Source organism: Mesorhizobium sp. LNJC391B00, from assembly GCF_000502535.1.
GTDB lineage: Bacteria > Pseudomonadota > Alphaproteobacteria > Rhizobiales > Rhizobiaceae > Mesorhizobium.
Window position 1 is genome coordinate 170,774 of the sequence record NZ_AYWI01000001.1, and the last position, 461,373, is coordinate 632,146.

Here is a 461,373-nt window from a genome sequence, read left to right on the forward strand (position 1 = left end):
CCGGCCTGCGCGAAGCCAATGTCGGCATCGCCAGCCAGACCTCACGCTCGATCGGCTTCGAGCCGATCAGCCTGCTGTCCGCGCTCGCCGTCCAGACCAGCCGCATCGGCCTCGTTTCGACGGCCTCGACCAGCTACAACGAGCCCTGTGGGCTGGCGCGCACCTTTCTCTCGATCGATCATCTGAGTGGTGGCCGGGCTGGCTGGAACCTGGTGACGTCGGCCAGCCCCATCGAAGCCGCCAATTTCGGCGCGACGGGCCTGAAACCGCATGCCGACCGCTACGAGCGGGCGCGCGAATTCGCAGAAGTGGTATCAGGACTTTGGCAAGGCAGCGGCTTTCACGGTCACAACGGCCAGAGCTTTTCGGTGCGCGACTCGCTCGACCTGCCGCGCTCGCCGCAGGGCGCGCCGGTGATGGTGCAGGCCGGCGCCTCGGATGTCGGCCGCGACCTTGCCGCCCGCACCGCCGACGTCGTGTTCACGGCGGCGCAGACCCTCGAGGAAGCCAAGGGCTTTTACGACGACCTCAAGGGCCGTATGGCGGGCTATGGGCGGGAACCCGACGACATCAAGATCATGCCCGGCGTCTCCCCGGTGGTGGCAGACACCGAGGCCGAAGCGCGGGAGAAACAGGAGGAATTGCAGGCGCTGATCCCCGACGATGTCGGCGTGGCGCTACTGTCCAGCTATCTCAGCATCTCCGATCTCGGGAGCTATCCGATCGACGGACCGATGCCCGAACTGCCGGAGACCGAGGGCATGAAAAGCCGCCAGGCGCTGGTCATCCAACAATCGCGCCGCGACGGCCTGTCGATCCGCCAGCTTGCCCGCCATTTCGCCGGCGCACGTGGCCATTGGCGTATCGTCGGCACGCCGGCGCAGATCGCTGACGAATTGCAGGCGCGGTTCGAGGGCGGCGGCGCGGACGGCTTCAACGTCATGCCGTCATACTTCCCCGGCGAGCTCGATGCCTTTGCCACGCTGGTGGTGCCGGAACTGCAGCGGCGCGGACTGTTCCGTCGGGAATACGAAGGCAGCACCTTGCGAGATCATCTCGGCCTGAAGCGGCCTGCTTAGCCGCGCCGAAGCTTAGCCGGCCATCATCTTATGCTGGACTTGATGGTCGGCATTCGGCGCGGTGTTGTGAACGACCAGCGCCGTCATGATCTCGGCCGCGGCCAGCGCAGCTATGACCGGTGGGCGCTTGTCCTTGACCGCATCGCCGCCGATCGGCGAGACGAGGCGGGCGAACTCAGCCTCCGTGCCCTCAGCCGATTTCAGGAACCAGTTCCTGAACGTCGCTCTCTTGGTTTTCGAGCCGATCATGCCGACATAGGCCGCGTCGTCGCGCTTCAGCGCTTCGGCGACGATGAGGAAATCCAGCGCATGGTCGTGGGTGAGGATGGCGAAGGCGGTGCCGGCGGGGGCGTTTCGCACCTCGGCCTCGGGCATCGGCGTCAGCCGCGTCTCGACGGTTTCCGGCATGCCTTCCAGCGCTTCGGCCCGCGTCTCGATGACGACACCACGCACGGGAAGAAGTGCAACAGTCGAGGCCAGCGCCCGGCCGACATGGCCGCCGCCGAAGATATAGACATGCGGCAGGTGGGCTTCCTCGGCTTCTGCGGCCGCGATCAGCTCGGCAGTAAGCGCGGCATCGACGACACGGATCAAGACTTCGACGCGCCCGCCGCAGCACTGGCCGATCTCGGGGCCTAGCGGCACGTCAAGCGTGGCGCAGACTTCGTCGAAGCCGATGCGGGCTTCTTTACCCTCCCCCTTGGGGGGAGGGTCGGTGAGCGGACGCCGTGTGGCGGCGTCAGCGAAACGGGGTGGCTTGGCACGATCGTCCGCACCCCCACCCCGGCCGGCTTCGCCGGCCGACNTCGCCGACCCTCCCCACAAGGGGGAGGGTGAAGACCCCACCATCTGCCTCGCCTTGTCGATCGCGATGTACTCGAGCTGACCGCCGCCGATCGTGCCAAAAGTCGCCGCCTGCGAGACGAGCATGAAGGCGCCCTTCTCGCGGGGGGTCGAGCCCTTGGTACTGGCCACTTCGACCAAGGCAAACCGGTCGGCGCTGGCGAGAAAAGCTCTGAGGCTTTGCACTTTCGACTTCATATTTCGCATTCCCGTACGGGAAATATAGGGTTTTTCAGTCTGAATTGCACGTTTTGCCAGAATCCAGGTCAGAGTCAGGCGCTATTCTTGGCTTCACCCTTCAGCCGTTGGATCGCCATCAGCACCCTTTCTGGTGTTGCAGGAGCGTCGAGACGCGGACAGGCCTTATGATCGGCCACACTTGCCACCGCGTCCGACAGCGCATGCAGCACAGACATGCCGAGCGGGAAGGGCGGTTCGCCGACCGCCTTGGAACGGTGCACCGTCGGCTCGTTGGCCTCCGGCCAGTCGGCCAGCGTGACGTTGAATATCTTCGGCCGGTCGGACGCGAGCGGGATCTTATAGGTCGACGGCGCATGCGTGCGCAGCCGGCCCTTGTCGTCCCACCACAGCTCCTCCGTCGTCAGCCATCCCATGCCCTGGATGAAGCCGCCCTCGATCTGGCCGAGATCGATGGCGCGGTTCAGCGAGCGGCCGGTTTCATGCAATATGTCGGTGCGCTCGACGACATATTCGCCGGTCAGCGTGTCGACCGAGACTTCCGAGCACGAGGCGCCATAGGCGAAATAATAGAACGGACGGCCCTCGCCCTTGTCACGGTTCCAGTGGATTTTCGGCGTCTTGTAAAAACCCGCCGCCGACAGTTGGATGCGGGCCATATAGGCCTGCTTGACAAGGTCGGTGAAGGCGATCTCCTGGTTGCCGATGCGCACCCGGTTGGGCAGGAAAAGCACCTGCTCGCGCGGCACCTGGTATTTTTCGGCGGCGAAGTCGGTCAGCCGTTCCTTGATCTGGCGGGCGCCGTTCTGCGCCGCCATGCCGTTGAGGTCGGTGCCGGACGACGCCGCGGTGGCCGAAGTGTTAGGCACCTTGCCGGTGGTCGTCGCGGTGATCTTGACCTGGTCGAGGTCGATCTGGAACTCTTCCGCCACCACCTGCGCCACCTTGACGTAGAGGCCTTGCCCCATCTCGGTGCCGCCATGGTTCAGATGCACCGAACCGTCGGTATAGACATGCACCAGCGCGCCGGCCTGGTTGTAGTGCGTGGCTGTGAAAGAGATGCCGAATTTGACCGGCGTCAGCGCCAGGCCGCGCTTGATGAAGCGGCTGTTGGCGTTGAAGGCCTGGATGATGCGGCGGCGCCCCGCATAGTCGGCGCTCGCCTCCAGCTCGGCGACGATGCGGTGGATGATGTTGTCCTCGACCGTCTGGTGATAAGGGGTGACGTTGCGGCCCCCGTCTTTATCACCACTGGTGCCATAAAAATTCTGCTTGCGGATTTCGAGCGGGTCCTTGCCGACGGCAAAGGCAACCTCGTCGATGACCCGTTCGGCGCCGACCATGCCCTGCGGGCCGCCGAAGCCGCGAAACGCCGTGTTCGACACGGTGTTGGTGTAAAGCGGCGCCGATTGCGCATGCACCGCCGGCCAGAAATAGGTGTTGTCGCAATGGAACAGCGCGCGGTCGGTGACCGGTCCGGACAGGTCCGAGGAAAAGCCGCAACGCGCCGCAAACATGAAATCGACGCCTAAAATGTTGCCGTCGTCGTCGAAGCCAACGTCGTAGTCGACAAGGAAATCATGGCGCTTGCCGGTGGCGATCATGTCGTCGTCGCGGTCGGGCCGGATTTTTACCGCGCGATGGTGTTTCTTGGCGGCGATCGCAGCCAATGCCGCAAACTGGTTGCCTTGCGTCTCCTTCCCGCCGAAGCCGCCACCCATGCGGCGGATTTCCACTGTGATGGCGTTGCTCGGCACGCCCAGCGCATGGCTGACCATGTGCTGGACTTCGCTCGGATGCTGGGTCGAGGAAAAGATGGTGACGTCCTGGTCTTCGCCGGGGATGGCCACGGCGATATGGCCTTCGAGATAGAAATGCTCCTGGCCGCCGATGCGCATCTTGCCCTTCAGCCGGCGCGGCGCCGCCTTGATCGCGGCAGCGGCATCGCCACGCTTCAGCGTGAGCGGCGGCGTAACCAGCTTGTCCTTGCGGGGGTCGAGATCGCCAATGTCGGTGACGAAAGGCAATGGACTGTATTCGACCTTGGCCAGCCGGGTGGCGCGGCGCGCCTGTTCGCGCGTCTTGGCAATAACGCAGAAGATCGGCTGACCATAAAACTGCACCTTGTCGTCGGCCAGCACCGGCTCGTCGTGTCGACCGGTCGGCGAAATGTCATTTTCGCCCGGAACGTCCTTGGCCGTCAGCACATCGACGACGCCCGGCGCCGCGCGCACCGCCGACAGATCCATTTTGCTGATCGTCGCATGCGTCGCCGTGGACAGGCCGAGGCAGCCATGCAGCATGCCCGCCGGTTCCGGCATATCGTCGATATAGACCGCGCTGCCGCTGACATGCTTGTGCGCGGAATCGTGGCGCTGGTCGGCGGCGACGCCACCGGAAATCTTCTGCGCCTTGAGATCTGGAGAGGCGTGCTTGTTCATCAGGCCGCCTCGTTGCGTGACACCTGGAACGGCGCCTTGCTGCCGCTGGTTTCGGCAAAAAAGCGCAGCAGCAGGTTCCTGGCCGCCAGCGCCCGGTATTCGGCCGATGCCCGCATATCGGTCAGCGGGGTGAAATCGCCCGCATATTCAGCCATGGCCGCTTCCACCGTCGTCTCCGTCCACGGCTTGCCGAGCAGCGCCTTTTCGACACCGAAAGCCCGCTTTGGGGTCGCCGCCATGCCGCCATAGGCGATGCAGACATCGGCCACCGTGCCATCCTTGGCCAGGTCGAGGAAAAAGGCGCCAAGGGCTGCGGTGATGTCCTCGTCGCGGCGCTTGGTGATCTTGTAGACGGCAAACTTCGTGCCCTTGGCCGGCACAGGGACATGCACGGCCTCGACGAATTCGCCTGGCTGCCGGTCCTGCTTGCCATAGGCGATGAAGAAATCCTCGAGCGCGATGGTACGCCGCTTCTTGCCGCGGCGCAGCGTAAGCTGCGCACCAAGCGCAATCAGGGGCGGCGGCGTGTCGCCGATCGGCGAGCCGTTGGCGATGTTGCCGCCGATGGTGCCCATGTTTCGTACCTGTTCGCCGCCGATGCGGTCGAACAATGGCCCGAGCGCGGGGATGCGCTTGGCCAGTGTTGCGAAGGCGTCGGTGTAGGTAACGCCGGCTCCGATGGTGATGACGTCATTGTCTTCGGAGATCGCGCACAGCCCCTCGAGATTGCCGATGAAGACTACCGGTGAGATGTCGCGCATGTGCTTGGTGACCCACAGGCCGACGTCGGTCGAGCCGGCGACAACAGTGGCGTCGGGTTCCTTATCCAGTACAGCGGCGAAATCATCGGCGTTGGCCGGGACGACCAACCTCAGCTTGCCGGCGCCGATTTCGACGCGGGCACCGTCATGCATAGCCTCGAGCCTGGCGGTGATCGCCTTGCGCTCGGCCGCCAGCGGATCCTTCGCCGCCTTGCCGTAGCTGGAGATGGCACGCGCGGCGCGCATGATTGCCTCATAGCCGGTGCAGCGGCAAAGATTGCCTTGTAAGGCCTTCTCGATCGCCGCATTCGACGGGTCCGGCGACTTCATCCACAAGCCGTAGAGCGACATAACGAAGCCCGGCGTGCAGAAGCCGCATTGCGAAGCGTGGAAATCGACCATCGCCTGCTGCACCGGATGCAATTGGCCAGGCGCGCCGCGCAGATCCTCGACGGTGACGACATGGGTGCCGTCGAGCGAACCGAGGAAACGGATGCAGGCGTTGACGCTTTCATAAACCAGCTTGCCGGCGGACAATTTTCCGACCAGGACCGTGCAGGCGCCGCAATCGCCCTCGGCGCAGCCTTCCTTGGTGCCGCGCAGCGAGCGGTCGAGCCGCAGCCAGTCGAGCAAGGTCGCGTCGGGCGCCACCGACGACAGCGCTACATCCCTGCCATTGAGGATGAAGCGGATCTCGTTGCGTATGGTGATCTTGGCCATGCGTCAGCTCCCCCTGTAGGTCGAGTAGCCATAAGGAGAGATAAGCAACGGCACGTGATAATGCACGGATTCCGCCATGCCGAAGCGGATCGGCACACTGTCGAGGAAGGCCGGTTCCGGCAGTTTGGTGCCCTGGCCGCGTAGATAGTCACCGGCGGCGAACACCAGTTCGTATTCGCCAAGGCGGAATTCCGCTCCTGCCAGCAGCGGCGCATCGCAGCGGCCGTCGGCATTTGTGACAACGGTCTTCAGATGCGTCCGCGCCGCGCCCCCCAGATGATAAAGCGCGATCGACAGGCCAGCCGCCGGCTTGCCGGTCGCGGTGTCGAGCACATGCGTCGTCAGACGTCCGCCATCGGCTTTCGACGTTTCTGCCACTGGCGCCTCCCATTTCCGATACAGCCGAACAAAGCAGTGAATTGTGCGCCAATTAAAGGCGATGCATAAGTCCCGGTCGAGCGGAGTGGCACAAAAACACTTTCAAAAATTTCGGGGGAATGCGCGAGCAACCCTTTCGACTATCCTGATCACAACTTCCGGCAGCGTCCGGCGGGGAGGGGCAATGCGTTACTCTAGAGACATGCGCGGCTACGGAGCCAATCCGCCGGATCCGAAATGGCCGGGCGGGGCGCATGTGGCCGTCCAATTCGTCGTCAACTACGAGGAAGGCGGCGAGAACTGCGTGCTGCACGGCGACAAGGCCTCGGAAGCCTTCCTGTCGGAAATCGTCGGCGCCGCGCCCTGGGTCGGCCAGCGCCACTGGAACATGGAATCGATCTACGAATATGGCGCGCGGGCAGGCTTCTGGCGGCTGCTGCTCCTGTTCAGCGAGGCGCAAGTGCCGGTGACCTGCTACGGGGTCGCCTCAGCACTGGCCCGGTCGCCCGACCAGGTGGCGGCGATGCAGGAGGCCGGCTGGGAAATGGCCTCGCACGGCCTGAAATGGATCGACTACCGCGACCATGCCCCAGAAGACGAGCGTCGCGATCTCGAAGCGGCGATCAAGCTGCACTACGAGGTGACGGGCCAACGGCCGACCGGCTGGTACACCGGCCGCACCTCGGTCAATACGGTGCGGCTGGTGGCCGAAGAGGGCGGCTTCGACTATGTGTCGGACACCTATGACGACGAACTGCCCTACTGGTTCGAGCACAGCGGCGGCGCGCAACTCGTCATCCCCTACACGCTCGATGCCAACGACATGCGTTTCGCCACGCCGCAGGGATTCAATTCCGGCGACCAGTTCTTCGCCTATTTGAAGGACAGTTTCGACACGCTCTATGCCGAGGGCAAAGCGGGCCGGCCGCGGATGATGAATATAGGCCTGCATTGCCGCCTCGTCGGACGTCCCGGGCGGGTGGCGGCGCTGAAGCGCTTCGTCGACTATGTCAGATCGCACGACAAGGTCTGGCTGGCACGGCGCATCGATATCGCCAGGCACTGGCAGGAGAACCACCCCTACCAGCCGGCGGCGCTCAAGCCGTCGAAGATGGCGTTCGAGACCTTCGTCGACACTTTCGGCGGCGTGTTCGAACATTCGCCCTGGATCGCCGAACGTGCCTATGAGCTGGAGCTTGGGCCGGCGCATGACGGCGCCGGCGGCCTGCACAATGCGCTCTGCCGCGTCTTCCGCGCCGCCAGCGAAACCGAGCGGATCGGCGTCCTCAACGCCCATCCCGATCTCGCTGGCAAACTGGCCGAAGCGAGACGCCTCACTGCGGAATCCACACGCGAGCAGGCCTCCGCCGGCCTCGACGCGCTGACCGACAAGGAGCGCGAGCTGTTTTCCAAGCTCAACGCCGCCTACGTCACCACCTTCGGCTTTCCCTTCATCATCGCGGTGCGGGGCAAGACCAAGGAGGAGATCCTCGCCGAGTTCGAGGCGCGCATCGGCAACAGCCGTGGCGTAGAACTCGATACCGCCTGCAAACAGGTCGAGCGCATCGCGCTGCTCCGCCTGAAAGACATGCTCCCGCTCTAATGAAATGACTGAGGGGTCAGGACCCAATGGATATGATCAAGACTGACCAGAAAACCTATTATGCACCGCATGGCGGCCATCCCGGCCAAAATGAGCTTTTGACCGGCCGCGCCGTCTTCACCGAGGCCTATGCCGTCATACCGAAGGGAGTGATGCAGGACATCGTCACCAGCCCACTGCCGTTCTGGGACGAGACCAGGGCCTGGATCATCGCCAGGCCGCTTTCGGGTTTCGCCGAGACATTTTCGCAGTACATCGTCGAGGTCCTGCCCGGCGGCGGCAGCGACCGGCCCGAGCCGGACGCCGGCGCCGAGGGCGTGCTGTTCGTGGTTGAGGGCGAGTTGACCGTTTCGCTGGCCGGCAAGAAGCACGTGCTGCAAGCCGGCGGTTTTGCCTTCCTGCCGCCGGACAGCGGCTGGACGGTGCGCAACGAAGGTCGCGACGCCGTGCGCTTCCACTGGATCAGGAAGGCCTATGAGGCCGTCGACGGCATCGACGCGCCGGAAGTCCTGTTCAGCAGTGACCAGCAAATGGCGCCGACGCCGATGCCCGGCACCGAGGGTCGCTGGGCGACGACCCGTTTCGTCGATCCAGCCGACATGCGCCACGACATGCATGTCACCATCGTTACGCTCGAGCCTGGCGCCGTCATCCCATTTGCCGAGACGCATGTCATGGAGCACGGGCTCTATGTCTTGGAAGGCAAGGCGGTCTACCGCCTCAACCAGGACTGGGTCGAGGTCGAGGCCGGCGACTTCATGTGGCTGCGCGCCTTCTGCCCGCAGGCCTGCTACGCGGGCGGCCCAGGCAAATTCCGCTATCTCCTTTACAAGGACGTCAACCGGCACCCCAAGCTCGGCGGGGCGGGCATTGGCGGTCGCGCGCGGTGACCCGCATCACAGCGCGGCCGCTGACCCGCGAAAGCTTTGCCGGCTTCGGCGATGTCATCGACATGGGCGGCGGCAATCACTACCCGATCAATGGCGGCAAGACCGAGCGCTACCAGAATCTCGCCACCGCTGAAGCCGCGGGACCGAATGCCCGTGTGCTGATCTCGATGGCGCGCGGCACGCCTTACGACCTGCCGCTGAAGCTGACCATGGTCGAGCGCCATCCCTTAGGCAGCCAGGCGTTCATCCCGCTGTCACCGCGGCCTTTCCTGGTCGTCGTCTGCCATGACGGCAAGGACGGTCCGCGCGAGCCGCACGCCTTCATCACCGCACCGGGGCAAGGCGTCAACTATCCGCGCAATCTCTGGCACGGCGTGCTGACGCCACTCGGTGAAGCGCAGGATTTCGTCATCGTCGACCGCGGCGGTGACGGCTCCAACCTCGAAGAGTTCCATTTCTCGCACCCCTACGAAATCCATCTCCCCAACGAGACCTGAGAAATGACCGACATATCGCTGATCGACCGCCTGCTCGATGTCATCGAGCACGACATCGTGCCGAAAACGGCAGAGGGCGTGGCCCATGGGAACAAGCTGTTCGGCGCCGCCATCCTGCGGAAGGGCGACCGCTCGCTGGTGCTGGCCGAAACCAACAACGAGATCGAAAACCCGCTCTGGCATGGCGAGGTGCACTGCCTGAAGCGCTTTTACGAAATGCCCAGGGCCGAACGCGTCGACACCAAGGACGCCATCTTCATCGCCACGCACGAGCCCTGTTCACTCTGCCTGTCGGCGATCACCTGGACCGGCTTCGACAATTTCTACTACCTCTTCAGCCACGAGGATTCACGCGACAGCTTTGCGATCCCGCACGATCTGAAAATCCTGAAAGAGGTCTTCACTCTCGATCCCGGCGGCTACAATGCCGAGAACGCTTATTGGAAGAGTTTTTCCATTCGCAGGCTGGTGCGGGCGCTGCCCGAGGCCGAGCGCGGCCGGCTTGAGGCAAGGATCGGCAATATTTCCACCCGCTACGACGAACTGTCCGGCGCTTATCAGGCGCGCAAGTCCGAAAACGACATTCCGCTGAACTGACGCGGATTGCCTAGCCTACCTTCGCGTTTTTCAGCACCTCGTTGATCCTGGCCTGCCAGCCCTTGCCGGTCGCCTTGAATTTACTGATGACATCCTGATCCAGACGGATGGACACGACTTGCTTAGGCTTCTCCACGGCTGGCCGGCCACGAGCACGCCTTATGCTCTCGAAAAGTTCTGGAAACACTTCCGCGAAAGGCCTGGCTTGCGCCAACTGTTCGTCTGTCGTCTCCGCATCGTCGGGATCATCAACAATTTGTCTTTGAATTTCCACTTCCTCCGCATCGGTAAGCGGTCGAACACGCGATTTAGGATTGTTCATATACTGACCTTTCCTTTCGGCTGGCACGGCGCATCGAGATCACCGAATCGCCTCCGAACCAAGCGGCTTGAAAATCACGGCCAGGATGATCTCTCCGAATTCGCCAATCGCCTTGAACCGGTCGGCCTTGGCTGGAAGGACGGTTGAAGTCGCAAAAAACTCAATATCGAGTTCGGCAAAATCGGGACCCCGGCTGTCCAGGTTCGTCACGCGCTTTGGCTCATCCCAAACGATTTTCAGGCGAAACCATCCTCATCACGTTGGGTTCAGTTAATAAATGTAATCATTAATTATATCCTGCAACATCAGGGCAAAACAATCGGGCTACATATCGTGGCGTCGTCGCGGCGACACCGGCCGTCGCCCGTTTGACTTCATGACATGCCCGCTTCATGCGTCACTGACATCCTGGAGCATCGCATGAAAACCATCACCGAATTTCCCCGCAAGGTCGTCGAATTCCCCGATATGGGCATCGTCATGCCGGATGGTTGCCGGCTGTCGGCGCGGGTTTGGATGCCGGAGGACGCCAGCAGCGATCCGGTGCCGGCGATCCTCGAGCACCTGCCCTACCGCAAGCGCGACGGCACCATCTTTCGCGATCAGCTGACGCATCCCTATTTTGCCGGCCACGGCTACGCCTCGATCCGCGTCGACATGCGCGGCAATGGCGATTCCGAAGGTCTGATGGACGACGAATATTCCGAGCAGGAATTGCAGGACGCCTGCGATGTGATTGCCTGGGCGGCAGCACAGCCCTGGTGCAACGGCAGTGTCGGCATGATGGGCATTTCCTGGGGTGGCTTCAACTGCCTGCAGGTGGCGGCCAAGCAGCCGCCGGCGCTGAAGGCGGTGATCAGCCTGTGCTCGACCGTCGACCGCTACGCCGATGACATCCACTACAAGGGCGGCTGCCTTTTGACGGAAAATTTCGGCTGGGCCTCGACCATGTTGTCCTATTCGTCGCGACCGCCGGATCCGCTGATTGCGGGCAACCGCTGGCGCGACCTCTGGCTGACGCGGCTGGAGAACCAGTCTTTCCTTCTGCCGCTCTGGCTCAGCCATCAGCATCGCGACGCCTATTGGAAACGCGGTTCGATCTGCGAGGATTTCTCCGCGGTCAAAGCCGCCGTGCTGTCGATCGGCGGCTGGCATGACGGCTACCGCAACACGATTTCGCATCTGGTCACCAACATCCAGGCGCCGGTGAAGGGCATTGTCGGGCCATGGATCCACAAATACCCGCATTATGCCGAACCCAAACCCGCCATCGGCTTCCTGCAGGAGGCGTTGCGCTGGTGGGACAGCTGGTTGAAGGGCGTCGACACCGGCGTCGAGGCCGACCCGGACTACCGCGCCTATGTCATGGACAGTGTGCGGCCGGCGCGCTGGCACCCGGAGCGGCCGGGCCGTTGGGTGGCCGAACAGGAATGGCCGTCTCCCAACATCAAGGTCGGGGCGATCGAACTCATTGCTGACGGCGTCAGGCCGGCGATCGTGGCGACCCCGCAAAGCTGCGGGCTCGCCGGCGGCGAATATTTTCCCTTCACCTTTGGCCCGGAACTGCCGGGCGACCAGCGCCCGGACGATGCGCTGTCCGTCTGCTTCGATCAGCCTGTGCTTGCCGAGACACTCGACATCGTCGGCGCGCCGGAGCTTCTCATCCGGGTGTCGTCCGATCGCCCGCAGGCGAACATCGCGGTTCGACTGTGCGACGTGCACCCCGACGGCGCCTCGGAACTGATCTCCTACGGCGTGCTTAACCTGACGCATCGTTCTTCGCACGAACAGCCGCAAGCGCTGGTGCCGGGCGAAACGGTTTCGGCGCGCGTTATTCTCGACCAGTGCGCCTACCGCGTGCCGGCCGGACACCGGCTGCGCATCGCGGTTTCCAATGCTTACTGGCCGATGATCTGGCCGTCGCCGGAGCCGGTGCGGCTCGACCTTTCAGCGGCGACGCTGAGGCTGCCGCTGCGCCCGCTCGCAAAAGCCGACGAGACCTCGTTCCAGTCTCCCGAAGGCGCAACACCCTGGGCAACCGCGACAGTTCGTGCAGCGAATTCCGAGCGTCACGTCGATCGCGATGAGAAGACCGGCATCGTCACGCTGTCGATCACGGATGATTTCGGAGAAGTGCGCGATCTCGCGCATGGACTGGCCAATGGCAGCATTGCCCGCGAGAGCTGGACGATCCACCCCGACGACCCGCTGTCTGCCTCGGGTCGCACGCACTGGACGCAGACCTTGTCGCGAAACGGATGGTCGGTGCGCACCGAGACGTCGGCTGAAATGCGCTGCGATGCGCAAAACTTCATCGTCAGCGCCAGAATCGAAGCCTATGAGGGCGAAACGCTGGTTTTCGAACGCGATTTCGAAGAGACGATCCCGCGCGACCTGCTCTGAGCGTCGACCCGACTGGTCCAGTTGCGACGCACGATTTACGCCACGGCATGTCGCATTCCGTCTTGCTTACGGCTTTGCCTTCCGGTCAATATCCCTTTGGTAACAACAAGCAAAAAACGACCATAAGGTCGAACCAACAGAGTGAGGAACTCAAATGTCCAACGAACTCGAATATCTGAGCCGGCGCGTTGCGTCCGGCAAGCTGAGCCGTCGTGATTTCCTCGGCCGCGCCGCAGCACTCGGCGTCACAGCGCCCTTCGCCAATATGCTGCTTTCCAGTGCGGCTCGCGCGGAAGGCCCGGTCAAGGGCGGCACGCTGAAGGCCGGCCTCGTCGGCGGCGAATCCACGAACAGCCTGGACCCGGCTTTGTTCATGACGCAAGTGCCGTTCGCCTTTGGCAAGATGTGGGGCGAACTGATCGTCGAGCTGTCTCCGGAAGGCAAACTCGAGAACCGCATCGCCGAAGAGATCGGCTCGTCGGACGACGCCAAGGTGTGGACGCTGAAAATCCGCGACGGCGTCGAATTCCACAACGGCAAGACGGTGACCGCTGAGGATGTGGCGGCAACGCTCGAGCGCCATTCTGATGAAAAGTCGAAGTCCGGCGCGCTGGGCTACATGAAGGGCATCGACAGCATCAAAGCCAGTGGCAAGGAAGTCGTCCTGACGCTGAAGGAGGCCAACGCCGACCTTCCCTATCTCCTCAGCGACTACCACCTCATCGTCCAGCCCAACGGCGGCAAGGACAAGGCGGATGCCGGCATCTCGGCAGGACCCTACAAGGTCACCACCAACGAGCCCGGCGTGCGCCATGGCGGCGAGCGCTTCGCCAATTACTGGCAGGCCGACAAGATGGGCCATGCCGACCAGATCGAGATCATCGTTATCAACGACGCGACCGCGCGCACGGCGGCCCTGCAGGGCGGCCAGGTCAACATGATCAACCGCGTCGAGCCGAAGATCGTCGACCTGATCAAGCGTGTACCGGGCGTCACCATCCGCAACCATGCCGGCCCCGGCCACTATGTCTTCATCATGCATTGCAACACCGCGCCCTTCGACAACAGCGACCTGCGCATGGCGCTGAAGCTCGCGATCGACCGTGAGGAGATGCTGAACAAGGTGCTGCGCGGCTACGGCTCGCTCGGCAACGACTTCCCGATCAATTCGTCCTATCCGCTGTTTTCCGAGATCGAGCAGCGCAAATATGATCCCGACAAGGCCAAGTTCCACTACAAGAAGTCGGGCCATGACGGCACCGTGCTGCTGCGCACCTCCGACGTCGCCTTCCCGGGCGCGGTCGACGCCTCGCAGCTCTTCCAGCAGAGCGCGGCCAAGGCTGGCATCAAGATCGAGCTCAAGCGCGAGCCCGGCGACGGCTACTGGAACGAGGTCTGGAACAAGCAGCCCTTCTGCGCCTCCTATTGGGGCGGCCGCTCGACCCAGGACCAGATGTACTCGACCGCCTATCTGTCGACCGCCGACTGGAACGACACCCGTTTCAAGCGTCCGGACTTCGACAAGCTGGTGCTAGCCGCACGCGCCGAACTCGACGAGACCAAGCGCAAGCAGATGTACCACGACATGGCCGTGCTGGTGCGCGACGAGGGCGGCCTGATCCTGCCGATGTTCAATCAGTTCATCGATGCGACAGGCGCCAAGGTCGGCGGCTGGGTAGACGATCCGCATCAGGAGCTGATGAACGGCTACGCGCTGGCGAAGTGCTGGCTCGAAGCCTGAGCCCGGCTTTGCGGATATGTCCTCACCCGTCGTGAAACTTGTGGCCCAGCGCGTTGCGCTGGGCATCGTCCTCTTGCTGGCCGTTTCGGTCCTGATCTTCGCCGGCACCCAGATCCTGCCCGGCGACGTCGCGCAAGCCATTCTCGGACAGTCGGCGACGCCGGAATCGCTCGCCAATTTGCGCGAGCAGCTCGGCCTCAATCAGCCGGCTTACGTCAGGTATTTCCATTGGCTCGGCGGTGCACTCACCGGCGACCTCGGCACGGCGATGTCGAGCGGCCAGGATATCGCGACCTCGATCAAGGGGCGGCTGTGGAACACGCTGTTTCTCGCCTTCTGGGCGGCGGTCGTGGCCGTGCCGCTGGCGATCATCCTCGGCCTGATCGCCGTGCGTTACCGCAACGGTTGGGTCGACAAGCTGATCTCCGGCCTGGCGCTCGCCTCGACCTCCTTCCCGGAATTCTTCATCGGCTATGTGCTCGTCTACTTCTTTGCCGTGAAGTATCAATGGTTCCCGGCCATTTCCACGGTCTATGACGGCATGCCGTTCGGCGAGCGTATGCAGGCGATCGCGTTGCCGGCCGCCGCGCTGACGCTGGTTGTGCTGGCGCATATGATGCGCATGACCCGCGCGGCCATCCTCAACGTCATGCAGTCGGCCTATGTCGAGACGGCTGAACTGAAAGGCCTGTCGGCCTTCAACGTCATCCGCAAGCATGCTTTCCCCAACGCCATCGCGCCGATCATCAATGTCGTCATGCTCAACCTCGCCTACCTCATCGTCGGCGTCGTCGTGGTCGAGGTGATCTTCGTCTATCCCGGCATGGGGCAATATCTGGTCGACCACGTCACCAAGCGCGACGTGCCGGTGGTGCAGGCCGTCGGCCTGATCTTTGCCGCTGTCTACATCACTCTCAACATCATCGCGGACATCGGGGCGATTGTCGCCAATCCGCGCCTCAGACATCCGAAATAGGCGGCGGGCATGCTCGATATCAAACGCATCCCCATTCCCGCGCTGATTGGCATCGTACTGACGACGATGTTCGTCGTGGCGGCTGTCTTCGCGCCATGGATCGCACCACACGGCAATGCCGAGATTGTCAGCGACGTTCCTTGGGAACCGATGTCCGCAGCGCATTGGCTGGGCACCGACAATCTCGGCCGTGATCTTCTGTCGCGCATGATCTACGGCGCTCGCATCACGCTGTTCATTGCGGTGCTGGCAACCGCGCTGTCATTCTCGCTCGGCGCCATCCTCGGCTTTTCGGCGGCGGTGTTCGGCGGCTGGTTCGACACGCTTCTGTCGCGCCTTGTCGATCTGCTGATGTCGATCCCGACCCTGATCATGGCGCTCGTCGTGCTTTCGGTGCTGCCGACCAATCTGGTGACGCTGATCCTGGTGATGGGCGTCCTCGACTCGACCCGCGTCTACCGGCTGTCGCGCGCGGTGGCCGTCGACATCAACGTCATGGACTATGTCGAGGCCGCCAAGCTGCGGGGCGAAGGCAGCGGCTGGATCATCTTCCGCGAGATCCTGCCCAACGCGCTTTCGCCGCTGGTCTCGGAACTTGGCCTGCGCTTCATCTACGCGGTGCTGTTCTTGTCGACGCTCTCCTTTCTCGGGCTTGGCGTGCAACCGCCGGATGCCGACTGGGGCGGCATGGTCAAGGAGAACAAGGACGGCATCGTCTTCGGTATCGGGGCGGCACTCATTCCCGCCGCGGCGATCGCAGCACTGGCGATTTCGGTCAATCTGGTCGCCGACTGGGTGCTCAACCGCACGACAAGCCTGAAGGGAGGACGCGGGTGATGGCTGACACAAAAGCAAAGCCCGGCCTGCTGCTCGATATCCGCAAGCTGCGCATCGAAGCGACAGTGTTTCCGCCCGGCGAGGCGCCGAAGAACATCGTTTTGGTCCACGATGTCTCGCTGACGCTGGAAAAGGGCAAGGTGCTCGGCCTGATCGGCGAGTCCGGCGCCGGCAAGTCGACCATCGGCCTGTCGTCGATGGGCTATGGCCGTGGCGGCGTGCGCATCACCGGCGGAGAGGTGCTGCTCAACGGCCGCGATATCCTCAAGGGCGGCAAGGAAGGTTTCCGCAAATTGCGCGGCCGCGAGGTCTGCTATGTCGCGCAGTCGGCGGCCGCGGCCTTCAATCCGGCGCACAAGCTGATGGACCAGGTGGTGGAAGCAACGCTGCTGCACGGCACGGCGACACGCGCCGAGGCCGAGAAACGTGCCGTGGCGTTGTTCAAGAAGCTCAGCCTGCCAAACCCCGAAATCATCGGCGAACGGTTCCCGCACCAGGTCTCCGGCGGTCAGTTGCAGCGGGTGATGACGGCTATGGCGCTGTGTTCGGAACCCGACCTGATCGTCTTCGACGAGCCGACCACGGCGCTCGACGTGACGACGCAGATCGACGTGCTGGCGGCGATCAAGGACGCCATCCGCGACACCCATGTCGCGGCGCTCTACATTACCCACGATCTTGCCGTCGTCGCCCAGGTCTCGGACGAGATCATGGTGCTGCGCCATGGCAGGCTGGTCGAATGGGGCGGCACTCGCCAGATCATCAAGGAGCCGCGCCAGGAATACACCAATGCGCTGGTCTCGGTGCATGAGATCGAGCATGCCGAGCAGAAGCCCGGCGCCGCGCCGTTCCTGTCGGTCAAGAACGTCACCGCCGCTTACGGCGGCAGCCACGTCAAGGTGCTGAAGAACGTCTCGGTCGACATCTTTCCGGGACAGACGCTGGCTGTCGTCGGTGAATCCGGCTCCGGCAAGTCGACGCTGGCGCGCGCCATCACCGGGCTGTTGCCGCCGGAAGAAGGCACCGTCACCTTCGACGGCAGGCCGCTCGCCAACAGGCTTGCCGACCGGCCGAAGGAGGATCTGCGGCAATTGCAGATGATCTACCAGATGGCCGACGTGGCGATGAACCCGCGCCAGACCGTCGGCACCATCATCGGCCGGCCGCTGGAATTCTACTTCGGCATACGCGGTCGCGAGCGCGACAAGCGCGTCGCCGAACTGCTCGACGAGATCGAGATGGGCAAGGGCTTTCTCGATCGTTATCCGGCCGAACTCTCCGGCGGCCAGAAACAGCGCGTCTGTATCGCCCGCTCGCTCGCTGCCAAGCCCAAGCTGATCATCTGCGACGAGGTGACATCGGCGCTCGACCCGCTGGTGGCCAACGGCATTCTCAAGCTGCTGCTCAACCTGCAGCAGCACGAGAAGGTCGCCTACCTCTTCATCACCCACGATCTGGCGACGGTGAAGTCGATCGCCGATTCGATCGCGGTGATGTACCGCGGCGAGGTGGTGCGCTACGGCGCCAAGAGCAAGGTGCTGACGCCGCCCTTCGACGCCTATACCGACCTGCTGCTGTCGTCCGTTCCCGAGATGGAGATCGGCTGGCTGGAAAAGGCGATCAAGGGACGGCGCATGGCGAGCGCGGGGAATTAGTAGGGAATTCGCGGCCTTTGTCGCGAAAACTTCCTTCAACGGCAAAAGCTTTCCGGAGCCGCCCATGGCGCTCAAGACCAAACTGCTGCTCATCATTTTCGATGGCGTGCCCTACCGGAACTGGCGCCGGCTGATGGGCAATCTCGAAGGCTGGGTGCAATCGGGCGAGGCGCAGGTGTGGAAGATGCGCTCGGTGCTGCCGTCGACCTCGGCCTGCTGCTATGCCTCGATCCACACCGGCGTTTCGCCGCAGGAGCACGGCATCCTATCCAACGAGAACCGTTTTCTCGTCAACAAGCCGGATATTTTCTCCGAGGTCAGCAAGGCCGGCGGCAAGACCGGCGCGGTGACGCATTCCTACTGGTCGGAATTCTTTCGTTCCTATCCGTTCGATCTGGTCGAGGACATGGAGTATGACGAGCCCAACGGACCGATCGCGCATGGCCGCTTCCACACCATGACCGGCTACAATGCCCGCAACCAGATGACGCCGAGCGATGTCGACCTGTTTGCGACGCTGACCATGCTGACCCGACGCCATGCCATCGACTACGGTATCCTGCACACCTGCACTCTGGATTCGATGGGCCATCGCTTCGGCCATGACTGCCACGAAATGGACCATGCCTGCTATGCGATGGACGGCATGCTGGCAGCCTTCCTGCCGGGCTGGCGGCAGGCCGGTTACGAGGTGATCGTAACCGCCGACCACGGCCAGACAGACCGCGGCCATCATGGCGGCCGTGACGATGAAATGCAGGATTTCGCGCTGTATTATTTCGGAGCCGGCAAAGGGCCGGATCCGGACACGCTGCTCGATCAGCTGCAACTGGCGCCGACGGTGCTGAAGCGGCTGGGTGTGCCGGTGCCGGAGACCATGAAGGCTAAGCCGTTTTTGGGGTGACGGAGGTCGTCGCTGAGCCGCCGTTCGCTACCCCCTCTCCCCGTCACTATACGGGGAGAGGGTAAGGGTGAGGGGCAGCGCTAACATCAAAATAAATACCCCAACGCCGGCGCCGCCCCTCATCCGCCTGCCGGCACCTTCTCCCCGTATAGTGACGGGGAGAAGGGAGACGCTCTGGCAACACTCACCTTCTTCGGTTAGCTTCGCCAAAATTCCTTGGCGGAAGGATGAACCTTTTTGAACCTATCGGCGACAGAGCAGACAGGAGCCAGGCGGCTCGACCGGCCATGACGGCAGCGACCGAGACTGATCGCGCGCTTGTCGACCGGGTCGCGAAGGGCGACCGTGCCGCTGTTCGGCTGCTGTTCATGCGTCACCACGCGCGGGTCTATCGCTTCGTGGTGCGCCAGACGGGATCGGAAATGATGGCCGACGATATCGCAAACGAGGTCTTTCTCGAGCTGTGGCGCCAGGCGCCCGGTTTCGAAGGGCGCTCGGAAGTCTCGACATGGCTGCTCGGCATCGCCCGGTTCAAGGCGCTGTCGATGCTTCGCAAGAAAAAAGAAGACTGGATCGATGACGACGATGCGGCGCAGGTTCCCGATGGCGCCGACACGCCGGAAGTCGCCACCATGAAGGAAGACAAGGGCGCCGCTTTGCGGCGCTTCGTCGATGCCTTGCCGGAGGAACACCGCTCGGTGATCGACCTTGCCTATTACCATGGACAGTCGGTGACGGAGATCGGCGAGGTGCTCGGCATCCCGGTCGCCACCGTCAAGACCCGAATGTTCTACGCCCGCAGGAAACTCGGCGAAGCCCTCAAGGCCGCCGGTTACGACAGGGGGTGGCCGTGAGCAATCCTGAAGATATGAGCGCCGCTGGAAAAATGTCACGCCGTGACGAAATGGAAACGCTGCTGCCGTTCTACCTGAACGGCTCGCTGGAAGGCTCGGACCTCGAAGCCGTCGAGGAATGGCTGGCGAGCGATCCGGCGGCGATGGCGGCGCTTGGCGAGGCTGAGGCGGAATTCTCCGGCGCCACCGCCGCCAACGAGGCGATCCGGCCACCGGCCGATGCGCTCAGCCGCTTTGCCAGGGCGCTCGACACCGAAGCCGGACCGGTCCGCGCTCCCGCGGGCCGTTCCTGGCTGGCGCAGGCACTCGGCCGTTTCATGGCGTTGCCGGTCGGTGTCGCCTGGGCGGCAGCGGCGGTGTTGCTGGCGTTGGTCGTGGTGCAGTCCTACGTGCAGACCGGCGGCAAGAGCCATGATTTCGAGATTGCCGGCGCCGAGGATGATCTGGCGAAACTGCCGTTCGCGCTGGTCAAGTTCAAGCCGGATGCGAAGATGTCCGACATCGCTGTCTTCCTCGACCAGAACGCGCTGAAGATCGCCGGCGGGCCGGCCGCCTCGGGCGTCTTCCGCATTGCCATCCCGGTCAAGACCGGAGCAGACTACACCAGGCTCGTCGGCCTTATTGCCGCCCAGCCGTTCGCGGAGACTGTGATCGAGGGAAGGAAACCGGTTGATGGCAGCTAGGGCGGTCATTCGATTTGCGGCGATCCTGGTGGCGGCGACGACAATCGTCGCCGTGCCGGCGTCGGCGCAGACCAATGATCCCAATGCCGGCCGGGCCGACTGCACCGACGCGGCCGGAGCGGCGGCTGCCGACTGCCCGAAAGACGGCAATGAGGCCAACGTCGGCGGCGAACCAGGCGCAGTTACCCTTCCGGCCCTGATCGTCGACCTGTTTCCCAACCCACCGGCTCCCGAAGCGCCCGTGCCGACGCCACGGCCGTCAGCGCCGCCTGCCGACACGCAGGCCGGGCCACCCGCCGGCGGGGCGATCGTTTCGCCGACCGATCTTGTCGCGACCGCGCCGCGCCGTGCCATCGCCGGCGAGTTCGTGCCCGACGAGGTGCTGGTGACCGTCGACGGCGATGCCGGCGCCGTCCAGCAGATCGCCGCCTCCTTCGGCCTTGAAGTGCGCTCGCAGCGCCAGTCGCGGCTGCTCGGCACCACGCTGGTGCGCTTCGGCATTCCCGACGGCCGCCCGGTCGGCGCCGTGCTGGCGCAGCTGGCCGCCGATGGCCGTACCCTGCGGCGCGAGCCAAACCATATCTATTCGCTGCAGCAGGCGGCCGGCATCGTCAACTATGCCTTCGAGCGCATTCAGCTCGATAACAAGCAAGCCAGCGGCGAAAACGTGCGCATCGCCGTTATCGACACCGGCATAGACGACACCAATCCGGCGCTGTCCGGCGTCATTGCCGATCAGTTCGACGCCATGTCCAACGTGCCGGTCGAAAAGCGTGACCACGGTACCTCGGTCGACGGGCTGATCGCCGGCGTCGGCCCGCTCGAAGGCATGGCGCCCGGCGCCAGGATCTATCACGCCCGCGCCTTCGAGGACGGCAAGTCGACCATGGACGTCATCCTGTCGGCGCTCGACTGGGCGGCGGACCAGAATGTCAGCATCATCAATATGAGTTTCGTCGGCCCCAAGAACGATCTGCTCGGCACCGCCTGCCGCAATGCGCGCGGGCTCGGCATCATCCTGGTCGCGGCGGCCGGCAACAACGGGCCGAAAGCGCCCTATGGCTACCCCGCCGCCTATGAGGGCGTGATCGCGGTCACCGCCACCGACGCCAAGGACGGGCTGATGCAGCAGGCCAATCGCGGCGCTTATGTCTTCATCTCGGCGCCCGGCGTCGAGATGGTGGCGCCGAGCGGCGCCGGCTCTGACGTCGTCACCGGCACCTCATTTGCCGCCGCGATCGTGTCCGGCGCAATCGCCAACCTGATCCACGCCTCACCCGAGCGCTCGGCCGACGATATCGAAAAGGCGCTGGCCGCCACCGCCAGGGATCTCGGTCCGAAGGGACGGGACAATGATTTCGGTTATGGGCTGCTGGATACGAAGGCGGCGGCGAACAAGTAAACCGGGCGAATTTCGCGCCACCCAATTCAGAGCGCCGGACCCAGCCGGACAGGGCTGCCATCATGGAAGCGCGACAGCCGGAAGCGGCTGAGGTCGTGCCCGGTCTGGTTTCCCTGGATCATGTCGGCAACGACCCGGCCTATGCCAGGCCCGATACCGAAGCCGTGACCGCTCATTCCCGTCGCGACGAAAAGACCGCCGACGGCCTGCACATGATCAACGATGGGGACGACGTCCGGCATGGCGTCGATCATGCCGCCCCAGCCTGCCTTCAGGCGAACCCTCTCGAACTGCGGAAAGAGGTGCTTGAACTTGCGTTCTATCGAACGCAGACGGGCCGGTTCAGGGGCCGGGTCGAGCACCCGCATTCTCTCGAAAGGGCTGTGCGAATCCGGCGCCCAATCGCGCGGCGTCGACGAGGCATCGGGGTAACCTGACGGCGCGAACGGAAAGTAGCGTGTCCCCAGCGGATTGTCCCTCAGCGCAGGAAGATATTTGGTGGCGTGCCGGAAGGCGTCAGGTCCCAGGTAATGCAGATGGCTGCCGCCCGCGGCGAGCGTATACCCGCCATCCTGCCGGCGCCTGAAAGCGATGTGTTCGTCAGTCGCCGCACCTGCATAGATTTCAGCCAAGGGGTCCGTTGCGGCTGCGGTTACCCTGACGCTGAGCTGGGGGATGGAGACGCCGTGTCTTCTCAGGAACAAGGATGACCAGGCACCTCCCGCGACCAGCACGCTGGAGGCCTCGATATACCCCGTCTCGGTCCACACGCCCTTGACCTTGCCGCCTGAGATTTCGAGGGTTCGCGCTGCGCAATTCTCGACGATTTTAACGCCTTTTCGCACGGCGAGCCGGGCAAGTGCGGGCACCGCCAGCCAAGGCTCCGCCCGCATGTCGGAGGGCGTCGTCATCGCGCCCTTGAATTTGCGCGACATGCCTTTGATGAGTGCCGCGGTTTCGTCTGCATCCAGGAGACGGGTGTCGAGCGCATGCGTCGCAGCGATCTTCATGAATGCTTCGAAGCCGGCCATGTCCTTGTCGGTCTTCGCCAGGTAGGTCACACCTGTCTGGGTCAGGCCGATGTCCTCGCCGCATTCCTCAGCCAGTTGCCGCCACAGGCGAATAGCCTCTATGACGATGGGCAACTCGTCGGCGTCGCGTCCCTGCTTCCGGATCCAGCCCCAATTGCGGGACGACTGTTCGGCCGCAATGCGTCCTTTTTCCAGCAGCGTCACCGGGATGTTCCGCTGTGCCAGGAAAAGCGCCGTCGTCACACCGATGATGCCGCCACCGACAATGACCACCTCCGACGTTTTCGGCGGTGGGCCAGGATGCCGGATTGGATCCGTTTCGGAGAACGGGAATATGGGCAAGTGGCGCACCCTGAGGACTGGTTGATGGCTCTGGCTTACTGGTTGCCACCCACTCGAAGCCAAATCAAGGACAGGTCCAGGCAGACCGTTGTCCCAACGAAGTCAATCTATCTGCGGGCAACATCCACAAGGGTGAACTTGCCCAGCGGAGCAATTGGATTAATCCCTAAGCCGGCGCGCCGGCGACCGAGCCTCTCACCACCAGGTCGACAGGCCAGACCTCGCCTCGCGCCCCTTCTTCCAAGCCGGAAATGCGCGCTGCCAGGCGTTCGGCGATGCGGGCGCCGGCGAGGCGGATCGACGAGCGCGTCGTCGACAGCGGCACGGAAAAATTCTCCGGCTTCAGCCATGGAAAGACGTCGTCATGGGCAATCAACGACAGGTCGCCGGGAATGGTCAGGCCAAGGTCGCGCACCGCGCGCACGACGCCGAGCGACATGATCAGGCTGGAGCAGGCGATCGCCGTCGGCCGCTCGCTCTGTTCGAGCAGGCGCCTGGCGGCGCGGTAGCCGTTCTCCTCGGTCATGGTGAGTGAACAGACATGGCGCTCGCCGAGCGTCAGGCCGCTCGCGGCCAGCGCCCTGCGCATGCCGCGCTCGCGGTGGATGGCGAAGGTCTCGCGGTCGTCGCCATTGATCAGCGCCAGCCGGCGGTGGCCGAGCTGAACCAGCAGCCGGGCGGCGTCGTGGAAGCCGCCCTCATTGTCGATGTCGGTGAAGGGGTAGTCGAAATCGAAGCCTTCGCTGCGGCCATGGACGATGAAGGGAATGCCGAGCGTGTTGACCAGCGCCACCCGCCGGTCGGCCGGGCGCGGCGAGGAGATGTAGACGGCGTCGACCTGGCGGTTGGCGACGATGCGGCGATAGGTGGTTTCCTGGTCGTCGGCATCGGCCGGCGACAGCACCAGGTCGAGCTCGTGCGAGCGGGCATAGTCGCCGAGACCCGACAGGAACTCGACGAAATGCGGGTCGATGTCGACGGAGGCGCCCGTCGGCAGCACATACCCGATCATGCCCGTCTTGCCGGTCGCCAGCCGGCGCGCGCTCGGGTTGGGCCGGTAGCCGTGGCGCTTGGCGGCATCCACCACACGCCGGCGGGTTTCCTCGTTGACCTCGGGATAGCCGTTGAGCGCACGGCTTACCGTTGTCTGCGACAGGGCCAGCATATGAGAGAGCTGCTTCAGGTTCACTGGGAGGCCTCCAAGCCTCAAAGCGCTTTTAATTTTGAAGCCACGCGGCGCCACAATGGGCGCGGCCGAACTGGTCGACCATACGCACTGGTCCGGCCAGTTTGAAGCTTAATACGGTGCTGCACCGCCGTAAAACTGTGCTGCAGTGCACTTTACCAAGTCTTGCGGCCCGCAATTAAATCGATTAGCCCACCGCCCTCTTGACTTCCAGCCGATTCAATGGCGAGATCAAAAAGACCAAAGCGCTTTGGAAGACTCTTCGAAAGGTTGCGGTTCCTTTCTGAACGAGTCACAGTCCTGCAGCGTCGGCGGGCGGAATGGAGGTTCCGCCCGGGTGTATGTGTCCACACTGGGAGGAATACCGATGAAGAAGATGCTTCTGCTTGGCGCAGCGTTTGCCACACTCGCCTTGTCCCTGCCGGCGCAAGCCGAACTGAAGTTCAAGCCCGGGGAAGACAAGCGCTTCAACTGGGCCAATTACGAAGAGCTGAAGAAGGTCGATCTCAAGGGCGAGACGCTGACCATCTTCGGGCCCTGGCGCGGCGAGGACGAAGGCCTCATTCGCACTGTTCTCGAATATTTTCAGGAAGCCACCGGCGCCGAGATCAAATACTCCTCGTCGGAAAATTACGAACAGCAGATCGTCATCGATACCCAGGCCGGCAGCCCGCCCAATATCGCCGTACTGCCGCAGCCGGGCCTGATCCAGGATCTGGCGTCCAAGGGCCTTTTGACGCCGCTGGGCGACGACACCGCCAAATGGATCAAGGACAATTACGGCGCCGGCCAGTCATGGGTCGATCTCGGCACCTTCAAGGACAAGGACGGCAAGCCGGGCTTCTTCGCCTTCCCCTACAAGGCCGACGTGAAATCGCTGGTCTGGTATTCGCCCGACAATTTCGAGGAAGCCGGCTACAAGGTTCCCAAGACCCAGGAAGAGCTCGCCGACCTCGAGAAGAAGATCATCGCCGACGGCGGCACGCCGTGGTGCATCGGCCTCGGCTCAGGCGGCGCTACCGGCTGGCCGGCGACCGACTGGGTCGAAGACATCATGCTGCGCACCCAGACGCCCGACGTGTATGACAAGTGGGTAAAGAACGAGATCCCGTTCAACGATCCGGCGGTGGTCAACGCCATCGACATTTTCGGCAAGATCGCGACCGACGACAAGATGGTCGACGGTGGGGCCAAGGCGGTTGCCGCGACCGACTTCCGCGACAGCCCGAAGGGCCTCTTCTCGGTGCCGCCGAAATGCTACCTGCACCATCAGGCATCGTTCATCCCGACCTTCTTCCCGGAAGGCACAAAGGTTGGACAGGACGCCGACTTCTTCTACTTCCCGCCCTATGCATCCAAGCCCGAGCTGGGCACGCCTGTGCTCGGCGCCGGCACGCTGGCCATGATCACCAAGGATTCGAAGGGTGCACGCGCGTTCATCGAATTCCTGAAAATGCCGCTGGCACATGAAATCTGGATGGCCCAGGGCGGCTTCGTCACGCCGCTCAAGTCGGTCAACAAGGATGCCTATGCCAGCGACGCGCTGAAGAAGCAGGGCGATATCCTCGCCAATGCCTCGACCTTCCGCTTCGACGGTTCGGACCTGATGCCGGGCAAGATCGGCGCCGGCGCCTTCTGGACCGGCATGATCGATCTGGTCGGCGGCAAGTCGGCGCAGGATGTCGCCACCGACATCCAGAAGAGCTGGGACGCTATCAAGTAGTCAGCTGGCAAGCAGTCAGCTGGCAAGCAGTCAGCTGGCAAGTAACCACTGCCAAGTAATCAGCCGCTTTGGCGGCAAATTCAGGACTTCCTCCACAGACTGGATCCGGGCCGCTATGGACCGGATCCGACCGGCGCCTTACGCCGGACCGATTTGCGTTCGTTCGTTTCAGAATAACTTAAATCGGCGCAGAGCCACATCGCCAGGGCTGTTCAAGGCCCGGCCGATCATGCGCAGGGAAGAGGGACCCATGGCTGCTCAGATCTTATCGGCCATTTTTGTCATCATCATCGGCGTCGGCGGCTGCGTCGCCTATTTCTGGGGCGCCAACAAGCTGGTCGACCTGATATTCCCGTCGCGCGGCGTGGCCGGGGCTGCGGCCATCGACAATCTGCGCCGGCAAGGACTGGTCCGTCCGTGGCTGTTCGTCGGCCCGGCGATGATCATCCTCACCGTCTACCTGATCTATCCGGTGGTGGCGACGCTCTGGCTGTCCTTCCTCGACCGCGGCGGCCAGCATTTTGTCGGCTTCGCCAACTATGAATGGGCGTTCGGCGACCGCGAGTTCCGCAACTCGATCCTGAATAACATCATCTGGCTGGCGGTGGTGCCCGCCGCCTGCACCTTTCTAGGGTTGATAATCGCCGTGCTCACGGACAAGATCTGGTGGGGCACAATCGCCAAGAGCCTGATCTTCCTGCCGCTGGCGATCTCCTTCGTCGGCGCCAGCGTGATCTGGAAATTCATCTACGAATATCGCGGCGAGGGCCAGACGCAGATCGGCCTGCTCAACGCCATCATCCAGTATTTCGGCGGCCAGCCGCAGGTCTGGATATCGCTGCCGTTCTGGAACAATTTCTTCCTGATGATCATCCTGATCTGGATCCAGACCGGCTTTGCCATGGTCATCCTGTCTTCGGCGTTGCGCGGCATCCCCGAAGAGACGCTTGAAGCCGCGGTCATCGACGGCGCCAATCCGTTCCAGATCTTCTGGAAGATCATGGTGCCGCAGATCTGGGGCACCATCGCCGTGGTCTGGACGACGATCACCATCCTGGTGCTGAAAGTGTTCGACATCGTGCTGACCATGACCAACGGCCAATGGAACAGCCAAGTGCTGGCCAATCTGATGTTCGACTGGATGTTCCGCGGCGGCGGCGATTTCGGCCGCGGCGCCACCATCGCCATCATCATCATGATCGCGGTCATCCCGATCATGGTCTGGAACATCCGCCAGGCGAACAAAGAGACGGGAGGACATTGAGATGGCCGTCGCGACCGGAAAGTCCTTTGCCAGCCGCTTCGGCGTCCACATCGCCGTGCTTGTCTTCGTCGCCGTCTGGACCGTGCCGACGCTCGGCATCCTGGTCTCGTCGCTGCGCGACAAGGACCAGATCATCGCCTCGGGCTGGTGGAACTCGTTCTCCAACTCCAGCCAGACTGAAGCCGGCCGCCTGCCGCCGGCCTCGGCGCAGGTCGAGAAGGACGGCAAGTTCGTGCTTGCCGGCAATATCTTCGGCGACGGTGCTGCGCGCAACATCAGCGCCTTCGGCGTCAAGTCGGCGGCACCGACGCAATATCCGGCCGGCACCACTGCCGATCTCGGCGACGGCGTGACCTTGCAGCTCAATGCCGACGGAACGTTCGTCATGAGTTCGCCCAAGGCTTTCGAAGGCGACCGTGGCCAGCGCGTCTATTACGCCTCGTCGGCGCCACCGAAATTCACCACCGACAATTACAAGACCGTGCTGTTTTCGGAGGGCATCGGCCGCTCGTTCATAAACTCGCTGACCGTCACCATCCCGGCGACGGTCATCCCGATCCTGATCGCCGCCTTCGCCGCCTATGCATTGGCGTGGATGCGTTTTCCCGGCCGCGCCTTGCTGATCGCCACAATCATCGGCCTGCTGGTCGTGCCGCTGCAGATGTCCTTGATCCCGCTTTTGAAGATCTACAACGGCGTCGGCATCTTCTTCGGTGTGCCGTCGAAAACCTATCTCGGCATCTGGCTGGCGCATACCGGCTTCGGCCTGCCCTTCGCCATCTATCTCCTGCGCAGCTATATTGCCGGCCTGCCGCGCGAGATCATGGAATCGGCGCGCATAGATGGCGCCAGCGATTTCGAAATCTTCGTCAAGATCGTGCTGCCGCTGTCCTTCCCGGTGCTGGCGTCCTTTGCAATCTTCCAGTTCCTGTGGGTGTGGAACGATTTGTTGGTGGCAATGGTTTTCCTCGGTACCGAAGGGGACCAGATCGTGCTGACCGCGAAGCTCAACGCGCTGCTCGGCTCGCGCGGCGGCGACTGGGAAATCCTGACGACATCGGCCTTCGTCACCATTATCGTGCCGCTGATCGTGTTCTTCTCGCTGCAGCGCTATTTCGTCCGCGGGCTGCTGGCCGGCTCGGTTAAAGGAGGTTGAGACTTATGCAAGCCGCTTTGAAGGCGACCTCGAAGCCCGATCTCGCCGTCGATCGCGACTGGTGGCGGGGCGCGGTGATCTACCAGATCTATCCGCGCTCCTATCAGGACTCCAATGGCGACGGCATCGGCGACCTCAAGGGCATCATCCGCAGGCTGCCCTACATCGCCTCGCTCGGCGTCGACGCCATCTGGATTTCGCCCTTCTTCAAGTCGCCGATGAAGGATTTCGGCTACGACGTCTCGGACTATTGCGACGTCGACCCGATGTTCGGGACGCTCGCCGATTTCGACGCGCTGGTGGCGGAAGCCCATCACCTCGGCCTCAAGGTGATGATCGACGAGGTGCTGTCGCACACCGCCGACAACCATCCATGGTTCAAGGAGAGCCGCGGCAGCCGTAGCAATCCCAAGGCCGACTGGTATGTCTGGGCCGACGCCAGGCCGGACGGCACGCCGCCCAACAACTGGCTGTCGATCTTCGGCGGCTCGGCCTGGCAGTGGGACACCAGCCGCCAGCAATATTATCTGCATAATTTCCTGTCCGAGCAGCCGGACCTCAACTTCCACAATCTGGAAGTCCAGGACGCGCTGCTCGACGTCACCCGCTTCTGGCTGGAGCGCGGCGTCGACGGCTTCCGCCTCGACACCATCAATTTCTACTTCCACAGCCAGGGGCTGGAGAACAATCCGCCGCTGCCGCCCGAAGAGCGCAACGACCAGACAGCACCTGCGGTCAATCCCTACAACTACCAGGACCATATCTACGACAAGAGCCGGCCGGAAAACCTTGCCTTCCTCGAACGGTTCCGGGCGCTGCTCGACGAATATCCGGCGGCCGCCGCAGTCGGCGAAGTCGGCGATTCGCAGCGTGGGCTGGAAGTGGTCGCCGCCTACACCGCCGGCGGCAAACGCGTCCACATGTGCTATTCCTTCGATTTCCTGGCGCCGGAAAAGATCAGCGCCGCCAAGGTGCGCCAGGTGCTGGAAGCCTTCGGCAAGGTCGCCAGCGACGGCTGGTCGTGCTGGGCCTTTTCCAACCACGACGTGATGCGTCCGGCCTCGCGCTGGGCCGCCGACGAGGCCGACCCGGCCGCCTATCTGAAGGTTATCTCGGCGCTGCTGATGTCGCTGCGCGGTTCGGTCTGCCTCTATCAGGGAGAGGAGCTTGGGCTGGGCGAAGCCGAGTTGCAGTTCGAGGATCTGCAGGACCCCTACGGCATTCGCTTCTGGCCCGAATTCAAGGGCCGCGACGGCTGCCGCACGCCGATGGTGTGGGATGCAACCGCCAGCAATGCCGGCTTTTCGACGGCCAAGCCCTGGCTGCCGGTGCCGGGCAAGCACTTGTCGCAAGCGGTCAATGTTCAGCAGGGCGACGCGGCCTCGCTGCTCGAGCACTACCGGCGCTTTCTCGGTTTCCGCCGCCAGCATCCGGCCCTGGCCAAAGGCGACATCGAGTTCATCGAAAGCGAGGGCGACACCGTCGCCTTCACCCGCCGTGAGGGCAATGAGCAGATCGTCTGCGTCTTCAATCTGGCCAGCAAGCCGGCCGAGGTCGATCTCGGTGGTCAGGCGCTGCTGCCATTGGCCGGGCACGGTTTTTCGGGACAATCCGGCACAGGTTCCATCCGCCTCGGCGGCTACGGCGCCTGGTTCGGGCGCATCGACTGAGTTTTTGACGAAACTGGATTTTTTGAGGAAATCCAGGTTCTCTAGGGAAATCACTGGGAGGAAATTATGGCCGATGTCACGCTGAGACAGGTGAAGAAATCATACGGCAATCTGCACATTCTCCACGGCATCGACCTCGACATAAAGTCGGGCGAGTTCATCGTCTTCGTCGGCCCGTCGGGTTGCGGCAAGTCGACCTTGCTGCGGTCCATCGCCGGGCTTGAGGAGATCACCTCCGGCGAGCTGAAGATCGCCGGCGAGGTGGTGAACGACGTGCCGCCTTCCAAGCGCGGCATTGCCATGGTGTTCCAGTCCTATGCGCTCTATCCGCACATGACCGTCTACGACAACATGGCCTTCTCGATGAAGATCGGCAAGGAAAGCAAGGCCGAGATCGACAAGCGGGTGCGGCAGGCCGCCGAAATCCTGCAGCTGACCAAATATCTCGACCGCCTGCCCAAGGCGATGTCGGGCGGCCAGCGCCAGCGTGTCGCCATCGGTCGCGCCATCGTGCGCAATCCGAAAGTGTTCCTGTTCGACGAGCCGCTGTCGAATCTCGACGCGGCGCTGCGCGTCGCGACCCGCATCGAGATCGCCAAGCTCAAGGAATCGATGCCTGCCACGACCATGATCTACGTCACCCACGATCAGGTCGAAGCGATGACGCTCGCCGACCGCATCGTCGTGCTGAAGGACGGCCATATCGAGCAGGTCGGCACGCCGATGGACCTCTACAAGAAGCCCGGCAATCTGTTCGTTGCCCAGTTCATCGGCTCGCCGGCCATGAACATCCTGCCGGCGACAATCGACAGGACGGGCAACCCGACAATCGTCAGCCATGTCGGCGGCCGCAAGGCAACGGTGCCGATCGCAACGCCGGCGTCAGCAAAGGGTGCGGCAGTCAGCTTCGGCGTGCGGCCGGAGGATCTGTCGGCCGCCACCGGCGCGGAATATCTTTTCGAGGGCGTGGTGGACTATGTCGAGCAACTCGGCGAGGTGCAGCTTGTCTATGTCGATATCGGCCGCGCCGACCTGCCGTTGGTGACCAAGCTGCCCGGCAATGTCGAGGTCAAGCGCGGGGCAAAGCTGCGACTGACCGCGGATGCCGGGGACCTGCACATCTTCGACGCCGATGGGCACTCCTTCTCGCTCAAGCCGGTGGAAGTGAAGGCGGCTTGAGATAGCTGCGTCGTACAGGCATGAAAAAAGAGCGGCGGGCCAGGCCCGCCGCTCTTTTTTTAAGCTTCGGCTGTTAGTTGTTGCCGAACCGATCCCTGTCGCTGCTCTGAGGAACGAACTTCTGTTGGTCGTTCGACGAGTTCAGCAGCTTGTAGACCGCCGAGTTGGTGCCGGTCGACGAAGTGCGGGTGGTGTCGACGGCAGCGGCCGGCTGGTTGGCGCCATTGGAGCCATAATTGTCGCTGCCGGCAAAGGCAGCGCTCGAAACAGCCAGAACGGCTGCGGTGGCAAGAACGATCTTCTTCATTTTAGTCTCCTGAATTTTTCTGATGCCGCCAGCTGCAGCGGATAAGCCCGCCACGTGCTGGAAACCGGCTTTTAGCGGCCGAAAAGGTTACGGTCGGCACCGTGGGCAGGCGCCTGCTCGGCTGGAGCCGACTTCTCAACCGAAGCCGTATGGCCACTATCGGTCGACGTAATCGCAGGCTGGTTGGCGCCGTTCGAACCGTAGTTGTCGCTACCGGCGAAAGCGCTGCCGGAGATGGCCAAAACGGCGGCGGCAGCAAGGATGATCTTTTTCATTTCAAATACTCCTGAATTTTTTGGGATCCCGAGAGCGACGGGTTAGCCGCCCTTCTTTGGTCGGGATCAGCGATTGCCGTAGAGGTCGCGGTCGGCGCCCTGAACGACAGGCTGCTTGTCAGCGTGCGCCGGCTTCTGAATGGAAGCCGTATACGAGCTGTCGACCGAGACGGCTGGCTGGTTCGCACCATTGGAACCGTAATTGTCGCTACCGGCGAAGGCGCTGCCGGTGATCGCCAAAACGGCTGCGGCAGTGAGGATGATCTTTTTCATTTTTAGGACTCCAGTTTGTCTGTCCGTCTAGCGGCGTGTCTTGGGAGGAATTCGCGTCGTTCGGACAGCCCCGATGTGGGAAAGCCATAGGCTGGTTTCCAATCACGAAGTTGTTCCGTGTGGACCACGGTCCTGCACCTTGAAATTGTGCCAGGAAGTTCTTCTATGGTCATTTATCGTATTGTTTTCAGTTGCTTATGTCGAACCGAGTGGTTCGCTCCGGTGTCGGTTTCCGGGCCGTCGTTCACACCGTCCTGCACGCATTGTCAACAGAAACGAACCGTTCGGTTCGATTAGAGATTGCTAATAGTAACTTTTCGATACCGTTGAGCCCTTTTTGCCCCCGATCGGAACTGGATCCGCAGCGATTCGAAACGGCGATGATAGCGCCGCAAGACAGGATCTCAGCCCTTCGGTGGTCGGCGGGGCGTATGCCGCGCGTGTCGCGCCGCATGGATATGATGTCGCTTTCATGCCGACGTCGCGATCGCTGCCGTGATTAGATGATCGCATCTCAGGTGCCGCTTCGTGACGACGCAGCGGAGAATTGGGAAGCCGGTCAGAATCCGGCGCTGCCCCCGCAACGGTGGTGGAGTTGAAGTCGCAACGGGAGACCACTGGGCAAGAGCCTGGGAAGGTGTCGCGATGGTCCGCAAGGACAACTCCAGAGCCCGGAAACCAGCCCGAGATGCATAGACTCGACTGATCGCGGTGGGCGGTCAAGAGGTGGATAGTGCATGTCCGGCGCCGCGCCGGCCTGAGTCCGATCCTTCCTCCATCACCACCAAGTTCAGTCCTTAAACCACGAGGACAGAACTATGGATACGCGCAACGACATGCTGAGGCTCCTGAACGGCCGCAAGCAAGGCTTTTCGCTGGAACAGCCCTTCTACACCGACCCGGACTATTTCAAGCTCGACATGGAGCTCATCTGGTATCGCGACTGGCTGTTCATCGGCCATGATTGCGAACTGCCGAAGCCCGGCAGCTATATCACCGTGCAGATCGGCGATTATCCGGTGGTGCTGGTCCGCGACCAGAAGGGCAACATCAACGCCTTTCACAATTCCTGCCGCCATCGCGGCAGCCGTGTCTGCAACACTGAGAAGGGCATGGCGGCAAAGCTTGTCTGCCCCTATCACCAGTGGACCTACGAGCTTGACGGCCGGCTGCTGTTTGCCCGCCAGATGGCCGACGGTTTCGACAAGAGCCAGTTCGGCCTGAAGCCCGTCGCCTGCGAGAGCGTCGGCGGCTACATCTTCATCTGCCTGGCGAAAGAACCTGCCGACTTTGCGCCGATGCGCGCCATGATAGAGCCCTACCTCAAGCCGCACCGGCTGAATGAAGCCAAGGTCGCCTTCGAGAGCACCATCATCGAGAAGGGCAACTGGAAGCTGGTCTGGGAAAACAACCGCGAATGCTATCACTGCGCCGGCAATCATCCGGAGCTGTGCAAGACATTCCCCGAAGCGCCGACGGTGACCGGCGTGCAGGGCGCCGACAGCGATCCGGAGATGCTGGCGCACTGGGCGAAATGCGAGGCGGCGGGCCTGCCGAGCAAGTTCCGCATCGATCCGGCCGGGCAATACCGCGCCACCCGCGCGCCGCTGCTGCGCGATGCCGTCAGCTACACGATGTCCGGAAAGCGCGCGGTGACGAAGAACCTGTCCGACACTGTTGCCGCCGACCGCATCGGCACCTTGATGCATTACCACTATCCGACGACCTGGAACCACATACTGATCGACCATGCGGTCACCTTCCGGGTGCTGCCGATCAGCGCCACCGAAACCGCGGTGACGACCAAGTGGCTGGTGCACAAGGATGCGGTCGAGGGGGTCGACTACAACCTTGAGGAGCTCACCCATGTCTGGACGGAGACCAACGACCAGGACCGCCGCATCGTCGAGGAAAACGCCTTTGGCATCCTGTCTCCGGCCTATGAGCCCGGCCCCTATTCGGAGCTGCACGAGGGCGGCGTGATCCAGTTCGTCGAATGGTACGCGGCCTTCATCGGCCCGCGCCTTGCCGAAGGCGGCCGGCCGGCGCTGCGCAGCGTCGCGTGAGCTGGAGCAGGCGAAGAGGGACCAGAGGATGAATGCGATGACGGATCTTGGGCTCTATCGCCATCTCGACCAGATGGCGCCGTGAAACGATAGGCTGCAGGTGCTGGAAGTGATCGGCGTCAGCGACGAGGCGCCCGACGTCAAGACCTTCACCTTCCGCTCCGACAACCAGACCTGGTTCCGCTACAAGCCGGGCCAGTTCCTGACGCTGGAACTGCCGACACCGGACGGGCCGCTGATGCGCACCTACACGCTGTCGTCGTCGCCATCGCGGCCGTTTTCGATCGCGGTGACGATCAAGGCGCAGGCCGGCAGCATCGGCACGCGCTGGATGTTCGACCATCTGGCACCCGGCTCGCACGTCAAGGCCTATGGACCGGCGGGCGACTTCTCGTTGCACAGCCACCCGGCGGCCAAATACCTGTTCATTTCGGCCGGCTCCGGCGTGACGCCGATGATGTCGATGCTGCGCTGGCTGAACGACTGCGCGCCATGGACCGATGTCGGTTTCGTCAACTGCGCGCGGCGTGCCGAAGAGATCATCTTCCGCAAGGAACTCGAACTGCTCGGCGGCCATATGCCCGGCCTGTCGCTCGGCTTCATGATCGAGGAACGTTCCAGCCGCGAGGGCTGGTACGGTCATATGGGGCGCATCGACGCGATCCGGCTGCCCCTGCTGGCTCCGGATTTCCGCGAGCGCGAAATCTTCTGCTGCGGCCCCGATCCGTTCATGCGCGCCGTGCGCGGCATGCTGGATGCCGCCGGCTTCGACATGACGAAATACCATCAGGAGAGCTTTGCCGCGCCTGTGGTGGAGGAAATTCCGGCGCCGTTTGCCTCCCCGGTCGAGGACGGCATCGCTGCACCTGTCGAAGCCGTGACGCCGATCCGCTTCTCGCTTTCGGAGGTCGATGCCGGCTGCGTCGCCGGCCAGACCGTGCTGCAGACCGCGCGCAGCTCGGGCGTGCGGATTCCCGCCGCCTGCGAGTTCGGCCTGTGCGGCACCTGCAAGGTGAAGAAGGTCTCCGGCGAAGTCGAGATGAGCCACAATGGCGGCATCCTCGACCACGAGATCGATGACGGTTTCATCCTTGCCTGCTGCTCGAAACCGTTGTCGGCGCTCGAAATCGAGGCTTGAGCCGGTCGACTTCGCCGCAACGGTCGCCGACGCAGGCGTTGTGTTCGCGGGTCTTTGTCTTGCCAAGCATAGGCCGAGTGATTTAGACGCACTTAGGAAGGGCTGGGCAGACCGTGAAACCGGCGCATCCCTTCATGGGCGCATGGAACGGGGGACAGAGCGATGCAACAGCGGGTCTACGCGGTCGCAAGCAAGGACATCGTTTTCGAATCATTCGATGGCGAAGCCGTCGTTCTCGATCTTTCGAACGGTAAGTATTTTGGCTTTTCCGATTCCGGCAGCCGGGTCTGGCAGGCTTTGTCGTCCGGCGTCGCCACTGAAGCGCTGGTCGGAGCTGCCGCGGGCGCCGCAAAAATAAGCCTAGCCGACCTCGAAAGCTTCGTTGCCCGACTGCTCGATTTCGGGTTGCTTGCGCCAGCCGAAACACCGGCACAACCGCTTTCGGGCGAGCTGTCGGCTGCGCTTGCTGCCAGCAATGAGCCGCTCAAGGTCGATGTCCATGACGACCTTGCCGATCTCATCATTGTCGACCCGATCCATGAGGTCGAGGAACCTCTCGGCTGGCCGGCGGTGAAACAGGCATAATCGTTTCCCTAAAGCGCGTCGCGTTTGAACGGACTCAGGCGACGCGCTTAGATCTTTGATTTTATGCATGTCGTCGTCTCAAAACCGGGGCCACCCCGAGCGACATGCATCAGGCGACCCGGCGCAATTCTGGACGCTGAACAACCAACACATGCCTTTGATCACGCTGCAAACCCTGCCGGATTATGCCCGCCATGTGCTGGCGGCCGCGGAAAGCGCCGCCGCATTCTATCCCGTTACCGCCAGCGTGCGGTTGCCGGGGCTGGACCTGAGTGTCCATCTCGACAATGGCACGCTGGCAGATACCATCGGCCATGCCTTCATACCGGCTCCGGGCAATCCGTCTGCATCTGACGGCTGCCGCATTTTCGTCGCCCACCGGGGCATCGATGGCGTCCCCGCCCCGGCCACCTGGGGCCGAGGCGATTACAACCATCATGCCTTTGCCAACCGGCTGGAAGAGGCCGGATTGCGCGGCAGCTACTATCATGACCTCGACTTCTGGCAGTTCCATGATCCGCAACGCCATGTCGGGGCGCAGCTGATGATGTCGGCCGACGCCTTTCCGCCATGGGAACAAGGGGCGCCGCTGCGCGCCTTCCTGCATTGGGAATATGCGGCGCGCGGCATGCGGCTCACCCATGCCGGCACGCTGGGCATCGATGGCAAGGGCGTCCTGCTGGCGGGCTCCGGCGGTGCCGGCAAATCGGGAACGGTCGTCGCCGGCCTGCTCAATGGGCTCGATAGCGTCGGCGACGACTATGTGCTGATCGACCGGACCGAGGGGGTGACGGCCTATCCGCTGTTTGCCACGCTCAAGCAGGATCCGGAGGGCTTCAGGCGGCTGAAGCTGGAGGGTCGGCTAAAGTCGTACCAACCGCTGAACTGGCAAGGCAAGCATGCCTTTCACATCGACGAGATCGCGCCTCGACCAACTCCTGCAAGTCTGGACATTATTGCTTTGATAGTGCCCCATATCAGGGGAGGTGCGAGAAGCTCGGTCATGCCCATATCGCGCAAGGATGCCATGATCGCCTTGGCCCCGTCAGGAATCGTGCAGATGCCGGGGGAGCGGGAAGCGGGCTTTCGCTTTTTCAGCGAGCTTACCCGCGACCTGCCATGCTACCGGCTGTCGCTGGGGACCGAGCCGCGCGAGATCGCCGGCACGATTGCGGATTTTGTCCTTCGGGGCGCTGCATGAAGTTGAGCATCATTGTGCCGGTCTACAATCGGGAGATCTATGTCGTTTCGACGTTGCGGTCCCTGCTCAGGCAACGCGACGATGCCGATCTCGATATCATCCTTGTCGACGACGGCTCGACCGACAGCTCCGTTGAAGCCGTCCGCGCCATCATGCGAGAAGCGTCGTGCATCCGCCTGTTCCAGCAGGCCAACCAGGGCGTGGCCAACGCCCGCAACACAGGGCTGAAGCAGTTGCTGCCGCAAACCGAACTGGTGTCGTTCCTGGATTCGGACGACGTCTCGCCGGCTGGACGATTCAAGGCTGGCCTACCCCTGTTCGCGGCCGACCCTGCGCTCGAGCTGACCTACTCGCTGATGACGCGCGTCGATCTCATGGACGACGAAGCCCTGCAGCCGGCACGGGGCGGCGCAGGTCCCACCGTGCGCGGCGTCAGCCTTAGCGCCGGGATATTCCGCAGGGCACTCATCGACCGTACAGGTGCTTTCGACGAGGAGTTCCGGCAGGGCGAAGACGCCGACTATCTGCTGCGCATTTTCGAAACCAGCCCAAAGCACATTTTTCCCGACACCGTCGCGGTATACTACCGGCGCCACCCCGGCAATTTGACCAAGCAAAGGGATGTGGCGGTGCGCGAATATCTACGTGTAATTCAGAAATCCTTGCGGCGGCGCAAGGCCGATCCGTCGCGGCGCCCGGTCGAGGGGCTTTTCGAGATCAAGCGCCCGGCAGAGTGGTGAAAGAATGAACAGATCACAGCCTGGAATGCGTGCGTGAAGCTGAGCGTGATCATGCCGGTCTACAACCGCGAACGCCATGTCGGCTCGGCGCTGCGCTCGCTGCTGAGGCAGCGCGATGCCGCCGATCTCGACATCATCGTTATCGATGACGGTTCGACCGACAGTTCGGTGGCGGTCGTGCGCTCGCTGATCGCGGAGGCGCCGTGCATTCGCCTTTTCCAGCAGCAGAATGCCGGGGTGACGCGGGCACGCAACGCGGGCTTGCGGCAATTGCTGCCGCAGACCGGGCTGGTATCGTTTCTCGATTCCGACGACATTTCCCCGCCGGGCCGCTTCAAGGCGGATCTGGCCTGTTTCGACGCAGACCCCACCCTCGAGCTGACCTATTCGCGCATGACGCTGGTCGACGACATAGATGACGATACGCTGGAGCCGACAGCCGACAGCCACTCGGTGACGGTTCGCGGCATTCACCTGTCTCCCGCTATCTTCGTCCGGCGGTTGGTCGAACGCATCGGCAGCTTCGACGAGGATTTCCACCAGGCCGAGGACACCGACTATTTGCTGCGCACTTTCGAAAGCGGGCCGAAATTCACGATGCCCGACACTGTTGCGCTCTATTACCGGCGCCATCCCGGCAACATGACCAGGCAGGCCGATGTTCCTTTTCGCGAATTCATGCGCGCCGTCTACAAGTCGATGAAACGGCGCGAGGCCGACCGCTCCTTGCACCCTGTCGACGGCATCTTCGATTTCAAGGAACTTGCGAATTGGCGTTTCCTGTGATGGCCAGCTACGGCGTCGTCATTCCGGCCTTCAACGCGACCGCCACCATCGCCGAGACGCTGCGATCGGTCGCGGCCCAGACGGTCCAGCCCGACGCCATAATCGTCGTCGATGACGGCTCGACCGACGATACGGTCGCGGTGGTCAATGCGCTGGGCATGCCGGTGCAGGTGTTGCGCCAGGACAATGCCGGACCAGGCAGCGCCACCACCAGGGGCATCGCCGCGCTGGCGACGCCCTTCGTCGCCACGCTCGATGCGGACGATCTGTGGCTGCCGACCAAGATCGAAAGGCAGCTGGAGCATTTCGAGCGGTTTCCCGCGACGGCAGGAGTCTTTGCCCACTGGCGGACGTTTCGCGATGACAAGCCCGATGTGCAACAGGACGTGGCGGTGGCGGGCTGGTCGCGCACGACGATGATGATCCGCCGGGAGGTGGCCGAGGCCGTCGGTCCGATCATCGACCCGCAAGGCGGTCGCGGCGACATGGTCGACTGGATCGCCCGTGCCCGTGAGGCGGGCTTTGCGCTTGCCATGCTCGACGATGTCCTGACCTTGCGCCGCATCCGGCCCGACAGCATGTCCTATGGACGCGACCCCGTGCGCGACCGCGGTTATGTCGAAGTCGTAAGGCTGGCCATGCAAAGGCGAGCAGCGAAAAAGGCGAGCGCCGACTGATGGCCAATGCCATGCGCCGTATCGGCCGTCGGTTTCCGGACTACGGTTGGTCATGGCCAACTGGCGGACTCGACCAGCTGCTGAAGGCCGCATTGCTGCCCGATGAAGAAGCGGCAGGGCGTTACGCGGCGCGCTGGCTCGACGAGAACGATATCGACCATGTTGCCTTCCGAGAGCATCGGCTGCTGGCCGCGATCTCCGACAGGTTCGGCCGCAAGCTCGCTGGGCATCCGGCCTATCCACGTCTTGTCGGCCTGCAAAAGATGCTGTGGACCAAATCGCGGCTGGCTGCGCGCGAGGCCGAGCCGGCGCTACAGGCCATGATCGACGCCGGCTGCGCGGTGATGCTAATCAAAGGCGCCAGCCGGATCGCCGTTAACGCGTCGGCGCAGCGCGGCCGGGTGGCGCATGACATCGACATACTGGTGCGCCCGCAGGCCATGATTGCCGCCTTCGATGTGCTTAGCGAACGCGACTGGCAGATCGCCACCGGCGTCAGTCCGCAATATCTGCGCACCAGGCTGGCGTCCTTGCGTTCGATGAATTTTTTCAAGGGCAGTTTCGGCGACATCGACCTGCACCAGTTGGCCTATGACGGATCGCAGCAGAGCACCGAAGACGATCTGGCGGTCTGGCAGCGGGCCCTGTCGGCCGAATTCAATGGCGTCCGCGTGCTTGTGCCCTCGCCTGCCGACCGCATGACGCTTGCCATCGCGCATGGCGGCCTCGATGCCCACACCCACAGCGACTGGCTGGTCGACTGCGCCGTCGCCATCGAGGGCGACGAGGTCGACTGGGACGTGTTCGCCGACATCGTCGCCAAGCGGGGCCTCGCCGTAGCCGCGGCGGTGGCGCTGTCCTACCTCAGCCTGGAAATCGGCATTGCAGTGCCGCCGGCTGAACTGGCACGGACGGTTGCGAACGCCGATCACGCCGGCCTGTCGCGCTGGTCCTCGGTGCTGCAGGCCAAGCCGCGCACCGATTTCGGCGGTCTCGTCTGGCTGTCGCGCGGCTTTGCCAAGCAGTTGCGCCTGAAACGCAAGAAGGGCCGACTGCAGCATCCGACGCCTGCTGCCGTCTGGCGCGGCAGGCCGACATTGCGCAAGGTAAGAGCGACGCCGGAACCGTTCGCGCTTTCTCAGGCCCTGCCGCGTCCGGACAGGACTGGAGAGATGATGCTGGACGTCACCGTCAGGATCGTCGTTCCGCCAGTCCGCCGCCGCATCGAGATGGAAATCAATGCCGGCAGCGGTCACGTCGCCCGCTTGCGTTCCATGGTGATCAGCCGCGCCGGCGGCGGACGTGTGCTGCGCTTTCGCGGCAAGGTAACGGTGGACGACACCGGCCGGCCTCTGGTGATCGAGGCACGGCCATCGCGCCAGTTCCGCAACTGGGACAATGAGGCCGAAGTCGCCGCCTATGGCGCGCTGCCGTTCCAATTGCTGTCGGCAAGGTTTTCACCCGCCTGAGAGCGGGTCGCTGTCTCCATGAAACGGTGAACCACTGTGGCCCTCTCAGACGCCATAGCGCTCGGTGCGGATGATTTCCGCTGGTATGCCGGCGTCGATCAGCGCCCGGGCAGCCGCCGAGACGAAGGTGTTCGACCCGCAGACGAAGGCGAGCGCCGGCGGCCGCGGCAGCCGCGTGAGCGCCTGCATGACCATTGCCGTGTCGATGCGCCTCGAATAGTCGGACGGGCGCCGTGGCGCCTCGCGTGTCAGCGTCAGCACCAGCTCGAACCCGTCGCGGCCGTCGCCGAGGCCGATCAGCTCGTCGCGGAAGATCACCTCGTCCCAGACCCGCACCGAAAACATCAGCGCCACCGGCACCGCCGATTTGCGCAAGGTTCTATGCCGCACCATCGCCATCAGCGGCACCACGCCGGAGCCGCCGCCGACCAGAAGCAGCGGCCCGCCATCCCCATCGGACCAGACGAAATGGCCGCCGAGCGGCCCGCGCAGTTCGATCTCGTCACCGACCGCGGCGATGTCGTGGAAGAAGGGCGAGACTTCACCGTCGTCGAGCTTCTCGATCGCCAGCTCGATCGTGGCGCCGCTCTCCGGCGCCGAGGCGATGGAATAGGAGCGGCGCGCTTGGTAGCCGTCAGGCGCAGTCAGCCTGACATCGACATGCTGTCCGGCGCGATAGGCGAATGGCCGTGACAGCGCGAAAAAGAAACTGGTGACGCGTGGCGTCCGCTTTTCGATCCGGGTGATTTTCGCCGTCTGCCAGGGAGATTGCGGCGCTTCGCTCATGGATCGCCGCTATAGCGCTGCTCGCGCCACGGGTCGCCATAGATGTGATAACCGCGCAATTCCCAGAAGCCCGGCTCGTCGCGCTCGGTGAACTGCAGCCCGTTCAGCCATTTGGCCGATTTCCAGAAATAGAGATGCGGCACCAGGAGCCGCGCCGGGCCGCCATGGTCGGCAGTGATCGGCTTGCCTTCATAAAGCAGCGCCACCATCGCCTTCCCCGTGGTGAGATCCTTAGCCGGCACGTTGGTGGTGTAGCCGTCATAGCCATGCGCCAGCAGGAAGCCGGTCGGCGCTTCGATGCCGGCGTCGGCAAGAATGTCGTCGACCAGCACGCCTTGCCAGGCGGTATCGAACTTGGTCCAGGCGGTAACGCAATGGATGTCGCGCGTCATCTTGGTCAAGGGCAGCGCGTTGAACTCGGCCCAGTTCCATTTCTTGATCGGGCGTGGCCCGTGCTTGAGCGTGAACGACCAGTCCTCGGTGCGCACGCGCGGCGTCGGCCCCGCCGACAGCACCGGAAAGCCCTGTTCGAGATACTGACCGGGCGGAATGCGCGCATCGGTCTCCGTCGGAGGCTTTCGACCGGAGGAAAAACCGCGAGTGACCATCGGACCGTCCGTTTTAGCAGGCCATTGCCGGCCTGCCGTAATGTTCTCGAAGATGTCGCAGCGGGCAACAGGAATTTTGGCGACGCCGTGCGGCAGGCCTGTCGGTGGTCCGGCGAGCCTGCCATGATGTCTCAACCGGCGGCGAAGGATACGGCGACGAAGATTTGCGCGTCGCCGCGATCGACCAAAAGCAGCACCGACTTCCGGCCCGATCTGCCGGCCTCGGCGATCCCTGGTTGGCTTGCCGCGCATTCCGCACCGGCGACTGGTCGACGGCGACGATGACGTCGCCCGGCTGCAGGCCCGCATTGGCGGCTGCCTTGTCCGGATTGACGCGCTCGACCACGGCGCCACGCTGGTTCCGATCACAATGTCGTCAGCGGCCTTCGGTGCGCCTGAGATAGGTTGTGGCGATCTCGCGCATCCGGTTGCCGTCGAAGCTCGGCCCATGGCCGCCATGGCCGAGACGGACAGGCAGATCGAGGAGCCGCTGCATGGTACGGCGATAATCAGGCCGGGAGGAATCCGGCAAGTCGTCGATCAGCATGGAATCGTAGATGGCGTCGCCGGCAAAGAACAACCCGTCCGCCTCGTCGAACAAAGCGATCGAATCCGGCGAATGTCCGGGCAGATGCAGGACGCGGAACTGCTGGTCGCCGAGGTCGACGATGTCGCCCTCGTCCAGCGTGCGCGTCAGCGGCGCCGGCGGAATCTTGTAGTCGGCCGCCGTCCAGCCCGGCGCCGGCAATTTCGAAACGGCGCCGTCGAGATTGTTGAACATGTAGGCGTAGGTCACTGCCTCATTCATGGTCTCGAAATGCTCGGCACTGTGCCGCGGCCCGGCGCGCAGCGGAAACTCGTGCAGCGAGCCGACATGGTCGAGATGGATGTGGGTGGCGACAACGATGAGCGGCTTGCCCTCGGGCGTGTCGATCTCAGGCGCCAGCGGGCAGATGCCCATGCCGGTGTCGACCAGCAGGTCGGCGTCGCGTCCCCTGAAATGCCAGATGTTGGCGCGCACGAAATCATGCACGAACGGCTCGGTCAGCATCGTCGTGCGGTCGTCGATGATCGTCTTGCCGAACCAGTCGCCGACAACGCGCTCGCCACCAAAACGGGTGCCGCCAAAACGGCCGCCCATCAGACGAAGGGCTTTCCCACCTTGTATTTTTCCGGCACCAGCCGCTTCAGGTAAGCCATGCCCGCTTCCGACAGCTGGTTGACATCGGGCTTCATGAAATCGTCGGGCATATGGCGCGTCTTGCCGGCGACGTTCTTCAGCGGCACCTTCTTCAGCACGGTTTTCGTGCCGTCATATTGCAGCGCCACCGAGCCACCGCCTTCGCCGGCAACGGCAACCGCGAAGGCGCCGGCGTCGAAAGCCTCCCGCGCGTCGACGGCGCTGATCGCGCCGACATAGCCGCGCGGCATGTAGCCAAGCGCATCGACGCGGGCGCGCTTGCCCGGCAGGCCTTCGGCGAGCGCACGTTCCAGAGCTGACGGCAGGTCGCTGCCCGACAGTTTGACGTTGCCATGCGCGTCGCGCTCGAGCTTGTCCGGCGGCACCAGGCTTTCGACCAGCGCCTTGCCGTCGGCGGTGCTGACACCTTCGGAGACGGCGACGATGCAGCGCTTGTGGCGGTCGAGCGTGGAGCGCACGTCGTCGATGAAACCGGCGGCGGAGAATGGCCGTTCCGGCACGTAGACCAGATGCGGGCCGCTGTCGGGATCGAGCTGCCAGGCTGCAGCCGCCGCGGTGAGGAAGCCGGCATGCCGGCCCATGACGATGCCGACATAGATGCCGGGCAATGCGCGGAAATCGAGATCGACGGACAGGAAGGCGCCGGCGACGAATTCGGCCGCCGAGATGAAGCCCGGCGTGTGGTCGTTTTCCTCGAGGTCGTTGTCGATGGTTTTTGGCGCATGGACGAAAGCAATGCTGCCGCCGGCGGCGTCGGTCAGAATCTGCTGCGTGCCCGACGTGTCGTTGCCACCGATGTAGATGAAAGCGTCGGCGCCGGCCTTCTTCAACCCGTTGAGGATGACTTCGCAATAGGCAGCGTCGGGCTTGTCGCGTGTCGAGCCGAGCGCGGCACTCGGCGTGCCGGCGATCAGCCGCAGCCGGTCCTCGGGGATGGCGGAGAGGTCGACATAGTTGCCGTCACGAATGCCGCGCACGCCGTGGAGCGAGCCCAGCACCTTGGCGCCGGGATGGCGCTTGCGGACTTCCAGCGTGGCCCCGACAACCGTCTGGTTGATGACGGCGGTCGGGCCGCCGCCCTGTGCGATGACAAACGTTCCAGCCATGCTCGATCTCTCCCGGCGCTGTGGTTTTCAAGGCACCTTGGCCTAGCTTGCCGCATCGCGCAACGGGAGTTTCCAGCGGCGCCAAACCGCCGCACAGGATCAGACGACCACGACCGGGTTCTTCTTGGAAACGCGGCTGTAGAGGTCGATGATATCCTGGTTGATCAGGCGCACGCAGCCCGACGACATCGCCTGGCCGATGCTCGCCCATTCCGGCGAACCGTGTATGCGGTAGCCGGTGTCCTTGCCGTCCTGGTAGATGTAGAGGGCGCGTGCGCCGAGCGGGTTGGTGAGGCCACCGGGCTGGCCGTTTTGCCATTTCACCAGTTCCGGCTTGCGCTGGATCATCTCCGGCGGCGGCGTCCAGGTCGGCCATTCCTTGCCGTACTGGATGTTGGCGCGGCCGGACCAGCGGAAGCCGTCCTTGCCGATGCCGACGCCGTAGCGGATGGCGTCGCCGCCCTCCTGCACCAGATAGAGCTTTCGCTCCTGCAGATGGACGACAATCGTGCCGGGCGCCTCGCCGGTCTCGTTGACGACGATCTGGCGGCGGAACTCCGGCTTGACCTTCTGATAGGGCACCGCCGGCACTTCGAAGCCGCCATCGTTGAGCGAAGCGTACATGACATCGGGGCCGGTGACGTTCTTGTCGACGCTGATCGCCGGACGGATCGGCCGCACCGAGCCGGTGACCGTGTCATCCAGCTGGAATTGCGGCAGCTCGAGCGTCGAAGTGCTGCAGCCGGCCATGCCGAGCAGCGTCATGGCGCCGGCCCCTGACAGGACGAAGCGGCGGGAATAGAGATGTTCGGTCTCGTTTGCGTCGCCATTTGCTGGCGGCGTCACATTCTGCGGCAACTCACGCATGCACCCAAACCCTACGCTGTCGGCGGGAAACACGGTCCGGCCGGATAGCAGGCAGTTTCGCCAAACATGGTTGAAAAAGGGTGAAGGCCCAACGACCGGTCTTAAGCCTGTGCCGCCAATAGCCGCAGCGATCTGGCGAAATGGTCCGCCGTGCATTTTTGGGAGAGGGCTCTTTACATTCCTCCGCACACGAGGATTTATCCTTTTCTTTGCGCTCAAGGAGACAAAGATGTCGTTCGAAAACTGGGCCGCCTTCGCCGCCGCCTCCACCGTTCTGCTCATCATTCCCGGCCCGACCATTCTTCTGGTCGTGTCCTATGCGCTGGGCCAGGGCTGGCGCACCGCCTTGCCGATGGCCGTCGGCGTGGCGCTGGGCGACTTCACCGCCATGACCCTGTCGATGCTGGGCATCGGCGCGCTGCTGGCCGCGTCGGCGACCGTGTTCACCATTCTGAAGCTGATCGGCGCCTGCTATCTGATCTATCTCGGGGTAAAACTGTTTCGCGCCGGCGGCGCGCTCAAAGCCGAACCACGCACAGATGCCGTCTCGGCCGCCAAGATGATGGCGCACGCCTGGCTGGTCACCGCACTCAACCCGAAGAGCATCACCTTCTTCGTCGCCTTCCTGCCGCAGTTCCTCAACCGGGAAGCCGATTTCTGGACACAGATGCTGATCTTCGAAGCGACCTTCCTGGCGCTCGCCTTCGCCAATGCCTTCGGCTACGCGCTGATCGCGGCGCGCGCCCGCAACGTAGTACGCAACCCCAAGGCGATCCGCATCTTCAACCGCACCGGCGGCACGCTGCTGGTCGGCGCCGGGATCGCCACGGTGGCGATGCGCTCGGGCAATTAGGAACTGCGGAGCATCAGGGCCGATATGGCAGTAAGAGATCCATTCGGCCTAATGTTTTCGGGCGCGACCGAGGCCGGGTTTTCACCCTACAGCCAGGCCGTGCATGAATTGCAATGCTTCGTCGGCGACCCGGTCGGCTCCGTTGACCGCGCCATATCGGCGGATCCCGGTTTCGTCATGGCGCATGTCTTCAAGGGGTATCTGTTCGGCCTCGCCACCGAACGCGAGGCAACGGCGGTCGCCCAGGAATGCCATGCTGCGGCACTGCCGCTTGCCGCGACGCCGCGCGAACAGGCGCATGTGGCGGCCCTTGGCCACCTTGCCGAGGGACGCTGGCATGACGCCGCGCGCCTGCTCGAAGATATCGCCATCGACAACCCGCTCGACGCGGTGGCGTTGCAGGTCGGCCACCAGATCGACTTCTTCACCGGCAATGCCCGCATGCTGCGCGACCGTATCGGCCGCGCGCTACCGTCCTGGCAGAGCGGCATGCCAGGTTATCACGCCATTATCGGTATGCAGGCCTTCGGTCTCGAGGAGATGGGCGACTATGTCAGAGCCGAAAGTTTCGGCCGACAGGCGATCGAGATCGAGCCGCGAGACGGCTGGGCGCAGCATGCGGTCGCCCATGTCATGGAGATGCAGAGCCGGCAACGGGACGGCATCGCCTGGATGCGCGCCGACCCCGAGGCGTGGACGAAGGAAAGCTTCCTGCAGGTGCATAATTGGTGGCATCTGGCGCTGTTCCACTACGATCTCGGCGAGACCGACGAGGTGCTCAAGCTCTATGACGGGCCGATCTATGGCGAGCGTTCGACGCTGGCGCTGAACATGGTCGACGCCTCTGCGATCCTGTGGCGGCTTTATCTCGGCGGTGTCGATGTCGGCGACCGCTGGGCAGCGCTCGCTGCCAACTGGGCGCCGAAGGCTGGAGCCGGCAATTACGCCTTCAACGATGCGCATGCGATGATGGCATTCGTCGGCGCCGGTCTCGAAGCGCCGGTCAAGATCTTGCTCGAAGCCCAGCACGAGGCGATGCGCGGCAGCGACGACAACGCCGCCTTTACCCGGGATGTCGGCCAGCCACTGACGGAAGGCATCAAGGCATTCGGCGAGGGCAATTACAGCGAAGCGGTGCGCCTGATCCGACCGATCCGCGCCATTGCCCATCGCTTTGGCGGCAGCCACGCCCAGCGCGATGTGATTGATCTCACGCTGATCGAGGCGGCGTTGCGCGCCGACGACACGGCGCTTGCCTGGGCGTTGACGGCCGAGCGCGCACTGGTCCGGCCGGACAGTCCGCTGTCGGCGCTGTTTTCGCAACGCGCCGCCAATTTGTCAGAGAATTGACCCGCGGCGGATCTTGTTTTAAAAACTGGCAAGCCAGATTTTTTCGAGACCCGAAAAAATTAATGGCAATGGGAGGAATGCATGTATCTCGGCCTCGATCTCGGCACGTCGGGCGTCAAGGCGCTGTTGATCGATGCCGGGCAGAAGATCATCGGCTCCGGCCATGCTTCGCTTGACGTATCGCGGCCGCATCCCGGCTGGTCCGAACAAAACCCCGCCGACTGGATCCGCGCCTGCGAGACGGCCATCGCCGAGCTGAAAACCTCGCACCCGAAAGAGCTTGCCGCGGTCAAGGGCATCGGCCTTTCCGGCCATATGCATGGCGCCACCTTGCTAGATGCCGGCGACCAGGTGCTGCGCCCCTGCATCCTGTGGAACGATACGCGCAGTCACGCCGAGGCCGCGGCGCTCGATGCCGACCCGCACTTTCGCCAACTCACCGGCAACATCGTCTTCCCCGGTTTCACGGCGCCGAAACTCGCCTGGGTGAAGAACAACGAGCCCGCGGTTTTCGCCAAGGTTGCAAAAGTGCTTTTGCCGAAGGATTACCTTCGGTTCTGGCTGACCGGCGAGCATATCTCAGAAATGTCGGACTCCGCCGGCACCTCCTGGCTAGATGTCGGCAAGCGGCGCTGGTCCCCCGAATTGCTTGCGGCGACATCGCTCGACGAAAGGCAGATGCCGTCGCTGGTCGAAGGCACGGAGAAGGCCGGAGCCTTGCGCGCCGAACTGGCCGCCAACTGGGGCATAGCATCAGGCGTCCCGGTGGCCGGTGGCGCGGGCGACAATGCGGCTTCAGCCTGCGGCATGGGCACGGTCGGCGCCGGCCACGCTTTTGTGTCGCTGGGCACATCTGGCGTGCTGTTTGCCGCCAACGCTTCCTACCTGCCCAATCCGGCCAGTGCGGTCCACACCTTCTGCCATGCCCTGCCCAACACCTGGCACCAGATGGGGGTCATCCTGTCTGCGACCGACTCGCTGAACTGGCTGTCGGAGATTTCAGGCAAGAAGGCCGGCGAATTGACCGCCGAACTTGGCGATGTGCTGAAAGCGCCGAGCGGGGTGTCGTTCCTGCCCTATCTCTCGGGCGAGCGCACGCCGCACAATGATTCCGCCATTCGTGGGTCCTTCACCGGACTGGCGCATGAGTCGAGCCGCGCGGTGCTGACGCAAGCCGTGCTCGAGGGCGTTGCCTTCGCATTCCGCGACAGTCTCGAAGCCCTGAAGACCGCCGGCACGATCTTGACACGGGTGACCGCGATCGGCGGCGGCTCGCGCTCGCGCTACTGGCTGAAGACGATCGCCACGGCGCTGCAGGTGCCGGTGGACATTCCGGCCGACGGCGATTTCGGCGCGGCGTTTGGGGCGGCAAGGCTTGGGCTGATCGCTGCAATCGGAGCCGATCCGCTGGCGGTGTGTACGGCGCCGAGGACGGATGCGACGATCGAACCGGATGTCCCGCTTGGCGGGGCGTATGCCGATGCGTACCAGCGCTACCGGGCGCTATACCCGGCGATCAAAGGCGTGACCGCGTGAGTCGGCGCGAGGCACCCCCCTCTGCCCTGCCGGGCATCTCCCCCGCAAGGGGGGAGATCGGCAGCGTCGGCGGGTATGCCAGTCTTGTAAGGTGGGTGATTAGCGAAGGCGTGGATGCCAGCCAATCTCCCCCCTTGCGGGGGAGATGCCCGGCAGGGCAGAGGGGGGTGTCTCGCGCCACCCTTAATCGATCACTGCGCCGGCACCTTGTCGAGAAACCCGGTGACGCTCTTCAGGCGCCCATTTTCGATAACACCGATATCGGTGCCTTCGATAACCGACGGCACGCCTTCCGGCCCAAGATTCCACGAGAAGCGGATGCGGTCGCCAAACCCGTCCGGCTGGCCCTTCAGCGAGAACCGGAAGCCGGCGAAGCGCTGCTGTACACCGTCGATCAGCTTGGCAACGCCGGCATGGCCGTCGCCCTGCATGAGCGGATCGCGGTAGCTGACGTCTTCGGTGAAGGTGGCCTTGAGCAGTTCGGCGCGGCGATCCGCATCGGCCTCGTTCCAGGCGGTGATGTAGTTCTGGGCGATCGTGTTGAGGTCGGTCATGGTCTGTCTCCTTCGTTGAGTGGCTTTGACACGAGGCTTTTCACCCCGAGCGAGAGCGAAACCAATTACGCCTGAGGTAATCAGGCGCGATTATTCGGAGAGGACAAAAAAGATGAGCAGCGGATTTTTCGGCGACATCAAAGCGATCAAGTATGAGGGGCCGGATTCGACCAATCCGCTGGCCTACCGCTTCTACAATCCCGACGAGGTGGTGGCCGGCAAACGGCTGGAAGACCATCTGCGCTTCGCCGTCGCCTACTGGCATTCTTTCGCCTGGCCGGGCGGCGATCCCTTTGGCGGCCAGACCTTCGACCGGCCCTGGTTTCCCAAGGCTGGCGGCGTCGACACGATGGAACTGGCCAAGCTGAAAGCCGACGTCGCCTTCGAGATGTTCTCGCTGCTCGGCGCGCCCTATTTCTGCTTCCACGACGCCGACGTGCGGCCGGAAGGCAAGGATTTCTCCGAAAGTGCCGCGCGGCTCGACGAGATCGCCGACTATTTTGCCGCCAAGATGAAGAAGACCGGCGTCAAACTGCTCTGGGGCACGGCCAACCTGTTCTCCAACCGCCGCTTCATGTCGGGCGCCGCCACCAATCCCGATCCGGATGTCTTCGCCTATGCGGCGGCGACGGTGAAAAGCTGCATCGACGTCACGAAGCGGCTGAAGGGCGAGAATTATGTACTGTGGGGCGGGCGCGAGGGCTATGAAACGCTGCTCAACACTGATCTTGCTCGCGAGCAGGAGCAGGCCGGGCGCTTCCTCAGTCTCGTCGTCGACTACAAGCACAAGATCGGCTTCAAAGGCACGATCCTGATCGAGCCGAAGCCGCAGGAGCCGACCAAGCATCAGTACGACTACGACGTCGCCACGGTCTACGGTTTCCTCAAGCGCTTCGGGCTGGAGAAGGAAGTGAAGCTGAACATCGAGCAGGGCCACGCGATTCTTGCCGGCCATTCCTTCGAGCACGAGCTGGCGCTGGCCAATGCGCTCGGCGTCTTCGGCTCGATCGACATGAACCGCAACGACTACCAGTCGGGCTGGGACACCGACCAGTTCCCCAACAATGTGCCGGAGATGGCGCTGGCCTATTACCAGGTGTTGCAGGCCGGCGGCTTCAAGACCGGCGGCACCAATTTCGACGCCAAGCTGCGCCGCCAGTCGCTCGACCCGCAGGACCTGCTGATCGGCCATATCGGCGGCATGGATTCCTGCGCACGAGGTCTCAAGGCAGCCGCCAAGATGGTCGAGGACAAGGCGCTGTCGGGTCCGCTGGCCGAGCGCTATGCCGGTTGGAACACGGCCGAGGGCAAGGCGATGCTGTCGGGCAAGCGCTCGCTGGAAGACATCGCCGAGCGCGTGGTGAAGAAGAAGATCGAGCCGCAGCCACGCTCCGGCCGCCAGGAGTTGCTGGAAAACATCGTCAACCGCTACGTCTGAGGGCGGAAAGCCGATTCGTTGTGCTCAAGGGTGGCTGGATAACATTCCGGCCGCCCGGAATGGGGTTTGCGCAAGACCCTATCCGACGACAAGGGTTTGCCCTTTGGCGCCCCTCAATGACCTCGCTCTTGCCTTCAAACTGCCGTCACGTATCTCGTATAAGGATGCGGTTGTGGCGGGTGAAAAGGAAGGAGGCGAACCGATATGCAGCATGAACGCGAAATCGACGCCCTGCTCTCATCCGGCGAGACCGGATCGATCATCGACCGGCTGATGGCGCTGCCGCGGCCGACCGACAGCGTGAAAAACGAATGGGATCGTGCTGTCAGCAGCCGATTTGAAGTCCGTCTGGCGAGGCAGATGCGCTCGCAGATGGACGCCGGCAGCGATCGACAGAACGCAGCCTGATCTCCCTTTGTCCGTGCATGTCGTAATCCCAAAACCGCGACACACTTTTGGGCGACATGCATCAACCTCGGCGCAGCCTGACCGGGGCTTCGCCGAACGCTCTTGAAAACGCTCTGGAAAATGCCGCGGCGGACGAGAACCCCGTCCGCCCGGCAATATCCGCCATGGCGATCCGCGTGTCGACCACCAGCCGCCGCGCCGCGCCCAGCCGCAGCCTGAGATAATATGCGCCCGGCGTCTCGCCGATCGACTTGCGAAAAATGCTCTCCAATGTCCGCGCCGTCACCCCGGCGCGTTTTGCCACCGCGTCGATGGTCAGCGGCTGGTCGACATGCGATTCCATCAGCCGGATAGCCTGCGCCAGACGCGGGTCGTAGCCGTCGAGCCGGCCGAGCGAGACCAGCGGCTGCGCGTCGGTCGCGGCGCGCGCCTGGTCGTAGATGAAGACGCTGGCGACATCGAGCGCGACGGCCATGCCGAGCCGGGTGCGGATCAGATGCAGCATCAGGTCGAAGGTCGGCGACGCCCCGCCCGAGGTGAACACCGGTCCGTCGATGACGTAGCGGTCCGGACGCACGTCGACGCCGGGAAAGGCGGAGGAAAAATCCTCCATGTCTTCCCAATGGGTGGTGGCGCTGCGGCCTTCGAGGAGGCCGGCGCGCGCCACCAGCCATGTGCCGGCCTCGACGCCGCCGCAGGCGCGAGCCGCGCGGGCCGCTCGCCGTAATCCGGAAAGCAGAGCCGATGTCGCGTAATTCTGGGTGCCGAAGCCGGCGACGACGACAAGCACATCGGTCGGCTCGGCCGCATCGAAGCGGCCCCTGACCGCCACCGGCAGGCCGCATGTGGTGACCGGCGCCTCGCCGGTGACCGAGACCAGTTTGAAATCGAACAGCGTCTCGCCTGAGATGCGGTTGGCGGCGCGCAGCGGGTCGACGGTCGACGCCACGCACATGATGGACGAGCCTGAAAACACCAGCAGCGTCACCTTGAGCGGCGATCGCTCAGCGCGAAAGATGGTCGGTTTTTCGCTTTTGATCACGAGAGCTTCGTAAATTGCAAAACAGTTTCCGGCAAGTCGGTCATTGTTAGGGTCTGTTTCTATGGGGAGGAGATGTCCATGCCGCTCGCGATGAACCGTGAGGTTTTCATTACCTGTGCCGTGACCGGGTCCGGCGGCTCGCAGGACCGCTCCCCGCATGTGCCACGCTCGCCCAAGCAGATCGCCGATTCGGCGATCGATGCGGCCAAGGCCGGTGCCGCCATCGTCCACTGCCATGTCCGCGACCCCGAGACCGGCAAGCCGCGCCGCGATGTCCATCTCTACCGCGAAGTGACGGACCGCATCCGCGCGGCAGAAGTCGACGTGATCCTGAACCTGACCGCCGGGATGGGCGGCGACATGGTGTTCGGCTCACCGGAAGCGCCGCTGCCGCTCAATGAAAAAGGCACCGACATGGGCGGCGCCACCAACCGCATGGAACATGTGCGCCAGTGCCTGCCGGAAATCTGCACGCTGGATTGCGGCACCATGAACTTCGCCGAGGCCGATTATGTCATGACCAACACGCCCGGCATGCTGCGCGCAATGGGCGGCATGATGACGGCGCTCGGCGTCAAGCCGGAGATCGAAGCCTTCGATACCGGCCACCTCTGGTTCGCCAAGCAGCTGGTCGAAGAAAAGGTCTTGAATCCCGACGCGCTGGTGCAGCTCTGCATGGGTGTGCCGTGGGGGGCGCCGGACGACCTCAACACGTTCATGGCCATGGTTAACAACGTGCCGTCGACCTGGAACTGGTCGGCCTTCGCCATCGGCCGCAACCAGATGGCCTATGCAGCCGCTGCAGTGCTCGCCGGCGGCAATGTCCGCGTCGGTCTTGAAGACAATCTCTGGCTCGACAAGGGCGTGCTGGCCACCAATGCGCAGCTGGTCGAGCGCGCCGCCAGCATCGTCACCAATCTCGGCGCCAGGATTCTGGGACCCGAGGAAGTGCGCAAGAAGCTCAACCTGACCAAACGGGCGCCGATCGCAGCAGCTGCGTAAAACGGGAGCGGATCATGGCTACCGTCAAATTCACTGCGATGAAGGATGGCGACAGGCAAGACTACGAGTTCCTGACCGCCCATGAGATCGACTATGCCGCCAGGACCGGCGAGCGGCTGCTCGACGCTTTGGTGCAGCTCGACGAAGGCCTGTCCGGCTACAAGATCACCCGGCTCGGCCATTCGCTGCAGACGGCGACTCGTGCCTGGCGCGACGGCGCCGACACCGACTGGATCGCCTGCGCGCTGCTGCACGACATCGGCGACATCTACGCTCCCTACAATCACGACGAGTACGCCGCTTCGATCCTGAAACCTTTCGTGCGCGAACAATGCACCTGGGTGGTGGAAAAGCATGGCGACTTCCAGCGGCTCTATTACGCGCATCATCTCGGCGGCAACCGCCATGCTCGCGACCGCTTCGCCGGCCATGCCTATTTCGACGATTGCGACCAGTTCTGCGAACGCTGGGACCAGTCGAGCTTCGACCCGGACTACGACACGCTGCCGATCGCATTCTTCCGCCAGTTTGTGCTCGAAGTCTTCGCCCGCAAGGCCTACGACCCCTCCGTGATCCGCGTCGGCGAGCGCGTGCCTCTCATCGACCCTCAAACAGCCAAGACAAGAACCGGAGCCTGACCATGAGCATCATCAACAAGGCAGCCGCCATTGGCGGCGGTGTCATTGGCGCCGGCTGGGTGGCGCGGCTGCTGCTCAACGGCATCGACGTGTCGATCTTCGATCCGGACCCGGAAGCGTCGCGCAAGGTCTCGGAAGTGATGAAGGGCGCGCGCCGCGCCTACAGGCAGATGGTTCCCGGCGGCCTGCCCAGGGAAGGCAGACTGACCTTTGCCAAGACCATCGCCGAGGCGGTGGCCGACGCCGATTTCATCCAGGAGAGCGTGCCGGAGCGGCTCGACCTCAAACACCGCGTACTGGCCGAGATCGATCTCTACGCGCCGGCCAACGCCATTGTCGGCTCGTCCACCTCGGGCATCAAGCCGACCGACATGCAGGTGGCGATGAAGAAGCATCCGGAGCGTCTGGTTGTCGGACATCCCTTCAACCCGGTCTATCTGCTGCCGCTGGTCGAGATCGTCGGCGGCGAACAGACCTTTCCAGAGGCGATCGAGGTCGCAAAGGAGATCTATGCATCGATCGGCATGAAGCCGGTGGTGATCCGCAAGGAGATTGAGGCCTTTGTCGGCGACCGCCTGCTCGAAGCGGCGTGGCGTGAGGCGCTGTGGCTGATCAAGGACGGCATCTGCACCGTTGAGGAACTCGACGACATCATGCGCTATGGCTTCGGCCTGCGCTGGGCTCAGATGGGCATGTTCCAGGTCTACCGCGTCGCCGGCGGCGAGGCCGGCATGCGCCACTTTATGGCGCAGTTCGGGCCGTGCCTGAAATGGCCGTGGACCAAGCTGATGGACGTCCCGGAGTTCAACGACGAGCTGGTTGATCTGATCGCCACCCAGTCGGACGACCAGGCGCATGGCCTGTCGATCCGTGAGCTGGAAAAGATCCGCGACGACAATCTGGTCGCGATTATGGATGCTCTGTCGAAACAGAACAAAGGCAAGGGCTGGGGCGCCGGCGCCTTGCACAAGGACTATACCAGGCAATTGGCCAAGCTGGCGGCGAAGAAGCCGGCCGCATCCAGGGCCGCCGAGAAGTCCAAGGCATCCAAGCCGGTAAAGAAGGCGGAAAAACCGAAGAAAAAGAAGAAGGGCTGAAGACCATGGATTTCGGGCTGTCGGAGGAACAGAAGCTCATTGTCGAGACGACGCGCGCTTTCGTCGAGAACGAGCTTTACCCGCATGAACGCGAGGTCGAGCGCACCGGCGTGCTGCGCCGCGAGCTGATCGAGGAGATCAAGGTCAAGGCAATCGAAGCCGGGCTCTATGCGGCCAACATGCCGGCCGATGTCGGTGGCGCCGGCCTCGATACGGTGACTTGGCTGCTCTACGAGAAGGAACTCGGCCGCGCCAACTATGCGCTGCACTGGACCTGCGTCGCGCGCCCCTCCAACATCCTGCTCGCCGGCACGCCCGAGCAGCGCGAAAAGTACCTGTTCCCGTGCATCCGCGGCGAGAAGTGGGACTGCCTGGCGATGACCGAGCCCGGCGCCGGCTCCGACCTGCGAGGCATGAAGGCGACCGCGGTGCAGGACGGCGACGACTGGGTCCTTAACGGCACCAAGCATTTCATCTCCCATGCCGATCTCGCCGATTTCGCGATTTGTTTTATGGCTTCGGGCGAGGAAGAAACGCCGCGCGGCAAGCGCAAGAAGATCACCGCCTTCTTCGTCGACAAGGGCACCAAGGGGTTCACCGTGCGCGACGGATACCGCAACGTCTCGCATCGCGGCTACACCAACGCCATCCTCGAATTCGACGATTGCCGCCTGCCGGCAAGCCAGGTGCTGGGTGAGGTCCACAAGGGCTTCGACGTCGCCAATTCCTGGCTCGGCGCCACGCGCCTGCAGGTCGGCGCCACCTGTCTCGGCCGCGCCGAGCGGGCACTCGGCCACGCCATCGAATACTCGGCGCAACGCCAGCAGTTCGGCCAGCAGATCGGCAAGTTCCAGGGCGTGTCGTTCAAGCTCGCCGACATGGCGACGGAACTGAAGGCGGCGGACCTGATGGTGTTCGAAGCCGGCTGGAAGTACGATCAGGGCACCGTCACCGATCAGGACATGGCCATGGCGAAGCTGAAGGCTACCGAAATGCTCGCCTTTGTTGCCGACGAAGCAATCCAGATCCATGGCGGCATGGGGCTGATGGATGACCTGCCGCTGGAGCGCATCTGGCGCGACGCCCGCGTCGAGCGCATCTGGGAAGGGACGTCGGAAATCCAGCGCCACATCATTTCGCGGGCGCTGCTGCGCCCGTTCGGGGCATAACCCATGCACAAGCTTGAGCGTCTGTTGCGCCCAAAATCCATCGCGGTGTTCGGCGGGGCCCAGGCCGCCGCCGTCGTCGCCCAATCGATCAAGATGGGCTTTGTCGGCGAAATCTGGCCGGTGCATCCGAACAAGGACGAGGTCGCCGGCCGCAAGGCCTATCGCTCGGTCGCCGACCTTCCCGACGCGCCCGACGCCGCCTTTGTCGGCGTAAACCGGCATCTCACCATCGAGGTGATCAAGGCGCTGGCCAAGCGTGGCGCCGGCGGCGCCGTCTGTTTTGCCGCGGGCTTTCTTGAGACCGAGGCCTATGACGATGACGGCGAGCGGCTGCAGGCCGAACTGGTGGCTGCCGCGGGCCAGATGCCGATCATCGGGCCGAACTGCTACGGCCTGATCAACTATGCCGATGGCGCGCTGCTATGGCCCGACCAGCATGGCGGCATCAGGCTGCCCGAAGGCGCCAAGGGCGTCGCCATCATCACCCAGTCCTCCAACATCGCCATCAACATGACGATGCAGAAGCGCGGCCTGCCGATCGCCTTCCTGATGACCGCCGGCAACCAGGCGCAGACCGGCCTCTCCGAAATGGCGCTCGGCCTGATCGAGGACGAGCGCGTCACCTCGCTCGGCCTGCACATCGAAGCCTTCGATTCGGTAGCCGGCTTCGAGAAGCTGGCGGCGCGGGCGCGCGAACTGAAGAAGCCGATCATCGCCATGAAGGTCGGTCGCTCCGAACAGGCGCGGCAGGCGACGGTCTCGCACACGGCATCGCTGGCTGGCTCGGACGCTGCCTCGGGCGCATTCCTGCGGCGGCTCGGCATTGCCCGCGTCGATTCCATCCCCGCCTTCATCGAGGCGCTGAAGCTGCTGCATGTCACCGGGCCGCTGCCCGGCTATCGTCTGTCGTCGATGAGCTGCTCCGGCGGCGAAGCCTCTGTCATGGCCGACAGCGCCGAAGGCCGCTGGGTCAATTTCCCGGAGCTCACCAGCAAGCACCGCGCCCATGTCAAATCGACGCTCGGGCCGCTGGTCGCGGTCGCCAACCCGTTGGACTATCACACCTTCATCTGGAACAACGAGCCGGCGATGACCGCAACCTTCACCGCCATGGTGTCGGGTGGCTTCGACCTCAACATGCTGGTGCTCGATTTCCCGCGCCCCGACCGCTGCTCGGTCACCGACTGGTGGGCGACGCTGCGCGCCTTCGAATCGGCGCTGAAGACCAACAAGGCGCATGGTGCGATCGTCTCCTCGCTGCCGGAGAACCTGCCGGAGGAATACACCGCCGAACTGATGGCGCGCGGCATGGTGCCGTTGTTCGGCATCTCCGAGGCCATGGATGCCGCAGGTGCGGCAGCCTTCATCGGCTGGGCCTGGGCCGAGCCGCAGGCGCAGTCTATCGACACGTCGGCTGCAGGTGCGGCCGGAGGTGACCATGTCACCCCTGACGAGGCCGAAGCCAAGGCGCGGTTGATCAAGGCCGGCTTGCCTGTGCCGAAGGCAGAACGTGCCGCCAATGCTGTCGAGGCCGTCATCTCATCGATGGCGCTCGGCTTCCCGGTGGCGCTGAAGGCGCTCGGAGTCACCCACAAATCGGAAGTCGGCGCGGTCAGGCTGAACCTCAAGGACGCCGAATCCGTGAGCACGGCGGCGCATGATCTGCTGCCGCTCGGCACCGGCCTCTATCTCGAGCGCATGGTGCGCGACGGCGTTGCCGAGTTGATCGTCGGCTTCACCCGCGATCCGATGTTCGGCGCGGTCATGACGCTGGGCACCGGAGGCGTGCTGGTCGAGCTGTTGCGCGACAGCGTCACGCTGATGCTGCCGGCGACGCGCGACGACATCGAGGCCGCCCTGCGTGGCCTCAAACTGTTTCCGCTGCTCGACGGCTATCGTGGCCGGCCCAAGGCCGATGTCGGCGCTGCCATCGACGCCATCGCGGGCATTGCCGGCTTCGTGCAGACGAATGCCGGAGAGATCGAGGAACTCGACATCAATCCGCTGATCGTCTGCGCCGAGGGCAAGGGCGCCTGGATCGCCGACGCGCTGCTGGTGCTGGGAGAGAAGAAGAATGTCTGACGTCATTTCCACCCGCCGCGAGGGCACCATCCTCGAGGTCACGCTCGACCGGCCCAAGGCCAACGCCATCGACCTCAAGACCTCGCGGCTGATGGGCGAGACCTTCAAGGCGTTCCGCGACGATCCCGGATTGCGCGTCGCCATCGTCAAGACCGCCGGCGACAAGTTCTTCTGCGCCGGCTGGGATTTGAAGGCAGCCGCCGGTGGCGACGCGGTCGACGGCGACTATGGCGTCGGCGGTTTTGCCGGCCTGCAGGAGCTGCGCGACATGAACAAGCCGATCATTGCCTGCGTCAACGGCATGGCGGTGGGCGGCGGCTTCGAGCTGGCGCTGTCCTGCGACCTCATTTTCGCCTCCGACCATTCCTCCTTCGCCCTGCCCGAAATCCGCGCCGGCACGCTGGCTGATGCCGCGACGATCAAGCTGCCCAAGCGCATTCCCTACCATGTCGCCATGGACCTTCTGCTCACCGGCCGCTGGATGGATGTGGCGGAAGCGCATCGCTGGGGCCTGGTCAACGAAGTGCTGCCCAAGGACAAGCTCGAGGAGCGCGTCTGGGAGATCGCAAGGCTGCTCGCCAGCGGCCCGCCGCTGGTGTTCGCCGCGATCAAGGAGACGGCGCGGGTGGCGGAGGCGCTGACCTTCCAGGACGCGATGAACCGCGTGACGCGCCGGCAATTGGCGACGGTCGATGCGCTTTATGGCTCGGAGGACAATATGGAAGGGTTCCGGGCTTTTGCGGAAAAGCGCGACCCGGTGTGGAAGGGGAAGTAGCCTCTTTACCCTCCCCTCGATGGGGAGGGTCGGACCGAAGGTCCGGGGTGGGGTGATGCGCCACCACCCCCCACCCGCCGCTTCGCGGCGACCTCCCCCATCAAGGGGGAGGTAAAGGAGCTGCATGACCGACTACAAAACCCTCATCGACGCCGAGACCTGGGCCTTCATCGAGAAGACCAACTCCTACTATCCTCCCGACACGATCGACTACACCATCGCCCAGCAGCGTGCGATCTATGACAGGATGTGCCGCGAGTTTTTTGCCGGCTATCCCGATGGCGTGACGGCGGAAACGACAATCATTGCCGCCCACGACATCCCGATCCGCATTTATCGCAGCACGACACCGGGCCATGCCGCGATGGTGCTTTACATCCATGGCGGCGGCTTCATCCTCGGTGGGCTGGACAGCCATGACGATGTCTGCGCCGAGCTGTGCGCCCGGACCGGCTTCGAAGTGGTCTCCATCGACTACCGGCTGGCGCCGGAGCATCTGCACCCGGCCGCCTTCGACGATGCGCTGCATGCCTTCGAATGGACGGCCTCAAACTACGACTGCCCTATTTTGCTCTGCGGCGACAGCGCCGGCGGCAATCTCTGCGCGGCTCTCGCCCACGCGACGCGCAGCCATGCCAAAAAGTCGATCGGCCAGGTGCTGATCTATCCCGGCCTCGGCGGCGACCGTTCGCAAGGCTCCTATTTGACGCATGCGGAAGCGCCGATGCTGACGGTGCGCGATCTCGACTTCTACAGGGATGTCCGCACCGGCGGCCTCGATGGGACCGGCGACATCACTTTGTATCCACTGGCCGACGCAGATTTCATCGGCCTGCCACCGACAGTGCTGATCACCGCGCAATGCGACCCGCTGTCGTCGGACGGCGAGGCCTATCGCGATCGCGTCCTCGCTGCCGGCGGCCATGCCGCCTGGTTCGAGGAGCCGGGACTGGTGCACGGCTATCTCCGGGCCAGGCACACGGTTGGCCGGGCCCGCGCCAGCTTCAACCGTATCGTCGAAGCGGTGTCGGTGCTGGGCAAGGGCGACTGGATCTGGTGATCCGGCTCAACCGCGGACAAAGGCGATCAGTTCCTCAGCCATGCGATCGTTGAATTCCCGACGAAAGCGATTCTTCTTCAGCCATTCAGGGTTTGAGCCGACGGTCTTGTTGGCATCCACGACAACGCCTTTGCCATCGACAATGAAATAGTCGATGGCGCCGAAGTCCAGGTTGAGCCGCTGCCGCACCGCCAGCACTTCCGGTGGCACGGCGCCGCCCACCTCATTGCTCAGGATTTTTGAGCCGGCGCACAACACATCGTCGTAGACCTGCCGCATGTTGACCTCGGCACCGAGCAGGAACATGTAGCGGTGCTTGACGATGGGCAGGTCGAGGGTATCGAAAGCGAACTGTTCCACCATCAGGCGATTGTTGCGCCATACATCCCGCGGAACCTCGCCGATCGTCTGGTAGACCTTATAGGGCGGGCACAGGCGGTCCTTGTAGCCGGGTTCGAAGAGCTTGCGGATGGCATGCGCGCTCCTGGTCAGGCCGTTGCGATGCTGCCACCAGCGCTGCTCTGGTCGGCCCCTGGAGTTGAGGACCGTCTTGACGACAACCGGCCCCTTGTGGCTGTCGCCGGCCTCCAGCTTCAGTGTCGAATAAAGGTGCCGGTGGATGGACAGCGCGCGGCCATTGATGGTGCGGTCGTAGAGGTGGCCGAGCCCGCGGTACGTTGGCGGCACGACTGTCAGGTCGACATGCAGAAAGGCCACCGGCGCCCGATCTCGGCCGGCTGGCCGGTCGAGCAGGCGCACTTTCAATCCAGCCTGTTCCAGGTAAGGCAGCAACTGCGCGATGCTATAGCTCCGCACCAGTCGGAAATTGCGCAGGCTCTCTACATAGACATCGAGATCGGCGGCAGACACCGAACGCTATTCCTTGATATCGACGCCCGAGAAATCATGGTGATCAAAGGGGTCCATGACATAGCCCGTCACCTGTTCGCGCATCGGGATCGAGACCACGGAGTGGGCGATAGCGACCCACGGCATCTGCTCCCTGAAGATCGTTTGCGCCTGCGAATAGAGTTTTGCGCGGGCAGCGGGATCGACGATCCCGGCTGCCTGCTTGAGCAGATCGTCGAAGGCCGGAAAACACCAGTTGGCACGATTGGTGGTGCCGACGCCGGCACAGCCAAGCGGCACCGACAGGAAGTTATCGGGGTCGCCATTGTCGCCGGTGAAGCCGAACAGCATGGCGCCGTCGCGGTCGCGTGACTTCGAGCGGGCAAGGTATTCAGTCCACTCATACGTCACGACTTCCACGGTGACACCGATCTTTGCCAGGTCGGACTGGATCATTTCGGCCATACGCTGCGCATTCGGGTTATACGGACGCTGCACCGGCATCGCCCAGATCTTCATGTGCAGGTCTTTTACGCCGGCATCGGCGAGCCCCTGCCTGGCGGCAGCGGGGTCGAAGACATGATCGGGGCTCGTCTTGTCATAGGCCCAGGAGGTTGGCGGCAGCGGATTGCGTGCGACTTCGCCGGTGCCGCGGAATACGACGTCGACCAGCGCCTGCGTGTCGATGGCAATGGCGATCGCCTTCCTCACCCTTGGATCGTCGAAGGGCTTCTGCAAGGTGTTGAAGGCGAGGTATCCCGTATTGAGGCCCTCCTGCCGCATGACCTTGATTCCGGGCGTCGCCTTGATCGCCTCCAGGTCGGCCGGATTTGGATAGGGCATGAGATCGCATTCGCCGGCGCGCAGCTTTTCCATGCGAATGCTGGCATCGGTGGCAATGGCGAAGACGAGATCGTCGATCTTCGGCTTGCCGCGCCAGTAGTCCGGATTGGCCTTGTAGCGGATGACTGCATCCTGCTGGTAGTCGACAAGCTGGAACGGACCCGTCCCGACCGGATTCAGCGCCAGGTCGAGAAGCCGCTTCTCTGCGACGAGCTTGTCGGCATATTCCTTGGAAACGACCGAAGCGAAATCCATCGCCAGGTCGGCTAGCATCGGCGAATGCGGCGCCTTCAGCGTCATCACCACAGTATGGTCGTCAAGCTTGCGCCAACCGGCGACAAGATCCGGCATGCCGATGCCGTCGAAGTAAATGTACTGGCGTTTGGCGTAATTGTTGAACGGGTTCTGCGCGTTGGCCTGCCGGTCGAAGGTGAACAGCACGTCATCGGCATTGAAGTCGCGACTAGGCGTAAAGCCCTCGACGCTGTGGAATTTCACGCCCTGCCGCAGGTGGAATGTGTAGGTGAGGCCATCGTCGGAAATCTCCCAGCTTTCGGCAAGGCCGGGGCGCACCTTGGTGGTGCCGGGCTCGAACTCAACCATGCGGTTATAGAGAGCGGTGGCCGAGGCGTCGCGGGATCCGGAGGCGAGTGCGGGATCGAACGTATCGGGGCTAACCTCGGTGCAGTAGACCAAGGTCTTGGCTAAGGATTGATGGACCGGCAACGCACATGGAAAAAGCGCCGCCAGCAATAGAACGAAGTGCCTGCGTGTCATGATACCCCCCAGGGTTGGGAAGACGCTAGCAGAAGCCGGCACTGACGGTAAGTAAGCCGGCCGGTCTTTCGCGCGCCAAGACTGTTTTCCACCTGAGTTGACACAAGGAATTAGCCGCGCCTCTGTGAAATGGCGGACAGACCCGGCCGCCGTTTTGCATGAACCTTTCTGCTCCAGCCGGCGACTGACGACCAGGCGCCGCATGGTGCGGGCCGGAAAGGATGCCCCATGACCAGGACCCCAGAGGCTCCACGGTCTCCGGGACCAACGCAAGCTCAGCGCGACCACCGCCTTCGGGATGGAGTCGATGCGCTGGGCTTTCGGCTGATTCCGTTGACCCTGCGCAGGAGCAGGCGTATCGTGAAGATGAGGAAAGCAGACAATTCGATCAGGGACGAACGTGCCGGAACGCCGCGCCTTGCCCTGTTTCGCGCGGCCGGACCGGATGTTCCTCCCGAAAACTTCGGGGGGAGTTTTATGTCCTGCGATCGCGGCGCGTCCATGTCGTTTCCAAGCGGTTTCCGCCGTTCGCTCCATCTGGGCGGCGGTTTGCTTGCCCTGGCGCTGAGCGCCACGCTCTGGTTGGGCACAGCCGCCCAAGCGCAGGAAACCCAGATCGTCTATCCCGGCTCGATGGCGGTCACCGGATTTTCCGGCACCGTCATTCCCAATTTCGACTCTGCCGATTCCGAAAGGGGGGGGCTGCCGCCCGGCGTCGACCCGGTCGACGAAACCTTCATCGACACGACGCGCGCCACCTTGCGCGTCTTCGACGTTTCGGCGCTCGGCGGACCGGCTTCCGGCCAGCTCGTCTACACGCCGCCGCCTTTCGAGGTGACGGCCGAACAGATCGGCCAGGTATTCGCCATCACCTATGATGACGGTATGCGCGACGGCGTTCCCTCGGGCGTCCCCAATCTCTATGCCGGCGCTACCTCGCTGCACGGCATCCGTATCGTCACCCCGGACGAAGATGCCGACGGTCGGCCCGAGCGACAGCGCCGCGGCACCGCAGGCGCCGTCTTCATGGACGGCCAGTTCGGCACCGAAAGCGGTGGCGGTCCGGGCACGATCTGGAAGATCGACGGCATCACCGGCGCGGTCTCCAAATTCGCCGACATAGACACCAACAGCGGTTCCGGCATCGGCGACATCAGCTTCGACAGCAATCACCGCGAGTTCTTCGCCAGCGATCTCGACACCGGCCTCATCCACCGCCTCGACGCCAACGGCACGCTGATCGACACATTCGATCACGGCGTTGCCGGGCGGCCGGCGCATGGGCTGGCTCCCGTCGCCGATGACGGTGCGGTGATGGACATACAGGGTGCTGCCTTCGACTCGGAAGACCCCGACACATGGGGCTACACGCAGGACGAACGCCGCGTCTGGTCCGTCGCCTATCATGGCGGCCGGCTCTATTATTCGGTCGGCGAAAAGGCCGAGATCTGGTCGGTTGGCATTGCCCGCGATGGCAGCTTTGCCGGTGATCCGCGCTGGGAGCTGACGGTCAAGGCCGACAAGGACTACGCCGTCACCGACATCGCCTTCGACAACCAGGGCTTCATGTATCTGGCGCAGCGCGGCCCGGTCGAGAATCGCTACGATTACAGCCAGTTCGCCGATTCCGGCAAGGGCGAGGTCATCCGCTACTGGCGCGAAAACCCGGACGATCCGGCGACGGAATCGGTCTGGGTGGAAGAGCCGCAGGAATATGCAGTCGGCTTCCCGCAAGGCAACCGGCAGTCGGCCGGTGGGCTCGACCTGCAATATGGCTATGACGCCGACGGCAATCTCGACACCGGCGTGTGCACCGACACGCTGGTCAACACCGGCGACAAGCTGCGCGACAACCCGACACTTGCCGACCAGCTCGCCGCCGGCGGGCCGCTTGCCGTGCACGGCGTGCAGATCACGCCGACGCCGTTGGTCAAGCCGGCCAACGTGCCGCCTTTCGGCTCGTGGTTCGTCGACTTCCACGGCTATTTCGAAGACCCAGAAGTGGAAGGCCATGTCGGCGACGTCGAGGTCTGGCACCCCTGCGACGGCCGTGCCGGCTATTATGAAGAGATCCCAGGCGGTTATCTGCCGCCGTTCTATCCGCCGGGCTTCCCACCGCCCGGCGATCTGCCTCCGTGCATCGATGTCGAGGATGTTCAGTTCTACTGCACGCCTCGCGGCCTCCAGGCCGACCTCTATCTCCATGACCATGCCGGCTTTGGCGGCGATTCGATCAAGGTCCAGTCCATGACACCAGGCGTCGGGGTGACATCACCCCAGTCGCATGCTCCCGGTAAGCCTTACACGGTCGACATCACCGGCCATTCTCCGGGCGACAGAGTCGATGTTGGACTTTGCTTCTACAGGCAGTCCGACAAGGACAAGGGTGGCTACTACCCTTGCTGCAAGATGACTTTGCCGCTCAGAACCCCAGCCGTCAGCTGCGAACGTTGAGGAGGGGAAGATGAAAAATCTCGCACTTTCCCCGACCGCGAACAGCAGTCAATCCAACGTCATGGAGACCATCATGAAACCCCTGTCATATGCCAGGCGCGGCGCGCGCTGGCTGATGGCGGCCGGTATCGCGGTCGCCATGTTCACCCCTGTGGCAAGCCACGCCGAAGATGCAGTCCCGATCACTCCGGAACTGCGGCTCGACCTCGACAATTCAAAAATCGTCAATCCGAGGCCGGAACGGATCGTGCCGTTCTTCACCAAAACAGGCACACAGAGGAGCTGCGACTACGTCGTCTACTCTCTGAGCTTTGGCCTGCGCGGCGACTCGCAAGGCTTTGCCGACCCAAGCTTTTCGGCCAGGCTGAAGAAACTCCAACTCGACTTCAAGGATCAGCTTCCGCACGGTCTTGCGATCGTCAACGTCAACGTGTCCGGCGACGGCACGGATGCGTCTGGCGGACCGCTGCCGGGTGCGACAATCAGCACCTCGGCTAATCCGAACGATACGGCAAGGGTTTCCGATTTCCGGATTTCCACCACCGATCTCGACGGCGCTGGGGCTGGCAATGAACGCGTCATCAATTTCAAGATCACCGCCAAGATCGACCATGCGGCGTTTCCTTCGCCGACCATCGTCGACAACCAGGGCATGATCAAGGTGACGCCGGGCGTCGGCACGGGGGCCATCATCCCGTCGCAGGATCCGGGCAAGCCCGACGACGGCGACTACAAGACCGGGGCCAAGACCTCGATCAAGATCGACCTCACCAATTGTGACAAGCGGCCTCCGCCTCCCGACCGGGAATGTTTCAAGGTGGAGCGCGGCACGGTCGATTGCATGCAAGGCGGCGGCGCGTTCATCTACCACATGCCTGTCGGCCCGGAGATGGGCGGCAAATGGGTGCAGGTATCGACGACGACCCCAGGCATCACCATCATCCCCGACACGCAAATGGTGCCGGCGGGCGGCGGTGTGCTGAACTGGAAGATCGTCGGTGCGTCGCCCGGCGACGTCATCCACCTCATCGTCACCGGCATCGAGACCTATGCCGGCCCGAAGGAGGGCTGGGGACTATGCTGCACGCAGACCATCGACATCGTCATCCCGCGTGACTTGAGATGTCCGCCCAAGGACAAGGAACCGGACCTCAAGGTCGAGAAACGCGCCGACGTGACGCGTTGCACGATGGGCGGCGGCTGCGACTTCACCATCAAGGTCACCAATGTCGGCGACGGGCCGTATCACGGCAAGATCGTGCTCGATGAGGTGACGCTGCCGGCCGGCTCGACTCTGGATGCAGGGCCCAATCCGCCCTGGGTATGCATGCCCGGCGTGACCCCGATGACGTGCACCTATCCGGTGACCACGCTCAATCCGGGGGCCTCCATCAACCTCAAGCTCGGCTTCAAGCCGGCGGGTGGTTGGCAAGGCAGCGCGTTGCGCAACTGCGCCACCTATAATTACGGCGCCAGCGGCAAGCCGCTGTTCGGCAGCCAGCAGAACGATCGCGGCTGTGCCTCGATCCCGATCTGCCGGCGTGGCGACCGCGACCGCGATTGCCGGCCCCCAGTCGACAAGAAGGTCGACTTGATCCTGAAGAAGCGTGCCCGCATCCCGGTCTGCACGCCCGACGGCATCTGCTACTTCGTGATCGACATCATCAACAATGGCAGCGTCCCCTATAATGGGCCGTTGACGGTTGTCGACAATTACCCGGGCGGCGCGCCGGCCTCTTCGACCTTCGGCCCGTCTCCGCCCTGGACATGCGGACCGAACGGTCCCGGCCAGTTCCGCTGCGACAATGCCGGCATCGTGCTGATGCCGGGCGCATCGACGCCGATCGTCGTCAGGGCGGTCATGCCGGCCGGCTACCAGTCGGATTCGGTCGAGAACTGCGCGGCGCTGAAGCCCGTCTCCGGTGAGGTCGACCTCACCAACAACAAGGCCTGCGCCAAGGAACGCTTCCGTCATCCCAATGGCGGCAAGCCGACCCTACGCATCACCAAGGTCTGCAATGGCTCGCTCGCCGGTGCGGCGGTGGTTTCCTGCCGCATCACCGTCATCAGCCTTGGCACCTCTGCCCCCACCGGTCCGGTGCGGGTCAACGATGCTGCCACGCTGATATCGGGTGGCGCGCCGGTCCAGATCCAGACCGTCACACCCGACGGTGCGGAATGGGCCTGCGGAGCGGTTCCGGCCAATGCGCTGTCATGCCAGATACCCGGCGCCGCGATGACGCCCGGAACCTCCAGGCACTTCGACGTGACGGTCTTGGCCAATGGCGCGTTCGAGAACTGCGCACGCGGCTCATACGGCCCGGCCCCTGGAGACGACGTCGTCTACCCGATCGGCCAGGCCTGCGCCAAGGGCGGCGGCACGTCCACCATTAGCGTCAAGAAGACCGGCGATGCCGAGTGCCAGCCGGGGCAACCCTGCTCGTTCGAGATCACCATCACCAATGATGGCCAGACCGCCTTCTCCGGTCCGGTCCGCATCGGCGATGCGATCGGGGTGGACGGCCTGGGGCGGCTGCAAGGCGTCGCGATCACCTCGATCGAACCGCCCTTTGGCTGCTCGCCCGAACCGACGACCTTGCCGTTGACCTGCATTGCCAACCTGACGCTCGGCGCCGGGGAAAGCCATGTGCACAAGGTCACCGTGGTCCTTCCCGACGCTCCCCTGGTCAATCTGCGGGGCAACGTCAGCGGCCAGAACTGCGTCGGCGTCTTGTCTCCCGACACCAGGGTGCAAGGCGGCGGCGACGTACTGCCCGGCGACCTGACCAACGTCCAGGGCGATCGCGGCAAGGCCTATGCCTGCCATCCGTTCACCATCAAGCGCGAGGTGAAGAAGGAATGCTCGCCAGGCTTCGTCATGAACGATGCCGGCCGGTGCGTGTGTCCGGAAGGCACGACGTTCCGCAACGGCCAGTGCTCGCCCGACGGCGGCGTCATCATCCAGCCGAAGGATCCGAGGCCCTGCGTGCTGCTCAAGGGCCAGATCCGCACCGAGGATGGACGCTGTGTCTGCCCGCGCGGAACCGAGCTTGAGAACGGCGCTTGCGTCAAGACCGACAACCCTGGCTGCACCATCCCCGGTTCGGTCCCGACGTCGGACGGCAATGGCTGCTACTGCCCGGAAGGTACGCATCTCGACCGACAGGCAAATGCCTGCGTGCGCGACAAGCAGAAGCCTCAGGAGTGCGGCATACGCGGCCAGGTTCATGACGCCGATGGCGATTGTGTCTGCCCGCGTGGGACAGAGGTGCGCAATGGAGCCTGCCGGCCGATCCGGCCAAAGCCTGAACAATGCTCGATCCGTGGTCAGATCCAAAACGCCAATGGCGATTGCGTCTGCCCGGACGGCACAGAAGTCAGGGGCAAGGTCTGCCGGCCGATCCGGCCGAAGCCCGAGCAGTGCTCGATCCGCGGCCAGGTCCACGACGCCAACGGCAATTGTGTCTGCCCGCGGGGTACCGAGGTGCAAGGCAATGCCTGCCGGCAGAAGAAGCCTGTGCTGGAACAGTGCGACATACGCGGCCAGGTGCACAACAAGCGCGGCGAGTGTGTTTGCCCGCGCGGCACCCAGGTGATCGACGGCGCATGCCGCAAGCCGAGGCCGCAGGTGGGAGACTGCGCCCCGGGCTCGCAGATGGTCGGCGGCCAGTGCGTGCCGATCATCAGGCGGCGCTGCCCCGAAGGCACCGTTGGTCGGTTCCCGAACTGCAGAGCCATCCGGCAGCAGCCGTCGCTCGATCCGACCCTGTTGCTCAATCCAGGTGTCCTTCAGCAGTTCATACCGAAGCGCACGCCGCAGACGCAGGTACAGCCGCAAAGGGATCCGGCGGCCAACTTCAAGCCATAGGATCTGGATACGAGTCAAAATTCAGAGCCCCGTCGGAGCGATCCGGCGGGGTTTTCCTTGGGCGCGCTGCGGCGATCGGGCGGCCAGGTATTCGCCGAACCCGCTGCCGGGCGCAGCAAATACCGACTTTCCCTTTTCGGGATCATGGTCTAGAGCAGTTCATCGTTTCGTGGAAACGCCGAACCGCTCTATCTCTTTGTTTTCACGCAATTCCGGACGGAAAGCCGTTCCCACTTTTCCTGGAATTGCTCTAGCAGTCGTCAAGGCCGCGCCCGCAAACAGGGCGCCCAAAGGGGCCGCATCATGAGCAGGAAGACCCTGATCGCGCCATCGGTGCTGGCGTCGGATTTCTCGAAGCTCGGCGACGAGGTCGAGGCGGTGGCGGCGGCCGGCGCCGACTGGATTCATCTCGACGTGATGGACGGGCATTTCGTGCCCAACATCACCTTCGGCCCGCCGGTGATCAAGGCCATCCGCAACCGCACCAAGGCCTTTTTCGACTGCCATTTGATGATTGCGCCGGCCGATCCTTATCTGGCCGCCTTTGCCGATGCCGGCTGCGACGGCATGACCGTGCATGCCGAGGCCGGACCGCATCTCGACCGCTCGCTTCAGACCATCAAGGATCTCGGCAAGAAGGCTGGCGTATCGCTCAATCCGGCGACGCCGGAAAGTGCGATCGAATATGTGCTCGACCGGCTTGACCTGATCCTGATCATGACCGTCAATCCGGGCTTTGGCGGCCAGGCCTTCATCCCGGCCATGGTCGACAAGGTCAAGCGGGTGAAAGCGCTGATCGGCAACCGGCCGATTCGCATTGAGATCGACGGCGGCGTGTCGCCGGAAACCGCCCCCCTGGTCACATCAGCCGGCGCCGATGTGCTGGTGGCAGGCGCCGCCATCTTCAAGGGCGGCAGCGTCGAAGCCTACCGGGCCAATATAGAAGCCATCCGAACCGCGGCCGACCGGGCTGCCGGCTGACATCAGTTCCAGGGCAAGTTCCCGGCTGGTCGGTTCTCCTCGGCCTGATCTCCCTGCCTGATCCTTCGATCTCCCAAAAAGCCGTCAACGGGTGGCAGCCGCAAGGGCATCGCGGCAAGCGACAGGATCGCGGCATCCGGCACTAGTTTTGGCCCATAAATCTAGTGGATAACTGCCGAAGGGATCTGCATGCGGGGAGAGGTCAATCCGGCGGCATGACGCGCGTTAAGAAAAAATTATCCGTATTCGGGATCTCGAAGCTGTTTCTCGAGGGCACCTGCCATGCTGGCAGACAAACTTTCTTCAGAAGAACAAGTTTTTCACGATTTTAGTTACTTCCGGCGGATAAGATGCGGTCAACCTTCCTCTTTAAGTCGAATATCGTGATCTTTCGCTTGAGGGGCGGATGCCTTAGGAGTTACAGTAAATTTACAGGGGAAATCGTTTGCTTCGCGAACGGGCTAGCGGAGCATGGGAGAGCTACAGGAGTCATATTGACCTACGGATCTGCCGATGTGAGCGAAGGCGCGGGACCCAAGAGCACACTCGCTAGTACGGTCTATCAACAGCTTCGCGACGATCTCCTGCGCGGCGTGTTTGAAAGTGAAAGCAAGCTTCGTGTCGAATGGGTGGTTTCCCGTTACGGCGCCGGCGCCTCACCGGTTCGCGAGGCCCTCAACCGACTTGCTTCGGAAGGCCTGCTCGGCCGCCACGACCAGCGCGGTTTCTTCATCATGCCGGTCAGTGCCCCGGAACTCGAGGAATTGACGCGCACCCGCTGCTGGCTGGAAGAGCGGGCGCTGCGTGAATCCATTGCCAACCGCACCGGCGAATGGGAAGAGCAGCTCGTGCTGGCCTTGCATCGCCTGGCGCGTGCCCCGCGCCGCTTGCCGGAGGATCCGTCCTCGAACAATCCGGAATGGGAAAAGCTGCACCGCGCCTTCCATCGGGCACTGATCGCAGGCTGCCGCTCGCATTGGCTGACCGGCTTTTGCGACCAGCTTTCGGATCAGGCCTCCCGTTACCGGCTGATCTCCCAGGACGGCAGCGAGCGCGACGAAATCAGTGAACATCGGCTGATTGCGGAGCGCACGGTGGATGGCGATGCCGACGGCGCCGTTGAAGCCCTCCTCAACCACTACCGTCTGACGGCAGCCATGTGCATGGAGCGCTTCAACGACAGCGGCGATCCACGCGTGAGCGCCACCAAGGCGCTGCGCAGCCGCAGATAGAAGCGCTTCCGGTCCGCTATCCAAAATCCGCCCGCTATCCAAAATCGCCCGTTATCCAAGTCCGCTTGCCTTCATCTGATCGGCGGCAAACCCGATTTCACGTTTTTGCCGGACGGAGGCGAAATCGTTTCCTTTGTTCCAAGGCCATCCGGCTCTAAATCAAAGGGATAGAGCATGATGTCCTCCGAAAACCGCTTCACACTTTTCGGCATCATCTCTAGGGAATGCGCATGACCAATCACCTGTTCGACGCGTTCCGCAGCCGGATTTCAGCCTCCGAGCGCATCCTGATGGCGACCGATGACGGACGCGCGATCGCCTATGGCGACATGCTGGCGCAATCGGCACAGCTGGCACATGCGCTGAGGCATTTCGGCGTCGAGCCGGGCGACCGCGTTGCCGTGCAGGTCGAAAAAAGCCCTGAATGCATTTTCCTTTACCTCGCCTGCCTGCGCGCCGGCGCGGTCTTCCTGCCGCTCAACACCGCCTACACGCTGGCCGAACTCGGCTATTTCTTCGGTGATGCCGAGCCGCGGCTGGTCGTCTGCGACCCGGCCCGCGCCGGCGCTATCGCGCCGTTGGCGCACGCGTCGGGTGCTGCCACCTTCACGCTTGGCAGCAATGGTGAGGGCTCGCTGACCGAACTGGCGGCACAACAGCCCACGGATTTCGACGCCGTGGCGCGCGGGCCGAACGATCTGGCCGCAATCCTTTACACATCGGGCACCACCGGACGCTCCAAGGGCGCCATGCTCAGCCACGAAAACCTGGCCTCCAATGCGCGCGTGCTGGTCGAGCAATGGCGTTTCACCGGGGATGACGTGCTGATCCATGCCCTGCCGATCTTCCACACGCACGGCCTGTTCGTCGCCACCAACGTCACCCTGATGGCCGGCGCCTCGATGCTGTTCGAGCAGAAATTCGACGCCGGCCGCATCGTCTCGCTCTTGCCCCGCGCGACAGTGCTGATGGGGGTGCCGACCTTCTATACCAGGCTCCTGCAGCAGGACGGGCTGGATGCCCAGGCGGCGAAGAACATCCGCCTGTTCGTTTCCGGCTCGGCGCCGCTGCTCGCCGAAACGCACAACGCCTGGCGCGAGCGCACCGGCCACGCCATTCTCGAGCGCTACGGCATGACCGAGACCAACATGAACACGTCGAACCCCTATGAGGGCGAGCGTCGGGCCGGCACGGTCGGCTTCCCGCTGCCCGGCGTTTCGCTGCGCATCGCCGACCCTGACAGCGGCGATGCGCTTGGCCAGGGTGAAGTCGGCATGATCGAGGTCAAAGGTCCGAATGTCTTTTCCGGCTATTGGCGCATGCCGGAAAAAACCAAGGCGGAGTTTCGCAAGGACGGCTTCTTCATCACCGGCGACCTCGGCATCATCGACGCGGACGGCTACGTCCACATCGTCGGCCGCGGCAAGGATCTCATTATCTCCGGCGGCTACAACATCTATCCCAAGGAGATCGAGAGCGAGATCGACGCCGTTGCCGGCGTCTTGGAAAGTGCCGTCATCGGAATTGCCCATCCCGATTTCGGCGAAGGCGTCACCGCTGTCGTGGTGCGGGCGCCGGCATCGCAGATCACCGGGGCCGAGATCGTTGGCGCCATTGCCGGCCAGCTGGCCAAATACAAGCACCCGAAGCAGGTGATCTTCGTCGATGAGCTGCCGCGCAACACGATGGGCAAGGTGCAGAAGAACCTGCTGCGCGAGACCTACAAGGGTCTCTACGGCTAATCCATAGCCGGCTAATGTCTTTGCCCAAGCGCTTCGCCTGGACATCTGTTCGCGGTTCGGCAGTGGCGCCTTTTACCTGCGCGGCTTTTTCACCCGAGTGCTGGAACCCCACAAAGCGCGGTTCAGCAGGCTGCGTTTGCGCTTGCGCGGGATGAGGTCGACGTCGCTGACGAGCTTGGCGCCGCCCTCGCGCCGCTCCAGGGTGATCTTGCGGCTGTGGAAGGCTTCGAGCTCCGCACGATGCGCCACGCTGATGATGGTGACGTCAGGCAGTTCGCGGATCACCGTCAACATCATCGTGTCCTGGCTCTTCTCGTCGAGCGCCGAAGTCGCTTCATCCAGCACCACGATATCGGGGCGATGCAGCAGCAGGCGCGCGAAGGCGAGGCGTTGCTTTTCGCCGCCCGACAGCGTCTGGTCCCATGGCGCCTCTTCCTTGATCCTGCCGGTGAGATAGCCAAGCCCCACCTTGTCGAGGGCAGCCTTGATTTGCTTGATGGTCCACTTGTCCGCCGCCGCGGGATAGGCGACCGCGCGGCGAAGCGTTCCGGAAGGGATGTAGGGGCGTTGCGGCAGCATGAACAGGCGCCTGTCGGTGTGGAAATTGACGCTGCCGCCGCCCCATGGCCACAGGCCCGCGACGGCCCGCACCAGCGTCGACTTGCCTGAACCGGATTCGCCTGAAACCAGCACCCGCTCGCCCGGCTCGATCACGACCTCGGTTTCCTTGACCACGGAGGTGCCGTCGTCGAGTGTCACGGAAAGATTGTCGAGGCTGAGGATGGCGCCGTCTTCGGCTTCGCCTCGGTTGATGCGTCCGAGCGCATCGCTCTGCTCGGCGCGCTCGAGCCCGTCTAGCGACATCATCAGCGAGGCAATGCGCCGCGCGGAGGCGTTCCAGTCGGCAAGGCGCGGATAGTTGTCGACCAGCCAGCCGAACGCGCCTTGCACGATGCCAAAGGCAGACGCCGCCTGCATCACCTCGCCAAGCGTCATCGAGCCTTCGAGGAATTTTGGCGCGCACAAAAGGATCGGCACGACCGGCGCAAACAGGCTCGATCCCTGCGACACCGCCGCCGTGCGCATGTGCTGTCCGGTCAGCAGAGCCCATTGCCTCAGCACGTGGCCGAAATTTCTGTCGATGCCGCTGCGCTCCTCGTCCTCGCCTCCCAGCAAGGCGATGCTCTCGCCGTTTTCGCGCACGCGCGTCAGCGTGTAGCGCAGTTCGGCCTCCGCCTGGTTCTTCCGCTCGGAGAGCTGGACGAAATCGCGGCCGATGACCACCATCGAGGTCGAGGTGATGGCGGCATAGATGATCGCGGTGATGACCAGAAAGCCGGGAATGGTGATGCTCTCACGGCCGATCGGCAGGGTGAGCGCGCCGCCGATGGTCCACAGCACGACGATAAAGGTCGAGGCCGACAGGAACGCGTTGAGGACGCCGGCGGTGAAATCGACCGGCGACTCGGTGGCGATGCGCAGATCCTCGGTCATGCGGGCCTCGGGGTTCTGGTGGTCGCCGCCCACGAGGTTCAGCTGGTAGTAGCGGCCGTTTGCCAGCCAGCGCGCGACGACCCCGGTGGTCAGCCANTGGTCAGCCAGGAACGCCAGCGGCGCTGGATCGTCATGCGCAGGTAGACCTGCGCGACGACAAGGCTGCCGCTGCAGATCACCAGCGGCACGAATACGGCGCTGAGGAGATAGACCGTGCGGGCGTTGCGCTGCTCGAGGGCATCGAACATCGAGCGGTTCCAGACGTTGATGCCATACTGGAAACCGATGTTGATGCAGATCAGCAGCAGCACTCCGATCGTCAAAGGCCAGGCGAGCTTGTCGCCATGCCTCCCCCAATAGCCGCGCCCGCTGATCCAGAAACGCCGCAGCAGATATTTCTTGCGCGCCTGCTCGGCCTGCTCCGGCGTCAGCTTGGGATCGGGTTCGACGGCATCCGGCGGCGGCGCAGCCTCGCCAACGGGCTCGGACGCGGCTTCGGCGGCCGATGCTTTTTTCTCGCGCGGCGTGCCCTCGCGCGGTCCATCTCCGCGCGTTTGCCGTGACGGCTTTTCCCGACGCGACTTCGTGGCATCGCGCGCTTCGATGCCGTCGGCCGGTTTCGATTTGGGTTTTGCCTCGGACATATGCCCCGACAACGACCTCCATATCAAAAGGTTTCATGGTATGCGCCTGCCCGACGTTTCAGGAAACGCCCGTCATTGCGGATATAAAAGCCCAACGACATGTTCTGCGATGGCGAGGCTGGCNCCCGACAACGACCTCCATATCAAAAGGTTTCATGGTATGCGCCTGCCCGACGTTTCAGGAAACGCCCGTCATTGCTGATATAAAAGCCCAACGACATGTTCTGCGATGGCGAGGCTGGCGGTAAGGCCAGGGCTCTCGATGCCGAACAGATTCACGATCTGACCGCCCCCGTGGTCAGCCGGTCCCCGGATGACGAAGTCGGCGGCCGGCTGGCCTGGACCGGACAGTTTCGGCCTGACGCCGGCATATGCCGGTTGCAGGGCGCCGTCCGCCAGGCCGGACCAGTAGCGCCTGATTTCGTCGTAGAAGGCATCGCCTCGTGCGGGATCGACGGTATAGTCGACGCGATCGATCCATTCGACATCCGGGCCAAAGCGCGCGCTCCCCGACATGTCGAGGGTCAGATGCACGCCGAGGCCGCCATGGACTGGCACCGGATAGATCAGCCGCGAAAAGGGCGAGCGACCGGAAAGCGCGAAATAATTGCCGCGCGCCAGCCACAGCGGCGGAACACGGTCTTGCGGGAGGCCTTCGATGCGGCCGGCGAGCGCCTGCGCGTCGAGGCCGGCGGCGTTGATGAAGGCGCCGGTCTTCAAGGTGAAACCCTCGCCATCGGCGTCGCGCGTGTCGATCCGGATGCCGTCGGCTTCGATGCTCGCGCCTGAGACAACGGTGAGCAAGGCGAAAGATGCGCCGGCCGCTTCCGCGTCTCCACGCAATGACAGCATCAGCGCCTGGCTGTCGACGATGCCGGTCGACGGCGACAGCAGCGCGCCGGCGCAGCTCAGCGCCGGTTCCAGGCTTTCGGCCTCTGCGCGCGTCAAAAGCTTGAGGTCACCGACTCCGCATTGCGCCGCGTTGATCTGGATCGCCTGCAGTTTGTCCAACTGGTCGGGTTCGACGGCAACGATCAGTTTGCCGGTGCGATGATGGGCGACGTCGTGCTCGCGGCAATAGGCATAGAGACGCTCGCGGCCGTTGACGCAGAGACGGGCCTTCAGGCTGCCCGGCGTATAATGAAGCCCGGCATGGATGACTTCCGAATTGCGCGAACTGGTGCCGGTGCCGATGGCTGCGGCCTTCTCGACCACCAGCACCTCGCGGCCCGACAGCGCCAGCGCGCGGGCAATGGCGAGGCCGACAACACCGGCGCCAGCGACAACGCAGTCGACATCATGCATAAGTGGACTTTAGCGCGAACTTCCCGCGCCTGCAAAAACCTTGTCGCCGCCGATCCAAACGCCCTTGACGTCGAGGTTGGCTGACAAGGCGACGACATCGGCTGCGGTGCCATTGGCGAAGCGGCCGAGCCGGTGCGCCTGACTGAGCGCTTGCGCGGGATAGAGCGAGGCCATGCGCAGCGCTTCCGACAGGTCCAGCCCGACGATCCTGTGCATGTAGCGGACGGCCGAGATCATATCGAGATCGGCGCCGGCCAGCGTGCCGTCGGCCAGCCTCAGGCTGCCATCCTTGCGATAGATGATGCGGCCGTTGAGGGTGAACGAGGTCATGTCGGTGCCGATCGTCGCCATGGCGTCGGTGACCAGCACGATCCTGCCCGGTCCCTGCTTGGCGCGCAGCGCGATTGCCATGGTGGCGGGATCGACATGGATGCCGTCGGCAATGATCCCGGCCGACAGACAGCCTATGTCAATGGCCGCACCCGCCAGCCCCGGCTCACGGTTGCCGATCTGGCTCATGGCGTTGAACAGATGTGTGACCACGCTGGCGCCGGCATCGGCAAAGGCTCTGGCCGTGGCATAGCCGGTATCGGAATGGCCGAGGCTGACGACGATGCCGGCCTTGGCCAAAGCCGCAACACGGGCGGGCTCCACGGATTCGGGCGCGATCGTCGTCAGCAGCACCGGCAGGTTTTTGCGTGCCGCGACCAGCGCCGCTTCATCCGCATCCGTCATCGGCCGGATCAGCGCCGGGTCATGCGCCCCCTTGCGGGCGACGGAGAGATGCGGTCCCTCGAGATGCAGGCCGAGAAACCCCGGCAGTTTTTGCCGTGCCGCCTCGGTGCCGGCGGCAATGGCCGCGGCGGTGATGTCAGGCGTATCTGTGATCAGCGTCGGCAGCAGTGCGGTCGTGCCGAACGGCGCATGCGCCCGGCAGATTGTTGCCAGCGAGGCGACATCGGGATGGTCGTTGAGCATGACGCCGCCGCCGCCATTGACCTGCAGGTCGACAAAACCCGGCACCAGCATGCCGCCCCCGGCGTCGATGCGGGCAACGCCCGACGGAATGGCGCCGACGGGATGAATGCCTTCGACGACATCGCCGTGCACGACAAGGGCGGCGTTGTCATGCCAGTCGTCGCCATCGAAAATTCGGGCGCCAGTCAGGGCAAAACGGTCGCTCATACGGTTTCCGTCACCTTGCGCAGATTGCGCGGTACGTCCGGATCGAGGCCGCGATGGCGGGCGAAGGCTTCGACGAAGCCGTAGAAGGAGACGATCAGCGTCAGCGGGTCGGTCAAGGGATGACCGGTGGCGACATGCGGCAGCCGCGCCGCGCTCTTGGCTTTGTCCGAGGTTACAAAAACTGCTGCACCCTTGCCGGCAAGGTTGTCGGCAGCCTCTGCCACGGACGGCTCGGAGGCATCGCGGGCGGCGAGCGCCAGCACCGGGAAGCCTGGCCCGACCAGCGCCAGCGGGCCGTGCATGACTTCGGCTGCACTGTAGGCCTCGGCATGCATGCCGCAGGTCTCTTTGAATTTCAGCGCCGCCTCGTCGGCCATCGCCGCCGACGGGCCACGGCCGAGGATGAACAGCGATTGCGGCGTCTCCAATGCGCCGGCCAGCGCCATCCAGTCGCAGGCGATCGCCTTGCTGAAATGCTCGGGCAGGCGGGCAAGGGCGGCCAGCAGTCTGTCGTCGCCGGTGCAATGCGCCATCAGCGCCAGGCCGGCCACCGCCGAATTGACGAATGTCTTGGTCGCCGCGACGCTGCGCTCGGGGCCGGCCAGAATGTCGATGGCAAAATCCGAAGCCCGCGCCAGCGGCGAATCGGCGGTGTTGGTGATGGCGACGGTGAGCGCACCGCCGGCCCGCGCCGTCTCGGCCATGGCGACGATGTCAGGGCTCTTGCCGGATTGCGAGATCGTGAGGCAAGCCGAACCGGCGAGCTTGAGCTTGGCGCCGTAGATCGAGGCGATCGACGGACCGACCGAAGCGACGGCCAGGCCGGCGGTCAGTTCGACGGCATATTTCATGAAGGTGGCGGCATGGTCGGACGAACCGCGCGCGACGGTAACGACGAAGCTCGGATCGCGCTCGCGAATGCCGCGTCCGGCCTCGGTCAGCACCGCCGCCGAGCCATCGAGCAGACGCGCGACGGCTTGCGGAATTTCGTCGATCTCGCGCCGCATATGGGTGGTCTTGGGGATCATGGTCGGCCCTCTTCGCTCGGCCCTGTCAGGCGCAATTCGGCGACGAAATCATAGGCATCGCCGCGGTAGATGGAGCGGGTGAACTCGATCACCTTGCCGCTCGCGAGATAGGAAATGCGTTCGATGTGCAGGCCGGCAATGCCGGATGGCACTTCGAGCAGACGCGCATCGGCGTCGCCGAGGTTGGCGGCCGATATGCGCTGCACCGCCCGCACCGGCCGGTTGCCGGTCAGCTCCAGCGCCGCATAGAGCGACGAGCCTATCCCGGTCGGATCCGGCAGCACGCTGGCCGACAGCGAGGCGCGTTCGATGGCCAGCGGCGTGTCGTTTGCGATGCGCAGGCGCGACACGCGCGCCACCAACTCGCTGGAGGACAGGCCGAGCACCATCATCTCGTCCGGCGAGGGCGGGTAGAGGTCGCGGTCGAGCCAGGCTGAACGCACCGCCATGCCGCGCCTTGCCATGTCCTCGGTGAATGAAGTGAGCCTGGACAGCGACTGCTCGACGCGCTCCATGCGCGGCGCCACGAAGGTGCCGCTGCCGTGGCGCTGCACGAGGATGCCGCCCTTGACTAGGTCCTGCACCGCCTTGCGCACGGTGACGCGCGAAATGTCGGCCTTGGTGGCGATGTCGCGCTCGGAAGGCAGCGCATCGCCCGGCCCGATCAGGCCGCGATTGACGGCGTCCTCGATGCTTTTCCTGAGCTGCAGGTAGAGCGGGGCGCCGCTCTGCGACGACTGCCTCAGCGTGGCGAAGATCTGGTCGGCGGCATCGCTCATCGCGTCGCCTCCGCTTTGACGAAGATGCGGGCCGCCATCTGCACGGCGCCGCCCAGCGCATCGTCGAGCGGCGCTTTCAGCAGCGCCTGGTAGCGCTGGGAAAGGCGCGGCCCATAGAGCGGCGCCAGCCCGCCGAGCAGGCAGAGCGGGGCGTCATCAGAGAGGTCGAGCGCGTGGAGCGACGCCTCGACATCGGCAACCGACTTGTCCACGATCCAGTTGGCGACGCTGTCGCCCTTCTCGGCATGCTCGAAAACCTTGGGCGCGAAGCCGCCGAAATCGCCGGGCTTGGCATTGGTGGTGAACTCGACCACGTCTTCGGGATTGTTGCGGAAAATGGCCATCATGCTGTCGGTCAGGGCTGAGCGCGGCCGGACGCCGTCATGGGCGAGCAGCGTCTGCTCCAGCAGGTCGCGGCCGATCCGGGCGCCGCTGCCTTGATCACCGACCTGAAAGCCCCAGCCGCCGATGGCGCGCGACGTGCCGCCCTTGCGCGCCATATAGGCGGTGCCGGTGCCGAGGATGGCCATGGCGCCGTCACCAGAGCCGACTGCCCCTTCGAGCGCGATCTCGGCGTCCGTCTCGACGCGGCTGATGCTGAACGGCAGGATTGCTTCAAGCTGCTGGCGGTAGGTGCCGACATTGGCTCCGGCAAGGCCGAGAATGGCTGGTGTCTGCGGGATCAGGTCCGGATCTTGCCCGGCGGCGATGAAGGCCTGGCGAGCAGCCTCGACGATGTGGGTGCGAGCGCCGGTGAGATCGGTGCGGATGTTGGCGGCGCCGCTTTTGGCACGGCCAATGACAACGCCATCGCCTGTCGCAAGGGCTGCCCTGCAGCTGGTGCCGCCGCCGTCGATACCGAGCACGAATTTCACGCGATGTCTCCTCCGGGCGGATAATACCAATAAAATACCAATAGCCAAGGGATTAATTTCCGTTTCAAAAAGATTAAGGCGCATCAGGTTGAAAAACCCGGGAATTTTGCCGGCTCAACGATTTCCAGTTCGCAATTTCGTTAATGCGTGTGGACAAGTGGTATTTTTTTGGTATTGTTCTTTCATCGGAGGGACAGGGATGACCGAACCGCGCACCGAAGCGCTTCACAGCAATGCCGAGGGACTGGACATCCAGGCCCCGGACGCCATCCTTTCTTCTTTGGTCAATGCGCAGATCGAGGCCGCCAAGGCTGTGCGCGACGCCATTCCCGCCATCGCCGCCGCAGCCGAAATCATCGCCGGGCGGCTGAACGGCGGCGGCAAGCTCGCCTATGCTGCGGCCGGCAGCTCCGGCCTGATGGCGCTGGCCGACGCGCTGGAGTTGCCCGGCACCTTCGGCATCAAGCGCGAACGCATCGCCATCCTCATCGCCGGTGGCGACGACGCTTTCAAGACCCTGGCCGGCGGACCGGAAGACGACACCGACGAAGCCTCGACGGCAATTGCCGGCGCCGGCATCGGCAAGGGCGACTGCCTGATCGCCATTTCGGCCAGCGGCTCGACGCCTTATGCGGTGCAGGCGCTGAAGGATGCGCGCAGCCGGGGCGCGGCAACCATCGCCATTGCCAACAACAAGGACACGCCCCTGCTCAGGCTGGCCGACGTCGCCATCCTGCTCGAGACGCCACCGGAGGTGATTGCCGGCTCGACGCGCATGGGCGCCGGCACTGCCCAGAAGATCGCGCTCAACATGCTGTCGACGCTTACCGCCATTCATCTCGGCCATGTCCATGACGGCTACATGGTCAATCTCACCGCCGACAACATCAAGCTGCGCGACCGCGCGGCTCGCATCGTCGCCGCTATCAGCGGCCGCGACCGGCAAGACGCCGTGCGGCTGCTCGAAGCGAGCGGCGGCGTCGTCAAGACAGCCATTCTGCTCGCCGCCGGCGCTGCCAACGCCGTTGCGGCCGAGAAGATACTGGAAGGGACCGGCCAGAAGCTGCGGCCAGCCCTTTCCGCGATCGAGGGGAACAAGGGCGCGAAGGCCCCTGTTCTCAAAACCGAACCTGAAAAAGGTCAACAGGGAGACTAGCATGACAACGAAATTACTGACGGCACTGCTTCTCGGCACCAGCATTCTCGGCACCGCCGGGTTGGCTCACGCCGATGACGTAACGCTCAATATCGAAAGCTGGCGCGGCGACGACCTTGCCATCTGGAAGGACAAGCTGATCCCGGCTTTTGAGGCCAAGAACCCGGGCATCAAAGTGGTGTTCGCACCGTCGGCGCCGACCGAGTATGACGCCGCACTCGGCGCCAAGCTCGCCGCCGGCTCGGCTGGCGACCTGATCACCTGCCGCCCGTTCGACAAGTCGCTCGAACTGTTCAAGAAGGGCAACCTTGCCGACCTGTCGGCGCTGCCCGGCATGGAAAACTTTTCGCCCGTTGCCAAGGCCGCCTGGCAGACCGACGACGGCAAGGCGAGCTTCTGCGTGCCGATGGCCTCGGTCATTCACGGCTTCATCTACAACAAGGACGCCTTCGACAAGCTCGGCCTCAAGGTGCCGACGACGCGTGACGAGTTCTTCGCCGCGCTCGACAAGATCAAGGCCGACGGCACCTACATCCCGATGGCCATGGGCACCAAGGACCTCTGGGAAGCCGCGACCATGGGCTATCAGAACATCGGTCCGAACTACTGGAAGGGCGAAGAGGGCCGCGCAGCGTTGATCAAGGGCGACCAGAAGCTGACCGACAAGGACTGGGTTGCTCCCTATGAGGAACTGGCCAAGTGGAAGCCTTATCTCGGCGACGGCTTCGAGGCCCAGACCTATCCGGACAGCCAGAACCTGTTCACGCTTGGCCGCGCCGCCATCTACCCGGCGGGATCGTGGGAGATCGGCCTGTTCAACACCCAGGCGCAGTTCAAGATGGGCGCCTTCCCGCCGCCGGTCGAGAAGGCCGGCGACACCTGCTACATCTCCGACCATACCGATATCGGCATGGGCCTGAATGCGGCGTCGAAGAATGCCGACGCGGCCAAGACCTTCCTGTCCTGGGTCGCCTCGCCGGACTTCGCCACCATCTACGCCAACGCACTGCCGGGCTTCTTCAGCCTAAATTCCACCCCGGTGAAGATGGAAGACCCGCTGGCGCAGGAATTCGTCTCCTGGCGCGACAAGTGCAAGTCGACGATCCGCTCGACCTACCAGATCCTGTCGCGCGGCACGCCGAACCTCGAGAACGAAACCTGGGTTGAATCGGCCAACGTGATCAATGGCACCGACACGCCGGAAGCTGCCGCCAAGAAGCTGCAGGACGGCCTCGACAGCTGGTACAAGCCGGGCAAATAAGAGCTCAGACAACAGACAGGGCCCCAAGTGGACGGCCCTGCGTTTTTCGACAGCATCATCGACTGCGAACGACGGCGCCGCCCCTCATCCGCCTGCCGGCACCTTCTCCCCGTATAGTGACGGGAGAAGGATTAGCCGAAACGCAGGCGCCCCCTCTCCCCGTCCTTCACGGGGAGAGGGTAAGGGTGAGGGGGCAGCGCTGCCGTCGAAGGCATTGCTAAACCTGATCGGCGGGGACCGCACTCATGGCCGCACAAACACGACCGAAACGACCGTTCCGCTGGCATATCGGCGTCTTTCTGGCGCCGGCGCTGCTGGTCTATACGGCGATCATGATCCTGCCGCTGGCCGGCACGCTGCAGCTGTCGCTGTTCCGCAATGTCGATCAGCATCAGGTGTTCGTCGGTTTCACTAATTTCCGTACGTTGTTCGGCGACCCCAACTGGTCGGTCGGCTTCTGGAACGCGCTGCGGAACAATACCTGGTTCTTCATCATCCACATGGTGGTGCAGAACCCGATCGGTGTCATGCTGGCGGCATTGCTGTCCAGCCCGAGGCTGAGATTCGCCGCCTTCTATCGCACCGCGATCTTCGTGCCGACCATCCTCTCCTTCGTCATCGTCGGTTTCGCCTGGAAACTGATCCTGTCGCCGTTGTGGGGCGTGGCGCCGCATCTGATGGATCTGGTCGGCCTGAAAAGCCTGTTCACGCCGTGGCTCGGCAAAGAACAATATGCCCTGACCGCGCTCAGCCTGATCTCGGTCTGGCAGTTCGTCGGCATTCCGATGATGCTGATCTATGCGGCGCTGCTGTCGATCCCCGAAGAGGTGATCGAGGCGGCCGAGTGTGACGGCATCACCGGCATGTCGCAGTTCTGGAAGATCAAGCTGCCGCTGATCCTGCCCTCGATCGGCATCATCTCGATCCTGACCTTCGTTGGCAATTTCAACGCCTTCGACCTGATCTACACCGCGCAAGGGGCGCTGGCCGGCCCGAACTATTCGACCGATATTCTGGGCACTTTCCTCTACCGCGCCTTCTTCGGCTTCCAGCTGCAGACCGGCGATCCCAATATGGGTGCGGCGATCGCCACGATGATGTTCCTGATCATCCTCGGCGGCGTCTGCGTCTACCTGTTCCTCGTCCAGACGCGCCTGCGTCGCTACCAGTTTTAGAGGGGCAGACATGTTACGGCTAAACACCCCCCTCTGGCCTGCCGGCCATCTCCCCCTCAAGGGGGGAGATTGGATGGCACCATTGGCTTCGCAAATCTCCAGCGTTGGAGAAGAGGCGCCGAGCCTCAAGCTGCCAATCTTCCCCCTTGAGGGGGAGATGTCCGGCAGGACAGAGGGGGGTGCCTTGGTGCCGACCTCAACAGTCATCGCTCGTCAGGAGACCTTCCAATGAGCACCGCCACCCGTTCGCTGCCCCGCACCATCGGCGCCCACGCGATCCTTCTGACCTATACGGCGATCGCGCTGTTTCCGGTGATCCTGGTCATCATGAATTCGTTCAAGTCACGCGCCGGCATCTTCAGCGAACCGCTGACGCCGCCGACGCCAAAAACCTTCGACCTGATCGGCTATACCACCGTGATCGGGCAGGGCGACTTCATCCACTATTTTCAGAACAGCCTCGTCGTCACCGTCGCCTCGCTGTTCTTCGTGCTTCTGTTCGGCGCGATGGCGGCGTTCGCGTTGTCGGAATACCGCTTTCGCGGCAACACGCTGATGGGGCTTTACCTCGCGCTCGGCATCATGATCCCGATCCGGCTCGGCACCGTCGCCATCCTGCAATTGATGGTGGCGAGCGGGCTGGTCAACACGCTGACGGCGCTGATCCTTGTCTACACCGCGCAAGGCCTGCCGCTCGCCGTCTTCATCCTGTCAGAATTCATGAAGCAGGTGTCGGACGATCTGAAGAATGCCGGCCGTATCGACGGGCTGTCGGAATACACGATCTTCTTTCGGCTGGTGCTGCCGCTGGTGCGGCCGTCGATGGCGACGGTCGCCGTCTTCACCATGATCCCGATCTGGAACGATCTGTGGTTCCCGCTGATCCTGGCGCCGTCGGAAGAGACCAAGACGGTGACGCTCGGCGCGCAGTTGTTCCTCGGCCAGTTCGTCACCAACTGGAACGCCATCCTGGCCGCACTCTCGCTGGCGATCATGCCGGTGCTGACCCTCTACGTCATCTTCTCGCGGCAGCTGATCCGCGGCATCACATCCGGAGCCGTCAAGTGAGCGGAGCCCTACAAATCTCTGCTGGAGCCTTCACCCCACCCGGCGCTGCGCGCCGACCTCCCCATCAAGGGGAGGTAAAAGGCCGTGGCTTCATTCACGACCGCCAAAGGGCGACTTTCGGAGAAGCTTCTTTGGCAGTGAGGGTGTTCGCGCCAACGTCCTACCTCCCCTTGATGGGGAGGTCGGCGCGAAGCGCCGGGTGGGGTGACACCCTCTCAGAAGGAACAACTGGAACATCTGGAGTAGTTAGGTGACCTCTAAATCGCCCCTTCGCGTCGTCGTCGCAGGCCTCGGTAATATGGGGCGTAGCCATGCGCTGGCCTACCACACTAATCCGGGCTTCGAGATCGCGGCCCTGATCAACCGCTCCGACGTGCCGTTACCGGACGGGCTGTCGGGCTATGACATCCGTCGTTCCTTCGACGATGCATTGCGCGATGAAAAGCCCGACGTCGCCTGCATCGCCACCTATTCCGACAGCCATGCCGACTATGCGGTGAAGGCATTCGAGGCCGGCTGCCACGTCTTCGTCGAGAAGCCGCTCGCAACAACGGTGGCGGACGCCAAGCGCGTCGTCGCGGCGGCCAAGGCCAATGGCAGAAAGCTGGTGATTGGCTATATCCTGCGCCATCACCCGTCCTGGGTCCGGCTGATCGCCGAGGCGCGCAAGCTCGGTGGCCCTTACGTGTTCCGCATGAACCTCAACCAGCAATCGTCAGGCCCGACCTGGCAGACGCACAAGCAGTTGATGCAGACGACGTCGCCGATCGTCGATTGCGGCGTGCACTATCTCGACGTCATGCTGCAGATCACCGACGCCAAGCCGGTCGAGGTGCGCGGCATGGGGCTGCGGCTGACCGAGGAAATCGCGCCGACCATGTACAATTACGGCCATCTGCAGGTGCTGTTCGATGACGGTTCGGTCGGCTGGTACGAAGCTGCCTGGGGACCGATGATTTCGGAAACGGCGTTCTTCGTGAAGGACGTGATGTCGCCCAATGGCTGCGTGTCGATCGTCATGAAGGAAGGTGTGAAGTCGGACGACATCGACACCCACACCAAGACCTCGACCATCCGCCTGCACAGCGCTGCGACGGGTGCGGACGGCAAGTTCGCCAGGCCGGACGAGATGCTGTCGATGGACGGCGAACCCGGCCACCAGGATCTCTGCGACCTCGAACAGGCCTTCGTGCTGAAGGCGATCCGGGAAGACATCGACCTGACCCGCCACATGGACGACGCGGTGAAATCGCTCGCCGTCTGCCTTGCCGCCGATGAGAGCGTGCGCAGCGGCGCCCCAGTTAAGCTCTAGTAGGGCAAACTCTAGAACAAGGACGAAGCCGTGGGCTCGCTGGTAATCGAGAATGTGAAGAAGGCCTTCGGGCCGGTCGAGGTGCTGAAAGGCATCAACCTCGAAGTGACCGACGGCGAATTCGTCGTCTTCGTCGGCCCATCTGGCTGCGGCAAGTCAACCTTGCTCAGGGTCATCGCCGGGCTGGAGGATTCGACCTCCGGCAGGGTGGTGATCGACGGCGCCGATGTCTCGGCCACGCCCCCGGCAAAACGCGGCATTGCCATGGTGTTCCAGACGTACGCGCTCTACCCGCATCTGACGGTGAAGAACAATATGGGCCTCGGCCTCAAGCAGGCCGGCACGCCCGCCCCGGAGATCGAACGCCGCATCGGCGTCGCCTCGTCGATGCTGTCGCTGGAACCGTATCTCGAGCGGCGGCCGGCGGAACTGTCGGGCGGCCAGCGCCAGCGCGTCGCCATCGGCCGCGCCGTGGTGCGTGAGCCAAAACTGTTTCTCTTCGACGAGCCCTTGTCGAACCTCGATGCAGCGCTTCGCGTCAACACGCGACTGGAGATCGCTCAGCTGCATCGCCGGCTGAAGGCAACGATGATCTACGTCACCCATGATCAGGTCGAGGCGATGACGCTGGCCGACAAGATCGTCGTGCTCAACGCCGGCCAGATCGAGCAGATCGGCGGCCCGATGGAGCTTTACAATTCGCCGGCAAACGAGTTCGTCGCCGGCTTTATCGGCTCGCCGAAGATGAATTTCATCGACGGCGCCAGATTGGGCGAGACGGCCAAGACGATCGGCGTGCGGCCGGAGCATCTGACCGTGGATCCAAGGTCCGGCGCCTGGAAGGGAACGGTGGTGCATGCCGAACATCTCGGCGCCGACACCAACCTCTATCTCGACTGCGAAAAGGCCGGGCTGATCACGGTGCGCATTTTCGGTGTCTACGACGCGGAGCCGGGCGCGACGCTGTATGCGACGCCCGAGCCGGGGAAGACTTATCGATTCGGGGCGGACGGCAAGACGATCAAGTAATCCGCTGCGGGCAGTACCGCGATCATACCGTACCGAGCAGCACCGCGCCGTGGATCGCCGCCTGCCAGCCCAGGGCCGCCCAGCGTATGTCCAGAGGCTCTACAACAAGCGAATGCGGCAGGCTGTCCGCGATGCGCTGCTTGAGCGTCTGGCGGGGATAGGACTTCATGTCGACGATACCGCCGCCGATCAGGATCGTCTGCGGGGAAAACAGGGCGGCTGCCGTTGCGACGGCCACCGCCTGTTGCCAGACGATTTCGTCGAGCCATTCGCGCAGCGATGGCGGCTGCCCGGCCGCCGAAAACAGATCGGCCACCGGGATATCGTAGTCTGTCGCGAGTTCGACGAGCGTTGCCCCTGAGGCATAGGTCTCGACCCGGTTTGGCGGACCGCTTTCGTCGGGCCGGTAGATCGGCATGTGGCCGATCTCGAGCGCCCAGCCGCCACCCCTGAAAATGCCGTCCTTGCCGAGATAGGCCGCACCGATGCCGGTGCCGAGATAGACCGCCAGCACCTCCTTCTGCCGCTTCACCGCGCCGGCAACGCTTTCGCCCAGCAATTGCAGTACGACGTCGCGTTCGAGCCGCACGGGAACGCGGAGCCGCGATGCCAGTTCCGTACCCAGCCGGATACCGTTCAGTTCGGGAATGTTGGCCGTGTGCAGCACCGTGTCGAAGTCGCGGTCGATGAACCCAGGCACCGTCGCAACGACCCGTGCAGGTTTGAGCCCGGCATCGCGGCAGGCTGCGGTGACCGCATCGGCCAACCCCGCCACAGGCGCGCCCTGGCGCAGTTGCGCGGTCGGGTAGGTGCGGGCAAAATCCACCGGGATGCCGTGGTCGGCAAAGCCAACTTTGACCGACGTGCCGCCGATCTCGACCACGGCGATCGTGTCTTCCATCGTTTGATGCGTCATGCCAGCGCTTCCAGGAATTCCGAAAGACAGGCGCGGAATTCCCGCCGGTAGGCGGCGCGATCCTGCGATTTGGCTGTGATGGTGCAAAGCCGGGCCGACGGGATGAGCCCGGCCAGCGTCTGTGCGTCGTCCAGTCGATGGACGAGGTCATGGTCATGGCCGATGACAAGGGTCGGCACCGCGATAGCGCGGATGTCCGCCTCGCTCACGCCCGGACCATCGCCGGCGATCGCCGAAAGCAACCTACCGAACAGAACCGGGTCCGGGCGATTGAAGAAGCCTTGCAGGCTGGCGAGATTGTCCGGCGCCAGCCTCGCTAGCTCTGCGGCAACTGCGCTGTCATCGAACAGACGCCTGGCGTCAGGCGAATGGCGCGTCAGGAGATCGCCGACCACGGCATAGGGCCTCATATTGGCCGGTGCAGCCTGGGATACCCACGCAGGCCGGGCGAGCACCAGCGCCCGCACCCGCGCCGGCCTGTGCACCGCCAGGCGGAGCGCCAGCGCCGCGCCCATCGAGATGCCGCCGACGACGGCCGGGCCGAGGCCGAGATCGTCGGCCAGTGCATCGACGTCCTCGGCAAACGTCGCGATCGAAAGCTGCTCGACAGGCCCGTAGCCGGATCCGCCCTGGCCACGGCATTCGAGCGTCACGCGCCGCGTCACCGGCAGATCGGGAAACACGTCGGCCACCTGCGCCTCATCGCCGCCCAGCCCATGCTGGAAGATGACGGAAAGGCCGGCGCCGACGTCCCGGTAGGCAAGGTCGACGCCATCGCGGCTGAAGGTCCTTTTCACGCGCGCTCGCTCTCTTCAAGTACGGTGCGCAGAAAGGCGCCGACACCTGGCGCCTCGGCCTCTGTCAGGCCATGCGTGATCAAGGGGCCGTCGAACCCGGCAGCCTTCAGGCGGCCGATGAAATGCGGGAAGTCGACCACGCCCTTTCCGGCTGCGGCAAAACTGCCATCGGCATGGCGGTCCTTGGCATGGGCTAGGCCGATTTCACCCGCCAGCAAGCCGACGGCCTCGTCGATCAGGCGATGGCGCTCCGCGCTGTCGGCCACTTCGAACAGATTGGCCGGGTCGAGCACGATGCGCAGCCGCGTGCTGTTCATTTCGTCCAGCAGGCGGCGTGCGGCCCGGGCGCTGGAGAGGACATTGGCCAGTTCCGGTTCGATGCCAAGCTCGATGTCGAAGCGCTCGGCAATCGCGATCGCCGCTTCCATCTCCGTCCGCAGATCGCTCCATGCCGCCTCGCTTGCATTGTCGGGATGCCAGCGCCATTGGTCCTCGGCATCTCGGGTGCCGGTGCAGAGCGTAATCAGCCTTGTGCCCATATCGGCGCATGACGCGGCCAGGACCTCGAGCCGGGCAAGTCCCTGGATGCGAACCGTGCGATCCGGGTGGATCATGTTGTAGGTTCCCGAAACCGCCGCGATCGAAACGCCGGCCTCGCCGCTCGCCTCAGCGACGGACCGGGCCGCGCCGAGCTCAATGCTGTCCGGCATCGACGGCAGTCCAAGGCACGCCATGTTGAACTGCGCCGCCGTGTAGCCGCCGTCCGCGACCGCGCGCAGCACCGGCAAGGCGCCGGTGGTGGCGAAGGTCTTGGCGAAAATCCCAAGCTGCATCACACGACCCCGTCGACATCGGCCAGACGGACGGCGCGGCCGCCGGCAGCGGCCGAGCGGGCGATGGCAGCCATGCCCCTGACCGATGCGATGCCGTCCTCGATGCCGGCGCCGATCATCGGCGCGCCATTCAGCACGACATCGGCAAAGCCTTCGAGCTGCCGGCGATAGAAGTGGCCATCCGCGCCAAGCGTCCGGTGCCAACTGCCATCGGCCTCGCGGAAAATGTCGACCTCGCTGCTCTTGTAGTACCAGGGGTTATACGTCTTCGCGAGAACGCTGCCGTTCTGGCCATAGATCTGGAACCCTTCGTGCCAGTCCATGCGCACGGCGACCGTCAGGTCGAGATGGCCGATCATGCCGTCGGCGAAGATGGTGGTGATGAACCAGCAATAGGCGCCATAGCGCTCGGTGAGCCGGGCCTCCACCGCCTCGATCGACCTGTGCAGATGGCGCGCCGTATCAAGGAGATGGCTGCCATGCGCCAGCATGTAGTATTGGCGCAGATCCGCCTTGGGATTGACGGCAGGCTTGCGCGCCTTGGCGCTGGTGATGATCAGCGGTTGCACTGCATCGGTCATCGGGTAGCGGTGGGTGCTGTCGCAGTACCAGCCTTTGAACGCCAGCCGCTCGCCCATTTCGTCGTCGACGAAAGCCTTTGCCGCCTGGATGCCGGGATCGAAGCGCTTCATATGGCCGACCTGAAGCACCTTGCCGCTCTTGTCGAGCGTGGCCCGCAAGCCTTCGACCTCCTCGACCGAAACGCCCAGCGGCTTTTCGCAAAGCACATGCTTGCCGGCATCGAGCGCCAGTTCCGCGGCCTTGACGTGAAAAATGTCCGATGTCGCGATGATGACGGCATCGAGATCGGGATCGGCCAGCATCAGGCCGTAGTCGGCATAGGATTTTTCAGGCTCGTAGGTCGCGGCCATCCTGTCGCGCAGATCGTCGGCGACATCGCAAATGGCATAGAGATCGGCATTGCGTGCCTTGGTGCAGGATTCGAAATGCGCCGCCTGGGCAATCGGACCGCAGCCGAGCACGCCGACACGCAGCCGCTTTTCGTCTTTGCGAGGCATTGAATCTCTCCTGATTAGCGCGCGGCGAGGCCGCGAAGTTGAAATTGCGGATCGCCCGACAAAGCTGCCTGATGCAGCAGACAGGCAGCGCCCAATGCCGGACCGTCGGCGCCGACGCGCGACAGTTCGACCGTGGGAACGGGGTAACCTTCAGCCAGGAAGTCCAGCAAGAAAGCTTCCACCTGCTCGGCGACAAAGGGATAGACCGCATTGACCGAGCCGGAGAGGATGATGCGCTCCGGCTGCAAGGTGCAGGCAAGTGTCGCCAGGCCGCGGCCGAACCAGAGCGCCCAGTCGCGCGCGGTGGCAACGGCTGCCGGATCGCCGCCGGCCAGCGCTGCGACAAACTCATCCACGCCGGCGCGCAGTCCGCTTATGTGCAAATAGCGAGCCAGTAAAGCATCCTTGCCGACATAGGATTCCAGTCGGCCCGGGCGCTTCGCGTCGAAGACAAAACCTTCGTCGCCGATGCGCAGATGCCCGATTTCCCCGGCGCCGCCGAGCCGGCCGCGATGCAGCCTGCCGGCATTGATGATGCCGCCGCCAACGCCGTTCTCGATCAGGATGACCAGAGCATCCTCATGGTCCTTGCCCGGCTGCGCCCGGTATGTCTCGGCCACCGCCACGGCATTGGCATCGTTTTCCAAGAGGATCGGAAAGTCCGCGCCAAAGGCAGTGCGCAAAAGCTCCGCCAGATTGACCCCGTGCCAGCCAAGGATGGTGGCATGGTATGAAATCCCGTCGGCGGCGGGGAAACCGGGCACGGCGACATTGAGCCCGTAGGGGCGCGTGCCCGCAGGCAATTGTGAGCGGATCTCGGCGACGAGTTCCCCGATGATGTCGACCGCGGCTTCGGGCGTGCTACCGGGGCCGGCAAATGCCCTAGAGGCGCTCGCACGCCGCGCGCCGGCAAGGTCGACAGCCACGGCTGCGATCCAGTTGACGCCGATATAAGCGCCAAGGAAGAAGCCGCCATTGCCGTCGATCTCGACAAGGATACCGGGACGGCCGACCCGACCCTCGCTATCCTGCTCGTCGTCCGTTCCATCCGACCGCTCGCGCGCCAGACCGGCTTCGGTCAGCCCCAGCACCAGGGCGCCGGTGGTCGACCGGGTCAGGCCGAGATCGCGTGCGAGCGCCGCTCGGCTCAACGCGCCGACACGAAACAGCGCCGCAAGTGCCCGCGTTTCGTTCGGCCGAAGATCGGTCGACACCAGCACGTCGTTCTCCACAATTTGTTTGATTATCATACTAATAGAATTTCTAGGCGGTTTGAAAGGCCCATGGTTGGGTGCATTGCAACAAATATTCAGCATCCCCAGGCCCATTGACCCAAGTTTCAAACGATGATTTGTATCAGAAACTTACAAATTGGCATGGGAGGATGCGATGCCGGTTCTAGCGCGTCTCGAACACATCGTGAAGGATTTCGGTGCCGTCCGCGCGCTGGACAATGTCTCGCTCGACATCAACGAGGGCGAGGTTCTCGGCCTGATGGGCGACAATGGCGCCGGCAAATCGACGCTGGTCAAAACCATCGCCGGAAATTTCCAGCCGACATCAGGCGCCTCCCAAGCCTGTCCTCCGGCCGCATCGGCCGGGGGACATCTCCTCGAAAGAAGGCTTGTCAGTTGCCCGCTTCGCAATCAGAGACTGCTTGCGTCTCTCCAGCAGGCGATCAGATGACCGTCGCCGGCCTGCCTGACGGGTGGTTGCGCCTTTCGGCAATCGGGCAGCGCGACAGGACAGCGGGCGGCAAAGGAGCATCCGGAGGTCTCGGCATCGTGTGCCGCGACGTGGAGCTGAGCCGGAGCCCTCGGCGCCGTCTCATCCGAGGACGCGGCCAGAAGCAGCTTCGTGTAGGGGTGGTTGGGGCCACGGAAAATCTGCTCGGATGATCCCGTCTCGACCAGCCGGCCGCGATAGAGCACGCCGATCCTGTCGGCCATATAGCGCACCACCCTGAGGTCGTGGCTGATGAACAGATAGGTGGTGTCCTTGTCGCGCTGCAGGTCGTTGAGCAAATTGAGCACGGTCGCCTGCACGGAAACGTCGAGCGCAGAGGTCGGCTCGTCCAACACCACGAGCTTCGGCACGCCGGCAAAGGCGCGCGCAATCGCCGCCCGTTGGCGCTGGCCACCAGACAGCGATCTCGGCTTCTGGTCGACGGTCGTAGCGGCAAGACGAACCGAGGCCAGGAGATCGCCGACACGCTGCTTCACCTCGCTGCGGCTAAAGCCGGCGAGCCGCCGCAGCGGACGGCCGAGGATCCTGCCGATCCGCTGGCGCGGATTGAGCGTGCGGTCGGGTGACTGGAACACCATCTGCACGTCGCGCCGTTCGCTCAGGCTTCTTTTCTCGACGCGCGGCGCGACAGTGCTGCCGAACAGCTCGACCGACCCAGCGTCCGGCGTCTGGAGGCCAGTCACGATCCTTGCCAATGTCGACTTGCCGGAGCCGGATTCGCCGATCAGCCCGAACGTCTCGCCCTGGGCTATCTCCAGGTCGATATCGTGCAGGACGGCCTGGGAGCCGAAGGCGTGGCTGATGCCTTTGCAGGCGACGGCGATCGGACGTGCGGCTTCCGGTTGATCGCTGCGGACAGGCTTCGACGGGCCGGTTGTGTGCATCTCGGCCAGCCTGCCGTCGCGCTTGGTGAAGTTGAGCGCCGGGATCGAGGCGATCAGCGCCTTGGTGTAGGCGTGAACAGGGTTCTCGAAGACATCGTTGGCGATGCCGCTTTCGACCACCGTCCCCGACTGCATCACGGCCACCCGATCGCAGGCCCGGCGGACCATGTTGATGTCATGGCTGATCAGCAGAACGCTGGTTTGGTGATCGCGGCGCAAGTCCTGCAGGATGGCGACGATCTCGGACTGGACGCTGGCGTCAAGCGCCGTCGTCGGCTCATCCAGCACCAGCAGCGACGGGTCGAGCGCAATGGCAATCGCGATGTTGGCGCGCTGCTGCATGCCGCCCGACAATTCGTGCGGATAGAGATCGAGCACCCGCTCCGGATTGCTCACCCTGACGCGGCCGAGCAGCTCGGCGGCGCGGGTGCGTGCTTCGTCCTGCCGAACCGGGCGATGCCGCATGATCGTCTCGGTGATCTGCCGGCCAATCGTCATGGCCGGATTGAGCGCCGCACCCGGATGCTGGTAGACGGCCGCGATGCGATCGCCCCTTAGCCGGCGCAGCTGTTCGCCGGAGAGATTGCGGATCTCGCGGCCCTGGAACTCGAGCGCCGACGCGGCGATCCGGGCGTTATTCGGCAGATAGCGCAGAATAGCGAGTGCCACCGAGCTTTTGCCCGAGCCGGACTCGCCGACAAGGCCGAGCGCTTCGCCTTCGCCGATGGTGAGCGACACGCCGTTGACGGCCGGATGCGATCCCCGGCGTTCATCATAGGCGACGGTGAGCTGCTCGACGTTCAGAACCGATGACGACATGTCTTGCTGAAACCACTTTCTTTCGGCGCGGTCTTCGAGGGCAATCGCTTCCGCTTTCGCGCCGCACAATCTCTATAAAATTACTCGAATTAAGCTGGAGCGCAATCTACCTTTCACCGCTCAGGAGAGATTGTCGCAGCCGGTCGAGGCATCGCGACGGTCGCCTGAAGCAGTTCTGCAAGGAGACCGGCATGGCACGCGACCACATGATCCTCAGCGCGTTTTTCTTCAATCCGCAGGGCGATCATCGCATGTCGTGGCGCCATCCGCGCGCGCCGGGCCGCGAAGTGCTCGACTTCGACTTCTACCGCGATCTCGTCCAGTCTGCCGAGCGCGCCAGGATCGATACGATCTTCGTCGCCGACCATGTCGCGATCTGGGATTCCGTACAGAGCGGCGTAGCCCATTACGCCAATGCCCGCTTGGAACCGCTGACGCTGTTGTCGGCGCTTGCCGGCGTGACCAGGCATATCGGCCTCATCACCACCGCCTCAAGCTCCTACAGCGAGCCCTACAATGTCGCCCGCATGTTTGCCTCGCTCGACCATATCAGCAAGGGCAGGGCGTCTTGGAATGTGGTGACGTCGGCCATGGACGAGGAGGCCCGCAATTTCGGCCGCGACGGCAACATCGAGCACGCCTTTCGCTATGAGCGCGCCACCGAATTCCTCGATATCGTCAAGGCACTGTGGGACAGCTGGGAAGACGAAGCTCTGCTTATCGACAAGGCATCGGGCTATTTCGCCGATCCCGACAAGGTCCATGCGATCAACCACAAGGGCCCGCACTTCAAGGTGCGCGGACCGCTCAATGTCTCGCGCCCGCCGCAGGGCCATCCGCTGATCGTCCAGGCCGGCTCGTCCGAAGACGGCAAGAATTTCGCTACCGCGCACGCCGATGCGCACTTTGCCATCTACAGCACCAAGGAAGACGGCACCAAATATAGGCAGGACATCGACGAGCGCCTCGCCCGTTATGGCCGCAAGCCCGAGAGCTTCAAGATTCTGCCGGGCATCCTGCCGATCGTCGCAGCTTCCGAAGCGGAGGGACGCGAGCGGCAGGAGTATCTGCAGAGCTTGCTTCCCGATCGGGTCGGCATCGACCTTCTCTCGAGCTGGAGCGGCGTCGATCTCTCCGTATATCCGCCGGACGGCCCGCTGCCGCCGCTGCCGGACGAGAGCACCTTCAATGGCGGCCGCACCTCGCTCAATCGCGTCAAGGAATGGTCGAAGCAGAACCTCACTCTGCGCGAGATCGCTCGCAAGCTCGCCAACAGCGGTTCGGTGCCGACCGTCGTCGGCACGCCCAACCAGATCGCCGATCAGCTGCAGGACTGGTTCGAGGCAGGTGCCGCCGACGGCTTCAACCTGATGTTCCCGCTGCTCCCGGAGGATTGGGTGAATTTTGCCGAGCAGGTCGTGCCGGAACTGCAGCGCCGCGGCGTATTCCCCACCGAATATGCGCCGGGGACGCTGCGTGACCGTTTCGGCCTGGCTCGGCCGGCCAACCGCTTCGCCGAACAGCGCGACAATGTGCGCGCCGTATCCTGACTTGGGGCAACTGATATGACCGCAGCGCCAAAACTTCAGCCCCGCGAAGCCACGGCTCCGCAGCTCATCAATGTTCTGCACAGCCCCAAGCGCATTCGGGTCAAATTCGCCGGCCGCACCATCGCCGACAGCCGCAACGTCCTGGTGCTGCGCTCCAACCATTTTCTGCCGATCTATTTCTTCCCGGCCTCCTCGGTGGACCGCTCGCTCTTGAAGCCGTCCGAGCATCGCCAGCCGCATCCAGTCGGCGGCGAAACCACCTATTGGGACCTGGAGACGGGATCGAAAGCTTCTCCCAATGCGGCCTGGTCGCTTGTCGCGCCGCCGGATGAAAGCCTGTCGCCACTGGCCGGCCGCATCGCCTTCACCTGGAAAGCGGTCGACCAATGGTTCGAGGAGGAGGAAGAAGTCTTCGTCCACGCCCGCGATCCATACGCACGCATCGATGTGCTGCAGAGTTCAAGCCACGTCCAGATCTGGTTCGACGGCGAACTGATCGCCGACAGCCATCGCCCGGTGCTTCTGTTCGAAACGCATCTGCCGACGCGTTTCTATTTGCACCCGGACGATGTCAGGCTCGACCGGCTGACCGCTTCGGACAGCACGACGCGCTGTCCCTACAAGGGCATCGCCTCCTACTGGTCGGGCCGGCGCGCCGACGGCTCGGTAAGCCCCGATGTCGCCTGGAGCTACCGCGATCCCATTGCCGAAATGCCCAAGATCAGGGGCCTCATCGCCTTTTACCCGCAAGCCGTCGACCGCATCCATCTCGACGGCGAACCAGTCGCTTAAGCCATTCAACAGTCATTTCAGACAGGGGTTTCAAAATGACCAAACGCAACGACATCGATACGCTTCGCAATCTGTCCGGCGACATCTGGAACGTCGCCGTCGATGAGCACCAGGCCGGCTTCCTCAAGCGCCGCGATCTGCTGAAATACGCAGCCTTGATCGGCCTCACCGGCTTTGCCGCCTCGCAGGGACTTGCTGGTTTCGGCACGGCGCGCGCTGCCGGCGCCGGCGGCACGGTCCGCGTTGGGCTCGGACAGCCGACCAAGGCGATCGATCCCGTCTCCATCACCGATCCGGCCAGCATCGGCGTCATCAGCCAGGTCGGCGAATATCTCATCCTCGACGATCCCAAGGACGGTCTGCAGCCCAAGCTCGCTCTGTCGTGGGAGGCCGACGAGACCGCCAGCCGCTGGACCTTCAAATTGCGGCCGGGCGTAAAATTCCACGACGGCCGCACCGTCACCGCCAAGGATGTGGTGGCGAGCTTCGAGCGGCTGGTCGATCCGGCCAGCGGTTCGTCCGCTTTGTCGGCCTATAAGGGCATCCTGTCCAAGGGCGGCGCCAAGGTCGTCGACGACCAGACAGTCGCCTTCGATCTCGACGGGCCCAACAGCAACTTCCCCTTCTATGTCTCGTCCGACGTCTACAATGCCGTCATCCTGCCGGCCGACTATGCCGGCGATTTCGAGAAGAATTTCAACGGCACCGGCCCGTTCAAGCTCGAATCCTTCCGCCCCAAGCAGGGCGCCAGCTTCGTGCGCAACCCTGACTATTGGGGCGACAAGGCGCTGCCCGACCGCGTCGAAATCAAGTTCTTCGACGACGAGCAGGCGCAGGTGCTGGCGCTGCAGGCCGGCCAGCTCGACGTCATCCCGAGCACGACCCGGCTGGAATTGGCGATCGAGGGCAATCCCAACTTCAAGCTGCTCAGCGTGCAGGCAAGTTCGCATGACGAGGTGCATCTGAGGACCGACCAGGCGCCGTTCACCGACAAGCGCATCCGCCGCGCCTTGGCGCTCACCATCGACCGCGAGGCGGTGGTCAAGGGCTTGCTCAAGGGCCGCGCCATCATCGGCAACGACACCCCGTTCGCGCCGATCTTCCCCTCGGCCGATCCGTCGGTACCGCAGCGCAAGCAGGACATCGCCGAGGCCAAGCGCCTGCTTGGCGAGGCCGGCGTGCCGAACGGCTTCCCGGTGACGCTGACCACCGAGCGCGCCTATGACATTCCCGATTATGCCGTGCTGATCCAGAATTTTGCCAAGAAGGCCGGCATCGACATCAAGCTCAACGTGCTGCCGCAGGACGCCTATTATGGCTCGGCGAAGTTCGGCTCGTCGCCATGGCTCGATTCCAATCTCGGCATTACCGATTTTGGCCATCGCGGCACGCCCGACATCTTCCTCAACGCGACGCTGAAGAGTTCGGGCGCCTGGAACGCCGCGCATTTCAACAACCCGGCCTATGACGGGCTGCTGCTCGAATACGGCAAGGCCCGCGACCTTCAGGCGCAACGCCTTGCCGCGGGCAAGATCCAGACCTTGCTGCTGGACGAGACGCCGCTGATCATCAGCTACTTCTCGCAATACAGCCGCATCGTCTCGTCGAAGGTCGAGGGCGTCCGCTTCACGGCAATCTCGCATCTGCTGCTCGATCGCGTGACGTTCGCCCAGGCATGATTGCGAGACGTCCAGCCACTCCGGGCACCGGAATCCGATGCTGACCGGCCGCACTGTGTCGGTGCGGGCAGCCTCGCTTCTGCTCACGCTGTGGCTGGTCAGCATGCTGGTGTTCTTCGCCGGGCAGGTTCTGCCCGGCGATGTCGCCCGCCTCATGCTCGGGCCGTTCGCCGATGCCGAGGCCGTCGCGGCGCTGAACAGGCAGCTCGGCGCCGACCAGCCGGTGCTCGTGCAATACTGGCACTGGTTCAGCAGCGTGCTGTCAGGCGACTTCGGCACCTCCCTGTCGTTGCGTTTGCCGGTGGCGCCCTTCGTTCTGGAAAGCCTCAAGCGCTCGGCGGCCCTTGCCGGAATTATCCTCGTCTTTCTGTTGCCGCTGGGCATCGGCGCCGGCATCGTCGCCGGTCTCAACCAGGGCCGCTTTGTCGACCGCCTGATCGTACTCGCCGGCGTGTCCTTCGGCATCGTCCCGGACTTCGTCTCCGGCCTGCTGTTGCTCATCGTCTTCGGCCTGTGGCTGAACTGGTTCCCGATCACCGGCGCTGCTCCCGATGGCGCCGGGCTGTGGGTCAGTGGCTATTATCTGATCCTGCCGGCGCTGCCGCTGGTGCTGAACCTTGCCGGCTACATCGCCCGCATGACGCGGGCCGGTGTGATCGAGGCGCTGGCCGCCGACTATACGCGCACCGCCGTCCTGAAAGGCCTTGAGCGTCGCGAAATCCTCATCCGGCACGTGCTGCGTAATGCGCTGACGCCGACCATCGCCGTGCTGGCGACGCAGACCGGTTACATGCTTGGCGGGCTGGTGGTGATCGAAGCGCTGTTCGGCATACAGGGTCTCGGCAATCTGGTGCTCAACGCCGCCAAGTCGCGTGACTTCCCGATGCTCGAAGCCGGCGTGCTGGTCATGGCGACCATCTTCGTGCTGTCGGCCGCGGCAGGCGATCTCGTGAATGCCTTGCTCGATCCGCGGCAGCGCCGCCGTGTTTCGCCATGATGGAACTGATGGAATTGCCGGAGCGCCGTACGCTGGGCTGGCGGGCAGCAAGTCGCATCCGCGAGACTGTTTCGCAGCTGCCGCCCTCGGTGATCGTTGGATCGCTGATCCTGCTGTTCTGGGTCGGCTGCGCCGTGTTAGGCAGCCTGTTTGTGCCCTACGATCCCTATGCCGAGGATTTCCTCGTCATGCTGGCGCCGCCTGATGCCGCGCACTGGTTCGGCACCGACCAACTTGGCCGCGACGTGCTGTCGCGCATCGTCGTCGGCTCGCGTGACATCCTGCTGGTCGCGCCGGCAGCAACACTGCTCGGCGTTGCCGCCGGCAGCGTGCTTGGCCTCGTGCTCGGCTATTTCGACGGGCTGATCGACGCCATCGGCGCCAGGCTGCTCGACACGCTGATGGCCTTTCCCTTCATCGTCCTCGTCACCATGGCGCTGGTCGCGCTTGGGCCATCGAACCTCACCGTCATCCTTGTGATCGGCATCGCCTATGCCCCGCTGGTGGCACGGACGGTGCGTGCCGCCGTGCGCGAGCAGCGCGAACGCGACTATGTCAGCGCCGCTCGTCTCGGCGGCGAGAGCGCTCTTTCCATCATGTTCCTCGAGATCCTGCCTAATGTCAGGGAAACCATCCTCATCGAGCTGGTCACAAGGCTTGGCTACGCCTTCTTTTCGATCGCCACGCTGAGCTTCCTCGGCCTCGGCATCCAGCCTCCCTCAGCCGATTGGGGACTGGCGGTCGCCGACGGCTACGGCTTCCTGACCGGCGGCAAATGGTGGGTGGTGATCTTCAACTCCGCAGCCATCGTTTCGCTTGTCATGGCAACCAATCTGATCGCGCAAGGCATGGGGGCCTTCGAAAACAGCGACCGGTGAAGAGCGGAACGCTCAGCAAAGCTGACGCGCAATCGCGGACCGTGCGCTAAAATCGTTCCTCGTGATTCGGCTCTGACAGGGCCTCAAAGCAAGGAACGGCATGAGCAAGGCCCTCATTACATTCGCATTGGTCGCGGTGCTCACCGCATTGCTCATGGCGCTCAGCCTGGCGGTCGCCAGGCACGGCTATCCCTATGGCGCGATCGGGGTGAGGCGGCTGGACGGCATCGCCGATGCCGGGTCGTTCCTGCCACTCGCCGCCGTCTATTTTTTCGGCGCCATGCTGATGATGATCCTGCCGATCCGCGCCGCCGGCATCGTCTTGACCCATGCTGCGGATGCGCTGTTCTGGGCGGTGATTGCCCTGTTCGCCACAATTGTCGGCTGTCTCGTCGCCCGCTGGGCTTTCGGCCAGAGCAGCGTGCTGTGGGCGCTCCTGAACTGGCGTTTCCTGTTCGCCGCGGCCATCGTTGGCAGCCATTTCACCATGAACGAGCTGCGCCGCAACATCCTGCTCAGGAGCTTGTTCTTCGTCATCTTCGCCGCGGCGACGCTGGCTTGCCTGTTCTGGACTTTTCCGACCTGACAGGGCCGCTTCATATTGTCCATCTTGAGGTCGCGGCTTTCATAGCCGCGCGCCATCGGCTATCCAGTCCGCAGCTAGATTTCAGCCCTCACAGTGTCGTCATTTGTCTGATAAATGATTCAGGCATACGGCACCCACAGCGAACCAATACAAGGAAACCGCGACATGAGCCTGTTTCGTAAAAATCTGATCGATGGCGAGTGGGTGGGCGAGGCCGGCTCGCGCAACATCAATCCCTCGAACACGGGCGATGTCGTTGGCGAATATGCCTCGGCCGGCGCCGAGCAGGCAAAGCAGGCCATCGCGGCGGCCAAAGCCGCCTTCCCGGCCTGGTCGCGTTCGGCGCCGCTGGTGCGCCACGCCGTGCTGAAAAAGGCGTCGGACGAGATCATGGCGCGCAAGGACGAGATCGGCCGCGCGCTGTCGCGCGAAGAGGGCAAGACGCTGGCCGAGGGCATTGGCGAGACCATCCGCGCCGCCCAGATCTTCGACTTCTTCGCCGGCGAGACGCTGCGCCTGTCGGGTGAATTGGTGCCCAGCGTGCGCCCGGGCGTCGGCGTCGAGATCACCCGCGAAGCCGTCGGCGTGGTAGGCATCATCACCCCGTGGAATTTCCCGATCGCCATTCCCACCTGGAAGATCGCGCCGGCGCTGGCCCACGGCAACACCATCGTCTTCAAGCCGGCCGAATTGGTGCCGGAGAGCGCCTGGACCATTGTCGACATCCTGCACCGCGCCGGCCTGCCGAAAGGCGTGCTCAACCTGGTCATGGGCAAGGGCTCGGTCGTCGGCCAGGCCATGCTCGACAGCCCCGACCTCAACGCCATCACCTTCACCGGCTCGGTCGGCACCGGCAAACGCGTCGCCGCCGCAAGCGTCGAGCATATGCGCAAGTTCCAGCTCGAAATGGGCGGCAAGAACCCGATGGTCGTGCTTGATGACGCCGACCTCGCCACGGCGGTCGAATGCGCCATCAACGGCGCCTATTTCTCGACCGGCCAGCGTTGCACGGCCTCTTCTCGCCTGGTGGTGACCGAGGGCATTCACGACCGCTTCGTCGCCGCGCTCAAGGAGCGCCTGGAAAAGCTCGTCATCGGCGATGCGCTCGATGCCAAGACCCAGATCGGGCCCGTCGTCGATGCGAGCCAGCTGAAGCAGGACGAGGACTATATCGCCATCGGCAGCCAGGAAGGCGCCAACCTCGCCTTCGGCGGCGAGCGGCTGGACCGCGAAACACCCGGCTTCTATCTCAGGCCGGCGCTGTTCACCGAGAGCACCAACGCCATGCGCATTTCGCGCGAGGAAATCTTCGGTCCAGTCGCCAATGTCATCCGCGTCAAGGATTATGACGAGGCGCTGGCGGTTGCCAATGACACCCCCTTCGGCCTGACGTCCGGCATCTGCACCTCGAGCCTCAAGCATGCCACGCATTTCCGGCGCAACTCCGAAGCCGGCATGGTGATGGTCAATCTGCCGACGGCGGGCGTCGATTTCCACGTCCCGTTCGGTGGTCGCAAGGGCTCGAGCTACGGCCCGCGCGAGCAGGGCCGCTATGCCGCGGAGTTCTACACCACGGTAAAGACGGCCTATACATTTGCCGGCTGATCGCGGGGGAACCGATGACGGCGGCGAAAGAGGAACTGACCTGGCTCAACCCGCCGCCGCACCATGCTTTCGGTAATGGCATCGTGCATGTGCGCACCGGCGGGGAAACCGACTTCTGGCGCGAAACCTTTTACGGCTTCTGGCGTGACAATGGCCATTTCCTCTATCGCCCGGTTGAGGGTGACTTCAGCGCCGAAGTCACCGTCAAGGGCGACTACAAGGTGCTCTACGACCAGGCCGGGCTGATGCTGCGGCTGAGTGAAACGCACTGGATCAAGGCCGGCATCGAATACACCGACGGGCTGGCTTACTTTTCGGTTGTGGTCACCAACGACACCTCGGACTGGTCGCTGCTCAGCATTCCCACCGGCCCCGACGGCGTGCGCATCCGGCTGACCCGCCATGCCGAGGCGATCCGCATCCAATATCTTGATACCACCGATGGCAAGTGGAAGCCGGTGCGGCTGGCTTATTTCCCGATCTCCAAATCCGTCGATGTCGGCATGATGTGCTGCTCGCCGCAGCGCGAAGGGTTTGAGGTAACATTCTCCGGCTTTACTGTCGGCCCGCCGATTTCCAAGCAATTGCACGACTGACGGCCATATCGATGGCGGACTAACCGTCTGCCCGATGCTGGAAGAACTGCAAAAATAGCTCCCGTTCGGTGGTTATGTCGAGCTTCTCGTAGATGCGGCGGCGGTGGTTCTTCACCGTGCCGACGGCGATGCCGAGCCGTTCCGCGATGTTGGCGGTCGGATGTCCCGCCAGGATCAACTGCACCAATTCCCGCTCGCGCAGCGACAGCTCCGGCCACAGGCTCGCCGGGATGGTCGGCTCCTGCCGGGGCGAGGCGCCGGGGCCGGTCGGCGCCGATGTGCGGGAGAATTCCGTCCCCCGCGCCTTGATGTCGAGTGCATGCAGCGCCTCGAACACCGGCAGCCGCTCGTCCAGCAGCGCGATCTCGCTGTCCTTGAAGGTGGAGGTCGAGCGGTCGAGGAAGATGCCGAGGCACCAGTCGCCGCCATCGGCCAGCATGATGCCGACCTCGTCGCAGATTTCCGACTGCGCCAGGAAGCCCGCTATGTACTGGCCGCGCTTGGCCTCGTCATCGGCAAGCCGCTTCAGCGGCAGGATGCCCAGCCTCTGCTCACGCCGCCACGAGGCATAGAACGGGTCGAAGACGTAGTAATTGTCGAGATAGCGCCGGACCATCTCGTCGGAGAAGCGCCGGTGCTTGATGAATTCCGGCGTCTGCGTCGCCGAATATCGGGTCACGGTGACGAGATCGTGCTCGATATCGGCGCCGATCAGGTCAATCAGGCAGTCGACATGCCTGTCCGTACCGGTGGCGGCAATCGCCCTGGCGAGCGGCCCCCAGATATTGCCCATGCGCATGCCCTTTTCTCGGCGATCCCGGTCCGGCGGTCATTGTGTCTTTTGGCATATGGCGCAAGGCCGCCCAAGGAATCTAGCTTGAGCCATCCTAGAGCAATCCCGAGGCGACCGTGACCCAACCCAACCTCACCAGCCCCATCGTCGGCAATCCAATCGTCATCGGCATTGACGCCGGCGGCACCATGACCGACACGATCCTTGTCGACCAGGACGGCCAGTTCAAGATCGGCAAGTCGGCAACCACGCCCAAGAACGAGGCCGAAGGCTTCCTCGCATCGGCCGAAGACGCGGCCGACGCCTGGGGCATCTCGCTGGAGCAGCTGTTCTCCGGCGTCAACGTCGTGCTCTATTCCGGCACCGGCATGCTCAACACACTGTTGTCGCGCACCGGGCGCCGGCTTGGCCTGATCACCACCAAGGGTCTGGAAGACATGATCCTGATGGGTCGCGGCCTGCAGGCCTGGGCCGACTATTCCTATGCCGACCGGCTGCATGCGGTGACCCACCATCATCCCGATCCGCTGGTGCCGCGCCGTCGCGCCCATGGCGTCACCGAGCGCATCGACCAGTTCGGCGACATCGTGCTGCCGCTCTACGAGCATGAGGTCGCGACTGCGGCCAGGAAGCTGATTGCCGACAAGGTCGAGGCGATCTGCATCATGACGATCTTCTCGCACGTCAATCCGGTGCACGAAAAGCGCATCGCCGAGATATGCCGCGAGGAGGTGCTGAAAGCCGGCGCCGACATCCTCATCTACACCAGCCACGAGGTCCGCCCGGTCATTCGCGAACAGTCGCGGCTGAACTCGGTGCTGATCGAGGCCTACGCGACGTCGCGCGGCCGCAAGCAGCTCAAGAGCATCGAGGGCGTCTCGAAGAAATACGGCTTCAAATACGGCGTGCAGACGCTGCTGTCCTTTGGCGGCCTGACCTCGATCAACCACCCGCGCCTGCACGAAACCATGATCTCCGGCCCGATCGGCGGCATCCTCGGCGCTGACTATGTCGGCAAGCTCATCGGCAACGACTCCCTGATCTGCTCGGACATGGGCGGCACCTCCTTCGACATGGGCGTGATCTCGCGCGGCCAGACGCGGATCGAGAACGAGCCGCTGATGGACCGTTTCAAGCTCAACGTGCCGACGCTGCATCTCGACACGATCGGCGCCGGCGCCGGCATGATCCTCAAGGTCGACCCGCTGACCAAGAAAGTCTCGCTCGGGCCGGAAAGCGCCGGTTCCGACCCCGGCCCCATCTGCTTTGCCAAGGGCGGCACCGAACCCACCATCGCCGATTGCGACGCCATCCTCGGGCGCCTCAACCCCTATTATTTCCTCGGCGGCAAGGTCGTCTTGCAGGTCGAGAAGGCGCGCAAAGCGTTTGAGGAAAAATGCTCCAGCATCCTTGGCGTCGGAGTCGAGGAGGCTGCCGAAGGCATGATCGACATGCTGGAAGCCGATGCCAACAACGCGCTGCGCCGGGTCATTTCCGGCCAGGGCATCCATCCCTCGGAATTCACGCTGCTGTCCTATGGCGGCTCGGGTCCGCTGCATCTGGCCGGCTGCTCCAGGGGCATCGGCTTCAAGGACATCATCACCTTCCAGTTTGCCGCCGCCTTCTCGGCCTTCGGCTGCACCACCGCCGATTTCATGCGTCGGCATTCGGTCTCGACGCAGCACGACATCGGCGCCCGCGCAAGCGATGACGAGCTGCTCGCTTTCGGCAAGAAGGTCACCGACGTCTGGAACGACCTGACCAAGGCGGCGGTCGACGAGATGATCACCGACGGCCATATCAGAGACAAGATCAAGACCGTGCCGTTCCTGATGATGCGCTACACCGGCCAGCTCGAGGATGTCGAGGTCATGGCACCGCTTGCCGAGGTCAATTCGGCTGACGACATGCGTAGGTTCATCGACGAGTTCGAGGCGGTCTACGCCAAGGTCAACCATCGCGTTTCGCGCTATGGCGAAGCCGGCTTCACCATCACCGAGCTCGGATTGATCGCCACCGCCGACAAGGTCAAGCCGGTGCTCTTGAAGCGCCCGCTCGGCAAGTCGGCCCCGGCAGCAGCGCACAAGGGCGTGCGCGAGGCCTATATCGGGGGACGCTGGCACAAGGCCAATCTCTACGAGATGGACCTACTGCAGCCCGGCCATGAGGTGATCGGTCCGGCCATCATCGAACATCCCGCCACCACGCTCGTTGTTCATCCGCAGGACCGTGTCCAGGTCGATGAGTGGACGCTGCTGCATTACACCCATTCTTGAAAGGGCACCGCCATGTTGGACAGACCTGCCTCGGCCCTGCGCCTTCGCGAACGGCTGCTCGATTCAGAACGGCTGATGGAAGAGACCGGCTGCTATGACGGCATCACCGAGCTCACGCTACGCAACCAGGACCCGCTGAAATTCGAGACGCTGCACACCAAGCTGCGCGCCTATTGCGTCTCGGCCCGCGAAATGGCCCGCCGCATCTCGGCCTCGCCCGGCGTGCGCGAAGTCGGCGAAATGGTGGTGGCGATCTATACGCCCGAGGGCGATGCGATCGCGCTGTCCAACGGCATCATGGTCCACGTCCACACGATGAGCCGCTTCATCAAATGGATGATCAAGAACAATTACGAGGAAAACCCGAAGATCCGCGAAGGCGACATCTTTGCCAACAACGATGCCTTCATCGGCACCGTGCAGGTGCCCGACGTCATGGACGTGGTGCCGATCTTCCATCAAGGCACGCTGGTCGGCTGGGCCGGTGCGGTCTGCCACGAGCTCGAAGCCGGCGGCATCACGCCCGGCGGCGACGTCTGCTTGGCGCAGGAGCGCTTCACCGAAGGCCTGTTCGTCTGCGCCGAGAAGATCGGCGAGAATGACGAGATCCGCCGCGACTACGTCATCCGCTGCGAGCGCAATCTACGCATGCCGATCTACTGGGTGCTCGACGAGAAGGCCAAGGTCGCCTCCTGCATCGACATGCGCGAAAGCGTCAAGCAGCTGATCTCCGAGATCGGCCTCGACTACTGGATGAAGGTGTCGAAGGAGTTCATCGAGGAGGGCCGTCGTGCCCAGCTCGCCCGCACCCGCCAGCTCACCGTGCCCGGCATCTATCGCGGCCACACCTTCTACGGCCATGTCACGGCGGGCAAGCCCGGCTTCCAGCTGCTTGGCGATCCCGACTGGCTCTACAACATCCCGATCGAGATGGAGATCACCACCGACGGCAAGATCACCATGGACTTCGAGGGCACGCAGCCCTGGGGCTACCATTCGATGAACTGCACGCCGGCCGGCATGGATGGAGGCATGTTCGTCACCTTGACCCAGCACATGAATTTCGAGGGCCTGGTCAATGACGGCGCCTGGATGGCGACCGAGCTGAAGCTGCCGCACGGCACCTGGACCAACCCCGACAATGAGATGGTGGCGACCGCCACATCCTGGGCGCTGCTGCTGCCGGCCTATGGCGTGTTCCAGCGCCTTTTGTCGCGCGGCTTCGTCGCGCGCGGCTTCGTCGAGGAGGCCTTCGTTGGCCAGGTCAACAGCCCGATGATCGAGATGGGCGGCGAAAGCCAGTACGGTACGCCGTTCGGCATGGCGCATTTCGAATGCGCCGCCGCCGGCTCCGGCGCGCTGGCCATCGCCGATGGCCTCGACACCGCCTATGTCGGCTGGAATCCGGAATCCGACATGGGCAACATCGAGGTCTGGGAACAATCGATGCCGATGGTCTATATCGGCCGCTCGATCGTCCCCAATTCAGGGGGCGCCGGCAAATATCGCGGCGGCTGTTCCTTCGTCTCGACCTGGCTGATCAACAAGACCTCGCACCTGCGACTGCACACCTCGGAACACTCCTCGCGGGTATTCGACAATGGCGGCATGTGTGGCGGCTATCCCGCGCCGACCTGCCAGAAGCATCGCGCGGTGCGCAACTCCAACATCCATGAACTGGCGGCAAAAGGCGAACCGCTCGCGCATGCCCCAGGTATCGATCCGCATGTCTCCGACTACGAGAAGAACATCGGCGGCGACCATGCCGTGGTCGAAGGCCCCTACATCCCCTCGCCGCACAAGTCGGGGGACATCTTCAGCCATTCCTACAATGGTGGCGGCGGTTACGGCGACGTGCTGGAGCGCGATCCGGTCAAGACCGCCTGGGATGTCGAGAACGGTTTTCTCACCCGCCAGGCGGCGATCCAGATTTTCGGCATCGTGCTGAAGGACGACGCCGAGGGTTATCCGGTTGCCGATATCGACGCCACCGTCGAACGTCGTGCCGCCATGCGCAGAGAGCGTCTGGCCAAGGCGATCCCGGTTTCCGACTGGATCGCTGCCGAACACGGCCGTGTCGAGAAGGCCGACTTCGCGCCCGAGGTGAAGAAAATGTATGCCAGCGCGATCAAGCTGTCGTCGCGCTTCACCAGGGATTTCAGCGATTTCTGGACCGTCGACGCCAGATCGATCTTCATGCCGGGAGCAAAGCCATGACCTCGTACAGCAAGGAAGTCCTCGGCGATCTCTCAGCCGGCAAGCTCCCCTGGCCTCAGACAAAGCGCATCATGAGCGCCTACAAGGACGACGACCGCTTCTTCAAGATGCTCGCCGTCTATCAGGACCGTGTCACCTGGAAGGACCCGATCCTGCTGCCGGTCTCGGATCACCTGTTCATCTGCCAGAGCGGCGACGAGCGCATCACCCGTTGCGAATGCGGCCACTCCTTCGGCGACTACCGCAAGAACTGGAAGCTCAAGGCCGCGATCAACGTGCGCAACACCGAGGCAGCGCTGCGCGAGATCTATCCCAACAGCGATATCCCCGATCCGCAATGGATGGAAATCCGCGAATTCATCTGCCCGCAATGCGGCACCATGCACGAGGTCGAGGCGGCAGCACCCGGCTATCCGATCGTGCATGATTTCGAACCCGATCTCGAAGGCTTCTATCGCGAGTGGCTGGGCAAACCGCTTTAGCGACGTGGTGACCAGCGCTGCAGGCAAGGTAGCGCTCGTCACCGGGCTGGGTCTAAGACTATGGCATCAAACGTCGGCATCGGAGATTCACTGCCCATGACAGACCTTTCCGGCCGCAGTGCGATCGTCACCGGCGGGTTTTCCGGCATGGGCTTCGCCATTGCGACGGCGTTGGCGCAGGCCGGCGCAAATGTAGCGGTCGGCTCCTACATCGCCCCCGCCGGCGCCGACAGAACCGACGCCGCCTACTATCCCGGCGCCGATGAAATCGAGCGCGTGCGGTTGGCCCTGTCGGCACACGGCACCAGGGTTTATGCCGCCCATCTCGATGTCCGCGACAGCGATGTGACCAACCGGTTTGCGGCTGACGCACAAGCCGCCATCGGCCCGGGAGACATACTGGTCAATGCCGCGGGCACCACCGCCGAACAGCCGGTCTGCGGCCATTCCGACGCACTGTGGGACAAGATCGTCGACACCAATCTGAGCGGAGCGTTCCGCGTCACCCGAGCTGTGCTGCCCGGCATGATCGAGCGCGGCTGGGGCCGTATCGTCAACATCGGCTCGACAGCGGCTTCCGTCGGCTGGAAGGACAACCCGGCCTACTGCGCCTCGAAGGCCGGGCTGCTCGGCCTTACCCGCTGCGTGGCGCTGGAAGGCGCTCCGCACGGTGTCACCTGCGTCATGATCAGCCCGACCTGGGTCGAGACCGAACTGATGCGCCGCAACGTGGCGCAGGTGGTCGAGCGTGAGGGCAACGGCAGAACCGCCGAGGAAGCGATGGCCGAGATCGCCAAGGGCAATCCCCAGCAGCGCATGCTGCAGCCGCAGGAAATCGCGGCTCTAGCCGTGTTCCTGTGCTCGGATCTGGCCAAGGGCATCACCATGGAAAACATCCAGATCACCGGCGGAGCGCTGTGGTAGCGGCCACAGTTTGAATTTTCGAACGAGCGAGCCGCATTAACGCCATTTGTCGGTTGCATGTTCGTTTTGGCCCTGCCTGCGGCAACTTTACCCCTCGCGGCAAATTTACCATTGAGTGACAGGCGATAGAGGTTATATTGTGCACTGCACAATGGATGCCCGCTGATCGGGATCCGGCAAGGGCAGGTTCCGGCGATCGCGCATGACGCAGAAAAGCCGACCATGGGCGCTTCAGCCCAGCTGAAAGGCGGCAGCATGAGAAATCCGGTACGGATATGAAGATCCCGAAATCCATTCTGATCGATCCGGACAACAACAAGGCCTATGCCGCCTTCGCCGTTGCGGTGTCGGTCTTTGCCTTCGCCTACTCCACCAATTTCGGCCAGATCCTGATCCTCGCCTACTATCTGGTATGGCTGCCGCTGCTGTTCGTCGACTACCGGCGTTTCGCCCGCGATCTCTCCAGCGCCTGGCTGCCGCTGCTGTTTGCGGCCTATGTCTGTTTGTCGCTGTTCTGGTCGCAAGCGGCCGGCACCAGCGCGCGGGCGGGGCTGCAATATTTCTCCCACATGCTGTGCGCCTACATCGCGGCGCGCACCATCAGCACGCGCACGCTGGTGCTGGGCTCGCTGATCGGCATCTTCATCGTGCTGCTGTATTCGCTGAAGGTTGGCGCCTATGCGCTCGACACTATCGACGGCACCACCAATTTCGTCGGCGCCTTCGGCTCCAAGAACCAGATCGGCTTCTTCGCCTCGCTCGGCATCTTCTTCTGCTTCGCTTTTCTGGCCTTCTACCGGCGCAACTGGATGAGCTTCGTCTGGACCGCGCCGATCATCCTGCTGTCCGTCTATATGCTGGCGATCGCCCACTCGGCGACGTCAGTCGCTTCGCTTCCGGCGGTGATCGGTGTCGTTGCCTTGCTTGCCATGAGCAAGGTTCTGTCACGCCGCTACCGCCGCGTGCTGTTCGTCGTCGGCGCTACGGCGCTGGTGGGCGGTGTGATGGCTGCGCTGAACCTTGGCTTGCTCGATGTCGTGCTCGGCATCTTCGGCAAGGATTCGACGCTGACCGGCCGCACCTATCTCTGGGAACAGGGCTGGGCCGCCGCGCAGCAGCGTCCGGTGCTCGGTTATGGCTATGCCGCCTACTGGATCCAGGGTTTTGCCGATCCGGAACGGCTCTGGGCCGAGTTCTACATCTCCACCCGCACCGGCTTCCATTTCCACAACACCTATATCGAGACGCTGGTCGAGCTCGGCTTCATCGGCGTGACGATGCTGGCGCTGATCATCCTGCGCTCCTTCTGGGGCCATGTTTCGAAGGTGGTGTTCGGTGACTGGAGCGCCGATTCGGTGGTGCTCGCCGGCGCGGTCGGCATGATGCTGATCCGCTCCTTCTTCGAGGTCGAGATCCTCGGCCCCTATTTCATGGCCTCGTTCATCGTCTATTACGGCCTGTTCAAGCTGCGCCCGGTGCCGCTCGCCAGGGCAAGGCGGGCCTATGTTCCGGTGCCGGACGAGAACACCGCCAACGGCCGCATGCCGGCGCGCGTCTGACTTGCTTATCTCAGGCGACGGCGCGCTTGCGCAGCATCAGCCGCTGCAGGAAGCGGCGCAACGGCTCGTCATAGACGCGCGTGGCGATGTCGGCGATGACGATGACCGAAACCGCCATGACGATGCCGAACCAGGGATGATGCGCGAACGGGTCGATCGCTGCGGCCTTGCCCGCCCCGGCGATGATCATCAGCAGCGGCGTGTGGATGATGTAGATCGGGTAGGAAATCCGCCCCAGCCAGCCATAGAGGCCTGACAGGCGCGGCGCCGTCGGCGCAATAGTGCCGACCACCACCAGCGCCGGGAAAACAAAGACGACGCAGGCGAGATCGTAGGCGACGCGCGCGCCGCCGGCCGGCGCGATGGCAAAGACGATGAGCGTCAGCGCGATCGCACCCTCGACCCACCAGCCGCGCCGCAGGAAGCCGAGCCCGCTTTGATAGCGTGTCATGGACCGGCAAAGCAGCACGCCCAGGAAGAACGAGAAACAGACGCGCGGCAGGCCGCTGATGATGGTCGAGCCGGTCATGCCGAAGTCGAGGGTGCCGGCCACGATCGAAGCGATGACCAGCAGCACCAGGCTGACGGCGATGAGCACGGTCAGCACGCGTTTCGTCAGCAGGAAGAAGACGGCGACATAGGCGATGTTGACGATCAGCTCGAAGAACAGCGACCACGACGCGGGGTTGAGCGGAAAGATCGTGTGATAGGCATCGCTGACCAGCGGGATGAAGAACATGCCGGTCGTCAGCATGGTGCCGATCTCGGAGATCGGCATGTATTCCGCCGGAATCAGCCGGTTCTTGACGATGAGATAGAAGAAACCGAGCAGCGTGCCGGCGAGGTAGAGCGGGTAGAGGCGTATCAGGCGGATCGCCAGGAACGTGCCGAAGCCCATGCCGTTTTCGATCTTGCGGTCATAGGCATGCGCGATGACGAAGCCGCTGAGCAGGAAGAACAGGTCGACCGCCAGATAGCTCGACGGCAGCACCTTGCCGGCGGCCAGGAACGGCGAGAAGTGGTAGAGCATGACGCTGATCGCCGCGACGCCGCGGATGGCATCGAGATTGAGGTAGACGTGGCGCGGTGCGGCGGGCTGCATGGAATGCCTTCAAGCGGTCGAAAAACGGAAGTTCCCGCCCGCACCCTGGCGCGAACGAGCCGAACTGGTTCCTCCCGCCTCCATCGCGCGGGCCTCGCCGAGCGAGCCCGAGCGCTAGAGCAATTCCGGGAAAAGTGGGAAACGGTTTTCCGTCCGGAATTGCTCCAAACAAGCAGGTTACTGGCTGGCCGTCGGCGCCAGCTTCACCTTGATGACGTCGCCCGGCAGCACCGGCGTATCTTCCTTGGCGTCGATCTCGCTGGTCTTGCCGTCGGTCACGCGCACCAGCGAATAGATGAGCGCCGGCTCTTCATTGTTGTTTGTGATGGCGGCGGTCGTGGCCGGGTCCGATGCTTGGGCCATCAGGCCCTGTTGCATGTTGACCCTGAGTGCGGCTTCGTTGAGGTCTGCTTCGACCTGCTGCCGGTCGGCGGCAAGTCTCGAGTTCAACGTGTTCTGGGCATCGATGGCATCCTGCGTCGCCTTGCTGACCGACTGCTTGGCGGTGAGGACCGCCGTCTCATAGTCCAGGATCTTGCCCTGCAGATCGGTGACCGACTGTTGCGAGGAAAGCAGGCGTGCGTTGGCGACCAGGCCCTTTTGCGCCAGCGGACCGATACTGTCCGCCTGCTGCTGCGCCAGGTCGACCTGCTTTTGCTGGTTGACGATCTTTTTCTGCAGCGCCTCGATTTCGGACTGCAGGACCCCCTTCAGATCGTCAAGCGCCTGCAGCTTCAGCTTCAACGCTTTCTGGTCGGAGATCAGGATCTGCATTTCGTCGGCGACGATTGTCGCCAGGCGCGGGTCGCCCTCAACTTCCTTAGGCGCCTCGAAACTCTCCTTGCCGGCGAGATCGGCATCGATGCGGGCACGCTTGACGATCAACCGCACGCGCTGGTCGTCATAAATGTCGAAATTGCCCTTGGCGGTGATCAGGTCCTTGCCGAGCTGGGTGCCCAAATCGGCGTTGCGCCGGATGCCGCCGGCGATGCTGATCGCCTTGAGCACGGTCAGCTCCGGCACATAGGGAAACTGGCCAGGCGTCTGGATCTCGCCCGAGATGTAGAACGGCCGGAACTGCACCATTTCCACCGAGGCTTCCGGCTTGTCCGACAAGGCAAGCTTGCGCTGCAGGGCGACGCTGATCGCGGCCGCAACCTCTGACGTGGTCTTGCCGGCGGCCGGCAGTTCGCCGACGAACGGCACCGACAAATTGCCGGCTGGACCGACCGAATATTCGCCGTTTACCGCCGACCAGTCACGGAACGTGCCTTCCACCGTCTGCCACTCGGCGACGCGGATGTTGAGCTTGTCCTGCGAGCCGAGCCGGTACTCGTCGGCCATGGCCGGAACCGCGAGTGACAGAGCGAGGCACGTGGCGACGAGCCGTGCCGGCCGCATCGGGCCGGCAAGGCGAAAATACGCTGATATGTCTGTTTTCAACTGACGTTTCCGATCCGTTTTGGCCCCATCCGCCCGATAGGCCTGCTGCCGAGTGCCTCCTTCGGAACCTGGCAGAACACTATGGCTGCAATGCGAGACCGGCCCATCGCCGAATAGCTTTGGACCGGATTGGCTTCGGGCCGTGCCGGCCCGATTGCTGACCAGTTGCGGTCGGTCAGTAGGAACCGCGCGACATCCACACCGCAGGCACGGTCTTGAGGATGATGCGAACGTCTTCGAACAGCGACCAGTTCTCGACATAGTGACGGTCGAACGCGACGCGACTGTCATAGGAGACATCGTTGCGTCCGCTCACCTGCCAGAGCCCGGTCAGGCCCGGCCGCGACTTCAAATAATAGACCGCGGCGCTGCCGTAGATCTCAAGCTCGTCGCGCACCACCGGGCGAGGCCCGACAAGGCTCATGTCGCCCTGCAGGATGTTGATGATCTGCGGCAGCTCGTCGAGGCTGAGCTTGCGCAGAACGGCGCCGACGCGGGTGACGCGCGGATCGTTCTTCAGCTTGCGGGTCGCGATCCATTCGGCGTTGGCTTCCGGATTGGCCGCGAGATAGGCGGCCAGCACACGTTCGCCGTCTTCGACCATGGTGCGGAACTTGAGGCAGGGGAAAATCCGCCCACCGCGTCCGATGCGCTTGTGGCCGTAGAAGATCGAGCCGCCGTCGGAAAGCTTGACCAGAAGGGCCACCATCAGGAACAGCGGGCTAAGCGCCACCAGGCCGACAAGTGAACCGAAAACATCGAAACTGCGCTTCAGCAGCCCGCCGATGGGTGGCGGAAAATCTACGCCGACATGCGAAAATGCCGCATTGGCCGACTTGGCAACGTCCCTCATGCAAAAGCTCCATACGTTGAACGGATGGTTTATGCCACGATACCAAAAAAATGCTGCAGCGCAACACACAATTTCCCATATGGCTGAAATAGTCACGTCAGGAATTGACTAAATAATAAACGCTCCTTGCCCAAATTTTGCCCTTTATGGCGGGTTTGTGACGAATAATTAGCAACCGTAGGAAATGTAATGCCTTTTTTCGGCGGGTTTTGGGCAAATCGTCCTTTGCCGCAGAGGGAGCGGCTTTAACTGATTTTCGAATCACTGGCTTTGCTAAATTAATCAAGTAAAATACTAATCAACATTGTAGATTCTACTGTAGTATAAAGCGCATGACGAGTTAGGTCACCACCCCTGCGTGTGCATCGCAGCATGGCGGAGTCCAAGCCGCCGCCAACCCGAAAATTATTGCTGGTTGCCCTTGCCGTCAGTTTCGCGCCTTAATAGAGTCGCAAATTATTCCTGATAGAGTCTGGATGGGTTGGGAAGGCCGGAAGCAACCGGCCGAAAAAGAGCAGCTAAATAAGCTCGCATGGCGAATGGGGAGATACTCGGGTGGGTAAGTCATCGCTTTTGCATGCTCGGGCCGGTTGACGGGCCGCCGAACATGTCATTACCAAAATTCGTCATTGGAATGGTTTTCGCCCTCGCGATCGTGGTCGCGTGGTCCTATGTCGACGGCGCGACGGTCACCACAACGGTGCTTCGCGTCATCGGCTGCGCTGTCCTCATCCAAGTCGGTTATTTCCTGCTGGTGTATGTTATGATCGCCAGCAGCGCGCCGACATCGGCCGACAGGGCTCGCGACGCCGAAAGAAGCCTCGGCGCCGACAAGGCGGTTGAAGGCGAGAAGCTCTCGGCGAGGCGCAGCGTGCATTGAGCAGTCTGAAGCCGCAAGGTCGGCCTCGGATCATCTTGCAGCCGGACTCAGCCTGCTTCGGCCGGCTCGGGTTCCGATTGCTCGCCTGAAAGCATTTTCGACAGGCGGCTGCCGGCCTTCGCTTTCAACCTCTGATATTGCCCCACTTCGACGATTCGTCCGTTTTCGACTGCAACCACCCAGTCGGCGAAGGCGATCATCGATGGCCTGTGCGCAATGGTCAGGATCGTCATCGATCCGCGCAAGCCGTCGATCGATTTGGCGATCAGGGACTGGTTCTGCCAGTCGAGCGCGCTGGTCGCCTCGTCGAGAATGAGCAGCGAAGGTTTGCGCAGCAGCGCGCGCGCCAGCGCGATGCGCTGGCGTTCGCCGCCCGAGAGCCGGACGCCGCGGTCGCCGACCACCGTGTCGAGCCGCAACTCCAGCCGCTCGACGAAGTCGGCGCCATGCGCAGCGCGCAGTGCAGTCCACAGCTCCGCGTCACTGGCTTGCGGCGCGGCAAGGCGCAGATTGGCGGCGATCGTATCGTGCAGCAGGAACACGTCTTGCGGCACATACGCCACCTGGTCGCGCCAGCGCCGGCGGTTGGCGGCGCCGATCTCGACGCCATCGGCCAGGATCTTGCCCTCGCTCGGTTCGAGCAGGCCAAGCAGCATGTCGGCAAGCGTGCTCTTGCCCGAGCCTGACGGACCGATCAGCGCCGTTACCTTGCCGGCGGGAAGGCCAAAGGTGACATCGCTCACCACCGGCTTGCCGCCGGCCTCATAGGCAAAGGAGACATTGCGGATGTTGAGCCCGACATCGAGCGACAGCTTGGCATCCGATTCAAGGTTTGCCGGCTCGCGTTCGGCATCGAAACGCGCCTGCATGTCGCGCATCGAGGCATAGGCCGGCAGGTTGATCAGCACCTGCTGCGCCTGCATCTGCATGTCCATGAAACGCGGCGCAATGCGCATGAACACCAGAAGCAGCACAACGATCTCGGCCAGTGAGAGGTTGAAGCGGATCAGGGCGACATAGATGAACAAGCTCAGACCAATGACGCTGGCGACCTGGAACAGAGCGGTGCCGATGGTGCTGTTGCGGACGTAGTTGATGTTGTCGGCCTTCATCTTCTCCAGCGTCGCGCGAAGCTGTGCGTAATAGGTCGCCTCGACATTCAGGCTCTTGGCCACCTTGATGCCGCCGAGGAACTCCGAGACCGTTCGGTACTGCTCCTGGCGATTGCTGGTCAAAACCCGGCCGAAGGCGCTGGCTCGTGCCCGAAACGGCTGCAGCGCCAGGAAGGTGACGATGCCGACGACAATGGCAAATGCCGTCATCACTGTCGAAATGAACAGCGAGACAACGAGATAACCCGCCAGAAGCACGGCGATCTGCACCAGCATCAGCAGCGAGAACGCCGCCGACTGCACGCGGTCGATATCGCCGGTCAGCGCATGGTCGAGATCGGAGCTGCGCATGCGCGCGAATATCCCCCACCGCGCCTTGCCGATGCTCTCGAACAGGTTCATGCGCAGGCGATTGATGAAGTCGAGCAGCAGCCGCGCCATGTAGACGGATTTATAGCGGTTGAACGCCGCCTGCAGCGCGACAAGCCCGACCAGCAGGCAAAGCACCGTGGTCAATTGCAGCGTTCCGTCCGGAGCCAGCCAGCGCACCCAGTCGCGGTCAGGCAACCTGACCGCGAAATTCTGCTCGGGTCGCCCGACCAGATGCAGCAGCGGCACCAGAAGCAGGATCGAGATGCCTTCGGTCAGGCTTCCCAGGATCAGGAACAGCAATGCCGTGAAGGTCCTGCGCCCGCCGATCCGGGCCATGGCGGCGCCGAAGCCGGCGACATCGCGGTAAAACGAAAAGCGCAGGATCTGCGATGCGGACATGTCAGTCACCGCGGCCCTTTGTCGGCCGCCAGATCGTTTTCGATCAGGGCGACGGCTTCGCCGATACGGTCGAGCCCGGTGGGCACTTCGAGGCGACAGACGCCGATCTGGCTGGCCAGGGCGGCGCATTGGCGAAGATGTGTCGTGGCAAAATCGCCGACCAGGGCTGGACGGCCGAAACGCGTCACATAGGAAAATTTGATGATCGCCGGCAGGGCGCCGATGCCTGGCAGCGGCGTGATCGCTGCCTTGTCGCTGCGCTCGAGGATATAGATCCGGGTCGCCGGCACCGCGTCTGCCGCAAATCCGGCGTGCAGGCGGTGCTGCATCTTGTCGATCGCCGCATGCACCTGCGGGCGTATCTCTGCCTGGCGGATGGGAAACGCGGCGGCGGCATCGGCGGCGAGTTTCAGCTGCGGAAAACCCGGAACGATCATCGGCCGGTCCGTGAGATCGAGCGCCACGACATCGTCGGTCAGCAATCGATGCCCGGCACGGATCATCGCGCTCGCCGTCGTCGATTTGCCGGCGCCCTTGTCGCCCATGAAGACAGCGCTCTTGCCGCCGACCGCAATGGCGCTGGCGTGCAGGATGAGCAGGCCGCGCTGGTGCAGGAGCAGTGCCATGACCGGACCGAGCAGCGGAAACGCCAGCAGCGCATCGTCGACATCGGGCGCCGGCTCCACCTCGATCCGGCAGGCATCGGTGATCAGGAAGGCGCCGACCGTCTGCCATGCCAAATATTGCTGCCGCGGCTCGAAACGGAAAGCGGTTCCGGTCTCGGGCGAGGGTTTTGGCAGGTCGATCGGGCCGACCGTGATCAGCACATCGACGCAAGCTGGTTCGCTCGGCTCTAGCTCAGGCAGTTCGACCTGCGAAGCGATCGTCAGCCCATAGGCTTTGTAGAAGTGCTGTGCGCGAGCAGCAATTGCATGGCGGTCATCAGCGGCAAGAGGCATGTTGGCCGGCATCATCATTGGCTCCCGCGCTGTTGCACCTGCCGCAGCCACAATGATAGCGAAATCGAACGCCATACATACTGGACATCGGGCAAGGTCGCGGCCTCGGGTTGGCTGGAAATGCGGCCATAGGCGGCGGTCACCTCAGGCAGGTTGACGTAAGGGGCAATCCGCGCCGCATCTTTCACCAGCACCTTGTCCAGGAGATCGCGGTGATTGCCCAGCATGCCTTTGACCAAATTGGAGGTGAAATCGATCTTGTCGCGCCGCCACTGCACCGCCGGGGGCAAAATTCCTTCCATGGCACGGCGCAACACCGAGCGGCCAAAGCCCTGGTTCAGCTTTTCCGCGCCGGGCAGTGCCAGGCAGAACTCGACCAGAGGCTTGTCCCAGAAGGGGTAGCGCGGCTCGACGCCGAAATTCGCCGCCGCCTTGTCGAGTACCTCGAAGGCGTGCGGCACCATGCCGTTCGACAGCAGCCAGCGATGGGTCAAGGTCTCGCTGGCGCTGACCGCGGGCGACATGTAGCCGGCCCGGCGAAAGCGCTCGACGAGGTCGGTACGCATCGCCAAGTCCGTATTGATCAGGCCGCGCCAGCTCGTCGCCGGCCGCCCAGTTGGATGGCGCCGCAATTTGCCAAGCACGCGGTTCGCGAACCGCTTGATTCTCGCGATGCGCCAGGCCGGCCCGTAAAGGGTAAGGAACTGGTAGTAGAGGCCGAGCATGCCGTCGCCATAGGTGTTGGAGGCGCTGCGCAGCTCGCGCCACAGCTCCATCCATTTGCCGGCGTCGGCGAGTTCGTGCAGATGGCCGTGGCCTTGCGAAACCACCTCGTCGCCACCATGGCCGTCCAGCAGCACCTTCATGCCCTTGCCGCCGGCCGTCCTGTAGATGTCGCGGGTCAGCGACAGGCCGGGGGCCAGGAACGTTTCTTCCTGCTCCTCCAGAATGCGTTCGAATTCCGCGAAGGGCGCGTAGTTGCCGACGGAAATCAAAGTGCCGTCGACCTGCTCCTGTCCAAGCACCGCCTCGATGAAAGGCCGCTCGTCCATCGGCGAGCCCTTTTCGAACACCAGCGAGAAGGTCGGCAGCCTCGGTCTTTGCTGGGCGGCATTCTGCAGGCCCGCCACGCAGGCGATCGAGGAGGAATCGAGGCCTCCGCTCAGCATCGCCCCGACCGCAGGCGTGCCGCGCATGCGGTTGCGGACCGATTGCGAGAACAGATGGCGGAATTCCTCGGCCGTGTCCGCCCGCATCGGTCTTGGCGACGGTTCGATCTGCCAGTAGCGGCGCAGCACCACCTGGTTGCCGGTCACTGTCAGACTGTGGCGCGCCGGCAGGCGGAAGATATCGGCATAGGCTGTCGACTGCGGATCGTCGGGCAGCCCGGCCAGGAATCCCGAAATCTGGTGTTCGCTGATGCGCATGTCGACGCCGCCGGCATCGAGGATCGGCCCGATCTCCGAGGCAAAGACGAAGCGCCGGTCGCTCGAATGATAGTAGAACGGTTTGACGCCGAAATGGTCGCGCACGCAAAACAGCTGCCGGCGCTCGCCATCCCAGATGGCAAAGGCGAAGTCGCCTTGCAGATGCTCGGGGCAGGCTTCGCCCCAGCGCAGATAGGCGCGCATCACAAGCACGGCGTCGGCAACCGAATTGTCCCGGATGCCGAGCCTGGCCAAGAGTTCGTCGCGGTTGTCCAGCCGGCAATCCGCGGTGATTGCGAGCTTGCCGCCGGCCATGGTCAGCGGGCCGGGGCCGGCTTCATCGGTGGTGTTGAGCCAGGCGTGGCCAAGAACGACGCCCTCGTCGATCCACCACGAACTGCCGTCAGGCGCGCGATGCTGCATGCGGGCAAGCATGCGCTGGATGTCGGCCGCGGCGGCCTGCCTGCCTTCCTGCCTCAGCAGAATTCCGGCGACGCCGCTCATCGCTCACTGGCCGTGGTCGACGAGATGGTTAAACCTGCCAAGCGAGCCGCCGAGCACGATATGGTCGCCGCTGACCAGCCAGGCATGCGCCTTCAACTCGGTGGCGGTGCCGGTGCCGCGCTCGATGCCGATGCGGATTTTTGAGGCGTTGCCCTGGCGAGCAAGCAAATACTGGCCGGAAAGCGCTTGGGTCAGACAGCTTGCGCCAGGCACCAGGCGGGCAGCCGCAGCCACGCCCCAGGCGACACGCCTGAGATCGCCGATGTCGGCTGGTTCGCGCGCGTCGAGCCGGGTCACCATGCGGCGCACTATGTTGTAGGAAAGCAGCGTCAGCCCCAGCCGCACCGCCACGACCACCGCAAGGCAGTGGGCGAGAAAGAGCATCTCCGGCCCGCTCAGCGAGAAAGCTCTAGACAAGTTCCTCATCATGGAGCCTCGCAAGCCCGGCGTCCGCCAAGCCCTTCAACAATCCATCGACATCGGCCTTGCAGCGTTCCGGATCGACATTGTAGCGATCCAGCACGGCGCTGCGGATTTCGGAAATCGGCCGCGGCTCCTGGATCAGCTCCCAGATATAGGCGCCGACGCTGTTCAGGCTGTAATAGATGTTGGACCTCATATCGAGCAGCGCCAGGCCGTTGCCGAATTCGCAGGCCACGGCATCCTTGCTCGCGCTCATCCGATCATGGTCCGTGGGGTTCCAGTCCATTCCTAAACCTCGCTCACAACCAACGCTTCGGCAATTCCGGACAAAGACGCGAGAGCCGGGGTTTGACCCCCGACTCTCCTTAGTGCGCTCTGTTTGCAGAGTCCGGACTTTGTCACCCCAACGAGAGAATACTCAGGAGAAGGTGAGTTCGCCGACCGGCGTATGTGCCGGAAACGAGGCGTCGAGTGCCGTAGTACCGCTACCGCCTTGCGTGATGGTCTCGATCGAGCCGTGGACCGTCAGGCTAGGGGTTTCGTACTCATGCTTTTCAACATTCTGTTCCAATTTACTCTCCACTTGTGGACTGGAAGCGGCCTGTCGATTGCCGGCAGCGAGCTATTGCTGCACCGCAATAGCTGCATGGCAGCATTTATGAGTCAAGTCTGATTTACCCGCCGTTAATCAATTTCCGGTTGCGGTTGCCTTCAATGGTGATCAAAACCGCTTGCATTTTCACAGCCTAGGCGATTTCAGCGCAGTGTCCGTGGTGCTTAACTAAGCAACTGATTTTATTACATTAAATTTTCTAGTCGATGCTCGTCATTTGGGGCGCCGGCGCGTTCCCACAAGATTGTTGCTGACGTGTCCGCAGAGGCTCCGATCAGGCGACGCCTTGCATCACGTTGTACGACTGTGTCGCCAGACGTCCAGGTTGCAGGAAAATTGTCTCCAAAGGAAAAACTGGACGCGGCGCATGAATTTGGCGATGCTTTGCTTCGCAGTTGCAATATAACGCGCCTGGCGAATTTTTTGCGGAGATGCTGCAGCATATGGCATTGCAGGAAGGGACCTTCGAAAGGTTGCGCGCCGCTGGCTGCGCCGACGAAGTGGCCTATGTGCAGGCTTGCCTGCGGCTGTTCTTCGCCTCCAGGGCGAGCCCCAGCGCCGCGCCTGCACCGGCCATCTCCGTTGCCGATGTTTGCGACATCGCCAGGCTGAACAAGGTCGCCACCTTCATGCTGAAGGCGCTGTCGCGCCCACCGGCGGGCGAGACGCCGCCGGGATTGCTCGAGTGGCTCGACACTTATCGCCGGCGCACGATTGCGATGAACTCGTCCGGCATCATGGATTCGATGGCCATCGACAAGGCGCTGCGCGGCAGCGGCATCGATTTCGTCTTCCTGAAGGGGCCCCTCCAGCAGCAACTGCTCTATGGCGATCATTTCATGAAGCCGTCCGGAGATGTCGACATATTGGTGTCGCCGGCCGGCTTCTTTAGAGCTCGTGATGCGCTGCGCTCGATCGGCTACGCGGTCGCCGGCAAGTCCCGCTCCGTCTGGTGGGTGCGCTTTCTGGGCGAGCAGCACATGGTTCGCAGCCAGGGTCGGAAATTGTCCACCGTCGATCTCCATTACCGGCTCCAGCAGCCGGGATCGCCGAGCCCGCGCGATACGGAAGGGTTCCTGCGCCGCAAGCGCGCGCTTGCGATCGCCGGCTCCAGCGTGCCGTTCGTCTCGGCCTCCGACACTTTGCTTCTGTCCTGCATCAGTGTCGCAAAGGCGCTGTTCAACCGCGAGCCGTGCGCGGGCTATGTCTGCGATGTCCGGGCCGCTGCCGGTCGGCTGAGCGAGGCCGAGCAGCAGACTGTGCTCGACTACGCGGCCGAGCAGGGGCTGGCTGACACCCTGCTGCTGGGCCTGCGCGCCGCCGATGTGGTGCTTGGTGGCGCCGGCACGCTGCTGTCGGATCGGGCCACCAGGATCCTGTCACGCATCGGCAATGAAGACCTGTTCCACATGGTCATCGCGCCGTGGCTGTCGTCGCTCCGATGGCCGCAACGGCGCACCGTTTTGTGGGAATTGTGCGGCCGCGAACCTGTCCGCTACATGGCCGAGGCCGGCTGGGCCGCGTCAGCCGACCTCAGCCGGCGGATTTTCGAGCGGGAAAGCCGGTGACGATGAGGGTCGTCAGACAGCAGGCAGAGAACGTGCCGTCCCGATCCGCCGGGGATGGATCATGGGAGGATGGATCGGGGTCCGGCGCCGCGCGCCGGGAGGGCGAGGAGCCTCGCGACAATTTATGCAATCGAAAGGCCACCCTATGTCCATGACAGAATCCCGAGTCTGCGTGATCATCGCGGCGCGCAACGCGGCCCGGACCATTCCCGCAGCCATCGCCTCGGCGCTGCGCGAGCCGGAGGTGGCGGAAGTCGTCGTCGTCGACGACGCCTCCACCGATGACACCGCAAAGGTGGCCAGCGCTGCCGATGATGGCAGCGGCCGGCTTTCGGTCATCCGGCTCGACGCCAATCGCGGCCCGTCCTTCGCCCGCAATACCGCCATTGCCGGGTCGAAATCACCTTTCATCAGCATTCTCGACGCCGACGATTTCTTCCTTCAGGGACGGTTTCGCCAGCTGTTTGCCAGCGCCGACTGGGATTTCGCCGCCGACAACATCATGCTGATCCGTGACGATACGGCGACCGATGTCTCGAAGATCGTCGCCCCGTCCTTTTCGGCGGACCCGGAATTCCTCGACTTCGAGCGATTCATCGAGGGCAACATCTCCAGACGGCGTGTCCAGCGCGGCGAACTCGGCTTTCTCAAGCCGGTGATATCAAGAGCTTTCCTCGACAGGCATGGGCTGCGTTACGACGAGAACCTGCGTCTCGGCGAAGATTACGAACTCTACGCTCGCGCCTTTGCCCTTGGCGCACGCTTCAAGGTCATCCGTTCCTGCGGCTATGGCGCGATCGTGCGCGCCGATTCGTTGAGCGGGCACCACAAGACACAGGATCTGAAGCGCCTCGCCGATGCGGATCTGGCACTGCTCGAGATCGACAGCCTGCCGGAAGGCTCCAAGGCCCTGCTGCGCAAGCACGAGCGGCATGTGCGTGACAAATACCGGCTGCGCAATTTCCTCGATGTGAAGGCCGAGCGCGGCATGGCGTCTGCCGCCGCCTATGCGCTGGCCAGCCAGTCGAACCTCGTTCCTATCGTTGTCGGCGTGGCCGCCGACAAGCTCGATGCGTTGTTTCGCCACGCCGGTCTGTCCCCGCGGCAGCAGCCGGTGCCGCCCTTGCGCTTCCTCATGGCCGTTACCAACACGGCGGCGCAAAAGTAGGCTCCGCCAAGTCCGGGACGGCGGCCGCAAGGCTGAAAAAATTGCCTTTCTGAAACTCGGAGGTTGCCTACACGCCCCGACGATGGCACTGTATGTTGCGGTGCAGCAATTTTGGAAGGCCAACCGGATGGCTTCAATTTTCGGCTTCAGGTCCAGGGACCCAGCGCGCGACAAGCAGACCGATCTGGCGCGTTTCGACCGTCTGGCAAAGCTGTTGGATCAGATCACGGCCGAGATTGCGGCCGAGAAGACCGGGTTGGAGGCCCGCTACCGGTCGAAGTCCACCAACGCGGCCTTCCTGGTCGAGTCGATGGAGAACGGCTCGGCGTCGGCAAGCAAGCTGTCGGAAGTCGGCGAGCTGACGAAGTCCATCCTGAACTGCGAACAGCGCATCGCCGAGCTGGTGCGCCAGACGAGCCGGATGAAGGAACTGCGTCATTCACTCGACGCGATCGTCGGCGAGGATGGCCAGAGTTCTGATTCGCACCGGGAATATGTCAAACCCGCAGGTCGCTTCGGCTGAACACGGTCACACGAGACACAGAAGAGAAAGTTCGGGGACGGAGGATCGGGATCGGCCCGTTAGCAATGTGGGCCAATCGGTGACTTTGGGTTGGGGCGGAACAGCACAAAGGTGAATTGATATGAACGCAGATCCGAAGACGACGCCCATGGCGGCAATCGATGCCATGACTTCGACGCGGCCAAATCGGCCAATGCGTCTTGTAAACCCAACGCGTCTTCTATCCGTTGGTGCGCTTCTGTTGGCGGCAGCCGCAGCTCTGCTCGGCGCCGCCCACCCCTCCAGCGCCCAGGACGCCTCCCCGGAGATGCAAAGCGCACCGTCCTTCGTCGACGAATTCAAGAGTTTCGATCGTTCGCGCTGGTATGTCTCCGACGGTTGGTCGAACGGCAATCACCAGAACTGCACCTGGTCGAAAAGCCTGGTAAAATTTTCCGACAACATGCTGACGCTCGGCTTCGAAAAGCGCAAACTGAAGGACCGCGAGTTCGCCTGCGCCGAGGTCCAGACCAAGCAGCGCTTCGGCTATGGGACCTATGAAGCACGGATGAAGACCGACACCGGATCCGGTCTCAACGCCGCTTTCTTCACCTATATCGGCCCTGCCGACAAACAGCCCTGGTATGAGATCGACTTCGAGGTGCTGACCAAGGATACATCCAAGGTGCAGGTCAACAGCTACATCGCCGGCAAGCCCAAGAACGAGAAGCTGGCCGAGGTCGAAGGCGGCGCCGACAAGGGCTTCAACGACTATGCCTTTATCTGGGAAAAGGACCGGCTGCGCTGGTACGTCAACGGCAAGCTGGTCCAGGAGGTGACCAATCCCGAGCAATTGCCGACCCACTCGCAGAAGATATTCTTCAGCCTCTGGGGCAGCGACACGCTGAAAAACTGGATGGGCGCCTTTTCCGACCCCGGCCGCCAGGTGACGATGCAGGTGCAGCGCGTCGCCTTCACCGCGCTCGGCCAGCCGTGCCAGTTTCCGGAATCGCTGGCATGCAGTGTAAGCAGCATAAAGTAGATCTGAACCGGCCCGGCTATATAAGGCCAAAGGGCGTGAACAGGAATTAACCCGAATGAATTTGACGGTCTTTGGAATTGGCTATGTCGGTCTCGTGCAGGCCGCGGTGCTGGCGGAGGTCGGGCACCAGGTGGTGTGCGTCGATGTCGATGAAAAGAAGGTCGAGCGGCTCAACCAGGGCCTGGTGCCGATTTTCGAACCGGGACTGGAGGCCCTGGTCAAGGAGAACCACGCCGCCGGCCGCATCAAGTTCACCACCGATGCCGCCGCCGGCGTCAAGCATGGCGAGATCCAGATGATTGCGGTCGGCACGCCACCCGGCGAAGATGGTTCGGCCGACCTCAAATATGTGCTGGCGGTGGCCGAGACCATCGGCCGCGAGATGGACGGTCCCAAGATCGTCGTCGGCAAGTCGACCGTGCCGGTCGGCACCTGCGAAAAGGTGAAGGCCAAAATCGCCGCGACGCTGAAGGCGCGCGGGCGCCAGGACCTGGCTTTCGACGTCGCTTCCAATCCTGAGTTCCTCAAGGAGGGTTCCGCCGTCGCCGACTGCATGAAGCCTGACCGCATCATTGTCGGCACCAACAGCGAGGGTACCGAGGCGGTGATGCGCGAGCTCTACGCGCCGTTCAACCGCAACCACGAGAAGATGATCGTGATGGACGTGCGCAGCGCCGAATTCACGAAGTACGCCGCCAACTGCATGCTGGCGACCAAGATCTCCTTCATGAACGAAATGGCCAATCTGGCCGAGCAGCTCGGCGCCGACATCGAGGAGGTACGCAAGGGCATCGGCTCGGATCCGCGCATCGGCTACCACTTCATCTACCCCGGCCTCGGCTATGGCGGTTCGTGCTTCCCCAAGGATGTCCGCGCGCTGATCAAGACCGCCGAAGGTGTCAAGTTCGACGCCAAGCTGCTGCGCGCCGTGGAGGAGCGCAACAATGCCCAGAAGTCGGTGCTGTTCGACAAGGTGCACCGTTATTTCAAGGGCAGTCTCAAGGGCAAGACCTTCGCGCTCTGGGGCCTCGCCTTCAAGCCCAACACCGACGACATGCGCGAGGCGCCGGCGCGCGTCCTGATGGAGGCGCTGTGGCAGGCCGGCGCCAATGTGCAGGCCTACGATCCCGAGGCGATGCAGGAATGCCAGGCCATCTACGGCCTGCGCGACGATCTGCTTTTGTGCGGCACCAAGGAGGCGGCGTTGCGCGGCGCCGACGCGTTGCTGATCGCCACCGAGTGGAAGAGTTTCCGCGCCCCGTCCTTCGACGCGGTGAAGGATGCCCTGACCACGCCGGTCATCTTCGATGGCCGCAACCTCTATGATCCCAAGGTCATCGCCCGTCACGGCATCGAGTATTTCTCGATCGGCAGGATGGCGGCGTGAAGGCAGGGCGGCACAACGCGGAGCCAGGTTCATGAAAGTTCTGTTTGCAGGCGGCACCGGCTACCCGCCGCAATTCAGCGGGGGCGTCCAGTCGAGCACCCACCACTTGGTCGAGCAATTGCGCGAAAACGGTCACGAGGCATCCGTTCTGGCAGCGCTGTTCGGCGACGGCATGTTCGGCTTCCGGGCGCGCGCCAAGATGAAGCTCCTTCGTCAGCGCGCGGTCATCGACAATTTCCCGGGCTATCCGGTTGTACGGGCGTGGTTCCCCTGGGAAGCGGCCGACTTCGCCGTCAAAAAGTTGAGGCCGGATGTCGCGGTCGTGCAGTGCCACAATTCGGTGCCGATCGGCAGAGAGTTGCAGAGGCTTGGCGTGCCGCTGACTGTCTATCTGAGGAATGTCGAATTCGACGAATTGGCCGGCGATCTGCGTGAGCTCCATTCGGCGGTCTATATCGCCAACTCCGAGTTCACCGCGCGCGCCTACAAGGCAAAATTCGATATCGATTCGACGGTTATTCCGCCGACCATCAATCCCGCGTTCTACAGCACACCGACGACCGGTGAATTTGTCACGCTCATCAATCCATATGAGGAAAAAGGCTTCGATCTTGCGGTGCGCATTGCCGCCGGCTGTCCCGAGATCCCGTTCCTGTTCGTCGAAAGCTGGAAGCTCGACGACGATCATCGAGCCCGGATCGAAGCAACAATCTCTCCCCTCCAGAACGTCAAGCTGGAAAGCCGCACCAGCGACATGAAGACGGTCTACGGCCGCACGAAAATCCTGCTTGCGCCCAGCAAATGGGAAGAAGCCTGGGGCCGGGTGGCCTCGGAAGCGCATTGTAGTGGCATTCCCGTGGTCGGCTCGCGGCGCGGCGGTCTGCCGGAAGCGATCGGCGCCGGCGGCGTGGTACTGGACTACGACGCCCCGCTCGCCGACTGGGTCGCAACGGTCAGGCGGCTGTGGAGCGATGAGGCCGAGTACAAGCGGCTGTCAGCGACAGCACGTCAGTTTTCGGAGCGGCGGCAAATGAACCCCGACAGCCAGTTCGCAACGTTCATGGGCGTTCTCGACCGCGCAAGACGTGTCGGTTTGGAGCGCGCAGCCTAAACGCGTCGTGTTGCAGTTCAGCTGAGACGCTGCACGACCGTGGTCGCGCAAAGTTCCCGTTAGCCAGGTCCAGGCGTCGTGCGCCCGTCCGGATCACTTTTAATTGCTGCAGTGCAATATTTTGTGGCACTGCAGCAATCAACGTGTATTCTGCCTGTCTACATTAGGGCTTGTGCGATATGGACCGCTTGGTCCGAGCAAGCCCCAACTTTATGGGCGGGTCATGCGCGTGGGCTTTATCGTCGGCGAATTCCCTCTGCTTTCGGAAACCTTCGTCGTGGACCAGATGGCTGGGCTGCTGGCGCGGGGCTTTCAGGTCGAAGTGGTCTGCGAAAAGATGCAAGGTGACCACCGAATTGACCGGCAAAGCGAGCCGATGGCGACGCTGCTCGCCAGAACCCGACATTGGTGGCGATGGGCCGCTGTAATCAGCAAATTTGTACAGCGTCTGCCGCCGCGTCTGCGATACAAGGCCTCGACCGTTCTCGACATCGCCTTTGCACGCCGCCTGAACCGCTGCGACGTGATTGTCGCCCACTTCGGACAGAACGGCGAGAGAGCAGCCGCACTGAAGAAATGGAAGGTGCTCAAACCACCGATCATAACCATCTTTCACGGCGCGGACGTGGCGATCCCGGCGCGGCAGGCAGTGCTCGCGACACAATATGCCGGGCTGACCAAGCATGGGACCCTGAACCTGCCCGTCAACGATTACTTCCGCACGATGCTGCTGGAAGCCGGCCTGTCCCAGGCGAGCACGACGGTCCACCATATGGGAATTGACACCCGCGAAATCGGCTATCGCTGGGAATCGTGGGAAGGCACCCAACTGGTCGTGACGACGGTTTGCCGCCTGGTCGAAAAGAAAGGCGTCGAGTTCGCCTTGCGAGCCCTGGCCTCCCTCAAGGCCTCCCAGCCGCAGCTAGACTGGCGTTACGACATTGTTGGCGACGGTCCTCTGCGGATGAATCTGGAGAAGCTGGCCGTAGAGCTGGGCTTGGCTGGTCGCGTAACATTCCTCGGCAGCCTCCCTCACGCAGAGGTGAAAAGACGGCTTCGCATGGCGCATCTCTTTTTGCTGCCAAGTATCACTGCCAGCGACGGGGATATGGAAGGCATTCCGGTCGCGCTCATGGAGGCCATGGCCGCCGGATTGATTGCGGTCAGCACGTATCATTCGGGAATCCCGGAGCTCATCAAGGATGGGGAGACGGGGTTGCTTGCGCCCGAGCGAGATATTTCAGCGCTTGCCGGCAAGCTTGCCTGGGCCGGGGAGCACCCGACCGAATGCGAGCGTATCGCGCTTGCCGCACGCCGCAAGGTCGAGGACGACTTCAACGCAGATGTTCTGAATGAACGTTTTGCGCAGATCGTTACCCAACTGGCCACATCGAGCCCTGCGCATGAACCTGCCGGTCATGTCGGGGTTTCCGAGGGCTTGGCGGATCCTTCATCTGCCGGCTGACACTGCTGCTCTGCGTTTGATCGGCAGACACGCCAAGCCGAGGGAAATCTTGCTACACTGCACCAAAAATGTTGCAGTGCAGCAAGACCTATACTAACGTCCCTGCGGGTGGGCCAACAGCGGTAGAGTTCCATGCTGCATGTCTTGTGCCTCCGGCACCCTGTTTTCGGCCCGGCTTTTGTCAAGGGCACACCGGCTCTCCGCACGAGCGCATCCTGCCGATGAAGATTTGCTTCGTAGTCGACAAGTTCCCCTCATTGTCCGAAACCTTTGTTCTCGACCAGATAGCCGGATGCCTTGAGCGCGGCATGGAAGTCGGCGTCGTCTGCAACGAGACGTCCTTCGGCAGGGACAGCAACATCGATGATCCGCGCTGGCAGGCGCTGCCAGGAAAGGTCGTATGCTGGTGGGGTGGCCTGGGTCGCTATCGCCCGCTGCTCAGGAAGTGGTCCGGCAGGTTCTGGGACAAGCTCTCGACCGCCATCGACATTGCTCATGCGCGAAAACTGCAGGGCGCCGACGTCATCGTTGCCCATTTCGGCAACAACGGCATGCGCGTGGCCCGCGCCATCAAGCGCGGGAGGATTTCCGCTCCCCTGGTGACGATATTTCACGGCCGTGATGTCGGCGAACCGCTGCATGACAATACGCTCGCGCGCTACAAAATTGTGTTCGAAAAGGGCGTTCTTCAACTGCCGGTGAATGCGTTTTTCCGCGATGCCTTGATTGAGGTCGGTGCATCGCCGGAGCAGGTTGTGGTTCACCATATGGGGGTGCGGCCGAGTGACATCGACTATCGGTGGCGTTCATGGGAGCAGGCTACGCTCTCTTTCATCTCGGTCTGCCGCCTGACTGAAAAGAAGGGCATCGAATATGCGCTTCGCGCGCTTGCTGGCCTGCCGCGGCGAGACTGGATCTACTCGGTGATCGGCGGCGGAGAACTTCTCGAGCAGCTGAAGGGGATCGCCGCAGAGCTCGGCATTGCCGACAGGGTGAATTTTCTTGGGCCCCGGCCGCACAGCGAAGTCAAACAGCGTCTGCGCGATGCGCATGTGTTCCTGCTGCCCAGCGTCGGCGCCCGCGATGGCGATCTGGAAGGCATTCCGGTTTCGCTGATGGAAGCGATGGCCGCCGGCCTGACGGTGGTCAGCACATATCATTCCGGGATCCCTGAACTGATCGATGATCACAAGACGGGTTTTCTCGTGGCTGAGCGGGACGTTGCGGCGCTGACCGGCAAGCTTGCCTGGATCGCCGAGAATCCGAAGCCGTGTGAAGGGATCGCTCTCGCGGCGCGCAAGAAGATCGAGGCGGAGTTCAACTCCGATCTGCTGAACCAACATTTCGTGGAAATCGCCATGCGGCTTGGCGAAACGAGGTCGCTTGCATGAACGCCAATCCGCCCCCCCAGTTCGGTCGTGTCGCCCTGCGCGGCGGGCTGGTAACCATCGGCGCCCAGGGCTTCAAGATGGCGATCCAGTTTCTCTCCGTCATCGTGCTGGCCCGTCTGCTGGTCCCCGAGGATTTCGGTCTGGTGGCTTCCGTCGGGCCGATCGTCGCCTTCGTCGGGCTGCTTCAGAATCTGGGCCTGCAGCAGGCTGTGGTTCAGCGCAAGGACATCAGCAACCAGCAGCTCAACCAGGTGTTCTGGATCAGCGCGCTCGTCGGGCTGGGCAGTGCCGTGGTAGTGGCCGGCCTGGCGCCTGCCATCGCCGCGTTCTATGGCGACCAACGTATGTCCGGCATCACCCTTGGCTCCGCCCTGCCGCTGCTTCTCGGCAGTCTGGCCGCAGTGCCGCTGGCGTTGATGAACCGGCACCTGCAGTTCGGCCAGCTCGCACTGAACGACGTGATAAGCGCCGCCGCCGGACTTCTGGCCGCCGCGATCGCGGCCTATGCGGGGTTGGGCTACTGGTCGCTGGTCATCGGCCCGGCGGTTTCGGCAGCTATCGCCCTGGCTGCCGCCTGGCTGGTGGCGCGTTGGACGCCTTTGCGGCCGGACCTGAAGGTCGATGCCGACATATTGTCGTTCGGCGCCAACCTGACCGGCTTCAACCTCGCCAACTTCTTCTCGCGCAATCTCGACAACATTCTCATCGGAAAATATTCCGGGGCGATCGAACTCGGCTATTACGACCGCGCCTACAAGCTCCTGTTGTTCCCGCTGCAGAACATCAACCAGCCGCTGACACGGGTCATGGTGCCGCTGCTCAGCCGCATCCACGATGACAAGGCCCGCTTTCGCGATATCTATGTGCGCACCAACTGGATGCTGGCGGCCGTTACCATGCCGGGCATCGCGGCGCTGACGCTGACCTCCAATCAGATCGTCGGACTTCTCTTCGGCGCGGGCTGGGCACCGGTCGCACCGATCTTTGCCTGGCTGGGCATCGCCAGCCTGGTCCAGTCCGTTTCAAGCACGACGGGATGGATATTCATCTGTCAGGGCAAAACGAAGACCATGTTCCATTGGGGCATCTATTCGTCGCTGACGACCGTCGCTGCGTTCGTCGTCGGCCTGCACTGGGGCGCCGTCGGCGTTGCCGCGGCCTATGCCATCAGCGGTTACGTGCTGCGCGTTCCCGTGCTGGCGCTACTGGTCCATCGCGTCGGTCCGGTGACCGCCGCCGACTTCCTGCTCATGCAGGGGCTTTTCATCGCCTCGTCCCTGCTTGCCTGGTTCCTGTACCTGTGGTTGCCGGCGTCTCTAACGGGCCAGTCAGACCTGCTCGCGGTCTTTTTGGCGCTTGCCCTCAACTACGGCATCGGTCTCGTTTTCATGCTTGCCGTCCCGCAGTCGCGACGCGCCTTGTTCACCACCCTGTCCAACGCCGCGCGCAATATCCGCTGAGCGGCCGGCGATCAGCGGCGCCAGCAGGTTTGTGGCCGACATTGCCGAAGCATGTTCTTCGAGCACGGCCTGAAGGCTTGTCTTGCGATAGCGGTCGAGATTTCCCGCAAACCGGCCGAGCTTTTCGCGCGCCTCTTCGGGCGTCACGGTGTCGATGTCGAGCAGCACATCGTCGACACCGATTCGCTTGGCCACTTCCTTGGTTTTGAACTCGTAGGCGATCGGCAGCACCGGCGTGCCGACGCAAAGCGACATGATCATCATATGCATGCGCGTCGCGACGACGAAGTCGAAGCCCTTCACCTGCCCCATCAACTGGTCCGGCGTGTGGAACGAAGCGTGCACTGTCACGTGGCTGGCGATCTCAGGATCGAGCTCGGCAACGATGGCCTGTGCGGTCTTGGAATCGTCATGGGCATATTCCGGCACGCCCTGACACGTGGAGACGAAGGTCACCTCCTTGCCAAGGTCCCTGACAAGAATTGTGGCGATCTCGCGGATCGAATCCAGATAGCGGCGCATGCCGCCCTCACCGTCGCTGACGTAGTTCCAGTGGCGGACCGAAATAGCGACGCGGCCCGTCGACGCCGGCGGCTGGCTGGAAGCGAGACGCTTGCCGATCCTGTCGGTATCGGCCAAGGCGAATACGGCATCGGCCACCACGTGGCACTTGCCGAGATCCTTCACCAAGTCCCGGATATGGGTCCGCGACCGTTCGTCGCGCAACAGGATGAGCGGACTGCGGTCAAAGATCGGGCCGAGCTCCTGGCGGTTGTAACTTTTGTCGAACGGACCGAGGGATTGCGTGAAGAAGACCGGATCTTTGCCAAATACGGCATCGAGCCTGAACTGATTGAGGCGTCGTTCGAGATTGTAGTTCTCGACGAGATAGGTTCCCCCTGTGGTGACCACCATGTCCGCGTCGGCGTAGATATCGAGACCGCGCCGGTCGCGATGGCTGAAAAAATTGCCTAGCGCGCTGCTGCCAAACCAGCGCAGGGCCTGGAGAACGAGCCGATTGTAGATCGGCTTGAACCGGTCCCTCAGCCCGCTGCCATTCTTGTATCGGAACAGGGATTCCGACAGCAGCTTATGAAATTCGAGGTCGGGATAATCCGTCTTCGGATAGAGTCGTTCCGCAACCTCGGGCTGGCTGTCGAAGACGGCAAACCGCACGTCGCCTTGCACGATCGTCTTGAGAATGTGGCGGATCGCCAGCAGAATCGCCGCATCCCCGGTATTCAGGCAGACTGTGTTTTCAACGACGATCTTCATGGGATACCTCATTTCGTCAGCAGATTCCGCGGCGGGGCCTGCGGTGCCTAGGACGGGCATGGTGACCGAAAACACCAACGCCAGGACGATCCCGATGCGGCTCGCGTCACAATTCATCGCTGCATCGGGCTGGGTGACCAGTCAGAGCGGCGCTCAAGCCCGACGGAGGGTAACGCATCAATTTTGCAGTGCAACAAAAAACGTGCGCTTATGCTACGGCGCACCAAAAATGTTGCGATGCAGCAAAAGCTGGGTTAGCATTCCCGTGGGTGGGCCAACAGCGGTCGAGTTTTCATGCTGCATGTCTTGTACCTTGTGCACGATGTTTCCGACCCGGCGGTGCGCCGGCGGATCATAATGCTCAAGGCAGGCGGCGCGCGGGTCACGTTGGCCGGCTTCCGTCGGACCACAAATGCTGTTCCCGACGTCGAGGGGCTGCAGCCGGTCGACCTCGGCGCGACGCGTGACGGCCGATTCGGCCAGCGTCTGGCGGCGGTCGCCAAGGCGGCGCTGTCGATAGGCTCGAAGCTTGCGGCGATGCCGAAGCCCGACCTCATCATCGCGCGCAATCTGGAAATGCTGGCGCTGGCCAGGCGCGCCAAGGCCGCCTTTCGCGGCGGCGTGCCGATCGTCTACGAATGCCTCGACATCCATCGCCTGGTGCTGCGCAATGACATGCTGGGCAAAGCGCTGCGCACAGCGGAGCGTTATCTCGCCCGCGACGTGAAGCTTCTGGTGACGAGCTCACCGGCCTTCATCGCCAATTATTTCAAGCCGTTCCGGCAGGTCGCCGCACCGGTGGAACTGGTCGAAAACAAATACTTCGAAACCGCGCCGATCGCCTTAGATGACAGGTCAAAGGCCGAAAACCCTGCAGCACCCCCGTGGCGCATCGGCTGGTTCGGCGCGCTGCGCTGCCGCCGCTCGCTGGAGCTGCTGGCCGACTTCACGCGCCGTCAGGGCGGGCGCTTCGAGGTCGTCCTCCGGGGCCGTCCGGCACTCTCGGAATTCCCGGATTTCCACGCTTTTGTCGAGGCCGAACCCTATCTCTCCTTTCGTGGCCCCTACCGCAACCCGGAAGACATGGCCGCGATCTACGGCGAAGTGCATTTTTCCTGGGCGATCGATTTCTTCGAGGAAGGGCAGAATTCGGAATGGTTGCTGCCCAACCGCCTCTATGAGGGCTGCCGCTTCGGCGCCGTACCGATCTCGATGGGCAATACCGAGACGNTACCGAGACGGGGCGCTTTCTCAACCAGCAGGACATTGGCATCCTGCTTTCCGATGCCACGCCCGAAATCCTGGAAACCGCGCTCGGCCGCATGGACCAGGAGCACTTCGGCAAGGCCAAGGCGCGCGTGCTGGCCCGCAACCCACGAACCTGGAGCTACGACGGCAGCGACTGCCGCGCCTTTGTCGACAGGCTGCGCGGTCTGGCGGCGGTCCCCGGTCCCTTCGTCACCGAAGCGCTGGCTTAGCGATGGCTGATGATGGGAAAAATACAGAGCATGGGAAGGCGCCGATGACGCAAACCGAAGCGCTGCCGCCAAGCCTGATCGTCATTCCGTGCCTGAATGAGGCAGCCCATATCGGCGCGTTGCTCGAGCAGCTCAGGCCGGCAGCGCTAAGGCTCGGCGCCCGCATCGTCGTTGCCGATGGCGGCAGCACCGATGGTACTTTGGCCATTGTCGAAGCGGTTGCGGCCAAGGACCCTCAGGTCGTCCTCCTGCACAACCCAAAACGTATCCAGAGCGCGGCGATCAATCTCGCCGTCGCCAGCCTCGGTGACGGCGCCGAATACCTGATCCGCATTGATGCCCATGGCGGCTATCCCGCCGATTATTGCGACCGGCTGGTCGAGGAGGCGCTCGCCACTTCAGCCGATTCGGTCGTCGTCTCGATGCTGACCAGCGGCAGCGGCGCGGTGCAGAAAGCGGTCGCGGCGGCGCAGAATTCCAAGCTCGGCACCGGCGGCTCCAAGCACCGGCACCTTTCCGCCGGCGAATGGGTGGACCATGGCCATCACGCGCTGATGCGGATCTCGGCCTTCACCGCGGTCGGCGGCTATGACGAGACCTTCAGCCACAATGAGGATGCCGAACTCGACTACCGCCTGCGCCGGGCAGGCTACCGCATCTGGATGAGCGGCAAGACGCAGATGGTCTACTATCCGCGTTCGTCGCTGAAGGGCCTGTATTTCCAATATCTCGGCTATGGCCGCGGCCGCGCCAAGAATGTGCTCAAGCACCGCATGATCCCGAAAGTTCGGCAGATGATCCCGCTGCTGGTGGCGCCGGTCGTCCTTCTCGCGGTATTTTCCTTTATCCACTGGCTGGCGGCGGTGCCGCTGCTGGTCTGGGCTTCGGTCTGTCTGGGCTACGGCGCTGTGACCGCCATCAGCCAGCGCAATCCCAACAATGTGCTGGCGGGCATTTCGGCGATGGTCATGCATTTCGGCTGGTCGCTCGGGTTTTGGCTGCAACTGCTCGGCTCGCGATCGCAGCGCGGGGTGGCATGATGGTCGCCGACAGCCGCCGAATCGACATCTGCGTCTGCACGTTCCGGCGGCCGGAACTGGCCGACACGCTGCGGTCGCTCGCTGCCATGGATATGCCTGCCGGTTTCGGCATCGGCGTCATCGTCGCCGACAATGACGACGAGCCGACCGCCGAGCCGCTGGTGACCGCGCTGGCGAGCGAATTGAAGCTCGTGGTCCGCTACCGGCACGCCCCGGCGCGCAACATCTCGGTCGCCCGCAACGCCTGTCTTGATGCCAGCACGGCCGATTTTCTCGCCTTCATCGACGACGATGAAACCGCTTCCCGGCAATGGCTGGCCGAACTGATTGCTATCGCGGAGACAAGCGGCGCCGAGGCCGTGCTCGGTCCGGTGCGGGCGCTCTACCGCCCGGATGCGCCGGACTGGATGCGCAAGGGCGATTTCCATTCGACCTTGCCGGTCTGGGTGCAGGGCGAAATCCGCACCGGCTACACCTGCAACGTCCTTTTGAGGATGAGCGCCGACAGCTTGCGCGACCGTCGTTTCAGCCTGGCGCGCGGCCAGAGCGGCGGCGAAGACACCGAATTCTTCGACCGCATGGTCAAGGCAGGCGGTCGCATCGCCTTTGCGCCGGAGGCGTTGGTCGAGGAAGTCGTGCCGCGTTCGCGAGCCGCTTTCGACTGGCTGCGCCGCCGCCGCTTCCGCTTCGGTCAGACGCATGGCCACCTTGTTGGCCACAATGCGGGCGCAGTCCGTCGGGCGAAGGAGGTCGGCCTCGCCTCGGCCAAGGCCGCCTATTGCTTCGGCATGGCGGCGTTGACTGCGATTAGCCCGGTCCGCCGCAACCGCAGCGTGCTGCGCGGCATCATGCATGTCGGCGTCGTCAGCGGCCTGGTCGGTATCAGCGAAATTCGCCAATACGGACTGTCTTCCCCGCAGCAAGGAGGCAAGCGTGCAGCCTGACGTCTCCTTTGTCATCGCAGCCCACAATGCCGCGGCCACGCTCGACCGGGCGATCGCAAGCGCCATGGCCCAGCGCGATATCAGCGTCGAAATCATCGTCGCCGATGACCAGTCGCGCGACAACACGCTCGACGTCGCAAGAGCCTATCCAAAAGATGTCGTCAAAGTGGTTGCGCTGCCGGCAAATCGTGGCCCTGGCGGCGCCAGGAATGCCGGCCTCGACCTCGCCACAGGCCGCTGGGTCGCGGTGCTCGATTCCGACGATGCCGTCCTGCCCGGGCGGCTCGCCGCCATGATCGCGCGAGCCGAAAGTGCGGGCGCTGTAATCGCCGTCGACAACCTCCAGGTGGTGCGCGAGGACGGCATTGCCGAAGCGACGATGTTTCCCGCCAAATATCTGGAGGGCCTGCGTGAAATCACGCTCGCCGACTACATCGCTGGCAACATCGTTTTCGAATCCACGTTCAACCTTGGCTATCTCAAGCCGATCTTCCAGCGCCGTTTCCTGATCGAAAACGGGCTTCGCTATGATGAAAGTCTGAGCATAGGCGAGGATTACATCCTGCTCGCCAACGCGCTGGCCAAGAGCGGAAAATGCGTCGTCGAGCCGACGACCGGCTATATCTACCACATCCGCACGGGCTCGATCTCGCGCGTGCTCGAGCTTCACCATATCGAGGCGATGCGCAAGGCCGACGCGGTCTTCGCCGAGACCAATTCCATGGACGCTGCTGCTGCGGCCGCCTTCGCCAAACGCGCCCGCAGCCTGCGCAAGGCGGCATCGTTCCTGTCGCTGGTCCAGCACATCAAGGCGCGTTCGCCGTTGAAAGCGATACGCACCGCGCTAAGTGATCCGGCGGCTGTCAGGCACATGTCGCTGCCGATCGCCGTCCGCCTCAAAAGGGTGGCGGCGCAGTTTGCCGTCGGCGCGGAGAGGTAAGGAGGGCGAGTACATGAAGACGTTTGTTCGTGGCCTGCAACAGGCTGAAATCGATCTGCTCAGAAGGAATTTGCGATGAAGAAAATCAGGAAGGCAGTCATCCCTGTGGCGGGGCTTGGAACACGGTTCCTGCCGGCAACCAAGTCGATTCCGAAGGAGATGCTGCCCGTGGTCGACCGGCCGGTCGTCCAATATGCGGTGGACGAGGCCTTCGAAGCCGGCATCGAGCACATCGTGTTCGTCACCGGCCGCAACAAGGCTGTCATCGAGGACTACTTCGACCTGCACCCCGAACTGATTGGAACGCTCGAACAAACCGGCAAGAAGACCCAGCTGGAGGCGCTCGAAAGCATGCTGCCCGTGGCCGGCGCCACCAGCTTCATCCGCCAGCAGTCGCCACATGGTCTCGGCCATGCGGTGTGGTGCGCACGCGAAGTCATCGGCGACGAGCCCTTCGCCCTGCTGCTCCCCGATATGGTGTCGTTCGGTCGCCGAGGTTGCCTGGCTGAAACAGTCGATCTCTATCAGCAGACCGGCGGCAATGTGATCGCCGTCGAGCGCTGTGATCCCAGCGAGACCAGCAAATACGGCATCGTCGGGCGCGGCGCCGAGACAGGGAGCGGCTTCGAGGTGACTGCCATGGTCGAAAAGCCGGCGCCGGCCAATGCGCCGTCGAACTATTACATCAACGGCCGCTACATCCTGCAGCCCGAGATCTTCTCGCTGCTGGGCAACCAGCAGCGCGGCGCCGGCAACGAAATCCAGCTTACCGATGCCATGGTGCGGCTGGCGAAAAGCCAGTCTTTCTTTGCCCAGCCTTTCAATGGCCGCATGTTCGACTGCGGCTCCAAGGAAGGCTTCATAGAGGCGACCATCGCCTTCGCGCTGGCGCGCGACGACATGAAGGGACCTGTGCTGGAAATGCTGCAGGCGTTCGTGCGGTCGCATGAGCGTCAGGAAGTGGCCGCATAATGCCCATCTTTCGAGGGCATATGCGTTTGGACGATGGCGCGGCTCATGCCTGCACGCCTGGCCGCTCAGGCCCGGCGCCGGATGGCATGAAGCTTGCGTTGCATATCTTGCCCCCGATCTCCGCAGCTTCGGACGAGGTGGGACCTGACCCGTCTCGCTCCGGCGCCTGTAACCTAGAATTGGATCGAAGATGAATTATGCCAGCTTTCCTCTCGACAAGAGGATGCCATTGCCCAACCCCGATCAGGAAAAGGGTGAAGACTTCATCGACGTCGAGCGCCTGCTTGGCATGGCGGCGCGTCAGGTCAAGGTGGTGGCGGTCTGCGCCATCATCGGCCTGTTCCTGGGGTTGCTCTATCTGCAGACCACGCCCAAGCAATACATGTCGGTCGCCAGCGTGCTGATCGACGAAGGCCTGAACAAGGTCATCGACGACATCTCGGCTGCATCCGTCACCATGCAGACCGACGCCGCCCTGCTCAGCCAGATCGAAATCATCACCTCGGCGCGGCTGGCCTCGGTGGTGGTCGACAAGCTGAAACTCGACCAGAACGCAGAGTTCATGAACCCGCCGCAATCGGCGCTGGTCAAGGGCATCGGCTTCGTGCGCGGCGTGATCGGCTATTTCCGCTCAAGTTCCGCCGAGCAGATTCCCGGCATGGAAAACGTCGATGAGGCGACACGCCAGGCCATGATGCAGACGGCGCGCCACGACTATGCCGTGCTGAAGCTGCAGAGCGAGGTGCTGGCGCAGCGCAACGGCCGCTCCTATGTGCTCGCCATCGGTTACCAGTCGACCAATCCGGCGCTCGCCACCGCCATCACCAAGGCCTATGCCGACGCCTATCTCGCCGACCAGCTCAATGCCAGCTTCGACGCCACCGAGCGCGCTGCGGTCTGGCTGCAGGGCCGGCTGACCGAGCTTCGTCAGAACTCACAGGCGGCCGCTATGGCGGTCGAGAAATTCAGGGCCGAGCATGGTCTGGCCGCCAACAGCGACGGCCAGCTGATCAGCGACAAGCAGATTGCCGATCTCACCGCGCAACTGATCGTCGCGCAGGCCGATACGGCGCGCGCCAGCGCCCGCTATCAGCAATACAAGACCATCGTCGAAAGCGGCTCGGACAATGCCTTCAACGATTCCGCCATCTCAAGCGATCAGCCGGCAAGCTCCGTCATTGCAACGCTCAAGACCCGCTATCTCGCAGTGGCCAAGCGGCTGCAGGACGTGACGGCCAATTTCGGCGCCGACCATCCGCAGGCGGTGGCGCTGGCCAAGGAAAAGGCCGACCTGTCGACCCAGATTTTCGGCGAGTTGAAGCAACTGACCGAAAGCTATCGCAATGAATATGAAGTCGCGCTTTCACGCGAGACCTCACTGAGGCAGAAGATCGCCGACGCGGCCGGCAAGAGCTCCATCGACAACCAGAGCCAGGTCAAACTGCGCGAACTCGACCAGCAGGCGCAGGCGCTGACCACGCTCTACCAGACCTTCCTTAGCCGCTACGAGGAGGCCTCGCAGCAGCAATCCTTCCCGGTCGGCAAGGTCCGCATCATCTCGGATGCCTCAACGCCGCTTTCCGCCTCAAGCCCGCGCACATCCAGGGTGCTGGCGCTGTCGCTGGTGCTTGGCGTGCTGCTTGGCGCCGGCTTTGGTGGCCTGAATGAGTTCAACGAGCGCTTCTTCAGGACCGGCGAGGACATTCGCGATCGCGTCGGCCTCAAATTCCTCGGCTATTTGCCGATGATCGGCGGCAGGCTCGGCAAGGACGCCGACGACGGTGCGGCGGATGCCAAAGGCGCCAACACATTGTCGGCGGTCGAGAAACGGGCGCGCATGCGGGTCAGCGTCGATGCGCCGGCATCGATGTTCTCCGAAACGCTGCGCAACGCCAAGATCGCCTTCGACGTCGTCATGGAAGGGCAAGGCAGCCGGGTCATAGGCGTGGTCTCGGTCCTGCCCGGCGAGGGCAAGTCTACGGTCGCCGCCAATCTCGCCGGATTGCTGGCCGCCAACGGCTCGAAGACGCTTTTGATCGACGCCGATCTGCGCAATCCTGGTCTCAGCCGCAACCTCGGCATGGAGGCCGAGCAGGGGCTGATGGAGGCCGTGGTCAACGGCCAGACATGGCAGTCGGTCGGCAAGGTCGACCGCCAGACCAAGCTGGCGATCATCCCGGCCGTGCTGCGCGGCCAGTTCTCGCACACCAGCGAGCTGCTGTCGTCGGCCGGCATGCGGCGCTTCATCGACAACGCCAAGGAGACGTTCGAGTACATCATCGTCGACCTGCCGCCGCTCGGCCCCGTGGTCGACGCCAAGGCGTTTGCGCCGCTGGTCGACGGCTTCGTGCTGGTTGCCGAATGGGGCCGCACGCCGCGCGCCATGGTGCGCTCGCTGCTGGAGCAGGAACCCTACGTCGCAAGCAAGGTCGTCGGCGCGGTGCTCAACAAGGTCGATCTGAAGAAGCTGCCGAAATACGGCTCGCTCGGCGGCTCGGAAAAGTTCTTCGACCGCTATTCGACCTACTATCTGGAGAAATCGGACGTGCGGGCCAAGACCGCCGCCTGAACGGAGCGCGATCCTGAAAAGGAGCGTGATCCGGAAAAGCGGATCCGGTTTTCGGAAAGGATCACGCTCAAACGAAGAAGCACGGCAGGTCAGGAAAAGATCAGCTTGCCGAATTTACCGGCGATCCTGAGCGCTGTCAGCCGGCCGCTTTGAAAGGCGCCGGTGTCGATGCCGAGCCTTCGCCCGTCAATCCTGGGGATATCGACCGGCGTGTGCCCATGCACCACAAAGCGGTCGAGCAGATAGGCGGCGTTGAAGAACTCGTCGCGGATGTTGAGCAGATCCTGCTCATCCTGTGCGACCAGGTCGATGCCCGGCCTGATGCCGGCATGGACGAAAACGAATTTATCCGAACAGAGCAGCACCGGCAGGCTGCGCAGGAAGTCGATATGGCTGGCCGGAATGACTTCCTTCACGCGCCGGTCGACCGCGTCGCTTGAGGCATAGAGGCTGGCAAGCCGCGCCGGATCGACCCCATAGGAAAACAGCGTCTCGAGGCCGCCGACCGCCAGCCAGCGGTCCCGCGACAGATAGCCGTCGAGATAGTTCAGCATCGCCACTTCGTGGTTTCCCGCCAGGCAGACGCGCAGGAACCCTGTTGGCGGCAGAGCCAAGAGGTGGTCGAGCACGCGCGCCGATTGCGGCCCGCGATCGATATAGTCGCCGAGCATGACGATAATCTTGCGGCCGCGAAATTGCAGCGCGTCGAGCTGGATCTTCTGCTCCAGCGACAGCAATTCCTTGTAGCAGCCATGCACGTCGCCGATCGCGTAGACGACGGTGTCGTCCATATCCATTTCCAGGCGCTCGCGCGGCGCCGGCCGGGGAGGTCTGGACCGCTGAAACAACGCCACTGGGGCCGTCAGACCCCGATGCCGCGGGCTTTGAGCGCCGCGGTGATCTCGTCAAGAATGGCGGGATCGTCGATGGTCGCCGGCATCGTCCATTCTTCCTTGTCGGCGATCTTCTGCATGGTGCCGCGCAGGATCTTGCCGGAGCGCGTCTTGGGCAGGCGCTTGATCGTCACCACGGTCTTGAAGGCCGCGACAGGGCCGATCCGTTCGCGCACCAGCCCCACCACTTCGCCTTCGATGGCAGCGGTATCGCGCGACACACCGGCATTGAGCACGACGAAGCCGAGCGGGACCTGGCCCTTCATAGCGTCAGCGACGCCGATGACGGCGCATTCGGCAACATCGGGATGCGCTGAAAGCACCTCCTCCATGGCTCCGGTCGACAGCCGGTGTCCGGCGACATTGATGATGTCGTCTGTGCGCGCCATGACATAGAGGTAGCCGTCCTCGTCGATCATGCCGGCATCGGCCGTCTTGTAGAAGCCGGGAAATTCCTCGAGATAGGCTTGCCGGAAACGCTCGTCGGCATTCCACAGCGTCGGCAGGCAGCCGGCCGGCAGCGGCAGTTTCACCACCACATTGCCAAGTGTGCCGCGCGGCACTTCATGGCCGGCATCGTCGAGCACGCGAATGTCGTAGCCCGGCATCGGCACGCCGGGCGAGCCGTATTTCACCGGCAGCAGGCCGAGGCCCGCCGGGTTGATGGTCATCGGCGAGCCGGTCTCGGTCTGCCACCAATGATCGACCACCGGCACGTTGAGTTTCTGCTCCGCCCATTTGATGGTTTCCGGGTCTGCGCGTTCGCCGGCCAGGAACAGAGTGCGGAATTTCGACAGATCGTAGTTCGGCACGAATTCGCCCTTGGGGTCCTGCCCCTTGATGGCGCGGAAGGCTGTCGGCGCGGTGAACAGCGCGACCACGCCGTGTTCGGCGATCACCCGCCAATAGGTGCCGGCGTCGGGTGTGCCGATCGGCTTGCCCTCGAACAGCACGCTTGTCGCACCATGCAGCAGCGGTCCGTAAACGATGTAGGAATGGCCGACCACCCAGCCGACATCGGAGGCCGCCCAGAACACTTCGCCCGGTCTGACGCCGAATTCGTTTTCCATCGTCCATTTGAGCGCGACCATGTGGCCGCCATTGTCGCGCACGATGCCCTTAGGCTGGCCGGTCGTGCCGGAGGTGTAGATGATGTAGAGCGGGTCGGTGGCGAGCACCGGAACGCAATCGACGTTGGCGCCCGCGGCGCGCTCGCGGGCAACGGCGTCGGCAAAATCGATATCGTAATGCTCCCTCAGATCGCAGCGCAGCTGGTCGCGCTGCAGGATCAGGCAGGCGTCCGGCTTGTGGCGGGACATTTCGATCGCCTTGTCGAGCAGCGGCTTGTAGGCCACGACACGTCCAGGCTCCAGGCCGCAGGACGCGGAGATGACCAGCTTCGGCTTGGCGTCGTCGATGCGGGTGGCGAGCTCGTGCGAGGCAAAGCCGCCGAACACCACCGAATGCACCGCGCCGATGCGGGCACAGGCAAGCATCGCGACCGCCGCTTCGGCCACCATCGGCATGTAGATGATGACGCGGTCGCCTTTGCGAATGCCGCGGTTCTTGAGCACCGAAGTCAGCGCTACCACTTCGCGCTTCAATTCGGCATAGGTGAATTTCTTGACCGTGCCGGTAATCGCGCTGTCGTAGATAAGTGCGATCTGGTCGGCGCGGCCGCCTGCGACATGGCGATCGAGAGCGTTGAAGCAGGTGTTGCAGCTGGCGCCGTTGAACCAGCGCCCGTAAACGCCCGCCTTGGCATCGAAGACGCTGGCCCACGGCGAATACCAGTCGATCGCCTCGGCCGCATCGGCCCAGAATTGTTCCGGGTCGCGTTTCCAGCCGTCATAGACCTCGTGGTAGCGTGACGCCATTCATCCCTCCTCGGGAAAACTCTCTATCTTGCAATAGCCTATGCGGGTTTTCCCGGCCACGTCTTTCCCCAAATGCCATGTCTTTCCCGAAATTTGGGGCTTGGCCGATCTCGCCTTGGCCATAAATTGCAGGCACCATGGCCGGGTTTGAAACCGGGGCAGGGCGCGCAATGACGGTACGATACGGGGTTGGATCTGCCGTTGGAGCAGCGCTGCTGTTGACGATCGTTTTCGCCGCCCAGGCCGGCGATGCCGCCCGCGGCGCATCATCGGCTTTTCCCCCGACGGCAAATATTTCGCCTTCGAGCAATATGGCGAGCTCGACGCTGCCGTTTCCGGCTGGTCGCAGATCGACATCATCGACACAAGCACAGACGAGTTCGTCGGCGGCAAGCCGATCCTTGTCCTCGATGAATCGGAAGAGGCGACCACGACGGTGGAGCAGGCACGGGCGCAGGCCGCAAAGCAGGCCGCGCCAATCCTGGCCAAATATGCCATCGCCGAGCGCGGCACGCGCACGGCCTCCGACAGGTTCACCTTCCCGGACGACACGGTCGACTACAACGACATCCGTCGCCTCGATCAGGCCGCGCAGAAATGGCTGTCGCCGTTCTATGGCGAAACACAGATTTCGACCATCCAACTCGATGAGATCCTTGCCGACAGCAAGGAGGATTGCTCGGCAAGCTTTGATGACGCGAAGCCAAGCGACCAAGTTCTTCCGGGCGACAAGACACTTCAAGGCGACAAGACACTTGAAGGGGACAAGACGGGCAAGGCCCGCGGCTTCCGCCTGTCGCTGCAGGGGCAGGACGGCAAGCCGTTCAAGGTGCTGCACGAGGACAAGGCCGTGCCGGGCTCGCGCAACTGCCCGACTTCCTACAGCCTGTCGGAATCCTACGAATACACCCCGCCCGGCAGGCCCGCGGTAGTGGCGGTGCTGGTGCAGCGCTTCAGCCAGGGCTTCGAAGGACGCGACCGCCGCTTCATCGCCGTAACCGGCCAGGCACGCTAAGCTGCGGCCCCCCTTGTGGCAGGCAGAAAAAGCTCATGCGCCCGGAAAAGCAGGGCGTTCGTGTCGGATATAAGCTCTTAAAGCGGCAAGGCCGCCAGCATCAGCCCGACGCCACCCGCAATCAATATGGCGGCTGCCAATGCTTTTCGATGACGTTCGAACGCGGTCGGAGCCCGCTCCCAATTGTAACGCATACCCAATGCTCTCCCAAAACCCCGCGACTCCATAGCTTACTTTAGGTAAGAAAAGCAAGACCTTGACCCTGCGAGATAGCTGGCTTGACAGTTTGCGGCGGTGATTCCCAGCTGCAATCACCGACTATTTCTGGGGTGCTTCCCTGTTCTCAGGCTCTGAACGATGTGGAAGTTACCACAATCTGAAGTTGGATGTCTCCATTAGGCTTCGGTTGCCTGTGTCGTGAGGATGGTGGCGTTGCCGGATTGCCACAGAACGGTCAGGCCTGCCTGTTCTCACTCTCGTCCGCGCAATGGACAGACCCGCATCGCCGCGCTATCTGCTCTCCAGGAAAATGGTGGAGGGGCTCCATGGCCCAAATCGGTTCTGAAATGGTTCTGCGGCTCGCGGACGACGCCTCGGTCCAGCATGTCGGCGATGGCGCAGTCGTTCTCTTGGCGCGCAGCGGCCAGCTTTACACCTGCAACGGCACCACCGAAGCCTTTCTCGACAAGGTGGACGGCGCCCGCAGCCTTGACCAGATCGTCGTCCTGTTGTCTGACGAGTTCGAGGTCGACAAGGGCACGCTCGACCAGGACATGGCGGCGCTGGCCGCCGAACTGGTGAGCGAAGGCATTCTCGCCGACCCGGCTCCCTGATGGTGGACGGCGTTCTCCTGCGCGCTTTGTTTCGTGTCCATTTATGGGCAAGCGCGCGGCTGATGCCGACCCTGATCGGCCGCCGCAGCTTCGAATCGGTGCTGAAATGGGCGCCGCTCAGCGCACCCACCCCTTATCGCGGCCTGTCGTCAGCCTACATCGTCGCTGCCGTCAACCGGACCGTCCGGCACCCCTGGCTGATGCGCGACCGCAGATGCCTGCGCGAGGGCCTGCTCGCCCACCGCTTCCTGCGCTTTGCCGGCTTCGATCCGGATCTGCGCTTCGGCGTCGATCCGAAGTCGATGCAGGCGCCGCGTATGTCTGCTCATTGCTGGGTCTGTCTCGATGGCCGCCCAGTGGTCTCGGACAGCCTCCCCGGCATGGTCCAGATCTATCGCCATCACGCCGATGCCGGAAAGGCACACGCTGCTTGACCGGTCCGGCGACCACCTTCTGCTACGATCTCCAGGGCCAGGTCATCAGCATATCGGCCTCGCGGGCCGATCTCTGGCCGAGCTTCGACCTCATGCTCGGCACGTTGCGCGTGAGCGGGCCGGCCGAGCCCGATTTCCGCGTCGACATCGTCGAGACGCGGGAGTTACCGGAATCGCCTGCCGGAAAACTCGCTTTCGACGGCGACGTGCCGGAGGACGGCCATTGCCGGCTGATCGACGGTGGCGGCACCGTTCATCTGGTCTTTCCCGGCCTGCAGACCGTCTCGATCAATGCCGATGGAGGCTGGGCCGAGATACGAGTCCATCCCGATGCCAAGGTCAAATGGACGGTGCTGATGATGGTGCTGGATGCAGCACTTGATGCCGGCGACCAGCACATGCTGCACACCGCCGGCCTGACATTGCCCGGCCGAGAGGCGCTGGTGCTGATCCATGCGCCGAGCGGCACCGGCAAGTCGACGACGTCGCTGGCGCTGGCGTCGCAAGGCTTCGGCCTGTGCTCTGATGACGCCATGATCCTCAAGATTTTGGCCGGCGGCGGCATCACGGCCTGGGGCTTGCCGCGCAAGGTGAAGGTCCACCGCCACACGGCGGCAATGCTGCCCTTCGTGGCGCCTTGCCTTGGCGACAAATGGGACGCCAATGGCGAGCAGGCCGTCTCGCTGGAACGTCTCGCCGAGATCATCCGCATCGAGGAGACTGTCGGCAGACCGGTTGCGGCACTGCTTCATCTCGCCCGCTCGGCGGACGCGCAAACCCGGCTCGTGCCCATGACCAGGACAGACGCCCTGGTGGCGCTTGCCACCGACAATGTCAGGACCGGCATGACCGGCCTTTTGCCGGCGCAGAGGCGCCGCATGGCAACTATCGCAACGCTGGTCAAAGCCGTCCCGACCTTTACCCTGGAAGTCGGCGAAAAACCGGCCGAGGCGTCACCGTTGATCCGCGCCGCGCTGCCGGCGCCGGACTGACGGCCGGCGCGGCAAGTTCAGGCAAAACGTGACTTTGGCCTGGCGAGCCGCTGGATCCAGCGGAAGGCGTCGCGGCGCAGGCGCGAATGCATCTTGTCCCTGGAATTGACGCCGAGCAGCGTATCGCCGGTGATCAGCCATTTGGCCAAAAATATCGAGAGGTCGGGCTTGATGCGGTCGGCCAGTTCGATCGCGCGCGGTGCATCAAACAGCCGCCCCGTCACATTGAGAACCGTCGCCAGTTCGAGCTCGATGCCGCTGATGCGCGCCGCCTCGAAAAGCCGGTCTTCATCCGCGGGCGACCGCAGCGCGCGCACGCCCTGCAGCACGTCGACGCAAAGCTGCAGCCGGTGGAACTTGTGCCCGCCGGCGGCGTGAACAATGGCGATGGTCAGCAGCGCAGCCGGCGTGTCGGCCTCGCTGCCGTCGATGATCTGCAATTCGCGAAAGCCGAGCGACAGCCGCCGCCGCATGCCGGAATCATGCACCAGGTTGCCGTGCAGTTCGATCAGCAGGCTGGTATTCTCCTTCTCCAGCCACTTGAACTCCTGCAGGTCCTGCGACTGCGTCTCCTCGCTCCAGAGTTCAAAGCCGCATCCGGCAATCACAGCGTTGGCTGCGGCGATGCTGGCCGGCTCGACCAGAATGTCGATGTCGGTGAAAGGCCGGTCGGCGGCGTGGCGGTAAAGTTTGCGGGCGAAGACAGGCCCCTTGACGATGCGCGCCGGCACGCTGGCGGCGGCGAGCCCCTTGATGATGCGGTCGCCATGATATTGCAGCAGCATCGACTGGCCGGTCGCCAGCGTCGACTGATCACGCAGTTCCGACAGCTTTTGCCGCAAGGCCGCGTCCGCAGGCAGTCGGGCGTCGCCGATCTCGCTGAGCTTGCGCAGCATGATGGGAAGCACGCCGTGGAACTCGGCATTGACGAGCAGTGCCAGCAAGCTTTCGGCAGCAACGTCACGGCCAATGGCAGCCGGCGCCTCCGGGTCGGCGAAGGTCAGCAGCAGTTTTTCATCGGCAGGCGCAAGAGATGGCAGCATCAAACCCGGATTGCGTTCGCCCACATCAGCAATTCCCGTCCGGAATTGCGTCAAACAACCAACTCAGAGGAGCGTATGTTGCAGAAAAGCATGCATGAAGCCAGCGTGTGGTGGCAGAACCAGCTCATGAATTGACTTTCCACGGTTTCGGTCCATTCTTTTGCACTGGACTGAAAAGGGTGTTTGGAATGGCCAAGAAAAAGTATGAAGCGCCCGTGCTGCGCAAGGCAGGAAAGTTGTCCAGCGTGGTGGCCGGGCCGTCGCTGCCGATACCGCGATAAGACTTCTACGGCTTCGGTTTGGATGAAGCCGGAGCGGTCGGCCGCAAGGCAAGCCGCGCTGCAGGCGGGCAATCTGTCGGCGTGACTGCGGGTAACGGTCCGTCCGGTCCCGCAGGCTAAGGCAAGTTCATAAGCCGCCTGTTCGGGATATGGGCAAGGCCCCTCCGTTACAGTCCCCAGCGCAGCGCGGCTGTGTGCACCGGCGCGTCCCACATTGACGTTGCCTCGTCATCCAGCATGGTCAGCGTGATCGAGCAGCCGGCCATGTCGAGCGATGTCACGTAGGACCCGACCAGCGAGCGGGTCACCGTCACGCCCTGTTTTTCGAAGATGTTTCGGGCGCTGTTGTACATCAGATAGAGCTCCATCAGCGGCGTGCCGCCAAAGCCGTTGATGAACAACAGTGCCGGGCCTTTCGCCCTGTCGCCGAGATCGCCCAGGATCGCGGCGCAAATCTCTTCGGCGATCGCATCGGCGCTTTTCAACGTGTCGCGACGCCGGCCGGGCTCGCCATGAATGCCGACGCCGAATTCCATCTCGCCATCACCAATCTCGAAGGTCGGCCTGCCGGCCGCCGGCACCGTGCAACTGGTCAGCGCCACGCCCATCGAACGCGTCGCGCTGTTGATGCGACCGCCGAGCGCCTTGAGATCCGCCAGCGCCATGCCTTGCTCGGCGGCGGCGCCGACGATCTTCTCCACCACCAGCGTGCCGGCGACGCCGCGCCGGCCGGTCGTAAAGGACGAATTCTCGACGGCGACGTCATCATTGATCACCACCTGCAGGACGCCGTCGGCCATTTCGCCGGCCATGTCGAAATTCATCACGTCGCCTTCATAGTTCTTGACGATGAACAGGCAGCCGGCGCCGGTATCGACGGCGGCGGCCGCCGCCAGTATCTGGTCCGGCGTTGGCGAGGTGAAGACCTGGCCGGGGCAGGCGGCGTCCAGCATGCCGTGACCGACAAAGCCGGCATGCAACGGCTCGTGGCCGGAACCGCCGCCCGAGATCAGCGCCACCTTCCCCGGCTTCATCACCTTGCGGCGAATGAATTTGTGCTCCTCGCCCAGCACCAGGATGTCGGCATGAGCTGCAACGAAGCCGTTGAGGCTTTCGGTCAGCACCGTGTCGACGGAATTCATAAACTTCTTCATGTGTCCTCCCGACACAACACGATCAGCCGCCACTCCTGCCGGTGATGCTGGTGATCTTCTGGATGAATTCGTTGATCGCCTTGTCGAGCGCTGCATTCTGCTTGTCGTCGCCGAAATCGGGCACGATCAGCGAGACATGCCGGGTCTTGCGCATGCCTGCCGCAACCGACATCTTGCCGGGATGCGCCAGATGATAGGCAGCCAGAAACTGATCGCGCTCGGCCGGACTGAAATGGCAGACCGAAAAAATAGCCGGCAGATGTTTTGACGGGATCGGGGTCGAATAGGCCGCGCTGGAAATCTGGGTGACGAAGCTGCGGTGCTTGCCAAGCGCGTCGGCAAGGCGTTGTCGCATACCCGACGGTCGCTGGTCGATGACCTGCGACAGGATCGTCTTGTAGGCGCGGATCGCCTCTTCCGAGCCGGCTTCTGGTGTCTTGTCGGCCATCTCAGTCATCCTAGACCGATGCATCCGAGATGGCCGCCTTGGCCATGGCGAGTTGGGCGGGAGCCACCGAGAGATCCCGCAGGCCGGCCTCGAGCAGTGCCGGGATCGATGCCGGATCGCCGCCGGCATCGCCGCACAGGCTGACTGGGATTTTCGCGCGCAGGCCAAAAGCGGCAACCGAGCCGATCAGCCGCAACACGGCGGGATGGCGGACAGAATTAAGATGCGCCACGGCTGCGTTATCGCGGGCAGCCGCCATTACATATTGGGTCAGATCGTTCGAACCGATCGAGAAGAAGGCGACATCGGCGAACGCCTCCGGCGCGATCGCCACCGAAGGCACCTCGACCATGATGCCGAGCGGCGGCATTTGCGCGATGCCGCGCGCGGCAAGCCCGGCCTGCTCCTCCACGAACAGAGCGGCGGCGCGTTGGTATTCCTCCGCGACGGCGATCATCGGAAACATCACCTTCAGATTGCCGTGCACCGCCGCGCGCAGCAGCGCCCGGATCTGTACGCGAAACACCTCCGGCCTTGCCAGCGACAGCCTGATGCCACGCAGCCCGAGGAACGGGTTGCTCTCCTCGACGGTGAAGCCCGGCACCGGCTTGTCGCCGCCGGCGTCGACGGTACGGATGGTCACCGGCTTGTCGCCTGCCCATTCCAGCACCTTGCGATAGGCCTGGTATTGCGTCTCCTCGTCCGGCGGCGCCTTGCCGAACAGGAATTCGGTGCGCATCAGCCCGACCCCGTCGCAGGTCGAAATGTCGATGCCGTCGACCTCGGACGGATCGGCGATGTTGACCTGCACGCGCACTGTCGTCCCGGCCCGGGTTACCGCCGGTTTCGCGAGATAGACTCCGGCCTTGTCTCGATGTGCCACAAACGAGGACGAGGACCGGTGGAACGCTTCGATCTCGGTCGTGGTCGGCGAAAGCACGACACCGCCATGCTCCGCATCGAGCAGAGCCAGACCGACGGGGTTAGCCGGCGAAGCGCCAAGCCCCACCACCATCGGCACGCCGCGCGAGCGCGCCAGCATGGCGACGTGGCTGGCGGCGCTGCCGGCCCTCAGCGCGATGCCGCCGCCGGTGCTCCAGTCGGTCTCGAGAAAGCGCGTCGGCGCGATGTCCTCGCCATAGAGAATGGCGCCGGCTGGTGGAGCGCTCTCCTGCTCCTCGGTAAGGGCGCGCAGCACGCGGTCGCGGATATCGCTGATATCGGCGGCGCGAGCCCGGAAATAGTCCTGGTCTGACGTTTCGTAGCCGGAGATCTCGGCGTCCAGCGCCTGTCGCCAGGCCATGTCAGCCGGCATGCCGGACGCGATCGCGGCAAAAGCCGGGCCGGTCAGTGCCTCGTCCCCAAGCATGGCGAGCTGGAATTCGAGAATGCCGGCGGCCTCGTCATCGGCGGTTTCGATCAGGGTCGCGAGCCGGTCCGTCGCGCTGGCGATAGCTGCTTCCAATGCGGCCTTCTCGTCCGCGGCGCTCGCCTTGCCCGTGTAGTGCGCGGTTCCGTTGTCGAGGTTGAACAACGGCCCCTCGGCATAGCCGGCCGAGGCCGAAATGCCTTGCAGCCTAAGCGGTTCGGGCATGGCCCGCATCCTCGTCGAAACCGCGTCGCACCAGCTCGGCCAGCGCTCTCACGGCATCATCGGCGCCGTCGCCTGTGGCCCGGATGTGCAGCATGGTGCCTTTCGGCGCCCTGGCCGCCATCACCTTGACGATGCTCTTGGCGTCGAACCATGGGCCGTTGGCGGCAAGCGCAATCTCCACCTCGGCGGCAAAGCTCTTGGCAAGCTTGGTGAACTTCACCGAAGGGCGCGCGTGCAGACCTACCTCGTGGGTGATCAGGACGGTGGCCTCGGCAAATGCGGACATCAGGTCAAAATTCCCGTTCGCTCACGACGGCGACAATTCATGCGCCGTCGCCACCACTTCCTTCAGTGAGGCCCCGCCGGACGCCTCCGTCGCAGCCATCACCGCGCCTTCGACGATCGGCGCGTTGCAGACGACGATCTTCTGCGCCCGCGGCTCGCCGATCATTTCCACCGCCATTTCCGAATTGGTCTCGGCGCCGCCGAGATCGACCAGTATGGCGACGCCCGCCTCCGACCACGCCTTGTCGATGGCGCCTATGATCGCTTCGACGCTGGTGCCGAGCCCGCCATGGCCGTTTCCGCCGCACCATGCAAGCGGCACTTCGTCGCCCACCATCTGCCGCACCATGTCGGCCGTGCCTTCGGCAACCAGCGGGGAATGCGAGACGATGACGATGCCGACATTGCTCATGCTTGGCCCTCGACGATTTCGGCGACGGTCCGCACCAGCAGCGCCACAGAGCGTCCGCCGGCATCCATATGACCGATTGAGCGGTCGCCGAGGAATGAGGCGCGACCGCGTGTTGCCTTCATCGGCACGGTCGCCTCGGCAGCCAAGTCGGCGATATCTGCAATTTCCATGGCCGTCTTTCCTTCGACCAACGCGTCCTGCACAGGTTGCAGCACATCGAGCATGGTCTTTTGACCAACCTGGGATTTGCCTCTGGCGGCCACAGCTTCGATTGCCTTGCCGAAAGCAGCCGCCAGATTGGCACGATCCGGCTCTCCCGAAATCTCCTTGCCGAGCGCCAGGAACAATGTACCGAAGAGCGGCCCGGATGCACCGCCAACCGTCATCACCAGCTTGGTGCCGATCGCCTTCAGCGCCTCGGGCAGCGGCTTTGCAGCGAACGCCCCGGCATCGGCGCGCACAGCCTCGAAGCCGCGCTTCATGTTCAGCCCATGGTCACCGTCGCCGATCGCCTGGTCGAGCGCGGTCAACTCTTCCGAGTGAGCGGCGATCGTGTCCGCGGCGGTGGTGATCAGCCTGGCAAGGTCGAACGCTGCCATGTCCAGATTCCCGGTTTCGATCCTGCCGGCAGTATCGCAAGAGTTTTCATTCGACAATCGAAGCATGCCGTCAGGCCGTTGCATGCAGCGCGGCGGCGGCCGCGAACACTTCGGCCACGGCATGGGCGCCAGGGTCGACTACGCCTTGCAATTTGGTGCCGACATAGGCGGAGCGTCCGGCCTTCGCCTTCTCCATGGCAGCGGTCGCCTCGGCGCCGTGCCGTGCCGCTGTGGCCGCGGCATCCAGCCCCTTGGCATCGAGCGCCTTCAGCGCCGGCTCCAAGGCATCGACCATGGTGCGGTCGCCGACCCTGGCGCCACCGTAAAAAGTCATGCGGTCAAGCCCGGCAAGCAGCGCCTTGGACAGGGTTGCTCCGCCATTCGAAGCCTGAGCCGCCGCCGTGAAGAAGATCGACAGCAGGACGCCTGAGGAGCCGCCCATTGCGACGCTCAGACTATCGCCTATAGCCGCGAGCGTGGCGGCAGGGTCGGCCAGCGGCAGTGTATCGAGCTTCTCCAGCACGCTGCGCGCGCCGGTCGCCACCGTCGAACCGGTATCGCCGTCGCCCGCCTTGGCGTCGAGCCCGTTCAGTGTCTCTTCGAGCTCGATCAGCCGTTCGCAGACCGTGACGATCAAACTCCTGGTGCCGGGATCCTGACTGGCCTTTTGGGCTGCGCTGTTTCCAGCCGCTTTCGCCATAGGCACGATAGCCGGCGCGACGACGGTTTTGGCCGGCATCCAGGCATGTGGGCCGACAGGCGCCAGCAAGCCTGCCTCGCGCGCCGCATCGAGCTTGATCAGCGACAGCGAAAAGCCGTTCATGTTGAGCGCCGTCATCAGCGGTCCGGGGCCGATCGCAAGTTTGACGGTTTTGGCCAGCGGCGAGGCCAGCACGGCATTGGCGACCAGCGACATCTCAAGCGGCGGCACCGAGCCGAGATTGTTGATGAGCAACGCGTGGCTGGCGTTCGGGTCGAGCCGCACCGCCAGCCGCTCCGCCATGATCGCCACAAGTCTGTCGGCGCTCTGCACGGCGATGCGCTCGACGCCCGGCTCGCCATGGATGCCGAGGCCGAGTTCGCCGTCATTTTCGCCGAACCGCTCTTCATGTGGCTGGCCGGGGATCGAGCAGGACGACAGCGACATGCCGAGCGAGATGATGTCCTTCGCCGCCACGCGAGCGGCTGTAGCAACGGCTGCCAGGTCCTGACCGGTCTCCGACAAATGGCCGGCGATCTTATGTACGAACAAGGTGCCGGCGACGCCGCGCGGCTGGTTGATATCCGGCAGGGCGATGTCGTCGGCGACGATCGCCATCTCGACGCGAAACCCTTCGGCGCGCGCTTTCTCGGCCGCCAGGCCGAAATTGAGCCGGTCGCCGGTGTAGTTCTTGACGATCAGCAGGCAGCCGGCCGGGCCGGTCACCGCGCGGATGGCGGCCAGCACCGCCTCGACGCTGGGCGAGGCGAAGATCTCGCCCGAAACCGCCGCCGTCAGCATGCCCTTGCCGACAAAGCCGGCATGGGACGGTTCGTGTCCGGCGCCGCCACCGGAGACGACGGCAACTTTCGCCTTGTCCCAGTCGGCGCGCAGCACGACCTTGATCTCGGGATAACCGTCGAGGCGCGCGAGATCGCCGGAACCGATGGTCCGCAACAGGCCATCCAGCGCCTCGGTGACGATCGTTTCCCTGCGGTTGAAAAAGTGCTTCATCGAGTTCGTCCCGTATTCGCAATCGTCAGTCAGAAGCCGGCGTCTAGACCGCCGAAATCTTCACATCAGCCTTTGTCCGTCGGCGCCGAAATACAGCGGCGAGCGGTAGCGGATCACCACTTTGTCGCCCTCGGCCAGATCCGTATCGGGGTCGGTGAGCGTCACCAGTTTCTTCGGGCCGACCGTAACATGCAGATGGTTCTGGTCCCCGAGATGTTCGACCCAGTCGACGACGCCGTCGGCATGGCCGTTTGCGGTCTTCTCGATCGACAGATGCTCGGTGCGCGCGCCGATGGTCTTGGTTCCGGTCGGCGCCCCACCATCAGGCAGCAGCCCGGCCGGCAGCAGGTTGATCGCCGGCTGGCCGAGGCGGGCCGCGACATGAAGGTTTGCCGGCTCCGAATAGATCATGCGCGGCGTGCCGATCTGCACCAGCACGCCGTCATTGAGGATGCCGATGCGGTCGGCCATGGTCATCGCCTCGATCTGATCGTGGGTGACGTACAGCATGGTGGCGCCGAGTTCGGCCTGGATACGCTTGAGTTCGAGCCTGAGATCGGCGCGCAATTTGGCATCCAGCGACGACAGCGGTTCGTCCATCAGATAGATCGATGGTTTGCGCACCAACGCTCGGCCGATGGCGACGCGCTGCATCTCGCCGCCCGACAGCTTGGTCGAGCGGTTGGCGAGCTTGTGGTGGATGCGCACCATCTTCGCCACCTCTTCGACGCGGCGGCGAATCTGGTCCTCCGGTACTTTCCGCGCCGGCGAACGCAGCGGGAAGGCGAGGTTGTCGTAGACCGACAGATGCGGGTAGAGCGAATATTGCTGGAACACGAAGGCGGTGTCGCGCTCGGCCGGCGACAGCGTCGTCGCATCGTGGCCGCCAATATGGATCGTGCCGCCATCCGGCCGCTCCAGTCCGGCGATCAATCTCAGCGTCGTCGTCTTGCCGGCGCCGGTCGGGCCGAGCAGCACGACGAATTCGCCATCGGCGATGTTAAGGTCGAGGCCATCGACGGCGACATGGTCGCCGAAGCTTTTGGTCACGCCCTTGATGTGCACGTCAGCCATGCTGCGCTCTCCCTTGAGAGGCGGTATCGTGGATCGCGGTGCGCACCGCCCGACCCGAGCCCTTGTCGAACAGCGACAGCCGCGCGCTGTTCAACGTCAGCCCGACATGATCGCCGGCAGCGAGCCGGATTTCGGCCGGCACCCGCGCCTTGATGATGCCGTCCGCCGTCTCCACCGCCACGATCTGCGTCGTGCCGAGATATTCGGTGCCGTAGATGGTGCCGCGCAGTTTCGAGGCGTCGTCGAAGCGAATGTGCTCGGGGCGGATGCCGAGTGCCATGTCGGCCGGCGCGATATCCTCGCGCACCTCCGGCACCGCGACTTTAGCCCCCTGGACGACGATCTCTTTCGCCCCCTTCGTCAGCCCGCCACCGAAGCCCAGGAAATTCATCGGCGGCGAGCCGATGAAGTCGGCGACGAACATGGTTGCCGGGCGGTCGTAGATTTCGCGCGGGCTGCCGAACTGTTCGATGACGCCATGGTTCATGACGGCGATCTTGTCGGCCATCGACATCGCTTCCATCTGGTCGTGCGTGACATAGACGGTGGTGGCGTGGATGCGGTTGTGCAGCTCGCGCAGCTCATGCACCATCAGATCGCGGAATTCGGTGTCGAGCGTGCCGAGCGGCTCGTCCATCAGGAAGCATTTTGGCCGTCGCACGATGGCGCGACCGAGCGCCACGCGCTGGCGGTCACCGCCGGCAAGGCCCGAGACCGATTTGTTGAGCAGATGGTCGATGCGCAGCAGCTTCGCCGTTTCCTCGACACGGCTTCGAATCTCGGCCGACGGCATGCCTTGCGCGAGAAGCGGGAAGCCGATGTTCTTGCGCACATTCATATGCGGATAGAGCGCGAACAGCTGGAAGACGAAGGCGATGTCGCGTTCGCGCGCCCGGCGCATGGTGACGTCCTCGCCGCCGAGCAGGATCTGGCCGCCGGTCGGCAATTCGAGGCCGGCGACCATGCGCAGCGTCGTCGTCTTGCCGCAGCCCGAGGGACCAAGCATGACGAAGAACTCACCATCTTCGACGACGAAGCTGGAATCCTGCACCGCGACGAAATCGCCGAAGGCCTTTCTCAAATGTTGGACGCGGATTTCGGCCATGATTATTCCGGGAACTTCGAGACGATGATGAACATTACCGTGCCGGCGAGCATGGTGATGAAGGAATAGGTGTAGAGCGCCAGCGCGAAAGGCTGGAACAGCATCAGGAAGCCGACGGCGATGAGCGCCGTCGCAATGTTTTCCATGAGGCCGCGTCGAGCCCAGCGCGGCCAGGATGACTTTTTGGAGATGGCTGGGCGCGTCATGCGTAGCTCCCTTCCTTCTGCCCGGTAACGGGGCGAGACGGTTGCCAGGTGGTTCCCCCACTCCGTCGCTGCTTCGCAGCGCCACCTCTCCCCCCTCCGGAGGGAGAGGAACGGAGTCTGGTTGAATGAAGTTCGCGCCCTTCCTCTCCCCCGTCGATCGGGGGGGAGGTGTCGAGCGAAGCTCGACGGAGTGGGGGTCGACCTGGCACACCACTCATTTGCGAACCGCCCCGAAAGTGATGCCGCGCAGCAACTGCTTGCGTAGCAGGATGGTGAAGACCAGGATCGGCACCAGGAAGATCGTCGTGCCCGCCGCCACCGCCGGCCAGTCCTGGCCGCCTTCACCGATAATGGTCGGGATGAAGGGCGGTGCGGTCTGCGCCGTGCCGGAGGTCAGCAGGGCCGCGAATGCATATTCGTTCCAGGCAAAGATCAGGCAGAAGATGGCGGTCGCGGCGATGCCGGTGGTCGCTTGCGGCAGCACGGTGCGCCAGAAGGCCTGCAGCCTGGTATAGCCGTCGATCATCGCCGCTTCTTCATACTCGCGCGGGATCTCGTCGATGAAGCCTTTCAGCAGCCACACCGCGAGCGACACGTTGACCGCGGTGTAGAGCAGGATCATGCCGAGCGCGGTGTCGGACAGGCCGAGCTCGCGGTACATCAGGTAGATGGGAATGGCGACCGCGATCGGTGGCATGAAGCGCGTCGACAGGATGAAGAACAAGAGGTCATCGGCCAGCGGCACCTTGAAGCGCGAGAAACCGTAGGCCGAGAGCGTGCCGAGGAATACGGCGCAGAAGGTGGAACCGAAGGCGATGATCAGTGAGTTGACGAAGCGCGGCAGGAAGTTGGACGGGCCGGCAATCACCATGTTGCGCTTGCGCGAGGTCTCGTCGCAGAAACCGGTCGCGGGTCCGAGCGAGTTGATGTAGTCGGGCGTTTGCCTGGTGCGCGTCGTGAACAGGTTGCAATAGCCCTCGATGCTCGGCTGGAACAGAATCTTGGGCGGATAGGCGATCGAATCCGGCGGCGTCTTGAAGCTGGTGGCGAAGATCCACAGCAACGGCACGATCGAGATCAGCGCGTAGAGCACGATGATCGTGCCGGCGATCCGCTTAGAATTGGCCGAGGGGGCGACGACGGAGTGGGCGGTGGTCAGGCTCATCTCTGCTTCACCTTGTTCAGCGCCTTGACGTAGATGTTGGCCAGCCCAAACACCGCGACGAACAGGATGATGGCGAAGGCCGAGGAATATCCGGTGCGCCAGCTCTCGAACGCCTGCCGCTTCAGCGTGATCGAGGCGACCTCGGTGGTCGAGCCCGGCCCGCCACCGGTCAGCAGGTTGACCATGTCGAACATCTTGAAGTTCTCGATGCCGCGAAACAGCACCGCCAGCATGATGAAGGGCAGCGCCATCGGCAGCGTGATCGACCAGAACTGCCGCCAGTTGGACGCGCGGTCGACCTCGGCGGCTTCATAGATGTATTCGGGGATGGAGCGCAGGCCGGCGAGACAGATCAGCATGACATAGGGCGTCCACATCCAGGTGTCGACGATGATGATCGACCACGGCGCCAGCGACACGTTGGACAGCATCTGGATGTCGGTCGGTGGTATCCGAGTGACGAACGAGATGGCGTAGGCGAACAGGCCGATCTGCGGCTCGTAGAGGAAACGCCAGAAATTGCCGACCACCGCCGGCGACAGCATCATCGGCACCAGGATGATGGTCGTCCAGAAGGCGTGGCCGCGAAACTTCCTGTCGATCAGCCATGCCAGCGTGAAACCGATCAGCGTCTGCAGCAGGATCGTCCAGAACACGAAATGCGCCGTCGTCTGCATGGCGATCCAGATGTCCTGGTCGCCGAGGATGCGCTGGTAGTTGGCGAAGCCGAGGTTTTTCACCACCTCGTTCGGGCGGTTCGCGCGGAAGTTGGTGAAGGACAGGTAGATCGCCCAGAACAGCGGGAAGATGTTGATGGCCAAGAGCAACAGGATCGTCGGCGAGATGAACAGCCAGGCGAGGCCCTTGTCGCTGATCCCCCGGACCTTGCGGGCCAACGGCTCCGGGGTCGCCCGGGCAACGTTCTCCGCAGTCCGATTGAGCATGGTGAGTCCTGCTTCGGTCACGTCAAGTCTCGACACTGGAATTTATCTGAACTGCGTCCCGTGCCAAGGGCAGCACGGGACCAAGAGCATGATGCCGAAAAGTGTGAAGCGGTTTTCGGACGACATCATGCTCTCTCTCTTTTTAGCCCTGAGGCGGATGATTTCTGATCGATTCGGCCTGAAAATCATCCGCCTCTGGGGTCAGGCTCGGGAGGAGCCGTTGGTCCGGTTACATCTTGCCGTCGTCCTGGAACACTTGCGTCCAGTCCTTGACCAGGCCGTCAAGCGCGTCCTTGGCCGAACCCTGGCCGGCAACGACATAGTCGTGGAAGCGCTTCTGCGACGCCTGCAGCAGCGGTGCGTAGCTCGGCTCGGCCCAGAAGTCCTTCACGATCGCCATCGAGTCGAGGAAGGTCTGTGCATAGGGCTGGCTGGACGGGAAGGCCGGGTCCTTGACCACCGCGTTCAGGCAGGAATAGCCGCCGAGCGACCACCATTTGGCCTGCACATCCTTGTTGGCGAACCACTTGATGTATTTCAGCGCCGATTCCTGCTTGTCTGAATAGGACACGACCGAAATGCCCTGGCCGCCAAGCTGCGCAAACTGGGCGCTGCCGGGACCCTTCGGATTGACGAAGTAGCCGATCTTGTCACCGCCGACATTCTCGTCCTTCTGCAGGCCGGGCCAGGTGAAGGCGAAGTTCATGTGCATGGCCACCTGACCGGATTTGAAGGCGTCGACGCCTTCGCCCATATAGCTGTTCGAGGCACCCGGAGGCGTGCAGCAATCGTAGAGCGACTTGTAGAACTCCAGGCCTTTGACCGCGTCTGGCGAATTGACGAAGCCTTCCATCTCGTAGGGCTTCTTGGGGTTTTCATACTGGAAGCCGTAGCTGTAGAGCACGTCCATGGCGCCCATGGTGATGCCTTCCGAGCCACGCTCGGTGTAGATCGAAGCGCCATAGACGGTCTTGCCGTCGATCTCGCGCTTCTGGAAGAATTCGGCGACCTGCTTCAGTTGGTCGAAGGTGGCCGGCGGGCCGAGGTCCCAGCCGTACTTTTCCTTGAATTCCTTCTGCAGTTCCGGCTTGGAGAACCAGTCCTTGCGGTAGGTCCAGCCGACGACGTCGCCCATGGCCGGCAGCGCCCAGTAGTTCGGCGTGTTCTTCGGCCATTCGGAATAGCCGACGACGGTTGCCGGCACGAAGTCGTCCATGCTGATCTTCTCCTTGTCGAAGAAGTCGTTCAGCTTGACGTAGTGGCCGTTCTCGGCCGAGCCACCGATCCACTGGCTGTCGCCGATGATCAGGTCGCAAAGTTTGCCGTGCGAGTTGAGCTCGTTGAGGAAGCGGTCGGCATAGTTGGTCCACGGCACGAATTCGAATTTCATGCCGATGCCGGTTTCCTTGGTAAAATCCTTGGACAGTTCGACCAGCGCGTTTGCCGGATCCCAGGCGGCCCAGCAAAGCGTCAGGTCTTCAGCGTGCGCCGCGTTCGAGACGGCTGTTGACGCGGTAATCGCCGAGGCCAGCCCCAACGCCAGTTTCAAACTCGATTTCATGCCTTCCTCCCATTTGCGAAACGCGCCCGGATGGCCGTTTCAAGAACCCCTCAACCCTCGCTCCTCCGAGGGGCTAAACACGGCGCGCTATGCGTCGCCAGGGCGGCGCGGTGCGCCGCAGATGTTTAGTAATTTGTTTAGTGATGCAATTTTTACTAAACAAGGCAAGCGAATTCGTCGCTGCGCCGCAACATGGCGAAACGGCGATTGAAATCGTTGGGAAATGATTGCCGGACGGCTCGCCCGGAAGTTGCTTAGCCGGGGTCGCCTATAATTTTCGTCTGCGGCGTCACCGGCCGAACAGGGGGCGCGGGCGGCAGCAGCGCGCGGATGTCGGCGAAGGGAAAAGTCGGCTCGAATCGGAAGGCCTCGGCCAGGGAGCCGGGAACGCTGTTGCATTGCCCGGCGCGAAACTCATTCTGGACGCGCGCTCTGTCGACATATTGCTCCGGCCACTGCGACTGGTGCGCTCGGATCGCCTGCGTCTTGATATCGCCGTAGGCGGAAATGTCGACGTAATGCGTCGGCGCAAAGCCGGTGCCGCCCATCGTGTCGGCATGCAGCACGGGGACGCCGAACGAGGCCGCGATGCGCACGCCGTCCGACAAAGCACGATGGTCGGCGTGATAGTCGTTGGGGGCATGCGTGATAACCAGATCCGCGGCGGTCTCGCGTATCAGCGCTTTCAGCGAAGCGATCAGTGCCGCATCAGCCACCAGTTCGCCGTCGGGAAAGTCGAGAAAGCGAAGGGTTGCGCCGAGCAGCGCCGCAGCGGCCGCCGCCTCGTCGCGGCGGACACGAGCCAAAACGCTCGGGTCGCCCATGCCGCCCCTGGCGCCATCCGTGGCCACGGCAAAAGTCAGTTCTGCGCCTTGCGTGGCATAGGCAGCCAGCGTACCGAACATGAATATCTCGATGTCGTCGGGATGCGCGCCGAGCGCCAATACCTTCACTGCACTCTCCCCGGAAATGGAAAAACGTGACGAACGGAATCCTGCTCGCCCTCATCGCCTATGCAAGCTATTCGTGCAGCGATGCCGTTATCAAGAGCCTTGGCGGACAGTTCACCGTCTTCGAGATCGGCTTCTTCATCACGCTGTTTGCCGGCTGCTTCCTGTTTTTCAGCCGCCCAGTCGATGAGCGCTGGCGCGACTTCTGGCGCACCGGGCGGCCATGGGCGGTGCAGGCCCGCGCCTGGGCCGGCATCGCCTCGGGCGTGCTCAGCGTCTACGCCTTCACCACCATTCCGCTGGCCGAGACCTATGCACTGATCTTCCTGGCGCCGCTTTGCGTTACCATTCTCTCGACCGTCATCCTGAAAGAAAAGGTCGGTCCATGGCGCTGGCTGGCGGTGGTTGCCGGCTTTGCAGGTGTCATGCTGGTGGTGCGGCCAGGTTTTCGCGAGTTGCATCTCGGACACCTTGCCGCCTTCACGGTGGCCTTCCTTGCCGCGGCGAGCGTCATCCTGATGCGGTCGCTCGCCCAGCAGGAAAAGCGCACCACCATGCTCGGCGTGCTCATCGGTTACGGGCTGCTGTTCAACGGGGCCGGCACCATCGCCACATCGTTCACCCTCCCCAACGCCATGCAGCTGCTGTGGCTGGTGCTGGGCGGCGCCTTTACCGCCGGCGGCCAATTGCTGCAGCTGCTGGCCGCCAAATACGCACCGGCCAACCGCATCGCGCCGACGCATTATTCGCAGATCGTCTGGGCGGTGATCCTCGGTGCGTTGTTCTTCCAGGAGTATCCGGACTGGATATCGCTGGTCGGCTTGGCCGTCGTTGGCGCGTCCGGCCTGCTCACCATGGTGCGCGAGGAGGTGCGGCTGGGCACGGTGCGCTGGAACCCGTTTGCGCGCACGAGGCTTTGATCCGGTTGCATGGCCATAGTGACCGCTGATATGCGGACGCAATGACGACGAGATCCTTGCCGGAGCTTCCGGTATCCGCCGTGCTGCCGGCCCTGAGCCAGGCGCTCGGCTCCGGCAACAGCGCCGTCCTGGTGGCGCCGCCCGGCGCCGGCAAGACGACGCTGGTGCCGCTGGCGCTGCTCGATGCGCCCTGGCTGGTCGCCGGCAAGATCGTCCTGCTCGAACCGCGCCGGCTCGCCGCCCGCGCCGCCGCCCGCCGCATGGCCCAATTGCTTGATGAAGAGCCCGGCGCCACTGTCGGCTATGCCATGCGCATGGAAAACCGCACATCGGCCCGGACAAAAATCCTGGTCGTCACCGAAGGCGTCCTGGCGCGCATGATCCTAGACGATCCCGAGCTGCCCGGCGTCTCGGCGGTGATTTTCGACGAATTCCACGAGCGCTCGCTCGACGGCGATTTCGGCCTGGCACTGGCGCTCGACGTGCAGGGCGCGCTGCGGCCGGATTTGCGGCTGCTGGTGATGTCGGCAACGCTCGATGGCGCGCGCGTCGCGAAACTCCTGTCCGGCGCCCCGGTGATCGAAAGCCAAGGCCGTGCGTTCCCCGTAGATGTCAGATACGACGAGCGGCCAGCCGGCGTTCCCATCGAAGACGCCATGGCCAAGGCGATCCGCTCCGCTCTTGCCGGCGAGAGCGGCAGCGTGCTCGCCTTCCTGCCGGGACAGCGCGAGATCGAGCGCACCGCCGAGCGGCTGCAGGGCCGGCTCGGCGCCGACACCGACATCGTGCCGCTCTACGGCCAGCTCGACAACAGGGCGCAGGATGCCGCCATCAAACCGGCGCCGCCCGGCCGCCGCAAGGTGGTGCTGGCGACGTCGATCGCCGAGACCTCGATCACCATCGACGGCGTGCGCGTCGTCATCGATTCCGGCCTGTCGCGGCTGCCGCGCTACGAACCGGCGAGCGGCCTGACCCGGCTGGAGACGGTGCGCGTTTCCAGGGCGTCCGCCGACCAGCGCGCCGGTCGCGCCGGGCGTACACAGCCAGGCGTCGCCATCCGCCTCTGGCGGGCCGAGCAGACGGCGGCCCTTCCCGCCTTCACCCCACCCGAGATTCTCGAAGCCGACCTGTCCGGCCTACTGCTCGATTGCGCCGCCTTCGGCGTCGCCGATCCCGCAAGCCTGTCCTTCCTCGATCCGCCGCCCACTCCCGCGCTCAACGAGGCGCGGGCGCTGCTCCTGGCGCTGCACGCCATCGATGCGGCCGGCCGGCTGACGGAGGCGGGCGGCGCGATGCGCAAGCTGGCGCTGCCCGTGCGGCTCGCACACATGGTCGCTGAAGCCGCTGGCGGCGGCCACGCGCTCGAGGCTGCGATGCTAGCCGTCCTGCTCACCGAGCGTGGCCTCGGCGGCGATGGCGCCGATCTCGAACGGCGGCTCATCCGTTTTCGCACTGAGAAGTCGCCGCGCGCCGTTGGGGCAAGGCAGCTGGCCGAGCGGCTGGCGAAGCAGGCGGGCGGCGCCAAGAGCAGCGAAGCCGCTTCTGCCGGTCTTTTGCTCATCCACGCCTGGCCGGACCGCGTCGCCAGGGCGCGCGGCGAGCGTGGCCGTTTCGTGCTCGCCAACGGCTCCGGCGCCATGCTCGACGCCGCCGATCCGCTGGCCGGTGAGACCTGGCTGGTCGTCGCCGACCTGCAGGGCAAGGCGCAAAACGCCCGTATAACCGCCGCGGCCTCGGTCCACGAGACCGACATCCGTGCCGCTCTCGCCGACAGGATCGAGATTCGCCGCGAGACGAGTTTCGACCGCGAGCGGCGCGCGGTGCGCGTGCGCGAGACCGCCAGGCTCGGCGCCATCACTTTGTCGGAGCGCATGCTGCCCGCACCAACTGGAACAGACGCCGACCGCGCCATAACAGATGCCTTGCGCGAGCACGGCCTGTCGCTGCTGGAATGGGGCAAGGACGGCGAGACGCTGCGCCAACGGCTCGGCTGGCTGCATCGCGGCCTCGGCGCGCCTTGGCCCGATGTTTCGGAACCCGCCCTGCTCGAAGGCCTCGACGACTGGCTGCTGCCGTTCCTTTCGGGCAAGGCATCCTTCGCCGCGATCGATCCCGGCGTGCTGTCGTCAGGCCTGATGGCGCTGGTGCCGCATGATTTGCAGCGCAAGGTCGGCACACTGGCGCCGACCCATTTCGACGCGCCCTCCGGCAGCCATGTGCCGATCCGCTATGACGGCGAATGGCCGGTGCTGGCCATCCGCGTGCAGGAACTGTTCGGCCTTGACCGCCATCCGGCAATCGCCAACGGCACCGTGCCGCTGACGCTCGAGCTGTTGTCGCCGGCGCACCGGCCGATCCAGACGACGCGCGACCTGCCCGGCTTCTGGCGCGGCTCCTGGGCCGATGTGCGCACCGACATGCGCGGCCGCTATCCCCGCCATGTCTGGCCGGAAAATCCGCTGCTCGCTGCGGCCACCGCCCGCGCCAAACCGCGAGGGACCTAGCGCTCGTCCTTTCCCGGATATAATCCTTGGCCATGATCAACATCGTGCACGCGCCAGACTTCCAGCAAAGCCAGCGGCTGCGCCTCAACACGCTGATCCGGCTGCGCTGGCTGGCCATCGTGGGCCAGAGCCTGGCGGTGCTGGTGATCGCCTATGGGCTCAAATTCCCGCTGCCAGTCAGCCTCTGCTTCGCGCTGGTCGCCTGCTCGGCCTGGCTCAACCTGGTGCTGACCTTCCGCTATCCGGCAGCGCACCGGCTGACCCCGTTCTCAGCCTTTTTCATCCTGACCTTCGACAGCCTGCAGCTTGCCGGCCTGCTCTATTTGACTGGCGGCCTCACCAACCCGTTCTCGGTGCTGATGACCGTGCCCGTCGTCATCTCGGCGGCCTCGCTGCCGCTGCGGCTGACTGCGGTGCTCGGCGCGCTGGTCATGGCGGCGGCCACGTTGCTGGTCTTCTTCCACCAGCCGCTGCCATGGTATGAGGGCGCGCCTCTGCCCATGCCATTCATCTATGTCGCCGGCATATGGATGGCGGTGTTTTCCTCGATCGCCTTCACTGCCATCTATGCCTTCCGCGTTGCCGAGGAAGCCCGCCTGCTCGCCAATGCGCTTGCCGCCACCGAACTGGTGTTGCAGCGCGAGCAGCATCTGTCGGCTCTGGATGGACTTGCCGCCGCCGCCGCGCACGAACTCGGCACGCCGCTCGCCACCATCGCGCTTGTCTCCAAGGAAATGGAGAAGGCGCTGGGTAACGATCCGAAATATGGTGAGGATGTGAAGCTGTTGCGCTCGCAGAGCGAGCGCTGCCGCGAGATCCTGAAGCGGCTGACCAGCCTGTCCTCCGAGGGCGAGGCGCATCTGTCGCGTCTGCCGCTGACCTCGCTGGTCGAGGAGGTGACGGCGCCGCACCGCGATTTCGGCATCTCGATCAAGCTTCGGCCGGGCGAGCGCGTCGGCCCCGAACCGGTGGGACGGCGCAACCCCGGCGTCATCTACGGCCTCGGCAATCTCGTCGAGAACGCGGTCGACTTCGCCCGCAACAGTGTGACGGTGCGCTGGAGCTGGGACGAGCTCGACGTCACCTTCTCGATCATCGACGACGGGCCGGGCTTTCCGCCCGAAATCATCGATCGCATCGGCGAGCCCTATATGTCGACACGCCAGGGCAACGAGGCTGGCGGTGGCCTGGGTCTCGGGCTGTTCATCGCCAAGACCTTGCTCGAACGCTCCGGCGCCACGCTCGATTTCCGCAATTCGAGCGGACTGGGCGAAGGCGCGATCGTGCAGATATCGTGGCCGCGCACGGTCTTCCTCAACCCGGAATCGGTGGGGATCTCGATGTTCGACACCGCGTAAAAGCCTTGGCGGAGGCGGCAAAATTGGACAATGGCGTTCAGGAACTATATCTGCGTAAAATTAAGGCAGCAGGATTTTTTGAGATAATGACTGGCGAAGAAGCAATTGGCGCAATGGTCGAAGGCGAGGACACCTCGCTGCTCATCGTCGACGACGACAAGCCGTTCCTGACGCGGCTGGCCCGCGCCATGGAAACCAGGGGTTTCGTGGTCGAGACGGCCGAGAGCGTCGAGGAGGCAGTGGCCAAGGCGCGCGCCCACCCGCCGGCCTATGCGGTGGTCGACATGCGGCTTGGCGACGGCAACGGCCTCGACGTCGTCGCCGCCATCCGCGAGAAGCGCGACGATGCCCGCACCGTCATCCTCACCGGCTACGGCAACATCGCCACCGCGGTGACCGCGGTGAAGCTCGGCGCCATCGACTATCTGTCGAAGCCGGCTGACGCCGACGACGTGTTTGCAGCGCTCACCCGCACCGCCGGCGAACGCGCCGCACCGCCGGAAAACCCGATGTCGGCCGACCGCGTGCGCTGGGAACACATCCAGCGCGTCTACGAAATGTGCGACCGCAACGTGTCGGAAACCGCGCGCCGGCTCAACATGCATCGCCGCACGCTGCAGCGCATACTCGCCAAGCGCGCACCACGCTGAGGTTCACGCGCCGGCGGCGCCGGCCGCCAATTGCCGAACCTCAGCGCTGCCCCTCACCTGCCTGCCGGCATCCTCTCCCCGTATAGAGACGGGGGAGAGGGGCGCTCTCATCGCCGGTTTCGCCAATCGCCGGCGTTGCAGGAGACGACGGCGAGGCTGAAGCTGCCTCTTTCTCCCCGTCGCTATGCGGGGAGTTGAGGAATGGTGTGCGAAGCGGACGAAAAGCCAACTGCTTGGCTTTTCGAATAACGAACGTCCGGCAGGACAATGAGGGGCGGCGCCAACGCTGGAAACAGTTGCGCTTGCCGTGCCATCGACCTTTGCCCATCATCGGCAATAACGCCGCCGGAAAACCCGGCAACGGAGCACAGATGCGCGACAAGCAGCCGAAATCCATCCTTCGCGAATTCCTCGACGGCGAGGCGGCGGGCGGCATCATCCTGATGGTGGCGGCGGCGCTTGCGCTGATCGTCGCCAATTCACCGCTGGCCGAAACCTATTTCGCCGCTCTCCACGCCTATCTCGGCCCGCTCAGCGTGTCGCACTGGATCAATGACGGGCTGATGGCGGTGTTCTTCCTGTTGGTCGGGCTGGAGATCAAGCGAGAGATGCTCGACGGCCAGCTCTCGACCTGGCCGCGCCGCGTGCTGCCGGGCGTCGCCGCCGCCGGCGGCATGCTGGTGCCCGCACTCGTCTATGTCGCCATCAACCGCAACAATGCCGCTGCACTCTCCGGCTGGGCGATCCCGACCGCCACCGACATCGCCTTTGCGCTCGGTGTGCTGTCGCTGCTCGGCAATCGCGTGCCGGCCTCGCTGAAAATCTTCCTCACCGCGCTCGCCATCATCGACGATCTCGGCGCCGTCATCATCATCGCCATCTTCTACACCAGCGGCCTGTCGCTGGCCTATCTCGGTGCGGCCTTCGCCGTCATCGCGATGCTCGTCATGCTCAACCGTATGCGGGTGACGGCGCTGACGCCTTACCTCGTGCTCGGCGCCGTGCTGTGGGTGCTCGTGCTGAAATCGGGTGTGCATGCGACGCTGGCCGGCGTGGCGCTGGCGCTCACCATTCCGCTGAAAACTTCTTCCGGCAGCGGGCACGATCTCGATCATTCGCCGCTGCACCGGTTGGAGCACGGCCTGCACAAGATCGTGCCGTTCTTCGTCATCCCGATTTTCGGCTTTGCCAATGCCGGCGTGTCGCTGGCCGGCCTCAGCGCCTCTGCCCTGGTCGAGCCGCTGACGCTCGGCGTTGCCGCCGGCCTGGTGCTGGGCAAGCTGGCCGGCGTCTTCGGCTCCTCGGCGCTGGCGATCCGGCTCGGCTTCGCCGACCTGCCGGTCAATGCCGGCTGGCTGCACATGATCGGCATTTCGCTGCTCTGCGGCATCGGCTTCACCATGAGCCTGTTCATCGGCCTGCTCGCCTTCGCCAACGACATGGCGCTGCAGGACGCCGTCAAGGTCGGCATCCTGGCGGGGTCCTTCGTTGCAGCGCTGCTGGGTGCCGCCGTGCTCCTGATGGCGCCGGCGGCAGGGGTGGAGGAGGTGGTGGAGTAGGTGTTCTTGGGTTCCTCGCCCCCGCAAAGCGGGGCGAGGAACTTGAGCTTCGTCTACTCGCTCTCTCCCGCCAGCGCCGGCACCGCCACACCCGCCAGTTCCGCCGCCAGCAGCCGCGCCGCACCCGCCCGTGCGATGCGCAGCATCAGCGCCTTGCGCGTTGCCGCCGCCATCCGGTGCTCGGGCGCATCGCGCAGAATCTCGGCGCCGTAGCCGTCGGAGAGGATGAAGCCGCATTCCTCGGGGAAGATCTCCGATGGCACGCCCGGATGGGTGGCGAAGAAGAAGCGGTCGGAGTGCAGCCGGTAATCAGGCCATTTGCGGTCGACGCGAAAATCCTCGATCGAGGATTTGATCTCGATGATCCAGATGTCGCCCTGCCTGGTCAGCGCCACAAGGTCGGCGCGCCGCCCGGTGGCCAGCGACAGTTCGGGCAGCACATGCGTGCCCATTTGCATAAGCAGCCGCTGCACGCCACGCCGCACCAGCATGGCGCGTTCCGACTGGCGGCCATCGATCAGGGGATTGAGGAGAATCGGCGAAATGATCGGCATGGCACCCACCATGCCAGATTTTGTTCACGGTTTGAACCTATGCTTGGGCAAAATCCCGATTGACAAATTCGGCCAGATAGGAATATAATCCTGCTACGATTGATGATCCGAGAGGCATGTCACGTCATGGGCCAGGCGCTACGGGAAGTACTGCGGACAATACTGCGTTGGATCGAATCTCTGATCGGTGTCATCTCCGCGTTTGTGAGAAGCGGGATGGCCGAAAAGGTCCTGAAGTCTCGGATGAGCGAGGTCCGGCCGCTTATGTCACTGCCCGAAGCGGCCTTGCCTTCGCCCGGCCTAAGCCCGCCATATCATCAAAAATCGAGGCAGTCAGGGCCTGTTATCGCCGCGGCAAGCGTGGGCCAGTTCTGCAGAGGGCCCATGTCCCGCAACAGCCGTTGCACGCCACGCCGCACCAGCATAGCGCGTTCCCGACTGGCGGCTATCAGGGCGGATGCATACGAAACCTTGTAAATGACCAAGCCGTATACGAAACGACGACTCGTAAGCGTTAGGCGGAATTTGGTTCCGAAATTGGTAACTTCCCTACGGCTGGGTAGCTCCTAGAGCCATTTGATGGCTCCCAGGATCAGCACGACAATAACTGCCATCACTAATTCCAGACCAGGCCTGACCTGCGCACGAAGTTGCGGTGAAAACCGGCATGCCAGCAGGACGCCAAGCCCACCACCGAGCGGCGTTAGAACCTTGTCGATAAACTCAACGGCATTCATGTCTTGACCCCCAAACCCAAGCGCGAGACTAGCAGAGCCAAGGTCGTGAGCAAATGGGTTTGTCAACCATACAATCACCTTTCGCAGGGCGACTATATACTTTACAACGCGCCCTGCGGATTGATCCCCGCTATGCTTGAGATAAGCTACCGGGAGGCAAAGCATATGAAGCGTAGAACCGCACTCACCGCGCTGCTCGTATCGTTGGGCACGATAGGCCTAATCTTGCTGGGGATTGGCCTTCTTGCTAGCGCGGGAATCGTAGCTGAGAAGGGTACTTGGCCGCATATTGTAGGTGGCTTCACTGCGGTATTGATGATGCCGATAGCTTTTGTGGCGTTTCTGTCCTGTATGTTTTCAGTTCTGACCACCCTTCTTTTTGCGGCTCTGCGGCGAGAGAAGCTGATCCCCTATCTCAGAGCGTGGCCATTCAAGTTTTTGCTCTGGAAGGAAGTCAGAGAAGAGTTTGAACCTACCTCAAGCTAGGTCTGCTTCTTACTCGTTCGGTCTGAAGGTGGCGGTCGCTTTCGGATTTTGACCCCAGCATATGCGCGCCTCATCAGACGATTATTCGGTTGCCAAACCTGGGTGACGGCTTGGTCCGAGCGTCTTCCGCGATCGCACCATATTCGTCTGGGTGCAGTCTGGTATTGATCCACAGCGGCCCTATGTCGTGCCGATCGACTTCCGTTCTTAGCTATAAATCGGCCGGACTAAAGTCTTACGTCGTGAGCGCGAAGGTCTGATGTAACCGCTTTGGTTCCGTTCTTGTCCATTGGACGTTCCGTAATTTTAGCCAAATGAGATATAGACCTTTGGAGGTTTTTCTTGCGCGTCCGGCGCCCAGTCTATCCCGGCGCCCGTGCTTCAAACCGTGGCCCGCCTGTCTGCGGCCTGCGCAGCCCCCGCAATGTCATCCAAAATCGGGCAATCCGGCCGGTCGTCACCATGGCAGGCCTGGATCAGCGTCTGCAAGGTCGTGCGCATCGACTGCAGCTCGCGCACTTTTTCCTCGATGGCGCTGACATGGGCGGCGGCGATCTCGCGCACATCGTGGCTGGCGCGGCTGCGGTCCCGGTAGAGCGCCATCAGCTGGCGGCAATCGTCGATTGAAAAGCCGAGGTTGCGGGCACGGCGCAGGAAGGCCAGCCGATGGATGTCGTCGCTGGAATAATCGCGATAGCCATTGCCGGCGCGCGCCGGCGCGATCAGGCCGATCTCTTCATAGTAGCGGATGGTCTTGGCCGGCAGGCCGGACCGCGCCGCGGCATCGCCTACATTCATTGTGATTCCTCGATGTGGTTCCCTGTTTCTAGGCTATCCGACAGGGCCGCCCATTGTTTTTCCTTCACAATCCCGTGAGTCCTGTTGCCGAAATGCCATAGTTGACGGCTTACCGGCACGTAAGCTCCTGCATATAGGCATCGCGCGCTTGGCAAGCAAAGCAAATGCCAGCATGAATGATTTCAGGAAAAGCGGCCGTAACGTGTCGCGACATCTTGGCGGGGCATCGGACCATTTCATGCGCATGAAGTCATTTGCAATCGTCGCCGCACTTGCGTTGTCGGCCGCGATCTCGGGTTGCAGCACGATCGGCTCGCAACTGTTCACCAACAACTACGGTTCGGTGAACGATGCAGGCTACCAACTGCCGCGCATCCCGATCGAGAGGGTGCCGCTGAAGTACCACCGGCAAGAGGTGAACTACGACACCTCGGAAAAGCCGGGCACCATCGTCGTCGATACCCAGAACAAGTTTCTCTACTTCGTCGAAGGCGACGGCCGGGCGATCCGCTACGGCATCGGCGTCGGCCGCGAAGGCTTTGAATGGCACGGCACCGCCCATATCGCGCTGAAGCGCGAATGGCCGACCTGGACGCCGCCGCGGCAGATGATCCAGCGCCAGCCGGAGCTAGCGAAGTTCGCGAGCGGCATGGAGCCGGGCTTGAAGAACCCGCTCGGCGCGCGCGCCATGTATCTGTTCAACAAGGGCGGCGACATGGGCTACCGCCTGCACGGCAGTCCGGAATGGAATTCGATCGGCAAAGCGATGTCGTCAGGCTGCATCCGGCTGATGAACCAGGACATCATCGACCTCTACGACCGCACTTCGGTCGGTGCCAAGGTCATCGTGATGTAGGACCTTGATCCGGAACCGAGGTCCACGAAAGCGAAAAGTGGAACCGGTTTTCGGGAAGATCAAGGTCAAGATAGGCGTTACCCTTCGTACGCGGACCGTCTAGGCAACAACGGACGTCCAAAACAGAAAACCGGGCAATCTGGCCCGGTTTTTTGTTGCTCGCTCGAATGCGTGAAGGGGTCTTAGGAGACCTGCTCGACCTGCTGTACTTCCGGCACGAAGTGGCGGAGCAGGTTCTGGATGCCGTGCTTCAGCGTCGCCGTCGAGGACGGGCAGCCGGCGCAGGCGCCCTTCATGTGCAGGAACACGGTGCCGTTCTCGAAGCCGCGGAAGGTGATGTCGCCGCCATCCTGGGCAACCGCCGGGCGCACCCTGGTGTCGAGCAATTCCTTGATGGTGATGACCAGTTGCTCATCGGCCTTGTCGTAGAATTCGCCGGTCTGGCTGGTCTCGGCAGCGGGGCCGGCGTTGACCATGACGGGCGCGCCCGACATGAAATGCTCCATGATGGCGCCGAGGATGGCCGGCTTCAGGTGCTGCCAGTCCGGGCCGTCCTTGGTCACGGTGATGAAGTCATAGCCGAAGAAGACGCCGGTCACGCCGGGGATCTCGAACAGGCGGCCGGCCAGCGGCGAGGCGCTGGCTGCACTGTCGGCGTCGCGGAAATCGGCGGTGCCTTCGACAAGCACTTCCTTGCCGGGCAGGAACTTCAGCGTTGCCGGGTTCGGCGTCGATTCGGTCTGGATGAACATGGCCGTCTCCGTGCCCCAGTCGGGCAGCTAGTTTGGAATAGTTCTAAATAGGCTCAATCGGCTGGACATTCAAGCGAAACGCGTCGCTCAAAACGGCTGGCTGGCGGAATGTTTTTGCTGGCTGGGAATGAATCCCGCGCGGGCTGTAAATCCAGGATCGTGATGTTATCCGAAACCGCTTCACACTTCCGGCATCACTCTCTATGCGAGGCTGTCGATCTCCTCGTCAGACAGGTTCTGCGGCACCACTGTGACCGGAATAGGGAAGGCGGCGCCCTTGCCGGCAACAGCCCCGACCAGCGGCCCGGGTCCTTCCTTGCCGGCACCTGCCGCCAGCACCAGGATGGCGATGTCCTGGTCTTCCTCGATCAGCTTGTGGATCTCCTCGGTCGGCTTGCCTTCGCGCACCACCATCTCGGGCTCGATGCCGAGCTTCTGGCGCACCTTGTTGGCGTAGCCGTCGAGTGCCGCGCGTGCCGTGGCATTGGCTTCCTCGCGCATGATCTTCTCGACGCCCAGCCAGTGCTGAAAGTCGTCCGGTGTGATGATGTAGAGCAGCACCAGCGTGCCGCTGGTGCTCTGCGCCCGCTTGGAGGCGTAGGCGACGGCGCGCTCGCACTCCGGCGTGTCGTCGATGATCGTCAGGAATTTCCTGCGATGGCCGGCTTCGCGACTGAGGCGTTTGGAGACCATGTCTATCTACTCGATGTTTTCGGCCGCAATCTGCCACCGCGGCAGACCGGCGGCAAGCCGCCGGCCTTGGGCCAGAATGGTGCGGTGCACTGACGGTGATCAGCCCTGCAACAGGCCTATAATGTCGCGTACCGTCTTCATGGTGGTCTCAGCCAGCGCGCCGGCGCGTTCGCCGCCGTCTCTCAGCACCGCGTCGACATAGGCGCGGTCGCCCTCGATACGGCGCATCTCGCCGGCGATCGGCGCCAGTTTTTCCACGGCAAGGTCGGCGAGCGCCGGCTTGAACACGGAAAACTGCTGGCCGCCGAATTCCTTCAGCACGTCCGCCTTCGACATCTCGGCCAGCCCTGCATAGATGCCGACCAGGTTTTCCGCTTCCGGGCGGCTTTCCAGGCCGTCGACTTCGCTTGGCAACGCTTCCGGGTCGGTCTTGGCCTTGCGGATCTTCTTCGAGATGGTATCGGCATCGTCGGTCAAATTGATGCGGGACAGATCCGACGGGTCCGACTTCGACATCTTCTTGGAGCCGTCGCGCAGGCTCATGATGCGCGCCGCCGGCCCGCCGATCACCGGTTCGGTTATCGGGAAGAACCCGTTTACCGTCTCTTCGCCGACCTGCATCTCGACGCCGACGCCAAGACTGGCGATGCGGCTCGAAAAATCATTATTGAACTTTTGCGCGATGTCGCGGGTCAGCTCCAGATGCTGCTTTTGGTCCTCGCCCACCGGCACATGGGTCGCGCGGTAGAGCAGGATGTCGGCCGCCATCAGCGAGGGATAGGCAAGCAGGCCCAGCGAGGCGTTCTCGCGGTCCTTGCCGGCCTTGTCCTTGAACTGCGTCATCTTGTTCATCCAGCCGATGCGCGCCACGCAATTGAAGATCCAGGCAAGCTCGGCATGCTGCATCACCCGCGACTGGTTGAAGACGATGTGCTTCTTCGGGTCGATGCCCGAGGCGAGGAAGGCGGCGGTGATCGAGCGGGTCTGGTCTGCGAGGTCATCATGGACGAGTTGTGCCGTCAGCGAATGCAGGTCGACGACGCAATAGATGCAGTCTGACGTGTCCTGAAGCGCAACGAATTTCTTGATGGCGCCGAGATAGTTGCCGAGATGCAGATTGCCGGTCGGCTGTACCCCGGAAAAGACGAGCTGTTTGAAGGCGGTCATGGGTTCCTCATGGCTTGTGGAGGGCCGTATTAAGCGTGTTTCCGAAAAGTTGCAGACCTTTCGGAGCCAATCACGCGGCTGGAAACCACGCGCGGCGAAAGTCTTGCGACGGCGCGCTTATGGACGAAGGGGCGGAGAGGATCAAGACCGGTGTTGCTGTTAGCTCGCCCGGACTATTCGTCCAGATCGGCGTTTGGCGCTGGCGCCGCTGCCTTGCCCGAGCCGCGTTTCACATTGCGCCGGATCATTCCGAAATCGGCGCCGCCGGTGGCGAAAGCCGTGACGAAGTAGAGCAGCGCCCCGCCGGCCACCAATGAGAGAAGCGTCACGGCCTTGATCACCAGTGGCGAGCCGGGGCCGAGCCTGACGGCCAGCCAGTGCTCGGCGAAATAGAGCGCCACCGCCATCACCGCAGCCGACAGCACCAGGCGCGGAATGCGCTTCAGCAGCGGCGCGTCGCGGCCCCAATGGCCGCGTCGGATCAGCACGGCAAGCAGCATCACAGCGTTGACCCAGCCGGCCACGGCCGAGGCCACCGCAATGCCGGGCGCGCCCATGCTCGGGAACAGCGTCAGTGCCGTGATCACGTTCACGCCGACCGAAATGGCGGCGAACATCATCGGCGTGCGCGTATCCTCGCGGGCGAAATAGCCGGGAGTGAAGGCCTTGATCAGCACGAAGGCCGGCAGGCCGAGGCCAAAGATCGCCAGGATTGCGGCCACTGTCGGCGTCGAGCCGTTGGCGGCGAAGGCGCCGCGCTCATAGACCAGCCGCACGATCGGCTCCGCCATCACCCACAGTGCCGCCGCCGCCGGCAAGGTCATGAACAGGGTGAACTCGACCGAGCGGTTCTGCAGATTGGCCGCCTCGACCAGATTGCCCGATTTCAGCGCCCGCGACAGCTCCGGCAACAGCACGATGGCCACCGCGACGCCGACGACGCCGAGCGGCAGCTGGTAGATGCGGTCGGCGTAAGCAAGCGAGGACACGGCGCTGTCCTGCGCCGACGCGATCGCCGTGCCGATCAGCTGGTTGATCTGGGTGATGCCGCCGGTGATCGCCGCCGGCAGCGCCAGGATCAGCAGGCGCTTGACGTTGGGCGTCATCTTCGGCCGGCGAAAGCCGATGGCGATGCCGGCATTGCGCACCGCCACCCAGACGATGGCAAGCTGCACCAGCCCCGCCGCCAGCACGCCCCAGGACAGGCTGAAACCGACCTCACGGGCATCCATGCCGTGGTACCAGGCGTAGCCGAGCACGCTGATCAGGATGATGTTGAGGAAAGCCGGCGCCACGGCAGCCGCGAAATAGCGGCGCAGCGAATTCAGCATGCCGGCCATCATCGCTGCGAGCGACATGCAGATGAGATACGGGAACATGATCGTCGCCAGCAGGACGGTCGTCTCGAATTTGCCCGGCGTGTCGGCAAAGCCCGGCGCCACGAGATAGCGCACGATCAGCGGCATCGCCAATTCCATGACGATGGTCAGCGCCAGAAGTGCGGTGAACAGGACGCCGAACACTTCCTCCGAAAAGCGCTTGGCGCCGTCGGTGCCGTGGGTCTCGATCTCCTTGGCAAACAGCGGCACGAAGGCGGCGTTGAAAGCGCCTTCGGCAAACAGCCGGCGAAACGTGTTTGGAAACTGGAAGGCGGCGTTGAAGGCGTCCGCCACCGGCCCGGTGCCGAGTGCGGCAGCCATCAGCATCTCGCGGCCAAAGCCAAGGGCGCGGCTCATCAGCGTGCCGGACGCAACCGTGGCGAATTTCTTGACGAGGCTCATGCGCGGGGAGATTGCCTGGATGGTTGGGACAAAGGGGATGATTGGGACAAAGGGGGTGATTGGGACAAAGTGATGGTCACTCGGCCGCCGCCTTGGCCTTGCCGCCGCGCTCTGGGACAACGCCTTCAAGCGCCGCGATCAGCCTGGCGTGGATGGTGGCGGTGCGTGCCGGGTTGTCGATCTTCTGCCCCGTAAGGTCGGTGACATAGAAAGTGTCGATCACCTTCTCGCCGAAGGTGGTGATGTGAGCCGAGGCGATGTCGAGCGAGAGATCGGACAACGCACTGGTGATTTCCGACAACAGCCCAGGCCGGTCCAGTCCCTCGACCTCGATCACCGAAAACCGGTTCGACAGCGTGTTGCGGATTTCGGCGCGCGGCGGAATCTTGAACACCTTGGCGCCGCGCCGCGGCCGGGTGCGCTTCTCGATCATCTCCGGCAGCCAGCTCTTGCCCGACAGCACGTCCTCGATCAGCCGGCCGACGCGCTCGGCGCGACGGCGCTCATCCTCATCGCGGTCGAATTCCCGTGAGATCAGGATGATGTCCAGCGCGCGGCCGTCGGACGTGGTGAAGATCTGCGCGTCGACGATGTTGCCGCCGGCGCCGGCACAGGCGCCGGCAATAACCGAAAGCAGGCGCGGATGGTCCTGCGCCAGCACGGTGATCTCGGTCACCGCCTCGAATTGGTGAGTCCTGACCACGGTGGCGAGCTTCTTGCCTGCCGCGTCGGCTTCGCGAATGAATTCGGCATGGCGCAGCTGATCGGGGAGGTCGACCGTCAGCAGATAGTTCTCGTAATGCAGGCCGACATAGCGCTTGCGGGCCTTGTCCGGCCAATCGGCCAGCGCCTCGGCCAGCCGCTCGCGCGCCGCCGCCGTCCGCTTGGCGCGCGACACTTCCGAGAAGCCGCCGGTCAAAAGCAGTTCGGTCTCGTAGTAGAGCGTGCGCAGGAGCTGGCCCTTCCAGCCGTTCCACACGCCCGGCCCGACACCCCTGATGTCGCAGACGGTCAGGATCAACAGCATTTTTAGCCGCTCAACCGATTGCACGATCGAGGCGAAATCCTCGATCGTCTTGCGGTCGTTGAGGTCGCGCGTCTGCGCCGTCATCGACATCACCAGATGGTTCTCGACCAGCCAGGCGACTGTCTCGGTGTCGGCCGCCGACAGCCCCATATGCGGGCAGATGCGGCGCGCGATCCGGGCGCCGGCCTCTGAGTGATCCTCCGGCCGGCCCTTGGCGATGTCGTGCAGCAGCACCGCGACATAGAGCGCCTCGCGGCTCTTCTCTAGCCCCGGCATCAGCGTGTGCGAGAGCGGATGCACCTTTTCGCCGTCGCCGCGCTCGATCTCGGCCAAGACGCCGATGCAGCGGATCAGGTGCTCGTCCACCGTATAGTGGTGGTACATCGAGAACTGCATCATGGCGACTATTCTGCCGAAATCGGGGATCAGCCTGCCGAGCAGGCCGGCCTCGTTCATGCGCCGCAAATTAAGCTCGGCATTGCGGTCCGAGGTCAGGATGTCGAGGAACAGCCGGTTGGCCTCCTCGTCGCGCCGCAGCGACTTGTTGACCAGACCGAGCGAGCGGGTGAGCAGCTTCAGCGCATCGGGATGGAACTCCAGCCCGTGCTTGTCGGCGAACCAGAACAGCCTGAGCAGATTGACCGGGTCGCGCTCGAACACGCTGTCGTCGGCGACGTTGATGCGGTGATTGTCGACAATGAAGTCCGACGTGCCTGCCAGCTTGCGCTTGCGGCGCTGGAAGGTGAGGAAGATGCGGTTGAAGCCGGGCACATGCTTGGCCTGCTCTTCCTCGAGCGCGGCGCAGAAGATCCGGGTGAGGTCGCCGACATCCTTGGCGACGAGGAAGTAATGCTTCATGAAGCGCTCGACCGCCGACAGACCGGGATGGGTGGTGTAGCCCAGCCGTTCGGCGATCTCGCGCTGGATATCGAAATGCAGCCGTTCCTCTGGCTTGCCGGTGAGGAAATGCATGTGGCAGCGCACCGCCCACAGGAAGTCTTCGGCCTTCTGGAATTCGCGGTACTCGGCCTCGGTGAAGACACCTTTCTCGACCAATTCCTCGCCGGTGCGCACGCGATAGAAGTATTTGGCGATCCAGAACAGCGTCTGCAAATCGCGCAGGCCGCCCTTGCCGTCCTTGACGTTGGGCTCGACCAGATAGCGGCTTTCGCCGGCCTTGGCATGGCGATCGTCGCGTTCGGCGAGCTTGGCCTGCACATATTCCGGTCCGGTGGTGCGCACCACTTCATGGTCGAAGCGAGCGAGCAATTCGTCGAAGAGCTTCTGTTCGCCCCACAGGAACCGCGCTTCCAGGATCGTGGTGCGGATGGTGATATCGCTGCGCGACAGCCTGAGACACTCGTCGATGTTGCGGGTGGCGTGGCCAACCTTCAACCCGAGGTCCCACAGCATATAGAGCATATATTCGACGATCTGTTCGCCCCACGGCGTCTGCTTGTAGGGCAGCAGGAACAACAGGTCGATGTCGGAGCCCGGCGCCAGCGTGCCGCGGCCATAGCCGCCGACGGCGACGACCGCCATGCGCTCTGCGGTCGAGGGGCTTTTCACCCGGTAGACGTGGGTCGCGGCGAACTCGTAGAGGGCGCGGATGATCTCGTCCATCAGATGCGACAGCCGGGCGGCGCAGGCCGTGCCGCTGCCATCGTCCATCAGCATGCGCTCGGCAACCTTGCGGCCCTCGGTCAGCCGATCCTTCAGCAGCCGGAGCGCACCGACGCGCGCGCCGGGCTCGATGCCGCTGGCCGCCGAGATCAGCGCCGTCATGTCGCGGCGCAAAGCCTCGCTGTCGATCAGCGCGTCGAGCTTGAGGGAGATTTTTGCCATGGATTGCCGGTGGGCCTCGCCTTTGCGCGGCGTCTATAGCGCGTTTTCACGGCGCTGTGTATGGGGCGGACGGACGCGTCGGCCGCGATACCAGAAAGGGATGATCATCTCGCGCCGGAGCCCGAAGAGATCGGCGATCTGCCGCGTCAACCGCCTGGTCTCGATCCTTACCTTGGCGGTGATTGGCCTGGGGCGCCGTTTACCTATCCCGCTTGCCACCCATTCCTCTGTTCGCTCCTGCTTGAGCAGGCTTGGCAATCTCACCGGACTGTCGCCGAGGAATTGTGCCTGCAGGCACAATGCTGGGACGAGTTGGTAAATGACCTTGTCGGACGAGGTAGCAAAACGCGGATTGAAGATGAGGTGATCGACGGGAATGCTGATCTCATTCGTTGCCGCAAGAAGGTCCCGCGCGGCCTGTCTGGACAGGATGTATCCCGCCGTACCGATATGGAGCCCGTGCAGTCTGCTCGCAGAAAAACCGTGGCCGCAGGCAACTTGCTTGCGTGAAATTACGGTCCGGTTGAAGAACGTTTCCAACTTGACGATGTCCGCATCGGCGGGAATCCAGCCCGCATCGGCAAGCAAAGCGCCGGCTTTGTCCGGGAAAACGACATCGTCCTCGAAAATCGCCGCGTAAGCATCCTCACCTGCAGCGATCGTCGACCAACACTGTTGGTGGCTGAGCAGGCAGGCAATCTCGGCGTCGGCCAGGCGCAAATGCTTCTTGCCCTGCGGCATTTCGGCCAGATCCGGCCGATCTCGCGCATCGATGGCGGCGACCCGCTCGAAGGCGATGCCGATGCGCGCGAACTCCGCCGTTACATGGGCGAGGCGATCGCGGGACCGATCGAGATTGATAATCAGGCATTTCATTTGGGTGGGATCGATGCAGTGGGACGCGCGTCCATAGCATGGGAACAAAGTTGCGTAAGCGATTTTCCCTCGATGTGCGCGATGACGGCCACGATCGAAAAGTGGAAATCGCCCCTTGACCTTCCAGTTACTGGAAGCACTACCTCCTCACCCAGACAGATATAAGGCACTTGTCGATGGCGCATTCCGAGCATCACCACCACGCGCACGCGGCCGATGGCAGCTGTTGTGCGGCAAAGGCTGCTGAGCCGGCCGCCGAAGCCGTGGTGCGCGATCCGGTCTGCGGCATGAGCGTCGATCCGGCCGCGGGCAAGCCGACGGCCGAGCATGGCGGCCGTCTCTTTCACTTCTGCAGCGAGGGTTGCCGTACGAAATTCGTCGCCGGGCCCGAAAAATACCTGACCGCCACCGACCCCGTCTGTGGCATGAGTGTCGACCGCGCTACCGCCAGGCATTTTTTCCGCCACGAAGGCCAGGGTTTCTATTTCTGCTCGGCCGGCTGCCGGGCGAAGTTCGAGGCCGAGCCGCAAAACTATCTCGGCGATAGGCCGACGCCGTCGCCAGTGCCGAAAGGCACTCAATACACCTGCCCGATGCACCCCGAAGTGATAAGAGACAAGCCCGGCTCCTGCCCGATCTGCGGCATGGCGCTTGAGCCGATGGGCGTTCCCACTGGCGATGAGGGCCCGAACCCCGAACTGGTAGACTTCACCAGACGGTTCTGGGTCAGTGCGATGCTGTCCGTGCCGCTGCTGATCGTTGCCATGGCGCCGATGCTCGGCCTGACGTTCCAGGCGTTTGTCGACGAGCGCACGATGGTCTGGCTGGAATTGGCGCTGGCCAGCCCGGTGGTGCTGTGGGCGGCCTTCCCCTTCTTCCACCGCGGCTGGGAGTCGCTGGTCAACCGCAGCCCCAACATGTGGACGCTGATTTCGCTGGGTGTGGGTGCGGCCTACCTCTACAGCGTCGTCGCCGCACTGTTTCCGGACATCTTTCCGCATCAGTTCCGTGGCCATGGCGGCACCGTCCCGGTCTATTTCGAGGCAGCTTCCGTCATCGTCGCGCTGGTATTCCTCGGTCAGGTGCTCGAATTGCGGGCGCGCGAAAAGACCGGCTCGGCCATCCGTGCGCTGCTCGACCTGGCGCCGAAGACGGCACGGCTGATCGGGGAGGACGGCTCCGACACCGACGTGCCGCTCGTTGCGGTCAAGACCGGCGACCACCTACGCCTCCGTCCGGGCGACGCCGTGCCGGTCGACGGCACTGTAACGGAAGGCCGTTCCTCCATCGACGAATCGATGATCTCGGGCGAGCCGCTGCCGGTCGAAAAAACGAAAGGCGATGCCTTGACCGGCGGCACGCTCAACAAGAACGGTTCGCTGATCATGCGCGCCGAAAAGGTCGGCTCCGAAACGACGCTTTCGCGCATCGTCGAGCTGGTCGCAAAGGCGCAGCGTTCGCGCGCGCCGATTCAAGGTTTAGCCGATCGCGTCTCCTTCTACTTCGTGCCGGCCGTCGTGCTGGTCGCGCTCATGGCCTTTGCCGCCTGGGCGATCTTCGGTCCCGAACCCAGCTTGATCTTTGCCATCGTCTCGGCGGTCTCGGTGCTGATCATCGCCTGCCCCTGCGCGCTCGGCCTGGCGACGCCGATGTCGATCATGACTGCCACCGGGCGCGGGGCGCACGCGGGCGTGCTGATCAAGGACGCGGCCGCGCTCGAGCGCTTCGCTTCGGTCGACACGTTGATCGTCGACAAGACCGGCACCTTGACCGAAGGCAAGCCTCGCTTGACCGATGTCGTCGCTGCCGAAGGCCTGTCTGAGAATGAATTGCTGGCGCTCGCCGCCGGCCTGGAAAAAGGCTCGGAGCATCCGCTGGCCGAGGCCATTGTCGGCGGCGCCGGCGAACGCGGCCTGACGCTCGTTGAGGCCGGCGGCTTCGACGCCGTCACCGGCAAGGGCGTATCCGGCACGGTGTCTGGCAGGAAGGTTTCGCTCGGCAACGCCGCCATGATGGCCGATGGCGGCATCGACACCGCTTCCCTGTCGGCCAGGGCCGAGGCGCTGCAGGCAGAAGGCAAGACGGCGATGTTCGTTGCGGTGGACAAAAAACTGGCCGGCATTGTCGCGGTCGCCGATCCGGTCAAGGCAACGACAGCCGAGGCGATCAGGGCGCTGCACGACAGAGGCTTGCGGATCATCATGGCGACCGGCGACAATGAATGCACGGCGCGCGCCATCGCCAAAAGCCTTGGCATTGACGAGGTGCGCGCCGGCCTGCTGCCGGAACAAAAGGCAGCCCTTGTCGAGGAGTTGCGTGCGAAAGGTGCCGGCGTAGCCATGGCCGGCGACGGCGTCAACGATGCGCCGGCCCTGGCCAGCGCCGATGTCGGCATCGCCATGGGCACCGGCGCCGATGTCGCTGTCGAGAGCGCCGGCATTACGCTGGTCAAGGGCGATCTCAACGGCATCGTCAGGGCCCGAACGCTCGCCCAGGGGACGATCCGCAACATCCGCCAGAATCTGTTTTTCGCCTTCCTCTACAATGTGCTTGGCGTGCCGGTTGCCGCCGGCGTGCTCTATCCGCTCACCGGCACGCTTTTGTCGCCGATGCTGGCGGCGGCGGCCATGAGCCTGTCTTCGGTTTCGGTCATCGCCAACGCATTGCGGCTGCGGACGTTGAAACTCTGAGCAAAGCCCCCAGATACGAATATCAATCAACAGGAGATCATGGATGACCTTGGCTAAGAAGATCGTGCTTTTGATGATGGCGGCGGGAATGCTGCTTGCCGTTTTCCTCGAAAGCGTCCCGGCGCAATCCGAAGAGATGAAACACGACATGGGCGCGATGGGCGCGCAAGGTCCTTCGACCGACGGCTACAAGGCGGCGATGGACAAGATGCACACCGACATGATGATCGAATATTCCGGCAATGCCGATGTCGATTTCGTGCGCGGCATGATCCCGCATCATCGGGGCGCGATCGACATGGCCAAGGTGGAACTCGCCAATGGCAAGGATCCCGAAATCCGCAAGCTGGCCGAAGATGTCATCGCCGCGCAGGAAGCCGAGATCGCCAAGATGCAGGCCTGGCTCGCCGCCCATCCGGCGAAGTAAGGCAGCAACGGCCATGCCGGAGAGATTCATTCTGGATTTCTCTCCGTGCTTGTGATGCCATTCGCATCGATTACACGGCGCCAGGAGCCCACATGCCATCGACGATAAGAGCCACCACACTGCCTTCGGGCGAGGCCGTCCAGGTGCTGGGACAGGGCACATGGAAGATGGGCGAGGATTCCCGCCGCCGCGCCGGCGAGGTCAATGCCCTGAAGCTCGGGCTGGACCTCGGCATCACGTTGATCGACACCGCTGAAATGTATGCCAGCGGCGGCGCCGAGGAGGTGGTAGCGGAAGCCATTGCCGGGCGCCGCGACGAACTCTTTCTTGTCTCCAAGGTATTGCCGTCCAATGCCTCGCGCGCCGGCGTGGCGCGGGCCTGCGAAAACAGCTTGAAGCGCCTGCGCACCGACCGCATCGATCTCTATCTCCTGCACTGGCCGGGCAGTGTGCCTCTATCTGAAACCGTCGAGGCTTTCGAGGCGCTGAAGGAGGCCGGCAAGATACGCCACTGGGGTGTCAGCAATTTCGACACCGACGAAATGGAGGAGCTGACCGGCCTGTCGTCTGGCAATCATGTCCAGACCAACCAGGTGCTCTACAATCTGTCGCGGCGCGGCCCCGAATTCGATCTCGCACCGTGGAGCCGGCAGCGCGGCATCCCGCTGATGGCCTATTCGCCGGTCGAGCAGGGCGCGCTGGCGCGCAATTCCAGGCTGGAAACCATCGCCGCCCGCCACAACGCCACGGCAGCACAGATCGCGCTTGCCTGGGTGATGGCGCAGCCCGGTGTCATCGCCATCCCGAAGGCGAGCAGCCAGGAGCATGTCCGCCAGAATGTTGCCGCGCTCGACATCGAGCTGACGGCCGAAGACCTCGCCGAACTCGACCGCGCCTTTCCACCGCCGACGCGCAAGCGCGGGCTGGAGATGATCTAGATTGGAACGGGTTTCGACCGGGTATCATCATACGGCGTATAGAGTCGGAGCCATGACGGTCACGTCGCTGCGCGACGGTTACGTCGACATGCCAATCAGGCGGCTGCGCCAGCCCGGAGACCGGACATTCGGTGACAACCTGCCCTCGCATGTACCGCTCGTCGACGGTGCGCTCAGGCTGTCGGTCAACGCCTTCGCCATCGATGACGGCGACGACATCACGCTGATCGACACAGGGGCTTCGAACGCCTGGCACCCGACAATGGGGCACCTGCCCGAGGCGCTGCGCGAGGCGAAGATCGCCACCGACCGGATTCGGACTGTTGCTTTCACCCACACCCATCTCGACCATATACACGGGCTCATCCTTGCCGATGGTGACGACGGCTTCCCGCAGCTCTCTCGCCTGCTTGTCCCGCGCGCTGAGCTCGGCATGTTTCGCGACGTGGCGAGGCTGGAACGCTTCCACGATCGCGCCCAGCCTCTCGATGCTGGACAGCGCGTCAGCGCTGACATCGATACGATCGGCTCCGCTGGCCATGAAGCCGGCCACACTTGCTTTCGCGTTGTGAGCGCAGGCGAAACACTGTTGATCTGGGGCGACATCGTACATGTGCCGTCGCTTCAATTCGATCGACCCGAGATCACGTGGGAATTCGACGCAGACCAGCAGCAGGCGAGGGCAAGCCGGTTGCAAATGCTGGCGCTTGCGGCCAACAACGACTGCTACGTTGCCGGCGCGCATCTTGATTCGCCCGGCGTCGGCCGGGTTTTTCGAACCGAGACGGCTTTCCGCTTCGAGCCCTTGTAGCACTCTAGCCGAGCGCCGCCCGCGCCCGTCGCAACGCGCGGGAAAACACTGCCGTGTCGTCGAAGGCGCGTGCCAGCGTGAGCGCGCCCTGGATGGCGCCGACCGCTTCTTCGGCGAGTTCGTCCGCCCTGTCAGCGCTGTGCCCGCTTCGGGTCAGCGCTTCGGCAAGATGCGCCACCCAGCGGCCGAAGTAGCTTCTGATCGCGATGGCGAAGAGGTCGCGGGATTCGTCCAGCGCGAAGGCGCCGATCAGGCACACCTGGCGGCCCGACCGGAAATAGCTCTCGGTCGCTTCGAACATCCGGTCGATGCCCGTACGAGGGTCGGCCCTGTCCTGCAACGGCACGAAGACATTCTCCTCGAACCAGCCATCTATATGGGCAATGACAGCCGCCGCCATCTCTTCCTTGCCGCCGGGGAAGAAGTGGTAAAGGCTGCCTTTGCCTAGGCCGGTCGCCGCACCGATCCGCGCCAGGCTCGCCCCTTCATAGCCGTGTTCGCGGAAAACCTCGCCGATGATGGAGAGCAAATCGGCGCGATCGGGCGCGATCCTGCGCATGCGCTAGTTTTTCCGCTTGAGCATGATCTTTGCCGAAAACCGCGACACAGCTCTAGGGATCATATTCTAAAGTCCGAGTTCGGACAGGCCGGGATGGTCGTCCGGCCGGCGGCCGAGCGGCCAGTGATATTTGCGCTCACCCTCGGCGATCGGCAGGTCGTTGATGCTGGCGACGCGCCTACGCATCAGTCCATCCGCGTCGAATTCCCAATTCTCGTTGCCGTAGGAGCGGAACCAGTGGCCGCTGTCGTCGCGCCATTCATAGGCAAAGCGCACCGCGATGCGGTTGTCGTTCCAGGTCCAGACCTCCTTGATCAGCCGGTAGTCCAGCTCGCGCGCCCATTTGCGCGTGAGGAAGGAGACGATCTCATTTCTGCCCGAGACGAACTCGGCGCGGTTGCGCCAGGTGCTGTCTTGCGTATAGGCGAGCGAAACCCGTTCGGGATCGCGGCTGTTCCAGGCGTCTTCGGCCATGCGCGCCTTCTGCGCGGCGGTCTCGGCGGTGAAGGGCGGCAGCGGCGGACGGCTCATGTCATTCTCCCATCGGCAAAGGCGATGGCGAGCATTGTACCAATCGGTACAATTGGTCAAGGCCGAAATCGGGCTAGGTTTTCCCCGCCAGCCCCTTCAGCCGGTAGAGCGCTTCCAGCGCCTCGCGCGGCGTCATCTCGTCTGGATTGATCTCACCCAGCGCTGCGCCCAATGCGTCGCTCTTCGCAGGCTTTGCCGCTTCCCGCTTCATTGCCACCGAAAACAGCGGCAGATCGTCGACCAGTCGGTTGGCCTTGCCGGAGACATCGCCTTCCTCGAGCTGATGCAGCACCTCTTTGGCGCGGCCGACCACCGCTTCCGGCAGACCGGCAAGTCGAGCGACCTGAACGCCATAGGAGCGATCGGCGGCACCCTTGCCGACCTCGTGCAGGAAGACGACGTCGCCTTCCCATTCCTTGACCCGCATGGTGACGTTGGAAAGGCGCGGCAGTTTGCCGGACAGCGCCGTCATCTCGTGGAAATGGGTGGCAAAGATCGCCCGGCAGCGGTTCTTCTCGTGCAGGTACTCGACCGCCGCCCAGGCGATCGACAGGCCATCGAAAGTGGCGGTGCCGCGGCCGATTTCGTCGAGGATCACCAGCGCCCGCTCACCGGCCTGGTTGAGGATCGCCGCCGTCTCGACCATCTCGACCATAAAGGTGGAGCGGCCACGCGCCAGATCGTCCGAGGCGCCGACGCGCGAGAACAACCGGTCGACGACGCCGATATGGGCCGATGTCGCCGGCACGAAGGAACCGGTTTGGGCGAGGATGGCGATCAGTGCGTTTTGCCGCAGGAAGGTCGACTTACCGCCCATATTCGGACCGGTGAGCAGCCAGATCGCGCCGGCCTTGGCCCCGTCTTGCGGCGACAGATCGCAATCATTGGCGACGAACGGCCCTTCGCCCGAACGCCGCAGCGCCTGTTCCACCACAGGATGGCGCCCGCCCGAAATGTCGAAGGCAAGGCTGGAATCGACCAGCGGCCGGCACCAGGCTTCGCTCTCCGACAACAGCGCGAGCGCCGCCGACACGTCGAGCACGGCGAGCGCATCGGCGCCGGCGCGGATCTTCTGCGCCTCGCCGACCGCCTCAGCCGTCAGCGTATCGAAAGCGGCAAGCTCGATGCTCAGCGCCCGGTCGGCGGCATTGGCGATCTTGGTCTCGAGTTCGGCAAGTTCGGTCGTGGTGAAACGCATGGCATTGGCCATGGTCTGGCGGTGGATGAAGCGCGCCTTGGCGCCGTCGCTTCCGGTCATGATTGAATGGTGGTTGGCCGTCACCTCGATGTAATAGCCCAGCACATTGTTGTGCCGGATTTTCAGCGAGCGGATGCCGGTCTCCTCGATCAGCGAGCGCTCCAGTCCGGCGATCACCTTGCGCGATTCGTCGCGCAGCGCCCGCATTTCGTCGAGTTCGGCATGGTAGCCGCCGCGCGCGAAGCCGCCGTCGCGCCTCAGCAGCGGCAGTTCCTCGCCAAGAGCCTGGGTCAGATGCTCGGCCAGCGCGCGCGGCAGCGCCTTTATCGCGGCAAGTGCCGCGGTCAGCTCAGCGGGCAGGACGGTCGTTCCGAACAGTTCGGCAATGGTGGCCGCCGCTTCGAAGCCGGCACGCAGCGCGCCGAGGTCGCGCGGGCCGCCGCGGTTGAGCGCCAACCGCGACAGCGCTCGCGGCATGTCGGCGACGCTCTTCAGGCTTGACCGCACCGCCTGGCAGAGCCGCGTCTCGGCGCGGAAGAACGATACCGAATCAAGCCGGGCGGCAATCGCCGCCGGATCGGTCAGCGGCGCCATCAGCCGGTCGGCGAGCAGCCTGGCGCCGCCGCCGGTGACCGTGCGGTCTATAGCCTTGAACAGCGAGCCGTCGCGGCTGCCCGACAGCGTGCGCAACAGTTCCAGATTGCCGCGTGTCGCAGGATCGATGAACAGCGTCGAGCCCTGCTCCTCGCGTTCGGGACGCGACAAAGGCGGCCGCTCGGCCTTCTGCGTCTTTTCGACGTAGGCGATGGCGCCCGAGATCGCCGACAATTCGGCGCGCGAGAAGGCACCGAAACTGTCAGGCGTCGCCACTTCGAAGAAGCGCGCGATCCGCCCCGCTGCCGAAGCCGAATCGAAAAGCGACGGCGGCTGCGGGCTGGCGACGCGGCCGATGACGTCGAACACCGGCTTCAGCTCGGGATCGTAAAACACCGGCTCGGCGACGATCAGCTCGCGCGGGTCGACGCGGAAGACATCGGCCAGCAGGCGGTCGGCCGTGGTTTCGGCGACGCGGAAGACGCCGGTCGAGATCTCGATCCAGGCCATGGCGAAGGCGTCACCGCTGTTGCCGCCCTTCACCCGCCCTAGCGCCATCAGGAAGCTCGATTCCGACGGCGCCAGCAATTTATCCTCGGTGATGGTGCCGGGCGTCACCAGCCGCACGACGTCGCGGCGCACCACCGATTTGCCGCCGCGCTTCCTGGCTTCCGCCGGGTCCTCGATCTGCTCGCAGACGGCAACGCGAAAACCTTGGCCGATCAGCTTTTGCAGATATTCGTCGGCCGCATGCACCGGCACGCCGCACATCGGAATGTCGTTACCCTGGTGCTTGCCGCGCTTGGTCAGGACGATGCCCAGCGCCTTGCTCGCCTTTTCGGCGTCGTCGAAGAACAGCTCGTAGAAATCGCCCATGCGGTAGAACAGCAGAGAATCCGGGTTCGCCGCCTTGATCTCGATATATTGCTCCATCATCGGCGTGACGCTGCCGACGGGCGCAGGCGGTGTCACCTCGGGGGCGTCGGTTTCTGCTGAAGTGTGCATGTTCATGCCCGCACGCTAGCAGATGTGGGTGCGGGGTTTAATGCCGGCGGCCCGAAAAGCAGGGGACGACCGGCCTCGACGGCGGCTTGTGCTCCCTCTACGCCGGGTGAAGCCGTTGGTTGCTTCGGGCGCCAACCAGACCCTATGATCGCCATGGCGGGGATAAGCGGCATGGATCAGGACAAACAGGAGGCGTTCGAAGAGCTGGTCGGTCCGGCTGGATCGGCGCTTGAGCGCCTGCTGCTGTTGGCGGCGCGGCGCGTCCACCGCACCAAAAGCAAGCTTAGGGGGACAGTGCGCAAGCGCGTCCCCTTCCTCCTGCCGACACGGGGACCGCTGTCCGATCTCGATAGCGGCATCGAGATGTCGCTGCATGTGCTCAGCCGCGACCCGCTGGTGCTCTATGTCCCGATTGGCGGAGCCCGTCCGCTCTATCCGCTGGCGGCCCTTGGCCGGCGCCTGGCGGGACGGCGCGTCACCTTCCTGACGATGCAGACCTGGACCATGGAGCGGCCGGCTGTCATCGCCCGGATGGGCCGCGATCTCGCCTGGTATGCCGGCCGGTTTCCGCTGCACGAAATCATCTTCCTGTGCAACACCGAGGAAGAGCGCCGTCTCGTCGCGGCTGCGGGCGGCAATGCCATCTTCTCCAACCACAATCTGATGGTGTCGGAGGATATATTCCGGCCGCTGCCGGACGTGCCGGTCGAATTCGACGCGGTCTACAATGGCCGCATCTCGCCGATCAAACGCCATCACCTGGCCTTCGACATAGAGCGGCTGGCCCACATCACCTATTCGATCGGCGAATTGCCGCCGGTTGCCGCCCGCGCCTTTGTTCGGCGACTGCAGGCGCGTTCGCCGCTCCACCAGATCGCCAATCCGCTCGTCGACGGCTGGCCGGGCAAGCTGACGGCGCAACAGGTCAACCGCGTCTACAACCAGGCCGCCGTCGGGCTGTGCCTGTCGGCCGTGGAAGGAGCGATGTACTCCTCGATGGAATATCTGATGGCCGGCCTGCCGATCGTCAGTACGCCGAGCCTTGGCGGTCGCGACGTCTATTTCGATCCGGATTATTGCATCGTCGCCGATCCGGAACCGGCTGCCATTCGCCGCGCCGTCGAGACGCTGCGAGATCGTGCCATACCGCGTCAGCACATCCGCCGCCGCACGCTGGAGAAGGTTCACGCCCAGCGCATCGAACTCATGGCGTTCCTGACTGCATTGCTGCGGCGCAAGGGAAGCCGTGCGCCACCCATCGAGACGTGGCCTTTCCCCGGCACAGACGGCATGATGCGACGGGGAACGGTGCGCGAAATCGCTGCCTTCGTCAGCGAGCCAGAGCCGACGTGACGCCGTTCGACTTCGGGAGATTTCGCTGCGGGCGTGAAGATTGCTTGGCGGTTTAGAGCGGTGGCGTGTAGCCTTGATTCAGAAGTTTCAAAAACACACACCCGTCTCAAGGGTGCGGCACCGGCGAGGAAATCAAAAGCATCATGGCCAAGAAAACCGAAAACAGCGGCCCCTCCGTCAGCGCCGAGGAGGCGCTGGAATTCCACGCCATGGGCCGCCCCGGCAAGCTGGAGATCGTCGCCACCAAGCCGATGGCGACGCAGCGCGATCTGAGCCTCGCCTATTCGCCGGGTGTCGCGGTTCCTGTGCTGGCCATCGCCGAAGACCCCAGCCGCGCCTTCGACTACACGACGCGCGGCAACATGGTCGCCGTCATCTCCAACGGCACCGCCATTCTCGGCCTCGGCAATCTCGGCGCGTTGGCCTCCAAGCCGGTGATGGAAGGCAAGGCGGTGCTGTTCAAGCGCTTCGCCGATGTCGATTCCATCGATCTCGAGGTCGACACCGAGGATGCCGACGAATTCATCAATTGCGTGCGCTTTCTCGGCCCGTCCTTCGGCGGCATCAACCTGGAAGACATCAAGGCGCCGGAATGCTTCATCATCGAGCAGCGCCTGCGTGAATTGATGGACATCCCGGTCTTCCATGACGACCAGCACGGCACCGCCATCATCTCGGCCGCCGGGCTGATCAACGCGCTGGAGATCACCGGCCGCGACATGAAGACCACGAAAATGGTCTGCAACGGCGCCGGCGCCGCCGGCATCGCCTGCATCGAACTGATGAAGGCGATGGGCTTTGCCCCCGAGAACATAATCCTGTGCGACACCAAGGGCGTCGTCTACCAGGGCCGCACCGAAGGCATGAACCAGTGGAAGTCGGCGCATGCGGTCAAGACCGACACGCGCAGCCTGGCCGAGGCGCTGGACGGCGCCGACGTCTTCCTCGGCCTGTCGGCCAAGGGCGCATTGACCACCAAGATGGTGCAGTCGATGGCCAAGAACCCGATCATCTTCGCCATGGCCAATCCCGACCCGGAGATCACGCCGGAGGAAGTGGCCGAAATCCGCACCGACGCCATCATGGCCACCGGGCGTTCCGACTACCCCAACCAGGTCAACAATGTGCTGGGCTTCCCCTACATCTTCCGCGGTGCGCTGGATGTCAGGGCCACCACCATCAATGACGACATGAAGATCGCCGCAGCGAGAGCGCTGGCCGACCTGGCGCGCAAGGACGTGCCCGACGATGTCGCCGCCGCCTATCAGGGCAACCGGCCGAAATTCGGCCCGAACTACATCATCCCGGTGCCGTTCGATCCGCGCCTGATCTCGGCCATCCCGCTCGCTGTGGCCAAGGCGGCGATGGAGTCAGGCGTCGCCCGCAAGCCGATCCTCGACCTCGACCGCTACGCGCAGGAACTGTCGGCCCGCCGCGACCCGATCGCCTCGACCTTGCAGCGCATCTACGACCGCGTCCGCCGCCAGCCCAAGCGCATCGTCTTTGCCGAGGGCGAGGAAGAACAGGTGATGCGCGCCGCCGTCTCCTATGTGAACCAGAAGCTCGGCACCGCGATCCTGCTCGGCCGCGACGATGTCATCAAGGAAAACGCCAGGCACGCCGGCATCGACCTCAACAAGCAAGGCATCGAGATCATCAATGCCAGGCTGTCGCGCCGCAACGGCATCTATACCGATTATCTCTACGAGCGCATGCAGCGCAAAGGCTTCCTGTTCCGCGACTGCCAGCGGCTGATCAACAACGACCGCAACCATTTCGCCGCCTGCATGGTGGCGCTGGGCGATGCCGACGGCATCGTCACCGGCGTCACCCGCAACTATTCCACGGCGCTTGACGATATCCGCCGCGTCATCGACGCCAAGCCCGGACACCGCGTCATCGGCGTCTCCATCGTGCTCGCGCGGGGCAAAACAGTCCTCGTCGCCGATACCGCCGTGCACGACATGCCCAATGCCGAGCAGATCGCCGACATCGCCGAAGAGGCGGCGGGATTTGCCCGCCGCATGGGCTACGAGCCGAGGCTCGCCATGCTTGCCTATTCGACCTTCGGCCACCCGCAGGGCGAACGCTCCGAGCGGGTGCAGGAAGCGGTGCGTATCCTGGACAAGCGCCGCGTCGATTTCGAATATGACGGCGAGATGGCCGCCGACGTTGCGTTGAACGCCCGCGCCATGGCGCAGTATCCGTTCATCCGGCTGACCGGCCCGGCCAACGTGCTGATCATGCCGGCGTTCCACTCGGCCTCGATCTCGACCAAGATGCTGCAGGAACTCGGCGGCTCCACCGTCATCGGCCCGCTGCTGGTCGGCCTCAACAAGCCGGTCCAGATCGTCTCGCTGAACGCCAAGGACTCAGACATCGTCAACATGGCTGCGATCGCGGCCTATAGCGCGGGAGCCTGATTGGCGGCAAAATCGCCAACCCATAAGAGATTGATAATATTCGGCTGCTATAGGGAACGTTCTCGCCCCCTATGGCCTTATGGCATTGGCGGCGCGCTCAGACCGCCAAAACGGGGGTGCGGCCATGAAGCATGACACGGCATCTGTGGTCGGCCAGGGGGTCTATCACGACGAGCGCCTGGATGCGCTGCTGAGCATCACCGGCCGCATGGACGGTTATCTCTACCGTTGCCGCAACGATGCGTCCTACACCATGCTCTACATCAGCGACGGCATTTTCACCGTCAGCGGTTATCGGCCGAGCGACTTCATTCAAAATGCCGTGCGCGACTATGTCTCGGCCATCCACCCGGATGATCTCGCTGCCGTCTATGCCGCCGTCGATACCGCGCTCGAGGCGCGCTGCAACTGGAACGTCGACTACCGCATCGTGCCGCAGGTCGGCGAGCCGCTCTGGGTCCGCGAGATCGGCGGCGGCGTCTGGGACGAGGCCGGCGAACTGGAATTCCTGGAAGGTTTCGTCGTCGACATCAGCGACCGCAAGGTCGTCGAGGATCTCAACGCCGAGCTGCTGCTCGAACTCAAGGCCGCCAATGAGGAACTCTCCGTACAAAAGCGCGAGATCGAGCTGGCCAAGCAGCACAGCGACCACTCGGCCAACCACGATGCATTGACCGGCCTGCCCAACCGGCGCGCCTTTCACAACGAGCTGAGGTCGGTGATCGACCGCTGCGACAGCACCGGCCAGGCGGCCGGCCTGCTGTTCATCGACCTCGATAGGTTCAAGAAGGTCAACGACACGCTCGGCCACGAGGCCGGCGACGCGCTGCTGCATGAGGTGGCGGGTCAGCTTCGCACCGTCCTGCGCAGCGCTGATTTCGTGGCGCGGCTCGGTGGAGACGAGTTCGCATTCCTGTTTTCAGGAGAGGCTAGCCGGGCCCGACAGAAGGCCGTGGGCGTCGCCGAACGTATCCTGGAAAAGCTGCGGATCAAGGTGCCGACGCCGAATGGTGCCATCCATGTTGGTTGCACCGTTGGCGTCGCCATCTACCCGGCGGAAGCGTCCGATTCGGAGGCGCTGATAACGCTCGCCGACCGACTGATGTACATCGGCAAAAAGAGCGGCCGCAACCGGCTGGTCACCGCCGGGGCTTTGGAACCCGGGCCTACGTCCGACGACCTTCGCCGCACCGCCTGAGCGGAGCGCCGGACAGCCTGATCCGGCGGGAACCCCTCATCTGGCTCGGCGCTGCGCGCCGAAAGACGGCCCTACAGCAACCCCGCCAATTGGGCCGCGCTGCGCAGGTTTTGCCGCGGCCGTGGCCCGAGCTGCTGGATCACCAGCCCGGCGGCCAGCGAGCCGAGATCGCCGCAATCCTTCAGGCTGCGCCCCGAGGTGTAGCCGTAGAGGAAACCGGCGGCATAGAGGTCGCCGGCGCCGGTGGTGTCGACCAGTTCGCGGATCGTCGTCGCCTGAATGGTGACGGTCTCGTCGCCGCGCACGATCACCGAGCCTTTTTCGGAGCGGGTGACGGCGGCAATCTTGCAGTCTTTGCGGATAGCCGCCAGCGCCTCGTCGAAGGATTTTGTCTGGTAGAGCGACTTGATCTCGTGGCTGTTGGCAAAGACGATGTCGACAGTGCCCGAGCGCATCAGCTCGAGGAACTCGTCCCGGTAGCGGTCGACGCAGAACGAATCCGACAACGTCATCGACACTTCGCGCCCGGCCTCGTGTGCGAGCTTCGCCGTCTGCCGGATCGCCTCCTTGGCGCGCGGCGGATCCCACAGATAGCCCTCGAAATAGGTAACCTTGGCGCCGGATGCCTTGTCGGCCTCGACGTCTTCCGGGCCGAGTTCGACGCAGGCGCCGAGATAGGTGTTCATCGAACGCTCGCCATCGGGGGTGACGAATATCATCGAGCGCGCCGTCGGCGGCTGTCCCTCAAGCGGCCTGGTGTCGAAGGCAACGCCCTGGGCATGGATGTCATGGGCGTAGATTTCGCCGAGCGGATCGTTCGACACCTTGCCGAAGAAGGCGGCGCGGCCGCCGAAGCTGGCGACGCCCGCCGCCGTGTTGCCGGCGCTGCCGCCCGAGGCCTCGATCGCCGGCCCCATGCGGCTGTAGAGCAGCTCGGCGCGCTTGGTGTCGATGAGGTTCATCGCACCCTTGATGATGCCGTTGGTCTCGAGAAAAGCGTCGTCGCACTGGGCGATGATGTCGACAATGGCATTGCCGATGCAAAGCACGTCAAAATCCGGCATCAATGTCTCCGCCTCGGAACCTGCCGGCTTTCTGCCGCGCCCGGGCGGGTCTACAGCATCACCCCGAAAAATGGCAACCGATTTCCATCCTTTGCCGGCCCAAGCCGGCGCGCGCGCCTGGGACGAGGCTCCATCACAGTTCGACCGTGGCCGAAGCATCTGACCGCCGGGTCGCCTACAAGCTTGGCCTCAAATCAAGCGCTGGAAGCACCCGCATGCAAGCAAAGACCGACATGACCACCGAACTGGCGCTGCTTGGCGTGCTGGCCGCCCTGTGGGGCGCGTCCTATACCTTCATCAAGATCGGTGTCGAGACGATCCCGCCGATATCCTTCATCGCTGCCCGCACCTTGATTGCCGGCGCCATCCTGCTCGCGCTGATCCGCTGGCGCGGCCTCGCCATGCCCAAGGACAGCGCGACCTTGTGGCGGTTCATGGTCCAGGCCTGCCTCAACAGCGTCGTGCCGTTCACGCTGATCGCCGCCGCCGAGCGCTCCATCGACGCCGGTCTGGCCACCATTCTCAACGCGACCTCGCCGATCTTCACCTTCCTGCTGACCGCGCTCATCACGCGCCACGAAACCGTAACCGCACGCAAGCTGTTCGGTGTCGGTGCAGGCATCGCCGGTATTTGCCTGATCGTCGGCACCCAGGCGCTTGGCGGGCTCGGCCATCAATTGTGGGCGCAGCTTGCCGTCATTGCCGCCACGGTCTGCTATGCCGGCGCCGCCATTTTCGGCCGCGGCTTTAGGGGACTCGACCCGATGCTGCCGGCCGCCGGCTCGATGCTGTGCGGCGCGGTCATCCTCGTCCCCTTGAGCCTGGCCTTCGACCGCCCGTGGACCCTGTCGCCTTCAATGGCGTCGATACTGGCCTTGTTGGCATTGTCGGTGTTCTCCACGGCGCTGGCCTTCTGCATCTTTTTCCGCCTCATCCACACGCTTGGTTCGGTCGGCACGACGTCGCAGGCCTATCTGCGCGTGCCGATCGGCGTCGGCATCGGCGTCGTGTTCCTCGGCGAGAGCCTTGGGCCGACAGCTTTCTGGGGCATGGGCTGCGTCGTCGCCGGCGTTGCGGCAATGACCATCCCAGCCCGCTCCCGGGCGCTGGCGCGCTAGATCGTGATGAGATTTGGTTGAAATCTCATCATGATCTAACCCTTTGTTGGAGCATGATCTTTTCCAAAAACCGGTACCCACTTTTTGGGATCATGCTCTAGTTCCCGTCCGGAATTGCGCCCGCTCCAGCAGGCTTGCGGCTGACAGGGTCTCAGCCTATGTCGGAGATATCCGTTCGTTCCTGGGGGTGAAACGCCGTGATCTTCAACGCTGCCCGCGCCGCCTTCAGCCGGCTGTTTTCTCCCGAATTCCGCGCGGTTTTCCTGAAGACGCTGGGCTTGACCGTGCTGGCGCTGGTCGCGTTGTGGTTCGTCTTGACCGGGCTTGTCGATTGGCTGGCGCTGCCATGGGTTCACTCCTTGCTGCCCGGCCTGCCGTCCTGGGCCGGATGGCTGAGCGGCATCATCGCTGCCATCGCGCTTGCCTTCGGGATGGCGCTGCTGATCGCGCCGGTGACGGCAATCGTGGCCGGCCTGTTTCTCGACGACATCGCCGAAGTGGTCGAGCGCACCGACTATCCGGCCGATCCCGTCGGACGCGCCATGCCGGCGCTGCGCTCGCTCGTGTTGTCGGTGAAATTCTTCGGCGTCGTCATCCTGGGCAACATCGTCGCCTTGCTCCTTCTGTTGGTTCCAGGCGTCAACATCGCCGCCTTCTTCATCGTCAACGGCTATCTGCTCGGACGTGAATTCTTCGAATTCGCCGCCATGCGCTTCCGCCCGGAAGATGAGGCGAGGGCGTTGCGCCGGAAATATGCCGGCACCGTCTTTCTGGCCGGGCTGCTCATCGCTGCCTTCCTCGCCGTGCCCCTGCTCAACCTGCTGACGCCGCTCTTTGCCGCCGCCATGATGGTGCATCTGCACAAGGCGGTCGGCGCGCGGGAGAGCGCCGGGCGATAGGCCTATCAACGCAGAAGAAAACCGCGTCCCAATTCGTCATCCGGCTCGACGGTGAATTCCGCCCGGCCCGAATAGTAGGCGCGGCCGCCGACGCGGGCGATGATCGCATCATGCGGGCCGGCCATGGTCGTGCGCGCCACCGCTCCGGAAAAGCGCGAGCCGGCGATGCTTTCGAAGGACCGCTCCTGACCAGGGTTGATCTCACCCTTGGCATGCATTGCCGCCAGCCGCGCGGTGACGCCGGAGCCGGTCGGCGAGCGGTCGACCTCGGCATCGGCAAAGACGCAGATGTTTTTTGTTGCCTCGCTGGAGAATGCATCGTGTCCATCGGTGAGGATGGTGCCGTAGAGGAAAGCGAGATCGGCATGGTCAGGATGCGATAGAGGGAACGCCGCCTTCAGCCGCTCGGTCAGCGCGGTTGCCGCGTCGACGAAATCGCGCACCCGGCTGCGGCCGAACTCCAGGCCGAATTGATGGCAGTCAGCCAGCGCGTAGAAGGCGCCGCCATAGGCGATGTCGAACGCAATCTTGCCGTATCCCCCCAATTCGATTTTTTGGTCATGGGCAAACAGAAAGGCCGGCACGCTTTCGAACGACACCGATCCCGCTTTGCCGTCCTTGACCTCCACCGAAGCGACGACCAAGCCGCACGGAGCCTCGATGTTGACCGTGGTGATTGGCTCCTGTTTGGGCACCAGGCCTTCGTCGACCGCGTAGCGGCCTAGCGCAATGATGGCGTGGCCGCACATCGTCGAATAGCCCTCGTTGTGCATAAACAGCACGGCCAGCTCGGCGCCGGGCAGGTCGGGCTCCACCAGCAGCGCGCCATACATGTCGTAGTGACCACGCGGCTCGAAGATCAGCAGCTTGCGCAAATGGTCGAGGTGGTCGCGCACATAGGCGCGCTTTTCCAGGATCGTGCCTTTGGGAATGTCTGGATAGCCGCCGGTGACGATCCTGAGCGGCTCGCCGCCGGTGTGCATGTCGACGACGGTGAGCGTCATGCGCCGGGCCCCTTAGCCTGAGGATTTGGAAAACAGCGCCTGCAATTTGCCGAACGGCATGGCGGCGCGGGTGAAGCCGAACGTGCCGTCCTGCTGGATCTCGCGCGCCGCGGTTTCCAGCATGCCGAAGGCGAAATTGGTCAGCCACGGACCGAGCGAGATGCGCTTGACCCCGGCCATGGCAAGGTCGGCGATGGTGAAGGCCGGCAGTGCCATGACGTTGACTGGCCTGCTCACCGCCGAGCAGATGTTCCGGATGGTCTCGACATCTTTGAGGCCGGGCGCATAGAGCACATCGGCGCCGGCCTTTTCGAAGGCCTGCAGCCGCTTGATCGTGTCGTCGAGATCCGGTTTGCCCCAAAGGAAATTCTCGGCCCGCGCGGTGAAGACGAAATCATGCTTGAGCGCCCGTGCGGCTTCAGCAGCAGCTGCAACGCGCTCGACGGCGTGTGAAAACTCATAGATCGGCTTGTCGGGATCGCCGGTATGGTCCTCGATCGAGCAGCCGGCGAGACCTGCCGCTTCGGCCGCAAAAACCGTCTCGGCGGCACTCGTCGCGCTGTTGCCCTTGCCTTTCTCGAGATCGGCCGACACCGGCAGGCTGGTCGCCGCCGTCAGCTCGCGGCAATGGTGGATCATCGCTTCGAACGTTACTGCGCCGTCGGGCAGGCCGCGCGAGAAGGCAAAACCGGCGCTGGTGGTCGCCAGCGCCTTGAAGCCGAAGGAGGCCAGGAGCTTGGTCGTGCCGACATCCCAGGGATTGGGCATGACGAAGGTCGAGGCGTGCAGGTCGCGAAAGATCTTGCCCTTGTCCATGAGTGCTCCCTTCAGATGCGGAAATGTCGGCAGATTTCTATCGTGCAGAAATGCACCGGGCAAACGAATGCGGTTGGCTCAGAAGCGTTTGGCGTTCTCTCCTGCCAGTTTGTCCAGCGCGTCGGAATCCTTGACGTAGTGCAACGTCTTTTTGTCCCAATGATAGGTAACGGAAATTGCGTGGGCTTCAGGCTTGGGGGGCTGGTCGTCGCAGCTCTCGCCGTTGAGCACCGTGGCGTCGGTCACCGTCACTTTGACCGCGGCATAAGGCTGTCCGTCAGCGATCGTCTGGAAAGCAACATCCTGCTTGCGGCTGTAGGCGCACAGGTTCTCATCGAAGGTGAAGATCATGTCGATCAGTTGGAATTTGTCGTCGCGCACCATGATCAGCGGCGTGATCGCGTAGTTTTGGCTTGAATTGAAATGCGCGCTCATGGTGATCACGATGTCGTCGTTCGGCCCAACGGAAAGCTTGCCCGGTTCACGGAAATAGGTGCCGCGGTCGAGCGCGACATTGACGGCGTCGAGCAGCTTCGGCTTGTCTGTGATGTCGTAGAGCGCCAGCACGGCATAGCCTTCGGCGCTGTCGGGAGAGTCGCCGAGGTCGTAGAGCATCGCCAGCCGGTCCTTGCCCCCGGCCTTGATGGCGAGCACGCCGGCGTTGGAGAGGCCCGATGTCTCAGGCGGCGAACCGCCGCCATCCGGTCCCTCGATGTGGCGCATCCCGATCGGCAATCCACCCCGGTAGAAACCGTTGCTGTCACCTGCGAGGCCGGGAATGACCATCCTTGCGAGGTCCAGATAGGTCACATCCATGTGGCCGGGGATGGCGCTGCCGAATTCCGGGAAGCTGACGGCTTGCGCGCCGGCTGCGGTCCAAAGCCACGGCAGCAGCACAAGCGCTAGAGCAATTTCAGGAAAAGTGTGTGCGGTTTTCCGGCCGGAAATTGCAACAAAACAAAAAGATAGAGCGGTTCGCCGTTTCCATGAAACGGTGAAACGCTTTAGGATGGAGCGAAGCAGGTTCGTTGGCATGGGCGCCTCAGGCTGGCCGCGCGGAACCTAACACAGCTTCAGTGGATCGGCACCAGCCCGGCAAGTTCGCGCATGTCGTCAAACAGGACGCCGCCGGCGCTGGCCAGGCCATCGCGGTCGGAATAGGGATCGCCATGATAGGAATAGACACGCATGCCCGCGGCAATGCCGGCCTGCGTGCCGGCAACGCTGTCCTCGATGACGATGCAGTCGGCCGGCGCAAAACCCATGGTCTTTGCCGCATGCAGGAACAGGTCCGGGAACGGCTTGCCGCGGCTGACCATGGTCGAAGAGAACATGGCATGCTCGAACAGCGGCAGCAGCCCGGTCTGGCCGAGCGTGATGTGCATCTTCGAGATACGCGCAGAAGTGGCGACGCAATAGGGAATGCCGGCCGCGCGAACCGCCAAGATCGGAAGAGCACACGTCTGNGAGCGTGATGTGCATCTTCGAGATACGCGCAGAAGTGGCGACGCAATAGGGAATGCCGGCCGCGCGAACCGCCTCGATGAAGTCGCGCACATAGGGGATCGCCTCGACGCCATGCGCAAACAGATCGGGCAGGCCGGCATTCCAGCGATCGACGAAATCGGCGCCGAGCCGCACCGTGGTCGTCTCTTCGATTTCCTTCTGCACCGCAGCCATGCTGCGGCCGGAAAAATATTTGCGGCAATATTCGAATGTGGTGGGATAACCGGCGGCAACAAACCACTCGGCAAGCCGCCGGTTGGCAAGGTTCTCGGTGTCGACCAGGATACCGTCGCAGTCGAAGATGACCAGTTTCGGTATGCTCATTCAGGCGGTGCCGGTCGATCCGAACCCGCCCGCGCCGCGCGTCGTGGCGCCGGCCAGCGAGCGCTCCTCAACCGTCACCTGCGTCACCGCGGCAAAGACGATCTGGGCAATGCGCATGCCGCGCGTCACCGCGAAATCCTCGTCGCCGAGGTTGACCAGCAGCACCTTAACCTCGCCGCGATAGTCGCTGTCGACCGTGCCTGGTGAATTGAGGACGGTCAGCCCATGCTTGAAGGCAAGGCCGGAGCGCGGCCGCACCTGGCCTTCCATTCCTTCGGGAATTTCCAGGATCAGACCGGTCGGCACCAAGGCGCGCTTGCCAGGCAGGATCAGCAGCGGCCGGTCTTCCGGCACCGCGGCGCGCAGATCCATGCCGGCGGCGCCGGTGCTTTCATAGGCGGGAAGAGGAAGTCCATCTCCATGCGGCAACCTGACGAAGCCGACAGTGGGACCAATGACGGAGGAATTTTGGAAGGCTGCGCGCATAAAATCGATCCTATCGGCGCGAACGGCGATTCGGTCAACTCGTCCGCAGGCCTATCAACGGCTTTCTTTCAGGCGTCAGTGTGACCTAGCGCAATTCCACCGGAACGACGGTCGTCTCCTTGATCTCCTCCATGACGAAGGAGGCCGAAACGTCCGACAGCGCCACCTTGGCGATCAGCCGCTGATAGAGCCGGTCATAGGCCTTCATGTCAGCAACGCGGGCGCGCAGCACGTAGTCGAGATCGCCGGACATGCGATAGACCCCGGTGATCTCGGGAAAACCGGTCACCGCCGCACGGAACTTCTGCAGCCAGTTCGGGTCATGATTGGAGGTGCGGATCAGGATGAACACCGAAAGTCCGAGCCCGAGCTTGTCGGCATCGACCAGCGCCACCCGTCCGGTGATGACGCCGTCCTCTTCCAGCCGCTTGACCCGGCGCCAGCAGGCGTTGCGCGACAGCGACACTTTTTCGGAGAGCTGATCGACCGACAGTGTGCCGTCGCGTTGCAGCTCGGCCAGCAATCTTCGGTCGATTTCATCGAATTCAAGCGCCATGTTGGGATGAATGTCCCGAACGACGGCGTTAGACAAGGACAAATTGAGACCGATGAACCTTTACCCCGTGGCAGGATACCCACATCGGGGCTTATCCCGGCAGGAGGGATCACCATGACGACGCTGTTTTCGAAGCTGTTCACCTCTCACCCGGCCAAGGTGGGCGAGACCTATTTCAGCCATATGGCCTTTGCCGCCTGGTTCTGCTCGCGCCTCCTGATGGCCGCTGGTGCGGCACTCGTTCACGCTTTCTTGCCGTTTCTCTTCGAAACTACGGCAAGCCGAATCGTTCGCGAACTCTATGAACGGACGCACAACAGAGGCTCGCACGCGGTCAAGGAGCCCCAGGCTCTCTTGGATCGCGCCTAGGATTGGTTAGAAGCGATGTGCCGATGGGCGGCCTATCTGGGTGACGCGGTCTTCCTCGAGGACGTCGTCACCGCGCCTTGCCACTCGCTCATCGCCCAGAGCCATTGCGCCCAGGAAGCCAAGTCGCCGACCAATGGCGACGGTTTCGGCCTTGCCTGGTATGGCGACCGGCCCGAGCCCGGCCTCTACCGCGACATCCTGCCGGCCTGGTCGGATCCCAATCTGAAAAGCCTGTGCCGGCAGATCAAATCCGGCCTGTTCCTCGCCCATGTCAGAGCGTCGACCGGCGGCGCCACCAGCCGCATGAACTGCCATCCCTTCATCTCCGGCAGCTGGTCGTTCATGCACAACGGCCAGATCGGCGGCTTCGAAAAGATCCGCCGCGCGCTGGAGAACTCGCTCTGCGACGCCGTCTTCGACCAGCGCGAGGGCACCACCGATTCCGAATTGTTTTTCCTGCTGATGATCGACGAGGGTCTTGCTGGCGACCCGCAAGGGGCAGTATCGCGCGCCACCGCCCGCGTCATCGAGGCATCGCGCCGCGCCGGTCCGGAGCCAGCCTTGAAACTGACTGCGGCCTTTTCGGATGGAAAGGCGCTGTATGCCGTGCGCTATGCCAGCGACGATCACGCGCCGACGCTGTACACGTCGGTGCGCAATGCCGGCCGTTGCATCGTGTCGGAGCCTTTCGATCGCGAGGGCGGGGAATGGCAGGCCATCCCGCCCGCGAGTTTTGTGACCATTACGGGTGATGGGATGAGCATTCGGCCGTTCGTGCCGGTTGTGGCAAGGCTGGCACTGGTCGTCTAGGCCCTAGTCTAGGCCGCATTCCTTCGCGCCCCCCTCTGTCCTGCCGGACATCTCCCCCACGAGGGGGGAGATTGGAGGTCACGGCGGCCTTCGCCAATTTTCAACGCAGGAAAAGGTGCGCCGAAAGCCAAAGCTGCCAATCTCCCCCCAAAGTGGGCCCAAAGTGGGGGAGATGTCCGGCAGGACAGAGGGGGGGCGCCGTAGAGCGCCAACCTCAACCCGACCGGCAAGCGCAATTTTGATCAAGCGCCGATGATCTCCGAATGCTGAACTTGGTTTTAAACCGCGATACGTTTGGCAGCAGCCGGAGCAATCATGGACCTCGCCTTTTCCTCGACCATCGATCTCGCCGCCGCAATCGCGGCGCGAAAGATCTCCGCCGTCGAAGCTCTGGACGCCCATCTGGTCCAAATCGACCGACACAACGGGGCAATCAACGCGGTCGTCAATCTCGATGGGGAAGGCGCCCGCGAGCGCGCGAAACAAGCCGACGCGGTGCAGGCGCGCGGCGATGCGCTCGGACCGCTGCATGGCGTGCCTTTCACGTTGAAGGACATGCACCAAACCGCTGATATGAAGACCACGGTTGGTTTCGCACCATTCGCCGACTATGTGGCAAAGGCAGACAGTCCGGTCGTCGCCCGATTGAAAGCCGCAGGCGGCATCCTGATTGGAAAGACCAATGTCGCGACCATGCTGGGCGACTGGCAGTCAGACAATCCGCTGTTCGGTCGCACCAGCAATCCTTGGAACCTATCGCGCACTTCAGGCGGCTCCAGCGGTGGCGCCGCGGCAGCAGTGGCGACCGGGATGACGCCGTTCGATGTCGGAACCGACATGCAGGATTCGATCCGCCTGCCGTCGGCTTTTTGCGGCGTCTACGGGTTGAAACCGACCGAGCACCGCGTGTCGCTGGCCGGCGCCTTCCCCGATCCGAACGGCGCGGCGCGCAGCGTGCGGCTGATGTCCTGCCTCGGCCCGCTGGCGCGCAGCGTGGAGGATCTTGCGCTGATCTACAAAATCATCGCCGGCCCGGACGGAGCAGACACCGACCTCGCGCCGGTGCCCGTAGAGGCCATGCCCAGGCTCGACCTCAAGACATTGCGCATCGCCGTCGCGCCGTCCTTCCCCGGCTTTCCGGTGGCTGGTAAAATCGCTGCCGCGGTCGAAAGCCTGGCCAAGCGGTTGCAATCAGCAGGGGTGATTGTGGAAGAAGCGAACTTGCCTGAGATCGATCTGCATGACGATCTGGAGCAGGGCGGCGATCTGATCGGCATGATGCTGGAGGCAGCGCAGCCCGAACCGCCGGAGCAGCCAACGCCGATCACCAATTGGTTCGAGGCGCTCGCTCGCCGCGACCGCTCGATCCTGGCCTGGGACAGGTTCTTCGAAACCTGCGATGCCTTGCTGTGCCCGGTCGCCATGACCACGGCCTTCGCGCATTGTGAGCCCGGCACGCCGATCGAAGTCGACGGCAAGGAGCAAAGCTATTGGATGCTACCGGCCTATGGCGCGGTCTTCAATTATTCCGGCCATCCGGCACTCTCGCTGCCCTGCGGGCAAGACCGCGACGGCCTGCCTATCGGCCTGCAACTGGTCGGCAAGCGCTGGTCGGAATCGCGGCTGCTCGGCATCGCCAAGGCGATCGAAGCGCTGACCGGCGGCTTCAAGCGTCCGCCGGGCTACTGAGCAAACCGACCCAACCCATAAGGCGTCAGCAGCGGATCACGCTCGCCGTCGAGAATTTCGCGCGTGGCGAACAGCCCGACCGCGGGCGCCAGCGTTATGCCGGAATGCATGACGGCGACATAGAGACCTTCCGTGCCCTCGGCGCGGCCGATGATCGGAAAGCCGTCGATCGGCGTCGGCCGGTAGCCAACCGTGTGGAAATCGAATTCCAGTTCGTCGGCGCCGCGCAAAGCCGCCTTCATTGCTGCAAACAGCTCGCGCGCCGTGGCGTCGGGATTCTCACCGGGATCGCTCCCCGCGAAATCCGAGCCGGCGATGATGCGGCCCTCCGCCGTCTGGCGCATATGCAGCTTTTCGGCATGCACCAGCCCGTTGAGGAGCTTCTTGTAGGGCTGCGAGTGGACGATCAGACCGGGCGGCGTCTCGATTGGCAGCTTGATGCCGGCGGTAGCGGCAATATCGGGCGCCCCGACACCGGCTGCGATCACCACCTCTTCGGCTGGCATCAGCCCATGCGATGTATCGACACCGGCAATCCTGCCATCGGTCTGGACAAGTGCGGTTACAGAACTGGAGAGAACGCGCGCACCTTGCCGTTCTGCGTGGGCCAGCAGCGCCTTGGCCGCTGCGACCGGTTCGGCCACGCCTTCCTCCGCGACATAGACAGCGAATTCCGGCGGCTCGACGAGATTGGGCTCGATTTGCGCTGCCCGCCCGGCGTCGACGCGTTCGATGCCGTAACCCCAGCAAGCGTGCTCAGCCGCGTAGGCTTCGAGCCTGTCGGCCTGCAGATCCCAGCACAGCCCGCCGCACCAGGCGAGCGGCAGGCCGGGCAGCTCGTTTGCCAGCCGCTTCCATTCGGCCATCGCACGGATGCGCAGCCGGAAATAGATTTCGGGATTGCCCCAGCTGGCGTTGATCCAGGCAAAGGAGTTTGGCGTGGCGACGCCGCCGGCACCACTATCGGAAATCACAGTCACCCGCGCCCCGGCCTTGGTCAGGTGCCAGGCGATGGACGCCCCGATAATGCCGGCGCCAATGACGATGACTTCTTTAGCGCTGCTCATACCGGACCTCTCAGAATGGGCTCCTCTGATGCCACCGTAACGATTCAAGCTCAAGTGTGGTCGGCCTGCCGGCCCGAAACTGTCGACAGGCCAGCAATGCGCTGCTAGAAGCCCGCGCCACAGACAGGATTCCAGAAATTGGCTGAAGACATCGAACAGGCGGTATCGCGCCGCCGCACTTTCGCGATCATCGCCCACCCCGACGCCGGAAAGACGACGCTCACCGAAAAGCTGCTGCTGTTCGGCGGCGCCATCCAGCTTGCCGGCGAGGTCAAGGCCAAGAAGGATCGCATCCAGACCCGGTCCGACTGGATGAAGATCGAGCGCGAGCGCGGCATTTCGGTCGTCACCTCGGTGATGACCTTCGAATATGAGGACAATGTCTTCAACCTGCTCGATACGCCCGGCCACGAGGATTTTGCCGACGACACCTACCGCACCCTGTCGGCGGTCGATAGCGCCGTCATGGTCATCGACGCCGCCAAGGGTATCGAGCCGCGCACGCTGAAACTGTTCGAAGTCTGCCGGCTGCGCGACATCCCGATCATCACCTTCATCAACAAGATGGACCGCGAAAGCCGCGACCCGTTCGAAATTCTCGACGAGATCGAGCAGAAGTTGGCGCTGGACACTGCGCCCATCACCTGGCCGATCGGCCGCGGCAAGACTTTTGCCGGCACCTACCACCTGGCGCTCAACGCTGTGCGCAGGGGCGATGCCGAGAAAGACCGCACGCCGGTCAACGGCCCCGACTCCAACCGCGTCGCCGGCCTGCTGCCGGAAAACGAGCGCGAGGCCTTCATCGAGGAGCTGGAGCTCGCGCGCGAAGCTTGCCGCCCGCTCGACATCGACGCCTTCCGCGAAGGCCATCTGACACCGGTCTATTTCGGCTCGGCGCTGCGCAATTACGGCGTGCGCGACCTGATCGAGGCGCTCGGCGCCTTCGGCCCGCCGCCGCGTGCGCAGGACGCAGACACCCGCAAGGTCGAGGCGACGGAGGAGAAGATGACGTCCTTCGTGTTCAAGATCCAGGCCAATATGGACCCCAACCATCGCGACCGCATCGCCTTCGTGCGCGTCTGTTCGGGCAAGCTCGAGCGCGGCATGAAGGCCAAGCTGGTGCGCACCGGCAAGCCGATGAGCCTGTCGGCGCCGCAGTTCTTCTTTGCCCGCACCCGCGTCACCGCCGACGAAGCGTTTGCCGGCGATGTCGTCGGCATTCCCAACCACGGCACGCTGCGTATCGGCGATACGCTGACCGAAGGCGAGGAGATACTGTTCCGCGGCGTACCCAACTTCGCGCCGGAAATCCTGCGCCGTGTGCGCCTCGGCGACGCGATGAAGGCGAAAAAACTCAAGGAAGCGCTGCACCAGATGGCCGAGGAAGGCGTCGTGCAGCTGTTTTCGCCGGAAGACGGCTCGCCGGCCATCGTCGGCGTTGTCGGCGCGCTGCAGCTCGACGTCTTGAAGGAAAGGCTGAATTTCGAATACACGCTGCCGGTCGAATTCGAAATGTCGCGCTTCTCGGTCTGCCGCTGGATCTCTGCCGACGACAAGGCCGAAACGCTTCGCTTCATTGAGGCGCATCGCGGCGACATCGCCCGCGATCTCGACAACGACCCGGTGTTTCTGGCCCAGAACGCCTTCTCGCTGAACTACGAAGCCGAACGCTGGAGGGCGATCCGCTTCGCCACCATCAAGGACTACCAGGTCCGCGACAAGGCGGCGTAAGGCGCCCCTTTTCCTTCTGCCCGCTTACGCGGAGAAGGTGCCCGAGGGCGGATGAGGGGCAGCGCCGACCTTGAAGGGTCAATTGGCTCCAAGGCGCGCCGGCCGTTCGCGTGGCTCAGGGCGTTCGAAGCTCGAAAAGCAAAGCAATTGGCTTTTCGTCCGCTACGCGGCCGCTTCTCACCCCTTCGCAGCTTCCTCGATCTTGGCAATATCGATCTTGCTCATCTGCATCATCGCCGACATCACCCGCCCGGCCTTGGCCCGGTCCGGATCCAGAAGCAGGCGCGGCAGTTGCTCCGGCACGACTTGCCAGGAGACGCCGAACTTGTCCTTCAGCCAGCTGCATTGCGACGGTTCGCCGCCGCCTTCGATGAGCTTGTCCCAGAAATAGTCGACCTCTTCCTGCGTCTTGCAGTCGATCGACTGTGACATCGCCTCGTTGAACTTGAATTGCGGTCCGCCGTTCAGCGCCTGGAACTGCACGCCGTCGAGTTCGAACGTGGTTACCAGCGCCTTGCCGGCATCGGTATGGCCTTCGGGCCAACGCAGCACGCTCAGTACCTTCGAGTTCTTGAAGATGGAAACGTAGAAATTCATCGCCTCTTCGGCCTGGCCATCGAACCACAGGCAGGTGGTGATCTTTTGCATGTCATGCTCCTCGGGTGTTTGGTTGCGGTTACAGGTGAAGCGGCTGACTTATAGAAATGGTGCCATTCCCTTGCCGTCGTCCCAAGGACGGATGCCGGGCTAGCGATCCGACACTGGCCGGCAATCTTTTTCGAAACCCTGATTTCAGCGAGACTCTGGCGCATTGCAAAAATGTGGCCAGACCATACTTGCCGGTCTATAAACCCCGCGGTCCAAATTAAGCGCCGCCACGCTCCGCGTTGAGCGCAGCCAACCAGCCAAGGAACATTCATGCCTGCCTATCGCTCCCGCACTACCACCCACGGCCGCAACATGGCCGGCGCCCGCGGCCTGTGGCGCGCCACCGGCATGAAGGACTCGGATTTCGGCAAGCCGATCATCGCGGTGGTCAATTCCTTCACCCAGTTCGTGCCGGGTCATGTCCATCTCAAGGACCTTGGCCAGCTGGTGGCGCGCGAGATCGAGAAGGCCGGCGGTGTCGCCAAGGAATTCAACACCATCGCCGTCGATGACGGCATCGCCATGGGCCATGACGGCATGCTCTATTCGCTGCCGTCGCGCGAGCTGATCGCGGACTCGGTCGAATATATGGTCAACGCGCATTGCGCCGATGCCATGGTCTGCATCTCCAATTGCGACAAGATCACGCCCGGCATGCTGATGGCCTCCTTGCGCCTCAATATCCCAAGCGTCTTCGTCTCCGGGGGGCCGATGGAAGCCGGCAAGGTGGTGCTCGCCGGCAAGACACAAGCGCTCGACCTGGTCGACGCCATGGTTGCCGCCGCCGACGACAAGATCTCCGACGAGGACGTCAAGGTCATCGAACGCTCGGCCTGCCCGACCTGCGGCTCGTGCTCCGGCATGTTCACCGCCAATTCGATGAATTGCCTGACCGAGGCGCTCGGCCTGTCGCTACCCGGCAATGGCTCGACCCTCGCAACCCACGCCGACCGCAAGCGGCTGTTCGTCGAGGCCGGCCATCTCATCGTCGATCTCGCCCAGCGCTACTACGAGCAGGATGATGAGTCGGCACTGCCGCGCAGCATCGCCTCCAAAGGCGCCTTCGAGAACGCCATGACGCTCGATATCGCCATGGGCGGCTCGACCAACACCGTGCTGCATATCCTGGCCGCCGCCCATGAGGGCGAGGTCGATTTCACCATGGAAGACATCGACCGGCTGTCACGCCGCGTTCCGGTGCTGTGCAAGGTCGCACCGGCCAAGTCCGACGTGCATATGGAAGACGTCCACCGCGCCGGCGGCATCATGGCGATCCTCGGCCAGCTCGACAATGCCGGGCTGCTCAACCGCAACCTGCCCACGGTGCATACGGCAAGCCTGGGCGAAGCGCTTGACCATTGGGACATCTCCCGCACCTCGAGCCAGAGCGTCCGCGACTTCTTTCTCGCCGCTCCGGGTGGCGTGCCGACACAGGTCGCCTTCAGCCAGGACCGCCGCTGGGACGAGCTCGACCTCGACCGCGAGAAGGGCGTCATCCGCTCAGCCGAGACGCCGTTCTCGAAAGACGGCGGCCTTGCCGTGCTGAAAGGCAATCTGGCGCTCGACGGCTGCATCGTGAAGACGGCCGGCGTTGACGAGTCGATCCTGAAGTTCACCGGCCCGGCCCGCGTGTTCGAAAGCCAGGACGCTTCCGTGAAGGCGATCCTGTCCAACGAAATCAAGGCCGGCGATGTCGTCGTCATCCGCTATGAAGGACCGCGCGGCGGTCCCGGCATGCAGGAAATGCTCTACCCCACGAGCTATCTAAAGTCGAAAGGCCTCGGCAAGGCCTGCGCGCTGGTCACCGACGGCCGCTTCTCCGGCGGCACATCAGGCCTGTCGATCGGCCATGCCTCGCCCGAAGCAGCGGAAGGCGGCACGATCGGACTGGTGCAGGAAGGCGATACGATCGAGATCGACATCCCCAACCGCACGATCCGGCTTGCTGTCAGCGACGCTGAACTCGACGCGCGCCGCGCGGCCATGGAGGCGAAGGGCGCCATGGCCTGGAAGCCCGAGGAAAAGCGCAAGCGCAAGGTGACGACCGCGCTGCGCGCTTACGCCGCCTTCGCCACCAGCGCCGACAAGGGCGCGGTGCGGCACGTACCGGAGTGAGGGGTGCGGCGCCGACCCCCACCCCGCTGCTGCGCAGCGACCCTCCCCACAAGGGGGAGGGTAAAGCTCACGGCATCAGCTGATATTCGTAAAGCTTCTGATACAGCCCGCCCTGGTTGAGCAGCGTGCGATGCGCGCCGCTTTCCACCACCTTGCCGGCCTCCAGCACCACGATCGTGTCGGCCTGGTGCACGGTCGACAGGCGGTGGGCAATGACGATGGTGGTGCGCCCGACCGTCAGCTGCTGCAGCGCGTCGCGGAAAAGCGCCTCGGATTCGGCGTCGAGCGCGCTGGTCGCCTCGTCTAGCAGCAGGATTTCGGCATTGCGCAGCATGGCGCGCGCGATCGAGATGCGCTGGCGCTGGCCGCCTGACAGCAGCGCGCCATTCTCGCCGACATCCGTGTCGTACCCTTTCGCCTGGGCGCTGATGAAGTCATGTGCATTGGCGGCCCTTGCGGCGGCCATTACTTCCTCGTCCGTGGCGCCCTCGCGCCCGAGCCTGATGTTGTGCATGATCGTGCCGGCAAACAGGAACGTGTCCTGGCTGACATAGGCGATCTTTTCCCTGACCGAGGTGAGCGTGGCACAAGAAATGTCCTGCCCGTCGAACATCACCCTGCCGACCTGCGGGTCGTACATGCGCATGATCAGGTTGAGGATGGTCGACTTGCCGCTGCCCGAGGGTCCGACCAGCGCCGTCATCTTGCCTGCGGCAAGCGTCAGGTCCAGTCCCTCGAACACCGGCGCGCTTTCGGGGTAGGCGAAGCTGACATTGTCGAAATGGATCTCGCCCGGCCCGGCCCGCAGCGGCTTTGCATCCGGCTTTTCGGCCAGCGTCAGCGGCCGGTCGGCGAGCTGGAACATCATGCGCACGCCGACAATGCCGGTTTCAAGCGAGATGCGTACGCGGGCCAGGCGCTTGGCCGGCTCATAGGCCAACAGCAGCGCCGCGATGAACGCCATGATGTTGCCCGGCATCTGACCGCCGCCGCCCAGAACCAGGAAGCCGCTGACAAAAACGGCGCCAGCGATGGCCAGCCCCGCAAGTGTTTCCATCACCGGGCTGGTGGCGGCCTCCAGCGTGGCGATGTTGTTGGCGCGGCTCTCCACGTCCGACACGGCCTTGTACATGCGCTTGCGCATGGCGCCTTCGAGGCCGAAGGATTTGACGACGCGCACGCCGATCGCCGTTTCCTGCATCACCTGCACGATCTGGCCGAGCGAACGGAATTCTTGCGAGGCAATTTTTCGGACGCGCTTCAGGATACGATTGACGCCGTAAATGGCGATCGGCCCGATCACCAGACAGATCAGGGACAGCGCCGGCTGCTGCCAGACCATCACACCCACCAGCGCAGCCAGCGTCACCAGGTCGCGAACATAGGACGTGACGATTTGGTCGAGCACGCTGCGCGCGGCCTGGGCATTGTTCGTCATGCGCGAAATCAGTTCGGACGAAGAGGTCGAATGATAGAATTCGATGCCTTGCGCAAGAATGCTGTCATAGATCTTGCGCTGCCGGTCGGCGATGATGGCATTGCCGACCCTGCTCATGAAGTAGGCCTGGATGAAGTTTGCGAAGCCCTTGAGAATGAAAATCGCTCCGGTCGCCGCCGCGATCAGATTGACCTGCCCAATCCGCTTGTAAACCACGAATTCATTGGTGATTTCGCGCAGCATATAGGCGCTGGCTGCTGTCGTTGCCGCCACCACCAGCATCGACAGAATGGCCGCAGCGTAGCCAAATCTATGCGCGTGAAAGGATTCCCGCAAAAGCCTTGCGATAAGGCGCTGGTTTTCCGTCGAACGGAAGAAGCGAAACAAATGGCCGATCCCATGCCTGACTGACGAATTTCGGATTCGCCACCAGGGCGAAAGGCGGCTTATAGAGCGAGTTGTGGCCGGATGGAACCTTTCGCTGTCGCGGAGACAATCGGCTGCGGCACGGTGTCTTTTGCGCCACGATTGCGGCGATTGATCTGCGGGGAGATGACGACAGATGGATTTCGACCTTGTTGTGCGCGGCGGAACGCTGCCCGACGGCACCGTCGCCGACCTCGGCATCATCGGCGAGACGATCGTCGCCATCGAGCCCGAACTGCATGTCAGCGCCGGCACGTCGATCGACGCCCGTGGCAATCTGATCTCGCCGCCCTTCGTCGATCCGCATTTCCATATGGATGCCACGCTGTCCTACGGCATTCCACGCATCAACGCTTCGGGTACGCTGCTGGAGGGCATTTCGCTATGGGGCGAGCTGAAGCCGCTCCTGACGCATGACGCGGTTCGCGAGCGGGCGCTCGCCTATTGCGACTGGGCGGTCTCGATGGGCCTGCTCGCCATCCGTACCCATGTCGATGTCTGCGATGACAGGTTGCTCGCGGTCGAGGCGCTGCTCGACGTCAAGAAGATTGTCGCGCCCTATATCGACCTGCAATTGGTCGCCTTCCCGCAGGACGGGTTTTATCGCTCGCCGACGGCGCGCCACAACACCATCCGCGCGCTCGACATGGGCGTCGACATCGTCGGCGGCATCCCGCATTTCGAACGCACCATGGCCGACGGCACGCGCTCGGTGACCGAATTGTGCGAAATCGCGTCGAAGCGCGGGCTGATGGTCGACCTGCATTGCGACGAGACCGACGATCCGCTGTCGCGCCACATCGAGCAGCTTGCCTATGAGACCCACCGCCTTGGCCTTCAGGGCAAGGTGGCCGGCTCGCACCTGACTTCCATGCACTCGATGGACAATTATTACGTCTCCAAGCTCCTGCCGCTGATTGCCGAGGCCGGTGTGTCGGCGATCCCCAATCCGTTGATCAACATCATGCTGCAGGGCCGCCATGACACGTTTCCCAAACGCCGCGGCATGACCCGGGTGAAGGAGATGCAGGCGCTCGGCATCCGCGTCGGCTGGGGCCAGGATTGCGTTCTCGACCCCTGGTATTCGCTCGGCACCGCCGACATGCTCGACGTCGCCTTCATGGGCCTCCACGTCGCTCAGATGTCGAGCCCTGCCGACATGGCGCGCTGCTTCGACATGGTCACCAATGTCAACGCCGCCATCATGGGCCTCGATCATCTCGGCCTTGCCGTGGGCAAGCGCGCCAGCTTCGTCATTCTCGATGCCGGCAACCCGATCGAGGCCTTGAGGTTACGTGCCGAACGGCTGTGCGTCGTCGCCAGGGGCAAGGTGGTGGCCGAGCGCACGAAGCAGGAGACACGGCTGTCGATCGCCGGCCGTCCCGGACAGGTAAACCGGCGGCACAAAACTGCGTAGAAACAGCCGATTTCCGCCGCTGGTCTTACCGATTTGCCTCGTCAAAGCGGCCGCTTGCAGCTAGGGAGCCGCATGGCCCAGTCGCTCGTCCGCACCTTTACCATCAGGAACGTGCTTTTGGCCGGCATCCTTTTGATGCTGGCCGGCGACTTCATGTTCGCGCTGAACGACGCTATGGGCAAATGGCTGGTCGCCAGCTTCTCGGTGGGGCAGGTGGTGCTGATCCGATCGATCGGGGCCTTCATCGTGCTCGGCCCGATGATCGCCAACCAGGGCGCCCGCAGACTGTTCCGGATGGAGCGGCCGGTCCTCCAGATTCTGCGCGTGCTGGCGACCACGGCGGACACGGCGCTGTTCTATGCCGCCGTCGTCTATCTTCCGCTTGCCGACGTGATGAGCTTCTACATGGCCGGGCCGATCTATGTGGCGGCGCTGTCGCATTTCCTGCTCGGCGAAAAGGTCGGCTGGCGCCGCTGGGCCGCCATCCTGGTCGGCTTCTGCGGCGTGCTGATCATCTTGAAACCCTCTTCGGCGGCGTTTTCGCAGTCCTCGCTGTTCGCGCTGGTCGGCAGCATCGCCTTCGCCTTTGCCATCATCCTCAGCCGCCGCCTGCGCGGCACCAGCGACACAACGCTGGTCACCTGGCAGACTATCGGCACGCTGCTGGTCGGCGGCGTGATGACCATAGGCGCCTGGCAGACGCCCTCGGCACTCGATTTCGGCGCCATGCTCCTGCTCGGCATCGTCTCCTGCAGCGCGCATCTGATGATTACCAGGGCGCTGAAACTGGCCCCTGCCTCGACGCTGGCGCCGCTGCACTACAGCCTGCTTCTATGGGCGGTGATCTTCGGCCTGGCCTTCTTCGGCGACGTGCCGGGACCGCGCATCCTGATCGGCTCGGCCATCGTCGTGCTCGCCGGCCTGTTCATCTTCCACCGCCAGAAGGTGGTCGAAACAGTCGTGCCGCCGGAGAACGTGCCGAAAGGCGTGAATTGACCTAACCTTGGCGCACCGCCGCCAGATGCCGTGAAAACTCAGGCGTTTCCATCAGCGCCTTGCAACGGGCGAAGCGGCCGTCGGCATAGGCGCGGAAATCCTCGACCGGGTTGTTGTTGGCAAGCTGGATAAGGCCCCAGAGCGTCCACAACAGGTCGCACATCGCCTTGTAGGTGACGACGCGGCCGCGCTCGGCCGGTTTTGCCTCGCCGCCGAAATAGGCGCGCATCATCTCTTCCTCCTGCGCGGTGTCGAACCGGCCTTCGACCGAGAGGTCGCCGAGGTCCCAGAGCGGGTCGTTCATCCCCGAATATTCCCAGTCGACGATCCACATCCGCTCGCCCGTATCGAGAAAATTCTCGCACAGCGGATCGCAATGGCAGGCGGCAATCGGCAGTCTATGCGCGGCAAGGGACGCACGCACGGTGTCGGATTCGCGCACCACGTCGTGGTAGCCCGGCGGCAAGGCGACTTCCTTGGTCGATAAGACCTTGAGATAGTCGTCGATCATCGCAAACAGCTCGAAGCGGAACGGAAATACCGCACCGGACGTGTGCAGCTTGCGGAAGGCTTCGCCGGCGCGGGCCGGGCTGCCGGCGCGCAGCTTGAACTTTTCCGGCGACATCGTCACGGCGCCGGCAACGAAGCGGCTCGCCAGCACGCCTGTCTCGGGGTCGACATGCAGCACTTCGGGGCTGACGCCGGCTTTGGCCGCCTCACGCGCCGCCACCGCTTCATTGGCGCGGTTGATATATTCCTCGGTGCCTTTGCCGGGGATACGCAGGCAGATAACGCCGGCCCGAAAGACGAGATTGGTCATCCCGCCCAGCCGCTCAAGCGGTCCGTCATAGCCCGCCAATGCCGGAATTGCCGCAAGTGTTGCGCGTGCCTCGTCGGTCCCCATGCCTGTTGCCCCTGGCGTGTTATTTCTTCCGACAACGGTTCCACAGTTTTCGCCGTTTGGCTATCATCCGATCGAGGGTGAGCAGCGAGCTGGCGGAGAAACAGCCATGGCGGGCAACAAGGATCATGGCGGGCTTGGCGCCGCCTATTCGGCGCAACGGCCCGAGGACGTCGCCGCGATCTATGACAGTTGGTCGGAAACCTACGATGCCGACATGTCGGCCGCCGGCTACCGCCATCCGACGATCTGCCTGGCCCTGCTGGCCCGCCATCTGCCGCGCGGCGCCGCACCGCTTCTCGACGCCGGCGCCGGCACCGGGCTGATCGGCGAGTGGCTGGCCATCACCGGCTATCCCCAGGTCGAAGCGCTCGATATTTCGCAAGGCATGCTGTCTAAAGCGGCGGCAAAGGGCGTCTATTCGGCGCTGCATTGCCTGGCGCTCGGCGGGCCACTGCCCTTTGCCGACAATGCCTATGCCGGCATCGTCTCGGCCGGCGTTTTCACCTCCGGCCATGTCGGCGCCGAGGGGCTGGACGAACTGATCCGCGTCTGCCGTCCCGGTGGCGTCATCGTGCTGACCATCAAGAACACGCTGTGGAACGCCGGCTTTGCCGATCGCATCGCTGCGCTCGAGGCTGAGGTCAGGGTCGTTCGTGCCGAGGAGACTGCGCCTTATGTTTCGATGCCGGGCGAGGCTGACACCGTGCCCAGCCGCGGCCTTGTACTCCGTGTGAGCTAATCCAGGTTTCGTCTACGCCTTGATCCTGCTCATCGAAGAATCGTACATCGGTTCGAGATGAATGTTGGCCGGCGTCCGTTCCATCGCGACCACCAGCTCATAGTCCCCTGAGCTGAGAAAATCGTCGCTGACGCCATCGGCGTTGCGGACATAGCCATAGCCGATGTTCTTAGCCAGCGTGTAGCCATAACCGCCGCTGGTGAGATAGCCGACCGGTTCGCCATTGCGCAAAATCGTCTCGCGCCCGACCAGCACGATATCGGGATCGTCGACCGTGAAGCCGGCAAAGCGTTTCTTCAGGTCGGCGCCGCTGATCTTTTCGAGCGCCCGCCGGCCGACGAAATCGGTGTTCTTCCTCAGCTTCACCGCCCAGCCGAGGCCGGCCTCCTGAGGCGTGTCGTTGGGGGTGATGTCGGAGCCCCAGGCGCGGTAGCCTTTCTCCAGCCGAAGTGATTCCAGCGCCCGGTAGCCGATCGGCCGGATGCCGTGCGGCTTGCCTGCCGCCATCAGCGTGTCGAAAATCTCGCCGGTGGCGGCGATCGGCACATGCAATTCCCAACCAAGCTCGCCGACATAGGTGACGCGCAACGCCCGAACCGTATGGCCGGCAGTCGTGATCTCGCGGATATGGCCGAACGGGAAGGCGGCGTTCGAGACATCGGCATCGGTCACGGCCGAAAGCACATCGCGGGCGCGCGGTCCCATCAGCGACAGCGTGCCGAAATCCTCGGTGACATCTTTCAACGTCACGTCGAGGCCCTTGCCGACATGGTCGCCGATCCAGGAGAGATCATGCGTGCGGAAGCCGGTGCCGGTCACGATGTAGAATTTGTCTTCGGCGAGCCTGGCCACCGTCAAATCGGCCTCGATGCCGCCGCGCGTGTTGAGAAGCTGCGTGTAGGTCAGCCGTCCCACCGGCTTGGCGACATCGTTGGCGCAGATCCAGTCCAGCGCCTTAGCCGCATCCGAACCCGTCATTTCGTATTTGGCGAAGGACGACTGGTCGAAGATGCCGACTTTCTCGCGCACATGGCGATGCTCCTCGCCGACCGGGCCAAACCAGTTCTGCCGGCCCATGGAATAAATGTCTTCGGATGTGGCGCCCTGCGGCGCGAACCAGTTCGGCCGTTCCCAGCCGAGCTTGGAGCCGAACACCGCGCGGTGCGCTTTCAGCCGCTCGTAGAGCGGCGAGACGATGCGCGGCCGGCCCGAGACGTACTCCTCATGCGGAAAGCCGATCGTGTAATGCTTGCCATAGGCTTCCAGCGTGCGATCGCTGACCCATTGCCGGTCGCGGTGCAAATTGGAAAAGCGCCTGATGTCGACCACCCAAAGGTCGAGCGGCGCTTCACCATCGACAACCCATTGCGCCAGCACCCAGCCGGCGCCGCCGCCGGAAGCGATGCCGAAGGCGTTGAAGCCGGCGCCGACGAACATGTTGGCGCATTCGGGCGCGACACCGAGGATGAAATTGCCGTCCGGCGTAAAACTCTCCGGCCCGTTGATCATCTGCTTGACGCCGACCGTCTCCAGCGCCGGCACGCGCGCGATCGCCTGGCTCATATGCTGTTCGAAATGATCGTAGTCGTCGTCGAACAGGCGGAACTCCCAGTCATCGGGGACATCGCCGCCGGGCAGGCCGGTCGCCCAGGCCTGCGGGTTCGGCTCATAGCCGCCCATCACCAGCCCGCCGACCTCTTCCTTGAAATAGGTGCGGCGGTCGGGATCGCGGATTGTCGGCGCGTCGGTCGCCAGCCCGTCGATCTTCTCGGTGATGATGTACTGGTGCTTGACCGGTTGCAGCGGCACGCAAATGCCGGCCATCGCGCCGACCTGGCGTGCCCATTGCCCGGCGCAGTTCACCACCTTGTCGCAAGCAATGTCGCCCTTGTTGGTCTTCACCGCGGTGATGTGCCCGTCCGTCATGTCAAAGCCGGTAACGCGGACGTCCTCGAACAGCTTGGCGCCATGCATGCGCGCGCCCTTGGCCAGCGACTGCGTGATGTCGGAGGGGCTGGCCTGCCCATCGGTCGGCAGCCAGGAGGCGCCGACGAGGTCGCCGGTCTCCAGCAGCGGCCACATCTTTTTGACCTCCCCCGGCGACAGCAACTGCATGTCCATGCCGAAGCTCCTGGCCGTCGTCGCCAGCCGTTTATATTCGGTCCAGCGGTCGGCATTGGTCGCAAGCCTGAGGCACCCGGTCATCTTCCAGCCGGTAGCGAGCCCGGTTTCGGCTTCCAGTCCCTTGTAGAGCTCGACCGAATATTTGAGCACGCGGGTGATCGAGGCCGACGAGCGCAACTGGCCGACCAGCCCGGCCGCATGCCAGGTCGAACCCGAGGTCAGCTTGCCCTGTTCAAGCAGCACGACATCGGCCTTGTGGTCGCGCGCCAGGTGATAGGCCGTCGAACAGCCGATAATGCCGCCGCCGATGACGACGATGCCGGCATGTGTAGGCAATGTCATGACTGTGTCCCGTACTTCGTGCGGTAACTGTCCAGCGCCGCGTCGAGCCGCGTCAGGTTCTGCGCGGTGTAGGCGACGTAGTCGATGCCGGGCGCGTCGAGGTAAAGTTCGGAAACCATGCTCCACATCGCCTCGCGCAGCAGCGAGGCGCATTGCATGGCCGCGTGCGAGCGGCGGATCGCCTCATCCGGCTCGCGCATGAAATACGCCGTGAGGAAAGTGAAGGACTCCGCGTCGCTCATCTCGGCGTTGGAGGCAACGCCGGCAAGATCGAACATCGCGGTGTTGAAACCGGCATATTCGAAATCGATGAGCCACAACCTGTCGCCATCGTCGAGGATATTTGCCGGCAGAAGATCGTTGTGGCCGAATACGATCGGCAGCAGCTTCTGCGCCCGCTCCAACTCGTCGGCCAGAGCCAGCAGCCTGGGCAGCTCGTCGCGCTTGCGGCTGCCGCCTTCGCTCAGCGTTCGCGCATAGTCGCGGATGACATGGAAGACCCAGAACATGAAGCCGGCGCCGGAGATGTGATTGGGCATCTCGCGATGGAACCCGCGCATAAGCGCTGCGACGCGGCCGATATTGGCGCGCACATCCTCGGCGACATAGGTCTTCGCGCCGAGGAATTCCGTGACCATGATGCCGGGTTCGGAATGGTGGACCGCCGGCGCGAAGCCTGCGGCGTGCGCCGCGCGGGCCGTCATCACCTCGCGGTCGCGAAAGACGTGGTGAAATGGATAGTCCTGGCCGAAGCGCACGACATGCCGCCCGGCCGCGTCCTTGACCAGATAGTTGGCGTTGCTGAGGCCGCCCGGCAACGGCGCAATGTCGATGCTGCCATTCCAGCAAGGCAAGGTCCGGATGCGGTCTTCAGCAGTCACGGGACCATCCCTGACTTTTGCGGAGCTTTCTTGGGTGCCATGCGCCGCGCAACGAGCGTTGGGAAACGCAAAAAATCTCGTCGGTGCGGGACGCAGGAACTCCTATCCCGCGCCGCACCGACGAGCCCCTCTGGCCAGGTTTTGATACCCGGTCTCCGCCCCCGCGGATTTGAGAAACTTTTGTGCCAGTTCAAACCCAGACGGTCTGGCCAGACGGTCCGGTCCGTGAATTGCGGCTCTGCCATCACCCTCCCGTGGCAGTTCCGAAGCTGTCACGCCGTCAATGTCACGCCAGTGCCACCTAACTGTCAATGAAATGTTGTGACTTTTTTTGGGTGTTTTGCCCGAAACCACGAGCAATTCCTTTAAAAACGGCGGCATTGCCCTAAAACCGGGCAGGCCGCAAATTCAGGAAGCCAGATGATCCATTCGAAACGGCATGGCGAAATCCTCCGCCTCCTCAAGGAAGAGGGCACCGTCACCATTGCCAGCCTCGCCGACCGGCTGGGGGTTTCGCTTGAAACGGTGCGCCGGGATGTCAAGCCACTGACCGGCAATGGCTCGGTGCTCAAGATGCATGGCGCCATCGGCCTGCCGTCGATGGCCGGCGAAGCGCCGTTCGAGCGGCGCATGCGCGACAATGCGGAGGCCAAGCGGCTGATCGCCCGCATGGTCGCTGCCACCATTCGCGACGGTGAATCGGTCATGCTGGACACCGGCACCACGACCTCGTTCCTGGCCCGCGAACTGCTCGGCCACCGGCGGCTGACCGTGGTCACCAATTCATCCGACATCGCCCGCACGCTGGCCACCGTCAACGGCAACAAGGTCTATATGGCCGGCGGCGAATTGCGCAGCGATTCCGGAGCCGCCTTCGGCGCCTCGGCGATCGATTTCGTCAGCCGCTTCTCGGTCAGCCATGCGGTGATTTCGATCGGCGCCGTCGATGCCGCCGCAGGCCTTGCCGACTACGATCTGGAAGAGGCGGAGTTCGCCCGCATGGTGCTGTCGCGCGGCCAGCGCTCGCTGGTCATCACCGACCACACCAAGTTCGGTCGCCAGGGTCTGGTCCAGGTCTGCGGCTTCGACGGTTTTTCCGAACTCGCCACCGACCAGCCGCCGCCGCGCGACATTGCCTCGGCACTTGCCGAGGCTGGAGCGCGCCTCAGCATCGCTGCGGCCTAGCCAAACACCAGCGACTGGCGCGCCGCGATCCCGGCCATGCCGCCACCCGATACCGCGAAGGCGATGTTGTGCATCATGCGCGCCGCGTCGCCGGCCGCATAAGATGTCGTTCTGGTGAAAAATTGTTTTTCAATCATCCCGCTGTTCGCAATGTCCATGCAACTTGGCAGCCGCAAACAGCGCCTCGTCGAAATGCGGGCCGGGCGAATCGCCCGCATCAGCAATGAGGTCACCATGCTGCAAACGATGCCTTGTCTTTCCTCATGGCCTGGACGCTTGCGCGCTTCGACCTGGGAGCGGACCCGGCTTGGCCGGACATTCCGCAACTTTCCGCCGGCGACGGTGTATGACGGTGTATAAGGTGTCCAGGATCAAGAACCTCAAAACCTATGACTGGCGCTTCGCATGACTGATCCACTGTCGGCGATCCTGGGCTTCGGCCTGCTTGGTGTCGGCTGTCTCGCCTTCACTGAAAAGATCCTGCCGCTGCCGCCCTCGCATGTGCTGCTGCTGTTCCTCGGCATGACGGCAGCCTCCGATCTCCTGGCGCTGGCGATCCTGCTTCTGGTGACGACGCTGTCCGCCATCACAGGCTGCCTTGTCTGGTATAGTGTGGGCCGTAGGATTGGATTGGATCGTGCCGACAGGCTGGTCGAGCGTTTCGGCAAATATGTCTGCTTGCGCTATGCGACCTACAGCAAGCTTGGTCAGGCCTACCGCCGCCATCATGTCCGGGTCTCCTTGCTGGCGCAGTTCATCCCGACGGTTCGCAACTATCTGCCGATCGCGGCCGGCGCGCTCCGTCTTCCACTCTTGCCCTTCGCGGCGGCGACGCTGCTCGGCGCCACGCTATGGAACACCGGCTTCCTCGTCACCGGCTACCTTATGCGCGGCAGCGGCCGGGATTCCTATGCCATCGGCTTTCGCATCATCGTCATCGTCCTGGCGCTGGAGACGGCGTTCATGCTCGCGCTTCGCTACGGTCCTGCCTGCCGGCGGCGCCTCGGGTTCGGCTGACCAGGAGGCGCCTCAAGCCGTATGGGTATAAGCTCCGCCTTCGGCTTTCCTTCCCCGGCGCGCCGGTGTTTAGTCCGGCCATGGCTTTCACCATCCGCCAGCTGCAGTTCTTCATTGCCGTCGCCGAGCAAGGCACGGTGTCGGGCGCCGCACAAAACCTCTCCATCTCGCAATCCTCGGTCACCGAGGCGATCAAGGAGCTGGAGAGCGATCTCGGCGTCGAATTGTTCGAGCGCCATCCGCGTGGCCTCAACATTACCCACAAAGGCCACCAGTTCCTGCGCCATGCGACCAAGATCCTGGCCGACGTCTCCGACGCGCGCCGCGCTTTTTCCGACGACCAGGTGGTGGCCGGCGGGCGGCTGCAGCTCGGCGTCACCTCGCTGGTCGCGGGCTATGTGCTGTCCGATCTGCTGGCGCGCTACCGCCGCGCCTATCCCGGCGTCGATGTCTCGGCCATCGAGGACAATGGCGACTATCTCGAACATCTGCTGATCGGCGGCAAGCTCGACATTGCCGTCATGGTCACCTCCAATTTGCGCGACCGCACCGCTCTGCAGTCGGAAATCCTCGAGGTCTCGGCCTACCGGCTGTGGGTCCCGCTCGGCCACAAGCTGGCCAGCGCCGACATTATCGGCATAGGCGACATTGCCGGCGAGCCGCTGATCATGCTGACCGTCGACGAGATCGAGGAGAACACCGGCAAGCTTCTGGCGGCGATCGGCGCCAGGCCGCATGTCGCCTTTCGCACCCGCTCGGTCGAAGCCGTTCGCAGCCTCGTCGCCACAGGTGCGGGCGTGGCGTTGCTGCCCGACCTAGTCTACCGGCCGTGGTCGCTGGAAGGCGACCGCATCGAATCGCGCGACATTTCGGGTTCCCTGCCGGTCGTCCAGGTCGGCATGGTCTGGCGCCGCGGCTCCGGTCTGCCGCAGGCGTCGCGCGACTTCATCGGCCTTGCCCAGTCGCAGCGTATGGTACGCCAGCAGCGTTGATAGGGTGCGTGGTTATCTATCGGAAAAACCGATATCGCGTTTCTGATAAATGAATTTGCGAAACCGGAATTTTCCGAGCACTTTTCATGTCAGCGACGAAAGCCGCCATCAGAGCGGCAACGTGCCATCGGATGAACTGACGCTTTTCAGCCTGCGGCTGACCGCGGCGGCGACTCGCTTCGCAGTCAGGCGCCAAAATGGGAGATTGACGATGAATTCATTCCTGAAGACGTGCACCGCCTTGACGGTCGCGCTGACCTTTTCCGGTCAGGCCGTCGCCCAGGTCAAGGAACTTGGCAAGGGCGAAGGGGAGGTCAGCATCGTTGCCTGGCCGGGGTACATCGAGCGCGGCGAAACCGACAAGGGCTATGACTGGGTGACCTCCTTCGAGAAGGAGAGCGGCTGCAAGGTCAACGTCAAGACCGCGAACACCTCCGACGAGATGGTCTCGCTGATGAATGAGGGTGGGTTCGATCTAGTCACCGCTTCGGGTGACGCATCGCTGCGCCTCGTTGCCGGCAAGCGCGTGCAGCCGATCAACACCGATCTCATCCCGAGCTGGAAGGCGGTAGACGACCGTCTGAAGGATGCGCCCTGGTTCACCGTCGACAAGGTGCATTACGGCGTTCCCTATCAGTGGGGCCCGAACATCCTGATGTACAACACCGATGTCTTCAAGGAAGCGCCCAAGAGCTGGAACGTCGTCTTCGAGGAAATGAACCTGCCGGACGGCAAGTCCAACAAGGGCCGCGTCCAGGCCTATGACGGCCCGATCCACATCGCCGACGCCGCCAACTATTTGATGTTCCACAAGCCGGAACTCGGCATTAAGGACCCGTACGAATTGAACGAAGACCAGTACAAGGCAGCGCTCGAGCTGCTGCGTGTTCAGCGGACGCTGGTCGGCCGCTACTGGCATGACGCCGCCATCCAGGTCGACGATTTCCAGAACGAAGGCGTCGTCGCTTCCGGTTCGTGGCCTTACCAGGTCAACACGCTGGTTGCCGCCAAGAAGCCGGTCGCCTCGACCGTGCCGGAAGAAGGCGTCACCGGCTGGGCCGACACCACCATGATGGAGGCCGACTCCGCGCATCCCAACTGCGCCTATATGTGGCTTGAGCATTCGCTGTCGCCCAAGGTCCAGGGCGATGTCTCGGCCTGGTTCGGCTCGCTCCCCGTGGTGCCCGCTGCCTGCAAGGGCAACGAGCTGCTCGGCGAGGAAGGCTGCAAGACCAACGGCTACGAGAACTTCGACAAGATCAAGTTCTGGAAGACCCCGGTCTCCAAGTGCGCAACCCAGAACGACCAGTGCGTGCCTTACTACCGCTGGGTGTCCGACTATATCGGCGTCATCGGCGGGCGTTGAGCTCCCTTTAACCCACCCCCTTGTGGGGAGGGTCGACGCGCAGCGTCGGGGTGGGGGCAGCGCTGACGTCCGGTGCTAGTCACCCCCACCCGCGGCTTCGCCGCGACCTCCCCATCGAGGGGGAGGTGAAGTGCCGTGCCCGCTGGCCTGATTGGTGGCGGCAAGAGCTATTTCGACGAACCACAAACCGGCAACAGATCAGGACAGCCCATGACCTCGGCCGTTTCCTTCCAGAAAGTCTCTCGCCATTTCGGCAGCGTGCGCGCCGTCGATGCGGTCGATCTCGACATCGTGCCGGGCGAGTTCTTCGCCATGCTTGGTCCGTCGGGGTCCGGCAAGACTACCTGCCTGCGCCTCATCGCCGGCTTCGAGCAGCCGACATCGGGCTCGATCTCGATCTTCGGCGACCGCGCCGAGGGCGTGCCGCCCTATCGCCGCAACGTCAACACGGTGTTCCAGGACTACGCGCTGTTCCCGCATTTGAACGTGCTGGACAATGTCGCCTACGGGCTGATGGTCAAGGGCATCGCCAAGCCGCAGCGGCAGAAGGCGGCGGAAGAGGCATTGTCACTGGTGCGGCTTCCCGGCTATGGCGCCCGCCGTCCCGGCCAGCTCTCCGGCGGCCAACGCCAGCGCGTCGCGCTGGCCCGTGCGCTGGTCAACCAGCCCAAGGTGCTTTTGCTCGACGAGCCGCTCGGCGCGCTCGACCTCAAGCTGCGCGAGAACATGCAGGAAGAGCTGAAGTCGCTGCAGAAGGCGCTCGGCATCACCTTCGTCTTCGTCACCCATGATCAGGGCGAAGCGCTGTCGATGGCCGACCGCGTTGCCGTCTTCAATGACGGCAAGATCATGCAGATCGGCACGCCGGAAGACATCTACCAGCGGCCCAGGACACGCTTCGTCGCCGATTTCGTCGGCTCCTCCAATGTGTTGCCGCCGGATTTCGTCCAGCGTTATTCCGGCCAGGACCGCTGGGGCAGCTTGCGCCCCGAATCGATCCGCATCGGCAGCATTGCGAAAGGCGAAGGGGTTGCCGCGCGCCTGGTCGGAACCAACTATCTCGGCGCCACGACCAGGCTGGCGCTCGACGCCGACGGCTTGAGGCTGCACGCCATCGTGCCGGCCGGGACAAAGCTGCCGGCGGAAGGCGAAGCGGTGGTGCTGACGTTCAACCGCGAGCATTTGCATTTGATGGACGAGCCGGCATGATTGAGGTTTGCGCCAAGCACCCCCCTCTGTCCTGCCGGACATCTCCCCCTCAAGCGGGGAGATTGGCTGTTCCTCCCGGTTTCGCCAATCTTCAACGTTGGGGATTTGGCGAGGCAGCGAAACTGCTGATCTCCCCCCTTGAGGGGGAGATGTCCGGCAGGACAGAGGGGGGTGTGAAGGAACCCGGCTTCTCAGGGTTCCTTCAGCACGCGGTCTCCCCATGACCATCGCCGCGCTCAACTCAACCTCCGCCCCCGCCATCCTGCCCGGCAGCGGCGGCGTGCGCGGTGCGCTGTCCGACCTGTTCTGGCGCAAGCCGCAACTGCTGCTGTTCCTCATGTTGGCGCCGCCGGTGCTGTGGCTCGGCGTCGTCTATATCGGTTCGCTGTTCGCGCTCTTGGCACAGAGTTTCTTCTCGATCGACGAATTTTCCGGCCTCATCAACCATGAGTTCACGCTGAAGACCTATGGCGACCTGTTCCAGCCCGCCAATCTCGACATCATCCTGCGCACGGTGACGATGGCGGTGCTGGTCACGCTGGCCTCCGCCGCCATCGCCTTCCCGATCGCCTATTATGCGGCGCGCTATGCCCGGGGCCGCTGGAAGGCGCTGTTTTATCTCGGAATCATGCTGCCGCTGTGGTCGAGTTATCTGGTGAAAATCTACGCCTGGAAGTTGATCCTCGCCAAGGAAGGCATTCTGACCTGGCTGCTGGCCAAATTGCATCTGCTCTGGGTGCTCGACGGCTGGCTGTCGCTGCCGGTCGTCGGCGGCAACTCGCTGTCGGTCTCCGCCACCGGCACCTTCATCGCCTTCGTCTATGTCTGGCTGCCGTTCATGATCCTGCCGGTGCAGGCGGCATTGGAGCGCGTGCCCGGCAATCTGGTCGAGGCGTCCTCCGATCTCGGCGCATCGCCGGGCCAGACCTTCCGCAACGTGCTGTTCCCGCTGGCGCTGCCCGGCATCGTCGCCGGCTCGATCTTCACCTTCTCGCTGACGCTGGGCGACTACATCATCCCGCAGATCATCGGCACGTCGCGGCTGTTTATCGGCCAGGCCGTCTATTCGCAGCAGGGCACCGCCGGCAACATCCCGCTCGCCGCCGCCTTCACCGTCGTGCCCATCGTCATCATGGGTTTCTATCTCTGGGGCGCCAAGCGCATGGGGGCCTTCGATGCGCTCTGACGGTTCGCAATCCGCCCCGCTCGGCCTCAAGATCGCAGCCGCTTGCGGCCTGCTCTTCCTGCACCTGCCGATCCTGCTGATCTTCGTCTATGCCTTCACCACGGAAGAGAAGAGCTTCGTCTGGCCGCCGCCGGGGCTGACCACACAATGGTTCGCCGTCACCTGGAACCGGCCGGATGTCTGGCAGGCGCTGTCGCTTTCGGTCCGCGTCGCCGCAATCTCGACCGCGATTGCCTTGATACTGGGCACCCTGTGCGCCGCCGCCGTGTCACGGACGAAATTCTTCGGCCGCGAGACGATCTCGCTGCTCGTCATCCTGCCGATCGCGCTGCCCGGCATCATCACCGGCATCGCGTTGCGCTCGGCCTTCTCGCTAGCCGACATCCCGTTCTCGTTCTGGACGATCGTGCTCGGCCACGCCACCTTCTGCGTTGTCGTCGTCTACAACAATGCGGTCGCCCGTTTCCGCCGCACTTCCGGCTCAATGATCGAGGCCTCGATGGATCTCGGCGCCGACGGCTTCCAGACCTTCCGGCACGTCGTGCTGCCCAACATCGCCACCGCTCTGCTTGCCGGGGGGATGCTCGCCTTCGCGCTGTCCTTCGACGAGGTCATCGTCACCACCTTCACCGCCGGCCAGCAGCAGACCGTGCCGATCTGGATGCTGGAAGAGCTGATCCGCCCACGCCAGCGTCCGGTCACCAATGTCGTCGCCATGGTCGTGGTGCTGGTGACGCTGCTGCCCATCCTTGCCGCCTATTACCTGACCCGCGACGGCGACCAGATCGCCGGTTCGGGCAAATGAAGAACAGCGAATAGGGAGTAGCGAATAGCGAATAGGGGAGATTGCACGACCAGCCCTATTCGCTACTCGCTATTCGCTACTCGCTCCTGACCGAGGAGAACCTGCATGGACACCCAGATGCTGATCGGCTCGAGCTTCGAGAACGGCACCGAGACCGAGGAGCCGATTCTGAATCCAAAGACCGGGGCGACCATTCTCAACCTGCCTGAAGCCAGCCAGGCGCAGATCGAGGCGGCTGTTACTGCCGCCGAGCGAGCGTTCGTCTTGTGGTCACGCACAACGCCGGCGCAGCGCTCCGGCTATCTCCTCAAGATCGCCGACCGCATCGAGGCCAACGCGCGGGAGTTCGCGGCGCTCGAGGCGCTGAATTGCGGCAAGCCGATCAACGCCGTGCTCAATGACGAAATCCCGGCGATCGTCGACTGCTATCGCTTCTTTGCCGGCGCGGTACGTTCGATGCCGGGCGTGGTCGCCGGCGAATATCTGCCCGGCCACACCTCGATGGTGCGGCGCGACCCGATCGGCATCGTCGCTTCCATCGCGCCGTGGAACTATCCACTGATGATGATGGCCTGGAAGCTGGCGCCGGCCATTGCCGGCGGCAACACCGTCGTCTTCAAGCCGTCGGAGCAGACGCCGCTGACGGCGCTGAAGCTGGCCAGGATCCTGGCCGAGGTGCTGCCCGAGGGCGTCGTCAATGTCGTGCTCGGCCGCGGCGACAGCGTCGGCAACACGCTGATCAATCACGCCAAGGTCAACATGATTTCGATCACCGGCGACGTCGCCACGGGCAAGAAGGTGCTGCAGGCCGCCGCCAAGTCGGTCAAGCGCACGCATCTGGAACTCGGCGGCAAGGCGCCGGTCATCGTTTTCGACGACGCCGACCTCGGCGCCGTGGTCAACGGCCTGCGCGGTTTCGGCTACTACAATGCCGGGCAGGATTGTACAGCCGCTTGCCGCATCTATGCCGGCAAGAAGATCTACGACAAGCTCGTCGCCGATCTCTCATCTGCCGTCTCGACCATCAAATACAACCAGCCCGACGACACCGAAAATGAGATCGGGCCGCTGATCTCGCGCCGCCAGCGCGATCGCGTCTCGAGCTTCGTCGAGCGCGCTTCGGAACTGAAGCACATCGAGATCACCACCGGCGGCAAGCCGGGCGAAGGCTCCGGCTTCTATTACCAGCCGACGGTGGTTGCCGGCGCGCTGCAGGAAGACGAGATCGTGCGCCGCGAAGTGTTCGGTCCGGTCGTCTCCATCACCCGCTTCTCCGAAGTCGATGAAGCCGTGAACTGGGCCAATGACAGCGACTACGGCCTGGCATCCTCGGTGTGGACCAAGAACGTCTCGCGCGCCATGGCGACGGCCGCCCGTCTGCAATATGGCTGCACCTGGATCAACACCCATTTCATGCTGACCAACGAGATGCCGCATGGCGGGCTGAAGCAGTCTGGCTACGGCAAGGACATGTCTCTCTATGCGCTGGAGGATTATACCGCCGTTCGTCATGTGATGGTGGCGCATGGGTAGAGGCCGCCACTATCTCTAAAATATTCGCCAACCCGTTTTCTGTACATTAAGCGAGAGTTACTTTTGCGGTACGGCGGGAGTTCACGATTTACTGAATATTCAACCTGAACGAGCAGCCTCTTGCCGGGAAACCGCGCGGCGAGGGGTTTGCGCATGAACACGACCAAGATCAAGCTGGTACTCATTGGCGGCTTCTGTCTGCTGATCGCTGTGTTCGGCGGCAAGGACATGATCAAGAAGAGCGGCTGGCCCGAGGCGCCTGCTGAAATCCTCGCGGTCAATGTCGAATGCGACATGGAATCGACCGCCCACAAGATTGTCTACAAGACCGTCAGCACCGCCACGATCCCGTGCGAACTGGTGGATGCGTTCAAGACGGTTCATGCTGACAAAGAGTGGAAGGTGACCCAGAAATTCACCGGCACCTTGCGCGTCGGCACCGGCGCCGACGCCGTCGAGGCCACGATGGAGCTGAACAAGAACGGTGCCCGCGAACCGCAGGTCGGCGACAAGCTCACCGTCGTCCAGAACCCCGCCAACCCCACCCAGATCGAACGCACCGGCATGACCGGCACGCGTTTGACGATCGTCATTGGGGCTGGACTGCTCGGCGCGTTGCTTCTCTATCTTGCTTTCAAACCCCGCCGGCGGATGTCGACCTCCGCCGTGGCGGGCAACCCTGCCGGAGATGCCGGCGCGGACCAGCGCGCGCGCCAGGCCGACGCCTTGATAGCGGCGGCCCTGGCCAAGCAGGCCACATTGCCCAATCAGCCGGCACGTGTCGCGGCTGCCGGATCGGTCAGGGAAGGGCGGTTTTCCGGGCAGCGGACGAGTTTCGGCCGCCGCAACTGATGGCCGAAAACTGCTGCACCTGCCACGGCTACTCCACGATGCGGTAGATGTTCCAAAGGCTGGTGCCTGAAACGACGTAGGGCTCCATCTCCTTGCCCCATTTGGCGTGCGCGTCGATCTTGCCGATCCTCGCGAAGAATCCCTCCAACTGGGCAAGGCTTTCGACCTGATGATGCGATTCGACCGTCGCTTCCCGAGCTCCGACCGAACCGGTCATGATCTGGAACTCGAGATCGGCAATGCCGACCTGAGAGCCGATCTCGCGTTCCCATTTCTTCAACAGGTCGAGCACGGTCTGCTTGTGCCCGAACTTGGCGTCGATCTGCCATCTGGCGCTGAACATTTTTGTCTCCTCCAGTTTTGCGGCCCAAACCGCGGTTGATCTTTCCGCGGTGGAACTACTCGTCCCAGGCCTGCACGACGGTCTGTCGTGCGATCCGCCCATTCTTCAGCTCCAGCATCGCCGCGCAGAACACTTTCGTTCCGTCCGGATAGGCGCAGGCCTGGGTGAAGGCGAGATTGTCGCCATCGGCGATGGTGGTGTCGACCTTGTGGGTCATCGCCCGGCTGCAGATGTCGTCCCAGAAGGTGCTGATCGCCGCCCGGCCGCGGATCTCGCGCGGCTTGCTCGGCGGATTGTTGCGGTCGATCACCCGCACCAGTGCGTCGTCGGCATAGAAGCTAGCGAGCATCCTGCCGTCCCGTCCTTCGATCGCTTTCTTGATCGCCGCGCCGTCCACGCTCTGCGTCTTGGTCAGCATCTTCTCCTCCATGGCCCGTTGATCGGGCGGTTGAATGATCACAAGCAATGCCCGGCGCACCGCCCGGCAGTTTCTTTCACTGCGACTTGGCTTTGACGGCTGCGAACACGCCGTCGGTCTGTTGTTTGAAGGTCGCGAAATCGACCTGGCTGCCGTTGAGCATCGTCGACCAGTGGCGCACGATGGCCGCCATCGCGATCGCCTCCTTGATCTCCTCATCGGTCGCGCCATTGAGCTTGGCGGCCTCGGTGTGGAAATAAATGCAGTACTGGCAGGGGATCTGCGAGGCGACGGCCAGCCCCAGCAGTTCCTTGGTCTTGCCGTCGAGCGCGGTCTTGGGGTTGAGCTGCACACCCTTGATCTCGGCCCAGGCGCCGGCAACCGCGACATCGGGCAGCGTCTTGAACATGTCCGGCACTGAGCCGAGCGTCGCCTCGATGTCCTTGTAGGCGGCGGCCGCCGAGGCATCCTCGGCTCTGGCGGGAGCGATCGTGAACAGCGCGCCAACGCCTGCCGCTATCACCAGCGATTTGATCGACCTGTTTGACTTCAGCATTGCATCCTCCATCCGCAGTGCCTTTCCCGGCGACATCCGCCTGGCCTGCATGGAGAGAATTGGTACGCCTCGACCCCACCTGGCCGCTTCGCCCGAAAGCGCCATGGTCCCTATGGCCCGTCCGGGCCAGCCTGCCTGGCGGAAAATGCCGCTGCCGCCGCCCGTGACGGCAAATCGAGCTTCAGCAATATGTTGGCGACATGACGCTTGACCGTATGCTCGCTGAGCCTCAGCTCGGCGGCGATCGCGGCATTGCTCTTGCCGTCGGCGATCAGGATCACCACCTCGCTTTCGCGCGCCGTCAGTTGAGCCGGCTCGGCGGGTTTCGCCTTGGGGCGGCAGGCCGGCTCCAGGTGCTGTTCCGACGTTGCCTGGACCAGCGCCAGCGGCTCGTCCAGCTCATCCACCGTGACACGCCCGGCATCGATGAAATGCAGGCCGGACCCCGCCGCCAGATCGGCGGCCAGCCGCGACGCCAGAATATCGCCGCGCCCGGCATGGGCGGCGATCTGCATCGTCACCCGTGCCATCAGCCCCACCGGCGGCCCGCGCATTTCGACCTCACCGACATGGGCGCCCTGGGCGCTTGCAATGCCCATATGTTGCGCCGCATCGCGCAGTGCCGCCGCGCAGCGTATGGCCCGCGCCGGCCCGTCGAAGCGCGAGATCATCAATTCGCCATGGATGCCGGCGACGCGTCCGCCATGACGGCCGACCAGCTGCCGCCAGCTCTCCTGGAAGCGCTCGCTACGTTCGCTCCACATGCGGTCGCCAACCCGCGCCGTGTCGTAGATGCGTGTCGCCAGAAGAGCGGCAAGCACGCGCTCCGCTTCGGCCACGGCACGCTCGCCGGTCAGGAATTCCTCGATCAGGTCCGCCACCCGGTCGACATCGCCGGTCCAGATCGGGTGGTCGCGCCCGGGGACCTCGACCAATCGCGCATTGGCGATCTCTTTCGCCAGGAAGCGGCTGGCGTCCGGGTCGACCCGCGCGTCGTTGCGGCGATGAATGAGCAGTGTCGGTGCGCCGATCGCCGAAAGCACGCCGCGCACATCGATTCCGGCATTCATCCGGGCAAGGGCTGCCGCTGCCGTCGGACTGGCCGACAGCCGCTCGAAGCGGGCCCACCACTGGGTGAAATGCGCATCATCTACCCGGCCGGGAGCGAAGTTGGGCAGTGTGGCGCCCGTGCCCCATTCCGTGCCGGCCGTCGCGATGAAGGCCTCGAGGCGCTCCGGCGACATCACCCATTTGTGGAAATGCGCATAACCGCCATAGAGCGCCAGCGCTCGTGTCCGTTCCGGACAGGTGGCGGCAAACAACATTGCCATCGGCGCGCCTTCCGAAGCGCCGAGCAAGGCCGCGCGGCCGCTGCCGGTGGCATCCATCACCGCGCGCACATCGTCCATGCGGGTTTCGAGGCTGGGCAGGTGGCGTGGGTCGACGCGGTCGGACAGGCCGGTGCCGCGCTTGTCGAACAGGATCAGCCGCGAGAACGCCGAGAGCCGTTTCAACAGCCTGGCGTAGCCCTCGTCTTCCCAATGCAGGTCGAGATTGGAGATGAAGCCGGGCACGAAAACCAGGTCGAACGATCCCTGGCCGACCACCTGATAGGCGATCCGCACGTCGCCGCTGAGGGCATATCGCGTCTCGATCGGCCTCACGTTGCTATCCCGTCCGGCCAGACGATTTCTGATCGCCGACCATAGCAGACGCCCGGCGGATGCGGCAGCCAAACTTTAGAAGACAGGAATATAGCCCGCGGCGAACCGTGTTCGCCCGCCATTTCTGGGGGAGGCTATTTCTGGGGAGCGGCGCTCTCTGCACCCGTGGGTTGGACGTAGCCGATGCTCACATCGGCCTGCTCCTCGGTCTTCGGCCGCTTGATCCTGGCCGAGGCCACGACGACGAGTTCGTCAAAACCTTCGCCGCCGCTGTCCAGCATCTCGAAGAACTGCCGGCGCATCCTGGGCTCCCAGAACTTGTTGATGTGCTCGGCCACGCCCGCCACACCTTCCTCGCGGGGCCTTGAATGGAAGAAGGCGGCGATCTGGTTGGCCATGCGCACCAGCTTTTCCCCGGTACTCGTGATGTGTTCTTCGTCATGCGACATGCTGGGCAACTCCCAAGACCACCCGTTCCGGGTGGGTGAAAACATCGAAATCGTCGCCGCGCACCAGCGCCACCAGCGTCATGCCGGCCTCTTCGGCGGTGCGGATGGCAAGGGCTGTCGGCGCCGACACGGCGATGATGAAGGCGGAGCCGATCGCCGCCGTTTTCTGCACCATCTCCACTGAGACGCGTGATGTCACCACCACCGCGCCCGATGCACCGTCAATGCCGGCCTTGGCCAGCGCGCCGGCCAGTTTGTCCAGCGCATTGTGCCGGCCGACATCCTCGCGCGCCATTACGATGCCCTTGCCGGGCACATAAAACCCTGCGGCATGCACTGCACCGGTCTCGGAATGCAGCGGCTGCACCTTCGACAAAAGCTTGACTGAGCGAACGATGTCGTCGGCTTCAAGCGTAAGCTTGGACGCACTAACCTTATCGACCGAGCGCATCGCTTCCTCGATGGATTCGATGCCGCACAGCCCACAGCCGACCGGGCCGGCGAGCCGCCGCCGCCGCGCCTCGAAGCGCGTATTGGCCTGGTCCTTCAGCCGGATCTGGATATCGATGCCGGCGCCATGGTCCTCGACCTCGATCGCCTCGATCTCGTCAGGCAAACCGATGATGCCTTCGGTCAGCGAGAAGCCGAGCGCGAAATCCTCGAAGTCGGCCGGGCTCGCCATCATCACCGCATGGGTGGTGCCGGCAAAGGAGAACGCCACCGGCGTCTCCTCCGGCACCATGCGGTTGGCCGCCGCAGTGCCGCTGGCGCGGTGGGCAAGGCGAGAGATTTGGGTGGTGGCTTGGCTTTTTCGGGTCACGAGGCGCGCCCCTCTGCCCTGTCCGTCCTTCGCAGTAGCTGTGGAGGCTCGCGCCTTTCCTCTCCCCCGTCGATCGGGGGAGAGGTGTCAAGCGAAACTTGACGGAGTGGGGGTCGACTGCTGCCCAGATGCGTCGGTTTGCCTGCTCCTTGGGTTGTGCGCGACTTTCGACGGCTGCGTGTTGCGGGGCCGGCTTCCCCCACTCCGTCGCCGCTTCGCGGCGCCACCTCTCCCCCCTCCGGAGGGAGAGGAAAGGCGCCAGGCGGCATAAGCTCGCGTCCTTCCTGACGGAGTAGGGGTCGACCAACCGTCAAGATTGAAGCTCTTATTGTCGAACGCCGTGGCAAGACTACTCCGCCGCTTCCAGCTTTGCGATGCGGCGGCTCTGCTCGGCCTGCTCGTTATAATCGCGCTGCCAGTCCGAAGGCCCGTTGGAGGCGCCGACCTGCACCGCGGTCACCTTGTACTCCGGGCAGTTGGTCGCCCAGTCGGAGAAGTCGGTGGTGATGACGTTGGCCTGCGTGTCGGGATGGTGGAACGTTGTGTAGACCACACCTGGCGACACCCGGTCGGTGATCAGCGCACGCAGCGTCGTCTCACCCGAACGGCTGGTCAGCCGCACCCAGTCGCCATCGCGCAGGCCGCGGTTCTCGGCATCGTGCGGATGGATTTCCAGCCGGTCCTCCGAGTGCCACATGACGTTTTCGGTGCGCCTTGTCTGTGCACCGACATTGTACTGGCTGAGGATGCGGCCGGTGGTCAGCAGCAACGGGAAACGGGGCCCGGTCCGCTCGTCGGTCGCCACATATTCCGTCCGGATGAACTTGCCCTTGCCGCGCACGAAGCCGTCGATATGCATGATCGGCGTGCCGAGCGGCGCCTTCTCGTTGCAGGGCCATTGCACCGATCCGACACGGTCGAGCAGATCGAAGGAGACGCCGGCGAAGCTTGGCGTCGTTTTGGCGATCTCGTCCATGATTTCGGAGGGATGCTGGTAGTTCCAATCCAGCCCGATCGCGCGGGCAAGCTCCTGTGTCGCTTCCCAGTCGGCATAGCGCGCCTTCGGCTCCAGCACCTTGCGCACCATGTTGATGCGGCGCTCGGCATTGGTGAAAGTGCCGTCCTTTTCCAGGAAGGTCGAGCCCGGCAGGAAGACATGCGCGTAGTTAGCTGTCTCGTTGAGGAACAGGTCGTGCACGACGACGCATTCCATCGCCGCCAGGCCGGCCGCGACATGCTTGGTATCAGGGTCGGATTGCAGGATGTCCTCGCCCTGGATGTAGATGCCCTTGAAGGATCCGTCGACGGCGGCATCCAGCATGTTGGGGATGCGCAGGCCCGGTTCGTCGTCGAGCTTCACCCCCCACAACGTCTCATAGATGTCGCGCACCGCCTCGCCGGAGATGTGGCGGTAGCCCGGCAGTTCATGCGGGAACGAGCCCATGTCGCAGGAACCCTGCACGTTGTTCTGGCCGCGCAGCGGATTCACCCCGACGCCCGGGCGGCCGATATTGCCGGTCGCCATGGCAAGGTTGGCGATAGCCATAACCGTGGTCGAACCCTGGCTGTGTTCGGTCACGCCGAGGCCGTAATAAATCGCGCCATTGCCGCCCTTGGCATAGAGCCGTGCAGCACCTCGGATCAGTTCGGGATCGACGCCGGACAGCTTGCCCACGATTTCGGGGCTGTTTTCCGGCAAGGCGACGAAAGAAGCCCAATCCTGGAACTCCGCCCAGTCGCAGCGATCGCGGATGAAGGCTTCGTCGAAAAGCCCTTCGGTAACGATGACATGCGCCAGCGCCGTCAGCACCGCCACGTTGGTGCCGGGCTTCAGCGGCAGGTGATAGTCGGCCTCGATATGCGCCGACTTGACCATTTCGGTGCGGCGCGGATCGAGCACGATCAGCTTGGCGCCCTGGCGCAGCCGCTTTTTCAGCCGCGAGGCGAACACCGGGTGCGCGGAAGCCGGATTGGCGCCGATGATGACGGCGACATCGGTGAAATCGACGGAATCGAAATCCTGCGTGCCGGCCGAGGTGCCATAGGTCTGGCCGAGGCCGTAGCCGGTCGGCGAGTGGCAGACGCGCGCGCAAGTGTCGACATTGTTGTTGCGGAAGCCTTGGCGCACCAGCTTCTGGACGAGATAGGTCTCTTCATTCGTGCAGCGCGAGGACGTGATACCGCCGATCGAGGTGCGGCCGTATTGATACTGGATACGGCGGAATTCCTTGGCCGTATGGGCGATGGCCTCTTCCCAGCTCACCTCGCGCCAGGGATCGCTGACCTTTTCCCGGATCATAGGCGACAGGATGCGGTCCTTGTGGGTGGCATAGCCATAGGCGAAACGGCCCTTCACGCAGGAGTGGCCGTGGTTGGCCTTGCCGTCCTTGTAGGGCATCATGCGAATGACTTCGTCGTCCTTCACTTCGGCCTTGAACGAGCAGCCGACGCCGCAATAGGCGCAGGTGGTGACGGCGGAGCGCTCGGGCATGCCTTTCTCAAGCACGGTCTTTTCACGCAGCGCATCGGTCGGACAGGCCTGCACGCAGGCGCCGCAGGATACGCATTCTGAGGCGATGAAATCCTCGTGCATGCCGGCGACCATGCGCGATTCGAAACCGCGGCCCTCGATCGTCAGCGCGAAGGTGCCCTGCACCTCCTCGCAGGCCCGCACGCAGCGCGAGCAGACGATACATTGCGCCGGATCATAGGTGAAATATGGGTTGGACTCGTCGCGGGCGATGTAGTCGACCGCCAGCGAGCCATGGCCGGGCGCGACGCCGTTTTCCTGCTTGACGTGGTTGCGGCCCTCGATGCCGAAGCGGTTCTCGGTCAGGCCGACCGATTTCGCCACAACGTCGAACTCGCTGGCGCCGGTGCCGGCCTTCTCGTCCCAGCCGGTCGGGTGGTCGGAGACGTAAAGCTCCATGACACCGCGGCGGATGGCGTCGAGCCGCTCGGATTGCGTGCGCACCACCATGCCTTCGCCGACGGGCGTCGTGCAGGATGCCGGCGTGCCGCCGCGCCCGTCGATCTCGACCAGGCAGACGCGGCAGGAGCCGAACGAGTCCAGCATGTCGGTAGCGCAGAGTTTTGGGATCTCGACCCCGCCTTCCATCGCCGCGCGCATGATCGACGTACCCTCCGGCACGCTGATGCTGCGGCCGTCGACGATCAGCGTAACCTGCTTTTGCGCCTTCGATTCCGGGGTTCCGTAATCGAGTTCTTCGATGAGTGTCGGGAAGTCGGCCTTGATATTCATCTGCCAGCTCCTATTCAGCAGCCACGCGCGCCGGCGCGGGCTTGAAATCTTCGGGGAAATGGGTGATCGAGCTCATCACCGGGTAGGGCGTGAAGCCGCCCAGCGCGCAGAGCGATCCGAACTTCATCGTGTTGCAGAGATCGGTGACCAGAGCCAGGTTCTTCTCCGGCTCGATGCCGGCGGCAATCCGGTCGATGGTCTCCACCCCGCGTATCGAGCCGATGCGGCAGGGCGTGCACTTGCCGCAGCTTTCGATGGCGCAGAACTCCATGGCAAAGCGCGCCTGCTTCAGCATGTCGGCCGTGTCGTCGAACACGGTGATGCCGGCATGGCCGATCAGCCCGTCGCGCTTCGCGAACTCTTCGTAGTCGAACGGCGTGTCGAACAGGCCGCGCGGGAAATAGGCGCCGAGCGGGCCGCCGACCTGCACCGCCTTCACCGGGCGACCAGTGGCCGTACCGCCGCCGATATCGTCGACGATTTCGCCCAGCGTCATGCCGAAGGCCGCCTCGAACAGGCCGCCGAATTTGACGTTGCCGGCGATCTGTATCGGGATCGTGCCGCGCGAGCGGCCCATGCCGAAATCCTTGTAGAAGGCAGCACCCTTGTCCATGATGATGGGCACGGAGGCTAGGCTGATGACGTTGTTGATCACCGTCGGCTTGCCGAACAGACCCTGGATTGCCGGCAGCGGTGGCTTGGCTCGCACCACGCCGCGCTTGCCTTCAAGGCTGTTCAGCAGCGAAGTTTCCTCGCCGCAGACATAGGCGCCGGCGCCGACGCGGATTTCCATGTCGAAGGCGTTGGGCGAACCCAGCACGCTGACGCCGAGCACGCCTGCCTTGCGGGCGACCTCGACAGCCTTGTTCATGACAGCCACCGCATGCGGATATTCCGAGCGGATATAGACGAACCCCTTGGTCGCGCCGGTGGCGATGCCGGCAATCGTCATGCCTTCGATGAGCACGAAGGGGTCGCCCTCCATAATCATGCGGTCGGCAAAGGTGGCGCTGTCGCCCTCGTCGGCATTGCAGACGATGTATTTGCGGTCAGATGTCGTATCGAGCACCGTCTTCCACTTGATGCCGGTCGGGAAGCCGGCGCCGCCTCGGCCGCGCAAGCCCGATTCCGTGACCTGTTTGACGATGTCGAGCGGCGCCATGGCCACCGCGTTCTGCAGGCCCTTGAGCCCGCCCAGTGACTTGTAGGCATCGAGCGATAGCGGGTCGTTGATGCCGCAACGCGCAAAGGTCAGGCGCGTCTGCTTGGCCAGGAACGGGATTTTGTCGGGCGCGCCCAGCCAGCGCTTGTGATGCCCGCCGGTGAGAAAGCCGCTGTCGAACAGGCTCTTGACGTCCGATGGCTTGACCGGCCCGTAAGCGACGCGGCCCTTTTCGGTCGCGACCTCGACCATCGGTTCGAGGAAATAGGCGCCGCGCGAGCCGTTGCGGACGATCTTGGCCTCGACGCCCCGTTCAGCCAGTTCCGCACGAACAGCCTTGGCGACCTTTTCGGCGCCGAGCGCCAGCGCGCCGGAGTCACCTGGAATGTAGATGCGCGGGATCATGAGCGTACCTCCGCGACGATCTCTTCGATCTTCTCGTCATCGAGCCGCCCGATCACCTCACCATCCAGCATCGCCGACGGTGAACAGGCGCACAGCCCGAGGCAATAGACAGGCTCAAGCGTAACCGATCCGTCGCGGGTGGTCTCATGGAAATCGATGCCCAACAACTGCTTGACCTTTGCGGCGATCGCATCCGAACCCATCGACTGGCAGGCTTCCGCCTGGCAGAGCTTGAGCACATGCCGGCCAGCCGGCCGGGCACGGAAATCATGATAGAAGGTCACGACGCCATGCACTTCGGCCCTCGACAGGTTCAGCCCATCGGCGATGACGGGCACGGCGTCCTGCGGCACGTGGCCAAATTCTTCCTGGATCTCGTGCAGGATCGGCAGCAGGGGGCCTTCGAGGCCCTTCAACTCCTGGATGATCGCCGCCGTGCGCGACTGTATCTCGGTACTTGCAGGCTGCATCGTCACGCAGCGCCCTCCCTATCGTAGCGATCGATGCATATAATCGTCCAAAAGCATGAAGCGGTTTTGGAACAACGACATGCCTACGCCGCTTAATCGCTAAGTGCTTAAGAAATCAGAGAAAACCTCTGAAATCAATAAAGCGGTTTCGTTGCACGATAGAAAATTTCTATCGTGCCGATTGACCAGTTATGACTAGCTCAGCGATTGGCGCGGAAATCGTCTGCCAGCGCCATCGCCTCGTCCAGCAGCGCCTGCACCAGCGGCGTGTGCGGTTCGCGCGGCGCGGCGACCAGCCCGACCGTGTGGCTGGCATCCGGTTCGACGATCGGAATGGCCCGGATCGGCTCGGAAAAACCGAATGTTTCCGCCAGGTTGAGCGGCATGATCGACGACCATTTGCCTGTCCGTATGTGGGAGAACAGCACGATCATCGAGTTGGATTCCAGTGTCGGGCGCACCTGCACGCCGGCCTCGGCCAGATGCTGGTCGATGATGCGGCGGTTCTGCATGTCCGGCGTCAACAAGCAGAGCGGCAGCTGGCTGATTTCGGCCCATGTCACTTTGTCGCGATCCGAATAGGGATTTCCGACCGCCGTGATCAGCTGGTAGCGCTCGTCATAGAGCGGCACGCTGGTCACCCGTCCGAGAGGCTCGTTGTCGAGATAGGTGATGCCGGCATCGACGTCGAAATTGCCGAGCAGCGACAACACCTCGATCGAGGTGCGCGACAGGATAGAGAAGGTGACGCCCGGATGCTTCTCGCGAAATGGCGTCGTAAGCCGCGCCACCATGGCGAGGGCGGTTGGGATGGCGGCAATACGGATACGCCCGGACAGGCCATGTCGCGCCGCCCGCATCTCTTCGCGCATGGTCCTGGAATCGCCGACGATGCGACGCGCCCACACCAGCACCTGCTTGCCTTCCGGCGTCAGCCCCTGAAAGCGCGAACCGCGATTGACCAGCATGACGCCGAGCTGGCCCTCCAGCTGCTTGATCCCGGCCGACAAGGTCGGCTGCGTGACGCCGCACGCTTCCGCCGCCCGGCCGAAATGCTCCTCCTTGGCCAGCGCGATGAAGAATTCGAGCTTGTCGATCATACCATCCGTCCGTTCGTTGCGCGCAAGGTCGGGGAAATTGCCTTTCGCCGCAAGCTCTACCCGCAATTGGCCATGCATCCACATCTTTGGGCCGGCTGGCTGTTTCCCCCGGCCGAACACGGCGCTATGTGGTTGGATGGAATACGAGGAGATCGGACATGCTGGGCTGGTTCCGCAAGCTTTTGCCGCGCGAAGATCGCTTCTTCGACCTCTTTGAACGGCATTCCCGCACCGTGGTCGGCGGCGCCGAGGCGCTGGAGCAGCTCCTGCAGGGCAAGGACATCGATCGTTGGTGCCAGAAGATCATCGATCTCGAGGACGAGGCCGATCATATCACGGCCGAAGTGCTGCTGGCGGTGCGGCGTTCCTTCATCACGCCCTTCGATCGCGGCGACATCAAGGACCTGATCCAGTCGATGGATGACGCCATCGACATGATGCACAAGACCGTCAAGACGGTGAAGCTGTTCGAAAAGAAGGAATTCGACCCGCTGATGCAGGAGATGGGCGGCGTCATCGTTGCCGCCTCCAGGCTGGTTGCCGAAGCAATCCCGCTGCTCAGCAAGGTCGGCACGCACACGGTACGCCTCAACGCCATCGCCGAAGAGGTGATGCGCGTCGAAAGCCGCGCCGACGATCTGCATGAGCAGGGATTGAAGGACCTGTTCAAGCGGCATGGCCGCAGCGATCCGATGGCCTACCTGATCGGCTCGGAGATCTACGGCCAGCTGGAGAAGGTGGTCGACCGCTTTGAGGACGTCGCCAACGAGATCAGCGGCATCGTCATCGAGAACGTTTAGGCAATGGAAGCCACCATCGCCTTTCCCGTGCTGATCGGCCTTGTCGCCGTCGCGCTGTTTTTCGATTTTCTCAACGGCCTGCACGATGCAGCGAACTCCATCGCCACCATCGTCTCCACCCGCGTGCTGAGACCGCAATATGCGGTCCTGTGGGCGGCTTTCTTCAATTTCATCGCCTTCATGTTCTTCGGCCTTCACGTGGCTGAAACTGTGGGAAAAGGTATCGTCGACGTCAGCATCGTCACGCCGGCGGTGATCTTCTCGGCGCTCGTTGGCGCCATCGTCTGGAACATCGTCACCTGGATTGCCGGCATCCCGTCCAGCAGTTCGCATGCCCTGATCGGCGGGCTCGTCGGCGCCGGCGTTGCAAAGGCTGGGCCCGGCGCCATCGTCTGGACCGGGCTTGGCAAGACGGTCGCCGCAATCGTCGTGTCGCCGGCGACAGGGTTTGTTCTGGCGCTGGTCCTGATCCTGGCCGTTTCCTGGCTGTTCGTGCGCCAGACACCGTTCGCCGTCGACAGCACCTTCCGCGTCATGCAGTTCTTTTCGGCCTCGCTTTATTCGCTAGGGCACGGCGGCAACGACGCCCAGAAAACCATGGGCATCATCGCCGTGCTGCTCTATTCGCAAGGTATGCTCGGCGGGACGTTCTACGTGCCGCTGTGGGTCGTCCTCACCTGTCAGACAGCACTGGCGCTCGGCACTTTGTTCGGCGGCTGGCGCATCGTTCACACGATGGGCTCGAAGATCACCCGGCTGAATCCGATGCAGGGCTTCTGCGCCGAGACCGGCGGCGCCATCACCCTGTTTGCCGCCACCTGGCTCGGCGTCCCCGTGTCGACCACCCATACCATCACCGGGGCCATCATCGGTGTCGGCGCCGCCCGCCGCGTCTCGGCCGTGCGCTGGGGCATTGCCGGCAACATCGTCATCGCCTGGATCGTCACCTTGCCGGCCACGGCTGCAATTTCGGCGCTCACCTACCTAGCGGTTGGCCTGGCAGGGTGAGGCGGACACCGGTGGTGCTTGGAGTCGCTGCCAATCTGCACTATCTGAGCCGCAGCCAAACGCCTTAGGGAATAATGCATGTCCGTCACCAAGGAAATCGTCACCGAGCGTCTGAAGACGGTCAACGGGCCGGACTTCACCGGCAACATCGTCGACCTCGGCATGGTTTCGGAGATTTTCATCGCCGATTCGAAAGTGTTTTTCTCGATCACCGTTCCCGCCGCCCGCGCACAGGAGATGGAGCCGCTGCGCGCTGCAGCCGAGCGTGTCGTCAAGGCGATCCCTGGTGTCGCCGGCGCCGTCGTCGCGCTGACGGCGGAGAAGAAGGGCGGCGGCATGGAGGCTCCGGTTGCGTCGCGTCCCGCGCCCAGGCCCGCACCGCCGGCTGCGCCAGGCGGGCCGCGCCCAGCTCCACACACTCCAGCCCCGCACGCCTCGGCCTCGCAAAGCTCGGGCAAGCGCGGCGTGCCCGGAATCGAGGCGATCATCGCGGTGGCGTCCGGCAAGGGGGGCGTCGGCAAGTCGACCACCGCTGTCAACATCGCGCTTGGCCTCGCCGCCAACGGTTTGCGTGTCGGCGTGCTCGATGCCGATATTTATGGCCCGTCCATGCCCAGGCTGCTCAACATCCATGGCCGGCCGCAGACCGTCGACGGCAAGATCCTGAAACCGATGGAGAATTACGGCCTTAAGGTGATGTCGATGGGCTTCCTCGTCGACGAGGAGACGCCGATGATCTGGCGCGGTCCGATGGTGATGTCGGCGCTGACGCAGATGCTGCGCGAGGTCGAATGGGGCCGCCTCGACGTGCTCGTCGTCGACATGCCGCCCGGCACCGGCGACGCCCAGCTGACCATGGCCCAGCAGGTGCCGCTGGCCGGCGCCGTCATCGTCTCGACGCCGCAGGACCTGGCGCTGATCGACGCCCGCAAAGGATTGAATATGTTCAAGAAGGTCGACGTGCCGCTGCTCGGCATCGTCGAGAACATGAGCTATTTCATCGCCCCCGATACCGGCAAGCGCTACGACATCTTTGGCCATGGCGGGGCGCGGCGCGAGGCCGAGCGCCTCGGCGTGACTTTCCTCGGCGAAGTGCCGTTGGAAATGGGCATTCGCGAAAGTTCTGATGAAGGTGCTCCGGTGGTGGCGTCGAAGCCAGACAGCGCCGAGGCGAAGATCTATCGCGGCATTGCTTCGAAGGTCTGGGACCGGGTCAACGAAGAACGCGGCGCGGCCGAAGCGGCGGTGCCGAACATCGTGTTCGAGTAGCTCGGATATCCCTCCCCTCAAGGGGGAGGGGAACCCACCTTCTCGCCAAAGCTTGAAAAGAACTGCAAGGCCAGCTTCTTCGAAGTCGATTCGATGAGCCGGCTGCCGAGTTGGGCGATCTTGCCGCCGACTTCGGCTTTGGCAAAGTATTTGAGGACCGTCGCATCCGGCCCGTCCGCCGTCAGCGTCACGTCGGCGCCACCCTTGGCGAAGCCGGCAATACCGCCCTTGCCCTCGCCCTGGATGGTGTAGGAGTGCGGCGGCTTCAGGTTCTTCAATGTCACCTCGCCGTTGAATGTCGCCTTGATCGGTCCGATCTTCAACACCACCGTCGCCGCCATTTCGGTCGGCGATTTCATCTCCAGGTGCTGGCAGCCGGGAATGGTCGCCTGCAAAACCTTCGGATCGTTCAGCGCGTCCCACACTTTCTGCAGGGGGGCGGCAATGCGTTCCTCGCCTTCGATCACCAAAGCCATCGACACCTCCCGGACAGACTTCGAAGGCCTAACGCACGGTCTGGTCTGTGTCTATCGCACCAAAGTCCGGTTGCGACGGTGCGCCCTCTTGCCTGCTTCCGCGCGTTGCCATATCGATTTGTCTTACAAATACGGAGACCATGATGGCAGGCGCCCCCACCGGAAAGAAGAAATTTCGCTCGCAGGAGTGGTTCGACAATCCCGACAATCCAGGCATGACCGCGCTCTACCTCGAGCGCTACCTGAACTACGGCCTGACGCGGGCCGAGTTGATGTCGGGCAAGCCGCTGATCGGCATCGCCCAGACCGGCTCGGATCTGTCGCCGTGCAACCGCCACCATATCGAACTCGCCAAGCGCGTGCGCGAAGGCATCGTCTCGATGGGCGGCATCCCCTTCGAATTCCCGTGCCATCCGATCCAGGAGACCGGCAAACGCCCGACCGCGGCACTCGACCGCAACCTTGCCTATCTCGGCCTGGTCGAAGTGCTTTACGGCTATCCGCTCGACGGCGTCGTGCTGACCATCGGCTGCGACAAAACCACGCCGGCGCTGCTGATGGCGGCGGCCACCGTCAATATTCCGGCCATAGCACTTTCGGTCGGACCGATGCTCAATGGCTGGCACAAAGGCAAGCGCACGGGATCCGGCACCATCGTCTGGGAATCGCGCCAGCGGCTCTCCGCCGGCGAGATCGACTATGACGAGTTCATGGACATCGTCGCCTCATCGGCGCCGTCGACCGGCTATTGCAACACCATGGGCACCGCCACCACGATGAACTCGCTGGCCGAGGCGCTCGGCATGCAATTGCCGGGCTCGGCTGCCATCCCGGCGCCCTATCGCGAGCGCGGCCAGATCTCCTATGAGACGGGCAAGCGCATCGTCGAGATGGTGCATGAGGATCTGAAGCCGTCCGACATCATGACGCGCAAGGCCTTCGAGAACGCCATTGTCGTCAATTCGGCGATAGGCGGCTCGACCAACGCGCCGATCCACCTCAACGCGATTGCCCGCCATCTCGGCGTGCCACTCACCAATGACGACTGGCAGACGGTCGGCCTCCATGTGCCGCTCATCGTCAATCTGCAGCCATCGGGCGAATATCTCGGCGAGGACTATCACCATGCCGGCGGCGTGCCGGCTGTGGTGGCCGAACTGATGAAGGCCAAGCTGCTGCCTTATCCCGAAGCGATGACCGTCAATGGCAAGACTATCGGTGACAATTGCAAGGGTGTCGCCAACGAGAACACCGACGTCATCCGCACCGTCGCCGAGCCGCTGAAGGCCAATGCCGGCTTCATCAATCTCAGCGGCAATCTGTTCGATTCCGCAATCATGAAGATGAGCGGCATCTCGCCGGAATTCCGCGAGCGCTATCTCTCCAACCCGAACGACCCGGAAGCCTTCGAAGGCAACGCCATGGTCTTTGACGGGCCGGAGGACTACCACGCCCGCATCGACGATCCGGCGCAAGGCATCGACGAGCACACCATCCTGTTCATGCGCGGCGCCGGCCCGATCGGCTATCCCGGTGGCGCCGAGGTGGTCAACATGCAGCCGCCCGCTTATCTCATCAAGAAGGGCATTCACGCGCTGGCCTGCATCGGCGATGGCCGCCAGTCGGGCACATCGGGCTCGCCCTCTATCCTCAACGCTTCCCCGGAAGCCGCCATTGGCGGCGGCCTGGCGCTGCTCAAGACCGGCGACCGTGTGCGCATCGACTTACGCAAAGGCACTGCCAACATCCTCGTCACCGACGAGGAAATCACGCGCCGCCGTGCCGAACTGCAGGACGATGGCGGCTACCACTATCCCAAGCACCAGACGCCATGGCAGGAAATCCAGCGCTCCATGGTCGACCAGTTCTCGGAGGGCATGGTGCTGAAGCCGGCGGTGAAATACCAGGACGTCGCGCACACCAGCGGCGTGCCGAGGGACAATCACTAAGCACCCGCTTGATATGAAAATGCCGGCCTGATCGGGCCGGCATGAAAGCCTTGGCGTAAGCTTGTTTGGATGGCGGCCTCAGGGTGGCGGCGGGCCGGACGAAGCGGCGATGGCTGTGATGCCGGAGAGTCGTCCTGCCTTGCGGATGACTGGTGTGTGATACTGTTTCTTCATAGGACCCGTTGCCCGTTTTAGATCACTGCTCGCACGCCAACTGATCCCACCTGTCAGTATGACATTGCAGTCCTCGTCAGTTTCGGGTTTTTTGACACGAAATCAAGAGGGGTCCAGAGAGTCGTCCATGATGATGGTTTTCCGCCACGGGCGTATCCTTGCCGCCTAGCCCGATCGACATTGCCCCGGTCGACATTGCTATTGTCGGCGCGGGCATGGCCGGTCTCTTCCTGGCGTGGCGCTTGTCCCAAAGTGAAAAGCCCGCAAGGATCGCTGTTTTCGAATCCGCCGGTCGCGTCGGCGGTCGGGCCTCCACGGTCTCATTTCCCGGAGAGCCGAACTTCGGCATCGATCTCGGCGCGATGATGCTGATGCCGCAACATCGGCTACTCAAAAAACTCATGGCGACGCTGGATGTAAAGCTGTCGGGTATGGACGTCGTCACCGGCGCCAACCGGCTCCATCTGCGCGGTAGGAGCCTGCCCTACGCCGCTATATCGCGCTTTGCGCCGCGCCGCCTGTTTGCCTATGACGTGACGCGTCGGCTGCAGGAAAAAGGCCCGTCCCGCCTGCTGCGAAAGGCGGCAGCACTGATCCTGCCGGGTTCGGAGGCCTTCGGCAGCGCCGAATGGAACGGCGCCGCAGGCTTCGTTTATGGCGGCCGCAAGCTGGCGGATTGGGCGACTTGGGATGTGCTGGCGACGGTCTTGACCCCGGAGGAAATGGCTTTTGCCGAGGACGCGGTGGGCTATTCGTTGCTCCTGCGTGGACCCAACGCCGCCGAGACGTTCAGGCTTGCGCTCGGCGAGCTGAGCGGCGGCCGCTCCTATTGTTCCCCCGATGGCGGGTTCCAGCCGGTTGCGGAGCGAATGGCCGGGCGGATCGCTGTCAGCGGCGGCGCCGTCCATCTCGATCACACCGTGACCGCCATCGCCCGCTCGGCGCAAGGGATGGTCTTGTCTGTCGAGGGGCAGGGCGGGACGGTCGAGGCGCGCAAGGTCGTGCTGGCGTTACCGGTCCGCCCCCTGCGGACCCTGCTGGAAAAGTCCGGCATCGAGCAGCCCAGCGATCTGCCGGCACCGGAACCCTGGCCGATGCTCACGCTGGCCGCCTGCTATGCCAGCCCGTGGTGGGCTCGAAACGGCATCGCGGCCGGCCACAGCGTGACCGATCTGCCGGCTCGCCAGATATGGCAGTTCACAAAAGCGGACGCTCGCGACGCGACGATTCGTCGGAGCGTCGCCATGGCCTATTGCGATGGCAAGCACATGGTATTCTGGCGCTCACTGCTGCCTGAGCTCGCTCGGCGCCACGGCTTTGCGGTTTTGGCCGAGGGACATTCCGCGCTGGAGGCCTTTCACGGCCAGATGGTCGAAGTCCATGGCAAACACGGCGCCATCTCGAAACCCATCGGCGGGTTTGCGCAGGATTGGGGTGCGCCGGCCTATGGCGGCGCGTCGCATGTCTGGGACCGTGGCATAGATATCTCCGGTATAAAACTGGCGAGCCATACGCTCGCTCCGGGCATTCATGTCTGTGGCGAAGCGTGGTCCAACAATCACGGCTGGATCGAGGGCGCGCTGGAAAGTGCGGAAGACCTGTTGCAGCGGGAATTCGGGCTCGACGCCTGGCTTGCCTGAGACTCCGCAAGGGCGATGAAAAACGATCCTACATTCCCATATATGAGTGGTCGGCTATCGGACGGAAAGTATCAACGTGACTAAACGGCGCTCTTCAATCGGTTTCCTCGGCATGTTCGGTCGCTCCGGCGATTTGCGGGAACTCGACACCGCGCTGCGCGGCGCCGATCTGCATCCGGCGCTTGTCCCTGAGGGGGTAAAGCTCACCATCGTCAATTTGATGAAGGATTATTGGCCGGACGAGCCGCCGCCGGACGCCTACCGGTCCGTGGCGCAGCTGTTTGGCTATTGCATCGCAGGCCCACAAACCTTCGAGCAGGCCAATGGGCCGGAGCGGCGGCTGGACGCTGAGCGCCGCATCGAGGCTGCGCTTGAAACCGGCGACAGCCTGGATGCCCAGATCGTGTTGATGGCGCTGCATGGCAAGCTGATCAGCGCCGAAGTCGTCGAGCGCTTTGGGTTAAGTGCGGATTGACATACGTAAGGTGAAGCTTACCCGCCCATGCCGCTGCGTGGCAGCTTGATCATCTCGCCGAAGCGGGCGCGCAATTTGTCGTCGAGCAGCTTCGGCACATGGCGCGGGAACCGCTCGGCAAGCACGCGCTTCTTTTCGATGATCGCCCGCTGCAAGATGTCGGGCCGGCCCTTCTCGTTCCATTCCTTGGGCGAAAAGCGGTCGCCGACGGCCGGATAAAAATACTCGGTCTGCATCAGGCGCAGCGTCTGCTCGTTGCCGAGATAGTGGCCTGGGCCATTCATGCAGACTTCGGTGATGGTGTCGATCGACAGCGCTTCGTCGGTCACTTCGATGCCGCGCACGCAGCGCAGGCAGTGGCCCAGCATGTCATTGTCTATGATCAGGCTCTCCAGGCAAAAGCCGAGCAGCGAGGCATGCATACCTGCCGATTCATAGACCAGATTGAGGCCGGCAAGACCGGCCATCACGTCGGTGATCCCCTTTTCATAGCCGGACTGGATGTCGGGCAGTTTCGAATCCGTCATGCCGGCGGCCGAACCGCCCGGCAGATCGTAGAACTGCGCCATCTGCGCGCAGGCCGAAGTCAGCACGGCCTGCTCGGCCGAACCGCCCGACATGGCGCCGGTCCTGAGGTCGGAGACGAACGGCCAGGTGCCGAAGATCGCCGGATGCCCCGGCTTGATGGCGTTGACATAGATGAGACCGACCAGCACTTCCGCCACCGCTTGCACCACAGTGCCGGCAATCGCCGCGGGAGCGGTGGCGCCGGCCTGGCCGGCCGATAGCAGCAGGATCGGGATGCCGCCTTCGACACAGGCTTCGAGCACGCCGCAGGCGTCCTCGGCAAACTTCATCGGCGGCACGACGAAGCAATTGGAGTTCGACACGAACGGCCGGGCGCGAAAGTTCTCCTCGCCGCCGGCGATCGCATAAAGCATTTCCAGCGCCGGCTGCACGTTCTCGCGCACCGTGAACGAGGTGCCGACATGCTTCGACGTGCCCATCACGCAGGCGTAGAGCGTGTTGAAGTCCATTTCGAGCGGATCGGGAATGTCGCGCGGCACCATCGGCCGCTGGAAGAAATGGATGTTGTCGAGCCCTTCGACGAGGCGAGCGGCATCATAAATGTCCTGCACCAGCGACTCGCGGTATTCGCGCTTTTCGACATCGACCAGATGCACCGCCGCACCCGCCGTGCCGTAATGCACGCGCTTGCCCTGGATCAGCATGTCATGCCTGGGGTCCTGGCCGTGCAGCATAAAATTCCTCGCCGCTTTCTTGATCGTGTCCATCACAAGCCCACGTGGGAAACGGATGCGGCCGTCATCGCCATAGACGGCGCCGACCCCGGTCAGCGCCTCGATGCAGGAGGGAATGGCATTGGCGAAGCCGACGGTCTCCAGCAGCGTCAGCACCGCTTCATGGATGCGCTCCTGGTCGTTCTGGTTGAGCGGCCCGTAGCTGCCGCCTTCGAGGCCGGCGCGCACCGGCCGGATATCGTCGGCAAGCGGTGCGGCGCGCATGGCGCGGCGCGCTTCGCGCCCGCCGGATCGGCGCGAACGCTGGTCGGCTGATGTATCTTTAGGAGCCGCATCCTGCTTCTCAACAGCCACTGACATGGGGGGCACTCCACCTTTAGCTTGCGAAACACGACGCGGTGATCGGTCCACCGTCGGCCTGCTTCGTCCCTCTGTCAGCCGACTATGCCGTTGCCATTGGCCCAGCCTATGGGCCAGTCAACGCAGCCGAGTATGCCAGAGAGCTAATGCAGAATGTTGGTGATCATGCCAAGGGCCGGGCTGTTCAAAGCCCCGGCACAGGCAAATCAGGCTGCAGCGGGCCTGCGTCCGGCTGCGGTCGCGAGCTCGCGAATACCCGGCTCGATGTGCTGCAGTGCGATCGAGGAAATGCCCAAGCGCATGAAACGCGACGGCTTTTCGGTGCGATCGAAGAAGCGATCGCCCGGCTCGATGATGACGCTGCGCGAGGCCGCGGCCTCGGCCAGTCCACGTGAATCGGTGCCACGCGGGCCTTCCAGCCAGAGCGATGTGCCGCCGGCCGAATCGGTCGAGCGCCATTCCGGCAGGAATGCGGAAATCGCATGGACCAGACGCTTGCGCCGCTCGTCGAAGGCCGACGACAGCCGCCGCACCAGGGCTTCGTGATGGCCGAGCGACAGGAACAGCGCGACCGCGCGCTGGTTGTTGGCCGGCGGGTGCCTGAGCATGAAGCGACGCAGCGCCCTGAGCTCGGAGATTAGTCCAGCCGAAGCGACGATGTAGCCAAGCCGCAGGCCCGGAGCCAGCGTCTTCGACATCGAGCCGACATAGACGACGCGACCCGAGCGATCGAGGCTCTTCAGCGCCTGCTGCGGCGCCTCGTCGAGAAGCTGGCTGTCATAGCCGTCCTCGATGATGATCTGGTTGTGGCGGTTGGCGCGCGCCAGAAGGTCCTGCCGCCGCTCCGCCGACAGCGGCACCATGGTCGGGCAGTGGTGGCTGGGGGTGACGAAGACAAAGCCGGAATCGTTGGGAATGGACGAGGTGACGATGCCGGACTGATCGACCGGAACCGGCTGGATTTCGGCGCCTGCCAAGCGGAAGATCGAGCGCGCGTCGGGGTATCCCGGGTCTTCCATCGCGACCTTGGAGCCCTTTGTCATCAGCAGTGTCGCCAGCATATAGAGCGCGTTCTGGGCGCCCAGCGTGACGATGATCTCGTCCGGATTGGCGAAGATGCCGCGCCGCGGCAACAGCCGCGCCTGGATCTGCTCGATCAAGAGCGGATCGTCACGATCGACCATGTCGGAGGCCCAGTTGCGGATTTCGAGCACGGCCAGCGCCATGCGGTTGCACTCACGCCATTCGGCGGTCGGGAACAGCGCCGGGTCGAACTGGCCATAGACGAAGGGGTAGGACGACTTGATCCAGTTGTCGTGCTTGGCCGGCGGCGGCATGTCGCTGGCGGCGATCTGCCGGCGTGCCTTCCAGTCGATCTCGTTCTGCTGGTCGGGCGCCTTCTGGTGCGGCTTGGCCGGGGTGGCCAGCACATCCGGATTGACGAAATGGCCGCGCCGTTCACGCGCCACCAGGAAACCCTGATCGACCAATTGCTGGAACGCCAGCACCACAGTGCCGCGCGCGACGCCGAGTTTTTCAGCCAGGATGCGGCAGGACGGAAGCGGCATCGAAGCGGCAATCTGCCGGTCGAGAATGGCGGCGACGATCGCCTGACGGATCTGCGCCTGCAGGGTCTGGCCCGATTCCGCCGAAATCCGGAACAGGCCGGACCATATGGCCGTGTCGTTACGCTGTGGCATGGAAGGTGTTCCTCGATGGCCAGTCTTTTTTGCTTGGCTGGACCAGCGGAAGGTAACCGTGGCACAAGGGGTTGCGCCAATCAATTTTTCTGATCGCTGGGATTTATGCCAGTGATCTATGCGCGACGCGCAGCGTCGTCGCATCCCCGGGTGACGCTTGCGTCATCCCGCAGCGCGGACGCCCGCGCGACGCGCAGCGTCGTCGCGCCTCATTATCCCCAGCGCGATGCGAAGCGTCGTCGCTACTCCCATCACATCATCAAGCGCGACGCGCAGCGTCGTAGCTCCATCACATCGCACTATGCTGCACTGCGTCATCCCCACGCATTGAAACATGCGGAATTCGGCTCGATAACGTCACCCCGACGACACGCGCCGGAAACATCCGGTCTGATAAGATGTCGTGAAAAAACGATCAGGAGCCGGCAGTGGATCATTCCTCCTTCGACAAACAGCTTGTCGCCTTGCGTGCTGCGCGCGCGGCGGCATCGGGCACGATGCGCGAGGCTTTTGCCGCCGACCCCAAGCGCTTCGAGACATTTTCGGCCAGCGACGGCGACCTTTTGCTCGACTGGTCGAAATGCGCGGTCGACCAGCGCACGATGGAACTGCTCGAGAAGCTCGCCGCCGCCGCCGATCTCGAAGGTCGCCGGGCCGCAATGTTTTCCGGCAAGAAGATCAACATCACCGAGGATCGCGCCGTGCTGCACACGGCGCTACGGAACCTCTCGGGCAAGGGCGTCACGGTCGATGGCCAGGACGTCAAGGCGGATGTGCTGTCCGTGCTCGACGCCATGGGCGCCTTCGCCGATGCCATTCGCTCCGGCAAGGCCGCCGGCGCCACCGGCAAGAAAATCACCGACATCGTCAACATCGGCATTGGCGGCTCCGATCTCGGCCCGGCCATGGCGACGTTGGCGCTGGCGCCCTATCACGACGGCCCGCGCGCGCACTACGTCTCCAACATCGACGGCGCCCATATCCACGACACGCTGAAGGGCCTGTCGGCCGAAACCACCCTGTTCATCATCGCCTCGAAGACCTTCACCACGGTTGAGACGATGACCAATGCCGAGACGGCACGCGAATGGGTGCAGAAGGCGCTCGGCAAGGAAGCAGTCGGCAAGCATTTCGCCGCCGTCTCGACCGCGCTCGACCTGGTTTCCAAGTTCGGCATCGAAGCGGATCGCGTGTTCGGCTTCTGGGACTGGGTCGGCGGCCGCTATTCGCTGTGGGGCGCCATCGGCCTGCCGGTGATGATCGCCATCGGCCCGCGCAACTTCCGCGCCTTCCTCGATGGCGCGCATGAGATGGACGAGCACTTCCGCACCGCACCCCTGCAGAAGAACCTGCCTGCGCTGCTTGGGCTGGTCGGCTGGTGGCATCGCGTGATCTGCGGTTATCCGGCGCGTGCCGTCATCCCCTATGACCAGCGACTGTCCAGGTTGCCGGCCTATCTACAGCAGCTCGACATGGAATCGAACGGCAAGGGCGTCACCCTCGACGGCACGCCGGTGACGACGCCGACCGGACCGCTGGTCTGGGGCGAGCCCGGCACCAATGGCCAGCACGCCTTCTTCCAGCTGCTGCACCAGGGCACCGATTTCATCCCGGTCGAGTTCCTTGCCGCTGCCGTCGGCCATGAGCCTGATCTCAAGCACCAGCACGATCTACTGCTTGCCAATTGCCTGGCCCAATCGGAAGCGTTGATGAAGGGCCGCACGCTGGACGAGGCGCGCGCGCAGATGCTGGCCAAGGGCATGAAGCCGGCCGATGTCGACAGAATAGCCCCGCACCGCGTCTTCTCCGGCAACCGCCCATCGGTGACGATCCTCTACCGCAAGCTCGACCCGCGCACCTTCGGCCGGCTGATCGCGCTTTACGAGCACCGCGTCTTCGTCGAAGGCACTCTGTTCAACATCAATTCCTTCGACCAATGGGGCGTCGAGCTCGGCAAGGAGCTGGCGACCGGCCTGTTGCCAGTCGTGGAAGGCAAGGAGAGCGCCGCCAAGCGCGACGCATCGACGGCCGGGCTGGTGGCGCGCATCCAGCAACTGCGGGGGGCGCAATGAAAAATCCGGCCGACATCAAGGGCATATTGTTCGACAAGGACGGCACGCTTGTCGATTTCAACGCGACCTGGCTCGGCATCGCCGATTTCATGGCCATGGATGCTGCCGAGGGCGATCGCTGGAAAGCCGACAGGCTGCTTTCAGCGGCGGGCTTCGATTTTGTCGCCAAGCGTTTCAAGCCGGATTCCATCTTCGCCTCGGGCACCAACATGGATGTCGTCGAACTATGGTTCCCGCGCCTGTCCGACGAGGACCAGATGCTGGCCGTCGCCCGTTTCAACGAGATCACCTCGGTGCAAGGCTCATCGATGGCGGTGGCCTTGCCCGGCATCGTCGCGGCGCTGACGGCTCTGCACAAGCGATCCTACCGGCTCGGCGTCGCCACCAATGATTCGACTGCCGGTGCCGAAAAGACCATGGTCACGCTCGGCGTCGCGCAGCTGTTCACCGCCGCCTATGGCTATGACGCGGTCGCCAATCCGAAACCGGCGCCGGACACGATCGTCGCCTTTTGCGACCTGACCGGGTTGAAGGCGTCCGAGATCGCCATGGTCGGCGACAACCGCCACGACCTGGAGATGGCGCGTGCCGGCGGCTGCGGCCTGGCGGTCGGCGTGCTCTCCGGCACCGGCACGCGGGAATCGCTGGCGTCGATCGCCGATGTCGTTCTGGATTCGGTTGCCGACTTGCCGGACTTTCTGTCGGCGCGGGTCAAGGAGACGGTCTGACGGGGGCCTGGGGCAAACTCAATTCGGCTCGGGATTTCCCCGCCAATGGCCGAGTTGGGGGAAGCAGCCATGAAACTATGGAGCTTCTGGTTTGTTTTCGGACATAGTGGGCTACTCATCAGCAGAGCAAACGTACCCGCATTTGCCGCACCTGATCTTGGCGCTTGCGTTATCGATGTCTTCGCCAGGCTGAAGCTCGAAGCCGCGATTTTCGCACTTTGGGCAAACTATGAAGCCGATATGTTGAACAACTTTAATCCACGCCATTCGACTTCTCCTATCAACGGCTAATCCAATCTATTTTCTGCCCCTTGAGGTTTGTCCACAATGAGTAGAATCCGGCCATTCAGAGCGACTGGGCTTTGCCGCGTCGCGCTAGCAATCTTCCGGCTCGAACCAAAACACACCGCTCGGCTTGGTCACATCACCCTTTGCGTCGCCGAAATCCGGCACCTGATATTCGGCGAGCAATCGTAGCCGCGACAGCGGCAGGTCGGCGCGGCGGGGATCGCCGACCAGCACCTCGATGCCGGCTGCCAGGCAGCGGTCGAGGAACGGGATCACCCGCAGAGCAACCTCGCGGCCGTAGAACACGTCGCCGGCAAGCACGAGGTCGACGGCCGGCGGCGGGCCTGTGGTGATGTCCTTGTCGACAATGGTGATCTCGACGCCGTTGGCCGCGGCATTGATGCCGATCGCGGCGACGCCGTTGCGGTCGATCTCGGCCGCGATCACCGCGCTGGCGCCGGCCTTGGCGGCGGCGATGCCGACAAGGCCCGAGCCGGCGCCGAGGTCGAGCACGCGGCGGCCGGCCACGCTTTGCGGATGGTCGAGTATATAGCGCGCAAGCACGGCGCCGCCGGCCCAGGCATAGGCCCAGTAGGGCGGCTGCGGCTCAGCTTCGTGCTCCTTGGTTTGGCTGCCGTCTTCCGGTCCATGAACTCGCCACTCGACAAGCCGCCTCAGGCCGCTGCCGGAATGAGCCGTATAGAGCTGGATTTCACGAAGGGCGGGAACGGGCGCAAGCCGCAGGTTCGCCTTGATGAACACTACTGCATCGGGACGCCGACTATCGTCCGCCATCCCGCCGTCGCCAGGCTCGCCGTTCAAACTATTCCCGCAGCGCCCGGCGCAAAATCTTGCCCACCGGCGTCTTCGGCAGCTCGGTCCTGAACTCGATGTATTTGGGTCGCTTGTAGCCGGTCAGGTTCTCGCGGCAATAGGCGGTCAGTGCCTCGACGGTCAGCGCCGGGTCCTTCTTGACCACGAACAGCTTCGGCACCTCGCCCGAATGCTCGTCCGGCACGCCGACCGCCGCCACTTCGAGCACGCCCGGATGCTGGGCGACGACTTCCTCGAGTTCGTTGGGATAGACGTTGAAGCCGGAGACCAGGATCATGTCCTTCTTGCGGTCGACGATCTTGGTGTAGCCGCGCTCGTCCATGAAGCCCATGTCGCCGGATTTGAAGAAGCCGTCCTTGGTCATCACCTTGGCGGTCTCGTCCGGCCGGTTCCAGTAACCGGCCATGACCTGCGGCCCGCGAATGCAGATCTCGCCGACCTCGCCGAGCGGCAGGTTGTTGCCGTCATCGTCGCGGATGACGATCTCGGTCGACGGCAGCGGCAGGCCGATCGTGCCGGTGAAATTGCTGTCGCTGAACTTGTTGGCGGTCGCCACCGGCGAGGTCTCCGACAGCCCGTAGCCCTCGGTGATCGAATTGCCGGTCAGCGCCTTCCAGCGCTCGGCAACCCCCTTCTGCACCGCCATGCCGCCACCCAGCGTCATGATCAGCGGCTTGAAGTCGAGCTTGCGGAAATCCTCGTTGTTGAGCAGCGCGTTGAACAGCGTGTTGAGGCCGGGGAAAATGTGCATCGGGTATTTCTGCAGCTCCTTGACGAAGCCGGGAATGTCGCGCGGGTTGGGAACGAGCACGTTCTGGGCGCCCTGCTGCATGCCCATCAGCGCGTTCACCGTCAGCGCGAAGATATGGTAGAGCGGCAGTGCGCAGATGAAGTTGAGATGCGCCGGTTTCGGCTTGATCGCGTAGGCGTCCTGCAGCCATAGCGTGTTCTGCGCGACATTGGACAGCACATTGGAGTGCAGCAGCACAGCACCTTTGGAAATCCCCGTGGTTCCGCCGGTATATTGCAGGAAGGCGATGTCGCCGGCCTCCATCTTGGCCGGTTTGAAGGCGATGCCGGCGCCGGCTTTCACCACCGCATTGAACTTGACATGGCCGGGCAGCGACCAGGCCGGCACCATCTTCTTCACCCGGCGCACGACGAGGTTGACGAGCGTGCCCTTGAGGCCGCCGAGCATGTCGCCCATCGCCGCGACCACCACATGCTTGACCGCCGTCCTGGCAATCACCGCCTCCAGGGTGCTGGCGAAATTCTCCAGAATGACGATCGCCTGCGCGCCGGAATCCTTGAGCTGGTGTTCGAGCTCGCGCGGCGTGTAGAGCGGATTGATGTTCACCACGACATAGCCGGCGCGAAGCACGGCCATCATCGCCACCGGATATTGCAGCACATTCGGCATCATCAGCGCCACGCGTGCGCCTTTCTGCAGGCCCTTCGATTGCAGATAAGCGCCGAAAGCGGCCGATTGCCGCTCGAGTTCGGCATAGGAGATCGACTTGCCCATGCAGACGTATGCCGGCTGGCCGGAAAACTGCTTGCAGGCGCCGACGAGGAAGTCGCCGATCGAACTGTAGGGCAGGGCGCCGATCTCCGCCGGCACGACTTTCGAATAGCTTTTTAGCCATGGCTTTTCCGGCAAGCCCGCGGCAAGCGCCGTCAGCGTATTCGGCAGTTTTTTGGCCGCGCCCGGCGACGGCTTCGAGGCGGGCTTCGCCGCGGCTGTCTTGGCGGCTGGCGGCTGGGCGGGCTTTGCAGCAGGTGCTGTCTTCGCCGCGCGCTTGACCGCAGGTTTCGCCGCCGGCTTGGCGCTTGCCTTCGCCGGCGTCGAGATTGCCGTTGGCTTGACGGCGGGAGTGGCTTTGGCCGGTGGCGCTTTCGACTTGGCGGCAGCGGCGGCCGGTTTTGAAGCTTTCGCCGCTTTTGCTTTCGCCGGGGCCGTTGTCTTTGTTGCTTTCGCCACCTCTAGCCTCCCTCAGTCGTTCTGTTGCCTGCTCCATGCTGCGCCGCCTCGATGTGGTGAGGCGTCCTCCGCTGCAGCGATGTCGCGGATTCCCGGAAAATCCAGCGTGTCACCTATCTATTGCGACTATCGGCGGCCGTGCAAGTCTTGCCCCAGCGGCAGGACGGCAAAGATTTGCCGTCGAAATCCTTCCCGCGACGCCGGCTCGGCAATGCCGTCCTGTCGTGTCGGTGGCGAAACCCAGGCTTGTGGATTTTTGGCTTACGATTGCTGCGATCAATGAAAAAATGCGGTCGTTAACAATCCCGTGATTAGCAGATTTTGCTATTTGTTTCTGCAGTTCGTCAAAGACCGAGAAATATTTTCTGCTTACGGTGGGGTAGGCAAACAGGGTGTTCCAAAGCCGGAAAAACGGTGCTTATATGCGCGCTTCGCGAGCCTATAGAGGGGCTTGGAAGAACATCAGGGAGTGCTCAATGAAAAAGAAACTGACTTTTGCAGCCGCGTTGCTGGCTGCAAGCGTCCTCGGCGGTGTGGCCAATGCCAAGACGCTGGTCTATTGCTCGGAGGCCTCGCCGGCCAACTTCGACCCGGGTACCACGACGGGCGGCAACGACTTCGACGCCTCGTCGCGCACCGTCTATTCGCGCCTGGTCGAGTTCAAGCATGGCGGCACCGAAGTTGTGCCCGGTCTCGCCGACAAATGGGAGATTTCGGACGACGGCCTGGTCTATACTTTCCACCTGCATCCGGGCGTGAAGTTCCAGACGACAGATTTCTTCAAGCCGACGCGTGATTTCAATGCCGACGACGTCGTCTTTTCGTTCGATCGCCAGTTCAACAAGGAAAACCCCTGGAACGGCGAGAAGTACCTGCCGAACCTGACCTGGGACTACTACACCGGCATGGACATGCCGAAATACGTCGCCAAGTGGGAAAAGGTCGATGACCTGACCGTGAAGCTGACGCTGACCGAGCCGAACGCGCCGATGCTGGCCAATCTCGGCATGGACTTCGCCTCGATCGTGTCGAAGGAATATGCCGACCAGCTGGAAAAAGACGGCAAGATGGCCGACTTCTCGACCAAGCCGGTCGGTACAGGTCCGTTCCAGTTCGTCGACTACCAGCTGGATTCGGTCATCCGCTATGCGGCCAACCCGGACTACTTCAAGGGCAAGGAAAAGATCGACGATCTCGTCTTCGCGATCACGCCTGACGCCACCGCCCGCATCCAGAAGGTGCTCGCCGGCGAATGCGATATCGCGCCCTATCCGAATCCTGCCGACATCGGCACGATCAAGGCCAACGCCGACGTGACCCTGATGGATCAGGCTGGCCTCAACATCGGCTATATGAGCTACAACACCACCATCCCGCCGCTCGACAAGCCTGAAGTGCGCCATGCGCTCAACCAGGCGATCGATCGGGAATCGCTCATCAAGTCGCTGTTCCAGGACGCCGGCGCCACGCCGGCCGTAAACCTGATCCCGCCGACCATGTGGTCGTGGAACAAGGACGTGAAGTCCGACGCCTATGATCCGGAAGCCGCCAAGAAGGTGCTGGCCGATGCCGGATTGAAGGAGATCCAGCTTTGGGCCTCCGACCGCGTCCGTCCCTACAACCCGAACTTCCAGCGCGCCGCCGAACTGATCCAGGCTGACTGGGCCAAGGTCGGCGTCAAGGCGGAGATCGTCAGCTACGAGTGGACGAAGTACCGCGAAGAAGGCAAGAAGAAGGAGCGTCCGGGCGCCTTCCAGATCGGCTGGACCGGTGACAATGGCGATCCGGACAATTTCTTCGCCACGCTGTTCGCCTGCTCGGCCATCGGCGTGTCGAACTACTCCAGCTGGTGCGACAAGGACTTCGAGGATCTGATCCAGAAGGCCAAGAAGACCAGCGACCAGGCCGAACGCACCAAGCTCTATGAAGAGGCGCAGGTTGTCTTCCAGAAGCAGGCTCCGGCCTTCCTCATGGCACACAGCCAGGTCTACGCAGTCGTGCGCAAGAATGTCAGCGGCTTCATGATGGACCCGCTCGGCATTCATCGCTTCGACGGCGTCGACAAGGCCGAATAGAACTGTTAGGCGGGCGGCGCGCAATCAGGCGCCGCCCGCTTTTCAAGATGCTCCGATATCTCCTAAACAAAATCGTCTTGGTGCTGCCGACGCTGATCGGCATCACCATCTGCGCCTTCGCTTTCGTCAGGCTGCTGCCCGGCGATCCCATTCTTGCCATGGCCGGCGAGCATGGCGTGTCGCCCGAGCGTTACGCGGAACTGAAGGAACAGTTCGGCTACAATTTGCCGATCTGGCAGCAATACGCGCATTATGTCCGCGATGCCGCGACCGGCAATTTCGGCGTGTCGATTTCGTCCAAGCGGCCGGTCATCGAAGATTTCATGACGCTCTTCCCGGCAACCATCGAGCTCTCAGTCTTCGCCATGATCTTCGCCATGGTGCTGGCCATCCCGGCCGGCATCATTGCTGCGGTCAAACGCGGCTCCTGGTTCGACCAGGGGCTGATGGGCACCGCCCTCGTCGGCTATTCCATGCCGATTTTCTGGTGGGGTCTGCTGCTGATCATCTTTTTCTCCGGCTATCTCGGCTGGACCCCGGTTTCAGGACGCATCGGCCTTCAGTTCTTTATCAAGCCGATCACCGGCTTCCTGACCCTCGACAGCCTGCTCTACGGCAAATGGGATGCTTTCCGCTCGGCATTGAGCCACCTGGTGCTGCCGACAATTGTGCTCGGCACCATCCCGCTGGCGGTGATCGCGCGCCAGACGCGCTCGGCCATGCTCGAAGTGCTGGGCGAAGACTATGTGCGGACCGCCCGCGCCAAGGGCCTGTCGTCGTCCCGCGTCATCGGCGTGCATGCGCTGCGCAATGCGCTGATCCCGGTGGTCACCACCATCGGCCTGCAGGTCAGTACCCTGCTCGCCGGCGCCATTCTCACAGAAACCATCTTCGCCTGGCCGGGCATCGGCAAGTGGATGGTCGAATCCATATCCAAGCGCGACTATGTCGTCGTGCAGTCAGGCTTGCTGCTGATCGCCCTTATCGTCATGGCCGTGAACCTGATCGTCGACGTGCTTTATGCCGTCATCAACCCGCGCATCAGGGCGGCATGATGAGCCAGTCGACCGAAATCGCCCCGATGGCCGCCGGCAACCCTGACCGTCTGACCGGCTTCAGGACCTTCTGGCACTATTTCTCGGTAAACCGCGGCGCCGTCATCGGCCTGTTCGTCTTCATCCTTTTGGTGCTGGCCGCGCTCTTTGCACCGCTGCTGGCACCCTATGCGCCCGACATCCAGGACAAGACAGCTTTCCTGCGTCCGCCGGCCTGGCAGGCAGGCGGCAGCATGGAATATCTGCTTGGCACCGACGCGGTCGGCCGCGACATGCTCTCGCGCCTGCTCTATGGCGCGCGTTTCTCGCTGCTCATCGGCGCCGTCGTGGTCACGCTGGCGCTTGTCGGCGGCATCACGCTCGGCCTTTTGGCCGGCTATTTCCGGGGCTGGGTCGACGTGGCGATCATGCGGGTCATGGATCTGATCCTGTCCTTCCCGTCGCTGCTCTTGGCGCTGGTTCTGGTCACCATCCTCGGCCCCGGCCTGTTCAACGCCATGCTGGCCATCGCGCTTGTCCTGCAACCCCACTTTGCCCGTCTGGTGCGCGCTGCCGTCATGGCCGAAAAGAGCCGCGAATATGTGGTCGCCGCCAAGGTCGCCGGCGCCGGCCATATAAGGCTTATGCTGCGCACCATCCTGCCCAATTGCCTGGCGCCGCTGATCGTCCAGGGCACGCTGTCCTTCTCCAACGCCATCCTGGAGGCGGCCGCTCTCGGCTTTCTCGGCCTTGGCGCCCAGCCGCCGACGCCGGAATGGGGCACCATGCTCGCCTCGGCGCGTGAATTCATCCTGCGCGCCTGGTGGGTGGTGACCTTCCCCGGTCTGGCCATCCTCATCACCGTGCTTGCCATCAACCTGATCGGCGACGGTCTGCGCGATGCGCTCGATCCGAAGCTGAGGAGGTCGTAATGGCGCTGCTCGACATCCGCAATCTCGTCGTCGAGTTCCAGACCGCATCCGGCCCGTTCCGCGCGGTCGATGGCGTCTCGCTCCATGTGAACGAACGTGAAGTGCTGGCCATCGTCGGCGAATCCGGCTCCGGCAAGTCGGTGTCGATGCTGGCTGTGATGGGGCTGTTGCCGTGGACGGCGACGGTCACTGCCGACGAGATGAGCTTCAATGGCCGCGATCTCCTGAAGATGAGCCCGGCCGACCGGCGCAAGATCGTCGGCAAGGACATGTCGATGATCTTCCAGGAGCCGATGGCCAGTCTCAATCCGTGCTTCACCGTCGGCTTCCAGATCGAGGAAGTGCTGCGCTTCCATATGGGCATGGACAAGGCCCAGCGTCGCGAGCGCGCCATCGAATTGCTGACGCAGGTCGGCATTGCCGAGCCGGCCGAACGGCTGAACTCGTTCCCGCACCAGATGTCGGGCGGCCAGTGCCAGCGCGTCATGATCGCCATCGCCATTGCCTGCAATCCCAAGCTTCTGATCGCCGACGAGCCGACGACCGCGCTCGACGTCACCATCCAGAAGCAGATCCTCGACCTGCTGGTGTCGCTACAGGTCAAATACGGCATGGGCCTGATCATGATCACCCACAATATGGGCGTCGTGGCCGAGACCGCCGACCGCGTCATCGTCCAGTACAAGGGCCGCAAGATGGAAGAGGCCGACGTGCTGTCGCTGTTTGAATCGCCGAAGAGCAATTACACCCGCGCACTTTTGTCGGCGCTGCCGGATAATGCCGTCGGCGACCGGCTGCCGACCGTCTCGGACATGCTGTTCGAACCGGCTGCCGGGGGCGTCTGATGAGCATCAAGGTCGTCGAAGGCAAGGACATCGTGCGCGACTATCACGTCGGCGGCGGCCTGTTTCGCGGCGCGCGCACCGTGCATGCGGTCAAGGGCGTTTCGTTCAGCGTCGACAAGGGCAAGACGCTGGCCATCGTCGGTGAATCGGGCTGCGGCAAGTCCACGCTGGCGCGCATCATCACGCTGATCGATCCGGCAACGTCGGGCGAGCTGTTCATCGACGGCAACAAGGTCGACATCGCAAGGAACGGCCTGACCAGGGAGATGCGCCGCAAGGTGCAGATCGTCTTCCAGAACCCTTACGGATCGCTCAATCCGCGCCAAAAGATCGGCGATGTGCTGGGCGAGCCGCTGCTCATCAACACCGACAAGCCGGCCGAAGAGCGGCGCGACCTCGCCATGAGGATGCTGAAGAAAGTCGGCCTCGGAACCGAGCACTACAATCGCTATCCTCACATGTTCTCGGGCGGCCAGCGCCAGCGCATCGCCATTGCCCGCGCGCTGATGCTGAACCCGAGCCTGTTGGTGCTTGACGAACCGGTCTCCGCGCTCGATCTTTCGGTGCAGGCGCAGGTGCTCAACCTGCTCGCCGACCTGCAGGACGAATTCCAGCTGACCTATGTCTTCATCAGCCACGATCTGTCGGTCGTGCGCTACATCGCCGACGATGTGATGGTGATGTATTTCGGCGAAGCCGTCGAATACGGCTCGCGCGAGGAGGTCTTCGCCGACCCCAAGCACAACTACACCAGGACGCTGTTCGCCGCGACGCCGCGCGCCGACGTCGCCTCGATCAAGGCGCGGCTGGCGAAGAAGAAGGCCGCCTGACCTCCCACCGAGAATTGTTTTTGAACAATCGGAAATGCGTCGCGGCGGTGGTTTGCCGGCAGGATTGATCGCGATCTGCGAGCTGCCCGGCGCAAGCCGCGTCGCAGGTTGGGGTGCGCCCCATCACTCACCCGCTCCGTGCTGGTAAAGCTCGTCCATGCTGAGCATTGCCAGGGTTGCGAAGGGGGCCTGTTTGTTCACCCGACCGCGGCTCAAGATCACCACGTCGTCGCAGAACGATATGGTGCTGTAATGATGACTGATGACAATGGTGGTGCGGCGGCCGGCCCGCGATTTCAGCGTCTCGACAATAGCGGCTTCTGACAACCCATCCACCGCACTGGTGGCTTCGTCGAGGATGAGAATATCGGGATCGCGCACCAGCGCCCGCGCCAGGGCGATCCTTTGCCTTTGTCCGGCTGACAGGTTGATGCCCCGGTATCCGACCAGCGTCGCGTAACCCTGCGGCAGGTGCTCGATGAATTGATGTGCCTCGGCCAGCCTTGCGGCGCGCATGGCGTCGCTGGCCGAGGCCGTGTCGTAGCCGTAGATAATGTTTTCAAAAATGGTGCCATCGACCAGTTCCAGCTCCTGACTGGCCAGGGCAATGTTCCGCCGCCACTGGCTTGGGTCGACTTCATCGAGCGGTGCCCCATCGACGAGGATCCTGCCGCTGTCGGGTTTGACGAAGCGGCACAGGAGATTGACGATCGTCGTCTTGCCGGCGCCCGAGCGGCCGATCAGCGCAGTCGAGCGGCCGCTGCGGATGTCGAACACCGCCTTATGCAGCACCGCCTCGCGCGCGTCGGGGCCTGACAGGGGACCGGAATAGGCGAAGCTCACATCATCGAAGCTGATCCCTTGGCGCAAGCCGTCGAACGGCAGGCTGCCCTGCGGCGCCTCGGGCTTGTCGGAAGGATCGAGCAGCCATTGTACCTCCTCCAGCGAGCCGCTCATGCCTTGCAACTGACTCCAGGACATCTGCAAGGCGCGCATATGCGGCTGCAGTCGGTAGAGCAGGATGAGGAAGGCGACGGTCAGCGGGAAGCTTACATTCGCGAGCCAGGCTCCGATCACCACCGCCAGGAACAGCATCGCGTGCAACACCTCGGTCAGTGGCGGTAAGACGCCCTGGCGGATTGAAAGCACGAAAGCCGCCCGCCGCACCCCGTCGGACGCTTTGGCGAAGACTGCCTTTTCGCGGTTCTCCTGCCCGAAGATGCGAATTAGGCGCCCGGCATGCACCAGATGCAGCATCTGCGACGCCAGTGCGCTGTTGCGCGAGACGACGCTGCGGCTCGGCGCCTTCAGATTGGACGACAAAACCCCGTGCGCCAGCTGGACGAGCGCCAGCCCTAGCGTCACCAGCAGCGTCATCTGCCAAGAGAGGAGCAGGAGGAAGGCGAGCAGGATGACGGCGGCCGAGGCACTGACGATCGCGCCGAGCAGGGCCTGGATAGCGTCGGATGCTCGCCACGATTCGTTGGAGATGATGTTGAGCAGCCGCCCGGGGCTTTGCTGCAGGAAAAAGGGGTAGCCGACCCTGAGCAACTGCTCCGACAGTGCGCTACGGATCGAATAACCTGCCTTGCCGTAGATGTAGCTGGTCAGCAGCGTGTTGGCGAAGGCAAAGACATTTTTCAGTACGATCGAACCGAGGATCGCGGCCGAAATGGCGATCAGCCGCTGGCGCTCGCCGAGGTCCGCTCCAACCTGCTGGAGGAGGGCGGAGAAACCGGCCATGCCTGATGTTTCGCCACGTCCCATAATGATGCCGAGCAGCGGAATGATGAGACCGATGCCGAGGCCTTCCAGCGCGGCGCCTGCAAGCCCGAGCCCCACCACGACGGGAACGAGCCGCAACAGCCTGCCACCAAGCGCGCGGCGCAGCATTGGCAGGGCTGACGGAATCAGTGACATTATCGCGCTCTGGCCTCCGCGTTGGCTTCGCTGGCTTGTCGGTCGTGGCGCAGCGGCAGCCGTTTTGGCCATCCCATCATGACGAGCAGCGCAAATCTGGCGGCACCTGCCAGATTCATAACGACAATAGGCCAGTGCGACAGATCGAGGTCGCGGTCAAAGCGAGGACGGCCCGCCAGTTCCCTGAACGCGGCCCGCGCGGACCAATAGACATGGCGAAGCAGCCAAGGGGCGTGGCGGACATGTTTCAGGCACAGCGCACCATTACCGAGGCTATAGTCGCGGTGCAGCCTGTCGATCGATTTGCGGTCTCGCCGGCCGTGATGATGCAAGACCGTCATGTCGGGCACATACTCGACCGGCATGCCGAGCAGCATCGCCCGCACGAGATAATCAGTATCTTCAGCCGAGCGTAGCGGGCCGCCAGCGCCGAAGCGTTCGTCGAACGAGCCGATGCGGGCCGCGACGTCGCGGTGCATGGTCATGTTGCAGCCGAGCACGAAGCCGCCGGGGTGGACCGCCGGGGTCAGCCGCTCGCTTGCCTCGCGGAGCTTTATGGTGAAGGGCAGGTCCCGGGCATCACCGAGCTCGACCCGGCCGCCGCGGATCAGCCACTTCTCGCCACTCCGGTAGTGCCGCTCCAGGTCGCGGAGATAGTCGCGGTCGAGCTTGCAGTCGTCGTCGACGAAGACCAGCACGCGGCCTCGCGCTCGCGCCAATCCGGCATTGCGGGCAGCGGCTAGTCCGGGGCGAGTCTCCGAGACGGCTGTGACTGGGATGTCGGAAGTTTCGGCGATAGCGGCCAGCCGCTTTGACGTGCCGTCCCGTGAACCATTATCGACCACCACCAACTCTGCCGCGAAGGTGGCGTGCACCCGGCATGCCGCCTGGATCGAGGCTATGCAAGCCTCCAGCACAGCGGCGCGGTCGCGCGTGCAGACGATGAAACTGACCTCGAGCGACGGCCGCTCCGATCGGGGAGATGTCGGGACAGGCGCACTCGCAAACTGGTGATCGCGCAGGAGCGGGTGGGGCCTGTCGGTCATACCAGTCCCCGCTGATAACGCGCAAGCACCGCTTCGGCCGGCGTGGTTTTGAAGAAGTAGGCCACCGCGTCCGCCCGCTTTCCGGCCCTTATCGAGAGCAGGCTGAGCCAAGGCGCCCAGACGCCGGGACGCAGCGCATATTGTTCGCGGCGCCGGATGAAATTCCATCTCGCCGTCCGCGTGAGCAATTCGTGGGTCAGCGGCGGTTCTCCTTCGTCGCCGACGAGTTGGTAGAGGAAATAGAACAGGTTCAGCGCGCCTGCCTCGAAGCTTGGCCGTGTGTCGGTCGGCAGCTCGGAAATCCGCTCTTCGAGCGCACGGATGAAATCGGCTGCGCGCGAAACCGTGTCGAAAGAGACGGCCTCGCCGATGTCGCGCAGATCCGCTGTGGTTTCCGCAAGCCCCTCACGCTCGAGATTTTCGGCCACGATCCGCAAATGCGTCCTGCGCATTTCCTTGGCATGCCGCATGGTTACGCTTCCCGGATGGATGCGATAGACGAGCAGGCTATCGGGCAATATGGTCGCCGGGAAACGGCCGGCAAGCCGTCTGAAGAGATCAAAATCCTCGGCATGTCTATATTTGGGATCGTAATAGAGATCGTTGTTCCCAATGACATTCCTGTTGTAGATCACCGTCGGATGTAAGAATATCGTAAAGAACATCGACAATATGTCGAGCCGGCCGAGCCGGAACACCGGGTCTAGCCTGCCTTTGGCGATACGGCCGTGAAGCAAGGTATCGACGCAGGCGCCGCAGAAGCCGAGATCGGGCCGCCGCTCGAACAGTGCGACCTGGCGCGAGAGGCGCCGGGGATAGGCGACATCGTCCGCATCCATTCGCGCAACAAGCTCGCCCTGGGCCAGTCGTAGCCCTTCATTGAGGGTGGCGACGAGGCCGCGGTTCTCACGCGAGATGACAGAAACGCGATTGTCTGCCCGGCGGTATCGTTCGAGAATCTCGAGCGAGTTGTCAGTCGATCCGTCATCGATAGCGATGACCTCCAGGCGATCGTAGTCTTGCCGCAGAATGCTCTCCAGCGCAGCGGTGAGATAAGGCCCGGCATTGTAGACCGGCAGCAGGACGGAGACGAGCGGCGCGGTGGTCATCTCTGCGCATCCGTTCGCCGGAGTTCGAGTGCGGCGCGGCCATCGGGGGATCCGCCGGGATAGGCGTCCGCCGCCCTGCCGAGCCAGCCGGCATCGCCAGAGCGTGCCTGGGAGCGGCGGCGCGCTACATAGGGGAAGCGGCGCTTGAGGCCGTTGAGCGGCTTTTCGAAAGCCGTCCACGAGATCGAAGCGACGGCGATCGTGGCGGCGCTCGCGACCAGGAAACGCCCTGGCCCCTGCTCCGAGACATTGAGCGGGATCCAGGGCTGTGACTTGACGGCGAGCGACAGAAGGATCGGATGGTAAAGATAGACGCCGTAGCTGATGCGGCCCAGTGACAGCAGCGGTGGCAGTTCGAAAACCCTGCCGAGGACGCCGCCAAGGCCGGCTGAACAGGCGGCGACAAAGGCCACCAGCGGCACCAGGGGCAGGATCTGCAGCAACGCCCAGCGGGCCCATTCCAGCATAGGATCGGCCGGCGCAGGGATAAGCCACTCAATCGCCAGGAAGACAGCCGCAAGGGCTGGCCAGCCTAGCCGCATCCATTGCGGCAGGCCGGCGCCTCTGGTCCGCCGGCAGGCAAGCAAAGCACCAAACGCCAGCGCGTCCATCGATGCTGGCGGCAGCAGGTCGCGCGCTAGCGCCGGGGTGGCGGTGATCGGCCAGTAGAAGCGATAGGCCAGCGACAACAGGATGACGCCGATAGTGATCGCTTCCACCCGCCGGCGGGGTGCGAGAAGCACGACCAGCGGCCAGGCGATATAGAACTGCTCCTCGATGCTCAGGCTCCAGAAATGGCAGAGTAGCCAGGGCGTCCATTCGTTGCGCAGCGCGTACCAAAAATTCGACAGGTAAAGCGCATGCCAGACGAGCGATCCACTGGACTGCTCCAGATCGGTCAGCCAGACGAACCCAAGCACGGCGAAATAGGGCGGGAATATGCGCAGCGCGCGCCTGATGTAGAAGGAACTCAATGCAGGGCCGGCTTTGAATTCGGCCGCGGCGCGCGCTTCGAGCAGCAGTCGTGTGATCAGGAAGCCGCTCAGCACAAAAAAAAGCCGCACCCCGATGTGGCCCCAAAAGGAGGACCCGTTGGGTGCAAGGAAATGGGAATAGAGAACCATCGTGACAGCGATGGCGCGCAGAGCGTCCAACTGATTGTCACGCGCGACCGCCATCAGCCATTTCCGCCGGTCTGAAATCTCCGATGAAGCCAGCGGCCCTGCATTCCGGGCCTCAGGTCGAGGCCTGCCAGCGTCGAGAGTGCGCCGACAACATCAAACCCCCGCCTTTTGCGCGGGGCAGCCTCGAAATCGGTGCTGGCCAGCGAAAAATTCAAGCTGATCAACTTGGCGGAATCCTCCACGGCGCACTTCCCAGTACCAAATCCCCCAAGAAATGGTGCAACCGGGCAATGGTGCAGTGCAACACAAAATATCTATCGAGCTGTAATATTTGTGTGAGTTAGTGCTAAAAATGGGTATGATTTGCGAGTGCGTTGCGTCGCTGAGGGTTTTTCACGTCCGCAATGCTGTACGAGAAGTGGTACCATGTCAGAAAAGACACGGTTTAATTACACAACTATAATCCGGAGTGTCTGATATAGGTCAAAATTGACGAAGATTATTCTAAGATAGTGGTTTTGTATCTTATAAATTATGCTTGTATTGTCGGGTTCTCTAGGCTGTCGATCTTGCGCGATGCAGCATAGTCGATGGTCAAGCGTCTGACGACGCAATCCTGTGGCGGCGGCCATATGGCGCATGTCGACGAGGCAGACAGGAAGTGCCGGTGTTGGCGTAGGGAGTGACGTGCATTAGCCTTGCACCTGCCGTCACGCTTGCGTCGGATGGAGAACTGGTGCCGCTTAGGTGACTCGAACACCTGACCCCATCATTACGAATGATGTGCTCTACCAACTGAGCTAAAGCGGCCCGGGAAGCGCGAGGTTCCAGGATCGGCTGGGTGATAGACTCAACCGGCCGCTAATTCAAGATGGGCAACCGCGATTTCGAGCCGGCATCCGGCAATTCGTCCCGGCATTTTCCATTGGCGCGCAATGAGCCACCGCCTCATTTGCTTTTTCGGCTACGCGGAGACGTCGCGGTGGACTGCGCACAAACTGCCCGGCAAGGCGGCAAAACGGACTGATTTTATTGCCAAAACGCATCGAAATGGGCCTTGAACAGGCCTGTAAGGCAGAATGCGGGCGCTCGCCCGTTGATTGATTGGTCGCCTGCGGCTAACGATCATGGCAATGTAAGCGAACGGACAGGGGAAATTCGCTTGGACGCGATCGAAAAAGCGATCCGCAACGCCTTCGAGAAAGGCAACGCCGAGGACCGGGCATTTCGCGAGAGGGTCTATCGGTCGGCTTTCGCGGCGCTCGACCGCGTGCTCCAGGCCAATCCCGGCGTGACGGTGGAAGCCGCCATCAAGCGCCGCAAGGCGGTGCAGGAAAAGATCGCCGAGATCGAATCCGAATTCCTGCCCGCGGTCCCCGATGTCGCCGCGCCGACGCAGAGCGCTGCGCAGACGCAGAGCGCTGCGCAGACACAAGATACCGCGCTGACGCAACGCGTTGCGCAGCCGCAAGACGCCGTACAGGGCGCCGCCGAAGCGCCCGCGGTCGATGCCCCGACAGGTGTCGCGGTCGGACCGTCGCCGGCGATCGTCGTTGATGGACCGGTTCAGCCCGAGGCATCCGACGCGCCGCGTTCGCGCGTGCTGCCGGTCGTCCCCGACATCATGCCTGACGCCACGCTGCCCGGCGCCCCGGCGATCGATATGGCCGATTCCGCGCCGGCCGAGGCCGCGGCGGAAGTGGCGCCTGACCGCGATGAAAGGCGGATAAGGGGCCGCCGCCTGCCGCTGACGGCGATCTTCTTTGGCGTGACGTTGCTCGCCGCCGCCGGCATCGGCCTCTATTTCGCCGTGCAGACCGGGGTCTTCAAGACGCCGGCGCAGCTCGACACGGCGCCGCCCGAAGCGCCGCCGACCGTCGACGATGACGACTTCACGCCGCCTGCCGATACAGCTGAGCCGCAGCAGCCTGGCGCGCCGCAGCAGCCTGGTGTCGCCGAACAGACGCGCGACTGGATCAACGTGTTTACACCCACCGATCCAACGCATGTGGCGACCCCGTCCGACGCCAAGGCCGATGTCGTGCAGGACGACACCGGCTCCTTCCTGCGCATCCGCTCCGGTGCTTCCGGCTCGGCCATCAGCTTCGATGTCGGGCAGGGCGTGCTGGAGAAGCTTGCCGGCAAACATGCCGTGTTCGACATCGTCGCCCGCGCCGAGGACGGCAAGGACACGCAGATCTCCGTCGACTGCAATTTCGGCGATCTCGGCGATTGCGGCCGCAAGCGCTATGCGGTCGGCCAGCAGCGTAACGAATATCTGTTCGACGTGAAATTCCCCGACAAGCCCCCGGGCGCCGCCGGCAGCATCGCCATCAACTCCGACTTCGACAAGCAGGGCAAGGCGGTCGACATCTACGAGATCCGCGTTTCGATCGAACCGTAAGCGCCGCCTAGCGATCAAGCAGCGCCTGCAGCGTCTCGATGCGGTCGGCTTCGGCGGTCGGCTTGTCCCAGCGCAGCCGTGAGATGCGGGGAAATCGCATCGCAACGCCGGATTTGTGGCGGGTCGAACGGTTGAGACCTTCGAACGCCACCTCCAGCACCAGGCCTTGGCTGCGGTCGGCGCGCACCGAGCGCACCGGGCCGAAACGCTCGACCGTATTGTCGCGGACAAATTTGTCGATCTGCTTCAACTCCTCGTCGGTGAAGCCGAAATAGGCCTTGCCGACCGGCACCAATTCCTCCGCGCCTTCCGGCCCCGACCAGACGCCGAACGTATAGTCGGAATAAAAGCTCGACCGCTTGCCATGGCCGCGCTGCGCATACATCAGCACAGCATCGACCGTGTGCGGATCGCGCTTCCACTTGAACCACGGCCCTTTCGGCCGTCCCGCGAGATAGGGCGAATCCCAGCGCTTCAGCATCACGCCTTCGATAATCGGGTGCGGCGGCGCGCGGCGCAGTTCCTCCAGCGTTTGCCAATCCCGGAATTCGACGAATGGCGACAGATCGAAACGGTGCGGGTCCAGCGTTGTGATGAAGGCCTCAAGACGGGCCCGCCGCTCGCGGAAAGGTAGCGCGCGCAAATCTTCGCCGTTGATCTGCAGCGCATCGTAGCAGCGCATGAAGGCCGGGTATTGCTGCTGTATCTTCGGGGCCACGCTCTTGCGATTGAGCCGCTGTTGCAGGTCCGAAAACGTGCCGGTCGCCGCGGGCTCGCCGACCAGCAATTCGCCGTCGAGCGCGGCGGAAAAATTCATCGCCTGGGCGAGATCGGGGAATGCGCCGGACACATCGTCGCCGGTGCGCGAACAGAGCCGGCGCACGCCGCCCTCGCACACCGCCTGAACGCGGATGCCGTCCCATTTCCATTCCGCGGCATAGGCGGCCGGATCGAGCTTTTCGAGGTCGCCGTCGCCGACCGGGTTCGACAGCATCACCGGACTGAACAGGGCAAGTGCGGTCCGCTTCGGCTTCTCGGCCTTGCCTTCCAGCCACGCGAACAGCGAGATATAGGGCGGCGTCAGCCCGTGCCACAGCTCCTCGATCTCGGCGACATCGACCTTGCCGAAATCGGCCAGCGCCTGTTTGGCCAGCCGCGCCGAAACGCCGATACGCAAGCCGCCGGTGACGAGCTTGATGATGGCAAAGCGCGCCGAAATGCCGGCGCTGTCGAGCAGCCCGGCCAGCACCTTGGGTCCGTCCGAGCGGCTCGCCGCCTGCAGCTTCGCCACGACATCGCCAAGCGTCGGCTCCCGGTTGGGGATATGTCCCGGCGTCTGCGGCCAAACCAGCGAGACGGTTTCGGCAAGGTCGCCGACATAGTCGTAGGAATAGCCGAACAGCACCGGATCCATGCGCTCGGTGACCAGCGTGCGCAGCATCGCCGGCTTCACCGCCGCAATGTTGAGGTCGCCGGTGATCGCCGCCAGTGCCAGCCCGCGGTCGGGGTCCTCGACGCTGCGGAAATAATCGACGAGCAGTGTCAGCTTGCCATTGCGCGACGGCGTCAGCACCAGGCGGTCGAGGAGTTCGGCGAAACGGTTCATGCGTCGCCCCACGCCAATGGTGAAAACCGGCGCGAGGCACCCCCCTCTGGCCTGCCGGCCATCTCCCCCTCAAGGAGGGAGATCGGATGTCGCGCCGGCCTTGGCCAATCTCCGATATTGGCGGAGATGAGCCGGCATTGGAGCTGCCAATATGCCCCCTTGACGGGGAGATGTCCGGCAGGACAGAGGGGGGCGCAACGGGTCGCGGCGCTGGTGATCACCATCAATCGCCCTCGTCCTCATAGCCCACAAGGTGCAGTGGCCTGGCGGCGATGCCTTCCAGCTCGCACCAGCGCACCAGCGCTTCCTCGCGGCCGTGCGTCACCCAGATTTCGCCGGCGCCCGTCTCCTTGACGGTAGCGGTCAGTTCATCCCAGTCGGCATGGTCGGAAATGATCAGCGGCAGTTCGACGCCGCCTTGCTTGGCGCGCTGGCGGATGCGCATCCAGCCCGAGGCGAAGCATGAGATCGGGTCGGGAAAGCGCCGCGCCCAGCGGTCGGCGAAGGCCGATGGAGGGCCGACAACGATGGCCCCGGTGAAATCCTGCTTGCCGCCGCTGTCGACGGTTGCCGGCTCCAGCGTGCCGAGGTCGATGCCCTGGCTCTGGTAATATTCGCTGAGCTTGGCCAGCGCGCCGTGGATATAGATCGGCCTGTCATAACCGGCATCGCGCAGCAGCCGCATCACCCGCTGTGCCTTGCCCAGCGCATAGGCGCCGACCAGATGCGATCGCTCGGGAAACTGCGCCGCCGATTTGAGCAGCCGGGCGATCTCCTCCGTGTCGGGCGGATGGTGAAACACCGGCAGGCCGAAGGTCGCCTCGGTGATGAAGACGTCGCATTGGACCGGTTCGAACGGTGCGCAGGTCGCGTCCTTCTGGCGCTTGTAGTCGCCGGAGGCGACGATGCGCCTGCCCTTGTGCTCGACCGCGATCTGCGCCGAGCCCAGCACATGGCCGGCCGGATGGAAGGTGACGCTGACATCGTTCAGCGCCATCGCTTCGCCAAGCACGGCCGCTTGCGTTGTCCCGGCAAAATCCTCGCCATAACGCAACCCCATAATGTCGAGCGTCTGCTGCGTCGCCAGCACCGAACGATGGCCGGATCGGGCATGGTCGGAATGGCCATGCGTGATCAACGCCCGGTTGACTGGCCGCACCGGGTCGATGAAGAAATCGCCGCATGGGCAATAAAGGCCTTCAGGCCGGGGATGAAGCAGTTCGCTGGCGCGCATCCACTCAAGATAGTGGCTAATTCCAGCGCGGGAAGCCTGTTGCAAGAGACTGCTGACTCGGCCTACAGCCAGCCACCGGCCGCATCAGCCGGCGGGGCCATCGCCATGCAACCGCTGAAAATCTCGTCCGGCGACCTGACCGCCGACCGTCGCGCCGATTATGCCGAGATGCTTTTCGGCTCGGGCGAGCACGCGGCAGCGGCGGAGCTGCTGCTCGGCGCGCTGGAACTGGCGCCGCAATGGGCGGCGGGCTGGTTCCGTCTTGGCGAGATGCAGGAGACGGCCGAGCGGCTCGACGTGGCGGCTCAAACCTGGGCGACGGCGCTGAAACTCGACCCGGCGGATCGCCTTGGCGCTGCGCTGAAGCTGCAACTCATCGGCAAGGCGCCGGCTGCCGCAGCGCCACCCAGCGCCTTCGTCGAGACGCTGTTCGACCACTATGCCGAGACTTTCGAGGACTCGCTGGTCGACAAGCTCGGCTACCGGCTGCCGGAGTTTCTCGATCGCGCCATTCGCGCGGCAAGACCGGGCCGCTTTTCGCTGGCGCTCGACCTTGGTTGCGGCACCGGTCTGATGGGCGAGAAACTGCGGCCGGTCGCCGAACGGCTGGAGGGCTACGACATCTCCACCGCCATGCTGAAAAAGGCCCGCGCCAAAGGCGTCTACGATCTGCTCGCCAAGGCCGATCTGCAGCATTTCGCCTATGCCGGACCGAAAGCCGATCTGGTGGTGGCGGCCGACGTGTTCATCTACGTCGGCGCGCTCGATCGCGTGATGAAGACCGTCGCGGGCATTCTGGCCACCAATGGCCTGTTTGCCTTTTCCGTCGAAAAGCCAGCCAAGGGCGGGGCGGGCGGCGACGCCGGTTTCGCGCTGCAGCCGTCTCGTCGCTACGCCCATTCTCAAGCCTATGTCGAGCGGGTGCTTGCCGCAAACGGCCTGTCGGTGCTGTCGATGCAGCCGACCGTCATCCGCTGGGATCGCCGCCAGCCGGTCGACGGGCTTGCCGCGCTGGCGGTGCCTTCGTCCAAGGGTTGATGTCTCGTCTTGTTCGAAAACGTGAATAGGATTTTTGCGGCTGGCGCGGCATCAGGTAGGATACAAGCCGGGAAAAGCCCTCGGCAGGCATTGAGGAGGAACACATGCGCTGGAACATGATGGTCTTGGTGTCTTGCCTGGCAATGACCGGCTGCATGGGCAGTTCGATGTCGGAGCGGCAGGACCAGGACGTGCAATCGTCGCTGCAATATGACAACGTGCCTTGCGACCAGTTGCTGGCGCAGCGCAACGAACTGGCGCAGCAATACCATCTATCGACGGACGCCAAGCCGAGCTTCTCCAATCCAGCGATGGGCTTCGGCCCGTTCACGCCGGATATGCGCTCCAAAAGCAAGCGCGATACTGATCTGGCAAGTGGCAAGATCGACGCCATGAACCGCTCGATCGTCCGCCGCGACTGCGGCAAGCCCAACAAGCAGAAGAAGTTCACCCTGCCGAGCTGAACCTGAACTTCCTCAGTACCCCGCCTTGCGGTCGACCACGTTATCGAGCTTTTCGCCGCGCTCGAAGGCATCCATCTGCCGCAACATGCTCGGCGCCAGGTGGACAGGGTCGGAGGTCGCCGCCGCGTGCGGCGTCACGAACACTTTCGGGTGACTCCAAAGCGGACTGGTCTTCGGCAGCGGCTCGACCTCGAACACGTCGAGGCTCGCCTCCTTCAGCGTGCCGTCGTCCAGCGCTCGCAAGATGTCGGCGTCCTTCTGCAGCCGGCCGCGCCCGGCATTGATCAGCACCGAGCCGCCGAGGCCGTTTCGCTTGCGCAATTCCTTCAGCACGCCGTAATTGATGATGCCGTGCGTGTCCGGCGTCAGCGGCAACAGCACCACCAGTATGTCGGTGGCGTTGAGGAAGGGGATCAGCCCGGCCTCTCCGGCATAGGTCGCAACGCCTTTCATGGCCTTGTCGCTGCGCGACCAGCCATTTACGGCAAAGCCGAGCGACAACAGCACCGACGCCGCGGCGCGGCCGAGATTGCCGAGCCCCATAATGCCGACCGAGATGTCACCGGCCGGCCGCTGCGGCGGTTCGTGCCAGGTCTTCTTCGGCTGCTGCGCACGATAGAGCATGCCCTGGCGGTGATGGTCGAGCACGCGCCAGACGACATATTCGGTCATGTACTGCGTCAGGTTGTCAGCGACCACTTTGACGATCGGCACATCGGGCAGGCCGGGATCGGCGAAGATATGGTCGACGCCGGCCCCGATCGAGAAGATTGCGCGTAGATTCGGCAGCCATTTCAAGAGGTTCGGCTTCTGCTTCCACACCACCGCATAGGTGATCGACGGGTCCGAGGCGCCGTCCGGCTCCAGCACCACTTCGCGCTCGGCCGACAGCAGCTCGCGCCAGCGCTGCGGATGAAAGCCGGTGACGGCAAGCAGGATTTTGCCTTTTTCCATTTGCGGATTGTATTCCCTGTTATTCGCTAACGATACCGACCGGCGCCGTCTCGATCTTGAACGCGGCCGAGATCAGCGCCTTGGTATAGTCGGTCTGCGGCCGCTCAAAAATCTGTTCGGACGGGCCAGCTTCGACAATCTTGCCATTGCGCATCACGATGACGTCATTGGCAAGGGCGCGAATGACTTTCAGATCGTGGCTGATGAACAGATAGGCAAGGTCGTGCCTGGCCTGCAGATTGCGCAAGAGGTCGACCACTTGCGCCTGCACGCTCATGTCGAGCGCCGAGGTCGGTTCGTCCAGCATGACGAAGCGCGGATTGAGCACCATGGCGCGCGCAATGGCGACGCGCTGGCGCTGGCCGCCGGAGAATTCATGCGGATAGCGGTTCCTGGTCGCCGGATCGAGCCCGACCTCCTTCAGCACGGCGACGACCTTGTCGTCGCGTTGGTCGGGCGACAGCTTCGGCTCATGGATCTTCAAGCCTTCCTCGATGATTTCCGAGACCGACATGCGCGGGCTGAGCGAGCCGAACGGGTCTTGGAAAACGATCTGCAACTCGCGGCGCAGCGGCCGCATGGCGTTGAAGGAAAGCTGGTCGATGTCGCTGCCATTGAACTGGATGGTGCCGTTCGATGAGATCATCCGCGCCAGCGCCAGCCCGAGCGTCGTCTTGCCGGAGCCGGATTCGCCGACGACGCCTAGCGTCTGGCCGGCGCGTACGGTGACGTCGATGCCGTCAACTGCCTTCACATTGTCGACGGTGGTGCGAAAGAAACCCTTTTTGATCGGGAACCAAACCTTGATGTCCTTGCCGGTCATAACCGGTTTGGCGGCGTCGTTGGCGGCCGGCGGCTTGCCCTTCGGCTCGGCGGCGAGCAGGTGCTTGGTATAGGCGTGCTGCGGGTTGGCGAAGATGTCCCTGGTCGGCCCGGTCTCGACGATCTTGCCTTTGGTCATCACGCAGACGCGGTCGGCGATCTTTCTGACAATGCCGAGATCATGGGTGATGAACAGCATCGACATGCCCTTACGGCTCTTCAACTCCGCCAGCAATTCGAGGATCTGCGCCTGCACGGTGACGTCGAGCGCCGTCGTCGGTTCGTCGGCGATCAGCAGTTCCGGTTCGTTGGCCAGCGCCATGGCGATCATGACGCGCTGCCGCTGGCCGCCGGACAATTGGTGCGGATAGGCGTCGAGCCGCTTTTCCGGTTCGCGAATGCCGACCTCGTTGAGCAGCGCCAGCGTGCGCGCCTTGGCCTGGCGGTCGCCCATGCCCTGATGCAGCGCCAGGATCTCGACGATCTGCTGCTCGATCGTGTGCAGCGGATTGAGCGAGGTCATCGGCTCCTGGAAGATCATGGTGATCTTGTTGCCGCGCACGCTGCGCAACTGCTTTTCGTTCATCGCCAAAAGGTCGGCGCCCTGGAACAGGATCTTGCCCGAGGGATGGCTGGCCGTCGGGTAGGGCAGCAGCTTCAGCACCGACAGTGCCGAGACCGATTTGCCGGAACCGGATTCGCCCACAAGCGCCACCGTCTCGCCCTTGGCGAGATCGAAGGAGATGTGGTCGACGGCGGTCGACTCGTTGCCGCCTTGGGTGAAGGCAACGCTGAGATCGCGGACGGAGAGCAGGAGTTCGCTCATCGGAACGCCTTGCGCGGGTCGAAAGCATCGCGCGTTGCTTCACCGATGAACACCAACAGCGACAGCATCAGCGAGATGACGACGAAGCCGGATATACCAAGCCAGGGAGCGTTGAGATTGCTCTGCGCCTGTTTAAGCAGTTCGCCAAGCGAAGCGGTGCCTGGCGGCAGGCCGAAACCGAGATAGTCGAGCGAGGTCAGCGTCGAGATCGAGGCGCTGACCAGGAAAGGCATAAAGGTCAGCGTCGCGACCATGGCGTTGGGCAGAAGATGGCGCAGCATGATGGTGCGGTTGGACACGCCAAGGGCGCGGGCAGCGTTGACATATTCGAAGTTGCGAGCGCGCAGGAATTCGGCTCGCACCACGCTGACCAGCGACGTCCAGGAGAACAGCAGCATCAGCCCGAGCAGGATGAAGAAGCCCGGGGGCAGGATGGCGGCAACGATCAGCAAGAGATAGAGCAGCGGTATCGCCGACCAGATTTCGATGAAGCGCTGAAACAGAAGGTCGGTCCAGCCGCCGAAATACCCTTGCAGCGCGCCGGCGGCGACGCCGATAACCGACGAACCCGCAGTCAGGATCAACCCGAACAGCACGGAAATCCTAAACCCGTAGATGATGCGCGCCAGCACGTCGCGCGCCTGGTCATCGGTACCCAGCCAGTTCCAGTTGCCGACAATGCAGTCAGGATCGGCATCGCCTTGCGGATATTGGCTGCATCGCCTCTGCGCGTCGTATTCCCATGACGGTTTTGCGGGAGCGGCGTCGGGGATCGCATTGTTGACGGTGCGGTAGGAATAGCGGATTGGCGGCCAGATCATCCAGCCATTGGCGTTGATCTCGTCGCGGATGACCGGGTCGCGATAGTCGGTGACGGCGTAGAAGCCGCCGAATTTTTCCTCGGGGTAGGCGACCGCCACCGGGAACAGGATCTCGCCTTTGTAGTAGGCGACGATCGGCCTGTCGTTGGCGATCAGTTCGGCAAACAGCGACAGCACGAACAGAGCGAGGAATATCCACAACGACCAGTAGCCGCGCCGGTTGGCCTTGAAGTTCTGCCAGCGCCGCTTGTTAAGCGGCGACAGCCAGGGGCGGGCGATCCTTGTCGGTGTGATCTCGGCTGCAGCCTGCGTCATCAGACGTCTCTCCGCTCGAAATCGATGCGCGGATCGACCCATGTGTAGATCAGGTCGGACAACAGCGTCACGAACAAACCAAGCAGCGAAAATATATAGAGGTTGGCGAACACGACCGGATAGTCGCGCGCCAACACGGACCTGAAACCGAGCAGCCCGAGACCGTCGAGGGAAAAGATGTTCTCGATCAAAAGCGAGCCGGTGAAGAAGGCCGAGATGAAGGCCGCTGGAAACCCGGCAATGACGATCAGCATTGCGTTGCGGAACACATGTCCGTAAAGCACCCGCCGCTCCGACAGGCCCTTGGCACGGGCCGTCACCACATACTGTTTGCGTATCTCTTCCAGGAAGGAGTTCTTGGTCAGCAGCGTCGTCGTCGCGAAGGCCGACAGCACCAGCGCCGTCAGCGGCAAGGTCATGTGCCAGAAATAATCGACGATCTTGTCGGGCCACGACAATTGGTCCCAATTGTCGGAGACGATGCCGCGCAGTGGGAACCAGTCCCAGAAGGAGCCGCCCGCGAACAGCACCATCAGCAATATGCCGAACAGGAAGGCCGGTATGGCATAGCCGACGATGATCACGCCGCTGGTCCAGACGTCGAAGGCGGAGCCGTCCTTGACCGCTTTGCGGATGCCAAGGGGGATCGAGATCAGATAGGACAACAGCGTGATCCACAGCCCAAGCGAGATCGACACCGGCATCTTCTCCAGGATCAGGTCAAGAACCGAGATGTCACGGAAATAGCTGTCGCCGAAATCGAAGCGGGCATAGTTCCACAGCATCATGCCGAAGCGTTCGAGCGGTGGTTTGTCGAAGCCGAATTGCTTTTCCAGCTTCTTGATGAATTCCGGATCGAGCCCTTGCGCGCCGCGATACTTCGAGCCGACGTCACCGGCCACATCGAAATTGCCGCCGCCTCCTGCATCGCCGCCGCCGCTGCCGAGGCGGTCGCTGCCGCCCTGGTTGGTCAGGCTGGCGATGACCTGCTCGACCGGTCCACCCGGTGCGAATTGAGTGACGACGAAAGCAACCGCCATGATGCCGAACAGGGTCGGTATCATCAGCAGGATACGGCGCAGTATGTAGGCGCCCATCAGCTTTCACCCTCCCCCTTGTGGGGAGGGTCGATCCGCGAAGCGGAGCGGGGTGGGGGTAGTCTCGATCCGGCGTACGCCGTCACACCCCCACCCCGGTTCGCCATTCGCGCTGCGCACGAAGTGCTCACCGACCCTCCCCACGAGGGGGAGGGTAAAGTGCCGCGCAACAGCCTACCCTTTGCCAATTTTTGCCGCCTTGCCCTTGTCGACCCACCACAGCGCTTCGACCGGGAAGTCGAAATCGGGTTTCCGCTCGGGAAAACCGAACATGTCCCAATAGGCGCTTCGATGATTCGCCAGGAACCAACTTGGAATCCAATCCCTCCGTGCACGCAAGACCCGGTCGAGCGCGCGCATGGCAATTGTCAGGCTTTCGCGACCCTCGGCGGCACCTGCGGCGTCAACCAGGGCGTCGATGGCCGGGCTCGACGTTCCCGGCAGATTGCGAGAGCCCGATACGGTAGCTGCTCGCGAATGGAAAATGGTTTCGAGGTCGTCACGGGTTGGCGTCGCCGGAAACGAGGCCGCGACCGAGACGAGGTCGTAGTCGAACGAATTCTGCCGCAGCTGATATTGCGCGGCATCCACCAGCCGGATCGAGGCATCGATGCCGACCGCCTTCATGTTTTCGACCCAGGGCGAGTAGACCTGTTCGAAGACTTCGTCGTCGACAAGAAACTCTGCGGACAACCGACCACCCTTGTCGTTCACGACGAAATTGCCGGACCGTTTCCAGCCGGCCTCGGCCAGAAGCTTGGCCGCCTTGCCAAGCAACTGCCGGTCGCGGCCGGAGCCGTTCGACGCGTCCTGGATCACGGCTTCGCCAAAAGCCTCGGCGGGAATCTGCTCACGCAGCGGCTCAAGAAGAGCCAATTCTTGTGGCGACGGTCTGCCCTCGGCGCGAAATTCGGATTTCTCGAAGCAGGATTGCGAGCGCTCATAGGAACCGTAGAAGAAATTGCGCCGCGTCCATTCGAAGTCGAAGCAGAGCCCGATCGCCTGCCGCACGCGCGAGTCGCGAAACTGCTCGCGCCGCTGGTTGACGGCGGTGCCCTGCATCGAAGGCACCGTTTCGGCCGGGAATTCGTGCTTCACCACCTTGCCGGCAGTGAAGGCTGGGAAGTCGTAGCCGGTCGCCCAGACGCGCGAGGTGAATTCCTCCCTGTAGAGGATTTCTCCCTTCTTGAACGCTTCGAAGGCAACGCTACGGTCCTGATAGAACTCAACGCGGATCCGCTGAAAATTGTTCTGGCCGCGATTGACCGGCAGGTCGTTGCCCCAATAATCAGCCACACGCTCATATTCGATCCAGGCCCCTGCCGACCAGCGACCGACCTTGTAGGCGGCTGACCCCAACGGCGGGTTCATCTGCGAGGAATCGAACGGGTTGGCCGTGTAGAACGCCTTCGACAGGACCGGGAACTCGACGACGTTGAGGATGGTGCGGCTTGTCTGCTTGCCGGAAAACCTAAGCTGCAGCGTGTGGGCATCCACGGCAATCGCGTCATCCAGATGCGTTAGCGGCAGGGAATAGTACGGGTGCCCCTTGTCCTTGAGCAGCTTGAAGGTGAAGGCGGCATCCTCTGCCGTCAATGGCGTGCTGTCATGGAAGCGGGCCTGCGGGCGCAGCGAGAAGGTGAAGTCGTTGCGGTCGTCGGAAATCGTCACGCTGTCAGCGATCAGCCCGTAAACGGCGTCAGGTTCGTCGTACGCTCTCACCATCAGTGAATCGAAGCACATCTCCGTGCGCTGGGGCGAATCGCCTTTGGGAACGAACGAATTCAGCGTGTTGAAGGTCAGCGGCGTCTGGTTGGCAAGCCAGTTGCGCGGCAGGAAGTTGAAGACGCCACCTTGCGGCGCATCGACATTGACATAGTCGAAATGAGTGAAGTCCGGCTTGTATTTGAGGTCGCCGAAAGCCGACAGTCCATGCAGTTTCACGCCGGTTGGGCTGGCGGCGAAAGCCTTGCCCGGCAGCAGCGCAGCAACGGCCGCGGCGCCACTGAGGGCCAGGAAATCGCGGCGAGGGAGCCCCGCCATCAATTGCTGCCCTTGTACTTGGCGGCCAGGGCCTTTTCCTTGTCCGCATCGATCCACCAGGAATCGATATCGGCGCCACGGTAGCCGGGCTGCTTTTCCGGGATGCCGAACTTGTTCCAGTAAGCCAGCCACACAACGGCGCGATAGTATTGCGGCACCACATAGTAATTCCACAGCAGCACGCGATCGAGCGCATGGGTGGTGGCGACGAGGTCATCGCGATCCGTGGCAAAAATGATGCGGTCGACAAGGGCGTCAACGACCGGGTTCTTGATGCCGGAATAATTGCGCGATGCCGGTGTGTCGGCGGCCTTGGAGCTCCAGAAATCGCGCTGCTCGTTGCCGGGCGATTCCGACTGTTGGAGCTGTCCTGTGATGACGTCGTAATCGAAGTTTCTGACGCGGTTGGTGTACTGGCTCGGGTCGACGATGCGCAGTGTCGCATCGACGCCGATCTTGCGCAGATTGGCGATCCAGGGGCTGGAAATGACCTGGTCGGTTTCATTCGAGCCTAGGATTTCAAACTTGAATGGCTCGCCGGTCTTGGCGTTGACCATCTTGCCGCCCTTGATCACCCAGCCGGCCTGGGCGAACAGGTCGACCGCCTGCTTCAGATATTTGCGCTCCGCCTGCGGCGAATCGTAGACCGGCAACTTGAATTCCTGGGTGAATACTTCCGGCGGCAGCTTGTCGCGGTACTTCTCCAGGATCTCCAATTCCTTGCCTTGCGGCAAGCCGCTGGAGGCTAGGTCCGTGCCCTGGAAATAGCTGTGGGTGCGAGTGTTGAAACCGAAGAACAGCGTGCGGTTCATCGATTCGAAATCGAACGGGTAGGTGAGCGCGGCCCTCACCAGACGATCGGCAAACAACCTATGTCTCTGGTTGAGCATGAAAGCCTGCATCGGCTCGGGCGAGGTGGTCTTGAACTCCTGCTTGATCACATCGCCGGCCTTGATCGCCGCGAAATCATAAAATGTCGCCCAGCGCTTCGAGCTGTTTTCCGGCTTGATATCGTCGAGGCCACCTTTCTTGAACGCCTCCCAGGAGGCGTTGTCGTCAAGAATGTAGGTAAAGTGCTGCGTGTCGAAATTCTCCCGACCGATTTTCACAGCCAGCTTGGCGCCCCAATAGTCGGGGACGCGCTGCCAGACGATTTCCGACCCCGCCTTGAAGCTGGCGATCTTGTAGGCAGCCGAGCCCAGCGGCGGCTCCAGCGTCCCCTTGGTGATGTCGCGCTTCTTGCCATTGGCGTCGGTGCCTTCCCACCAATGCTTGGGCAGCACGACAAGGTCGCCGAGGATCTTGGGCAGTTCGCGATTGCCCTTCTGGTCGAAGTGGAACTCGACCTCACGGTCCGAGACAGCGACGGCGTCGGTGACGTTTTCGAAATAGCGGCTGTACATCGGGCTGTTGGCCTTCAGCACCTGGAACGACCAGATCACGTCGTCAGTGGTGATCGGCTGTCCGTCATGCCATTTCGCCCGTGGGTCGAGCCGGTAGGTGGCCGAGGAATAGTCGGTAGGGTACTTGTAGGCATCGGCGATGAGCGGGTGGCTGACGCTGCCTTCGTCAGTCGCCTGATCCATCAGCGTGTCGTAGAGCAGGCCGCCGCCAAATGGCTGCAGGCCGGCCGCCGGCGATCCCTGAACGATATAGGGATTGAAGCTGTCGAACGTGCCGGAAACGACCGAATTGTAGGTACCGCCCTTCGGTGCATCCGGATTCACATAATCGTAGCGCTGGAAGTTCTCGCCATATTTGGAGGGGCCGATCAGCGAAGAGGTGGTGTGCCATTCCTGGGGGAAGGCTGCCTGCAGGCCGCCTGCGAGGGCGCCCACAACCAGAAAGGACCTCAGAAGCGTTCGGCCAACCGTCATGCGTTCTCCTCTTCGCGATGCCCGGCAATCCTAAATGATTTGACGCCGGTGAAAACCGCCATGCGGCGGCTTTGTCGCCGCATATGCGATTTTCCTAACAAAAAGCCGGGCTGAACCCGGCTTTTTTGAGATCATGGAGATGACAATTCGGTTATTTGGCGGGCGCCGGTGCCGGCGCCACAGGGGCGGGAGCTCCACCTTCAGCCGGCTTGGCCGGAGCGGCACCCTCGGAAGGCTTGGCCGGCGCCGTTGCATCGGCGGCGGCACCTGGCGTCGGCAGCGGCTTCGGACTATCCGACAGCGTGCGCAGATAGGCGATGACGTTGGCGCGATCCTCGTCCTTCGGCAGGCCGGCAAAGCCCATCGCAGTGCCCTTCACGAATTTCTTCGGCGAGGTGATGAAGTGGTTGAGGTTGTCATAGGTCCACTTCTCGGCGCCGCCCTTGGAAAACTCCTTCATGCCGGCCGAATAGGCAAAGCCCTCATGCTCGGCGACGGGGCGGTCGACGATGTCCCAGAGATCCGGGCCGACCTTGTTGGGGCCGCCTTTCTCGCCGGAATGGCAGGCCTGGCATTTCTTAAAGACGGCCGCACCTTGCTCGACATTGGCGGTGGCCAAAAGGTCGGCGATCGGCTTGGCCTCTGCCGCGGGTCCGGCGGCGCCGCCTTCGGCAGGCTCCGTCGCCTCGATGGCAAAGCCGGGTTTTTCCGGCGCCGGCGAGGCAAACAGGGCGTCGGACACCAAACCGACCGAGAAGACGACGAAACAGGTTCCAAGCAACCCGGCGAGCAGTTTGTTGACTTCGTTGGAATCCATACGCCCCAGGGCTCCCTTTTCCGGCGGACCTCTCCGTCCACTCCGTCCGTCGGTATCGTGACCCACCCCGTCGAGCCGGTCAAATCGGGCGGAAACTAGGTCTTTTGCTTGGGCGTTGCAACACCTATAAGGGCGCTTCCAGTGAGACCTTTTGCCACTTTCCCCATCCTCTTTCGAACGCCTTGCAACCTCGATGTCCACGCTCATCCTGATCCCGGCCCGCATGGCCTCGACGCGCCTGCCGGGCAAGCCGCTGGCCGACATAGCCGGCGCGCCGATGATCGTCCATGTCGCCCGCCGCGCCGCTGAGGCTGGGCTTGGCCGGGTGGTGGTGGCAACCGACACGCGCAACGTGGCCGAAGCGGTGCGCGCGCACGGTTTCGAGGCGGTGATGACGCGCACCGACCACGAATCCGGTTCCGACCGTATCTTCGAGGCGCTGACCGCCCTCGACCCCGATCGCAAGGTCGAAACCATCGTCAATGTGCAGGGCGACCTGCCGACCATCGATCCCAAGATCATCGGTGCGGCGCTGAAACCGTTCGAGGACGCTGCGGTCGACATCGCCACGCTCGGCGTCGAGATCGTCCGCGACGAGGAAAAGGCCAACCCCAACGTCGTCAAGATCGTCGGTTCGCCGTTGTCGGCGACGCGGCTGAAGGCGCTCTATTTCACCCGCGCCACCGCGCCCTGGGGCGAGGGGCCGCTCTATCACCATGTCGGCCTCTACGCCTATCGGCGCTCAGCCCTCGAACGCTTCGTCGCGCTAAAACCGTCGCCGCTCGAACGGCGCGAGCGGCTGGAGCAGTTGCGGGCGGTGGAGGCCGGTATGCGCATCGATGCCGAGATCGTGCAATCGCTGCCGCTCGGCGTCGACACGCCGGAAGACCTCGAACGCGCCCGACAAATTCTTTCCTGAGACCTTCAACCTGAGATATCGGCATGCCTGACAAGACCAACAGAATATCCTTCCAGGGCGAACCGGGCGCCAATTCCGACACCGCCAGCCGCAACATGTTCCCTTCGATGGAGCCGTTGCCGTGCCCCACCTTCGAGGATGCCTTCAACGCGGTCGAGACCAACAAGGCCGACCTCGCCATGATCCCGATCGAAAACACCATCGCCGGCCGCGTCGCCGACATCCATCATCTCTTGCCGGAATCGAAACTCCACATCGTCGGCGAATATTTCCTGCCGATCCATTTCCAACTGATGGTGCTGCCCGGCGTCAAACGCGAAGAGATCAAGACCGTGCACAGCCATATCCATGCGCTGGGACAGTGCCGCAAATACATCCGCAAGAATGGCTGGAAGCCGGTGATTGCCGGCGACACGGCGGGTTCGGCGAAGCTGGTTTCCGAGCTCAAGGACCGCACCATGGCCTCGCTGGCGCCTGCGCTCGCCGCAGAACTCTATGGCCTCGACATCATCGAGAAAAATGTCGAGGACACGGACTCGAATGTCACCCGCTTCGTCGTCCTGACCAAGGACAAGCGATTGGCCGAACGGCCCTCGGCCGACACCAAGATGATGACGACCTTCATGTTCCGTGTCCGCAACGTGCCGGCTGCGCTCTACAAGGCAATGGGCGGTTTCGCCACGAACGGCGTCAACATGACGAAGCTGGAGAGCTATCAGTTGGGCGCCTTCACCGCGACGCTGTTCTACGCCGATATCGAGGGCCATCCCGACGATCCGCTGGTCAAGCTGGCGCTGGACGAACTGCGCTTCTTCTCGCGCGAAGTGCGCATTCTGGGCGTCTATCCCGCCAGTGAGTCGCGCGAGCAGTGGAAGGTCGCGGACTAAGGTTCCCCTAAACCAGCAGGGTCAGCGGCACATAGTCGATTTCCATGAAGGTTTCGACTTCCGGGATCCAGCGGTCACGCACGAAGGCGACGTGGTCCGGGTGCTCATTGTATCTGGTGTAGGCGGCCTGATCGACGAACTCCATCGAGAAGCCGAAGTGATAGTCGTTCTTCGGGCTGACTTGCCGCAGCGGCTCGAAATGGGTGACGCCCTTGATTGCGCTGAGAATGCGCTTGGCATCGGAGAGGAACCGCTTTTCCTCCAGCGAGTACTGCGGGTGCTTCAGGGTGAAAACCACGGTGTGACGGATCATTTTTTGCTCCCGTTAAGCATTCCAGGAAAAGTGTGAAGCGGTTTTCCGTCCGGAATTGCGTAAAATAACAACTCTTATTCGCTGTCGACCCAGGCGCGGATCAGATGATGCGCGATCGCGCCTTTCGGCGGCGTGACCAGATTGTCCTTGTGCGTCCTCTCCAGCATGGAACGCACCTCGTCGCGAAAAAACCAGCGGCAATCTTCCAACTCGTTGAGATCGGCCTGGATGTCGTCATTGAGCGGTTCGCCGAAACAGCCGATCATCAGCGAATAGGGGAACGGCCAGGGTTGGCTGGCATGGTAGACGACGCGGCCGAGCCGGATGCCGGCTTCCTCCAGCGTTTCGCGGCGCACCGCCGCCTCGATCGTCTCGCCCGGCTCGATGAAGCCGGCAAGCGCCGAGTACATGCCGGGCCCGAAATGTCGGCCGCGGCCGAGCAGGCATTTTTCCCGCGTCGCCGTCAGCATAATCGCCACCGGATCGGTGCGTGGAAAGTGCTCGGTGCCGCAATTTGGGCAATGGCGCTTGTAGCCGCCGGCCCGCATTTGCGATTCATGGCCGCATTTGCTGCAGAAGCGATGGGTGGCATGCCAAGCAAGCAGGGCGGCGCCTTGCGCCAGCGCGCCCGCTGCCGCCTCGTCGATCAGCCCCTGAATATAGACCGAGCGATAATCGATCGCCTTCATGGTCTCCGGTAGCTGTTCGGGATCGAGGCCGACCGGCACGGCAAGTACCGGGCCGCTCTCGGCAAAGCCAAGCAGCACGCCTTGTGCGAGTGATGGCTGCAGCTTCTGGCTCTCAGCCAGATCGAACCAAGGGTCGAAGCTGCCATCGTGCAATTTCAGATACAGCCGTCCGCCATGCATCGGCAGAAGACGTGCCGAGGGATCGGCTAACGCCCTTTCGACGGAATCGTCGGCGCGGTTCTCGGATTGCCGATCAATCGTGTTTCCGGCGAAGCCGACGAACTGGCTCGGTTCGCGCAAGGGCGCGTCAAAAAGGCGAAAGGTCATGGAAGCTCGAACGTCTAGGAATGGACACAGGCGGCTTATAGCGCCGCCTTGATCTGTTGCGCAAACTGGCGGATGCCTGAACGCTCATAGGGCTCGCGCATGCCGTGCCCCCACACCGGCCCCGGCCAGCCCGGATCGCCTTCCGAGCGGGCGATGACGTGGACATGCAATTGCCGAACGATGTTGCCGAGCGCGCCGGTGTTGATCTTGGTGCAGCCCGTGGTTCTTTTCAGCGCCTGCGCCACCATGTTGGTTTCGAAGGTCAACATCGCCTGGTCGAGCGGCGTCATGTCGTGGATTTCTTCGGCCCCCGGCCGCTGCGGCACCAGGACCAGCCATGGCCAGCGGCTATCGTTCATCACCCTGAGCTCGCACAGGCCGAGCCACATCAGCTGCTCGCTATCCGCCTCCAGCCTGGAGTCGAGCGTGAATCCGGCCTTGAGGCCCGGTAGCATTGGCGTTTCCCTTGCGCTTCTCGCATTATTCCCAAACTCATGACGCTAGAGCGGCTGCACGGGGGCTGCAAGCGATTCATTGAGCGGCGGAGTTCACGGGCATCCGATTCTCAATGCACCCTTGCATTTGATCGCTGAATTGCCGATATGGAACGCGGGAGGTTGGTGGTGGACGATCCACTCGCCAACCGGGTCAGGTCCGGAAGGAAGCAGCCCTAACGAGCCCGGAACGGGTCATTGTTCCAGCCTCCCACCTCATCGGCCCCTCTCGCGACATTGACGACGCATTGCAGCGCGGGCGAGACTATTGGAGCAATTCCAGGGAAAGTGTGAGCGGTTTCCCGTCCGGAATTGCGTTAAAGCAAAGGGTAGAGCGGTTTGCCGTTTCAGAAAACGGTGAAACGATCTAGCAGGAATCGGCTACGCTGAGACGCGGCCTTTTGGAGCTTTACGGGCGAATGAGCGAAGCCGGAAATTCGGACCCCGAAAACCTGGAGAAGCAAAAGGCCGTCGCCTATCGCGTGCTGGCGCGCAAATATCGTCCGTCGAATTTCTCCGAACTGATCGGCCAGGAGCCGATGGTCCGCACTTTGACCAACGCTTTCTCCACAGGCCGCATCGCCCAGGCCTGGATGCTGACCGGCGTGCGCGGCGTCGGTAAGACCACGACGGCGCGCATCCTGGCACGGGCGCTCAACTACAAGACGCCGACGGTCGACCATCCCTCGGTCGACCTCGCCTTCCTGGGCGAGCACTGCCAGGCGATCATGGAAGGCCGCCATGTCGACGTCATCGAGATGGACGCCGCGTCGCATACCGGCATCGACGACATCAGGGACATTATCGAGCGCGTGCGCTATGCCCCGGTGTCGGCGCGCTACAAAGTCTACATCATCGACGAAGTGCACATGCTCTCCACCCAGGCCTTCAACGGCCTGTTGAAGACGCTGGAAGAGCCGCCGCCGCACGTCAAATTCATCTTTGCCACCACCGAAATCCGCAAAGTGCCGATCACCGTGCTGTCGCGCTGCCAGCGTTTCGACCTGAGACGCATCGATGCCGGCGCACTGGTCGCGCACCTCTCCTCGATTGCCGGCAAGGAAGGCATATCGGTCGACGACGACGCGCTGGCGATGATCGCGCGCGCCGCCGAAGGCTCGGCCCGCGATTCGCTCTCCATCCTCGACCAGGCGATCGCCCATGGCGGCGGCGCCGTCAGCGCCGAAGCGGTGCGCGCCATGCTGGGTCTCGCCGACCGCGCCCGCATCGTCGACCTGTTCGAACATGTCATGAAGGGCGATGTGGCGGCCGCCCTTGCCGAATTCCGCAACCAGTACGACACCGGCGCCGATCCGACTGCCGTGCTGACCGATCTGGCCGAATTCAACCACCTCGTCACCCGGCTGCGCTTCGTGCCGACGGCTGCCGACGACGCTTCCCTGTCCGAGGATGAGCGCCGCCGCGGCGCCGACTTCGCCAGCACGCTGTCGGTCAAGGTTCTGTCGCGAACCTGGCAGATGCTCTTGAAAGGCATTCCCGAGGTGCAGTCATCCAACCGACCGGTCAGCGCCGGCGAGATGGTGCTGATCCGGCTGGCGCATGCCGCCGACCTGCCGACGCTGGACGAGGCGCTGAAATCTCTAGAGAGCGGCGCTCCGGCGTCCGGTGGTGTTTCACGCCCGAATGGTGCGCCGGTAAATGCCGGCAATGGCGGCGGCGCCAGCGCGGTAGCGCAGACCCGGATGCCGTCCGGGCCAGCCGGTGCGCAAACCATGCGATTGGTCGACGCGCCCCCGGTCGCCTTTGTCGCGCCTCCGCAGCCGGTCGTCGAGCCGCAATCGCCGCCGCTGAAATCGCTGGCCGATATTGTCGCTCTTGCCGACGCGCAGCGTGACATCGCCTTCAAGGTGCTGGTCAAGAGCTGTATTCGCCTGGTGCGCATCGAGCCCGGCCGTATCGACGTCGGCCTGACCGCCGATGCGCCCAAGATGCTGCTCAACGACTTGACGACGAAGCTGCGGGCCTGGACCGGCCGCAACTGGCTGGTGTCATTGTCGAAGGAAGAGGGCGGCCAAACGCTGGCCGAGATGGAATCGACCAGGCGCGAGACCGCTTTCTCCGACGCGAAAAGCGATCCGGCGGTGGCCGCCATCCTCGCGCGCTTTCCCGGCGCCAAGATCATCGACGTGCGCATTCCCGACGCGCCGGAAGTCGACACCGACAAGGCCGAAGCGCCGGTCGAGCCGCCGTCCGACGACGACGAAACCTGACCATAGCCACGAATCCGCAAAGGACCCGACCATGAAAGATCTTCTCGGCCTGATGGGCAAGGCGAAGGAAATGCAGGCCAAGTTCCAGGCCATGCAGGACGAGATCGCGACGATTGAAGCAAGCGGGCAGGCGGGCGGCGGGCTGGTCAATGTCACGCTGACCGGCAAGTTCGAAATGAAGTCGCTGAAGATCGATCCGTCGCTGTTCAAGGAGGACGAGGTCGAGATTCTCGAAGACCTGCTGCTGGCCGCTCACAATGACGCCAAAAATAAGGTCGAGCAGATTATGCAGGAGAAGACCAAGGCGCTGACGGCAGGCTTGCCGATCCCGCCCGGAATGAAATTGCCGTTCTGAGCCGGCTCCAACCAGTTAATTGATTATGAAGGGAAATCGGCTGCGGGGGCTGTTGTTAAGACTTTCTCCGGCTTTGCTCACGCGGACATATCCGGGCATTTATAAAGTTTTACCTATGCTGCACGAAAGCTAATCCTTTAGCCATCTTTTTGCCTTTAAGAGTCTCATTCTTGCCACATCTTGGGGCGGGCTGGCATCTGGACAATGAGGCATTTTTTGTTGATCGCGACGCGATGGAAGACGCCGCTTCTGCTCGGCATCATCTTCTCCCCTATGTTCCTGGCCGGTTGCAGCCAGACCACGTCTTCGCACGGCCTGTCGGTCGCCAGCCTGACCGACGCCATCACGCCCAGCTTCCTTTCGACGCGCGCCTACCGCAACACGCCGAAGGAGAAGGAATGCCTGGAGCGGGCGATGTTCTTCGAGTCCAACCGCTCGAGCCGTGACGGCATGATCGCCGTCGGCACGGTGGTGATGAACCGGCTGCGCTCCGGCAATCATGGCAGCACCATTTGCCAGGTGGTTGGCGAACCGGGCCAGTTCGCGCCCGGCGTGATGACGCGGGCGATGAATTCGAAAGCGATGCCCGATGTCGAGGAGGCCGCCGATGCGGTGCTCAAGGGCGAGCGCAAGGCCAAGCTGAAGAACACGATGTACTTCCACACCGCCGGCCTGAGGTTCCCCTACAAGAACATGCATTACACCATGGTTGCCGGCGGCAACGCCTTCTACGAGAAGCGCGGCCGCAACTGGCAGCCGCTGCCGGATGAATCCACGACCATGGTTGCCTCGGCGCAGCCGCGCGCTCCTGTGCCTGAAGCGCCGGTGCAGGTTGCCTACGCCGAGCCGGTGGTGAAGACCATTGTCCGTCCAGATCCTGCCAAGCAGGCCGCGGCGGTTCGCGCAGCCAAGGCGACACGTGCCCCGGCCGAGCAGACCTATGTGACGGCTTCCGCGGCGCCCGCTAAGAGCGCCCGCGTCGCCGCCAAGCAGACGGAGGTGGCGATGCAGGAGCCGATGGCCGAGCCCGATGCCTCGCGTTTCGGCGGCACGCTGAACGCCCGCTACGTCACCTTGGTGCCATCGGCGACGCAGGAAGCGTCGATGGGCTTCCAGTCGACGCCTGAGAACACCGACGATATCGGCGCAATGATCGTCGATCAAACCCGGCCGCTCTCAGCCTACTGACGCCCAGAACATTTTCCGAGCCCGCCATGGCAGCATGGCGGGCTCGGTGCGTATGCGCATGTTTCAAAGCGCGCGGAAAAATCCTAGATCAGTGCGATGTCAAAGCGAATCGCCGGTCCCGAGATCGAACGCCTGATCCAGCTCCTGGCCAAGGTGCCGGGGCTAGGGCCTCGTTCGGCCAGGCGTGCGGCACTGCACCTGATCAAGAAGAAGGAGCAGCTTTTGTCACCGCTCGCCGCCGCCATGGCTGAAGCCGCCGACAAGGTGCGCATCTGCACGACCTGCGGCAATGTCGATACCTCCGACCCTTGCATGATCTGCACCGATCCGCGCCGCGATGCCTCGACGCTGATCGTCGTCGAGGATGTCTCCGATCTCTGGGCGCTGGAGCGGGCGGCGGCCATGAATGTGCGCTACCACGTGCTCGGCGGCACGCTGTCGCCGCTCGACGGCATCGGTCCCGAACAGCTCAACGTGCGCTCGCTGGTCGACCGCGTTGCCGGCGGTGAGGTGAAGGAGGTGATCCTTGCCGTCAATGCCACCGTCGAGGGCCAGACGACGGCGCACTATCTCACCGACCAGTTGTCGGGCTTCGAGGTCAAGGTGACACGACTTGCCCATGGCGTGCCGGTTGGCGGCGAGCTTGATTATCTGGATGAGGGTACGCTGGCAGCCGCGTTGCGATCGCGGACGGCGTTTTGACGCAATTGGCGGGGATGCTCCGGAGATGACAGCATTCCTTCGGGCCCCCCTCTGTCCTGCCGGACATCTCCCCCTCAAGGGGGGAGATCAGCAGCTTCTCGGGCGGCATTCTTCTTTCAACGCTGGTGGTTGGCGAAAACCGAAGCGACAGCCAATCTCCCCCCTTGAGGGGGAGATGTCCGGCAGGACAGAGGGGGGCGCGACAGAACGCGGATCTTTCGGATTGGCGCTCGTTGCGCTCCTCGCATCCCTTGTTGCCCTGCTTTTTGTAGCCCCCGCCTCCGCCGCCAAAATCGACGACCAGTTCCGCGCCTGGCTGCAAACCGATCTCTGGCCGGAAGCCCAGACCAAAGGCATCTCCAAATCCACTTTCGACGCCGCTTTCGACGGCGTGAAGCCGAACCTCAAATTGCCCGACCTCGTCCTGCCCGGCGAGAAACCCAAAACTCCGCAAAAACAGCATCAGGCCGAGTTCGGTTCGCCCGGCGCCTATTTCGCCGAAAAGACGGTGCGCGCCGTCACATCAGGCGGGCGCACGCGCGAGGCGGCCAACGCCAGGACGCTGGCTGCGATCGAAAAGCGCTACGGTGTCCCGGGCGAGATACTGTTGGCGATCTGGGGCCGCGAGACCGGCTTCGGCGCGGCGAAAATGCCCTACGACGCCTTCGAGGTTCTCGGCACCAAGGCGTTCATGTCGACCAAGAAGGACTTCTTCCGCACCGAGGTACTGGCGGCGCTCGAGATCGTCGAGCGTGGGTTGGCGCCGGTCGGCGCCATGAAATCGTCCTGGGCCGGCGCGCTCGGCCAGCCGCAATTCATGCCGACCTCGTTCCTGAAGCACGCCGTCGACTACGACGGTGATGGGCACCCGGACATCTGGAATTCGACGCCGGACGTGCTGGCCTCGATCGCCAACTATCTCGTCCGCTATGGCTGGGTGAAGGGGCGTGTCTGGGGTTTCGAGGTGACGGTTCCGGAAAGCGTTTCCTGCTCGCTCGAAGGTCCCGACCAGGGCAAGAAGATCTCAGCCTGGGTGGCGATGGGAATCAGCCGCGTCGGCGGCAAAGCCTTTCCGGCCGGCGAACTGAAAGCGGAAGGATTCCTTTTGATGCCGGCCGGACGCAGCGGCCCCGCCTTTATCGCCACGCCCAATTTCTACGTGCTGAAACAGTACAACACCAGCGACCTGTACGCCCTGTTCATCGGCCATGGCGCTGACCGCATTGCCCATGGCGATGCTGATTTCGTCGGCAGCTGGGGTGCGGTTGGCCGCCTGCATCGTTCCGACATCGCCGCGCTGCAACGGGCGCTGGAGGCCAAGGGCTACGATGTCGGCAGCGCCGACGGCCTGCCCGGCTTTAAGACCCGCCGCTCGATCGGCAGCTGGCAGGAAAAGAACGGCCGCCCCGCCACCTGCTTCCTCGACGCCGATCTGGTCGCTGCCATCAAGTAACACCGAAAAGAGCAGATTTTCCCCATCGGCGGCTGCAATTGGCTCGCCCATGCTTCGACGCGCACAGCATATTCCGGTCCAGTATGCCGGCTCGCAAAAATGCCCGTTGCCGGTTGGAGGGCTGCCGGATAGGGTGTTGACCAACTGGAAAAAAATCAACACGGTATGGGGTCTAACGGTCGTCCTCCGGCCGCGAAAAAGATTACTGCAGCCCTGAGCCGGGAACTCGGGGTCAACAATCAACAAAACAGGGAACAATCATCATGATGATGGAAAAGTTTGCTCTACGTTCGCGCGCCTGGCTCGCAGGTGCTGCCATGTCCGCTCTGCTCATTGGCGTCGCGCCGGCCTTTGCCGTGACCCCCGCCGACACGCTGGTCGAAGGTTTTGCCATCGACGACATCATCTCCATGGATCCGGGCGAGGCGTTCGAACTGTCGACCGCCGAAGTCACCGGCAACACCTATGATCTGCTGGTCCGCCTCGACCTCAGCGACACCTCCAAGGTCAAGGGCGACCTTGCCGAGAGCTGGACCGTCTCCGACGACGGCCTGGTCTATACGTTCAAGCTCAAGCCCGGCCTAAAGTTCGCTTCGGGCAATCCACTGACGGCCGCCGATGTCGCCTATTCCTTCGAGCGCGCCATCAAGCTGGATAAGCCGCCGGCATTCATCATCAACCAGTTCGGCATCAGCGGCGACAATGTTGCCGACAAGGCCAAGGCCGTCGACGATACCACCTTCCAGTTCACCGTCGACAAGGCCTATGCGCCGAGCTTCGTGTTAAACTGCCTGTCGGCAACGGTCGCTTCGGTCGTCGACGCAAAGCTGGTGAAGGAACATGTCGCCGCGGTGACGCCGAGTGCCGACTACAAATGGGACAACGATTTCGGCAACGCCTTCCTGAAGACCGGTTATGCCGGCTCCGGCGCCTACAAGCTGCGCGAATGGCGGGCCAATGAGGTCGTCGTGCTCGAGCGCAACGACAATTACAATGGCGAGAAGGCCAAGCTCGCGCGCGTCATCTACCGCAACATGAAGGAGAGCTCGGCGCAGCGCCTGGCGCTCGAAGCAGGCGACATCGACGTTGCCCGCAACCTCGAGCCGAACGATCTCGACGCCATCGCCAAGAATGCCGATCTCACCACGACCAGCGCGCCGAAGGGCACGGTCTTTTACATCAGTCTCAACCAGAAGAATCCGAACCTCGCCAAGCCCGAGGTTCGCCAGGCGTTCAAATATCTGGTCGACTACGATGCGCTGAGCACGACCATCCTCAAGGGCATTGGCGAGATCCACCAGACCTTCCTGCCCAAGGGCGTGCTGGGCGAACTGGACGAAAATCCGTTCAAGTTCGACGTCGCCAAGGCCAAGGAACTGCTGACCAAGGCCGGCCTGGCCGACGGCTTCAGCGTAACCATGGACGTACGCACGGGACAGCCAACAACGGGCATGGCGGAATCGATCCAGCAGACGCTTGGCCAGGCCGGCATCAAGCTGGAAATTATCCCGGGCGACGGCAAGCAGACGCTGACCAAATACCGCGCCCGCAATCATGACATCTATATCGGCCAGTGGGGCCAGGACTATTTCGATCCGAACTCCAACGCCCAGACCTTTGCCTCAAACCCGGACAATTCGGATGAAGGCAAGACCAAGACGCTGGCCTGGCGCAATGCCTGGGACATCCCGGACCTGACAAAGCAGACCGAAGCAGCCTTGCTGGAGAAGGATGCCGGCAAGCGCGCCGATATGTACAAGAGCCTTGAAAAGACGATCCTCGACACCAGCCCCTTCGTCATCATCCACCAGCAATTGGAAGTGGCAGGCCTGCGCAAAAACCTGAAAGGCTTTGCGCTCGGTCCGAGCTTCGACACCAACTTCGTCGGCCCGGTCTCCAAGGAATAGCGCCGGCGGACGCGCCCTGATGAGCGCGATTGAAAACCAGGCGACGGCGGGGCAGGGAAGCGCCCGCGCCGTCGCTATCTTGTTGGCGATCGGCCGCTTCCTGGTCATCGCCGTCACCACCTATCTCGGCCTGCTCGCGGTGACCTTTTTCATCGGCCGCGTCATCCCGATCGATCCGGTGCTGGCGGTGCTCGGCGACCGCGCACCGGCCAATGTCGTCGAGCGCACCCGCCGCGAGATGGGGCTCGACCTGCCGTTGATCGAGCAATTCTATATCTATCTCAAGCATGCGCTGAACGGTGATTTCGGCACCTCTGTGCTGACCACCAATCCTGTGATGACCGACATCCGCCGTGCCTTTCCGGCAACGATCGAACTGGCGACTTTGGGCACTTTGATAGGCTCGTTGATCGGCGTGCCGCTCGGCGTGCTGGCAGCGGTAAAACGCGGCAGTCTCATCGACCAGATCGTTCGCATTGTCGGCCTGATCGGCTATTCCGTGCCTATCTTCTGGATCGGGCTTTTGGGGCTTGTCCTGTTCTACGCCAAGCTCCAATGGGTGGCTTTTCCCGGCCGCCTCGACATCGTCTACGAGTACACATTCACACCGATCACCGGCTTCTACCTGCTCGACGCCGCGCTGCAGGGCCAGTGGGATGTCTTCTACGACGCTTACCGCCACATCATCCTGCCGGCAGGGCTGCTGGGCTATTTCTCGCTCGCCTATATCAGCCGGATGACGCGCTCCTTCATGCTGAACGAGCTGTCGCAGGAATACATCGTCGCCGCGCGCGCCAAGGGCCTGTCTGAAACGCGAATCATCTGGGGCCATGCGCTGCGCAACGCCGCGGTGCCGATGGTCACGGTGATCGCGCTGTCCTATGCCGGGCTGCTCGAAGGTTCGGTGCTGACCGAGACGGTGTTCTCCTGGCCCGGCATCGGCCTCTACATCACCAATTCGCTGCAGAACGCCGACATGAACGCCGTGCTCGGCGGCACCATCGTCATCGGTTCGGTGTTCATCGGCATCAATCTCCTGTCCGATGTTCTCTACAAGGTGCTCGATCCGAGGACGAAGACAGGATGAGCGCCGAAGCAATCCAAACGCGCCGCGATTGGCTGCTCAGCGATCGGCCGGCCTCGCGCATGCAGGCACGGCTCGGCCGCGCCTACGTCGCTTGGCGGCGCTTTTCCGCCAACCGGCTGGCGTTTCTCGGCCTGCTCATCATCATCGCGCTGCTGCTGGTCGCAGCCTTTGCCGATGTGCTGGCGCCCTATTTGCCGACCATCGGCGATCTCAAGAATGCCCGGCTTTTGGCGCCGAGTGCGGCGCATTGGTTCGGCACCGACGATCTCGGCCGCGATATCTATTCGCGCATTCTTTTTGGCTCACGCTGGACCCTCTATGTCGTCATTCTTGTCGCTGTCATCGCAGCCCCCATCGGCCTTTTGGTCGGCACCGTCGCCGGCTATGCCGGCGGCTGGACCGATGCCATTCTGATGCGCATTACCGACATCTTCCTCGCCTTCCCCAAGCTGATCCTGGCACTGGCCTTTGTCGCCGCCCTTGGCCCCGGGATCGAAAACGCGGTGTTGGCCATCGCCATCACCTCGTGGCCGCCTTACGCGCGAATTGCGCGGGCCGAGACGATGACCGTGCGCAATTCCGATTACATCAAGGCGGTGCAATTGATGGGCGCCTCGCCGTTCCGCATCGTGCTGCGCCACATCATGCCGCTCTGCATCTCTTCGCTGATCATCCGGGTGACGCTCGATATGGCCGGCATCATCCTCACCGCCGCCGGCCTCGGTTTCCTTGGCCTCGGCGCGCAGCCGCCGCTGCCGGAATGGGGCACCATGATCGCGTCCGGCCGTCGCTTCGTGCTCGACCAATGGTGGGTGGCCGGCGCGCCCGGCTTCGCCATCCTGATCGTCAGTCTCGGCTTCAACCTGCTGGGCGACGGCCTGCGCGATGCGCTCGATCCCCGGAGTGGCGACCAATGAGTGGTGACCAATGAGCGGTGCACTTCTCGATGTCGACGACCTGCGCGTCACCTTCCCGACTCGGACCGGCCTCATCCAGGCGGTGCGCGGCGTCACCTTCTCGCTCGGCCGAGAGCGGCTGGGCATTGTCGGCGAAAGCGGCTCCGGCAAGTCGCAGACCGGCCGCGCCATCATGGGGCTGACGCCGCCGCAGGCTCTGGTTTCGGCCAAGAAGCTCGCCTTGGACGGCATCGATCTTTTGGACATACCCGCCCGCCAGCGCCGGGCGCTGCGCGGCAAACGCATCGCCATGATCCTGCAGGATCCGAAATATTCGCTCGACCCGGTGATGAGCATCGGCCGCCAGATCGTCGAGACGCTGCGCACGCATGAAAAGGTCTCCAAGGCCGAAGCGCGCGAGCGGGCGCTGGCCATGCTGGAAGCTGTGCAGATCCGCGATCCCTCGCGTGTCTTCGACCTGCATCCGCACGAGGTGTCCGGCGGGATGGGCCAGCGCGCCATGATCGCAATGATGCTGATCGCCGGACCGGAACTGATGATCGCCGACGAGCCGACCTCGGCGCTCGACGTCACCGTTCAGCTCGATGTGCTCGGCATCCTCGACCGCTTGGTCAGTGAGCGCGGCATGGGTCTGATCTTCATCTCGCACGATCTGCGGCTGGTCGCCTCCTTCTGCGACCGCGTCATCGTCATGTATGCCGGCAAGGTGGTCGAGCAGCTCAAGGCGTCGGAGCTGCGCGACGCCCAGCATCCCTACACGCGCGGCCTGCTCAACTGCATGCCCAGGATCGGTTACGAACGCCACCCGCTGCCGGTGCTCGACCGCAAGCCGGAGTGGGCGGCATGACGCCAGCCATTTCGATTGAAGGGCTGGAGGTGGTGTTCGACCGTTTTCGCGCGCTGAAAGGGGCGAACCTCGAGGTGAAGTCCGGCGAATCCTTCGGCCTGGTCGGCGAGAGCGGTTCCGGCAAGTCGACGCTGCTCAAAGCCATTGCCGGCCTGGTGCCTGTCGCATCCGGTACTATCACGGTCAATGGCAAGACGCTGGGAGCGCGCCGCGACAAGGCTTTTTATCGCGAAGTGCAGATGGTCTTCCAGGACCCCTATGGTTCGCTGCACCCGCGTCAGACCGTCGACCGCCTGCTACAGGAGCCGCTCGCCATTCACGGCTTTGCCGATGGCGAGCAACGCATCCAGCGCGCCCTCGACGAGGTCGGATTAGGCAACGGTTTCCGTTTCCGCTACGCGCACCAGCTCTCCGGCGGTCAGCGTCAGCGCGTGGCGATCGCGCGGGCGCTCATCCTCGAACCGTCGATCCTGCTGCTCGACGAACCAACCTCGGCGCTCGACGCTTCGGTGCAGGCGGAAGTGCTCAACCTGCTGGAAGAGGTTCGCCGTCGGCGCAAGCTGACCTTCCTGATGGTCAGCCACGACCTCGCCATCATCACCCATATGTGCGAGCGCCTGATGGTGATGCAGAATGGCGAAGCGGTGGAGAACCTGACGGCGGGCCAGCTGATCGGGCACCGCGTGGAGAAGGATTACACACGCAATTTGCTTAGGGCGAGCGAGGGGTTTGTTCGGACGGCGTGAACTAGTTTCTTCCGCAGAATAATCGCTTGGGGAATTCCATGGAAGAATGGAAGTTTGCAGATCCGCCCAATGTCGCGGTGCTATCGGACAAGAGCATATTCAAACGGGGCGACTGGATCGCATACGTTGTGCATGAAGCTGACGATGACGAGAACTACAACGATGAAGGGGGCAGTTGGCAATTCTATAGCAGCGACTCTCGAGATTGGGATGAACGCGAGATAATGCTCGTTGGCCTGCAAGAGGTGGTGCAGCAGGATGAAAGCATCCTGGCATTGGCCGACTTGCCAAAAGGCTGGCATGCTTGGCGGACGTCAAAATCATCGCCATGGCAGCGAGCGAAATCGCGCCCCGAACCCTCTAACGATAACGAATGATCCGGCAAAGCCTTAAGCGGGGTCTTGCGCCAGTTCGCCGTTCTCCGGAACAGATGGTTCGTCCCCCTGCTCAGGCTCCTTGATCCTGAACCACGTCACATAAAGCGCCGGCAGGAACAGCAGCGTGATCGCCGTGCCGGCGATGATGCCGCCCATCATGGCGTAGGCCATCGGGCCCCAGAACACTTCGCGCGCGATCGGGATCAGCGCTAGGCTGGCGGCCGCGGCCGTCAGCGCGATCGGCCGCATGCGGTGCTCGGTCGCTTCGATCACGGCTTCCCAGCGGTCTTGGCCCTCGGCCACCAGATCCTCGATCTGCACGATCAGGATCACCTGAGTTGCGGATCAGGATGCCGATCAGCGCCAGGACGCCCAGAATGGCGACGAAGCCGAGCGGTGCGCCGCTCGGCACCAGGGCCGCGACCACGCCGATCAGGCCGAGCGGCGCCACCGCCACGACCAGGAACAGGCGCTGAAAACTTTGCAACTGGATCATCAGGATGGTCGCCATCACGAACAGCATCAGCGGCACCACCGCTGCGATCGGTCCCTGGCTTTTGGCGCTTTCCTCGACCGAGCCGGCGGTTGCAACGGAATAGCCGGGCGGCAGTTTGGCGATGAAGGCGTCGACCGACGGCTTCAATTCGTTGACGACGGTGGCCGGCAGCACGTCGCCAACGAGGCCTGCGCGAACGGTGATCGTCGGGATGCGGTTGCGCCGCCACACCGTCGGCTGTTCGAGGTCGTAGCGGAAGTTCGCCACCGCGGCGAGCGGGATCGCTTCGCCGTTCCCGGTGACGGGTGAGCTGTCACGGACTGCCCCGTACGTGTATCGGTCGGCTGGTTAAGACCGGTCTGTCGAAGTGGCCCGCATCGACGACAGGCCCAATCGCCCGGCGGCGGTGCCAACTTGAGGAAAACGTGAAATAAGGTCAGAAGAGGCCTTGGCATTCATCTAACGAGAACGGGCGTCGGCCCGATGAGGGACGAAATGAAGAACGCAGCCATTTCTGAGCGCAAGAACCAGTCGATCTCGCGCGGCGTCGGCATGACGACGCAGATCTATGCCGACCGCGCCGAGAATTCGGAGATCTGGGATGTAGAAGGCCGCCGATACATCGATTTCTCCTCCGGTATCGCCGTCGTCAACACCGGCCACCGCCATCCCAGGGTGATCGAGGCGGTCAAGGCACAGCTCGACCGCTTCACCCATACCTGCCACCAGGTCGTGCCCTATGAGAGCTATGTCAGGCTGGCCGAACGGCTGAACGGCATGCTGCCCGGCAAGTTCGAGAAGAAGACCATCTTCGTCACTACGGGTGCTGAAGCGGTCGAGAACGCCATCAAGATCGCCCGCAACGCCACTGGCCGCCAAGCCGTCATCGCCTTTGCCGGCGGCTTCCACGGCCGCACCTTCATGGGCATGGCGCTGACCGGCAAGGTCGTGCCCTACAAGGTCGGCTTCGGCGCCATGCCGGGCGACGTCTACCACGCGCCGTTTCCGGTGCCGCTGCACGGCGTGTCTACAGCCGATTCGCTGGTCGCACTCGACAAACTGTTCAAGGCCGATGTCGATCCGGCTCGCGTTGCCGCCATCATCATCGAGCCGGTCCAGGGCGAGGGCGGCTTCTACGACGCGCCGCGCGAATTCCTGACGGCGCTGCGCAAGCTCTGCGACCAGCACGGCATGCTGCTGATCGCCGATGAGGTGCAGACCGGCTTTGCCCGCACCGGCAAGATGTTCGCCATGGATCATCATGAGGTCGCGGCCGACATTACCACCATGGCGAAAAGCCTGGCCGGCGGCTTCCCGCTGGCGGCGGTCACCGGCCGCGCCGAGATCATGGATGCGCCCGGTCCTGGCGGGCTCGGCGGCACCTATGGCGGCAGCCCGATCGGTGTCGCCGCAGCACACGCCGTGCTCGACGTAATCGAGGACGAAAAGCTGTGCGACCGCGCCAATACGCTGGGCGCCCGGCTGAAACAGCGGCTGCAGTCGATCCGCGACGATGTGCCCGAGATTGTCGACATCAGGGGTCTCGGCTTCATGAACGCGGTCGAGCTCAACGACGTCAAGAGGGGCCTGCCGTCGGCCGAGATCGCCAATGCGATCCGGCTGAAGGCGCTCGACAAGGGGCTGATCCTGCTGACCTGCGGCGTCTACGGCAACGTCATCCGTTTCCTGGCTCCGATCACCATCCAGGACAATGTCATGAACGAGGCGCTCGACATTCTGGAAAGCTCGATCCGCGAAGTCTGCGCTGCCTAGCGCAAAACCCTACCTCCCCCTTGTGGGGAGGTCGGACCGCAGGTCCGGGTGGGGGGCCTCGCGCCGACCCCAACCCCGCTGCTTCGCAGCGACCCTCCCCACAAGGGGGAGGGTAAGTGCGTCTAGCCCGCAGCCCGTGCCGGCTCATCCTGCTGGAACGCTGCCAGTGCAGCCTTCAGCCCGTCAGGTCCCTCAGCAATCGTCTGCGCCATCGGCGAAAACCCGGCCCCGAGCATCTTGCGGCCCAGCATATGGTCGCCCGGCCTGTTGACGGATTCGATGCCGAGCAGCCGGCTTCCAGCATAGTGGTAGATCGAGAACTTGTTCTCAGCGAGGTCGCCCAGCACGACATGGCTGTCGCCGCCCGAGGTCAGCCCGACCATCTGCAGTTTCATGTCGCCGATGTCAGACCAGAACCACGGCACCGCCGCATAGGCGTCCGTATGGCCGGTGATCGTGCGTGCGGCAAGCCGCGCCTGGTCGGTGGCGTTCTGCACCGATTCCAGCCGCACGTCGCCGCCGGTCGACCAGTGGCGGTAGGAAGCGGCGTCGCCGATGGCCAGAATATCAGGCACTGAGGTGCGCATCTGTTGGTCGACGCGGATGCCATTGGCGACAGTCAGTCCGGCAGCCTGCGCAAGTTCGACATTCGGCACGGCGCCGATGCCGACGATGACCATGCGCGCGGGCAGCCTTTCGCCGGTGGAGGTGATGGCAGCGCAGACATGGCGGTTTTCCCCTTCCAGCCTGGCAATGGTGGTGCCGGTGAGGATACGCACGCCGATCGCCTCCAGCCGTTGGCGGACATGGCTCGCCACCACCGGCGCCACGGCGCGGCCAAGCAGCCGGTCGACAGCCTCGACCAGGGTGACGTTGCGGCCGGCGGCCCTCAGCGTTGCCGCGATCTCCAGCCCGATGAAGCCGCCGCCGAGGATGACCACGTCTTCGCTTTGGGCGCTGAGCGCGCGGATCAGCCGCGCATCGGCGATCGAGCGCAGCGACAGCACGCCCGAGAGGTCGGCGCCCGGCAGCGGCAGAAGCCGCGGCCGCGAACCGGTGGCCAGGATGAGCCGGTCGAACGGCAGCACGCCGCCGCCCGCTATGTCCAGCTTGCGGCCTGCCGTATCGATGCTGTCGATTCGGACGCCCGGCCTGAAGTCGATGGCGCTGCCGGTGTAAAAGGCCTCGCCGCGCAAGGGTTGCGGCTTGGCATCGGCGTCCTTGATGAAGGTCTTCGACAGCGGCGGCTTGTGATAGGGCAGATCGGTTTCGTCGCCGATCAGTATGACAGGCCCGTCATAGCCTTCCTCGCGCAGGCTGGCGGCCGCTTGCACGCCCGCATGACCCGCACCGACAATGACGACCCCGTTCTTCATCGCAACCCGAATTCCTGTTTCAAATCTGGAGCATGATGCCGAAAAGTGTGAAGCGGTTTTCGGACGACATCATGCTTTGATTGTGAGCCGTTCCGCCAGATGGCGATTGTCTGCCGCCGTCGCAAGAGCCCCGGTCCGGGTCGCACCCGGAACGGTCGCTTGTCAATCGCGGCGTCTCTCACCTTGGCTGCTGGCTACGATTTAAAGTTGATAGTGCTAGTTTAGAATAATTCTAAACTGTTGTTTCAATTGAATTTTCTAGGGTTCACCAGTTGACTTCCGGCCTCGCCATCGTTTTATGGAGGCTCGCGCGTCAGCGCATCCCTTTGATGTTTGGGCCTTGAACCCGTTCGATTGGAGGCATTTGGTGTCTTTCTCCCGTGAGCCGCAGAGCGGCGCGGCATCTGTGGTGTCCTACGGCATGCCTATGTCCCGGCACCGTTTGGCACGCGCGCCTTTTACCGAATCCCCTTTGAACTGGAGACTGATGATGACAGCGCGATATGGCGGCAGACTGGCTGCGATCGGTGCCACGGCTATGTTGACGGCGGCGGTTTTCATCCTGCCGGCCAAGGCGGCGGAGATCGATGCCAAGGCGGTCATCAAGACCTATTCCGACATCGCGCTGGCCAAGTACGAGGATTCGCTGACCACGGCGCAGGCGCTCGACAAGGCTGTCGACGCGCTGCTTGCCAACCCGTCGGCGGACACGCTGAATGCCGCCCGCGATGCCTGGAAGGCGTCGCGCGTGCCCTACCAGCAGACCGAGGTCTACCGCTTCGGCAACAAGATCGTCGACGACTGGGAAGGCAAGGTGAACTCCTGGCCGCTCGACGAAGGCCTGATCGACTACGTCGCCAAGAGCTACGGCACCGAGTCCGACGCCAACGCGCTCTACACCGCCAATGTCATCGCCAACAAGGACATCGAGATCGACGGCAAGAAGGTCGACGCCTCGAAGCTTTCGCCGGAGTTCCTCGCCGGCACGCTGCAGGAGGCCGGCGGCATCGAGGCCAATGTCGCCACCGGTTATCACGCCATCGAATTCCTGCTCTGGGGCCAGGATTTGCACGGCACCGGCCCGGGCGCCGGCGAGCGTCCGTACACCGACTACGACCTCAAGAACTGCACCGGCGGCAATTGCGATCGCCGGGCCGAGTATCTGAAGTCGGCCAGCGATCTTCTGGTCTCCGACCTGCAGGAGATGGTCGGCAACTGGAAGGAAGACGGCGCCGCCCGCAAGAACCTCGTCGATGGCCAGCCGAACACCGCTATCTCGGTGATCTTCAACGGCATGGGCTCGCTGTCCTACGGCGAACTGGCCGGGGAGCGCATGAAACTCGGCCTGCTGCTGCACGATCCCGAAGAGGAGCACGACTGCTTCTCGGATAATACCTACAACTCGCATCTCTATGACGCCATCGGCATCCGCGCCGCCTATCTCGCCAGCTACACGCGCATCGACGGCACCGTCGTTTCAGGCCCGTCGGTGCACGATATGGTCAAGGCGGCCGATCCGGCGATCGACAAGGAACTGTCCGACAAGCTCGATGTCTCGGTCGCCAAGATGGAGGCGATCAAGGCGCGGGAAGTGGCCGGCGAGGCCTACGACCAGCAGATCGCCGAGGGCAACACCGAAGGCAATGCTACCGTGCAGGCGGCAATCGACGCGCTGGTCGACCAGACCAAGTCGATCGAACGCGCCGTCGGCGCGCTGAACCTGAACAACATAGCCTTCGAGGGGTCCGACAGCCTCGACGCACCGGACAAGGTGTTCAAGTAGCACCCCAACCAACTACCAGCCAAACGGCGCGGAGGGGCGCCGTCAGCCAGAGCCAATCCATGCTGATCTGCCATTGCAACATCATCACCGAAAAGGAGATTGAGCAGACGATCGTCGATCTGCTGGATCAGGACCCCTGGCAACTGATCGTGCCGGCGAAGGTCTATCACACGATGCAAAAGCGCGGTCGCTGTTGCGGCTGCTTCCCAAATGTGGTCGAAACGATCATTCGGGTCACCGAAAATTACCACACCCGTTCGGAGGCGAGCGGCGTGGACATCGTTTCACACCTGGATCGCGTCAGAGGCCTGCGCGTCCAATATGGGAGCAGAATCCATGAAAGGCGAACCGCAGATCATCGAGCGGCTTAACGAGGCTCTGTTCCTGGAGCTTGGCGCCGTCAATCAATACTGGGTGCATTTCCGCCTGCTCGAAGATTGGGGATATGCCAAGCTGGCAAAGAAGGAACGCGCCGAATCGATCGAGGAGATGCACCATGCCGACCGGCTGGTGGCCCGTATCATCTTCCTCGAAGGGCATCCCAATTTGCAGTCCGTGGCGCCGTTGCGCATCGGCCAGAACGTCAAGGAAGTGCTCGAATCCGATCTCGCCGGCGAATATGACGCACGCACCGCCTACAAGCGTTCGCGCGAGATCTGCAACGAAGCCGGCGACTACGTGACGATGAAGCTGTTCGAGGAATTGCTGGCGGATGAGGAAGGTCACATCGACTTCCTCGAGACGCAGCTCGACCTCCTTGCCTCGATCGGCGAGGAAAAATACGGCCAGCTCAACGCCGCATCGGCGGACGAGGCGGAATAGGACCATGCAGGAATGCGGCGCCCCATAGATATTCTGCGCCGCTTGCGGCGGGCCGCCGGCCCGCTGCTCCTCAAAAACCCGCGATATCAGGCCTTTCGCGGGCTTTCGGTTGTAACCCTGGCGGCAATTTTGGCCCCGGCCCTGGCCGGATCGTCGGAACCGGTCGGCCTCGCCACGAGCCGCACCGACCTGACGCCGAAGGACCGGTCCCGCGTCCTTGCCGTTACCAGGCCAACCCAGGATTTCTCCAAGCCCGAATCCTTCGAAACGATGCAAGGCGGCGCCGGCACGTCGCGCAAGCAGGTCAACCGCGACGCCTTCTCGCAACCCTCTGAAAACATCACCTTCGAGGAACAGGGCAATTTCAAGCTCGGCAATGCGCTTTTCCGCAAGAACTGGGTGTCGTCGCCATCCTCGACCCAGGCCTCGGATGGTCTCGGACCGCTGTTCAACGAGCGCGCCTGCCAGAATTGCCATTTGAAGGATGGCCGCGGCCGACCGCCGGCCGCCGACCGCCGCACCACGTCGATGTTCCTGCGGCTGGCGCGCGATGCGAGCACGGCCGAGGAAAAAGCCGAGATTGCCGTGCACAAGGTGCTGAACTTCCCCGATCCGGTCTACGGCGCGCAGTTGCAGGAACTGGCGGTGCCCGGCCTCAAGGGCGAAGGCCGCATGTATGTCGATTATCGCGAGGAAAAGGTCACGCTCGGCGACGGTAGCATCGTTTCGCTGCGCAAGCCGAGCTATTCGCTCGACGGGCTTGGCTACGGCCCGCTTGACCCGCGCACCACGCTGTCGCCACGTCTGACCCCGCCCATGATCGGCCTTGGCCTGATCGAACAGATCGCGCCGGCCGACATCCTTGCCCATGCCGATCCCGACGACCGCGACGGCATTTCCGGCAAGCCCAACATGGTGCGTGACCTCAGCAGCGGGCAACTGACGCTTGGCCGCTTCGGTTGGAAGGCGCAGACCGCATCGATCCGCCAGCAGGCGGCGGACGCCTTTGCCGGCGATATCGGCATTTCGACGCCGGAAGAGCCCAGCCACTGGGGCGATTGCACCGCAGCCGAAGAGGCCTGCTTAGCCATGCCCAATGGCGTGCAGAAGCGGCTCGGCCCGGTCGAGGCGCCACCACCGGTGATGGACCTCGTCACCTTCTATTCACAGAACCTTGCGGTGCCGGCGCGGCGCGATGTCGGCGCACCCGCCGTGCTCGCCGGCAAGAAGCTGTTCTACGAGATGGGCTGCATTGCCTGCCATACGCCGAAATTCGTCACCATGCGCGGGAACAAGGCGCAGGCGTTCCAACTGATCTGGCCCTATTCCGACTTTCTGCTGCACGACATGGGGCCTGGCCTTGCCGACGGCCAGGCGGTGGGCGATGCCACGGGCAGTGAATGGCGCACCCCGCCGCTATGGGGCATCGGCCTGACAAAGACCGTCAACGGCAACGCTTTCTTCCTGCATGACGGGCGTGCGCGCACGCTTACCGAAGCGATCCTGTGGCATGGCGGCGAGGGGCAGAAGGCGCGCGATCGCTTTGCCGCCGCCAATACGGCCGACCGCGATGCTCTCATCAAATTCCTGGAGTCATTCTGATGCTCAAGCGGGTTTTGCCTGTTCTACTCCTCCCATTGGCTCTGTTCGGTGCGTCCCCGGCATCGGCCTCGGTGAAAGCCTCCGATGTCATTCAAAGAGCGATCGACGGATTTGTCCGCCCCGCCTATGCCAGCCTGCATGGCCATGCCGGCACCTTGGCGAAGGCCATGGACGCGCTCTGCCAGGCGCCGTCGCAGGGCAACCTCGATGCCGCGCATGCCGGATTCTCGGCCACGGTCGCAGCCTGGTCGTCGGCTGAAATCATCGGCTTCGGGCCAATCAAGGAGAACAACCGGCTGGAGCGCATGCTCTACTGGCCGGACCGAAAGAGCATCGGCCTGAAGCAGGTGCAGGCGGCGCTGGCCGGCAAGGATCCGACCGCCACCGATCCGGCGCAGCTGGCGGGCAAGAGTGTCGCGATGCAGGGATTAGGGGCGCTTGAGTTCGTGCTTTACGGCGACGGCGCCGAGACGCTCGTCGGCAAGGACGAGCCCTATCGCTGCGCCTATGGCGCGGCAGTCGCCAAGAACATCGAGACCATGGCGGCCGATGTCGACGCGGCCTGGAAAAAACCGGACGGTTTTGCAGCCTCGTGGGCTAATCCCGGACCCGACAATGCGCTTTACCGCGACGGCACCGAAGCGGTGACCGAACTGGTCGGCGTCTTCATCAACGAGCTGGAAATGGTCCGCGACGTGCGCCTCAAAGGTTTTTTCGGCGCCAAGCCGGAGGCTGACAAGCCAAGGCAAGCGATCTACTGGCGGTCGCAAAACACCGGCCTGTCATTAGCCGGCAACCTCTCCGGCATTGATGCGCTGTTCCAGGCCTCGAAGCTCGGCGACGCGCTGCCCGAGGATAGCAGATGGATGGCGGAATCCATCCATATCCAGCTCATCAATGGCGTTGCCACTGCCAAATCCATCCAGGGTCGGATCGACAAGACGCTGGCCGATCCCGCGGAGCGCGGAAAACTCGAACATTTCGCGCTGATCACCTCCAGCCTGTCGGGCTTGATCGGCACCCGGCTAACCGCCGAGTTCGGCCTGACCGCCGGCTTTTCGTCACTGGACGGGGACTGACCAATGGTTGCGACACGCAAGCCGCTGATGGACCGCCGCGATTTTCTCAGAGCTGCCGGCGCCGGCTTCGTCGCGTCAATGGCGCCGCGGGCCTGGGCGGACACGCTTGCCGCCGATGCCGTCTTTGCCACCGCCTTCGTCAAGCGCGACGGCAGCTTTGGCGCCGCTGTGTTGTCCGAAGCCGGAAAAGTATTGCATGCGATCGACCTGCCCGACCGTGGCCACGACGTCACCTTCGATCCGGTCTCGAAGCGCTCCGTGGTCTTCGCCCGGCAACCCGGCACCTTCGCCGTGGTCTTCGACCATGCCGGCCGCGAGCCGCCGCTGACCATCGCCAGCATCACCGGTCGGCATTTCTTCGGCCACGGTGTGTTTTCCACCGACGGCGCGCTGCTTTACGCCACCGAAAACAATTTCGACAATGCCGCCGGCGTCGTCGGGATCTACGACGCACGGGCCAAGTTCAGCCGCATCGGCGAGTTTCCGACCTATGGCATGGGGCCGCATGAGCTCTTGCTGCTCGGAGACGGCCGGTCGATCGCCATCGCCAATGGCGGCATCGAGACCCATCCCGACTATGGCCGCGCCGAGCTCAACATCGCCACCATGAAGCCGTCCTATGTGCTGGTCGATCGCACAACCGGCTATCTCATCGAAAAGCACGAACTGCCGCCGGCTCTGCACCAGCTGTCGATTCGCCACATGGATGCCGACCCCACAGGCACCATCTGGTTCGGCTGCCAGTACCGCGGGCCGGGCACCGAGCGGCCTCCGCTGGTCGGCCGCGCCACGCGCGGCAAGGGGCTGCAACTGCTCGACATGCGGCAGGACGTGCTATCCGGCTTCCGGAATTACATCGGCTCGGTCGCCGCCAACCCGATTGCCGGCACGGTCGCGGTGTCTTCGCCGGAAGGCAATTCGCTGGCCGTCATCGACGCCGCCAGCGGCAAGATCGTCGCCACCAAGGCGCTGGTCGAGGTCTGCGGCCTGGCGCCCGACGGCCCGGGCTTCATGGCAACCACGGGTGCCGGCGAAATCATCGAAGGCAGCGGCGCGACGCGCTCCGAGCCCGACTATGTCTGGGACAACCACATGCTGCGCATCGCGCCGGCGGCGTAAGCCGTCCGGCCTGCACCGAAGCGAAGCCGCTTAACAATTTACGCGCTGGCTCTTGCGGCGGCGCGCCGTGGCGGGCAGAGGGAGACTGTTTTTCGAACCGGTCGCCCATGAAACTGCTCGCCATCGACTGTGCCGCCAATCTCTGCGCCGCTTGCGTCTATGACGCATCGGGCGACAGAGAGCTCGGCCGCTCGGTACTCGATCTCGGCAAAGGCCACGCCGAACACCTGATGGCTGTCATTGACGAAGCGTTGAAAGCGGACGGCACCGATTATGCCGGCCTTGGCGCCGTTGCGGTCTCCATCGGTCCGGGTTCCTTCACCGGCCTGCGGGTGGGCGTCTCGGCGGCGCGCGGCCTGGCGCTGGCGCTGAAGATCCCGGCGATCGGGGTAACGACACTGGAGGCGCTGGCGGCCGAGGCGAGGGCGGCATTTCCCGGCCGCCCGATCCTGGCCGCTCTCGATGCAGGCCGCGAGGAGATCCATGCCGCGTTTTACGATGCGGAAGCGATTTTGCGCTATGGTCCGGCTGTGACCACACTTGCCCAAGCCGCGGGAATGGCGGCGGACAATCGTCCGGTGCTTGCCGGCACGGCCGCCGTGCAGATCGCAGCCGCGGCCGGTCGCGATTTCGATATCGGCCCGACGGCTGCCACCGCCGACATTGCCGTCTACGCCCGGCTCGCCGCTGCAAAAGGTGAGGGCGACAGGCCGAAGCCACTCTATCTGCGCGGCGCCGATGCCAAGGCGCAGGCCGGGTTCATCCTGTTGAGACAGGAAAAGTGATGCGCATCCCTTTCCTCCAGCCGCGCCGCAGGGACTATGCGCTCGAGCCGCTGACCATCGCCGACAGCCCGGCAGCGTCGGTGCTGCATCGCGAGGATTTCGTCCGGTCCTGGACCGATGGCGAGTTCGCCGCGTTGCTCGAACAGGAAACCGTGTTCGGCTATGCCGCGCGCGAAATCGGCCAGGGCGCCAAGCCGCCGGTCGGCTTCGTGCTGGCCAGGCTTGCAGCCGGCGAGGGCGAGATTCTGACCGTGGCGGTGGCGCGCTCGCATCGCCGCCAGGGGCTCGGCTGGCAATTGATGGACGCCGTGCTGCGCGAACTGCATGCGCAGCGCGCCGAGGCGCTGTTCCTTGAGGTCGACGAGACCAATGTCGCTGCCATCGCCCTCTACCGGCGGCTGGGCTTCCGCCAGGTCGGCCACCGCGCCAATTATTACCGCTCGACCGAACATGGTCCTACCGGCGCGCTTGTCATGCGCCGCGATCTTCGCTAGCCAAAGTTTTGGGGCAGGGCCAAGCTGCATGATCGGAAAAATCAGGATTTTCCTGGCGCTGAGCCTCGTTGTCGTCGGTTCGCTGGTCCTTGTGCCTTTGCAGCTGCTGTCGATGAAGACCGGAATCTGGCGCGAGACGGTCATTCTGAAGGTCTGGCACAGCCTCATCGTCCGGACGCTCGGCCTGCGCATCCATGTCAAAGGCGCACTGTCCAGCCAGCGCCCGCTGCTGGTCGCCTCGAACCATATCTCCTGGACCGACATCATGGTGCTGGGCTCCTTTGCCGATGTGACATTCATCGCCCGGGCGGACATGGAGGGATGGCCGCTGATCGGCTGGCTGTCGAAACTGCAGCGTACGGTCTTCATCGAACGCGAGCGCAAGCGGACAGCTGGCGACCAGGCCAGCGAGATCGCCAGCCGCATGGCCAAGGGCGACGCCATGGTGCTGTTTGCCGAGGGCTCTACCGGCGACGGCAACACCATCCTGCCGTTCAAGAGCACCTTGTTCGGCGCCGCCTCGATGGCGATTTCGGAAGGCGCGGCCGAGCAGGTCTTCATCCAGCCGCTGGCGATTGCCTACACGCGGGTGCACGGCGTGCCTCTCGGCCGTCGCCACCGGCCGCTCGCTGCCTGGATCGGCGATCAGGACCTGATGCCGCATCTGAAGGTGCTGATGGCCGAAGGCGCCATTGACGTCGAGGTGCATTTCGGCGAGCCCATCGCCTTTTCCAAGGGCTCGAACCGCAAGGAAACGTCGAGGATGATGGAAAGCAAGGTGCGCGCCATGATGCAGGCCGCGCTCGCCGATCCCCGACCGAGCCGCTAGCGCAGGCCGAGCGCCTACAGGCCGATGCCCGAGAATCGTCTGTTTTTTGTCACGGAAAGGCGTTAGAAGCCGCCGGATGGATTTGAACACGATAGAACGGAACGAAACCGACAGCGCCTCGCAAAGCGCTGCTGCGGCGTCCGCCCCGGCCAAAAAGGTCTTCGTCAAGACCTATGGCTGCCAGATGAATGTCTATGACTCACAGCGCATGACCGATGCGCTGGCCGCCGACGGCTACACCGCGACCGATGTCATCGCCGACGCGGATCTGGTGCTGCTCAACACCTGCCATATCAGGGAGAAGGCGGCGGAAAAGGTCTATTCCGAGCTCGGCCGCATCCGCGACATGAAGGCTGAACGCGCAGCAGTTGGGCGCGAAATGCTGATCGGCGTCGCCGGTTGCGTCGCGCAGGCCGAAGGCGCGGAAATCATCCGCCGTTCGCCTGCTGTCGATCTGGTCATCGGCCCGCAGACCTATCACCGGCTGCCCGATGTGCTGGCCCGGGTGCGTGGCGGCGAGAAGATCGTCGAGACCGAATACGCCATCGAGGACAAGTTCGAGCATCTGCCGCAGCCGAAGCGCGCCGAAATGATCAAGCGCGGCGTCACCGCCTTCCTCACGGTGCAGGAAGGCTGCGACAAATTCTGCACCTTCTGCGTCGTGCCCTATACCAGGGGCTCGGAAGTGTCGCGGCCGGTGGCGCAGATCGTCGCCGAAGCCGAGCGGCTGGCCGATGCCGGTGTGCGCGAGGTGACGCTGCTGGGGCAGAACGTCAATGCATGGCACGGCAAGGGTGAGGATGGCATGGAATGGGGGCTTGGTCGCCTGCTGTTCCGGCTGGCCGAAATTCCTGGCCTGGCGCGGCTGCGCTACACCACCAGCCATCCGCGCGACATGGACGACGAATTGATCGCTGCCCATCGCGATCTCCCGGCTTTGATGCCTTATCTGCACCTGCCGGTGCAATCCGGGTCAGACCGCATCCTCAAGGCGATGAACCGCAGGCACACGGCCAAGGACTATCTGGCGCTGCTCGAGCGCATCCGCGCTGCACGCGGCGACATCGCGCTGTCCGGTGACTTCATCGTCGGCTTCCCCGGTGAAACCGAGGCGGATTTCGAGGCCACGATGGGTCTGGTGCGCCAGGTGAACTACGCCTCGGCCTTCTCGTTCAAATATTCGCCGCGTCCCGGCACGCCGGGCGCCGATATGCCCGATCACGTGCCGGAAGCGGTCAAGGATGAACGTTTGCAACAGCTGCAGGCATTGTTGCTCAAGCAGCAGCAGGATTTCGGCTTGGGCCTGGTCGGCAGCACCATCGACACGCTGATCGAGAAACCCGGCCGTCAGGCCGGCCAGAAGGTCGGCCGCTCGCCCTGGCTGCAGCCGGTTATTGTTGATGAAAAGGCCGGGGAAATCGGTGACATTATCCGGGTGCGAATCACGAAGACGGGCTACAATAGCCTGTTCGCCGAGTTGGTTTGATGGCCTCGGCAGATGAGGAGAGACGGTTGAGCGCTGCTGAAGTGAAGACTCTGCCCCAGAACCAGACATCCGGGGCCTCTGACATGGCGCACATCGTTCTGACTTTCGACAACAACAAGCTTGCCAGCGCCCTGTACGGCCAGTTCGACGAGAACCTGGCCCGGCTCGAGCAGAAGCTCGGCGTCGACATCCGCTCGCGCGGCAACCAGTTGACCATCAAGGGCTCGGCCTCGGCGGCCGAACAGGCGCGCCGCGCACTCGACAATCTCTACGGCATTCTCCAGAAGGGCACCGATATCGGCCAGTCCGACGTCGATGGCGCCGTGCGCATGGCGATTGCCGCCGACGACCAGCTGACGCTGCCGACGCTGGAACGCAAGGGCAAGGTTTCGGCCGCCCAGATCTCCACCCGCAAGAAGACGATCTATGCCCGTTCGCTCAACCAGGACGCCTATATGCGGGCGCTGGAGCGTTCGGAACTTGTCTTCGGCATTGGCCCCGCCGGCACCGGCAAGACCTATCTGGCGGTGGCGCATGCGGCGATGCTGCTCGAACGCGGCATGGTCGAGCGCATCATCCTGTCACGCCCAGCGGTCGAGGCCGGCGAGCGGCTGGGTTTTCTGCCCGGCGATATGAAGGAAAAGGTCGATCCGTACCTGCGGCCCCTCTATGACGCGCTCTACGACATGATGCCGGCCGACAAGGTCGAACGTGCTATCGCTGCCGAGGTCATCGAAATCGCGCCGCTGGCCTTCATGCGCGGCCGCACGCTGGCGCATGCCGCCGTCATCCTCGACGAGGCGCAGAACACCACGCCGATGCAGATGAAGATGTTTTTGACCCGCCTCGGCGAGAATTCGCGCATGATCGTCACCGGCGATCCGACGCAGATCGATCTGCCTCCAAGCACCAAGTCGGGCCTCGTCGAAGCCTTGCGTGTCCTTGACGGCGTGGCCGGCGCGGTAACCGTGCGCTTCAACGATGTCGACGTTGTGCGCCACCCGCTGGTGGCCGAAATCGTCAGGGCCTATGACCGCGACGCCAAGCTGGCACGCGGCCTCGGCGCCGAGAGCTGATGTGACGATGCGGGCTCATGCCTGAAGACATAAGACCTGGCGGCGGGGACAGTTCGGTTCCCGTCGAGATCGATATGTCGGTCGAGGCCGGCGACTGGCCCGATGAGGCGGCGCTGACGCGTCTGGTCGATCGCGCCGTGTCGGCTGCCTTTGCCGAAACCGCTGCTGCCGGTCCTTCCGAACTCAGCATCGTCTTTTCCAACGATGCCCATATCCGTACCCTCAATGCCGGCTGGCGCGGCAAGGACAAGGCGACCAACGTCTTGTCTTTCCCGGCTTTTCCGTTCCCCAGGGGTGGCAAGCTGCCGCCCATGCTGGGTGACATCGTGCTGGCCGCCGAGACGGTGGCGCGCGAAGCCGCCCTGGAAGACAAGCCCTTCGAGAACCATATCACCCATCTCGTCGTCCACGGCCTGCTGCATTTGCTGGGCTACGATCACGAGACCGATGCAGAGGCCGAGGAGATGGAAGCCATCGAGCGCTCGGCGCTCGCAAGGCTTGCCATTCCCGATCCCTACACGTAATGACAAAAGACCAATTGACCGGACGACGATGAACGACAAACCAGAAACTGCCGCCCGCCCCGAGGCTGGCAGTGCGACAAAGCCTTCCGATACGACGGAAGAGGGATCGAGTCCGAGTCCCAGTTCCGGCAGCCCTGCTTCTGGTAGCATTGCCAGCGAGCCATCGCCTGCCGGTCCGTCCCTGTTCGACCGCGTCTTGGGCCTTTTCAGGCAGCGGAACGGCACCAGCCTGCGCGAGGAAATCGCCGGCGCGCTTGCCGAAACGACCAGCGATGCCGGGTCTTTCTCGCCTGGCGAACGCGCCATGCTCAACAACATATTGCGCCTGCGCGAGGTACGCGTCGAGGACGTCATGGTGCCGCGCGCCGATATTGAGGCCGTCGAGATCACCACGACGTTGGGCGATCTGCTCGGTCTGTTCGAGCAGTCCGGCCATTCCCGCATGCCGGTCTATTCCGAGACGCTCGACGATCCGCGCGGCATGGTTCACATCCGCGACGTGCTGGCCCACATCACCAAGGTTGCCCGCGTCAAGAAGGGCAGAACATCCAGGAAGACGCCGGCAACGACGCTTCTCGACCTCGCCCAGGTCGATCTCGGCCGCACCATCGGCGACCTCAATCTGATCCGCCCGGTGCTTTTCGTGCCGCCATCGATGCTTGCCTCCGACCTGATGGGCCATATGCAGACGACGCGAACCCAGATGGCGCTGGTCATCGACGAATATGGCGGCACCGATGGTCTCGCCTCGCTGGAAGACATCGTCGAGATGGTCGTCGGCGATATCGAGGACGAGCATGACGAGGACGAGCCGCTGATCACCCAGACCGGCGAGGGCGTATTCGTCGTCGACGGCAAGGCCGAGATCGACGAGGTCGCCAAGATGATCGGCGAGGACTTTACCGCCGGCGAGCATGGCGAGTATGTCGACACGATCGGCGGCATGATCTTCAACACGCTGGGCCGCGTGCCCGCGCGTGGTGAGGTTGTGCAAGCCATCCCCGGCTTCGAATTCCACGTGCTCGACGCCGATCCGCGCCGCGTCAAGCGGGTGCGCATCGTCCAGAACCAGAAGGGCGAGCGTCGCCGCCGCGTGACCGCCCCCCGCACCGAGCAGGCCTAGGACAGAACGTTGCCCGGCCGATGACGATCGACGATCCCTTCAAGCACTCAACCTTTGGCTCGGGTGTCTTCTACAAGGACCCGCCAGCCGCATTGAAATGGCTCGAAACGGCCTTCGGCTTCGAGCCGAGCATGGTGGTCAGCGACGCCGACGGACGGCTGGTCCATGCCGAAATGCGCTTTGGCGACGGCTACATCATCGTCGATTCCGAATGGGCCGATCATATTGCCAGTCCGGTAAGCGTCGGCGGCAAGAACACTCAGTCGGTCTGTGTGCGTCTGAAAGACGGCCTGGACGTGCATTGTGAGCGGGCAATGGCGGCTGGAGCCCAAATCGTCGAGGAGCCTGCCGACCATTTCTACGGCGAACGGCAGTATCGGGCGCGCGACCCCGAAGGCCATGTCTGGACCTTCACCCAGACCTTGCGCACCGTGCCGCGCGAGGAGGCCGAGCACCTGAGCGGGCTCACCATCGAGGGATGGCACCGATAGCGCAGCGATCGGCCGGTTCGCGTTTCAATAAATCTGATAAATCTTGGCTCCTGATTCGCGCGACCTGGGAAGTCTGTATGGAGCGCCTTGCCGGCCGGATAATTCTGCTTTGGGGCTGGCGGCGCGCGCTGGTGGCGTTTCTTGCCGGGGCGCTGGCGGTGCTCGCCCAGGCGCCTTACGATTTCTTCGCCGTCTGTTTCGTCTCGTTTCCACTGCTGGTCTGGCTGCTCGACGGCGCCACCGGCCAGGCTTCCGACGGCTGGCTCAGGCGCCTGCGGCCGACTTTTGCCATCGGCTGGTGGTTCGGCTTCGGCTATTTCCTCGCCGGCCTGTGGTGGATCGGTGAGGCGCTTCTGGTCGAGGCCGACAGTTTCGCCTGGGCCTTACCCTTCGCGGTCGTCGGCATTCCTTTGGCGCTGGCATTTTTCTACGGCTTCGCCACCGTCGTCGCGCGGCTGTTATGGACCAACGACATTGGCCGCATTGCCGCCCTTGCCTTTGCTTTTGGCCTGACGGAATGGCTGCGCGGCTTCCTGTTCACCGGCTTTCCCTGGAATGCCGTCGGTTATGCGGCGATGCCCGTGCCGCTGTTGATGCAAAGCGTGTCGGTGACCGGCATGGTCGGCATGAACGCGCTGGCGGTCTTTGTCTTCGCCATGCCGGCCTTGCTTGCAGCACGCCGGCATGTCCGTCTCGGTGTGGTCCTGCTTGCCATTCTCGTCGCCGCCCATGCCGGCTTCGGCTATGTCAGGCTCGCGACCCCCGACAAGCCGGCAACCCGCACTCTCGATGTCCGTATCGTGCAACCGGATGTCGACCTCAGCGAAAAATGGGACGCCTCGGTGCGCGACCGCATCTTCGCCACGATGATGGGCCTGTCGGCCGCAGCGCCCGACCCCGGTCATGACAAACCGCAGTTGATCCTGTGGCCGGAGACCTCGGTACCGTTCCTGTTCACCGAGCGTCCGGACGCGCTGACCGCGCTCGGCGACATGCTGCAGCCTGGTCAGATGCTGATTGCCGGCGTCGTGCGCGAGGAGCGCGGATCGGGGGCGGATGCCGACAGCCGCTACTACAATTCGGTGGTGGCGATCGATGACAAGGGCGAAATCGCTGATGCCGTCGACAAGGTCCATCTGGTGCCGTTCGGCGAGTATCTGCCGTTTTCCGGTCTGCTCAGCCGCTTCGGCATCGGACAGCTCGTCGCCGGGCCGATGAATTTCGCCGCCGGCAACGAGCGCCATCCGATCGCTTTGCCCGGCGGCATCAGCGCCTTGCCGTTTATTTGCTACGAGGTGATCTTTCCTGATCTTGTGGCTGTTGACGCAACGTCATCCCAGCTTATTGTGAACGTCACCAACGACGCATGGTTCGGCGACACGCCCGGGCCGTACCAGCATTTCAGGCAGGCTCAGATTCGCGCGGTGGAAAACGGATTGCCGCTGTTGCGCGCCGCCAACAACGGCATTTCCGCCGTTGTCGATACGCGGGGACGCATCGTCGACGCATTGGCGGTCGATGCACGTGGCGCCATCGACGTGCGGGTGCCGATCTCCGGCCAAGCCTTCATCTCCGCCGCGGGGCGGCGCATTAACGGAATGCTGATCATGTTGGTGTTTGCCGCAATCGCCCTCAGCTTGAACGTAAGGCAACGGCTACGGGTGAATTGACAGTCGACACATTAGAAACTCATACTGTTACCGCCTAATTTTCTCGAAGTCGGTTGGTGTTTCTGTTGGGGCAGTTGGCTCCGGCTTCGTTTGGGCGAGAAAAATAGAAAAGGCCGGAAAAATTCGGCGAGGAAAAAATGACAGAAGAAAACAAGAAGAAACCGAATCCGATCGACATCCATGTCGGAAGTCGCGTCCGCCTTCGGCGCAATATGCTTGGAATGAGCCAGGAAAAGCTTGGTGAAAATCTCGGTATTACGTTTCAGCAGATCCAAAAATATGAAAAAGGAACGAACCGCGTCGGCGCCAGCCGTCTGCAGGCAATAGCCTCGATACTCAGCGTGCCTGTCGCCTTCTTTTTCGAGGATGCGCCAGGGCAGGAGCCGGTGGGTAATAGAGGATTTGCCGAGGACACTTCGATGGCTTTCGCCGTCGAATTCTGCGGCAGTCCGGAAGGGCTTCAGCTCAACCGCGCGTTCGTCAAGATCGCGGATGTGAAGGTGCGCCGCCGGATTATCGACCTTGTGAAGTCCCTTTCTGCCGAAGATGCCGAGTGATTCGGTGGGTCGATTGACCCATTGGCCCCAGTAATCCCCCGGGCCCGAGTAGCCCAGAGGCTCGACTGCCGGCGGTGCCAAGCCGCCGGTGGTACAAGATATATTGCTGCGGCACTCATGCCAGAACCGCGGCACCGCTTGACGAGCGGCGCCCGGCACCGTTAACACGTGGCGCGCCAAAATCGGCAGTCCTGCCGATCGTTTTTTCAAGAGGGGACACCCGTGACGCGGCAGAACTACTTCTTCACCTCGGAATCCGTGGCCGAGGGTCATCCCGACAAAGTCTGTGACCGCATCTCGGACGAGATCGTCGATCTGGTCTATCGCGAGGCCAAGAAGACCGGCATGGACCCATGGAAAGTCCGGGTCGCCTGCGAGACGCTCGCAACCACCAACCGCGTCGTCATCGCCGGCGAAGTAAGGGTTCCTGATACTCTGCTGAAGCGGGACAAAGCCGGCAACATGCTCAAGGACGCCGCCGGGCATTCGGTCGTCAACCCGGCCAAGTTCAAGTCGGTCGCCCGCAAGGCGATCCGCGAAATCGGCTACGAGCAGGCCGGCTTCCACTGGAAGACGGCAAAGATCGAGGTTCTGCTGCACGGCCAGTCGCCCGACATCGGCCAGGGAGTCGACAACGCCGCCGACCGCCAGGGCGAAGAGGGTGCCGGCGACCAGGGCATCATGTTCGGCTATGCCTGCCGCGAGACCCCGGACCTGATGCCGGCGCCGATCTATTACAGCCACAAGATTCTCGAACTGCTCGCCGCTGCCCGTCACGAAAACAACGGCGAAGCCGGCAAGCTCGGACCCGACGCCAAGAGCCAGGTCACCGTTCGCTATGTCGATGGCAAAGCCGCCGAAGCGACGCAGATCGTGCTGTCGACGCAGCATCTCGACGCGACCTGGGATTCCAAGAAGGTCCGCAAGGTCGTTGAGCCTTACATCCGTGAGGCGCTCGGCGACCTCAAGATCGCCGACGATTGCATGTGGTACATCAACCCGACGGGCAAGTTCGTCATCGGTGGACCGGACGGCGACGCCGGCCTGACCGGCCGCAAGATCATCGTCGACACCTACGGTGGTGCTGCCCCGCACGGCGGCGGCGCCTTCTCCGGCAAGGACACCACCAAGGTCGACCGCTCCGCCGCCTATGCGGCGCGCTATCTCGCCAAAAATGTAGTGGCGGCCAAGCTCGCCGACCGCTGCACCATCCAGCTGTCCTACGCCATCGGCGTTGCCCAGCCGCTGTCGGTCTATGTCGACCTGCACGGCACTGGCAAGGTCGACGAGGCCAAGCTCGAGGAAGCGCTGCGCACGGTGATGGATTTGTCGCCATCCGGCATCCGCAGGCATCTCGACCTCAACAAGCCGATCTACGCAAAGACCTCGTCCTACGGCCATTTCGGCCGCAAGGCCGGCCGAGACGGGTCCTTCTCCTGGGAAAAGACCGATCTGGCCAAGGCGCTCAAGGACGCGATCGCTGCTTAGGCATGATTCGAAAAAGTGGGTACCGGTTTTTTGGAAAAGATCGTGCTCCAACAAAGGATTAGATTGAGATGAGATTTCAGCCAAATCTCATCTCAATCCCAAATCTCATCTCAATCTAAGCGCGGCGCGCGACCAGGCCATGGATCCACAGGACAGGCGGAGCCGCGCGACCGAAGGGTTCTTCGGCCGCCGGCACGGCAAGACCATTCGCCCGCAGCAGGCGGCGGCGCTGGAAAGCGGTCTTGGGGCCTATGGCCTCGACCTCTCCGTCCAGGCGCCGGCAGAATTGCGCGCGCTATTCTCAGCGGATGTTTCAACGGTTCGGCTGGAAATCGGCTTCGGCGGCGGTGAGCATCTGCTGCACCGTGCCACGGAGGCACCGGCGACCGGCTTCATCGGTGTCGAGCCGTTCGTCAACGGCATGGCCAAGCTGATGATGGCGGTGCGGGAAAAGCCGCTTGCCAATCTTCGCGTTTATGATGACGACGCCACGCGCCTGCTCGATTGGTTGCCGCAGGCGTCGCTCGACGGCATCGATCTGCTCTACCCCGATCCCTGGCCGAAGAAAAAGCACTGGAAGCGGCGTTTCGTCAGCCCGCTCAACCTCGATCGGTTCGCGCGCGTGCTGAAGCCGGGCGGAAAATTCCGCTTCGCATCCGACATCGACACCTATGTGAACTGGACCTTGTTGCACTGTCGGGCGCATGGCGCGCTCCTCTGGCAGGCGCAAGGTGGGGCCGACTGGCATCGGCCCTATGAAGGCTGGCCGGGCACACGCTACGAGGCGAAAGCCATTCGCGAGGGCCGACGGCCGGCCTATCTCACCTTCATCAGAAAATAGTTCGATGCGGGAAAGTGTCCCGCATCAACAGCCGGTCTGGCTTCAGAAACGGCCGATCTTGCCGAAAGCGGTCGGGTCCATGCCGAGCCGGCGCAGATCGTTGGCGCGCGGCTTGCGGCCGGCTTCGACGGCCCGCGAGGCGGCAACGGCGCTGCCGAACAGGGCAAAGGCGTCGCCTATGGCGGAAAACACGGTACGGTTGCTCATTGTCTTGACCTTTCGCGCGCCACCGCGCGCTCATCTTTGATTTGTGCAGTGCAACATAGATAGGGATGTGAAATCCGGGATCACAGGGCCGTTACCGCATAGCCGGCATGCGCCGCGCGCAATCCTGCCAGCCGTCCCCGGCTGCACTCTGCCCGGCCCGTCAACAGACTTGAAACACCGGCCGGGATCGTCTATATCAGCCTCAAATTCTTGGTCGGTATGACGAAGAGTGGGTCCACCCGGTCCCGCTCTTTTTTATTACCTGCCGGTCAGCCATCAGCAAAGAGATGGTTCGGGACGACGATCATCCTGATCCAGAGAACGACAGGAACCGCATGACTGCAACGGCAAGCGAAGCCGACGACCGCATCATCCGCGAAAGCGGTATCGATGCGCGCATCGCGCTGATCGTTCAGCCGGTGTTGCGAGGCATTGGCTTCCGCCTCGTGCGGGTGCATCTGTCGGGCCAGAACGGCCTGACGCTGCAGATCATGGCCGAACGCGAGGACGGCACCATGACCGTCGAGGATTGCGAAGAGGTCAGCCGCGCTGTGTCGCCGGCGCTCGACGTCGATGACCCGATCGAGAAGGCCTATCATCTCGAAGTGTCGTCGCCGGGCATCGACCGGCCGCTGGTACGCAAGTCGGATTTCGTCACCTGGACCGGCCATCTGGTGAAGATGGAAACCTCGGTGCCGGTCGCCGACCGCAAGCGCTTCAAGGGCAAGATCGCCGAAGCCGGCGAAGACGACATGCTGCTCGAGCGCGACAAGGCCGCCTACGGCGAAGAGCCGACGGTTCGCATTCCTTATGACGCGATCGCCGATGTGCGGCTGATCCTCACCGACGACCTTATTCGCGATGCCCTTTCGAAGGACAACCGGGAACGCAAGGAAGCCAAGAAACGCCGCGGCGAAGCTGATGATGCACCCGAAGGTGCTGAAGGCGGCGCGGAAGACGAAATCGAACAGGAACTATGATGAGCGGCCGGGCCTAAAAGCTCGGCAACAAGCTCGGGAGAAATAAGATGGTTGTAAGCGCCAACAGACTTGAACTGCTGCAGATCGCCGACGCGGTGGCGCGTGAAAAGTCGATCGACAAGTCGATCGTCATTGCCGCCATGGCTGATGCGATCCAGAAGGCCGCGCGCTCGCGCTACGGCCAGGAAACCAACATCCGCGCCGACATCAACGCCAACACCGGCGAGATGAAGCTGCAGCGGCTGATGGAAGTGGTCGAGAAGGTCGACGACTACGCCACCCAGATCGCCATTTCCTCGGCCCGCGAGCGCAATCCGGACGCCCAGCTTGGCGACTTCATCGCCGAACAGCTGCCGCCAATGGATTTCGGCCGCATCGCCGCCCAGTCAGCCAAGCAGGTCATCGTGCAGAAAGTGCGCGAGGCCGAGCGCGACCGCCAGTATGACGAATACAAGGACCGCATCGGCGAGATCGTCAACGGCACCGTCAAGCGCGTCGAATATGGCAACGTCATCGTCGATCTCGGCCGTGGCGAGGCGATTATCCGCCGCGACGAGCTGATCCCGCGCGAAAACTACAAGTACGGCGACCGCGTCCGCGCCTATGTCTACGACGTGCGCCGCGAACAGCGCGGCCCGCAGATATTCCTGTCGCGCACCCATCCGCAGTTCATGGCCAAGCTCTTCACCATGGAAGTGCCGGAAATCTATGACGGCATCATCGAGATCAAGTCGGTCGCCCGCGACCCAGGCTCGCGCGCTAAGATCGCCGTCATTTCGCGTGACTCGTCGATCGATCCGGTCGGCGCCTGCGTCGGTATGCGCGGCAGCCGCGTCCAGGCCGTGGTCGGCGAATTGCAGGGCGAAAAGATCGACATCATTCCGTGGTCGCCTTCGGCCGCCTCCTTCATCGTCAACGCGCTGCAGCCGGCGGAAGTCGCCAAGGTGGTGCTCGACGAGGATGCCGAGCGCATCGAAGTGGTGGTTCCCGACGACCAGTTGTCGCTGGCCATCGGCCGTCGCGGCCAGAACGTGCGTCTTGCCTCGCAGCTCACCGGCTGGGACATCGACATCCTGACCGAGGCCGAGGAGTCTGAGCGCCGCCAGAAGGAATTCGTCGAACGCTCGTCGCTGTTCATGGAAGCCCTTGATGTCGACGAGATGGTCGGCCAGGTGTTGGCCTCCGAAGGCTTCACCAGCGTCGAGGAAGTTGCCTACGTCGATTCGGGCGAGATCGCCTCGATCGACGGTTTCGACGAAGACACCGCTTCGGAGATCCAGACCCGCGCCCGCGAATATCTGGAGAAGATCGAAGCCGAGCATGACGACAAGCGCAAGGCGCTGGGCGTCACCGACGAACTGCGCGAGATCCCTGGCGTCACCACCGCCATGATGGTGACGCTCGGCGAGGATGGCGTGAAGACGATCGAGGATTTCGCCGGCTATGCCGCCGACGACCTGACCGGCTGGAAGGAACGCAAGGACGGCGAGACCAAGGTATTCCCGGGTGTGCTCGCCAATCACGGCGTGTCGCGCGCCGACGCCGAGCAGATGGTTCTGGCAGCCCGCCTCAAGGCCGGCTGGATCACCGAAGACGAGCTTGCAGCCGAACAGGTCCCGGCTGACGAAGCCGTTGGTGCGTGAGGTGAAACCGCATCGCACACAACCCGCCCCAGGACGAGATGAACGATCGCACCTGCATCGTCACGCGCAAGCAAGCCGAGCCGGATGAGCTGATCCGTTTCGTCGTCGGCCCGGATTCGGCCGTCGTTCCTGACCTGAAGAGAAATCTGCCCGGCCGTGGTTGTTGGGTGAGCGCCGACCGCCTACATATCGACAAGGCGGCGGCGAAGAACTTGTTTGCCCGCGCCTTCAAGGCGCAGGTCGTCGTGCCGCCCGATCTCGGCGGCATGGTCGACGGACTGCTTGCACGATCCGCTTTGGGTATGCTTGGCCTTGCCCGCAAGGCTGGCTCGATCGCACTCGGCGCAACCAAGGTCGAGAGCGCGGTGCGCTCGGGGTTGGCGCTTTTCGTGCTCCACGCGACCGAGGCATCCGACGATGGCGTGCGCAAGATCAGTCAGGCGCGGCGGGCAACTGTCCACCTCGGCGGGCCGGCAGTCCTTGCCTACAAACTTTTCTCCGAGGCCGAGTTGAGCTTGGCATTGGGGGGTACAAATGTGATACATGCTGCCGTTCTCGCGGGAGACGCGGGCAAGGCGGTTGAGAGGCGCATGGTTGCGCTCGACCGATATCGGGGCGGAACCCCCGACGATCTGGCAATGCTTGCGGCCGTTGCTGACGAAGATGATGCTGCAGAGGATATGGAATGAGCGATACGAAATCGGGCGACGACAAGACGTTGAGTGTTACACCGAAGAAGACCTTGACGCTGAAGCGCCCCGGTACCGAGCAGAGCGTCGTGCGACAGAATTTCTCGCATGGCCGCACCAAGCAGGTCCAGGTCGAGATCAAGAAGCGCAAATTCTCCATGCCCGGCGACAAGCCGGAGCCGGTGGCTGCACCCGTATTTACGCCCAAGCCCGCGGTAGTGGCAGCCCCCGTCGTGCAGGAAGCGCCCAAGGCGCCGCCTCCGCCGCCGCCGGCCGAACGCGGCGGCATGGTGCTGAACGAACTGTCGCGCAATGAAATGGAAGCGCGCCGCAGGGCGCTCGAAGGCTCCAAGGTTCGCGACGTCGAGGACCGCCAACGCGCCATCGAAGAGGCCAAGCGCCGCAACGAGGATGAGGAACGCCGCAAGCGCGAGCGCGAGGAATCCGCGCGCCGTCAGGCCGAGGAAGAAGCCCGCCTGCAGACCGAGGCCGAGTCCCGCCGCCGCGCCGAGGAAGAAGCGCGCCGCCGCGCGCCGCAGGCTGCCGAGCTTGTGGCATCGGACGACGAGGAAGAGGTCAAGCCGAAGCGCACCGCCGCCGGCGCCCCGGTACGCCGTCCGGTTACGCCCGAAGTGGCGCGCCCGGCCAAGCCGACCAAGGCCGAGGAAGACCGTCGTCGCGGCAAACTGACCCTCAACACGGCGCTTTCCGACGAGGACGCGCGCGCCCGCTCGCTGTCGTCGATGCGTCGCCGCCAGGAAAAATTCAAGCGCGCGATGCATAATGAGCCGCGCGAGAAGGTTATGCGCGAAGTGATCCTGCCTGAAACCATCACCATCCAGGAACTGGCGCAGCGCATGTCCGAGCGCGCTGTCGATGTGGTCAAGTACTTCATGAAGCAGGGCCAGATCCTGAAGCCGGGCGACATCATCGACGCCGACACGGCCGAGCTGGTCGCCACCGAATTCGGCCACACGGTCCGCCGCGTCGCCGAGTCCGACATCGAGGAAGGCCTGTTCAACATTGCCGACAATGCCGAGGACCTGGTGTCGCGGCCGCCTGTCGTGACCATCATGGGCCATGTCGACCACGGCAAGACCTCGCTGCTCGACGCCATCCGCAATGCCAATGTCGTCTCCGGCGAAGCCGGCGGCATCACCCAGCATATCGGCGCCTACCAGGTCGAGAAGAACGGTCAGAAGATCACCTTCATCGACACGCCCGGTCACGCCGCCTTCACGGCGATGCGCGCCCGCGGCGCTCAGGCGACCGACATCGCCATCCTGGTGGTGGCGGCCGACGACAGCGTCATGCCGCAGACCATCGAATCGATCAGCCATGCCAAGGCGGCCGGCGTTCCGATCATCGTGGCGATCAACAAGATCGACAAGCATGATGCCGATCCGCAGAAGGTGCGGTCGGAACTGCTGCGCCATGAGGTGTTCGTCGAATCGATGGGCGGTGAAGTGCTGGACGTCGAAGTGTCGGCGACCAAGGGCACCAACCTCGACAAGCTGTTGGAAGCGATCCTGCTGCAGGCCGAAATCCTCGACCTCAAGGCCAATCCGGACCGTACCGCCGAGGGCGTGGTCATCGAAGCCCAGCTCGACAAGGGCCGTGGCCCCGTCGCCACCGTACTGGTGCAGACCGGCACTTTGATGCCGGGCGACATCCTCGTCGCCGGCAATGAGTGGGGCCGGGTGCGCGCTCTGGTCAACGACCGTGGCGAGCAGATCAAGGAGGCGCCGCCGGCTATGCCGGTCGAGGTGCTCGGCCTGCAGGGCACGCCGCAAGCCGGCGACCGCTTCGCTGTCGTCAACAACGAGGCCCGCGCCCGCGAGATCACCGAATATCGCCAGCGTCTGGCGCGCGAGAAGGCAGTGGCTCGCCATGCCGGCCAGCGCGGCTCGCTCGAACAGATGATGTCGCAGCTGCAGACGAGCGGGTTGAAGGAATTCCCGCTGGTCATCAAGGGCGACGTGCAGGGTTCGATCGAGGCGATCAACGCCGCTCTCGACAAGCTTGGCACCGACGAGGTGCGTGCGCGCATCGTTCATGCCGGCGCCGGCGCCATCACCGAAAGCGACGTGTCGCTGGCGGAGACCTCGGGGGCCGCGATCATCGGCTTCAACGTCCGTGCCAACGTGCAGGCACGTGCGGCCGCGGCGGCCGCGGGCATCGAAATCCGCTACTACTCGATCATCTACAACCTTGTCGATGATGTGAAGGCAGCACTTTCCGGCTTGCTGTCGCCGGAACGCCGCGAGACCTTCATCGGCAATGCCGAGATCCTCGAGATCTTCGACATCACCAAGGTCGGCAAGATCGCCGGCTGCCGTGTCACCGAAGGCAAGGTCGAGCGTGGAGCGGGCGTGCGCCTGATCCGCGACAACGTCGTCATCCATGAAGGCACGCTGAAGACCCTCAAGCGCTTCAAGGACGAAGTCGCGGAAGTTCCGGGCGGCCAGGAGTGCGGCATGGCCTTCCAGAACTACGAGGACATGCGCGTTGGCGACATCATCGAGTGCTTCCGCGTCGAGATGGTGACCCGGACGCTCTGAGTTCGTATACTGTCGATACGACCGGGCGGTGGTCGAAAGACTGCCGCCCTAACTTTAATGCCTGTCGCCCAAAAGTGCGGGATAAACGATATGCATAGAAACAAGTATGAGACATGCGGCACGGTCCCATCCCGCGCCTCACGCTTTCCGGATTGAGAAAAATGCCCCGTCCAACCGCCTCCAGCCCATCCCAGCGCATGCTTCGCGTCGCCGAACAGGTGCGCCATGCGCTGTCGGAAACCTTGCAGCGCGGCGAGATTATCGACCCGCTGATCGAGAACACCGTGGTTTCGGTCTCGGAAGTGCGCATGTCGACTGATCTGAGGGTCGCAACGGCCTTCGTTTCGCCGCTCGGCGCCAAGGACACGGGTGCGGTCATCGACGCGCTCAACAAGCATGCGAAGTTCGTCCGTGGCCGCGTCTCCGGCGCGCTCCGCCAGATGAAGTTCATGCCGGAGTTCCGCTTCAAGCTCGATACGTCCTTCGACAATTTCGCCAGGATCAACGATTTGCTGAAATCGCCCGAAGTCGCGCGAGACTTGGGTGCCGATGGCGAAGACAACGACAAGGACGAGAAATAGTGGGGCGCCGCGGCAAGAAGAAGGGACGGCCGATCTCCGGCTGGGTGGTGCTGGACAAGCCGGTTGGCATGGGTTCGACCGAAGCCGTCTCCAAGATCAAATGGCTTTTCCAGGCAGAAAAGGCCGGCCATGCCGGCACGCTCGACCCGCTGGCCTCTGGCATGCTGCCGATCGCGCTCGGCGAGGCAACCAAGACCGTGCCTTATGTGCAGGACGGCGCCAAAATCTACCGGTTCACCGTCGCCTGGGGCGAGGAGCGTTCGACCGACGATCTCGAAGGCCCGGTGACGCAAAGTTCCGACCGCCGTCCGGCGGAAAACGATGTCAGGGCGCTGCTGCCGAACTACACCGGCGTCATCATGCAGACACCGCCGCAATTCTCGGCCATCAAGATATCAGGCGAACGCGCCTACGATCTCGCCCGTGGGGGCGAGACAGTCGACATCCCCGCGCGCGAGATCGAGATCGGCCGTCTGGACATCGTCGAGCACGCTGCCGACCACACTTCGTTCGAGGTCGAATGCGGCAAAGGCACCTATGTGCGCTCGCTGGCCCGCGACATGGGCCGCGACCTCGGCTGCTTCGGCCACATCGCCGAATTGCGCAGGGTCGAGGTCGAGCCGTTCACCCAGGAGGATTTCGTCACCGTCGCCGAACTGGAAGCCGCCCGTTTCGGCGAACAGCGCGAAGCTGACAAAGAGGGCGACGCCGATGTTTCCGACGCGCCGATCGACTTTGGCGCCATCGATGCGCTGCTTGTCGACACGGCCGCCGCGCTCGACTGCCTGCCCCAGATCGCCATCAGCGACGAAGCGGCGACCAAGATCCGCCTTGGCAATCCCGTCATCATCCGCGGCCGCGACGCGCCCGTGGAAGCCGAGGAAGCCTGCGCCACCGCGCGCGGCAAGCTTGTCGCCATCGGCGCCATCGAGCAAGGCATGTTCAAGCCGAAGCGGGTCTTTGTCGGCTGACCACTCTCGTCTAGTCTTACGTCGACGTCACATCCGAGGGGCACATGGCAAAGGCTGAGGCGGTGAAGAAGCGGGCGCCAGTGACAACGCGCCGGCCGCCGGTTGGCGCCTCGCCCGGCACGCTGATCGCCGATCCGGCGGCGCGACGGTCCGAGCTGCGGCTGACGCTGATTTCGCCTGAAAAATTCAAGACCATCAACGATGCCAGCATCGACGATCTCAACACCCATTGCGACAACTGGCCGGTCGTCTGGTTGGACTGCACCGGTCTCGCCAACATCCAGCTGATCGAGGAGATCGGCCGGATCTTCAACCTGCATCCACTGGCTCTGGAAGATGTCGTCAACACCGGCCAGCGGCCGAAGGTCGACTTCTTCGAGGACCACGCCTTCGTCGTCATGCGCATGATCGACGACGTCAAGGTGCATCGCTATGAGCAGATCGCGGTGTTCTTCGGCAAGAAATTCGTCGTCACCTTCCAGGAGCGCGAAGGCGATCCGTTCGACCCCGTGCGCAAGCGCATCGCCGCAGCGTTGCCCAACCGCTTGCGGATGCGCGGCGCCGACTATCTGGCCTATGCGCTCATCGATTCCATCGTCGACAGCTATTTCCCGCCGATTGAGGCCGCTAGCGAGGAGGTCGATGGCATCGAGGACGAGATGCTCAACACGCCTCACAAGCATCAGATGCGCCAGCTGCACGAATTGCGGCGCGACGCCAATGTGCTCAAGGGCGTGCTGTGGCCGATGCGCGACGCGCTGGCGACGCTGATCCGCAACGACGTGCCCTATGTGAAGCCGGAGACGAAAATCTTCTTCAATGACACGCTCGACCACGCATTGCGGCTGATCGAGCTGGTCGAGAACCAGCGTGATATGCTGACCGGCTTGATCGAAATGCATTTGTCGCTGAGCCAGGCGCGCACCAACGATGTGATCTCTTATCTCACCATCGTCTCGGTGATTTTCATGCCGCTAACCTTCCTGGTCGGTATCTGGGGGATGAATTTCGATCCCGAGAGCTCGCCGTGGAACATGCCGGAACTGAAAGCCTACTATGGCTACCCGGCTTCGCTGCTGTTCATGCTGGCCGTTGCTGTCGGGCTGATCGTCTTCTTCAAAAGCAAGAAGTGGCTGTAAGCTTCAGGTGTCAGGGGAATCCTGGATTCCCGAGCAAAGGGCTGCGACAAGCCGGCTTTATGAATGGGCTGGTGTTTTCCGGGGAATTGCCCTATATGCGCCGCAGCATCGCGCCATGTCGCTTTGCTTGCACCGGCCCCTGCTGGACGACATCCCGGCTAAGGGCGACCCGTTTCCTCAAACAGATAAGGAAAAACACGATGTCGATTACTGCCGAGCGCAAACAGGAATTGATGGGTGAATTCGCAACCGCCAAGGGCGATACCGGGTCTCCGGAAGTCCAGGTGGCCATCCTTTCCGAGCGCATCAAGAACCTGACCGACCACTTCAAGGACCACAAGAAGGATAACCATTCCCGCCGTGGTCTGCTCGCTCTCGTCTCCCAGCGCCGCAGCCTGCTTGATTATCTCAAGCGCAAGGATGACGCGCGCTATCAGACGTTGATCGAGAAGCTCGGTCTGCGCCGTTGACGAATTGACCGGCGGGCTTTCGAAGGAGAGCCCGCCGGTCGCGCATTCTGCCAGTCGCATCGATTGGCCAGACCCGGTTTCGAGCGTGCAGAGGCCACTCGAAACCGCCCATGGACGGTCATGGGGCAGGATTGCAGGACGCTCGTGCGCTAACCAGCGCCGAATCTACCCGAGCTTCCCGTTGTCTTGCCCGTGGCTGCCCGAGAAAGGAAGCCAGGGAAAGGGCATCCGCGCACCGTGAAACGGCGCGGCCCTTTCCGCTTACTAAGGACAAGATATGTTCAACTACCACAAAGTGGAAATCGAATGGGGCGGCCGTCCGCTCATCCTGGAAACTGGCAAGATCGCACGTCAGGCTGACGGCGCGGTGCTTGCGACCTATGGCGAAACCAAGGTTCTCGCCACCGTCGTTTCGATGAAGGAGCCGAAGCCAGGCCTCGATTTCTTCCCGCTGACCGTCAACTACCAGGAAAAGACCTACGCCGCCGGCAAGATCCCGGGCGGCTACTTCAAGCGCGAGGGACGTCCGAGCGAAAAGGAAACGCTGGTTTCCCGCCTGATCGACCGCCCGATCCGCCCGCTCTTCGCCGACGGCTACAAGAACGACACCCAGATCGTCGTCACCGTCGTCCAGCATGACCTCGAGAACGATCCCGATATCCTGTCGATCGTCGCCACCTCGGCCGCTTTGACGCTGTCGGGCGTTCCCTTCATGGGCCCGATCGGCGGCGCTCGCGTCGGCTACATCAACGGCGAATACGTGCTCAACCCGCATGTCGACGAGATGCAGGAATCCAGGCTCGACCTCATTGTCGCCGGCACCGCCGACGCCGTGCTGATGGTCGAGTCCGAAGCCAAGGAACTCGGCGAAGAGCTGATGCTCGGCGCCGTCATGTTCGGCCACAGGGGCTTCCAGCCGGTGATCGACGCCATCATCAAGCTGGCCGAAGTTGCCGCCAAGGAGCCGCGCGATTTCACAGCGCCGGACTACTCCGCGCTCGAAGCCGAAATGCTGAAGATCGTCGGCGACGAGCTCAGCAATGCCTACAAGAACGTCGACAAGCAGAAGCGTTACGCCGCCGTCGACGCCGTCAAGGCGAAGGTCAAGGCAGCGTTCGCTCCGGCCGAAGGCGAAGACGCCAAGTACACCTCCGAGCAGATCGGTTCGGTGTTCAAGGAACTCCAGGCCAAGGTCGTGCGCTGGAACATCCTCGACACCGGTTCGCGCATCGATGGCCGTGACCTCAAGACCGTCCGCAAGATCGTCTCGGAAGTCGGCGTCCTGCCGCGCACGCACGGTTCGGCGCTGTTCACCCGCGGCGAGACCCAGGCGCTGGTCGTTGCCACGCTGGGCACCGGCGAGGACGAGCAGTATGTCGATTCGCTGACCGGCATGTACAAGGAGAAGTTCCTCCTTCACTACAACTTCCCTCCCTACTCCGTCGGCGAGACCGGCCGCATGGGTTCGCCGGGCCGCCGCGAAATCGGCCACGGCAAGCTCGCCTGGCGCGCCATCCGTCCGATGCTGCCGAGCGCGGACCAGTTCCCCTACACGCTGCGCGTCGTCTCGGAGATCACCGAGTCCAACGGTTCGTCGTCGATGGCCACCGTCTGCGGCACATCGCTGGCGCTGATGGATGCCGGCGTTCCGCTGGCCAAGCCGGTTGCTGGTATCGCGATGGGCCTGATCAAGGAAGGCGAGCGCTTCGCGGTTCTGTCCGACATCCTGGGTGACGAAGATCACCTCGGCGACATGGACTTCAAGGTTGCCGGTACCGAAGGCGGCATCACCTCGCTGCAGATGGACATCAAGATCGAGGGCATCACCGAGGAGATCATGAAGATCGCGCTGGACCAGGCCAAGGACGGCCGCCAGCATATCCTCAGCGAGATGGCGCATGCTCTGACCGGCGCCCGCCCCGAACTCGGTGAGTTCGCACCGCGCATCGAGGTTATGCACATCCCGACCGACAAGATCCGCGACGTGATCGGCTCCGGCGGCAAGGTTATCCGTGAGATCGTCGAGAAGACCGGCGCAAAGATCAACATCGAGGACGACGGCACGGTCAAGATCGCTTCGTCGAACGCCAAGGAGATCGAGGCGGCCAAGAAGTGGATCCATACCATCGTCGCCGAGCCGGAAGTCGGCGAAATCTACGAAGGCACGGTCGTCAAGACCGCCGACTTCGGCGCTTTCGTCAACTTCTTCGGTCCGCGTGACGGCCTCGTCCACATCTCGCAGCTTGCCAACGACCGGGTCGCCAAGACCTCGGACGTCGTCAAGGAAGGCGACAAGGTCTGGGTCAAGCTGATGGGCTTCGACGAGCGCGGCAAGGTCCGCCTGTCGATGAAGGTCGTCGACCAGGCCACCGGCAAGGAAATCGCCCGCGACAAGAAGGCCGAAGGCGAAGAAAACGCCGCCTGAGTGGTCTGACAATAGAGTTGAACGGGCGCGGCTTATGTCGCGCCCGTTTTCGTTTAATACCCGTCTACGACATGAGAATCGAAGAATGGCCGCTGAGCCGCTGAAGACACTGTTCCATCCCTTCGAGGCCGAGGGGCTCCCTCTGCCGCAAAAGGGCGAGCGTGTGTTGTTCCTGGGTGCGGAGCCCGGCTTCCGCTTGCCGGAAGGCTTCGAGGCAGAGCTCCATCTTGCACAGGGTTTCCGGCCGCATCTCCGAGCGCTGGAGCGTGCCGGTCACAAGGTAACGCCCCGCTCGGAAGGCGATGCATTCGATGCAGCGCTCGTGCTTGCCGGCCGCCATCGTGGGCTAAACGAGATGCGTATTGCCGAGGCGATCGAACGCGTCACGCCGGGCGGTCTGATCATTGTCGCCGGCGGTAAGGACGAAGGCATCGCCAGCCTGCGCAAGCGCATCGACGAGCTTGTCCCCATCGAAGGGCATCTGCCGAAATATCACGGCATCGCCTTCTGGCTTCGCCGTCCGGTCGATCTGGCGCCTGCGGAAAAACTGCGCGTCGCCAATCCTGCCTTGGTCGTAGAGGACCGCTTCCGCACTGCGCCGGGCATGTTCTCCTTCGACCGGATCGACGCCGGCTCGAAACTTCTGGTCGACAACCTGCCCAAAGACCTGCGCGGCAACATTGCTGATTTCTGCGCCGGCTGGGGTTATGTCGCCGCCGAGGTCGCGGCACGTTCATCCGGTATAACGGGGCTCGACCTTTACGAAGCGGATTTCGACGCGCTTGAGGCGGCCAAGGGCAATATCGGCCAGACAGGCTTCGAGCCCGGCTTCTTTTGGACCGATCTGCTGAGCGAGCCGGTCGAGCGGCGCTATGATGCCATCGTCATGAACCCGCCCTTCCATCGCAGCCGGGCGGCCGAGCCGGAAATCGGCGCCGGCATGATCCAGGCGGCGGGCAAGGCGCTGAAGCCGGGCGGGCGGCTGTTCATGGTGGCGAACCGTCAGCTGCCTTACGAACCGGTTCTGAAGGCCGTCTTCTCCAGCCATGCCGAGCTCGCCCGCGACGGCATGTTCAAGGTTTTCTCCGCGCGCCGATAGGACGGTGCCGGTCGCCTCAATGCATGCTGACGATGCGCGCCGGCTCGTGGACGGGAATGGTCGGTCTGATATCGCCAGGCTTGATCTTGAGCGGCGCCGGCCTGCCGAACAGATAGCCCTGCACCATCTCGCAACCAGCTGCTCGCAAAAGCGTCGCCTGGTTCTCGGTCTCGACGCCTTCGGCGATGATGCCGACGCCGAGCGCCCGCGACAGGCCGACGATGGTAGAGACGACGGCGCCCGAATTCGAATCGGTGTCGATGCGGCTGACGAAGGAGCGGTCGATCTTCAGCTTGCCGAAGGCGAAGTCGATCAGGTAGCTGAGATTGGAATAGCCGGTGCCGAAATCGTCGACGGCCACCGAAATGCCCATGTCGGCAAGCTGCTGCAGGATGGTGGCGGCGCGGTCGCGGTCCTGCATCATCGCCGTCTCGGTCACTTCGAGCTCCAGCCGCGACGGCTTGATGCCGGTGCTGGCCATCGTATCGCGCACGATGCCGACGAAATCCTTGGTCATGAACTGGACCGGCGAGATGTTGACGGCAACGAAGCAGTCCTCGGGCAAATGACGGGCATCGCTGCAGGCCTTGTTCAGCACCCAATTGCCGATCGGGTGGATCATGCCGGTCTCTTCGGCGATCGGAATGAATTCCATCGGCGGGATCATGCCGCGTTCCGGGTGCTTCCAGCGGATCAGCGCCTCGTAGCCGACGATACGGCCGGTCGGCAGGTCGAGCTGCGGCTGGTAGTGAAGGTCGAAATCGCCACGGACGAAGGCGATGTGCAGTTCGGATTCGATCCAGTGGCGGTAGTCGGCGACCTGGCCCATGTCGGAATGGAAGACCGACCAGTTGCCCACGCCGCCGGCGCGGGCATTCTGCAGCGCCAGGTTGGAGCGGCGCAGGATGAGGACCGGATCGACGCCATCCTTTGGCATCGCCACGATGCCGACCGACAGGCCGACCGACTGCAGGTGGGAATCGAGCTGGTACGGCTTCAGCATCTCCTCGATCATGGTTTCGACGGTGCTTTCCATGGACCTTTGGAGTTGGTGTTCCCAGACAAGGATAGCGAACTCGCCGGCGCCGATGCGCCCCATCACCGCGCCTTCGGGCATGCAGGCCTTCAACCGCTTGGTGAAGCCGCGGATCAGTTCGTCGCCATGGCTGTAGCCGATGGCGTCGTTGATCTGCTTGAAGCGGTCGATGTCGATGTCGATGAGGAACACCGGCTCACCGGTCCTGATCGTCGCGGACGCCGCGTCGGCAATCCTGCCGACCATCGCCGGCCGCGCAAAAAGCCCGGTCAGCTTGTCGAAATGGGTTTCGTTGAAAACGTAGTCCACCGATTCATCGACGCCGGCGAAGAAGGACAAGGCAGCACCGGCGGCGGCCAGCGCGCATAGCGCCGACGCGATGCCGATCATGGTTTCCGCCTGCATGCCGGCAAAGCCGTCCCCGAAACCATGCCGGAGGCCCCAAAGCCCAAGGATGAAACTGCCAAGGCCCGAACTGGCGACGGTGAGCAGCCGGAACACAGGCGTTCGCTTCGGGTTGCTGACAGCAGGCATTGCTCAGTCCCTGTCGCATGATCCCGAAATCAACTCGACTTTCGGAAATATCAAGCGCAAATTCATAAAGGCTAAAGCATCCTTTGCGCCCAGCAAGAACGCGCAGAGCCCAAGCCCATAAGACTTCTAGCGGATATCTCCTTAAAATGAGTTTCCGCCGATGCATCTAATTTTACTGGTGAGTTAATCGCGTACGCTGTCGGTCTGCTTCAACTCATCCAGGGTTGGCATCGACACGATGTGATAGCCGGAATCCACATAATGGATTTCGCCGGTGACGCCTGACGAGAGGTCGGACAAAAGATAGAGCGCCGAGCCGCCGACCTCGTCGATGGTCACCGTGCGGCGCAGCGGCGAGTTGCGCTGCTGGTAGGAGTACATGTGGCGGGCGTCCGAGATTCCGGCGCCGGCCAAAGTACGCACCGGTCCCGCCGATATGCCGTTCACCCGGATGCCGCGCGGGCCATAATCGTTGGCGAGATAGCGCACGCTGGCTTCCAGCCCGGCCTTGGCGACGCCCATGACGTTGTAGTTCGGCATGACGCGGACAGAGCCGGCATAGGTCAGCGTGATCATCGCGCCGCCTTCGCTCATCAGCGGGGCGGCATGGCGGGCGACCTCGGTGAAGGAGTAGCAGGAGATGACCATGGTGCGGACGAAATTGTCGCGGCTGGTGTCGGCGTAGAGCCCTTTGAGCTCGTTCTTGTCGGAAAAGCCGATGGCGTGGACGACGAAGTCGAGCCCGCCCCATTCCTTGCCGAGCGTCTCGAAGGTGGCGGCGACCGATGCGCTGTCCTCGACGTCGCACGGCACCACCAGTGACGCCCCAAGTTTCTCGGCAAGCGGCTTGACGCGGCGCCCGAAGGCGTCGCCCTGATAGGTGAAGGCAAGCTCCGCCCCGTGTTCGGACAATTTCCTGGCGATGCCCCAGGCGATCGAATGATCGTTGGCGACGCCCATGACAAGCCCGCGCTTGCCCTTCATCAGTCCGTCCATGGCCGGCAATCCCCCTACAATAAAACGCTGGCCTTATGCGGAATAGCGCTGGAAAATCAGCGTTGCGTTGGTGCCACCGAAGCCGAACGAGTTGGACAAAACCGTGTCGATCCTGGCGTCGTCGATGCGCTTGCGCACGATCGGCATGCCCTCGAATTCGGGATCGAGGTTTTCGATATGGGCGCTCTCGCCGATGAAGCCGCCTTGCATCATCAGGATCGAGTAGATCGATTCCTGTACGCCGGCGGCACCAAGGGAATGGCCGGTCAGCGACTTGGTCGAGGTGATGAACGGCATCGTGTCGCCGAACACCTCTCGGATGGCGCCCATTTCCCGGGAATCGCCGACCGGCGTCGAGGTGCCGTGGGTGTTGATGTAGTCGACCGGCGCGGACACCGTCGCCAGAGCCTGGCGCATGCAGCGCACCGCGCCTTCGCCCGACGGCGCCACCATGTCGTAACCGTCCGACGTCGCGCCATAGCCGACGATCTCAGCGTAGATCTTGGCGCCGCGCGCCTTGGCGTGTTCGAGCTCCTCCAGGATGAGGACGCCCGCGCCGCCCGCGATGACGAAGCCATCGCGATTGGCGTCATACGCGCGGGAAGCTGTTGACGCCTTGTCGTTATACTTCGACGACATCGCCCCCATGGCATCGAACAGGTCCGACATCGTCCAGTCGAGGTCCTCATGGCCGCCGGCAAACATCACATCCTGCTTGCCCCACTGGATCAGTTCGTAGGCGTTGCCGATGCAATGCGCCGAGGTCGAGCAGGCCGACGAGATCGAATAGTTGACGCCGTGGATCTTGAACCAGGTGGCGAGCGTCGCCGACGCGGTCGACGACATCGCCTTCGGCACCGCGAACGGACCGATGCGCTTGGGGCTGTTGTTCTTGAGCGTGGTCTCGGCCGCCTCGACGATGGTGCGGGTCGAGGGGCCACCCGAGCCCATGACAATGCCGGTGCGCTCATTGGTGATGTCGCTTTCGCCAAGCCCGGCGTCGGCGATCGCCTGGTCCATCGCGACATGGTTCCAGGCCGCGCCCTGGCTCAGGAAGCGCATGGCGCGCCGGTCGATCATAGGGGTCGGGTCGAGCGTCGGCGCGCCCCAGACCTGGCAGCGGAAGCCGTGTTCGGCGAAGGAATCGGAGAAGCTGATGCCTGATTTGGCATCGTGGAGCGAGGATTGCACCTCGTTGGCGTTGTTGCCGATCGACGATACGATGCCGAGGCCTGTGACGACGACCCTTCTCATTCGCAACTCCTTCCAGCGGATGATCCCGAAACCCTAGTCGGTTTTCGCCGGCGATCATACGCAAAATCAAAATGCCGCAGCGTCGTTGCGCGTCCGGGAACGCCCTGCTGCAGTGGCGCCGGTCAGGCGGCCGATTGCTTGGACAGCCCCACCTTGAGGTCCGTCGCAGCGTATATGGGTTCGCCGTCGGCCTTAAGCCAGCCATCGGCGATACCGAGCACCAGGCGTCCACGCATGACGCGCTTGAAATCGATGCCGTATTCCACCTTCTTGACCGAAGGCGTCACCATGCCCTTGAACTTGACCTCGCCGGTCGACAGCGCCATGCCCTTGCCCGGTTCGCCGAGCCAGCCGAGGTAAAAACCCGTCAATTGCCACATGGCGTCAAGGCCCAGGCACCCCGGCATGATCGGATTGCCGATGAAATGGCAGGCGAAGAACCACAGGTCCGGCTTGATGTCGAATTCGGCGCGGATGAAGCCCTTGTCGTGGGCGCCGCCGGTCTCGCTGATCTCGGTGATGCGGTCGAACATCAGCATGGGCGGGTAGGGTAGCTGGGCGTTGCCGGGCCCGAACAGCTCGCCGCGGGCGCAGGCAAGCAATTCCTCATAACCGTAGCTGGATTTCGAACCCGCCATATGTCTCGTCCCCATAATGTCCCGGGCGGTGGGGCGCCCTTGTCGTTGGTTTCCTAACACAATCCCTTTCGGGCCGGAAACCGGCGTTTGCGCTTAACCCGCCCGTCTGCCCGGGTCAATGCGCGCTCTCGCATCGGCCCGAAATCGATTTCGATTCCGGAAAGCACGATGCGACGCCAAAAAAGCGATAGAGCGCACTTAGTGCGTCCAACTGGACGCACGTCGCTCTATTGATCGTATTCCGCCAACAGAATATATGTCGGGAGGTATCCAGTTTCGGCCGATGACGTTTTTTCGCCACTCTGGGCGTGTCTTGAGGCAGAACTGTGGGCTTGGACGGATAGATGGATCTGGGCTGCCGGAAGGAAAATGTCGCTGTGGACAAGCGGGTTCGCGAAGCCGGCCTTAGGCCGACACGCCAACGCATTGCGCTGGCCGATCTGCTGTTTGCCAAGGGCGACCGCCACCTTTCGGCCGAGGAACTGCATGAAGAGGCGGTCGCCGCCGGCGTGCCGGTCTCGCTCGCCACCGTCTACAACGCGCTTCACCAGTTCACCCAGGCCGGCCTGCTGCGCATCCTGGCGGTCGAGGGGTCCAAGACCTATTTCGACACCAACACCTCCGATCACCATCATTTTTACATCGAAGGCGAAAACAGGATCTTCGATATAGAAAGCGGTCCGGTGACCGTCTCCAACCTGCCGGAGCCACCCGCAGGCATGGAGATCGCCAATGTCGACATCGTGGTGAGGCTGCGCCCGAAGCGCAACGTTTAAGCCCCACCCCATGAAGCCTGTCGATTTTGCAATCCGGCTCGAATGGGTTGCGGTCGCGCTCGTGGCTATAGTCGCCTATGCCGCGTCAGGCGTTTCCTGGTGGCTGTTCGCCCTGCTTATTCTGGCGCCCGACCTGTCGATGCTGGGCTATCTCGCCGGGGCACGGATCGGCGCTGTCGCTTACAACGCGTTGCACATCCTGATCGTCCCGCTGTTGCTGGCCCTCGCCGGATATGTTCTGGCCAATTCGACGGCGACCGCGATTGGTCTGATCTGGATCATCCACATCGCCGTCGACCGCGCGCTCGGCTACGGTCTCAAACTGTCGACCGGTTTTCAGGACACCCATCTCGGCCGTATCGGCCGTTAGGCCTCCAGCAATCTCAATTCTTGACGTGCTCGCCGGGATAGGCGCCCCACACCTGCGACTGGGCGATCCAGCCGGTGTGGCCGTCGAAGGTCATTTCGCACCACTGGCCATCGCAGGTTTTGATCGTGCCCGTAACGCCCGGCTCGATGATGGCGATGACGCTGGCGTCCTTATCGGCATCGTCGAGCAGATTGATTCGGCCACCTTTGGTGCGCTGCCAAGGGGCGACGATCGCGGTCCGGCGGCCCGACAGCAGCGACTGGTTGATCCAACCCTCCGAGCCATCGGCATCGCGCACGCGCCGCCAGGTATCGAATTCCTGGATGATTTCCATCGGCAGGCCGGCCTTTGTGTACATCCAGTCGACGGAATAGTTGGCGCCGGGGCCAACGCGCGAGTTGACGCGAGCCGATTTCAGGCTGACGAAACGCGGCAGCGGCAGGCCGCTCGGCCCGAGCGTGACCGTCTGCACAGGTGCGGCGGCACCTTGCGCCGCGGCTTGCGGGGAATGCAGGAGAGCGCCGAGAAGCGCTGCGCTGAGGATCAGGCGAAGCGACGCGAAACCAGACACTTTCATTCCTTTCGGCGCGTGCCCTTTGGTCCGGGCGCCCCTTTTTCTTTGTCTTCGGCGGCACCGCTTGTTACAGGAGTGGCAGGCACCGCGACCGGTATTCAGTTTCGCCTGTCTTGGTTAAAGAGGTCTCAACGAGATCGGGTTCGAGGAAACAATGGCAGGCAAAAAACGGCCTCTCGTCGTCATCACGCGCAAGCTGCCCGATCCGGTCGAGACCCGCATGCGCGAACTCTTCGACGCCAGGCTGAATGTCGAGGACAGGCCGATGACGCAGCCGGAGCTGGTCGCGGCGATCAAGGAAGCCGATGTGCTGGTGCCGACCATCACCGACCAGATCGATGCGGCGCTGATTGCCCAGGCCGGCGACAATCTCAAGCTGATCGCCAATTTCGGCAATGGCGTCGACAAGATCGATGTCGCTGCGGCGGCCAGGAAAGGCATTACCGTCACCAACACGCCGAACGTGCTGACCGAGGATACGGCCGACATGACCATGGCGCTGATGCTGGCCGGCCCGCGGCGGCTGGCCGAAGGCGCCAATGTGCTCACCAGCGACAAGAAATGGGCCGGTTGGTCGCCGACCTGGATGCTCGGCCGGCGCATCTGGGGCAAGCGCCTCGGCATTGTCGGCATGGGCCGCATCGGCACCGCTGTTGCCAGGCGCGCAAAGGCTTTCGGCCTGTCCATCCACTACCATAACCGCCATCGCGTGCTGCCGGCGGTCGAGGAAGGGCTGGAGGCGACCTATTGGGAAAGCCTCGACCAGATGCTTGCCCGCATGGACATCATCTCGATCAACTGCCCGTCGACGCCGGCGACCTTTCATCTGCTTTCGGCGCGGCGCCTGGCTCTGCTTCAGCCCACCGCCTATGTGGTCAACACCGCGCGCGGCGACATCATCGACGAGGAAGCGCTGGTCAAGCTGATCCAGGACGGCAAGATCGCCGGCGCCGGCCTCGACGTCTATGAGCACGAACCGGCGCTGAACTCGAAACTGCTGAAGCTTGCCGCCAAGAACAAGGTCGTGCTTTTGCCGCATATGGGTTCGGCGACGATCGAGGGCCGCATCGACATGGGCGAGAAGGTGATCATCAACATCCGCGCCTTCTTCGACGGGCACCGGCCGCCGGACCGCGTGCTGCCGCTACGGACTTGAAGCGGGCCGCGTTCAGGATGCGGTTGTGAGGGCGCCATCCGCCGCGACACTCACACGCTTGCCGCGATAGGCCTCAAAATCGTCGCGCTCGAGCCTGAGCGCTACCGGCGTCCGCCAGCCCATTTCCCTGGCCACGATCAAGCCAAGCAGCAGGATCGCGTCCGGCTCGTGCAGCACGAGTGCCGTCGGCGCATGGCCATTGTGGACGAGTTCCATCAGCACGGCTGACGCTGAGGACGAGCCGATCGTGCCGGGCAGGAACAGCACACGCCCGGAAATGGTCTCGCCATGCTGCGGGTGACGGACATCGGCGATGCGGCCGCTCTTCGGATCGACGCCGCCCCAGAAGCTGATCGGCGCCGTCAGCACCAAGGCCAGCCCTTCGCCTCCGCTGCCCGGCACCAGGATTTCAGCGACGGCGCTCATGCGGCGATATCCGTAAACCTGGGCTTACCGGCAACCGCGCTTTCCACGCAGTCGGCCAGCGAGCCGTAAAGCACGGCGTAACCGGTATTGCCCGGCGCGTAGTGCGCGAATTTTCCCGAATTGGTCATCAGCACGCCGCCGGCCAGATTCGGCAGGATCGGCGTCACCACCACGCAGGTGTCGGCGACGATGATGACGCCGCTGGCTTCGAGCATCTTGCGCTTGCCGTTCTGCTCCAGCCTGGTGAGCACGTGGCGGCCGGTGCAGGCGTAAATCGGCACGCTGAGCCGCCGCCCGCCAATCAGCCGCTCAAGTGCATCGAATTCGGCCAAAGACAGATGCGGACTGCCGATCGCCACGGCATCGATGGCGGTCTGCGTGGCTGCGGTGGACAGGCCGGCGCGGGCCTTCATGGCCATCTCCGGCGTTACGCGGATCATCGTTTCCGGCCTGCCGCCCACCAGGATGGTCTCGGCGTCGGGCGCTTCTGGCGTTACCCCAGCGATATGGAACAGGCCGACGGCGCCCGACGATGCCGCCGCCGCGCCGAAGGCCTTCAGCGCATCCTCGCCGGGATGGCTGGATATGCCGGTGACGACGCCGACCGCGTTGCCGACCTCACGGCCGTAGAGGTTGCCCAGCACCGGCCAGGCGATCTCCGAACCAAGGAACGAGGCGGAGAGGCCGGACACATCGAACACCAGCCGTGCCTGCCGGTTCTCGGGGCGATGCAGGCCGTAATCCGGCGCGCGGCCCGATATGGCGCAGGCGATGTCGAGGAAGTCGCCATAGCGGTTGGTGCGTGCCCCCAGCACCGAATTGCAGAACACCACCGCGTTGGATTCACCCCAGGCGACATCGCTGCCAAGCGCTGGCCTGTGGCCGGCCTGATAGGGCGCGCAGGTCCAGCTCTGCTCGCAGCCCAGTTTGCGGTAGGCCTCCATTATTCGTCGCGCCATGCCGCGCGCCGGCTCTTCGAGGCGCACGCGCGAGCAGCCCATCAGGTCGAGCGCGCCGACATTGAGCGTCGAGCGCACCGCGACCCTGGCGCCGCCATCGACCAGCCTTTCGGCAAACAGCGTGCCGGAATCGCCGTGATAGAGCGCGCCGTCTATATGCGTCGAGGCGATCGGGATCAGTCGCGGCGCGCCGAGCAGCGCAGCGCTTTCGGCAACGATGCGCATCGCCATCGCCGCCCCGTCATGGCCGGAGGCGATTGTCTGCTCCTGTGCGCTGAGGGCGAGGCTCACGCGAACTCCTTGCGCATGGTGATCGAGGTCGGCCGGTCATAACCGTCATGCGCCGTGCGCGCGGTTTCGCGGAAGCCGAGACGCGCAAAGGTTGCGTGATTTGCCGTGAGCTCGACCCGCGTCTGCAGTTCGATGGCGGGTTTGTTGCGGTTGCGGGCAAGGTCCTCGACAGCCTGCATCAATCGTCTGCCGATGCCTTGGCCCTGAAGCCCGAGTTCGACGGCGAACTTGCCGACATAGAAATCATCGGGTCTCTCCAGCGCAAAAACGCAGCCTGCGATCTGGCCGCCCTGCAGAGCCACGAACACCGTTTCCCGCCCAGCCTTGTCCCTCAGGCTTTCGACGCACAGCAGATGCGCAGAGGAGGGCGGGTCGATGACGCCGTCCATCGGTGCAAAGGCGCGCATGATCAGGCTGAGCAGTTCGTCCCAGCGGTCGAAGCCGGGGGCGAACTGCGTGACCAAAACACTGGCAGGCTGATCCATGCGGTCAGCTTCTCTTGTAGCGGATCGTGTCGAAGCGCGCCGACAGCGCATCGTAGAGCAGCAGCCGGCCGACCAGTGGTTCGCCGATACCGGTGATCAGCTTGATGGCTTCCATTGCCTGCAAGGTGCCGATGACGCCGGTCAGCGCACCGACGACCCCGGCCACCGCGCAGGACGGCACCAGTCCTTCCGGCGGCGCTTCAGGAAAGAGGTCGCGATATCCAGGGTTCGGTCTGCCGTCGGCGCCGGTCCCGAACGGCATCAACACCGTCACCGAGCCGTCGAAGCGGCCGACGGCGGCATGCACGAGCGGCCGCTTTTCCGCCGCGCAGGCATCCGCCACCACATAGCGCGTCTCGAAATTGTCGGAGCCGTCGACGACCACGTCGTAGCGCGCGACGAGAACGGCAGCATTGTCGGCCGTCAGCCTGAAATCGTGCAATTCCACCGCGACATGGGGATTGATCCGGGCGATCGCTGCTTTGGCGCTCTCGGTCTTCGCCGTGCCGACCGTATGGGTGGCGTGGATCACTTGCCGCTGCAGATTGGACAGCGAGACAATATCGTCGTCGACGATTCCAAGCGTGCCGACGCCGGCGGCAGCGAGATATTCCAGCACCGGCGCGCCGAGGCCGCCGGCGCCGATCACCAGTACCCGCGCCCGCTTCAGCCTCTGCTGGCCGGCGCCGCCGATCTCGGGCAGCACGATGTGGCGGGCATAGCGTTCGAGCTCTTCGTCGGTGAGGGCGGCAGGGGTCATTGCCGGACCATATAGCGGAGCAAAAAGCTTGTCAGGTCTCCTCGGTTGGCCCAACCGTGCCGTGGTCGACGGTGAGGAACTGCGCGCGTCCCCTCAGGCTGGAAAACAGCGCGGCGTCGGTTCCGGTCATGAAGGCCTGGCAGCTCAGCTCTTCCAGGATCGAGAACAGCGCGGCGCGCCGGCCGGCATCGAGATGCGCGGCAATCTCGTCGAGCAACAGGATCGGCGTCATCCCCGACATCTCGCCGGTCAGCCTTGCGTGCGACAACACGATGCCGACCAGCAGCGCCTTCTGCTCTCCGGTCGAGCAGAGTTCGGCCGGCATCGCCTTGGGGCGGTGGCGCACCAGCAGATCCGAACGGTGCGGGCCATCGAACGTGCGTCCGGCGGCGCGGTCGCGCTCGCGGCCGTCGGCAAGGGCGGCGCGATAGCGTTCCTCGACGTCCACGGCGGGTGCTGTGGCGACGTCGCTTTCAAGGTCGCCGGAGAGGCTGATGTCGGCCTGCGGAAACGGCCCGCTGGAAGGCAGCCTGTCGATCATGGCGGTAAGCAGGCGTACCAGTTCGGCGCGCGCAGCCGCGATCGCCACGCCGGTTTCGGCCATCTGCATCTCGATGGCGTCGAACCAGGCGCCATCGCGCGAGCCTTCCGTAAGCAAGCGGTTACGTCCGCGCATCGCCTTCTCGTAATCGAGCGCACGCTGGCCGTGGCCGGGATCGACAGCCAAAACCAGCCGGTCGAGAAAGCGCCGCCGGTCGGCGGCAGGTCCGGGGAACAGGCCGTCCATGGCCGGCGTCAGCCAGACGACGCGCAGCCATTCCAGCATGGCGTCTGCCGACCGTGCCGGCGCGCCATTGATGCGCACCTTGCGACCGCCCTCGCCGGCCGCTTCACCCCCGGTGATGCCGGTGCCGATCTCGACCTGTCCCTCCGGCCCGTCGAGCCTTGCGTGGAGCGCAAAGCCGCCATCGCCGCCTTCGCGGGCCACGTCGACATAGGGCGCACGGCGCAGGCCGCGGCCCGGCGTCAGCAGGGAGATGGCTTCCAGAAGATTGGTCTTGCCGGCGCCATTGTCGCCGGAAAACACCACAGGGCCGGGGGAAAAGCCGATCGACAGCGCCGCATAGTTGCGGAAATTCGTAAGTGTTAGCTTCCTTATGTGACTTTGTTCCGGCAACCGCTATCCGCCTGTAGAAGTCGCCGCAATCAATTATGCTGCAGTGTGCCGCAGTGCGGCTGCTACACCCGCATCGGCATCAGCACGTAGAGCGCGGTCTCATCGGCCATGTCGTGGATCAGCGTCGGCGAACCGGCATCGGCCAGCATGAACTTGGCTTCCGTGCCGGTCAGTTGAGCAGCGACGTCGAGCAGATATTTGGCGTTGAAGCCGATCTCGATCGGGTCGGACGAATAGTCGGCCGCCAGTTCCTCGGTGGCGCTGCCCGAATCCGGATTGTTGACGGCAAGCGTCACCTGGCCTTCGGTGATCGAAAGCTTCACCGCGCGGCCGCGCTCGGAGGAAATGGTCGAGACGCGATCGACGGCGGCGGCGAAGCTCTGGCGGTCGATGATCAGCTTCTTGTCGTTGCCGGTCGGAATGACGCGCTGGTAGTCCGGGAAAGTGCCGTCGATCAGCTTCGAGGTCAGAACCACGCTGCCGATGGTGAAGCGGATCTTGGTGTCGGACAATTCGGTGGTCACCGCGACATCGGGATCGTCGACCAGCTTCTGCAATTCGCTGACCGTCTTGCGCGGAATGATGATGCCCGGCATGCCTTCGGACCCGGCCGGAGCGTCGATCTCGGCGCGCGCCAGGCGGTGACCGTCGGTCGCCACCGAACGCAGCTTCAGCTTGCCGCCAGTTTCATGCGTGTGCAGGTAGATGCCGTTGAGATAGTAGCGCGTCTCTTCGGTGGAGATGGCGAACTGGGTCTTTTCGATCAGGCCTCTCAGGGCGACGGAATCGAGCCGGAAGATGTGTGAGAAGGACCCCGCCGAAAGCTCCGGGAAATCGGACTGCGGCAGGCACTGCAGGCGAAAGCTCGAGCGGCCCGACGTCACCGTCATGGCGTTGCCGTCCTCATCGGTCTTCAGCATCACTTCGGCGCCGTCGGCCAGCTTGCGCACGATGTCGTAGAGGAGGTGCGCCGGAACCGTCGTCGCCCCGCCGCGCTCGACCTTTGCCGGCGTCGCTTCGGTCACTTCGAGGTCGAGGTCGGTGGCTTTCATTTCAAGGCTGGCGCCCTCGGCGCTGAGCAGCACGTTCGACAGGATCGGTATGGTATTGCGCCGCTCGACCACGCGATGAACGTGGTTGAGCGACTTCAGGAGATTGGACCGTTCCAGGATAACACGCATGACGAAACAGGCTCGCTTGAATGAATGGACGGGTCACCAGTGGGCGGCGCCCCGCGAAAGGTCTGAACAGGCTCAGAATCTATGCAAACTGACAGGAAAAAGCCAGCAAACGCAAGTCCGGGCCACCGGTTCGCGCCGGTTAAGCGGGCTTTCTGGGGATAAAGCGGACGTTGGCCGGCAACCGATGCATGTCGCCGAAAACTGCGCAGCGGTTTTGGGACAACGACATGCATCAAAACAAGAAAATTTAAAGCGCGACGACCGAATACTCTAACCCGGCGCGCTCCGTTTGCCGCGCCGATCAGGCTTGGTCGTTGATCAGCCTGCGCAACAGTTCCAGTTCCTGCGCCAGCGTGTTGTCGACGCCGGAAAGGTCCTCGATCTTGCGCACCGCATGCAGCACCGTGGTGTGGTCGCGCCCGCCGAACCGCCGGCCGATCTCCGGCAGCGAGCGCGGCGTCAATACCTTCGACAGGTACATGGCGACCTGCCTGGGCTTCACGATGGTGCGCGTGCGCCGGTTGGACAGCAACTCGGTCTTCGACACATTGTAGTGGCGCGCCACGATGCGCTGGATGTCCTCGATGCGCACCCGCTTCGGCTCGCCAGAGCGATAGATGTGCCCCAGGATCTCGTCGATGCGGTCGATGGTGATCGCCGGCTCGAACGACTGACGAAACAGCAGTTGGTTGAACGCGCCTTCCAGCTCACGCCCGCTGCCGGTGACGGTACGGGCGACATGGTTGAGGATCTCCTCCGAAATATTGAGCGACGCATCGTCGACCTTGGCCGTGGCAAGCCGCAGCTTGAGCATGCCGATGCGCATGGCGAAGTCCGGCGCCGACATTTCCAGCGCGACACCGCCATTGAGGCGCGAGCGCACCCGCGGTTCCAGCGATTCCAGTTCCGACGGCGGCCTGTCGGCGGCAACCACCACTTGCTTGGCGCTGTCGAGCAGCATGTTGATGAGATGGCAGAATTCGTGCTGGATCGACTTGCCCTGCAGGAACTGCATGTCGTCGATGATCAAGAGGTCGATGTCGCGCAGCTGTTCCTTCAGCGTCAGCGCATTGTTGTCGCGGATCGCGGTGGCGAAGCGCCACATGAAATATTCGGCCGTCAGATAGACGACGCGCGATTTCGGGTTCTGTTTCAGGGATTCGGCCGCAATCGCCTGCAAAAGGTGCGTCTTGCCGAGCCCGACGGTCGCATGAAGGAACAGCGGGTTGAAGCGCACCGCGCTCGACTGCGATTCCGCCACGGCTTTGGCTGCGGCGAAAGCCACCCGGTTCGACGGGCCTTCGATGAAGGAGCCGAACGTGTAGCGCGGGTCGAGCGGCGACCCCAGCACATTGTGCCGGAATTCGCTCTCGATCGGCGTGCCGGGACGAGGGGCGGGCGCCCGCTCCACCCTGCCGGGGCCGACCGTGCCGGCCGCCAATGCGGTCTGCGTATGCTTGGTCATCTTGCGCGCCGGCACGGCCTCGGGTTCGACGCCATTGCGGGCAGGACGGGTCGCGGTGCGCACGACCATCTCGATCTTGAGGATTTCGGGATCCTCGTGCTTCCACAGATCGGCGATGAGATCGAGATAATGGCCATTGATCCACGAGCGCAGGAAGGCCGTGGGCACCGAGATGCGTACAATGCCCCGGGAAGCCTCAGCCACCTTCATACGGCCGAACCAGCTCGAATAGACCTCGGTTCCCAGGCGCGCCTTCAACTGGGCCTTGACCCGGTCGAACTTCTGTTCCGCGTCGCTGGAAGCCGCCATATCGTGCGCTCCGACCAATGTTCCGGGAAATGGCAGGTCGCCCGTAAGCTCCCGCTCGATGCCGCTCTGCATGATTGTGCGTCCCTTTTCCTTTGTACCTTTTTTCCGCCGGGAGTGCGCCTCCTGCACCCATGTTTCCGGCGACCGTATCTTCGCTACAACACCACCGCCGCCGCCGGCGGATGACGTTGCCTCGTCAGAATGGGATGGGTCCCGGCTGCTTAAAGCCAGTCCGTCTGACATGTTCGGGCAAAGCGGTGCTACCCGGCGAAAACGCCGGTGCGCCATCAAGCTGCCATGTACAATTACGCCAGTCCCCTATCGTATCGAAAAGGCAAGCCATACCCGTTCGCGGAATTGATCCACGTCATGAATTCTGCCACTGTTAGCTGGCCGATTCAGGCTGGGTTAAGGGCTAATGGCCCGTCCCTTTCGATAGACCGACATTACCGAAATCGCTGTGGATAGGGCAAGGCCACCTCTAACGGATTTTTAAGGAATCTGGTTAGTGAACAACGGTTCGGGCTCCGTGCTGGAAGCGCATATTTTGACAAAGCCATTGGGATTCAAACCCTTTTGCCGCGAATATGAAAATGGCTGTGCGGTTTGAAATTTTCTGAAATAATTCGCTTGACACCAACTTGCTGCCTATCGCCCACAGGCGATGTGAACAAGCTGTGGATCACTTCCAGCAAGTCGTTGAAAAATATCAGCAATTTGTGACAGCCAAATTTATTGGCGTGGGCCGTTTCGGCGGATTGGAATATCAGTGGGAGTGTATGTGCCGGCAAAGCATTTCCAGACTCTGGAATGCGGCTCGGGCGTGCTTTGCGGCCGTTCTTTTTAAGTGCTTGCCGGCAAACGAAAAAACCCGGCACGATTGGCCGGGTTTGAAAGAACGACAGTTCAGGAACGGTCAATCAGGCCGACAGCACCTTGAGGCGGTGAGCCAGACGCGACACCTTGCGCGATGCCGTATTCTTATGGATCACGCCCTTGGTCGCGGCGCGCATCAATTCCGGCTCTGCGGTCTTGAAGGCTTCCAGCGCGGCTGCCTTGTCGCCGGCAGCCAGTGCCTCTTCGACCTGGCGGACATATGTACGCACGCGCGAGCGGCGGTTCTTGTTGATCGCTGCGCGGCGGGCGATCTTGCGCGTTGCCTTTTTGGCCGAGGAGGTATTGGCCATGATGCCTCTCTTCTGATCTGGTGGGCGCATGCGGGATGCCGCAGGGCGCAAAAAACAAACGGGCAGCCAACGGCCGCCTCGGTTGGAGCGGCTTATAGTTCAGCTTTTCCGGCGCGTCAACGCCGCTTTGGCTTCTTTTTGGTCCTCGCCGCCGCCACTCTAGCGATTGGTGAAATTCGGCTTCCGCTTCTCGGCAAAGGCTGCCATCCCTTCCTTCTGGTCGTCGAGCGCAAACAGCGAGTGGAACAGCCGGCGTTCGAAGCGCAGTCCCTCCGCCAGCGTCGTCTCGTAGGCGCGGTTGACTGCCTCCTTGGCCATCATCACCGATGGCAGTGAAAACTCTGATATCCTGGCCGCGGCCTTCATCGCCTCCTCGATCAACTCGCCGGCCGGCACGACGCGCGAGGCCAGGCCGCTGCGCTCGGCTTCGGCGGCATCCATCATCCGACCGGTCAGGCACATGTCCATGGCCTTCGACTTGCCGACAAAGCGGGTCAGCCGTTGCGAGCCGCCCATGCCGGGAATGACGCCAAGCGTGATTTCGGGTTGGCCGAACTTGGCCGTGTCGGCGGCAATGATGAAATCGCACATCATCGCCAGTTCGCAGCCGCCGCCCAGCGCATAGCCCGCGACAGCGGCGATCATCGGCTTGCGCGCACGGGTAAACTCTTCCCAGCCGACGAAGAAATCCTGCACATAGGCCTCCGCGTAGGTGACGGCCTGCATTTCCTTGATGTCGGCGCCCGCCGCAAAAGCCTTCTCGGAACCGGTGATGACCATGGCGCCGATGCCGGGATCGGCGTCGAACCCCTTTGCCGCCGTCAGCAAATCCGCCAGCACCTGCGCGTTCAGCGCGTTGAGCGCCTTAGGCCGGTTCAACGTGATCAGGCCGACCTTGCCGCGCGTCTCGACGATGATGGTTTCATAGCTCATGGGCTGGCCTCCTGGTTGCGGCACTGAAGGACCGTCTAGCTTACCGCTGGCAGGTCCGGCAATAAAAGGTCGAGCGGCCGCTTTGCACGATGCGCTCGATGTGGCCGCGACAGCCGGGCGTCGGACAGGGCTCGCCTTCGCGATCGTAGACCGCGAAGGAATGCTGGAAATAGCCCAGCGACCCGTCTGTGTGCACATAGTCGCGCAGCGAAGACCCGCCGGCGGCGATCGCATCGGCGATCACCGAACGGATTGCCTCGGCCAGTCGTTCGCTCTGTTCCTTGGCCTTCTTGCTGGTCCCGGCGATGGTGCCTGCCTCGCGCAATGGCGAAAGGCCGGCGCGCCACAGCGCTTCCGACACATAGATATTGCCGAGCCCGGCAATCAGCTTCTGGTCGAGCAGCGCCGCCTTCAACGGCGATCTGCGGCCCTTCAGCAGAGAGGCGAGCAGGGCGCCTTCCAGCGCATTGCCGGTCGGCTCGACGCCCAGTCCCGCGAGCATCGGATGCGCCTCGGCCAGGCCTTCCGCAAACAGCATGAAGCCGAACCGACGCGGGTCGTTGAAGACCACGCGAGACTGGACGCCGACAGGCGACACGACATGGAACACCACATGGTCGTGCTTGGCATTCCTCGAGCGCTCTTGATGGAACGTGCCGGGCGTCTCTTTCTCATCGGCGGTCTCGATGCGGAACGAGCCCGACATGCCGAGATGGCAGATCATCACCGGGCCATCGTCCAGGTGTATGGTGAGATATTTGGCGCGGCGGCCAAGCGCGATGACCGTCTTGCCGGTCAGCCGCTGCGCAAATCTCGCCGGAAACGGAAATCTGAGATCGGGCCGGCGCGCCTCGACGCGTACGATCCGCGCGCTTTCCAGAACCGGCTGCAGGCCGCGCCGGACGGTTTCGACCTCGGGCAGTTCAGGCATGGCCGCCTATCGCCGCATGGAAGGAAGCGCCGTGGCGGCCGCGCGCCAGCTTGAGGTGTTCGGCGACCGTCTCGCCGATATCGGCGAAGGTGGTCCTGAGCCCGATGTCGCCGCCCGTGAGACCCGGTGCGGTGCCGATGACCGGGACGCGTTCGCGCGTGTGGTCGGTGCCTCGCCATGTCGGATCGTTGCCATGGTCGGCGGTGAGGATGAGCAGATCGCCCGGCTTCAGCTTTGCCAGTGCCTCGGGCAGCCGGCGGTCGAAGGCTTCGAGCGCTGCAGCATAGCCGGCGACGTCGCGGCGATGGCCGAAATCGGTGTCGAAGTCGACGAAATTGGCGAACACCAGGTCGCCGTCGCCGGCATCGTCCATCGCACCCAGCGCCTTGTCGAACATTGCCATGTTGCCGGGCGCCTTGCGTACTTCCGAGATACCGCGATGGGCGAAGATGTCGCCGATCTTGCCGACCGCGATCACCCGGCTGCCGCGCCCGGTCAAGCGGTCGAGCAGCGTCGGCTCAGGCGGCGGCACGGCGTAGTCATGGCGGTTGTAGGTGCGCTCGAAGGTGGCCGATGTTTCGCCCAGGAAAGGCCGTGCGATCACCCGTCCGATCTTCAGCGGATCGACCAGCCGGCGTACCGTCTTGCAGAACTCGTAGAGCCGCTCCAGGCCGAAATGAACTTCGTGCGCTGCTATCTGCAGGACGGAATCGACCGAGGTGTAGCAGATCGGCTGGCCAGTGCGGATATGCTCCTCGCCGAAGCGCTCGATGATCTCCGTGCCGGGCGCATGGCAGTTGCCGAGAATGCCCGGCACCTTACCCTCGCGGATCATCGCTTCGGTCAGTTCGGCAGGGAAGGTGGGCACCTTATCGGGGAAATAGCCCCAGTCGAACCGCACGGGCAGCCCGGCGATTTCCCAGTGACCCGACGGCGTATCCTTGCCGCTCGAAATCTCCTGCGCGGCGCCGTGGAAAGCGGAGGCTGAAACAGCGGCTTTGCTGTCGAATTGGAAGCCGGTTGCGGTTTCTGCTGCGCGGCCGAGACCGAGCGAAACCATGGTGGGCACCTTCAGCGGTCCCTCGCGCAGGCCCTCGCGATCGGCGCGGGCTTCCGCGCAGGCCAGCGCGATATGTCCGAATGTGTTCGAGCCGGCGTCGCCATAGGGTTCGGCATCGGCGGCGCCGCCAATGCCGAAAGAATCGAGAACGAAGAGGAAAGCGCGTGCCATCGGTGCCGTCATTGCCAGTCTGGTTGACCAGACATAAGGTCCCGTCGCGGCATTGGCAAATCGTAAACCAGGCGGCAACGGCCTGACGCGATGGTCGCGAAGTCGGGCAGGCGCGCTGTACGCATCCTTGAGACATGCGATGCGCTTCAAGGAACGGCGTGCGGGGCATGGATCGATGAGACGGGCTGACCTGGGTTGGAGTGCACTGGCGACCACTGTAGCGCTGCTGGCCTCGCAGCTCGCCGCGCACGCCGACTGGCGCGACCAGATCGGCACGTTTCGGATCGGCATCGTTGCCGAGCCGGGCGCCGGCAACACGGTTCCGGGTCTGGCCATGCTGACTGACGCCTACGGCAGGGCGCTCGGCATGAAGGTGGAATTCGTCGTCGCGCATGACTATGCGGCGCTGATAGAGGCACAGGCCAATGGCCGGATTCAGTACGCGGTCTATTCGGCGACCGCCTACGCCACCGCCTCGGAGCGCTGCGGCTGCGTCGAACCTCTTGTGGCGCCGGTCGATGCCGACGGTGCCACGGGCATCCGCTCCGTGCTTTTGACGCGCGACGGCAGGCTTTCCGATCTCGCGGCCCTGGAAACGCACCGCATCGCCATGGCGCCTTCCGACAATGTCGGCGGTTCGCTTCTACCGCTCGCCGGGCTGGCGGCCGACGGCATCAAGATCAGCCAGGATGCGCCATTCCTCGCTCATGCCGGCTCGGCTGCCGCCGCAGAAGCGATGCTGGTCGATGGCCAGGCCGATGCCTTGTTCGGCTGGGAGCGGGCCACGGCGGAAAACCGGACGGCGATTGCTGGCGATCAGCCGGCTGATCCGGACGGCACGGCGGCGCGACTGGAGGCGGCGGGCATTCCAGAAGCCGCGCTCCAGATCATCTGGACCTCCGGCGTGCTCAGATACGGCCCTCACGCCGTCCGCAGCGATCTCGACCCCGAAGCCAAACGCCGACTGACCGTCTTCCTCACCAATCTCAGATCGCAGTCGCCGGAAGTCTACGATTTCGTGGAATCGAAACATTCGGGAGGGTTCACGCTCGCCGCTGCGAGTGACTATGCGATGGCCGATTCCATCGTGCGCCTGGTGTCGGGCAGCACCGACAGCGGCGCGCAATAAAGCCGGGGTCGGATGGGCCAGAGCTGCTTCAGCAATCGCTGCAGGGGATCGACGTGGTCCGGCGCGGCCTGAGATAGTAGGTTTCGCTCATCGTTATCTTGCCTTCGTTGAAGGCCGAGATAAATCCGAGCGGCTTTTCGGAGCCTTCCGACCAGGAGATGATCGGTTGGTATGCTAGAGTGGTTTTGACACGAATGAGGAAAGTCCCCGCAACATTGAGCGTCGCCGGAACGGTGGTGGAAGTTGTCGGGTTGGAGTCGCGGCCAGTCTTCCCATCCAGCACGCTCCAGGACCACGCCACCTTTGCTTGCGGTATCGGATTGTTCGGGTCGGTTCTGATGTCGATTGCCGTAATGGAGATATTGGCGACCGAGCGGTTGTAAGGCTGAAGGCTGGAGTTGCCGATCTTCATGATGTCGGTGAGATCTGCGTTGACCACCGACGTTTGCTGCGTGACGAGGTCGGCAACCATGGAGCTGATGCGGCTGACCTTCTTGCTGGCCTCGATGGCTTGCGAGGCCTCCATCGTAATGAAATACATGATCAGCAAGACAGGCACGATGAGGGCAAACTCGACGGCCGCTATGCCGCGCCGATCGGAAAAAAACCGCTCCGCTCTCTTCCAGCTAACCGACATCCCCGGATGTGCCCCCGCACGAAACATGCACTTTTCCTTTTGCTTACACGTGCAATTTCAGTTGTCGAATGGCTCGTTTTGCCACGTTGTCGTCGCGTAATGCAGAGTCTTGCCGCCATCCATATTCGACATGTATTGAGCCATGAAATCGGTCATGACCGGCCAAGGGTAAAAGACCCGCAGCATGTTCTTTGATTCTGCCGGACCTATTGTAGGGGTCCCGAAAGCCGGGTCCTTGCCTGTATCCGGATCCTTGCCCGTCAGCGTGATGGTCGAGCCGGAAATCGTGAAACCCGCACTGGCTGCCCCGGCAAAGGTCTTGAACGGGCGCAGATCCACCAGCAAACCGGGGCAACCCTTCGCGACAATGATCTCGAGTCTGGCGCAGACCAAGCCCTTCAGCTTCTCTTCCGTCACATCCGCTTGCCTCAACTGGCCAGTACGCAACTGACGGGCGATATCATCGGTGATGTTGGCCATCACCTCCTGTCCGGCAAATGAAACGCAGCTCTCGAGGATGGCGAAGACGAGAGCCGCAAACGGTAGCGCAAGCATCGCGAATTCTATCGCCGTGCTGCCGCGCCGATCACGAAGGAAACGACGGGCAAACGTCACGCGCCCTGCCTTGGCCTTGCAGATCTCGCGTTCTGAATCCTCGTCCAAAACGTCGCCCATATCCCGTTCCTGCGATCCTGATGCGGTACCGTCAGCACCACTATCAAGAACCCATTTAGCTCCGGTTTGAATGACCGTTAAATTCGACCAGGCGACATTAACCGGCCGCTAACCGACGCGGCTTTCCCGAGACAATCGAGCCAACTGAGGCGCTTACTGCCCAGCGCTCATCTCGGCCTCGGACGACTTTTCCGAGTCGCTCTTGTACGAGCTTTCGCAATATGGCGTGCAGGACATGGTCTGGACCGAGGCGCGCCTGTAGATACGCACCGACGACGCGTCCTGGCGCACTACGGTCACCTGCTCGTCGACGATCGGGCTGCCATCGTGGTCGAGGACAACCAGATTGGTCACGCCGAACCCCTTGCCCGTCAGCACGATCGTTGATGCATCCTGGACGGAGGCGTCGGCGATCGCCGGATTGCCGACGACGATGGTGTCGGCGGGGCGTGTCAGTTTGACGATCTTGGCCTGGTTCATCGTCACTTCGATGCCGGCTCCGGCCTTGGCCGGCAGCACGAAAGCCGGGACGGCGAGAAGCGCGACAAGCAGGAATGACGATTTCATGGCGGTCATCAAGGCGCTCCACAGCGGCAAAACTTGTTCACGGAACATGAAGGAGATTGGTGAACCAACGGTTAAACCCTTGACCGGCGCCGGGTATTCGCTCCAATCTTGCTGCCAGCTGATATAACAATGCGTCCTGCCGATAGCCGTGAAATTACAGCTTTTCACGGGCAGGCGAGCTACTGTCCAGCGTTTAGTTTACGGTTAACCACGCAAGCTGTTCGAAGCGGGAAAGGAATCGGTAAGGCTGTTTATTAAGCCGATTGAAAGAGCTTCTCCGTAGATTGGCAGCATCCGATCAACCACCACAGAAGTTGACGGAAGTGCTGTAACACGTGGAGTAGGAGCTCTCGAATGTCTAATCTCATCGCACGTTTCGCGAAGGACGAATCCGGCGCGACCGCTATCGAATACGGTCTGATCGCCGCTCTCATCGCGCTTGCCATCATTTTTGGCGCTGGTCAGCTCGGCAACGCCCTGAACAACAAGTTCATCGCCATCGCCGGTAAGGTGAGTGGTTCGTAATACCCTGGTTGCCTTAGAGATAGGGGCCGCCTGACTGGCGGCCCTTATTTCATCGCGTCGGGCGGTTTTGAGTAACCCAGTCTCATCGATCGTTAATCATATATGTCTAGGCTGAGGCTGGACACAGTTGGCAACAGGGTGTCGCGCCCATGCTCGAAGCGTTGATCTTCGTCATCTTTCCTTTTTGCATGCTCTTCGCCGCGATCTCCGACATGCTGTCGATGACGATCGCCAACCGCGTACCGGTGCTGCTGCTGGCGGTGTTTGCGCTGGTTGCGCCGCTGACGGCCATGGACTGGGCAACCTATGGCTGGCATTTCGCCGCCGGCGGCCTGGTGCTGGCCGTGACGTTCGGTCTGTTTGCACTCGGCGGCATGGGTGGCGGCGACGCCAAGCTGCTCGCCGGCACCGCCGTCTGGATGGGGTTCAACATTCACCTTGTCGAGTATCTCGTGATATCGACGTTCATCGGCGGACTGCTGACGCTCGCCATCCTTCTCTACCGGAAATCGCCGCTGGCGATTTACACCAGCCACAATCTATTCCTGCGCCATTTCGCCGACGACACGACTGGCGTTCCCTACGGCATTGCACTCGGCATTGGCGGGCTGCTGACCTATCCGGATTCACCCCTGATGGTTTGGGCACTGGCAAAGCTGGCGAACTGAAACAGCAAGCAACCTTTGCCGCTCCGACATCGGTCTGAAAAGATGCCGCTGGTCGCCCTTTCTGTCGTCGGAGCACGGGTCCGTCCAATTTATGTAAACCTTAAATTAATCACGATCGTAAGCATTGCATTAACCTTGTTTTGACGATTGCCGCTGCAAAGTCCGGCCTGGCTAGTTGGTTGCCTAAAGGCGAGGGTTCGGACAGATGCCAGCATCCCGACTGATTATTCTGGGCGTGGCGGTGGCTGCGGCGGGTGGTGCAGGTTATGTCGCCAAGAATATGGTGGCGGTCCCGCCCCAGCAGGTCGTCGCCGATGCCCCGCAGGCGCCGGCCATTGCCTTGCAGGATGTGCTCGTGCTTTCCGGCGACGTGCCGATGGGCAGCCCACTTGAGAACAATCTCAGCTGGGAGTCCTGGCCGTCCGATGGCATCAATGCGAATTTCATCACCCGTGCCGCCGAACCCGAAGCGCGGGAGAAACTGAAGGGCTCCGTCGCCCGCATGGCGATGTACACCGGTGAGCCGCTGCGGCGCTCCAAGCTGATCGGCGAGGGGCAAAGCTTCATGTCTTCGATCCTGCCCACCGGCATGCGTGCCGTCGCCACCGCGATCTCGGCTGACACGTCGGCAGGCGGGTTCATCCTGCCCAACGATTTTGTCGACGTCATCATGACCCGCAGATCCGACACCGGCAACGGCGGCAGCGGATTCACCACCGAGACCATCCTCAAGAACATCCGCGTCCTGGCGATCGATCAGACCATCCAGGAGGACGAGGAAGGCAAGAAGACCAGGGTCGGACAGACGGCGACGCTGGAGCTGACGCCGCAGCAGGCCGAGATAATAACCGTCGCCCAGCAGATGGCCGATCGCCTGACGCTGGCGCTGCGCTCGATCACCGACAACAAGGAAAAGGGTACCGATGAAGCCGACTACCTCGTTTCCGGCAGTGGGCGGCGCGGAACGGTGCGGTTGATCAAATCGGGCGAAGTTTCCGAAGTAGGGGCAAGGAAATGAGGTTAGTCGCTAAACTGCCGGTCACCATGGCTGCAGCCGTCGGCCTGCTTTTCCTCGGAGCCCATGCAAGTGGCCTCGGCGACGCCAAGGCCGCCGGAAAGAGCGTCGGGGTCACGGCCTCGACCGCCACGCAACGTGTCAAGCTCGGCCTCAACAAATCGGTCGTCATCGATCTGCCGAGCGACGCCTACGACATCCTTGTCGCCAATCCCGCGGTCGCCGATGCGGTGACCCGCACCGCAAGGCGCATCTATCTGTTCGGCAAGTCGGTGGGCGAAACCAACATCTTCGTCTTCGGTCCCAATGGCGAGCAGATTGCCAGCCTGGATCTGGCCGTCGAACGCGACGTCGCCGGATTGGAAGACTACCTCAAGCGCTTCCTTCCGAATGCCGAGATCAAGGTCGAATTGCTGAACGACAACGTCGTCCTGACCGGGACGGTGGATACGCCGCTCGATGCCAAGCGCGCCGTCGATCTGGCAACCATCTTCGTGTCCGGAGGTGAAGCGACGACGGGCCAGTATTCGCAGACCGCGGCCGGCGGCAATGCCAATGGGGGCGTCGACATCAACAACCCGGATGCCGAACGCCGGGTCTCGAAGATCGTCAACCTGCTACAGATCATCGGCGACGACCAGGTGACGCTGAAGGTGACCGTGGCCGAAGTCAGCCGCTCGGTGATGAAGCAGCTCGGCGTCAACATGGTTGGCAGCGGCAGCATGGACGGCATCGCTTACGGTGCGCTGAGTTCGCCCAACTACGGTTTGGGAAAGCCGCTTTCGCAGAATTCAGGCTTTAACTTGGGCGGCAGTGGCCTCAAAGCCTACATCAATGCCATGGAGCAAAGCGGCGTCATGAAGACGCTTGCAGAACCGACCCTCACCGCGGTTTCGGGCGAGAAGGCAACGTTCAGGGTCGGCGGCGAATTCAATCTCATCACGGCACGTACGAACAACGTTTCGACCGACAACCAGACCGGCCAGGTCACCTACACCAACGAAAAGCTGGAATACGGCATAGGTCTCGAGTTCCAGCCCGTTGTGCTGTCGGCGGGCCGGATCAGCCTCAAGGTCAGAACATCGGTTTCGGAGCCGACCTCGGAAGGTGCTACCACCCTGGAAGGCGGCGGCAGCTTGCCCGGCCTGACGCTTCTGTCGATCCGCAAGAGACTTGCCGACACCACCGTCGAATTGCCGTCGGGCGGTTCGATGATGATTGCCGGCCTCGTTCGCGACGACGTCCGCCAGGCTGTATCGGGCTTGCCCGGCCTGACCAAGATCCCGGTGCTCGGCACGCTATTCCGCAGCCGCGATTTCGTCCGCAATGAAACTGAACTGGTCATCATCATCACGCCTTATCTGGCTCGGCCGGTGGCGCGCAACGACCTGGCTAAGCCGGACGACAATTTCAATGCCGCCGGCGATGGTCCGGCCATGTTCCTTGGCCGCGTCAACCGCGTCTACGGCACCATGCAGACCGACAAGCCCAACGGCCGCTACCACGGCGTTGTCGGCTTCATCTACAAGTAAGCGGGGAAGCGGACATGTCTCAGTCAGCATCAAAGGTACTGGCGATTGCCGCAACGGCATGGTCTGGCCGTGGCCGGATCCGCCGATCGGCAATGCCGATCCTGGCGGTCGCGATCGCCGCCTCGCTTGCCGGTTGCGCTAAGCGCGACAGCATCACGGTTGGGGCGATTCCCGATGATTATCGCACCACGCATCCGATCGTAATTGCTGAGAAGAACCAGAAGCTCGACCTCCCGGTCGGCGCCGACGATCGCGGCATGACCGGCTCGCAGCGCGACACGCTTCTGGGCTTCCTAGACGGTTACGACAAGAGCGCTGCCCCGGCGCTGACGATCGCAACCCCGATCGGCTCGGCTAATGAGGTCGCGGCGACTGCCGCGGCGCGCGATTTCGCAAGGCTGGCGGTTGCCAGCGGCATCAAGCTAAACCGGATCGTGGTGACCTCCTACCAGTCGGTTTCCCCGGAAGCGTCGGCGCCTATCCGCGTTTCCTATATTTCGGTGAGAGCCCAGACCGACAAATGCGGGCGCTGGCCCGAAGACATCCTCGAAACCTCCGAAAACAAGCACTACGCCGATTACGGCTGCTCGTCTCAAAACAACCTCGCCGCGCAACTCGCCAATCCGACCGATCTGCTCGGGCCAAGAAAGTCGTCCGACATCGACGCCGAGAACCGCGGCGCGGTGATCGACGTCTACCGCGGCAGAGGTATTTCGGACGAGTTCCTCGGCAATTCGGAAGTGACGTACTAGGAGCGCCGGTCCCGCGTAGAGACCGGAAGAGAAGTCACGGAAAAGAGCATGACAATGAGCAATCTTGCCTACGATACGCCCGTAGACGGCGGCGACAGCTCGCAATTGGATATTGCCGCGATGCAGGCGCTGCGGCCGGTTCCGCGTATTTCCATCCAGGCATTTTGCGAGACGGAAGGTGTCGCGCATCCGGTAGAGCGGGCCGGCGAGGATCGCCGCATGGCCAAGGCGCATCTGAAAGTGCATATGGGCGGCATCGCCACGGCGATCGAATTCTACCAATCCGCGCCGACGCCGAACCTCATCCTTCTGGAGTCGCGCAGCGAACCGAAGCAGTTGCTGGAGCAGCTTGCCCAGCTTTCAGAATATTGCGATCCCTCCTCTAAAGTCGTGGTGATCGGCCACTACAACGATGTCGGTCTTTACCGCGAACTCATCCGCTTCGGTATTTCCGAATACGTCATCGCGCCCGTGTCGATGGCCGATATTGTCTCGGTGGTTTCGTCGATCTTCGTCGATCCGGAAGCCGAGCCGATCGGCCGCTCGATCGCCTTCGTCGGCGCCAAGGGTGGCGTCGGCTCCTCGACCATCGCCCACAATGTGGCGTGGGCGATGTCATCGCTGTTCAAATCGGAAGTGGTCGTCGCCGATCTCGACCTGGCTTTCGGGACGGCCAACATAAACTTCGACCAGGACCCTGCGCAAGGCATCGCCGAGGCCGTGTTTTCGCCCGAACGCGTCGACGAGGTTTATCTCGACCGTCTGCTTGCCCAGTGCGCCGAACATCTGTCGCTGCTCGCCGCGCCCTCCACCCTCGAACGTGTCTATGATTTCGATCCCGATGCCTTCACGCAACTCATCGATACCGCCCAGCGCAGCGTGCCGCTGCTGGTGCTCGACGTCCCCCATATCTGGACGGGCTGGACCAAGAACACACTGATCAAGGCCGACGAGATCGTCATCACTGCGACGCCGGAATTGGCCAATCTGCGCAACACCAAGAATCTGGTCGATATGCTGACGCGGCTTCGCCCGAACGATCCGCCGCCGAAACTGATCATCAATCAGGCCGGCGTGCCGAAACGGCCCGAGATTTCCGCGTCCGACTTCGCCGAGCCGCTCAGCCTCACGCCGATGTCGGTCATCGCCTTCGACCCGTTGTTGTTTGGAAATGCCGCGAACAACGGCCGCATGCTGGGCGAGATGGATCCCAAGAGCCCGGTCGTCGGCATGATCAACGAAATCGCGCACGTGCTGACCGGTCGCAGCGAAATCAAGGCCAGGAAGAAGGCAGGCCTTGGCGGCCTCCTCGGCAAGCTCTCGCGTAACAAGAAATGACGCTTCTCAAGCGAAATTGGTAGTCGATCATGTTTGGAAAAAGAGGCTCCGACGACGGCGGCCGGTTCACCCCGGAGTTCCGTCAGCCAGCGTCAGCGGCGCCGGCTGCTGCAACGCCTGCGGACATGGCGGTACTTGCCCGACCCCCGGCAGCGCCGCCGCCGGGAGCGCTGGCAACGCCGCCAACTCGCCGTGCCGTTGAGGCGCCGTCGATGGCGCCGGAGCCGCCAAAAAAGATCCAGCGCGAAAAAAGCGAAACCTACTACGACACCAAGACCCAGGTCTTCTCCGCGCTCATCGACACCATTGACCTGTCGCAACTTGCGAAACTCGATCCCGAGAGCGCGCGCGAGGAAATCCGCGATATCGTCAACGACATCATCGCCATCAAAAATTTCGCAATGTCGATCGCCGAGCAGGAAGAGTTGCTCGACGACATCTGCAACGATGTGCTAGGCTACGGGCCGCTGGAGCCGCTGCTCGCCCGCGACGATATCGCCGACATCATGGTCAACGGCTCCAAGAACGTCTACATCGAAGTCAACGGCAAGGTCGAACAGACCGGCATCCGCTTCCGCGACAATCAGCAGCTGCTCAACATCTGCCAGCGCATCGTCAGCCAGGTTGGCCGCCGCGTCGACGAATCGAGCCCGATCTGTGACGCCCGTCTTCCTGACGGGTCTCGCGTCAACGTGATCGCGCCGCCGCTCTCCATCGACGGCACCGCGCTCACCATCCGCAAGTTCAAGAAGGACAAGCTGACGCTCGATCAGCTGGTCAAGTTCGGCGCCATCTCGCCGCAGGGCGCCGAGATACTCAAGATTATCGGCCGCGTCCGCTGCAACATCGTCATCTCCGGCGGTACCGGCTCCGGCAAGACGACGCTGCTCAACTGCTTGACCAACTATATCGACCGCGAGGAACGCGTCATCACCTGCGAGGACTCGGCCGAACTGCAACTGCAGCAGCCGCACGTGGTACGTCTCGAAACCCGCCCGCCCAATCTCGAGGGCGAAGGCGAGGTGACCATGCGCGACCTGGTCAAGAACTGCTTGCGCATGCGGCCCGAACGCATCATCGTCGGCGAAGTGCGCGGACCGGAGGTTTTCGACCTGCTGCAGGCGATGAACACCGGCCATGACGGGTCGATGGGAACGATCCACTCCAACAGCCCGCGCGAATGCCTGAACCGTATCGAATCGATGATCGCCATGGGCGGCTATTCGCTGCCGCAGAAGACCGTGCGTGAAATCGTCGTCGGCTCCGTCGATGTCATCATCCAGGCAGCACGCCTTCGCGACGGCTCGCGCCGCATCACCCACATCACCGAGGTGATCGGCATGGAAGGTGACGTCATCATCACGCAGGACATCGTGCTCTACAACATCAAGGGCGAGGACTCGAACGGAAGGCTGCTTGGCGAGCATGTGTCGACCGGCATCGGCCGTCCGCATTTCTGGGATCGCGCCCGCTACTATGGCGAGGAACAGCGCCTCGCCAATGCTCTGGAATCGATGGAGAAACGCGCTGACTAACGCATATCGAGGCGTGGGGACTGAGGTCGATGTTCGGAATTGATACCACCGTACTGGCGTTCATCGTGCTCGCCGGCTTCAGCGCCGGTGCGGTCGCCTATGCCTTCCTGTTCACCAAGATGAGCAACGAGAAGCAGGCCGGCAAGCGGCTCGAGACGATCAAGGCCGCCGAGACCGATCGTTCGGTCGTCAAGGCTTCGCGCGACCGTGTCGCGGAGGCGGTCAAGCGGCGTAAATCTGTCCAGGACACGCTGAAACAGCTCGACGAAAAGCAGAAAACCAACGAACTCGCCGTCAAGAAGCCGCCGTTGAAGGCCCAGATTCGTCAGGCCGGCATGCAGGTCTCGATCGAGCGTTTCTATATCTACTCCGTCATTTGCGGCATCGCGCTGACGGTGCTCGCCTATCTCGCCGGCGCGCCGCTACTTGTCCTGCCGGGTACGCTTCTGGCCGGCGCGCTCGGCCTGCCGCGCTGGTTCGTCTCGTTTCGCCGCGCGCGCCGGGTCAAGGCGTTCCTCAACGAATTTCCCAACTCCCTCGACATCATCGTGCGCGCCGTCAAATCCGGCCTGCCGCTCAACGACGCCATTCGCCTGATCGCCAATGAATCGCCGGAGCCGGTCAAGACCGAGTTCCGCCGGATCGTCGATTCGCAGCAGGTTGGCATGTCCATCCCCGACGCCACCTTGCGCATGGCTGAGACCATGCCGTGCAGCGAGGCAAGTTTCTTCGGAATCGTTATCCAGATCCAGTCACAGGCCGGCGGTAATCTCTCCGAGGCGCTAGGCAACCTTTCGCGCGTGCTTCGCGATCGCAAGAAAATGAAGGCCAAGGTCCAGGCGCTGTCCATGGAAGCGAAGGCGTCGGCCGTCATCATCGGCGCGCTGCCTATTGTCGTCGCCCTTCTCGTCTATCTGTCGAGCCCGAACTACATCATGCCGCTGTTCACCACCAGCACCGGCAATCTGATCCTTGGCTGTTCCGGCGTGTGGATGTCGATCGGCATTCTGGTGATGCGCAAGATGATGAACTTTGAAGTTTAGGCCCACCTTGGAAAGCTCGAACGAAAAGACTGAAAACGGATGACCGACCAAGTCGTAAAATCGCTGACCGATCCTGCCTTCCTGATCGCATTGCTGGTCGGCGTTGCGGTGTTCGCGACCGTCTTCACGTTGCTGCCGGCGCTTGGCGGCAATCAGCTCAAGGCGCGCATGAAATCGGTGGCGCTGGAGCGTGACGAATTGCGCGCCAAGCAGCGCTCGCGGCTTGCCAACGAAGCCGATCGTCGCCGCAAGGGGCTGCGCGAAGAGCAGTCGATCGGCATGCGCAACATCGTCGACAGGCTGGACCTGCGGCGTGCGTTGGCCGATGAAGGCACGTTGCAGAAGCTCAAGGTGGCGGGCTTTCGTGGCCAGAACCCGCTGACCCGCTTCCTGTTCTTCCGCCTGATCCTGCCTTTTGTCGGTTTCGCGCTGGCAGCGATCTATCTGTTCGTGCTCGGCGGACTGCCTGACCGGCCGGCCTTCGTGAAACTGTTCGTCTGCATCCTTGTCGCCTACGCCGGTTTCTACGCGCCGATCCTTTACGTCAACAATCGTGCCGCCAAGCGCAAGCAGTCGATCCAGGCGGCGTGGCCGGATGCGCTCGACCTGATGCTGATCTGCGTCGAATCGGGCATGTCGGTCGAGGCCGCCTTGCGCAAGGTCTCCGAGGAGATCGGTTCGCAGTCGGTGGCGCTGGCGGAGGAATTCGTGCTGACCAACGCCGAACTCTCTTATCTGCAGGAGCGCAAGCAGGCTTATGAAAACCTCTCGGCTCGTACCGGCCTGGAGTCGGTGAAGTCAGTGTCCCAGGCGCTGGTCCAGGCCGAACGCTACGGCACACCCGTGGCGCACGCATTGCGCGTGCTGGCCTCGGAAAGCCGTGACATGCGCATGAATGCCGCCGAGAAGAAGGCCGCCGCCCTGCCGCCGAAGCTTACCGTGCCGATGATCCTGTTCTTCCTGCCGGTTTTGTTCGCTATCATTCTGGGCCCAGCCGGCATTCAGGTCAGTCAGCGCGGCATCTTCGGCGACCAGCACAATTCCTCAAGCCAGTAGGCCTCGTTGCAGCCATACAAAAGAGCCGCACTGCCAATGCAGTGCGGCTCTTGTTTTCAGCTTTGAGATGTGGACGGATTTTGCGCTGTGCGGAGCCGGCGCCCATGCGGCGCTCAGTTGGTCGCCGGCTTTGCCTTGTCCTGATCCTTGAGCTGACTCCAGGCGTTCTGCTGGGCAAGCATCTGGCGAAGATAGGCTACATTGGCTTGCGCCTGTTCGGGTGAAAGCTCCTGCGACGCGATCTTCTCGGCCTCGTCGAAGCGGCCCTGCAGTCCCACGACCAGCGCAAGGTTCTGGCGCACCCGGCTGTCGGCATTCGGTTGCTGGGCTGCCGAGCGCATATAGGTCTCGGCGGTGCGCAGATCGCCTTCCAGCACATAGGACATACCGAGATTGGAAAGGATCGAGGGTTCGTTCGGCTTTAGGTCCAGCGCCTTGCGGTAGTTCTGGCGCGCTTCATCCTTCTGGCCAAGCTGGTCGAGAATGGCGGCCTCGGCCGACATCAGCCGCCAGTCCGGATATTCCGGCGTCTGCGCCCGGCGCACGGCGTCGAGCGCCGGCTCGAACTGGCCGTTGGCGGCCAGCGCCTTGCCGTAGGCGGCAAGCACGTCGCGATCCTTGGGGTAGGCGATCGCCAGCTTGCGCATCACGGCAAGCGACTGGTCGGCATCGCCGTCCATCTGGAGCGCCGCCGCAAAATTTGTCGCCAGCCGCTTGTCGTTGGGGTTCTTTGCGTAGGATTCGCCCAGCCGCCCGGTCGCCCCGTGCAACTCGCTGGCCGACATGGTTTCCAGCGGTTTGCCGCTGGTGCGCCCGATCGAGCCGGTCGTGAGCTTGCTGGTTCCGCACCCGGCAACACCGGCCGCCAGCGCCATCAGCAGTGCCGTGGTGACCAACCGTTTGCCCGTGACGTTCATCCTGCGGTTGGTGGGCATCGGCACGGGGCTCTCCATTCCTGCGCGTGGCCATTCACGTGGCCATCTTCATCCCCGCAGAAATATTCTGTTAACCCTAACGGACAGTTAAAAAGTGAGCCGTCGGATCGGTGAACGGCCCGCCGGAAGCCTTTGGCCTGGCAGTCCCATGCCGGCCCCTGTGCATAGATGTTGAAATCATCCGACGTCCCTGTCACTTGACTGAGGACGACCTGCAAGCCTCCCGGAGACCATCGAATGCCCGTCGAACTCGTCGAGACACTAAACACTGCCCTGCCGGTCCATCTGGTCGCGAGCGATGGACTGGAGGCCTTGGGGCTTTCGCCTTCCATGACCGCATGGGCGGCCGCCAACGGCTTTTCCGGCGAAGCCGGTAGGACGCTCGCCGTCCCCGGCGACAACGGTTCCCTTGCCGGCGCCTTGTTCGGCGTCGGTGATGGCGAGGGCGCGCTGGCGGTCGGCATGCTGGCGAGAGCCTTGCCGGAAGGCGACTGGCATTTTGCCGCCGCTCCAGCCGAGCCGGAACTCGCGGCCATAGCCTTGGTGCTCGGCGGTTACGTCTTCACTCGCTACGGAAAGAAATCAGGCAAGACGCTGCGTTTTGCGCTGCCGCTCGGCGTAGATGCAGGACGCGTCCGGCGCATCGCCGACGGCGTCTTCCTGGCGCGCGACCTCGTCAACACGCCGACCAGCGACATGGGACCGGACGAGTTGGAGAAGGCCGTGCGGACCCTGGCGGCCACTCACAAGGCCGAGGTGTCGGTGATCAAGGGGGATGATCTCCTGAAGCAGAATTTCCCGATGATCCATGCGGTCGGCCGGGCCTCGGTCGGAGCGCCGCGACTGATCGACATGGTTTGGGGACCGGAAGGCGCGCCGAAGGTGACGCTGGTCGGCAAGGGTGTCTGTTTCGACACTGGCGGCCTCGACATCAAACCGTCGTCGGGCATGCTCTTGATGAAGAAGGATATGGGCGGCGCCGCCAATGTGCTGGGCCTGGCCTCGATGATCATGGCTGCCGGGCTGAAGATCCGGCTGCGCGTCCTGATCCCGGCGGTCGAGAATTCGATTGCCGGCAACGCCTTCCGGCCTGGAGATGTACTGACCAGCCGCAAGGGCCTCACCGTCGAGATCGGCAACACCGACGCCGAAGGGCGGCTGGTGCTGGCCGATGCGCTGGCGCTGGCCGATGACGAGGAGCCGGAACTGCTGATCGACATGGCGACGCTGACCGGGGCAGCGCGTGTCGCGCTCGGTCCCGATCTGCCGCCTTTCTACACTGGCGACGAAGCGCTGGCGTCCGAACTGGCTGCGGCCTCGGTGGCCGTCGAGGATCCGTTGTGGCGCATGCCGTTGTGGCGGCCCTATGACGGCAGGCTGGCGTCGAAGATCGCCGACATCAACAACGTCACCACGGACGGTTTCGCCGGCTCGGTCACCGCGGCGCTGTTCCTCAAGCGCTTTGTCGAACGGACAACGGGCTGGGCGCATTTCGACATCTTCGCCTGGAACCCGTCCGATCGCCCCTATGGACCCGCCGGCGGCGAGGCGCAAGGCATCCGTGCACTGGAGCGGGTCATTTCGAGGCGCTATGCCTAGGGTCGTGAGCAAAGCACACTGCCTCTAAACTGAAACGGAACCGAAACAATTTGCCGTCATGCTCGCGCGATGTCGATTTCGATGCGTCCGAGCCAGGCGATGCGACTATGGCAGCAGGTGATGTTGTCCCAGGTGCGCGCCGGCGCGCCAGATCTCACCATGCGCCAGACGGCGATCCTGTTCACCATCTATCTCGACCCGCCGCCGCACACGGTGCGCGGCCTGGCAGCCCGCCTCAATGTCACCAAGCCGGTCATCACCCGCGCCCTCGATACTATGGGTGCGCTGAAACTGGTGTCACGCCATCGCGACGAGCTCGACAAGCGCAATGTGCTGATCCGGCGCACGGTCGAAGGCGCGCTCTTTGTCGAGCGCTTCGGGGATGGTATCGTTGCCAGGGCTCATGAACTGCCCATCTGATCAATCCATGAATTGAACGAGTACCGATTTGACTGCCAGGGATGCCCGCCTCCACGCCTTCCGTTCCGACCTCGCCGATGCAAGGCTGAAAGGGAAGGTTTCGGCCGATCGCTTCGTCACCGGCCGTCCGGCTCGGATCACGGCCTCCGTGGCTGACGTGCGCAAGGCACCGCGCCCGGATGCCGGCGTCAACACGCAGGTACTGTTCGGCGACGATGTGCTTGTCTTCGAGGAAGCCGAGGGATGGGCCTGGGTCCAGGCCGAACGCGACGGCTATGTCGGCTACGTCGGCGCCACCATGCTGGGCGCACGCGAGCATGCGCCAACCCACATCGTCACGGCGCCGCGCACCTTCCTCTATCCTGGCCCGGATCTGCGCTTCCCGATCAGCGGCCAATTGTCGATGGGCTCGACGGTGACGGTAACCGGTGCCGCCGAAACGCGCGGCACGCACTATGCGCTGTTGCCCTCCAGCGAGGCGCTGATCGCCGGCCATATTTGCCCGGTCAGTGACATCGCCGCCGACTATGTCTCGGTCGCCGAGATGTTTCTCGGCACGCCCTATCTCTGGGGCGGCACCTCCGGCTTCGGCATCGACTGTTCGGGCCTTGTGCAACTGGCCATGCGCATGGCCGGCCGCAATGTGCTGCGTGATTCCGACATGCAAGCGGCAGGCCTCGGCGAGCCGCTCGATCCGGGATTCGATTATGCCGGACTGAAACGCGGCGACCTGGTGTTCTGGAAGGGCCATGTCGCGATCATGACCGACGCCGAGACAATGATCCACGCCAACGGCCACACCATGCTGGTCTCGCGCGAAGGGCTGAAGGATGCGGTTGATCGGATTGGGTATCTGTATGGCGGGCCGACTGGGTTTCGGCGGCCCTAGCGCCTCTTCCTCGCCCGTTCACGGGGAAAGGTGCCCGAAGACGGATGAGGGGCGACGCCAGCGACTGAAAGGTCGCGCTGCGCCTCACCTGCCTGCCGGCATCCTCTCCCCGTAAACGCGGCGAGGGATAGCTCACCCGATCACCTTTTGTTCCGATTTTCCTTGGCGATCGCGCGCCATCGCGCTACCTCTTTCGCGTGACCGAGCAGCCGCGCCTTGCCAAACAGAATGCCGCCGTCCTTCTGCCCGAACCATTCATCAGATGGTTCGGCGAAAAAGGCTGGTCGCCNGCTGGTCGCCGCGCGCTCATCAGATCGAGCTGCTGGCGAAGGCTCAAGCGGGGCAATCGATGCTCTTGATCGCACCGACCGGCGCCGGCAAGACGCTGGCCGGCTTCCTGCCGTCGCTTACCGAACTGGCCAACCGTCCCAAGCGCAAGCCTGGCGCGGCACGGCGCGGTATGCACACGCTCTACATCTCGCCACTCAAGGCGCTGGCCGTCGACATCGAGCGCAACCTCGGCAAGCCGGTGGAGGAGATCGGCCTGCCCGTCACCATCGAGACGCGCACCGGCGACACGCCTTCCCACAAGCGACAGCGCCAGAAGCTGGCGCCGCCCGATATCCTGCTCACCACGCCCGAGCAATTGGCGCTGCTGATTGCGGCCGGCGATGCCGGGCGCTTCTTCGAGGATCTGCGCTATGTCGTGCTCGACGAGCTGCATTCGCTGGTGACATCGAAACGCGGCCATCTGCTGGCGCTCGGGCTGGCGCGGCTGCGCAGCATCGTGCCCGGCCTGCAGACGATCGGTCTGTCGGCAACGGTGGCCGAGCCCGACGAGTTGCGGCGCTGGCTGGTGAGCCAGAATCCGCCCAAAGGCCTGGCAAGTCCCGATATGTCTGAGCTCATCGTCGTAACCGGCGGCGCGAAGCCCGAAATCTCGATCCTCGATTCGGAAGAGCGCGTGCCATGGGCCGGCCATTCGGCGCGCTATGCGACGCCGGAAATCTACCGCGAGATCAAGCGCCACAAGACCACCCTGCTGTTCGTCAACACCCGCAGCCAGGCCGAGCTGCTGTTTCAGGAATTGTGGCGGGTCAACGAGGATACCTTGCCGATCGCGCTGCATCACGGCTCGCTCGATGTCGCCCAGCGCCGACGCGTCGAGAAGGCGATGGGGGAAAACGCGCTCCGTGCCATCGTCGCCACCTCGACGCTCGACCTCGGCATCGACTGGGGCGATGTCGATCTGGTCGTGCATGTCGGCGCGCCCAAGGGCGCCAGCCGGCTGGCGCAGCGCATCGGCCGCGCCAATCACCGCATGGACGAGCCCTCGAAAGCGATCCTCATCCCGGCCAATCGTTTCGAAGTGCTGGAGTGCCGGGCAGCCCTGGACGCCAACTACCTCGGCGCGCAGGATACGCCGCCATTGGTCGATGGCGGGCTCGACGTGCTGGCGCAGCATGTGCTGGGCTGCGCCTGCGGGGCGCCGTTTCGCGCCGACGATCTCTATGAGGAAGTGCTGACAGCAGCGCCCTATGCCAGCCTCGACCGGCCGACATTCGACCGCGTCATCGATTTCGTCGCCACCGGCGGCTACGCACTGAAGAACTACGAGCGCTACGCCCGCATCCGCCTCAACAAGGACGGCATGTGGCGGGTCTCCAATCCCCGCGTCGCGCAGCAATATCGGCTGAACGTCGGCACCATCATCGAGGTGCCGGCGCTCAATGTGCGTTACGTCAAGGCCGGCAGCAAAGGCTCGGCTCCGCACGGCGGCCGGGCTCTGGGCAAGATCGAGGAGGCCTTCCTCGAAACGCTGACGCATGGCGACACCTTCATGTTTGCCGGCAAAGTGCTGCGCTTCGAAGGCATCCGCGAGAACGAATGCTTCGTCTCGAGTGCGCCGGGAAGCGACGCCAAGGTGCCTTATTATGGCGGCGGCAAATTTCCGCTTTCGACTTACCTCGCCGAGCAGGTGCGCGCCATGCTGGACGACCCGCAGCGCTGGAAGAAGCTGCCGGAGCAGGTATCGGACTGGCTGCGGTTCCAGGCCGACAAATCGGTATTGCCCAAACGCGACGACCTGCTGATCGAAACCTTTCCGCGCGGCAACCGTCACTATCTCGTGGCCTATCCATTCGAGGGCAGACTGGCGCACCAGACGCTCGGCATGCTGCTCACCCGCCGGCTGGACAGGGCCGGCGCCAGGCCGCTTGGCTTCGTCGCCACCGACTACGCCCTGGCCATCTGGTCGCTGGGCGATATGGGCGCGATGTTCAAATCGCGGAAACCTTCGCTTGGCGCTCTGTTCGACCAGGACATGCTGGGCGATGACCTCGAGGCTTGGCTGGCCGACAGCTGGCTGCTCAAGCGCACCTTCCGCAACTGCGCGCTGATTTCAGGCCTGATCGAGAAGCGCCACCCGGGACAGGAGAAAAGCGGCCGTCAGGTCACCGTCTCGACCGATCTGATCTATGACGTGCTGCGCAGCCATGAGCCCGACCACATCCTGCTGCAGGCGACGCGCGCCGACGCGGCGACCGGTCTGCTCGATGTCAGCAGACTTGCCGACATGCTCTCGCGTATCCAGGGTCGAATCGTGCATAAGGCACTCGAACAGATATCGCCGCTGGCCGTGCCGATCATGCTCGAAATCGGCAAGATGCCGGTGAACGGCGAGGCCGACGAAACGCTGCTGATGGATGCCGCGACTTTGGTCGAGGAAGCCATGGGTCCTGGGATGGTTGAGGAATGAATTTTTCGCTGGCGCGGGCATCGCTGATCGCCGAGGCCGATTTTGTCGGCATCGCGGGCGAGCGCGCGGTCTGTGATTCGCGCGGCGTGCTTTATTTCCCCGATCTGAGGCTGCTCGCGGTCTCCGACCTGCATCTGGAAAAGGGCTCGTCCTTTGCCAGGCGCGGCGCACTGATCCCGCCCTACGATACCGGCGCCACTCTGCTCCGGCTGCAGGCGGTAATCGCGGACTACCAGCCGGCCATCGTCATCAGCCTGGGCGACTCCTTCCACGACGGCGGCGGCGCCGAGCGCATGCATCAAACCTTCCGCGATCGGCTGGAAGCATTGATGGCCGGCCGCGACTGGTTCTGGGTCGCCGGCAACCATGACCCGGAAGCGCCGGCGGATTTGCCCGGCGAGACGGTGCGCGAACTCGCCATCGGCTCGCTGCTGTTCCGCCACGAGCCGTCGAAGATAAGAACCGAGGGCGAAGTTGCCGGCCATCTTCACCCTTGCGCCCGCATCGTCCAGCAGGGCCGCTCGGTGCGGCGGCGCTGCTTTGCCGGCGATGGCGGCCGCATGATCATGCCGGCCTTCGGCGCTTATACCGGCTCGCTCAACGTGCTCGACCGCGCCTATGCCGGCCTGTTCCGCCGCGAGACGTTGATGGCCTACATGATGGGCGCCGCGCGCATCTTCGCCATTTCCGGTTCGATGCTGCGGCCGGGCTAAGTTTCTACGGTATAAGCACGGTTGCGCCTGTCGTCTGCCGTGCCTCGAGCCGGCGATGCGCCTCCGCCACTTCGGCAAGCGGCATGCTTGTGTGCACCGGGATTTTCACTGCGCCGCTGAGGACGACGCTGAACAGATCCTCGCTCATGGCGACAACGTCCTCACGCATGGCGAGATGATGGAACAGCAACTGCCAGGTGGCGAACAGCGAACCCTTTTGCATCAAAAGCATGATGTCGAATGGCGGGATCGACCCCGACGCCGTGCCGTAGCTGACGAAGGTGCCGAACGGCCGCAGGCAGTCGAGCGAGGCGGGGAAGGTCGCATTGCCGACGCCGTCATAGACGACGTGGCAGCCTTCGCCGTTGGTGACCTCTTTCACCCGTGCGGCGAAATTCTCTTTGCTGTAGTCGATGACATGGTCGCAGCCATTGGCGCGCGCAAGTTCGGCCTTTTCGGGTGAACCGACCGTGCCGATGACGGTCGCGCCGAGATGTTTGGCCCATTGCGTCAGGATGAGGCCGACGCCGCCCGCCGCGGCATGCACCAGGATGGTATGGCCCGCCTCGACGCGAAACGTGCGGCGCAGCAGATATTGAGCCGTCAGCCCTTTCAGCATCATCGCCGCACCTGTCTCGAAATCGATGGCGTCGGGCAGATGCACGACGAAATGCGCTGGCACGATGCGTTCTTCGGCATAGGCGCCGAGGGTCTCGACATAGGCGACTCGGTCGCCAGGCGCGAAGCCGCTGACGCCTTCACCGACGGCGACGATTTCGCCGGCGCCTTCATTGCCGGGAATGAATGGCAGAGCGGGCGGCGCGTATTCGCCGGTGCGAAAATAGATGTCGACGAAGTTGAGACCGACCGCCCGGTTGCGCACGCGCACCTCGCCCGGTCCGGGCTGGCCGATGTCGACATCTTCGTAGGCGAGCACATCTGGTCCGCCATGGCGGTGAACACGGATCGCTTTCATGGTTTTCTTCCCTGCGCTGTTTCTCTTGAGTGTGAGATAGCGCGTGGCGAGATATCATTGTAGACTGATACCTATGACATCAGAGTTCAAACAAAATGATATCTGAGCAGATCGGCCTCGACCTTCTCCGCACCTATGTCGCGGTCTGCCGGCAAGGTAGCCTGAGCAGGGTCGCCGCGCAGACCGGCAAGACCCAATCGGCGATGAGCATGCAGATGCGCCGGCTGGAGGGCCTGCTCCAACGGCACTTGTTCCAGCGCACCGGCCGTGGTGTCGTACCGACTGCGGCGGGAGAGCTCTTTCTGGGATACGCGACCCGCATCCTCGCTCTCGGCGACGAAGCGGTGGCGCGTCTGCAGCAGGCTAGCATTGGCGGCGGCGTGCGTATTGGTCTTGCCGAAGAGGTCACCACGGCCGCGCTTTCGGCCGCGCTTGGGCGGCTGCATCGCACCTATCCCGACATCAGCCTCGACGCGATGGTCGAGCACAGCGTCGCGCTGGGACGGCTTTGGAGCGAGGATGCGCTGGATGTCATGATTGCCCCGACATCCGTCGTCGCGGCCGATGCCGTGACGACATGGAACGTCGAACTGCAGTGGGTCTGCGCCCAGGACTATGTGCTGGACCATGACCGGCCACTCGATCTCGCCGCCTTCGGCGCAACCTGCCCTTGGCGCAGGCGGATGATCGAGGCGCTGGTCGCCGCCGGCCGGGAGCACCGGATCGTCCTGTCGTGCCAGAGCGTCACCGGCCTTCAGGCCGCGATCGAGAACGGACTGGGCGTTGGACTGCTTCCGCCCGAATCCGTGCGCACCGCTTCGATGCGGGTGCTGAAGACGTCAGCCGGCCTGCCCGAGCCGCTCACGGTCCAATACGGCCTTTACGCGCACGACCGCAGGACAGCTGTAATCGATGCCGCGATCGAAATCCTGCTTAAGGATTTGCCGGCGGCGCCACGAGCACGGGCCGCCTGACGGCGGGACGCTCTACCGGCCGTAATAGAGGGTGACGGTGTGCTTGGCCTCGGCGAAGAACAGCCAGCGCTCGACCAGCATGCCGGCGAACTGGACGATTGCCGCAAGCACCGACAGCACCGCTGCGAATGGCCAGGGCAAAGCGAATAAGACAGAAAGCAGCAGCAGGGCAGGCAAGGCGAAAGCCAGCAACTGCGTGATCAGCCGCAGCTTTGCGCCATGTTTGCGCGCGATCCGAAAACCCATTTCCTTGAGCAGGTAGTTCTCCTCGGTGTGCGGCCATTCCAGCGAGCGCACTGTGCCGCCAGTGAGCCCTGTCGCCGTGTTGGCGGTGGTCGCGATCTCCAGCGCGTCATTGTATCGCCACGTCGCCAGCTTCCAGCCCCAGCCGAGCAAGGTCAGCAGCAAGGCGGCTACCGCAACGGCGGTCGGGCTGATGGCGAAAGCCTGCAGCAGCGCGTTCAACAGCACGCTGCCGGTCATCGCCGAAAAGATGAGATAGCCCGGCAGCGTATACGGGCTATGCCACTGCGCGATCGGCTTCAGCGAGGCATAGATCATGCCGGTGGTGCAGACGGTGACGATTGCGCCGATAGTTGCGAGAAACCCGGCGATGGCCATCCAGCCTCCGGTGCGGCCAAAAAACACCCAGCCGATGCCGAACAGCCCGGCGGGAATGAAGGTTGCGACCGACGATACACCCTCGCGTGACAGCCAGGAGCTACGCCATTGCGAAAAGGCGCGCCAGGCGCGTTCGGGCCGGCCGAGATGGCCGGTCGACGACAAAAGGCCGGCGGCAATCAGGCCAAGCGCCAGCCCCATGCCGATAAGGCCGAGCCAGAAATGGGCCGGGATAAAACCCAGTCCGCCAAGCACGCCGAGCAGCGCCAGCAGTCCGTAGCCCGCTCCTGTAGCAGTGGTGAAGAAAACGACGGAAAAGGCTGGATGCATTGGTCAGTTCGAAAGCATGCGGTCGATCCAGCCAAGAAAACCGCCTTCGACCGTGACTGGCTCGAGCCTTGGCGCCGGCACCGATGCGGCGCGCTGGGCGCGCGGCGGCAGATATTTGTTGGTCGGCTTGTAACCCATCTCCGGCATCAGGTCGACGCCGCCACGCTCCGCCACCAGTTGCGATACCGCCGAGGTGGGATCGCCGAGGTCGCCGAAATGCCGGGCGCTGGTCGGGCAGGCGGCAACGCAGGCCGGCACGCGGTCTTCCTCGGCCAGATTGTCGTTGTAGATACGGTCGACGCACAGCGTGCATTTCTTCATCACGCCGACGTCGGTATCGAATTCGCGCGCGCCATAGGGGCAGGCCCAACTGCACAGTTTGCAGCCGATGCATTTGCTTTCGTCGATCAGCACGATGCCGTCCGACGCCCGCTTGTAGGACGCGCCGGTCGGGCAGACAGTGACGCAGGCAGGCGTCTCGCAATGCAGGCAGGAGCGCGGAAAGTTGACCGTGCGCCCGCCCGCCTCGGTCGTGTGCTCGTAGCTGTGCACGCGGTTGAACCAGACGCCGTCGACACGGCCGCCATAGGGGTCGATGTCGGTCAGTGGCGCCATGTGGCCGCCGGTGTTCCACTCCTTGCAGGCGGTGACGCAGGCCTGGCAGCCGACGCAGGTGTCGAGGTCGATGACTAGGCCAAGCTTCTTGTCTGTATGGGCGGGAAGGCAGGTCATTCCACGGCTTCCCTATGGACGCGGAACTCGGCGCCGAAGCGAAGGATGTCGGGCGAAGGCTCGACATTTGGCGGCTGGCTGAAGCGCTCGAATTGCGGCTCGGTGAAGCCGGCTTCTTCGGAGGCGCATTTGACGATGCGAACCCTGAGATCGAACCACGCCGCCTGGCCGGTGACCGGATCGGAATTCGAATAGCGTTTACCGTTCGCATCGGCCGAGGTCTGGTCGCCGATGATGTGGTTGAGCAGGAAGCCGCGATTGCTCTCGGCGGCGTTGTCCTTCAGCCCCCAGGCGCCGCGCCTTTTGCCGATGGCGTTCCATGTCCAGACCGTATCCGCATTGACCCCGTCGACCAGCTTGATCTGTCCCTTCACCCGGCCGTTGATGCTTTCGATCCACACCCAGTCGTCGTCGGCCAGGTCGAGAACTGCCGCGGTCTGGTGGTGCACGAACAGGCGGTTCTGGCTGGTGATTTGCCGCAGCCACGCATTCTGCGAGCCCCAGGAATGATACATGTGCATAGGCCGCTGCGTCAGCGCATGCAGCGGGTATTTCTGCGGATCGACCGCGGCCTCTTCGAACGGCGTAAACCAGAACGGCAGCGGATCCATATAGGTCTCGATGCGCTGGCGTTCGCTCTCGGGCGGCTGGACGCGACCATGACCGCGCGCGGCGAGGCGAAAGCGCTGCATCGGTTCGCAATAGAGCTGGAACACGATCGGCTCGGCCTTGGGGATGAACCCCATCTGCTCTGCGAAGTCGAGATAGGAGCGGTTGGCCATCTTGTAATAGCGCTGGTCCTCAGCAAAATCCTGGTGCCAGAAGCCGCCATTGCCGATGTAGCGCTGCAACTGGTCGGGATTGACTTCGCCCTTGCCGACGGAAGTGCCGTCCTTGCCGCGCCAGCCGGCCAGCGGGCCGATGCCCGGCGTGCGTTCGTGATTGACGATGTAGTCGGCATAGTCGGCATATCTGGCCAAGCCACCGTCCTCGACGAAGCCGGGCAGGGCAAGCCGAGCGCCAAGTTCGATCAGCACCGATTGGAACGGCCTGACATCTCGGTCCGGTTCGACCACCGGATGGCGGATCGCGTCGCCTGGCCCGTCGGCATGGCTGATCGGCCGGTCGAGCAGGCTGATGCAGTCGTGACGTTCGAGATAGGTGGTGTCGGGCAGCACCAGGTCGGCGAACGGCACCGTCTCGGAATAATAGGCGTCGGAATAGATGATGAAGGGGATCTTGTAGTTACCCGCTTCGTCATGGTCGGTGAGCATGGCAATGGTCTCGACGGTGTTCATCGAGGAATTCCACGCCATGTTCGACATGTACATCATCAGCGTGTCGATTGGGTACGGGTCACCGGCCCACGCATTGCGGATGACCGTATGCATCAGCCCATGCGCGGCGAGCGGCGCATCCCAGGAATAAGCCTTGTCGATGCGCAAAGGCGTGCCGGCCTCGTCGACCAGGAGATCGTCCGGCCCGCAGACGAAGCCGAGCGGCATGCCGTCGAGCGGCGTCATCGGCCTGACCACCTTGCCGGCCGGCTTCGGTCCCGGGGGCGCCGAGCGCGGGTAGGGGGGCTTGAAACGGAAGCCGCCGGGCACGTCCACCGTGCCGAGCAGCACCTGCAGCAGGTGGATGGCACGGCAGGAGTGAAAGCCGTTGGAGTGGGCCGAGATGCCGCGCATGGCATGCATCGACACCGGCCGTCCCTTGATCGTCTCGTGCCGCCGTCCGGCCCAGTCGGTCCACGCAACCGGCAGTTCGATCGTCTGTTCGAAGGCGACGTGGGCGAGTTCGGCAGCGATCCGGCGGATGGTGTCGGCCGGAATGCCGCATCGTGCCGCGACCGCATCGGGTGCGTAGCTGTCGTCCATGTAGCGGTCGGCGATAAGCCGGAACACCGGCACGCAACGGCGGCCGGCGAACGTGAAGCTGCCGGTCAGCGCCGGTTTCGCATCCGCATCGGCTGCGTTGATGGTTGTCTTCGCCACTCTGTCCCAGGCGAGAAGATTGTTGTCGCTGTCGCGCAGGAACAGCCCGTCGTCCGCCGCACCCGGCTCCTGGACGACCAGCACATGGGCGTTGGTGTAGCGCAGCAAATAATCGAGATCGACGCGGCCTGCCTTCAGCAGTTCATGGATTAGGGCGAAGACGAAGAGGCCGTCGGTGCCGGGCCGGATCCCGATCCAGTCGTCGGCAATCGCGTTGTAGCCCGTGCGGCACGGGTTGATCGACACCACCTTGGCGCCGCGCGCCTTGAGTTTACCCAAGCCGATCTTGATCGGGTTGGAATCATGGTCCTCGGCGACGCCGAACAGCATGAAGTATTTCGTATTGTCCCAGTCCGGCTCGCCGAACTCCCAGAACGAGCCGCCGATCGTGTAGAGCCCGCCGGCCGCCATGTTGACCGAGCAGAAGCCGCCATGGGCGGCGAAGTTCGGCGTGCCGAACTGGCTCGCCCACCAGCCGGTCAGCGACTGCGACTGGTCGCGCCCGGTGAAGAAGGCGAGCTTTTTCGGATCGGTTCGGCGGATATTCGATAGCCGCTCGGTCGCAATCGAAAACGCTTCCTCCCACTCGATCTCGCGGAATTCGCCCGAGCCGCGCAGGCCGCTGCGCAACAGCGGCTTCTTCAGCCGCGCCGGGCTGTAGTGCTGCATGATGCCGGAGCTGCCCTTGCCGCAGATTACGCCGCGGTTAACCGGATGGGCCTTGTTGCCGTTGATGTAGCGCACCTTGCCGTCCTTGATGTGGACGTCGATGCCGCACCGGCAGGCGCACATATAACAGGTGGTCTTGGCGATGCTGTCGGAGATAGCGGGCGAGGTGTCGACGCCGTCGCCTTCATCAGGCGCGCGTGTATCGCCAAGCGGCCGTTGCGACGGTGCGGAATTGGCTCCGCGCGGCGCAGCTGGGTTCATGATGCCGGCGTGCTTTTGCTACCTGCGAATTTGGCCCGCGTCTTCGGTCCGGGGCCACGCATATAGTGTTCTTCAGGATGATATCGATCGCCGGCCAGCCGCCGCCTGAGGCCACGGGTCCAATGCGCAAACAGGGATCTGAACCGCCCGATCATTTTGTTGGCCGCGATTTGTTGGCGAATTCTTTCTAACTTCGACTGAAAAAGTAGAATAAAGCTATCGATCCGTCTAATCAGTTGTTCTTGTAAATTCGATCGGAATTGGTTCTTAATGCACACATGACGCTGGACCAGTTGCGCATTTTCGTTGCCGTTGCCGAACGCGGCCATATGACCAAGGCGGCGGAGCTTTTGGGCATCTCCCAGTCGGCGGCGTCGGCGGCCATCCGCGCTTTGGAAGAGCAGCATGGCGTTCATCTGTTCAACCGTGTCGGCCGCAACATCGAGCTGGCTCAGACCGGCCACCGTTTCCTGCCCGAGGCCAAGGCGGTGCTGGAACGCGCCGCCGCCGCCCGAAATGTGCTGGAGCATGTCTCGCAGACGGTCGCCGGCAGCCTGTCGATCGCCGCCAGCCTGACCATCGCCAGCTACTGGCTGCCGCGCAGGCTGGCCTCTTTCCATGAAGCCTACCCGGCGGTGCGCTTAAGCGTCAGCATCGGCAACACCAGGCAGGTCGAGGCCAATGTGCTCGACGGCACCGCCGATCTCGGTCTGGTCGAGGGGCGCACCGAGTCAGACATCCTCCGCCGCACCAAGGTCGACGTCGACAGGTTGATGCTGGTCGTCGCCGCCTCGCATCCCGAAATCGCCGAGATCGCGCCGGGCCGCCCGCATATCACAGGGCTGCGCTGGATCATCCGTGAGGGTGGTTCGGGCACGCGCGAGGTGCTGGAGGACCTGGCCCGCCGCGAGGGGATATCGCTTGGCGACCTGCAGATATTTCTGGTGCTGCCGAGCAACGAGGCGGTTCGCCAGGCGGTCGAGGCCGGCGCCGGCGCCACCATCATCTCGGACCTCGTCGTCGGACGCGCCGTCGCCGAGGGCAGTCTCCGGTCGGTGCCGCTCGAACTGCCGAAGCGCGACTTCGCCATGATCACCCATCGCGACCGCCAGGCAAGCCTGGCCCAGATGGCGCTCAAGGCGCATCTCGGCGCTGAAGCCGTCAGCAATCCGGCGTAAGCGATCAGGCGAACTTCCGCTGCGCATCCAGCGCCAGGCCAAGGCCGACCGAGCCGAACATGTCGCCCTCGATAACGGCGGCTTGCGGCACCAGCGACAGGATTTCACGCCGTGCCAGCGGGATCGCGGTCGAACCGCCGGTGAGGAATACGGCGGTGATCGCAGAGGCCGTTATGCCGGCATCGGCAATCGTCTGCCGCACCGTAGCGGACACCCGCTCGATGTCGGCGGCGATGGTCTCTTCCAGGCCGGTCCGCGAGATCTCGGCGGCGAAATGCGCGCCAGGCAGCGCCACCGTTACATCGGCCGAAGCCTGATCCGTCAGCGCGATCTTGGCTCGTTCGACGAGGCCGGCCAGCGCATGGCCGTAACGGTGCTCGACAATATGGATGAAGCGGTCGACAAGGTCGGCGCGGACGGCCTCGAAGCGGATTTGCCTCAGATGCGTCATCGCCTTGGCAGTATAGACGAGGTTGATGCGCTGCCACGTCGCGAGATCAATGAAATAGCTCGCCGGCAGGTTGCGCTTGCCGTCTTTTGTGGGCGAGAGATAGCCGAGCTTGGGCATGACATGGGCGATGCTGAGCAGCCGGTCGAAATCGGTGCCGCCAATATGAATGCCTCGGTTGGCGAGGATGTCGTCCTTGCGGTCGCGTGAGCGGGCGCGTTGCGGCGAAACGCGCACGATCGAGAAGTCGGACGTGCCGCCGCCCATGTCGACGATCAACGCCAGTTCCTCGCGCTTCACGTCCTGCTCATAGTCGAGTGCTGCCGCAATCGGTTCGAACTGGAAGGCGATGTGCTTGAAGCCTTGCGCGCGCGCCGCTTTTTCAAGCTCGCTTTGCGCCTTGGCATCGGCTTCCACATCGTCGTCGACAAATTGCACCGGCCGGCCGAGCACAACGTTCTCCACCGGAGCGCCGGCATCTTCCTCAAGCCGCTTCTTCAAATGGCCGACGAACATGCCGACAATGTCGATGAAACCGATCTGCCGGGCCTTGATCCGCGTCTTCTCATGCGCCAGCGAACTGCCGAGCACGCTCTTCAGCGACCGCATCAGCCGGCCTTCGATGGCATCGGTGTAGTCGGCAATGGCGCGGCGGCCGAAATAGGTGTGACCGTCCTCGAAGTTGAAGAAAACCGCGCTTGGCAATGTCGGCTGTTCACCTTCCAGCGCCACCAGCCGTGCCTGGCCGTTGCGGATCACGCCCACCGTAGAATTGGACGTGCCGAAATCGATGCCGCCAAATGCCTGGTGCATTGCAGCCTCCTGTCATTGGGTCGTCGCTGTGGCAGGCGTCCGCAAGACGCGCGCCGTCCAGAGGCCTGACCGCTCTGCCGAATGATTGTGCGTGTTACCCGAGGGTTGGGAGGCGGCGGTCTATCGCAAGACTGAGAAAAGGGGAACCCCTTTTCCCCGGAAATGGGTCCTGCGCGTCAATCCCTGCGGAAAATCAGCCTGCCCAGCCAGCCGGTGATCATGGCCAGCGACACGGAGAAGACGCCGTAGAGAAACGAGTAATCATGCGCGACGCGGAAGATCGACTGTTCGAAGCCCGATTTGCGGATTTCGAGCTGGGCCGAGCTTTCCTTGAGGAACAGACCGCTCTTGAACAGGAACGCGCGGGCTTTATGGGTTCCAACCGGGACGTTGGGCGCCAGCCGCACCGTGGCGCGAAACAGGTTCTGCGACAAGAACTGCACGCCGCCGACATTCTCGCTGTAGAGGCCGGTCGCCGCCTTGCGCTCGCGCAGCGCCACGGTGAATTCCTCGATCGTCGCCGGACTGTCGGTTACGTCGCCCGGTTGCATGTAAAGGTTGGAGGCGCCGAGCGACAGCTGCTTGTAGCTGTTGGGTTCGGTGATGTCCTGCAGCGGCCGTGTCGTGGCGACGGAGTAGGAGACCGGCACGTTCTCGAAGGTCTCGGATTCCAGGTTGACCCAGACGCCGAGCACCCGGTCCTTGCGGCGCACCACAACCGGCCGCGGCGGCCCTTCGAGCACGACGATGACGTCATAGCGCCCCTGCCGCGCGACCAGCGGGTCGGGGTTTTCCAGCGAACCGAAAATGGTCAGGTCGGCGCCGGAAAAGCCGGCCGTGATCGACACCGCGTCGGTGGAGAGACCGATCTGGATGCCTTCCGGCAAGGGGTTCGGCGATTGCGCTGCCGCCGGCAGAGCGAGGGCGAAAAGCAAAACGGCGGCTGAAAAAATCCCCCACCGCAGCATCAGTTCAGGCCCGCGGCGGTCAGCGAATAGAGGTTTGGCGGCGTGACGAAGAGATCGATGGCAAGCCGGATCGCGACCGCCAGCACCAGCAGCGCCAGCAGTGCCCTGAGCTGTTCGCCGCGCAGCTTCTGTCCTGCCTTGGCGCCATATTGCGCGCCGGCAACGCCGCCCGCCATCAGCAGGAAGGCAAGCATGACGTCGACCGTCTGGTTGGTGGTGGCGTGGACAAGCGTGGTGTAGGCCGAGGTGAAAATAATCTGGAACAGCGAGGTGCCGATAACGACGTTGGTCGGCACTTTCAGGAGGTAGATCAGCGCCGGCACCATGATGAAGCCACCGCCGACACCCATGATCGACGACAGGAAGCCGATGCCGGCGCCGAGCCCGAGCACCGGAATGACGCTGACGAACAGCTTCGAGGCCCTGAAGCGCATCTTCAGCGGCAGCCGGTGGATCCAGTTGTGCTGGCCGGATTTCTTCAAGACCGGCGCCGCACCGCTGCGCGTCGCGCGCAGCGCATTGATGCTCTCGACCAGCATCAGCCCGCCGACGGTGCCAAGCAGCACGACGTAGAGCAGCGAAATGAACAAATCGAGCTGGCCGAGCCGACGCAGGAAGGCAAAGACAAAGATACCGCCGGTCGAGCCGACGATGCCGCCGGCCAGCAGCACCCCGCCGAGCTTGAAGTCGAGCGTGCCGCGCTTCATGTGCGACAGCGCGCCGGAGAAGGAGGAGGCGATAACCTGGTTGGCGCCAGTGGCAACGGCGATTGCCGGCGGGATGTTGTAGAAGATCAAGAGCGGCGTGATCAGAAAGCCGCCACCGACCCCGAACATGCCCGACAGGAAACCCACCGCCGCGCCCATTGCCAGCAGCACGAAGACGTTGACGGAAATTTCCGCGATCGGGAGATAGATGCCCACCCGTCAGTCTCGATCAGTTTGCCTGTCGGCGATTGCAGCCATTCCAGGGCATTGTCGCACCGAAAAGCCAATTCTTTCTTGCACCGCCGGGGCAGTGGGATCAAACCCCGCCGCCCTACCGAAACAAAAAACATCTCAAGCAGTTAACAGGCAAATGTATGGCAAGGGCGTCGCGTTAGCGACGCATCTGCCGTTATTTGTGCGCCAGCAGCGCCTTCACCAGCTTTTCGTCGATTTCGCCGGTCGCCTGCATCTTGTTGTCGGTCTGGAAAGCCATGATTGCGGTCTTGGTCTTGCCGCCCATCACGCCATCGGCGCCGCCGGCATCGTAGCCGTTCTTGTTGAGGATGAGCTGGATGTTCTTGACCGCCTTCTTCATGTCGACGCTGGCGGTGGTCTGCGGCGTGCCTTCCTGCCAGGATTCAGGAATATCGGCCGAGTTGGACGCCGGGTCGAGCGGCTTCGGCTTCCACAGTTCCGTGGCGGCGCGCGCCCGCTCCAGCTGTTCGGGGCGCAGCGCAGTGGCGACCTCGTCGCGCTTTGCAGCCGCATCCTTGTCGCCGGTCTTGGCGACGAGCGCGAACCATTTGTAGGATTCCTCCAGGCTCTGCTTCATGCCGACGCCCTTTGCCGCCAGGATGCCGAGATTGAACTGGCTGTCCTTGACGCCGACATCGGCCGCCGCCTGAAACCAGTGCGCGGCCGATTCATTGTCGGTCACGCCGTCGGCGGCCATGGCAAACAGAACGGCCAGATTGTGCATGGCGCTGGCATTACCCTGCGCGGCGGCGAGCTGGTAGAAGGTCTTTGCCTTCTTGACGTCGCGCGTGACGCCGATGCCCTTCTCGTAGAAATTGCCGATGCGGTATTCCGCCGGTGCGAAGCCGAGCTCGGCCGACTTTTCGTACCATTTGGCCGCTGCCGCCATGTCTTCCTTGACGCCGCGCGATTCAGCATAGCGCGAACCGAGCTCGAACAGCGCCTTGGCGTCACCGCCGGCAGCCGCGTCGCGCAAGGCTTGCGGGCCGGCATCGGCCGGAACGTCTATCTTGGCCACGACAGGTGCTACCGCGGCATCAGCCGGCGGAACGGCGCCGGTAGTATCCGACGCCGTCGTATCCGAGGCCGAGGGCGCCACGACGGCGGCCGCAGGCTGCGCGTCGGCAGCCGCCGGTTCCGCAGTGGCGGTCGTCGGCAGCATTGCATTTGGCGCGGGGGCCGGATCGGCCAAAGCCATCGGCGCTGGCGCGGGCTCCACCGCCGGCACTTCGGGCCCAGCGACCGAGGCCGCATTCATTGGCGCATCGTTGCCAGCTGCCGGTTCCGTGGGCTCCGCCTGCCTGACGATCCGGGCCGGCACGTCCTGAACGGCCACCTGCTGTTCTGCCTTGGGTTGGCTGGCAGCGTTGACCGAGGCAGTCTCGACCGGCTGCGAGGCGACGATCGGCGCTGTATCGTTGCTTGCGACCTCGACCGGGTCGGCGAAGAAGGCCTTGCCCAACTGGAGGCCGGCAAGCGCCAGCATGATCGCGACCGCTCCCATCAGGATCGGCTTGCGCCGCGCCTTGAGCAGGTCGCCGATACGAAGCGCCTTGACCGGGCCCTTCATGGTAGACTGGCGTTTCAACGCGTCGGCCTCGGCGGCCGCGGCCTGCGCCGCGCGCCTGGCCGCGGCAATGAAGTCGGATTTCGACGCATCGCCGGAGTTTTGGCGCACCGGTGGGCCACGTTCGTCGCGTACGCGCTTCATGATGGCGTTGAGGTCGGGCGCGCCGGAGCCCGGCTCCAACGGCCGGTTGGCGAGCTTCGGATCGAGCGGCTCGTCGAGATCGACGCTCGGCAGGTCGACATTGGGCCCCGAGCCGGCAAGCGGCGGCATGTCAGCCGGCTTCTTGCCCCTGAAGGCGCGCGCAAATCCACCGAACAGCGACTTCTTGGCCGTGGCTTCGCCTTTCTCGGCAATCCTGTCGGAACCGAGCGCTGCCTGGGCAGCGGCCGCGGCAGCCTCGGCTGGCGAGCGCCGTACGGGTTCGCTGCCCATGACCGGGTCGCTACGCGTACCCGGGTCGGCGCGCATATCCGGCTCGCTGCGCATGATGGCGGCGGCGCGGCCGTCGAGATCGGCCATGTCTCCGGTCAGCGGCAGCGGCTGGTCGATATCCATCGACGGCGCGTCCTGCACCGAAATCTTGGAGGCGCGTGCAGCGCGGGCCCGCCGCGCCGGCTCGGCCTGGGCATCCAGAAGCTCGCTCACCGCCTCGGCCGGTTCGCTGGTCTCCAGCGAGCCCAGACGATCGACGATCTTGAGCAACGTGTCGTGGATAGCCTCGAATGTCCGTGAATTGCGCTCGTCCGAACGGCGCGTCAGCGCTTCCAGCGTCTTCAGATCCTGAGCAAGGCCGGTAACGGCCGCGGTGTTGGCGTTGGAATCTGCCAGCGAGCGCACGGCGCTCTCGGCTGCTTCGCGTGCCGCGCCCATGATGGATTCGCGGGTTCCGGCCAGCGACTTCTCGATTTCGTTGAGGCGCGGGCTGATGTCCTCGAATTCCGGCAGCGGCGTGCCGGGCTTCGACAGATGCGCCGATAGGCTGGAGACCTGCGCCTCAAGGCTGCGGATCAGTGCCGGATCGATGCCGGCGACCTGCGCGGCCGACGATTCCAGCCGGCTTGAAATGTCTTCGAGCCGGCTTTCCAGGCCGCGGATCGCCGCCTCGTTGGCAGGATCGGGAATGCGCGTCTCCATGCGTTGGGCGAGCGCGGTGAAGCGTGCGTCGATGGCGTCCATGATGCCGGCGCTGTCAGCCTGCGGCTGGCGCTGGTCCAGCCGGTCGGCAACCTCGTCCAGCCGCCGCTCGAGATCGCGAAACAGCATGTTGCCCTGTTCGATGGCATCGCCCTGCCGACGTTCCATCATGCCCGACAGCACGTCGAAGCGCTGTTCCAGACCCTGGAAGATATAGTCGGCGTCGGGCATGGCCGGGGCGCGGTCGATCTTGTCGGCGATCATCGCGATCTGCTTGCCGAGGCGCTCCATCGCCTGTTCCGGCAGATTGGCGCGGCCGGCAAGCTCGTCGACCCTGTTCGACAGCGTGCTGAGACGGTCGAGAACCTCGCCGCTCGGACGAACCTGCACGACTTCCTCGATCTGCTGCGCCAGCGAGGCGATCCGCTTCTCGATGCGTTCAAAGGGTTCGGGGTCGAAGGAATTGGCCTGTGCGGCGACGGTCGAGGCGACGATGGCGCGCGAAATCTCATCAAGCCGTTCGTCGATCAGGCCAAGCGTGTCGCCGCCGCGGTTGCTCTGCTGGCTGACGAAATGATCGACGGCGCCGGCAAGGGTGCGGACCTTTTCTTCCATCGAGCGCAGCGACAGCGATTCCGGCAGATTGTGGACGGCATTGCTGATCTGTTCGAGCCGGTCGGTCAGGGCCGAAAATCCGGGGCCGTCGGCACGGTTGCGCTGGTCGGCGTCGACACGGTCCTCGAACGCGCTCCAGCGGCGGTCGAAATCGTCCCAGCGGCGGTCGACCTTCAGCACGCTTTCCTCGCGCGCCAATGTGTCGAGCGCCGTCTTTACCTGCTCGAGCTCGAGCCGCAGCATGTTGACGCTTCGGTCGTCGCTCTTCTCGGCCAGCGTCTGGATTGCGCCGGACAGCCGCTCGAATTCGACGCCGAGTTCGGCGCTGCCCTTGCCGGGCAAGCCGCCTGCCTGACCACCCGATTGGTTGCTCGCCTGGAAGGCCCGTTCGATGTCCTTGCGCAACGCGGCGAATTCGCGCTGCAGGCCGGCCGTCATCTGATGGCGCAGTTCCTCGCGCAGGCCACGCAATTCGCCGGCGATCTTGCCGACCACGGCGACGCTGTCTTCCTGGCCGCGCACGCGGTCGATGTCGCGCGCGATCGCCTGATAGTTCTGGTCGAAGCCGGCCGGCCCGGCGCCTTTCGGCCGCGGCGTGGGCTGCGGGTCCTCGTACCAGCGCGGCGGGGCGTAGGGCTGGGCGCTTGCGTAGCGCGGCTCTGCCGGCGGCCGGCGCGGATCGAAGCGCTCGGCGGCGTCCTCGCGCTTGCGCTCCAGCCGCTGCTCCAGCGTTTCCAGCGAGCGGTTCAATTCATCAAGTGTGGTGTTCGGCCTGCGCGGCCTGCCGGCGTTGAGTGTATCGAGATAGGACCGCTTGCTGTTCATCGATGCATCCGTTTTTCAGAATGGCCGGCTTGCTGCCAGTTTCCCAAGTCCTTGTCGGGAACGAAGGCAGCCGCGCGGCACTGCTGCGGCGGAAGACGAGCTTCCCGGGCCAGGCCCGCTCTCCGAAAAACCGTGAAAAATTCGCTACAGGATAAACACGGGTGACCGACATCCGCACATTTCACCCATCGTGGTAAACAAGGTGTTAACCAAGCTTAAGAAGTTACGGCATTGCTGAAATACAGGCGGTGCCCGTTCGGACCCGGCGCCGGGGGTGCGGCATAAGGTTTCGCAATCCCAGAACGCCCTTGCGTCATGCGGCGGCTATCGATATAGAATTGACGTAAACGTAAGAGGGGCGCCGTTCGTGCCTTTTGCGATGAATTAGTTGAAACCACGACTGGAAGCATGCCCCCGCTTCCACTCAGGCGTTGCAAGGTCCGAGACCGCGATGCCACGACAGGGGAAAGCCAGTGACTATGAAACTTGTTTCGCCCGGCGAAGCCGCGGCCAACACCAACAATATGTCTGCCGAAGCCAGTGAGGAGCTCGTGCGCATCGGCGAGATGGCCAAGAAATACGGCGTGACGCTGCGCACGCTGCGTTTCTATGAAGACAAGGGCCTGCTCAATCCGAAACGCGATGGGGCAACGCGCCTCTACACGCGCCGCGACAAGGCGCGGCTGAAGCTGATCCTGCTCGGCCGCAAGGTCGGGTTCTCGCTGCGCGACGTCAAGCAGATGATGGATCTCTACGATCCCACGGGATCCAACACCAAGCAATTGCGGCTGGCTCTCGACAAGTCGGAGAAGCAGCTAGCCCGCCTGCAGAAGCAGCGCGCGCTGATCGACGACGCCATCAACGAGCTGAGCGGCTCGATGTCGGCCGTGCGCCAGATGCTGTCCGAGCGTTCGGCCCCGGCCAGCGCCGCCAGCTGATTTTGCTCCGCAGCTCCCGGCGAAAGCTTTGAACTTAAGAGCCGCGCGGCCGCCCGCGCGGCTCTTTTTGTTTGACCCCCCTCGCTTTGCACAAAGCCATGCACCGCTCGTGCGACAGGCTGGCATAGGTAAATTTTGTCCCGGCGACAAAATTGACGTTTACGCAAACGTCAATTTTTGCTATCTCGCTTTCGACATTGGCCGGCGTGCCGCCCCAACCTCATGTTCGGGGCCCGATCTCGCGGCCAAGACCCGCATGGTGGAGGAACACATGCCGATCTACAGGGCGCCGGTCCAGGACACGCTGTTCGTGCTCAACGAGGTGCTGGGTTATCAGCGATATTCCAACCTTCCCGGGTTTGCCGACGCGACGCCCGACGTTGTCGAGGCGATCCTCGCCGAAGGCGCCAAGCTCGCCGAAAACGTTATGCATCCTCTGAACCGCGTCGGTGACATGGAAGGCTGCGTGCGCCATGAGGACGGCTCGGTGACGACGCCGAAGGGCTTCAAGGAAGCCTACGACCAGTATCGCGAAGGCGGCTGGATGGGACTGGCGGCGCCCGTCGAGTTCGGCGGCCAGGGGCTGCCCTATGCCGTGCACACCGCGGTTGCCGAATACATGGTTTCGGCCAACATGGCGCTGATGATGTATCCCGGCCTGACGCAAGGCGCGATCGCTGCGATCATCACACACGGCACCGACGAGCAGAAGGCGACATGGCTGCCGAAGCTGGTCGAGGGGTCCTGGACCGGTACCATGAACCTGACCGAGCCGCATTGCGGCACCGATCTCGGCCTGCTGCGCACCAAGGCGGTGCCGAACGGCAACGGCACCTACAAGATCTCAGGCCAGAAGATCTTCATCTCGGCCGGCGAGCACGACATGTCGGAAAACATCGTCCATCTCGTGTTGGCCCGCATCGAAGGCGCGCCGGCGGGCGTGAAGGGCATCTCGCTATTCATCGTGCCAAAGCTGAAGCTCGATGCCTCGGGCAATCCGGGCGAGAAGAACACGCTCTCCTGCGGGTCGATCGAGGAGAAGATGGGCATACACGGCAATTCGACTTGCGTCATGAATTATGACGAGGCCGAAGGCACGCTGCTCGGTGAGGCCAATGGCGGCCTGAAGGCGATGTTCACGATGATGAACGAAGCCCGGCTCGGCGTCGGCCTGCAGGGCCTGTCGCTGTCCGAGATCGCCTACCAGAACGCGGTCTCCTACGCCAAGGACCGGCTGCAGGGCCGCTCGCTGTCTGGCGCCAAGGCGCCGGACAGACAAGCCGATCCGATCATCGTCCATCCCGACATCCGCCGCTCGCTGATGACCATGAAGGCCTTCAACGAGGCCGGCCGCGCGCTGGCGCTGTGGACGGCGATCAAGTCCGACATCGCCCACCGCTCCGCCGACGACAAGGATCGCCAGGCGGCCGACGACTATACCGGCCTGCTGACGCCGGTGATCAAGGGCGTGCTCACCGACAAGGGTTTTGACCATGCCGTCATGGCGCAGCAGGTGTTCGGCGGCCACGGCTACATCGAAGAGCACGGCATGAGCCAGTTCGTGCGCGATGCCCGCATCGCCATGATCTATGAAGGCGCCAACGGCATCCAGGCGCTCGACCTCGTCGGCCGCAAGCTTGGTCTGAATGGCGGCCGCGCCGTGCAGGCCTTCTTCAAGGACGTCGGCGAGTTCTGCGAGGAGAACCGTGCCGACGACAAGCTGGCGCCGTTCACCAAGGCGCTGAAGAAAGGCCTCAACGATCTGCAGGCGGCGACCATGTGGCTGGTGCAGAACGGCATGGCCAAGCCCGACAATGCCGGCGCCGCGTCGACCGATTACATGCATCTCTTCGGCCTTGTGGCGCTGGGCTACATGTGGGCGCAGATGGCCAAGGCCGCGCTCGGCAAGACCGGCGCCAACGGCTCGCAGTCTGTCCACGAAAATGGGGCTTTCTACGACAACAAGGTGGTGACGGCGCGCTTCTTCATGGAGCGGATCATGCCCGAGACGTCGGCACATCTGGCCCGCATTTCCAGTGGTGCGGACACGCTAATGGCGCTGCCTGCGGAAGCGTTCTAGAAATGGCTGGCGTCCCCCTCCCCCTAGAGGGGAGGGTGGCCCGAAGGGCCGGGAGGGGTCCTGCGTGCAGTGCGCCGGCTGGTTGGCGCTTTGGTAGGAGATGATCGCAATGCCCCAAACCCGCGTCAATTCCGAAGATAAGGTCGAGCACGTCATCGGCGACCCCACCCGACCGCTTCGCGGCCACCCTCCCCTCGAGGGGGAGGGGGACGTTGGCGCGGGAGAAACGGCATGACAAATCCATCAGAAGTGCTCTCCTTGCCGACGCCCGCCTGGGCGGCGGACGAAGTCGGCATGCTCTACGACATGGCGCATCGCTTCATGTCGGAAGAGATCGCGCCGCGCTACGACGAGTTCGAGAAGAACGAGATGGTCGACCGCGAGAGCTGGCGCAAGGCAGGTTCCGCCGGCCTGCTCTGCGCCTCGATGCCGGAGGAATATGGCGGCTCCGGCGGCACCTTCGCGCATGAGAGCGCCATCATCGAGGCGATCGGCCATGTCGGCGTCGACGGTTTCGGCATCGGCCTGCACAATGCGATCGTTGCCCCTTACATCCTTCATTACGGCTCCGAGGAGCAGAAGAAGAAGTGGCTGCCGAAGCTGGCAACCGGCGAACTGATCGGCGCCATCGCCATGACCGAGCCGGGCGCCGGCTCCGACCTACAAGGCGTCAAGACGCGCGCCGAGAAGGACGGCAACCAGTACAAGATCAACGGCTCGAAAACCTTCATCACCAATGGGCAACTGGCCAATTTCATCATCGTCGTCACCAAGACCGATCCGGCCAAAGGCGCCAAGGGCACCTCGCTGATCGTCGTCGAGACCGACGAGGCCGAAGGCTTCGAACGCGGCCGCAACCTCGACAAGATCGGCCTGAAGGCCAACGACACGTCGGAGCTGTTCTTCAATGATATGCGCGTGCCGACCTCGAACCTGCTTGGCCACGAAGAGGGACAGGGCTTCATCCAGCTGATGCAGCAATTGCCGCAGGAGCGCCTGCAGATCGGCACCGGCGCCATCGCCATGATCGAACGCGCCCTGGCGCTGACCATCGACTACGTCAAGGATCGCAAGGCCTTCGGCAAAGCGATCATCGAGTTCCAGAACACCCAGTTCAAGCTCGCCGAACTCAAGACCGAGGCGACCATCGGCCGCGTCTTCTACAATGATTGCGTCACCCGCCACATCAATGGCGGGCTGGATCCGGTGACGGCGTCGATGGCGAAATACTGGCTCTCGGACCTGCAGGGAAAAGTCGTCGACGAATGCCTTCAATTGCATGGCGGCTATGGCTACATGAATGAATATCCGATCGCCCGCATGTTCCGCGACGCCCGCGTCCAGCGCATCTACGGCGGCACCAACGAGATCATGAAATTGCTGATCGGCCGCTCTCTCTGAGAGCGACGTCGGCAAAGCAAGGAGCAAGCAAATGGCTGAAGCTTATGTCTATGACGCCGTGCGCACACCGCGCGGCAAGGGCAAGAAGGATGGCTCGCTGCACGAGGTGCCGGCGGTGCGGCTTGCGGCCAGGACGCTTGAAGCGTTGCGCGACCGCAACGGCCTCGACACTGCAAACGTCGACGACATCATCTTCGGCTGCGTCGATCCGGTCGGCGAAGCCGGCTCCGTCATCCCGCGTGCCGCCGCCTTCGAGGCCGGCTACGACAACAAGGCGCCGGGCATGCAGATCTCGCGCTTCTGCGCCTCAGGCCTCGACGCCATCAATTTCGGCGCCGCCAAGATCGCTCAAGGCGCCGACGAGATCGTCATTGCAGGCGGCGTGGAATCGATGTCGCGCGTCGGCATGGGCGCCTCGGGCGGCGCCTGGTTCATGGACCCGTCCGTCGGCCTGCCCGGCTGGTTCGTGCCGCAAGGCATATCGGCCGATTTGATCGCCACCAAGTATGGTTTTTCGCGCGACGACGTCGATGCCTATGCGGTCGAGAGCCAGACGCGCGCCGGCAAGGCCTGGGCCGATGGCCGTTTCAAGAACTCCGTCATACCGATCAAGGACCAGAACGGCCTCACCATCCTCGATCATGACGAGCATATGCGGCCGTCGACCGACATGCAGTCGCTGGCCTCGCTCAACCCGTCCTTCGTCATGCCTGGTGAAATGGGCGGCTTCGACGCGGTCGCCGTGCAGAAGCACCCTGAGGTGGAAGAGGTCAATCACGTCCACCATGCCGGCAATTCGTCGGGCATCGTCGACGGTGCCGCCGCAGTGCTGCTCGGCTCCAAGAAGGCCGGCAAAACGATGGGCTTGAAGCCACGCGCGCGTATCCGCGCCTTTGCCAACATCGGCTCCGAGCCGGTGCTGATGCTTACCGGTCCGGTCGACGTCACCGAGAAGCTTCTGAAGCGCGCCAAGATGAAGCTGTCGGATATCGACCTGTTCGAGCTTAACGAGGCCTTCGCCTCGGTGGTGCTGCGCTACATGCAGGCATTCGAAATCCCGCACGACAAGATCAACGTCAATGGCGGCGCCATCGCCATGGGCCATCCGCTCGGTGCCACCGGCGCGATGATCCTGGGCACGGTGCTGGACGAGCTCGAGCGCCGCGATTTGAACACCGCTCTGGTGACGCTCTGCATCGGCGCCGGCATGGGCACCGCAACGATTATCGAACGCGTCTGATTTTCGGCCGGAAGGAGAGAGACATGACTTATACAAACTTCACGGTCGACACCGACGCAGACGGCATCGCGCTGGTCACCTGGAACATGCCGGACCGCTCGATGAACGTCTTCACCGAAGAGGTAATGAACGAGCTCGACAAGATCATCGACCAGGTGGTGGCCGACGCCGCCATCAAGGGCGCGGTGATCACCTCGGGAAAGGACAGCTTCTCCGGCGGCGCCGACCTGACCATGCTGCAGAAGATGCTGGCCGTATTTGCCAAGGAGAAGACCAAGGACCCGGAGAAGGCGGCACAGCTTCTGTTCGACAATGCCGGCCGCATGGGGGGCCTGTGGCGCAAGCTCGAAACGTCGGGCAAGCCCTGGGTCTCGGCGATCAACGGTACCTGCATGGGCGGCGCGTTCGAGCTGTCGCTGGCCTGTCATGGCCGCGTTGCCGCTGACTCCGAAAAGGTCAAGATGGCCTTGCCGGAAGTCAAGGTCGGCATCTTCCCCGGCGCCGGTGGCACCCAACGCGTGCCGCGCCTGACCGACCAGCAGCAGGCGTTGCAGATGCTGACCACCGGCCAGACGCTGTCGCCGCAGAAAGCCAAGGCGATGGGGCTGATCCACGAGATCGCCGAACCCGGCAAGCTGATCGAGACCGCCAAGGCGATGATCAGGAACGGCCTGAAAGCCGTCCAACCCTGGGACGAGAAGGGCTTCAAGCTGCCCGGCGGCCTGATCTATTCGCCCGCCGGCTTCAATCTGTGGCCGCCGGCCATCGCCATCCTGCGTCGCGAGACCTACGGCAACTATCCGGCCGCCGCGGCCATCCTGAAATGCGTCTATGAGGGCCTGCTGGTGCCGTTCGACACCGGTCTGCGCATCGAACAGCGCTATTTCACCGAAATCATGCAGTCCAAGAAAGCAGCAGCGATGATCCGCTCGCTGTTCGTCTCGCTGCAGGAGCTCAACAAGGGCGCCCGCCGTCCGGCCGGCGTGCCAGAGACCAAGTTCAAGAAGATCGGTATTCTCGGCGCCGGCTTCATGGGCGCCGGCATCGCCTTTGTCACCGCCAAGGCCGGCATCCCGGTCGTCCTGCTCGACCGCGACATGGCGTCGGCCGAAAAAGGCAAGGCGCATTCCGACAGCCTGATCTCCGATCAGGTCAAGAAGGGCCGCGCCAAGCCCGAGGAGAAGGACAGACTTCTGTCGCTGATCACGCCGACGGCCGACTATGCCGATCTCGCCGGCTGCGATCTGGTGGTCGAGGCGGTTTTCGAGGATTCGGCCGTCAAGAAGGCTGCCACCGAGCAGGCCGAAGCCGTGCTGAAATCGTCGGCGATCTTCGCCTCCAACACTTCGACCATCCCGATCACCGCGCTGGCCAAGAATTCGGCGCGGCCGAAGAATTTCGTCGGCATCCACTTCTTCTCGCCGGTCGACAAGATGATGCTGGTCGAGATCATTCTGGGCAAGAAGACCGGCGACAAGGCGCTGGCCACCGCGATCGATTTCGTGCGCGCCATCAAGAAGACGCCGATCGTCGTCAACGACACGCGCGGCTTCTACGTCAACCGCTGCGTGCTGCGCTACATGTCGGAAGCCTACAAGATGCTGATCGAAGGCGTTCCGGCGCCGATGATCGAGAATGCCGCCAAGGCCGCCGGCATGCCGGTCGGCCCGCTGGCGCTGACCGACGAGACGGCGATCGACCTTGCCCAGAAGATCATGAAGCAGACCATCAGGGACCTCGGCGACAAGGCCGTCGACCCCAGGCAGATGGCGTTGATCAACACGCTGGTCGACACCCATGGCCGCTTCGGCCGCAAAAACGGCAAGGGTTTTTACGACTATCCCGCCAAGCCCGCCAGGAAGAAGCTGTGGCCGGGCCTGAAGGATCTCTATCCGCAGCTGGAGGCCGAGAAGGTCGATTATGAGGAACTGCAGCAGCGCCTGCTGGTCACCATTGCGCTGGAAGCGGCCCGGGTGATGGAGGAAGGCATCGTCACCGATCCGCGCGAGGCCGATCTCGGGTCGATCCTCGCCTTTGGTTTCGCGCCATTCACCGGCGGCGCGCTGTCCTATATTGACGGCATCGGCGCCAGGGAGTTCGTCAGAATAGCCAAAGGCCTGCAGAAGAAATACGGCGCCGAGTTCAAGGCGCCAAAGCTGCTGCTCGACCTGGCCGAGAAGGGCGAGACCTTCTACCAGCGCTTCGATCCCTATGCGAAAGGCGAGGTGAAGAAGGCCGCTTGAGCTGGCGCCCCATGTACGTCTGGGGGCGCCTTGCGCGCATGATGGCCACGGCAAGGCGCCGTGGCCTTATGCGGTCGGTAGCGAAAGCCGACTGGCTTTTCGCTGCCTGCCGACCGAGATCGACTTCAACCTCCATCTCAACAACGCCCGCTACATGATGCTCGCCGACCTCGCGCATGACCCCGAAAATCGGAATCGATTTTCGGGGTCATGCGCCAAATCAAAATGCTACAGCGTCCTTGGCGCGTCCAACAGTACGCTTGCCCGCTCCGTTCAACCGCGACCGCCGACCTAGGCCGAGCGGGGTTTCATGAGCTCCGACCAGGGATTGCGCAGCCTTGCCAAGGCAGTTTGAGGCATCCATGACGACTTCGCCGCACACAGCTTTTTAGGGGATCGGGCCGCGCGCCGGTGGACAATCGGATGACCGCGCGTTAGAAGGAAAAGGTATTTTTTCCTGTTTTGAGGAGAGCGAATTGCTCTCGCATGACCGAGTTTGGGCAGCCATCGACGCTCTCGCTGAGCGCTATTCGTTGTCGGCCTCCGGCCTGGCCCGGCGAGCCGGTCTGGACTCCACCGCTTTCAACAAATCGAAGCGGCTGTCCTCGGATGGACGGCCGCGCTGGCCGTCGACCGAATCGCTGGCGAAGATCATCGAGGCGACCGGCGCCTCGCTCGACGAATTCACCGGGCTGGTCGAAGGCCGTGCCAAGGCCGCTTCGGGCTCGGTAGCCGCGCAGCGTTCGGCGGTGCCGCTGCTCGGCTTTGCCCAGGCCGGCGCCGGCGGCTTCTTCGATGATGCCGGCTATCCCTCAGGCCAGGGCTGGGACCTTGTCGAGCTTCCGGCACGGGCGACCGAAACCTCTTATGCGTTGAAGGTGCAGGGCGATTCCATGCTGCCGCTGTACCGCAATGGCGATGTGCTGATCGTCGAGCCGGGCGCCGCTACCCGCAAGGGCGACCGCGTCGTCGTCAAGACCAATGCCGGCGAAGTCATGGCCAAGGTGCTCGACCGCCAGACGACGAAATCGATCGTGCTGATTTCGCTCAACCCCGACCACCCGGACCGCGACATCGCGATGCGCGATGTCGAATGGGTGGCGCGGATCGTCTGGGCAAGCCAGTAGGTCTCGCGGTGCGTCTGCTTCAAATCCTCATAGCCCTCCTGGCGATCCCGGTGATGGTCGCCATTGTCGTCGCCGGCGGTCGCGCGCTGCATCGCGAAAGCACCGCCATCACCGTCGACCAGATCGACCCGGACACCGAGGCCGTGCCCGAGGAGCCGGCGACGTCGGCGATCCCCGAGGTCCGGCCCGTCAAGCCTCCGATGCACTCGCCTCAGGTGCATTCGAGGGCGATCGATCCCGAGGCCATCGCTCCGCCGCCGCTGCCGGTAGAAGAACTTGAACGGGTTGAGCCACGCGCGCCGCTGAGCGACCTGGCGCTGGCCGGGCCGCCCAAGCCGCGTGGGCGCAGAGCGGTCGACGACTGGGGAGGAACAAAACTGTTCCAGCCGGTCGCGGCCGCCGCCGGCCTGATCGAAGCCAATGGTTATTCCGTGACGGTCTCCGGCATCGACATCGTCAGGCAAGACGAGACCTGCACCGAGGGCGGCAAGTCCTGGGCTTGCGGTATCAGGGCGCGCACCGCGTTCCGGTCTTTCCTGCGCGGCCGGGCCGTTGCCTGCAAGGTGCCGCCGGAGGCCGACCGTGCGCTGATCGCCGCCGAATGCCGCATCGGCAAGCTGGATGTCGGCCAGTGGCTGGTCGAAAACGGCTGGGCGCGCGCCACGGCAGCCGGCCCCTATGTCGAAGCGGGCGACAAGGCGCGCGCCGCCAAGAAGGGCGTCTTCGGCGCCGCGACCGATCTTGGCGGCCTGCCACCGGCGCCAACGCCTGTTGTGGCACCGACGGCGTCGCAACCGATCCTCGATGCCCCGGCGATAGACACGCCGCTGGCCGGGACGGAAATTACGCCGCCAGCTGACCAGCCAGCGCCCGCTCAATGAGCGCGCGGGTTTCGGCGATGCCGTAGAGGGCTGCGAACGAACCGAAGCGCGGTCCGCGTTCCTGGCCGATCAGCACCTGGTAGATCATCTGGAAGAAAGCGCCCGAGACACCAGGGCCGCCGTCCGGGCTCTTCTTCGAATGGTCCTGATAGCGTTCGATCTTGCGCGCCACGTTGAGCGAAGCGTTCTGGATCGCTTCGCCGTCGGCGCCGGCCGGCAGGCCAGCAAGCGCGTTGCCAAGCGCTTCCAGCGCGACGCGTTCGACATCGTCGGCCGGCCGGAAGGTCTTCGTCGGCTTCACGAAATCGTCGAAGTAGCGGATGGCGAAACCGACCAGCTGGTCGAGTTCGGGATGCGTCGCCGGCGTCACGCCAGATGCATGGCGCGAGATGAAGCCCCACAGCACATCCTTGTTTTGCGCGTTGGAGGCGCTGACCAGGTTGAGCAGCAGCGAGAACGGCACCGGCATGTCGATGGAAGGCGGCTTGCCGTCATGCATGTGCCAGACCGGATTGCCCAGCCNCCCAGCCGCTCCTTCCAGTCCTGGCGCGGATAGGCGTTGAGGAAGGTGTAGTACTCGTCGACGGCGCGTGGGATGACGTCGAAATAGAGCTTTTTCGCCTGCCTTGGCCGCTGATACATATAGAGGCCGAGGCTTTCGGTCGGCGCGTAGCGCAGCCATTCGTCGATGGTCAGCCCGTTGCCCTTCGACTTCGAGATCTTCTGGCCGTTCTCGTCCAGGAACAGTTCGTAGACGAAATGCTCGGGCGCGCGCCCGCCGAGAATGTTGCAGATGCGGTCGTAGATCACCGCGTTCGTCTGGTGGTCCTTGCCGAACATTTCGAAATCGACGCCGAGCGCTGCCCAGCGCATGCCGAAATCCGGCTTCCACTGCAGCTTGACCTTCCCGCCGGTCACCGAAAGCGTGGTCTCGGTGCCCTCATCGTCGAAGGTGATGTTGCCGGCCTTGGCGTCGACATGCTTCATCGGCACGTAGAGCACGCGCCCGCTCTTCGGCGAGATCGGCAGGAACGGGCTGTAGGTTGCCTGCCGCTCCGGCCCCAGCGTCGGCAGCATCACCGCCATGATCTGCTCATAGCGCTCGGCGGCGCGCACCAGCATCGCATCGAAGCGGCCGGCCTTGTAGTACTGCGTGGCGCTGGCGAATTCGTAGTCGAAGCCGAACGTGTCGAGGAAGCGGCACAGCATCGCGTTGTTGTGGTCGCCAAAGCTCGGATAGTCGCCGCCGAACGGATTGGGCACCGCCGACAGGGGCATATGCAGATAGGGCTCGAGCGCTGCGCGATCCGGCACATTGTCGGGGATTTTGCGCATGCCGTCCATATCGTCGGAGAAGCAGAGCAGCTTGGTCTTGACCTTGTTCCCGGTCAGCACGTGAAAGGCATGGCGCACCATCGAGGTGCGCGCGACCTCGCCGAACGTGCCGATATGCGGCAGGCCCGACGGGCCGTAGCCGGTCTCGAACAGGACGATCTCCGGGAAGTCGCCGCCCTTGTAGCGCTCGATGATCTTTTTGGCTTCCTCGAACGGCCAGGCCTTGCTTTCGGCGGCTGCCGCAAGCATTTCGGGGTTGAGATCGGCGATGTTTGATCCCGTCATGTCAAAGTTCCAGTCATGGCCGGCTTTCGCGGCTGGTAAGATTTTTCAACCGGGTCTCTAGGCGCGACAGGGCGGAGCGTCAACGATATCAGGCGTTTTCGTTGCGACGGCGCCGTGGCGTCCCTACCTTCGACCCTCACTATCAAGGAGTTTTGAATGCCGTTGCCGTCCACCCATGAAGCCCTGATCTACCTGATGGTCATCACCTCGGCTTCCGATCGCGACATGACCGATATCGAACTGGCGCGCATCGGCGACGTCGTCCGCAGCTGGCCGGTGTTCGAGGATTTCAAGCAGGACAGGCTGATCGCCATTGCGCAGGACTGCCAGAAGATGCTGCATGAAAAGGATGGGTTGGAAGGCGTGCTCGAGCGTGTCGCCGAGACTTTGCCCGAACGGCTGCACGACACCGCCTATGCCGCGGCCTTCGAGGTTGCCGCCGTCGATCTAGAAATGCGCATGGAGGAATTGCGGGTGCTGCAGTTGATCCGGCGTGAGCTCGATCTCGACACGCTGACCGCCGCAGCCATCGCGCGCGGGGCGAAGGCCCGCCTGCGCACGCTGACCTGATCCAGCCCCTAAAGGAAGCTGACCGGGACCGGATCAGAAAAAGCTGACCGGGAACCGGATCAGAAGAAACTGACCGGGAAATAGCGCAGGTAGAATTCGGCGAAGGTGCCTTTCACCGATATCTCCTGCAGCGCGTAGTCCATGGCTGCGGCCAGCGCTGGGTCGCTGGCCCGGGTGGCAATGGTCATGCCGGACCCCAGATATTCCGGCGCCAGGTAGGGTCCACCGGCGAAGCGGCAGCAACCGGCGGCGTCCGTGCCGCCCAGCCAGAAGGAAAAGCGCATGCCGTCGCCGAAGGCGGCATCGATCTTGGCGCTCTTCAAGTCGCTGTAGAGGTCTTCCGGCCGTTGAAAGCGGATGATCTGCACGGTGCCGAAATAATCGCGCAGCATCTTTTCATGCGCCGAGCCGGCCAGCACGCCGACCCGCTTCGAGCGCAATTTGTCGAGGATCGGCTCGGCGAAGGCCTTGGTCTTCGGCATGATGAAGCGCGCCGGAAACTGTAGATAGGAGCGCGAAAAGCTGTACTTCGCCCGCGTCTCCGGCGTTGCGGCGATGCCGGCGATGATCGCCTCGCCTTCGCCCTTCTGCAACGCGTCGTCGAGTTCGGCCCAGGGCAGCGCCTGGATCTGGCATTTGTCGGCGATGTCGAGTTCGGCGCAAATCGCCCGCGCCAGGTCGATGTGGAAGCCGGACAGTCGGCCCGTGCCGTCGAGAAAATTGAAGGGCGGGAAATCGGTTGTGGTGAGGAACCTGAGCCTCGGCAGCGCCGCAAGGTCCGGCTTCGGCAGCCGCTCCTTGGCATCCCAAAGCACCGGCACCTGCGGTTCCGCTGCCCGCACAGCGCCGGCAAACGGCTGCACTCCGATCAGCATCGACAGCAAGGCGATGGTTATCCAGCGTGATGTCACAAAAAACTCCGCCCGTCTTGGCCGTTGGCTTGTGATACGAAAACGGCGCAGGCACAATTGTTTTTGATTTCAAAGGGCAAATTTCGGGTTATGCTTTGGCGAGGTTGCAAATAGCCGCACAGAGTCGGCCCGGGGTTGGCGGTCGCTGGCGTTAGAAAAGCTAAGGATGTGGCTTTGCAATCCGGGGTTGATGGCTAAGTGCGGGGCAGGCACGTAGCATCGGTCTCAAGAGCGGTAGGCAACATGGGGTAGATGTTGCGATGGGTTATTTTGACCGGACACTTGAATATATTGACCGGGTGCAGCGTGCCGACACGTCGGCTGCGGTGTGCGAGCAGCTACTTAGTGTCACCTCGAATTTCGGATTGACGGCCCTGATAGCCGCAACGGTGCCGCAGCCCGGTACACCAAGCAGCCAGACGAAGGACCATGTGCTGCTCTGCGATTGGCCTAGCGAATGGCTGGAGCGTTACTTATCGCGCAACTACGTCGACCACGATCCGGTCGTCAGCCATTTGAAGCAGTTTCGGGCGCCATTCCAATGGCGCGATGCCGTTCAAAGCATGCCCGCCGACAAGAGCAGCGCCGAGGTAATGCGCGACGCCCGCCAGTTCAAGCTGCGTGACGGCCTCGCCTTCCCGCTGATCACGCTCGAAGGCCAGATCGCGCTGGTCTCGCTGGGCGGTGAGGCGGTCGAACTGTCCGAAGCCGAATTCGCAATGGTCTCGCTGGCCTCCACCTATGCCATCGGCCGCGCCATGCAGCTTCAAACGACGGCCGGCAAATCTATCGATCACATTGAATTGACGCCGCGCGAGCGCGAATGCCTGCAATGGGCGGCGGTCGGAAAATCCGAGTGGGAGATTTCGCAGATCCTCGGCATCTCGGAGCATACCTCTGAGAAACACCTTCTCAACGCCAAGAGCAAACTAGGCGCCGCCAACCGTGTGCAGGCAGTCGCCGAAGCAGTCAGGCACGGCTATATCAGCTAGGCCGGTTCTGGCGGCCCGAAATTTATGGCCGCATTGTTGGCGTCATATCTTCAGAAAAGACCGGCCCCTGTCGTCCTCTTGAGACGGCTAATGCTTTCTTAACGCCAAAAGCAGACTCGGCGTCGCCAACAGGGTGCACGCCATCGCGGAGGCGTTTAGACGCAGCTATATTAGCCATGTCGGCTGTGGCAGCCTGGAAATCCTTGCCAACACCTTCGCGCAATTTTTTCGGGAAAGCCCGGCCGTATCTTCCTCTTAAGCCCAGGAGACGGCTAATGCTATTTTCCCTTACCACTCAACAACTGATGGAACGTCCCGACCTATGGGAGGCCGTCCATCGCCTGCGTTACAAGGTCTTCGTCGATGAGATGCGGTGGACCGATCTCGATCGCCCGGACGGCCTCGAAATCGATCAATTCGACCATGATGAGGCCGAACACCACCTTGTCATACGCAATGGCGAGCTTGCAGGCTATCATCGGATGCTGCCGACCACACGGCCGCATCTCCTTAGCGATGTGATGCCGGAACTCTGCGAGGGAAAGCGCCCTTCGGGACCGAATGTCTGGGAGCTAACCCGTTACGCGGTGGCGCCAGGCTTTCGCGATGGCAAGCGCGGCGTGTCTACGGTCGGCACCGAACTGATCGCCGGCTTCGTCGAATGGGGCCTTGCTCGCAATGTCGATCAGGTCATTATCGAGGTCGAGCCGGTGTGGGTGCTGCGGACGCTGCAGTTGCACTTCCTGGCGACGCCGCTCGGGTACCAGCGCACCTATGGCAACCAGCAGGTCGTCGCCACACTGCTGACCTTCAACGAGCATACGCTGGATGTCGTGCGTTCGCGCCGCAACCATCACGCCCCGGTGTTGGCCAGGGGCACCCCCCACATGCTCGGCATGCGGCAGGCGTCGTGAGACTGTCTTCACCCGACGCGCTTTAATGCATGTCGCTCAAAGTGGCCCCGGTTTTGAGAGAACGACATGCATGAAACAAAGACCTAAAGCGCGTCGCGTGAATCCGTTCAAATGCGATGCGCTTTAGACAATGGCCACAGAGCCCACCTCCGTGTGGGGGTGGGCTCTGTAATTTCAGCCTCTGCCTATCGAGGCCAGTCTCTACTTCTCGAGAAACGACGGCCCTTCGCCGACGATCTTTTTGTCTTCCTTGCCGATGGCGTCGAGATCGCGCCCATCATAGGGCAGTGACAACAGGATGCGCCGCATGACGGCCAGCCGCGAGCGTCGCTTGTCATTGGCCCGCACGATGATCCAGGGCGCGAACTGCTTGTGCGTGCGCTCGACCATCTGGTCGCGCGCCTTGGTGTAGTCGTCCCATTTGGTGATGCCGGCAATATCGATCGGCGAGAACTTCCAGTTCTTCAGCGGAGACCAGCGGCGGTCGTGAAACCGTTCGAGCTGGGTTTCGCGGCCGATGTTGAGCCAGAATTTGAAGAAATAGATGCCGTCGTTGGAGATCATCCGCTCGAAATGCGGCGTCTCGTCGAGGAATTTTGCATGCTGTTCCGGTGTGCAGAAGCCCATCACCGGCTCGACGCCGCCGCGGTTGTACCAGGACCGGTCGAAGGTGACGAATTCGCCCGATGTCGGGAAATGGGCGACGTAGCGCTGGTAGTACCATTGCCCGACTTCGGTTGGGGTCGGCTTGGTCAGCGCCACATTGCGCGCGGTTCGAGGATTGAGATACTGGCGCAGCACCGAGATGGTGCCGCCCTTGCCGGCGGCATCGCGCCCCTCGAACAGCGACATCAGTCTGCTGCCGGTCGCCTGCAGCCAGGCCTGCGCCTTGACCAGTTCGATCTGCAGCCGCTCCAGCGTCTCGTCATACTCCTCGGTCTTCATTTTCTTGTCGTAGGGGTAGTCGCCTGCGGTCAGTTTGTGGTCCTCGATCCAGCTGGGAAGCTCGGGGTTTTCGATGTCGAACTCCCGCTCCTTGCCGTCCACCTTGATCTTCAGCGGCCCCTCTGCCGGCTCTGCGGCGGGACTTTCCTTGGCTTTTTTCATCGAGACGAACCTTTCCAGCTTGCGGACTCATGCTATGGGGGGCCTCAAACCCGGTCCAGCGGAAGTTTCGGCGGGACCGGCGCAGAAGCACGGAAAGCACGAATGGCTGACACCGGCGCAGAGCGGACAACCACGGGGCAGGCCGTCGCCGGCCGGCTGTGGAACAGCCGATGGCTGCTTGCCGCCGGTGCGATCGCCATCATGGCCGTTTATGGTTTTGCCGGTATCTCCGCCTATGTCGTCCTGGCTGCGTTGACGGTGCTGCTGGCCGCCGCGCTTCTGCCAACCGGAGGCGCCAGCCGGTCTGCTGAGACCATTGCCACGATCGAGGCGAGCGGGCTGCAGCGGCTTTCCGGCGAATATCTTGCGGCTGCCGTTGCCGATCCGCTGATCATCTTCGACCGCACCGCCACCATCGTCCACGCCAATGCCGCCGCCTTTGCCGCCTTTGTCGGTATCGCGCCCGGCCTGTCGCTGTCGCTAAAATTCCGCGCGCCGGAAATGCAGGCCTTGCTCGACGGCGTGCTGTCGGGAACCGTCGCCTCCGATGCCGTCGACTACACCGAGAAGCTGCCGGTTGAACGGGCCTACCGGGTCAGCGCGTCCTCGGTCGGCCACGCCACCGATCTCTATGTGCTGGTATTCAAGGACCAGAGTGAGACGCGCCGCATCGACCGCATGCGCGCTGACTTCATAGCCAATGCCAGCCACGAGTTGCGCACCCCGCTTGCTTCAATCTCGGGCTTCATCGAGACGTTGCGCGGCCCGGCCCGCAACGATCCGGCGGCGCGCGAGCAGTTCCTGCAGATCATGCAGAACCAGACCGGCCGCATGGCGCGCCTCATCGACGATCTCCTGTCGCTGTCGAGGCTTGAAATGAAGCCTTACCTGAGGCCGGGAACCGAGGTCGATCTGCGCCAGACCATCGACAGCGTCATCGATTCACTAGGCCCGCTCGCCAGCGAGAACGGCGTCGTCATCGAACGCGACTACGCCGAGGGGCCGCTCGACGTGCCCGGAGACCGCGACGAGCTGTTCCAGGTGTTCGAGAATCTCTTGGAAAACGCCTGCAAATACGGCCAGCCTGGCGGACGCGTCACGGTGTCGATCGCGCGGGGCGAGGCCGGCCCGGAACCGGGCATCGATGTAACCATCAGGGACTACGGCCCGGGCATCCCGGAAGAGCACATACCGCGCATTACCGAGCGCTTCTATCGCGTCGACGTGGAGAGCAGCCGCACGCAGAAAGGCACCGGTCTTGGCCTGTCCATCGTCAAGCATATTCTGACGCGCCACAACGCCCGGCTTTCGATCAAGTCGGAGGTTGGCAAGGGCGCGGCGTTCACGGTCCATTTGCCGGCAGGCTGAGGCGGTACTATCTGCTAACTGCCTGTTTCTTCTTTCTGTCATCCGGCTAGCGTATCAGCACAGGGGTCGAGGAAACGACTCAAAAGGCCAAAGATTTAAGGAAGGCATTTCGCCCATGCAGTCCGTACACATTGTCAGCGCCTATGACGAAGAGCTGAAATACCTGGCGAAGCGCATCGCTGCGATGGGCGGCCATGCCGAGCGCATGGTCGAGCAGGCGATCCAGGCGCTGGTCAATGCCGATCCCGGCCTCGCCCAGAAGGTCATTCGTGACGACATCGTGCTTGACGATGGCCAGCGCGAAATCGACGACAAAGCCATCGTCATCATCGCCAAGCGCCAGCCCATGGCGACGGATCTGCGCGAGATCGTCGGCGCCATCCGCATTTCGGCCGACCTCGAACGGGTCGGTGACCTCGCCAAGAACGTCGCCAAGCGTGTGGTCAGCGTCATTGACGGCCGCCAGCCGACCAGCCTGTTTCGCGGCCTCGAGGCGCTTGCCGAACTCGCTTTGACCCAGCTCAAGGAAGTGCTCGACGTCTATGCCTCGCGCTCGGTCGAGAAAATAGGCTTCGTTCGCGACCGCGACGACCAGATCGACGCCATGTACACCTCGCTGTTTCGCGAGCTTTTGACCTACATGATGGAAGATCCGCGCAACATCACGCCGTGCACGCATCTGCTGTTTTGCGCCAAGAACATCGAGCGCATCGGCGACCACGCCACCAACATTGCCGAGNACGCCGTGCACGCATCTGCTGTTTTGCGCCAAGAACATCGAGCGCATCGGCGACCACGCCACCAACATTGCCGAGACGATCTACTACATCGTCACCGGCGAGCAGTTGCCGGCCGAGCGTCCCAAGGGCGACAAGACCGACAAGGTTGCCCTGCCGGTGCTGCCGGTGAAGTGATCGCGCGCCCCTCGAACGCTTAATCATATTGCGCTAAACTGCCCGGATGTTAGCGTCTCGGTTCCTGGCCAAGGCCAGGCGCTCAGGAGGCTGCGATGGAATATGTCCGAGAGTTCAAGCCGGCGCCGGCATCGTCCGGCATCATCGCGTCGAGCGTCTACACCGCCGGCAAGCGCATCGCCGACATACCGATCGAGGAAGCCGGCGAATGGGCCAAGAAGTCGGGCCATGTCGTCTGGATCGGGCTGCTCGAACCCGACCGCGAGCTTCTGCTGCGCGTCAAGGCGCAATTTCATCTGCACGAACTGGCGATCGAAGACGCCGAACATCCGCACCAGCGGCCGAAGATCGAGCAATATGGCGATGCGCTGTTCATTGTTGCCCGCACCGCACAACTGATCGACGGACGCGTCACCTTCGGCGAGACGCATCTGTTCGTCGGCTCAGGCTATATCGTCAGCGTCAGGCATGGTCCCTCGACCTCATACGCCGCCGTGCGCCAGCACTGGGAAAGCTGTCCGCACTCACTGGCCAAGGGCGAGGATTTCGTCCTCTACGCCATCCTCGACTTCATCGTCGACAACTACATGCCGGTGCTAGAGCAGATCGAGGACGAGGTCGAGGCGATCGAGGACAGGGTGCTGCTGAAGCCGATGACCGGTCCTGACATCGAGCGGCTCTATATGCTGCGCCGCGATCTGTTGCGCCTGCGCAATGCGGCGCTGCCGCTGGTCGAGGTCTGCCGCCGGCTGACCAGCGCCGAACTGCCGCAGATCCATACCGCAATGCATCCGCTGTTTCGCGATGTCACCGACCATATCCGCACCGTGCAGGAAAAGATCGACAGCCTGCGCGAGGTTCTGGCGTTCGCTTTCGAAGCCAGCCTGCTGGTCGGCCAGAGCCAGGAAACCGCGAACACCAAGAAGCTGGCCTCATGGGCGGCGATCCTGGCGGTGCCGACGGCGCTCGCCGGCATTTACGGCATGAATTTCGACGACATGCCGGAACTGAAGATGCAATACGGCTATCCCGTCGTATTGGTCTCGATTGCGCTGATCTGCTCGTTTTTGTATTGGCGATTTCGAAAGAGTGGGTGGCTGTGATGGTAGGCAGTAGGCAGTAGGCAGTAGGCAGTAGGCAGTAGGCAGTAGGCAGTAGGCAGTAGGCAGAATAAGGTAGCGCCTCACGAGCGCTACCCCATTCCCTACTGCCCAGTCCCCAATCCCTATTCCTAACTACCGGCTCCTGCGCCGCTCTGAAGCCGGCTGGAACGCCACCCTTGCGTGGTACTTGCAGTAAGGTCCGGTTTCAGCCGCCTCGTTGCCGCAGAAGTTGAAGTCTTCCGACAGCGGATCGCCATTCGGCCATTTGCAGGTGCGCTCGGTGAGATCGGTGAGCTGCAGATGCCGCGAGATCGGCACGACGACGTTTTCGACCGGGCGGATGTAGTGGCGCGCCACTGGCTCGGCGTCGAACTGCGCCTGCAGCGCGTTCGCCCCGATCGAAGTCGTGACATGGCGCTGCGCGGTTGCGGCGCGCGGCACCGATTTCTGGATCGAAGATCCCTGCGTTGTCTTCTTCTGACGCGCCGGCGTCGCGGTCGAGCGTCCGCGGCCTGACAGCTTCAGCCGGTGCACCTTGCCGATGACCGCGTTGCGGCTGACCCCGCCGAGTTGGGCGGCGATCTGGCTTGCGCTCAAGCCCTCCGACCACAGTTTCCTGAGAAGTTCGACCCGCTCGTCAGTCCAGTTCATGAGACCGCGCTCCTGCTATGTGTGCGGCAGCCGGAATCCGTTCCCGACCCGGCAATCTTTGCCGGGGCAGACACCACATATATTAGGTGATTAGGTCCGCCGCACGAAATCTAGTTATTTCCCGACTACAATTACCTCATGTGTTGACTCGGTGACAAGAGTCCTAGGTGCAACACGAATCGGTTTTTTAGGTTTTCCCCAACTTGCCCGGTCGCTTATGAGCCGGCGTCTCGTCGGGAGCTTGCGGCGCGCCTCTGCACGACGTTTTCGTTGACTTCATGGCCGAAAAACACGATAAGCCGCAAAGGCCGCCGCTTTGGCGGCTTTTTTGATTTTTCCGGTACCGGAGACGCATATAATGAGCGGTTCGGCGCTTTACGAGACCTTTGCCCGCGCCCCTTTGGCCTTCGACCATGGCGAAGGCACCTGGCTGGTTACCGACAAGGGCGAGCGATATCTCGATTTCGCTGGCGGCATCGCGGTCAATTCGTTGGGCCACAGCCATCCGCATCTGGTCTCGGCGCTGACCGAACAGGCGGCCAAGCTCTGGCACGTCTCCAATCTCTACGAGATCCCGGGGCAGGCCCGGCTCGGCGAGCGGCTGGCTGACGCCACCTTCGCCGACAAGGTGTTCTTCACCAATTCCGGCGCCGAGGCGCTCGAATGCGCGATCAAGACGGCGCGGCGCTACCAGTTCGTCAAGGGCCATCCCGAGCGCTTCCGGGTCATTACCTTCGAAGGCGCCTTCCACGGCCGCACGCTGGCGACCATCGCCGCCGGCGGCCAGTACAAATATCTCGAAGGCTTCGGCCCCAAGGTCGAAGGCTTCGACCAGGTCGGCTTCGACGACATCGACGCCGCCGAGAAGGCGATCACACCAGAGACCGCCGCGATCCTGATCGAACCGGTGCAAGGCGAGGGCGGCATCCGCCCGGTGCCGACGCAATCCTTGAAACGGCTGCGGCAGCTCTGCGACCAGCACGGCCTGCTGCTGATCTTCGATGAGGTCCAGTGCGGTATCGGTCGCACCGGAAAGCTGTTCGCGCATGAATGGACCGGCGTGACGCCCGACATCATGGCGATTGCCAAGGGCATTGGCGGCGGCTTTCCGATGGGCGCGTGCCTCGCCACCGACGACGCTGTCGTCGGCATGACGGCAGGCGTGCATGGCACCACTTTCGGCGGCAATCCGCTGGCCATGGCGGTCGGCAACGCTGTGCTCGACGTCGTGCTGGAAGACGGCTTCCTCGAAGACGTCCAGCGCAAGGCATTGCTGATGAAGCAGGGCCTGGCGGCGGTCGCCGACGAATTTCCCGATGTCATCGAAGGCATCAGGGGCAGCGGCCTGATGCTTGGCCTGAAATGCGCCATGCCCAACACCAAGGTCAACATGGCGCTGCGCGACCAGCATCTGCTGGCGGTGCCGGCAGGCGACAACGTCATTCGTCTGCTGCCGCCGCTGACCGTCACCGACGCCGAGATCGGCGAAGCACTCGATCGCATCCGCGCCGGCGCCAAGGGCCTGACCGACGCCATCGCCGCGGCCGCCGCGAAGTAATCCCGAGAACCATTCCCGATGAGCCTTCGCCATTTCACCGATCTTTCCGCCGTTTCCGAAGGCGATCTGCGCCTGATGCTGGACGATGCGGTGGTGCGCAAGGCGCGCCTCAAGGCCGGCGAACGGACCAAACCGCTCGAAGGCAAGGTGCTGGCCATGATCTTCGACAAGCCGTCGACGCGCACGCGCGTGTCCTTCGACGTCGGCATGCGACAGCTCGGCGGCGAGACCATCATGCTGACCGGGACCGAAATGCAGCTCGGCCGCTCCGAGACCATTGCCGACACCGCCAAGGTGCTGTCGCGCTATGTCGACGCCATCATGATCCGCACCACGTCGCATGAGCGGCTGCTCGAGCTGACCGAGAATGCCACGATTCCGGTCATCAACGGGCTGACCGACGACACCCATCCCTGTCAGCTGATGGCCGACATCATGACCTTCGAGGAGCATCGCGGTCCGGTTGCCGGCAAGACCATCGCCTGGACCGGGGACGGCAACAACGTGCTGCATTCGCTGCTCGAGGCCTCGGCGCGGTTCCGCTTCAACCTCAATGTCGCCGTGCCGGAAGGCAGCGAGCCGGCGCAGAAGCACATCGACTGGTCGAAGTCCAATGGCGGCAAGCTGCACTTCACCCGCTCGCCCGAAGAGGCCGTCGACCAGGCCGACTGCATCGTCACCGACTGCTGGGTGTCGATGGGCCAGGAACATCGCGCCCGCGGCCATAATGTCTTCTCGCCCTATCAGGTCAATGCGGCGCTGATGGCCAGGGCCAAGCCCGACGCCCTGTTCATGCACTGCCTGCCGGCGCATCGCGGCGAGGAAGTCACCGACGAGGTCATCGACGGTCCGCATTCGGTTGTCTTCGACGAAGCCGAGAACCGGCTCCACGCCCAGAAGGCGGTTTTGGCCTGGTGTCTGGGCGCTTGATCTCTAGGCGCTTGATCTCCAAGCGCTTGATCCGGGGCGGCGCGATGCCTATTTGCGCCCCATCACGCAAATCAAGCGCGTTTGGACGCATGCACCCCTCCGGGCCGCATGGCCGCGCCCTGGAGCTTTGTCATGTTGGAAACGCATCAAGTGACTGAACATCACCCCAAACTCGGCGAGTTCGGCTATGCCGGCGACGATCATGTCGTGCCCTTCGAGGTAGGCCCGCTCGACGTGCGCGGCCGCACCGTGCAGCTCGGGCCGATGCTCGACGCCATCCTCAACCGTCATGACTATCCCGAGCCGGTCGCCCGCCTGCTGGCGGAAGCCTGTGTGCTGACGGTGCTGCTCGGCACTTCGCTCAAATTCGAGGGCAAGTTCATCCTGCAGACCCGCACCGACGGGCCTGTCGATATGCTGGTCGCGGATTTCTCCACGCCTTCGGCATTGCGCGCCTATGCGCGCTTCGATGCCGACCGGCTGGAGGCCCTGGTGGCCGCAGGCCAGACCTCGCAGCAGACGCTGCTGGGCAGCGGCGTTTTGGCGCTGACCATCGACCAGGGGGCGCACACGCAGCGCTATCAGGGCATCGTCCAGCTCGACGGCGAGACGCTGGAAGACGCCGCGCGCACCTATTTCCGCCAGTCGGAGCAGATCCCGACCGACCTCAGGCTGTCGGTGGCCAAGCTGCTGACGCCCGGCCCCGGCGGTGCGCGCGAGCAGTGGCGCGCCGGCGGTATCCTGGCGCAGTTCCTGCCGCAGTCGCCCGAGCGCATGCGCGTGCCCGACATTTCGGGGGGCGACGGCGATCCGCGCGACGTGATGAACGAGCCGGCCGACAATTCTTGGCGCGAGCTGGTGGCGCTGCTCGGCACCATCGAGCCGACCGAGCTGATCGACCCGACCATCGGCGCCGAGCGGCTGCTCTACAGGCTGTTCCACGAACATGGCGTGCGCGTCTTCGGCGGCGTGCCGGTTGCCGACCAATGTTCCTGCTCAAGGGACAAGATACGCGGCATCCTCGAGGGGTTTTCCGCGCAGGAGATCAAGGACAGCACCGAAGATGGCGGCATCCACGTCGCCTGCGAGTTCTGCTCGAAGCAGTACGACTTCGACCCGGCGGAGTTTGCAACTCAGTAGCATCTCTTCCTTCTCCCCGTTCACGGGGAGAAGGTGCCCGAAGGGCGGATGAGGGCAGCGCGAACTTTGGTGAATGGCCGCGCATAGCCTAGGTCATGTGCGTGGAAGATAACCTCATGACTCTGGCGCTGCCCCTCATTGCCCTGCCGGGCATTTCTCCCCGTATAGTGACGGGGAGAAAACCCCTAATTCACCGTCCGTCGGGTCCCCGGCAGATCCAGCGAAAACGCGGGAATAGCGACGTCGAACGTCTCGCCCTTTTTGTTGCGCATGGTGTAGTGGCCGACCATGAAGCCGGACGGCGTCGAGAGCGGGCAGCCTGACGTGTATTGATAGCTGTCGCCGGGATTGAGCTCAGGCTGGTCGCCGACCACACCGGCGCCGCGCACTTCCTCGACCCGGCCGCTGCCGTCGGTGATGTGCCAGTAACGCGCCATAAGCTGCACGAAATCGTCCGACTGGTTGTCGATCGTCACCTGGTAGCCCCAGACATAACGGTTCTCCGCCGGGTCCGAGCGGTCCTCCAGGTAGAACGGTCTGACCTGCACTTCGATGTTGCGCGTGACGGCGCGGTACATGGGCTGCTCCGGTTGCGCAGCAGGGAACATTTGTCGCGCCATGCGGTTTGATACGCGCAGAGCGGCATGTCCTGCCAGCCTCAAAGCGCAGTGCCGACAACAATGTCATTTAAGTGACACATGACAATGTTGGTGTGCGCAAACCTTGCCGGCGACTCAAGGCCCATCTGTCGACTGACAAAGCAGCCGCGAGCGGCCTTTCCGGAGTGACCAGATCTCGATGGAACCAGCTCTCACAGCCGCCTTCGCTTCCTCCGCTTTGCTTCTTTCCAATCTCGCCAGCATCCTGCTTGCTTCGTCGAAACTGCAAGCGCGTCGCCTTATCCCTCCGCCGTCCGGCGAGCAGCCACCGGTCTCGATCGTCGTGCCGTCGCGCGGCGTGGAGCCGTTCACACAAGAGACGCTGCAGCGAGCCTTCTCGCTCGACTGGCCGCGCTACGAACTGATCTTCTGCGTCGCTCACGCCGACGATCCCGTCGTCAAACTGATAAACAGGGCGATCGTCCTGTTTCCCAACGTGCCGGCCCGGCTGCTGATCGGCGACGACCGCGTCAGCAGCAACCCGAAGCTCAACAACTGCGTCAAGGGCTGGGAAGCGGCGCGCTATCATTGGGTTATTCTGGCGGATTCCAACGTGCTGATGCCAAGGGATTACGTCCAGCACCTGATGGCGGCCTGGCGGACCAATACCGGGCTTATCTGCTCGACGCCGATCGGCTCTCGGCCGGATGGCTTTTGGGCCGAGGTCGAATGCGCGTTCCTCAACACGCTGCAGGCGCGCTGGCAATATGCCGGCGAGGCGCTCGGTCTCGGCTTTGCCCAGGGCAAGAGCATGCTGTGGAACAAGCCGATGCTCGATACCAATGGCGGTATCCGCGCGCTGGCCGCCGAGATCGCCGAGGATGCTGCTGCAACCAAGCTGGTCAACGGACTGGGCCTGCACGTCAATCTCGTTGCCTCGCCTTTCGAGCAACCACTGGGGCAGCGCCGACTTGCCGACATCTGGTCGCGCCAGGCGCGCTGGGCGCGGTTGCGCCGCGTCACCTTCCCACTGTTTTTCGCACCCGAGATCCTGACCGGCGTCGCCGTGCCGTTGGCGTTGGCGCTGGTGGCGGCCGCAAGTGCCGGCATCAGCCTGCCGGCCACGGTGATGGCCGTGCTGACGGCGGCCTACATTCCCGAATGCGCGCTGGCCGCGGCCAAGGGCTGGCATCTGTCGCTGCGCATGGTCCCGGCGATGATGGTCCGCGACATGATGCTTCCCGCCATCTGGGCGCGCGGCTGGCTGAGCGGCGCCGTCGACTGGCGCGGCAACACCATGACCATCGGCACCAAGACGGCCGAACTGGAAGAGGTTTCGTCGGGAGCGTGACGCCTCGCGGCCTATCCGGCTGCCTTCAGCGCCTGCGCAACGTCCTCCAGCAGATCGTCCGTATCCTCAAGACCGACCGACAGCCTGAGCGTTCCCGGCCCGATGCCAAGCTCGGCGCGAGCTTCGTCGCTGAGGTTCTTGTGCGTGGTGGTCGCCGGATGGGTGATCAGGCTCTTGGCGTCGCCGAGATTGTTGGAGATCAGCACGATGTCGAGCGCGTTCTGCAAGGCGAAGGCCGCCTGCTTGCCGCCCTTGACGTCGAGGCAGATCAGCGTCGATCCGCCCGTCATCTGCTTCTTGACGATGTCGGCCTGCGGGTGGTCGGCGCGGCCGGGATAGATGACGCGGGCGATTTCCGGCCGTCCTGCCAGGAAATCCGCGATCTTGGCCGCGCTTTCCGTCTGCTGGCGCACCCGAACCGGCAGCGTCTCCAGGCCCTTGAGCAGCGTCCAGGCGTTGAACGGCGACAGGCTCGGGCCGGTGTGGCGGAAATAGTCGTGCAAATTCTCGTCGATCCATTTCTTGTCCGACAGGATGATGCCGCCGAGACAGCGTCCCTGGCCGTCAATGTGCTTGGTCGCGGAGTAGACGACGATATGGGCGCCGAGCTGCAAGGGCTTCTGCTGCAAGGGCGTGGCAAAGACATTGTCGACGATCAGCCTGGCGCCGATCGAGGTGGCGAGCGCCGCCACCGCTGCGATGTCGACCACTTCCAGCGTCGGATTGGTCGGGCTTTCCAGGAAGAACAGTTTCGTGTTCGGCCGCACCGCCTTTTCCCAGTTGGCGATGTCGGTGCCGTCGACCAGCGTTGCCTCGATGCCGTATTTCGGCGCCAGCGTCTCCACCACCCAGCGGCAGGAGCCGAACAGCGCGCGCGCCGCAACGATATGGTCGCCGGCCTTGGCGCTGCACAGGAGCGCTGCCGTCACCGCCGCCATGCCGGACGCCGTGGCGCGCGCATCTTCGGCACCCTCCAGCGCGCACATGCGCTTTTCGAACATGTCGACGGTAGGGTTGGCGTAGCGCGAATAGATGAAGCCCGGCTCCTCGCCCTTGAAACGGGCTTCCGCGGCCTGCGCCGTTTCATAGACATAGCCCTGGGTGAGATACATCGCTTCCGACGTCTCGCCGAACTGTGAACGCAGTGTTCCCCCGTGCACGAGTGCGGTCTGAGGCTTCCAGTTACGCTTCTTGGTGCTCATCGCTTTTGTTCCAGACACAAAAAAACCGGCCGCGAAAGTCGCAACCGGTCCATATGGCCTTGCGGCCCGACGGTCCTTTAGCGACTTGTTTAACGTGGCTGCAAGCCGACCGGCCAAATCACCACGGGATAACGACCCTTTAGACCTCACCTGCGCTTGCGTCAATTGCCGGCTTCATTAAGAGGTTTGTACCAGGCAGGTTCCGCAATAATATCCAGCGGTTTTGCGGCAAGAACCTGCCACAAAGAGACCGACCTTGGAGCGGAGCCAGCCTTTTGCGGCAGACAGGCATTCTTCCCGATCAGGACATTTCCGCGCTGTTTCAGTCCGGCGCGCTGGAGTCGCCGCGCGCGCTCGATGTCGACCAGGTGCAGCCGGCGAGCCTCGATCTGAGGCTCGGCGACAAGGCTTTTCGCGTGCGCGCCTCCTTCCTGCCGGGTCCCGATCATCTGGTGGCCGACAAGCTTCACCGGCTGAAATTGCATGAGTTCAGTCTCGCCGAGGGCGCGGTGCTGGAAACCGGCTGCGTCTACATCGTGCCGCTGCTCGAAAGCCTGGCGCTGCCCGCAAACGTGTCCGCCTCGGCCAACCCGAAGAGCTCGACAGGCCGGCTCGACATCTTCACCCGGGTGATGACCGATCGCGGCCATGAGTTCGACAAGATCGCCGCCGGCTATCACGGGCCGCTTTATCTCGAAGTCAGTCCGCGCACCTTCCCGATCGTCGTGCGCGCCGGATCGCGACTGTCGCAGATCCGCTTTCGCACCGGAAACGCGCTGTTGTCGGAGGCAGAGCTGAACGAATTGCACCGCGCCGAGATGCTGGTGGCGACCGAGCCGCCCAACATTTCCGGCGGCGGCATTGCGCTGTCGATCGATCTTGACGGCGACCAGAACGGCCTGGTCGGCTATCGCGGCAAGCATCACACCGGCTTGGTCGATGTCGACAAGCGCGCCGCCCAGGATGCCGTCGATTTCTGGGAGCCGCTCTACAAGAGCGGCGCCGGCGAACTGGTGCTCGACCCGGACGAGTTCTACATCCTGGTCAGCCGCGAAGCCGTGCACGTGCCGCCGCTCTACGCCGCCGAGATGACGCCCTTCGATCCGCTGGTTGGCGAATTCCGTGTTCACTATGCCGGCTTCTTCGATCCGGGCTTCGGCCATTCGGCCTCAGGCGGCACCGGCAGCCGGGCGGTGCTCGAAGTGCGCAGCCACGAAGTGCCGTTCATCCTCGACCACGGCCAGATCGTCGGCCGGCTGGTCTACGAACACATGCTGAAGCGGCCGCAGGCGCTTTACGGCACCGATCTCGGCTCGAATTACCAGGCGCAAGGCCTCAAGCTCTCCAAGCATTTCCGCCCCGCCGGCTGAACCTTCGATCACCGTCAGGCAAAATACTTGCCTGCGCTGCCTCACCATGCTTGGCTGCCTTTCGGTGGCCGGCAAGAGAACGGCGCGCAAGGGGAACCAAAATGCAGATTTCAAGATGGATCATATCGGCAGCGAGCGCTGCCATGCTGGTGATATCGGCCGGCTCGCTGGCTGAGGCGCAGGAGAAATTGAAGATCGGCACCGAGGGCGCCTATCCGCCCTTCAACACCATCACCGCGGACGGCAAGATCGAGGGCTTCGACATCGACATTGCCAATGCGCTGTGTGCGCAGATGAAGGTCGAGTGCGAGATCGTCACCCAGGACTGGGACGGCATCATCCCGGCGCTGCAGGCGAAAAAGTTCGACGCCATCATCGCCTCGATGAGCATCACCGAGGAGCGCAAGAAACAGGTCGCCTTCACCAACAAATACTACACGACGCCGCTGGCGCTGGTGGCGCCGAAGGACAGCGACCTCACTTCCACCGAACCGGCAGCCCTTGCCGGCAAGACGGTGGGCGCGCAGGCCTCGACCACCCAGGCCGACTATGCGCAGGACGCCTATGGCAAGGCCGGCGCCGAGGCGAAACTCTACCCCACCCAGGAAGAGGCGATCACCGACCTGCAGAACGGCCGTCTCGACGCCGTCATCTCCGACAAGTTCGTGCTGATGGACTGGCTGAAGAAGGCGAGCGAAGGCTGCTGCAAGCTTGTCGGCGACGTCAAGGGCACCGAGACGCAAGCCGGCATCGCTGTCCGCCTGGAAGACACGGCGCTGCGCGACAAGCTGAATGCGGCGATAGACGCCATCGTCGCCGACGGCACTTACAAGAAGATCCAGGCCAAGTATTTCGATTTCGATATTTATTGAGTCCCGTCCGCCGGCGTCAGCCGCGAAAGAGATACTCTTTCGCGGCGCCAAGGCAGGCATGAAAATGGCCGATAAACAGCAGTTCGCGTGCGGCCAAACGTTTCCTGCCCCAAAAGCCTTCGGTCAGTTTGACCTCGTCGAGCGAAGCGTTTGAGCCGCGCTTCAACGGGAACAACTGCTTGTCGAGGCAACCGAGGACATGGGCCTTGGCGGAGTCGATGCCGCAGACCTTGCCATTGTTGTTCAGCCTGTCGCTGCAAAGCGCTGATGTCATGTGATCCGTGTTGCGCATCAGAAAGCTCACCTGGGCTTTCGAATAGCCGGTTGCCAGAAGACGGCTCGTCATCGCCAAACGGGCTTCACGATAGGACTTCGGGCTGCACTGGCCGGCGCTAAAGGCCACCGACGGTTGGGTCAGGAACAGGGCCACGCCCGTGAACACAATGACAAGCCGCATTCCGTTCATTTCCGGCTCCCAAATTGTGATGCTGCCTCAAAGCGCCTTCACCGCCACCTTAACCGGCTGCTCAATCTCCAGCGGGTTGCGCAGCGGTAGGCCGAAATCCGCGGCCTCGATCTCGAACACGTCGCCGGCCTGAGTCTTGATGCCGTCGGCAAAGGACAGCGTCGCCGTGCCGAACATGTGCACATGCACGTCGCCCGGCTGGCGGAAGGCCGAATATTTGAAGTGATGATGTTCGAGATTGGCGATTGTGTGCGACATGTTCGCTTCGCCCGACAGGAACGGCTTTTCCCACAGCAAATTGCTGTCGCGATAGATTCGCGATGAGCCCCTGACGTCGGCCGGCAGGTCGCCGATCAGGATTTCCGGCCCGAACGAGGCGTTGCGCAGTTTGGAATGTGCCAGGAACAGATAGTTCACCCGCTCGGTAACATGATCGGAAAACTCGTTCGACAGCGTGAAGCCGACGCGGAACGGCGCGCCGTCGTCGCCGATGACATAGATGCCGGCGATTTCCGGCTCCTCGCCGGCGTCCTGCGCAAAGGCCGGCGACATCAGTGCGGCGCCCGGCGCCACCGCCATGGTGCCGTTGCCCTTGTAGAACCATTCCGGCTGCACGCCGGTCTGGCCCTTGGCCGGCTTGCCGCCTTCGAGCCCCATGCGGAACATCTTCATGGAATCGGTAAGCTGCTCCTCGCCGCCATCGCTGAGCTTCTTGTGCATGGAATCGCGCGTCGCCGCCGAGCCGAGATGGGTCAGGCCGGTGCCGGTCAGATGCAGATGCGCAGGATCGGGATGATTGATCGGCGACTCCAGCCGGCCCTTCTTGTAGACGGCGTCGAGGTCTATCGCTTCACCGAACCCCTTGCGTTCGATCAGCGCGGCGAGGCCCGTTCCGGTGCGCGCGGCTTCCATGGCCAGCGAATAGACGCTGCGGGCGCCGTTGATGATCCTGGTCTTGCCGCCGCCATTGCGGGCGACGACGCGGATGGTCTCGGCGTCGTCGAGGATCTGGGAGATTAGCATGATGAAATCCTCTCTCATGTGCTTGGCCTTGGATGCCTCTTGGCAAACCTTGACCTGCGCGGCTCGGACCTCGCCGCGCCACGGGTTGAACTCTTCGTCCGGATTGCGCTCGCGAGCTTGATCCCTCGGGGGACTTCTTATGCCGACAATTTGCCGGCTGCGCCGCGATCGTATGCCTCCTGCTTGCCTCGCCTGAAGCTTGTCAGGCCTTGTTCTTGTTGTAGACGTCGAAGATCACGGCGCCGAGCAGCACCAGGCCTTTGACCACCTGCTGCCAGTCGACATTGACGCCCATGATCGACATGCCGTTGTTCATCACGCCCATGATGAAGCCGCCGACGACCGCCCCGATAACCTGGCCGACGCCGCCCATCGCCGAGGCGCCGCCGATGAACACTGCGGCGATGACATCGAGCTCCGAGCCGAGACCCGCCGCCGGCACCGCCTGGCCGAGACGAGCCGCGATGATCAGGCCGCCAAGCGCCGACAGCACGCCCATATTGATGAACACCATCAGCGTCAGCCGCTCGGTGTTGATGCCCGACAGCTGCGCCGCCTTGGGATTGCCGCCCATGGCGTAGATGCGCCTCCCGATGGTCATGCGCTTGGTGACGAAGACGAACAACGTGATCAGCACGCCCATGACCAGCAGCACCACGGGCAGGCCGCGGTAGCTGGCAAACTCATAGACCAGGAACAGCGCCAGCGCGCTGGCGACCAGCGTCTTGACCACGAACAGGGTGAAGGGCTCGGCCTCATAACCATGGCGTTCTCGTTTGCGCCGGGTGCGGACCCCGAAATAGGCATAGGCGAGCACGGCGATCAGCCCCAGCACGACCGTCGTCATGTGCAGGGTCACGCCGCTGCCCATGATGGTCTTGCCGGCTGCGTTCACGACCGGCGGGACGAGCGTCAGTGGGCCGATCACATCCGGGATGAAGCCGGAACTGAGCATCTTGAAGTCGTCGGGAAGCGGACCAACCGACGAGCCGCCGCCAAGCAAGGCCTGGCAAATGCCGCGGAAGATCAGCATTCCGGCCAGCGTGACAATGAAGCTCGGTATCCGGTGATAGGCGATCCAATACCCTTGCGCGGCGCCGATCAGGCCACCCGCGACCAGGCAGACGATCGAAACCACCAGGGGATTGCTCAGCGGTCCGAGTTGCCAGATGACCATCATGTTTGCCGCCAGCGCGCCAATGAAACCGGCGACCGATCCGACGCTGAGGTCGATATAGCCCGATACGATCACCAGCAGCATGCCCAGCGCCATCACGATGATGAAGGAGTTCTGCTGCACCAGATTGCTGAGGTTGACCGGCTTGAACAACGTCCCCGACGTGGTGAACTGGAAGAACAGCATGATGACGATCAGGGCTATGATCAGTCCGTATTCGCGTAAATTCGTCGCCAGCGCCGAGACGGCGATGCGCGGGCGCTGTTCGTCGGCGACGTTGCCCTGCGGGGCGGGGGCGCTTTCGGTGCTCATGCTGCTTTTCCTTCTCCCCGGACGATGGCGCGCATTATCTTTTCCTGGCTTGCTTCCGCCGCCGGCATTTCGCCCACCATGCGCCCTTCGTTCATGACGTAGATGCGGTCGGTAATCCCCAGCAATTCCGGCATTTCCGACGAGATGACCACGATCGCCTTACCCTCCGAGGCAAGGCGCGCGATGATCGTGTAGATTTCATACTTGGCGCCGACATCGATGCCGCGTGTCGGCTCGTCGAGGATCAGCACGTCAGGATCGGCAAACAGCCATTTCGACAGCACCACCTTCTGCTGGTTGCCGCCGGAAAGATTGCCGGTCATCTGATAGACGCTTGACGCACGGATATTGGTCTTCTTGCGATAGTCGTTGGCGACCGCAAGTTCGCGCATGTCGTCGATCACGCTGTGGCGCGACACGCCGTCGAGATTGGCCAGCGTAATGTTATGCTTGATATGATCGATGAGGTTCAGGCCGTAGGTCTTGCGGTCCTCGGTGACATAGGCGATGCCGTGTTGGACCGCCTTGCTTACCGAGGAGACATCGACCGGCTTGCCCTTGAGCAGCACTTCGCCGGTGATGCGGCGGCCATAGGAGCGGCCGAACAGGCTCATGGCGAATTCGGTGCGGCCGGCGCCCATCAGCCCGGCGATGCCGACCACCTCGCCCTTGCGCACATTGATGTCGATGCCCTTGATCACCTGCCGCTCGGCATGGAGCGGGTGATAGACCGACCAGTTTTTCACCTCGAACACGACTTCGCCGATCTTGGGCTCGCGCGGCGGATAGCGGTCGTCGAGCGAACGGCCGACCATCGAGGTGATGATGCGGTCTTCGGAGATATCCTTCTTGGCCAGCGTCTCGATGGTGCGCCCGTCACGGATGACGGTTACCTTGTCGGCGACCCGGTTGATCTCGTTGAGCTTGTGCGAGATCAGGATCGAGGTCATGCCTTGTCGCTTGAATTCGAGCAGAAGATCGAGAAGCGCCTGGCTGTCTTTCTCGCTGAGCGACGCGGTCGGCTCATCGAGGATCAAAAGCTTGACGTCCTTGCTCAGCGCCTTGGCGATCTCGACCAGCTGCTGCTTGCCGACGCCGATATTGGTGATCAGTGTCTTGGGGTCCTCCTTGAGGCCCACCTTCTTCAACAGGGCAGCGGTGCGCGCCTCGTTGGCATCCCAGTCGATGACGCCGTATCGGGCGTTTTCGTTGCCGAGGAAGATATTTTCGGTGATCGACAGCATCGGCACCAGCGCTAGCTCCTGGTGGATGATGACGATGCCCTTGTGTTCGCTGTCATGGATACCTTTGAACTGGCATTCCTGACCCTGAAAAATGATCTGGCCGTCATATGTGCCGGCGGGATAGACGCCCGACAGAACCTTCATCAGCGTCGACTTGCCGGCGCCGTTCTCGCCAACCACGGCGTGGATCTCGCCTTCTTCGACGCTGAGGTTGACGTTCGACAGCGCCTTCACGCCGGGGAACGTCTTGGTGATGTCGCGCATCTCCAAAATCGTCGTCATCAGGGCAAGCTCCTCCTGTTGCATGTCGCTCAAAAGTGCTTGCGGTTTGAGACAACGACATGCACGGAAATAAAGTCCGGTAGAAACAATACCGGGGTCGCTTGTGAACGGAAAGGGGTCCTGCGTCGCGCAGGACCCCTGTCTTTATAAACGGATTACTTCAGTTCGTCGGCCTTGATGTAGCCGGAGTCGACGACCAGTGCCTGGTAGTTCGACTTGTCGACCTCATGCGGCGTCAAAAGGATCGAGGGAACGACCTTGACGTCGTTATTGTAGGTCTTTTCATCGAGGCCGTCCGGCTTGCCGCCCGAGAGCACCTTGTCGACGAGTTCGACGGTGGCCTTGGCCAGTTCGCGGGTGTCCTTGAACACGGTCGAGTATTGCTCGCCCGTGATGATCAGCTTGACCGAAGCAGTCTCGGCGTCCTGGCCGGTCACGATCGGCCACGGCTGGGCGTCGGTGCCGTAACCGACGGCGCGCAGCGAAGCGGTGATGCCGCGCGACAGGCCGTCATAGGGCGAAAGAACGCCATCGACGCGGCTGCCGTCCGAGTAGTTGGCCGACAGAAGGTTGTCCATGCGCGCCTGGGCGGTGGCGGCGAGCCAGCGCAGCGTGCCGACCTTGTCCATGCCGGTCTGGCCGGACTTGATCTTGATCGAGCCGTCATCGATCAGCGGCTGCAGCACCGAGATTGCGCCGTTGTAGAAGAAGAAGGCGTTGTTGTCGTCCGGCGAGCCGCCGAACAGTTCGACGTTCCACGGCTTGGTGTTCGGGAAGCGCTCCTTGAGGCCCTTGACCAGCGAGTTCGCCTGGATCACGCCGACGCCGAAATTGTCGAAGGTGGTGTAGTAATCGACATTGGCGGTCTTCTTGATCAGGCGGTCATAGGCGACGACGACGACGCCGGCGTCAGCGGCCTTCTGCAGCGCGTCCGACAGGGTCGTGCCGTCGATCGAAGCGATGATCAGCGCCTTCGGGCCCTTGGTGATTTCGTTTTCCAGCTGGCTGAGCTGGTTGGGGATGTCGTCCTGCGCGTACTGCAGGTCGACCGTGTAGCCGAGAGCTTCGAGCTGGGACTTGACGGCATCGCCGTCATTGATCCAGCGCTGCGAGGTCTTGGTCGGCATCAGCACGCCGACAAGACCCTTGTCGGCTGCATGCGCCGAGTAGGTCATGGCAGCGATGCCAAGGGCCGCGACGGCGGCCAGTGTCTTGATAATTTTCACGTAAACTCTCCCTGGTTGATGGACGCGACACCTCGGGGCTTCGCGGGCCGCGCAGTCGGGCGGATGCGCCAAAGCGCCGCCGCCGTCATAATCGATCTCCGGTATCCTCCCAATCGGCCCTCAGTCTTGATTTAAATCGATACGATTTTGCTCGTCATCGACCGTCAAGTCTTGAGGACGCGCGAAAGTGTGACCCTTTGCCATAACTGTCAAATGCGATCTTCGGTGGTTGCTATACCAAAACCGGTATATGACGAGACCGGGCTGGAACAGTGGCGGAAGCGGGAAAAGGCATGGCGGCTTTACGAGGTCCTCAGGGAATTTCAAGCGGTTACGATGAATTGCCGGGCGATGGCGAGACACTTCTGCGCAGTGGCTTGAGCCTGCGTCACATGCGCATGATCGCAGCGCTGGACGATCACGGTCGGGTGAGCGCGGCCGCCCAGGTGATGAACATCTCGCAGCCGGCGGCCTCGCGCATGATTTCCGAGATGGAAGCGGTGCTCGAGGTCAAGCTGTGCGAAAGGCTGCCGCGCGGCATCACGCTCACCCCTTACGGCAAGGCGCTGGCCCGGCGCGCGCGCTCGATCCTGCTCGAAATGCGCGAGGCCGACCGCGAAATATCGGAGCTCAAGGCCGGCAAGGGCGGCTCGGTGTTCCTTGGCGCGGTGACGGCGCCGGCGATCGAACTGGCGGTCCCGGCGATCCGCGAGATACGCCGCCTTTATCCGCGCATCGAGATTACCATGCAGGTCGAGACGTCGAATGTGCTGGCGCGCGAACTGATCGCCACGCGCCATGATTTCATCATCGCCCGTGTTCCCGAAGACCTCAATCCGCGGCTGTTCGAATCGCGCGTCATCGGCGTCGAGAAGGCCTGCCTGATCGTGCGTCGCGGCCACCCGCTGAGCAATGGCCATCCTCTTAACAATGGGAGGGCGGTGCGGCTGGAGGACACCGCCGCCTTCGACTGGGTGTTCCAGTCGGGCGGGTCGCCGCTGCGCCAGGCGATGGAGAGCAATTTCCTGAACCGCAACATCGCCCTGCCGGACCGCATCCTCAACACCTCGTCGCTGCTGCTCACCCTGGTCATGGTGGCGCAGTCCGACGCCATCGCCCCGGTGTCGATCCAGGTGGCAAAATTCATCCAGAACCCCGACGGTCTCGCCGGCGCCATCGACGTCGTCCAGACCGAGTTCGACATCGAGGTCCGGCCCTACAGCCTGATCACGGTGAAGAACCGAGTCTTGTCGCCGGCGGCCAAGATGCTGCACGATTTTATCTTGCGGGAAGTGGGATAGGAACTGGAGCGGGTAGAGGGAATCGAACCCTCGCGTTCAGCTTGGGAAGCTGACAAGCTACCATTACATCATACCCGCGTCGGCTCCTCGATATCATGACGGGCGTGCTTCGGGCAATCGCCTTGGACAGCTCTTCGGAAACGGCTGTTGGAAACCCCGACCGATTGCGCCAGTCCGCCTGCCTTGATGCGGGCGCAGCAAGTGCGTATTCGTGCCCCTGTACCCCCAAATCCGGGGCACCCGAATTTGGAGGCAGGCCCCTTGTCCACAGTGACGCGCTTTCTCGGTGACTCGCCAGGGTGATCGTCAAGCTGCTGGTCGTGTCGTTCCTCGTCGGCCTGGTCATGAATGCGTTCGGCTGGACGCCGATGGACGTCTTCTACCACATCCAGGGTTTCTACATCGATCTTTGGAACCTCGGCTTCAACGCGGTCTATCGCTTCTTGGGCTATATCCTGCTCGGCGCCGCGATCGTCGTGCCGGTGTTCATCCTGCTCAGGCTCGCGAACTACCGGAAGTGAAGCGGACCACGATCCCGAAAAGTGGAAACCGGTTTTCGGAAAAGATTGTGCTCAAACCAAAGGCCACTCAGGCAAAGTCCGACGCCACCTCGAACAGGATGGCGTGGCGCGCCGCGAGCGCTGCGACATCGGTCGAATAGCCGCCGCCGATGACACCGCAGACCGGGATGCCCAGCGCGCGGAAATGACCGATCACCATGGCGTCGCGGGCACGCACGCCGTCATCGCTGAGCGATAGCCGGCCGAGCCGGTCCTCGGCATGCACGTCGACACCGGCATTGTAGAAGACGATGTCCCAGTGCGCCTTGGCCGAGAGCTCCGGCAGGAGGACACCCAGCCGTTCGAGATAGGCGCCATCGCCGGTGCCGTCCGGCAGCGCAACGTCGAGATCGGAGGCAATCTTGCGCACCGGATAATTGCGCTCGCCATGCATGGAAAAGGTGAAGGCGCGTGGTTCCTCTCTCAGTATATCCGCCGTGCCGTCGCCCTGATGCACATCGAGATCGACGATCAGGATGGTTTGGGCGGAACCTTCGGCTAGCAGCACCAGCGAAGCGACGGCGACATCGTTGAAAGTGCAGAAGCCCGCGCCTTGCGCACGCCGCGCATGGTGGCTGCCGCCGGCGCTGTTGCAGGCAATGCCGTTGACAAGCGCCAGCCGCGCCGCCAGCACCGTGCCGCCGGCGGCGAGTTGCGCCCTGAGGGAAACGCGCGGACCCACGGGAAAGCCGATCTCGCGCTCGATCTTTTCAGGCACTGAACACGTGATGACCTGGTCGACATAATCAGCCGCATGGGCGAGCTTCAGCCATGAGGCCGGCGCCGGCTCGGGCATCGACAGCGCCTCGGCATGGATCAGACCCCTGATATGCAAGGCCTGCATCAGCAGCGGATATTTGCTCATCGGAAAGCGATGATTGACCGCGAAGCCGGCATCGTAGTCGGGGTGATGGACGATCTGCAGGGGCATGGCTAAAGCAATTCCAGGAAAAGTGTGCAGCGGTTTTCCCGGGAGAAGCGCGTAGCGCTTCCCCTTGGGAATTGCTTAAAACCAGTACTCGGATCCGGCGGGCTCGCGCCAGAAGAACATTTCGGTTGGCCGTTACGGCAAGAGTGATTGCGCGGCGGCCGGAAAATGGGGCACATCGGCTGTTCGATCAAGCCGCAATCAGCAAGGCAGCAATCCCCTGGACACGGGTGCAACCCCAGCCGACGCGAGACCCTTCGCCGTCACCAACCGTTCGGTGCTCGCCATCGCCGTGCCGATGACGCTCGCCTATCTGACGACGCCGCTGCTCGGCATCGTCGACACGGCTGTGGTCGGGCAGTTCGGCGATGCCGCCCTGCTCGGCGGCCTGGCGGCCGGGGCGCTGGTCTTCGACGTCGTCTTCAGCACCTTCAATTTCCTGCGCTCCGGCACCACCGGCCTCGTCGCCCAGGCGTTTGGGCGCGGCGACGAAACCGAGGAGCAGGCGGTGTTCTGGCGCGCCGTGCTGATCGCGGTCGCCGCCGGCATCGTGCTTGTCGTCCTTGCGCCGCTGATCGCCATCGCCGGCCAGAAATTCATCGGCGGCGAAGCGCGCGTCGGCGAGGCGATGGGCGTCTATATCCACATCAGAATGCTCGCCGCCCCCTTCACTCTGATCAACTACGCCATCCTCGGCTATGTCCTTGGACGCGGCGAGGGCGGGCTTGGGCTGATGCTGCAGGCGGTGCTCAACGGCATCAACATCGTGCTTTGCATCCTGCTCGGCCTGAAGCTTGGCTGGGGCGTCGCCGGCGTGGCCTGGGCGACCGTCACCGGCGAATGTCTGGCCATGCTGCTGGGTCTCGCCATCGTTGTCTGGCGCTTCCGGGCCGCACCCCGCCTGCCGCGGCATCGCCTGCTCGACATGCCCGCTTTCCTGCGCATGCTGTCGCTCAACCGCGATATCATGATCCGCTCGTTCTCGCTGCTCGCCGCTTTCGCGCTGTTCACCCGCCAGGGCGCGCAGTTCGGCACGCTGACGCTGGCCGCCAATGCCGTGCTGATGAACTTCTTCCTCGTCGCCGGCTATTTTCTCGACGGTTTCGCCACCGCGGCCGAACAGTTGGCGGGACGCGCGATCGGCGCACGTGCCGAGACGGCGTTCCGCCGGGCGGTACGTCTGACCTTATTCTGGGGGTTCGGCCTCGCCGGAACCGCCACGCTGATCTTCTGGCTCGGCGGCGCCGGCCTGATTTCGTTGATCACCACGTCGCCGGATGTTCGTGCTGTTGCCGACATCTATCTGCCGTGGGCGGCACTGACACCGCTGAGCGGCGTGCTGGCCTTCCAGATGGACGGCGTCTTCATCGGCGCTACCTGGTCGCGCGAGATGCGCAACATGATGCTGGTGTCGTTCCTGGCCTTCAGCGCCGCATTGTTCAGCTTGGCGCCGTCTCTCGGCAATCACGGCCTGTGGGCGGCGCTGCACGTCTTCCTGCTGGTGCGCGGCTTCAGCCTGCTGGCCATCCTGCGGCTCCGGTTGCGCACGGCGTTTTAGCGCTTAGAAACGGCCATTGGCCCAATTTCTTGTCAGCTCGCCTGCTGCCTCGCAAACGTCCATGGCAATCTCGTGGTCGGAAGGCGCAAGCGCCGCTACGACTGCATTGCAGTTTTTGGCGGGCTGCTCGGCAGAAGGCATATCGGAATAGACAAAGAAGCAAACGGCCGCTGACTGCAATGCAGCGGTCGACGAGACGTTCGCGGGCAAGGCATTCCCAGCGGCGGCCTGGCAAAGTTGCCGCACATAGGGCTCCAGTTGACCATTGCCAAAAGGAGCAGCCATGGACGCAAGAATGAAAACCGCAGTCAATGGCATTGCAGCCTCGCTTTTCAATCGAAGACGCTGACAGGTCTTGTGTGCTCTAAATATAGCATCAGATCGGACAGCGGCCACGTTCGCTGCGGATCAACGGCGTAGCTTGGCCGTCAAATCAAAGCGGCTTTGCCGCCCATTCGCCGAGCCGGCTATCGCGCAGGCCGCGCAAGGACGTCAGCTGTTCCCTGTCGGCGAACTTCGCCATGCCGGCAAGGATGCGGCCGGGCAGCGCCGGTCCGGCATAGACCATGCCGGTGTAGAGCTGCACGAGGTCGGCGCCGGCGCGGATTTTCTCCAGCGCGGTCTCGGCGGAATCGACGCCGCCGACGCCGATGACGGCGCGCTCCGGCCCGAGCAGCCGACGCATCTTGGCCAGCACGATGGTCGAACGCTCGAACAGCGGTTTTCCCGAGAGACCGCCGGTCTCGCCGGCGCCGCTTGGGCTACGCAATCCGGATCGCGAGAGCGTCGTGTTGGAGACGATGACGCCGTCGATCTGCTTTTCGGTCACTTCGGCGGCGATGTCTTCCAGCTCGGCCTCGACCAGATCGGGTGCGACCTTGAGAAAGATTGGTGGCTGGGCCGATGCCGAGCCACGGGCCGATATGACGCGACCCAGAAGTTCGCCGAGCTGTTCGCGCGCCTGCATGTTGCGCAGGCCGGGCGTGTTGGGCGACGAGATGTTGACGGTGAGATAACTGGCGTATTTCGCAAAGCGGGAGACGCCGAGCTCATAGTCATGGACACGATCGGCGCTGTCCTTGTTGGCGCCGATGTTGACGCCGACGATGCCGACGCGTCCCTTGCGCGCGGCAAGGCGCATCTCGGCCGCTTCGTGGCCCTCATTGTTAAAACCCAGCCGGTTGATCACCGCATCATCCTCAGCCAGCCGGAAAATGCGCGGCTTCGGATTGCCGGCCTGCGGCAGCGGCGTCACGGTGCCGACTTCGGCAAAGCCGAAGCCGAGGCTAAGCAGCGCGTCAGGCACCTCGGCATTCTTGTCATAGCCTGCGGCCATGCCGAGCGGATTGGGGAAGGCGATGCCACAGAGGCTGAGCTTCAACCTGTCGTCGCGCACCGTCCGCGCGCCGACCGGCAGACCGCAGCGCAGCGCCGCGATCGACATGCCATGCGCCGTTTCCGGATCGAAGGTGAACAGCAGTTTCTGGCCGATGCGATCGAACACGCTCATTCGGCCTCCAGCGCCGGAAACTGGTGTGCGCCATCAGCGCCGAGCGGCAATGGTTTCACCCACAGCACGGCGCTCATATCGAGCACGCCATAGAGATGCGGAAACAGCGCGCCGCCGCGCGAGACCTCGTATTTCAGCGCGTCACCGAGCAGCGCCCCGTCGATGGCGATCAGCAGCAAATCCGTCTGGCCGGCGAAATGCTTCGCCGCCGTCTCCCTGGCCTGATCAGCAGTGGAGAAGTGGATGAAGCCGTCGGCGACGTCGATCGGAGCGCCGGTGAAGCGGCCGTTTTTCTCGGCCGCGCGCCAAAGCGCTTCGGGCGCGATCTTGTAGATAATCTGAGACATGGTTGCGCTATAATCCGAACCGATCATGCGGGGAAGGGCAACTCGTCCGCATTTACGGCGCAAAGCTGTGATAGGTTGCGCACCCTGGCTCGTGGAGGATGGAACATGCGTCTGCAGCACATACTGATCCCCGCCGCACTGGTCTCGCTGGTCGCGGCGTCGGCCTGGTCCGAAGAGACCGACCACTACCGGCTGGAAAAAGCGGCCAACGGCTATGTCCGCATGGACACCCGGACCGGCGCCATGTCGATCTGCGAGGAGCGCTCCGGCCAGCTCGTCTGCAAGATGGCGGCCGACGAACGCGCCGCCTTCCAGGACGAGGTCGAGCGTTTGCAGGCCTCGATGAAGGCCATGGACGAACGCGTCGCCAGGTTGGAGAATTCGCTGTCGGCCCGTCTCGAGTCGAAATTGCCGAGCGAAGAGGATTTCGACAAGACGATGAGCTATATGGAGCGCATGCTGCGTGGCTTCATGGGCATCGTCAAGGAGATGGACAAGGACAATGGCGACGGCGCCAAGCTCAACTCGCAAAAGACCTGAGCTGCCCGGCGCAAAGTGCCGTCCGGCCATTGCCGCTTGAAAACAAAGCGCTTCGCCGCATAATCGTCCGATCCCGTAAAAGCCGTCAATCGATAACGAAGTTTGGGCAACAACGGGATTTGGGGAGGAACATTTGCCGTCGGGCTACACCTTCGTCATTGCCGACGACCATCCGCTGTTCCGCGGCGCCTTGAAAGAGGCACTTGCCGGCGTCGGCGATGTCGCCGCCATTCACGAGGCCGGCGATTTCGAAAGTGCCAAGGCCCTGGTCGTGGCCAATGAGGATGTCGACCTGGTGCTGCTCGACCTGTCGATGCCGGGCGCCAGCGGCCTGTCCGGTCTGATCGCGCTGCGCGGCATCCACCCGGCGGTGCCGCTGGTGGTGGTGTCGGCCCACGACGACCCGGTGACCATCCGGCGCGCGCTCGATCTCGGCGCATCCGGCTTCATCTCCAAATCGGCCAGCATGGAGGAGATCCGCGGCGCCGTGCAGACGGTGCTGGCCGGCGATATCGCCGCGCCCGTCGGCATCGACCTCGGCGTCGAGCGCGACCCCGAAATATCCGACCTGATCAAGCGGCTGCAGGCGCTGACGCCGCAGCAGACGCGTGTCCTCGGCATGCTGGCCGAAGGCCTGCTCAACAAGCAGATCGCCTACGAACTCAGCGTCTCCGAAGCGACTGTAAAGGCGCATGTCTCGGCCATCCTGCAGAAACTCGGCGTCGACAGCCGCACCCAGGCGGTGATCCAGCTGTCCAAGATCGGCAGCGATCCGTTGCAGCCAGCAGGCTAAAGCTATTCCAGGAAAGTGCGTAGCGCTTTCCCTTGGGAATTGCGCAAAAACAAAGAGATAGGACTCTACTCGGCCGCCGACGCCAGCGGCCTGACCCTGGCCATCATCGAGCGTAGCACGGCCGGCTTCAGCGGCTTGTTGATCACCGGCACGTCAATGGCGGCGGCAGCGGCACGGACCTCGGTGGAGCGGTCGGCGGTGACCAGCACGGCCGGCAGGTCCGAACCATGGATGTCACGCAGGCGCGCGATGATGTCGAGGCCGCTTCTGCCATCGAGATGATAGTCGGCAAGCACGATGTCGGGCCGATGGATGTCGGCCCTGGCGAAATCCTCCGAGCCGGAAAACGTGCCGACGCTGCAGCCCCAGCCTTCGAGCAAAAGCCGCATGCCGTCGAGGATGCGGGCATCGTTGTCGACGCACAGCACATGCAGTCCGGCGAGCGATGCGGTGGCGCGGGCCGGCGCCTTGGGCTCGACCTCGCGCCGCGGCGCTTCAACCGAAGCAACCGGCAGGATGACCGAAAAGCGCGTGCCCTTGCCGGCGTTGGAAAAGATCTGGATCTCAAGCCGCAGCACCCGGGCAATGCGGTCGACGATGGAGAGGCCGAGGCCGAGACCTTCAGCCTCGCGCACGCCTTCGTCGAGCCGGGTGAATTCGTTGAAGACCGTGTTCAGCTTGTCGCCGGCAATGCCGATGCCGGTGTCGATCACCTGGATTTCGGCAAGCTCGCCGCGCCGGCGCACACCGACCAGGATGCGGCCATGGCGCGTGTATTTGATGGCGTTGGAGACCAGGTTCTGGATCAGCCGGCGTAAGAGATTGCGATCTGTCATCACGATGAGCGATGAGGCCATGATCGTCAGATCGAGTTTCTTTTCGGCGGCGAGCGGCTGAAAATCGTTGCCGATCTGGCGCAGCAGCCCGTCCAGCCGGAAGGCGCTGTCATCCGGCTTCATGGCGCCGGCGTCGAGCCGCGAAATGTCCAGCACGGCACCCAGGATCGTCTCGACCGATTCGAGCGAGGATTCGATGTTGACGGCGGCCTTGCCCGCCGGGCCCTTGCCGGCCTTTTCGATCAGCGACGAGCAGTAGAGCCGGGCGGCGTTCAGCGGCTGCAGGATATCGTGGCCAGCGGCGGCGAGGAAGCGCGTCTTGCCCAGATTAGCCTCCTCGGCCAGCATCTGCGCCTGCGCCAGCTCCTCATTGACCCGGGTCAACTCCTCGTTGACTCTAGTCAGTTCGATGGTGCGCGTCTTGACCCGCTGCTCCAGCGATTCATTGGCCCGCTTCAGCGCCAAATCCTGTTCGACGCGTCCTGATATGTCGGCATAGGTGGCGACGATTCCGCCGTCCGGCATCGGGTTTGAGCGCAGTTCGAGGATGCGGCCGCTGGTCTTCAACTCCATCTGCCACGGGCTGACGAAACTGGTCAGCCGGTTGAGCATCGCCACGCGCTGGTCGGCCGGAATATCGCCGCGCTCGGCGAGGTGGCGCAGGATGCGGTCGAGCGAGACGCCGACCTGGCCCATCTCGTCGGGCAGGTCGAACAGCGCGCGATATTGTCTGTTCCAGCAGATCAGACGAAAATCGCGGTCGAATACGGTGATGCCCTGCTCCATCTGGTCGAGCGCGATCTGCAGCAGGTCGCGATTGTGCTGCAGCGCTTCGGTGGCGTCGTCGAGCAGGCGAAAGGCGTCCTTGGACTCGCGGTCGTTGCGGCGAAACAGCAGCGACAGGATCAGCCGCGCCGAAGACGAGCCGACCGCGCTCGCCAGCAGCTGCTCGGAAAAGCGGATGACATCCATGCTGGCCTGCTCATTGCCGTGCAGCGAGACGCCATTGCTTTTCTCGAAGGATTGGAAGGAGCGCTCGGTGCGCTCGACGCCGAGGTAGCGCGAGATGGTGTCTTTCAGCACGTTGACGGTGATGGCGGTGCGGAAGCGGCGCAGGCTGGGCATCGGGCCGGATTCGCGCGGCACGAAGATCGACGCCTGGATCCGCTCCAGCGGCACTGACGCGCGCGACAGCGAGCCGAGCACGAAGAACAGCGTGTTGACCGACAGGCTCCAGAGCACGCCGTGGTTCAACGGTTCGGCGACGGTGCCGAACAGAGCCTGCGGCCGCAGCGCCTCGAAACCGAACAACCCCTGCACGACGATGTCCGCGTCGGCTGCCGAGAGCGACGGCAAAAGCAGCGTATAGCCCCAGACGAGGATGCCGGCGACCATGCCAAGGGCCGCGCCGCGGCCATTGGCGCCGCGCCAGATCAGCCCGCCGATCAGCGCCGGCGCGAATTGGGCGATTGCCGCGAACGACATCAGGCCGATCGACGACAGCCGCGCCGAGTTGGTGCTTTCGCGGTAGTAGAGGAAGGCGATGAACAATAGGATGAAGATGGCGCCGCGCCGCACGTTGAGGATCAGCGTCGACCAATCCTCATTCTCAGAGGTCGTGGTCTTGAGCAGGCGGCGCACGAACAGCGGGATGACGAGGTCGTTGGAGATCATGATCGACAGCGCCACGCTTTCGACGATCACCATGGCGGTCGCCGCCGACAGCCCACCGATGAAGGCGGCCATGGCGAGGAAGTCATGGCCGCCGAACAAGGGCAGCGCCAGCACATAGAGGTCACTGGTGGTTTTGGCGCCGACCAGCGCCAGGCCGGCGAAGGCGATCGGCAGCACGAACAGGTTTATCGCCACGAGATAGAGCGGAAACACCCAGGTCGCGGTGCGCAGTTCGGCCTCGCCGCGGTTCTCGACGATGGTGACGTAGAACTGGCGCGGCAGCATGATGATGGCAAAGCCGCTCAGGCAAGTCAGCACCAGCCAGGTGGCGAGCGAGGTGTTGTAGCCCATGGCTTGCCGCACCTGGCTGTTTTCGGCCAGCTTGTCGATCATGTCGCCCGGGCCACCGAAGATCAGGAAGGTGACCATCAGGCCGATCGCCAGGAAGGCGGCGAGCTTGACCACGGTTTCGACCGCCACCGCCAGCACCAGCCCGTCCTGGTGCTCGGTGGCGTCGGCATGGCGGGTGCCGAACAGCACCGCAAACAGCGCCAAGAGCATGGCCACCACCAGCGAGATGTCGCTGACGAAGGGATCGAAGGAGGGCGGCGATCCCGTATAATGCTCGACCATCAGGCCGACCGAACCGGAGATCGCCTTCAATTGCAGTGCGATATAGGGCACCGCGCCGATGGTGGCGATCAGCGTGGCGATCGCCGAGACGGCAAAGCTCTTGCCGTAGCGCGCGCCGAGGAAGTCGGCGATCGAGGTGATCTTCTCGCTCTTGGCCAGCCGCACGATGCGATTGAGCAGCGGAAAGCCGAACACGAACACCAGCACCGGCCCGGTGTAGATGCCCAAAAATTCGAGGCCGCGCTCGGACGACAGGCCGACCGAGCCGAAGAAGGTCCAGGAGGTGCAGTAGATGGCGAGGCTGAGCGCATAGATGAAGGGCCGGGCGCGGCCGGGTCCCAACGCCGTTGAACGCCGGTCGCCGAGGCTGGCGATGACGAACAGCAGCGTTACATAGGCGACCGCAATGATGACGATGAACCAGCCCTGCACGGCCCGAAAATCCTCCTCGGCCAGCTTTCACCCCGGCCTGCCCAGAGGCAATCACAGCTCTAAGGTCAAGTCCATCGCGGCTTTCGGCGCATGGCCGCGACGCCGCCCTGTCGAACCGTGACCTAAGGTAAGGAGAAAGCGGTGTTTTCCAGCTTTTGCTTCTGTTGCAACCGCAGGTTTTTGTTATGGTGCGCACGGGCCGACGCCGGAGGGACGGCGGCAGCGCGGTCCGTCATGACAAGGAGGGTCGAATGCTGAAAGAATTCCAGGAATTCATTTCCAAAGGAAATGTGATGGACCTTGCGGTCGGCGTCATCATCGGCGCGGCCTTCAGCAAGATCGTCGATTCTCTTGTCAATGACATCATCATGCCTTTCATCGGCGCACTTGGTGGCGTCGACTTTTCCAACTACTTCATAGGCCTCTCATCAACAGTGCATTCGACCAATCTTGCCGACGCGCGTAAGGAAGGCGCGGTGTTCGCCTACGGCAATTTTATCACCGTGGCGCTGAATTTCGTCATCCTGGCTTTCATCATCTTCCTGATGGTCAAGGCCGTGAACAACATGCGCAAGCGGCTCGAGCGGGAGAAGCCGGCCGCACCTGCGGCTCCGCCACCGGCCGACGTCGCTTTGCTCACCGAAATTCGCGATCTCCTCGCCAGGAAATAGACAAGGCCAGATTTCTGGACCAAAACCCCGGTCGTTCGCGGCCGGGGTTTTCTGTTGCCGCATCTGCTAAGAGCATCCGCCAATGCATGTCGCCCATAAGTGCGCAGCGGTTCTGGATAATGACATGCATCAAAGCAGACATCAAAACGGACCTGTTCATGACCCTGATCGATAGCTTGCGCGCCGAAGCGGTGGCCGCCCCCGAAAGCGGCATTGTCGCCGTCGTCAATTACGGCCGTACGCGCGAGGGCATGATCCCGCTCTGGGCCGGTGAAGGCGATTTGCCGACGCCTGCCTTCATTTCGGAAGCCGCCGCCAAGGGGCTCGCCAATGGCGAGACCTTCTACACCTGGCAGAAAGGCATTCCGGAGCTGAGGCAAGCGCTTTCCCGCTACTATGCCAGGCATTTCGGCAAGAGCTTCGCCGAAGAGGAATTCATCGCCACCGGTTCCGGCATGCATGCCATTCAGTTGGCATTAGCCGCGGTCGCCGGCAGCGGCGACGAGGTGGTCTATCTCTCCCCGGCCTGGCCGAATTTCGCCGCCGCCGCCGGTATTTCCGGCGCTACCCCGGTTGCGGTCACGCTCGACCAGTCGGGCAATGGCTGGTCCTGCGATGTCGACAAGATTGCGGCTGCGGTGACGCCGCGCACCAAGGCGCTGTTCGTCAACACGCCATCGAACCCCACCGGCTGGACGGCCGATAAGGAAACGCTGCAGGCGATCCTGAATCTCGCCCGCCAAAAGGGCCTGTGGATCATCGCCGACGAGATCTATTCGCTGTTCCACTACGGCCACGGCCGTGCGCCGTCCTTCCTCGACATTTCGACCGCGGAAGACCGCATCCTGTTCGTCAACTCCTTTTCCAAGAACTGGGCGATGACCGGCTGGCGCGTCGGCTGGATCAAGACCCATCCCGAGCTGCAGCAGGTGTTCGAGAACCTGATCCAGTATTCGACCTCAGGCGTCGCCCAGTTCATGCAGCGCGGCGCCGTCGCGGCGCTGGACCACGGTGATGCCTTCATCGTCGAGCAGGTGGAGCGCGCCAGGAAAGCGCGCGACCTGGTCTGCGATATTCTCGGCGCAACCGGCAAAGCGCGCTTCACCGTGCCGCAAGGCGCGTTCTATTTGTTTTTCACGGTCGACGGCATCACCGATCCGCACCGGGCTGCTTTCGACATCGTCGACAAGGCCAATGTCGGCCTGGCGCCGGGCACCGCCTTCGGCCCTGGCGGAGAGGCGTTTTTGCGCCTGTGCTTCCACCGCCGCCTCGACCAGCTCGAGGAAGCGGCACATCGCTTGGCGGGATGGATGAGGACGGTTTGAGATAAATGGCCGGCGGCTTCAGCCGCCCGACTTCGGCACCAGCAGCGGCACAATCCGGTCGCTCTTGGCGACAGTGGGCCGTCCGGCGGAGCCGTAGGGAATGCCGAGCGCATCCCATGTCTCGATCAGCGCGTCCTGAAGTCCCGCAATCAGCGCATCGGTATGGAACGGCGTCGGGGTGATGCGCAGCCGCTCGGTGCCGCGCGGCACGGTCGGATAGTTGATCGGCTGGATGTAGATGCCGTGTACGCCGAGCAGACGGTCGCTGGCCATCTTGCAGAGTTCGGGGTCACCGACCAGCACCGGCACGATGTGTGTCGGCGATTCCATCACCGGCAGGCCGGCTGCAGACAGAACCTCCTTGGTCCGCGACGCCTGGCGCTGTTGCGCATCGCGCTCGGCTTGCGACCGCTTGAGGTGGCGGATGGACGTGGTGGCGGCGGCGGCGATCGCCGGCGGCAGCGCCGTGGTGAAGATGAAGCCCGGCGCATAGGAGCGCACCGCGTCGATGATGGCGCTGTTGCCGGCGATATAGCCGCCCAGCGTGCCGAACGCCTTGGCCAACGTGCCTTCGATGATATCGATGCGGTCGGCAAGCCCCTCGCGCTCGGTGATGCCGCCGCCGCGCGGTCCGTACATGCCGACGGCATGGACCTCGTCAATATAGGTCATGGCGTTGTAGCGTTCGGCCAGTTCGACGATCTGCTTGATTGGCGCAATGTCGCCGTCCATCGAATAGACGCTCTCGAACACGATCAGCTTGGCGCGTTCGCGGCCCGCCGCCTGTAGCAGGCTTTCGAGATGCGCGACGTCATTGTGACGGAAGATCTTCTTTTCGGCGCCCGAGCGCCGCACGCCTTCGATCATCGAGGCATGGTTGAGCTCGTCCGAAATGATCAGGCAGTTGGGCAAAAGCCGCGCAATGGTCGAGATCGACGCTTCGTTGGAGACGAAGCCGGAGGTGAAGACCAGCGCCGCTTCCTTGTCGTGCAGGTCGGCCAGTTCCAGCTCGAGCTCGACCAACGCGTTCGAGGTGCCGGAAATGTTGCGGGTGCCGCCGGCGCCCGAACCCATCTTGCCGGCCGCGTTCTGGAAAGCGGCGATGACATCGGGGTTCTGGCCCATGCCGAGATAGTCGTTGGAGCACCAGACGGTGATTTCCTCGGCGCGGCCGTTGGAACGCCAGATAGCGCGCGGAAACTTGCCGACAATGCGCTCGAGATCGGCGAAAACCCGGTAGCGCCGCTCGGCGTGGAGCTGGTCGATCGCTTCCTCAAAGAACCGCTGATAGTTCATGTCGCCTTCCCAGTTTTGCGCGGGATCATAATCGTTGGCCCATTCGTCGTCCACCGGGCCGTTTTGGTCAAAATGCCACGCCCCAAGCCTGTTCCTAACGACCCCGGATCGTGGCCTATTCCCTTGATGTGGATCAATTTTGTTTCCGTACGATGCCACAGGCCGGTGAGACTGTTACGGATTTAACATTCAGGCGTTTCTAATGGCCTTGCCGCAGGCTTTCCAGTAAGGCGGTGATTGAGACAGTTTCCGATAAATCATGAGTAAAAGAGGACACGGATGACGGTTTTGGTAACGGGCGGCGCCGGTTATATCGGCAGCCACATGGTCTGGGAACTGCTGGATGCCGGCGAGAGCGTCGTCGTTCTCGACCGCCTTTCCACGGGCTTCGAATGGGCGGTGGCGCCGGAGGCCAAGCTGGTCGTCGGCGATGTCGCCGATAGGGAATTGGTCGGCCAGATCATCCGGGATAACAAGGTCGACGCGATCATCCACTTCGCCGGTTCCATCGTGGTGCCGGAATCGGTTGCCGATCCGCTCGCCTATTACGAGAACAACACCTCCAAGACCCGCACGCTGATCGAAACCGCCGTGCGCGAGGGCGTGCCGCATTTCATCTTCTCCTCGACCGCCGCCGTCTATGGCGGCGCCGGCCTGGAGCCGGTGCGTGAGGATGCCCGCCTGGCGCCGGAATCGCCCTACGGCCTGTCCAAGCTGATGAGCGAATGGATGCTGCGCGATGCAGCGCTTGCGCATCCTTTGCGCTACACGGCGCTGCGCTACTTCAACGTCGCCGGCGCCGATCCCAGGGGCCGGACGGGGCAGTCGACGCCTGGCGCCACGCATCTGATCAAGGTCGCCTGCGAGACCGCGCTCGGCAAACGCCCCTTCATGCAGGTGTTCGGCACCGATTATCCGACGCCGGACGGCACCTGCATGCGCGATTATATCCATGTCAGCGACCTGGCTGCGGCGCACCGGCTGGCGCTGCAGCGCCTGCGCGCCGGCGGCGGCAGCCTCGTCGCCAATTGCGGCTACAGCCACGGCTATTCGGTGCTCGAGGTCATCGACAGCGTGCGGCGCGCCTTCGGCCGGGATTTCGAGGTCAAGATGGGCGACCGGCGCCCCGGCGACGCCGCCGCCGTGGTTGCCAATTCGGACCTTGCACGCGCCGAACTCGGCTGGACCCCGCAACGCGACGACCTCGACCAGATCGTCGCCGATGCACTCGCCTGGGAGCGTATCCTCACCGGCAAGAACTCCGCGCGGGGCTGAGCCGGGCACTTCCGAGGGCTCGCAAGGCGCGCGGCGAAGCGCTATTGAAGCAATGGCGGTGCGGCGTGGAGGCGCTGTGCCGCGAAGAGGGGGTGGCATGAAGATAACGGTGCTTGGAGCCGGCGTTGTCGGTACCGCGGCCGCCTATTATCTGGCCGCCGACGGCCATGAGGTCACCGTGATCGAGCGCCATCCGGCGCCGGCGCGCGGCACCAGCCAGTCCAATGCCGGTCTGGTGTCGCCGGGCGACGCCACCGCCTGGGCCTCGCCGGCGGCGCTGAAGACCTTCCTGCGCGCTCTCTGGAACCATGATCTCGGCATCAAGGTCAGGCTGCGCTTCGACCCCTATTTCCTCGCCTGGAGCCTGCGCTTCCTGCGCCAGTGCACGGTGGAGCGCCTGCGCGCCAACAGCCAGGTCAAACTGCGCCTGGCGCTCTATTCGCGCGACTGCATCAACGCGCTCTCCGACGCCACCGGCATCCACTATGACGAGCGCAAGAAGGGCATTCTTTATTTCTTCCGCTCGCAGCACAGCCTCGACACCGGCACCGACAACTACCAGTTTCTGGCGAAGCATGGCCTGCCGATCGAGATAGTGGGCCGCGACCGGCTGGTCGAACTTGAGCCCGGGCTCGCGGGCGTGAAGGAAAAGATCGCCGGCGGCGTTTATTCGCCGATCGACCAGACCGGGGATTCCAGGATATTCGTCGACGGGCTCGCCGCCTATGCGGCCGAAAAGCTTGGCGTCAGATTCCTGTTCGACACCACGATCGAGGGGCTCGACATAGAGGGCGACTGGGTGCGTGCGGTCATGACATCGGCCGGCCCGGTGACGGGCGACGCCGTCGTCATCGCCATGGGCCCCGAGAGCGGCCTGATCGGTCGCCGCTACGGTATCGACCTGCCCGTCTATCCGGTTAAAGGCTATAGCGCGACCATCCCGCTGGAGGACGAGAGCAAGGGACCGACCATGGGCGGCGCCGACGAGGACCGGCTGGTTGGCTACTCCAGGCTCGGAAACCGCCTGCGCATGTCCTCGACAGCCGAGTTCACCGGCTTCGACCGCAGCTTCAAGCCCAGCGACTTCAAGTCCATGCTGAGCACCGGCAAAGACCTTTTCCCCGGCGCTTTCGACGAGAAGAAGGCGCTGTTGTGGGCAGGTCTGCGGCCGATGATGCCCAACTCGGTGCCGGTCATCGGCAAGGCGAAATACAAGAACCTTTACCTCGACACCGGCCACGGCCATGTCGGCTGGACCATGGCCTGCGGCTCGGGCAAGTTCCTGGCCGACCTCGTCGCCGGCCGCAAGCCGGAGATCGACCCCCAAGGGCTGGTCTACGGGAGCTGAGCGATGTCGGGACCGCAAGTCGCTATCGACCTTGGCCGCATCGAGCGCAACGCCCGCACCATCGTCGAACGCTGCGCATTGTCTGATATCAAGGTATTCGGTGTCACCAAGGGCACATGCGGCATGCCGCAGGTGGCGCGGGCCATGCTGCGCGGCGGTGTTGCCGGCATCGCGGAATCGCGTTTTGAGAACATTCGGCGGCTGCGCGACAGCGGCATCAATGCGCCGGTCATGCTGCTGCGCAGCCCGCCCATGGCGCGCGTCGAGGAGGTCGTGCGCACCGTCGACATCAGCCTGCAGTCGGAACTGACCACCATCCGCGAGATATCGCGCATTGCCGAGCGCATGGGCCGCGTCCACGATATCATGCTGATGATCGATCTCGGCGATCTCCGCGAAGGCATCTGGCCAAGCGACCTGATCCCCACCGTCGAGCAGATCCTGGAATTCAAGGGCGTGCGCATCGCCGGCATCGGCACCAATCTCGGCTGCTTCGGCGCCATAATGCCGACGCCGGAGAACCTTGGCCAACTCGTCGCCCATGCCTACAAGACCGAGCGCCTGTCCGGCAAAAGCCTCGACTTCATTTCCGGCGGCGCCTCGTCGTCGCTGACGCTGCTGCTCGAAGGCAAGCTGCCGCCCGGCATCAACAATCTGCGCGTGGGCGAGGCGATCCTGCAAGGCGGTGTCGAAACCTTTCGCGACGTGCCGTGGCCCGAACTCGAACCCGATGCCTGCCGGCTGACCAGCGACATCATCGAGGTCAAACTCAAGCCTTCGCGGCCGATCGGCACATCCGGCTACGACGCCTTCGGCAACCAGCCGGTCTTCGCCGACGAGGGCGACCGGCTGCGCGCCATCGCCAATATAGGCCGCGAGGACGTGCTGGTCGAAGGGCTGACGCCGATCGCCAAGGGAGTGAGGGTGCTCGGCGCTTCCAGCGACCATCTGCTGCTCGATGTGCAGGATGCCGATCCGCGACCTACCGTCGGCGACCGTGTCGCCTTCCGCATGAAGTATGGCGCCATGCTTCTGGCGATGACCTCGGAATATGTCGAGAAGGCGCCGATGCACGACGTCGCGGATTTCTCCGGCCGCAAGATGGTGTCGATCTCGGCCGAACCGGAAGCCGGCGGGATTATCGCCCGCGAGGGAACCGGCGCGCGTCTGGAGGCGATGAATTTCGACGTGGTCGAACTCGCCGACGTCGAGCGGCCGCCCTCGGGCTTGATCCGGCTCGCTGCCGGCGCCGATCGCCGTATCGCCCACAAGGCGCTGACCGCAACGGCGCGCGCGACGCATTCCTTCGGCCTGATCTGGATCGATTCCATCGCCGCCCTGATGCCCGAGGACGAGGAGGCCAAAGACATGCCTGAAGTCTCGGTGCTGGCCCGCGCGCTCGGCCTCGATCACAAGCCCTGCGCACTGCAGCCGCAGCTGTCGCCGGAAAATGTCGTCATCGTCGGCCTGCGCCATGCCGATCCGGCGGAGGCAAGGGTGCTCAAGGATTCGCGTGTCTCGGCCTTCACCATGACCGACATCGACGCCATGGGCATGCGCGACCTCATGCACGAGGCGATCCGCATCGCCACCTCGGGCACGCAAGGCTTCCATCTCAGCTATTCGCCGACGGCGACCGAATTTACCGGCTGGGCTGCGGGCTCGGGCGGGCTGACGGTGCGCGAGACGCATCAGGCAATGGAGGCGATCTCGCTGTCCGGCGGTCTGCTGTCGATGGATGTTTCCGGGCTGACCGCCGGTCTGGAGCCGCGGATCGGCGCCGACGCCGTCAACTTCGTCATGTCGGCCTTTGGCAAGCGGATTTTGTGATCAGCCTTGCGCGTCGACTGCCGCGCGCCACGCGGTGACATAGGCCGCCCAGACCGGGTCGGTCTGCGGCTCAATTCTTTCGCCCTTGCCGTGCGTCACTGACTGATGGGATGCGAGCAGTGCCGCGCCGATGCTGGTGCCGGTGGCCGCCTCGGAGGCGATGACGATGCGCGCGGTCGCTGCCGCCAGCATGCCGACAAAGAGCCGGTTGCGGGCAAACGGTCCTTCCACGGTGGTCGGGCCGTCGGCGCCGATCAGCTCAAGGCAGGTCGCCGTCATCAGCGCCAGATAGAAGGAGATGGCGGCGAACCGCTCGCCTTTGCTGATGCCCTCGGCACCAAGCCATGCCGCGGCATGGTGCGGGAACGGTCCCGATCCCTGCTGGGTAGAAGGCAAAAGCAGCATCTTTTTTGTCAGAACGGCCAGCACCTCGCTGCCGCTGCAGTCCTGCGGCTTGTCCTTGGTCAGCTGGGAAAACTCACGGCCACCCATGAAACGCGCCGAGGGCACGGGGTCGCCCAGCGCGCTGACATTGACCAGCGTGTCGCGCGCAGCATCGAGCGCAATCTCTCTGCCGCCGACCGCCATCGATACCACCCAGGTGCCGGTCGAGACGACCGAGAAGGGCGGCTCGTCGGACAGAAGATGCGGCAATAGGGAGGCGTTGGAATCGTGCAGTCCGCAGAAAACCGGGGTCTGCGGATCGAGCCCGGTGCGCGCGGCAAGCGCCGGCAGGATCGGGCCGAGCTGGTCCCTGGCCGGCCGCACGGGCGCCATCAGCCTGCGCCAATCCAGTCTGTCGACCATCGAGGAAAAGTCCGCCTCCCAAGGGCTCCACAGATCGGTGTGGCAGCCGAGCGAGGTCACCTCGTTGGCGGCAACGCCGGTCAGGCGCAAGGCCCAGTATTGCGGATACATCAGCATCGCGGCGACCCTGGCGAACTCGACCGTAAAACGCTTCTGCTGCCAGAATAACTGCGCGCCGAGATTGAGACCGACCGGCAGGCGCGGTGTACCGGTTTCGGCGAAGGGCGGACGAACAGCATCATACTCAGCCGCCAACCTGTCGGGGCCATCGAACTCATAGTCTAGGACAGGCAGCACCAGCTCGCCCGAGGCGTCGACCAGCACGCCGGTCGCACCATGCGTGGTGATCGAAATCGCGTCGATACGCTGTTCGCGGTCGAGGCTGGCAAGGCTGTTGAGGATAAACGTCCACAGCGCCTCGACATCGTGATGCGGATAGGGCGCTTGTCGCAGCGGCGCGTTCGCCATGCGGCGCAACCCCACCTCGCTCAGCGTGACGAGATCGACCAGCGCCACCTTGGCGTTGGTCTTGCCGATGTCGATGACGGCGATGTGGCGCAGCGCACTCATGCCATATGGAACATTGTTTCCAGGGGGATGGCCACCGGTTGGTTGTCCGGCCTGGTCTCCATGATGTCGGCCATGTGCGCCCACCAGCGCTGCATCACCGGATGCTTCGGCAGGTCGGCCATGCCATGGTCGTCCCGCCGCCACAGCACGCCGAACAGGATGTTGGTGTCTTCATCGAGATGGATCGAATAATCGGCGACGCCGGCCTCTCTCAGCAGCGCCACCAGCGACGGCCAGATCTCATCGTGGCGCTTTTTGTACTCGGCTTTCATGCCGGGTTTGAGCTGCATCTTGAAGGCGTATTTCTCAGGCATCAGCTGTTACCACGCAGCTGTCGCCAGACGATCGGCAGCGCGATGACGAAGATCAAGAGCAGGCCGATGAAGATCGACATGACGATGCCGGGCACGTTGAGCAGGCCGAGGCCGAAGGTCACCAGCCCCATGATAAAGGCGGCGAGCACGACGCCAACAATGCTGCCGGAGCCGCCCAGAATGCTGACGCCGCCCAGCACCACCATGGTGATGACCTCAAGCTCGTAGCCCTGCGCGATGGACGGCCGCGTCGAGCCGAGCCGCGAGGTGATCAGCACCGAGGCGATGCCCGCCATCAGTCCGGTCATGCAAAACAGGATGAATTTGATGCGGCCGACGCGAACGCCGGAAAACTGTGCCGCGACCGGATTGTTGCCGATGGCAAAGACACGGCGGCCGAAGCTGGTGCGATGCAGCAGGAACCAGTAGGCGACGGCCGCGAGGAGGAAGAGCACCAGTTCGAACGACACCACCCACCAGACGTAACCCTGGCCCAAGAAAGCAAAACTCTCGGGATAGCCTTTGTAGGCCTGATCGCCCAGGATGATGAAGGCGATGCCGCGAAACAGGCTCATCGTGCCGATGGTGACGACGATGGAGGGCAGGCCGAGCCTTGTCACCAGGAGCCCGTTGAAGGCGCCGCAACCGAGCCCGACGACGATGCCGATAGCCACCAGCACCGGCGTGTCGGCGCCGGCCTGCACAGCCATGCCCATCATGGTCGAGGCGAGCGCTATGATGGCGGCGACCGACAGGTCGATCTCGCCCGAAATGATCAGCAGCGCCATCGCGAAGGCGATCAGGCCTTTCTCGGTGAAATTGAAAGTCAGATCCGACAGGGAGTAGGCGTCGAGGAAATAGGGCGAGGCGAAACTGTTGATGGCGAAGATGGCGACCGCCACGACGACCAGCAGCGCCTCCCAGGAAAAGATCGCCGAGGAGAGCGGCTTGTCGAGCCGGTCGGGAATGTGGCGCGGGGCGGGGGTGTCGGTCATGCCGCTTCCGCTTTCCTCAGGATAATCCGCCCCTGCTGACGTTCGCCACGCGCGTTGAGCACGACGGCCAGGATGATGGCGCTGCCTGAAATCGCCATCTGCCAGAAGGGCGAGATGTTGATGACGGGCAGCGCGTTGGAAATGATGCCGAGGAACAGCGCCCCTAACACCGCGCCCCCGACCGAGCCGATGCCGCCGGCAATCGAAATGCCGCCGATGACGCAGGCGGCGATGATGTTGAGTTCATAGCCGTTGGCGACCTCGACCGAGGCGATGACATAACGAGAAATCCAGAGATAACCGGCGAGCCCGCCGATCATGCCGGAAATGCAGAAGACGATGAATTTGGTTCGGCCGACATCGATGCCGGCATAGACCGACGCCGTCGGGTTGACGCCGATGGCATAGATCGAACGGCCAAGCGCGGTTCGCGTCATCACCACGAAGAACAGCGCGATGACCAGTATGGCGATCCAGGACAGAACCGGAATGCCCAGGAAAGCTGCGCGCTGGAAGCCGATGAACTCAGGGCTCATCTTGTCGGCGTTGACCCATGCGCCGCCGGACAGGACGAAGGTGGCGCCGCGATAGATGGTGAGCGTGCCCAATGTCACCACGATCGAAGGGATGTTCAGCCGCCACACCAGCAGGCCGTTGATGGCGCCGAGCACCAGTCCGACGGCCAGCGCAATGACGATCAGCAGCGGGATCGGGATCGCCGGATGCGCGGCGTTCAGCATCGCCACCACCATGCCGGTGAAGCACAGGTTGGAGGCCATCGACAGGTCGATCGAGCGGGTCAGGATGACGACCATCTGTCCCAGCGCCAGGATCATCAGGATCGAGGTGTCGTTGAACACCTGGGCGAGATTGCCGGGGTCGGCAAAGGCCGGGAAGCGCGTCGAGATCAGAGCAATCAAAGCGACGATCGCCGCTGCCAGCCAGATCTCGCGGAATTTCAGGAGAGCCTTCATGCCGCGATCCCCGCTGCCGTCCGGACCAGCGTTTCGGCGTCCAGCCCCTTATTATCGTAGACCGCCGCAACCAGCCCTTCGCGCATGACGACGACGCGGTCGGACATGCCCAGAATCTCCGGCAGTTCCGACGACACCATGATCACCGACAGGCCCTGCGCGACGAGCTCGGCCATGAAGCCGTGGACGGCGGCCTTGGAGCCGATGTCGATGCCCTTGGTCGGCTCATCCAGGATGATCACCTTGGGCGCCGTCGCCAGCCATTTGGCGATGACGATCTTCTGTTGGTTGCCGCCCGACAGCGTGCCGACATCCTGGCTGAGCGAGGAGGCCCTGAGGTCAAGCCGCTCGGTGTAGGAGCGGGCGAGCGCGAATTCTTCCGACAATCGCAGCAGGCCGGATTTGGAGGTGCGCTTCAGCGAAGGCAGCGAGACATTCTGGAAGATCGGCAGGCCGATCACCACGCCCAGCTTGCCGCGCTCTTCCGGCACATAGACGATGCCGGCTTCGATGGAATCCGCCGCCGATTTCGGCGTGATCGTCTTGCCTTCCAGCGTGATCGTTCCACCCGATATGCGGGTGATGCCCGATATCGCCTGCATCACCTCTGACCGCCCGGCGCCGACAAGGCCGTAGAAACCGAGGATCTCGCCCTTGTGCAGTTCGAAGCCGATGTCGTTGAATTCGGTCGGGTGCGAAAGGCCAGCGACCGACAGCACCGGCGCGCCGATCTCGGCCTTGCGTTGCGGAAAGATGTGATCGACCGAGCGGCCGACCATCATGCGCACGATCTGGCTCTGGCCGGTATCCTTGATAAGGCCCTCGCCAACCATCTCGCCGTCGCGGAACACGGTGTAGCGATCGGCGATCCGATAGATCTCGTCGAACTTGTGGCTGATGAACAGGATCGCCTTGCCTTCCTCCTTGAGGAATTCGATCAGCAGGAAAAGCTCCTCGATCTCCTTCATCGAAAGGGCTGCGGTCGGCTCATCCATGATGACGATCTGCGCATCGATCGACATCGCGCGAGCAACCGCTACCAGATGCTTGTTGGCGATGCCGAGGTCTTTCAGCCGCGCATCGGCGTTGATATGGCCGGCATGCATGGTGTCGAGCACTTCGCGCGCGTGTTTTCGCATGGTGCGCCAGTCGATGGTGCCTAGCCGCGTGCGCGGCGCATGGCCGAGAAAAATGTTTTCGGCGACGCTCAGATCGTCGAACAGCACGGTTTCCTGATGAATGGCGGTGACGCCGTGGCCGAAGGCGGCATGCGCGCTGGGCAGGGTGACGGCCTGGCCGTCAATGCTGATCGTGCCGGCGTCGGGCTGGTAGATGCCGGTCATGATCTTGACCAGCGTCGACTTGCCGGCACCGTTTTCACCGATCAGCGCCGTAACCTGGCCGGGGTAAAGCGACAGGCTGACATTGTGCAGCGCGCGCACGCCGGGAAAGCTTTTGGAGACGCCGGACAGCGTCAGGCGCGGGGCAGGACCCGTGGGCTCCTCCTTCGCAATGCCGTGCTGGGCTGTCGTGTCCATATCCGTATCAAGCCCTGAAACAAGGTCCGTTTAAAGTCGCGGCGGGATTTTGGTCCCGCCGCGCTTGGTCCGAGACGTCCGAGATCAATAGATATTGGAGAACTTTTCGATGTTGGACTTGTCGAACTGGAAGGGCGGAGCCATCGCAGCCGAGTTGCTGTCATCGAGCGTGACCTTGCCGACGCGGCCGATCGACAGCGTTGCGCCCGGCTTTGCCTCTTCCTTCTTCACCGCCAGATCATGAGCGAGGTAGACGGCGGAATAGCCGAGGTCGATCGGATTCCAGAGGGCAACCGCCTGGCTGGAACCGTTGTCGATGAACTTCTTGAACTCCGACGGCAGCGCCAGACCCGTGACATTGACCTTGCCGATCAGGTTCGCGTCGGTGACGACCTGGGCAGCGGCAACGACGCCGACGGTGGTCGGCGCGATGATCGCCTTGAGGTTCGGATAGGATTTCAGCAGGCCCTTGGCTTCGTCGGTGCTCTTGGCCGAATCGTCATCGCCGTAGACGGTGGCGACGAGTTTGATCTTGGGGAATTTCTCCGGCAGGATCTTCTTGGCCGCGTCGATCCAGGCGTTCTGGTTGGTCGCGGTCGACGAAGCCGACAGAATGGCGACTTCGCCGCCTTCCGGCAGATAGTCGGCGGCCAGTTTGATGATGGTCTCGCCGATCAGGCCGGTGTCGGACGGGTTGAGATGCAGCTGGCGGCCTTCCTTGGCGACGCCCGAATCCCACGAGATGACGGTGATGCCGCGCTCCATGGCCTTCTTCAGCACCGGCACCAGCGCGTCGGCGTCATTGGCCGAAATCGCAATGGCGTTGACCTTCTGCGCGATCAGCGAATTGACCACTTCGATCTGCGCTTCGGCGGTCGCCTTGGTCGGGCCGGTGTAGATGATGTCGACATCGCCGAGTTCCTTGGCCGCCTCTTCGGCGCCCTTGTTGGCGGCGTCGAAGAAGCCGTTGCCGAGCGACTTCACCACCAGCGCGATCTTGACGTTCTCGGCATAGGCGGCATTCACGAACATGGCGGCCGAGAACGCGGCCGTCACCATCAATTTCTTCAGAAAGCTCATCGTATTTCCTCCCTTGAGCGTTGCATTCCATCGTCGCTGCGGTTGGCCTCAGGCCTGCAGCGAGGATTCTTCCTTTGCCGACTTGCGGGCGACGATCAGCGTCACACCCGCGGCCTCCAGCATGTTGGCTTCGCGATCCTCGATGCCGTCATCGGTGATGACGGTGGCGATGCGCTTGAGCCCGCACAGGATCAGGCTCGAGCGCTGGCGGAATTTCGATGAGTCGACCAGCACCACCAGTTCGTCGGCCTGGTCGATCAGTTTCTGCTCCGCCTGGATCAGCAGCGGGTCGCCTTCCATCAGGCCAAGCGGCCCGAGCCCTTGAGCGCCCATGAACATGCGGCGCGCGTAGAAATTGCGCGTCACGTCATTGTCGAAGGGCGAGAGGATGATGTTCTGCTCGCGGTAGATGGTGCCGCCCGACAGCATGACGGTGTTCTTCGAATGCTTGAGCAGGTGCTCGGCGATGGGGAACGAATTGGTGAAGATCGGCATGCGGCGTCCGGTCAGGAAATGCACCATCTGGAAGGTGGTGGTGCCGCCATTGATGATGATCGGTTCGCCGTCCTTGCACAGCTCCACCGCTTCGCGCGCAATCGCGCGCTTCTGCGAAGCGTTAAGCGTTTCGTTGACGGAAAAGGGCCGGCCGGCGAGGCCGATGAACTGCGGTGGCGAGATCGCCTCGGCGCCGCCACGCACGCGACGCAGGCGCTTTTGCACATGAAGAGCCGCGATATCGCGCCGGATCGTCGCCTCGGAGGAGTCCGTCAGGTCGACCATCTCCTGCACCGTCACCACAGGCTTTTCCTGGACGGCGGACAGAATGATCCTGTGGCGCTCTTTTTCGTGCATGGTTCCTCCCTGCATGGTCATGAGGCACTAGAAAACCACCAGTGTCAATCATTTCCGCTCATATAATTTCATTGTGCAGTGCAATATGATCGATCTTGATCGTTTATGATTGACAACCGAGATGCTTGCGTAGACATTTCCGGCAAAATGGACCGCGCCTTTTGCGTCCCAGGGAGGATAATCATGCTCGACAAGCGCTCCGGCTCGCGCCTTGCCAACCTTTGGGACGATGCTAAAGCCAAGGGGCTGAGCGAGCCTGAGCTTCTGGTCTATCGCTCCAACACGCTCGGCTCCGACAAGCGTGTCACCAATTATGGCGGCGGCAACACCTCGTCCAAGATCCGGCAGAAGGACCCGCTCTCTGGCGCCGAAGTCGAAGTGCTATGGGTCAAGGGCTCGGGCGGCGACAGCGCCTCGATCAAGCTGGACGGTTTCGCCACGCTTTACATGGACAAACTGCAGGCGCTGAAAGGCCTTTATCGCGGCGTCGCGCATGAGGACGACATGGTGGGCTATCTTCCCCACTGCACCTTCAATCTCAACCCGCGCGCGGCCTCGATCGACACGCCGCTGCACGCCTATGTGCCGAAGCCGTTCGTCGATCACATGCATCCCGATGCCATTATCGCGATTGCCGCGGCCAAGGATTCCAAGGCGTTGACCAAGGAGATATTCGGTGACGCCATCGGCTGGCTGCCGTGGAAGCGGCCGGGCTTCGAACTTGGCCTCTGGCTGGAGAAATTCTGCGTCGAACACCCCGAGGCCAAGGGCGTCATCCTCGAAAGCCACGGCTTGTTCACCTGGGGCGACACACCCAAGGAGTGCTATGAGACGACGATCTCGGTCATCAACCAGGCGATCGAATGGTTCGAGCGCCGCTCCGAGGGTCTCGCCATCTTCGGCGGCGAAGTCGTCAAATCGCTAGACGCCGCTGAGCGCCGCGCCATCGCGGCGAGACTGATGCCGAGGATCCGCGGCCTGATTTCGGAGAAGAGCCACAAGCTCGGCCATTTCGACGATTCCGCCGCCGTGCTCGAATTCGTCAACTCCAGGGATTTGCGCCCGCTGGCGGCACTCGGTACCTCATGCCCGGATCATTTCCTGCGCACAAAAATCCGCCCGCTGGTTATCGAGTTCGACCCAGCGAAGCCCGACGTCGAAGCCGTGATTGCGCGCCTCGCCGACGATATTGCTGAGTACCGTGTCGGCTACCAGGCCTATTACGACAGCTGCAAGCATCCGGACTCGCCCCCGATCCGTGACCCCAACGCCGTGGTCTACCTGATGCCCGGCGTCGGCATGTTCACCTTCGCCGGCGACAAGGCCACCGCCCGCATCTCTGGCGAATTCTACGTCAACGCCATCAACGTCATGCGCGGGGCCTCGACCGTTTCGTCCTATGTCGGCCTGCCGGCGCAGGAGGCCTTCGACATCGAATACTGGCTGCTCGAGGATTTGAAGCTGCAGCGCATGCCGAAGCCGAAGTCGCTCGCCGGCCAAATCGCGCTGGTCACCGGCGGCGCCGGCGGCATCGGCCGCGCCACCGCCAATCGCCTGCTGCGCGAAGGCGCCTGCGTCGTGCTGGCCGATATCGACGAGACCGCACTTGCCAACGCCAACGACGAACTGGCGAAAGCCTATGGCAAGGACTTCGTCCGGCCGGTGCTGATCAACGTCACCGCGGAGGAGCAGGTGATTTCCGGCTTCGCCCAGACAGCCGTCGAGTTCGGCGGCATTGATATTCTCGTCTCCAACGCAGGCCTCGCCTCCTCGGCGCCGATCGAGGAGACGACGCTGGCGCTGTGGAACAAGAACATGGACATATTGTCGACCGGCTATTTCCTGGTCTCGCGCGAAGCCTTCCGGCTGTTCCGGGCCCAGAAGATCGGCGGCAATGTCGTCTTCGTCGCCTCCAAGAACGGTCTTGCCGCGTCACCCAATGCCGCCGCCTATTGCACCGCCAAGGCGGCCGAAATCCATCTCGCCCGCTGCCTGGCGCTGGAAGGCGCGGAAGCCCAGATCCGGGTCAACGTCGTCAATCCGGACGCCGTGCTGCGCGGTTCGAAGATCTGGACCGGCGAGTGGAAGGAACAGCGCGCCGCCGCCTACAAGATGTCGACCGACGATCTGGAAGAACACTACCGCTCGCGCTCGATGCTGAAGCGCTCGGTGTTTCCCGAAGACATCGCCGAAGCGATCTATTTCCTGGCGTCCGACATGTCGGCCAAATCCACCGGCAACATCATCAACGTCGACGCCGGCAACGCGCAGAGCTTTACGCGCTGAGTTAAGGGCGGAGCGCTTCTCTTCTCCCCGTCACTATACGGGGAGAAGGTGGCCCGAAGGGCCGGATGAAGGGCAGCGCTGACTGAACGCATTGGGAGGAATAGCACTTGTCCGAAACCATCATCGCCGCCGATCTCGTCTCCAGCCACAACGCCCAGCGCAAACCCGACCTCGAGCGCGACTACGCGTCGCTCGGCGAACGCCTCGACCGCCGCGGCATCGCCATCGATGCCATCCGCGACAAGGTCGAGAAATTCGCCGTCGCCATTCCGTCCTGGGGCGTCGGAACAGGCGGCACGCGGTTTGCCCGCTTTCCCGGCGCCGGCGAGCCGCGCGACATTTTCGACAAGATTGAGGACTGCGCCGTCATCAGCCAACTGACACAGGCGACGCCGACCGTCTCGCTGCATATACCGTGGGACAAGGCCGATCCGAACCGGCTGAAGCAGGCGGCCTCGCGCTTCGGCCTCGGCTTCGACGCCATGAATTCCAACACCTTCTCGGATGCCAGGGACCAAAAACTGTCCTACAAGTTCGGGTCGCTGTCGCATGCCGATGCCGGCACGCGCCGCCAGGCGGTCGAGCACAATCTGGAATGCATCGAGATCGGCAAGACGCTGGGGTCCAGGGCGCTAACAGTGTGGATCGGCGACGGCTCGAATTTCCCCGGCCAGGTCAATTTCGCCAAAGCCTTCGAGCGCTATCTCGACGCGATGAAGGAGATCTATGCCGGACTGCCCGCCGACTGGAAACTGTTCACCGAACACAAAATGTACGAGCCGGCTTTCTACTCCACGGTCGTGCAGGACTGGGGCACCAACTACCTCATATCCAAGGAGCTGGGCGACAAGGCCTACTGCCTGGTCGACCTCGGCCACCATGCGCCCAACGTCAACATCGAGATGATCGTGTCGCGGCTGATCCAGTTCAAGAAACTCGGCGGCTTCCACTTCAACGATTCCAAATATGGCGACGACGATCTCGATGCCGGCTCGATCGATCCCTATCGGCTGTTCCTGGTCTTCAACGAACTGGTCGATGCCGAGCTGTCCGGCGCCGAGGGTTTCGATCCCGCCCACATGCTCGACCAGAGCCACAACGTCACCGATCCGATCGAAAGCCTGATGCTGTCGGCGGTCGAGGTGCAGCGCGCCTATGCGCAGGCGCTGCTGGTCGACCGCAAGGCGCTCGAGGGTTTCCAAGACGGCAATGATGCGCTGATGGCGACGCAGACGCTGAAAGCTGCCTACCGCACCGATGTTGAGCCGATCCTTGCCATGGCGCGGCTGAACACAGGCGGCGCCATCGATCCAGTCGCCGCATATCGCGCGGCGGGCTACCGGGCGAAGGTCGCGGCGGAACGGCCGGCGGTTGTGGGCGGTTCAGGCGGGATTGTTTGAGATTGGCTAATCTCCACCACAGGGGGGAGATCAGCTTGCCTCTGCCGGCAGGCGAACATCAATATGTGTTCGCTCATATTGATGATGGACTCGGCCGCTCCATGTAGCTCTTCTAGGCACCGCACTTGGAGCACCGCCATGCCCTTGACCCGCCGGACGCTGATTGGCGTCACCCTTTCGCTCGCAATTGCGCTCGCGCCATCCGGCGCGCTCCATGCCGCCTCGCCACAACCGGCGAAGGGCGAGCACGGCATGGTCGTCACCGCCCAGCATCTGGCGTCGGAAGCCGGCGTCGAGGTGCTGAAGAAGGGCGGCAATGCCGTCGATGCGGCGGTCGCCGTCGGCTATGCGCTCGCCGTCGTCTACCCTAATGCCGGCAATATCGGCGGTGGCGGGTTCATTACCATCCGCTTCAAGGACGGCAAATCGACCTTCCTCGATTTCCGCGAGCGCGCGCCGCTGGCGGCAACCAAGACCATGTATCTCGACAAGGACGGCAATCCGGTGAAGGGCGCCAGCCTTGATGGCTACCTTGCGGTCGGCGTACCGGGTTCCGTGGCAGGGTTCGAGATGGCTCGTGAAAAATATGGCACGCTGCCACGCCAGGATTTGATGGCGCCGGCAATTGCCTATGCCAAGGATGGCTTCATCCTCGACCAGGGCGACGCTGCTTCATTCGCGAGCAATGCCGCACGGCTGGCGAAGGACCCTGCCGCCGCCGCCATCTTCCTGAAGCCGGACGGCAAACCCTATGGCGCCGGCGAGCGTCTCCTCCAGCCCGATCTTGCAGCCTCGCTCGCCGCCATCTCCGAAAAAGGCGCCGACGCCTTCTACAAAGGCGCCATCGCCGACGCCATCGTCAAGGCGAGCGGCGCCAAGGGCGGCATTCTGGCCAACTCAGACTTCGAGCAATATAAGGTACGCGAGCTGCAACCGGTGAGCTGCACCTATCGGGGCTATGAGATCACGTCCTCGCCGCCGCCAAGCTCCGGCGGCGTCATCATCTGCGAAATCCTCAACGTGCTGGAGGGCTACCCGCTGTCCTATCTCGGCGCCGGCTCGGCCGAGACGGTGCATGTCATGGTCGAGGCGATGCGTTACGCCTATGTGGACCGCAACTCGGCGCTCGGCGATCCAGATTTCGTCGACAATCCGGTCTCGAAACTGCTCGACAAGGGTTACGCCAAGGAGATCCGCGACAAGATCGACCCGTTCCGCGCCGGCGTCTCGCAGGATTTGATGCCGAAGGGCTTCGGCGAGTCGAAGGAAACGACGCACTATTCGATCATCGACGATGACGGCAATGCGGTCGCGGTCACTTATACGCTGAACGGCTCGTTCGGCGCCGGCGTGGTCGCGGACGGCACCGGCATCCTGCTCAACAACGAGATGGATGATTTCACCCAGAAGCCTGGCGTGCCCAACCTCTACGGTCTCGTGCAGGGAGAGGCCAATGCCATCCAGCCGAAGAAGACCCCGCTGTCATCGATGAGCCCGACTATCGTCGCCAAGGACGGCAAGCCGTTCATGGTTATCGGCAGCCCCGGCGGCTCGCGCATCATCACCATCACGCTGGAAGCCATCGTCAACGTCATCGACCACGGCATGAACATCCAGGAGGCGATCGACGCATCGCGCATCCACCATCAATGGCTGCCCGACACGATCTATGTCGAACCCTTCGGCCTGTCGCCCGACACTGAAAAACTGCTGGCCGGCATGGGCTACCACCTCGATCTCGCGGATTCTACCTGGGGGCAGGCGGCCGGCATTCTTGTCGGCGGCAAGAGCCTGGCGGAAATCGAGAAGGGCGGCGGCGCCCGTTACAACGGCGCCATCGACAGCCGCGCCGCATCCGGCGAGGCGATTGGCTACTGATCAAAACAAGAGATTGATCAGAGGACGAGCGTAAGCGTCGACCCGACGAGCATCAGCGCCGCGATCACGACGAACGCCGCGTAGATGCGGGGACGGTCGAGGAGCAGCGCATTGCCCGATATCCAGGCCGCGGTTGCGCCGCCAAGCGCAAACAGGAAGCCGTTCCGGTGACCAAAGGTCATGGAAGCGGCCATCAGCCCGCCAATGATCAGCGCGCCGAAGACGATGATCACGGCAACGGCGTATTTCTCGAAGTCGTTGCCGCCGCCCATGGCCGGGCCGATCGCGTTCAAATTCGTCAGATCGTCCGGATCGAACGGGTTGGTCGATCCATATTCATCTTGACCGACAGGTTCTCGCATCATTCATTCTCCGCTGACCGGCAACAAATCATCAACATCTGCCGAGCGCAACCGGATCGCGCCGTGCCGAAGGCCGCCGATGCGGTCTTCAACACTTTCTGATGCCGACTTGCCACGGTTTTTTTGCGCCGGTTCACAAAATCTACCCTGCTTTCGGGTCCACACGCCTGAATACCTGGAAAATGAATTACCTGGAAAAATCGCTGCGCACGATGCCGTGCCGCTGCAGCTTGTCGTAGAAGGTCTTGCGCGGAATGCCGAGCGCTTCAATCGTGCGCCGGACATCGCCGTAATTGCGGCCAAGTGCCTCGCGGATGACATCGGCCTCATAGCGTTCCAGCCGTTCCGGCAATGAACTGGCGTCATCCGGCTCCGCCGATGCGGAAGGTGGCGCTTGCGCCGCTTCCTCCAGTCCAAGCACGAAACGCTCGGCGAAATGCGCGAGTTCACGCACATTGCCCGGCCAGTCGTGCTGGCTCAGATGGCGATGCACTGAGGCAGGCACGGCTGGCATTTGCCGGCGGAAGCGGGCGGCTGCACGCTCTGCGAAGTAGAAGAAGAGCAGGGCGACGTCGTCGCGGCGTTCGCGCAGCGGCGGGATCGAGATCGTCACCACATTAAGCCGGTAGTAGAGATCCTCGCGGAAGGCGCCGCGCCGGCTGGCATCGCCGAGATCGACCTTGGCGGCGGCGACGACGCGCAGGTCGACCGGCCGGATTTCATTGGTGCCGAGCGGCGTCACCTCGCGCATTTCCAGCACCCGCAGCATCTGCACCTGGGTCGAGGCCGGCATGCTTTCGATCTCGTCGAGAAACAGCGTGCCGCCGCTCGAATGCTCGATGCGGCCGATGCGCTTCTTCTGTGCGCCGGTGAACGCGCCGGCCTCATGGCCGAACAGTTCGCTTTCGATCACCGTATCCGGCAGCGTGCCGCAATTCAGCGCCACGAAATTGCCCTTGGCGCGGCGGCTCCAGCGGTGCAGCAGGCTCGCCACCACCTCCTTGCCGGAGCCGGTCTCGCCAGTCACCAGCACGTCGACATCGGTGTCGGCGATCTGCCGCAGCGTGCGGCGCAGCCGCTCCATCGCCGGCGTCTGGCCGATCAGCGGCAGGCCGTCCTGCGCCTGTTCGGCGCTTTCGCGCAGCGCGCGGTTCTCCATCACCAGCCGGCGTTTTTCCGCCGCCCGCGCCACACTTTGCGCCAGCCGGTCGGCGGCGAACGGCTTGGTGATGAAGTCGTAGGCGCCATCCTTGATCGCCTTGACCGCAACCGCGATGTCGCCATGTCCGGTGACCAGGATTACCGGAATGTCGGCATCAAGCTGCAAGACGCGGTCGAAGAGCTGCAGGCCGTCAATGCCGGGCATGCGGATGTCGGACACCACCACGCCGGGAAAATTGGCGTCGAGCCCGGCCAGCGCCTCGTTCGCCACCGCAAAGGCCGAGACGGAAAAACCAGCGAGTTCCAGCGTCTGCCGCGTGGCCCTCCGCAATTCGCTATCGTCGTCGATCAATACGACCGGTGCGGTGTCCATCATGCTGCCCTGGCGAGGTGAATGGTAAAGCGCGTGCCGGCCTGGTCGCTCGCCACCTCGATGCGTCCGCCATAGTCGGCGACGATGTCCTGCGAGATGACGAGGCCGAGCCCGAGGCCTTTTTCCTTCGAGGTGTTGAACGGCGTGAACAATGACTTGAGGATGGCAGGCGAAATGCCCGGCCCATTGTCGGCGACGGCAAGCGCCACGCCGTCGGCCGTCTCCTGGGCCGACACCTGCACCCTGGCGCCGTCGCGCCCGTCCAGCGCTTCCAGCGCATTCTGGAACAGGTTGATCAGCACCTGTTCGAGCCGCAGCCGGTTGCCCATCACCTTGAGCGTTACCGGCGGAAGCGTGATATCGAGTGCGTCCAGCCGACCGGCAAAGCGGCTTCTGAGCAGCACCACGGCGCCCTCGATGACGCCGCGCAATTCGACCGGTTCGGCTGCCGTGCGCCCCTTGCGGGCAAAGACCTTCAACTCTTCGGTGATGCCGCCGATGCGCTCGGTCAGCGCGGCAATCGCGCCAAGGTTCTCCTCGGCCGAGGCGGTCTGCTTGCGCTCCAGGAACACACGCGCATTGTCGGCATAGGCGCGGATCGTCGCCACCGGCTGGTTGATCTCATGCGCGACCCCGGCGGCAACCTGGCCGAGGGTAGCAAGACGGTTGGCCTGCACCAATTCCTGCTGCATGACCTGCAGCTTGGCTTCGGTGCTGCGGTGATCGGTGATCTCGGCCTGCAGCCGGTCGCGCGCCAGGCTGAGGTCATGCGTACGCTCGACGACGCGGCGCTCAAGCTCGATGCGCGCTGCCTGTTCGGCAGCGATGCGCATCTGCGCCGACTGACGGCGCCACAGGAGATAGCCGGCCAGCGCCAGCAACGGCACCACGACGCCCAGCGCCAGCAGCCGCATCTCACGCACCGCAGCCGCGATCGGCGCTTCGACCGGCACGAGATAATCGAGCCGCCATGGCGTCGATTGGACCAGTGTCGAAAGCCTGAGATATTCGGCATCGCTGCCGCCCGGTGTTATCGCATGCACCATCGACACGTCAGGGCTCAATGCCTCGGGGCGTGTGATCGGCAAGGGGATCAGCGGCGCGTTGCCGAATTGCTGGCTGCTCCGGATGGCGGCAGCCACCGGGCCGGTCAGCGGCGCGGTGGTCATGAAGCGCCAGGACGGCACGCTGGTGATCAGCACGACGCCGTGGTCGTCGCTGACATAGGCCGGCCGGTTGGCCTCATGCCAGTCGGCTTCAAGCTGGTCGAATTCCATCTTAACGACGACGACGCCGAGCGGTGCCGCCGCATTGCCGACGCGACGCGAAATATAGAGGCCCGGGCGCTTGCTGATGTTGCCCAGCGCAAAATATTCGGCCGTTCTCGATTGCATGGCGCCGGAGAAATAGGCGCGGAAACCGTAGTCGTTGCCGACGAAGCTGGTTGTTTCGCGCCAGTTGCTGGAGGCGATCGCAAACCCGTCGACGCCGGTGACGTAAAGCACCGAAGCCTTGGTGCCGGAGACCAGCCCTTCGAGCTTGCGGTTGAGCACGTCGATCGTGACAGCGCCCTTGTTCTGCAGGGCGTCATGCACCTGCTGGTCCTCGGACAAGAGCAGCGGCAGCGCCCGCGGGCTTTCCAGCACGGCGCGCAGCAACGCAACCTTCAGATTGGCATCGGTGCGGCCTTGCGCCGCCAGTGCCGCGACCTCGGCGCGGCGCGAGTAGAGGCCGGCGCCGGTGAGCGCCGTGGCAACGATCACCAGCGCGATCGCCGCAAACAGCAGCCAGGCGCGACGCGCGCGTTTGCCGAGTTGCTCGGGCGTCGGCGACAGGACCGCGGCAGGGCGTTGCAGCATTCCCTATTTGTGCATGATTTCGCACAAAGCACAATTCAGTCATGCGGATGTCCGCACTTGCGGTTGCGGCGCACCAGCTCGGTCGACAAAGATCTCCAACAAAATCAATGGATACGGTAATGCCGCTCAGTCTGGCACGGCAGTTGCAGTGACCAGTACAGCAGTCGCGAGGCTGCGGAAACAACTTGCCCCGGGAGGTCGAGCTTTCGATCGGGGCGCCATGGAGGACGTCATGCAGCCAGCATTCGCTGCCGCCGAACCGCGCGGCAAGCTACCCTTTTACCGTCATCTCTACGTGCAGGTCCTGACGGCGATCGCCGCCGGCATCCTGCTCGGTCATTTCTATCCCGAACTCGGTGCTTCGCTGAAGCCGCTCGGCGATGCCTTCATCAAGCTGGTCAAGATGGTGATCGCGCCGGTCATCTTCCTGACGGTGACCACAGGCATTGCCGGCGTCTCCGACCTGAAAAAGGTTGGCCGCGTCGCCGGCAAGGCGATGATCTATTTCCTGGTCTTTTCGACCCTGGCGCTGGTCGTCGGCATGGTCGTCTCCAACGTCGTCCAACCGGGCGCCGGCATGCACATCAATGCGGCGACGCTCGACCCCTCGAAGGTCGCCACCTTCACCGAGAAGGCGCATGACACGACCATCGTCGGCTTCCTGCTCAACATCATCCCCGACACCATCACCGGCGCCTTCGCGCAAGGCGACATCCTGCAGGTGCTGTTCTTCTCGGTGCTGTTCGGCATCTCTCTCGCTCTGGTCGGCGAGCGCGGCCGCCCGGTCGTCGATTTCCTGCAGGCGCTGACCTCGCCTATCTTCCGCCTGGTCGCCATCCTGATGAAGGCCGCCCCCATCGGCGCCTTCGGCGCCATGGCCTTCACCGTCGGCAAATACGGCATCGGCGCGATTGCCAACCTCGCCTTTCTGATCGGCACCTTCTACCTGACGTCGCTGCTCTTCGTGCTGGTCGTGCTCGGCGCTGTCGCTTGGTACAACGGCTTCTCGATCCTCGCCTTGATCCGCTACATCAAGGAAGAGCTGCTGCTGGTGCTCGGCACCTCGTCCTCGGAAGCCGCTCTTCCCGGCCTGATGGCCAAGATGGAGCGCGCCGGCTGCAACCGCTCGGTGGTCGGCCTGGTCATCCCGACCGGCTATTCCTTCAACCTCGACGGCACCAACATCTACATGACGCTGGCGGCGCTGTTCATCGCCCAGGCGACCGATACGCCGCTCACCTATGGCGACCAGATTCTGCTGCTGCTGGTTGCCATGCTGAGCTCCAAGGGTGCCGCCGGCATCACCGGCGCCGGCTTTATCACGCTGGCCGCCACGCTCTCTGTCGTGCCTACGGTACCCGTTGCCGGCATGGCGCTGATCCTAGGGGTCGACCGCTTCATGTCGGAATGCCGGGCGCTGACCAACTTCGTCGGCAATGCAGTGGCGACGATCGTTGTGGCGCGCTGGGAAGGCGAACTCGACCAGACCAAGTTCGCCGCCGCCATGGCCGGCACATTGTCCGAGGAAGCCGACCTGGCGCTGTCGGGCGATCTGCAGCCCGCTTGACCGCTCCGGGCACTGACGTTTGAGCACAAGGCCGCAGCCGATTCGGTTGCGGCCTTTCCTTTTCCGCCTGCACGTGGCTGGCGCTGGCCGGGCCCTCCCGGGTAGGGTGCGGACGTAAAACCGAAAGGCCGGCGCATGAGCAATCCGTACCCCGAAATCTACCTCGTCCGTCACGGCGAGACGGAGTGGAGCGCTTCGGGAAAACACACCGGCCGCACCGACATACCGTTGACGGCAAAGGGCGAGGCGGCAGCTCGCGGCGTGGCAGACCGGCTCAAGGATCTGTCCTTCCAGGCGGTGTGGTCGAGCCCGTCGCAGCGCGCCTTCAGCACCTGCACGCTTGCCGGCTTCGGCGCTGCTGCCGTCAAGAAGGACGACCTGCAGGAATGGGACTATGGCGCCTATGAGGGCGTTAAGACCAAGGAGATTGTTGTGCAGCGCCCCGGCTGGCAATTGTTCCGTGACGGCTGTCCCGACGGCGAGTCGGTAGCGGATGTTGGCGCCAGGGCCGACAGGATCATCGCCGGGCTGCGGGCAATCGAGGGCAATGTGCTGGTGTTTTCAAGCTCGCATTTCCTGCGCGTGCTGGCCGCGCGCTGGCTCGGTCTGCCACCCGAAGGCGGTGCGCACTTCGTACTTGATACCGCGAGCCTCAGCATCCTCGGCTATGAGCACGATCTGAGCGAGCCGGTGATACGCAGGTGGAACCAGAAGTAGGGTTTCGCGGCAAGCCTGCCTCTTAACGCGCGAGCACCGCCAATTCCTCCGATGTCAGATGCCGCGCCTTGCCCTTGGCGAGTTCGCCGAGCTGCAAACCGCCGATCGCCACCCGAACCAGCCTCAGCACCTCGATATCGAATGCCCCGAGCAGGCGGCGGATCTGGCGGTTGCGGCCCTCGTCGAGCACGATTTCCAGCCAGGCAGTGCGGCCGCCGCTGCGCAGCAGTTCGATCGAACTTGCGGTCAGCAGTTCGCCGTCGACGATCGCTCCGTCGCGAAAGCGCGCCAGCATCGCTTCGTCGGGCGCGGTGCCGATCTGGACATGATAGGTCTTGGCGACATGCGAGGCCGGATCGAGCAGGCGGTTGGCCCAGCGCGTGTCGTTGGTCATCAGCAACAGGCCTTCGCTGGCCTTGTCGAGGCGGCCGACCGGCGACACGAAAGGCAACTCCAGTTCCACCAGGCAGTCATAGACGGTGCCACGATCCTGCGGGTCATCGCGCGTGGTGACCTGTCCGCGCGGCTTATTGATCATCAGGTAGACTTTTGCCTC

The 461,373-nt window shown here is 63.3% G+C and carries 399 protein-coding genes, 2 tRNA genes, 1 other RNA gene, 12 pseudogenes and 2 riboswitches (2 of these 416 only partly in view); of the genes and pseudogenes, 232 read left to right on the forward strand and 182 right to left on the reverse strand.

The genetic code is table 11. The features are described 5' to 3' along the window. On the forward strand, positions 1-1,079 hold the 3' portion of the coding sequence (locus X750_RS161780; RefSeq protein WP_023746569.1) for an LLM class flavin-dependent oxidoreductase. 172 nt of this gene lie to the left of the window's left edge; only the last 1,079 of its 1,251 coding nucleotides appear in the window; the start codon falls outside the window, past its left edge; its stop codon occupies positions 1,077-1,079. Positions 1,080-1,091: 12 nt separating this feature from the next. On the opposite strand, the gene xdhC is transcribed toward X750_RS161780, so the two are convergent. From xdhC to uraH, 4 genes are all read right to left on the reverse strand, one after another. Continuing rightward, complete coding sequence (gene xdhC / locus X750_RS161775; protein WP_023746570.1) at positions 1,092-2,120, reverse strand: xanthine dehydrogenase accessory protein XdhC; 1,029 nt, start codon at positions 2,118-2,120, stop codon at positions 1,092-1,094. Between the two features lie 74 nt (positions 2,121-2,194). Next, positions 2,195-4,561, reverse strand: coding sequence for a xanthine dehydrogenase molybdopterin binding subunit (gene xdhB, locus X750_RS161770; protein WP_023746571.1), 2,367 nt, complete (start codon positions 4,559-4,561; stop codon positions 2,195-2,197). Next, positions 4,561-6,042: a xanthine dehydrogenase small subunit gene (gene xdhA, locus X750_RS161765; RefSeq protein WP_023746572.1), complete on the reverse strand. Its 1,482-nt coding sequence runs from the start codon at positions 6,040-6,042 to the stop codon at positions 4,561-4,563. The genes xdhB and xdhA overlap by 1 nt, the downstream gene beginning before the upstream one ends. 3 nt (positions 6,043-6,045) lie before the next feature. After that, on the reverse strand, positions 6,046-6,420 hold the full coding sequence (gene uraH, locus X750_RS161760) for a hydroxyisourate hydrolase (RefSeq protein ID WP_023746573.1): 375 nt from the start codon (positions 6,418-6,420) through the stop codon (positions 6,046-6,048). A gap of 184 nt (positions 6,421-6,604) precedes the next feature. On the opposite strand from uraH, the gene puuE reads away from it, so the two are divergent. From puuE to X750_RS161740, 4 genes are read left to right on the forward strand one after another with little or no spacing between them, the layout of a single operon-like run. Continuing rightward, positions 6,605-8,023 (forward strand): allantoinase PuuE, encoded by a 1,419-nt coding sequence (gene puuE, locus X750_RS161755; RefSeq protein ID WP_023746574.1) that lies wholly within the window; start codon positions 6,605-6,607, stop codon positions 8,021-8,023. A 26-nt stretch (positions 8,024-8,049) separates the two neighbouring features. Continuing rightward, complete coding sequence (locus X750_RS161750; protein ID WP_023746575.1) at positions 8,050-8,913, forward strand: bifunctional allantoicase/(S)-ureidoglycine aminohydrolase; 864 nt, start codon at positions 8,050-8,052, stop codon at positions 8,911-8,913. Then, complete coding sequence (locus X750_RS161745; protein WP_023671382.1) at positions 8,910-9,410, forward strand: ureidoglycolate lyase; 501 nt, start codon at positions 8,910-8,912, stop codon at positions 9,408-9,410. The genes X750_RS161750 and X750_RS161745 overlap by 4 nt, the downstream gene beginning before the upstream one ends. Positions 9,411-9,413: 3 nt before the next feature. Beyond that, positions 9,414-10,007 (forward strand): nucleoside deaminase, encoded by a 594-nt coding sequence (locus tag X750_RS161740; RefSeq protein WP_023746576.1) that lies wholly within the window; start codon positions 9,414-9,416, stop codon positions 10,005-10,007. A gap of 10 nt (positions 10,008-10,017) precedes the next feature. Here X750_RS161740 and X750_RS161735 read toward each other — a convergent pair whose 3' ends face one another. Together X750_RS161735 and X750_RS01000000162570 are read right to left on the reverse strand one after the other, a co-directional pair. Further along, the gene (locus X750_RS161735) at positions 10,018-10,329 is read right to left on the reverse strand and encodes a BrnA antitoxin family protein (RefSeq protein ID WP_023671384.1); all 312 of its coding nucleotides are present in this window, start codon (positions 10,327-10,329) and stop codon (positions 10,018-10,020) included. Continuing rightward, a pseudogene (locus X750_RS01000000162570) lies at positions 10,316-10,569 on the reverse strand (BrnT family toxin). Before X750_RS01000000162570 ends, X750_RS161735 begins: the two are co-directional and overlap by 14 nt. A gap of 180 nt (positions 10,570-10,749) precedes the next feature. Between X750_RS01000000162570 and X750_RS161730 the strand changes: the two are divergent. The 9 genes from X750_RS161730 to X750_RS161690 all read left to right on the forward strand — a co-directional run bounded on the left by X750_RS161730 (position 10,750) and on the right by X750_RS161690 (position 21,784). After that, complete coding sequence (locus X750_RS161730) at positions 10,750-12,732, forward strand: CocE/NonD family hydrolase (RefSeq protein WP_023746577.1); 1,983 nt, start codon at positions 10,750-10,752, stop codon at positions 12,730-12,732. A 154-nt stretch (positions 12,733-12,886) separates the two neighbouring features. Continuing rightward, entirely contained in the window at positions 12,887-14,473 is a 1,587-nt protein-coding gene (locus X750_RS161725; RefSeq protein WP_023671387.1) for an ABC transporter substrate-binding protein, read from the forward strand. 16 nt (positions 14,474-14,489) lie between these two features. Next, positions 14,490-15,449, forward strand: a complete 960-nt coding sequence (locus X750_RS161720; RefSeq protein ID WP_023739639.1) for an ABC transporter permease — start codon at positions 14,490-14,492, stop codon at positions 15,447-15,449. 9 nt (positions 15,450-15,458) lie between these two features. After that, on the forward strand, positions 15,459-16,286 hold the full coding sequence (locus X750_RS161715; protein WP_023703637.1) for an ABC transporter permease: 828 nt from the start codon (positions 15,459-15,461) through the stop codon (positions 16,284-16,286). Further along, positions 16,286-17,941 (forward strand): ABC transporter ATP-binding protein, encoded by a 1,656-nt coding sequence (locus X750_RS161710; RefSeq protein WP_023746578.1) that lies wholly within the window; start codon positions 16,286-16,288, stop codon positions 17,939-17,941. The genes X750_RS161715 and X750_RS161710 overlap by 1 nt, the downstream gene beginning before the upstream one ends. A gap of 64 nt (positions 17,942-18,005) precedes the next feature. Further along, positions 18,006-18,845, forward strand: coding sequence for an alkaline phosphatase family protein (locus X750_RS161705; RefSeq protein WP_023694742.1), 840 nt, complete (start codon positions 18,006-18,008; stop codon positions 18,843-18,845). A gap of 287 nt (positions 18,846-19,132) precedes the next feature. Beyond that, positions 19,133-19,699 (forward strand): sigma-70 family RNA polymerase sigma factor, encoded by a 567-nt coding sequence (locus tag X750_RS161700; RefSeq protein WP_023746579.1) that lies wholly within the window; start codon positions 19,133-19,135, stop codon positions 19,697-19,699. Between the two features lie 14 nt (positions 19,700-19,713). Next, positions 19,714-20,382, forward strand: a complete 669-nt coding sequence (locus X750_RS161695; RefSeq protein WP_023746580.1) for a hypothetical protein — start codon at positions 19,714-19,716, stop codon at positions 20,380-20,382. Beyond that, positions 20,372-21,784, forward strand: a complete 1,413-nt coding sequence (locus tag X750_RS161690; protein ID WP_023746581.1) for a S8 family serine peptidase — start codon at positions 20,372-20,374, stop codon at positions 21,782-21,784. Before X750_RS161695 ends, X750_RS161690 begins: the two co-directional genes overlap by 11 nt. Positions 21,785-21,810: 26 nt before the next feature. Here X750_RS161690 and X750_RS161685 read toward each other — a convergent pair whose 3' ends face one another. Then, positions 21,811-23,157 carry an FAD-binding oxidoreductase gene (locus tag X750_RS161685; RefSeq protein WP_023746582.1) on the reverse strand — a complete coding sequence of 449 codons (1,347 nt, stop codon included), beginning with the start codon at positions 23,155-23,157 and terminating at the stop codon, positions 21,811-21,813. Positions 23,158-23,323: 166 nt separating this feature from the next. Beyond that, positions 23,324-24,346: a substrate-binding domain-containing protein gene (locus tag X750_RS161680; protein ID WP_023746583.1), complete on the reverse strand. Its 1,023-nt coding sequence runs from the start codon at positions 24,344-24,346 to the stop codon at positions 23,324-23,326. Positions 24,347-24,710: 364 nt separating this feature from the next. Between X750_RS161680 and X750_RS161675 the strand changes: the two genes are divergently transcribed. The 5 genes from X750_RS161675 (at position 24,711) to ugpC (ending at position 31,335) form a co-directional block, all read left to right on the forward strand. Next, entirely contained in the window at positions 24,711-26,066 is a 1,356-nt protein-coding gene (locus X750_RS161675) for an ABC transporter substrate-binding protein (protein ID WP_023690253.1), read from the forward strand. 250 nt (positions 26,067-26,316) lie between these two features. Next, positions 26,317-27,330, forward strand: a complete 1,014-nt coding sequence (locus X750_RS161670) for a sugar ABC transporter permease (protein WP_023668891.1) — start codon at positions 26,317-26,319, stop codon at positions 27,328-27,330. A gap of 1 nt (position 27,331) precedes the next feature. Next, positions 27,332-28,486, forward strand: coding sequence for a carbohydrate ABC transporter permease (locus tag X750_RS161665; RefSeq protein ID WP_023746584.1), 1,155 nt, complete (start codon positions 27,332-27,334; stop codon positions 28,484-28,486). A gap of 5 nt (positions 28,487-28,491) precedes the next feature. After that, positions 28,492-30,156 (forward strand): alpha-glucosidase family protein, encoded by a 1,665-nt coding sequence (locus X750_RS161660; protein WP_031242456.1) that lies wholly within the window; start codon positions 28,492-28,494, stop codon positions 30,154-30,156. A gap of 66 nt (positions 30,157-30,222) precedes the next feature. Continuing rightward, positions 30,223-31,335, forward strand: coding sequence for a sn-glycerol-3-phosphate ABC transporter ATP-binding protein UgpC (ugpC, locus tag X750_RS161655; protein ID WP_023668888.1), 1,113 nt, complete (start codon positions 30,223-30,225; stop codon positions 31,333-31,335). Positions 31,336-31,408: 73 nt separating this feature from the next. Here ugpC and X750_RS161650 read toward each other — a convergent pair whose 3' ends face one another. The 3 genes from X750_RS161650 to X750_RS161640 all read right to left on the reverse strand — a co-directional run bounded on the left by X750_RS161650 (position 31,409) and on the right by X750_RS161640 (position 32,190). Further along, the gene (locus X750_RS161650) at positions 31,409-31,642 is read right to left on the reverse strand and encodes a DUF680 domain-containing protein (protein ID WP_023715518.1); all 234 of its coding nucleotides are present in this window, start codon (positions 31,640-31,642) and stop codon (positions 31,409-31,411) included. Between the two features lie 71 nt (positions 31,643-31,713). Beyond that, positions 31,714-31,917, reverse strand: a complete 204-nt coding sequence (locus X750_RS161645; RefSeq protein WP_023668886.1) for a DUF680 domain-containing protein — start codon at positions 31,915-31,917, stop codon at positions 31,714-31,716. A gap of 66 nt (positions 31,918-31,983) precedes the next feature. Next, positions 31,984-32,190 carry a DUF680 domain-containing protein gene (locus X750_RS161640; RefSeq protein ID WP_023668885.1) on the reverse strand — a complete coding sequence of 69 codons (207 nt, stop codon included), beginning with the start codon at positions 32,188-32,190 and terminating at the stop codon, positions 31,984-31,986. Positions 32,191-32,689: 499 nt separating this feature from the next. Beyond that, positions 32,690-32,892: riboswitch (cobalamin riboswitch) on the forward strand. Between the two features lie 116 nt (positions 32,893-33,008). On the opposite strand from X750_RS161640, the gene X750_RS161635 reads away from it, so the two are divergent. The 8 genes from X750_RS161635 (at position 33,009) to X750_RS161605 (ending at position 40,852) form a co-directional block, all read left to right on the forward strand. Next, positions 33,009-34,256, forward strand: a complete 1,248-nt coding sequence (locus X750_RS161635; protein ID WP_023668884.1) for an aromatic ring-hydroxylating dioxygenase subunit alpha — start codon at positions 33,009-33,011, stop codon at positions 34,254-34,256. Between the two features lie 94 nt (positions 34,257-34,350). After that, a complete protein-coding gene (locus tag X750_RS01000000162575) occupies positions 34,351-35,394 on the forward strand; it encodes a hybrid-cluster NAD(P)-dependent oxidoreductase (protein ID WP_245271800.1) in 1,044 nt (347 codons plus the stop codon). 162 nt (positions 35,395-35,556) lie between these two features. Further along, entirely contained in the window at positions 35,557-35,979 is a 423-nt protein-coding gene (locus X750_RS161630; RefSeq protein ID WP_023668882.1) for a PqqD family protein, read from the forward strand. 151 nt (positions 35,980-36,130) lie between these two features. Then, positions 36,131-37,180, forward strand: coding sequence for a hypothetical protein (locus X750_RS161625; protein ID WP_023746585.1), 1,050 nt, complete (start codon positions 36,131-36,133; stop codon positions 37,178-37,180). After that, positions 37,177-37,920, forward strand: a complete 744-nt coding sequence (locus X750_RS161620) for a glycosyltransferase family A protein (protein WP_023746586.1) — start codon at positions 37,177-37,179, stop codon at positions 37,918-37,920. The genes X750_RS161625 and X750_RS161620 overlap by 4 nt, the downstream gene beginning before the upstream one ends. Positions 37,921-37,953: 33 nt before the next feature. Continuing rightward, a complete protein-coding gene (locus X750_RS161615; protein ID WP_023684291.1) occupies positions 37,954-38,706 on the forward strand; it encodes a glycosyltransferase in 753 nt (250 codons plus the stop codon). After that, complete coding sequence (locus X750_RS161610) at positions 38,691-39,383, forward strand: glycosyltransferase family A protein (protein ID WP_245260725.1); 693 nt, start codon at positions 38,691-38,693, stop codon at positions 39,381-39,383. Before X750_RS161615 ends, X750_RS161610 begins: the two co-directional genes overlap by 16 nt. Continuing rightward, positions 39,383-40,852 carry a nucleotidyltransferase family protein gene (locus tag X750_RS161605; RefSeq protein WP_023746587.1) on the forward strand — a complete coding sequence of 490 codons (1,470 nt, stop codon included), beginning with the start codon at positions 39,383-39,385 and terminating at the stop codon, positions 40,850-40,852. Before X750_RS161610 ends, X750_RS161605 begins: the two co-directional genes overlap by 1 nt. Before the next feature lie 45 nt (positions 40,853-40,897). Here X750_RS161605 and X750_RS161600 read toward each other — a convergent pair whose 3' ends face one another. The 6 genes and pseudogenes from X750_RS161600 to X750_RS161575 all read right to left on the reverse strand — a co-directional run bounded on the left by X750_RS161600 (position 40,898) and on the right by X750_RS161575 (position 45,420). After that, positions 40,898-41,638, reverse strand: a complete 741-nt coding sequence (locus X750_RS161600; protein WP_023746588.1) for an FAD-binding oxidoreductase — start codon at positions 41,636-41,638, stop codon at positions 40,898-40,900. Then, positions 41,635-42,246 carry a molybdopterin-dependent oxidoreductase gene (locus X750_RS161595; RefSeq protein WP_023746589.1) on the reverse strand — a complete coding sequence of 204 codons (612 nt, stop codon included), beginning with the start codon at positions 42,244-42,246 and terminating at the stop codon, positions 41,635-41,637. Before X750_RS161595 ends, X750_RS161600 begins: the two co-directional genes overlap by 4 nt. Positions 42,247-42,377: 131 nt before the next feature. After that, positions 42,378-42,607 (reverse strand): annotated as a pseudogene (locus tag X750_RS1000000163985) (PDZ domain-containing protein); the annotation flags it as partial. Between the two features lie 15 nt (positions 42,608-42,622). Beyond that, positions 42,623-43,387: an MBL fold metallo-hydrolase gene (locus X750_RS161585; RefSeq protein ID WP_050588743.1), complete on the reverse strand. Its 765-nt coding sequence runs from the start codon at positions 43,385-43,387 to the stop codon at positions 42,623-42,625. Continuing rightward, positions 43,387-44,553 (reverse strand): diphosphate--fructose-6-phosphate 1-phosphotransferase, encoded by a 1,167-nt coding sequence (locus tag X750_RS161580; RefSeq protein WP_023746592.1) that lies wholly within the window; start codon positions 44,551-44,553, stop codon positions 43,387-43,389. The genes X750_RS161585 and X750_RS161580 overlap by 1 nt, the downstream gene beginning before the upstream one ends. A 99-nt stretch (positions 44,554-44,652) precedes the next feature. Continuing rightward, positions 44,653-45,420: a L,D-transpeptidase gene (locus X750_RS161575; RefSeq protein ID WP_023668871.1), complete on the reverse strand. Its 768-nt coding sequence runs from the start codon at positions 45,418-45,420 to the stop codon at positions 44,653-44,655. 229 nt (positions 45,421-45,649) lie between these two features. Here X750_RS161575 and X750_RS161570 point away from each other — a divergent pair, with 229 nt between their 5' ends. The 3 genes from X750_RS161570 (at position 45,650) to xylB (ending at position 49,159) form a co-directional block, all read left to right on the forward strand. Then, positions 45,650-46,273, forward strand: coding sequence for a LysE family translocator (locus X750_RS161570; protein ID WP_023696914.1), 624 nt, complete (start codon positions 45,650-45,652; stop codon positions 46,271-46,273). A gap of 24 nt (positions 46,274-46,297) precedes the next feature. Next, positions 46,298-47,623, forward strand: coding sequence for a tetratricopeptide repeat protein (locus tag X750_RS161565; RefSeq protein WP_023746593.1), 1,326 nt, complete (start codon positions 46,298-46,300; stop codon positions 47,621-47,623). Between the two features lie 81 nt (positions 47,624-47,704). Next, entirely contained in the window at positions 47,705-49,159 is a 1,455-nt protein-coding gene (xylB, locus tag X750_RS161560; RefSeq protein ID WP_023746594.1) for a xylulokinase, read from the forward strand. 191 nt (positions 49,160-49,350) lie between these two features. Here xylB and X750_RS161555 read toward each other — a convergent pair whose 3' ends face one another. After that, entirely contained in the window at positions 49,351-49,713 is a 363-nt protein-coding gene (locus tag X750_RS161555; protein WP_023715528.1) for a nuclear transport factor 2 family protein, read from the reverse strand. 112 nt (positions 49,714-49,825) lie between these two features. On the opposite strand from X750_RS161555, the gene xylA reads away from it, so the two are divergent. Then, complete coding sequence (gene xylA / locus X750_RS161550; RefSeq protein ID WP_023684279.1) at positions 49,826-51,151, forward strand: xylose isomerase; 1,326 nt, start codon at positions 49,826-49,828, stop codon at positions 51,149-51,151. A 204-nt stretch (positions 51,152-51,355) separates the two neighbouring features. Beyond that, on the forward strand, positions 51,356-51,559 hold the full coding sequence (locus X750_RS161545) for a hypothetical protein (protein ID WP_023668865.1): 204 nt from the start codon (positions 51,356-51,358) through the stop codon (positions 51,557-51,559). A gap of 61 nt (positions 51,560-51,620) precedes the next feature. On the opposite strand, the gene X750_RS161540 is transcribed toward X750_RS161545, so the two are convergent. Continuing rightward, on the reverse strand, positions 51,621-52,601 hold the full coding sequence (locus X750_RS161540) for a GlxA family transcriptional regulator (RefSeq protein ID WP_023668864.1): 981 nt from the start codon (positions 52,599-52,601) through the stop codon (positions 51,621-51,623). Between the two features lie 78 nt (positions 52,602-52,679). Between X750_RS161540 and X750_RS161535 the strand changes: the two genes are divergently transcribed. The 7 genes from X750_RS161535 to X750_RS161505 all read left to right on the forward strand — a co-directional run bounded on the left by X750_RS161535 (position 52,680) and on the right by X750_RS161505 (position 60,424). Next, on the forward strand, positions 52,680-53,603 hold the full coding sequence (locus X750_RS161535; protein ID WP_023742557.1) for a 3-keto-5-aminohexanoate cleavage protein: 924 nt from the start codon (positions 52,680-52,682) through the stop codon (positions 53,601-53,603). Positions 53,604-53,617: 14 nt separating this feature from the next. After that, positions 53,618-54,241 (forward strand): HD domain-containing protein, encoded by a 624-nt coding sequence (locus X750_RS161530; RefSeq protein ID WP_023742556.1) that lies wholly within the window; start codon positions 53,618-53,620, stop codon positions 54,239-54,241. A gap of 2 nt (positions 54,242-54,243) precedes the next feature. Beyond that, positions 54,244-55,338 carry a carnitine 3-dehydrogenase gene (locus X750_RS161525; RefSeq protein ID WP_023742555.1) on the forward strand — a complete coding sequence of 365 codons (1,095 nt, stop codon included), beginning with the start codon at positions 54,244-54,246 and terminating at the stop codon, positions 55,336-55,338. A 5-nt stretch (positions 55,339-55,343) separates the two neighbouring features. Further along, on the forward strand, positions 55,344-56,507 hold the full coding sequence (locus X750_RS161520; protein WP_023684275.1) for an acyl-CoA dehydrogenase: 1,164 nt from the start codon (positions 55,344-55,346) through the stop codon (positions 56,505-56,507). Positions 56,508-56,510: 3 nt separating this feature from the next. Next, complete coding sequence (locus X750_RS161515; protein ID WP_023742554.1) at positions 56,511-58,589, forward strand: acetate--CoA ligase family protein; 2,079 nt, start codon at positions 56,511-56,513, stop codon at positions 58,587-58,589. Continuing rightward, positions 58,582-59,364 (forward strand): carnitinyl-CoA dehydratase, encoded by a 783-nt coding sequence (locus X750_RS161510; protein WP_023711294.1) that lies wholly within the window; start codon positions 58,582-58,584, stop codon positions 59,362-59,364. Before X750_RS161515 ends, X750_RS161510 begins: the two co-directional genes overlap by 8 nt. Positions 59,365-59,488: 124 nt before the next feature. Next, positions 59,489-60,424, forward strand: coding sequence for an alpha/beta hydrolase (locus X750_RS161505; RefSeq protein ID WP_023742553.1), 936 nt, complete (start codon positions 59,489-59,491; stop codon positions 60,422-60,424). A 6-nt stretch (positions 60,425-60,430) separates the two neighbouring features. On the opposite strand, the gene X750_RS161500 is transcribed toward X750_RS161505, so the two are convergent. Further along, positions 60,431-61,294: a hypothetical protein gene (locus X750_RS161500; protein ID WP_023746595.1), complete on the reverse strand. Its 864-nt coding sequence runs from the start codon at positions 61,292-61,294 to the stop codon at positions 60,431-60,433. 6 nt (positions 61,295-61,300) lie between these two features. Next, positions 61,301-62,893: an ABC transporter substrate-binding protein gene (locus X750_RS161495; RefSeq protein ID WP_023746596.1), complete on the reverse strand. Its 1,593-nt coding sequence runs from the start codon at positions 62,891-62,893 to the stop codon at positions 61,301-61,303. Positions 62,894-63,394: 501 nt separating this feature from the next. On the opposite strand from X750_RS161495, the gene X750_RS161490 reads away from it, so the two are divergent. The 5 genes from X750_RS161490 to X750_RS0132115 all read left to right on the forward strand — a co-directional run bounded on the left by X750_RS161490 (position 63,395) and on the right by X750_RS0132115 (position 73,170). Further along, a complete protein-coding gene (locus X750_RS161490; protein ID WP_245271801.1) occupies positions 63,395-65,347 on the forward strand; it encodes a hypothetical protein in 1,953 nt (650 codons plus the stop codon). 10 nt (positions 65,348-65,357) lie between these two features. Next, entirely contained in the window at positions 65,358-69,215 is a 3,858-nt protein-coding gene (locus X750_RS161485; RefSeq protein WP_023746598.1) for a hypothetical protein, read from the forward strand. Between the two features lie 303 nt (positions 69,216-69,518). Next, on the forward strand, positions 69,519-70,196 hold the full coding sequence (rpe, locus tag X750_RS161480) for a ribulose-phosphate 3-epimerase (protein ID WP_023746599.1): 678 nt from the start codon (positions 69,519-69,521) through the stop codon (positions 70,194-70,196). A gap of 494 nt (positions 70,197-70,690) precedes the next feature. After that, entirely contained in the window at positions 70,691-71,428 is a 738-nt protein-coding gene (locus tag X750_RS161475; protein WP_023694237.1) for a GntR family transcriptional regulator, read from the forward strand. A 230-nt stretch (positions 71,429-71,658) separates the two neighbouring features. Then, positions 71,659-73,170, forward strand: coding sequence for a malonyl-CoA synthase (locus X750_RS0132115; RefSeq protein WP_031196999.1), 1,512 nt, complete (start codon positions 71,659-71,661; stop codon positions 73,168-73,170). Between the two features lie 72 nt (positions 73,171-73,242). Here X750_RS0132115 and X750_RS01000000162580 read toward each other — a convergent pair. The 6 genes and pseudogenes from X750_RS01000000162580 to X750_RS161450 form a co-directional block, all read right to left on the reverse strand. Next, a pseudogene (locus X750_RS01000000162580) lies at positions 73,243-75,308 on the reverse strand (ABC transporter ATP-binding protein/permease). Between the two features lie 192 nt (positions 75,309-75,500). Beyond that, positions 75,501-76,613 carry an NAD(P)/FAD-dependent oxidoreductase gene (locus X750_RS161470; RefSeq protein WP_023746600.1) on the reverse strand — a complete coding sequence of 371 codons (1,113 nt, stop codon included), beginning with the start codon at positions 76,611-76,613 and terminating at the stop codon, positions 75,501-75,503. A 9-nt stretch (positions 76,614-76,622) separates the two neighbouring features. Beyond that, a complete protein-coding gene (nagA, locus tag X750_RS161465) occupies positions 76,623-77,798 on the reverse strand; it encodes an N-acetylglucosamine-6-phosphate deacetylase (protein ID WP_023746601.1) in 1,176 nt (391 codons plus the stop codon). Further along, positions 77,795-78,826 (reverse strand): SIS domain-containing protein, encoded by a 1,032-nt coding sequence (locus tag X750_RS161460; RefSeq protein ID WP_023746602.1) that lies wholly within the window; start codon positions 78,824-78,826, stop codon positions 77,795-77,797. Before X750_RS161460 ends, nagA begins: the two co-directional genes overlap by 4 nt. Further along, complete coding sequence (locus X750_RS161455) at positions 78,823-79,605, reverse strand: GntR family transcriptional regulator (protein WP_023746603.1); 783 nt, start codon at positions 79,603-79,605, stop codon at positions 78,823-78,825. The genes X750_RS161460 and X750_RS161455 overlap by 4 nt, the downstream gene beginning before the upstream one ends. After that, positions 79,602-80,480, reverse strand: a complete 879-nt coding sequence (locus tag X750_RS161450; protein ID WP_023668846.1) for an N-acetylglucosamine kinase — start codon at positions 80,478-80,480, stop codon at positions 79,602-79,604. The genes X750_RS161455 and X750_RS161450 overlap by 4 nt, the downstream gene beginning before the upstream one ends. 199 nt (positions 80,481-80,679) lie before the next feature. Between X750_RS161450 and X750_RS161445 the strand changes: the two genes are divergently transcribed. From X750_RS161445 to X750_RS161420, 6 genes are all read left to right on the forward strand, one after another. Beyond that, positions 80,680-81,636 (forward strand): N-acetylmuramic acid 6-phosphate etherase, encoded by a 957-nt coding sequence (locus tag X750_RS161445; RefSeq protein ID WP_023725891.1) that lies wholly within the window; start codon positions 80,680-80,682, stop codon positions 81,634-81,636. 1 nt (position 81,637) lies between these two features. Beyond that, positions 81,638-82,897 carry an ABC transporter substrate-binding protein gene (locus X750_RS161440; RefSeq protein ID WP_023668844.1) on the forward strand — a complete coding sequence of 420 codons (1,260 nt, stop codon included), beginning with the start codon at positions 81,638-81,640 and terminating at the stop codon, positions 82,895-82,897. 245 nt (positions 82,898-83,142) lie between these two features. Beyond that, positions 83,143-84,072 carry a sugar ABC transporter permease gene (locus tag X750_RS161435; RefSeq protein ID WP_023696936.1) on the forward strand — a complete coding sequence of 310 codons (930 nt, stop codon included), beginning with the start codon at positions 83,143-83,145 and terminating at the stop codon, positions 84,070-84,072. A 228-nt stretch (positions 84,073-84,300) separates the two neighbouring features. After that, a complete protein-coding gene (locus tag X750_RS161430) occupies positions 84,301-85,140 on the forward strand; it encodes a carbohydrate ABC transporter permease (protein WP_023668842.1) in 840 nt (279 codons plus the stop codon). Positions 85,141-85,390: 250 nt separating this feature from the next. Beyond that, positions 85,391-86,452 (forward strand): Gfo/Idh/MocA family oxidoreductase, encoded by a 1,062-nt coding sequence (locus X750_RS161425; protein ID WP_023732573.1) that lies wholly within the window; start codon positions 85,391-85,393, stop codon positions 86,450-86,452. A 30-nt stretch (positions 86,453-86,482) separates the two neighbouring features. Then, the gene (locus tag X750_RS161420; protein ID WP_023668840.1) at positions 86,483-87,481 is read left to right on the forward strand and encodes an ABC transporter ATP-binding protein; all 999 of its coding nucleotides are present in this window, start codon (positions 86,483-86,485) and stop codon (positions 87,479-87,481) included. Positions 87,482-87,503: 22 nt separating this feature from the next. Here X750_RS161420 and X750_RS161415 read toward each other — a convergent pair whose 3' ends face one another. The 5 genes from X750_RS161415 to X750_RS161395 are packed head-to-tail and all read right to left on the reverse strand — an operon-like array spanning position 87,504 to position 92,356. Beyond that, positions 87,504-88,397 carry an ROK family protein gene (locus X750_RS161415; RefSeq protein WP_023746604.1) on the reverse strand — a complete coding sequence of 298 codons (894 nt, stop codon included), beginning with the start codon at positions 88,395-88,397 and terminating at the stop codon, positions 87,504-87,506. After that, entirely contained in the window at positions 88,394-89,194 is an 801-nt protein-coding gene (locus X750_RS161410; RefSeq protein WP_023746605.1) for an alpha/beta hydrolase, read from the reverse strand. The genes X750_RS161415 and X750_RS161410 overlap by 4 nt, the downstream gene beginning before the upstream one ends. Next, positions 89,191-90,027, reverse strand: a complete 837-nt coding sequence (locus X750_RS161405) for a sugar phosphate isomerase/epimerase (protein ID WP_023746606.1) — start codon at positions 90,025-90,027, stop codon at positions 89,191-89,193. The genes X750_RS161410 and X750_RS161405 overlap by 4 nt, the downstream gene beginning before the upstream one ends. Beyond that, on the reverse strand, positions 90,027-91,106 hold the full coding sequence (locus tag X750_RS161400) for a Gfo/Idh/MocA family oxidoreductase (RefSeq protein ID WP_023746607.1): 1,080 nt from the start codon (positions 91,104-91,106) through the stop codon (positions 90,027-90,029). Before X750_RS161400 ends, X750_RS161405 begins: the two co-directional genes overlap by 1 nt. 14 nt (positions 91,107-91,120) lie before the next feature. Continuing rightward, positions 91,121-92,356 (reverse strand): ROK family transcriptional regulator, encoded by a 1,236-nt coding sequence (locus tag X750_RS161395; RefSeq protein WP_023746608.1) that lies wholly within the window; start codon positions 92,354-92,356, stop codon positions 91,121-91,123. A gap of 139 nt (positions 92,357-92,495) precedes the next feature. On the opposite strand from X750_RS161395, the pseudogene X750_RS1000000163995 reads away from it, so the two are divergent. Next, positions 92,496-92,675: pseudogene (locus X750_RS1000000163995) on the forward strand (ATP-binding cassette domain-containing protein); the annotation flags it as partial. Between the two features lie 77 nt (positions 92,676-92,752). On the opposite strand, the gene X750_RS161385 reads toward X750_RS1000000163995, so the two are convergent. Next, complete coding sequence (locus X750_RS161385) at positions 92,753-94,555, reverse strand: ABC transporter ATP-binding protein (RefSeq protein WP_023703592.1); 1,803 nt, start codon at positions 94,553-94,555, stop codon at positions 92,753-92,755. A gap of 191 nt (positions 94,556-94,746) precedes the next feature. Here X750_RS161385 and X750_RS161380 point away from each other — a divergent pair, with 191 nt between their 5' ends. The 8 genes from X750_RS161380 to X750_RS161345 all read left to right on the forward strand — a co-directional run bounded on the left by X750_RS161380 (position 94,747) and on the right by X750_RS161345 (position 103,238). Next, positions 94,747-96,105, forward strand: coding sequence for an LLM class flavin-dependent oxidoreductase (locus X750_RS161380; protein WP_023703591.1), 1,359 nt, complete (start codon positions 94,747-94,749; stop codon positions 96,103-96,105). Positions 96,106-96,120: 15 nt separating this feature from the next. Further along, a complete protein-coding gene (locus X750_RS161375) occupies positions 96,121-96,897 on the forward strand; it encodes a DUF427 domain-containing protein (protein WP_023715545.1) in 777 nt (258 codons plus the stop codon). A 35-nt stretch (positions 96,898-96,932) separates the two neighbouring features. Further along, positions 96,933-98,576, forward strand: coding sequence for an ABC transporter substrate-binding protein (locus tag X750_RS161370; RefSeq protein ID WP_023703589.1), 1,644 nt, complete (start codon positions 96,933-96,935; stop codon positions 98,574-98,576). Positions 98,577-98,613: 37 nt separating this feature from the next. Then, positions 98,614-99,573: an ABC transporter permease gene (locus tag X750_RS161365; RefSeq protein WP_031196280.1), complete on the forward strand. Its 960-nt coding sequence runs from the start codon at positions 98,614-98,616 to the stop codon at positions 99,571-99,573. After that, on the forward strand, positions 99,570-100,451 hold the full coding sequence (locus X750_RS161360; RefSeq protein WP_023707792.1) for an ABC transporter permease: 882 nt from the start codon (positions 99,570-99,572) through the stop codon (positions 100,449-100,451). The genes X750_RS161365 and X750_RS161360 overlap by 4 nt, the downstream gene beginning before the upstream one ends. Before the next feature lie 100 nt (positions 100,452-100,551). Further along, a complete protein-coding gene (locus X750_RS161355; protein ID WP_023694218.1) occupies positions 100,552-101,037 on the forward strand; it encodes a hypothetical protein in 486 nt (161 codons plus the stop codon). A 165-nt stretch (positions 101,038-101,202) separates the two neighbouring features. After that, positions 101,203-102,642 (forward strand): aldehyde dehydrogenase family protein, encoded by a 1,440-nt coding sequence (locus X750_RS161350; protein WP_023746609.1) that lies wholly within the window; start codon positions 101,203-101,205, stop codon positions 102,640-102,642. Between the two features lie 14 nt (positions 102,643-102,656). Continuing rightward, entirely contained in the window at positions 102,657-103,238 is a 582-nt protein-coding gene (locus tag X750_RS161345) for a DUF1349 domain-containing protein (protein ID WP_023746610.1), read from the forward strand. A 19-nt stretch (positions 103,239-103,257) separates the two neighbouring features. Here X750_RS161345 and X750_RS161340 read toward each other — a convergent pair whose 3' ends face one another. Then, the gene (locus X750_RS161340) at positions 103,258-104,037 is read right to left on the reverse strand and encodes a LuxR C-terminal-related transcriptional regulator (protein ID WP_023746611.1); all 780 of its coding nucleotides are present in this window, start codon (positions 104,035-104,037) and stop codon (positions 103,258-103,260) included. 110 nt (positions 104,038-104,147) lie between these two features. Between X750_RS161340 and X750_RS161335 the strand changes: the two genes are divergently transcribed. The 5 genes from X750_RS161335 (at position 104,148) to X750_RS161315 (ending at position 111,489) form a co-directional block, all read left to right on the forward strand. Beyond that, on the forward strand, positions 104,148-106,307 hold the full coding sequence (locus X750_RS161335; RefSeq protein WP_023746612.1) for a hydantoinase/oxoprolinase family protein: 2,160 nt from the start codon (positions 104,148-104,150) through the stop codon (positions 106,305-106,307). 12 nt (positions 106,308-106,319) lie between these two features. Continuing rightward, positions 106,320-108,524 (forward strand): hydantoinase B/oxoprolinase family protein, encoded by a 2,205-nt coding sequence (locus tag X750_RS161330; RefSeq protein ID WP_023746613.1) that lies wholly within the window; start codon positions 106,320-106,322, stop codon positions 108,522-108,524. Beyond that, positions 108,521-109,006 (forward strand): acetone carboxylase subunit gamma, encoded by a 486-nt coding sequence (locus X750_RS161325; protein WP_023729650.1) that lies wholly within the window; start codon positions 108,521-108,523, stop codon positions 109,004-109,006. The genes X750_RS161330 and X750_RS161325 overlap by 4 nt, the downstream gene beginning before the upstream one ends. 96 nt (positions 109,007-109,102) lie before the next feature. Further along, a complete protein-coding gene (locus X750_RS161320) occupies positions 109,103-109,930 on the forward strand; it encodes an SDR family oxidoreductase (RefSeq protein WP_023746614.1) in 828 nt (275 codons plus the stop codon). A gap of 275 nt (positions 109,931-110,205) precedes the next feature. Then, positions 110,206-111,489, forward strand: coding sequence for an O-antigen ligase (locus tag X750_RS161315; protein WP_023689977.1), 1,284 nt, complete (start codon positions 110,206-110,208; stop codon positions 111,487-111,489). Positions 111,490-111,499: 10 nt separating this feature from the next. On the opposite strand, the gene X750_RS1000000163600 is transcribed toward X750_RS161315, so the two are convergent. From X750_RS1000000163600 to X750_RS161305, 3 genes are all read right to left on the reverse strand, one after another. Continuing rightward, complete coding sequence (locus tag X750_RS1000000163600) at positions 111,500-112,591, reverse strand: acyltransferase (protein ID WP_023696958.1); 1,092 nt, start codon at positions 112,589-112,591, stop codon at positions 111,500-111,502. 177 nt (positions 112,592-112,768) lie between these two features. After that, positions 112,769-113,992, reverse strand: coding sequence for a polysaccharide biosynthesis/export family protein (locus X750_RS161310; RefSeq protein ID WP_032904309.1), 1,224 nt, complete (start codon positions 113,990-113,992; stop codon positions 112,769-112,771). 217 nt (positions 113,993-114,209) lie between these two features. Then, positions 114,210-114,887 (reverse strand): sugar transferase, encoded by a 678-nt coding sequence (locus tag X750_RS161305; protein ID WP_023746616.1) that lies wholly within the window; start codon positions 114,885-114,887, stop codon positions 114,210-114,212. Between the two features lie 577 nt (positions 114,888-115,464). Here X750_RS161305 and X750_RS161300 point away from each other — a divergent pair. After that, positions 115,465-115,767 (forward strand): exopolysaccharide production repressor exox, encoded by a 303-nt coding sequence (locus X750_RS161300; RefSeq protein ID WP_348524462.1) that lies wholly within the window; start codon positions 115,465-115,467, stop codon positions 115,765-115,767. A 47-nt stretch (positions 115,768-115,814) separates the two neighbouring features. Here X750_RS161300 and X750_RS161295 read toward each other — a convergent pair whose 3' ends face one another. The 6 genes from X750_RS161295 to X750_RS1000000164000 form a co-directional block, all read right to left on the reverse strand. Further along, positions 115,815-117,650, reverse strand: a complete 1,836-nt coding sequence (locus tag X750_RS161295; RefSeq protein ID WP_023715552.1) for an ABC transporter ATP-binding protein — start codon at positions 117,648-117,650, stop codon at positions 115,815-115,817. 5 nt (positions 117,651-117,655) lie between these two features. Beyond that, the gene (locus tag X750_RS161290) at positions 117,656-118,624 is read right to left on the reverse strand and encodes an HPr kinase (protein WP_023715553.1); all 969 of its coding nucleotides are present in this window, start codon (positions 118,622-118,624) and stop codon (positions 117,656-117,658) included. Then, positions 118,624-120,540: a lasso peptide isopeptide bond-forming cyclase gene (locus tag X750_RS161285; protein ID WP_023715554.1), complete on the reverse strand. Its 1,917-nt coding sequence runs from the start codon at positions 120,538-120,540 to the stop codon at positions 118,624-118,626. Before X750_RS161285 ends, X750_RS161290 begins: the two co-directional genes overlap by 1 nt. 3 nt (positions 120,541-120,543) lie before the next feature. Next, positions 120,544-120,957, reverse strand: coding sequence for a lasso peptide biosynthesis B2 protein (locus X750_RS161280; RefSeq protein ID WP_245271228.1), 414 nt, complete (start codon positions 120,955-120,957; stop codon positions 120,544-120,546). After that, positions 120,950-121,219, reverse strand: coding sequence for a PqqD family protein (locus X750_RS161275; RefSeq protein WP_245259933.1), 270 nt, complete (start codon positions 121,217-121,219; stop codon positions 120,950-120,952). Before X750_RS161275 ends, X750_RS161280 begins: the two co-directional genes overlap by 8 nt. 162 nt (positions 121,220-121,381) lie before the next feature. Continuing rightward, on the reverse strand, positions 121,382-121,534 hold the full coding sequence (locus X750_RS1000000164000; RefSeq protein ID WP_023684233.1) for a lasso RiPP family leader peptide-containing protein: 153 nt from the start codon (positions 121,532-121,534) through the stop codon (positions 121,382-121,384). Between the two features lie 485 nt (positions 121,535-122,019). Here X750_RS1000000164000 and X750_RS161270 point away from each other — a divergent pair, with 485 nt between their 5' ends. The 9 genes from X750_RS161270 to X750_RS161230 all read left to right on the forward strand — a co-directional run bounded on the left by X750_RS161270 (position 122,020) and on the right by X750_RS161230 (position 132,670). Continuing rightward, positions 122,020-123,144 (forward strand): nucleotidyltransferase family protein, encoded by a 1,125-nt coding sequence (locus X750_RS161270; RefSeq protein WP_023746619.1) that lies wholly within the window; start codon positions 122,020-122,022, stop codon positions 123,142-123,144. Positions 123,145-123,289: 145 nt separating this feature from the next. Next, complete coding sequence (locus X750_RS161265; RefSeq protein WP_023746620.1) at positions 123,290-124,312, forward strand: glycosyltransferase family 2 protein; 1,023 nt, start codon at positions 123,290-123,292, stop codon at positions 124,310-124,312. A 127-nt stretch (positions 124,313-124,439) separates the two neighbouring features. Next, on the forward strand, positions 124,440-124,835 hold the full coding sequence (locus tag X750_RS161260) for a hypothetical protein (protein WP_023746621.1): 396 nt from the start codon (positions 124,440-124,442) through the stop codon (positions 124,833-124,835). A gap of 121 nt (positions 124,836-124,956) precedes the next feature. After that, the gene (locus X750_RS161255) at positions 124,957-125,856 is read left to right on the forward strand and encodes a family 16 glycosylhydrolase (protein WP_023746622.1); all 900 of its coding nucleotides are present in this window, start codon (positions 124,957-124,959) and stop codon (positions 125,854-125,856) included. 55 nt (positions 125,857-125,911) lie between these two features. Further along, positions 125,912-127,243, forward strand: a complete 1,332-nt coding sequence (locus X750_RS161250; RefSeq protein ID WP_023668805.1) for a UDP-glucose/GDP-mannose dehydrogenase family protein — start codon at positions 125,912-125,914, stop codon at positions 127,241-127,243. Between the two features lie 31 nt (positions 127,244-127,274). Beyond that, positions 127,275-128,354, forward strand: coding sequence for a glycosyltransferase (locus X750_RS161245; protein ID WP_023746623.1), 1,080 nt, complete (start codon positions 127,275-127,277; stop codon positions 128,352-128,354). 223 nt (positions 128,355-128,577) lie between these two features. After that, positions 128,578-129,819 (forward strand): glycosyltransferase, encoded by a 1,242-nt coding sequence (locus X750_RS161240; protein ID WP_023746624.1) that lies wholly within the window; start codon positions 128,578-128,580, stop codon positions 129,817-129,819. A 221-nt stretch (positions 129,820-130,040) separates the two neighbouring features. After that, positions 130,041-131,210, forward strand: a complete 1,170-nt coding sequence (locus X750_RS161235) for a glycosyltransferase (RefSeq protein WP_023746625.1) — start codon at positions 130,041-130,043, stop codon at positions 131,208-131,210. Beyond that, the gene (locus X750_RS161230; protein WP_023684224.1) at positions 131,207-132,670 is read left to right on the forward strand and encodes a lipopolysaccharide biosynthesis protein; all 1,464 of its coding nucleotides are present in this window, start codon (positions 131,207-131,209) and stop codon (positions 132,668-132,670) included. Before X750_RS161235 ends, X750_RS161230 begins: the two co-directional genes overlap by 4 nt. A 225-nt stretch (positions 132,671-132,895) precedes the next feature. Here the strand turns inward: X750_RS161230 and X750_RS161225 are convergent. Then, a pseudogene (locus X750_RS161225) lies at positions 132,896-134,062 on the reverse strand (polysaccharide pyruvyl transferase family protein); the annotation flags it as partial. A 177-nt stretch (positions 134,063-134,239) separates the two neighbouring features. Here X750_RS161225 and X750_RS01000000162585 point away from each other — a divergent pair. The 6 genes and pseudogenes from X750_RS01000000162585 to X750_RS161200 all read left to right on the forward strand — a co-directional run bounded on the left by X750_RS01000000162585 (position 134,240) and on the right by X750_RS161200 (position 141,888). Beyond that, positions 134,240-135,423, forward strand: a pseudogene (locus X750_RS01000000162585) (glycosyltransferase). A 44-nt stretch (positions 135,424-135,467) separates the two neighbouring features. Continuing rightward, complete coding sequence (locus X750_RS161220; protein WP_023746627.1) at positions 135,468-136,463, forward strand: glycosyltransferase family 2 protein; 996 nt, start codon at positions 135,468-135,470, stop codon at positions 136,461-136,463. Further along, entirely contained in the window at positions 136,460-137,407 is a 948-nt protein-coding gene (locus X750_RS161215; RefSeq protein WP_023732541.1) for a glycosyltransferase family 2 protein, read from the forward strand. The genes X750_RS161220 and X750_RS161215 overlap by 4 nt, the downstream gene beginning before the upstream one ends. After that, a complete protein-coding gene (locus X750_RS161210; RefSeq protein WP_023746628.1) occupies positions 137,397-138,347 on the forward strand; it encodes a glycosyltransferase family 2 protein in 951 nt (316 codons plus the stop codon). Before X750_RS161215 ends, X750_RS161210 begins: the two co-directional genes overlap by 11 nt. Positions 138,348-138,422: 75 nt before the next feature. Next, positions 138,423-139,319 carry a UTP--glucose-1-phosphate uridylyltransferase GalU gene (gene galU / locus X750_RS161205; RefSeq protein WP_023668795.1) on the forward strand — a complete coding sequence of 299 codons (897 nt, stop codon included), beginning with the start codon at positions 138,423-138,425 and terminating at the stop codon, positions 139,317-139,319. Between the two features lie 190 nt (positions 139,320-139,509). Beyond that, the gene (locus X750_RS161200; RefSeq protein WP_023732539.1) at positions 139,510-141,888 is read left to right on the forward strand and encodes a polysaccharide biosynthesis tyrosine autokinase; all 2,379 of its coding nucleotides are present in this window, start codon (positions 139,510-139,512) and stop codon (positions 141,886-141,888) included. A gap of 89 nt (positions 141,889-141,977) precedes the next feature. Here X750_RS161200 and X750_RS161195 read toward each other — a convergent pair whose 3' ends face one another. Further along, entirely contained in the window at positions 141,978-142,679 is a 702-nt protein-coding gene (locus X750_RS161195) for a metallophosphoesterase family protein (protein WP_348524264.1), read from the reverse strand. A 71-nt stretch (positions 142,680-142,750) separates the two neighbouring features. Further along, positions 142,751-144,658, reverse strand: coding sequence for a propionyl-CoA synthetase (locus X750_RS161190; RefSeq protein WP_023732537.1), 1,908 nt, complete (start codon positions 144,656-144,658; stop codon positions 142,751-142,753). A gap of 358 nt (positions 144,659-145,016) precedes the next feature. Between X750_RS161190 and X750_RS01000000162590 the strand changes: the two genes are divergently transcribed. The 4 genes from X750_RS01000000162590 (at position 145,017) to X750_RS161175 (ending at position 147,932) form a co-directional block, all read left to right on the forward strand. Further along, positions 145,017-145,673 (forward strand): DUF2259 domain-containing protein, encoded by a 657-nt coding sequence (locus X750_RS01000000162590; RefSeq protein ID WP_245260737.1) that lies wholly within the window; start codon positions 145,017-145,019, stop codon positions 145,671-145,673. A gap of 545 nt (positions 145,674-146,218) precedes the next feature. Beyond that, positions 146,219-146,506: a PqqD family protein gene (locus tag X750_RS161185; RefSeq protein ID WP_023684213.1), complete on the forward strand. Its 288-nt coding sequence runs from the start codon at positions 146,219-146,221 to the stop codon at positions 146,504-146,506. Continuing rightward, positions 146,506-146,940 carry a lasso peptide biosynthesis B2 protein gene (locus X750_RS161180; protein ID WP_023668789.1) on the forward strand — a complete coding sequence of 145 codons (435 nt, stop codon included), beginning with the start codon at positions 146,506-146,508 and terminating at the stop codon, positions 146,938-146,940. The genes X750_RS161185 and X750_RS161180 overlap by 1 nt, the downstream gene beginning before the upstream one ends. After that, a complete protein-coding gene (locus tag X750_RS161175) occupies positions 146,937-147,932 on the forward strand; it encodes an HPr kinase (RefSeq protein WP_023732536.1) in 996 nt (331 codons plus the stop codon). The genes X750_RS161180 and X750_RS161175 overlap by 4 nt, the downstream gene beginning before the upstream one ends. 17 nt (positions 147,933-147,949) lie before the next feature. On the opposite strand, the gene X750_RS161170 is transcribed toward X750_RS161175, so the two are convergent. The 15 genes from X750_RS161170 to X750_RS161100 all read right to left on the reverse strand — a co-directional run bounded on the left by X750_RS161170 (position 147,950) and on the right by X750_RS161100 (position 162,470). Next, positions 147,950-148,975 carry a nucleotidyltransferase family protein gene (locus X750_RS161170; protein ID WP_023732535.1) on the reverse strand — a complete coding sequence of 342 codons (1,026 nt, stop codon included), beginning with the start codon at positions 148,973-148,975 and terminating at the stop codon, positions 147,950-147,952. 448 nt (positions 148,976-149,423) lie between these two features. Beyond that, on the reverse strand, positions 149,424-150,410 hold the full coding sequence (dhaK, locus tag X750_RS161165; protein WP_023668785.1) for a dihydroxyacetone kinase subunit DhaK: 987 nt from the start codon (positions 150,408-150,410) through the stop codon (positions 149,424-149,426). Positions 150,411-150,432: 22 nt separating this feature from the next. Further along, positions 150,433-150,858, reverse strand: coding sequence for a hypothetical protein (locus X750_RS161160; protein ID WP_023668784.1), 426 nt, complete (start codon positions 150,856-150,858; stop codon positions 150,433-150,435). A 10-nt stretch (positions 150,859-150,868) separates the two neighbouring features. Continuing rightward, positions 150,869-152,452, reverse strand: a complete 1,584-nt coding sequence (gene ptsP, locus X750_RS161155; RefSeq protein ID WP_023746629.1) for a phosphoenolpyruvate--protein phosphotransferase — start codon at positions 152,450-152,452, stop codon at positions 150,869-150,871. Beyond that, the gene (locus X750_RS161150) at positions 152,436-152,738 is read right to left on the reverse strand and encodes an HPr family phosphocarrier protein (protein WP_023684207.1); all 303 of its coding nucleotides are present in this window, start codon (positions 152,736-152,738) and stop codon (positions 152,436-152,438) included. The genes ptsP and X750_RS161150 overlap by 17 nt, the downstream gene beginning before the upstream one ends. Before the next feature lie 21 nt (positions 152,739-152,759). After that, on the reverse strand, positions 152,760-153,149 hold the full coding sequence (gene dhaM, locus X750_RS161145) for a dihydroxyacetone kinase phosphoryl donor subunit DhaM (protein ID WP_023746630.1): 390 nt from the start codon (positions 153,147-153,149) through the stop codon (positions 152,760-152,762). Beyond that, positions 153,146-153,748, reverse strand: a complete 603-nt coding sequence (dhaL, locus tag X750_RS161140) for a dihydroxyacetone kinase subunit DhaL (protein ID WP_023746631.1) — start codon at positions 153,746-153,748, stop codon at positions 153,146-153,148. The genes dhaM and dhaL overlap by 4 nt, the downstream gene beginning before the upstream one ends. Positions 153,749-153,818: 70 nt before the next feature. Beyond that, on the reverse strand, positions 153,819-155,462 hold the full coding sequence (locus X750_RS161135) for a dihydroxyacetone kinase subunit DhaK (RefSeq protein WP_023746632.1): 1,644 nt from the start codon (positions 155,460-155,462) through the stop codon (positions 153,819-153,821). 60 nt (positions 155,463-155,522) lie between these two features. Beyond that, the gene (locus X750_RS161130; protein ID WP_023746633.1) at positions 155,523-156,536 is read right to left on the reverse strand and encodes an ABC transporter ATP-binding protein; all 1,014 of its coding nucleotides are present in this window, start codon (positions 156,534-156,536) and stop codon (positions 155,523-155,525) included. Beyond that, the gene (locus tag X750_RS161125) at positions 156,529-157,641 is read right to left on the reverse strand and encodes an ABC transporter ATP-binding protein (RefSeq protein WP_023746634.1); all 1,113 of its coding nucleotides are present in this window, start codon (positions 157,639-157,641) and stop codon (positions 156,529-156,531) included. Before X750_RS161125 ends, X750_RS161130 begins: the two co-directional genes overlap by 8 nt. Before the next feature lie 2 nt (positions 157,642-157,643). Next, positions 157,644-157,847: a hypothetical protein gene (locus X750_RS161120; protein WP_023694181.1), complete on the reverse strand. Its 204-nt coding sequence runs from the start codon at positions 157,845-157,847 to the stop codon at positions 157,644-157,646. Between the two features lie 214 nt (positions 157,848-158,061). Then, the gene (locus tag X750_RS161115; RefSeq protein WP_023694180.1) at positions 158,062-159,012 is read right to left on the reverse strand and encodes a carbohydrate ABC transporter permease; all 951 of its coding nucleotides are present in this window, start codon (positions 159,010-159,012) and stop codon (positions 158,062-158,064) included. After that, entirely contained in the window at positions 159,009-159,956 is a 948-nt protein-coding gene (locus tag X750_RS161110; protein WP_031198535.1) for a sugar ABC transporter permease, read from the reverse strand. The genes X750_RS161115 and X750_RS161110 overlap by 4 nt, the downstream gene beginning before the upstream one ends. Before the next feature lie 229 nt (positions 159,957-160,185). Further along, positions 160,186-161,517: an ABC transporter substrate-binding protein gene (locus X750_RS161105; protein WP_023746635.1), complete on the reverse strand. Its 1,332-nt coding sequence runs from the start codon at positions 161,515-161,517 to the stop codon at positions 160,186-160,188. 254 nt (positions 161,518-161,771) lie between these two features. Next, complete coding sequence (locus X750_RS161100; RefSeq protein ID WP_023715560.1) at positions 161,772-162,470, reverse strand: PIG-L deacetylase family protein; 699 nt, start codon at positions 162,468-162,470, stop codon at positions 161,772-161,774. 26 nt (positions 162,471-162,496) lie between these two features. On the opposite strand from X750_RS161100, the gene X750_RS161095 reads away from it, so the two are divergent. The 5 genes from X750_RS161095 (at position 162,497) to nhaA (ending at position 169,458) form a co-directional block, all read left to right on the forward strand. Further along, a complete protein-coding gene (locus X750_RS161095; RefSeq protein ID WP_023694178.1) occupies positions 162,497-163,387 on the forward strand; it encodes a DMT family transporter in 891 nt (296 codons plus the stop codon). A 41-nt stretch (positions 163,388-163,428) separates the two neighbouring features. After that, positions 163,429-165,891, forward strand: a complete 2,463-nt coding sequence (gene hrpB / locus X750_RS161090; RefSeq protein WP_023746636.1) for an ATP-dependent helicase HrpB — start codon at positions 163,429-163,431, stop codon at positions 165,889-165,891. A gap of 32 nt (positions 165,892-165,923) precedes the next feature. Then, positions 165,924-167,249, forward strand: a complete 1,326-nt coding sequence (locus X750_RS161085; protein WP_023746637.1) for an ActS/PrrB/RegB family redox-sensitive histidine kinase — start codon at positions 165,924-165,926, stop codon at positions 167,247-167,249. 86 nt (positions 167,250-167,335) lie between these two features. Next, entirely contained in the window at positions 167,336-167,899 is a 564-nt protein-coding gene (locus X750_RS161080; RefSeq protein WP_023672848.1) for an ActR/PrrA/RegA family redox response regulator transcription factor, read from the forward strand. A 371-nt stretch (positions 167,900-168,270) separates the two neighbouring features. Next, a complete protein-coding gene (gene nhaA / locus X750_RS161075) occupies positions 168,271-169,458 on the forward strand; it encodes a Na+/H+ antiporter NhaA (protein ID WP_023746638.1) in 1,188 nt (395 codons plus the stop codon). Between the two features lie 53 nt (positions 169,459-169,511). Here the strand turns inward: nhaA and X750_RS161070 are convergent, their stop codons facing one another. Both X750_RS161070 and X750_RS1000000165585 read right to left on the reverse strand, forming a co-directional pair. After that, a complete protein-coding gene (locus tag X750_RS161070; RefSeq protein WP_023736193.1) occupies positions 169,512-170,012 on the reverse strand; it encodes an MmcB family DNA repair protein in 501 nt (166 codons plus the stop codon). A 566-nt stretch (positions 170,013-170,578) separates the two neighbouring features. Next, positions 170,579-170,749 (reverse strand): hypothetical protein, encoded by a 171-nt coding sequence (locus X750_RS1000000165585; RefSeq protein ID WP_023685143.1) that lies wholly within the window; start codon positions 170,747-170,749, stop codon positions 170,579-170,581. Positions 170,750-170,914: 165 nt separating this feature from the next. Between X750_RS1000000165585 and X750_RS161065 the strand changes: the two genes are divergently transcribed. Then, a complete protein-coding gene (locus X750_RS161065) occupies positions 170,915-171,235 on the forward strand; it encodes a hypothetical protein (protein WP_023736191.1) in 321 nt (106 codons plus the stop codon). Positions 171,236-171,616: 381 nt separating this feature from the next. Here X750_RS161065 and cueR read toward each other — a convergent pair whose 3' ends face one another. Beyond that, the gene (cueR, locus tag X750_RS161060) at positions 171,617-172,033 is read right to left on the reverse strand and encodes a Cu(I)-responsive transcriptional regulator (protein WP_023672853.1); all 417 of its coding nucleotides are present in this window, start codon (positions 172,031-172,033) and stop codon (positions 171,617-171,619) included. A gap of 238 nt (positions 172,034-172,271) precedes the next feature. Here cueR and X750_RS161055 point away from each other — a divergent pair, with 238 nt between their 5' ends. Continuing rightward, positions 172,272-172,889, forward strand: a complete 618-nt coding sequence (locus tag X750_RS161055) for a L,D-transpeptidase (RefSeq protein ID WP_023692663.1) — start codon at positions 172,272-172,274, stop codon at positions 172,887-172,889. Positions 172,890-173,071: 182 nt separating this feature from the next. Here the strand turns inward: X750_RS161055 and X750_RS161050 are convergent, their stop codons facing one another. From X750_RS161050 to X750_RS161025, 6 genes are all read right to left on the reverse strand, one after another. Further along, a complete protein-coding gene (locus X750_RS161050; RefSeq protein WP_023685140.1) occupies positions 173,072-173,641 on the reverse strand; it encodes a NifU family protein in 570 nt (189 codons plus the stop codon). Between the two features lie 201 nt (positions 173,642-173,842). Next, a complete protein-coding gene (locus tag X750_RS161045) occupies positions 173,843-174,334 on the reverse strand; it encodes a universal stress protein (RefSeq protein WP_023672856.1) in 492 nt (163 codons plus the stop codon). 99 nt (positions 174,335-174,433) lie between these two features. After that, a complete protein-coding gene (gene trpS, locus X750_RS161040) occupies positions 174,434-175,501 on the reverse strand; it encodes a tryptophan--tRNA ligase (protein ID WP_023672858.1) in 1,068 nt (355 codons plus the stop codon). 173 nt (positions 175,502-175,674) lie between these two features. Further along, positions 175,675-177,282 (reverse strand): murein biosynthesis integral membrane protein MurJ, encoded by a 1,608-nt coding sequence (gene murJ / locus X750_RS161035; RefSeq protein WP_023736190.1) that lies wholly within the window; start codon positions 177,280-177,282, stop codon positions 175,675-175,677. 76 nt (positions 177,283-177,358) lie between these two features. Next, positions 177,359-180,154, reverse strand: coding sequence for a [protein-PII] uridylyltransferase (locus tag X750_RS161030; protein ID WP_023715570.1), 2,796 nt, complete (start codon positions 180,152-180,154; stop codon positions 177,359-177,361). A 33-nt stretch (positions 180,155-180,187) separates the two neighbouring features. Then, the gene (locus tag X750_RS161025; RefSeq protein ID WP_023746639.1) at positions 180,188-181,030 is read right to left on the reverse strand and encodes a glycosyltransferase family 25 protein; all 843 of its coding nucleotides are present in this window, start codon (positions 181,028-181,030) and stop codon (positions 180,188-180,190) included. Between the two features lie 176 nt (positions 181,031-181,206). Here X750_RS161025 and X750_RS161020 point away from each other — a divergent pair, with 176 nt between their 5' ends. From X750_RS161020 to X750_RS161005, 4 genes are all read left to right on the forward strand, one after another. Further along, the gene (locus tag X750_RS161020) at positions 181,207-183,720 is read left to right on the forward strand and encodes a heavy metal translocating P-type ATPase (protein ID WP_023746640.1); all 2,514 of its coding nucleotides are present in this window, start codon (positions 181,207-181,209) and stop codon (positions 183,718-183,720) included. A gap of 43 nt (positions 183,721-183,763) precedes the next feature. Then, positions 183,764-184,147, forward strand: a complete 384-nt coding sequence (locus tag X750_RS161015; protein WP_023685134.1) for a DUF305 domain-containing protein — start codon at positions 183,764-183,766, stop codon at positions 184,145-184,147. A 92-nt stretch (positions 184,148-184,239) separates the two neighbouring features. Further along, positions 184,240-185,085 (forward strand): aldo/keto reductase, encoded by an 846-nt coding sequence (locus X750_RS161010; RefSeq protein WP_023685133.1) that lies wholly within the window; start codon positions 184,240-184,242, stop codon positions 185,083-185,085. 52 nt (positions 185,086-185,137) lie between these two features. Continuing rightward, positions 185,138-185,896, forward strand: a complete 759-nt coding sequence (locus tag X750_RS161005; RefSeq protein ID WP_245261098.1) for an MBL fold metallo-hydrolase — start codon at positions 185,138-185,140, stop codon at positions 185,894-185,896. A 4-nt stretch (positions 185,897-185,900) separates the two neighbouring features. On the opposite strand, the gene X750_RS161000 is transcribed toward X750_RS161005, so the two are convergent. The 3 genes from X750_RS161000 to mutS all read right to left on the reverse strand — a co-directional run bounded on the left by X750_RS161000 (position 185,901) and on the right by mutS (position 189,789). Then, positions 185,901-186,455 (reverse strand): TetR/AcrR family transcriptional regulator, encoded by a 555-nt coding sequence (locus X750_RS161000; protein WP_023703548.1) that lies wholly within the window; start codon positions 186,453-186,455, stop codon positions 185,901-185,903. A gap of 66 nt (positions 186,456-186,521) precedes the next feature. Then, positions 186,522-186,986, reverse strand: coding sequence for a nuclear transport factor 2 family protein (locus X750_RS160995; RefSeq protein ID WP_023703547.1), 465 nt, complete (start codon positions 186,984-186,986; stop codon positions 186,522-186,524). 73 nt (positions 186,987-187,059) lie between these two features. Further along, positions 187,060-189,789: a DNA mismatch repair protein MutS gene (gene mutS / locus X750_RS160990; RefSeq protein ID WP_023746641.1), complete on the reverse strand. Its 2,730-nt coding sequence runs from the start codon at positions 189,787-189,789 to the stop codon at positions 187,060-187,062. Positions 189,790-189,954: 165 nt separating this feature from the next. On the opposite strand from mutS, the gene X750_RS160985 reads away from it, so the two are divergent. From X750_RS160985 to X750_RS160975, 3 genes are all read left to right on the forward strand, one after another. Then, positions 189,955-191,136, forward strand: coding sequence for a glycosyltransferase (locus tag X750_RS160985; RefSeq protein ID WP_032891613.1), 1,182 nt, complete (start codon positions 189,955-189,957; stop codon positions 191,134-191,136). Positions 191,137-191,279: 143 nt separating this feature from the next. Next, positions 191,280-193,559 (forward strand): NADP-dependent malic enzyme, encoded by a 2,280-nt coding sequence (locus tag X750_RS160980; RefSeq protein WP_023685127.1) that lies wholly within the window; start codon positions 191,280-191,282, stop codon positions 193,557-193,559. Positions 193,560-193,683: 124 nt separating this feature from the next. After that, on the forward strand, positions 193,684-194,757 hold the full coding sequence (locus tag X750_RS160975) for a sensor domain-containing diguanylate cyclase (RefSeq protein ID WP_023746643.1): 1,074 nt from the start codon (positions 193,684-193,686) through the stop codon (positions 194,755-194,757). Positions 194,758-194,828: 71 nt separating this feature from the next. On the opposite strand, the gene X750_RS160970 is transcribed toward X750_RS160975, so the two are convergent. Then, positions 194,829-195,821 carry an adenosine kinase gene (locus X750_RS160970; RefSeq protein ID WP_023692653.1) on the reverse strand — a complete coding sequence of 331 codons (993 nt, stop codon included), beginning with the start codon at positions 195,819-195,821 and terminating at the stop codon, positions 194,829-194,831. Positions 195,822-196,036: 215 nt separating this feature from the next. Between X750_RS160970 and X750_RS160965 the strand changes: the two genes are divergently transcribed. Further along, the gene (locus tag X750_RS160965; RefSeq protein ID WP_023746644.1) at positions 196,037-196,939 is read left to right on the forward strand and encodes an EamA family transporter; all 903 of its coding nucleotides are present in this window, start codon (positions 196,037-196,039) and stop codon (positions 196,937-196,939) included. Positions 196,940-197,136: 197 nt separating this feature from the next. Continuing rightward, a complete protein-coding gene (locus tag X750_RS160960) occupies positions 197,137-197,838 on the forward strand; it encodes a sulfate transporter family protein (RefSeq protein WP_023746645.1) in 702 nt (233 codons plus the stop codon). A gap of 5 nt (positions 197,839-197,843) precedes the next feature. On the opposite strand, the gene X750_RS160955 is transcribed toward X750_RS160960, so the two are convergent. From X750_RS160955 to X750_RS160935, 7 genes and pseudogenes are all read right to left on the reverse strand, one after another. Continuing rightward, positions 197,844-198,842 (reverse strand): proline racemase family protein, encoded by a 999-nt coding sequence (locus tag X750_RS160955; RefSeq protein ID WP_023746646.1) that lies wholly within the window; start codon positions 198,840-198,842, stop codon positions 197,844-197,846. Between the two features lie 12 nt (positions 198,843-198,854). Then, positions 198,855-199,658, reverse strand: coding sequence for an oxaloacetate decarboxylase (locus tag X750_RS160950; RefSeq protein WP_023746647.1), 804 nt, complete (start codon positions 199,656-199,658; stop codon positions 198,855-198,857). 78 nt (positions 199,659-199,736) lie between these two features. After that, on the reverse strand, positions 199,737-200,555 hold the full coding sequence (locus X750_RS160945) for a hypothetical protein (RefSeq protein ID WP_245271196.1): 819 nt from the start codon (positions 200,553-200,555) through the stop codon (positions 199,737-199,739). 176 nt (positions 200,556-200,731) lie between these two features. Continuing rightward, positions 200,732-201,100: pseudogene (locus X750_RS1000000165590) on the reverse strand (HAD-IA family hydrolase); the annotation flags it as partial. Between the two features lie 25 nt (positions 201,101-201,125). Continuing rightward, positions 201,126-201,488: pseudogene (locus tag X750_RS1000000165595) on the reverse strand (HAD family phosphatase); the annotation flags it as partial. After that, the gene (dut, locus tag X750_RS160940; protein WP_023698959.1) at positions 201,489-201,974 is read right to left on the reverse strand and encodes a dUTP diphosphatase; all 486 of its coding nucleotides are present in this window, start codon (positions 201,972-201,974) and stop codon (positions 201,489-201,491) included. It lies immediately after the preceding pseudogene. 85 nt (positions 201,975-202,059) lie between these two features. Continuing rightward, positions 202,060-202,530, reverse strand: a complete 471-nt coding sequence (locus X750_RS160935; protein WP_023746649.1) for an Lrp/AsnC family transcriptional regulator — start codon at positions 202,528-202,530, stop codon at positions 202,060-202,062. Between the two features lie 114 nt (positions 202,531-202,644). Here X750_RS160935 and X750_RS160930 point away from each other — a divergent pair, with 114 nt between their 5' ends. The 3 genes from X750_RS160930 (at position 202,645) to X750_RS160920 (ending at position 205,398) form a co-directional block, all read left to right on the forward strand. Continuing rightward, complete coding sequence (locus X750_RS160930) at positions 202,645-202,899, forward strand: DUF6356 family protein (RefSeq protein ID WP_023685117.1); 255 nt, start codon at positions 202,645-202,647, stop codon at positions 202,897-202,899. A gap of 15 nt (positions 202,900-202,914) precedes the next feature. Then, the gene (locus X750_RS160925; protein WP_023746650.1) at positions 202,915-203,709 is read left to right on the forward strand and encodes a class II glutamine amidotransferase; all 795 of its coding nucleotides are present in this window, start codon (positions 202,915-202,917) and stop codon (positions 203,707-203,709) included. A 315-nt stretch (positions 203,710-204,024) separates the two neighbouring features. Beyond that, the gene (locus tag X750_RS160920) at positions 204,025-205,398 is read left to right on the forward strand and encodes an amidase (protein WP_023746651.1); all 1,374 of its coding nucleotides are present in this window, start codon (positions 204,025-204,027) and stop codon (positions 205,396-205,398) included. Here the strand turns inward: X750_RS160920 and X750_RS160915 are convergent. Then, positions 205,392-206,465, reverse strand: a complete 1,074-nt coding sequence (locus X750_RS160915) for an FAD-binding oxidoreductase (RefSeq protein ID WP_023746652.1) — start codon at positions 206,463-206,465, stop codon at positions 205,392-205,394. The two genes, X750_RS160920 and X750_RS160915, sit on opposite strands and share 7 nt — an antisense overlap. Before the next feature lie 138 nt (positions 206,466-206,603). Here X750_RS160915 and X750_RS160910 point away from each other — a divergent pair, with 138 nt between their 5' ends. Further along, positions 206,604-208,196: a peptide chain release factor 3 gene (locus X750_RS160910; RefSeq protein WP_023685113.1), complete on the forward strand. Its 1,593-nt coding sequence runs from the start codon at positions 206,604-206,606 to the stop codon at positions 208,194-208,196. A gap of 177 nt (positions 208,197-208,373) precedes the next feature. Here X750_RS160910 and X750_RS160905 read toward each other — a convergent pair whose 3' ends face one another. Beyond that, positions 208,374-208,844 carry a VOC family protein gene (locus X750_RS160905; RefSeq protein WP_023685112.1) on the reverse strand — a complete coding sequence of 157 codons (471 nt, stop codon included), beginning with the start codon at positions 208,842-208,844 and terminating at the stop codon, positions 208,374-208,376. A 270-nt stretch (positions 208,845-209,114) separates the two neighbouring features. On the opposite strand from X750_RS160905, the gene ilvD reads away from it, so the two are divergent. Then, entirely contained in the window at positions 209,115-210,959 is a 1,845-nt protein-coding gene (ilvD, locus tag X750_RS160900) for a dihydroxy-acid dehydratase (protein ID WP_023692643.1), read from the forward strand. Between the two features lie 67 nt (positions 210,960-211,026). On the opposite strand, the gene X750_RS160895 is transcribed toward ilvD, so the two are convergent. Then, positions 211,027-212,784: an ABC transporter ATP-binding protein gene (locus X750_RS160895; RefSeq protein WP_023698913.1), complete on the reverse strand. Its 1,758-nt coding sequence runs from the start codon at positions 212,782-212,784 to the stop codon at positions 211,027-211,029. A 175-nt stretch (positions 212,785-212,959) separates the two neighbouring features. Here X750_RS160895 and X750_RS160890 point away from each other — a divergent pair, with 175 nt between their 5' ends. Then, positions 212,960-214,240, forward strand: coding sequence for an amidohydrolase family protein (locus X750_RS160890; protein WP_023698914.1), 1,281 nt, complete (start codon positions 212,960-212,962; stop codon positions 214,238-214,240). A 72-nt stretch (positions 214,241-214,312) separates the two neighbouring features. Continuing rightward, the gene (locus X750_RS160885) at positions 214,313-215,236 is read left to right on the forward strand and encodes a DMT family transporter (protein WP_023703535.1); all 924 of its coding nucleotides are present in this window, start codon (positions 214,313-214,315) and stop codon (positions 215,234-215,236) included. A gap of 1 nt (position 215,237) precedes the next feature. Here the strand turns inward: X750_RS160885 and X750_RS160880 are convergent, their stop codons facing one another. After that, positions 215,238-216,140 (reverse strand): phosphotransferase family protein, encoded by a 903-nt coding sequence (locus X750_RS160880; protein WP_023703534.1) that lies wholly within the window; start codon positions 216,138-216,140, stop codon positions 215,238-215,240. A 106-nt stretch (positions 216,141-216,246) separates the two neighbouring features. Here X750_RS160880 and X750_RS160875 point away from each other — a divergent pair, with 106 nt between their 5' ends. Beyond that, positions 216,247-216,879 carry a class I SAM-dependent methyltransferase gene (locus tag X750_RS160875; protein ID WP_023703533.1) on the forward strand — a complete coding sequence of 211 codons (633 nt, stop codon included), beginning with the start codon at positions 216,247-216,249 and terminating at the stop codon, positions 216,877-216,879. 12 nt (positions 216,880-216,891) lie between these two features. Here the strand turns inward: X750_RS160875 and X750_RS160870 are convergent, their stop codons facing one another. Together X750_RS160870 and X750_RS160865 are read right to left on the reverse strand one after the other, a co-directional pair. Beyond that, positions 216,892-219,345: an FAD-dependent oxidoreductase gene (locus tag X750_RS160870; protein WP_023746653.1), complete on the reverse strand. Its 2,454-nt coding sequence runs from the start codon at positions 219,343-219,345 to the stop codon at positions 216,892-216,894. Continuing rightward, positions 219,342-220,226: a phosphotransferase family protein gene (locus tag X750_RS160865; protein WP_023746654.1), complete on the reverse strand. Its 885-nt coding sequence runs from the start codon at positions 220,224-220,226 to the stop codon at positions 219,342-219,344. Before X750_RS160865 ends, X750_RS160870 begins: the two co-directional genes overlap by 4 nt. A gap of 420 nt (positions 220,227-220,646) precedes the next feature. On the opposite strand from X750_RS160865, the gene X750_RS160860 reads away from it, so the two are divergent. After that, the gene (locus X750_RS160860; protein WP_023685103.1) at positions 220,647-221,411 is read left to right on the forward strand and encodes a DeoR/GlpR family DNA-binding transcription regulator; all 765 of its coding nucleotides are present in this window, start codon (positions 220,647-220,649) and stop codon (positions 221,409-221,411) included. Here X750_RS160860 and X750_RS1000000166685 read toward each other — a convergent pair. After that, on the reverse strand, positions 221,408-221,569 hold the full coding sequence (locus tag X750_RS1000000166685; RefSeq protein ID WP_023746655.1) for a hypothetical protein: 162 nt from the start codon (positions 221,567-221,569) through the stop codon (positions 221,408-221,410). The two genes, X750_RS160860 and X750_RS1000000166685, sit on opposite strands and share 4 nt — an antisense overlap. A 247-nt stretch (positions 221,570-221,816) precedes the next feature. Between X750_RS1000000166685 and X750_RS160850 the strand changes: the two genes are divergently transcribed. The 8 genes from X750_RS160850 to X750_RS160815 all read left to right on the forward strand — a co-directional run bounded on the left by X750_RS160850 (position 221,817) and on the right by X750_RS160815 (position 230,371). Further along, positions 221,817-222,428 (forward strand): DedA family protein, encoded by a 612-nt coding sequence (locus X750_RS160850; RefSeq protein ID WP_023692634.1) that lies wholly within the window; start codon positions 221,817-221,819, stop codon positions 222,426-222,428. Between the two features lie 80 nt (positions 222,429-222,508). Continuing rightward, entirely contained in the window at positions 222,509-223,420 is a 912-nt protein-coding gene (locus tag X750_RS160845) for a LysR substrate-binding domain-containing protein (protein WP_023673412.1), read from the forward strand. 211 nt (positions 223,421-223,631) lie between these two features. Further along, positions 223,632-224,786 (forward strand): ABC transporter substrate-binding protein, encoded by a 1,155-nt coding sequence (locus X750_RS160840; protein ID WP_023746657.1) that lies wholly within the window; start codon positions 223,632-223,634, stop codon positions 224,784-224,786. Positions 224,787-224,996: 210 nt separating this feature from the next. Next, positions 224,997-225,995, forward strand: a complete 999-nt coding sequence (locus X750_RS160835) for an ABC transporter ATP-binding protein (RefSeq protein WP_023692631.1) — start codon at positions 224,997-224,999, stop codon at positions 225,993-225,995. 220 nt (positions 225,996-226,215) lie between these two features. Then, positions 226,216-227,181: an ABC transporter permease gene (locus tag X750_RS160830; protein WP_023692630.1), complete on the forward strand. Its 966-nt coding sequence runs from the start codon at positions 226,216-226,218 to the stop codon at positions 227,179-227,181. Then, positions 227,171-227,986, forward strand: a complete 816-nt coding sequence (locus X750_RS160825; protein WP_023673416.1) for an ABC transporter permease — start codon at positions 227,171-227,173, stop codon at positions 227,984-227,986. The genes X750_RS160830 and X750_RS160825 overlap by 11 nt, the downstream gene beginning before the upstream one ends. Before the next feature lie 105 nt (positions 227,987-228,091). Continuing rightward, on the forward strand, positions 228,092-229,519 hold the full coding sequence (locus X750_RS160820) for a gamma-aminobutyraldehyde dehydrogenase (RefSeq protein ID WP_023746658.1): 1,428 nt from the start codon (positions 228,092-228,094) through the stop codon (positions 229,517-229,519). 228 nt (positions 229,520-229,747) lie between these two features. Next, positions 229,748-230,371 (forward strand): hypothetical protein, encoded by a 624-nt coding sequence (locus X750_RS160815; RefSeq protein WP_245271799.1) that lies wholly within the window; start codon positions 229,748-229,750, stop codon positions 230,369-230,371. A 28-nt stretch (positions 230,372-230,399) separates the two neighbouring features. On the opposite strand, the gene X750_RS160810 is transcribed toward X750_RS160815, so the two are convergent. The 10 genes from X750_RS160810 to X750_RS160765 form a co-directional block, all read right to left on the reverse strand. After that, positions 230,400-230,714, reverse strand: a complete 315-nt coding sequence (locus X750_RS160810) for a hypothetical protein (protein ID WP_023738143.1) — start codon at positions 230,712-230,714, stop codon at positions 230,400-230,402. 55 nt (positions 230,715-230,769) lie between these two features. Continuing rightward, positions 230,770-231,132: a nuclear transport factor 2 family protein gene (locus tag X750_RS160805; RefSeq protein ID WP_023688799.1), complete on the reverse strand. Its 363-nt coding sequence runs from the start codon at positions 231,130-231,132 to the stop codon at positions 230,770-230,772. Positions 231,133-231,208: 76 nt separating this feature from the next. Continuing rightward, positions 231,209-231,688 carry a carboxymuconolactone decarboxylase family protein gene (locus X750_RS160800; protein WP_023688798.1) on the reverse strand — a complete coding sequence of 160 codons (480 nt, stop codon included), beginning with the start codon at positions 231,686-231,688 and terminating at the stop codon, positions 231,209-231,211. Positions 231,689-231,798: 110 nt separating this feature from the next. After that, complete coding sequence (locus tag X750_RS160795; RefSeq protein ID WP_023746660.1) at positions 231,799-233,352, reverse strand: alpha/beta fold hydrolase; 1,554 nt, start codon at positions 233,350-233,352, stop codon at positions 231,799-231,801. A gap of 134 nt (positions 233,353-233,486) precedes the next feature. Beyond that, positions 233,487-233,801, reverse strand: coding sequence for a formate dehydrogenase subunit delta (locus X750_RS160790; protein WP_023688796.1), 315 nt, complete (start codon positions 233,799-233,801; stop codon positions 233,487-233,489). Further along, positions 233,791-234,621, reverse strand: a complete 831-nt coding sequence (fdhD, locus tag X750_RS160785) for a formate dehydrogenase accessory sulfurtransferase FdhD (RefSeq protein ID WP_023746661.1) — start codon at positions 234,619-234,621, stop codon at positions 233,791-233,793. The genes X750_RS160790 and fdhD overlap by 11 nt, the downstream gene beginning before the upstream one ends. A gap of 349 nt (positions 234,622-234,970) precedes the next feature. Further along, positions 234,971-237,883, reverse strand: a complete 2,913-nt coding sequence (gene fdhF / locus X750_RS160780) for a formate dehydrogenase subunit alpha (RefSeq protein WP_023746662.1) — start codon at positions 237,881-237,883, stop codon at positions 234,971-234,973. 10 nt (positions 237,884-237,893) lie between these two features. Next, complete coding sequence (locus tag X750_RS160775) at positions 237,894-239,450, reverse strand: NADH-quinone oxidoreductase subunit NuoF (protein WP_023738146.1); 1,557 nt, start codon at positions 239,448-239,450, stop codon at positions 237,894-237,896. Next, the gene (locus X750_RS160770) at positions 239,447-239,926 is read right to left on the reverse strand and encodes a formate dehydrogenase subunit gamma (protein ID WP_023738147.1); all 480 of its coding nucleotides are present in this window, start codon (positions 239,924-239,926) and stop codon (positions 239,447-239,449) included. Before X750_RS160770 ends, X750_RS160775 begins: the two co-directional genes overlap by 4 nt. Before the next feature lie 194 nt (positions 239,927-240,120). Then, complete coding sequence (locus X750_RS160765; RefSeq protein ID WP_023688790.1) at positions 240,121-241,020, reverse strand: LysR family transcriptional regulator; 900 nt, start codon at positions 241,018-241,020, stop codon at positions 240,121-240,123. A gap of 158 nt (positions 241,021-241,178) precedes the next feature. On the opposite strand from X750_RS160765, the gene X750_RS160760 reads away from it, so the two are divergent. The 3 genes from X750_RS160760 (at position 241,179) to X750_RS160750 (ending at position 244,097) form a co-directional block, all read left to right on the forward strand. After that, the gene (locus tag X750_RS160760; RefSeq protein ID WP_023673429.1) at positions 241,179-241,820 is read left to right on the forward strand and encodes a DUF47 domain-containing protein; all 642 of its coding nucleotides are present in this window, start codon (positions 241,179-241,181) and stop codon (positions 241,818-241,820) included. A 3-nt stretch (positions 241,821-241,823) separates the two neighbouring features. Next, the gene (locus tag X750_RS160755) at positions 241,824-242,828 is read left to right on the forward strand and encodes an inorganic phosphate transporter (protein WP_023703518.1); all 1,005 of its coding nucleotides are present in this window, start codon (positions 241,824-241,826) and stop codon (positions 242,826-242,828) included. Positions 242,829-242,906: 78 nt separating this feature from the next. Then, the gene (locus tag X750_RS160750) at positions 242,907-244,097 is read left to right on the forward strand and encodes an Mrp/NBP35 family ATP-binding protein (protein ID WP_023703517.1); all 1,191 of its coding nucleotides are present in this window, start codon (positions 242,907-242,909) and stop codon (positions 244,095-244,097) included. 17 nt (positions 244,098-244,114) lie between these two features. Here X750_RS160750 and X750_RS160745 read toward each other — a convergent pair whose 3' ends face one another. Continuing rightward, positions 244,115-244,573, reverse strand: a complete 459-nt coding sequence (locus X750_RS160745) for a carbon monoxide dehydrogenase subunit G (RefSeq protein WP_023712599.1) — start codon at positions 244,571-244,573, stop codon at positions 244,115-244,117. A gap of 143 nt (positions 244,574-244,716) precedes the next feature. Between X750_RS160745 and X750_RS160740 the strand changes: the two genes are divergently transcribed. The 3 genes from X750_RS160740 (at position 244,717) to X750_RS160730 (ending at position 248,811) form a co-directional block, all read left to right on the forward strand. Further along, positions 244,717-246,522, forward strand: a complete 1,806-nt coding sequence (locus X750_RS160740; protein ID WP_023712598.1) for an IlvD/Edd family dehydratase — start codon at positions 244,717-244,719, stop codon at positions 246,520-246,522. A gap of 332 nt (positions 246,523-246,854) precedes the next feature. Continuing rightward, positions 246,855-248,336 carry an FAD-dependent oxidoreductase gene (locus tag X750_RS160735; protein ID WP_023746663.1) on the forward strand — a complete coding sequence of 494 codons (1,482 nt, stop codon included), beginning with the start codon at positions 246,855-246,857 and terminating at the stop codon, positions 248,334-248,336. 76 nt (positions 248,337-248,412) lie between these two features. Next, positions 248,413-248,811: a hypothetical protein gene (locus X750_RS160730; RefSeq protein ID WP_023725813.1), complete on the forward strand. Its 399-nt coding sequence runs from the start codon at positions 248,413-248,415 to the stop codon at positions 248,809-248,811. A 17-nt stretch (positions 248,812-248,828) separates the two neighbouring features. On the opposite strand, the gene X750_RS160725 is transcribed toward X750_RS160730, so the two are convergent. Beyond that, a complete protein-coding gene (locus X750_RS160725; protein WP_023746664.1) occupies positions 248,829-250,433 on the reverse strand; it encodes a trimethylamine methyltransferase family protein in 1,605 nt (534 codons plus the stop codon). A 206-nt stretch (positions 250,434-250,639) separates the two neighbouring features. Beyond that, the gene (locus X750_RS160720; RefSeq protein ID WP_023669484.1) at positions 250,640-252,133 is read right to left on the reverse strand and encodes a PLP-dependent aminotransferase family protein; all 1,494 of its coding nucleotides are present in this window, start codon (positions 252,131-252,133) and stop codon (positions 250,640-250,642) included. A gap of 464 nt (positions 252,134-252,597) precedes the next feature. Here X750_RS160720 and pgi point away from each other — a divergent pair, with 464 nt between their 5' ends. The 3 genes from pgi (at position 252,598) to X750_RS160705 (ending at position 255,224) form a co-directional block, all read left to right on the forward strand. Then, positions 252,598-254,205: a glucose-6-phosphate isomerase gene (pgi, locus tag X750_RS160715; RefSeq protein ID WP_245271802.1), complete on the forward strand. Its 1,608-nt coding sequence runs from the start codon at positions 252,598-252,600 to the stop codon at positions 254,203-254,205. Then, positions 254,202-254,933 carry an HAD family hydrolase gene (locus X750_RS160710; RefSeq protein ID WP_023688783.1) on the forward strand — a complete coding sequence of 244 codons (732 nt, stop codon included), beginning with the start codon at positions 254,202-254,204 and terminating at the stop codon, positions 254,931-254,933. Before pgi ends, X750_RS160710 begins: the two co-directional genes overlap by 4 nt. A 69-nt stretch (positions 254,934-255,002) precedes the next feature. Further along, positions 255,003-255,224, forward strand: a complete 222-nt coding sequence (locus X750_RS160705) for a hypothetical protein (RefSeq protein ID WP_156932359.1) — start codon at positions 255,003-255,005, stop codon at positions 255,222-255,224. 84 nt (positions 255,225-255,308) lie between these two features. On the opposite strand, the gene X750_RS160700 is transcribed toward X750_RS160705, so the two are convergent. Both X750_RS160700 and X750_RS160695 read right to left on the reverse strand, forming a co-directional pair. Continuing rightward, on the reverse strand, positions 255,309-256,016 hold the full coding sequence (locus X750_RS160700) for a 50S ribosomal protein L11 methyltransferase (protein WP_031242494.1): 708 nt from the start codon (positions 256,014-256,016) through the stop codon (positions 255,309-255,311). Positions 256,017-256,044: 28 nt separating this feature from the next. Further along, entirely contained in the window at positions 256,045-258,036 is a 1,992-nt protein-coding gene (locus tag X750_RS160695) for a long-chain fatty acid--CoA ligase (protein ID WP_023746668.1), read from the reverse strand. Between the two features lie 476 nt (positions 258,037-258,512). Between X750_RS160695 and X750_RS160690 the strand changes: the two genes are divergently transcribed. From X750_RS160690 to X750_RS160670, 5 genes are read left to right on the forward strand one after another with little or no spacing between them, the layout of a single operon-like run. Continuing rightward, a complete protein-coding gene (locus tag X750_RS160690; protein WP_023669491.1) occupies positions 258,513-260,111 on the forward strand; it encodes an ABC transporter substrate-binding protein in 1,599 nt (532 codons plus the stop codon). Positions 260,112-260,158: 47 nt separating this feature from the next. Next, positions 260,159-261,166 carry an ABC transporter permease subunit gene (locus tag X750_RS160685; RefSeq protein WP_023669492.1) on the forward strand — a complete coding sequence of 336 codons (1,008 nt, stop codon included), beginning with the start codon at positions 260,159-260,161 and terminating at the stop codon, positions 261,164-261,166. A 26-nt stretch (positions 261,167-261,192) separates the two neighbouring features. Next, positions 261,193-262,077: an ABC transporter permease subunit gene (locus X750_RS160680; RefSeq protein WP_050485757.1), complete on the forward strand. Its 885-nt coding sequence runs from the start codon at positions 261,193-261,195 to the stop codon at positions 262,075-262,077. Next, the gene (locus X750_RS160675) at positions 262,077-262,922 is read left to right on the forward strand and encodes an ABC transporter ATP-binding protein (protein ID WP_023696764.1); all 846 of its coding nucleotides are present in this window, start codon (positions 262,077-262,079) and stop codon (positions 262,920-262,922) included. The genes X750_RS160680 and X750_RS160675 overlap by 1 nt, the downstream gene beginning before the upstream one ends. Further along, positions 262,922-263,752: a dipeptide ABC transporter ATP-binding protein gene (locus tag X750_RS160670; RefSeq protein WP_023682050.1), complete on the forward strand. Its 831-nt coding sequence runs from the start codon at positions 262,922-262,924 to the stop codon at positions 263,750-263,752. The genes X750_RS160675 and X750_RS160670 overlap by 1 nt, the downstream gene beginning before the upstream one ends. A 123-nt stretch (positions 263,753-263,875) precedes the next feature. On the opposite strand, the gene X750_RS160665 is transcribed toward X750_RS160670, so the two are convergent. The 6 genes from X750_RS160665 to X750_RS160640 form a co-directional block, all read right to left on the reverse strand. Then, on the reverse strand, positions 263,876-265,672 hold the full coding sequence (locus X750_RS160665) for an ABC transporter ATP-binding protein (RefSeq protein ID WP_031242497.1): 1,797 nt from the start codon (positions 265,670-265,672) through the stop codon (positions 263,876-263,878). Further along, positions 265,672-266,718 carry a glycosyltransferase gene (locus X750_RS160660; RefSeq protein ID WP_023738159.1) on the reverse strand — a complete coding sequence of 349 codons (1,047 nt, stop codon included), beginning with the start codon at positions 266,716-266,718 and terminating at the stop codon, positions 265,672-265,674. Before X750_RS160660 ends, X750_RS160665 begins: the two co-directional genes overlap by 1 nt. Then, on the reverse strand, positions 266,715-267,827 hold the full coding sequence (locus X750_RS160655; RefSeq protein ID WP_023746670.1) for a glycosyltransferase: 1,113 nt from the start codon (positions 267,825-267,827) through the stop codon (positions 266,715-266,717). The genes X750_RS160660 and X750_RS160655 overlap by 4 nt, the downstream gene beginning before the upstream one ends. Further along, positions 267,824-269,005: an acyltransferase gene (locus X750_RS160650; RefSeq protein ID WP_023746671.1), complete on the reverse strand. Its 1,182-nt coding sequence runs from the start codon at positions 269,003-269,005 to the stop codon at positions 267,824-267,826. Before X750_RS160650 ends, X750_RS160655 begins: the two co-directional genes overlap by 4 nt. Next, positions 269,005-269,193 (reverse strand): hypothetical protein, encoded by a 189-nt coding sequence (locus X750_RS160645; RefSeq protein WP_023669500.1) that lies wholly within the window; start codon positions 269,191-269,193, stop codon positions 269,005-269,007. The genes X750_RS160650 and X750_RS160645 overlap by 1 nt, the downstream gene beginning before the upstream one ends. A gap of 492 nt (positions 269,194-269,685) precedes the next feature. Then, positions 269,686-269,761 (reverse strand) — tRNA-Thr (locus X750_RS160640). A gap of 352 nt (positions 269,762-270,113) precedes the next feature. On the opposite strand from X750_RS160640, the gene X750_RS160635 reads away from it, so the two are divergent. Further along, positions 270,114-271,355, forward strand: coding sequence for a hypothetical protein (locus X750_RS160635; protein ID WP_023712594.1), 1,242 nt, complete (start codon positions 270,114-270,116; stop codon positions 271,353-271,355). A gap of 7 nt (positions 271,356-271,362) precedes the next feature. Here the strand turns inward: X750_RS160635 and X750_RS160630 are convergent, their stop codons facing one another. Continuing rightward, positions 271,363-272,961 carry a cisplatin damage response ATP-dependent DNA ligase gene (locus X750_RS160630; RefSeq protein WP_023746672.1) on the reverse strand — a complete coding sequence of 533 codons (1,599 nt, stop codon included), beginning with the start codon at positions 272,959-272,961 and terminating at the stop codon, positions 271,363-271,365. A 223-nt stretch (positions 272,962-273,184) separates the two neighbouring features. Beyond that, positions 273,185-274,195, reverse strand: coding sequence for a ligase-associated DNA damage response exonuclease (locus tag X750_RS160625; protein WP_023746673.1), 1,011 nt, complete (start codon positions 274,193-274,195; stop codon positions 273,185-273,187). Between the two features lie 105 nt (positions 274,196-274,300). Here X750_RS160625 and X750_RS160620 point away from each other — a divergent pair, with 105 nt between their 5' ends. Beyond that, positions 274,301-275,233, forward strand: a complete 933-nt coding sequence (locus X750_RS160620; RefSeq protein ID WP_023746674.1) for a methyltransferase domain-containing protein — start codon at positions 274,301-274,303, stop codon at positions 275,231-275,233. A gap of 104 nt (positions 275,234-275,337) precedes the next feature. Next, on the forward strand, positions 275,338-275,697 hold the full coding sequence (locus X750_RS160615) for a hypothetical protein (RefSeq protein WP_023669505.1): 360 nt from the start codon (positions 275,338-275,340) through the stop codon (positions 275,695-275,697). A 12-nt stretch (positions 275,698-275,709) separates the two neighbouring features. Here X750_RS160615 and X750_RS160610 read toward each other — a convergent pair whose 3' ends face one another. From X750_RS160610 to X750_RS160580, 7 genes are all read right to left on the reverse strand, one after another. After that, positions 275,710-276,651, reverse strand: coding sequence for a glyoxylate/hydroxypyruvate reductase A (locus X750_RS160610; protein ID WP_023732463.1), 942 nt, complete (start codon positions 276,649-276,651; stop codon positions 275,710-275,712). Positions 276,652-276,670: 19 nt separating this feature from the next. Next, positions 276,671-278,299, reverse strand: coding sequence for an ABC transporter ATP-binding protein (locus X750_RS160605; protein WP_023746675.1), 1,629 nt, complete (start codon positions 278,297-278,299; stop codon positions 276,671-276,673). After that, positions 278,296-279,435: an ABC transporter permease gene (locus X750_RS160600; protein ID WP_023746676.1), complete on the reverse strand. Its 1,140-nt coding sequence runs from the start codon at positions 279,433-279,435 to the stop codon at positions 278,296-278,298. The genes X750_RS160605 and X750_RS160600 overlap by 4 nt, the downstream gene beginning before the upstream one ends. Beyond that, the gene (locus X750_RS160595) at positions 279,435-280,532 is read right to left on the reverse strand and encodes a microcin C ABC transporter permease YejB (protein WP_023669509.1); all 1,098 of its coding nucleotides are present in this window, start codon (positions 280,530-280,532) and stop codon (positions 279,435-279,437) included. The genes X750_RS160600 and X750_RS160595 overlap by 1 nt, the downstream gene beginning before the upstream one ends. Before the next feature lie 174 nt (positions 280,533-280,706). Continuing rightward, a complete protein-coding gene (locus X750_RS160590) occupies positions 280,707-282,575 on the reverse strand; it encodes an extracellular solute-binding protein (RefSeq protein WP_023682036.1) in 1,869 nt (622 codons plus the stop codon). After that, entirely contained in the window at positions 282,575-284,452 is a 1,878-nt protein-coding gene (locus X750_RS160585; RefSeq protein WP_023745252.1) for an extracellular solute-binding protein, read from the reverse strand. The genes X750_RS160590 and X750_RS160585 overlap by 1 nt, the downstream gene beginning before the upstream one ends. Positions 284,453-284,603: 151 nt before the next feature. Then, on the reverse strand, positions 284,604-285,269 hold the full coding sequence (locus X750_RS160580) for a cytochrome c family protein (protein WP_023738166.1): 666 nt from the start codon (positions 285,267-285,269) through the stop codon (positions 284,604-284,606). Positions 285,270-285,462: 193 nt separating this feature from the next. On the opposite strand from X750_RS160580, the gene X750_RS160575 reads away from it, so the two are divergent. Next, on the forward strand, positions 285,463-286,188 hold the full coding sequence (locus X750_RS160575) for a 3-deoxy-manno-octulosonate cytidylyltransferase (protein ID WP_023669513.1): 726 nt from the start codon (positions 285,463-285,465) through the stop codon (positions 286,186-286,188). Between the two features lie 23 nt (positions 286,189-286,211). Continuing rightward, entirely contained in the window at positions 286,212-287,075 is an 864-nt protein-coding gene (locus X750_RS160570; RefSeq protein ID WP_023692604.1) for a prephenate dehydratase, read from the forward strand. 7 nt (positions 287,076-287,082) lie between these two features. Here the strand turns inward: X750_RS160570 and X750_RS160565 are convergent, their stop codons facing one another. The 3 genes from X750_RS160565 to X750_RS160555 form a co-directional block, all read right to left on the reverse strand. Next, positions 287,083-287,388 (reverse strand): Dabb family protein, encoded by a 306-nt coding sequence (locus tag X750_RS160565; protein WP_023669515.1) that lies wholly within the window; start codon positions 287,386-287,388, stop codon positions 287,083-287,085. A 74-nt stretch (positions 287,389-287,462) separates the two neighbouring features. Continuing rightward, entirely contained in the window at positions 287,463-288,404 is a 942-nt protein-coding gene (gene nudC, locus X750_RS160560; RefSeq protein ID WP_023715298.1) for an NAD(+) diphosphatase, read from the reverse strand. Between the two features lie 35 nt (positions 288,405-288,439). Beyond that, entirely contained in the window at positions 288,440-288,859 is a 420-nt protein-coding gene (locus X750_RS160555; protein WP_023682032.1) for an HIT family protein, read from the reverse strand. Positions 288,860-289,016: 157 nt separating this feature from the next. Between X750_RS160555 and ffs the strand changes: the two genes are divergently transcribed. From ffs to X750_RS1000000164025, 12 genes are all read left to right on the forward strand, one after another. Further along, an RNA gene (gene ffs / locus X750_RS1000000164020) (signal recognition particle sRNA small type) lies at positions 289,017-289,113 on the forward strand. A gap of 204 nt (positions 289,114-289,317) precedes the next feature. After that, a complete protein-coding gene (locus X750_RS160550) occupies positions 289,318-291,129 on the forward strand; it encodes a DNA polymerase III subunit gamma/tau (protein ID WP_023703500.1) in 1,812 nt (603 codons plus the stop codon). Between the two features lie 31 nt (positions 291,130-291,160). After that, positions 291,161-291,484: a YbaB/EbfC family nucleoid-associated protein gene (locus X750_RS160545; RefSeq protein WP_023669519.1), complete on the forward strand. Its 324-nt coding sequence runs from the start codon at positions 291,161-291,163 to the stop codon at positions 291,482-291,484. Positions 291,485-291,703: 219 nt separating this feature from the next. Next, on the forward strand, positions 291,704-292,672 hold the full coding sequence (locus X750_RS160540; protein WP_023703499.1) for a cell wall hydrolase: 969 nt from the start codon (positions 291,704-291,706) through the stop codon (positions 292,670-292,672). Between the two features lie 96 nt (positions 292,673-292,768). Continuing rightward, complete coding sequence (gene recR, locus X750_RS160535; RefSeq protein WP_023688760.1) at positions 292,769-293,374, forward strand: recombination mediator RecR; 606 nt, start codon at positions 292,769-292,771, stop codon at positions 293,372-293,374. A gap of 175 nt (positions 293,375-293,549) precedes the next feature. Beyond that, positions 293,550-294,827 carry a lytic murein transglycosylase gene (locus tag X750_RS160530; protein WP_023703498.1) on the forward strand — a complete coding sequence of 426 codons (1,278 nt, stop codon included), beginning with the start codon at positions 293,550-293,552 and terminating at the stop codon, positions 294,825-294,827. Positions 294,828-295,090: 263 nt separating this feature from the next. Further along, positions 295,091-296,734 carry an ABC transporter substrate-binding protein gene (locus tag X750_RS160525; protein ID WP_023703497.1) on the forward strand — a complete coding sequence of 548 codons (1,644 nt, stop codon included), beginning with the start codon at positions 295,091-295,093 and terminating at the stop codon, positions 296,732-296,734. Positions 296,735-296,753: 19 nt separating this feature from the next. Beyond that, positions 296,754-297,821, forward strand: coding sequence for an ABC transporter permease (locus X750_RS160520; RefSeq protein ID WP_023669524.1), 1,068 nt, complete (start codon positions 296,754-296,756; stop codon positions 297,819-297,821). Further along, positions 297,818-298,738: an ABC transporter permease gene (locus X750_RS160515; RefSeq protein WP_023669525.1), complete on the forward strand. Its 921-nt coding sequence runs from the start codon at positions 297,818-297,820 to the stop codon at positions 298,736-298,738. Before X750_RS160520 ends, X750_RS160515 begins: the two co-directional genes overlap by 4 nt. Before the next feature lie 10 nt (positions 298,739-298,748). Next, positions 298,749-299,585, forward strand: coding sequence for an ABC transporter ATP-binding protein (locus X750_RS160510; protein ID WP_023669526.1), 837 nt, complete (start codon positions 298,749-298,751; stop codon positions 299,583-299,585). After that, complete coding sequence (locus tag X750_RS160505) at positions 299,582-300,331, forward strand: ABC transporter ATP-binding protein (protein ID WP_023669527.1); 750 nt, start codon at positions 299,582-299,584, stop codon at positions 300,329-300,331. Before X750_RS160510 ends, X750_RS160505 begins: the two co-directional genes overlap by 4 nt. 38 nt (positions 300,332-300,369) lie before the next feature. After that, the gene (locus X750_RS1000000164025) at positions 300,370-300,708 is read left to right on the forward strand and encodes a DUF2185 domain-containing protein (protein ID WP_023696743.1); all 339 of its coding nucleotides are present in this window, start codon (positions 300,370-300,372) and stop codon (positions 300,706-300,708) included. 12 nt (positions 300,709-300,720) lie between these two features. Here X750_RS1000000164025 and X750_RS1000000164030 read toward each other — a convergent pair. Further along, a pseudogene (locus X750_RS1000000164030) lies at positions 300,721-301,504 on the reverse strand (efflux RND transporter permease subunit); the annotation flags it as partial. Positions 301,505-301,699: 195 nt separating this feature from the next. On the opposite strand from X750_RS1000000164030, the gene X750_RS160490 reads away from it, so the two are divergent. Beyond that, a complete protein-coding gene (locus X750_RS160490) occupies positions 301,700-302,977 on the forward strand; it encodes a 4-aminobutyrate--2-oxoglutarate transaminase (RefSeq protein WP_023738174.1) in 1,278 nt (425 codons plus the stop codon). A gap of 122 nt (positions 302,978-303,099) precedes the next feature. Here X750_RS160490 and X750_RS160485 read toward each other — a convergent pair whose 3' ends face one another. Then, entirely contained in the window at positions 303,100-304,353 is a 1,254-nt protein-coding gene (locus X750_RS160485; protein ID WP_023696740.1) for an FAD-dependent oxidoreductase, read from the reverse strand. Positions 304,354-304,843: 490 nt separating this feature from the next. Here X750_RS160485 and X750_RS160480 point away from each other — a divergent pair, with 490 nt between their 5' ends. The 18 genes from X750_RS160480 to X750_RS160395 all read left to right on the forward strand — a co-directional run bounded on the left by X750_RS160480 (position 304,844) and on the right by X750_RS160395 (position 322,122). Next, the gene (locus tag X750_RS160480) at positions 304,844-306,136 is read left to right on the forward strand and encodes an imelysin family protein (protein WP_023692591.1); all 1,293 of its coding nucleotides are present in this window, start codon (positions 304,844-304,846) and stop codon (positions 306,134-306,136) included. Between the two features lie 59 nt (positions 306,137-306,195). Continuing rightward, a complete protein-coding gene (locus X750_RS160475) occupies positions 306,196-306,507 on the forward strand; it encodes a (2Fe-2S)-binding protein (protein WP_023669536.1) in 312 nt (103 codons plus the stop codon). Beyond that, positions 306,473-306,958: a bacterioferritin gene (bfr, locus tag X750_RS160470; RefSeq protein ID WP_023669537.1), complete on the forward strand. Its 486-nt coding sequence runs from the start codon at positions 306,473-306,475 to the stop codon at positions 306,956-306,958. Before X750_RS160475 ends, bfr begins: the two co-directional genes overlap by 35 nt. 12 nt (positions 306,959-306,970) lie before the next feature. Continuing rightward, positions 306,971-308,560: a di-heme oxidoredictase family protein gene (locus X750_RS160465; protein WP_023732450.1), complete on the forward strand. Its 1,590-nt coding sequence runs from the start codon at positions 306,971-306,973 to the stop codon at positions 308,558-308,560. After that, complete coding sequence (locus X750_RS160460; protein ID WP_023732449.1) at positions 308,560-309,639, forward strand: imelysin family protein; 1,080 nt, start codon at positions 308,560-308,562, stop codon at positions 309,637-309,639. Before X750_RS160465 ends, X750_RS160460 begins: the two co-directional genes overlap by 1 nt. A 3-nt stretch (positions 309,640-309,642) precedes the next feature. Continuing rightward, positions 309,643-310,758 carry a DUF1513 domain-containing protein gene (locus X750_RS160455; RefSeq protein WP_031242503.1) on the forward strand — a complete coding sequence of 372 codons (1,116 nt, stop codon included), beginning with the start codon at positions 309,643-309,645 and terminating at the stop codon, positions 310,756-310,758. Positions 310,759-310,865: 107 nt separating this feature from the next. Continuing rightward, positions 310,866-311,543, forward strand: a complete 678-nt coding sequence (tsaB, locus tag X750_RS160450) for a tRNA (adenosine(37)-N6)-threonylcarbamoyltransferase complex dimerization subunit type 1 TsaB (protein ID WP_023746678.1) — start codon at positions 310,866-310,868, stop codon at positions 311,541-311,543. Continuing rightward, positions 311,543-312,037: an N-acetyltransferase gene (locus X750_RS160445; protein ID WP_023732446.1), complete on the forward strand. Its 495-nt coding sequence runs from the start codon at positions 311,543-311,545 to the stop codon at positions 312,035-312,037. Before tsaB ends, X750_RS160445 begins: the two co-directional genes overlap by 1 nt. Positions 312,038-312,065: 28 nt before the next feature. Next, the gene (locus X750_RS160440; protein ID WP_023699454.1) at positions 312,066-312,866 is read left to right on the forward strand and encodes a lysophospholipid acyltransferase family protein; all 801 of its coding nucleotides are present in this window, start codon (positions 312,066-312,068) and stop codon (positions 312,864-312,866) included. A gap of 76 nt (positions 312,867-312,942) precedes the next feature. After that, complete coding sequence (gene miaB / locus X750_RS160435) at positions 312,943-314,352, forward strand: tRNA (N6-isopentenyl adenosine(37)-C2)-methylthiotransferase MiaB (RefSeq protein ID WP_023732445.1); 1,410 nt, start codon at positions 312,943-312,945, stop codon at positions 314,350-314,352. Continuing rightward, the gene (locus X750_RS160430; protein WP_196813585.1) at positions 314,352-315,428 is read left to right on the forward strand and encodes a PhoH family protein; all 1,077 of its coding nucleotides are present in this window, start codon (positions 314,352-314,354) and stop codon (positions 315,426-315,428) included. Before miaB ends, X750_RS160430 begins: the two co-directional genes overlap by 1 nt. A gap of 17 nt (positions 315,429-315,445) precedes the next feature. Next, positions 315,446-315,952, forward strand: coding sequence for an rRNA maturation RNase YbeY (ybeY, locus tag X750_RS160425; RefSeq protein ID WP_023711440.1), 507 nt, complete (start codon positions 315,446-315,448; stop codon positions 315,950-315,952). Between the two features lie 28 nt (positions 315,953-315,980). Beyond that, entirely contained in the window at positions 315,981-317,075 is a 1,095-nt protein-coding gene (locus X750_RS160420; protein WP_023682011.1) for a hemolysin family protein, read from the forward strand. 20 nt (positions 317,076-317,095) lie between these two features. Beyond that, positions 317,096-317,566, forward strand: a complete 471-nt coding sequence (locus X750_RS160415) for a VOC family protein (protein ID WP_023746679.1) — start codon at positions 317,096-317,098, stop codon at positions 317,564-317,566. Between the two features lie 77 nt (positions 317,567-317,643). Next, positions 317,644-319,236 carry an apolipoprotein N-acyltransferase gene (gene lnt, locus X750_RS160410; RefSeq protein WP_023746680.1) on the forward strand — a complete coding sequence of 531 codons (1,593 nt, stop codon included), beginning with the start codon at positions 317,644-317,646 and terminating at the stop codon, positions 319,234-319,236. 137 nt (positions 319,237-319,373) lie between these two features. Continuing rightward, on the forward strand, positions 319,374-319,793 hold the full coding sequence (locus X750_RS160405) for a helix-turn-helix domain-containing protein (protein ID WP_023669550.1): 420 nt from the start codon (positions 319,374-319,376) through the stop codon (positions 319,791-319,793). Between the two features lie 222 nt (positions 319,794-320,015). Next, positions 320,016-321,281 carry a methionine adenosyltransferase gene (metK, locus tag X750_RS160400; RefSeq protein WP_023703481.1) on the forward strand — a complete coding sequence of 422 codons (1,266 nt, stop codon included), beginning with the start codon at positions 320,016-320,018 and terminating at the stop codon, positions 321,279-321,281. 139 nt (positions 321,282-321,420) lie between these two features. Then, entirely contained in the window at positions 321,421-322,122 is a 702-nt protein-coding gene (locus X750_RS160395) for a tRNA (guanosine(46)-N(7))-methyltransferase TrmB (RefSeq protein WP_023688742.1), read from the forward strand. A 42-nt stretch (positions 322,123-322,164) separates the two neighbouring features. Here X750_RS160395 and X750_RS1000000164035 read toward each other — a convergent pair whose 3' ends face one another. Continuing rightward, positions 322,165-322,329, reverse strand: a complete 165-nt coding sequence (locus X750_RS1000000164035; protein ID WP_023669553.1) for a hypothetical protein — start codon at positions 322,327-322,329, stop codon at positions 322,165-322,167. 335 nt (positions 322,330-322,664) lie between these two features. On the opposite strand from X750_RS1000000164035, the gene rimP reads away from it, so the two are divergent. The 10 genes from rimP (at position 322,665) to X750_RS160345 (ending at position 334,887) form a co-directional block, all read left to right on the forward strand. After that, a complete protein-coding gene (gene rimP / locus X750_RS160390) occupies positions 322,665-323,309 on the forward strand; it encodes a ribosome maturation factor RimP (protein WP_023669554.1) in 645 nt (214 codons plus the stop codon). 47 nt (positions 323,310-323,356) lie between these two features. Further along, positions 323,357-324,952 (forward strand): transcription termination factor NusA, encoded by a 1,596-nt coding sequence (gene nusA / locus X750_RS160385; RefSeq protein ID WP_023669555.1) that lies wholly within the window; start codon positions 323,357-323,359, stop codon positions 324,950-324,952. A gap of 38 nt (positions 324,953-324,990) precedes the next feature. After that, complete coding sequence (locus tag X750_RS160380; protein ID WP_023669556.1) at positions 324,991-325,641, forward strand: RNA-binding protein; 651 nt, start codon at positions 324,991-324,993, stop codon at positions 325,639-325,641. Next, positions 325,638-328,202: a translation initiation factor IF-2 gene (gene infB, locus X750_RS160375; protein WP_023669557.1), complete on the forward strand. Its 2,565-nt coding sequence runs from the start codon at positions 325,638-325,640 to the stop codon at positions 328,200-328,202. The genes X750_RS160380 and infB overlap by 4 nt, the downstream gene beginning before the upstream one ends. 161 nt (positions 328,203-328,363) lie before the next feature. Then, positions 328,364-328,783, forward strand: a complete 420-nt coding sequence (rbfA, locus tag X750_RS160370) for a 30S ribosome-binding factor RbfA (protein WP_023669558.1) — start codon at positions 328,364-328,366, stop codon at positions 328,781-328,783. After that, the gene (gene truB / locus X750_RS160365; protein ID WP_023746681.1) at positions 328,783-329,754 is read left to right on the forward strand and encodes a tRNA pseudouridine(55) synthase TruB; all 972 of its coding nucleotides are present in this window, start codon (positions 328,783-328,785) and stop codon (positions 329,752-329,754) included. The genes rbfA and truB overlap by 1 nt, the downstream gene beginning before the upstream one ends. A 44-nt stretch (positions 329,755-329,798) precedes the next feature. Further along, positions 329,799-330,893, forward strand: coding sequence for a magnesium/cobalt transporter CorA (gene corA, locus X750_RS160360; RefSeq protein WP_023682006.1), 1,095 nt, complete (start codon positions 329,799-329,801; stop codon positions 330,891-330,893). Between the two features lie 95 nt (positions 330,894-330,988). Beyond that, entirely contained in the window at positions 330,989-331,363 is a 375-nt protein-coding gene (rpsO, locus tag X750_RS160355; protein WP_280790898.1) for a 30S ribosomal protein S15, read from the forward strand. Between the two features lie 277 nt (positions 331,364-331,640). After that, the gene (pnp, locus tag X750_RS160350; RefSeq protein WP_023682005.1) at positions 331,641-333,788 is read left to right on the forward strand and encodes a polyribonucleotide nucleotidyltransferase; all 2,148 of its coding nucleotides are present in this window, start codon (positions 331,641-331,643) and stop codon (positions 333,786-333,788) included. Positions 333,789-333,873: 85 nt separating this feature from the next. Further along, entirely contained in the window at positions 333,874-334,887 is a 1,014-nt protein-coding gene (locus X750_RS160345; RefSeq protein ID WP_023715304.1) for a class I SAM-dependent methyltransferase, read from the forward strand. Between the two features lie 16 nt (positions 334,888-334,903). On the opposite strand, the gene X750_RS160340 is transcribed toward X750_RS160345, so the two are convergent. From X750_RS160340 to fabA, 4 genes are all read right to left on the reverse strand, one after another. Next, positions 334,904-336,457 (reverse strand): bifunctional diguanylate cyclase/phosphodiesterase, encoded by a 1,554-nt coding sequence (locus X750_RS160340; protein WP_023669563.1) that lies wholly within the window; start codon positions 336,455-336,457, stop codon positions 334,904-334,906. A 183-nt stretch (positions 336,458-336,640) separates the two neighbouring features. After that, a complete protein-coding gene (gene fabI / locus X750_RS160335; RefSeq protein WP_023669564.1) occupies positions 336,641-337,453 on the reverse strand; it encodes an enoyl-ACP reductase FabI in 813 nt (270 codons plus the stop codon). A 33-nt stretch (positions 337,454-337,486) separates the two neighbouring features. Next, positions 337,487-338,707, reverse strand: coding sequence for a beta-ketoacyl-ACP synthase I (gene fabB / locus X750_RS160330; RefSeq protein ID WP_023669565.1), 1,221 nt, complete (start codon positions 338,705-338,707; stop codon positions 337,487-337,489). Positions 338,708-338,829: 122 nt separating this feature from the next. Continuing rightward, positions 338,830-339,345 carry a 3-hydroxyacyl-[acyl-carrier-protein] dehydratase FabA gene (gene fabA, locus X750_RS160325; protein WP_023669566.1) on the reverse strand — a complete coding sequence of 172 codons (516 nt, stop codon included), beginning with the start codon at positions 339,343-339,345 and terminating at the stop codon, positions 338,830-338,832. 344 nt (positions 339,346-339,689) lie between these two features. Here fabA and irrA point away from each other — a divergent pair, with 344 nt between their 5' ends. Both irrA and X750_RS160315 read left to right on the forward strand, forming a co-directional pair. Then, positions 339,690-340,121, forward strand: a complete 432-nt coding sequence (gene irrA / locus X750_RS160320; protein ID WP_023699466.1) for an iron response transcriptional regulator IrrA — start codon at positions 339,690-339,692, stop codon at positions 340,119-340,121. A gap of 10 nt (positions 340,122-340,131) precedes the next feature. Beyond that, positions 340,132-340,491 carry a DUF4260 domain-containing protein gene (locus X750_RS160315; protein WP_023746682.1) on the forward strand — a complete coding sequence of 120 codons (360 nt, stop codon included), beginning with the start codon at positions 340,132-340,134 and terminating at the stop codon, positions 340,489-340,491. A gap of 13 nt (positions 340,492-340,504) precedes the next feature. Here the strand turns inward: X750_RS160315 and X750_RS160310 are convergent, their stop codons facing one another. Continuing rightward, positions 340,505-341,062, reverse strand: coding sequence for an SH3 domain-containing protein (locus X750_RS160310; RefSeq protein WP_023669569.1), 558 nt, complete (start codon positions 341,060-341,062; stop codon positions 340,505-340,507). 157 nt (positions 341,063-341,219) lie between these two features. On the opposite strand from X750_RS160310, the gene X750_RS160305 reads away from it, so the two are divergent. Then, positions 341,220-342,221, forward strand: a complete 1,002-nt coding sequence (locus X750_RS160305) for a D-glycerate dehydrogenase (protein WP_023696726.1) — start codon at positions 341,220-341,222, stop codon at positions 342,219-342,221. Between the two features lie 12 nt (positions 342,222-342,233). Here X750_RS160305 and X750_RS160300 read toward each other — a convergent pair whose 3' ends face one another. The 6 genes from X750_RS160300 to dnaN all read right to left on the reverse strand — a co-directional run bounded on the left by X750_RS160300 (position 342,234) and on the right by dnaN (position 347,500). Beyond that, a complete protein-coding gene (locus tag X750_RS160300; RefSeq protein WP_023696725.1) occupies positions 342,234-342,647 on the reverse strand; it encodes a DUF126 domain-containing protein in 414 nt (137 codons plus the stop codon). Further along, complete coding sequence (locus X750_RS160295) at positions 342,644-343,897, reverse strand: aconitase X catalytic domain-containing protein (RefSeq protein ID WP_023746683.1); 1,254 nt, start codon at positions 343,895-343,897, stop codon at positions 342,644-342,646. Before X750_RS160295 ends, X750_RS160300 begins: the two co-directional genes overlap by 4 nt. Further along, the gene (locus X750_RS160290; RefSeq protein ID WP_023696724.1) at positions 343,894-344,382 is read right to left on the reverse strand and encodes a GNAT family N-acetyltransferase; all 489 of its coding nucleotides are present in this window, start codon (positions 344,380-344,382) and stop codon (positions 343,894-343,896) included. The genes X750_RS160295 and X750_RS160290 overlap by 4 nt, the downstream gene beginning before the upstream one ends. 4 nt (positions 344,383-344,386) lie before the next feature. Beyond that, a complete protein-coding gene (locus X750_RS160285; protein WP_023681998.1) occupies positions 344,387-345,142 on the reverse strand; it encodes a molybdopterin-synthase adenylyltransferase MoeB in 756 nt (251 codons plus the stop codon). A 31-nt stretch (positions 345,143-345,173) separates the two neighbouring features. Beyond that, positions 345,174-346,319 (reverse strand): DNA replication/repair protein RecF, encoded by a 1,146-nt coding sequence (recF, locus tag X750_RS160280; RefSeq protein ID WP_023726852.1) that lies wholly within the window; start codon positions 346,317-346,319, stop codon positions 345,174-345,176. Positions 346,320-346,381: 62 nt separating this feature from the next. Beyond that, a complete protein-coding gene (gene dnaN, locus X750_RS160275; RefSeq protein ID WP_023669575.1) occupies positions 346,382-347,500 on the reverse strand; it encodes a DNA polymerase III subunit beta in 1,119 nt (372 codons plus the stop codon). Here dnaN and X750_RS1000000165605 point away from each other — a divergent pair. Continuing rightward, the gene (locus X750_RS1000000165605) at positions 347,499-347,774 is read left to right on the forward strand and encodes a hypothetical protein (RefSeq protein ID WP_155922476.1); all 276 of its coding nucleotides are present in this window, start codon (positions 347,499-347,501) and stop codon (positions 347,772-347,774) included. The two genes, dnaN and X750_RS1000000165605, sit on opposite strands and share 2 nt — an antisense overlap. 27 nt (positions 347,775-347,801) lie before the next feature. Here the strand turns inward: X750_RS1000000165605 and dnaA are convergent, their stop codons facing one another. The 6 genes from dnaA to X750_RS160250 form a co-directional block, all read right to left on the reverse strand. Then, on the reverse strand, positions 347,802-349,346 hold the full coding sequence (gene dnaA / locus X750_RS160270) for a chromosomal replication initiator protein DnaA (protein WP_031195619.1): 1,545 nt from the start codon (positions 349,344-349,346) through the stop codon (positions 347,802-347,804). A gap of 494 nt (positions 349,347-349,840) precedes the next feature. Further along, positions 349,841-350,194, reverse strand: coding sequence for a hypothetical protein (locus tag X750_RS1000000165610; protein ID WP_156932360.1), 354 nt, complete (start codon positions 350,192-350,194; stop codon positions 349,841-349,843). Further along, positions 350,195-350,461: a 30S ribosomal protein S20 gene (gene rpsT / locus X750_RS160265; RefSeq protein WP_023681995.1), complete on the reverse strand. Its 267-nt coding sequence runs from the start codon at positions 350,459-350,461 to the stop codon at positions 350,195-350,197. A gap of 159 nt (positions 350,462-350,620) precedes the next feature. Next, positions 350,621-351,394, reverse strand: coding sequence for an enoyl-CoA hydratase (locus tag X750_RS160260; protein WP_023681994.1), 774 nt, complete (start codon positions 351,392-351,394; stop codon positions 350,621-350,623). Between the two features lie 40 nt (positions 351,395-351,434). Then, positions 351,435-352,325: a bifunctional DNA-formamidopyrimidine glycosylase/DNA-(apurinic or apyrimidinic site) lyase gene (mutM, locus tag X750_RS160255; protein ID WP_023746684.1), complete on the reverse strand. Its 891-nt coding sequence runs from the start codon at positions 352,323-352,325 to the stop codon at positions 351,435-351,437. After that, positions 352,318-353,556: a phosphopentomutase gene (locus tag X750_RS160250; RefSeq protein WP_023681992.1), complete on the reverse strand. Its 1,239-nt coding sequence runs from the start codon at positions 353,554-353,556 to the stop codon at positions 352,318-352,320. Before X750_RS160250 ends, mutM begins: the two co-directional genes overlap by 8 nt. Before the next feature lie 175 nt (positions 353,557-353,731). Here X750_RS160250 and X750_RS160245 point away from each other — a divergent pair, with 175 nt between their 5' ends. Further along, complete coding sequence (locus tag X750_RS160245) at positions 353,732-354,685, forward strand: PhnD/SsuA/transferrin family substrate-binding protein (protein WP_023669581.1); 954 nt, start codon at positions 353,732-353,734, stop codon at positions 354,683-354,685. A 28-nt stretch (positions 354,686-354,713) separates the two neighbouring features. Here the strand turns inward: X750_RS160245 and X750_RS160240 are convergent, their stop codons facing one another. The 3 genes from X750_RS160240 to X750_RS160230 form a co-directional block, all read right to left on the reverse strand. Then, entirely contained in the window at positions 354,714-355,322 is a 609-nt protein-coding gene (locus X750_RS160240; protein ID WP_245260268.1) for a TadE/TadG family type IV pilus assembly protein, read from the reverse strand. 57 nt (positions 355,323-355,379) lie between these two features. Further along, positions 355,380-355,997, reverse strand: a complete 618-nt coding sequence (locus X750_RS160235; RefSeq protein ID WP_050587055.1) for a TadE/TadG family type IV pilus assembly protein — start codon at positions 355,995-355,997, stop codon at positions 355,380-355,382. A gap of 153 nt (positions 355,998-356,150) precedes the next feature. Then, a complete protein-coding gene (locus X750_RS160230; protein ID WP_023681988.1) occupies positions 356,151-356,573 on the reverse strand; it encodes a pilus assembly protein N-terminal domain-containing protein in 423 nt (140 codons plus the stop codon). 345 nt (positions 356,574-356,918) lie between these two features. Between X750_RS160230 and X750_RS160225 the strand changes: the two genes are divergently transcribed. The 9 genes from X750_RS160225 to X750_RS160185 all read left to right on the forward strand — a co-directional run bounded on the left by X750_RS160225 (position 356,919) and on the right by X750_RS160185 (position 366,028). After that, positions 356,919-357,089 (forward strand): Flp family type IVb pilin, encoded by a 171-nt coding sequence (locus X750_RS160225; RefSeq protein WP_023681987.1) that lies wholly within the window; start codon positions 356,919-356,921, stop codon positions 357,087-357,089. A 149-nt stretch (positions 357,090-357,238) separates the two neighbouring features. Further along, on the forward strand, positions 357,239-357,757 hold the full coding sequence (locus X750_RS160220) for a prepilin peptidase (RefSeq protein ID WP_023703464.1): 519 nt from the start codon (positions 357,239-357,241) through the stop codon (positions 357,755-357,757). Between the two features lie 205 nt (positions 357,758-357,962). Next, a complete protein-coding gene (gene cpaB / locus X750_RS160215) occupies positions 357,963-358,775 on the forward strand; it encodes a Flp pilus assembly protein CpaB (RefSeq protein ID WP_023681985.1) in 813 nt (270 codons plus the stop codon). Then, positions 358,772-360,304 (forward strand): type II and III secretion system protein family protein, encoded by a 1,533-nt coding sequence (locus X750_RS160210; protein ID WP_023681984.1) that lies wholly within the window; start codon positions 358,772-358,774, stop codon positions 360,302-360,304. The genes cpaB and X750_RS160210 overlap by 4 nt, the downstream gene beginning before the upstream one ends. Positions 360,305-360,318: 14 nt before the next feature. Beyond that, positions 360,319-361,056: a CpaD family pilus assembly protein gene (locus tag X750_RS160205; RefSeq protein ID WP_023703463.1), complete on the forward strand. Its 738-nt coding sequence runs from the start codon at positions 360,319-360,321 to the stop codon at positions 361,054-361,056. A gap of 54 nt (positions 361,057-361,110) precedes the next feature. After that, positions 361,111-362,394: a CpaE family protein gene (locus X750_RS160200; protein WP_023681982.1), complete on the forward strand. Its 1,284-nt coding sequence runs from the start codon at positions 361,111-361,113 to the stop codon at positions 362,392-362,394. 29 nt (positions 362,395-362,423) lie between these two features. Next, the gene (locus X750_RS160195; RefSeq protein WP_023703462.1) at positions 362,424-363,929 is read left to right on the forward strand and encodes a CpaF family protein; all 1,506 of its coding nucleotides are present in this window, start codon (positions 362,424-362,426) and stop codon (positions 363,927-363,929) included. A 29-nt stretch (positions 363,930-363,958) separates the two neighbouring features. Continuing rightward, a complete protein-coding gene (locus X750_RS160190) occupies positions 363,959-364,972 on the forward strand; it encodes a type II secretion system F family protein (protein WP_023703461.1) in 1,014 nt (337 codons plus the stop codon). A gap of 39 nt (positions 364,973-365,011) precedes the next feature. Further along, a complete protein-coding gene (locus X750_RS160185; RefSeq protein WP_023738192.1) occupies positions 365,012-366,028 on the forward strand; it encodes a type II secretion system F family protein in 1,017 nt (338 codons plus the stop codon). Positions 366,029-366,141: 113 nt separating this feature from the next. Here the strand turns inward: X750_RS160185 and X750_RS160180 are convergent, their stop codons facing one another. Next, positions 366,142-366,963 (reverse strand): tetratricopeptide repeat protein, encoded by an 822-nt coding sequence (locus tag X750_RS160180; RefSeq protein WP_023669594.1) that lies wholly within the window; start codon positions 366,961-366,963, stop codon positions 366,142-366,144. A 237-nt stretch (positions 366,964-367,200) separates the two neighbouring features. Here X750_RS160180 and X750_RS160175 point away from each other — a divergent pair, with 237 nt between their 5' ends. The 5 genes and pseudogenes from X750_RS160175 (at position 367,201) to pdeM (ending at position 373,342) form a co-directional block, all read left to right on the forward strand. After that, positions 367,201-368,562: a leucyl aminopeptidase family protein gene (locus X750_RS160175; protein WP_023746685.1), complete on the forward strand. Its 1,362-nt coding sequence runs from the start codon at positions 367,201-367,203 to the stop codon at positions 368,560-368,562. Between the two features lie 69 nt (positions 368,563-368,631). Beyond that, positions 368,632-368,982 carry a MarR family winged helix-turn-helix transcriptional regulator gene (locus X750_RS160170; RefSeq protein WP_023669596.1) on the forward strand — a complete coding sequence of 117 codons (351 nt, stop codon included), beginning with the start codon at positions 368,632-368,634 and terminating at the stop codon, positions 368,980-368,982. 28 nt (positions 368,983-369,010) lie between these two features. Continuing rightward, on the forward strand, positions 369,011-369,871 hold the full coding sequence (locus X750_RS160165; RefSeq protein ID WP_023730950.1) for an NlpC/P60 family protein: 861 nt from the start codon (positions 369,011-369,013) through the stop codon (positions 369,869-369,871). Positions 369,872-370,068: 197 nt separating this feature from the next. Next, positions 370,069-372,629 (forward strand): annotated as a pseudogene (locus tag X750_RS01000000162600) (ligase-associated DNA damage response DEXH box helicase). Then, complete coding sequence (gene pdeM / locus X750_RS160160; protein WP_023688711.1) at positions 372,626-373,342, forward strand: ligase-associated DNA damage response endonuclease PdeM; 717 nt, start codon at positions 372,626-372,628, stop codon at positions 373,340-373,342. The pseudogene X750_RS01000000162600 and the gene pdeM overlap by 4 nt, the downstream one beginning before the upstream one ends. A gap of 4 nt (positions 373,343-373,346) precedes the next feature. Here the strand turns inward: pdeM and X750_RS160155 are convergent, their stop codons facing one another. Further along, a complete protein-coding gene (locus X750_RS160155) occupies positions 373,347-374,318 on the reverse strand; it encodes a quinone oxidoreductase (protein WP_023746686.1) in 972 nt (323 codons plus the stop codon). Positions 374,319-374,413: 95 nt separating this feature from the next. Here X750_RS160155 and X750_RS160150 point away from each other — a divergent pair, with 95 nt between their 5' ends. Beyond that, positions 374,414-375,292 (forward strand): LysR substrate-binding domain-containing protein, encoded by an 879-nt coding sequence (locus X750_RS160150; protein WP_023688709.1) that lies wholly within the window; start codon positions 374,414-374,416, stop codon positions 375,290-375,292. Positions 375,293-375,304: 12 nt separating this feature from the next. On the opposite strand, the gene X750_RS160145 is transcribed toward X750_RS160150, so the two are convergent. From X750_RS160145 to X750_RS160135, 3 genes are read right to left on the reverse strand one after another with little or no spacing between them, the layout of a single operon-like run. Next, on the reverse strand, positions 375,305-376,243 hold the full coding sequence (locus X750_RS160145; RefSeq protein ID WP_023746687.1) for a DmsC/YnfH family molybdoenzyme membrane anchor subunit: 939 nt from the start codon (positions 376,241-376,243) through the stop codon (positions 375,305-375,307). Between the two features lie 3 nt (positions 376,244-376,246). Then, positions 376,247-376,975, reverse strand: coding sequence for a 4Fe-4S dicluster domain-containing protein (locus tag X750_RS160140; RefSeq protein ID WP_023681970.1), 729 nt, complete (start codon positions 376,973-376,975; stop codon positions 376,247-376,249). Beyond that, complete coding sequence (locus tag X750_RS160135) at positions 376,972-379,902, reverse strand: molybdopterin oxidoreductase family protein (RefSeq protein ID WP_023746688.1); 2,931 nt, start codon at positions 379,900-379,902, stop codon at positions 376,972-376,974. Before X750_RS160135 ends, X750_RS160140 begins: the two co-directional genes overlap by 4 nt. Before the next feature lie 278 nt (positions 379,903-380,180). Here X750_RS160135 and X750_RS160130 point away from each other — a divergent pair, with 278 nt between their 5' ends. Then, positions 380,181-381,080 carry a LysR substrate-binding domain-containing protein gene (locus X750_RS160130; protein WP_023703451.1) on the forward strand — a complete coding sequence of 300 codons (900 nt, stop codon included), beginning with the start codon at positions 380,181-380,183 and terminating at the stop codon, positions 381,078-381,080. A 4-nt stretch (positions 381,081-381,084) separates the two neighbouring features. Here the strand turns inward: X750_RS160130 and X750_RS160125 are convergent, their stop codons facing one another. From X750_RS160125 to X750_RS160110, 4 genes are all read right to left on the reverse strand, one after another. After that, positions 381,085-382,341: an Hsp70 family protein gene (locus X750_RS160125; protein WP_023669606.1), complete on the reverse strand. Its 1,257-nt coding sequence runs from the start codon at positions 382,339-382,341 to the stop codon at positions 381,085-381,087. Positions 382,342-382,517: 176 nt separating this feature from the next. Continuing rightward, positions 382,518-383,309 (reverse strand): TIGR02186 family protein, encoded by a 792-nt coding sequence (locus tag X750_RS160120; protein ID WP_023746689.1) that lies wholly within the window; start codon positions 383,307-383,309, stop codon positions 382,518-382,520. Continuing rightward, on the reverse strand, positions 383,309-384,232 hold the full coding sequence (locus tag X750_RS160115; RefSeq protein WP_023746690.1) for a sulfite exporter TauE/SafE family protein: 924 nt from the start codon (positions 384,230-384,232) through the stop codon (positions 383,309-383,311). Before X750_RS160115 ends, X750_RS160120 begins: the two co-directional genes overlap by 1 nt. Before the next feature lie 193 nt (positions 384,233-384,425). Continuing rightward, positions 384,426-388,415 carry an SEL1-like repeat protein gene (locus X750_RS160110; protein WP_023746691.1) on the reverse strand — a complete coding sequence of 1,330 codons (3,990 nt, stop codon included), beginning with the start codon at positions 388,413-388,415 and terminating at the stop codon, positions 384,426-384,428. Positions 388,416-388,894: 479 nt separating this feature from the next. On the opposite strand from X750_RS160110, the gene X750_RS160105 reads away from it, so the two are divergent. The 7 genes from X750_RS160105 to X750_RS160075 all read left to right on the forward strand — a co-directional run bounded on the left by X750_RS160105 (position 388,895) and on the right by X750_RS160075 (position 398,325). After that, positions 388,895-389,353, forward strand: a complete 459-nt coding sequence (locus X750_RS160105; RefSeq protein ID WP_023669610.1) for a MerR family DNA-binding transcriptional regulator — start codon at positions 388,895-388,897, stop codon at positions 389,351-389,353. Positions 389,354-389,624: 271 nt separating this feature from the next. After that, complete coding sequence (locus X750_RS160100; protein WP_023746692.1) at positions 389,625-391,433, forward strand: acyl-CoA dehydrogenase; 1,809 nt, start codon at positions 389,625-389,627, stop codon at positions 391,431-391,433. A gap of 231 nt (positions 391,434-391,664) precedes the next feature. After that, positions 391,665-392,834, forward strand: coding sequence for an acyl-CoA dehydrogenase family protein (locus X750_RS160095; RefSeq protein ID WP_023738205.1), 1,170 nt, complete (start codon positions 391,665-391,667; stop codon positions 392,832-392,834). Positions 392,835-392,865: 31 nt separating this feature from the next. Next, the gene (locus X750_RS160090) at positions 392,866-394,074 is read left to right on the forward strand and encodes an acetyl-CoA C-acetyltransferase (protein WP_023738206.1); all 1,209 of its coding nucleotides are present in this window, start codon (positions 392,866-392,868) and stop codon (positions 394,072-394,074) included. A gap of 23 nt (positions 394,075-394,097) precedes the next feature. Further along, positions 394,098-396,317, forward strand: a complete 2,220-nt coding sequence (locus tag X750_RS160085; RefSeq protein ID WP_023746693.1) for a 3-hydroxyacyl-CoA dehydrogenase NAD-binding domain-containing protein — start codon at positions 394,098-394,100, stop codon at positions 396,315-396,317. Between the two features lie 476 nt (positions 396,318-396,793). Beyond that, the gene (locus X750_RS160080) at positions 396,794-397,444 is read left to right on the forward strand and encodes a helix-turn-helix transcriptional regulator (protein WP_023681959.1); all 651 of its coding nucleotides are present in this window, start codon (positions 396,794-396,796) and stop codon (positions 397,442-397,444) included. An 8-nt stretch (positions 397,445-397,452) separates the two neighbouring features. Continuing rightward, a complete protein-coding gene (locus X750_RS160075) occupies positions 397,453-398,325 on the forward strand; it encodes a thermonuclease family protein (RefSeq protein WP_023688698.1) in 873 nt (290 codons plus the stop codon). Here the strand turns inward: X750_RS160075 and X750_RS01000000162605 are convergent. Continuing rightward, positions 398,288-399,945 (reverse strand): annotated as a pseudogene (locus X750_RS01000000162605) (lysine--tRNA ligase). The gene X750_RS160075 and the pseudogene X750_RS01000000162605 overlap by 38 nt on opposite strands. Positions 399,946-400,101: 156 nt before the next feature. Between X750_RS01000000162605 and X750_RS160070 the strand changes: the two are divergent. Further along, positions 400,102-400,515, forward strand: coding sequence for a tellurite resistance TerB family protein (locus tag X750_RS160070; RefSeq protein ID WP_023688697.1), 414 nt, complete (start codon positions 400,102-400,104; stop codon positions 400,513-400,515). Between the two features lie 59 nt (positions 400,516-400,574). Here the strand turns inward: X750_RS160070 and X750_RS160065 are convergent, their stop codons facing one another. Then, the gene (locus X750_RS160065) at positions 400,575-401,426 is read right to left on the reverse strand and encodes a transporter substrate-binding domain-containing protein (protein WP_023730967.1); all 852 of its coding nucleotides are present in this window, start codon (positions 401,424-401,426) and stop codon (positions 400,575-400,577) included. Between the two features lie 260 nt (positions 401,427-401,686). Between X750_RS160065 and X750_RS160060 the strand changes: the two genes are divergently transcribed. Continuing rightward, positions 401,687-402,418, forward strand: coding sequence for a LuxR family transcriptional regulator (locus X750_RS160060; protein WP_023669621.1), 732 nt, complete (start codon positions 401,687-401,689; stop codon positions 402,416-402,418). A gap of 275 nt (positions 402,419-402,693) precedes the next feature. Beyond that, complete coding sequence (locus X750_RS160055; protein ID WP_023681954.1) at positions 402,694-403,332, forward strand: GNAT family N-acetyltransferase; 639 nt, start codon at positions 402,694-402,696, stop codon at positions 403,330-403,332. Between the two features lie 201 nt (positions 403,333-403,533). Here the strand turns inward: X750_RS160055 and ppk2 are convergent, their stop codons facing one another. Beyond that, a complete protein-coding gene (gene ppk2 / locus X750_RS160050; protein ID WP_023711408.1) occupies positions 403,534-404,439 on the reverse strand; it encodes a polyphosphate kinase 2 in 906 nt (301 codons plus the stop codon). Between the two features lie 102 nt (positions 404,440-404,541). On the opposite strand from ppk2, the gene X750_RS160045 reads away from it, so the two are divergent. The 3 genes and pseudogenes from X750_RS160045 (at position 404,542) to X750_RS160040 (ending at position 407,824) form a co-directional block, all read left to right on the forward strand. Continuing rightward, a complete protein-coding gene (locus X750_RS160045) occupies positions 404,542-405,807 on the forward strand; it encodes an ATP-binding protein (RefSeq protein WP_023726832.1) in 1,266 nt (421 codons plus the stop codon). A gap of 115 nt (positions 405,808-405,922) precedes the next feature. Then, positions 405,923-406,721 (forward strand): annotated as a pseudogene (gene phoU, locus X750_RS01000000162610) (phosphate signaling complex protein PhoU). Between the two features lie 95 nt (positions 406,722-406,816). Further along, positions 406,817-407,824: a magnesium and cobalt transport protein CorA gene (locus tag X750_RS160040; protein ID WP_023692534.1), complete on the forward strand. Its 1,008-nt coding sequence runs from the start codon at positions 406,817-406,819 to the stop codon at positions 407,822-407,824. 132 nt (positions 407,825-407,956) lie between these two features. On the opposite strand, the gene X750_RS160035 is transcribed toward X750_RS160040, so the two are convergent. After that, entirely contained in the window at positions 407,957-408,475 is a 519-nt protein-coding gene (locus X750_RS160035; protein WP_023692533.1) for a GcrA family cell cycle regulator, read from the reverse strand. Positions 408,476-408,833: 358 nt separating this feature from the next. On the opposite strand from X750_RS160035, the gene X750_RS160030 reads away from it, so the two are divergent. From X750_RS160030 to X750_RS160020, 3 genes are all read left to right on the forward strand, one after another. After that, positions 408,834-410,033, forward strand: coding sequence for an aspartate aminotransferase family protein (locus tag X750_RS160030; protein ID WP_023681950.1), 1,200 nt, complete (start codon positions 408,834-408,836; stop codon positions 410,031-410,033). Between the two features lie 18 nt (positions 410,034-410,051). Then, positions 410,052-410,963, forward strand: a complete 912-nt coding sequence (argF, locus tag X750_RS160025) for an ornithine carbamoyltransferase (RefSeq protein ID WP_023669629.1) — start codon at positions 410,052-410,054, stop codon at positions 410,961-410,963. Positions 410,964-411,071: 108 nt separating this feature from the next. Next, positions 411,072-412,103 carry an Hsp33 family molecular chaperone gene (locus X750_RS160020; RefSeq protein WP_031198187.1) on the forward strand — a complete coding sequence of 344 codons (1,032 nt, stop codon included), beginning with the start codon at positions 411,072-411,074 and terminating at the stop codon, positions 412,101-412,103. A 185-nt stretch (positions 412,104-412,288) separates the two neighbouring features. On the opposite strand, the gene apaG is transcribed toward X750_RS160020, so the two are convergent. Beyond that, positions 412,289-412,681: a Co2+/Mg2+ efflux protein ApaG gene (gene apaG / locus X750_RS160015; protein ID WP_023669631.1), complete on the reverse strand. Its 393-nt coding sequence runs from the start codon at positions 412,679-412,681 to the stop codon at positions 412,289-412,291. A gap of 220 nt (positions 412,682-412,901) precedes the next feature. Between apaG and X750_RS160010 the strand changes: the two genes are divergently transcribed. Further along, positions 412,902-414,053: a ceramide glucosyltransferase gene (locus X750_RS160010; protein WP_023669632.1), complete on the forward strand. Its 1,152-nt coding sequence runs from the start codon at positions 412,902-412,904 to the stop codon at positions 414,051-414,053. Between the two features lie 11 nt (positions 414,054-414,064). Here X750_RS160010 and X750_RS160005 read toward each other — a convergent pair whose 3' ends face one another. Continuing rightward, on the reverse strand, positions 414,065-415,255 hold the full coding sequence (locus X750_RS160005) for an O-succinylhomoserine sulfhydrylase (RefSeq protein ID WP_023669633.1): 1,191 nt from the start codon (positions 415,253-415,255) through the stop codon (positions 414,065-414,067). Positions 415,256-415,312: 57 nt separating this feature from the next. Continuing rightward, positions 415,313-415,390, reverse strand: a riboswitch (SAM riboswitch). A gap of 140 nt (positions 415,391-415,530) precedes the next feature. Here X750_RS160005 and X750_RS160000 point away from each other — a divergent pair. Beyond that, positions 415,531-416,625: a 2'-deoxycytidine 5'-triphosphate deaminase gene (locus tag X750_RS160000; RefSeq protein WP_023738218.1), complete on the forward strand. Its 1,095-nt coding sequence runs from the start codon at positions 415,531-415,533 to the stop codon at positions 416,623-416,625. 101 nt (positions 416,626-416,726) lie between these two features. Beyond that, positions 416,727-417,497, forward strand: a complete 771-nt coding sequence (locus X750_RS159995) for an ABC transporter substrate-binding protein (protein WP_023681945.1) — start codon at positions 416,727-416,729, stop codon at positions 417,495-417,497. A gap of 16 nt (positions 417,498-417,513) precedes the next feature. Here the strand turns inward: X750_RS159995 and X750_RS159990 are convergent, their stop codons facing one another. The 5 genes from X750_RS159990 to chvE form a co-directional block, all read right to left on the reverse strand. Next, on the reverse strand, positions 417,514-417,963 hold the full coding sequence (locus X750_RS159990) for a hypothetical protein (RefSeq protein ID WP_023750003.1): 450 nt from the start codon (positions 417,961-417,963) through the stop codon (positions 417,514-417,516). Between the two features lie 27 nt (positions 417,964-417,990). Continuing rightward, the gene (gene araD1, locus X750_RS159985) at positions 417,991-418,986 is read right to left on the reverse strand and encodes an AraD1 family protein (RefSeq protein ID WP_023746697.1); all 996 of its coding nucleotides are present in this window, start codon (positions 418,984-418,986) and stop codon (positions 417,991-417,993) included. A 202-nt stretch (positions 418,987-419,188) separates the two neighbouring features. Beyond that, the gene (mmsB, locus tag X750_RS159980) at positions 419,189-420,475 is read right to left on the reverse strand and encodes a multiple monosaccharide ABC transporter permease (protein ID WP_023669637.1); all 1,287 of its coding nucleotides are present in this window, start codon (positions 420,473-420,475) and stop codon (positions 419,189-419,191) included. After that, a complete protein-coding gene (gene mmsA / locus X750_RS159975; RefSeq protein WP_027049369.1) occupies positions 420,472-422,004 on the reverse strand; it encodes a multiple monosaccharide ABC transporter ATP-binding protein in 1,533 nt (510 codons plus the stop codon). The genes mmsB and mmsA overlap by 4 nt, the downstream gene beginning before the upstream one ends. 152 nt (positions 422,005-422,156) lie before the next feature. Continuing rightward, positions 422,157-423,227, reverse strand: coding sequence for a multiple monosaccharide ABC transporter substrate-binding protein (chvE, locus tag X750_RS159970; RefSeq protein ID WP_023681943.1), 1,071 nt, complete (start codon positions 423,225-423,227; stop codon positions 422,157-422,159). A gap of 293 nt (positions 423,228-423,520) precedes the next feature. On the opposite strand from chvE, the gene X750_RS159965 reads away from it, so the two are divergent. Beyond that, positions 423,521-424,528 (forward strand): LysR family transcriptional regulator, encoded by a 1,008-nt coding sequence (locus X750_RS159965; protein WP_023669640.1) that lies wholly within the window; start codon positions 423,521-423,523, stop codon positions 424,526-424,528. A 4-nt stretch (positions 424,529-424,532) separates the two neighbouring features. Here X750_RS159965 and X750_RS159960 read toward each other — a convergent pair. Next, a tRNA-Gly gene (locus X750_RS159960) sits at positions 424,533-424,606 on the reverse strand. A gap of 221 nt (positions 424,607-424,827) precedes the next feature. On the opposite strand from X750_RS159960, the gene X750_RS0132185 reads away from it, so the two are divergent. Beyond that, positions 424,828-425,049, forward strand: a complete 222-nt coding sequence (locus X750_RS0132185) for a DUF6460 domain-containing protein (protein ID WP_031242510.1) — start codon at positions 424,828-424,830, stop codon at positions 425,047-425,049. A 67-nt stretch (positions 425,050-425,116) separates the two neighbouring features. On the opposite strand, the gene X750_RS159955 is transcribed toward X750_RS0132185, so the two are convergent. Beyond that, positions 425,117-426,019 carry a histone deacetylase gene (locus X750_RS159955; protein ID WP_023746698.1) on the reverse strand — a complete coding sequence of 301 codons (903 nt, stop codon included), beginning with the start codon at positions 426,017-426,019 and terminating at the stop codon, positions 425,117-425,119. Between the two features lie 217 nt (positions 426,020-426,236). Between X750_RS159955 and X750_RS159950 the strand changes: the two genes are divergently transcribed. Beyond that, positions 426,237-427,574 (forward strand): MATE family efflux transporter, encoded by a 1,338-nt coding sequence (locus X750_RS159950; protein WP_023746699.1) that lies wholly within the window; start codon positions 426,237-426,239, stop codon positions 427,572-427,574. Between the two features lie 3 nt (positions 427,575-427,577). On the opposite strand, the gene X750_RS159945 is transcribed toward X750_RS159950, so the two are convergent. The 3 genes from X750_RS159945 to X750_RS159935 form a co-directional block, all read right to left on the reverse strand. Next, positions 427,578-427,892 (reverse strand): hypothetical protein, encoded by a 315-nt coding sequence (locus tag X750_RS159945; RefSeq protein ID WP_023703431.1) that lies wholly within the window; start codon positions 427,890-427,892, stop codon positions 427,578-427,580. Between the two features lie 115 nt (positions 427,893-428,007). Beyond that, positions 428,008-429,084: a quinone-dependent dihydroorotate dehydrogenase gene (locus X750_RS159940; protein WP_023703430.1), complete on the reverse strand. Its 1,077-nt coding sequence runs from the start codon at positions 429,082-429,084 to the stop codon at positions 428,008-428,010. Next, positions 429,081-429,431, reverse strand: coding sequence for a DUF952 domain-containing protein (locus X750_RS159935; RefSeq protein WP_023703429.1), 351 nt, complete (start codon positions 429,429-429,431; stop codon positions 429,081-429,083). The genes X750_RS159940 and X750_RS159935 overlap by 4 nt, the downstream gene beginning before the upstream one ends. Positions 429,432-429,536: 105 nt before the next feature. On the opposite strand from X750_RS159935, the gene X750_RS159930 reads away from it, so the two are divergent. Next, positions 429,537-429,971: a hypothetical protein gene (locus tag X750_RS159930; protein WP_023746700.1), complete on the forward strand. Its 435-nt coding sequence runs from the start codon at positions 429,537-429,539 to the stop codon at positions 429,969-429,971. A gap of 133 nt (positions 429,972-430,104) precedes the next feature. Further along, a complete protein-coding gene (locus X750_RS159925) occupies positions 430,105-430,764 on the forward strand; it encodes a response regulator transcription factor (RefSeq protein WP_023703427.1) in 660 nt (219 codons plus the stop codon). Positions 430,765-430,829: 65 nt separating this feature from the next. Here the strand turns inward: X750_RS159925 and X750_RS159920 are convergent, their stop codons facing one another. After that, positions 430,830-434,339 carry a PAS domain-containing hybrid sensor histidine kinase/response regulator gene (locus X750_RS159920; RefSeq protein WP_023703426.1) on the reverse strand — a complete coding sequence of 1,170 codons (3,510 nt, stop codon included), beginning with the start codon at positions 434,337-434,339 and terminating at the stop codon, positions 430,830-430,832. Positions 434,340-434,590: 251 nt separating this feature from the next. Between X750_RS159920 and mscL the strand changes: the two genes are divergently transcribed. Continuing rightward, a complete protein-coding gene (mscL, locus tag X750_RS159915; protein WP_023681933.1) occupies positions 434,591-435,010 on the forward strand; it encodes a large conductance mechanosensitive channel protein MscL in 420 nt (139 codons plus the stop codon). Positions 435,011-435,168: 158 nt separating this feature from the next. Beyond that, on the forward strand, positions 435,169-436,335 hold the full coding sequence (locus tag X750_RS159910) for a pyridoxal phosphate-dependent aminotransferase (protein ID WP_023746701.1): 1,167 nt from the start codon (positions 435,169-435,171) through the stop codon (positions 436,333-436,335). A gap of 18 nt (positions 436,336-436,353) precedes the next feature. Here X750_RS159910 and hemA read toward each other — a convergent pair whose 3' ends face one another. Beyond that, a complete protein-coding gene (hemA, locus tag X750_RS159905; RefSeq protein WP_023746702.1) occupies positions 436,354-437,631 on the reverse strand; it encodes a 5-aminolevulinate synthase in 1,278 nt (425 codons plus the stop codon). A gap of 279 nt (positions 437,632-437,910) precedes the next feature. Between hemA and galE the strand changes: the two genes are divergently transcribed. The 3 genes from galE to X750_RS159890 all read left to right on the forward strand — a co-directional run bounded on the left by galE (position 437,911) and on the right by X750_RS159890 (position 442,084). Next, positions 437,911-438,906: a UDP-glucose 4-epimerase GalE gene (galE, locus tag X750_RS159900; RefSeq protein WP_023669652.1), complete on the forward strand. Its 996-nt coding sequence runs from the start codon at positions 437,911-437,913 to the stop codon at positions 438,904-438,906. A gap of 97 nt (positions 438,907-439,003) precedes the next feature. Next, positions 439,004-440,254 carry a D-amino acid dehydrogenase gene (locus X750_RS159895; RefSeq protein ID WP_023746703.1) on the forward strand — a complete coding sequence of 417 codons (1,251 nt, stop codon included), beginning with the start codon at positions 439,004-439,006 and terminating at the stop codon, positions 440,252-440,254. Between the two features lie 3 nt (positions 440,255-440,257). After that, complete coding sequence (locus X750_RS159890) at positions 440,258-442,084, forward strand: alanine racemase (protein WP_023732400.1); 1,827 nt, start codon at positions 440,258-440,260, stop codon at positions 442,082-442,084. Here X750_RS159890 and X750_RS159885 read toward each other — a convergent pair whose 3' ends face one another. The 7 genes from X750_RS159885 to X750_RS159855 all read right to left on the reverse strand — a co-directional run bounded on the left by X750_RS159885 (position 442,085) and on the right by X750_RS159855 (position 449,214). Next, positions 442,085-443,461, reverse strand: a complete 1,377-nt coding sequence (locus X750_RS159885; protein ID WP_023732399.1) for an FGGY-family carbohydrate kinase — start codon at positions 443,459-443,461, stop codon at positions 442,085-442,087. After that, the gene (gene rhaM / locus X750_RS159880; protein ID WP_023681927.1) at positions 443,458-443,775 is read right to left on the reverse strand and encodes an L-rhamnose mutarotase; all 318 of its coding nucleotides are present in this window, start codon (positions 443,773-443,775) and stop codon (positions 443,458-443,460) included. The genes X750_RS159885 and rhaM overlap by 4 nt, the downstream gene beginning before the upstream one ends. Continuing rightward, entirely contained in the window at positions 443,775-444,770 is a 996-nt protein-coding gene (locus X750_RS159875; RefSeq protein ID WP_023699530.1) for an ABC transporter permease, read from the reverse strand. Before X750_RS159875 ends, rhaM begins: the two co-directional genes overlap by 1 nt. Further along, entirely contained in the window at positions 444,767-445,744 is a 978-nt protein-coding gene (locus X750_RS159870; protein ID WP_023699531.1) for an ABC transporter permease, read from the reverse strand. Before X750_RS159870 ends, X750_RS159875 begins: the two co-directional genes overlap by 4 nt. Beyond that, positions 445,741-447,282 carry a sugar ABC transporter ATP-binding protein gene (locus X750_RS159865; RefSeq protein ID WP_023732398.1) on the reverse strand — a complete coding sequence of 514 codons (1,542 nt, stop codon included), beginning with the start codon at positions 447,280-447,282 and terminating at the stop codon, positions 445,741-445,743. Before X750_RS159865 ends, X750_RS159870 begins: the two co-directional genes overlap by 4 nt. 84 nt (positions 447,283-447,366) lie before the next feature. Continuing rightward, positions 447,367-448,362, reverse strand: coding sequence for a rhamnose ABC transporter substrate-binding protein (gene rhaS / locus X750_RS159860; protein ID WP_023746704.1), 996 nt, complete (start codon positions 448,360-448,362; stop codon positions 447,367-447,369). A gap of 48 nt (positions 448,363-448,410) precedes the next feature. Beyond that, positions 448,411-449,214 carry a DeoR/GlpR family DNA-binding transcription regulator gene (locus X750_RS159855; protein WP_023669662.1) on the reverse strand — a complete coding sequence of 268 codons (804 nt, stop codon included), beginning with the start codon at positions 449,212-449,214 and terminating at the stop codon, positions 448,411-448,413. 183 nt (positions 449,215-449,397) lie between these two features. Between X750_RS159855 and X750_RS159850 the strand changes: the two genes are divergently transcribed. From X750_RS159850 to ggt, 3 genes are all read left to right on the forward strand, one after another. Continuing rightward, positions 449,398-451,500 (forward strand): bifunctional rhamnulose-1-phosphate aldolase/short-chain dehydrogenase, encoded by a 2,103-nt coding sequence (locus X750_RS159850; RefSeq protein ID WP_023732397.1) that lies wholly within the window; start codon positions 449,398-449,400, stop codon positions 451,498-451,500. A 107-nt stretch (positions 451,501-451,607) separates the two neighbouring features. Continuing rightward, on the forward strand, positions 451,608-452,900 hold the full coding sequence (rhaI, locus tag X750_RS159845) for an L-rhamnose catabolism isomerase (RefSeq protein WP_023669664.1): 1,293 nt from the start codon (positions 451,608-451,610) through the stop codon (positions 452,898-452,900). A gap of 138 nt (positions 452,901-453,038) precedes the next feature. Continuing rightward, a complete protein-coding gene (gene ggt / locus X750_RS159840; protein WP_023746705.1) occupies positions 453,039-454,778 on the forward strand; it encodes a gamma-glutamyltransferase in 1,740 nt (579 codons plus the stop codon). Positions 454,779-454,795: 17 nt separating this feature from the next. Here ggt and X750_RS25735 read toward each other — a convergent pair whose 3' ends face one another. The 3 genes from X750_RS25735 to X750_RS159830 form a co-directional block, all read right to left on the reverse strand. Continuing rightward, a complete protein-coding gene (locus X750_RS25735) occupies positions 454,796-455,143 on the reverse strand; it encodes a hypothetical protein (protein ID WP_032885862.1) in 348 nt (115 codons plus the stop codon). A 184-nt stretch (positions 455,144-455,327) separates the two neighbouring features. Next, positions 455,328-456,677 carry a sigma-54 dependent transcriptional regulator gene (locus X750_RS159835; protein WP_023746706.1) on the reverse strand — a complete coding sequence of 450 codons (1,350 nt, stop codon included), beginning with the start codon at positions 456,675-456,677 and terminating at the stop codon, positions 455,328-455,330. Beyond that, the gene (locus X750_RS159830) at positions 456,674-458,533 is read right to left on the reverse strand and encodes an ATP-binding protein (protein ID WP_023669668.1); all 1,860 of its coding nucleotides are present in this window, start codon (positions 458,531-458,533) and stop codon (positions 456,674-456,676) included. Before X750_RS159830 ends, X750_RS159835 begins: the two co-directional genes overlap by 4 nt. A 220-nt stretch (positions 458,534-458,753) precedes the next feature. Between X750_RS159830 and X750_RS159825 the strand changes: the two genes are divergently transcribed. After that, complete coding sequence (locus X750_RS159825; RefSeq protein WP_156033684.1) at positions 458,754-460,100, forward strand: dicarboxylate/amino acid:cation symporter; 1,347 nt, start codon at positions 458,754-458,756, stop codon at positions 460,098-460,100. A 135-nt stretch (positions 460,101-460,235) separates the two neighbouring features. Then, entirely contained in the window at positions 460,236-460,817 is a 582-nt protein-coding gene (locus tag X750_RS159820; protein ID WP_023669670.1) for a histidine phosphatase family protein, read from the forward strand. A gap of 22 nt (positions 460,818-460,839) precedes the next feature. On the opposite strand, the gene X750_RS159815 is transcribed toward X750_RS159820, so the two are convergent. Further along, a protein-coding gene (locus X750_RS159815) for a pseudouridine synthase (RefSeq protein WP_023669671.1) crosses the window boundary here: on the reverse strand, positions 460,840-461,373 show its 3' portion. Its footprint extends 219 nt past the window's final position; 534 of the gene's 753 nt are visible here — the last part of the coding sequence; the start codon falls outside the window, past its right edge — the gene reads right to left on this strand; its stop codon occupies positions 460,840-460,842.

Bases quoted from the DNA above. Each gene is read 5' to 3' on its own strand.
- xdhB (WP_023746571.1), bottom strand. From the start codon at position 4,561: ATGAACAAGCACGCCTCTCCAGATCTCAAGGCGCAGAAGATTTCCGGT.
- xdhA (WP_023746572.1), bottom strand. From the start codon at position 6,042: ATGGCCAAGATCACCATACGCAACGAGATCCGCTTCATCCTCAATGGC.
- puuE (WP_023746574.1), top strand. From the start codon at position 6,605: ATGCGTTACTCTAGAGACATGCGCGGCTACGGAGCCAATCCGCCGGAT.
- X750_RS161750 (WP_023746575.1), top strand. From the start codon at position 8,050: ATGGATATGATCAAGACTGACCAGAAAACCTATTATGCACCGCATGGC.
- X750_RS161740 (WP_023746576.1), top strand. From the start codon at position 9,414: ATGACCGACATATCGCTGATCGACCGCCTGCTCGATGTCATCGAGCAC.
- X750_RS161735 (WP_023671384.1), bottom strand. From the start codon at position 10,329: ATGAACAATCCTAAATCGCGTGTTCGACCGCTTACCGATGCGGAGGAA.
- X750_RS161730 (WP_023746577.1), top strand. From the start codon at position 10,750: ATGAAAACCATCACCGAATTTCCCCGCAAGGTCGTCGAATTCCCCGAT.
- X750_RS161725 (WP_023671387.1), top strand. From the start codon at position 12,887: ATGTCCAACGAACTCGAATATCTGAGCCGGCGCGTTGCGTCCGGCAAG.
- X750_RS161720 (WP_023739639.1), top strand. From the start codon at position 14,490: ATGTCCTCACCCGTCGTGAAACTTGTGGCCCAGCGCGTTGCGCTGGGC.
- X750_RS161715 (WP_023703637.1), top strand. From the start codon at position 15,459: ATGCTCGATATCAAACGCATCCCCATTCCCGCGCTGATTGGCATCGTA.
- X750_RS161710 (WP_023746578.1), top strand. From the start codon at position 16,286: ATGGCTGACACAAAAGCAAAGCCCGGCCTGCTGCTCGATATCCGCAAG.
- X750_RS161705 (WP_023694742.1), top strand. From the start codon at position 18,006: ATGGCGCTCAAGACCAAACTGCTGCTCATCATTTTCGATGGCGTGCCC.
- X750_RS161700 (WP_023746579.1), top strand. From the start codon at position 19,133: ATGACGGCAGCGACCGAGACTGATCGCGCGCTTGTCGACCGGGTCGCG.
- X750_RS161695 (WP_023746580.1), top strand. From the start codon at position 19,714: ATGAGCGCCGCTGGAAAAATGTCACGCCGTGACGAAATGGAAACGCTG.
- X750_RS161690 (WP_023746581.1), top strand. From the start codon at position 20,372: ATGGCAGCTAGGGCGGTCATTCGATTTGCGGCGATCCTGGTGGCGGCG.
- X750_RS161675 (WP_023690253.1), top strand. From the start codon at position 24,711: ATGAAGAAGATGCTTCTGCTTGGCGCAGCGTTTGCCACACTCGCCTTG.
- X750_RS161670 (WP_023668891.1), top strand. From the start codon at position 26,317: ATGGCTGCTCAGATCTTATCGGCCATTTTTGTCATCATCATCGGCGTC.
- X750_RS161665 (WP_023746584.1), top strand. From the start codon at position 27,332: ATGGCCGTCGCGACCGGAAAGTCCTTTGCCAGCCGCTTCGGCGTCCAC.
- X750_RS161660 (WP_031242456.1), top strand. From the start codon at position 28,492: ATGCAAGCCGCTTTGAAGGCGACCTCGAAGCCCGATCTCGCCGTCGAT.
- ugpC (WP_023668888.1), top strand. From the start codon at position 30,223: ATGGCCGATGTCACGCTGAGACAGGTGAAGAAATCATACGGCAATCTG.
- X750_RS161650 (WP_023715518.1), bottom strand. From the start codon at position 31,642: ATGAAGAAGATCGTTCTTGCCACCGCAGCCGTTCTGGCTGTTTCGAGC.
- X750_RS161645 (WP_023668886.1), bottom strand. From the start codon at position 31,917: ATGAAAAAGATCATCCTTGCTGCCGCCGCCGTTTTGGCCATCTCCGGC.
- X750_RS161640 (WP_023668885.1), bottom strand. From the start codon at position 32,190: ATGAAAAAGATCATCCTCACTGCCGCAGCCGTTTTGGCGATCACCGGC.
- X750_RS161635 (WP_023668884.1), top strand. From the start codon at position 33,009: ATGGATACGCGCAACGACATGCTGAGGCTCCTGAACGGCCGCAAGCAA.
- X750_RS161630 (WP_023668882.1), top strand. From the start codon at position 35,557: ATGCAACAGCGGGTCTACGCGGTCGCAAGCAAGGACATCGTTTTCGAA.
- X750_RS161625 (WP_023746585.1), top strand. From the start codon at position 36,131: ATGCCTTTGATCACGCTGCAAACCCTGCCGGATTATGCCCGCCATGTG.
- X750_RS161620 (WP_023746586.1), top strand. From the start codon at position 37,177: ATGAAGTTGAGCATCATTGTGCCGGTCTACAATCGGGAGATCTATGTC.
- X750_RS161605 (WP_023746587.1), top strand. From the start codon at position 39,383: ATGGCCAATGCCATGCGCCGTATCGGCCGTCGGTTTCCGGACTACGGT.
- X750_RS161600 (WP_023746588.1), bottom strand. From the start codon at position 41,638: ATGAGCGAAGCGCCGCAATCTCCCTGGCAGACGGCGAAAATCACCCGG.
- X750_RS161595 (WP_023746589.1), bottom strand. From the start codon at position 42,246: ATGGTCACTCGCGGTTTTTCCTCCGGTCGAAAGCCTCCGACGGAGACC.
- X750_RS161585 (WP_050588743.1), bottom strand. From the start codon at position 43,387: ATGGGCGGCCGTTTTGGCGGCACCCGTTTTGGTGGCGAGCGCGTTGTC.
- X750_RS161580 (WP_023746592.1), bottom strand. From the start codon at position 44,553: ATGGCTGGAACGTTTGTCATCGCACAGGGCGGCGGCCCGACCGCCGTC.
- X750_RS161575 (WP_023668871.1), bottom strand. From the start codon at position 45,420: ATGCGTGAGTTGCCGCAGAATGTGACGCCGCCAGCAAATGGCGACGCA.
- X750_RS161570 (WP_023696914.1), top strand. From the start codon at position 45,650: ATGTCGTTCGAAAACTGGGCCGCCTTCGCCGCCGCCTCCACCGTTCTG.
- X750_RS161565 (WP_023746593.1), top strand. From the start codon at position 46,298: ATGGCAGTAAGAGATCCATTCGGCCTAATGTTTTCGGGCGCGACCGAG.
- xylB (WP_023746594.1), top strand. From the start codon at position 47,705: ATGTATCTCGGCCTCGATCTCGGCACGTCGGGCGTCAAGGCGCTGTTG.
- X750_RS161555 (WP_023715528.1), bottom strand. From the start codon at position 49,713: ATGACCGACCTCAACACGATCGCCCAGAACTACATCACCGCCTGGAAC.
- xylA (WP_023684279.1), top strand. From the start codon at position 49,826: ATGAGCAGCGGATTTTTCGGCGACATCAAAGCGATCAAGTATGAGGGG.
- X750_RS161545 (WP_023668865.1), top strand. From the start codon at position 51,356: ATGCAGCATGAACGCGAAATCGACGCCCTGCTCTCATCCGGCGAGACC.
- X750_RS161535 (WP_023742557.1), top strand. From the start codon at position 52,680: ATGCCGCTCGCGATGAACCGTGAGGTTTTCATTACCTGTGCCGTGACC.
- X750_RS161530 (WP_023742556.1), top strand. From the start codon at position 53,618: ATGGCTACCGTCAAATTCACTGCGATGAAGGATGGCGACAGGCAAGAC.
- X750_RS161525 (WP_023742555.1), top strand. From the start codon at position 54,244: ATGAGCATCATCAACAAGGCAGCCGCCATTGGCGGCGGTGTCATTGGC.
- X750_RS161520 (WP_023684275.1), top strand. From the start codon at position 55,344: ATGGATTTCGGGCTGTCGGAGGAACAGAAGCTCATTGTCGAGACGACG.
- X750_RS161515 (WP_023742554.1), top strand. From the start codon at position 56,511: ATGCACAAGCTTGAGCGTCTGTTGCGCCCAAAATCCATCGCGGTGTTC.
- X750_RS161510 (WP_023711294.1), top strand. From the start codon at position 58,582: ATGTCTGACGTCATTTCCACCCGCCGCGAGGGCACCATCCTCGAGGTC.
- X750_RS161505 (WP_023742553.1), top strand. From the start codon at position 59,489: ATGACCGACTACAAAACCCTCATCGACGCCGAGACCTGGGCCTTCATC.
- X750_RS161495 (WP_023746596.1), bottom strand. From the start codon at position 62,893: ATGACACGCAGGCACTTCGTTCTATTGCTGGCGGCGCTTTTTCCATGT.
- X750_RS161490 (WP_245271801.1), top strand. From the start codon at position 63,395: ATGTCGTTTCCAAGCGGTTTCCGCCGTTCGCTCCATCTGGGCGGCGGT.
- X750_RS161485 (WP_023746598.1), top strand. From the start codon at position 65,358: ATGAAAAATCTCGCACTTTCCCCGACCGCGAACAGCAGTCAATCCAAC.
- rpe (WP_023746599.1), top strand. From the start codon at position 69,519: ATGAGCAGGAAGACCCTGATCGCGCCATCGGTGCTGGCGTCGGATTTC.
- X750_RS0132115 (WP_031196999.1), top strand. From the start codon at position 71,659: ATGACCAATCACCTGTTCGACGCGTTCCGCAGCCGGATTTCAGCCTCC.
- X750_RS161470 (WP_023746600.1), bottom strand. From the start codon at position 76,613: ATGCATGATGTCGACTGCGTTGTCGCTGGCGCCGGTGTTGTCGGCCTC.
- nagA (WP_023746601.1), bottom strand. From the start codon at position 77,798: ATGAGCGACCGTTTTGCCCTGACTGGCGCCCGAATTTTCGATGGCGAC.
- X750_RS161460 (WP_023746602.1), bottom strand. From the start codon at position 78,826: ATGATCCCCAAGACCACCCATATGCGGCGCGAGATCGACGAAATTCCG.
- X750_RS161455 (WP_023746603.1), bottom strand. From the start codon at position 79,605: ATGAGCGATGCCGCCGACCAGATCTTCGCCACGCTGAGGCAGTCGTCG.
- X750_RS161445 (WP_023725891.1), top strand. From the start codon at position 80,680: ATGACCGAACCGCGCACCGAAGCGCTTCACAGCAATGCCGAGGGACTG.
- X750_RS161440 (WP_023668844.1), top strand. From the start codon at position 81,638: ATGACAACGAAATTACTGACGGCACTGCTTCTCGGCACCAGCATTCTC.
- X750_RS161435 (WP_023696936.1), top strand. From the start codon at position 83,143: ATGGCCGCACAAACACGACCGAAACGACCGTTCCGCTGGCATATCGGC.
- X750_RS161430 (WP_023668842.1), top strand. From the start codon at position 84,301: ATGAGCACCGCCACCCGTTCGCTGCCCCGCACCATCGGCGCCCACGCG.
- X750_RS161415 (WP_023746604.1), bottom strand. From the start codon at position 88,397: ATGACGCATCAAACGATGGAAGACACGATCGCCGTGGTCGAGATCGGC.
- X750_RS161405 (WP_023746606.1), bottom strand. From the start codon at position 90,027: ATGCAGCTTGGGATTTTCGCCAAGACCTTCGCCACCACCGGCGCCTTG.
- X750_RS161400 (WP_023746607.1), bottom strand. From the start codon at position 91,106: ATGCCTCGCAAAGACGAAAAGCGGCTGCGTGTCGGCGTGCTCGGCTGC.
- X750_RS161395 (WP_023746608.1), bottom strand. From the start codon at position 92,356: ATGATAATCAAACAAATTGTGGAGAACGACGTGCTGGTGTCGACCGAT.
- X750_RS161385 (WP_023703592.1), bottom strand. From the start codon at position 94,555: ATGTCGTCATCGGTTCTGAACGTCGAGCAGCTCACCGTCGCCTATGAT.
- X750_RS161380 (WP_023703591.1), top strand. From the start codon at position 94,747: ATGGCACGCGACCACATGATCCTCAGCGCGTTTTTCTTCAATCCGCAG.
- X750_RS161375 (WP_023715545.1), top strand. From the start codon at position 96,121: ATGACCGCAGCGCCAAAACTTCAGCCCCGCGAAGCCACGGCTCCGCAG.
- X750_RS161370 (WP_023703589.1), top strand. From the start codon at position 96,933: ATGACCAAACGCAACGACATCGATACGCTTCGCAATCTGTCCGGCGAC.
- X750_RS161365 (WP_031196280.1), top strand. From the start codon at position 98,614: ATGCTGACCGGCCGCACTGTGTCGGTGCGGGCAGCCTCGCTTCTGCTC.
- X750_RS161360 (WP_023707792.1), top strand. From the start codon at position 99,570: ATGATGGAACTGATGGAATTGCCGGAGCGCCGTACGCTGGGCTGGCGG.
- X750_RS161355 (WP_023694218.1), top strand. From the start codon at position 100,552: ATGAGCAAGGCCCTCATTACATTCGCATTGGTCGCGGTGCTCACCGCA.
- X750_RS161350 (WP_023746609.1), top strand. From the start codon at position 101,203: ATGAGCCTGTTTCGTAAAAATCTGATCGATGGCGAGTGGGTGGGCGAG.
- X750_RS161345 (WP_023746610.1), top strand. From the start codon at position 102,657: ATGACGGCGGCGAAAGAGGAACTGACCTGGCTCAACCCGCCGCCGCAC.
- X750_RS161340 (WP_023746611.1), bottom strand. From the start codon at position 104,037: ATGCGCATGGGCAATATCTGGGGGCCGCTCGCCAGGGCGATTGCCGCC.
- X750_RS161330 (WP_023746613.1), top strand. From the start codon at position 106,320: ATGTTGGACAGACCTGCCTCGGCCCTGCGCCTTCGCGAACGGCTGCTC.
- X750_RS161325 (WP_023729650.1), top strand. From the start codon at position 108,521: ATGACCTCGTACAGCAAGGAAGTCCTCGGCGATCTCTCAGCCGGCAAG.
- X750_RS161320 (WP_023746614.1), top strand. From the start codon at position 109,103: ATGACAGACCTTTCCGGCCGCAGTGCGATCGTCACCGGCGGGTTTTCC.
- X750_RS161315 (WP_023689977.1), top strand. From the start codon at position 110,206: ATGAAGATCCCGAAATCCATTCTGATCGATCCGGACAACAACAAGGCC.
- X750_RS1000000163600 (WP_023696958.1), bottom strand. From the start codon at position 112,591: ATGCAGCCCGCCGCACCGCGCCACGTCTACCTCAATCTCGATGCCATC.
- X750_RS161310 (WP_032904309.1), bottom strand. From the start codon at position 113,992: ATGCGGCCGGCACGGCTCGTCGCCACGTGCCTCGCTCTGTCACTCGCG.
- X750_RS161305 (WP_023746616.1), bottom strand. From the start codon at position 114,887: ATGAGGGACGTTGCCAAGTCGGCCAATGCGGCATTTTCGCATGTCGGC.
- X750_RS161300 (WP_348524462.1), top strand. From the start codon at position 115,465: ATGCTCGGGCCGGTTGACGGGCCGCCGAACATGTCATTACCAAAATTC.
- X750_RS161295 (WP_023715552.1), bottom strand. From the start codon at position 117,650: ATGTCCGCATCGCAGATCCTGCGCTTTTCGTTTTACCGCGATGTCGCC.
- X750_RS161290 (WP_023715553.1), bottom strand. From the start codon at position 118,624: ATGATGCCGGCCAACATGCCTCTTGCCGCTGATGACCGCCATGCAATT.
- X750_RS161285 (WP_023715554.1), bottom strand. From the start codon at position 120,540: ATGAGCGGCGTCGCCGGAATTCTGCTGAGGCAGGAAGGCAGGCAGGCC.
- X750_RS161275 (WP_245259933.1), bottom strand. From the start codon at position 121,219: ATGAGCGCGAGCAAGGATGCCGTGGCCTGCGAATTCGGCAACGGCCTG.
- X750_RS161270 (WP_023746619.1), top strand. From the start codon at position 122,020: ATGGCATTGCAGGAAGGGACCTTCGAAAGGTTGCGCGCCGCTGGCTGC.
- X750_RS161265 (WP_023746620.1), top strand. From the start codon at position 123,290: ATGTCCATGACAGAATCCCGAGTCTGCGTGATCATCGCGGCGCGCAAC.
- X750_RS161260 (WP_023746621.1), top strand. From the start codon at position 124,440: ATGGCTTCAATTTTCGGCTTCAGGTCCAGGGACCCAGCGCGCGACAAG.
- X750_RS161255 (WP_023746622.1), top strand. From the start codon at position 124,957: ATGAACGCAGATCCGAAGACGACGCCCATGGCGGCAATCGATGCCATG.
- X750_RS161250 (WP_023668805.1), top strand. From the start codon at position 125,912: ATGAATTTGACGGTCTTTGGAATTGGCTATGTCGGTCTCGTGCAGGCC.
- X750_RS161245 (WP_023746623.1), top strand. From the start codon at position 127,275: ATGAAAGTTCTGTTTGCAGGCGGCACCGGCTACCCGCCGCAATTCAGC.
- X750_RS161240 (WP_023746624.1), top strand. From the start codon at position 128,578: ATGCGCGTGGGCTTTATCGTCGGCGAATTCCCTCTGCTTTCGGAAACC.
- X750_RS161235 (WP_023746625.1), top strand. From the start codon at position 130,041: ATGAAGATTTGCTTCGTAGTCGACAAGTTCCCCTCATTGTCCGAAACC.
- X750_RS161230 (WP_023684224.1), top strand. From the start codon at position 131,207: ATGAACGCCAATCCGCCCCCCCAGTTCGGTCGTGTCGCCCTGCGCGGC.
- X750_RS161220 (WP_023746627.1), top strand. From the start codon at position 135,468: ATGACGCAAACCGAAGCGCTGCCGCCAAGCCTGATCGTCATTCCGTGC.
- X750_RS161215 (WP_023732541.1), top strand. From the start codon at position 136,460: ATGATGGTCGCCGACAGCCGCCGAATCGACATCTGCGTCTGCACGTTC.
- galU (WP_023668795.1), top strand. From the start codon at position 138,423: ATGAAGAAAATCAGGAAGGCAGTCATCCCTGTGGCGGGGCTTGGAACA.
- X750_RS161200 (WP_023732539.1), top strand. From the start codon at position 139,510: ATGAATTATGCCAGCTTTCCTCTCGACAAGAGGATGCCATTGCCCAAC.
- X750_RS161195 (WP_348524264.1), bottom strand. From the start codon at position 142,679: ATGGACGACACCGTCGTCTACGCGATCGGCGACGTGCATGGCTGCTAC.
- X750_RS161190 (WP_023732537.1), bottom strand. From the start codon at position 144,658: ATGGCGTCACGCTACCACGAGGTCTATGACGGCTGGAAACGCGACCCG.
- X750_RS161185 (WP_023684213.1), top strand. From the start codon at position 146,219: ATGGCCCAAATCGGTTCTGAAATGGTTCTGCGGCTCGCGGACGACGCC.
- X750_RS161180 (WP_023668789.1), top strand. From the start codon at position 146,506: ATGGTGGACGGCGTTCTCCTGCGCGCTTTGTTTCGTGTCCATTTATGG.
- X750_RS161170 (WP_023732535.1), bottom strand. From the start codon at position 148,975: ATGCTGCCATCTCTTGCGCCTGCCGATGAAAAACTGCTGCTGACCTTC.
- dhaK (WP_023668785.1), bottom strand. From the start codon at position 150,410: ATGAAGAAGTTTATGAATTCCGTCGACACGGTGCTGACCGAAAGCCTC.
- X750_RS161160 (WP_023668784.1), bottom strand. From the start codon at position 150,858: ATGGCCGACAAGACACCAGAAGCCGGCTCGGAAGAGGCGATCCGCGCC.
- ptsP (WP_023746629.1), bottom strand. From the start codon at position 152,452: ATGCCCGAACCGCTTAGGCTGCAAGGCATTTCGGCCTCGGCCGGCTAT.
- X750_RS161150 (WP_023684207.1), bottom strand. From the start codon at position 152,738: ATGTCCGCATTTGCCGAGGCCACCGTCCTGATCACCCACGAGGTAGGT.
- dhaM (WP_023746630.1), bottom strand. From the start codon at position 153,149: ATGAGCAATGTCGGCATCGTCATCGTCTCGCATTCCCCGCTGGTTGCC.
- dhaL (WP_023746631.1), bottom strand. From the start codon at position 153,748: ATGGCAGCGTTCGACCTTGCCAGGCTGATCACCACCGCCGCGGACACG.
- X750_RS161135 (WP_023746632.1), bottom strand. From the start codon at position 155,462: ATGAAGCACTTTTTCAACCGCAGGGAAACGATCGTCACCGAGGCGCTG.
- X750_RS161130 (WP_023746633.1), bottom strand. From the start codon at position 156,536: ATGGCTGACGTGCACATCAAGGGCGTGACCAAAAGCTTCGGCGACCAT.
- X750_RS161125 (WP_023746634.1), bottom strand. From the start codon at position 157,641: ATGGCCGAAATCCGCGTCCAACATTTGAGAAAGGCCTTCGGCGATTTC.
- X750_RS161120 (WP_023694181.1), bottom strand. From the start codon at position 157,847: ATGACGCGCCCAGCCATCTCCAAAAAGTCATCCTGGCCGCGCTGGGCT.
- X750_RS161115 (WP_023694180.1), bottom strand. From the start codon at position 159,012: ATGAGCCTGACCACCGCCCACTCCGTCGTCGCCCCCTCGGCCAATTCT.
- X750_RS161110 (WP_031198535.1), bottom strand. From the start codon at position 159,956: ATGCTCAATCGGACTGCGGAGAACGTTGCCCGGGCGACCCCGGAGCCG.
- X750_RS161105 (WP_023746635.1), bottom strand. From the start codon at position 161,517: ATGAAATCGAGTTTGAAACTGGCGTTGGGGCTGGCCTCGGCGATTACC.
- hrpB (WP_023746636.1), top strand. From the start codon at position 163,429: ATGACGACGAGATCCTTGCCGGAGCTTCCGGTATCCGCCGTGCTGCCG.
- X750_RS161085 (WP_023746637.1), top strand. From the start codon at position 165,924: ATGATCAACATCGTGCACGCGCCAGACTTCCAGCAAAGCCAGCGGCTG.
- X750_RS161080 (WP_023672848.1), top strand. From the start codon at position 167,336: ATGACTGGCGAAGAAGCAATTGGCGCAATGGTCGAAGGCGAGGACACC.
- nhaA (WP_023746638.1), top strand. From the start codon at position 168,271: ATGCGCGACAAGCAGCCGAAATCCATCCTTCGCGAATTCCTCGACGGC.
- X750_RS161070 (WP_023736193.1), bottom strand. From the start codon at position 170,012: ATGCCGATCATTTCGCCGATTCTCCTCAATCCCCTGATCGATGGCCGC.
- X750_RS1000000165585 (WP_023685143.1), bottom strand. From the start codon at position 170,749: ATGAATGCCGTTGAGTTTATCGACAAGGTTCTAACGCCGCTCGGTGGT.
- X750_RS161065 (WP_023736191.1), top strand. From the start codon at position 170,915: ATGAAGCGTAGAACCGCACTCACCGCGCTGCTCGTATCGTTGGGCACG.
- cueR (WP_023672853.1), bottom strand. From the start codon at position 172,033: ATGAATGTAGGCGATGCCGCGGCGCGGTCCGGCCTGCCGGCCAAGACC.
- X750_RS161055 (WP_023692663.1), top strand. From the start codon at position 172,272: ATGCGCATGAAGTCATTTGCAATCGTCGCCGCACTTGCGTTGTCGGCC.
- X750_RS161050 (WP_023685140.1), bottom strand. From the start codon at position 173,641: ATGTTCATCCAGACCGAATCGACGCCGAACCCGGCAACGCTGAAGTTC.
- X750_RS161045 (WP_023672856.1), bottom strand. From the start codon at position 174,334: ATGGTCTCCAAACGCCTCAGTCGCGAAGCCGGCCATCGCAGGAAATTC.
- trpS (WP_023672858.1), bottom strand. From the start codon at position 175,501: ATGACCGCCTTCAAACAGCTCGTCTTTTCCGGGGTACAGCCGACCGGC.
- murJ (WP_023736190.1), bottom strand. From the start codon at position 177,282: ATGAGCCTCGTCAAGAAATTCGCCACGGTTGCGTCCGGCACGCTGATG.
- X750_RS161030 (WP_023715570.1), bottom strand. From the start codon at position 180,154: ATGGCAAAAATCTCCCTCAAGCTCGACGCGCTGATCGACAGCGAGGCT.
- X750_RS161025 (WP_023746639.1), bottom strand. From the start codon at position 181,030: ATGAAATGCCTGATTATCAATCTCGATCGGTCCCGCGATCGCCTCGCC.
- X750_RS161020 (WP_023746640.1), top strand. From the start codon at position 181,207: ATGGCGCATTCCGAGCATCACCACCACGCGCACGCGGCCGATGGCAGC.
- X750_RS161015 (WP_023685134.1), top strand. From the start codon at position 183,764: ATGACCTTGGCTAAGAAGATCGTGCTTTTGATGATGGCGGCGGGAATG.
- X750_RS161010 (WP_023685133.1), top strand. From the start codon at position 184,240: ATGCCATCGACGATAAGAGCCACCACACTGCCTTCGGGCGAGGCCGTC.
- X750_RS161005 (WP_245261098.1), top strand. From the start codon at position 185,138: ATGACGGTCACGTCGCTGCGCGACGGTTACGTCGACATGCCAATCAGG.
- X750_RS161000 (WP_023703548.1), bottom strand. From the start codon at position 186,455: ATGCGCAGGATCGCGCCCGATCGCGCCGATTTGCTCTCCATCATCGGC.
- X750_RS160995 (WP_023703547.1), bottom strand. From the start codon at position 186,986: ATGAGCCGTCCGCCGCTGCCGCCCTTCACCGCCGAGACCGCCGCGCAG.
- mutS (WP_023746641.1), bottom strand. From the start codon at position 189,789: ATGAACATGCACACTTCAGCAGAAACCGACGCCCCCGAGGTGACACCG.
- X750_RS160985 (WP_032891613.1), top strand. From the start codon at position 189,955: ATGGATCAGGACAAACAGGAGGCGTTCGAAGAGCTGGTCGGTCCGGCT.
- X750_RS160980 (WP_023685127.1), top strand. From the start codon at position 191,280: ATGGCCAAGAAAACCGAAAACAGCGGCCCCTCCGTCAGCGCCGAGGAG.
- X750_RS160975 (WP_023746643.1), top strand. From the start codon at position 193,684: ATGAAGCATGACACGGCATCTGTGGTCGGCCAGGGGGTCTATCACGAC.
- X750_RS160970 (WP_023692653.1), bottom strand. From the start codon at position 195,821: ATGCCGGATTTTGACGTGCTTTGCATCGGCAATGCCATTGTCGACATC.
- X750_RS160965 (WP_023746644.1), top strand. From the start codon at position 196,037: ATGCAAGCAAAGACCGACATGACCACCGAACTGGCGCTGCTTGGCGTG.
- X750_RS160955 (WP_023746646.1), bottom strand. From the start codon at position 198,842: ATGACGCTCACCGTCGTCGACATGCACACCGGCGGCGAGCCGCTCAGG.
- X750_RS160950 (WP_023746647.1), bottom strand. From the start codon at position 199,658: ATGGACAAGGGCAAGATCTTTCGCGACCTGCACGCCTCGACCTTCGTC.
- dut (WP_023698959.1), bottom strand. From the start codon at position 201,974: ATGCGCGCAGCCTTCCAAAATTCCTCCGTCATTGGTCCCACTGTCGGC.
- X750_RS160935 (WP_023746649.1), bottom strand. From the start codon at position 202,530: ATGGCGCTTGAATTCGATGAAATCGACCGAAGATTGCTGGCCGAGCTG.
- X750_RS160930 (WP_023685117.1), top strand. From the start codon at position 202,645: ATGACGACGCTGTTTTCGAAGCTGTTCACCTCTCACCCGGCCAAGGTG.
- X750_RS160925 (WP_023746650.1), top strand. From the start codon at position 202,915: ATGTGCCGATGGGCGGCCTATCTGGGTGACGCGGTCTTCCTCGAGGAC.
- X750_RS160920 (WP_023746651.1), top strand. From the start codon at position 204,025: ATGGACCTCGCCTTTTCCTCGACCATCGATCTCGCCGCCGCAATCGCG.
- X750_RS160915 (WP_023746652.1), bottom strand. From the start codon at position 206,465: ATGAGCAGCGCTAAAGAAGTCATCGTCATTGGCGCCGGCATTATCGGG.
- X750_RS160905 (WP_023685112.1), bottom strand. From the start codon at position 208,844: ATGCAAAAGATCACCACCTGCCTGTGGTTCGATGGCCAGGCCGAAGAG.
- ilvD (WP_023692643.1), top strand. From the start codon at position 209,115: ATGCCTGCCTATCGCTCCCGCACTACCACCCACGGCCGCAACATGGCC.
- X750_RS160890 (WP_023698914.1), top strand. From the start codon at position 212,960: ATGGATTTCGACCTTGTTGTGCGCGGCGGAACGCTGCCCGACGGCACC.
- X750_RS160885 (WP_023703535.1), top strand. From the start codon at position 214,313: ATGGCCCAGTCGCTCGTCCGCACCTTTACCATCAGGAACGTGCTTTTG.
- X750_RS160880 (WP_023703534.1), bottom strand. From the start codon at position 216,140: ATGGGGACCGACGAGGCACGCGCAACACTTGCGGCAATTCCGGCATTG.
- X750_RS160875 (WP_023703533.1), top strand. From the start codon at position 216,247: ATGGCGGGCAACAAGGATCATGGCGGGCTTGGCGCCGCCTATTCGGCG.
- X750_RS160870 (WP_023746653.1), bottom strand. From the start codon at position 219,345: ATGACATTGCCTACACATGCCGGCATCGTCGTCATCGGCGGCGGCATT.
- X750_RS160860 (WP_023685103.1), top strand. From the start codon at position 220,647: ATGATCCATTCGAAACGGCATGGCGAAATCCTCCGCCTCCTCAAGGAA.
- X750_RS1000000166685 (WP_023746655.1), bottom strand. From the start codon at position 221,569: ATGGACATTGCGAACAGCGGGATGATTGAAAAACAATTTTTCACCAGA.
- X750_RS160850 (WP_023692634.1), top strand. From the start codon at position 221,817: ATGACTGATCCACTGTCGGCGATCCTGGGCTTCGGCCTGCTTGGTGTC.
- X750_RS160845 (WP_023673412.1), top strand. From the start codon at position 222,509: ATGGCTTTCACCATCCGCCAGCTGCAGTTCTTCATTGCCGTCGCCGAG.
- X750_RS160840 (WP_023746657.1), top strand. From the start codon at position 223,632: ATGAATTCATTCCTGAAGACGTGCACCGCCTTGACGGTCGCGCTGACC.
- X750_RS160835 (WP_023692631.1), top strand. From the start codon at position 224,997: ATGACCTCGGCCGTTTCCTTCCAGAAAGTCTCTCGCCATTTCGGCAGC.
- X750_RS160830 (WP_023692630.1), top strand. From the start codon at position 226,216: ATGACCATCGCCGCGCTCAACTCAACCTCCGCCCCCGCCATCCTGCCC.
- X750_RS160825 (WP_023673416.1), top strand. From the start codon at position 227,171: ATGCGCTCTGACGGTTCGCAATCCGCCCCGCTCGGCCTCAAGATCGCA.
- X750_RS160820 (WP_023746658.1), top strand. From the start codon at position 228,092: ATGGACACCCAGATGCTGATCGGCTCGAGCTTCGAGAACGGCACCGAG.
- X750_RS160815 (WP_245271799.1), top strand. From the start codon at position 229,748: ATGATCAAGAAGAGCGGCTGGCCCGAGGCGCCTGCTGAAATCCTCGCG.
- X750_RS160810 (WP_023738143.1), bottom strand. From the start codon at position 230,714: ATGTTCAGCGCCAGATGGCAGATCGACGCCAAGTTCGGGCACAAGCAG.
- X750_RS160805 (WP_023688799.1), bottom strand. From the start codon at position 231,132: ATGCTGACCAAGACGCAGAGCGTGGACGGCGCGGCGATCAAGAAAGCG.
- X750_RS160800 (WP_023688798.1), bottom strand. From the start codon at position 231,688: ATGCTGAAGTCAAACAGGTCGATCAAATCGCTGGTGATAGCGGCAGGC.
- X750_RS160790 (WP_023688796.1), bottom strand. From the start codon at position 233,801: ATGTCGCATGACGAAGAACACATCACGAGTACCGGGGAAAAGCTGGTG.
- fdhF (WP_023746662.1), bottom strand. From the start codon at position 237,883: ATGAATATCAAGGCCGACTTCCCGACACTCATCGAAGAACTCGATTAC.
- X750_RS160775 (WP_023738146.1), bottom strand. From the start codon at position 239,450: ATGATCCCGCGCATCTACATTCCAGGTGACTCCGGCGCGCTGGCGCTC.
- X750_RS160765 (WP_023688790.1), bottom strand. From the start codon at position 241,020: ATGATCGACAAGCTCGAATTCTTCATCGCGCTGGCCAAGGAGGAGCAT.
- X750_RS160760 (WP_023673429.1), top strand. From the start codon at position 241,179: ATGCTGGGCTGGTTCCGCAAGCTTTTGCCGCGCGAAGATCGCTTCTTC.
- X750_RS160755 (WP_023703518.1), top strand. From the start codon at position 241,824: ATGGAAGCCACCATCGCCTTTCCCGTGCTGATCGGCCTTGTCGCCGTC.
- X750_RS160750 (WP_023703517.1), top strand. From the start codon at position 242,907: ATGTCCGTCACCAAGGAAATCGTCACCGAGCGTCTGAAGACGGTCAAC.
- X750_RS160745 (WP_023712599.1), bottom strand. From the start codon at position 244,573: ATGGCTTTGGTGATCGAAGGCGAGGAACGCATTGCCGCCCCCCTGCAG.
- X750_RS160740 (WP_023712598.1), top strand. From the start codon at position 244,717: ATGGCAGGCGCCCCCACCGGAAAGAAGAAATTTCGCTCGCAGGAGTGG.
- X750_RS160725 (WP_023746664.1), bottom strand. From the start codon at position 250,433: ATGTCAGTGGCTGTTGAGAAGCAGGATGCGGCTCCTAAAGATACATCA.
- X750_RS160720 (WP_023669484.1), bottom strand. From the start codon at position 252,133: ATGCCACAGCGTAACGACACGGCCATATGGTCCGGCCTGTTCCGGATT.
- X750_RS160710 (WP_023688783.1), top strand. From the start codon at position 254,202: ATGAAAAATCCGGCCGACATCAAGGGCATATTGTTCGACAAGGACGGC.
- X750_RS160705 (WP_156932359.1), top strand. From the start codon at position 255,003: ATGAAACTATGGAGCTTCTGGTTTGTTTTCGGACATAGTGGGCTACTC.
- X750_RS160700 (WP_031242494.1), bottom strand. From the start codon at position 256,016: ATGGCGGACGATAGTCGGCGTCCCGATGCAGTAGTGTTCATCAAGGCG.
- X750_RS160690 (WP_023669491.1), top strand. From the start codon at position 258,513: ATGAAAAAGAAACTGACTTTTGCAGCCGCGTTGCTGGCTGCAAGCGTC.
- X750_RS160685 (WP_023669492.1), top strand. From the start codon at position 260,159: ATGCTCCGATATCTCCTAAACAAAATCGTCTTGGTGCTGCCGACGCTG.
- X750_RS160680 (WP_050485757.1), top strand. From the start codon at position 261,193: ATGGCCGCCGGCAACCCTGACCGTCTGACCGGCTTCAGGACCTTCTGG.
- X750_RS160675 (WP_023696764.1), top strand. From the start codon at position 262,077: ATGGCGCTGCTCGACATCCGCAATCTCGTCGTCGAGTTCCAGACCGCA.
- X750_RS160670 (WP_023682050.1), top strand. From the start codon at position 262,922: ATGAGCATCAAGGTCGTCGAAGGCAAGGACATCGTGCGCGACTATCAC.
- X750_RS160665 (WP_031242497.1), bottom strand. From the start codon at position 265,672: ATGTCACTGATTCCGTCAGCCCTGCCAATGCTGCGCCGCGCGCTTGGT.
- X750_RS160660 (WP_023738159.1), bottom strand. From the start codon at position 266,718: ATGACCGACAGGCCCCACCCGCTCCTGCGCGATCACCAGTTTGCGAGT.
- X750_RS160655 (WP_023746670.1), bottom strand. From the start codon at position 267,827: ATGACCACCGCGCCGCTCGTCTCCGTCCTGCTGCCGGTCTACAATGCC.
- X750_RS160650 (WP_023746671.1), bottom strand. From the start codon at position 269,005: ATGGCGGTCGCGCGTGACAATCAGTTGGACGCTCTGCGCGCCATCGCT.
- X750_RS160630 (WP_023746672.1), bottom strand. From the start codon at position 272,961: ATGAACCGTTTCGCCGAACTCCTCGACCGCCTGGTGCTGACGCCGTCG.
- X750_RS160625 (WP_023746673.1), bottom strand. From the start codon at position 274,195: ATGCGCGCCAGCGAACTGCTTCATCCCCGGCCTGAAGGCCTTTATTGC.
- X750_RS160620 (WP_023746674.1), top strand. From the start codon at position 274,301: ATGCAACCGCTGAAAATCTCGTCCGGCGACCTGACCGCCGACCGTCGC.
- X750_RS160615 (WP_023669505.1), top strand. From the start codon at position 275,338: ATGCGCTGGAACATGATGGTCTTGGTGTCTTGCCTGGCAATGACCGGC.
- X750_RS160610 (WP_023732463.1), bottom strand. From the start codon at position 276,651: ATGGAAAAAGGCAAAATCCTGCTTGCCGTCACCGGCTTTCATCCGCAG.
- X750_RS160605 (WP_023746675.1), bottom strand. From the start codon at position 278,299: ATGAGCGAACTCCTGCTCTCCGTCCGCGATCTCAGCGTTGCCTTCACC.
- X750_RS160600 (WP_023746676.1), bottom strand. From the start codon at position 279,435: ATGACGCAGGCTGCAGCCGAGATCACACCGACAAGGATCGCCCGCCCC.
- X750_RS160595 (WP_023669509.1), bottom strand. From the start codon at position 280,532: ATGGGCGCCTACATACTGCGCCGTATCCTGCTGATGATACCGACCCTG.
- X750_RS160590 (WP_023682036.1), bottom strand. From the start codon at position 282,575: ATGGCGGGGCTCCCTCGCCGCGATTTCCTGGCCCTCAGTGGCGCCGCG.
- X750_RS160585 (WP_023745252.1), bottom strand. From the start codon at position 284,452: ATGACGGTTGGCCGAACGCTTCTGAGGTCCTTTCTGGTTGTGGGCGCC.
- X750_RS160580 (WP_023738166.1), bottom strand. From the start codon at position 285,269: ATGGATTCCAACGAAGTCAACAAACTGCTCGCCGGGTTGCTTGGAACC.
- X750_RS160575 (WP_023669513.1), top strand. From the start codon at position 285,463: ATGTCCACGCTCATCCTGATCCCGGCCCGCATGGCCTCGACGCGCCTG.
- X750_RS160570 (WP_023692604.1), top strand. From the start codon at position 286,212: ATGCCTGACAAGACCAACAGAATATCCTTCCAGGGCGAACCGGGCGCC.
- X750_RS160565 (WP_023669515.1), bottom strand. From the start codon at position 287,388: ATGATCCGTCACACCGTGGTTTTCACCCTGAAGCACCCGCAGTACTCG.
- nudC (WP_023715298.1), bottom strand. From the start codon at position 288,404: ATGACCTTTCGCCTTTTTGACGCGCCCTTGCGCGAACCGAGCCAGTTC.
- X750_RS160555 (WP_023682032.1), bottom strand. From the start codon at position 288,859: ATGCTACCGGGCCTCAAGGCCGGATTCACGCTCGACTCCAGGCTGGAG.
- X750_RS160550 (WP_023703500.1), top strand. From the start codon at position 289,318: ATGAGCGAAGCCGGAAATTCGGACCCCGAAAACCTGGAGAAGCAAAAG.
- X750_RS160545 (WP_023669519.1), top strand. From the start codon at position 291,161: ATGAAAGATCTTCTCGGCCTGATGGGCAAGGCGAAGGAAATGCAGGCC.
- recR (WP_023688760.1), top strand. From the start codon at position 292,769: ATGTCAAAGCGAATCGCCGGTCCCGAGATCGAACGCCTGATCCAGCTC.
- X750_RS160530 (WP_023703498.1), top strand. From the start codon at position 293,550: ATGTCCGGCAGGACAGAGGGGGGCGCGACAGAACGCGGATCTTTCGGA.
- X750_RS160525 (WP_023703497.1), top strand. From the start codon at position 295,091: ATGATGATGGAAAAGTTTGCTCTACGTTCGCGCGCCTGGCTCGCAGGT.
- X750_RS160520 (WP_023669524.1), top strand. From the start codon at position 296,754: ATGAGCGCGATTGAAAACCAGGCGACGGCGGGGCAGGGAAGCGCCCGC.
- X750_RS160515 (WP_023669525.1), top strand. From the start codon at position 297,818: ATGAGCGCCGAAGCAATCCAAACGCGCCGCGATTGGCTGCTCAGCGAT.
- X750_RS160510 (WP_023669526.1), top strand. From the start codon at position 298,749: ATGAGCGGTGCACTTCTCGATGTCGACGACCTGCGCGTCACCTTCCCG.
- X750_RS160505 (WP_023669527.1), top strand. From the start codon at position 299,582: ATGACGCCAGCCATTTCGATTGAAGGGCTGGAGGTGGTGTTCGACCGT.
- X750_RS1000000164025 (WP_023696743.1), top strand. From the start codon at position 300,370: ATGGAAGAATGGAAGTTTGCAGATCCGCCCAATGTCGCGGTGCTATCG.
- X750_RS160490 (WP_023738174.1), top strand. From the start codon at position 301,700: ATGAAGAACGCAGCCATTTCTGAGCGCAAGAACCAGTCGATCTCGCGC.
- X750_RS160485 (WP_023696740.1), bottom strand. From the start codon at position 304,353: ATGAAGAACGGGGTCGTCATTGTCGGTGCGGGTCATGCGGGCGTGCAA.
- X750_RS160480 (WP_023692591.1), top strand. From the start codon at position 304,844: ATGACAGCGCGATATGGCGGCAGACTGGCTGCGATCGGTGCCACGGCT.
- X750_RS160475 (WP_023669536.1), top strand. From the start codon at position 306,196: ATGCTGATCTGCCATTGCAACATCATCACCGAAAAGGAGATTGAGCAG.
- bfr (WP_023669537.1), top strand. From the start codon at position 306,473: ATGAAAGGCGAACCGCAGATCATCGAGCGGCTTAACGAGGCTCTGTTC.
- X750_RS160465 (WP_023732450.1), top strand. From the start codon at position 306,971: ATGCGGCGCCCCATAGATATTCTGCGCCGCTTGCGGCGGGCCGCCGGC.
- X750_RS160460 (WP_023732449.1), top strand. From the start codon at position 308,560: ATGCTCAAGCGGGTTTTGCCTGTTCTACTCCTCCCATTGGCTCTGTTC.
- X750_RS160455 (WP_031242503.1), top strand. From the start codon at position 309,643: ATGGTTGCGACACGCAAGCCGCTGATGGACCGCCGCGATTTTCTCAGA.
- tsaB (WP_023746678.1), top strand. From the start codon at position 310,866: ATGAAACTGCTCGCCATCGACTGTGCCGCCAATCTCTGCGCCGCTTGC.
- X750_RS160445 (WP_023732446.1), top strand. From the start codon at position 311,543: ATGCGCATCCCTTTCCTCCAGCCGCGCCGCAGGGACTATGCGCTCGAG.
- X750_RS160440 (WP_023699454.1), top strand. From the start codon at position 312,066: ATGATCGGAAAAATCAGGATTTTCCTGGCGCTGAGCCTCGTTGTCGTC.
- miaB (WP_023732445.1), top strand. From the start codon at position 312,943: ATGGATTTGAACACGATAGAACGGAACGAAACCGACAGCGCCTCGCAA.
- X750_RS160430 (WP_196813585.1), top strand. From the start codon at position 314,352: ATGGCCTCGGCAGATGAGGAGAGACGGTTGAGCGCTGCTGAAGTGAAG.
- ybeY (WP_023711440.1), top strand. From the start codon at position 315,446: ATGCCTGAAGACATAAGACCTGGCGGCGGGGACAGTTCGGTTCCCGTC.
- X750_RS160420 (WP_023682011.1), top strand. From the start codon at position 315,981: ATGAACGACAAACCAGAAACTGCCGCCCGCCCCGAGGCTGGCAGTGCG.
- X750_RS160415 (WP_023746679.1), top strand. From the start codon at position 317,096: ATGACGATCGACGATCCCTTCAAGCACTCAACCTTTGGCTCGGGTGTC.
- lnt (WP_023746680.1), top strand. From the start codon at position 317,644: ATGGAGCGCCTTGCCGGCCGGATAATTCTGCTTTGGGGCTGGCGGCGC.
- X750_RS160405 (WP_023669550.1), top strand. From the start codon at position 319,374: ATGACAGAAGAAAACAAGAAGAAACCGAATCCGATCGACATCCATGTC.
- X750_RS160395 (WP_023688742.1), top strand. From the start codon at position 321,421: ATGGATCCACAGGACAGGCGGAGCCGCGCGACCGAAGGGTTCTTCGGC.
- X750_RS1000000164035 (WP_023669553.1), bottom strand. From the start codon at position 322,329: ATGAGCAACCGTACCGTGTTTTCCGCCATAGGCGACGCCTTTGCCCTG.
- rimP (WP_023669554.1), top strand. From the start codon at position 322,665: ATGACTGCAACGGCAAGCGAAGCCGACGACCGCATCATCCGCGAAAGC.
- nusA (WP_023669555.1), top strand. From the start codon at position 323,357: ATGGTTGTAAGCGCCAACAGACTTGAACTGCTGCAGATCGCCGACGCG.
- X750_RS160380 (WP_023669556.1), top strand. From the start codon at position 324,991: ATGAACGATCGCACCTGCATCGTCACGCGCAAGCAAGCCGAGCCGGAT.
- infB (WP_023669557.1), top strand. From the start codon at position 325,638: ATGAGCGATACGAAATCGGGCGACGACAAGACGTTGAGTGTTACACCG.
- rbfA (WP_023669558.1), top strand. From the start codon at position 328,364: ATGCCCCGTCCAACCGCCTCCAGCCCATCCCAGCGCATGCTTCGCGTC.
- corA (WP_023682006.1), top strand. From the start codon at position 329,799: ATGGCAAAGGCTGAGGCGGTGAAGAAGCGGGCGCCAGTGACAACGCGC.
- rpsO (WP_280790898.1), top strand. From the start codon at position 330,989: ATGCGCCGCAGCATCGCGCCATGTCGCTTTGCTTGCACCGGCCCCTGC.
- pnp (WP_023682005.1), top strand. From the start codon at position 331,641: ATGTTCAACTACCACAAAGTGGAAATCGAATGGGGCGGCCGTCCGCTC.
- X750_RS160345 (WP_023715304.1), top strand. From the start codon at position 333,874: ATGGCCGCTGAGCCGCTGAAGACACTGTTCCATCCCTTCGAGGCCGAG.
- X750_RS160340 (WP_023669563.1), bottom strand. From the start codon at position 336,457: ATGCCTGCTGTCAGCAACCCGAAGCGAACGCCTGTGTTCCGGCTGCTC.
- fabI (WP_023669564.1), bottom strand. From the start codon at position 337,453: ATGGACGGACTGATGAAGGGCAAGCGCGGGCTTGTCATGGGCGTCGCC.
- fabB (WP_023669565.1), bottom strand. From the start codon at position 338,707: ATGAGAAGGGTCGTCGTCACAGGCCTCGGCATCGTATCGTCGATCGGC.
- fabA (WP_023669566.1), bottom strand. From the start codon at position 339,345: ATGGCGGGTTCGAAATCCAGCTACGGTTATGAGGAATTGCTTGCCTGC.
- irrA (WP_023699466.1), top strand. From the start codon at position 339,690: ATGGATCTGGGCTGCCGGAAGGAAAATGTCGCTGTGGACAAGCGGGTT.
- X750_RS160315 (WP_023746682.1), top strand. From the start codon at position 340,132: ATGAAGCCTGTCGATTTTGCAATCCGGCTCGAATGGGTTGCGGTCGCG.
- X750_RS160305 (WP_023696726.1), top strand. From the start codon at position 341,220: ATGGCAGGCAAAAAACGGCCTCTCGTCGTCATCACGCGCAAGCTGCCC.
- X750_RS160300 (WP_023696725.1), bottom strand. From the start codon at position 342,647: ATGAGCGCCGTCGCTGAAATCCTGGTGCCGGGCAGCGGAGGCGAAGGG.
- X750_RS160290 (WP_023696724.1), bottom strand. From the start codon at position 344,382: ATGGATCAGCCTGCCAGTGTTTTGGTCACGCAGTTCGCCCCCGGCTTC.
- X750_RS160285 (WP_023681998.1), bottom strand. From the start codon at position 345,142: ATGACCCCTGCCGCCCTCACCGACGAAGAGCTCGAACGCTATGCCCGC.
- X750_RS1000000165605 (WP_155922476.1), top strand. From the start codon at position 347,499: ATGACGAAACAGGCTCGCTTGAATGAATGGACGGGTCACCAGTGGGCG.
- dnaN (WP_023669575.1), bottom strand. From the start codon at position 347,500: ATGCGTGTTATCCTGGAACGGTCCAATCTCCTGAAGTCGCTCAACCAC.
- dnaA (WP_031195619.1), bottom strand. From the start codon at position 349,346: ATGCAGAGCGGCATCGAGCGGGAGCTTACGGGCGACCTGCCATTTCCC.
- rpsT (WP_023681995.1), bottom strand. From the start codon at position 350,461: ATGGCCAATACCTCCTCGGCCAAAAAGGCAACGCGCAAGATCGCCCGC.
- X750_RS160260 (WP_023681994.1), bottom strand. From the start codon at position 351,394: ATGAGCTATGAAACCATCATCGTCGAGACGCGCGGCAAGGTCGGCCTG.
- mutM (WP_023746684.1), bottom strand. From the start codon at position 352,325: ATGCCTGAACTGCCCGAGGTCGAAACCGTCCGGCGCGGCCTGCAGCCG.
- X750_RS160250 (WP_023681992.1), bottom strand. From the start codon at position 353,556: ATGGCACGCGCTTTCCTCTTCGTTCTCGATTCTTTCGGCATTGGCGGC.
- X750_RS160245 (WP_023669581.1), top strand. From the start codon at position 353,732: ATGAGACGGGCTGACCTGGGTTGGAGTGCACTGGCGACCACTGTAGCG.
- X750_RS160240 (WP_245260268.1), bottom strand. From the start codon at position 355,322: ATGTCGGTTAGCTGGAAGAGAGCGGAGCGGTTTTTTTCCGATCGGCGC.
- X750_RS160235 (WP_050587055.1), bottom strand. From the start codon at position 355,997: ATGGGCGACGTTTTGGACGAGGATTCAGAACGCGAGATCTGCAAGGCC.
- X750_RS160230 (WP_023681988.1), bottom strand. From the start codon at position 356,573: ATGACCGCCATGAAATCGTCATTCCTGCTTGTCGCGCTTCTCGCCGTC.
- X750_RS160225 (WP_023681987.1), top strand. From the start codon at position 356,919: ATGTCTAATCTCATCGCACGTTTCGCGAAGGACGAATCCGGCGCGACC.
- X750_RS160220 (WP_023703464.1), top strand. From the start codon at position 357,239: ATGCTCGAAGCGTTGATCTTCGTCATCTTTCCTTTTTGCATGCTCTTC.
- cpaB (WP_023681985.1), top strand. From the start codon at position 357,963: ATGCCAGCATCCCGACTGATTATTCTGGGCGTGGCGGTGGCTGCGGCG.
- X750_RS160210 (WP_023681984.1), top strand. From the start codon at position 358,772: ATGAGGTTAGTCGCTAAACTGCCGGTCACCATGGCTGCAGCCGTCGGC.
- X750_RS160205 (WP_023703463.1), top strand. From the start codon at position 360,319: ATGTCTCAGTCAGCATCAAAGGTACTGGCGATTGCCGCAACGGCATGG.
- X750_RS160200 (WP_023681982.1), top strand. From the start codon at position 361,111: ATGAGCAATCTTGCCTACGATACGCCCGTAGACGGCGGCGACAGCTCG.
- X750_RS160195 (WP_023703462.1), top strand. From the start codon at position 362,424: ATGTTTGGAAAAAGAGGCTCCGACGACGGCGGCCGGTTCACCCCGGAG.
- X750_RS160190 (WP_023703461.1), top strand. From the start codon at position 363,959: ATGTTCGGAATTGATACCACCGTACTGGCGTTCATCGTGCTCGCCGGC.
- X750_RS160185 (WP_023738192.1), top strand. From the start codon at position 365,012: ATGACCGACCAAGTCGTAAAATCGCTGACCGATCCTGCCTTCCTGATC.
- X750_RS160180 (WP_023669594.1), bottom strand. From the start codon at position 366,963: ATGCCCACCAACCGCAGGATGAACGTCACGGGCAAACGGTTGGTCACC.
- X750_RS160175 (WP_023746685.1), top strand. From the start codon at position 367,201: ATGCCCGTCGAACTCGTCGAGACACTAAACACTGCCCTGCCGGTCCAT.
- X750_RS160170 (WP_023669596.1), top strand. From the start codon at position 368,632: ATGTCGATTTCGATGCGTCCGAGCCAGGCGATGCGACTATGGCAGCAG.
- pdeM (WP_023688711.1), top strand. From the start codon at position 372,626: ATGAATTTTTCGCTGGCGCGGGCATCGCTGATCGCCGAGGCCGATTTT.
- X750_RS160155 (WP_023746686.1), bottom strand. From the start codon at position 374,318: ATGAAAGCGATCCGTGTTCACCGCCATGGCGGACCAGATGTGCTCGCC.
- X750_RS160150 (WP_023688709.1), top strand. From the start codon at position 374,414: ATGATATCTGAGCAGATCGGCCTCGACCTTCTCCGCACCTATGTCGCG.
- X750_RS160145 (WP_023746687.1), bottom strand. From the start codon at position 376,243: ATGCATCCAGCCTTTTCCGTCGTTTTCTTCACCACTGCTACAGGAGCG.
- X750_RS160140 (WP_023681970.1), bottom strand. From the start codon at position 376,975: ATGACCTGCCTTCCCGCCCATACAGACAAGAAGCTTGGCCTAGTCATC.
- X750_RS160135 (WP_023746688.1), bottom strand. From the start codon at position 379,902: ATGAACCCAGCTGCGCCGCGCGGAGCCAATTCCGCACCGTCGCAACGG.
- X750_RS160130 (WP_023703451.1), top strand. From the start codon at position 380,181: ATGACGCTGGACCAGTTGCGCATTTTCGTTGCCGTTGCCGAACGCGGC.
- X750_RS160125 (WP_023669606.1), bottom strand. From the start codon at position 382,341: ATGCACCAGGCATTTGGCGGCATCGATTTCGGCACGTCCAATTCTACG.
- X750_RS160120 (WP_023746689.1), bottom strand. From the start codon at position 383,309: ATGCTGCGGTGGGGGATTTTTTCAGCCGCCGTTTTGCTTTTCGCCCTC.
- X750_RS160110 (WP_023746691.1), bottom strand. From the start codon at position 388,415: ATGAACAGCAAGCGGTCCTATCTCGATACACTCAACGCCGGCAGGCCG.
- X750_RS160105 (WP_023669610.1), top strand. From the start codon at position 388,895: ATGAAACTTGTTTCGCCCGGCGAAGCCGCGGCCAACACCAACAATATG.
- X750_RS160100 (WP_023746692.1), top strand. From the start codon at position 389,625: ATGCCGATCTACAGGGCGCCGGTCCAGGACACGCTGTTCGTGCTCAAC.
- X750_RS160095 (WP_023738205.1), top strand. From the start codon at position 391,665: ATGACAAATCCATCAGAAGTGCTCTCCTTGCCGACGCCCGCCTGGGCG.
- X750_RS160090 (WP_023738206.1), top strand. From the start codon at position 392,866: ATGGCTGAAGCTTATGTCTATGACGCCGTGCGCACACCGCGCGGCAAG.
- X750_RS160085 (WP_023746693.1), top strand. From the start codon at position 394,098: ATGACTTATACAAACTTCACGGTCGACACCGACGCAGACGGCATCGCG.
- X750_RS160070 (WP_023688697.1), top strand. From the start codon at position 400,102: ATGCCGTTGCCGTCCACCCATGAAGCCCTGATCTACCTGATGGTCATC.
- X750_RS160060 (WP_023669621.1), top strand. From the start codon at position 401,687: ATGGGTTATTTTGACCGGACACTTGAATATATTGACCGGGTGCAGCGT.
- X750_RS160055 (WP_023681954.1), top strand. From the start codon at position 402,694: ATGCTATTTTCCCTTACCACTCAACAACTGATGGAACGTCCCGACCTA.
- ppk2 (WP_023711408.1), bottom strand. From the start codon at position 404,439: ATGAAAAAAGCCAAGGAAAGTCCCGCCGCAGAGCCGGCAGAGGGGCCG.
- X750_RS160045 (WP_023726832.1), top strand. From the start codon at position 404,542: ATGGCTGACACCGGCGCAGAGCGGACAACCACGGGGCAGGCCGTCGCC.
- X750_RS160040 (WP_023692534.1), top strand. From the start codon at position 406,817: ATGGAATATGTCCGAGAGTTCAAGCCGGCGCCGGCATCGTCCGGCATC.
- X750_RS160035 (WP_023692533.1), bottom strand. From the start codon at position 408,475: ATGAACTGGACTGACGAGCGGGTCGAACTTCTCAGGAAACTGTGGTCG.
- X750_RS160030 (WP_023681950.1), top strand. From the start codon at position 408,834: ATGAGCGGTTCGGCGCTTTACGAGACCTTTGCCCGCGCCCCTTTGGCC.
- argF (WP_023669629.1), top strand. From the start codon at position 410,052: ATGAGCCTTCGCCATTTCACCGATCTTTCCGCCGTTTCCGAAGGCGAT.
- X750_RS160020 (WP_031198187.1), top strand. From the start codon at position 411,072: ATGGCCGCGCCCTGGAGCTTTGTCATGTTGGAAACGCATCAAGTGACT.
- apaG (WP_023669631.1), bottom strand. From the start codon at position 412,681: ATGTACCGCGCCGTCACGCGCAACATCGAAGTGCAGGTCAGACCGTTC.
- X750_RS160010 (WP_023669632.1), top strand. From the start codon at position 412,902: ATGGAACCAGCTCTCACAGCCGCCTTCGCTTCCTCCGCTTTGCTTCTT.
- X750_RS160005 (WP_023669633.1), bottom strand. From the start codon at position 415,255: ATGAGCACCAAGAAGCGTAACTGGAAGCCTCAGACCGCACTCGTGCAC.
- X750_RS159995 (WP_023681945.1), top strand. From the start codon at position 416,727: ATGCAGATTTCAAGATGGATCATATCGGCAGCGAGCGCTGCCATGCTG.
- X750_RS159990 (WP_023750003.1), bottom strand. From the start codon at position 417,963: ATGAACGGAATGCGGCTTGTCATTGTGTTCACGGGCGTGGCCCTGTTC.
- araD1 (WP_023746697.1), bottom strand. From the start codon at position 418,986: ATGCTAATCTCCCAGATCCTCGACGACGCCGAGACCATCCGCGTCGTC.
- mmsB (WP_023669637.1), bottom strand. From the start codon at position 420,475: ATGAGCACCGAAAGCGCCCCCGCCCCGCAGGGCAACGTCGCCGACGAA.
- X750_RS159965 (WP_023669640.1), top strand. From the start codon at position 423,521: ATGGCGGCTTTACGAGGTCCTCAGGGAATTTCAAGCGGTTACGATGAA.
- X750_RS159955 (WP_023746698.1), bottom strand. From the start codon at position 426,019: ATGCCCCTGCAGATCGTCCATCACCCCGACTACGATGCCGGCTTCGCG.
- X750_RS159945 (WP_023703431.1), bottom strand. From the start codon at position 427,892: ATGCCATTGACTGCGGTTTTCATTCTTGCGTCCATGGCTGCTCCTTTT.
- X750_RS159940 (WP_023703430.1), bottom strand. From the start codon at position 429,084: ATGAGCGTGTTCGATCGCATCGGCCAGAAACTGCTGTTCACCTTCGAT.
- X750_RS159935 (WP_023703429.1), bottom strand. From the start codon at position 429,431: ATGTCTCAGATTATCTACAAGATCGCGCCCGAAGCGCTTTGGCGCGCG.
- X750_RS159930 (WP_023746700.1), top strand. From the start codon at position 429,537: ATGCGTCTGCAGCACATACTGATCCCCGCCGCACTGGTCTCGCTGGTC.
- mscL (WP_023681933.1), top strand. From the start codon at position 434,591: ATGCTGAAAGAATTCCAGGAATTCATTTCCAAAGGAAATGTGATGGAC.
- X750_RS159910 (WP_023746701.1), top strand. From the start codon at position 435,169: ATGACCCTGATCGATAGCTTGCGCGCCGAAGCGGTGGCCGCCCCCGAA.
- hemA (WP_023746702.1), bottom strand. From the start codon at position 437,631: ATGAACTATCAGCGGTTCTTTGAGGAAGCGATCGACCAGCTCCACGCC.
- galE (WP_023669652.1), top strand. From the start codon at position 437,911: ATGACGGTTTTGGTAACGGGCGGCGCCGGTTATATCGGCAGCCACATG.
- X750_RS159895 (WP_023746703.1), top strand. From the start codon at position 439,004: ATGAAGATAACGGTGCTTGGAGCCGGCGTTGTCGGTACCGCGGCCGCC.
- X750_RS159890 (WP_023732400.1), top strand. From the start codon at position 440,258: ATGTCGGGACCGCAAGTCGCTATCGACCTTGGCCGCATCGAGCGCAAC.
- X750_RS159885 (WP_023732399.1), bottom strand. From the start codon at position 443,461: ATGAGTGCGCTGCGCCACATCGCCGTCATCGACATCGGCAAGACCAAC.
- rhaM (WP_023681927.1), bottom strand. From the start codon at position 443,775: ATGCCTGAGAAATACGCCTTCAAGATGCAGCTCAAACCCGGCATGAAA.
- X750_RS159875 (WP_023699530.1), bottom strand. From the start codon at position 444,770: ATGACCGACACCCCCGCCCCGCGCCACATTCCCGACCGGCTCGACAAG.
- X750_RS159870 (WP_023699531.1), bottom strand. From the start codon at position 445,744: ATGAAGGCTCTCCTGAAATTCCGCGAGATCTGGCTGGCAGCGGCGATC.
- X750_RS159865 (WP_023732398.1), bottom strand. From the start codon at position 447,282: ATGGACACGACAGCCCAGCACGGCATTGCGAAGGAGGAGCCCACGGGT.
- rhaS (WP_023746704.1), bottom strand. From the start codon at position 448,362: ATGAGCTTTCTGAAGAAATTGATGGTGACGGCCGCGTTCTCGGCCGCC.
- X750_RS159855 (WP_023669662.1), bottom strand. From the start codon at position 449,214: ATGCACGAAAAAGAGCGCCACAGGATCATTCTGTCCGCCGTCCAGGAA.
- X750_RS159850 (WP_023732397.1), top strand. From the start codon at position 449,398: ATGCTCGACAAGCGCTCCGGCTCGCGCCTTGCCAACCTTTGGGACGAT.
- ggt (WP_023746705.1), top strand. From the start codon at position 453,039: ATGCCCTTGACCCGCCGGACGCTGATTGGCGTCACCCTTTCGCTCGCA.
- X750_RS25735 (WP_032885862.1), bottom strand. From the start codon at position 455,143: ATGATGCGAGAACCTGTCGGTCAAGATGAATATGGATCGACCAACCCG.
- X750_RS159835 (WP_023746706.1), bottom strand. From the start codon at position 456,677: ATGATGGACACCGCACCGGTCGTATTGATCGACGACGATAGCGAATTG.
- X750_RS159830 (WP_023669668.1), bottom strand. From the start codon at position 458,533: ATGCTGCAACGCCCTGCCGCGGTCCTGTCGCCGACGCCCGAGCAACTC.
- X750_RS159825 (WP_156033684.1), top strand. From the start codon at position 458,754: ATGGAGGACGTCATGCAGCCAGCATTCGCTGCCGCCGAACCGCGCGGC.
- X750_RS159820 (WP_023669670.1), top strand. From the start codon at position 460,236: ATGAGCAATCCGTACCCCGAAATCTACCTCGTCCGTCACGGCGAGACG.